The sequence below is a fragment of the Pseudomonas savastanoi genome, assembly GCF_020917325.1.
In the GTDB taxonomy this organism is placed as follows: domain Bacteria; phylum Pseudomonadota; class Gammaproteobacteria; order Pseudomonadales; family Pseudomonadaceae; genus Aquipseudomonas; species Aquipseudomonas amygdali.
In genome coordinates this window covers 4,336,327-4,797,699 of the sequence record NZ_CP076652.1, presented here as the reverse complement: position 1 = coordinate 4,797,699, position 461,373 = coordinate 4,336,327, and the positions used below count along the sequence as shown (strand labels likewise).

378 protein-coding genes, 1 tRNA gene, 13 pseudogenes and 1 riboswitch (2 of these 393 cut by a window edge) are annotated in these 461,373 nt (G+C 57.8%); of the genes and pseudogenes, 191 read left to right on the top strand and 201 right to left on the bottom strand.

Going from position 1 to position 461,373, the window contains the following annotated elements; genetic code table 11:
* The 3 genes from KP808_RS20275 to KP808_RS20265 form a co-directional block, all read left to right on the top strand.
* A protein-coding gene (locus tag KP808_RS20275; RefSeq protein WP_004656428.1) for an NAD-dependent epimerase/dehydratase family protein crosses the window boundary here: on the top strand, positions 1 to 716 show its 3' portion. 277 nt of this gene lie to the left of the window's left edge; only the last 716 of its 993 coding nucleotides appear in the window; its start codon lies off the left edge, out of view; it ends in the stop codon at positions 714 to 716.
* An 84-nt stretch (positions 717 to 800) separates the two neighbouring features.
* Positions 801 to 1,652: an ATPase gene (locus tag KP808_RS20270; RefSeq protein ID WP_230016771.1), complete on the top strand. Its 852-nt coding sequence runs from the start codon at positions 801 to 803 to the stop codon at positions 1,650 to 1,652.
* A gap of 163 nt (positions 1,653 to 1,815) precedes the next feature.
* A complete protein-coding gene (locus KP808_RS20265) occupies positions 1,816 to 2,547 on the top strand; it encodes a hypothetical protein (RefSeq protein ID WP_230018929.1) in 732 nt (243 codons plus the stop codon).
* Between the two features lie 71 nt (positions 2,548 to 2,618).
* Here the strand turns inward: KP808_RS20265 and KP808_RS20260 are convergent, their stop codons facing one another.
* Genes KP808_RS20260 through KP808_RS20250 form a run of 3 tightly spaced genes read right to left on the bottom strand, consistent with a single transcriptional unit; the run spans position 2,619 to position 5,199 of the window.
* Positions 2,619 to 3,668, bottom strand: coding sequence for an alkene reductase (locus KP808_RS20260; protein ID WP_002555001.1), 1,050 nt, complete (start codon positions 3,666 to 3,668; stop codon positions 2,619 to 2,621).
* A gap of 21 nt (positions 3,669 to 3,689) precedes the next feature.
* Positions 3,690 to 4,856, bottom strand: a complete 1,167-nt coding sequence (locus KP808_RS20255; RefSeq protein WP_058400745.1) for an MFS transporter — start codon at positions 4,854 to 4,856, stop codon at positions 3,690 to 3,692.
* Positions 4,857 to 4,884: 28 nt separating this feature from the next.
* Positions 4,885 to 5,199 (bottom strand): ArsR/SmtB family transcription factor, encoded by a 315-nt coding sequence (locus KP808_RS20250; protein ID WP_230016770.1) that lies wholly within the window; start codon positions 5,197 to 5,199, stop codon positions 4,885 to 4,887.
* Positions 5,200 to 5,363: 164 nt separating this feature from the next.
* On the opposite strand from KP808_RS20250, the gene KP808_RS20245 reads away from it, so the two are divergent.
* Complete coding sequence (locus KP808_RS20245; protein WP_005734687.1) at positions 5,364 to 5,963, top strand: acyl carrier protein phosphodiesterase; 600 nt, start codon at positions 5,364 to 5,366, stop codon at positions 5,961 to 5,963.
* Here KP808_RS20245 and KP808_RS20240 read toward each other — a convergent pair.
* Together KP808_RS20240 and olsB are read right to left on the bottom strand one after the other, a co-directional pair.
* Positions 5,921 to 6,757: a lysophospholipid acyltransferase family protein gene (locus KP808_RS20240; protein WP_230016769.1), complete on the bottom strand. Its 837-nt coding sequence runs from the start codon at positions 6,755 to 6,757 to the stop codon at positions 5,921 to 5,923. The two genes, KP808_RS20245 and KP808_RS20240, sit on opposite strands and share 43 nt — an antisense overlap.
* Positions 6,757 to 7,512: an L-ornithine N(alpha)-acyltransferase gene (gene olsB / locus KP808_RS20235; protein ID WP_005741003.1), complete on the bottom strand. Its 756-nt coding sequence runs from the start codon at positions 7,510 to 7,512 to the stop codon at positions 6,757 to 6,759. The genes KP808_RS20240 and olsB overlap by 1 nt, the downstream gene beginning before the upstream one ends.
* 313 nt (positions 7,513 to 7,825) lie before the next feature.
* Between olsB and KP808_RS20230 the strand changes: the two genes are divergently transcribed.
* The 4 genes from KP808_RS20230 (at position 7,826) to KP808_RS20215 (ending at position 11,089) form a co-directional block, all read left to right on the top strand.
* Complete coding sequence (locus tag KP808_RS20230) at positions 7,826 to 8,932, top strand: serine hydrolase domain-containing protein (protein WP_230016768.1); 1,107 nt, start codon at positions 7,826 to 7,828, stop codon at positions 8,930 to 8,932.
* Positions 8,929 to 9,267: a hypothetical protein gene (locus KP808_RS20225; protein WP_005741005.1), complete on the top strand. Its 339-nt coding sequence runs from the start codon at positions 8,929 to 8,931 to the stop codon at positions 9,265 to 9,267. Before KP808_RS20230 ends, KP808_RS20225 begins: the two co-directional genes overlap by 4 nt.
* An 81-nt stretch (positions 9,268 to 9,348) precedes the next feature.
* Entirely contained in the window at positions 9,349 to 9,930 is a 582-nt protein-coding gene (locus KP808_RS20220; protein ID WP_230016767.1) for a YceI family protein, read from the top strand.
* Position 9,931: 1 nt separating this feature from the next.
* On the top strand, positions 9,932 to 11,089 hold the full coding sequence (locus tag KP808_RS20215) for a phospholipase D-like domain-containing protein (protein WP_005734681.1): 1,158 nt from the start codon (positions 9,932 to 9,934) through the stop codon (positions 11,087 to 11,089).
* Positions 11,090 to 11,130: 41 nt separating this feature from the next.
* Here the strand turns inward: KP808_RS20215 and KP808_RS20210 are convergent, their stop codons facing one another.
* The 10 genes from KP808_RS20210 to KP808_RS20165 all read right to left on the bottom strand — a co-directional run bounded on the left by KP808_RS20210 (position 11,131) and on the right by KP808_RS20165 (position 32,035).
* Positions 11,131 to 11,364: a DUF6124 family protein gene (locus KP808_RS20210; RefSeq protein WP_002554991.1), complete on the bottom strand. Its 234-nt coding sequence runs from the start codon at positions 11,362 to 11,364 to the stop codon at positions 11,131 to 11,133.
* 568 nt (positions 11,365 to 11,932) lie between these two features.
* Positions 11,933 to 12,373, bottom strand: a complete 441-nt coding sequence (locus KP808_RS20205; protein WP_230016766.1) for a type VI secretion system amidase immunity protein Tai4 — start codon at positions 12,371 to 12,373, stop codon at positions 11,933 to 11,935.
* 28 nt (positions 12,374 to 12,401) lie between these two features.
* Entirely contained in the window at positions 12,402 to 12,836 is a 435-nt protein-coding gene (locus KP808_RS20200; protein ID WP_005734679.1) for a type VI secretion system amidase immunity protein Tai4, read from the bottom strand.
* Positions 12,836 to 13,336 (bottom strand): type VI secretion system amidase effector protein Tae4, encoded by a 501-nt coding sequence (locus KP808_RS20195; protein ID WP_230016765.1) that lies wholly within the window; start codon positions 13,334 to 13,336, stop codon positions 12,836 to 12,838. The genes KP808_RS20200 and KP808_RS20195 overlap by 1 nt, the downstream gene beginning before the upstream one ends.
* A gap of 51 nt (positions 13,337 to 13,387) precedes the next feature.
* Positions 13,388 to 13,876 (bottom strand): Hcp family type VI secretion system effector, encoded by a 489-nt coding sequence (locus KP808_RS20190; protein WP_230016764.1) that lies wholly within the window; start codon positions 13,874 to 13,876, stop codon positions 13,388 to 13,390.
* A 213-nt stretch (positions 13,877 to 14,089) separates the two neighbouring features.
* Positions 14,090 to 16,915 carry an RHS repeat-associated core domain-containing protein gene (locus KP808_RS20185; protein ID WP_230016763.1) on the bottom strand — a complete coding sequence of 942 codons (2,826 nt, stop codon included), beginning with the start codon at positions 16,913 to 16,915 and terminating at the stop codon, positions 14,090 to 14,092.
* 134 nt (positions 16,916 to 17,049) lie between these two features.
* Positions 17,050 to 19,863, bottom strand: coding sequence for an RHS repeat domain-containing protein (locus KP808_RS20180; protein WP_230016762.1), 2,814 nt, complete (start codon positions 19,861 to 19,863; stop codon positions 17,050 to 17,052).
* Positions 19,853 to 24,196, bottom strand: coding sequence for a SpvB/TcaC N-terminal domain-containing protein (locus tag KP808_RS20175; protein ID WP_230016761.1), 4,344 nt, complete (start codon positions 24,194 to 24,196; stop codon positions 19,853 to 19,855). Before KP808_RS20175 ends, KP808_RS20180 begins: the two co-directional genes overlap by 11 nt.
* Before the next feature lie 19 nt (positions 24,197 to 24,215).
* On the bottom strand, positions 24,216 to 29,054 hold the full coding sequence (locus tag KP808_RS20170) for a Tc toxin subunit A-related protein (protein WP_230016760.1): 4,839 nt from the start codon (positions 29,052 to 29,054) through the stop codon (positions 24,216 to 24,218).
* A gap of 38 nt (positions 29,055 to 29,092) precedes the next feature.
* On the bottom strand, positions 29,093 to 32,035 hold the full coding sequence (locus KP808_RS20165) for a Tc toxin subunit A (RefSeq protein WP_230016759.1): 2,943 nt from the start codon (positions 32,033 to 32,035) through the stop codon (positions 29,093 to 29,095).
* A 262-nt stretch (positions 32,036 to 32,297) separates the two neighbouring features.
* Here KP808_RS20165 and KP808_RS20160 point away from each other — a divergent pair, with 262 nt between their 5' ends.
* Positions 32,298 to 35,114, top strand: coding sequence for an RHS repeat domain-containing protein (locus tag KP808_RS20160; protein ID WP_230016758.1), 2,817 nt, complete (start codon positions 32,298 to 32,300; stop codon positions 35,112 to 35,114).
* 155 nt (positions 35,115 to 35,269) lie between these two features.
* A complete protein-coding gene (locus KP808_RS20155; protein ID WP_004666155.1) occupies positions 35,270 to 35,554 on the top strand; it encodes a hypothetical protein in 285 nt (94 codons plus the stop codon).
* Between the two features lie 88 nt (positions 35,555 to 35,642).
* Here KP808_RS20155 and KP808_RS20150 read toward each other — a convergent pair whose 3' ends face one another.
* The gene (locus KP808_RS20150) at positions 35,643 to 37,166 is read right to left on the bottom strand and encodes a fumarate hydratase (protein ID WP_058408086.1); all 1,524 of its coding nucleotides are present in this window, start codon (positions 37,164 to 37,166) and stop codon (positions 35,643 to 35,645) included.
* A gap of 179 nt (positions 37,167 to 37,345) precedes the next feature.
* Between KP808_RS20150 and KP808_RS20145 the strand changes: the two genes are divergently transcribed.
* Positions 37,346 to 38,284, top strand: coding sequence for an iron-sulfur-binding ferredoxin reductase (locus tag KP808_RS20145; RefSeq protein WP_230016757.1), 939 nt, complete (start codon positions 37,346 to 37,348; stop codon positions 38,282 to 38,284).
* A 120-nt stretch (positions 38,285 to 38,404) separates the two neighbouring features.
* Here KP808_RS20145 and pyk read toward each other — a convergent pair whose 3' ends face one another.
* Positions 38,405 to 39,856 (bottom strand): pyruvate kinase, encoded by a 1,452-nt coding sequence (gene pyk, locus KP808_RS20140; RefSeq protein WP_002554985.1) that lies wholly within the window; start codon positions 39,854 to 39,856, stop codon positions 38,405 to 38,407.
* Positions 39,857 to 40,032: 176 nt separating this feature from the next.
* Between pyk and KP808_RS20135 the strand changes: the two genes are divergently transcribed.
* Both KP808_RS20135 and KP808_RS20130 read left to right on the top strand, forming a co-directional pair.
* Complete coding sequence (locus KP808_RS20135; protein WP_122281592.1) at positions 40,033 to 40,428, top strand: tetratricopeptide repeat protein; 396 nt, start codon at positions 40,033 to 40,035, stop codon at positions 40,426 to 40,428.
* A gap of 193 nt (positions 40,429 to 40,621) precedes the next feature.
* Positions 40,622 to 40,981 (top strand): PilZ domain-containing protein, encoded by a 360-nt coding sequence (locus KP808_RS20130; protein ID WP_005745539.1) that lies wholly within the window; start codon positions 40,622 to 40,624, stop codon positions 40,979 to 40,981.
* A gap of 28 nt (positions 40,982 to 41,009) precedes the next feature.
* Here the strand turns inward: KP808_RS20130 and KP808_RS20125 are convergent, their stop codons facing one another.
* A complete protein-coding gene (locus tag KP808_RS20125; protein ID WP_219170122.1) occupies positions 41,010 to 42,353 on the bottom strand; it encodes a DUF58 domain-containing protein in 1,344 nt (447 codons plus the stop codon).
* Positions 42,350 to 43,408, bottom strand: a complete 1,059-nt coding sequence (locus KP808_RS20120; protein ID WP_230018927.1) for an AAA family ATPase — start codon at positions 43,406 to 43,408, stop codon at positions 42,350 to 42,352. Before KP808_RS20120 ends, KP808_RS20125 begins: the two co-directional genes overlap by 4 nt.
* 425 nt (positions 43,409 to 43,833) lie before the next feature.
* Between KP808_RS20120 and KP808_RS20115 the strand changes: the two are divergent.
* From KP808_RS20115 to KP808_RS20110, 3 genes and pseudogenes are all read left to right on the top strand, one after another.
* Positions 43,834 to 44,477 (top strand): annotated as a pseudogene (locus KP808_RS20115) (haloacid dehalogenase type II).
* A pseudogene (locus KP808_RS26240) lies at positions 44,465 to 44,599 on the top strand (D-amino-acid oxidase); the annotation flags it as partial. The pseudogenes KP808_RS20115 and KP808_RS26240, both read left to right, overlap by 13 nt.
* Before the next feature lie 531 nt (positions 44,600 to 45,130).
* The gene (locus tag KP808_RS20110) at positions 45,131 to 46,516 is read left to right on the top strand and encodes a GntP family permease (RefSeq protein WP_122258130.1); all 1,386 of its coding nucleotides are present in this window, start codon (positions 45,131 to 45,133) and stop codon (positions 46,514 to 46,516) included.
* A 120-nt stretch (positions 46,517 to 46,636) separates the two neighbouring features.
* Here the strand turns inward: KP808_RS20110 and KP808_RS20105 are convergent, their stop codons facing one another.
* Genes KP808_RS20105 through KP808_RS20090 form a run of 4 tightly spaced genes read right to left on the bottom strand, consistent with a single transcriptional unit; the run spans position 46,637 to position 51,129 of the window.
* Positions 46,637 to 47,854, bottom strand: coding sequence for a DUF4350 domain-containing protein (locus KP808_RS20105; protein WP_230016756.1), 1,218 nt, complete (start codon positions 47,852 to 47,854; stop codon positions 46,637 to 46,639).
* The gene (locus tag KP808_RS20100; protein ID WP_230016755.1) at positions 47,851 to 49,440 is read right to left on the bottom strand and encodes a DUF4129 domain-containing protein; all 1,590 of its coding nucleotides are present in this window, start codon (positions 49,438 to 49,440) and stop codon (positions 47,851 to 47,853) included. Before KP808_RS20100 ends, KP808_RS20105 begins: the two co-directional genes overlap by 4 nt.
* Positions 49,427 to 50,407 (bottom strand): stage II sporulation protein M, encoded by a 981-nt coding sequence (locus KP808_RS20095; protein ID WP_230016754.1) that lies wholly within the window; start codon positions 50,405 to 50,407, stop codon positions 49,427 to 49,429. Before KP808_RS20095 ends, KP808_RS20100 begins: the two co-directional genes overlap by 14 nt.
* On the bottom strand, positions 50,404 to 51,129 hold the full coding sequence (locus tag KP808_RS20090) for an RDD family protein (RefSeq protein WP_230016753.1): 726 nt from the start codon (positions 51,127 to 51,129) through the stop codon (positions 50,404 to 50,406). The genes KP808_RS20095 and KP808_RS20090 overlap by 4 nt, the downstream gene beginning before the upstream one ends.
* A gap of 180 nt (positions 51,130 to 51,309) precedes the next feature.
* Between KP808_RS20090 and sbcB the strand changes: the two genes are divergently transcribed.
* On the top strand, positions 51,310 to 52,740 hold the full coding sequence (gene sbcB, locus KP808_RS20085) for an exodeoxyribonuclease I (RefSeq protein ID WP_122281582.1): 1,431 nt from the start codon (positions 51,310 to 51,312) through the stop codon (positions 52,738 to 52,740).
* Positions 52,741 to 52,810: 70 nt separating this feature from the next.
* Here sbcB and mvaT read toward each other — a convergent pair whose 3' ends face one another.
* Positions 52,811 to 53,191 (bottom strand): histone-like nucleoid-structuring protein MvaT, encoded by a 381-nt coding sequence (gene mvaT / locus KP808_RS20080; RefSeq protein ID WP_002554971.1) that lies wholly within the window; start codon positions 53,189 to 53,191, stop codon positions 52,811 to 52,813.
* 357 nt (positions 53,192 to 53,548) lie between these two features.
* Here mvaT and purU point away from each other — a divergent pair, with 357 nt between their 5' ends.
* Both purU and KP808_RS20070 read left to right on the top strand, forming a co-directional pair.
* Positions 53,549 to 54,400 carry a formyltetrahydrofolate deformylase gene (gene purU / locus KP808_RS20075; protein WP_003363851.1) on the top strand — a complete coding sequence of 284 codons (852 nt, stop codon included), beginning with the start codon at positions 53,549 to 53,551 and terminating at the stop codon, positions 54,398 to 54,400.
* A 78-nt stretch (positions 54,401 to 54,478) separates the two neighbouring features.
* Positions 54,479 to 54,679: a hypothetical protein gene (locus KP808_RS20070; protein ID WP_230016752.1), complete on the top strand. Its 201-nt coding sequence runs from the start codon at positions 54,479 to 54,481 to the stop codon at positions 54,677 to 54,679.
* Positions 54,680 to 54,728: 49 nt separating this feature from the next.
* On the opposite strand, the gene KP808_RS20065 is transcribed toward KP808_RS20070, so the two are convergent.
* Both KP808_RS20065 and KP808_RS20060 read right to left on the bottom strand, forming a co-directional pair.
* Positions 54,729 to 56,201 (bottom strand): inorganic phosphate transporter, encoded by a 1,473-nt coding sequence (locus KP808_RS20065; protein ID WP_058400769.1) that lies wholly within the window; start codon positions 56,199 to 56,201, stop codon positions 54,729 to 54,731.
* 205 nt (positions 56,202 to 56,406) lie between these two features.
* Positions 56,407 to 56,604: a hypothetical protein gene (locus KP808_RS20060; protein ID WP_058400770.1), complete on the bottom strand. Its 198-nt coding sequence runs from the start codon at positions 56,602 to 56,604 to the stop codon at positions 56,407 to 56,409.
* Between the two features lie 836 nt (positions 56,605 to 57,440).
* Between KP808_RS20060 and pcaR the strand changes: the two genes are divergently transcribed.
* The 5 genes from pcaR to KP808_RS20035 all read left to right on the top strand — a co-directional run bounded on the left by pcaR (position 57,441) and on the right by KP808_RS20035 (position 62,765).
* Complete coding sequence (pcaR, locus tag KP808_RS20055) at positions 57,441 to 58,283, top strand: pca regulon transcriptional regulator PcaR (protein ID WP_003363842.1); 843 nt, start codon at positions 57,441 to 57,443, stop codon at positions 58,281 to 58,283.
* 200 nt (positions 58,284 to 58,483) lie between these two features.
* Positions 58,484 to 59,341 (top strand): CoA transferase subunit A, encoded by an 858-nt coding sequence (locus KP808_RS20050; protein ID WP_058400839.1) that lies wholly within the window; start codon positions 58,484 to 58,486, stop codon positions 59,339 to 59,341.
* Positions 59,338 to 60,120 carry a CoA-transferase subunit beta gene (locus tag KP808_RS20045; RefSeq protein ID WP_170947368.1) on the top strand — a complete coding sequence of 261 codons (783 nt, stop codon included), beginning with the start codon at positions 59,338 to 59,340 and terminating at the stop codon, positions 60,118 to 60,120. Before KP808_RS20050 ends, KP808_RS20045 begins: the two co-directional genes overlap by 4 nt.
* Entirely contained in the window at positions 60,117 to 61,322 is a 1,206-nt protein-coding gene (gene pcaF, locus KP808_RS20040) for a 3-oxoadipyl-CoA thiolase (protein ID WP_306824536.1), read from the top strand. Before KP808_RS20045 ends, pcaF begins: the two co-directional genes overlap by 4 nt.
* Before the next feature lie 141 nt (positions 61,323 to 61,463).
* A complete protein-coding gene (locus KP808_RS20035; protein ID WP_058408078.1) occupies positions 61,464 to 62,765 on the top strand; it encodes an MFS family transporter in 1,302 nt (433 codons plus the stop codon).
* 66 nt (positions 62,766 to 62,831) lie between these two features.
* Here KP808_RS20035 and KP808_RS20030 read toward each other — a convergent pair whose 3' ends face one another.
* Genes KP808_RS20030 through KP808_RS20020 form a run of 3 tightly spaced genes read right to left on the bottom strand, consistent with a single transcriptional unit; the run spans position 62,832 to position 68,587 of the window.
* Positions 62,832 to 64,292, bottom strand: coding sequence for an AdeC/AdeK/OprM family multidrug efflux complex outer membrane factor (locus KP808_RS20030; RefSeq protein ID WP_058400773.1), 1,461 nt, complete (start codon positions 64,290 to 64,292; stop codon positions 62,832 to 62,834).
* Positions 64,289 to 67,423: an efflux RND transporter permease subunit gene (locus KP808_RS20025; protein WP_058400774.1), complete on the bottom strand. Its 3,135-nt coding sequence runs from the start codon at positions 67,421 to 67,423 to the stop codon at positions 64,289 to 64,291. The genes KP808_RS20030 and KP808_RS20025 overlap by 4 nt, the downstream gene beginning before the upstream one ends.
* A gap of 3 nt (positions 67,424 to 67,426) precedes the next feature.
* Positions 67,427 to 68,587, bottom strand: coding sequence for an efflux RND transporter periplasmic adaptor subunit (locus tag KP808_RS20020; RefSeq protein WP_058400775.1), 1,161 nt, complete (start codon positions 68,585 to 68,587; stop codon positions 67,427 to 67,429).
* Between the two features lie 254 nt (positions 68,588 to 68,841).
* Between KP808_RS20020 and pmeR the strand changes: the two genes are divergently transcribed.
* Together pmeR and KP808_RS20010 are read left to right on the top strand one after the other, a co-directional pair.
* Positions 68,842 to 69,486, top strand: coding sequence for an auxin-lysine conjugate-binding transcriptional regulator PmeR (gene pmeR / locus KP808_RS20015; protein WP_122281189.1), 645 nt, complete (start codon positions 68,842 to 68,844; stop codon positions 69,484 to 69,486).
* Positions 69,487 to 69,967: 481 nt separating this feature from the next.
* Positions 69,968 to 71,098: a DUF3396 domain-containing protein gene (locus tag KP808_RS20010; protein ID WP_058400777.1), complete on the top strand. Its 1,131-nt coding sequence runs from the start codon at positions 69,968 to 69,970 to the stop codon at positions 71,096 to 71,098.
* A gap of 14 nt (positions 71,099 to 71,112) precedes the next feature.
* Here the strand turns inward: KP808_RS20010 and KP808_RS20005 are convergent, their stop codons facing one another.
* Entirely contained in the window at positions 71,113 to 72,609 is a 1,497-nt protein-coding gene (locus tag KP808_RS20005) for an MDR family MFS transporter (protein WP_058400778.1), read from the bottom strand.
* 127 nt (positions 72,610 to 72,736) lie between these two features.
* A complete protein-coding gene (locus tag KP808_RS20000) occupies positions 72,737 to 72,907 on the bottom strand; it encodes a hypothetical protein (protein ID WP_004416346.1) in 171 nt (56 codons plus the stop codon).
* 165 nt (positions 72,908 to 73,072) lie between these two features.
* Between KP808_RS20000 and KP808_RS19995 the strand changes: the two genes are divergently transcribed.
* On the top strand, positions 73,073 to 73,312 hold the full coding sequence (locus KP808_RS19995) for a hypothetical protein (RefSeq protein ID WP_058400779.1): 240 nt from the start codon (positions 73,073 to 73,075) through the stop codon (positions 73,310 to 73,312).
* Here the strand turns inward: KP808_RS19995 and KP808_RS19990 are convergent, their stop codons facing one another.
* From KP808_RS19990 to bglX, 9 genes are all read right to left on the bottom strand, one after another.
* Positions 73,313 to 73,936 carry a flavin reductase family protein gene (locus tag KP808_RS19990; protein ID WP_004658879.1) on the bottom strand — a complete coding sequence of 208 codons (624 nt, stop codon included), beginning with the start codon at positions 73,934 to 73,936 and terminating at the stop codon, positions 73,313 to 73,315.
* A gap of 139 nt (positions 73,937 to 74,075) precedes the next feature.
* Positions 74,076 to 74,432, bottom strand: a complete 357-nt coding sequence (locus KP808_RS19985; protein WP_058400780.1) for a hypothetical protein — start codon at positions 74,430 to 74,432, stop codon at positions 74,076 to 74,078.
* 424 nt (positions 74,433 to 74,856) lie between these two features.
* A complete protein-coding gene (locus KP808_RS19980; protein WP_058400781.1) occupies positions 74,857 to 76,182 on the bottom strand; it encodes an MFS transporter in 1,326 nt (441 codons plus the stop codon).
* 183 nt (positions 76,183 to 76,365) lie between these two features.
* Entirely contained in the window at positions 76,366 to 78,000 is a 1,635-nt protein-coding gene (locus KP808_RS19975) for a J domain-containing protein (RefSeq protein ID WP_230016751.1), read from the bottom strand.
* A 5-nt stretch (positions 78,001 to 78,005) separates the two neighbouring features.
* The gene (locus tag KP808_RS19970) at positions 78,006 to 79,700 is read right to left on the bottom strand and encodes a molecular chaperone HscC (RefSeq protein ID WP_058400782.1); all 1,695 of its coding nucleotides are present in this window, start codon (positions 79,698 to 79,700) and stop codon (positions 78,006 to 78,008) included.
* 134 nt (positions 79,701 to 79,834) lie between these two features.
* On the bottom strand, positions 79,835 to 82,207 hold the full coding sequence (locus KP808_RS19965) for a PAS domain-containing protein (protein ID WP_080396245.1): 2,373 nt from the start codon (positions 82,205 to 82,207) through the stop codon (positions 79,835 to 79,837).
* Between the two features lie 224 nt (positions 82,208 to 82,431).
* Positions 82,432 to 83,766 carry a sigma-54-dependent transcriptional regulator gene (locus tag KP808_RS19960; protein WP_230016750.1) on the bottom strand — a complete coding sequence of 445 codons (1,335 nt, stop codon included), beginning with the start codon at positions 83,764 to 83,766 and terminating at the stop codon, positions 82,432 to 82,434.
* Between the two features lie 6 nt (positions 83,767 to 83,772).
* The gene (locus tag KP808_RS19955) at positions 83,773 to 85,530 is read right to left on the bottom strand and encodes an ATP-binding protein (RefSeq protein ID WP_230016749.1); all 1,758 of its coding nucleotides are present in this window, start codon (positions 85,528 to 85,530) and stop codon (positions 83,773 to 83,775) included.
* A gap of 69 nt (positions 85,531 to 85,599) precedes the next feature.
* The gene (gene bglX / locus KP808_RS19950; protein ID WP_058400785.1) at positions 85,600 to 87,897 is read right to left on the bottom strand and encodes a beta-glucosidase BglX; all 2,298 of its coding nucleotides are present in this window, start codon (positions 87,895 to 87,897) and stop codon (positions 85,600 to 85,602) included.
* A gap of 319 nt (positions 87,898 to 88,216) precedes the next feature.
* Between bglX and KP808_RS19945 the strand changes: the two genes are divergently transcribed.
* Together KP808_RS19945 and KP808_RS19940 are read left to right on the top strand one after the other, a co-directional pair.
* Positions 88,217 to 88,909, top strand: coding sequence for a TPM domain-containing protein (locus tag KP808_RS19945; protein WP_230018925.1), 693 nt, complete (start codon positions 88,217 to 88,219; stop codon positions 88,907 to 88,909).
* A 26-nt stretch (positions 88,910 to 88,935) separates the two neighbouring features.
* Positions 88,936 to 89,553: a TPM domain-containing protein gene (locus KP808_RS19940; protein ID WP_004664032.1), complete on the top strand. Its 618-nt coding sequence runs from the start codon at positions 88,936 to 88,938 to the stop codon at positions 89,551 to 89,553.
* A gap of 57 nt (positions 89,554 to 89,610) precedes the next feature.
* Here KP808_RS19940 and KP808_RS19935 read toward each other — a convergent pair whose 3' ends face one another.
* Both KP808_RS19935 and KP808_RS19930 read right to left on the bottom strand, forming a co-directional pair.
* Complete coding sequence (locus KP808_RS19935; protein ID WP_230016748.1) at positions 89,611 to 90,627, bottom strand: alpha-xenorhabdolysin family binary toxin subunit B; 1,017 nt, start codon at positions 90,625 to 90,627, stop codon at positions 89,611 to 89,613.
* Positions 90,624 to 91,844 carry an alpha-xenorhabdolysin family binary toxin subunit A gene (locus KP808_RS19930; RefSeq protein WP_230016747.1) on the bottom strand — a complete coding sequence of 407 codons (1,221 nt, stop codon included), beginning with the start codon at positions 91,842 to 91,844 and terminating at the stop codon, positions 90,624 to 90,626. The genes KP808_RS19935 and KP808_RS19930 overlap by 4 nt, the downstream gene beginning before the upstream one ends.
* Positions 91,845 to 92,140: 296 nt before the next feature.
* Here KP808_RS19930 and KP808_RS19925 point away from each other — a divergent pair, with 296 nt between their 5' ends.
* The 4 genes from KP808_RS19925 (at position 92,141) to KP808_RS19910 (ending at position 96,511) form a co-directional block, all read left to right on the top strand.
* Positions 92,141 to 93,361 carry a class I SAM-dependent methyltransferase gene (locus KP808_RS19925; protein ID WP_230016746.1) on the top strand — a complete coding sequence of 407 codons (1,221 nt, stop codon included), beginning with the start codon at positions 92,141 to 92,143 and terminating at the stop codon, positions 93,359 to 93,361.
* Positions 93,362 to 93,511: 150 nt separating this feature from the next.
* Entirely contained in the window at positions 93,512 to 94,660 is a 1,149-nt protein-coding gene (gene yiaY, locus KP808_RS19920; protein WP_230016745.1) for an L-threonine dehydrogenase, read from the top strand.
* Positions 94,661 to 94,684: 24 nt separating this feature from the next.
* Complete coding sequence (locus tag KP808_RS19915; RefSeq protein ID WP_230016744.1) at positions 94,685 to 95,131, top strand: GNAT family N-acetyltransferase; 447 nt, start codon at positions 94,685 to 94,687, stop codon at positions 95,129 to 95,131.
* 123 nt (positions 95,132 to 95,254) lie between these two features.
* A complete protein-coding gene (locus KP808_RS19910) occupies positions 95,255 to 96,511 on the top strand; it encodes a polysaccharide lyase family 1 protein (protein WP_230016743.1) in 1,257 nt (418 codons plus the stop codon).
* A 141-nt stretch (positions 96,512 to 96,652) separates the two neighbouring features.
* Here KP808_RS19910 and KP808_RS19905 read toward each other — a convergent pair whose 3' ends face one another.
* From KP808_RS19905 to KP808_RS19880, 6 genes are all read right to left on the bottom strand, one after another.
* Complete coding sequence (locus tag KP808_RS19905) at positions 96,653 to 97,234, bottom strand: hypothetical protein (protein WP_230016742.1); 582 nt, start codon at positions 97,232 to 97,234, stop codon at positions 96,653 to 96,655.
* Between the two features lie 109 nt (positions 97,235 to 97,343).
* Positions 97,344 to 97,784 carry a YqaA family protein gene (locus KP808_RS19900; protein ID WP_230016741.1) on the bottom strand — a complete coding sequence of 147 codons (441 nt, stop codon included), beginning with the start codon at positions 97,782 to 97,784 and terminating at the stop codon, positions 97,344 to 97,346.
* A 9-nt stretch (positions 97,785 to 97,793) separates the two neighbouring features.
* On the bottom strand, positions 97,794 to 98,672 hold the full coding sequence (locus KP808_RS19895) for a nickel/cobalt efflux protein RcnA (RefSeq protein WP_058400796.1): 879 nt from the start codon (positions 98,670 to 98,672) through the stop codon (positions 97,794 to 97,796).
* Positions 98,673 to 98,680: 8 nt separating this feature from the next.
* Complete coding sequence (locus KP808_RS19890; protein ID WP_005735142.1) at positions 98,681 to 98,974, bottom strand: metal-sensing transcriptional repressor; 294 nt, start codon at positions 98,972 to 98,974, stop codon at positions 98,681 to 98,683.
* An 896-nt stretch (positions 98,975 to 99,870) separates the two neighbouring features.
* Entirely contained in the window at positions 99,871 to 100,998 is a 1,128-nt protein-coding gene (gapS4b, locus tag KP808_RS19885) for a GapS4b family protein (RefSeq protein ID WP_230016740.1), read from the bottom strand.
* Complete coding sequence (locus tag KP808_RS19880; RefSeq protein WP_230016739.1) at positions 100,998 to 101,726, bottom strand: hypothetical protein; 729 nt, start codon at positions 101,724 to 101,726, stop codon at positions 100,998 to 101,000. The genes gapS4b and KP808_RS19880 overlap by 1 nt, the downstream gene beginning before the upstream one ends.
* A gap of 767 nt (positions 101,727 to 102,493) precedes the next feature.
* Here KP808_RS19880 and KP808_RS19875 point away from each other — a divergent pair.
* Together KP808_RS19875 and KP808_RS19870 are read left to right on the top strand one after the other, a co-directional pair.
* Positions 102,494 to 103,120: a hypothetical protein gene (locus KP808_RS19875; protein WP_230016738.1), complete on the top strand. Its 627-nt coding sequence runs from the start codon at positions 102,494 to 102,496 to the stop codon at positions 103,118 to 103,120.
* Between the two features lie 84 nt (positions 103,121 to 103,204).
* Positions 103,205 to 103,492, top strand: coding sequence for a hypothetical protein (locus KP808_RS19870; RefSeq protein ID WP_230016737.1), 288 nt, complete (start codon positions 103,205 to 103,207; stop codon positions 103,490 to 103,492).
* A 27-nt stretch (positions 103,493 to 103,519) separates the two neighbouring features.
* On the opposite strand, the gene KP808_RS19865 is transcribed toward KP808_RS19870, so the two are convergent.
* The 13 genes from KP808_RS19865 to KP808_RS19805 all read right to left on the bottom strand — a co-directional run bounded on the left by KP808_RS19865 (position 103,520) and on the right by KP808_RS19805 (position 120,593).
* Positions 103,520 to 104,647 carry a ParA family protein gene (locus tag KP808_RS19865; RefSeq protein ID WP_230016736.1) on the bottom strand — a complete coding sequence of 376 codons (1,128 nt, stop codon included), beginning with the start codon at positions 104,645 to 104,647 and terminating at the stop codon, positions 103,520 to 103,522.
* A 396-nt stretch (positions 104,648 to 105,043) separates the two neighbouring features.
* A tRNA-Gly gene (locus KP808_RS19860) sits at positions 105,044 to 105,117 on the bottom strand.
* A gap of 147 nt (positions 105,118 to 105,264) precedes the next feature.
* On the bottom strand, positions 105,265 to 106,146 hold the full coding sequence (locus KP808_RS19855) for an alpha/beta fold hydrolase (protein WP_230016735.1): 882 nt from the start codon (positions 106,144 to 106,146) through the stop codon (positions 105,265 to 105,267).
* 297 nt (positions 106,147 to 106,443) lie between these two features.
* Positions 106,444 to 107,136, bottom strand: coding sequence for a pseudouridine synthase (locus tag KP808_RS19850; protein WP_230016734.1), 693 nt, complete (start codon positions 107,134 to 107,136; stop codon positions 106,444 to 106,446).
* A gap of 35 nt (positions 107,137 to 107,171) precedes the next feature.
* Positions 107,172 to 107,396, bottom strand: coding sequence for a cysteine-rich CWC family protein (locus tag KP808_RS19845; RefSeq protein ID WP_230016733.1), 225 nt, complete (start codon positions 107,394 to 107,396; stop codon positions 107,172 to 107,174).
* Positions 107,397 to 107,452: 56 nt separating this feature from the next.
* Entirely contained in the window at positions 107,453 to 110,758 is a 3,306-nt protein-coding gene (locus KP808_RS19840; RefSeq protein WP_230016732.1) for a dermonecrotic toxin domain-containing protein, read from the bottom strand.
* Between the two features lie 142 nt (positions 110,759 to 110,900).
* A complete protein-coding gene (atzF, locus tag KP808_RS19835) occupies positions 110,901 to 112,715 on the bottom strand; it encodes an allophanate hydrolase (RefSeq protein WP_230016731.1) in 1,815 nt (604 codons plus the stop codon).
* A 35-nt stretch (positions 112,716 to 112,750) separates the two neighbouring features.
* On the bottom strand, positions 112,751 to 116,443 hold the full coding sequence (uca, locus tag KP808_RS19830) for an urea carboxylase (protein WP_230016730.1): 3,693 nt from the start codon (positions 116,441 to 116,443) through the stop codon (positions 112,751 to 112,753).
* Between the two features lie 109 nt (positions 116,444 to 116,552).
* Complete coding sequence (locus KP808_RS19825) at positions 116,553 to 117,170, bottom strand: urea amidolyase associated protein UAAP2 (protein WP_005735135.1); 618 nt, start codon at positions 117,168 to 117,170, stop codon at positions 116,553 to 116,555.
* A gap of 11 nt (positions 117,171 to 117,181) precedes the next feature.
* Positions 117,182 to 117,907 (bottom strand): urea amidolyase associated protein UAAP1, encoded by a 726-nt coding sequence (locus tag KP808_RS19820; RefSeq protein ID WP_230016729.1) that lies wholly within the window; start codon positions 117,905 to 117,907, stop codon positions 117,182 to 117,184.
* Positions 117,904 to 118,686, bottom strand: a complete 783-nt coding sequence (locus KP808_RS19815) for an ABC transporter ATP-binding protein (RefSeq protein WP_230016728.1) — start codon at positions 118,684 to 118,686, stop codon at positions 117,904 to 117,906. Before KP808_RS19815 ends, KP808_RS19820 begins: the two co-directional genes overlap by 4 nt.
* The gene (locus KP808_RS19810) at positions 118,683 to 119,498 is read right to left on the bottom strand and encodes an ABC transporter permease (protein WP_004642515.1); all 816 of its coding nucleotides are present in this window, start codon (positions 119,496 to 119,498) and stop codon (positions 118,683 to 118,685) included. Before KP808_RS19810 ends, KP808_RS19815 begins: the two co-directional genes overlap by 4 nt.
* Positions 119,499 to 119,525: 27 nt before the next feature.
* Complete coding sequence (locus tag KP808_RS19805) at positions 119,526 to 120,593, bottom strand: putative urea ABC transporter substrate-binding protein (RefSeq protein ID WP_005735130.1); 1,068 nt, start codon at positions 120,591 to 120,593, stop codon at positions 119,526 to 119,528.
* 63 nt (positions 120,594 to 120,656) lie between these two features.
* Positions 120,657 to 120,759, bottom strand: a riboswitch (guanidine-I (ykkC/yxkD leader).
* A gap of 396 nt (positions 120,760 to 121,155) precedes the next feature.
* Here KP808_RS19805 and KP808_RS19800 point away from each other — a divergent pair.
* Together KP808_RS19800 and ung are read left to right on the top strand one after the other, a co-directional pair.
* The gene (locus KP808_RS19800; protein WP_230016727.1) at positions 121,156 to 121,647 is read left to right on the top strand and encodes a hypothetical protein; all 492 of its coding nucleotides are present in this window, start codon (positions 121,156 to 121,158) and stop codon (positions 121,645 to 121,647) included.
* 195 nt (positions 121,648 to 121,842) lie between these two features.
* A complete protein-coding gene (gene ung / locus KP808_RS19795) occupies positions 121,843 to 122,535 on the top strand; it encodes a uracil-DNA glycosylase (protein WP_230016726.1) in 693 nt (230 codons plus the stop codon).
* 21 nt (positions 122,536 to 122,556) lie between these two features.
* Here ung and KP808_RS19790 read toward each other — a convergent pair whose 3' ends face one another.
* From KP808_RS19790 to KP808_RS19775, 4 genes are all read right to left on the bottom strand, one after another.
* The gene (locus KP808_RS19790) at positions 122,557 to 123,591 is read right to left on the bottom strand and encodes an AbrB family transcriptional regulator (protein WP_058400811.1); all 1,035 of its coding nucleotides are present in this window, start codon (positions 123,589 to 123,591) and stop codon (positions 122,557 to 122,559) included.
* Complete coding sequence (locus KP808_RS19785; protein WP_230016725.1) at positions 123,584 to 125,098, bottom strand: tripartite tricarboxylate transporter permease; 1,515 nt, start codon at positions 125,096 to 125,098, stop codon at positions 123,584 to 123,586. Before KP808_RS19785 ends, KP808_RS19790 begins: the two co-directional genes overlap by 8 nt.
* Before the next feature lies 1 nt (position 125,099).
* Positions 125,100 to 125,558, bottom strand: coding sequence for a tripartite tricarboxylate transporter TctB family protein (locus KP808_RS19780; RefSeq protein ID WP_005746607.1), 459 nt, complete (start codon positions 125,556 to 125,558; stop codon positions 125,100 to 125,102).
* Between the two features lie 62 nt (positions 125,559 to 125,620).
* Complete coding sequence (locus tag KP808_RS19775; protein WP_230016724.1) at positions 125,621 to 126,601, bottom strand: Bug family tripartite tricarboxylate transporter substrate binding protein; 981 nt, start codon at positions 126,599 to 126,601, stop codon at positions 125,621 to 125,623.
* Between the two features lie 480 nt (positions 126,602 to 127,081).
* Between KP808_RS19775 and KP808_RS19770 the strand changes: the two genes are divergently transcribed.
* Both KP808_RS19770 and KP808_RS19765 read left to right on the top strand, forming a co-directional pair.
* Positions 127,082 to 127,753 carry a response regulator gene (locus KP808_RS19770; RefSeq protein ID WP_002554918.1) on the top strand — a complete coding sequence of 224 codons (672 nt, stop codon included), beginning with the start codon at positions 127,082 to 127,084 and terminating at the stop codon, positions 127,751 to 127,753.
* Positions 127,746 to 129,128, top strand: coding sequence for a sensor histidine kinase (locus KP808_RS19765; RefSeq protein ID WP_230016723.1), 1,383 nt, complete (start codon positions 127,746 to 127,748; stop codon positions 129,126 to 129,128). Before KP808_RS19770 ends, KP808_RS19765 begins: the two co-directional genes overlap by 8 nt.
* A gap of 2 nt (positions 129,129 to 129,130) precedes the next feature.
* Here KP808_RS19765 and KP808_RS19760 read toward each other — a convergent pair whose 3' ends face one another.
* Positions 129,131 to 129,952 carry an HDOD domain-containing protein gene (locus KP808_RS19760; RefSeq protein WP_004658258.1) on the bottom strand — a complete coding sequence of 274 codons (822 nt, stop codon included), beginning with the start codon at positions 129,950 to 129,952 and terminating at the stop codon, positions 129,131 to 129,133.
* A 114-nt stretch (positions 129,953 to 130,066) separates the two neighbouring features.
* Positions 130,067 to 131,008 (bottom strand): CAF17-like 4Fe-4S cluster assembly/insertion protein YgfZ, encoded by a 942-nt coding sequence (ygfZ, locus tag KP808_RS19755; RefSeq protein ID WP_230016722.1) that lies wholly within the window; start codon positions 131,006 to 131,008, stop codon positions 130,067 to 130,069.
* Positions 131,009 to 131,161: 153 nt separating this feature from the next.
* Here ygfZ and KP808_RS19750 point away from each other — a divergent pair, with 153 nt between their 5' ends.
* Together KP808_RS19750 and KP808_RS19745 are read left to right on the top strand one after the other, a co-directional pair.
* Positions 131,162 to 131,416 carry an FAD assembly factor SdhE gene (locus KP808_RS19750; RefSeq protein WP_003378499.1) on the top strand — a complete coding sequence of 85 codons (255 nt, stop codon included), beginning with the start codon at positions 131,162 to 131,164 and terminating at the stop codon, positions 131,414 to 131,416.
* Complete coding sequence (locus KP808_RS19745) at positions 131,400 to 131,864, top strand: protein YgfX (protein WP_230016721.1); 465 nt, start codon at positions 131,400 to 131,402, stop codon at positions 131,862 to 131,864. Before KP808_RS19750 ends, KP808_RS19745 begins: the two co-directional genes overlap by 17 nt.
* Here KP808_RS19745 and nadB read toward each other — a convergent pair.
* Entirely contained in the window at positions 131,833 to 133,449 is a 1,617-nt protein-coding gene (nadB, locus tag KP808_RS19740; protein WP_230016720.1) for an L-aspartate oxidase, read from the bottom strand. The genes KP808_RS19745 and nadB overlap by 32 nt on opposite strands.
* Before the next feature lie 497 nt (positions 133,450 to 133,946).
* Between nadB and rpoE the strand changes: the two genes are divergently transcribed.
* The 11 genes from rpoE to pdxJ all read left to right on the top strand — a co-directional run bounded on the left by rpoE (position 133,947) and on the right by pdxJ (position 144,294).
* The gene (rpoE, locus tag KP808_RS19735) at positions 133,947 to 134,528 is read left to right on the top strand and encodes an RNA polymerase sigma factor RpoE (protein ID WP_002554912.1); all 582 of its coding nucleotides are present in this window, start codon (positions 133,947 to 133,949) and stop codon (positions 134,526 to 134,528) included.
* 33 nt (positions 134,529 to 134,561) lie between these two features.
* Positions 134,562 to 135,152, top strand: a complete 591-nt coding sequence (locus tag KP808_RS19730) for an anti sigma-E factor RseA C-terminal domain-containing protein (RefSeq protein WP_122280725.1) — start codon at positions 134,562 to 134,564, stop codon at positions 135,150 to 135,152.
* Between the two features lie 8 nt (positions 135,153 to 135,160).
* On the top strand, positions 135,161 to 136,120 hold the full coding sequence (locus KP808_RS19725) for a MucB/RseB C-terminal domain-containing protein (RefSeq protein ID WP_122280726.1): 960 nt from the start codon (positions 135,161 to 135,163) through the stop codon (positions 136,118 to 136,120).
* A gap of 298 nt (positions 136,121 to 136,418) precedes the next feature.
* Positions 136,419 to 137,843, top strand: coding sequence for a DegQ family serine endoprotease (locus tag KP808_RS19720; RefSeq protein ID WP_227447902.1), 1,425 nt, complete (start codon positions 136,419 to 136,421; stop codon positions 137,841 to 137,843).
* 171 nt (positions 137,844 to 138,014) lie between these two features.
* Positions 138,015 to 139,811: a translation elongation factor 4 gene (gene lepA / locus KP808_RS19715; protein WP_058400820.1), complete on the top strand. Its 1,797-nt coding sequence runs from the start codon at positions 138,015 to 138,017 to the stop codon at positions 139,809 to 139,811.
* 9 nt (positions 139,812 to 139,820) lie between these two features.
* A complete protein-coding gene (gene lepB, locus KP808_RS19710; protein WP_002554908.1) occupies positions 139,821 to 140,675 on the top strand; it encodes a signal peptidase I in 855 nt (284 codons plus the stop codon).
* A gap of 116 nt (positions 140,676 to 140,791) precedes the next feature.
* Positions 140,792 to 141,169: a DUF4845 domain-containing protein gene (locus tag KP808_RS19705; protein ID WP_002554907.1), complete on the top strand. Its 378-nt coding sequence runs from the start codon at positions 140,792 to 140,794 to the stop codon at positions 141,167 to 141,169.
* On the top strand, positions 141,166 to 141,855 hold the full coding sequence (gene rnc, locus KP808_RS19700; RefSeq protein ID WP_002554906.1) for a ribonuclease III: 690 nt from the start codon (positions 141,166 to 141,168) through the stop codon (positions 141,853 to 141,855). The genes KP808_RS19705 and rnc overlap by 4 nt, the downstream gene beginning before the upstream one ends.
* A complete protein-coding gene (era, locus tag KP808_RS19695; RefSeq protein WP_003363707.1) occupies positions 141,848 to 142,750 on the top strand; it encodes a GTPase Era in 903 nt (300 codons plus the stop codon). Before rnc ends, era begins: the two co-directional genes overlap by 8 nt.
* Positions 142,751 to 142,810: 60 nt before the next feature.
* Positions 142,811 to 143,494, top strand: coding sequence for a DNA repair protein RecO (recO, locus tag KP808_RS19690; protein ID WP_002554904.1), 684 nt, complete (start codon positions 142,811 to 142,813; stop codon positions 143,492 to 143,494).
* A 59-nt stretch (positions 143,495 to 143,553) separates the two neighbouring features.
* Positions 143,554 to 144,294 carry a pyridoxine 5'-phosphate synthase gene (gene pdxJ / locus KP808_RS19685; protein WP_005746594.1) on the top strand — a complete coding sequence of 247 codons (741 nt, stop codon included), beginning with the start codon at positions 143,554 to 143,556 and terminating at the stop codon, positions 144,292 to 144,294.
* Between the two features lie 8 nt (positions 144,295 to 144,302).
* On the opposite strand, the gene cmoB is transcribed toward pdxJ, so the two are convergent.
* The 4 genes from cmoB to lon all read right to left on the bottom strand — a co-directional run bounded on the left by cmoB (position 144,303) and on the right by lon (position 149,108).
* Positions 144,303 to 145,262, bottom strand: a complete 960-nt coding sequence (gene cmoB / locus KP808_RS19680) for a tRNA 5-methoxyuridine(34)/uridine 5-oxyacetic acid(34) synthase CmoB (RefSeq protein ID WP_230016719.1) — start codon at positions 145,260 to 145,262, stop codon at positions 144,303 to 144,305.
* Positions 145,259 to 146,002: a carboxy-S-adenosyl-L-methionine synthase CmoA gene (cmoA, locus tag KP808_RS19675; RefSeq protein WP_219170036.1), complete on the bottom strand. Its 744-nt coding sequence runs from the start codon at positions 146,000 to 146,002 to the stop codon at positions 145,259 to 145,261. The genes cmoB and cmoA overlap by 4 nt, the downstream gene beginning before the upstream one ends.
* A gap of 100 nt (positions 146,003 to 146,102) precedes the next feature.
* Positions 146,103 to 146,495 carry a protease inhibitor I42 family protein gene (locus KP808_RS19670; RefSeq protein ID WP_230016718.1) on the bottom strand — a complete coding sequence of 131 codons (393 nt, stop codon included), beginning with the start codon at positions 146,493 to 146,495 and terminating at the stop codon, positions 146,103 to 146,105.
* A 195-nt stretch (positions 146,496 to 146,690) separates the two neighbouring features.
* Entirely contained in the window at positions 146,691 to 149,108 is a 2,418-nt protein-coding gene (lon, locus tag KP808_RS19665) for an endopeptidase La (RefSeq protein ID WP_230016717.1), read from the bottom strand.
* Between the two features lie 182 nt (positions 149,109 to 149,290).
* Here lon and KP808_RS19660 point away from each other — a divergent pair, with 182 nt between their 5' ends.
* The 4 genes from KP808_RS19660 to KP808_RS19645 are packed head-to-tail and all read left to right on the top strand — an operon-like array spanning position 149,291 to position 153,623.
* The gene (locus KP808_RS19660) at positions 149,291 to 149,965 is read left to right on the top strand and encodes a methylamine utilization protein (RefSeq protein ID WP_230016716.1); all 675 of its coding nucleotides are present in this window, start codon (positions 149,291 to 149,293) and stop codon (positions 149,963 to 149,965) included.
* Entirely contained in the window at positions 149,962 to 152,316 is a 2,355-nt protein-coding gene (locus KP808_RS19655; protein ID WP_230016715.1) for a bifunctional diguanylate cyclase/phosphodiesterase, read from the top strand. Before KP808_RS19660 ends, KP808_RS19655 begins: the two co-directional genes overlap by 4 nt.
* A gap of 3 nt (positions 152,317 to 152,319) precedes the next feature.
* A complete protein-coding gene (locus KP808_RS19650; protein ID WP_058408047.1) occupies positions 152,320 to 153,195 on the top strand; it encodes a DUF3034 family protein in 876 nt (291 codons plus the stop codon).
* Positions 153,195 to 153,623, top strand: coding sequence for a group I truncated hemoglobin (locus KP808_RS19645; protein WP_058400825.1), 429 nt, complete (start codon positions 153,195 to 153,197; stop codon positions 153,621 to 153,623). The genes KP808_RS19650 and KP808_RS19645 overlap by 1 nt, the downstream gene beginning before the upstream one ends.
* Positions 153,624 to 154,234: 611 nt before the next feature.
* Here KP808_RS19645 and KP808_RS19640 read toward each other — a convergent pair.
* A complete protein-coding gene (locus tag KP808_RS19640; protein ID WP_404944477.1) occupies positions 154,235 to 155,227 on the bottom strand; it encodes a GntR family transcriptional regulator in 993 nt (330 codons plus the stop codon).
* Between the two features lie 345 nt (positions 155,228 to 155,572).
* On the opposite strand from KP808_RS19640, the gene KP808_RS19635 reads away from it, so the two are divergent.
* From KP808_RS19635 to KP808_RS19600, 8 genes are all read left to right on the top strand, one after another.
* Positions 155,573 to 156,946: an amidase gene (locus KP808_RS19635; RefSeq protein WP_219170017.1), complete on the top strand. Its 1,374-nt coding sequence runs from the start codon at positions 155,573 to 155,575 to the stop codon at positions 156,944 to 156,946.
* A 77-nt stretch (positions 156,947 to 157,023) separates the two neighbouring features.
* Entirely contained in the window at positions 157,024 to 157,905 is an 882-nt protein-coding gene (locus KP808_RS19630; RefSeq protein ID WP_002554892.1) for a polysaccharide deacetylase family protein, read from the top strand.
* A gap of 27 nt (positions 157,906 to 157,932) precedes the next feature.
* On the top strand, positions 157,933 to 159,273 hold the full coding sequence (locus tag KP808_RS19625; protein ID WP_058409584.1) for an MFS transporter: 1,341 nt from the start codon (positions 157,933 to 157,935) through the stop codon (positions 159,271 to 159,273).
* A gap of 10 nt (positions 159,274 to 159,283) precedes the next feature.
* On the top strand, positions 159,284 to 160,045 hold the full coding sequence (locus KP808_RS19620) for an SDR family NAD(P)-dependent oxidoreductase (protein ID WP_058409583.1): 762 nt from the start codon (positions 159,284 to 159,286) through the stop codon (positions 160,043 to 160,045).
* A 31-nt stretch (positions 160,046 to 160,076) separates the two neighbouring features.
* Positions 160,077 to 160,826, top strand: coding sequence for an SDR family NAD(P)-dependent oxidoreductase (locus KP808_RS19615; RefSeq protein WP_230016714.1), 750 nt, complete (start codon positions 160,077 to 160,079; stop codon positions 160,824 to 160,826).
* A gap of 22 nt (positions 160,827 to 160,848) precedes the next feature.
* On the top strand, positions 160,849 to 161,148 hold the full coding sequence (locus tag KP808_RS19610) for a hypothetical protein (RefSeq protein WP_003431302.1): 300 nt from the start codon (positions 160,849 to 160,851) through the stop codon (positions 161,146 to 161,148).
* Positions 161,145 to 162,152 carry a CobW family GTP-binding protein gene (locus KP808_RS19605; protein ID WP_230016713.1) on the top strand — a complete coding sequence of 336 codons (1,008 nt, stop codon included), beginning with the start codon at positions 161,145 to 161,147 and terminating at the stop codon, positions 162,150 to 162,152. The genes KP808_RS19610 and KP808_RS19605 overlap by 4 nt, the downstream gene beginning before the upstream one ends.
* Positions 162,149 to 163,345 (top strand): ABC transporter substrate-binding protein, encoded by a 1,197-nt coding sequence (locus tag KP808_RS19600; protein WP_230016712.1) that lies wholly within the window; start codon positions 162,149 to 162,151, stop codon positions 163,343 to 163,345. The genes KP808_RS19605 and KP808_RS19600 overlap by 4 nt, the downstream gene beginning before the upstream one ends.
* Before the next feature lie 1,095 nt (positions 163,346 to 164,440).
* On the opposite strand, the gene KP808_RS19595 is transcribed toward KP808_RS19600, so the two are convergent.
* On the bottom strand, positions 164,441 to 166,864 hold the full coding sequence (locus tag KP808_RS19595; protein ID WP_230016711.1) for a glucose/quinate/shikimate family membrane-bound PQQ-dependent dehydrogenase: 2,424 nt from the start codon (positions 166,862 to 166,864) through the stop codon (positions 164,441 to 164,443).
* A 442-nt stretch (positions 166,865 to 167,306) separates the two neighbouring features.
* Here KP808_RS19595 and KP808_RS19590 point away from each other — a divergent pair, with 442 nt between their 5' ends.
* Entirely contained in the window at positions 167,307 to 167,534 is a 228-nt protein-coding gene (locus tag KP808_RS19590; protein ID WP_003363662.1) for a VF530 family protein, read from the top strand.
* Between the two features lie 52 nt (positions 167,535 to 167,586).
* The gene (locus KP808_RS19585; protein WP_230016710.1) at positions 167,587 to 168,246 is read left to right on the top strand and encodes a Pr6Pr family membrane protein; all 660 of its coding nucleotides are present in this window, start codon (positions 167,587 to 167,589) and stop codon (positions 168,244 to 168,246) included.
* A gap of 15 nt (positions 168,247 to 168,261) precedes the next feature.
* Here the strand turns inward: KP808_RS19585 and KP808_RS19580 are convergent, their stop codons facing one another.
* The 3 genes from KP808_RS19580 to KP808_RS19570 all read right to left on the bottom strand — a co-directional run bounded on the left by KP808_RS19580 (position 168,262) and on the right by KP808_RS19570 (position 172,823).
* A complete protein-coding gene (locus KP808_RS19580) occupies positions 168,262 to 169,029 on the bottom strand; it encodes a siderophore-interacting protein (protein ID WP_230016709.1) in 768 nt (255 codons plus the stop codon).
* A complete protein-coding gene (locus KP808_RS19575; protein ID WP_230016708.1) occupies positions 169,026 to 169,616 on the bottom strand; it encodes a PadR family transcriptional regulator in 591 nt (196 codons plus the stop codon). The genes KP808_RS19580 and KP808_RS19575 overlap by 4 nt, the downstream gene beginning before the upstream one ends.
* 87 nt (positions 169,617 to 169,703) lie before the next feature.
* Positions 169,704 to 172,823 carry a transglycosylase domain-containing protein gene (locus KP808_RS19570; RefSeq protein ID WP_230018923.1) on the bottom strand — a complete coding sequence of 1,040 codons (3,120 nt, stop codon included), beginning with the start codon at positions 172,821 to 172,823 and terminating at the stop codon, positions 169,704 to 169,706.
* 360 nt (positions 172,824 to 173,183) lie between these two features.
* Between KP808_RS19570 and KP808_RS19565 the strand changes: the two genes are divergently transcribed.
* Positions 173,184 to 174,089 carry a hypothetical protein gene (locus KP808_RS19565; RefSeq protein WP_193600946.1) on the top strand — a complete coding sequence of 302 codons (906 nt, stop codon included), beginning with the start codon at positions 173,184 to 173,186 and terminating at the stop codon, positions 174,087 to 174,089.
* Positions 174,090 to 174,139: 50 nt separating this feature from the next.
* On the opposite strand, the gene KP808_RS19560 is transcribed toward KP808_RS19565, so the two are convergent.
* Both KP808_RS19560 and KP808_RS19555 read right to left on the bottom strand, forming a co-directional pair.
* Positions 174,140 to 174,829 (bottom strand): hypothetical protein, encoded by a 690-nt coding sequence (locus tag KP808_RS19560; RefSeq protein WP_058401623.1) that lies wholly within the window; start codon positions 174,827 to 174,829, stop codon positions 174,140 to 174,142.
* 178 nt (positions 174,830 to 175,007) lie between these two features.
* Positions 175,008 to 175,721, bottom strand: coding sequence for a hypothetical protein (locus KP808_RS19555; protein WP_122280739.1), 714 nt, complete (start codon positions 175,719 to 175,721; stop codon positions 175,008 to 175,010).
* 403 nt (positions 175,722 to 176,124) lie between these two features.
* On the opposite strand from KP808_RS19555, the gene KP808_RS19550 reads away from it, so the two are divergent.
* Positions 176,125 to 176,874, top strand: a complete 750-nt coding sequence (locus tag KP808_RS19550) for a hypothetical protein (protein WP_058408383.1) — start codon at positions 176,125 to 176,127, stop codon at positions 176,872 to 176,874.
* Between the two features lie 46 nt (positions 176,875 to 176,920).
* Here the strand turns inward: KP808_RS19550 and KP808_RS19545 are convergent, their stop codons facing one another.
* Positions 176,921 to 177,586, bottom strand: coding sequence for a hypothetical protein (locus KP808_RS19545; protein WP_230016707.1), 666 nt, complete (start codon positions 177,584 to 177,586; stop codon positions 176,921 to 176,923).
* 110 nt (positions 177,587 to 177,696) lie between these two features.
* Entirely contained in the window at positions 177,697 to 178,827 is a 1,131-nt protein-coding gene (locus KP808_RS19540; RefSeq protein ID WP_230016706.1) for an OpgC domain-containing protein, read from the bottom strand.
* 294 nt (positions 178,828 to 179,121) lie between these two features.
* Here KP808_RS19540 and KP808_RS19535 point away from each other — a divergent pair, with 294 nt between their 5' ends.
* The 3 genes from KP808_RS19535 to KP808_RS19525 all read left to right on the top strand — a co-directional run bounded on the left by KP808_RS19535 (position 179,122) and on the right by KP808_RS19525 (position 181,053).
* Positions 179,122 to 179,403, top strand: a complete 282-nt coding sequence (locus KP808_RS19535) for a type B 50S ribosomal protein L31 (RefSeq protein ID WP_230016705.1) — start codon at positions 179,122 to 179,124, stop codon at positions 179,401 to 179,403.
* A gap of 151 nt (positions 179,404 to 179,554) precedes the next feature.
* The gene (ddlA, locus tag KP808_RS19530) at positions 179,555 to 180,646 is read left to right on the top strand and encodes a D-alanine--D-alanine ligase (protein ID WP_219170005.1); all 1,092 of its coding nucleotides are present in this window, start codon (positions 179,555 to 179,557) and stop codon (positions 180,644 to 180,646) included.
* Positions 180,643 to 181,053 carry an NUDIX hydrolase gene (locus KP808_RS19525; protein ID WP_058408373.1) on the top strand — a complete coding sequence of 137 codons (411 nt, stop codon included), beginning with the start codon at positions 180,643 to 180,645 and terminating at the stop codon, positions 181,051 to 181,053. Before ddlA ends, KP808_RS19525 begins: the two co-directional genes overlap by 4 nt.
* 38 nt (positions 181,054 to 181,091) lie before the next feature.
* Here KP808_RS19525 and metR read toward each other — a convergent pair whose 3' ends face one another.
* Positions 181,092 to 182,009: a transcriptional regulator MetR gene (gene metR / locus KP808_RS19520; RefSeq protein ID WP_002554872.1), complete on the bottom strand. Its 918-nt coding sequence runs from the start codon at positions 182,007 to 182,009 to the stop codon at positions 181,092 to 181,094.
* A 106-nt stretch (positions 182,010 to 182,115) separates the two neighbouring features.
* Here metR and KP808_RS19515 point away from each other — a divergent pair, with 106 nt between their 5' ends.
* From KP808_RS19515 to KP808_RS19505, 3 genes are all read left to right on the top strand, one after another.
* Entirely contained in the window at positions 182,116 to 182,862 is a 747-nt protein-coding gene (locus tag KP808_RS19515) for a 5-methyltetrahydropteroyltriglutamate--homocysteine methyltransferase (RefSeq protein WP_230016704.1), read from the top strand.
* 123 nt (positions 182,863 to 182,985) lie between these two features.
* Positions 182,986 to 183,978: an alpha/beta fold hydrolase gene (locus KP808_RS19510; protein WP_080164866.1), complete on the top strand. Its 993-nt coding sequence runs from the start codon at positions 182,986 to 182,988 to the stop codon at positions 183,976 to 183,978.
* A gap of 81 nt (positions 183,979 to 184,059) precedes the next feature.
* Positions 184,060 to 184,707 carry a DsbA family oxidoreductase gene (locus KP808_RS19505; RefSeq protein WP_058408371.1) on the top strand — a complete coding sequence of 216 codons (648 nt, stop codon included), beginning with the start codon at positions 184,060 to 184,062 and terminating at the stop codon, positions 184,705 to 184,707.
* 221 nt (positions 184,708 to 184,928) lie between these two features.
* On the opposite strand, the gene aauR is transcribed toward KP808_RS19505, so the two are convergent.
* The 10 genes from aauR to KP808_RS19455 form a co-directional block, all read right to left on the bottom strand.
* Positions 184,929 to 186,203, bottom strand: coding sequence for a two-component response regulator AauR (aauR, locus tag KP808_RS19500; RefSeq protein ID WP_230018921.1), 1,275 nt, complete (start codon positions 186,201 to 186,203; stop codon positions 184,929 to 184,931).
* Between the two features lie 64 nt (positions 186,204 to 186,267).
* Positions 186,268 to 188,199, bottom strand: a complete 1,932-nt coding sequence (gene aauS, locus KP808_RS19495) for a two-component sensor histidine kinase AauS (protein ID WP_122258369.1) — start codon at positions 188,197 to 188,199, stop codon at positions 186,268 to 186,270.
* A 55-nt stretch (positions 188,200 to 188,254) separates the two neighbouring features.
* Positions 188,255 to 188,989 carry an amino acid ABC transporter ATP-binding protein gene (locus KP808_RS19490; protein WP_002554866.1) on the bottom strand — a complete coding sequence of 245 codons (735 nt, stop codon included), beginning with the start codon at positions 188,987 to 188,989 and terminating at the stop codon, positions 188,255 to 188,257.
* Positions 188,986 to 189,654, bottom strand: a complete 669-nt coding sequence (locus tag KP808_RS19485; RefSeq protein WP_177342370.1) for an amino acid ABC transporter permease — start codon at positions 189,652 to 189,654, stop codon at positions 188,986 to 188,988. Before KP808_RS19485 ends, KP808_RS19490 begins: the two co-directional genes overlap by 4 nt.
* Entirely contained in the window at positions 189,651 to 190,397 is a 747-nt protein-coding gene (locus KP808_RS19480; protein WP_005741015.1) for an amino acid ABC transporter permease, read from the bottom strand. The genes KP808_RS19485 and KP808_RS19480 overlap by 4 nt, the downstream gene beginning before the upstream one ends.
* A 130-nt stretch (positions 190,398 to 190,527) precedes the next feature.
* Positions 190,528 to 191,442 carry a glutamate/aspartate ABC transporter substrate-binding protein gene (locus tag KP808_RS19475; RefSeq protein WP_058401656.1) on the bottom strand — a complete coding sequence of 305 codons (915 nt, stop codon included), beginning with the start codon at positions 191,440 to 191,442 and terminating at the stop codon, positions 190,528 to 190,530.
* 348 nt (positions 191,443 to 191,790) lie between these two features.
* Positions 191,791 to 193,329 (bottom strand): glycerol-3-phosphate dehydrogenase, encoded by a 1,539-nt coding sequence (glpD, locus tag KP808_RS19470; RefSeq protein ID WP_002554862.1) that lies wholly within the window; start codon positions 193,327 to 193,329, stop codon positions 191,791 to 191,793.
* A gap of 414 nt (positions 193,330 to 193,743) precedes the next feature.
* A complete protein-coding gene (locus tag KP808_RS19465) occupies positions 193,744 to 194,499 on the bottom strand; it encodes a DeoR/GlpR family transcriptional regulator (protein ID WP_011169330.1) in 756 nt (251 codons plus the stop codon).
* Positions 194,500 to 194,598: 99 nt separating this feature from the next.
* Positions 194,599 to 196,104: a glycerol kinase GlpK gene (gene glpK / locus KP808_RS19460; protein ID WP_230016703.1), complete on the bottom strand. Its 1,506-nt coding sequence runs from the start codon at positions 196,102 to 196,104 to the stop codon at positions 194,599 to 194,601.
* A 61-nt stretch (positions 196,105 to 196,165) separates the two neighbouring features.
* Positions 196,166 to 197,023: an MIP/aquaporin family protein gene (locus KP808_RS19455; RefSeq protein WP_058401634.1), complete on the bottom strand. Its 858-nt coding sequence runs from the start codon at positions 197,021 to 197,023 to the stop codon at positions 196,166 to 196,168.
* 340 nt (positions 197,024 to 197,363) lie between these two features.
* Between KP808_RS19455 and ybaK the strand changes: the two genes are divergently transcribed.
* Positions 197,364 to 197,834 (top strand): Cys-tRNA(Pro) deacylase, encoded by a 471-nt coding sequence (gene ybaK / locus KP808_RS19450; protein ID WP_058401635.1) that lies wholly within the window; start codon positions 197,364 to 197,366, stop codon positions 197,832 to 197,834.
* A gap of 8 nt (positions 197,835 to 197,842) precedes the next feature.
* Here ybaK and KP808_RS19445 read toward each other — a convergent pair whose 3' ends face one another.
* Together KP808_RS19445 and argF are read right to left on the bottom strand one after the other, a co-directional pair.
* Positions 197,843 to 198,916: an ABC transporter ATP-binding protein gene (locus tag KP808_RS19445; protein ID WP_058408368.1), complete on the bottom strand. Its 1,074-nt coding sequence runs from the start codon at positions 198,914 to 198,916 to the stop codon at positions 197,843 to 197,845.
* A complete protein-coding gene (gene argF, locus KP808_RS19440; protein ID WP_058408367.1) occupies positions 198,913 to 199,833 on the bottom strand; it encodes an ornithine carbamoyltransferase in 921 nt (306 codons plus the stop codon). The genes KP808_RS19445 and argF overlap by 4 nt, the downstream gene beginning before the upstream one ends.
* Before the next feature lie 450 nt (positions 199,834 to 200,283).
* Between argF and KP808_RS19435 the strand changes: the two genes are divergently transcribed.
* The 3 genes from KP808_RS19435 (at position 200,284) to grxD (ending at position 203,233) form a co-directional block, all read left to right on the top strand.
* Positions 200,284 to 200,577: a hypothetical protein gene (locus KP808_RS19435; protein ID WP_002554854.1), complete on the top strand. Its 294-nt coding sequence runs from the start codon at positions 200,284 to 200,286 to the stop codon at positions 200,575 to 200,577.
* 132 nt (positions 200,578 to 200,709) lie between these two features.
* Positions 200,710 to 202,818 (top strand): molybdopterin oxidoreductase family protein, encoded by a 2,109-nt coding sequence (locus tag KP808_RS19430; RefSeq protein ID WP_058408366.1) that lies wholly within the window; start codon positions 200,710 to 200,712, stop codon positions 202,816 to 202,818.
* An 88-nt stretch (positions 202,819 to 202,906) separates the two neighbouring features.
* The gene (grxD, locus tag KP808_RS19425) at positions 202,907 to 203,233 is read left to right on the top strand and encodes a Grx4 family monothiol glutaredoxin (protein ID WP_002554852.1); all 327 of its coding nucleotides are present in this window, start codon (positions 202,907 to 202,909) and stop codon (positions 203,231 to 203,233) included.
* A 128-nt stretch (positions 203,234 to 203,361) separates the two neighbouring features.
* On the opposite strand, the gene bfr is transcribed toward grxD, so the two are convergent.
* From bfr to pyrC, 4 genes are all read right to left on the bottom strand, one after another.
* Positions 203,362 to 203,832 (bottom strand): bacterioferritin, encoded by a 471-nt coding sequence (gene bfr, locus KP808_RS19420; protein ID WP_002554851.1) that lies wholly within the window; start codon positions 203,830 to 203,832, stop codon positions 203,362 to 203,364.
* Between the two features lie 201 nt (positions 203,833 to 204,033).
* The gene (locus tag KP808_RS19415) at positions 204,034 to 204,252 is read right to left on the bottom strand and encodes a bacterioferritin-associated ferredoxin (protein ID WP_002554850.1); all 219 of its coding nucleotides are present in this window, start codon (positions 204,250 to 204,252) and stop codon (positions 204,034 to 204,036) included.
* 198 nt (positions 204,253 to 204,450) lie between these two features.
* On the bottom strand, positions 204,451 to 205,128 hold the full coding sequence (gene rnt / locus KP808_RS19410) for a ribonuclease T (RefSeq protein WP_003363600.1): 678 nt from the start codon (positions 205,126 to 205,128) through the stop codon (positions 204,451 to 204,453).
* Positions 205,125 to 206,168, bottom strand: a complete 1,044-nt coding sequence (gene pyrC, locus KP808_RS19405) for a dihydroorotase (protein ID WP_230016702.1) — start codon at positions 206,166 to 206,168, stop codon at positions 205,125 to 205,127. The genes rnt and pyrC overlap by 4 nt, the downstream gene beginning before the upstream one ends.
* A 149-nt stretch (positions 206,169 to 206,317) precedes the next feature.
* Here pyrC and KP808_RS19400 point away from each other — a divergent pair, with 149 nt between their 5' ends.
* Positions 206,318 to 207,223 carry a flagellar protein MotY gene (locus KP808_RS19400; RefSeq protein WP_057455933.1) on the top strand — a complete coding sequence of 302 codons (906 nt, stop codon included), beginning with the start codon at positions 206,318 to 206,320 and terminating at the stop codon, positions 207,221 to 207,223.
* Positions 207,224 to 207,343: 120 nt separating this feature from the next.
* Positions 207,344 to 208,561 (top strand): argininosuccinate synthase, encoded by a 1,218-nt coding sequence (locus KP808_RS19395; RefSeq protein ID WP_003412906.1) that lies wholly within the window; start codon positions 207,344 to 207,346, stop codon positions 208,559 to 208,561.
* Positions 208,562 to 208,995: 434 nt separating this feature from the next.
* Here the strand turns inward: KP808_RS19395 and KP808_RS19390 are convergent, their stop codons facing one another.
* Positions 208,996 to 209,523, bottom strand: coding sequence for a hypothetical protein (locus KP808_RS19390; RefSeq protein WP_063611886.1), 528 nt, complete (start codon positions 209,521 to 209,523; stop codon positions 208,996 to 208,998).
* 1,142 nt (positions 209,524 to 210,665) lie between these two features.
* Here KP808_RS19390 and KP808_RS19385 point away from each other — a divergent pair.
* Positions 210,666 to 211,292, top strand: coding sequence for a response regulator transcription factor (locus KP808_RS19385; RefSeq protein WP_002554843.1), 627 nt, complete (start codon positions 210,666 to 210,668; stop codon positions 211,290 to 211,292).
* A gap of 142 nt (positions 211,293 to 211,434) precedes the next feature.
* Here the strand turns inward: KP808_RS19385 and KP808_RS19380 are convergent, their stop codons facing one another.
* The 4 genes from KP808_RS19380 to metG form a co-directional block, all read right to left on the bottom strand.
* Positions 211,435 to 211,617: a PA3496 family putative envelope integrity protein gene (locus tag KP808_RS19380; RefSeq protein ID WP_058401641.1), complete on the bottom strand. Its 183-nt coding sequence runs from the start codon at positions 211,615 to 211,617 to the stop codon at positions 211,435 to 211,437.
* A 106-nt stretch (positions 211,618 to 211,723) separates the two neighbouring features.
* Positions 211,724 to 212,362 (bottom strand): endonuclease III, encoded by a 639-nt coding sequence (gene nth / locus KP808_RS19375; RefSeq protein WP_002554841.1) that lies wholly within the window; start codon positions 212,360 to 212,362, stop codon positions 211,724 to 211,726.
* On the bottom strand, positions 212,359 to 213,234 hold the full coding sequence (gene rsxB / locus KP808_RS19370) for an electron transport complex subunit RsxB (protein WP_058408364.1): 876 nt from the start codon (positions 213,232 to 213,234) through the stop codon (positions 212,359 to 212,361). The genes nth and rsxB overlap by 4 nt, the downstream gene beginning before the upstream one ends.
* A gap of 129 nt (positions 213,235 to 213,363) precedes the next feature.
* Positions 213,364 to 215,412, bottom strand: a complete 2,049-nt coding sequence (gene metG / locus KP808_RS19365; RefSeq protein WP_058408363.1) for a methionine--tRNA ligase — start codon at positions 215,410 to 215,412, stop codon at positions 213,364 to 213,366.
* 185 nt (positions 215,413 to 215,597) lie between these two features.
* On the opposite strand from metG, the gene apbC reads away from it, so the two are divergent.
* Entirely contained in the window at positions 215,598 to 216,692 is a 1,095-nt protein-coding gene (gene apbC, locus KP808_RS19360; protein WP_004657466.1) for an iron-sulfur cluster carrier protein ApbC, read from the top strand.
* A gap of 150 nt (positions 216,693 to 216,842) precedes the next feature.
* Here apbC and KP808_RS19355 read toward each other — a convergent pair whose 3' ends face one another.
* The gene (locus KP808_RS19355) at positions 216,843 to 217,052 is read right to left on the bottom strand and encodes a cold-shock protein (RefSeq protein ID WP_002554837.1); all 210 of its coding nucleotides are present in this window, start codon (positions 217,050 to 217,052) and stop codon (positions 216,843 to 216,845) included.
* 319 nt (positions 217,053 to 217,371) lie between these two features.
* On the opposite strand from KP808_RS19355, the gene dcd reads away from it, so the two are divergent.
* Complete coding sequence (gene dcd / locus KP808_RS19350) at positions 217,372 to 217,938, top strand: dCTP deaminase (protein ID WP_002554836.1); 567 nt, start codon at positions 217,372 to 217,374, stop codon at positions 217,936 to 217,938.
* 112 nt (positions 217,939 to 218,050) lie between these two features.
* On the top strand, positions 218,051 to 218,272 hold the full coding sequence (locus KP808_RS19345; RefSeq protein ID WP_058401645.1) for a hypothetical protein: 222 nt from the start codon (positions 218,051 to 218,053) through the stop codon (positions 218,270 to 218,272).
* A 66-nt stretch (positions 218,273 to 218,338) separates the two neighbouring features.
* On the opposite strand, the gene pdeM is transcribed toward KP808_RS19345, so the two are convergent.
* The 11 genes from pdeM to KP808_RS19290 all read right to left on the bottom strand — a co-directional run bounded on the left by pdeM (position 218,339) and on the right by KP808_RS19290 (position 232,706).
* Positions 218,339 to 218,995, bottom strand: coding sequence for a ligase-associated DNA damage response endonuclease PdeM (gene pdeM / locus KP808_RS19340; protein ID WP_230016701.1), 657 nt, complete (start codon positions 218,993 to 218,995; stop codon positions 218,339 to 218,341).
* Positions 218,992 to 221,484, bottom strand: a complete 2,493-nt coding sequence (locus tag KP808_RS19335; protein WP_230016700.1) for a ligase-associated DNA damage response DEXH box helicase — start codon at positions 221,482 to 221,484, stop codon at positions 218,992 to 218,994. The genes pdeM and KP808_RS19335 overlap by 4 nt, the downstream gene beginning before the upstream one ends.
* 550 nt (positions 221,485 to 222,034) lie before the next feature.
* On the bottom strand, positions 222,035 to 222,799 hold the full coding sequence (locus tag KP808_RS19330) for an ABC transporter ATP-binding protein (RefSeq protein WP_002554833.1): 765 nt from the start codon (positions 222,797 to 222,799) through the stop codon (positions 222,035 to 222,037).
* Positions 222,800 to 222,808: 9 nt separating this feature from the next.
* Positions 222,809 to 223,927, bottom strand: coding sequence for a succinylglutamate desuccinylase/aspartoacylase family protein (locus KP808_RS19325; RefSeq protein WP_122258358.1), 1,119 nt, complete (start codon positions 223,925 to 223,927; stop codon positions 222,809 to 222,811).
* 12 nt (positions 223,928 to 223,939) lie between these two features.
* The gene (locus KP808_RS19320) at positions 223,940 to 224,650 is read right to left on the bottom strand and encodes an ABC transporter permease (RefSeq protein ID WP_002554831.1); all 711 of its coding nucleotides are present in this window, start codon (positions 224,648 to 224,650) and stop codon (positions 223,940 to 223,942) included.
* Positions 224,647 to 225,375, bottom strand: coding sequence for an ABC transporter permease (locus KP808_RS19315; protein ID WP_002554830.1), 729 nt, complete (start codon positions 225,373 to 225,375; stop codon positions 224,647 to 224,649). The genes KP808_RS19320 and KP808_RS19315 overlap by 4 nt, the downstream gene beginning before the upstream one ends.
* A gap of 80 nt (positions 225,376 to 225,455) precedes the next feature.
* Complete coding sequence (locus tag KP808_RS19310) at positions 225,456 to 226,238, bottom strand: transporter substrate-binding domain-containing protein (RefSeq protein ID WP_122258357.1); 783 nt, start codon at positions 226,236 to 226,238, stop codon at positions 225,456 to 225,458.
* Positions 226,239 to 226,581: 343 nt separating this feature from the next.
* The gene (locus tag KP808_RS19305) at positions 226,582 to 228,285 is read right to left on the bottom strand and encodes an ATP-dependent DNA ligase (RefSeq protein WP_230016699.1); all 1,704 of its coding nucleotides are present in this window, start codon (positions 228,283 to 228,285) and stop codon (positions 226,582 to 226,584) included.
* Entirely contained in the window at positions 228,282 to 229,328 is a 1,047-nt protein-coding gene (locus KP808_RS19300; RefSeq protein ID WP_058401651.1) for a ligase-associated DNA damage response exonuclease, read from the bottom strand. Before KP808_RS19300 ends, KP808_RS19305 begins: the two co-directional genes overlap by 4 nt.
* A gap of 501 nt (positions 229,329 to 229,829) precedes the next feature.
* Positions 229,830 to 232,304: a penicillin acylase family protein gene (locus KP808_RS19295; RefSeq protein WP_230016698.1), complete on the bottom strand. Its 2,475-nt coding sequence runs from the start codon at positions 232,302 to 232,304 to the stop codon at positions 229,830 to 229,832.
* Positions 232,305 to 232,499: 195 nt separating this feature from the next.
* Positions 232,500 to 232,706: an SEC-C metal-binding domain-containing protein gene (locus KP808_RS19290; RefSeq protein WP_002554826.1), complete on the bottom strand. Its 207-nt coding sequence runs from the start codon at positions 232,704 to 232,706 to the stop codon at positions 232,500 to 232,502.
* A 159-nt stretch (positions 232,707 to 232,865) separates the two neighbouring features.
* Here KP808_RS19290 and KP808_RS19285 point away from each other — a divergent pair, with 159 nt between their 5' ends.
* From KP808_RS19285 to KP808_RS19275, 3 genes are all read left to right on the top strand, one after another.
* On the top strand, positions 232,866 to 233,522 hold the full coding sequence (locus KP808_RS19285) for a LexA family protein (RefSeq protein WP_230016697.1): 657 nt from the start codon (positions 232,866 to 232,868) through the stop codon (positions 233,520 to 233,522).
* A 128-nt stretch (positions 233,523 to 233,650) separates the two neighbouring features.
* Positions 233,651 to 233,899, top strand: a complete 249-nt coding sequence (locus KP808_RS19280) for a DUF1654 domain-containing protein (RefSeq protein WP_057455702.1) — start codon at positions 233,651 to 233,653, stop codon at positions 233,897 to 233,899.
* A 263-nt stretch (positions 233,900 to 234,162) separates the two neighbouring features.
* The gene (locus KP808_RS19275; protein ID WP_005755519.1) at positions 234,163 to 234,492 is read left to right on the top strand and encodes a hypothetical protein; all 330 of its coding nucleotides are present in this window, start codon (positions 234,163 to 234,165) and stop codon (positions 234,490 to 234,492) included.
* Between the two features lie 9 nt (positions 234,493 to 234,501).
* Here KP808_RS19275 and KP808_RS19270 read toward each other — a convergent pair whose 3' ends face one another.
* Positions 234,502 to 234,993, bottom strand: a complete 492-nt coding sequence (locus tag KP808_RS19270; RefSeq protein ID WP_005743218.1) for an LEA type 2 family protein — start codon at positions 234,991 to 234,993, stop codon at positions 234,502 to 234,504.
* Positions 234,994 to 235,107: 114 nt separating this feature from the next.
* On the opposite strand from KP808_RS19270, the gene KP808_RS19265 reads away from it, so the two are divergent.
* Both KP808_RS19265 and KP808_RS19260 read left to right on the top strand, forming a co-directional pair.
* Positions 235,108 to 235,671, top strand: coding sequence for a hypothetical protein (locus tag KP808_RS19265; RefSeq protein ID WP_058401654.1), 564 nt, complete (start codon positions 235,108 to 235,110; stop codon positions 235,669 to 235,671).
* 111 nt (positions 235,672 to 235,782) lie between these two features.
* Positions 235,783 to 238,218, top strand: a complete 2,436-nt coding sequence (locus KP808_RS19260; protein ID WP_058401655.1) for a TonB-dependent receptor — start codon at positions 235,783 to 235,785, stop codon at positions 238,216 to 238,218.
* Between the two features lie 511 nt (positions 238,219 to 238,729).
* Here KP808_RS19260 and KP808_RS19255 read toward each other — a convergent pair.
* Both KP808_RS19255 and KP808_RS19250 read right to left on the bottom strand, forming a co-directional pair.
* Positions 238,730 to 239,203, bottom strand: a complete 474-nt coding sequence (locus KP808_RS19255; protein ID WP_004664098.1) for a YchJ family protein — start codon at positions 239,201 to 239,203, stop codon at positions 238,730 to 238,732.
* Positions 239,204 to 239,206: 3 nt separating this feature from the next.
* Positions 239,207 to 239,704, bottom strand: coding sequence for a DUF6231 family protein (locus KP808_RS19250; RefSeq protein WP_005732254.1), 498 nt, complete (start codon positions 239,702 to 239,704; stop codon positions 239,207 to 239,209).
* Positions 239,705 to 239,921: 217 nt separating this feature from the next.
* Between KP808_RS19250 and KP808_RS19245 the strand changes: the two genes are divergently transcribed.
* Complete coding sequence (locus KP808_RS19245) at positions 239,922 to 240,197, top strand: DUF1145 domain-containing protein (RefSeq protein WP_004657499.1); 276 nt, start codon at positions 239,922 to 239,924, stop codon at positions 240,195 to 240,197.
* Positions 240,190 to 240,948, top strand: a complete 759-nt coding sequence (locus KP808_RS19240) for a collagen-like protein (RefSeq protein WP_230016696.1) — start codon at positions 240,190 to 240,192, stop codon at positions 240,946 to 240,948. Before KP808_RS19245 ends, KP808_RS19240 begins: the two co-directional genes overlap by 8 nt.
* An 80-nt stretch (positions 240,949 to 241,028) precedes the next feature.
* Here the strand turns inward: KP808_RS19240 and KP808_RS19235 are convergent, their stop codons facing one another.
* From KP808_RS19235 to KP808_RS19225, 3 genes are all read right to left on the bottom strand, one after another.
* Complete coding sequence (locus tag KP808_RS19235; RefSeq protein ID WP_005732255.1) at positions 241,029 to 242,060, bottom strand: purine-nucleoside phosphorylase; 1,032 nt, start codon at positions 242,058 to 242,060, stop codon at positions 241,029 to 241,031.
* 26 nt (positions 242,061 to 242,086) lie between these two features.
* Positions 242,087 to 242,998 (bottom strand): nucleoside-specific channel-forming protein Tsx, encoded by a 912-nt coding sequence (locus KP808_RS19230; protein ID WP_407692661.1) that lies wholly within the window; start codon positions 242,996 to 242,998, stop codon positions 242,087 to 242,089.
* Between the two features lie 228 nt (positions 242,999 to 243,226).
* Positions 243,227 to 243,691 carry a CopD family protein gene (locus KP808_RS19225; RefSeq protein ID WP_005732258.1) on the bottom strand — a complete coding sequence of 155 codons (465 nt, stop codon included), beginning with the start codon at positions 243,689 to 243,691 and terminating at the stop codon, positions 243,227 to 243,229.
* 107 nt (positions 243,692 to 243,798) lie between these two features.
* On the opposite strand from KP808_RS19225, the gene dinG reads away from it, so the two are divergent.
* The 5 genes from dinG to KP808_RS19200 all read left to right on the top strand — a co-directional run bounded on the left by dinG (position 243,799) and on the right by KP808_RS19200 (position 249,975).
* Positions 243,799 to 245,943: an ATP-dependent DNA helicase DinG gene (gene dinG, locus KP808_RS19220; protein WP_002554813.1), complete on the top strand. Its 2,145-nt coding sequence runs from the start codon at positions 243,799 to 243,801 to the stop codon at positions 245,941 to 245,943.
* Between the two features lie 109 nt (positions 245,944 to 246,052).
* Positions 246,053 to 247,201 carry a serine hydrolase domain-containing protein gene (locus KP808_RS19215; protein ID WP_122258779.1) on the top strand — a complete coding sequence of 383 codons (1,149 nt, stop codon included), beginning with the start codon at positions 246,053 to 246,055 and terminating at the stop codon, positions 247,199 to 247,201.
* A gap of 153 nt (positions 247,202 to 247,354) precedes the next feature.
* Positions 247,355 to 248,500 carry an OmpA family protein gene (locus KP808_RS19210; protein ID WP_230016695.1) on the top strand — a complete coding sequence of 382 codons (1,146 nt, stop codon included), beginning with the start codon at positions 247,355 to 247,357 and terminating at the stop codon, positions 248,498 to 248,500.
* A 215-nt stretch (positions 248,501 to 248,715) separates the two neighbouring features.
* Positions 248,716 to 249,363 carry a pyridoxamine 5'-phosphate oxidase gene (gene pdxH, locus KP808_RS19205; protein ID WP_058402138.1) on the top strand — a complete coding sequence of 216 codons (648 nt, stop codon included), beginning with the start codon at positions 248,716 to 248,718 and terminating at the stop codon, positions 249,361 to 249,363.
* A gap of 147 nt (positions 249,364 to 249,510) precedes the next feature.
* A complete protein-coding gene (locus tag KP808_RS19200; protein WP_004657512.1) occupies positions 249,511 to 249,975 on the top strand; it encodes an outer membrane lipoprotein in 465 nt (154 codons plus the stop codon).
* 181 nt (positions 249,976 to 250,156) lie between these two features.
* On the opposite strand, the gene KP808_RS19195 is transcribed toward KP808_RS19200, so the two are convergent.
* From KP808_RS19195 to KP808_RS19160, 8 genes and pseudogenes are all read right to left on the bottom strand, one after another.
* On the bottom strand, positions 250,157 to 251,770 hold the full coding sequence (locus tag KP808_RS19195) for an NAD(P)/FAD-dependent oxidoreductase (protein ID WP_230016694.1): 1,614 nt from the start codon (positions 251,768 to 251,770) through the stop codon (positions 250,157 to 250,159).
* 96 nt (positions 251,771 to 251,866) lie between these two features.
* Positions 251,867 to 252,547, bottom strand: a complete 681-nt coding sequence (locus tag KP808_RS19190; protein WP_002554808.1) for a COG3650 family protein — start codon at positions 252,545 to 252,547, stop codon at positions 251,867 to 251,869.
* Positions 252,548 to 252,729: 182 nt separating this feature from the next.
* Positions 252,730 to 253,431 carry an ABC transporter ATP-binding protein gene (locus KP808_RS19185; RefSeq protein WP_002554807.1) on the bottom strand — a complete coding sequence of 234 codons (702 nt, stop codon included), beginning with the start codon at positions 253,429 to 253,431 and terminating at the stop codon, positions 252,730 to 252,732.
* A complete protein-coding gene (livG, locus tag KP808_RS19180) occupies positions 253,432 to 254,199 on the bottom strand; it encodes a high-affinity branched-chain amino acid ABC transporter ATP-binding protein LivG (protein WP_002554806.1) in 768 nt (255 codons plus the stop codon).
* Complete coding sequence (locus tag KP808_RS19175; RefSeq protein WP_002554805.1) at positions 254,196 to 255,461, bottom strand: high-affinity branched-chain amino acid ABC transporter permease LivM; 1,266 nt, start codon at positions 255,459 to 255,461, stop codon at positions 254,196 to 254,198. Before KP808_RS19175 ends, livG begins: the two co-directional genes overlap by 4 nt.
* A complete protein-coding gene (gene livH / locus KP808_RS19170) occupies positions 255,458 to 256,381 on the bottom strand; it encodes a high-affinity branched-chain amino acid ABC transporter permease LivH (RefSeq protein WP_002554804.1) in 924 nt (307 codons plus the stop codon). The genes KP808_RS19175 and livH overlap by 4 nt, the downstream gene beginning before the upstream one ends.
* A gap of 227 nt (positions 256,382 to 256,608) precedes the next feature.
* Entirely contained in the window at positions 256,609 to 257,733 is a 1,125-nt protein-coding gene (locus tag KP808_RS19165) for a branched-chain amino acid ABC transporter substrate-binding protein (protein WP_057402932.1), read from the bottom strand.
* A 73-nt stretch (positions 257,734 to 257,806) separates the two neighbouring features.
* Positions 257,807 to 258,061: pseudogene (locus tag KP808_RS19160) on the bottom strand (hypothetical protein); the annotation flags it as partial.
* Here KP808_RS19160 and KP808_RS19155 point away from each other — a divergent pair.
* Positions 258,060 to 258,365: a DUF2288 domain-containing protein gene (locus KP808_RS19155; protein WP_003393364.1), complete on the top strand. Its 306-nt coding sequence runs from the start codon at positions 258,060 to 258,062 to the stop codon at positions 258,363 to 258,365. The pseudogene KP808_RS19160 and the gene KP808_RS19155 sit on opposite strands and share 2 nt — an antisense overlap.
* A gap of 150 nt (positions 258,366 to 258,515) precedes the next feature.
* On the opposite strand, the pseudogene KP808_RS19150 reads toward KP808_RS19155, so the two are convergent.
* Positions 258,516 to 260,811 (bottom strand): annotated as a pseudogene (locus tag KP808_RS19150) (putative bifunctional diguanylate cyclase/phosphodiesterase).
* 232 nt (positions 260,812 to 261,043) lie between these two features.
* Between KP808_RS19150 and KP808_RS19145 the strand changes: the two are divergent.
* Entirely contained in the window at positions 261,044 to 262,423 is a 1,380-nt protein-coding gene (locus KP808_RS19145; RefSeq protein ID WP_230016693.1) for a spinster family MFS transporter, read from the top strand.
* A 535-nt stretch (positions 262,424 to 262,958) separates the two neighbouring features.
* Here the strand turns inward: KP808_RS19145 and KP808_RS19140 are convergent.
* Positions 262,959 to 264,310 (bottom strand): IS3 family transposase gene (locus tag KP808_RS19140; RefSeq protein WP_122259038.1). Its coding sequence is split into 2 segments (ribosomal slippage): positions 262,959 to 263,851 and positions 263,851 to 264,310, totalling 1,353 coding nucleotides; the frame shifts between segments, so codons are not numbered across the junction.
* Positions 264,311 to 264,938: 628 nt separating this feature from the next.
* Positions 264,939 to 267,785 carry an RNA polymerase-associated protein RapA gene (gene rapA / locus KP808_RS19135; RefSeq protein WP_230016692.1) on the bottom strand — a complete coding sequence of 949 codons (2,847 nt, stop codon included), beginning with the start codon at positions 267,783 to 267,785 and terminating at the stop codon, positions 264,939 to 264,941.
* Positions 267,786 to 268,019: 234 nt separating this feature from the next.
* Here rapA and KP808_RS19130 point away from each other — a divergent pair, with 234 nt between their 5' ends.
* Both KP808_RS19130 and KP808_RS19125 read left to right on the top strand, forming a co-directional pair.
* The gene (locus KP808_RS19130; protein WP_005743241.1) at positions 268,020 to 268,358 is read left to right on the top strand and encodes a hypothetical protein; all 339 of its coding nucleotides are present in this window, start codon (positions 268,020 to 268,022) and stop codon (positions 268,356 to 268,358) included.
* 89 nt (positions 268,359 to 268,447) lie between these two features.
* A complete protein-coding gene (locus KP808_RS19125; RefSeq protein ID WP_005743242.1) occupies positions 268,448 to 268,603 on the top strand; it encodes a hypothetical protein in 156 nt (51 codons plus the stop codon).
* A 230-nt stretch (positions 268,604 to 268,833) separates the two neighbouring features.
* Here the strand turns inward: KP808_RS19125 and KP808_RS19120 are convergent, their stop codons facing one another.
* Together KP808_RS19120 and KP808_RS19115 are read right to left on the bottom strand one after the other, a co-directional pair.
* Positions 268,834 to 270,489: a pectate lyase family protein gene (locus tag KP808_RS19120; protein WP_230016691.1), complete on the bottom strand. Its 1,656-nt coding sequence runs from the start codon at positions 270,487 to 270,489 to the stop codon at positions 268,834 to 268,836.
* A 172-nt stretch (positions 270,490 to 270,661) separates the two neighbouring features.
* Positions 270,662 to 271,132: a MaoC family dehydratase gene (locus tag KP808_RS19115; protein WP_230016690.1), complete on the bottom strand. Its 471-nt coding sequence runs from the start codon at positions 271,130 to 271,132 to the stop codon at positions 270,662 to 270,664.
* 368 nt (positions 271,133 to 271,500) lie between these two features.
* Here KP808_RS19115 and fadD2 point away from each other — a divergent pair, with 368 nt between their 5' ends.
* Both fadD2 and fadD1 read left to right on the top strand, forming a co-directional pair.
* Positions 271,501 to 273,189 (top strand): long-chain-fatty-acid--CoA ligase FadD2, encoded by a 1,689-nt coding sequence (gene fadD2, locus KP808_RS19110; protein WP_230016689.1) that lies wholly within the window; start codon positions 271,501 to 271,503, stop codon positions 273,187 to 273,189.
* 355 nt (positions 273,190 to 273,544) lie between these two features.
* Entirely contained in the window at positions 273,545 to 275,236 is a 1,692-nt protein-coding gene (gene fadD1 / locus KP808_RS19105) for a long-chain-fatty-acid--CoA ligase FadD1 (RefSeq protein WP_058408531.1), read from the top strand.
* A gap of 639 nt (positions 275,237 to 275,875) precedes the next feature.
* On the opposite strand, the gene KP808_RS19100 is transcribed toward fadD1, so the two are convergent.
* A protein-coding gene (locus KP808_RS19100) for an IS3 family transposase (protein ID WP_122259038.1) occupies positions 275,876 to 277,227 on the bottom strand; the annotation gives its coding sequence in 2 pieces (ribosomal slippage) (positions 275,876 to 276,768 and positions 276,768 to 277,227; 1,353 coding nt in all).
* Positions 277,228 to 277,717: 490 nt separating this feature from the next.
* Between KP808_RS19100 and hrpA the strand changes: the two genes are divergently transcribed.
* From hrpA to KP808_RS19075, 4 genes are all read left to right on the top strand, one after another.
* On the top strand, positions 277,718 to 281,629 hold the full coding sequence (gene hrpA / locus KP808_RS19095) for an ATP-dependent RNA helicase HrpA (RefSeq protein WP_230016688.1): 3,912 nt from the start codon (positions 277,718 to 277,720) through the stop codon (positions 281,627 to 281,629).
* Between the two features lie 242 nt (positions 281,630 to 281,871).
* Entirely contained in the window at positions 281,872 to 282,993 is a 1,122-nt protein-coding gene (locus KP808_RS19090) for a beta-ketoacyl-ACP synthase III (protein ID WP_230016687.1), read from the top strand.
* 120 nt (positions 282,994 to 283,113) lie between these two features.
* Positions 283,114 to 288,006, top strand: a complete 4,893-nt coding sequence (locus KP808_RS19080) for an NEL-type E3 ubiquitin ligase domain-containing protein (RefSeq protein WP_326839550.1) — start codon at positions 283,114 to 283,116, stop codon at positions 288,004 to 288,006.
* A 40-nt stretch (positions 288,007 to 288,046) separates the two neighbouring features.
* A complete protein-coding gene (locus KP808_RS19075; RefSeq protein WP_054071966.1) occupies positions 288,047 to 289,174 on the top strand; it encodes a GNAT family N-acetyltransferase in 1,128 nt (375 codons plus the stop codon).
* Positions 289,175 to 289,350: 176 nt separating this feature from the next.
* Here KP808_RS19075 and KP808_RS19070 read toward each other — a convergent pair whose 3' ends face one another.
* From KP808_RS19070 to KP808_RS19055, 4 genes are all read right to left on the bottom strand, one after another.
* Positions 289,351 to 291,183 (bottom strand): ABC transporter ATP-binding protein, encoded by a 1,833-nt coding sequence (locus KP808_RS19070; protein WP_230016685.1) that lies wholly within the window; start codon positions 291,181 to 291,183, stop codon positions 289,351 to 289,353.
* 102 nt (positions 291,184 to 291,285) lie between these two features.
* Positions 291,286 to 291,849, bottom strand: coding sequence for a peptidylprolyl isomerase (locus tag KP808_RS19065; protein WP_058408526.1), 564 nt, complete (start codon positions 291,847 to 291,849; stop codon positions 291,286 to 291,288).
* Positions 291,850 to 291,987: 138 nt separating this feature from the next.
* Positions 291,988 to 292,776: an alpha/beta fold hydrolase gene (locus tag KP808_RS19060; protein WP_230016684.1), complete on the bottom strand. Its 789-nt coding sequence runs from the start codon at positions 292,774 to 292,776 to the stop codon at positions 291,988 to 291,990.
* A 13-nt stretch (positions 292,777 to 292,789) separates the two neighbouring features.
* A complete protein-coding gene (locus KP808_RS19055) occupies positions 292,790 to 293,713 on the bottom strand; it encodes a LysR family transcriptional regulator (protein WP_058408524.1) in 924 nt (307 codons plus the stop codon).
* A gap of 67 nt (positions 293,714 to 293,780) precedes the next feature.
* On the opposite strand from KP808_RS19055, the gene KP808_RS19050 reads away from it, so the two are divergent.
* Positions 293,781 to 294,095, top strand: a complete 315-nt coding sequence (locus KP808_RS19050; RefSeq protein WP_058400105.1) for a hypothetical protein — start codon at positions 293,781 to 293,783, stop codon at positions 294,093 to 294,095.
* Positions 294,096 to 294,397: 302 nt separating this feature from the next.
* Here the strand turns inward: KP808_RS19050 and KP808_RS19045 are convergent, their stop codons facing one another.
* Positions 294,398 to 299,230, bottom strand: coding sequence for a M10 family metallopeptidase C-terminal domain-containing protein (locus KP808_RS19045; RefSeq protein ID WP_230016683.1), 4,833 nt, complete (start codon positions 299,228 to 299,230; stop codon positions 294,398 to 294,400).
* On the opposite strand from KP808_RS19045, the gene KP808_RS19040 reads away from it, so the two are divergent.
* Both KP808_RS19040 and KP808_RS19035 read left to right on the top strand, forming a co-directional pair.
* Complete coding sequence (locus KP808_RS19040; RefSeq protein ID WP_230016682.1) at positions 299,217 to 299,456, top strand: hypothetical protein; 240 nt, start codon at positions 299,217 to 299,219, stop codon at positions 299,454 to 299,456. The two genes, KP808_RS19045 and KP808_RS19040, sit on opposite strands and share 14 nt — an antisense overlap.
* Before the next feature lie 41 nt (positions 299,457 to 299,497).
* Positions 299,498 to 300,376, top strand: coding sequence for a carboxylate/amino acid/amine transporter (locus KP808_RS19035; RefSeq protein WP_230016681.1), 879 nt, complete (start codon positions 299,498 to 299,500; stop codon positions 300,374 to 300,376).
* Between the two features lies 1 nt (position 300,377).
* On the opposite strand, the gene KP808_RS19030 is transcribed toward KP808_RS19035, so the two are convergent.
* Positions 300,378 to 301,112 carry an SDR family NAD(P)-dependent oxidoreductase gene (locus KP808_RS19030; RefSeq protein ID WP_230016680.1) on the bottom strand — a complete coding sequence of 245 codons (735 nt, stop codon included), beginning with the start codon at positions 301,110 to 301,112 and terminating at the stop codon, positions 300,378 to 300,380.
* Positions 301,113 to 301,187: 75 nt separating this feature from the next.
* Positions 301,188 to 301,733 carry a BRO-N domain-containing protein gene (locus KP808_RS19025; protein WP_230016679.1) on the bottom strand — a complete coding sequence of 182 codons (546 nt, stop codon included), beginning with the start codon at positions 301,731 to 301,733 and terminating at the stop codon, positions 301,188 to 301,190.
* Positions 301,734 to 302,265: 532 nt separating this feature from the next.
* On the opposite strand from KP808_RS19025, the gene KP808_RS19020 reads away from it, so the two are divergent.
* The 11 genes and pseudogenes from KP808_RS19020 to KP808_RS25985 all read left to right on the top strand — a co-directional run.
* Positions 302,266 to 306,471 carry an RHS repeat-associated core domain-containing protein gene (locus KP808_RS19020; RefSeq protein WP_230016678.1) on the top strand — a complete coding sequence of 1,402 codons (4,206 nt, stop codon included), beginning with the start codon at positions 302,266 to 302,268 and terminating at the stop codon, positions 306,469 to 306,471.
* A 10-nt stretch (positions 306,472 to 306,481) separates the two neighbouring features.
* Positions 306,482 to 306,787 carry a hypothetical protein gene (locus KP808_RS19015; protein ID WP_057402436.1) on the top strand — a complete coding sequence of 102 codons (306 nt, stop codon included), beginning with the start codon at positions 306,482 to 306,484 and terminating at the stop codon, positions 306,785 to 306,787.
* A 426-nt stretch (positions 306,788 to 307,213) separates the two neighbouring features.
* Positions 307,214 to 307,471, top strand: a complete 258-nt coding sequence (locus KP808_RS19010) for a DUF6386 family protein (RefSeq protein ID WP_057402438.1) — start codon at positions 307,214 to 307,216, stop codon at positions 307,469 to 307,471.
* A 94-nt stretch (positions 307,472 to 307,565) separates the two neighbouring features.
* Complete coding sequence (locus KP808_RS19005) at positions 307,566 to 309,074, top strand: RHS repeat-associated core domain-containing protein (RefSeq protein ID WP_230016677.1); 1,509 nt, start codon at positions 307,566 to 307,568, stop codon at positions 309,072 to 309,074.
* Positions 309,074 to 309,682, top strand: a complete 609-nt coding sequence (locus KP808_RS19000) for an SMI1/KNR4 family protein (protein WP_230016676.1) — start codon at positions 309,074 to 309,076, stop codon at positions 309,680 to 309,682. The genes KP808_RS19005 and KP808_RS19000 overlap by 1 nt, the downstream gene beginning before the upstream one ends.
* 256 nt (positions 309,683 to 309,938) lie before the next feature.
* Positions 309,939 to 310,979: pseudogene (locus KP808_RS18995) on the top strand (RHS repeat domain-containing protein); the annotation flags it as partial.
* 18 nt (positions 310,980 to 310,997) lie between these two features.
* Positions 310,998 to 311,351 carry an AHH domain-containing protein gene (locus KP808_RS26235; RefSeq protein ID WP_371875243.1) on the top strand — a complete coding sequence of 118 codons (354 nt, stop codon included), beginning with the start codon at positions 310,998 to 311,000 and terminating at the stop codon, positions 311,349 to 311,351.
* Complete coding sequence (locus KP808_RS18990; protein ID WP_230016675.1) at positions 311,344 to 311,913, top strand: imm11 family protein; 570 nt, start codon at positions 311,344 to 311,346, stop codon at positions 311,911 to 311,913. Before KP808_RS26235 ends, KP808_RS18990 begins: the two co-directional genes overlap by 8 nt.
* A gap of 145 nt (positions 311,914 to 312,058) precedes the next feature.
* Positions 312,059 to 312,568 (top strand): annotated as a pseudogene (locus KP808_RS18985) (type IV secretion protein Rhs); the annotation flags it as partial.
* A gap of 239 nt (positions 312,569 to 312,807) precedes the next feature.
* The gene (locus tag KP808_RS18980; RefSeq protein ID WP_016980518.1) at positions 312,808 to 313,383 is read left to right on the top strand and encodes a DUF1349 domain-containing protein; all 576 of its coding nucleotides are present in this window, start codon (positions 312,808 to 312,810) and stop codon (positions 313,381 to 313,383) included.
* Between the two features lie 806 nt (positions 313,384 to 314,189).
* Positions 314,190 to 314,267: pseudogene (locus tag KP808_RS25985) on the top strand (DUF1349 domain-containing protein); the annotation flags it as partial.
* A gap of 56 nt (positions 314,268 to 314,323) precedes the next feature.
* Here the strand turns inward: KP808_RS25985 and KP808_RS18975 are convergent.
* Together KP808_RS18975 and KP808_RS18970 are read right to left on the bottom strand one after the other, a co-directional pair.
* Positions 314,324 to 314,761 carry a DUF3757 domain-containing protein gene (locus KP808_RS18975; protein WP_057403679.1) on the bottom strand — a complete coding sequence of 146 codons (438 nt, stop codon included), beginning with the start codon at positions 314,759 to 314,761 and terminating at the stop codon, positions 314,324 to 314,326.
* A 698-nt stretch (positions 314,762 to 315,459) separates the two neighbouring features.
* A complete protein-coding gene (locus KP808_RS18970; protein ID WP_219169923.1) occupies positions 315,460 to 316,218 on the bottom strand; it encodes an SDR family oxidoreductase in 759 nt (252 codons plus the stop codon).
* Between the two features lie 101 nt (positions 316,219 to 316,319).
* Here KP808_RS18970 and KP808_RS18965 point away from each other — a divergent pair, with 101 nt between their 5' ends.
* Complete coding sequence (locus tag KP808_RS18965) at positions 316,320 to 316,913, top strand: TetR/AcrR family transcriptional regulator (protein WP_057401014.1); 594 nt, start codon at positions 316,320 to 316,322, stop codon at positions 316,911 to 316,913.
* A 59-nt stretch (positions 316,914 to 316,972) separates the two neighbouring features.
* Here the strand turns inward: KP808_RS18965 and dctA are convergent, their stop codons facing one another.
* Together dctA and KP808_RS18955 are read right to left on the bottom strand one after the other, a co-directional pair.
* Entirely contained in the window at positions 316,973 to 318,280 is a 1,308-nt protein-coding gene (gene dctA, locus KP808_RS18960; protein WP_230016674.1) for a C4-dicarboxylate transporter DctA, read from the bottom strand.
* Positions 318,281 to 318,382: 102 nt separating this feature from the next.
* Positions 318,383 to 319,552, bottom strand: coding sequence for a mandelate racemase/muconate lactonizing enzyme family protein (locus KP808_RS18955; protein ID WP_230016673.1), 1,170 nt, complete (start codon positions 319,550 to 319,552; stop codon positions 318,383 to 318,385).
* Positions 319,553 to 319,652: 100 nt separating this feature from the next.
* On the opposite strand from KP808_RS18955, the gene KP808_RS18950 reads away from it, so the two are divergent.
* Positions 319,653 to 320,528 carry a LysR family transcriptional regulator gene (locus KP808_RS18950; protein WP_230016672.1) on the top strand — a complete coding sequence of 292 codons (876 nt, stop codon included), beginning with the start codon at positions 319,653 to 319,655 and terminating at the stop codon, positions 320,526 to 320,528.
* 13 nt (positions 320,529 to 320,541) lie between these two features.
* Here the strand turns inward: KP808_RS18950 and relB are convergent.
* From relB to KP808_RS18935, 3 genes and pseudogenes are all read right to left on the bottom strand, one after another.
* Positions 320,542 to 320,736 (bottom strand): annotated as a pseudogene (relB, locus tag KP808_RS18945) (type II toxin-antitoxin system RelB family antitoxin).
* Between the two features lie 2 nt (positions 320,737 to 320,738).
* On the bottom strand, positions 320,739 to 322,859 hold the full coding sequence (locus tag KP808_RS18940; protein WP_326839566.1) for an alpha/beta hydrolase domain-containing protein: 2,121 nt from the start codon (positions 322,857 to 322,859) through the stop codon (positions 320,739 to 320,741).
* Positions 322,860 to 323,176: 317 nt separating this feature from the next.
* Complete coding sequence (locus KP808_RS18935; protein WP_230016670.1) at positions 323,177 to 323,563, bottom strand: hypothetical protein; 387 nt, start codon at positions 323,561 to 323,563, stop codon at positions 323,177 to 323,179.
* Between the two features lie 188 nt (positions 323,564 to 323,751).
* Between KP808_RS18935 and KP808_RS18930 the strand changes: the two are divergent.
* Positions 323,752 to 324,325 (top strand): annotated as a pseudogene (locus tag KP808_RS18930) (nucleotidyltransferase family protein).
* A gap of 152 nt (positions 324,326 to 324,477) precedes the next feature.
* Positions 324,478 to 324,591: pseudogene (locus KP808_RS18925) on the top strand (hypothetical protein); the annotation flags it as partial.
* A gap of 210 nt (positions 324,592 to 324,801) precedes the next feature.
* On the opposite strand, the gene KP808_RS18920 reads toward KP808_RS18925, so the two are convergent.
* Together KP808_RS18920 and KP808_RS18915 are read right to left on the bottom strand one after the other, a co-directional pair.
* On the bottom strand, positions 324,802 to 325,041 hold the full coding sequence (locus KP808_RS18920) for a DUF2188 domain-containing protein (protein ID WP_103362707.1): 240 nt from the start codon (positions 325,039 to 325,041) through the stop codon (positions 324,802 to 324,804).
* Between the two features lie 102 nt (positions 325,042 to 325,143).
* Positions 325,144 to 325,833: a DUF5677 domain-containing protein gene (locus KP808_RS18915; RefSeq protein WP_230016669.1), complete on the bottom strand. Its 690-nt coding sequence runs from the start codon at positions 325,831 to 325,833 to the stop codon at positions 325,144 to 325,146.
* A gap of 266 nt (positions 325,834 to 326,099) precedes the next feature.
* Between KP808_RS18915 and KP808_RS18910 the strand changes: the two genes are divergently transcribed.
* Positions 326,100 to 327,440, top strand: a complete 1,341-nt coding sequence (locus KP808_RS18910; protein WP_230016668.1) for a hypothetical protein — start codon at positions 326,100 to 326,102, stop codon at positions 327,438 to 327,440.
* Positions 327,441 to 327,679: 239 nt separating this feature from the next.
* On the opposite strand, the pseudogene KP808_RS18905 reads toward KP808_RS18910, so the two are convergent.
* Positions 327,680 to 328,096 (bottom strand): annotated as a pseudogene (locus KP808_RS18905) (DDE-type integrase/transposase/recombinase); the annotation flags it as partial.
* Between the two features lie 178 nt (positions 328,097 to 328,274).
* Between KP808_RS18905 and KP808_RS18900 the strand changes: the two are divergent.
* On the top strand, positions 328,275 to 328,739 hold the full coding sequence (locus KP808_RS18900; RefSeq protein ID WP_230018919.1) for a M15 family metallopeptidase: 465 nt from the start codon (positions 328,275 to 328,277) through the stop codon (positions 328,737 to 328,739).
* Between the two features lie 41 nt (positions 328,740 to 328,780).
* Here KP808_RS18900 and KP808_RS18895 read toward each other — a convergent pair.
* Positions 328,781 to 328,873 (bottom strand): annotated as a pseudogene (locus KP808_RS18895) (transposase domain-containing protein); the annotation flags it as partial.
* Between the two features lie 218 nt (positions 328,874 to 329,091).
* Positions 329,092 to 330,402: a mechanosensitive ion channel family protein gene (locus KP808_RS18890; RefSeq protein WP_230016667.1), complete on the bottom strand. Its 1,311-nt coding sequence runs from the start codon at positions 330,400 to 330,402 to the stop codon at positions 329,092 to 329,094.
* A 157-nt stretch (positions 330,403 to 330,559) separates the two neighbouring features.
* Here KP808_RS18890 and KP808_RS18885 point away from each other — a divergent pair, with 157 nt between their 5' ends.
* Complete coding sequence (locus KP808_RS18885) at positions 330,560 to 331,672, top strand: XAC2610-related protein (RefSeq protein WP_230016666.1); 1,113 nt, start codon at positions 330,560 to 330,562, stop codon at positions 331,670 to 331,672.
* 15 nt (positions 331,673 to 331,687) lie between these two features.
* Here the strand turns inward: KP808_RS18885 and KP808_RS18880 are convergent, their stop codons facing one another.
* Positions 331,688 to 332,581 carry a LysR family transcriptional regulator gene (locus KP808_RS18880; protein WP_230016665.1) on the bottom strand — a complete coding sequence of 298 codons (894 nt, stop codon included), beginning with the start codon at positions 332,579 to 332,581 and terminating at the stop codon, positions 331,688 to 331,690.
* Between the two features lie 105 nt (positions 332,582 to 332,686).
* Between KP808_RS18880 and KP808_RS18875 the strand changes: the two genes are divergently transcribed.
* Entirely contained in the window at positions 332,687 to 333,949 is a 1,263-nt protein-coding gene (locus KP808_RS18875) for an MFS transporter (protein ID WP_230016664.1), read from the top strand.
* On the top strand, positions 333,946 to 334,974 hold the full coding sequence (locus KP808_RS18870; protein ID WP_230016663.1) for an alpha/beta hydrolase: 1,029 nt from the start codon (positions 333,946 to 333,948) through the stop codon (positions 334,972 to 334,974). The genes KP808_RS18875 and KP808_RS18870 overlap by 4 nt, the downstream gene beginning before the upstream one ends.
* An 82-nt stretch (positions 334,975 to 335,056) precedes the next feature.
* On the opposite strand, the gene KP808_RS18865 is transcribed toward KP808_RS18870, so the two are convergent.
* Positions 335,057 to 335,857 (bottom strand): NAD(P)H-dependent oxidoreductase, encoded by an 801-nt coding sequence (locus KP808_RS18865; RefSeq protein WP_230016662.1) that lies wholly within the window; start codon positions 335,855 to 335,857, stop codon positions 335,057 to 335,059.
* An 88-nt stretch (positions 335,858 to 335,945) separates the two neighbouring features.
* On the opposite strand from KP808_RS18865, the gene KP808_RS18860 reads away from it, so the two are divergent.
* Positions 335,946 to 336,845 (top strand): LysR family transcriptional regulator, encoded by a 900-nt coding sequence (locus KP808_RS18860; protein ID WP_230016661.1) that lies wholly within the window; start codon positions 335,946 to 335,948, stop codon positions 336,843 to 336,845.
* A 19-nt stretch (positions 336,846 to 336,864) separates the two neighbouring features.
* On the opposite strand, the gene KP808_RS18855 is transcribed toward KP808_RS18860, so the two are convergent.
* Together KP808_RS18855 and bamA are read right to left on the bottom strand one after the other, a co-directional pair.
* Complete coding sequence (locus KP808_RS18855) at positions 336,865 to 337,278, bottom strand: hypothetical protein (RefSeq protein ID WP_230018916.1); 414 nt, start codon at positions 337,276 to 337,278, stop codon at positions 336,865 to 336,867.
* Positions 337,279 to 337,397: 119 nt separating this feature from the next.
* Positions 337,398 to 339,770 (bottom strand): outer membrane protein assembly factor BamA, encoded by a 2,373-nt coding sequence (gene bamA / locus KP808_RS18850; RefSeq protein WP_230016660.1) that lies wholly within the window; start codon positions 339,768 to 339,770, stop codon positions 337,398 to 337,400.
* A gap of 216 nt (positions 339,771 to 339,986) precedes the next feature.
* Here bamA and KP808_RS18845 point away from each other — a divergent pair, with 216 nt between their 5' ends.
* The 4 genes from KP808_RS18845 to KP808_RS18830 all read left to right on the top strand — a co-directional run bounded on the left by KP808_RS18845 (position 339,987) and on the right by KP808_RS18830 (position 343,924).
* Positions 339,987 to 340,676: a response regulator transcription factor gene (locus KP808_RS18845; protein ID WP_230016659.1), complete on the top strand. Its 690-nt coding sequence runs from the start codon at positions 339,987 to 339,989 to the stop codon at positions 340,674 to 340,676.
* Positions 340,677 to 340,687: 11 nt separating this feature from the next.
* A complete protein-coding gene (locus KP808_RS18840; protein ID WP_230018914.1) occupies positions 340,688 to 341,923 on the top strand; it encodes a HAMP domain-containing sensor histidine kinase in 1,236 nt (411 codons plus the stop codon).
* Positions 341,924 to 342,091: 168 nt separating this feature from the next.
* Positions 342,092 to 343,429 (top strand): DEAD/DEAH box helicase, encoded by a 1,338-nt coding sequence (locus KP808_RS18835; protein WP_002554408.1) that lies wholly within the window; start codon positions 342,092 to 342,094, stop codon positions 343,427 to 343,429.
* A gap of 192 nt (positions 343,430 to 343,621) precedes the next feature.
* Positions 343,622 to 343,924, top strand: a complete 303-nt coding sequence (locus tag KP808_RS18830) for a hypothetical protein (RefSeq protein ID WP_058400127.1) — start codon at positions 343,622 to 343,624, stop codon at positions 343,922 to 343,924.
* A 381-nt stretch (positions 343,925 to 344,305) separates the two neighbouring features.
* On the opposite strand, the gene KP808_RS18825 is transcribed toward KP808_RS18830, so the two are convergent.
* The 4 genes from KP808_RS18825 to KP808_RS18810 form a co-directional block, all read right to left on the bottom strand.
* Complete coding sequence (locus KP808_RS18825; protein ID WP_002554406.1) at positions 344,306 to 345,169, bottom strand: DUF6279 family lipoprotein; 864 nt, start codon at positions 345,167 to 345,169, stop codon at positions 344,306 to 344,308.
* Positions 345,170 to 345,238: 69 nt separating this feature from the next.
* Positions 345,239 to 345,967: a TorF family putative porin gene (locus tag KP808_RS18820; protein WP_058400128.1), complete on the bottom strand. Its 729-nt coding sequence runs from the start codon at positions 345,965 to 345,967 to the stop codon at positions 345,239 to 345,241.
* 144 nt (positions 345,968 to 346,111) lie between these two features.
* Positions 346,112 to 346,624 (bottom strand): hypothetical protein, encoded by a 513-nt coding sequence (locus KP808_RS18815; RefSeq protein ID WP_004657591.1) that lies wholly within the window; start codon positions 346,622 to 346,624, stop codon positions 346,112 to 346,114.
* 167 nt (positions 346,625 to 346,791) lie between these two features.
* Positions 346,792 to 346,980 carry a hypothetical protein gene (locus KP808_RS18810; protein WP_002554403.1) on the bottom strand — a complete coding sequence of 63 codons (189 nt, stop codon included), beginning with the start codon at positions 346,978 to 346,980 and terminating at the stop codon, positions 346,792 to 346,794.
* Between the two features lie 306 nt (positions 346,981 to 347,286).
* Here KP808_RS18810 and KP808_RS18805 point away from each other — a divergent pair, with 306 nt between their 5' ends.
* Complete coding sequence (locus KP808_RS18805; protein ID WP_230016658.1) at positions 347,287 to 348,123, top strand: CvfB family protein; 837 nt, start codon at positions 347,287 to 347,289, stop codon at positions 348,121 to 348,123.
* 38 nt (positions 348,124 to 348,161) lie between these two features.
* Complete coding sequence (locus KP808_RS18800) at positions 348,162 to 348,563, top strand: DUF2177 family protein (RefSeq protein WP_058400129.1); 402 nt, start codon at positions 348,162 to 348,164, stop codon at positions 348,561 to 348,563.
* A 78-nt stretch (positions 348,564 to 348,641) separates the two neighbouring features.
* Here KP808_RS18800 and KP808_RS18795 read toward each other — a convergent pair whose 3' ends face one another.
* The gene (locus tag KP808_RS18795; protein ID WP_058400191.1) at positions 348,642 to 349,022 is read right to left on the bottom strand and encodes a hypothetical protein; all 381 of its coding nucleotides are present in this window, start codon (positions 349,020 to 349,022) and stop codon (positions 348,642 to 348,644) included.
* A gap of 245 nt (positions 349,023 to 349,267) precedes the next feature.
* Between KP808_RS18795 and KP808_RS18790 the strand changes: the two genes are divergently transcribed.
* The 3 genes from KP808_RS18790 (at position 349,268) to def (ending at position 351,240) form a co-directional block, all read left to right on the top strand.
* Complete coding sequence (locus KP808_RS18790; RefSeq protein ID WP_002554399.1) at positions 349,268 to 349,459, top strand: CsbD family protein; 192 nt, start codon at positions 349,268 to 349,270, stop codon at positions 349,457 to 349,459.
* Between the two features lie 226 nt (positions 349,460 to 349,685).
* A complete protein-coding gene (locus KP808_RS18785; RefSeq protein WP_002554398.1) occupies positions 349,686 to 350,654 on the top strand; it encodes a YihY/virulence factor BrkB family protein in 969 nt (322 codons plus the stop codon).
* A gap of 46 nt (positions 350,655 to 350,700) precedes the next feature.
* A complete protein-coding gene (def, locus tag KP808_RS18780; RefSeq protein ID WP_016980773.1) occupies positions 350,701 to 351,240 on the top strand; it encodes a peptide deformylase in 540 nt (179 codons plus the stop codon).
* Between the two features lie 24 nt (positions 351,241 to 351,264).
* Here def and KP808_RS18775 read toward each other — a convergent pair whose 3' ends face one another.
* A complete protein-coding gene (locus KP808_RS18775; RefSeq protein WP_002554396.1) occupies positions 351,265 to 351,675 on the bottom strand; it encodes a GNAT family N-acetyltransferase in 411 nt (136 codons plus the stop codon).
* A gap of 121 nt (positions 351,676 to 351,796) precedes the next feature.
* Here KP808_RS18775 and KP808_RS18770 point away from each other — a divergent pair, with 121 nt between their 5' ends.
* The 8 genes from KP808_RS18770 (at position 351,797) to KP808_RS18735 (ending at position 359,348) form a co-directional block, all read left to right on the top strand.
* Complete coding sequence (locus KP808_RS18770; protein WP_230016657.1) at positions 351,797 to 352,810, top strand: ABC transporter substrate-binding protein; 1,014 nt, start codon at positions 351,797 to 351,799, stop codon at positions 352,808 to 352,810.
* 134 nt (positions 352,811 to 352,944) lie between these two features.
* On the top strand, positions 352,945 to 353,445 hold the full coding sequence (locus KP808_RS18765) for a hypothetical protein (protein WP_230016656.1): 501 nt from the start codon (positions 352,945 to 352,947) through the stop codon (positions 353,443 to 353,445).
* Between the two features lie 28 nt (positions 353,446 to 353,473).
* Positions 353,474 to 353,911, top strand: a complete 438-nt coding sequence (locus KP808_RS18760) for a nucleoside deaminase (RefSeq protein ID WP_002554393.1) — start codon at positions 353,474 to 353,476, stop codon at positions 353,909 to 353,911.
* A gap of 337 nt (positions 353,912 to 354,248) precedes the next feature.
* A complete protein-coding gene (locus KP808_RS18755) occupies positions 354,249 to 355,070 on the top strand; it encodes an alpha/beta fold hydrolase (RefSeq protein ID WP_004657609.1) in 822 nt (273 codons plus the stop codon).
* Complete coding sequence (locus KP808_RS18750; protein WP_230016655.1) at positions 355,060 to 356,235, top strand: PAS domain-containing sensor histidine kinase; 1,176 nt, start codon at positions 355,060 to 355,062, stop codon at positions 356,233 to 356,235. The genes KP808_RS18755 and KP808_RS18750 overlap by 11 nt, the downstream gene beginning before the upstream one ends.
* 115 nt (positions 356,236 to 356,350) lie before the next feature.
* Positions 356,351 to 357,553 carry a GAF domain-containing sensor histidine kinase gene (locus KP808_RS18745; protein WP_230016654.1) on the top strand — a complete coding sequence of 401 codons (1,203 nt, stop codon included), beginning with the start codon at positions 356,351 to 356,353 and terminating at the stop codon, positions 357,551 to 357,553.
* Positions 357,554 to 357,801: 248 nt separating this feature from the next.
* Positions 357,802 to 358,122, top strand: a complete 321-nt coding sequence (locus tag KP808_RS18740; RefSeq protein ID WP_002552537.1) for a hypothetical protein — start codon at positions 357,802 to 357,804, stop codon at positions 358,120 to 358,122.
* Between the two features lie 62 nt (positions 358,123 to 358,184).
* On the top strand, positions 358,185 to 359,348 hold the full coding sequence (locus tag KP808_RS18735; RefSeq protein ID WP_122258317.1) for a PQQ-dependent sugar dehydrogenase: 1,164 nt from the start codon (positions 358,185 to 358,187) through the stop codon (positions 359,346 to 359,348).
* 92 nt (positions 359,349 to 359,440) lie between these two features.
* Here KP808_RS18735 and KP808_RS18730 read toward each other — a convergent pair whose 3' ends face one another.
* Positions 359,441 to 359,749, bottom strand: a complete 309-nt coding sequence (locus tag KP808_RS18730) for a PepSY domain-containing protein (RefSeq protein ID WP_230016653.1) — start codon at positions 359,747 to 359,749, stop codon at positions 359,441 to 359,443.
* A gap of 301 nt (positions 359,750 to 360,050) precedes the next feature.
* On the opposite strand from KP808_RS18730, the gene KP808_RS18725 reads away from it, so the two are divergent.
* The 5 genes from KP808_RS18725 (at position 360,051) to KP808_RS18705 (ending at position 367,516) form a co-directional block, all read left to right on the top strand.
* On the top strand, positions 360,051 to 362,225 hold the full coding sequence (locus KP808_RS18725) for a TonB-dependent siderophore receptor (RefSeq protein WP_230016652.1): 2,175 nt from the start codon (positions 360,051 to 360,053) through the stop codon (positions 362,223 to 362,225).
* 731 nt (positions 362,226 to 362,956) lie between these two features.
* Positions 362,957 to 364,273 carry an MFS transporter gene (locus KP808_RS18720; protein WP_230016651.1) on the top strand — a complete coding sequence of 439 codons (1,317 nt, stop codon included), beginning with the start codon at positions 362,957 to 362,959 and terminating at the stop codon, positions 364,271 to 364,273.
* Positions 364,274 to 364,746: 473 nt separating this feature from the next.
* Entirely contained in the window at positions 364,747 to 365,016 is a 270-nt protein-coding gene (locus tag KP808_RS18715; RefSeq protein ID WP_080396197.1) for a helix-turn-helix domain-containing protein, read from the top strand.
* 182 nt (positions 365,017 to 365,198) lie between these two features.
* On the top strand, positions 365,199 to 365,918 hold the full coding sequence (locus tag KP808_RS18710) for a hypothetical protein (RefSeq protein WP_058400143.1): 720 nt from the start codon (positions 365,199 to 365,201) through the stop codon (positions 365,916 to 365,918).
* Positions 365,919 to 366,643: 725 nt separating this feature from the next.
* The gene (locus tag KP808_RS18705) at positions 366,644 to 367,516 is read left to right on the top strand and encodes a hypothetical protein (RefSeq protein ID WP_058400144.1); all 873 of its coding nucleotides are present in this window, start codon (positions 366,644 to 366,646) and stop codon (positions 367,514 to 367,516) included.
* Positions 367,517 to 367,520: 4 nt separating this feature from the next.
* Here KP808_RS18705 and KP808_RS18700 read toward each other — a convergent pair whose 3' ends face one another.
* Positions 367,521 to 368,597: a diguanylate cyclase gene (locus KP808_RS18700; protein WP_058400145.1), complete on the bottom strand. Its 1,077-nt coding sequence runs from the start codon at positions 368,595 to 368,597 to the stop codon at positions 367,521 to 367,523.
* Between the two features lie 301 nt (positions 368,598 to 368,898).
* The gene (locus KP808_RS18695; RefSeq protein ID WP_122258324.1) at positions 368,899 to 370,101 is read right to left on the bottom strand and encodes an MFS transporter; all 1,203 of its coding nucleotides are present in this window, start codon (positions 370,099 to 370,101) and stop codon (positions 368,899 to 368,901) included.
* A 110-nt stretch (positions 370,102 to 370,211) separates the two neighbouring features.
* Here KP808_RS18695 and KP808_RS18690 point away from each other — a divergent pair, with 110 nt between their 5' ends.
* Complete coding sequence (locus KP808_RS18690; protein WP_122258325.1) at positions 370,212 to 371,120, top strand: LysR family transcriptional regulator; 909 nt, start codon at positions 370,212 to 370,214, stop codon at positions 371,118 to 371,120.
* 32 nt (positions 371,121 to 371,152) lie between these two features.
* On the opposite strand, the gene KP808_RS18685 is transcribed toward KP808_RS18690, so the two are convergent.
* The 3 genes from KP808_RS18685 to KP808_RS18675 all read right to left on the bottom strand — a co-directional run bounded on the left by KP808_RS18685 (position 371,153) and on the right by KP808_RS18675 (position 373,997).
* A complete protein-coding gene (locus KP808_RS18685; protein WP_230016650.1) occupies positions 371,153 to 371,743 on the bottom strand; it encodes a DcrB/PsbP domain-containing protein in 591 nt (196 codons plus the stop codon).
* Positions 371,744 to 371,893: 150 nt separating this feature from the next.
* A complete protein-coding gene (locus KP808_RS18680) occupies positions 371,894 to 372,706 on the bottom strand; it encodes an MlaA family lipoprotein (protein ID WP_230016649.1) in 813 nt (270 codons plus the stop codon).
* A complete protein-coding gene (locus KP808_RS18675; RefSeq protein ID WP_005733991.1) occupies positions 372,699 to 373,997 on the bottom strand; it encodes a serine protein kinase PrkA in 1,299 nt (432 codons plus the stop codon). Before KP808_RS18675 ends, KP808_RS18680 begins: the two co-directional genes overlap by 8 nt.
* A 1,173-nt stretch (positions 373,998 to 375,170) precedes the next feature.
* On the opposite strand from KP808_RS18675, the gene KP808_RS18670 reads away from it, so the two are divergent.
* The 3 genes from KP808_RS18670 (at position 375,171) to KP808_RS18660 (ending at position 378,228) form a co-directional block, all read left to right on the top strand.
* A complete protein-coding gene (locus tag KP808_RS18670; RefSeq protein ID WP_002552551.1) occupies positions 375,171 to 376,025 on the top strand; it encodes a glycine betaine ABC transporter substrate-binding protein in 855 nt (284 codons plus the stop codon).
* 236 nt (positions 376,026 to 376,261) lie between these two features.
* Complete coding sequence (locus tag KP808_RS18665) at positions 376,262 to 376,573, top strand: DUF485 domain-containing protein (RefSeq protein WP_002552552.1); 312 nt, start codon at positions 376,262 to 376,264, stop codon at positions 376,571 to 376,573.
* Positions 376,570 to 378,228: a cation acetate symporter gene (locus KP808_RS18660; protein ID WP_058400151.1), complete on the top strand. Its 1,659-nt coding sequence runs from the start codon at positions 376,570 to 376,572 to the stop codon at positions 378,226 to 378,228. Before KP808_RS18665 ends, KP808_RS18660 begins: the two co-directional genes overlap by 4 nt.
* A gap of 105 nt (positions 378,229 to 378,333) precedes the next feature.
* Here KP808_RS18660 and KP808_RS18655 read toward each other — a convergent pair whose 3' ends face one another.
* Positions 378,334 to 378,492, bottom strand: a complete 159-nt coding sequence (locus KP808_RS18655; protein WP_002552554.1) for a DUF3309 family protein — start codon at positions 378,490 to 378,492, stop codon at positions 378,334 to 378,336.
* Positions 378,493 to 378,806: 314 nt separating this feature from the next.
* Here KP808_RS18655 and KP808_RS18650 point away from each other — a divergent pair, with 314 nt between their 5' ends.
* From KP808_RS18650 to csrA, 4 genes are all read left to right on the top strand, one after another.
* Positions 378,807 to 379,184 (top strand): DUF2784 domain-containing protein, encoded by a 378-nt coding sequence (locus KP808_RS18650; protein ID WP_230016648.1) that lies wholly within the window; start codon positions 378,807 to 378,809, stop codon positions 379,182 to 379,184.
* A 103-nt stretch (positions 379,185 to 379,287) separates the two neighbouring features.
* The gene (locus tag KP808_RS18645; protein WP_230016647.1) at positions 379,288 to 380,103 is read left to right on the top strand and encodes an SDR family oxidoreductase; all 816 of its coding nucleotides are present in this window, start codon (positions 379,288 to 379,290) and stop codon (positions 380,101 to 380,103) included.
* Positions 380,104 to 380,440: 337 nt separating this feature from the next.
* Positions 380,441 to 380,773 (top strand): YnfA family protein, encoded by a 333-nt coding sequence (locus KP808_RS18640; protein ID WP_011168084.1) that lies wholly within the window; start codon positions 380,441 to 380,443, stop codon positions 380,771 to 380,773.
* A gap of 170 nt (positions 380,774 to 380,943) precedes the next feature.
* Entirely contained in the window at positions 380,944 to 381,138 is a 195-nt protein-coding gene (gene csrA / locus KP808_RS18635) for a carbon storage regulator CsrA (RefSeq protein ID WP_002552557.1), read from the top strand.
* A 47-nt stretch (positions 381,139 to 381,185) separates the two neighbouring features.
* Here csrA and KP808_RS18630 read toward each other — a convergent pair whose 3' ends face one another.
* The 4 genes from KP808_RS18630 to KP808_RS18615 all read right to left on the bottom strand — a co-directional run bounded on the left by KP808_RS18630 (position 381,186) and on the right by KP808_RS18615 (position 386,282).
* Complete coding sequence (locus tag KP808_RS18630) at positions 381,186 to 381,413, bottom strand: YheU family protein (RefSeq protein ID WP_003314533.1); 228 nt, start codon at positions 381,411 to 381,413, stop codon at positions 381,186 to 381,188.
* Between the two features lie 67 nt (positions 381,414 to 381,480).
* The gene (locus tag KP808_RS18625; RefSeq protein WP_002552559.1) at positions 381,481 to 382,677 is read right to left on the bottom strand and encodes an osmoprotectant NAGGN system M42 family peptidase; all 1,197 of its coding nucleotides are present in this window, start codon (positions 382,675 to 382,677) and stop codon (positions 381,481 to 381,483) included.
* An 80-nt stretch (positions 382,678 to 382,757) separates the two neighbouring features.
* Positions 382,758 to 384,506, bottom strand: coding sequence for an N-acetylglutaminylglutamine synthetase (gene ngg, locus KP808_RS18620; protein ID WP_054071106.1), 1,749 nt, complete (start codon positions 384,504 to 384,506; stop codon positions 382,758 to 382,760).
* Between the two features lie 3 nt (positions 384,507 to 384,509).
* A complete protein-coding gene (locus KP808_RS18615; protein ID WP_230016646.1) occupies positions 384,510 to 386,282 on the bottom strand; it encodes an N-acetylglutaminylglutamine amidotransferase in 1,773 nt (590 codons plus the stop codon).
* A gap of 283 nt (positions 386,283 to 386,565) precedes the next feature.
* Between KP808_RS18615 and KP808_RS18610 the strand changes: the two genes are divergently transcribed.
* Together KP808_RS18610 and KP808_RS18605 are read left to right on the top strand one after the other, a co-directional pair.
* Positions 386,566 to 386,748 (top strand): type II toxin-antitoxin system HicA family toxin, encoded by a 183-nt coding sequence (locus tag KP808_RS18610; protein ID WP_003434313.1) that lies wholly within the window; start codon positions 386,566 to 386,568, stop codon positions 386,746 to 386,748.
* 35 nt (positions 386,749 to 386,783) lie between these two features.
* On the top strand, positions 386,784 to 387,188 hold the full coding sequence (locus tag KP808_RS18605; RefSeq protein ID WP_024661723.1) for a type II toxin-antitoxin system HicB family antitoxin: 405 nt from the start codon (positions 386,784 to 386,786) through the stop codon (positions 387,186 to 387,188).
* A gap of 16 nt (positions 387,189 to 387,204) precedes the next feature.
* Here the strand turns inward: KP808_RS18605 and KP808_RS18600 are convergent, their stop codons facing one another.
* The 4 genes from KP808_RS18600 to mnmC form a co-directional block, all read right to left on the bottom strand.
* Positions 387,205 to 388,284 (bottom strand): lipocalin-like domain-containing protein, encoded by a 1,080-nt coding sequence (locus KP808_RS18600; protein ID WP_230016645.1) that lies wholly within the window; start codon positions 388,282 to 388,284, stop codon positions 387,205 to 387,207.
* Positions 388,274 to 390,754: an ABC transporter permease gene (locus KP808_RS18595; RefSeq protein ID WP_230016644.1), complete on the bottom strand. Its 2,481-nt coding sequence runs from the start codon at positions 390,752 to 390,754 to the stop codon at positions 388,274 to 388,276. Before KP808_RS18595 ends, KP808_RS18600 begins: the two co-directional genes overlap by 11 nt.
* On the bottom strand, positions 390,754 to 391,422 hold the full coding sequence (locus KP808_RS18590; RefSeq protein WP_230016643.1) for an ABC transporter ATP-binding protein: 669 nt from the start codon (positions 391,420 to 391,422) through the stop codon (positions 390,754 to 390,756). The genes KP808_RS18595 and KP808_RS18590 overlap by 1 nt, the downstream gene beginning before the upstream one ends.
* 174 nt (positions 391,423 to 391,596) lie before the next feature.
* On the bottom strand, positions 391,597 to 393,579 hold the full coding sequence (gene mnmC / locus KP808_RS18585; protein WP_230016642.1) for a bifunctional tRNA (5-methylaminomethyl-2-thiouridine)(34)-methyltransferase MnmD/FAD-dependent 5-carboxymethylaminomethyl-2-thiouridine(34) oxidoreductase MnmC: 1,983 nt from the start codon (positions 393,577 to 393,579) through the stop codon (positions 391,597 to 391,599).
* A 162-nt stretch (positions 393,580 to 393,741) separates the two neighbouring features.
* Between mnmC and pap the strand changes: the two genes are divergently transcribed.
* The gene (pap, locus tag KP808_RS18580) at positions 393,742 to 395,238 is read left to right on the top strand and encodes a polyphosphate:AMP phosphotransferase (protein ID WP_230016641.1); all 1,497 of its coding nucleotides are present in this window, start codon (positions 393,742 to 393,744) and stop codon (positions 395,236 to 395,238) included.
* A gap of 52 nt (positions 395,239 to 395,290) precedes the next feature.
* Here the strand turns inward: pap and KP808_RS18575 are convergent, their stop codons facing one another.
* A complete protein-coding gene (locus KP808_RS18575; RefSeq protein ID WP_230016640.1) occupies positions 395,291 to 395,695 on the bottom strand; it encodes a YbaN family protein in 405 nt (134 codons plus the stop codon).
* Between the two features lie 10 nt (positions 395,696 to 395,705).
* Positions 395,706 to 396,293: a UPF0149 family protein gene (locus KP808_RS18570; protein WP_002552569.1), complete on the bottom strand. Its 588-nt coding sequence runs from the start codon at positions 396,291 to 396,293 to the stop codon at positions 395,706 to 395,708.
* 176 nt (positions 396,294 to 396,469) lie between these two features.
* Here KP808_RS18570 and recQ point away from each other — a divergent pair, with 176 nt between their 5' ends.
* The 3 genes from recQ to KP808_RS18555 all read left to right on the top strand — a co-directional run bounded on the left by recQ (position 396,470) and on the right by KP808_RS18555 (position 401,430).
* The gene (gene recQ / locus KP808_RS18565) at positions 396,470 to 398,599 is read left to right on the top strand and encodes a DNA helicase RecQ (RefSeq protein ID WP_005746239.1); all 2,130 of its coding nucleotides are present in this window, start codon (positions 396,470 to 396,472) and stop codon (positions 398,597 to 398,599) included.
* 93 nt (positions 398,600 to 398,692) lie between these two features.
* On the top strand, positions 398,693 to 399,127 hold the full coding sequence (locus KP808_RS18560; RefSeq protein WP_002552570.1) for a MarR family transcriptional regulator: 435 nt from the start codon (positions 398,693 to 398,695) through the stop codon (positions 399,125 to 399,127).
* A 95-nt stretch (positions 399,128 to 399,222) separates the two neighbouring features.
* Complete coding sequence (locus KP808_RS18555; RefSeq protein WP_230016639.1) at positions 399,223 to 401,430, top strand: FimV/HubP family polar landmark protein; 2,208 nt, start codon at positions 399,223 to 399,225, stop codon at positions 401,428 to 401,430.
* A 39-nt stretch (positions 401,431 to 401,469) separates the two neighbouring features.
* On the opposite strand, the gene KP808_RS18550 is transcribed toward KP808_RS18555, so the two are convergent.
* Positions 401,470 to 401,814: a topoisomerase DNA-binding C4 zinc finger domain-containing protein gene (locus tag KP808_RS18550; protein WP_230016638.1), complete on the bottom strand. Its 345-nt coding sequence runs from the start codon at positions 401,812 to 401,814 to the stop codon at positions 401,470 to 401,472.
* 250 nt (positions 401,815 to 402,064) lie between these two features.
* Here KP808_RS18550 and KP808_RS26335 point away from each other — a divergent pair.
* From KP808_RS26335 to KP808_RS18530, 5 genes and pseudogenes are all read left to right on the top strand, one after another.
* Positions 402,065 to 402,346, top strand: a pseudogene (locus KP808_RS26335) (PAS domain-containing protein); the annotation flags it as partial.
* Between the two features lie 249 nt (positions 402,347 to 402,595).
* The gene (locus tag KP808_RS18545) at positions 402,596 to 403,630 is read left to right on the top strand and encodes a methyl-accepting chemotaxis protein (RefSeq protein ID WP_410478316.1); all 1,035 of its coding nucleotides are present in this window, start codon (positions 402,596 to 402,598) and stop codon (positions 403,628 to 403,630) included.
* 918 nt (positions 403,631 to 404,548) lie between these two features.
* Entirely contained in the window at positions 404,549 to 407,554 is a 3,006-nt protein-coding gene (gene eprS / locus KP808_RS18540) for an autotransporter serine peptidase EprS (RefSeq protein WP_230016637.1), read from the top strand.
* Positions 407,555 to 407,667: 113 nt separating this feature from the next.
* Positions 407,668 to 410,784, top strand: coding sequence for an autotransporter serine protease (locus KP808_RS18535; RefSeq protein ID WP_230016636.1), 3,117 nt, complete (start codon positions 407,668 to 407,670; stop codon positions 410,782 to 410,784).
* A gap of 374 nt (positions 410,785 to 411,158) precedes the next feature.
* Entirely contained in the window at positions 411,159 to 411,449 is a 291-nt protein-coding gene (locus KP808_RS18530) for a hypothetical protein (protein ID WP_003434330.1), read from the top strand.
* 52 nt (positions 411,450 to 411,501) lie between these two features.
* Here KP808_RS18530 and KP808_RS18525 read toward each other — a convergent pair whose 3' ends face one another.
* The gene (locus KP808_RS18525) at positions 411,502 to 412,077 is read right to left on the bottom strand and encodes a BRO-N domain-containing protein (protein WP_230016635.1); all 576 of its coding nucleotides are present in this window, start codon (positions 412,075 to 412,077) and stop codon (positions 411,502 to 411,504) included.
* 430 nt (positions 412,078 to 412,507) lie between these two features.
* Between KP808_RS18525 and KP808_RS18520 the strand changes: the two genes are divergently transcribed.
* Both KP808_RS18520 and KP808_RS18515 read left to right on the top strand, forming a co-directional pair.
* Entirely contained in the window at positions 412,508 to 414,061 is a 1,554-nt protein-coding gene (locus tag KP808_RS18520) for an McrB family protein (protein WP_230016634.1), read from the top strand.
* On the top strand, positions 414,058 to 415,350 hold the full coding sequence (locus tag KP808_RS18515) for an McrC family protein (protein WP_230016633.1): 1,293 nt from the start codon (positions 414,058 to 414,060) through the stop codon (positions 415,348 to 415,350). The genes KP808_RS18520 and KP808_RS18515 overlap by 4 nt, the downstream gene beginning before the upstream one ends.
* An 881-nt stretch (positions 415,351 to 416,231) precedes the next feature.
* Here the strand turns inward: KP808_RS18515 and KP808_RS18510 are convergent.
* The 5 genes from KP808_RS18510 to KP808_RS18490 form a co-directional block, all read right to left on the bottom strand.
* Positions 416,232 to 418,115: a hypothetical protein gene (locus tag KP808_RS18510; protein ID WP_230016632.1), complete on the bottom strand. Its 1,884-nt coding sequence runs from the start codon at positions 418,113 to 418,115 to the stop codon at positions 416,232 to 416,234.
* A 585-nt stretch (positions 418,116 to 418,700) separates the two neighbouring features.
* Entirely contained in the window at positions 418,701 to 419,942 is a 1,242-nt protein-coding gene (locus KP808_RS18505) for a hypothetical protein (RefSeq protein ID WP_230016631.1), read from the bottom strand.
* A 240-nt stretch (positions 419,943 to 420,182) separates the two neighbouring features.
* Positions 420,183 to 425,075, bottom strand: a complete 4,893-nt coding sequence (locus tag KP808_RS18500) for a DEAD/DEAH box helicase (protein ID WP_230016630.1) — start codon at positions 425,073 to 425,075, stop codon at positions 420,183 to 420,185.
* Between the two features lie 500 nt (positions 425,076 to 425,575).
* Complete coding sequence (locus tag KP808_RS18495) at positions 425,576 to 426,823, bottom strand: ribonucleotide-diphosphate reductase subunit beta (protein ID WP_002554639.1); 1,248 nt, start codon at positions 426,821 to 426,823, stop codon at positions 425,576 to 425,578.
* A 225-nt stretch (positions 426,824 to 427,048) separates the two neighbouring features.
* Complete coding sequence (locus KP808_RS18490; RefSeq protein ID WP_122281885.1) at positions 427,049 to 429,961, bottom strand: ribonucleoside-diphosphate reductase subunit alpha; 2,913 nt, start codon at positions 429,959 to 429,961, stop codon at positions 427,049 to 427,051.
* Positions 429,962 to 430,646: 685 nt separating this feature from the next.
* Between KP808_RS18490 and KP808_RS18485 the strand changes: the two genes are divergently transcribed.
* From KP808_RS18485 to fhuF, 3 genes are read left to right on the top strand one after another with little or no spacing between them, the layout of a single operon-like run.
* Positions 430,647 to 431,414, top strand: a complete 768-nt coding sequence (locus KP808_RS18485; RefSeq protein WP_230016629.1) for a response regulator transcription factor — start codon at positions 430,647 to 430,649, stop codon at positions 431,412 to 431,414.
* 4 nt (positions 431,415 to 431,418) lie between these two features.
* Positions 431,419 to 433,029, top strand: coding sequence for an ATP-binding protein (locus tag KP808_RS18480; RefSeq protein ID WP_122258340.1), 1,611 nt, complete (start codon positions 431,419 to 431,421; stop codon positions 433,027 to 433,029).
* On the top strand, positions 432,987 to 433,745 hold the full coding sequence (fhuF, locus tag KP808_RS18475) for a siderophore-iron reductase FhuF (RefSeq protein ID WP_122258341.1): 759 nt from the start codon (positions 432,987 to 432,989) through the stop codon (positions 433,743 to 433,745). Before KP808_RS18480 ends, fhuF begins: the two co-directional genes overlap by 43 nt.
* Here fhuF and KP808_RS18470 read toward each other — a convergent pair whose 3' ends face one another.
* Together KP808_RS18470 and KP808_RS18465 are read right to left on the bottom strand one after the other, a co-directional pair.
* Entirely contained in the window at positions 433,746 to 434,471 is a 726-nt protein-coding gene (locus KP808_RS18470; RefSeq protein ID WP_230016628.1) for a 4'-phosphopantetheinyl transferase family protein, read from the bottom strand.
* Positions 434,472 to 435,198: 727 nt separating this feature from the next.
* Positions 435,199 to 435,987, bottom strand: a complete 789-nt coding sequence (locus KP808_RS18465) for a dienelactone hydrolase family protein (RefSeq protein WP_230016627.1) — start codon at positions 435,985 to 435,987, stop codon at positions 435,199 to 435,201.
* A gap of 172 nt (positions 435,988 to 436,159) precedes the next feature.
* Here KP808_RS18465 and KP808_RS18460 point away from each other — a divergent pair, with 172 nt between their 5' ends.
* From KP808_RS18460 to KP808_RS18445, 4 genes are all read left to right on the top strand, one after another.
* Entirely contained in the window at positions 436,160 to 436,510 is a 351-nt protein-coding gene (locus KP808_RS18460; protein WP_002554630.1) for a hypothetical protein, read from the top strand.
* Between the two features lie 27 nt (positions 436,511 to 436,537).
* Positions 436,538 to 437,215: a response regulator gene (locus KP808_RS18455; RefSeq protein ID WP_002554629.1), complete on the top strand. Its 678-nt coding sequence runs from the start codon at positions 436,538 to 436,540 to the stop codon at positions 437,213 to 437,215.
* The gene (locus KP808_RS18450; RefSeq protein ID WP_058400175.1) at positions 437,212 to 438,558 is read left to right on the top strand and encodes an ATP-binding protein; all 1,347 of its coding nucleotides are present in this window, start codon (positions 437,212 to 437,214) and stop codon (positions 438,556 to 438,558) included. Before KP808_RS18455 ends, KP808_RS18450 begins: the two co-directional genes overlap by 4 nt.
* Before the next feature lie 405 nt (positions 438,559 to 438,963).
* On the top strand, positions 438,964 to 440,316 hold the full coding sequence (locus tag KP808_RS18445) for a dicarboxylate/amino acid:cation symporter (RefSeq protein ID WP_230016626.1): 1,353 nt from the start codon (positions 438,964 to 438,966) through the stop codon (positions 440,314 to 440,316).
* Positions 440,317 to 440,383: 67 nt separating this feature from the next.
* Here the strand turns inward: KP808_RS18445 and KP808_RS18440 are convergent, their stop codons facing one another.
* Positions 440,384 to 440,878, bottom strand: a complete 495-nt coding sequence (locus KP808_RS18440; protein ID WP_002554626.1) for a SprT family zinc-dependent metalloprotease — start codon at positions 440,876 to 440,878, stop codon at positions 440,384 to 440,386.
* A 194-nt stretch (positions 440,879 to 441,072) separates the two neighbouring features.
* Here KP808_RS18440 and ttcA point away from each other — a divergent pair, with 194 nt between their 5' ends.
* The gene (gene ttcA / locus KP808_RS18435) at positions 441,073 to 441,897 is read left to right on the top strand and encodes a tRNA 2-thiocytidine(32) synthetase TtcA (protein ID WP_002554625.1); all 825 of its coding nucleotides are present in this window, start codon (positions 441,073 to 441,075) and stop codon (positions 441,895 to 441,897) included.
* A 6-nt stretch (positions 441,898 to 441,903) separates the two neighbouring features.
* On the opposite strand, the gene KP808_RS18430 is transcribed toward ttcA, so the two are convergent.
* From KP808_RS18430 to arsC, 3 genes are all read right to left on the bottom strand, one after another.
* The gene (locus KP808_RS18430) at positions 441,904 to 442,575 is read right to left on the bottom strand and encodes a DNA-3-methyladenine glycosylase I (protein ID WP_044343368.1); all 672 of its coding nucleotides are present in this window, start codon (positions 442,573 to 442,575) and stop codon (positions 441,904 to 441,906) included.
* A gap of 102 nt (positions 442,576 to 442,677) precedes the next feature.
* Complete coding sequence (wrbA, locus tag KP808_RS18425; protein WP_122281092.1) at positions 442,678 to 443,283, bottom strand: NAD(P)H:quinone oxidoreductase; 606 nt, start codon at positions 443,281 to 443,283, stop codon at positions 442,678 to 442,680.
* The gene (gene arsC / locus KP808_RS18420; RefSeq protein WP_002554622.1) at positions 443,280 to 443,633 is read right to left on the bottom strand and encodes an arsenate reductase (glutaredoxin); all 354 of its coding nucleotides are present in this window, start codon (positions 443,631 to 443,633) and stop codon (positions 443,280 to 443,282) included. Before arsC ends, wrbA begins: the two co-directional genes overlap by 4 nt.
* Positions 443,634 to 443,762: 129 nt before the next feature.
* Between arsC and KP808_RS18415 the strand changes: the two genes are divergently transcribed.
* On the top strand, positions 443,763 to 444,230 hold the full coding sequence (locus KP808_RS18415) for a TlpA disulfide reductase family protein (RefSeq protein WP_122258344.1): 468 nt from the start codon (positions 443,763 to 443,765) through the stop codon (positions 444,228 to 444,230).
* Positions 444,231 to 444,557: 327 nt separating this feature from the next.
* On the opposite strand, the gene KP808_RS18410 is transcribed toward KP808_RS18415, so the two are convergent.
* From KP808_RS18410 to KP808_RS18400, 3 genes are all read right to left on the bottom strand, one after another.
* A complete protein-coding gene (locus KP808_RS18410) occupies positions 444,558 to 444,965 on the bottom strand; it encodes an META domain-containing protein (RefSeq protein WP_230016625.1) in 408 nt (135 codons plus the stop codon).
* Positions 444,962 to 445,399 (bottom strand): hypothetical protein, encoded by a 438-nt coding sequence (locus tag KP808_RS18405; protein WP_002554619.1) that lies wholly within the window; start codon positions 445,397 to 445,399, stop codon positions 444,962 to 444,964. The genes KP808_RS18410 and KP808_RS18405 overlap by 4 nt, the downstream gene beginning before the upstream one ends.
* A gap of 109 nt (positions 445,400 to 445,508) precedes the next feature.
* Entirely contained in the window at positions 445,509 to 448,262 is a 2,754-nt protein-coding gene (locus tag KP808_RS18400) for a response regulator (RefSeq protein ID WP_230016624.1), read from the bottom strand.
* A 250-nt stretch (positions 448,263 to 448,512) separates the two neighbouring features.
* On the opposite strand from KP808_RS18400, the gene cysM reads away from it, so the two are divergent.
* The 5 genes from cysM (at position 448,513) to KP808_RS18375 (ending at position 454,601) form a co-directional block, all read left to right on the top strand.
* The gene (gene cysM, locus KP808_RS18395; RefSeq protein WP_058408418.1) at positions 448,513 to 449,415 is read left to right on the top strand and encodes a cysteine synthase CysM; all 903 of its coding nucleotides are present in this window, start codon (positions 448,513 to 448,515) and stop codon (positions 449,413 to 449,415) included.
* Entirely contained in the window at positions 449,415 to 450,770 is a 1,356-nt protein-coding gene (gene rlmD, locus KP808_RS18390; protein WP_122322345.1) for a 23S rRNA (uracil(1939)-C(5))-methyltransferase RlmD, read from the top strand. Before cysM ends, rlmD begins: the two co-directional genes overlap by 1 nt.
* Before the next feature lie 156 nt (positions 450,771 to 450,926).
* Entirely contained in the window at positions 450,927 to 453,170 is a 2,244-nt protein-coding gene (gene relA / locus KP808_RS18385) for a GTP diphosphokinase (RefSeq protein ID WP_058400182.1), read from the top strand.
* 27 nt (positions 453,171 to 453,197) lie between these two features.
* A complete protein-coding gene (gene mazG, locus KP808_RS18380; protein ID WP_230016623.1) occupies positions 453,198 to 454,031 on the top strand; it encodes a nucleoside triphosphate pyrophosphohydrolase in 834 nt (277 codons plus the stop codon).
* 30 nt (positions 454,032 to 454,061) lie between these two features.
* Positions 454,062 to 454,601, top strand: a complete 540-nt coding sequence (locus KP808_RS18375; protein WP_005755227.1) for a DUF2058 domain-containing protein — start codon at positions 454,062 to 454,064, stop codon at positions 454,599 to 454,601.
* An 83-nt stretch (positions 454,602 to 454,684) separates the two neighbouring features.
* On the opposite strand, the gene KP808_RS18370 is transcribed toward KP808_RS18375, so the two are convergent.
* The 4 genes from KP808_RS18370 to purM all read right to left on the bottom strand — a co-directional run bounded on the left by KP808_RS18370 (position 454,685) and on the right by purM (position 457,776).
* On the bottom strand, positions 454,685 to 454,864 hold the full coding sequence (locus KP808_RS18370; RefSeq protein WP_002554613.1) for a hypothetical protein: 180 nt from the start codon (positions 454,862 to 454,864) through the stop codon (positions 454,685 to 454,687).
* Between the two features lie 481 nt (positions 454,865 to 455,345).
* Positions 455,346 to 456,059: a DUF3108 domain-containing protein gene (locus tag KP808_RS18365; RefSeq protein ID WP_002554612.1), complete on the bottom strand. Its 714-nt coding sequence runs from the start codon at positions 456,057 to 456,059 to the stop codon at positions 455,346 to 455,348.
* 8 nt (positions 456,060 to 456,067) lie between these two features.
* Positions 456,068 to 456,718, bottom strand: coding sequence for a phosphoribosylglycinamide formyltransferase (gene purN, locus KP808_RS18360; RefSeq protein WP_058400184.1), 651 nt, complete (start codon positions 456,716 to 456,718; stop codon positions 456,068 to 456,070).
* Positions 456,718 to 457,776 carry a phosphoribosylformylglycinamidine cyclo-ligase gene (gene purM, locus KP808_RS18355; RefSeq protein WP_002554610.1) on the bottom strand — a complete coding sequence of 353 codons (1,059 nt, stop codon included), beginning with the start codon at positions 457,774 to 457,776 and terminating at the stop codon, positions 456,718 to 456,720. The genes purN and purM overlap by 1 nt, the downstream gene beginning before the upstream one ends.
* Before the next feature lie 341 nt (positions 457,777 to 458,117).
* On the opposite strand from purM, the gene KP808_RS18350 reads away from it, so the two are divergent.
* The 4 genes from KP808_RS18350 to KP808_RS18335 all read left to right on the top strand — a co-directional run.
* On the top strand, positions 458,118 to 459,221 hold the full coding sequence (locus KP808_RS18350; protein ID WP_219169832.1) for a DUF2066 domain-containing protein: 1,104 nt from the start codon (positions 458,118 to 458,120) through the stop codon (positions 459,219 to 459,221).
* A 38-nt stretch (positions 459,222 to 459,259) separates the two neighbouring features.
* A complete protein-coding gene (locus tag KP808_RS18345; RefSeq protein WP_002554608.1) occupies positions 459,260 to 460,333 on the top strand; it encodes an AI-2E family transporter in 1,074 nt (357 codons plus the stop codon).
* A 217-nt stretch (positions 460,334 to 460,550) separates the two neighbouring features.
* The gene (gene hda, locus KP808_RS18340) at positions 460,551 to 461,255 is read left to right on the top strand and encodes a DnaA regulatory inactivator Hda (RefSeq protein WP_002554607.1); all 705 of its coding nucleotides are present in this window, start codon (positions 460,551 to 460,553) and stop codon (positions 461,253 to 461,255) included.
* A protein-coding gene (locus tag KP808_RS18335; RefSeq protein ID WP_230016622.1) for an NAD-dependent deacylase crosses the window boundary here: on the top strand, positions 461,249 to 461,373 show its start. Its footprint extends 640 nt past the window's final position; the window shows 125 of its 765 coding nt (coding positions 1-125); it begins with the start codon at positions 461,249 to 461,251; its stop codon lies off the right edge, out of view. The genes hda and KP808_RS18335 overlap by 7 nt, the downstream gene beginning before the upstream one ends.

The window sequence follows — 461,373 nt, the reverse complement described above, 5'->3', positions numbered from 1 at the left end:
AAAATATCGTCGAAGGCTGCCTGAAACAAAGGGTGCGAAGGCTGGTTCATCTTTCGTCGCCCTCCATCTACTTTGATGGCAAGTCGCACCGTGGCATCAAGGAAGAGCAGGTGCCCAAGCGCTTCCATAACCACTATGCGGCGACCAAATACCTGGCCGAGCAAAAGGTCTTCGGTGCCGAAGAGTTCGGCCTGGAGGTGATCGCCCTGCGGCCGCGCTTTGTCACCGGCGCAGGCGACAACAGTATTTTCCCGCGTTTGCTGCACATGCAGCGCAAGAAGCGTCTGTCGATTGTCGGCAACGGTTTGAATGTGGTGGATTTCACCAGCATGCACAACCTCAACGAAGCCATGCTGAGCAGCTTGCTGGCAACCGGCTCGGCGCTGGGCAAGGCCTACAACATCAGCAACGGCACGCCGGTCCCGCTGTGGGATGCGATCAATTATGTGATGCGCCAGATGCATCTGCCTCAAGTCACCCGTTATCGTTCATACGGGCTGGCCTACAGTGCCGCGGCGATCAATGAAGGTGCCTGCCTGCTGTGGCCGGGCCGACCTGAACCTACCCTGTCAAGAATGGGCATGCAGGTCATGAACAGGGATTTTACGCTTGATATCAGTCGCGCCAGGCATTATCTGGATTATCAGCCTCAGGTCAGCCTGTGGACGGCGCTGGATGAATTCTGTGGCTGGTGGCAGGCACAGCACGCAATCTGAATGCGGTAGTGGCACAGTGAGATTGGTTACGCGCTGTTGTTATACTGCCCGACTTTGGTTTAACAGCTTCCTGAAGGGTTATTCATGCGCAACGATCCATACGATGACGTCGATGACGTTCCCAGCCTGAGCGCCAAGGACGATGATGACGACTTCGCGCCGGGCAATGGTGCACGCGAACGCACCACGGTCTATTCGCGTACCACACCGGTGGTCAAGGTAAAGGGGCCGAGCACAGGACCGTTATGGGCGTTGGTCGGCGCGCTGTTCATTGCCTTTTGTGGTCTGGGCTGGTGGAGCTTTCAGCAAGTTTCTCTCATGGAGCAGCAATTGGTCGCCACTCAGGAGAGCTTTGCGCGCATCAGCGAAGAAGCGGCGGGACGCCTGCAGGATATTTCCGGCAAAGTCGTTGCGACCGAGGCGCTGTCCAGCGATGGCGAGGCGCTCAAGCAGCGCATCAAGCTGCTGGAAGCGCAACTGGAAGATCAGGACAAACAGCGCGAGGGCGTTGAAGGCCAGCAGGGCAGTCTCGACAAGCGCCTGGAGCAGATGGCCGCGCAAACCGCCCAGCAGCACAGTGAAAGCGCGCAGTTGCAGGAGCAGCTCAAAAGCGTCGTCGCTGAGCTGACCACGCTGAAAGCCGCGCTACCCGATCTGAAAACCGCACAGGCCGATCAGGGCAAGCTGGATGCGCAGATCAAAAGCGTGGCAGCCGATGTTGCGACACTGAAGAAACAGAGCAACCCGTCGGCTGCTGTCGAGCGCCTGGAACAGGACCTGATGGTCATGAAAAGCGAGCAGGAAAACCGCCCGGCCCCTTCAGCAGAGGCCAATACTGCCGAGTTCGACGCGTTTCGTGCTCAGGTCACCCGCAATATCAATACCCTCACCAGCCAGATCCAGAATCTGTCGCAACAGCTCAACGCGCGTCGTTGAAGGCGAGACTTGCCGGCGGCTGTCCATAGCAGATAGCCGCTGGCAAATTTCCTGACATTTTTTTGTACTCGTTAAATAGATATGTGCTTGCCAATGGAGGGAAGGCTTACGCTTGCCTGACTGTTAAATAAATGGAGTTTCAATAATGAATGGAATCAATGAGATGTACGCCGATGCCCCGCAAGAAACGACCGAAAATTACATCCCGGCTGAAGACTCAGGCCAGGGAGTAGACGAAGTTGCCAGGACGCCGTTGCCCACTTACGCCGAAGTACCGGGTTATCCGGAGGATTTGCTACTCCAGCGGGCCAAGCCACCGGTGAAGTTCAAACCGCCTGTAAAGCCACCTGTAAAACCTCCGGTCAAGGTGACAGGTCCGGTGAGACCGCCCGTGAGACCGCCCGTGAGACCGCCTGTGAAACCCTCGATCAAGGTGAGAAAGCCAGTGAGGCCACCTGTAAAACCGCCTGTTAAACCGGTTATCAAACCACCCGTTGCGCGAAAGTTACCGCCGGCCCCTGAGGCACCTTCGCGCCTGGACAAGCTGCTGGCAATCATCAACACGGGCACCGGTGTTTTACAACTGATCCACCCGCTCAACAGTGTCTTCAACCCGGATGGTACGGTCAGCTATCCGAATGGAAGTGTTGCGGCGGCAGATGGCCAGTCCTTGAAGCACACGGATGGCACTGTTCAACACCTGGATGGCACCACCGTGCGTGCCGACGGTTCGGTCGAGCACCCCGGCGGCGATGTTCAACACAAGGACGGGACCTGGGTCATGGCAGATGGCTCTGTCAACTACCCCGACGGTCGCTGGAAGTTAACGGACGGCACGATCACTGATGCCGAAGGCAATGTGCTAGGTACAGTCGGGCCTGAGGCTAAGCTGTAACAGCAATAAGTACGGGCGATAAAAAACCCTGGCTCTTGCGAGTCAGGGTTTTTTGCTGTTGCAGCGCCGTGTTACAGGCGTGGGTAGTCGATATAGCCGACCGGCCCTTTGCCGTAGAACGTTTCGGGATGCGCTTCATTCAGAGGTGCATCGCTGGCCAGGCGCTCAGGCAGGTCCGGGTTGGCGATATAAGGCACACCAAATGCGATAGCGTCGGCCTTGCCTTCTGCCAGCCAGGTATTTGCGGTGTCCTTGGTGAATTTTTCATTGGCGATGTAGACGCCTCCGAAATCCTTCTTCAACTGCGGGCCGAGGCTGTCTTCGGCGTCACGCTCACGGGCACAGATGAACGCGATACCGCGCTTGCCAAGCTCTTTGGCCACGTAGCTGAAGGTTTCAGTGCGGTTAGCATCGCTCATGTCGTGCATGTCGAAGCGAGGCGAAAGGTGTACGCCCACGCGACCAGCGCCCCACACCTCAATGACCGCATCAGTCACTTCCAGCAGCAGACGGGCACGGTTTTCTACCGAACCGCCGTACTCGTCAGTTCGCTGGTTGGAGCCGGTCAGCAGGAATTGTTCCAGCAGGTAGCCGTTGGCACCGTGTACTTCCACGCCGTCGAAGCCCGCAGCCTTGGCGTTTTCCGCACCGACGCGATAGGCCTCGACGATGTCACCGATTTCCGCCAGTTCAAGCGCGCGCGGGGTCGGCAGCGGGGTGATCGGGCGCATCAGGCTGACGTGGCCTTCAGCTGCGATAGCGCTAGGGGCCACCGGAGTTTCGCCGTTCAGGTACGCCGGGTGGGAGATGCGGCCAACGTGCCACAGCTGCAGCACGATGCGGCCACCAGCGGTATGCACGGCCTTGGTGATGTTGCTCCAGCCACGTACTTGATCGTTGGACCAGATGCCGGGTGTGTCCGGGTAACCAACACCCATCGGCGTGACCGATGTGGCTTCAGTCAGGATCAGGCCTGCAGAAGCACGCTGCACGTAATACTCGGACATCAATGCATTGGGCACGCGACCTTCGTCGGCGCGGCAGCGCGTCAGTGGCGCCATGATGATGCGGTTTGGCAGTTGCAGATCGCCAATGGTGATCGGGTCAAAGATAGTCGTCATGTGTCGAATCCTCGTGATTGATCAGTGTGTAGCAGGTGCCAGATCGGGGTTGCCGGTCTGACGGAAAGTAATCAGCGTGATCAGCAGCGCGAGCACAGCCAGCATGGCTGCGGCCAGCGGTACGCTGGTCAGGCCCAGGCCGTGGGCGATGACGCTGCCACCGACCCAGGCACCGAGCGCGTTGCCAACATTGAAAGCGCCGATGTTCAGGGTTGAAACCAGATTGGGCGCGGCTTTGCCGAAGGTCACCACGTTGATCTGCAAGGCGGGTACAGCGGCAAAGGCAGCGACCGCCCAGAGGAACAGGGTGATTTCAGTCGGGATCAACGTGGCGCTGGTCCAGCTGAGAGCGGTTGAGATCACCGCCATCGAAACAAACACGGCAATCAGCGTGGATGACACGCGGCGGTCGGCCATCTTGCCGCCAATCACGTTACCTGCGGTCAGGCCCAGGCCGATCAATAGCAGGGTCCAGGTCACGCCCTTGGGCGATACGCCGGTGACTTCGCCGAGCAGTGGGGCAATGTAGGTGAACAGGGTGAACATGGACGCTGAAAACAAAGCGGTCATGGTCAGCGACAGCCAGATACCGGCACCTTTCAGTGCGGCCAGTTCGGCGCGCATGTCGAGTTTTTCTTCATTGCGGTTGGTCGGCAGAAAGCGGATCAGGCCGATCAGCGCAATCACGCCGATGACTGTTACCGCCCAGAAGGTCGAGCGCCAGCCTGCGTATTGACCCAATGCAGTACCCAAAGGCACGCCCAGCACGTTGGCCAGGGTCAGACCGGTGAACATCAACGCTACTGCCGAAGCGCGGCGATTGGCAGGCACCAGCCCAGCAGCAACTACCGAACCGATGCCGAAGAACGCACCATGACACAGCGCTGTAACCACGCGGGCGAACATCAATACGTTGTAGTCACTGGCCAGTGCGCAGAGCAGGTTGCCGATGATGAAAATGCCCATCAGCGTGACCAGCGCAGCCTTGCGTGGCAGTTTTGCCGTGGCCATGGCCATGAACGGCGCGCCGACGGCCACGCCCAGCGCATAGCCGGTGACCAGCCAGCCTGCGCCGGGGATGGATACACCAAGGTCAGCCGCCACATCGGGCAGCAGGCCCATGATGACGAATTCGGTGGTGCCGATGGCAAAGGCGCTCAGGGCCAGAATGAGTAGCGAAAGAGGCACGGGGCAGCTCCTGGTAAACGTTGGAAAATCAGGTCGGGTTGTTCAGCTCTTCAACCAGCGCCTGAACGAATGCCTGTATGACTTCTTCGTTGCGTCTGAAGAAATGCCATTGGCCGACCTTCTTGCTGCTGATCAGGCCAGCGCGTTGCAAGGTCGCCAGATGGGCCGAGACAGTGGATTGGGACAATCCTGCACGCTGATCGATCTGTCCGGCACACACGCCGTGTTCGATCGAGTACTGCTGAGCAGGAAAGCTCGCGCGGGGGTCCTTCAGCCAGTTCAGGATTTCTCGGCGGACCGGATGGGCCAGGGCTTTTATTATGTCGTCGAGGTCGATAGGCATGTCGTTCTCACAGGCGGTGTAGCGATATATCGCGATAGGGCGAACCTTATATCTGTATTTCGCGATATACAAATATGATTTTGTGCTTAGGATCGCCAAAATCGCTATATCGGGTTATATCGATATATAGACCTCGGCCTTGAAAGCGGCGTAGGCTTGCAGGCATGAACTATCTGGCACATCTCCATCTCGGCGGGCATCGGCCTGCTCAATTGCTTGGCAGCCTGTATGGCGACTTCGTCAAAGGTCCGCTGTCGGGACGTTTTCCTGCAGAGCTTGAAGCGGCCATTCGGCTGCATCGCAGCATTGACGCTTTCACTGACAGCCACCCGCTGATCAAGGCTTCCATTGCCCGCTTTCCATCCCAGCGGCGACGCTATGCAGGCATTATGCTCGACGTCTTTTTCGATCATTGTCTGGCTCGCGACTGGCATCGCTATGCCGATCTGCCGCTGGACGTATTCACTGGCAAAGTCTATGGCACGCTGGCCGCCGAGCCGCAATTGCCCGAGCGGCTCGCATTGATCGCGCCGCGCATGGCCGCGCAGGACTGGCTGGGTTCGTATCGGAATTTCGACGTGCTGGGGCAGGTGCTGAGCGGGATATCGCGACGCTTGTCACGGCCCGAAGGGCTGGCAGGCGGCATGCAGGAACTGCAGGCGCTTTACCAGCCCTTGAGTGCGGATTTCGCCGAGTTCTATCCGCTATTGGAGGATTTTGCTCAGGCTGCCCTGGCCGAGCGCGAAGCCACTTCGCTCGGCTGAGCAGGCTCGCCGGGTACTTGTTTACCGATCACTGAATCCCCCGTGACAGGTTCACCGAACAGCGCCACCTGAACGGCTTGCTGGGCCTTGAACGCCAGTGCAGCGCGCTCCTGATCCGCCGTCGGAATCGGGGTCAGCAGGTGAATGTGCACATCGCTCTGCTCATTGGCGAACAGCCGGCGCAAATGGGACAGCAAATCGTCGTCGCCAATGAACGGGGCAATCGGGTCCGGTTTGCCGTCACGCGAGTAACCGATGGCCACAGGCTGAATCGGCACGCCGGCTTCAATGGCACTGGACAGCAGACGGCCGTGGAAGGTGCGCAGGCTTCTGCCATCGGTGGTGGTGCCTTCCGGGAAGATCAGCAGTGCGTTGCCTTGTTGCAGGTGATTGCACATCTGCTTTTGAATCAGACGGCTGTCGCCCGACCCGCGACGAATGAACAGCGTACCAGCCTTCAGTGCCAGCCAGCCCGCTACCGGCCAGGTCCGGACTTCGGCCTTCGACAGAAACGACAGCGGTGCCAGCATGCCCAGCAGTGCAATGTCGGTCCACGACACATGGTTACTGACCCACAGCATGGGCTGGGTTGGCAACTGACCTGTCACGGTGACGCGAAACGGCAGGGCATTGGTCAGGCGCGCCATGAACCAACGGCTCCAGCGCTGCCTGCGTTCCATCGACCCACCGATTCTGGTGCGTTCGAGAACCGCGAACGTTCCGGCAATCGTCAAGCCGAGCGCCACGACCAGCAGCACCCGGACTACGCGGGCATAGCCGCGTGCCCGGCTCATCACACGGCCGCCTTGAAGTGGCGGGCGTAACGCGGGCACAGATCGTCGCGCTTGAGCAGGATGAAGACGTCGGCCACCTGGAAATCTTCGTCCCAGCAAGGTTCGCCGCAGATCTTGGCGCCCAGGCGCATGTAAGCCTTGAGCAGTGGCGGCATCTCGCAGATCACATTGCTCGGGATATCGAGCGTCGGCAGCGGGTTTTTCGGCTCGGCGCGCAAGTGCTCGTTGCACAGGTAGCGTTCGCGCAGGCGTTGCATGATCGCGTGCGCCTGAATGCCGCCGTCGTGCATCGGGATGCTCGCGCAGCCCATCAGGTAGCTGTAGCCGCCTTCGTTCAGCACCTCGGCCAGCTCGCTCCACAACACCGCGATGGTGCCGCCGTTGCGGTAGGCCGGGTCTACGCAGGTACGGCCCAGCTCAAGAATCGGACCCTGCAGATGAACCAGGCCGTGCAGGCTGAATTCTTCTTCACTGTAGAAACGCCCCAACGTGCTGGCGGCCTTGTGGTCGAGCAGGCGGGTAGTGGCAACCAGACGCCCGGTGTTCAGGTCACGCACACCAATGTGCGAGCAGTGAACATCGTAATCGTCGATATCCAGGCCTTGTTCAGCACCGTTGAGACGGGCGTTGAACTCTTCGCTGAACACACTGAAACGCAACGCCTGTGCTTCCTGCAGGGCGCGCGCTCCAATCAGGCGCTCGGCCTGAAGACGACGTTCAGAAGTGTTGTCACGAATGCGGGCGATCTGGGTCATACGAATCTCCATGAGCCAGCCATGCAGAGTTTGGCTGGTTGACTGATTTGTCCAGGCGCTTTGCCGTACTTGCAGGCTAGGGAGATGGCGTGTCATGCCTGTGAAGCTTTGGTGATGGTTGTGTGACGGGCAACGCTGTGGGCATTTCCACGCTGGTGGAGCGGGAGGAGCGAGCGGCGTACGAAGGACCACTATCGTGCCCATGCTCCGCGTGGGTATGCCGTTCTGGACGCTCTGCGTCCTGTCCCGGGGTAATGGCTGACTGTCACGAAGCCCTGATACGGTATGCGGATTACTCTGTAGAGGCTCTGTCATGCCGCGTAGATCTTTCCGCCTGTGTCTGGTTTTGATCCTGGGCTTCAGTGCCCAGGGCGTCGTTGCTCAAACATGGCCGACAGAGCAATGGTCATCTCAGCCTGCGCCGCGATCTGCGGCAATCGAAGAACTCGAGGCCTACGCCTTCCCAGCTCGCGACGACGCCACACGCAAGGGCATTCGCACCGATGCACTGCTGGTGATTCGTGATGGCGAAGTTGTGTATGAGCGCTACGGCGGTGTGACCACCGCGCAAACCCCGCACCTGACCTGGTCGATCAGCAAGAGCGTGATGGCGACAGTGCTGGGCGTGGCGTTTAACGACGGGCGCTTTCAACTCAATGATCCAGTGGCGAAGTTCTACGCGCCGTTCAAGGCGCACCCCGATATCGCCATCAAAGACCTGATGCACTGGGCTTCGGGGCTGAATTGGCAGGAAGATTACGAATATGCACCGCTTAACTCTTCCGTAGTCGCCATGCTCTACACCCGTGGGCGTGACGACATGGCGCGCTTCACCGCCGAGCACCGCGCAGCCAAATCCCCCGGCAAGGCGTACCTGTATTCCAGCGGCGACAGCACGGTTCTGGCTGCTGCGTTGAAAAATATCGTCGGGCCACAGGCGTATGCGGATTATCCGTGGACCGCACTGTTTGACCCGCTTGGCATTCGCAGTGCCGTCTGGGAAACCGATGGCGTGGGTACATTTGTAGGATCGTCCTATGCCTACATGACTGCCCGCGACCTGGCGCGCATCGGCTTGCTGATGCAGCGCGGCGGGCAATGGCAGGCTCGGCAGTTGCTCAACAAGGAGTGGATGGACTTCGTGTTGACGCCGTTTGCAGGCGAGCAGATAGATGCCAACGTCGAAGTCCCTGGCGGCCAGTGGTGGCTCAATCGAACTGCCGATGGCGGCAGGGGGCCGTGGCCGGATGCGCCCCCTGATACCTTTGCCGCACTGGGCCATTGGGGGCAGGCGCTGTACGTGATCCCTGACCGGAAACTGGTGATCGTGCGCTATGCCGATGACCGCGACGGTAGTTACGACCACAATCAGATGCTCAAGCGCATACAGGCAGCCTTTGGCAAGGAGGGCGGGCAATGAGCAGTCGCCGAATGTTCATCCTGCGTCGACCTTTCAGCAGCCTGCTGTTGCTGATCCTTGCTGCGCTCGCGGTACTTGCCTGGCAGTACCGCGTGAACCTGCAGGCATTCCCCACCATCATCAGTGCCTACACCGCCAAGGAATACTGCTCGTGCAGGTACGTCATGAACAACTCCGAGGCGTATTGCATGGGCTACGTCAAACAGTACGTGCCCAGCGCGCTGATCGACGACAGCAGCCAGAAAAAGGTCATTGCCAACGGGCTTGGACGAACCAGCAGTGCGTCGTGGCAGGGTGAGCGACAAGGCTGCCGACTGTTGCCATCCGAGCCTTGATGGATTACTGCCGAACGTCGTGGTTTGCCAGAGGTCAGACAGGCGGATAAGGTGGCCCTCAATTGCACGTCTGGAGTCTGCATGCTCACTATGAATCGCCTGCTGCTGGTCATGCTGGCCGCAGTGGCGTTACCTGCCCATGCGAACTGGTATCTGGATAACGAGTCGTCGCGGCTCTCGTTCACGTCAACCAAGAATGCCGATATTGCCGAGGTGCATCGCTTCCTCGTGCTGCATGGCAAGGTCGACCCCAAAGGGCTGGCTGAGGTGGAAGTCGAAACGGAGTCCGTTAGCACCGGTATTCCCCTGCGTGACGAGCGCCTGCGGGAGCAGGTGTTTCAGGTACACAAGTTTCCCGTTGCGCAGATCAATGCCCAGCTCGACATGCGCCCGATCAATAATCTTGCCCCCGGCGCGCAACTGGAATTGCGTTTACCACTGACCGTCAGCCTGCGCGGCAAGAGTCACAGCTATAACGCCGAACTGTTGGCGACGCGCCTCGACGAGCGCCGCTTTCAGGTTGTGACGCTCGAACCGCTGGTGATTCATGCTCAGGACTTCGATATGGTTTCGGACTTCAATGCCCTGCGCAACGCGGCAGGCTTGTCGGCGGTCAGTCTGTCAGTCCCGGTCGGGGCTGTCCTGATCTTCACGGCGCGTTGATATGAACGGTGCGATTTTCCCGTGGCGTGAAAACAACCGCTTTCAATTGCTGATTGACGGTCCTGCGTTCTTCCCGCGCATGATTGCAGCCATTGACAGGGCCGAGCAGCAGGTTGACCTGGAGCTGTACCTGGTCGAAGCCGGGGCCTGCGCCGATGCCATCGTGCGGGCGCTGGTCGAGGCGGGCAGGCGTGGTGTGATCGTGCGCTGCCTGTTCGACGACTTCGGTTCTAAAGCCTTCGACGCCGGCCTGCGCAAGCAACTGACCGATGCCGGTGTGATTCTGCGTTTCTACAACCCTATTCACTGGCGACGCGGCGTGCGCAACTTCTACCGCGACCATCGCAAATTGCTGGTAGTCGACAAGACGCTGGCGGTGGTCGGCGGTACGGGTGTAACCGATGAATTCTGGGAGCCAGACAAGGATGTCAGCCAATGGCACGAAGTGATGGTGGAAATCACCGGGCCGCTGGTTCTTGACTGGCAAGCGTTGTTCAACCGGCAGTTTCACGCCAATGCCCGACGTTTCGCCTGGCGCCCGAAAGAAAACTTCGGTCTGGATCATCTGCCCACCGCCCCGGTAGCCGGTGAAGGCCTTGGCCGTGTGGCGTACGCCGACTCTCGCCAGCACCGCGACATTCTGCAATCGCTGGTGCGCACGCTGAACACCGGGCAAAAGCGCATCTGGCTGGCAACCCCTTACTTTCTGCCCACCTGGAAAGTTCGCCGCGCCTTGCGCAGGGCAGCCTCGCGCGGCGTCGATGTACGTTTGCTGCTGACCGGGCCACGCACCGATCACCCGTCCGTACGCTACGCCGGTCACCGTTACTACCCGCGCTTGCTGCGGGCCGGGGTCAAGGTCTTCGAATACCAGCCGTGTTTTCTGCACTTGAAAATGGTCCTGATCGACGACTGGGTGAGCATCGGCTCGTGCAACTTCGACCACTGGAACCTGCGCTTCAACCTTGAAGCCAACCTCGAAGCCCTCGACCCAGGGCTGACCCGCGATGTGGTCGCCAGTTTCGAAAAAGACTTCGCCCTGAGCGCCGAAACCACACTGGCAGACTGGAAGGCCAGACCACTGTGGCGACGCGTCAAACAGCGCTTGTGGGGCTGGATCGACCGGTTGGTGGTGAACCTGCTGGATCAGCGTAATTGAGGTGTACGCGGGGCCGAGCGTGGCCCCGGGTTGTCATCTGGTCAAACGATGCATTCCAGTGAGCGGTCAACCATGGCTTTGGCCATCTCGGCCATGTGCAATACTGAAAACGCCAGATCACGGCTGGTGCCCTGAGTGCTGTCGCCGGACTCATAGGCCGTCGTGATGATGCAGCGCAGCAGATCCGAAGCGTAGTTGAGCGCTTCTTCCTGGCTGACGGATGCGTTGACGGTGAACAGGGCGGTGGGCGGGTCGGGGACGATTTTATGGGGCATGTTTGCAACTCCAGCAGAACTTGGGGGGAGCCGTCACTAATCGCTACCAAACGATAAGGTGGCGGCCGTGTGCAAGTTGGTAGACCGGCTGCTGGCACCCGGTGCATCCGAAGACGCCATGCGCACGGCCACCATAAAGACGAGACGAGAAGGATCGCCTCGCAGAGGTGGCACATTGCGCCAGCAAAAGCAGGTCTACCAAACCTGATCGCTGATTGGGCAGCGACCGATGAAGGCTAGAGACCTGAACAGCCAAGCGCAAGAGGCCGGGATTTTCTCGGAAATTTCCTTCAAATGGAAGGGAGGTGTCCTGCGGTTAATTCTTACAAGAGTTATCGAAAAAGGTTTTCTGAGGATGTTCGCCGTATAGGCGGGGAAGTGACTGGCGCTGTTTATCAGTATTTCAGCAAGCAATACATCACCGAGGGGAGACGTTAAAAAGCTATCGGATTACATTGAGTCAGTATGATGTGTCTCCGCCCTACAGATAATGTGCGGAGTAGAGTGCTTGCAATGAAAATAGCCTGTGCAGCGTTTGCCGGACAGGCTTGTTGCATGAAGAGAGTAGTTAAGGCTTTTTGATATTCTGCATGTAGGTCTGATTCGGGTGAGTCACGACCTTTTTCGTCAACGCGTCCAGTTCCTTGCTGTGATACATGTCCAGGCATTTCAGCAGGTCGAATTTTATTCCCTTTATCTGGGATTCGGCCAAAGGGTTTGTGTAGTCTCTGGCGAGGTGTTTTTCAACCAATGCCTTGACCGCAAGGGGGCTTTTTTCCATGTCATAGTAGGTCCAGTCACGCATCGCGCTGACACTACTGCCTGCGTCAATGCCGACGTTCACATCATATTTATAAGCGGTGGTTATGCAGGTGGCGAGGGCCATGTCCTTGTAGTTTTTTTCAAAGGTTCTGTACATTCCTTCAGGCGATGAGGTGGGGGTGTAGGCGAAGCTGTTGGATGTTGTTAAGACCAGAGATGCTGTTAGGGCCGTAAGACATGATTTCATTCTACGAACCTCCCTGTGAATATGGATGTTATTTGTAGTCCTGCATGTAGGTGTGTGTTGGATTTACGACAGTTTTTTTTGTCAAGGCATTCAGCTCCTTGCTGTGGTAAAGGTCCAAGCACTTTAAAAGGTCAAATTTCACACCCTTTATCTCGGACTCGGTTAAGGGGTTCGTATAATCTCTGGCCAGATACTTGCTCACGAGCGCTCGAATTTCATCGGGTCCTACTTCCCAGTCGTAATTTGCCCAGTCCTCAATGGCGGTGACGCTACTTCCAGCATCAATTCCGACCTTTACGTCAGAGGCGTAAGCGTTTGCTATACAGGTAGCAAGGACCAGATCCTTGAAGTTTTGTTCATAGCTTCGGTGCATGCCCTCTGGTGATGAGGATTTTGTATGTGCGAAGCTCTCGGTTGCCAAGAGTGCGAGACAGACTGTGATGGCTGTGACAATGAGCTTCATTAAACTAAGCTCCAGAAATTTGCCATATCCGTACGGTAGTTAACGTCGGGCTCGTTAAAGTAGCAATGGTCATAGCAAATGTCACCGTCAAATAACGTTGCATGGCCTTTTGCGTCTGTCCAACCCGATATTTCAAATAATATAACTCCTTTTTTTCTTGCAAGCGCTCCGCCGTCAGAGGGCGGGTATTTGACGACCTCAGGCTTGCCCCAGTGCGTTTCCAAAAAGCTTTTCAGGTTCGATACACGGAAAAAGTACTGATGCTGATCTGCGCCAGAGACTGTCTGTTTAGCTATCTTAGGTATTTTCAATCCTGAGTAGTTCAGGATGTAACTTAATCGCACAGCACAGGTGTTCCTCCACTTTGTCGAAGGATCAGGATTATTTATATTCTGCGCCACAAACCCTCCAATCACCTCTGCCACTCGTTTTTCCGGTGCCACCGGATCATAAATATGTTGCGAAGCCGCCCAGGCGGCAGTAAAAAATGGCCGTGCCATAGTCTTTCCCTGATCGTTCTGTAAGGTTCAATGCATGAGCGTTCAAAAAAATCAGGAATAGACCTTGTTGTTAATACGGTTCCAGCCCCCCGAAACATTTCCTCCACCGGCACCATCCGATCTTTTTTGCTGTGTGTAGGTGGTTTTTATTTTTCCGTAATTTAAACTGACCGTTTCACTGGGTATGCCATCATTGGCATGCTGGGTGTAGTTGGAAATGATGACTTCTTCCAGCAGCACTTCAAAGTATTTGACCTTTTCTCCGCCTGCACGATGCAGTGACAAAACAACTTCTTTCAGGTGTCTGCCTGCGCACAAGGTTTCAATGAGCTTGCAGCTCGATTTGTCCAGTGATTTGGTGAACGAGAAATCACTCAAGGAAGTCCTTCCGGACGATGCACCACCGGAAGAACTCGCCGTGGCGGAAGTACTTTGATGCATGCCGAAGCCATACCCGGTGATCTCGATACAGTCCTTGTAGCGGTCATCCAGCGCTTCGCCTGGAATGCCTTCGATTTTGATGTACGCATCAAATGCCATGTTTCAAATCTCCACGTTTGATCGGTTTACGTTGCATACAGGTATCCATATGTTTCAGCAGCGTAATCTTTATTTTTATCGAATGTGGGATCAGCATCCCTTTGGTGTTGACTGAAATGTCTCTAATTTTTGTGGGAAATATAGTACAGATTAAAATGCCTTGGCTTCATTGCCTTGCTCAACGCATTGTGTAGTATCACGTTTCAAGTTTTATTATATTGAGGTTTTTCTGCCCGGGCGAACATTTGCCCAGCGGCCTTCACCATTTAGTCCGTGCCTAAGGTTTCGAAAAAAAATCGCGGACAGTGATCGTTGTTCCAGTTGCGTATTATTTGTGTAAGGTGTCTCACGGTAGAAAAACTTATCATGAGGTACGGCGTATGCTTTATTTTCTTCCGCTGTTGCAGGAAGGAAGTTACGGATCAATGAGGGGCCGGTCATGTGCATGGTTAACTTCAGTCGGCTGAATAGTCCTTCGCCCGGGGTACTGCGTTTCTTTTCCCACCCGTAATTTTCATTGTCATCCATCATTCCAGGGCTTCTTGTGTAAAGGTCAACAATGGTGTCCATTATTTCGCCAGCAATTTTGCCTCGGGGTGCAGAGGCGAGTATGGCGTTAGACGTCAATCCGTTTTCAATGTGTACAAGAAATCCATGGGGTGCATCGAGGCTCCCGAGCGGCTGTCCGACCGCGACATCCGCGTCCATGTACAGGCCGCCCTCCATGTAAGTTGAGGCCAGCTCTATTACATCGCTGGCTGCAGCGTAATTCTTATAAGGTCCATTTGTCTCGCGGCTATAAATCGCTTCGAGTTTCTGTGCGTTTGGGTAGGCCTGGCCCAGTGAGCTGAATAGCTTTTCAGGATTGCGCTGTATTAGCGAATCGCCATGCGCCAATGCCAGATGGCGTTCGGCAGGGTCGTTGCTTTCACTCATTACAGCCAATGGGGTTAGCAGGTGCTTTACCTTGGATGTCCACACATTGACTTGGTAGTCGGGATTTATTTCTTTAAAAAGCAGCATGTTCTGCAGGTGTGGTATTGGAATATCGCCACCTTCCCAGTAAAAATGTGCGTTAAGGGGTATGGCTACGTTACCTTTCAGGTCAACATGATTAAGAGGATTGTTTTTTAGCATTTTATACAGATTAAGGTCAGTATCCTCGCCGGATATATCCGGACTTATCCACCGCTGCAACCACGGCGCGTAATACCTGAACCCATAGTAATAAAGCCCGCTGGCATCGCGCTCCTTGCCTGAATAACGCACGGTTTTGTACTTGGCTTCCACTGCACTGCGCGCCGCCCACCAGGCCGTACCGCCAAAGGGGTAATAACTTTCCTGGCTGATCAGGCCACCTTGTTGATCCAGTTCCAGCGTGCTCGAGCCCAGATGATCACTCAGGCTGTAACGCACCTGATCGTTCGCAATAGTGCCCGGTTTTCCAGCCTCCCAGTGCAACACCTGCACGCGGTTACGACCCGACTGAGCCGTGACGACATTAAGGATTTCGCCATCGGCTGTGGTGCGAATTTCCAGTCCCGGCACGTAGCGCACTTCGTTGACGAGGGTACGCCCCGATGCCTGCGCACGCGTGATCTTGCGGCAGCGCTGACCCTGGCCGTCATAGACATAGCGCTCTTCATCATTCGGTGCGCTTTTACGCTGCAGCAGGGTGACCAGGGCAAGTTGATTACGCACATCCCAGCGCATGGCCTGCCCGCGCACCAACTGCAGCAGATTGCCGTTGGCGTCAAAGCTCGTGACGAAATCCACTTCCCCGTCATCATCTGGCAGGCTGCGATTGCTGTCGGGAGCAACGTGCATGTTGCGGGTGAAGTTGTGTGCGCCCTCGTGGCGCATTTGCAGCAGATTGCCCGCAGCGTCGTAGCTGTAACGCTGTTTGTAGTTGCTGACCTGGCAGGGATCAATGGTGGGCAAAGGTTGCAGGCCGGGCATTTCAGGGCCATGACTGGCGCCGTTTCTGACCTCCCGGCCAGTGGCTTCAATCAACTGATACAGCGTGTCGTAACGGTAATGGCTGATCGGTTCGATAAGCTGGTTGTTGCAATACCGGTCTGGTTGAGAAGTATCGTTGACGAGCAGGATATTGCCCACCGGGTCATAGCTGTAATCGAGTTGCTGCAGCAGCGTGCCGTCAGCAGAGATCGCGCTTAGCCCGGTCAGCCGGCCGTCCTGCTGATCATAGGAGTAAAGGCTGACTACGCCATTGCCCGCTGTTTCCTGTTCGACCTGATTGAGCGCGTTGTAACGGGTATCCGCAAGCAATGCCTGCGGCTGGGAAATGCCCGCCTGCGTCAGGCCCAGGGTCTTCGATTGCCCGGCGACGGTCTGGCCGAACACCTGTCGGTTACCCATGGCATCGGCCTGCTCGATGGCTTCGCCCAGTGCATTGAATCTCCACCGACTTTGCAACGGAGCCGGCTCAAGCAAGGCATCGCGCTCGGCTTCGGCGACCGGCCAGTCCGGCACGTCGAGCGACAAAAGGAATTGCCGCGCCTCGGTCAGCAACGCCCCCTGCAATGCGTAGTCCGGGAAAAAACGTGTGCCTGCCGTATCGTCATGTCGGACGAGTTGATTGCATTGGTTATGCCCGAACGTTACGTCCATGTTGCCATAACTAAAGCGCTCAACGATCCGACCTTGTTCAATGATGGCCAAGGGACGCAACATAACGTCGTACTCAATATTTCGCTCACTGCCACGGCCGTCCCAGCTCGCCAGTCTTTGACCTGCTTCGCCCGCCAGGACAAGCTGCCAGCCAGCATCGACGCTGTTGGTCAGCAAAGAAAGGCCGGAAAGCGAATGTAGTGTGCTGATAGTGGGCAACGCATCGCTGCTCAGGCGTGGGTCTCGCTGAGCGATGATACGTCCCGCCACATCGTATGTCTGATGGGTCACGCGCTCATCGGCGGGTTGGCTTGAATCCTGTCGTAGAAAGGCGATGCCACGCACGGTGAGCGATCGTGGGTCGGTCACTGCCAGCGTTGGTGTGTGGGCATGCATAGCTCTGTTCATGACGAAACGTCCTTTTATGGGCCTGGCGTTAGCCAAGAGAGGCTTTCCATGCAGCGTGTGTCGCTATTCCATGCGATAAAATTTTTGGCGAATCACAACTTTACCCTTTCCTGGAGAGTGTGAGACTGGCGGCATCATCCAATTGAAAAACGTCGTTGAGTCGCATGTTTTTGTTCCGCATGGGACGCAAGATCCAATGCGGAAATTGCTGAAGGGCTAGCGTTACGTGCTGTGAGCCTGGCCATAGGTCCATTGAACTGCTGATTGATAACCGAGACCAGCAGAGAGATGGAGTCAGCGTTATTCAAAATGGCTTGCGCACGTGCTAAAGGGGTTTCTTCAAAAGCGCTACGATTAACGTCTACAGCGTCCGGCCCGTCCCAGACAAAACCTTCATAGCGCTTCTGAAGCCTTTGTACGGTAGCCAGAATATCAAGACGGCCGCTGTAAGATTGCGCGCCTGAGGTGCCTTCATCGGTCGTGCCCGGTACATTCATGTACCAACTATCTTGCGTAAGCAGGTGCATGTGGGATGCCTCATGAATAATGTTCCAGGCGACCATGTGAGGATGTTCATGTACAACACTGTCTCTAATGAATAAATGATGCTCTGCGTCCTCAGGATATTGCCATGCCACCGCTTTACTGTTTCGAGACCCGCCAACCCCCACGATTTTTGTACCGTCATACTGTTGAATGAACGACGTCAGCTTTCCAATACTTGAACTCAGCATGTAGAGTATTTTCGAGTCCGTATCAGGGTTGGCCTCGGCCGGGATTCTAAAGTGCCCGAGTACAGTCTCCCTTTCTTGAAGGTCCGCAAATGGAGACAGGATCTGGTTTGTTTTTTGACGAGCGAACGCGAGACTTTTTTGACTGGATGACAAGGCCACCGCGAGTGTGCCGCCAAAAACAGGGTTAAAACGAGTAATGTCTGCGAGACCCCTCGCCTGAACAGGATCACCCTGTTCCTTTGATTTATTAAGTACTTCAGAGAAGTTGAAAGGGCTCAAGCCTGTTCGATCTACCAACGTAGTGGGCGTGTTTCTTAAAAAGCAAAACAGATTCAACACATCCACATCCCCCGCCGGGTCCGGGTTTATCCAGCGTTGCAACCACGGCGCGTAATACCTGAACCCATAATAATAAAGCCCGCTGGCATCGCGTTCCTTGCCCGAGTACCGAACTGTTTTGTACTTGGCTTCTACCGCACTGCGAGCCGCCCACCAAGCCGTACTGCCGAACGGATAATAACTTTCCTGGCTGATCAGACCGCCTTGCTGATCAAGCTCCAGCGTGCTCGATCCCAAGTGATCACCCAGGCTGTAACGCACCTGATCGTTCGCAATGCCGTCCGGTTTACCGGCTTCCCAGTGCAATACCCGCACGCTGTTACGACCCGCCTGAGCGGTGATGACATGGAGGGTTTCGCCATCAGCCGTTGTGCGAATTTCCAGTCCCGGCAGGTAACGCACTTCGTCAGTCAGCGTGCGACCTGATGCCTGCGCAGTGCTGATTTTTCGGCAGCGTAGACCCTGGCCGTCATAGACATAGCGCTCGTCATCATTCGGTCCGTCCTTACGTTGCACAGTGGTGATGTGCTGCAACTGATTACGCACATCCCAGCCCATGGCCTGCCCGCGTACCAGTTGCAGCAGGTTGCCGTTGGCGTCAAAGCGCGTGGCGAAATCCACGTCCCCGTCATCGTCGGGCAGGCTGCGATTGCTGTCCGGTGCGACGTGCATGATACGAGTGAAGTTGTGCGCGCCTTCGTGACGCATTTGCAGCAGATTGCCCGCTGCATCGTAGCTGTAACGCTGTTTGTAGTTGCTGACCTGACAGGGATTAAGCGTCGAAACGGGTTGTAAACCGGGCAGCGCCGGACCATGGCTTGCCCCGTTTCTGACCTCCCGGCCTGTGGCTTCGATCAACTGGTACAACGTGTCGTAACGGTAACGGCTGATCGGTTCGATAAGCTGGTTGTCGCAATACCGGTCTGGTTGGGACGCATCGGTGACGAGCAGGATATTGCCCACCGGGTCATAGCTGTAATCGAGTTGCTGCAGCAACGTGCCGTCAGCAGAGGTCGCGCTCAGCCCGGTCAGCCTGCCGTCCTGCTGATCATAGGAATAAAGGCTGGCGACGCCATTGCCTGCTGTTTCCTGTTCAACCTGATTGAAGGCGTTGTAGTGAATGGCACTGACCAGTGTCTGCGAGTGCGTGCTGCCGTTCAGCATCAGATCTGTGCTGTTCGACTGTCCGGCTACGTTATAAGCGGAGAGTTGGGTATTACCCTTGGCGTCGGTCTGCGCAAGCGCTTCGCCCTGTGCGTTGAACGCCCAACGGGTCTGTAGTCCGACCGGCTCCAGCAGCGCATCGCGATCACGCTCGGCCGGTAGCCAGTCCGGTCCTTCGGCGACGAGCAGGAAATGTCGTATATCGCTGAGTACCGAGCCATTCAGGCTGTAATCCTGCAGCAAGCGCGAGCCCGCCGTATCGTCATGGCGAATCAATTGATTGCATTGGTTGTGTGCCGCTGCATCTGCCTGGCCGTAGGTGAACCGCTCCACGCACCGATGCTGTTCGATGATCCTCGTCGGGCGTAGCAGCTGGTCGTACTCGAGCTGCCGCTCGGTGCCACGACCGTCCCAGCCGCCCAAAACCTGGCCCGCCTCGCCGAATAACATCAGTCGCCAGCCGGCATCGACACTCTCGGTGGCCAACGCGTTGCCGCCAAGGCTGTAGACAGTGCTCCGGTTGGCGTTGGCGAGGCGTGGATCAGTGGCGGCAATCATCCTGCCTGCCGGGTCGAAACGCTGCCTGGTAACTCTGATTGCTGCCGCTTGCGTGGCTTCGGCTCGATGTAAAAGGACTTGGCGCACGACCAGCCCACGAACCTCGGAAACGATCAATTCCGGCGTACGTGCATTTACCGCGCTACTGACCATGCCCGGCCGCCTTTCTTGCTGCCAGCACTTCCTCGGCCGTATCGTTTTCGTCCTCACTGATGGTGTACCAGACACGATAGGTCTGCCGGCGCATCCAGCCTTTGGCGGTAATGGTGATGGTCGGACGCCCCAGCGGGTCGTAGAACTGTTTGTCGACGATGTTTTGTGAGCGTATCGATGCGTCGTTCACATACCGATGACTGTTGGCGAAATATGGCCGGTAAACCCGCACTGCCAGGCCTTTATTGTTGTATTCCACCCGTTCACTGACACGCCAGCGCGGCGATGCATGGACAATTTTCGGTTGACCGTCGACCAGTTCGAGATTGCCCCAGTTATCGACAGAATAGGCGTCGCCGTCTTCCACTTTTTGGCGGGTTTGCAGGGTGCGACCGAAGCCGTCTATCGACGCCATGCTGATGCGGATTTGTGCGTCCTTATCTTCCGGGTAGCGGTCTGCAACCAAGGCAGCGGTTGCCAGCGGGATGTGAACCAGCCCCAGCGCCGTATTGCCATCGTAATAGAGCGCGCTGGCTTGTCTGTCCAGAGCGTATTCGGGTTGCAGCGCTATCTCGCTGGCCGAAGCCCAGTAATGTACGGTGCGATTGAGTGGAGGAAAGCCGACCGCCTCACCCAGTTCCGTGCCGTAAAAGCTGGTTGTCCATACCCTGCCGAAGGCGTCGTAATCGGCTTCCCGACTGTTTTGATTGGGGTCGATGATTCGTCTTGGTTGCAGCACACGATAATCATATTCAGCAGTGGTGACGCAGCCTGCCGGGTCGGTGATGCGAGTTGCGAACAGATCGTAGGCGTCGTATTCGACGAGACTCCAGCCATGACTGCGTGTAGGCCTGAACGTAGTGGGGTGAAAGAAGTGCTCTGGACCGGCGTAAATGGCAAAGCCGCGTTTTACCGACCACAGGTTCAAGCTGTCCGTCGGCAGAAAACTCGGCATTTGCTGATAGCCGATCTCGACGAGTTTTTTGGCCAGAGTGGCGCTGTCCATGACTCGCTCGTAGGCGCTCAGTGCGTGATCATCCAGTTCAGCCGTTTCAACGGCGTCAGCCAGCGCCTCAAAGGTCGCCTCGCCATCGCTGCAACCGATATAGCGTTGCACTGACAGGCTGGTGAGCGTACGTGGCAACGCTGCGAATGGACCGGACGGATCGACGAATTGCTCGTAGCTGATCTGCGCAGGCGTCAAGGCGCTTGCCGCAATGAGCATGGCATCGCCGCGTATGCGGTAAGGCAGCCCCAGACGCCAGCTCTGCGGGCTGTCCAGGTGAATGGCTTCGGCGCGCATTTCATTCACGTAAAACTGTTGCTGGGCCTCGTCGTGTGATGCTTCCCACCATTGTTGCTGGTGAGGGTCCGCAAAGGGTGGTGCGTCCCCCGGTTTCTTGCGCCGCGCACAGTTGAAGCTGGCTGAGTGGAGCGTCGAACCGTAGCGGTCCCACGCCAGATTCAGGCTGTGTTCGCACATCGGATCGTCCAGTTCGTCGGCCTCGTAACGATAGGTGATGACTTCCAGACTGAGCGGCAGCATCGACGCGTAGGGTCGATGCGTGCTCAGTGCTTGCAGTTGGCGAACCAGATAGCGGTTTGATCGGGTCGAGTACAGCACTGTGGTTTTTTGACTGGCATCGAGCCCGAGGACTTCGTTGCGCAGTACAGAGCCGCTCAGCGCTCGTGCCATTTCCTGCAAGGTCGCGTCATCTGCGTCTGTGACGGGCAAATCGGTTCCGGTTGTTGGGTCGAGTCGGGACAACACATGCTCGCCGGGCAAGCGAGCAGCGAGGTCGCTGCGGTCATAGTCGGTGCAGGGTCTGGCAGGGTAGCGTCCTGTGTGGAACCAGGTCTTGTTCAATACCGGAGCGGTAAAATCCTCCTGATTCTGCGACGCCGTTTCGGTGTCGGTCTGCAGGAGCAGGCCGAAGCCGCGAAATTCACGTTCCCGAGGGTCATAGAAACCCTGCCGATAGCGGAACAGCTGGGTGAGCGTATTGCCAGTGACATTGTCCTGCATGGTTTGCCTGACAACCACATGAACCGGGAACGGCAATTCCGAGACAGCAACGCTGCCAGCGGCCCGCAGCTCGTTTTTTTCGTCCAGCCATTCCTGCGCCGAACTGCGATAGCTGACTTCTCCGGCAGCACCGAGGTTGTTGTCCGAGGCCTTCAGCAAATAAGGTTTGCGGACCGTGCCTGCCCGGTCGGCCGCGTAATAAAGGCTCCAGTGCCGGGGCGTCATGTGCGGTACGGTGAGTATCAGGCTAGAGAAACCCAGGCCCAGCAGGTCGACCGCACTGAACTGGCAGAGCCGGTCATAACGCACACCCTCCGGCCACAGCTGATCGAAGGCCGCAGCCAGGCCGTTCCCGCCCTGGTTCATGAAGACCTGAAAGCAATCGGTTTGCAGGTACAGCACGTCACTGGCACCTGAGCCATCCAGGTCGGCCAGCCGTACCCTGCTGGAATCGAAGCTTTCGTAGGTGTAAGGCAGGCTGGCGAAGAGCTGCCCTTTGCCGAATTGGCCACGCCCCAGGTTCGGCCAGACGCGGATTTCGTTGTGCCGGATCCGGATCAGGTGTTGTTGCCCTGTGCCCAGCAGGTCGCTGAACGCTACCAGTTCAGTGGGACTGTCGCTGAGCAATGGCAGGCGATCCTCGTCGTGAGGAATGTCCATTGCTGCGGCGAACCCATCGGCTCGACGGTTGGCATACAGGCGAACGCTGCGTGGGCCGATCAGGGCCAGATCGGACAGCCCGTCGCCAACCAGATCCGCCATCTGCCCTTGCGGGTGGAAAAACTCTGCAGGAAAAGCCGAGAACGTTGCGTAGTTCGACCAGCTTCGGTCAGGGTTGAGCGTGAAGAATCCGGCCATTCCCGGCTGGGCGACTACCCAGTCCAGCCGCCCGTCGCCAGTCAGATCTGTGAGGGTCTGACGAACCGGTGTGGCTGAATCAGCCGTCGGTATGCGGGGTAGCAATTCACAGGCTCCGTAGGCAACGGCGTCCGCTGCGCCAGCGGTATCACGGATCGGTTCGCGATATAGCCATGCCTTGTCGTCTCGATACAGAATGCCGGGCAAGCCGTCGCCGTAGAGGTCAACCAACTGGTATTGCTGGCCGTCATTCAGGCCGGCCATGGGCTCCAGCGGCGTATAGATGCCCCACTCAAGAGTGAAGTCGGTGTATTGAAACTGCACAGGGGGTTGTTGATCGACTCGCCGCCAGTCAGTGCCATCCCAGGCTTCTGAATGCGCCGCGCTCAGCAGGCTGTAGCCGAGCGCTGTCTGAAGGTGCTCCAGCAGCAGCCGTCGGTTCAGCAGCGGTGCTTCTCCGAGCTCGTTCGGGAAGTGATGGAACATCAGAACCTGCCGACACAGGCGCAGATTACCCAGCTCAAAACCATAGGCGAAACTTGAATGCGGATCACTGCGCACGGGCCAGGTAAATTGCTCGTCATATTCGGGGGGCGGGTCACTGCGGGTGTCGCGCTGGTCATAGTCGAATATCAGGTCGAAGTGCCACAGCAAACTATCCAGCGAACCTTCTTCCCACAGGTAAAGCACAGGATGTGCCTTGGCATTGCCGTAGCGAACCCTGCTCAGGTAGCGCTGGGCGCGGAAGTTTCTCGGGTGATTCTCTGGCAGGCCCTGATGGTCTTCGGGCTTGTATTCATAGAGGATGTGCTCGCCGACGGCATTCATGCTTTCATCCAGCAACCATTCGGCAACCCGGTTCATGTCTGCCGGGTCGGCAATACGCGACGAGGTCTTCCTGCCATAGAGGTTCAGGCTGCCGTCGGCGTCGTGAATCAGCCAGAAGCCGGGATCTGTGTTGTCCACGCGCCAATGCTCAATGCGCGCAAAGGCCCCTTCGACTCTGTTGAAGTAACGCACCACCTGATAAGTCGCCGTCAAATCATGACCGTTGTAGCTGCTGACCTGAGTCGAGACAAGCGCGCCGCTGTCGTCGCGTTCCGGCAGGCAGACATCGCCTCCGGGGCCGAAAATAAGATCATCGTCGTTGTAGCCCGGTACGCCCTTGCTGGCACGACGCGCGACTTTACCGATGTTCAGGTTCCAGCCAAGCCCGAACACGCCGTTACCAGAGGTGCTTTGATAACTCAGCGACAGGGCTGGCGCGTAGCCGCGTCCAAGGCTGATAGGCAGAGCGATTTCCAGTGACGCCGCGCCACTGGTACCCACGGATCCCCAGCCCTTGCCGATGCTTTGAATCGCGCCACCGCCTTTGGGTAATGACGGAGTGGCAACAGTCGGTTGCAGGGACGGCGGCGATTGATTCTGCGATTGCGATTGAGCTTCCATGGCCCTTGCTCCCTGTCGGTTAACGACTTTTCGCCGTGTAGCGCATGTGCACGATGATGTCAGTGATCGAGTCGATCATGTCGCGCTGCGATGCGGGGTTGGAAAAGCTCAGGGCCCAGCGAGAGATCGCACCGGTGCCCTCAAATGGCAGATAGCGCTCATCGTCAAAGTTGAAAACGAACAGTCCGTCATCGTCCACGCCGGTGGACAAGGCGATCTGCTGGCTGGCGCGCATGTTTTCCTTGAGCACCCCGTCAGCCTGAGCGTCCATCTGTACTGCGCTGTACGACTGGGTCAGCGTGGCGCGGATATCTTGATACGGCCCGACCGTGACCGGCAACGAAACGCTGATACGTTTGATGCGGCGCAGGTAGTGGTCCGGGTAATCCTCGTCAAGCATGGCTCGAGTGATTTCGAACTCGGCAATCCCTTTTTCCGCCAGGCGTTTGACCACTGCATCCCAGCCGTGATTCATCCCGGCATCATCCCCCTCGGTTATCGGCAGCTGGTGTACCGAAACCGTCTTGACGATCTCCATTTTGCGTTCGTTGCGGGTCACGTAAGCGGCATCCATGCGTAGCAGATTCAGTTTCAGGGCCTCGCCAGCAGTCAGGCCCCGCCAGGCATCCTTCCAGGCCGCGGGCTGGATGAAGGAGGCCGAGTAGTCGGCAATTTCATACTGCCAGCAGGCTTGCGTCGCCAGGCACAGTGAGAACGTGGCGTCATAGGCCTGGTAGTAGAAGGTCGAGAACTGCCCATTGAGCCATTGATACAGCTGGCTGTTGGTGAAGCGCTTGTTGAGAAATGCATAGACGGTCTCGGCCTGCTTTTTAGCATCCTCAGCCTGACGCAACTGTAACGCTGTGGCGCGGGTCTGGGCGTCGTGAACGGCGAGTTGCAGAGTGATCTGTTCGGACTCAAGCAGTGCCTGATCCCGTGCGTGTTCCCATTCCTGAAGACGACGACGGAAGCCCTCCGTACGCTCAAGCGCGTAGCCGATGGATGCAGAAAGTGTGGCCCTTGCTTGCGCGGCAATGGCGACCATCTCCGGCACACCTTCCAGACGAAAACCGCCGACAGCTCCACCCGCCGCAGCGCCGACAGCCATGCCGCCTGTAGCCCCGGCATGAAAACCTGCGTGGTTGGGCACTACCTTAAGGGCCGATGCTGCAGCATTAGCGGTTGATCCGACACCTTCGGCAACCCTTGCCGCAAGCTGCGCGCTGGCCGCTGCGACTTCGCCGGGGCTGACGTTCTCTTCCGCCAGTTGCGCGTAAAAACGGGTTCTTGCATCAACCACCGCCTTGCTGGCTTCCAGTGCCTTGCGTGTCTGAACTTCGATTTTCTGTGCTTCGAGCTGCAGATCGATAGCGTACTGGGCGAACTCCCAGACTTGCTGCTGTTGCAGCTCCATAAGCTGCCCTTGTTCCTTACGCTCGATGACCGACAGCAGCGTGAAGCCGAACTGGGTCAAGGTCTCGACGGCGGCGCAGGCTTTGGCAAACATGACCGGGTAGCGATAGTGCGGCGTTTCCTGCGCCAGCAGGCTGCCCGCACCGCCTTCGGTTGCGCCACTGGCATAGGCTGCGAGCAAGGCCCGTGGGTCCAGTGGCGCTGCAAACAGCGGTAACGACAAAGGCTTGCCGTCCAGGGTCAGGTTGTGGCGCAGGTTGTACAGACGCGTCTCAAGCATGTCCCAGTATTTGACCAGTTCTGAATTGATCGGAAGGATAAAATGTTCGTTGTCCTCTTCGGCCAGTGTCGGGTCGCTGCCGAAGGTGCTCAGGCGAAGGGGAGGCGGGCTGAATTTGACCGTTGCCTTGCCGTCTTTGGCGGTGGCGCTGGTACGTACCTGTTGTTCCTGCTTGACGAACTGCTGCTCGAAAGCTCGTAGCCCCGGGCTTGTAGATGCTGCAAGATCGCCCAGTGCAATGGGCGTCCACTGGCTGGTCAGTTTCATATCCGGGCGCGGCCCCAGCAGATCGAGAATACGCACGTACCAGAGCTTGGCCTCGCCGAGGCTGTCGGGGGTCAGTTGCCGGTAGGCCATGTCGCCCCGGTCAATCAGGTTCTTGATGTAATGGAAATACACCGCTTTCTGGTAGCGCACCGGATCGCTGGCGGCGATGCCATCCGGGTCAATGGGCGAGCGCAGAAAGTAATCCGGGTCTGGCTCTTCCACCAATGGCCGCACGTTCCAGTAAGCAGGTGCATTGCCGATCTTCTTGCGACCCGGATCGAAGATGAAACCGAGCCAGCGTTCTGCATCGGAGAAGCGCTGTTCCAGATTGAGTCGATGAGAAATCATGAACGGCAGGTGCAGAAACAGTTCCCAGAAGTACAGACCGTTGGCACCTTTGAAGTCCATCAGGTCAGGGATGTTGTCCTCATCGATAGGCGGCTCCTGCAACTGTTGGGTGTCCCAGGACAATAACGCTTCAAGTGCGATGTTGGCCTTGTTGATCAGCTCGCGGGCGAACAGGGTGTTCATGCGGATAGGGTCACGTTTATCGGTCGAGTCGTCGCTGAACAGGATGCTTGAGCTCGAGAAATCAATGTATTCCGCGATGCCTAAAAGCTGATCGACGCGCTTGCTGATTTTTGGCGCTATGGGATCTGTCCCGTCACTGGCTGCGAAGGCAAGTTCGATTTCTGTGGATTTAAGTGCATTACCGATAGTGTCGCCTGATGTGGCGTCCAATACGGCCACACCGTGCGTAATGTAGAAATTCTTTTTTTCTGGAACGAAAGCTGTGTCTTTCAGGTAGGGCAGCAACGTGGTTTTGTCGAATGGAAGAGTGACAGTATAAAGCGCGGGCGCACTTACACGCTCGGCAGGGGAACCGATTTCAAGATCGAGTTGGTTGTTGGAATAGGGGCTGCTCATGCTGGAAGGGTATCTGACGACTTGCCGGTAAATGACTTTTTGCTCTCCAGTACCTTCGAGTGTAACAAGCGGCCCTGCCACAATGGCTGTTCCTGAAAAAACGGCAGAGCCACTTCTAAGTGACGCTGTTTTGTTTAGCTCTTCTACAATGGCTGCATTTATATAACCTCCGCTAAGGCTGATGGGGGCGGAGTTCGATGCAGGCGCGTAAAAGAGAAAGTTATTAAAGTCATGGTTTGATAGAAAATTTTTAAGTTCTGGGGCAGCGGCCCCATTGACATCTGATAGGCTGAATATGCCAAGGGCTTCAGTGGCTATAATCAGGGTTGTGGAAAATGTTGAGTCGTTCAAGAGCGCCCAATGATGTTCGTCGTAGGGTTTTGCATATAGGTCGAGGAGTACATATTTTTCCAGGCGCCAGTAAGTAATTCGCATGTGTACGCTGGGGGCGTGAATGGCGTCTATATCGGATGTGATATGTGTCGTTATTGTGATAGTCGAGCTTTTTTCGTCAACGACCGGGGCGGCAATTAATTGCATTTCACCTATTTTTTTTTGCAGGTTGTTGTAGTTCCAAGCGGGTTCGTCGTCATGGGCGGATTGTGTTTTAACCTTCAGTACCGTTATTACCACTCTCCAGGTAAACTGAAAATTCTCCTTGTTTTTAAGTGCAAATGCCCAGCACGTTTTTCGCACTCTTGGTTGCTGAAGTTCTGGGTCATCATCATAGGCCATCGCTTCAACATGATTGTCCACGGGGAACGCTTGCCTCTTATTGAAATTTTTGTCGATAAATGCGGTGTGAAGGAACGTGTAGGTTGAACTCGATCCGTCAGCATCACCCTCAACCAGCGTCTCTCCCGCATACATGGCGATAAATAACGACTCCGGTGATGCGGAGACATCGTAAATAGCAATAGTGTTCAGGTCTCTTTCCAGATTGACTGGCTTATCTGCACGGGTGAATGCATTGGGTGTGGTCACGTCCATATAGATTTGCGGCGCGCTCCAGGAATCGTCATATTTCTTGTAAGAAATATTAAGTACCAGCCGCACGTTTGGTGTGATCACAGTGACAGGCGCTATGGACGGCGGCGGATTGACAGGGAAGCCGCCATCTATATCGGCTTCTATCGTGCCGTCAGGCAGCGTAACTTCCACCTCCTCGGTAACATGAATCAAGTCCACCCACGTTACAAACAGTCGATTGTTGAAAAACACCGGGCGGATGGTTCTTTCCAGTGTATTGGCATTGATACCGATCTCGGCCCGGTTCCAGTCCGACCAGGCGCCCGGCGTGGGATTATCGTATTTCGGCCCTTCAGTCCCTTCTTTGTAGGCGCGCTCATTCATGTCTACCGTGCGCCAGTAGTAAATATTCTCGGCTCGCGACTTGCCGATAAAGTAATATTTGCCTTCTGCAAATCGGTCGCTGTCGATGTAGCCATTGATAATGGTCAGGTTGGCGACCTCTTCAAAACTGGCAAGGTAGGACTTCACTGCTTCCTGGGTGGTGTCAATATTGATCCTGTTTTGATTGATGTCGTTTTCAAGTTGCGCGAAGTAGCTGGACTTTTTCAGCCGTAGTGCCGGAGAAATATAGATTTCCGGGTACAGCGCCAATTGCATATTGGCGGCCCAGATCGGGTATTGACTGCTGCGGTCGCGCCATTCGACAAACCGTGCCTCGGTAGGCAGCAGGGTGTCGTAGCCCGGCTCCATGCCCAGCAAGGTGCCATTGATGAGTTGTTGCAGGCTGCTGATTACTGATGCGACATGGCTGGTCTGGACCTCATTGCCGACCTGATTGTCGAGCAGGAAAAACTCATACAGGTCATTGGCCGTTTTCAAACGCTGGTCCAGGCCCAGGCGACTGAGCAGTGGAGAGTTGGGTACAACTTCACTCAGGTAATAAGCCACCAGCGCATCACGAAAGGATTCGTTGATCCGGCTTTCCACGGTATTGGACATGATCAGGCCTCCATGGCATTGAACAGGTTAAGTGCAGATCAACGGTTGCCGGATATAACGGCTTCGCCTGTGGACTTCCACTGCGTGGCAGGACTGGTCACTGTCAGGTCCGTGGCCAACAGTAATTGTCCAGCCGAGAGCCCTGTGAGTTCACTGGCGCTGTGCATTCGGTTCAGCCAGTCCACCTCGTGCATGGAAGACGCGATTTCATCTGAAGCAGTGAGTAATACAGTCGCCGCCAGCACTTCGGACGACGTCCAGTGTGTGAGTGCTGCCAGCAGCGCAGCACAGTGCGCCTTGTCCTTTGAACCGCCATTCGCTTGTTTGAAATAATCGAGCAAAGCGTCTTCCGGGTGACCACTCTGGTCACGCCAGTTGCGATAGCGGTCCAGCAGGTACAGGCTGCTCAAAGAGAGAGGAAGCGGGCTGTCAAAACCTGTATGCAACCAGTGCGGGTTGATCAGAAACGTGCGCAGTGCCTGGGCACTCAGTCCTAACTGCTGATTAACTTCTGCATAGCGCATCAGTTCCGTCAGCTTTACTTCGGTGCCCTCCATGAGCGAGCCGAGAAACACGTCCACGCTACTGCCTGACCAGCGCAGTACCGGTTCGCAACGATCAAGTGGCAAACCCGCGACGGTTTGCATCAGACCTTCCATCAGGCGATGCTGGGTCAGGTAGCCGTTGAAGACGAACACTTCAAGTTTTGCGGCAAGTTCGCTCTTCAGCGAATCGCCAAGTCTAATAGAGGTGAGTTGTGTAAGGATTGCCTGACGGATACTGACAGCAGGCTCTTCATCCAACGGTTGGGCTACTACCAGCCCGTGTGAGTCGATCAGCGGCGCTATTACAGCCCACCATTCGATCACCGAGCCCTCGTCGTCATAGGTTGGAAGGTTCAGTGACGCAAGTTGTTGGTCAGTCAGTGCAACTGCAAGAGCGTCATCGGTCAACTGTTCAAGCTGACCGGCCAGCTCCTGCGATGTCGCTGGTTCGGTCATATCCACGCCCAATTGACGGCGCAGTGTGGCAACGTTCTGACCATAAGCCTTGAGCCAGGTAACGGCCCAGTCCAGTTGCATCAGGATATCGAGCACGTCGGGTTCGGCATCGCTGTCTGTCTCGGCCGGAGCGCTTCCCAGTCTGCCTTTCACAATGTTTGCCCGGTAAGGTTCACCGCCCAGCAGGTCGATCAGTGCCCGGCTATCCTGGACTGTCAGGCCGAACATCGAAGCAATACGGGTCTGGCGATACAGCGAAGAAACCATACTCAATTTGAGTTTGAAATCGGTACTTGTGCCTTCAAGCAGATCGCGAGTATCAACGACCAGCAGCCACAAGCCTTCCTGCGTACTGGATAAATGCAGGGCGGCGCTTAACTGCGCGCGAGCCTTGATATGCTCGCTACTTTCGTTATCCAGATAAAGGGGTGATCCGTTTAAAAACAACGGGGTGTCGAACAGGATCGGGTTGTTGAATACCCGGTCGAACAGAGGTAAGCGACCATCGCTTGCCTCGCCAGCCATGCAATGAACAAAACTGGCAAACTCTTCGGGCGTGAGGTTGTAATGTTTGCTCAAGTAACGGTAGACGCCCAGCGCGCGCAGTGTGTTTGCAGTCAGGACTCCCGGAGAGTTCGCATCACCTTCCGAACGAATGACCGCGATGATCAACGTATCCAGCGTTGTAAAAGGAATGTTCATCCAGCGTTGCAAACGAATCATGCGTTGCAGGCGGTCGAAGCGGTCCACGCTGGTGTTGGTCAGGCGTACGACACCATCGGCTTCCTTGAGCAGTTCCATTGCTGGCTCGACGGCTGGGCCATTGACGTATTCAGCACCAAATCGAGTCCCGATTGCAGCCGGGCTTTCATCGGGTGACGGCGTTGCGTCGGCGGTTTGCCCGGCCGACTGGATATTGGCTGAGCGGTAAGGGGTGTGACTGCCTGTGGCAAGAAGGGCTTCTACTGCGTCACTGTCGAGATCCGTTTTTGCCATGAAGATATCGAGGGTATTGAGCTGATTGCTGGCGCCGTCCACGTAAACAATGTCGTATTTTGTGTTGAAGAAACGGTTGATCGCCTCCGGCTCGGCTGCCACTGCAGGTTCAAGCGCGATTGCCTGTTGTTCAGGGCCTAAACCGCTCATCAGGGCCTGTGCGACGGCGCTGGATTGCTGCACTTTTCCAAAGTCATCAGTCGGCGTTGAAGTCGTCGGAACCTCAAGGCTGATGTGATAACTCAGCTCGCCCAGCGTCGGCTTTTTGCCTGCCAGCCCCAGCGTTATCTGTTGAAAGTGAAAGTTGTAAGGGAACATGAACGGATGCTGTTTTTCAGCGACCAGTTGGTAAAGAGACTTGTCCTTGTCCTCCGCCACGGTGTCCACGTAAGCCTCTATAGCTTTGCCCAACACCTGGTTGACTATCTGCAGCGTAGGAACCGGCGTGAACGTGCTTTGCTGATCGACAATCAGGTCTTTTAGGTCTGGGCGTCGTTCATCAAGCTTGATTCGGCTGGAATCGACAGAGCTGCCTTCCAGTTCTTCCAGCGCAAAACGATACAAGGATGTCAGGTATGCAACGGGCGAGTCCTTGGCCTCTATTGCTCCCACTTTGCAAAACAGATCCCAGTTCTCCTTGAACAGATTGGGGAAACTAGGACCGATCTCTACCAACGAGCGTACGCCCGAGCGCCGTGTCAGTTTCTGCGTACGGCCAGACGACACCAGTTGGTTGCGATAAAGCCGTACGATCTGCGTCGCATAACAGCGGGCATTTTCATAAGCAAGCGCCGCATTGGCGTCGCTGATTCGCGAGATATCACGGACAAAGGCTGACTTGGAGCGCCGCACGATATCGAAGACCGATTGAATGTTCAGCGTCGCGAGAGCGTCAGTGAAAGACAACTTGCCGTCCGTCCGCTCGTGGGCGACCGCATCGGTTTTGGCTAGATTGTTCAGCAAAGAAAGGGGAGGTTTTGTCATGTTCGGCGCCTCATTAATCATGGCTCAAGCGTTGTTCAAAAGGCGGTCGTCGTCTACCTGATACAAATGACAGCTATTGCGCGAGAAGGGTTAAATATCCATAAAAAGCAATGCGTTATCTGCGATTCGTTTGCTTATGCCTTTTGGTAACAAGCCGGCTTTCGATAATCAATTTCGCTATTTCCATGGGTGCACAAACGGTGCTGATCGTTGTTGTGCTATAGCGAATAGCTGGGTTATCAAACATTCATGGATGAAAGCGATGAACTCGATTGTGCATAGCAATACGCCAATACTGGCGATCATTGACCCACGTGCGCTGGCTGTGCGTAACGTGCAGTTCTGTAGAAGTGTGGCCGGGCAGCTTCTTGACGCGCGGGTGACGCACCAGCGCTTTGACTGGTCAGGGCGACCGGTTGTGGGTCGTGATCCCCGTTTGTTCAGTCGTTCGGAAATCGAAGCCGGTATCCCGGCAAATCTGGTGGTCAGGTTTAGTCTGTCTGGAGCGGTTTTGCTGAACGAAAGCGTCGATTCGGGTTGGCGAATGAACCTGATTGGCGATGCGGGGCAGTTGCTTGAAAGCCGGGACGGGCGAGGCACGCTACGATGCATCGAATACGACCACTCGCTGCGTCCTTTATCAGTTACAGAGCAAGGACATGTTGTCGAGTGCCTGGGCTATGGAGCTGCGGACGTCGCTGAGCATAATCAATGTAATCAGCTGATTCGCCATGACGATACGGCAGGCTCGTGCTTGCTTGCGGACTATGGTCTGTCGGGTGGAGTTTTGAGTGAGAAACGGTATTTTCTGCAGTCGCCTGACAGCCCGGACTGGCCACTTGCCGAGCCTGATCGTGATGCACTGCTGGAGCCCGTCGGTTTGCAGACACGCTGGGCTTTCAACGCGCAGGGCGAAGTGTTGGTGCAGACTGATGCCAACGATAATTTCCATCGTTTCAGTCACGATTTGGCAGGGCAACTGCACGCTGTTGAACTGACCCTGGCCAATACCGAACAGCCGCAAACGCTGGTCAGTGCAATTCGCTACGACGCGTTCAGTCAGGTAGAGCAGGAGACGGCCGGTAATGGCGTCGTCAGTCATTATTCCTATGATCAACAGGACGGTCGGCTGACTCAACTCAGCGCGGTATCTGCTGATGGCTCTGTGTTGCAAAGGCTGAATTACAGCTATGACCCGGTGGGCAATGTTTTGCTCATCAACGATACTTCTCAGCCCGATCAATATTGCGACAACCAGCTTGTCGAACCGATCAGCCGTTACTGTTACGACACGTTGTACCAGTTGATCGAAGCCACTGGTCGTGAGGTTAGAAACGGTGTCAGTCGTGGTCCGGCGTTGCCCGGTCTGCAATCTATTCCGACGCTTGATCCTTGTCAGGTCAGCAATTACAAACAGCGTTACAGCTACGATGCTGCGGGCAATCTGCTGCAAATGCGTCACGAAGGCGCGCAGAACTTCACCCGCAACATGCACGTCGCCCCCGACAGTAATCGCAGCCTTCCCGACGATGACGATGACGTGGATTTCGCCACAAACTTTGACGCCAACGGCAACCTGCTGCAACTGGTGCGCGGGCAGGCCATGGGTTGGGATGTGCGTAATCAGTTGCAGCACATCACCACTGTGCAACGTAGGGACGGGCCGAATGATGACGAGCGCTATGTCTATGACGGCCAGGGTCAACGCTGCCGAAAAATCAGCACTGCGCAGGCATCAGGTCGCACGCTGACTAACGAAGTGCGTTACCTGCCGGGACTGGAAATTCGCACCACAGCCGATGGCGAAATCCTTCATGTCGTTACGGTTCAGGCCGGTCGCAACAGCGTGCGGGTGTTGCACTGGGAAGCCGGTAAACCGGACGGCATCGCAAATAATCAGGTGCGTTACAGCCTGGGTGATCACTTGGGATCGAGCACGCTGGAACTGGATCATCAAGGCGGTCTTATCAGTCAGGAAAGCTACTACCCGTTTGGCGGCACGGCCTGGTGGGCGGCGCGCAGTGCAGTGGAAGCGAAGTACAAGACGGTGCGTTATTCGGGCAAGGAGCACGACGCGAGTGGGCTTTATTACTATGGGTTCAGGTATTACGCGCCGTGGTTGCAACGCTGGATCAATCCGGACCCGGCGGGGGATGTGGATGGGTTGAATTTTTATGCAATGGTTCGGAATAATCCGACAGCTTACACAGATCCTTATGGACTGACCGGGGAATATCGTGGGCGGAGAGACAGTGTAGAGCGTGATGTATTATTTGACACCGGCATCCTCGCGCGAGGTAGAAGCGAAATATCGAAGCTTCCTAAAACTGAACCTGATCATTTGAACCGCGCGTTCAAACTCGCTTACTCTGCATGGAGTGAAAGTTCAAAAACCCTCGCAGCACCGGCGATAGCGCAACTGCCTGAGCTATTGATGAGTTACGTGTTGGGGGACGGCGCCAAGGAGAGGCGTGGCGAACTGGCTGAAACATACAGTACAACGGCTTGCATGCTGAAAGACTACAATGAAGCTGGGGGGCATTACAATCAGATAGCCATAATGAAAAACTATTCGGGGACGGATGCATTTATTGATCTTGAGGATCAGCATAAACGCATTTTCATGGTCGAGGATCTTTTAAACGTCCACGTTGCGGGTACATCAATCACGCTTGGGCATGAAGTTTCTCACACAGTTCTCAATAACAAAATTCTTGATTTCGGGTATCTGGCAGCGGGTCTCCGGGACGAAAAAGCGGCAGCGATCAGTGAGGACAGCTACATACAGCACCTTGAAGGCGGGCTTAATTCAGCGATGGAGTATTCTTACGGGCGTAAGAACGCCCACATGTTCAGAAGTGTCGAGCGGATGATAGGAAAGAATGTATTGAGTACCGAGAGGGCCCTGAGACTCTTCGAGGTCAAGAGCATGCAGGACATGAAAATCGAGCGTTTGAGCGACCCCGCAGTGCGGACCAACTTGTTGATGAACAATGCAGACAGCTTGGCGATGTTAAGTATTATGCTTGCGGAATCGACGGTAAAAAGCAGTCTCAGACGCTGGGGAAAGTTGTTCTGATATGAGGTGACTGGCTACCCGTGCTATGGGAGGCTGGCATGGGGGCGGCTAAAGGCTTTCTTGCTGTACTACGACCGCCAGACTATCGCTGATTTTTTTCTGCCGGAAACAAGCTGTTTACCAAACCTTCATGGATGAAGATGATGAGTGCGAGCATGAATAACCTTGCCTCAGCCTGTAATGTATTTCCGCTGATACGTGATATGCGTGCAGATACATGGGAGGCGCTCAACGAAAACATGAGTGGCCAGGAAATTACCGTGCCAATCTCTGGGTCCTCCAACTATATCGAGTGGCAGTCGCATGCGCCCGTAAAATGGCGAGATATGAAGTTTTTGAAGTTCGAGAAGTTCTCTGAACTGGACACAGCAAGGTCGGATCCTTCAACTGTAGCTTTTTTCAAAAAAAATGCCATTCCAGTGCGTCTTTATTCGATTTAGTTGTGGGTGATTGCGTGGGGTAAGGCACTGCACTCCGAAGCTAATGCAGCAAGCCCGACCTGTTTTCCGGGCTTGCTGCCATCGTTACTTACTGCACTTCCACCGCCAGACTGTCGCTGATCTTCTTCTGCCAGATCTGCGGGCCGGTGATGTGTACGGATTCACCCGTGCTGTCCACCGCAACGGTCACCGGCATGTCTTTGACCTCGAACTCGTAGATCGCTTCCATGCCCAGTTCGGCGAAGGCCACGACTCGGGATTTCTTGATCGCCTGAGCCACCAAGTACGCAGCGCCGCCGACGGCCATCAGGTACACGGCTTTGTGGTCGCGGATTGCGTCGATGGCGGTCGGGCCGCGTTCGGATTTGCCGATCATGCCCAGCAGGCCGGTCTGGTCGAGGATCTGGCGGGTGAACTTATCCATCCGCGTGGCCGTGGTCGGGCCTGCCGGGCCAACGACTTCTTCGCGTACCGGATCAACCGGGCCGACGTAGTAGATGAAACGACCCTTGAGGTCGACCGGCAGGGTTTCGCCCTTGTTGAGCATTTCGACCATGCGCTTGTGCGCGGCGTCGCGGCCGGTAAGCATCTTGCCGTTGAGCAGCACGGTTTCGCCCGGCTTCCAGCTTTGCACTTCTTCCGGGGTCAGGGTGTCGAGGTTGACTCGGCGGGCCGATGGGCCAGCTTCCCAGACGATTTCCGGGTAGGCGTCCAGCGACGGCGCTTCCAGCGAGGCAGGGCCGCTGCCGTCGAGTACGAAGTGCGCGTGGCGGGTGGCCGCGCAGTTAGGGATCATGCACACCGGCAGCGACGCAGCATGGGTCGGGTAATCCATGATCTTGACGTCGAGCACGGTGGTCAGACCGCCCAGGCCCTGAGCGCCTATGCCCAGCTGGTTGACCTTTTCGAACAGTTCCAGACGCATCTCTTCGATGCGGTTCTGCGGGCCACGGGCCTTCAGCTCATGAATGTCGATGGACTCCATCAACACTTCCTTGGCCATGACCGCTGCCTTTTCCGCGGTGCCGCCGATGCCGATGCCGAGCATGCCCGGTGGGCACCAGCCTGCGCCCATGGTTGGAACGGTTTTCAGGACCCAGTCGACGATCGAGTCGGACGGGTTGAGCATCGCCATCTTCGATTTGTTTTCCGAACCACCGCCTTTCGCCGCGACGTCCACTTCCACGGTATTACCTGGAACGATGGAGTAGTGGATAACAGCCGGGGTGTTGTCCTTGGTGTTTTTGCGAGCGCCTGCCGGGTCGGCGAGGATCGAGGCACGCAGCACGTTTTCAGGCAGGTTGTAAGCGCGACGCACGCCTTCGTTGATCATGTCGTCCAGGCCCATGGTGGCGCCATCCCAGCGAACATCCATACCCACGCGTACGAAAACGGTAACGATACCGGTGTCCTGGCAGATCGGGCGATGACCGGTCGCGCACATGCGCGAGTTGATCAGGATCTGAGCGATGGAGTCGCGAGCGGCAGGCGACTCTTCACGCAGATACGCCTCGTGCATGGCCTGGATGAAATCCACGGGGTGGTAGTAGGAAATGAACTGCAGTGCGTCTGCAACGCTCTGAATCAGGTCGTCTTGCTTGATCACGGTCATGCGGCGCGCTCCTCTGTAAGGACGGGAACATTCAATTACGCTATCGGCGGCAGTCTGGAACTGCGGCTTGAACCAGAGCTGTCAGGTTAGCCGTAGCGGGCGCAAAAAGGCGCGGCAGTATAACCCGCCCGACAGGCCAGTCTGTACAATCGCCGTTATTTTCTGCACAGGCCGCCTGAATGCCTCAATTGCATGTTGGTGAGCGTAGCTGGTCGTTACCATCGGCCAGCAATCTGCTCGACGCCCTGAACCATGCCGGTGTGCCGGTTCCCTATAGCTGTCGTGCCGGCAGTTGCCATGCGTGCCTGGTGCGCTGTGTCAAAGGCGAGCCTGAGGACGCGTTGCCCGACGCCTTGCCCGCTGAAAAGCGCCAGCAGGGTTGGCGGCTCGCCTGCCAGTGCCGAGTGGTCGGTGACCTGGCTGTCGAGGTGTTTGACCCGCAGCGTGACGGCCTGCCTGCGACAGTAGTGGGCTGCGACTGGCTCTGCCCGACCGTGCTGCGTTTGCGTCTGGAGCCTGCGCGACCTCTGCGCTATAGCGCCGGGCAACACCAGGTGTTGTGGACTGACAGCGGTGTCGCCCGGCCTTATTCGCTGGCGAGCCTTCCGGGCGAGGACCCGTTTCTGGAATTTCATATCGACTGCCACCAGTCCGGGGCCTTCCGCGACGTCGCCCGACAGCTGCGGGTCGGTGACACGTTGAGGCTCGGCGAACTGCGCGGAGGGGCACTGCGCTATGACCCTGACTGGCAGGAAAAACCTCTGCTCTTGCTGGCTGCCGGTACCGGGCTGGGCCCGTTGTGGGGCGTATTGCGTGAGGCGTTGCGTCAGGAGCATCTGGGCACCATCCGCCTGATTCATCTGGCCCATGACAGCCAGCAGCACTATCTGGCCAATGAGCTGCAAGCCCTGGCTGAGCGTTATCCACAGTTGCTTGTTCAACTGATTACCGTGCAGGCGCTGGAGACGACCCTGGCCGAGCTGCGCCTGTTGTCGCGGCATGCGATGGCGTTGTTGTGTGGCAGTGCCGAGAGCGTGGAGATATTTGCCAAGCGTTTGTATCTGGCAGGGCTGCCGCGTAATCAATTGCTGGCGGATGTGTTTGTGGCGCGGGAATAAGGTGCATGTTAGTCACAGCTCTCGTTCGGCACGATTAATCACAAAGATTCGTCAGGCATACACAATGCAAAAAGGCCCCGACTCTTGCGAGACGGGGCCTTGGCTTGCAGCGTTCTGCCATCAGACCAATGGGTCGCCGACGTGCAGAATCTTCATGCCGTTGGTGCCACCGATGGTGTGGTAGCTGTCACCCTTGGTGAGGATGACCCAGTCACCTTGCTCGACCAGACCACGCTTGAGCAGTTCGTCGACTGCGGCCTGGCTGACCTGACCCGGTGGCAGGGCTGCCGGGTCGAACGGCACGGTGTAGACGCCACGGAACATCGCTGCACGCGCTTGAGTACCACGGTGCGGAGAGAACGCGTAGATCGGCACCGAGGAGCGGATGCGCGACATGATCAGCGGGGTATAGCCGCTTTCGGTCAGTGCGATGATCGCCTTCACACCCGGGAAGTGGTTGGCGGTGTACATGGCGGCCAGCGCGATGCTTTCATCACAACGGGTGAACGAGTGACCGATACGGTGGCTGGAAGTCTTGCCGGTCGGGTGCTTTTCAGCGCCGATGCAGATACGCGCCATCGCCTGAACCGCTTCGATCGGGTAGGAGCCCGCAGCACTTTCCGCCGACAGCATGACGGCGTCGGTGTAGTCGAGCACGGCGTTGGCCACGTCGGACACTTCGGCACGCGTCGGCATGGGGCTTGAGATCATCGACTCCATCATTTGCGTGGCAACGATCACCGCCTTGTTGTGGCGACGTGCGTGCAGAATGATGCGTTTCTGTACGCCAACCAGCTCGGCATCACCGATTTCAACGCCCAGGTCGCCACGCGCAACCATGACAGCGTCACTGGCGCGAATCAGCTCATCGAGTACTTCGTCGTTGGCAACGGCTTCGGCGCGTTCGATCTTGGCCACCAGCCAGGCTGTACCGCCGGATTCGTCGCGCAACTGGCGAGCGTATTCCATGTCGGCGGCATCGCGCGGGAAGGAAACGGCCAGGTAATCCAGGTCCATTTCGGCAGCGAGCTTGATGTCCTGCTTGTCTTTCTCGGTCAGTGCCGGAGCCGTCAGGCCACCGCCGCGACGGTTGATGCCCTTGTGATCGGACAGCGGACCGCCGATCAGCACGGTGCAATGCAGTTCGTCAGCCGTCTGGGTGTCGACGCGCATGACTACGCGACCGTCGTCGAGCAGCAGCTCGTCGCCTACGCCGCAATCCTTGACCAGATCCGGGTAGTCGATACCCACGATTTGCTGGTTGCCACTGGTCAGCGGATGAGCGGTGGAGAAGGTAAACTTGTCACCGACCTTCAGCTCGATTCGCTTGTCGGTGAACTTTGCGATACGGATTTTAGGACCCTGCAGGTCGCCCAGCAGAGCGACGAAGCGCCCGTGTCTGGCGGCGATTTCGCGGATCAGTTTGGCGCGTGCCTTGTGCTCATCCGGAGTACCGTGAGAGAAGTTCAGACGAGCAACGTCCAGACCCGAAAGGATCAGTTGTTCGATGACTTCCGGCGAGTTGCTGGCAGGGCCAAGTGTGGCGACGATTTTGGTGCGGCGAACGGTCATGCACAAACTCCTTAATTGAAGCGCAGCGAGAGGCTACTCCTGTCTGGGTCTTTAGTCATTGTTCCTTTGCACTACCGTGTTGCTGTCAGGGAGGGCAATCGGCTGACGGTCGGTGTGCGATTTACTTGAAGAAACAGGCTGTGACGCCGATACAGGGCAGAGAACAGGAGAGTCCCATGCGTATTGTAACGATTGTTGTATTACTGACTGCGCTCAGCGGTTGCACCCGCTGGGCGATGAATTCCAACCTCGATCACGCTTACCGTGCCTATCAGGAAGGTGATTGTGACCGGGTCATGCTGGATCTTTCCAAGGTCGAGCGTCAAAGCCGTTCGCGCCGTTATGTTCAGCCGGAAGTGTCGATGCTGCGTGGCCAGTGCCTGGAGCGGCAGAAGCTGTATGTCGACGCTGCGCAGACCTATCAATTCCTGATGACTCAGTATCCAGAGAGCGAATACGCGTTCCGTGCACGGGCCAGGCTCGATACGCTCGCACAAACGGGTCTCTACCCCAGGGCTCAGCCTGCCAGGCCGATCCCTGCACCTGTTCGAAACGCTCCCGTATCAAAGTAGTTACCCTCATTTGAATGGCAGGCGCCGTGTTCGGGTGGATTTTGAAAAATTCTGAGCTAGGCTGTGATCACATAGTGGACGAGCTGCAGAGCTCTAGGCCGAGGCGGTTATCGCGCAGTGCCTCGTTTTTGAAGTCCGCAGCCAGCGAACGGTGTTACGTGATCGCAACAGTGGTCTTGGAAGGCAGCCTGCCATGTATAAAGAGCGGAAAATAGAACGGCACCAATTGCAGGATTACCTGCAGGTCTTCAATCGTCATACTGGCAAGCTGATGGGGTGTCTGGGGAATGTGTCCGGGGAAGGGCTGATGCTGATCAGCGAACTGCCCGTTCTGGTAGGGGCCAGGTTCGATCTGTGTCTGAAAATGCCGAATGGCAATATCGGGCAATCAATAGATCTTAGCGCCAAGTGCCTCTGGAGCCACGAAGACGAGACGCCAGGGAGCTACGACTCCGGTTTCGAGTTGTCTCAGGTCTCGACAGAATACCTGGCGTTCGTCCAGCTCTTGCGGGAGTATTTCTGTTTCTACCCCTTTTATGAAGCCTCAGCCTGAGGCTGCTGGCTGACTCGCAAGGTTTCGCTTATAGCGTACCTGCCTTTTTCCAGCTCAGATAACGGCTGACCAGCTGCGGCCCCAGCTCCCTTGGTCGAGCATCCATTATTGCAATACCTTGAGCACTCAAGCGGTCGTGCAGCGAAGCGCGAGCGTTGAGGAAATTCAGGGTTCCGCAATAATCCAGCGCTTGATCATAGGTTTGTACGGGGGCCTGACGCAGACTGTCGAGCACTTCCTCCCTGAGGCTGGCAATCAGCACCCGGTGCTGCTTGCCAAGCTGTCTTGCAGCAGCCACCAGTTCCTCATCGTCTTCATCGCGCAGGTTGGTGATCAGTACCACCAGTGAACGTCTTTTATGGCGCACCATCAATTGGCGAACGGCGGCGCTGTAGTCAGCGGGGCGCCGGGTGGTCTGCAGGTCATAGACCGAGTTGAGCAACAGGTTGAGCTGCCCCGGCCCTTTTACGGGGGCCAGATAGCGGTCCTGCTCACCCGCAAACGTCGCAAGGCCAACCGAGTCACCCTGACGCAGTGCGACATAACTCAATAGCAGGCAGGCATTGAGCGCGTGATCGAAGTGAGACAAATCACCGTCCTGGCTGCGCATTCGACGTCCGCAATCGAGCATGAAAACGATCTGTTGATCCCGCTCGTCCTGATACTCGCGAGCAATGGGGGAGCGCTGGCGGGCGGTAGCTTTCCAGTCTATCTGGCGCAAGCTGTCGCCTTCACGAAACTCGCGCAACTGATTGAATTCCATTCCTGCCCCGCGACGTTGCAACTGGCGCACCCCCAGTTGGCTCAGCCAGTTGTCCACCGCCAGCAGTTGCCCACCGTAAAGCCGGGCGAAGTCCGGGTAGACGCGGGTCGTGCTGTGTATCGGAAGATAGCGGCGTGCCGTCCACAAACCCAAAGGCCCCGGCAGGCTGATTTCGCACTGCTCAAAGGTAAAATGGCCACGGCTCGAGGGGCGCAGACGGTAACCGATGCTGCCTTTGCCGCGCGCAGGCAGGATGATGGACTGCGGCAGGTTTTCATGTTCCAGGCCATGCGGCACATGATCGAACACCTGCATGGTGACTGGCTTGGCACCGTTGTGTTGCAGGTCGAGCCGCGCCTCGTTCCAGCGGTCCAGCGCCAGGCTGCCCGCAAGCTCGCGCTGCACGCGTGGCGAGGGACGCCTGAACAGCCAGAATGCATCAAGCAGGCTGACACCCGCGAATGCCAGCAACGCTGCCCAATAAAACTCGTCGATTTTTGCCGGATACTCGATGCCCAGCGCATGGAGCGTTCCTGTCAGTAACGCAACGCACATGAACCCACCGAGCCAGCGCAGCATCGGAATCGACGGTTTCAGAAGCTGTTTCACAGGCGCGGTGCCGAGACCTGATCAAGGATCTGCCGAAGCACCTGATCCACTGAAAGGCCCTCGATGTCCAGCTCCGGTGACAGCCTGACCCTATGTCGCAACACAGCCAGCGCACAGCCCTTGATATCGTCCGGAGTAACGAACTCACCGCCGCGCAACAATGCTCTGGCCCGCCCGCCACGCACCAGTGCAATTGAAGCGCGCGGCCCTGCGCCCTGGCTAAGACCTGGCCAGGTGCGCGTACTGCGCGCCACGCGTACTGCGTAGTCCAGCACCTGTTCATCAATGGGCAGCTCGCTGGCAATGCGTTGCAGTGCCTGAACCTCCCGAGCCTGCATGATGACCCGCAGCGGCCGCACATCCAGCATGTCGGCACGGGTCGAGCGGGTGACTTGGCGCACCATGTTCAGCTCTTCCAGCGCTTCGGGATAGTCCATGCGCAGCTTGAGCATGAAACGATCCAGTTCGGCTTCCGGCAGTGGGTAAGTGCCTTCCTGTTCGATAGGGTTCTGGGTTGCCAGCACCATGAACGGCTGCGGGATGGGCAGCGCCCGACCTTCGAGGGTTACTTGGCGCTCCTGCATGGCTTCGAGCAGCGCGGCTTGGGTCTTGGCCGGTGCCCTGTTTATTTCGTCGGCCAGCAGCAGGTTGGTGAACAGCGGCCCCTTGCGCAGCTTGAACTGCTCGGTCTGCATGTCGTACACAGCATGGCCGGTGACATCGCTGGGCATCAGGTCCGGCGTAAATTGAATGCGCGCGAACTCACAGCCGATGCAGCTGGCAAGCGCCCTTACCAGCAACGTCTTGCCCAGCCCCGGTACGCCTTCGAGCAGCACATGCCCGCCGCCGATCAGGGCGGTCAGCACGTCCTCGATCACTGCGTTTTGGCCAATCACAGCCTTTTGCAGCTCGTTACGCAAGGCCTGAGCCAGCTGGCTGGCGCGTTGCCGCTGCTGCAACTGAGTGCTTGCAGCATTTGCCGGGCTGGCCGGTTCGGTGGCGGGTTCGATAAATGGCTTGGTGCTGCCTGATGTTTCGGGCGTTTGCTCGCTCACGATTTCTGGAGCGTCACTAACTGTGATATTAGATTTATCGTCCATAAATCAATTACTTACCTGATTTGGCTTTTTCGTAATTTTTTTGCGCAGCGACTGAATGTTTTTTTCTCTTGCCGAGCATTATTTCCATGGTAACCGCTCAGGGCATGCGGCGTATTGGTGCATGCCATTCAATTGCACTGACATAGCTGCCGTCTGCACCAAAGATAGAAAACTGCGTAAGGATGCCTTTTCTGTCTGAAAGGCAGGTGCGTTTACGTGCCTGTTAGGTAAAGACAGCAATCGACCAGGATCGGGCACTCACAGGCAGTGCCCCTCCGGCTTTATTCAGGAGTAGCGCCGTTCAAAATTGGCTCTTAGCAACTTGGTGCTCAAATCCTCCCAATGCTCGACAAAAGCAGTGCTTTCTTCGTCCCAAGTACATCACCTTCGACTGCTACGGCACCTTGACCAACTTCAAGACGGCGGCCCTGACGCGCGAGCTGTTCGCCGATCGCATCGGCCCCGAGCGCATGGAGCAATTCATCAAGGATTTCGCTGCGTATCGCCTGGACCACGTCATGAGTGACTGGCGGCCTTACGATGAAATTCTCAAACCGCGCTGGCGCGAACATGCAAGCGATGGGGCATCGAATACCGCGATGAAGGCCAGACCTACTACGACGCGGTGCCGACCTGGGGGCCGCACCCGGATGTGCCAGCGGGCCTGGCAAAAATCGCCGGCAAGATTCCACTGGTGATTTTCTCTAACGCCTTGGACGAACAAATCATGTCCAACGTCAACAAGCTCGGAGCGCCGTTCCACAAAGTGTTCACCGCTCAACAGGCTCAAGCCTATAAACCGCGCCTGGCAGCGTTTGAGTTCATGCTCGATAGCCTTGGCTGCGCGCCTGAAGATGTGCTGCACGTATCTTCAAGCTTCCGTTATGACTTGATGTCGGCCCATGACATGAAAATCAAGCACAAAGCCTTCGTCGCCTACGGCCATTAGCAGCCGACGGATGTCGCCTTCGGCTACCACCAGATCCCGGACATTGGCGGATTGCCAGGATTGGTCGGTCTTTAAGCCCCGGCGCTGGTCACTTGATTGCCGATATTGTCAGCGGCGCACCCCCGATCGTTGATCCGCGACCGTATCACCCGGGCCGATTCCGGAAATCAGCCTGGAGTAAAGTGGCGGACTTCTGATCGACTGCATTGCTCCGCAGATTAGCTGGCGTCCCTGAACACAGCTTGCATCTGCCCTCTGTCTGCAGTTACGACCTGATCTTGCTTATGAAAGAAGATCAGTCTTGACAAGTTTTTGTCATTGGGGAAATACTTTGCTGCAATTCATATATATGACTATATAACAAGGCGAATAGGTCAATGAATGCTCTGTCCAACGATGCCCGTTTGCCGCTGTATCAACGTCTTCATGACCAGTTGGCCCAGCAGATTGCAGCCAATCACTGGCACCCTGGCCCGTGACTACGCCGGCACCCCGCTAGAGTGGCGTCGCTCTCATGCCTATTTTCATGTTGACCTCCTGACTGAACTACCTGACAGCAGTGACATGGCAGCAGGTTGCGAAGTGTTTGCCTTTCCTGAAACGGGTGTTGCACGTGAAGGTACCCATACGCTGTCTGGTTTTTTGCGTGCTTCGTCGAGCGTTACGTCTCGAACCGGTTTTTCAAATGCTGAGTGCAGCCTCAGCGCCAGCCCAACTGAGATATTTTCATGACTACCTTAGATATACAGCTTCTAATGACCGCGCTTGTCAGCGTCGTGGTATTGGTGGCACTGATCGTGTCGCGCCTCAAGATGCACCCGCTTTTGGCCCTGATGGTAGTTTCTGTTGGTGTGGGCTTTGCTACCCAAATGCAGCCAGAAAGTATCGTCGCTCACTTGATCGCCGGTGCCGGAAAGACACTAGGGGCCGTTGGGATTGTGATCGCGCTTGGCGCGATGCTAGGCAAAATCCTGGCTGATGCTGGCGTCACGGAGCAGCTGGCCGAGGTCATCCTGAAGCGCACCCCGGATCGCCTGATACCTTGGGCAATGATGATGGTTGCGTTTGTCGTTGGCATACCCATGTTTTTCGAGGTGGGTTTGGTGATTATGCTGCCGCTGATATTCAGTGTGGCGCGAAAGCTGGAAAGCCAGGCTCGCTTCAAAGGCTCGGCGTATGTGTATGTGGGTGTTCCAGTGATTTCGGCGCTCGCCGCCATGCATGGCATGGTACCGCCGCACCCTGGCCCGTTGACGGCCATCGCTGCACTCAAAACCTCAGTGGGGCCCACAATGCTCTACGGCTTTCTCGCGGCTATTCCAGCAATGATTTTGGGCGGTCCACTTTATGGCGCGTTCATTTCGAAGCGCATGAGCACCAGGCCTGATCAGGCATTACTTGATCAGTTCACTCTGGCCGAAAAAACCGACAATCAACCCCGCCCCGGCGTTTTGCTCGGCGTACTGGCAGCCTTGCTACCGGCGATCCTGATGCTGATCAATGCCGTCGCCGAGATGGTGCTACCCAAGGGCAATGCGATGCTGCAAATGGCCAGTTTCGTGGGCAACCCGCTGATATCCATGCTCTTAGGCGTGCTTTTCGCCGGCGCAAGCCTGGTACTGGCGCGCGGTGGCGACGCCGAAAAGGTGCGCGATTCGCTGGGTAAAAGCCTCAAGCCTATTGCCTCCATCATCATGATCATCGCAGGAGGCGGGGCATTTCAGGAGATGCTAACCAGTGCCAAGGTAGGCGATGCTATCGTGCACCTGACCCAGCAGTCTGCCTTCCCTCCGTTAATCCTGGGTTGGCTGATTGCGATGTTACTCTCGGTCTCCACTGGCTCCGCAACTGTGGGCATCGTAGGGGCTGCAGGCTTGCTGGCACCACTTGCGGGCGCTGATCCCACCCTTAACTTGCCCTTGCTGGCATTATCAATCGGCTGCGGTTCGCTGTTTTTCAATTATGCGAACCATGCAGGCTTCTGGATGGTAAAGGAGTCCTTTGGCATGACAATGGGAGAAGCGACGAAGACTATCTCGGTGGTTCAATCCATTGTGGCGGTGGTCGGATTGGTTGTGGTGTTGATCTTGAATGCGGTTATTACAGTAAGTTGAGTCGGGATTCATTCGCAGCGCCGAAGCCTGCCCAAATGAGGTATCCAACACTACGTACCCATGAGCTTCTAAAGGTTTGATTTCAATACCGCAGATATCCAACGATTCGCCAGTACAGGATCACAGGGCATTCCTGAGCGTTTGCAGGTGGGCTACCTGACGGGTGAATTCGCTGTGTGAGACGCGTTGCGGCGGGCGAGGGCGCAGGGCGTCGCTGATGGCGCTGGTGGGCTGTCGGGTCAGACGCGAAAGCACCTGCCATTGTTCTGCGACAGCCAGCCGCTCGAAGCCTGGATGAAGCTGGCGGGCGCGGCGCAGGATGTCTTGTTGCAGGCTCTTTATCAGCGTTTGTTGCCCGCTGCGTCTGCGCAGGAACTCGGCGCTGGCACGCAGGTGCTCGGTCAGTTGGCGACGTGCAAGGGGGGCGGGCCGTCGCATCGGGCCTTCGCGCAGGCCGATGTGCCAGAGGCCCAGGCCAATCAGCAACGCCAGCGTCAGCAGTGCCTGAGGGTAGTTGCGCAGCAGCAGGGTCAGCAGGTTGTCGTGTTCGGTTTGCAGCACCAGGGTCACTTCACTGCCCTGGGTCAGATACCAGAGCAGCCAGGCATTATCATAGTTGCCGATCGAGCGGATTTTCCACAGGTTGGCGTCAGTCACAATCGTGATCAATCCGTTACCACGGTTTATTTGCAGCAGGTGTGTGGCATCGGCGCTGTTGGCCCACGACTGTGCATGGTCTTGCGGGTCTTCCAGATGGAACGCAGGATCGAAGCTCATGTATGCCGGGGCACTTTCGTTTTCCAGATACAAGCGGGTCAGTTCCGGCCAAGGCTCTTTTTTGCGTTTTGGCGAGGGGGTTATCAACGGGATGGGCAGCGGCTGCTGAGCGTCGCTCAGCTGTTGTTCCTGCGCATTGATGTCCGTAGTGAGGTATTGATGAACTTGCAACCTGTCCAGCAACAGATCGCCGCTGCGACCTTTTTTCTCATTCCAGAGTTGCTCGGCCACTACCAGCAGGTGCCCGCCCGCTTCGGCCCAGTTCAGCAGCCGTTCGGTTTGCGCAGGTGTCATGTCTTCCCGGTCATTGAGCAACAGCAGCGTCTGGGTGCTCTGACTCGGGTCGGGAAGCCGGGCCAGTGTGTCAGTGGTGTTTACCGTGATGGAGAGGCTACGCAGGAAGTGTTCGGCCGCAAGCCAGGGATTGGCCTTTGCCTGTGGCGAGGGGCCCTGATCCACGGTTTTCTCGTAGCGCTCCAGGTGACGGCTGAGGTAAAGCCCTGCGCCTGTCAGCAGTAAAAGGGCCAGTAGCCCGATCAGTATTCCGGTGCGGCGGCTCATGCCTGCACCGCCGGATTGAACAGGCGACGCCAGCCATCGCAAAGCTGCTGCCGGGCATGCGCCGGTGGCAGTCGATGCCCGTAGGCGAGGTTTTGCCAGTGCATGGTCAGGTCATGACTGAATTCACTGAGCAGCGGCTGGTTCAGCGCAGCGATATGCGCCAGTACCTGAGCTTCGGTATCGGCACTTTTCAACGGCAGTCGATAGTCGCTCAGCAAGCGACTGAGCAGTGCGCGGTACAACAGGCTCAGGGCTTCACGAGGCTGGCTGCTCCAGAGCTGCTCGGCCCGGCCCGCGACATCGTCAGGCAGGCTTTCGGCATTCACTTGCAGGCCCAATAGCTGCCGTGGAGCCGGGCGTGTGGTTTTTGTTCTGCCGGGCGCCCGGCTTACAAAGGTCTTGAACCAGTCTCTGTAATACCAGAGCACCAGCCCGGTCAGGCCGATAACCACGCCCCACAGCAGCACCTCAATCAGGCTGGCCATGGCGCTCGCGGCCCTAAGAAGCCGATTGAGCCAGGTAAGCAGCCAGCCCTGGTCGTGGGTGTCCCGAACCACAGACTGGCTTTTCTGTTGTTCAGGGAAGCGCCAGCCTGTCTCGGTTTTGGGGTTCTTGAAGGGCGGCTGTTGCAGGATGCTGTGTATTTCGCTACGTGCCGCTTCGCTGGTCAGTGTCTGGCGGGTCAGGCGCGGCGTGTCCGGTGCAGCCAGGGAGGTGGGCGGTTCTGTCGCGCTGCTATCGGGCAGCGGGCAGCTGTAGCTCTGTTGTTCGGCCCAGACCTTGGCCGGTGCCGTCGAAAGCACCAGTCCGACACCGATCAACACTACATAGGCGCTGCCGATCAGGCGCTGACGCAGGCGTCTGAAAACCAGCTCTATATCCCACGCCTCAAGAACCGTTCGGCGATTGAGGTACAGGGTGAAGCCGCACGCAACGTAGATGGGTTCCCAGAGTACCAGCGCCAGTGCATAGAAGAGGTTGGTCAGGTGGTCGATCCACAGCCACTGGTTTTCAACGTCGAGCAGACTCATCCAGTGCCAGTCGATCTGGATCTGCTGCGGAATAAACGCGTAAAGCAGGATCAGCAGACCTACCCACAATGAGTATTCCAGGTGTGCGCCGACAATGGTGAGCAGCCGTGCGGCGCGCAGGTCTTTCTGGCTGAGCAGGCTGATACGCAGGTCGCGTTCCGTGCCTGCCAGATGCTCCAGTTGTTGCACCGGCAACTGAAAGCTGCGACTCAGGCAGAGTCTTCGCCACAACAGGCTTGGCAACAGCTGGCTTTTCAAGGTCGCGGGCCACGCCTTGAGGGCTTGCCCGAGCGTCGGCGTTGCCCCGAACAGTGACTGCGAAAGGATGAGCAGCGGAAAGCGTTCGAACGCAGGCTTGAGCCACCAGAACAGCAGAATGGCGGCCGTGGGGTAGTCCCATAGCAGTGCGCTGAGCAGGCAGAAAACGGGCAGGGTGACGATTGCCCAACTGCTCATCAGCAGACCGCGGTGACGACCCGCTAGCAGCACGCCCAGGTCGATGGCTTCCCAAGGGGATCGAGGGCGTATGGCGACGTTTGACTCAGTCAGGCGCATGAGGTGTACGTCCTGCCAGGGTCAGATACGCAGCGACCAGCAGCCATAGGGCGGCACCTGCAAGGTACTTGAGCAGCGGTCCGGGCCAGGTCATCGATGACCAGTAAGCCTCGATGAATGCCGCAATCAGCAGAAACAGGATGACCCCGCCGATCAGTTGCACACTGGTCCTGGCCGCAACACGCAGCGCGGTACTGCGCGTCAGCTTTCCAGGGGCCAGCAAAGCCCATCCCAGCTTAAGACCCGCCGCCCCGGCCAGGGCGATGGCGGTCAGCTCGAAAGCACCGTGACCGATGACGAATGTCCAGAATGTCTGCCCGAAGCCGATGTCGGTCAGATGACCGGCAATTGCGCCTGTCATCAATCCATTGAACAGCAGAAAAAACAGGCTGCCCAGCCCGAACAGCAAACCGCTGGCGTAGGTTTGAAAGGCAATGCCGATATTGTTCATGATGTAGTAGCCGAACATCATCCAGTCCGCGTCGGAGGCTCTTTCGACGGGTTGTCCGATCCGGCTGGCCGATGGGTCATACATGCTCTGCATGTCGGCCAGTTGCTCAGGACTGACAATACTGTAGATCAGTTGCGGAAAACCGTAGACCAACAGCCCCATGCCTATCAGGCTGCCGAAGAACAACAGGCTGGCGACCAGGACGAAACGCCACTCGGCGCGCACCAGTCGCGGAAAGCCTCCGAGAACAAAGCCCAGCAGACGAGCGCCCATCGCACTGCGGTGTCGGTAAAGCTGTTGGTGGCCACGCATGGCCAGTTGATGCAAGGGGTCGACCAGGTGGCTGCTGTAGCCACGCTCCTGTGCCAGCGCCAGGTGGTGGCAGACGCGTCGATAATCACCGGGGAATGTTTCGCAGGCATTGGCATCGGCCTTGCCGTTTTCCAGCGCATCAAGGCGCTGACCAAAGCGTTGCCACTCATCTTTATGGCGGGTTTCAAACAGGCTCTGCTTCATCTATGCCCCAGCAGGTTGCGGGCGATGCCGTTTACATGAGCGACCGCTTTATCAGCGGGGATGTGCAAGGGTTCTGCAAGAATTGCGGCCAGCTCCCGGGTGCGGGCAATGGACAGTTCACCTTGTCGTTCCGCCAGACTGAGCACTGCCCGCTGTTCATCCAGATGCAGGGCGAACGGCACAATCACCGGTTCTGCCTCTGGCAGGGTGGGGCGCGTTATCGGCTGGTCGCTATAGATGACCAGCGTCCCGGCTGCGAGATCACCCAGCCTTTTGAATAATGGATGGCTCAGGCAACTGATTGCACCCAGCCCGTAGCCCAGCGGGAGCATGTCGACGAAACGCAGCAGGTTGCGTATCAACGACGCGGACCAGTCTATCGGCGTGCCGTCATCGTGCACCACCCGCAGGCCTAGTATTCGCTTTCCGGGAGTACGCCCCTGACTCAGCACTTCAAACAGCACCATGTACCACCAGTTGATCAGAAAAAACACGATGGCGGCCAGGCCCATGCCGAGCTTGTCAAACCACTGCAAGAGTAAAAAAAACACGCCGATGAGGGTTGCGCGAATGGCGAAGTCGATACCGAACGCCAATGCGCGGGAAACCAGTCCGGCAGGGCGAAGAACCATATCGATGCCTTCCGGCGTCTCGATTTCAATGCGGGTGTCCAGTGGCGTGGGCAGCGCTGCATTCCTTGGCGAAGCGGGAGGAGATGACATTGTCGGGAGGACGCGCCTGAAAACGAAAACTGATGCTAGCTATCGCAGCGGAGCTAAGCAACCGACCATTCAAGACGCGGGCTGTAAGAAAACATTTCCCGGTACGCCGGATATTACCCGATTAGGCAATGACACCTGTCACGCCCTACACTTCGCGGGTCTTTTGTTCAGGATCAGCCCGTGACTTCCAGCATTTTCTGGTACGACTACGAAACCACCGGCATCAACCCGCGCAATGATCGTGCGCTGCAGATGGCCGGAATCCGCACCGATACCGAACTCAATGAAATCGCGCCGCCGGTCAATCTGCATTGCCAGCTAAGTGACGACATTCTGCCCCATCCCGCTGCCTGTGTGATCACCGGAATCACGCCGGCCACGCTGGCAGAAAAAGGCTTGTGCGAGGCGGATTTCATGACTCGCGTACATGCCGAACTTTCTGCGCCAGGTACCTGTGGTGCGGGGTACAACACACTGCGTTTCGACGACGAAGTCACGCGTTACAGTTTTTATCGCAACTTCTTCGACCCTTATGCACGCGAGTGGCAGGGCGGTAACAGCCGCTGGGATCTTATCGATGTCGTGCGCGCAGCCTATGCATTGCGCCCCGATGGCATTGTCTGGCCCGAACAGGACGGCCGGGTCACACTCAAGCTGGAACGACTGACTGCTGCCAACGGCATTGATCACGGACAGGCGCATGATGCGTTATCCGACGTGCGTGCAACTATTGCCCTGGCGCGCCTGATTCGTGAAAAACAGCCGAAGCTTTATGACTATCTGTTTACACTGCGCAGTAAACAGAAAGTTCAGGAGCAGGTTCGTCTGATGCAGCCACTGGTACATATATCGGGACGTTTTTCTGCGGCACGCAGTTACCTTGGCGTGGTGCTGCCGCTGGCATGGCACCCGCATAACCGCAACGCCCTGATCGTCTGTGACCTGCACCTTGACCCTTCACCGTTGTTGCAAGACGACGCTGAAGTACTCAAGCAGCGTTTATATACCCGGCATGACGCGCTGGGGGAAGGCGAATTGCCGGTGCCGCTCAAATTACTGCATATAAACCGTTGCCCGGTGATCGCCCCCCTGGGGGTGCTGCGCAGCGAAGATCAGCAGCGGCTGCAATTGGATATGACGGGCTACCAGGCACGTGCAACGCAATTGAGTGAAAGCCCGGAAGTTTGGCAGGATAAACTGCGAGTCCTTTATGGCAAGGAAGATTTTGCCGCAAGTGAGGATCCAGAACAGCAGTTATATGACGGTTTTATCGGTGATCGTGATCGTCGACTGTGCGAGCAAGTTCGGCAAGCCGAGCCCGAACAACTGGCGCGTGACGCGTGGCCTTTTGATGACGCCCGATTGCCTGAATTGTTATTCAGGTACCGGGCTCGTAACTTTCCTGACACCTTGAGCAGTGAAGAGCAACAACGTTGGCAAGACTTCTGTCAGCAGCGTCTGAGCGACCCGGAGCGGGGCGCACCCAATACCCTGAAGGACTTTGCGACTGCGCTGGCTGAATGCTCTCTTAGTGCCGCACCAGAGCAGTTGGAGGTGTTGCGCCAGTGGCAGGATTACGCGCAGGCGCTGAGTAAACGTCTGGGTGTATAAATAACGGACAATAAAAAACGCCAGCAGGCTGGCGTTTTTGCAATCGCAATGAAGCGCGACCGTTTTAAGCTTAGCCCAGCAGAGTGGCCCAGCTTTCGACGTCGTCACTGCCCCACTTGGCTTTCCACTCTTTCAATGTCTTGTGGTTGCCACCTTTGGTTTCGATGACTTCACCGTTGTGCGGGTTCTTGTATTGCTTGACCTTACGGGCGCGTTTGGTACCGGCAGGTTTAACAGCGCCACCACGGGGGGCTTTGTTTACCTTGGCATCCGGATCCAGCAGGGCAATGATGTCACGCAGCGACTTTTGATATTCGCCCATCAGCGTACGCAGCTTGCCTTCGAATTCCAGCTCGGTTTGCAGTTTGTCGTCTTGCGACAGGTTCTTCAAACGGGCTTGCAGTTCTTTGATGGCTTCTTCTGTGGCGCGGTATTCGTTGATCAGGGACATGAGGAGACCTTATGTTGTGTAGGTTGCAGGGATACAGTGGGGCAATAATAGTCACTGTAAATCAGCAAGTAAACATTAAATAAAAGTTTTATTTGAATTATTTAGCAATATACACGCGTCCTACAGACGTCTGAACTAGGCAGGCGCCGAGCCACCTTCAAAAGATCCTCGCTATAAAGCCCTCCTTTATATAGGTCTTGTTAAGCGTCGCGGGGGGTAAAAGTCGATAGTGGCACGGTGCAATCTTTTGCCTGGGCGGTGTCCTTTTCGGCCTGCACATTCAGGCAGCAAAGATACTGCAGTTTTGCTGCGCAGCCGCTAGAATAGCGGCTTTGCGAAGTTCTGGAGTTTCCCCCAATGCGCACTTTTCGTCTGGTGATTGCTTGCCCGGACCGTGTAGGCATCGTTGCCAAAGTCAGTAACTTTCTGGCGTCCCATAACGGCTGGATCACCGAAGCGAGTCATCATTCGGACAATCTCAGCGGCTGGTTTTTCATGCGTCACGAAATACGTGCCGACACCCTGCCTTTTGATCTGGACGGGTTCCGTGAAGCGTTCACGCCGATCGCGGAAGAGTTTTCGATGGACTGGCGCATCACCGACTCGGCGCAGAAGAAGCGCGTCGTGCTCATGGCAAGCCGCGAATCGCACTGTCTGGCCGACCTGCTGCACCGCTGGCACAGCGACGAACTCGACTGCGATATAGCCTGTGTGATTTCAAACCACCAGGACCTGCGCAGCATGGTCGAGTGGCATGACATCCCTTATTACCATGTCCCGGTAGACCCGAAAGACAAGGAGCCTGCATTTGCCGAAGTCTCGCGTCTGGTCGGGCATCATCAGGCTGACGTTGTGGTTCTTGCGCGTTACATGCAAATTCTGCCGCCACAACTGTGCCGTGAATATGCCCATCAGGTGATCAACATTCACCACAGCTTCCTGCCATCCTTCGTCGGTGCCAAGCCTTATCATCAGGCGTCTTTGCGTGGCGTCAAGTTGATTGGCGCAACCTGCCACTATGTGACCGAAGAGCTCGATGCCGGCCCGATCATCGAACAGGATGTGGTGCGCGTCAGCCATCGCGACAGCATCGAAAACATGGTGCGCTTCGGTCGCGACGTGGAAAAGATGGTATTGGCCCGCGGCCTGCGCGCTCATCTGGAAGACCGTGTTCTGGTACACGACAACAAGACAGTCGTCTTCGACTGATCTATCTTTTCGGGAGTGCGCCTGTCGCGCTCCCGACCTGGCTCGTCGGCAATGGTGCAACGCTCAAGGTGACAGCCAATGACCGATCCTCTCGATAAAGCCACATCCACCGCTCCCGCCACACTTGGCGAGGGCTGTATCAGTCGCTATGACCCCGCCGCCCTGACTCCGGAAAACGGTGCCGATTTCGACGGTGCGGCAGCGCTATGGCGTGAATTGCAGCAATCGGAAGTGCCCGATGAAAGGCTTGTCGAGAAAGGAGCGAAGGGGGAGGGGTGAATCAAGCCCTTCAGGCAGTGCAAGGCTGCACCGCCTGAGGGGCTCTGAATCAGGACAGTGCCTTGGAGGCCAGCCAGAACAGCGCTGCGGACAACGCTACCGTTGCAGGCAGGGTCAGCACCCAGGCCAGCAGGATGGTGCGAACGGTTCCGCCTTGCAGGCCGCTCTTGTTGGCGACCATGGTCCCGGCAACACCTGATGACAGGATGTGGGTGGTAGATACCGGAAGACTGAACACGTTGGCCATGCCGATGGCGCAGGCGGTGGTGATTTGCGCCGACATGCCCTGTGCGTAAGTCATGCCTTGCTTGCCGATCTTCTCGCCGATCGTCAGTACCACGCGTTTCCAGCCAACCATGGTGCCGATGCCCAGTGCCAGTGCGACCGCCAGAATTACCCAGAACGGAGCGTATTCTGTGGTGGTGGTCAGGTCCTTGCGAAGTTTCTCCAGATCGGATTTTTCTCGCGCTGACAGGTCTGGAAGTTTGCCGACCTTGCGCGCCGTGTCGTCCAGGCACAAAAGATAGCGGCGCACTTCGATGCGGCTTTCAGGGGCTAGCGAGTGGTAGTCGGAGACGCCTTTGAGGCGGTCGAGCAGCGCGTCGATGGTGGGTTCGGTCTGCTTTGGATTACAGGCAGAGCTGGACGGCAAGTCGCCTTTTTCAGCCTTGCCCATGGCCAGATATTCGCCCAGCGTGCTGCTGTTGCGTTGATAGAACTGGCTCAGATGCTGGGTCGCATCGCGGGTACGTTCGATCTGGTAGGTCGTGCTGGTCAGGTCCAGTACAAACTGGCTGGGCACGATGCCGATGAGCACCAGCATGATCAGACCGATGCCTTTCTGACCGTCGTTCGAACCATGTACGAAGCTGACCGCCATTGCGGAAATGACCAGCACCAGGCGGTTCCAGAATGGAGGGTGCTTCTTGTCGTCGAGCTTGCGACGCTGGTCCGGGGTTTTATGCATCTTCGACTGCGGGCGCCACCATTTCAGCGCAACCAGCACCAGGCCGGCAACGATGAAGCCGGCCAGCGGCGAGAACACCAGCGAAGCACCAATGTCGATCGCTTTCTGCCAGTTGACGCCGTCGGCCAACGGGATGCCGTTGATCAGTGCATTGGCCAGACCGACACCGAGTATCGAACCGATCAGGGTGTGCGAACTGGAGGCCGGGATACCGAAGTACCAGGTACCGAGGTTCCAGGTAATGGCCGCCGCCAGCAGCGAGAACACCATGGCCAGGCCATGTCCGGTGTTGACGTTGATGAGCAGTTCGACCGGCAGCAGATGGACGATGGCGTAAGCAACGCCCACACCGCCCAGCAGCACGCCGAGGAAGTTGAATACACCAGAGAAGAACACGGCCAGATGAGGCGGCATGGCTTTGGTATAAATGACTGTCGCCACCGCGTTGGCGGTGTCATGAAAGCCGTTGATGAACTCGAAGGTGAGGACAAAAGCCAGGGCGAGCAAAAGGCTCACAAGCACCCAGGCATCAAGCCCGCTGAATAAATCGATCATGTAGGTTTTCTGACCGGGTCTGAAGGGGGCGCGATTATGACAGAAAAAATACCGAACGACTTGTCGTCACTGCGAGGTGTCGCCTCAAACCAAAAAAAAGACGCATGAGCGCCGCCCCGTTGAATGCTCAATGAGGCTGTAAGGCGGTTAGTTCCGGGGGCTGGAAGGCAGAGATGAGCAGTCGGGGATCATGAGACCCGCGATGTCACTGCTCTTCTTTCAGGCCTTCTTCCATTTTTTGCAATTCTTGCTTGAACGCCTGGTCCAGCAGGCTGGCTCTTTTGCGCCAAGGCTTGCGTTCCGGTTCCGGTTGCGCGGCGTAGGTGGTGATTTCACCGCCGTAGACATCCTTGTAACGTTGTTCCTGGCGCTCAAGTTCCGCGCGCAGTTCATCTTTAGTCACTGTAATACCTGATCGAGTCGATTGAGTTCTGGTGATGACGCAAAACAATGCAAGTATGTTCACGCCATTCGGACTGTATACCAGATACAGTCAGAGACCTGCTCGGGCCATTGCCCGAAGAGGTTGCGGAACATCCTGTTATTGCCTGCGGCTACGTACACCAGAGAAACAGCTGTCGTAGCGACATGTGTGTGATTTCGAACGCAAGGCTTGCGCTGGCAGGCTTCCCTTTGATCGCGCGGCGATGGTGCACCGTGACAGCGCTTCGACGGGATAATCGAGGCAGAAATCGGGTGAACGGATCAATCGTTTGCGAGGGTGTTGCCGACCCACTGATGGATACTATCTCCAAGAAGTTCTGTTACGTCAACAACAGAGGTTGAATAAGTTCACAGGTCTGGTTTTTTTGTACGATTGTTCCGAAGTTTTAGTGAGCCATTTATATGACGGAACTTTTATAAAACAAATTTTACACACCTGGTGACAAAACCCTGACGATGAAATTCAGAGAGTTTTATATGCACGATGTCTGGAGTTGTGATGCGGGGTTCAGCAGGCGGGGCGTGTTCATGCGCAGCAGGCGCTGCCGCAATGAAAACGGCCTTGCTTGGTAAGCAAGGCCGCTGCCTTGGACTTCTCAGTGGGTACCTGACCAGTAATTTCCAAGAAGTCACTTCGTGGCAGAGGTAAAGGTATAAGTATATTTACGGCGGGTCAATTGCGATTATCGGCCACCTGTTCGATAATCGCACAAGCAGAGGCTGTCTTCACTGCTTCCAATAGACCTGAAACCTGCGCTCCACAGGGCCTGAAAGGGAGTTACAGAGGGTGTGTCAATGAACGATGAACTGCGTAAATCTTTTGCCTCATTGGCACCGCCCATCGTGGCGTCACCCGCAAAGCGCATTCAGGCGCTGACCGGTGACCCGGATTTCATGACTTCGCTGGCGCGCGGGCTTGCCGTTATTCATGCTTTTCAGGAGCGCAAGCGGCACCTGACCATTGCCCAGATCAGCCACCGGACGGAAATTCCCCGGGCTGCAGTGCGTCGCTGTCTGCATACGTTGATCAAGCTGGGTTACGCGACCACCGATGGTCGTACGTACTCGCTGCTGCCCAAAGTGCTGACCCTGGGCCACGCCTATCTGTCATCTACACCTCTGGCGACTTCTTCGCAGCCTTATCTGGACCGTATGAGCGATCAGTTGCACGAGGCTTGCAACATGGCCACGCTTGAAGGGGACGACATCCTTTATATAGCGCGCTCGGCGACCACGCAGCGATTGATCTCGGTCGACCTGTCGGTGGGCGGTCGCCTTCCGGCATATTGCACGTCCATGGGCCGAATTCTGCTGGCCGCGCTGGATGATGTGTCGTTGCATGAATACCTTGATCATGTAGATCTGCAGCCCAAGACCAGTCGTACCATTCGCACGCCGGAAGCGCTGCTGGAATGTCTGCAACTGGTTCGTCAACAAGGCTGGTGTATTGTCGATCAGGAACTGGAGCAGGGGCTGCGCTCGATTGCCGTGCCGGTCTATGATGCGTCGGGCCAGGTGCTGGCGGCGCTGAATGTCAGTACCAGCGCCGGCCGTGTGGCACGCAGCGAGCTGGAACAGCGCTTTTTGCCGATCATGCTCGATGCCAGTCGCGACCTGAGTACGCAGCTGTTTACCTGACCTTGTTTGCCTGGGTATGGTTAAACGGGCCTGGTTATCCGAGCTCGTGAGCGATTGTTAGTCAGCTGAATTTGTTCGGTTACCGAACGGTTAGTCGATTATCGGATTGTTTGCCTGTCTGCTCAGGCATAACCTCATTTTCATTCCGGCGCAGGTCTTCGCGCTGTTTATTGAACGTGATGTTGGGTTCGGAGCACCTCATGGCAGACATTCTTTCTCTACGCGATGCGGTGAAGCAACTGGTCAACGATGGCGACATCGTTGCGCTGGAAGGCTTCACGCATCTGATCCCCACCGCCGCTGGTCATGAAATTATCCGTCAGGGTAAAAAAGACCTGACCCTCGTGCGCATGACGCCTGACCTGATCTACGACCAGTTGATCGGTGCCGGTTGTGCGAAGCGTCTGATTTTTTCGTGGGGCGGCAACCCCGGTGTCGGTTCTCTGCACCGCCTGCGTGATGCCGTTGAAAAGCAATGGCCGCGCGCGATGGAAATTGAAGAGCACAGCCATGCCGACCTCGCCAACGCCTACGTGGCTGGTGCGTCGGGCCTGCCGTTCGCGGTGCTGCGCGCCTACGCCGGGTCCGACCTGCCCAAGGTCAACCCGCTGATCAAGACGGTGACCTGCCCGTTTACCGGTGAGGTGCTGGCGGCGGTGCCATCGGTACGCCCGGACGTGACTGTTATCCATGCACAGAAAGCCGACCGCAAAGGCAACGTGCTGCTCTGGGGAATTCTCGGCGCGCAGAAAGAGGCCGCGCTGGCTGCGAAGCGTTGCATTGTGACGGTGGAAGAAATTGTCGATGACCTGAAAGCGCCGATGAATTCCTGCGTACTGCCGACCTGGGCATTGAGCGCCGTGTGTCTGGTGCCCGGTGGTGCTCACCCGTCTTATGCGCATGGCTATTACGAGCGTGACAACCCGTTCTACCAGGCTTGGGACCCGATTGCCCGGGACCGTGACACCTTCACCGCGTGGATCGATGAATACATCCACGGCACCGCAGATTTCAGTGAATTCCAGAGCAAGCTGGCTCGCGCTTCGGAGGCCAAATAATGACCTACTCCACCAGTGAAATGATGACCGTTGCCGCAGCCCGTCGTCTGCGTAATGGCTCGGTATGCTTCGTTGGCATCGGTCTGCCCTCCAAGGCTGCGAACCTGGCGCGTCTGACATCAGCGCCCGACGTGGTGTTGATCTACGAGTCCGGCCCGATTGGTGCCAAACCTACCGTGTTACCGCTGTCGATTGGCGATGGCGAGTTGGCGGAAACCGCCGACACGGTGGTGTCCACCAGCGAAATCTTTCGTTACTGGCTGCAGGGTGGGCGCGTCGACGTCGGCTTTCTCGGCGCAGCGCAGGTGGACCGCTTCGGCAATATCAACACCACCGTTGTCGGTGATTATCATCATCCCAAGGTGCGCCTGCCGGGTGCCGGTGGCGCGCCGGAAATCGCCGGTTCGGCCAAGTCAGTGCTGATCATTCTCAAGCAGTCGGCGCGTTCGTTCGTCAACAAGCTGGACTTCATTACCTCAGTCGGCCATGGCGAGGGCGGCGATTCGCGCAAGCGCCTGGGGCTGCCCGGTGCAGGCCCGGTGGGGATCATTACCGACCTGTGCATCATGGAGCCGGAAGCTGACACCAACGAGTTCGTTGTGACCACGCTGCACCCTGGCGTGACTCGCGAGCAGGTGATCGCTGCCACGGGCTGGGAGATCCGCTTTGCCGACACAGTGGTCGTTTCCGAAGAGCCTACCGAGGTCGAGCTGACGGCGCTGCGTGATCTGGAAGCCCGGACTGCCGCCGCTCATGGTCAGGTTGCAGGAGAAGCGTGATGCGTGAAGTATTTATTTGCGATGCGATTCGCACACCCATCGGTCGCTTTGGCGGCGGGCTGTCTTCGGTGCGTGCCGACGACCTGGCCGCTGTGCCGATCAAGGCACTGATGGAGCGCAACCCATCGGTCAACTGGGAAGAGATCGACGAAGTATTCTTCGGCTGTGCCAACCAGGCCGGTGAGGACAACCGCAACGTTGCGCGCATGGCTGCGCTGTTGGCGGGGCTGCCGGAAAGCGTGCCGGGGGTGACCCTCAATCGCCTGTGTGCTTCCGGGATGGACGCCATCGGCACCGCGTTCCGTGCCATCGCTTCCGGCGAAATCGAACTGGCGATTGCTGGTGGCGTTGAGTCGATGTCCCGTGCGCCGTTCGTGATGGGCAAGGCTGATGCAGCGTTCTCGCGCAACATGAAGCTGGAAGACACCACCATCGGCTGGCGCTTCATCAACCCGGCGATGAAAGCGCAGTACGGCGTGGACTCAATGCCCGAGACAGGCGACAACGTTGCAACCGACTTCAGGATTTCTCGAGCCGATCAGGACGCTTTCGCCCTGCGCAGCCAGCAGCGCACTGCCGTTGCCCAGGCTGCGGGCTTTTTCGAGGAAGAGATCGTGCCGGTACGAGTTGCGCACAAAAAAGGCGAAACCATCGTCGACAAGGACGAGCATCCGCGCAGCGATACCAGCCTGGAAACCCTGAGCAAACTCAAGCCAGTCAACGGCGCGGACAAAACTGTCACCGCAGGTAATGCCTCCGGGGTCAACGACGGGGCTGCTGCATTGATTCTGGCTTCGGCCGAAGCTGTAAGAAAGCACGGCCTGACGCCACGCGCCCGTGTACTGGGTATGGCCAGCGCGGCGGTTGCGCCTCGGGTGATGGGCATCGGCCCGGTGCCTGCGGTACGCAAGCTGGTCGAACGGCTGGGTCTTGCGGTGACTGATTTCGACGTCATCGAGCTCAACGAAGCCTTCGCCAGCCAGGGTCTGGCAGTTCTGCGCGAGCTGGGCCTGGCGGACGACGCACCGCAGGTCAACCCCAACGGCGGGGCCATTGCGCTCGGCCATCCACTGGGCATGAGCGGCGCGCGGCTGGTGCTGACTGCGTTGCACCACCTGGAAAAAACCGGGGGACGCAAAGGTCTGGCAACCATGTGCGTCGGCGTAGGGCAGGGCCTTGCCCTGGCGATAGAGCGCCAATAACCCTGACATAATCCACGGTTCAATGACCCGACTCAGCGGATTGCCTCCACGAAAAGGCAATCCGCTGGTTCGGGTTGTTGTGCTTGGGTGAGTAGGATGTTACAGATTGTTGCTTATGGACAAATCCGCGTGGGGAAAATAATGACTACAACTTCAAAAGCACCGCATTACACCGGCGAGGAGCGAAGCAAAAGAATCTTCGCGATTGTCGGGGCGTCATCGGGCAACCTGGTCGAATGGTTCGACTTTTATATCTACGCCTTCTGCGCGATCTATTTCGCGCCTGCCTTTTTTCCTTCCGATGATCCGACGGTACAGTTGCTCAACACCGCAGGCGTGTTTGCTGCTGGTTTTCTGATGCGCCCGATTGGCGGCTGGTTGTTTGGCCGTGTGGCGGACAAGCATGGCCGCAAGAACTCCATGCTGATTTCGGTCACCATGATGTGCGCGGGATCGCTGATCATCGCTTGCTTGCCAACCTACGCTTCGATCGGTGCCTGGGCACCGGCCTTGCTGCTCATGGCGCGCCTGCTTCAAGGCCTGTCGGTGGGCGGTGAATACGGCACCACGGCCACGTACATGAGTGAAGTGGCCTTACGCGGGCAGCGCGGTTTTTATGCCTCGTTCCAGTACGTCACCCTGATCGGCGGCCAGTTGCTTGCCGTGTTGACAGTGGTCATCCTCCAGCAGTTTCTGACCACCGAAGAGCTGCGTGACTACGGCTGGCGTATCCCGTTCGTGATCGGTGCGGCCGCTGCTGTCATTGCCTTGCTGCTGCGTCGCACACTCAATGAAACCACTACCGCCGAAAGCCGTCAGGACAAGGATGCAGGCAGTATTGCCGCACTGTTCAAGCATCACGCAGCGGCCTTCATCACCGTGCTGGGTTACACCGCCGGTGGCTCACTGATTTTCTACACCTTCACGACCTACATGCAGAAATACCTGGTCAACACCGGAGGCATGGAAGCCAAGACCGCTAGTTACATCATGACCGGCGCGCTGTTTCTGTACATGTGCATGCAGCCTTTCTTCGGCATGCTTGCGGACCGTATCGGCCGTCGCAATTCGATGCTCTTGTTCGGCGCCCTGGGTACGCTGTGTACGGTGCCGATCCTGATGACGCTCAAGACCACCACCAACCCGTTCATAGCCTTTGTGCTGATTACCCTGGCGCTGGCGATCGTCAGTTTCTACACCTCGATCAGCGGGCTGGTCAAAGCCGAGATGTTTCCTCCCCAGGTTCGCGCACTGGGCGTCGGGCTTGCTTATGCAGTGGCCAACGCAATGTTCGGCGGCTCGGCTGAGTGGGTTGCACTGAAACTCAAGAGTGCCGGAATGGAAAACAGCTTTTACTGGTACGTGACGGCGATGATGGCGGTAGCGTTCCTGTTCAGTCTGCGTTTGCCCAAAGAACCCAAGTACCTGCATCAGGACCATTGATCGCAGGTTTGTTTCGGCCACAAAAAAACCACCTGATCAGGTGGTTTTTTTGTGTGCCGCTTTAAATCAGAACAGTTGAACCGAAGGCTTCTCTTTGGAGATGGTTTCGGTCTGCCCGGTCCTTTCGTACCAGCCGCCGCCGAGGGCCTTGTACAGGTTGACCTCGCTGGTCAGCTGCGACAGGCGATCGGTGATCAGCGTTTGTTGCGCACTGAACAACGAGCGCTGGGCGTCGAGGAAGGTCAGGTTGCTGTCGATACCGATCCGGTAGCGACGCTCGGCCAGACGATAGTAGTCCTGGTTGGCCGCGACGAAGTCACGTTGCGCCTGGAGCTGCTCGTCGTAGGTCTTGCGCGAAGCCAGGCCGTCAGACACTTCCTGGAAGGCGGTTTGAATCGCCTTCTCGTAGTTGGCGACGCTGATTTCTTTCTGGATCTTCGAGTAGTCCAGGCTGGCGCGCAGGTTGCCGGCGTTGAAGATCGGGATATTGATGCTCGGCTGGAACAGCCAGGTTCCCGAGCCTCCCTTGAACAGGCCGGACAGCTCAGTGCTGCTGGTCCCGGCACTGGCCGTCAGGCTGATGCTCGGGAAGAACGCTGCGCGTGCTGCGCCAATGTTGGCGTTGGCTGCCTTGAGCGTATGCTCGGCCTCCAGAATGTCCGGACGACGCTGCAGCAGATCGGACGGCAGGCCAGCCGGCATTTCGGTCAGCATGTCGGAATCCAGCAAGTGGCTGGCCGGCAGGTTGTCGGGCAGCCCGGTGCCGAGCAGCAGCACCAGACTGTTCTGATCCTGTGCAACCAGACGCTCGTACTGAGCCAGTTTGGCACGCGCGCTTTCGACGGCGGTGCGTGACTGGCTCAGGTCCAGGGCCGAGGAAACACCGACTTCATTACTGCGCGAGGTCAGGCGATAGCTTTCTTCGTAGGTCTTGAGGGTGTCCTGCGTCAGCTTGAGCAGTTCCTTGTCGGCCTGCCAGGTCATGTAGGCATTGGCGACGCTGGCCACCAGACTGATCTGGGTGCTGCGACGCGCTTCTTCGCTGGAGAAGTAGGTTTCCAGCGCCTGCTCGCTAAGGCTGCGCACCCGGCCAAAGAGGTCCAGCTCGTACGAGCTGACACCCAGCGTTGCCGAATAGCTGCTGGTGATGCCTGCTTGACCGGTCTGCGACTGTTCGGCTGGCACGCGTTGACGAGTACCGCTACCTGTCGCCGAAACAGCAGGGAACAGGTCCGAGCGCTGAATACGGTACTGGGCACGGTAGGCGTCAATGTTCAGGGCCGCGACCCTCAGGTCGCGGTTGTTGAGCAGTGCAGTCTGAATCAGCTGTTGCAGCGCCGGATCATTGAAGAAGTGCCGCCAGCCTTGCTCCGCAGCGGCCATTTTGGCACCTTCGACCGGCGAGTACGCTGGCCCTTGCGGATATTGTGCGGCGACCGGTGCTTCCGGCTGCTTGTACTCGGGGATCAAAGAGCAGCCGCCGAGAATGAACGCGGTAACTGCAAGAGAGATCAATGACTTGCTCATTGGCCAGCCTCATCGTGTGAAATATGTTTCTTCTTGCTCTTGAAGAGCCCTGAAACCGAGACAAAGAACAGGGGCACCCAGAAGATCGCCAGGATAACGGCCGTGATCATACCGCCAATTACACCAGTACCGATCGAATGTTGACTACCTGAACCTGCGCCCGTGGAGATTGCCAGCGGCACAACGCCGAGGATAAACGCCATGGACGTCATGATAATCGGGCGCAGACGCATACGGCACGCCTCGATTGCCGAGTCGACCAGGCTCTTGCCCTGCTCGTGCAGCTCTTTGGCGAACTCGACGATCAGAATGGCGTTCTTCGCCGCCAGACCCACCGTCACCAGCAAGCCCACCTGGAAGAACACGTCGTTGGACAGGCCGCGCAGGCTGGTCGCCATCAGTGCACCGATAACCCCCAGCGGCACCACGAGGATGACCGCGATCGGAATCGACCAGCTTTCATACAGCGCCGCCAGACACAGGAATACCACCAGCAACGACAGCGCGTAGAGGGCAGGGGCCTGCGAGCCGGACAAACGTTCCTCGTAGGACAGACCGGTCCACGAAATGCCGATACCTTGCGGCAGTTTCTTGGCCAGGGCTTCTACCTCGGCCATCGCCTCGCCGCTGCTGTAACCCGGGGCAGGAGTACCGAGCACTTCCTCTGCTGCCACGCCGTTGTAGCGCGACAGTTTCGGTGAGCCGTAGGTCCATTTGCCGCTGGCGAAGGCCGAGAACGGCACCATTTCACCCGAGCTGTTGCGCACGTACCACTTCTTGAGGTCTTCAGGCGTCATACGGGCACCCGCATCGCCCTGGATGTACACCTTCTTCACACGGCCACGGTCGATGAAGTCATTGACGTAGCTGCCACCCAACGCGATGGACAGTGTGTTGTTGATGTCCGACAGGGTAATGCCCAGCGCACTGGCGCGTTCGTCGTCGATGATCAACTGGTATTGCGGCTCGTCGTTCAGCCCGTTCGGACGCACGCCTGCGAGAACCTTGCTCTGCGCCGCCATACCGAGGAACTGGTTACGCGCTTCCATCAGTTTGTCGTGACCCACGCCGCCCTGATCCTGCAGGTAAACGTCGAAACCTGTGGCGTTACCCAGCTCGAGAACAGACGGTGGAACGACCGCAAACACCATTGCGTCGCGCAGGCTGAAGAAATAGCCCTGAGCGCGCTTGGCCAGTTCGAAGACGCTGTTGTTGGAATCCCGTTCTTCCCACGGCTTGAGCATGACGAACGCAATCGCCGAGCTTTGGCCGCGGCCCGCAAAGTTGAAGCCGTTTACCGAGAACACCGACTTCACTGCGCCGCTTTCCTTGGTCAGCAGGTATTCACGCATGTTGTCGATGACTTCCTGCGTACGCTCGGTCGAGGAGCCTGCCGGGGTCTGAATCTGGGCAAAGATGACGCCCTGATCTTCTTCCGGAAGGAACGCGGCCGGGATACGCATGAACATCCAGACCATGCCTGCGCAGATCAGGATATAGCCCAGATAGGCCGGCCATTTGTGCTTGAGCATGTTGCCGACGCCACGTTCGTAGCTCAGAACGCTGCGGTCGAAGGTGCGGTTGAACCAGCCGAAGAAACCACGTTTTGGCTGGCCGTGGGTCTTCTCATCGATAGGCTTGAGCATGGTGGCGCACAGCGCCGGGGTGAAAATCAGGGCGACAACCACCGACAGGGCCATGGCCGAGACGATAGTGATCGAGAATTGCTTGTAGATCACCCCGGTAGAGCCGCCGAAGAACGCCATGGGCAGCAGAACCGCCGACAGCACCAGCGCAATACCGACCAGCGCACCCTGGATCTGGGTCATGGATTTGATCGTGGCGTCGCGCGGGGAGAGCTTTTCCTCCTCCATCACCCGCTCGACGTTTTCCACCACCACAATCGCATCGTCCACCAGCAAGCCGATGGCCAGCACCATACCGAACATGGTCAGGGTGTTGATGGTGAAGCCGAATGCCGCGAGGATGCCGAACGTGCCCAGCAATACCACCGGTACGGTCATGGTCGTGATGACCGTGGCGCGGAAGTTTTGCAGAAACAGGTACATCACCAGGAACACCAGCACGATCGCTTCGATCAGGGTGTGAACCACACCGTTGATCGATTCGCTGACCACTGGCGTGGTGTCATACGGGTACACGACTTTCATGCCTGGCGGGAAGAACGGCTCCAGCGACGAAACGGTCGCACGGATAGCCTTGGCGGTATCCAGTGCGTTGGCGCCGGTCGCGAGTTTGATCGCCAGACCCGATGCCGGTTTACCGTCGAACTGCGAGTCGGTGCTGTAGTTCTCTGCGCCCAGGCCGACAGTCGCGACGTCCTTGAGGCGAACCTGCGAGCCGTCGGTGTTGACCTTGAGGAAGATGTTGCCGAACTGCTCGGCGGTCTGCAGGCGCGTCTTGCCGATGATCGTGGCGTTCAGTTGCTGACCGCTGATGGACGGCAGGCCACCCAACTGGCCGGACGATACCTGAACGTTCTGCGCAGTGATCGCGTTTTTCACGTCCACCGGAGTCAGCTGGAAGTTGTTCAGCTTGGCCGGGTCCAGCCAGATACGCATGGCGTACTGCGAACCGAAGACCTGGAAGTCACCCACACCGGAGGTCCGGGAAATCGGGTCCTGCATGTTCGACACGATGTAGTTGGCCAGGTCTTCCTTGCCCATGCTGCCGTCTTCGGACACCAGGCCGATCACCATCAGGAAGTTCTTCACTGCCTTGGTCACGCGGATACCCTGTTGCTGCACTTCCTGTGGCAACAGCGGGGTCGCGAGGTTGAGCTTGTTCTGTACCTGAACCTGCGCCGTATCGGGGTTGGTGCCCTGATTGAAGGTCGCGGTAATAGTCATGCTGCCGTCGGAGTTACTTTCCGAGCTCACATAACGCAGGTTGTCGATACCGTTGAGCTGTTGCTCGATCACCTGCACCACAGTGTCCTGCACCGTCTGGGCAGAAGCGCCCGGATAGGTAACCTGAATACCGATGGCTGGTGGTGCGATGCTCGGGTACTGGTTGATCGGCAGGCTGGAAATCGACAGCGCACCGACCAGCATGATCACGAGGGCAATAACCCAGGCAAAAATGGGTCGATCAATAAAGAATTTCGACATGGGTTACTCCCCTTTGCTGCCTGCGGCTTTATCAGTGGCCGGGGCAGGTGCCGGGTTTGCTCCTTTGACGTTGGTCGCTTCGGCGACTTTCACTTCGGCGCCTGGTTTGACGTACTGCAAGCCTTCGGTAATGACCCGATCACCTTCTTTCAAGCCGTCTTCGATCAGCCAGTCGCTGCCCACGGTGCGGTTGGCCACCAGCGTACGCATTTCAACCTTGTTGTCCTGGTTGACGATCATGGCGGTCGGCGTGCCTTTCAGGTCGCGGGTCACGCCTTGCTGCGGCGCCAGAATGGCTTTCGCACTGACGCCAGCCTGCAATTGAGCGTGGACGAACATGCCAGGCAGCAGGCGATGTTCCGGGTTCGGGAACACGGCGCGCAAGGTTACCGAGCCTGTGGTCTGGTCAACCGATACTTCGGAGAATTCCAGCTTGCCTTCCTGGCCGTAGACACTGTTGTCTTCCAGCGTCAGCTTGACCTTGGCCGCGTTATCGCCAGCTTTCTGCAGCTTGCCGCTTTCCAGGTCATTGCGCAGTTTGAGCATGTCGGCAGACGACTGAACCACGTCCACGTAGATCGGATCGAGCTGCTGGATGGTTGCCATCGCATCGGTCTGTGCACTGCTCACCAGTGCGCCTTCGGTCACTGCGGAGCGGCCGATACGACCGGAAATAGGTGCCAGCACCTTGGTGTAGCGCAGATTGATCTGGGCGGTCTGCAAGGCGGCCTGAGCTTCCTGCGTGGATGCCTGGGCGGTGTCGTATTCCTGACGGCTTACCGCTTGCTCGCTGACCAGTTGCTTATAGCGATCAGACATCGACTTGGCGGACTGCAGAGTCGCCTTGGCGCTGTTGGCATTGGCCTCATAGACAGCCGGGTCAATCTGATAAAGCTGCTGACCGGCTTTGACGTCGCCACCTTCGGTAAACAGACGTTTGAGAATGATGCCGTTGACCTGAGGGCGTACCTCGGCGACGCGGAATGCGGTGGTCCGGCCTGGCAGCTCGGTGGTCAGGGTATAGGGCTGTGCTTTGAGGGTAACGACGCCGACCTGAGGGGTTTGCGCAGGCGGGGCCGCCTGTTCCTTCTTGCTACAGCCACTGAGCAGGGTTGCCAGGGCGACGGCAGTGACCAGAACGGTAACAGCTGGCTTGAATTGCATGAAGATCCTCGGGGCAGGAGCCTGTTATCTCAACAGTACGTTGAAGTGTAAAAAAATATTTCGGCTAGATAAGTAGCATGCTAAGGAATATACTTACATTCGCGGCTGTTTGTAAACACCGCAATGCGCATTCGGCCACTATTCAGGGAGCCGGGAGCCGATTCGGGACAAGGCGAGACAAATGCCGCCCGGCCATATCTCAAGGCATGACGCAAGACGCGTGCCTGAGGTGAATTTTTTGAGGTCTTATTGCCATGGTTCGTCGCACCAAAGAGGAAGCTCAGATCACTCGCAGCCAGATCCTGGAGGCTGCTGAGCAGGCTTTTTATGAGCGAGGCGTCGCCCGCACCACGCTGGCCGATATTGCGACGCTTGCCGGTGTGACGCGAGGCGCCATTTATTGGCACTTCAATAATAAGGCCGATCTGGTACAGGCCATGCTCGACAGTCTTCAGGAGCCTCTCGACGAAATGGCGGAGGCCAGTCAGAGCGAGGACGAGGAAGACCCGCTGGGCTGTATGAGAAATCTTTTGATTCATTTGTTTCATGAGCTCGCACTGGACCCGAAAACCCGTCGCATCAATGAAATCCTGTTTCACAAGTGCGAGTTTACTGACGAGATGTGTGATTTTCGTCGTCAGCGTCAGGACAACGCCATACAGTGCCACGACCGGATCACCCTGGGGCTGAACAATGCCGTGCGCCAGGGGCAACTTCCCAAAGATCTTGATACGGCCCGGGCCGCAGTCGCCCTGTTTTCTTACGTCAATGGCATCATTTATCAATGGCTGCTGGTTCCAGACAGCTTTTCATTGCCGGCAGAGGCCGAGCAACTGGTTGATGTGTGTCTGGACATGCTGCGCTTCAGCCCTACGCTAAGAATCAGCAAGGCTTCCTGACTGAAGATGACAGGCCTTGGAGCATGCCGGTTCAGTCGGGCCGTTATCTTTCATACAAAGCCTAACTCCAATTCGTATTTTTTATACAGTGTGTTTACCGACTGTTTACCCGTCCTGATCTATTGCACTCACCGATTGCTGCCGACCGGGTATTGATCCGACAAAATATTGTAGGAAGTGGGTAGGACATTTCCTGATACATGTAGCTGATTTCCCAAAGTAATTTCCGAGTATTGCCCCGCGGGAAAACTCCCTTCACTCTTCGGCTCCGGAAAGATCAGAAGAGAGGAAGGTTGCATGTTTTTGCCGAATCTTGCGCCCATGTGCCCTGAAATCAACGCCAGATCCGCTGAAATGTACGCGCGTGGGCAGGGTCGTGGCTTGCGTAAGCGCAGGTCTGCATCGGACGTGATCGAAACATGCAAAGGGCATGCAGGCATGAGCGTAAATCTGGCTCTCTCGATCAAGGGGAGGGCAGAGCATGTCGGACACTACAACTGATGCTGTGAGGCTGCTGGCCGGAGTCGCGCAGCAATCCGAACGGGTTGCCATGGATTCTGAATTGGGGACACCCGTCATTCGGCTTGGGTTGATCACTACACTGTATTTCCGCAATGGTCACACGCTGGAGATGAAGCGTCGGGTCGAAGCCTGCTTTTCGCGCTTCTATGAGGCGTTCAAGCCGAAACTCAAATGGCAACTGTTCAAGCGCATGCGTCGCTTGAGCGCATCGGGGTTTGCGTCGACCCGGCGTCAGGTTGTCGAGAGCCTCCCGGACGAGCAGTTCATCTGGTCTATCGCCAGTGCGACCCAGGCCGAGGTCGCCATGTACAGCCTGTTTGTCATGAACACCCCGCAGGGGCAAGCCGACAACGATCGCTCTTGCCTGAAAATGGTCTTGCCCTGGTCCTGCCTGACCGAGCCTGACGGTTTGAAGAACTATGAAGCCTGGATCCGCTATCTAAGCAGCGAAGTGCAGGCCGAGCATGGTTTTGGCGGGCTCGCCTGTGTATTGCCTTGCGATGGGCACCAGTATTTACCCTGGGAGTATCGACTGGCTCAGGACTACATCGGGTTGATGGTCGATCCCGGTCCGCACATTGAAAGCCTGCGTTTGCTGGACCGTATAAAGGGCGTCAGCTGGTATACGGTGCTGGGCGAAGGGTTTGTCAGGCAGCTGGGAGGGAGCGACAGATTGCGGGGCGAGATGAGCGCGCACAGCGACATCGTGTTTCATAGCTATCGCAACGGGTTGATCATTCGGGCGGGTGCGGTGCCTGAGTTGGGTGGTCGAGGCCTGCCGCCGCAACCTTATGTGACGGTCAACCGGATGATCAAACCGGTTCGCCTGCAGGATACCGGCAACCTTCATCCCTACCTTGCTCCCGGTATCGGCTTTACCGAGGAAACCACCGCGCAATGGTATGCGCGATTTGATGAAAAACCGCTGCCGCCGGTTGATGCGGGGCAGGCATGCCCTCGATCTGGCTGCTGGTTCAGCAGCGCACAGTTTGGCTCTCGTCGACATTTCGACGAAGGTGAACTCATGCCGGCGTTCACCCATATAAAAAGCAAGAAAACCCAGTGGTTCTGGGCCGGGATGTCGTCCTGAGTCAGCGCGTCGAGCTAATCGCGGCCTCGCAATAGCGTATTGGGCATTGCTACGGCTGCGGCAAGGCCGAGCAGCGAAATGGCCGCACTGGTGATCAGCAGGTTTCTGAAGGTCAGCGCCAGTTCGGCTCGCAGTGTTTCCAGAGCCGGTCCGGTTGCTGCATTAAGGCTGTCGAGCAGGACATTACCGGAGCTGCCTTCGCCACCCAGCGCTCCCGAGCCGGGCAGACCGACACCGGTATGCTGCAACATAGCCAGCAGCAGCGCCGACATCAACGCTACGCCTACTGCACCACCCAGCGAGCGGAACAGATTGGTTGTGCTGGTGGCCACGCCCATATCCCTTGGTTGAACCGAGTTCTGGGTACCGACCAATGAAGTGGGGAACTGCATGCCGGTGGCGATGCCGGTCAGGACCATGAACAGGCTCATCGCTATCAGCGATTGGGGAGGCGTGAAGGCCATGCCCAGAATCGCGATGGGCATCAGCAACGCCCCGGTCAGGATAAGTGGTTTGTAGCGCCCGGTTTGCGCGGTGCGTCGCCCGGCGAAATAGGCACCCATCGGCATGCCGATCGCCAGCGGAAGCAGGTGCAGGGCGGCACTGTCTGCACCGCCACCGGTGACGGTCTGGTAACGCAACGGCATCAGGACGATCAGGGAAATAGCCTGAAAGCTGGTAAAGAACACCGTGCACCAGCAAAGCACGGCACTTTTATTGGTGAACAGGTGCATGGGCAACAGGGGCTCGGCGGTGCGGCGTTCGTACCAGACGAAAATGCCCAGCGTCAGCAGGGCGGTGCCCAGTAACAGCTGAACCTCTAAATCGCCCAGACCATGCCCCTGACCAATTTCGGTAACTCCCAGCAGCAGCGCGGTCAGGCCGATGATCATCAGCACCGTACCCAGGTAGTCGATAATCGGTTTGCGCTGTGGCACCGGCAGGCCGACCAGGGTTCGATATGCGACGATCAGCGCGGCGGCCCCCAAGGGCAGATTGATCAGGAACACCCAGCGCCATGACAGGTATTCGGTCATCAAACCGCCCAACACCGGGCCCGCAACGCTGGCCAGGGCGTACATGCTGCTGAAGTAACCCTGATAGCGGCCCCGCTCACGAGGCGGAACAATGTCGGCGATGATTGCCTGGCTTACCGAAACCATGCCGCCTGCACCGATGCCTTGAAGGACGCGCGCCAGCACCAGTTGTTCCATGCTCTGCGCCATGCCACAGAACAAAGAGGCGAGGGTGAAAAGCCCCAGGCCGAACAGCATCAGTTTACGCCGCCCGTATAGATCGCCCAGCTTGCCGTAGATCGGCACTGCAACGGTCAGGGAAACCATATACGCGGAAATGACCCACGCCAGCAGATCGATGTCCCTGAACTGGGCGGAAATGGCAGGCATCGAAACGGCAACGATGGTCTGATCCAGCGCGCTGAGCAATACCGCCATCATCAACGCAAACAGAATGCTGCGAATGGCCGGAGGCGTTTGAGTAAGACTGGTCAAGGCAAAACCTGATGGCAGTGTTGACCCGCCGCAAGTGTGGCGGGAGAGTCTGGCCAGTCTAATCCGATAGCTTGCTAATCGATAGCTGCCTTTGCTGAACGATGACGCAATTCATGCTCCGCAAGCGTCATCGCAAGGCGCTGAAGGTGGCATCGGTTGGCACGCAATGGCCAAACGTACAGCTGGAGACATAGGGGGCCTGGCGCGCCAGTTCGTTACGATAGGCACCGGCGCTGTACACGGCCAATACCGCCAGAGCTCCTGCGACAACCATGCATTTTCTTGTTATTGCTTTCATGACGCACTCCTTACCTCGGCTACAGAGCAGTTTGAAAGAACTGATTAAAGTGTAGGACACGGTTGAAGTTTGCGTCGGTAGTCATCATCTGCGCTTGCTGCGTGACGAATGCGCTGGAAGACGCGCTAGAATTCGCGCTTTGATTTATGAGCAGGGTCCAGACGCATGGCACGCAAGGAATACAACGGGTTTGAAGTGGTGTCGGCAGTCATGCCTTCCGAGCAGGGGTACAACGCGGCAATTGCCATCAAGGGGTTGGGTGCCGGCGGAGCGCCGCGCTTTCATGCGCTGCTGCCGGACCAGAAGTTCAAGACTGCCGATGACGCCGACCTGGCCGCTGCACAGGAACTGCAGCGGCTGATCGACATTGATGCCGAGGGCGAGCCGGTATGGGGCGATTCCTGATCAGGCGCCTGGACGGAACATCTTGAACAGCGCTTCCGGCCCCAGCTGGAAGTAATCTGCAGGACCGCCGCCACGCAGGATCGGCTCAGCGGCCGCGGTGTCATAAACACCGTCCTTGAGCAGGGATTTCTCGATGTGTACGGCCACCACTTCGCCCAGAATCAGCCAACTGGGCACCAGCTCCTTGTCGGCGCGTTGCAATTGAATGATCTGGGTGACTTTGCATTCGAACGACACCGGCGTCTCCAGCACACGTGGGACCGAAACGATATGGGAGGCCAGTGGCGTGAGGTTGGCCAGCTCGAACTCGCTGACATCCGGCGCTACCGGGGCACAGCTCTGGTTCATGGCTTCAGCCAGCGAGCGGGTCGCAAGATTCCAGACAAACTCACCGGTCTGCTCGATGTTATTGAGACTGTCCTTGCGACCAACGCTGCAGAACCCAATGATGGGGGGCACATAGTTGAACGCATTGAAGAAACTGTAGGGTGCGAGATTCAATTTGCCGTTGGCATCCTGCGATGAAATCCAGCCGATCGGGCGTGGCCCTACAATCGCGTTGAACGGGTCATGCGGCAGGCCGTGACCCTTGGATGGCTCGTAGGAGTGAATAGCGTCTGACATGCTCGATTCCTGATGGGCTCTGTAGGATGCGGACATAGTGCTGCGCATTTGCAGAGGATGCCAGAGCAGCGTGTATTTCCGCCTGGGCCAGACATGAAGAAGCCCGACATCGGCCGGGCTTGGGGCGTTGCGTGGGCTATCAACCCAGACGATTGGCACCTACGCGGTCTGCACCATCAGCGGCCAGACGGTTGGCACCGACGTGGTCTGCACCATCGGCGGCCTGACGGTTTGCACCGACACGGTCCGCGCCATCAGCGGCCAGGCGATTGGCACCGACGTGGTCTGCACCATCGGCAGCCTGACGATTCGCACCGACACGGTCTGCGCCGTCAGCAGCGACACGAATTGAACCGACATTAGTGTGTTTGGTGCCGCCTTCAGCAACGATGGTCGAGCGGGACATATCGTTTTGAACAGTTGTGACTGGAAGTGCAAAGGCGCTGGAAGCCAGAACAGAGAAAGCCAGGCCGAAGATCAATTTAGTGGTTTTCATGATGATGTCTCCAATGAGTGTCGGGTGAGTTGTCATCCCGGTATGGAGGCAATGCTACGCGCCAGCGGATTATTAAGAAGTTAATCGGATTGCTAGCGACCATCGCTGAAAATGATAGTTGGCTGTGATGCTCTGATTTCGGGCCTTGCAGGCGATGTTGCGTTATCGAGGTGCATATTTTGAAAAATCTTGTAATAAAGCCACTTGACAAAATGGAAGTGTAATTTTTTCAATGTCTTATCGCTGATTGGTCTCGAAAGTGTGCACTGTATTGAAACACTTTGTAGCAAGTGCTCATGTCGTTTCAGGGGGCGATGATGAAGGTTGTATCGATGTAACCGATATTGTGTTTCTCACACCGGCGTGGAAACGGCACGCCAACTCAGGCGTGGGCATGCCGCTCAGGCGTGTTAACGAAGAGTGATCAATCTGTCTCGATCCGCGAATGTTTGCGCGTGTCTTTCATGAAGACATACACCAGCAGCGAACAGGCGATGCACGCGGTTACGTACCAGTAGTAGCCGGTTTCCATGCCGATGCTCTTGAACCACAGTGCGATGTATTCCGCAGTACCGCCGAAAATCGACACTGTCAGTGCATACGGCAGGCCGACACCCAGCGCACGGATCTCGGTCGGAAACAGCTCGGCCTTGACCACTGCGTTGATCGAGGTGTAACCGCTGACGATGATCAGCGCCGCCATGATCAGGAAGAACGCGCCCCACCAGGTCTGAATGGTATGCAGCGTGGTCAGGATCGGTACGGTACACAGCGTTCCCAGTACGCCAAACGCAATCAGGATCGGACGCCGCCCGACCTTGTCGGACAGGGCGCCAATCACCGGCTGCAACAGCATGAACAGAAACAGCGTCGCGGCTGATATCGAGGTCGAGTCGGTGATGCTCATGCCGACGGTGTTGACCAGGTACTTCTGCATGTACGTGGTGTAGGTATAGAAAGCCAGGGTCCCGCCCATTGTCAGGCCGACTACGGTCATCAGTTCCTTGGGATGACGCATCAATGTGCGCATCAGGTTTTCCTTGGACTTTTCCTTTTTCTTGCGGGTGAACGACTCGGTTTCTTCCATGCCACGGCGCAGAAACAGCGCAACCACTGCACACAGGGCACCGATGACAAACGGGATACGCCAGCCCCAGGCATACAGCTGCTCGGTGGTCAGCGTCTGCTGCAGCACGATCAACACGCCCAGCGCGATGAGTTGGCCGGAAATCAGCGTGACGTACTGGAAGCTGGAAAAGAAGCCGCGACGTTCCTTGCTGGCCATTTCGCTGAGGTAGGTGGCCGAGGTGCCATATTCACCCCCGACAGACAGGCCCTGCAGCAGTCGGGCGAACACCAGCAGGATCGGGGCACCGACGCCGATGCTCTCATAGCCCGGGGTCAGGGCAATGATCAGCGAGCCGAAACACATCAGCAGTACCGATGCCATCAGCGCAGCCTTGCGCCCCTTGTAGTCAGCGTAAAGCCCCATCAGCCAGCCACCGATAGGCCGCATCAGAAAGCCCACGGCAAAAATCGCGGCGGTGTTGAGCAGTTGTGCGGTGGTGTCGCCCTTGGGGAAGAACGCTTTGGCGAAGTACAGCGAGAAAGCGGCGTAGACGTACCAGTCGTACCACTCGACCATGTTGCCGACCGAGCCGCTGAAAATGGATTTCAAACGGCTGGAAGTGGTTTTTTGGCCAGCAGCAGTAGCAGCCGACCCACGGGAGGCGGGATTGGAAGTTTCCATGGTGTTCCTTGTTTTTCATTATTTTTGGAAGGAGGCATTGGATGCCCTGCCTGTGACATAGCAGGAGCTGTGCCACACCATGAGAGCCTGTTCTAGAGCGGTTGAGAGACTTTGATGAGCAAGAATCCGCTTATCTGCCCGATTGAGGTAGGCGGATTCTTGCCGATGGGTACTCAAGCGAGGTTAGTGACTGCGTGCAGGGCCGAACACAATCACGCCCACGACGAAAGCGAGCATCAGACCCAGAACGATCATGATTGCCTTGAAGGTATTTCTGACGCAGAAGGCTTTTACGCTATCCCAGCCTCCGGTCCTGACGGAAATGGCGTCCTGAAAACATGAAATCCGGTACGGCGACAGCACGATCCATAGCAGCAGGACTGCGCCATACAGCGCTGCCAGTACGGGCCCTTTCTGTACACAGACGTAGCCTAGCGTGACGATCGGAATACCGTGGCGCAGCGCCAGCGCCTGATAACCGGGCCAGCTCAGGTAATCGGGCAGCAAGCGCGCACTCCAGCGCATATCCACCGGCTTGATACGCTCAGCGAAAGGGCGCCAGAACGACATGAATATATGGATGACAGGCAGGAGGAAAACCGGCGCGGTCAGCGCAAGGCCAGCTATTTCGTACCAGGTGACGTTGCTGCCGGAAGGGTCCAGTGATGCCGTCGTGAAGATCGTCAATACGCCGAAAAAATAGGCCCTGAGATTGAGATTGGATGACACCTGCTCAGGCAATTTACGCCAGGATTGTACGTCGGCGTCCGGGAACTCTTGCATGGCATCCGGGAACCGGTGAATCAGGTCGGACGCCAGTTTTTCGCAGGCTTGCCACAGCTCTTGATTACCGTGCCTTGCCAGTCGCAGCCTTTCATCCAGGGGTGGTGGTTGCAGAAGAAGACGCGCAGCCATGGCCTCGGGACTGTCTTGTGAGGCTTCGAGCAGTTTCTGCTGGTGTGCGACGAATGCCTTCTTTTCACAACGCTGGACCAGATTCATCCACAGGGAAAGCGGCCCTGCATACACGTCATGTTTCTGATCCCAGGCAAAAAGGCTGCTCAAGCGTTCGAACAGGGCAGGGGACCAGTCATGGTTGTTGAGCAGCAGTGTCATGGTCCACTGTTCAAGTTGCTCCTGGCGATCAAATGATGTCAGCCATGGCTGCTGCCGGAGTGCCTTGAGCGCATCGAGAAAGGCACGTTCCTCGTTGTTTTCGAGCATGGCATGAAATGACTCAAGCGAGCTGTCCAGCAGAGCCTGAGTCAGCCGATGTGCCTGATGAGTCCTGAGCTGCACTTTTTGCCAGGGTGTCAGCCAATGCAGTTGTTCGACGGCGGCCTTGATCAGCGCCTGATTGTCCTCCGGGTCCAGCAGGCAACGCCGGGCCAGATGTTGCTGGAAGAGCTCATCGCAGCCTTGATCCTGGGCTATCTGACGTTGTGAGTGCAGGTTTTCCGGTGTGGTCTGACTGGCTTGCTCATACCAGCTCAACTCTACTGCCGGGCGGGCAGGAGGCTCGGCCATGTCGAATGCCGGGTGTACCTGTCGATGGTCCGGTCGGACTACCAGCGCAGGCTCATCAAGGGGCAGGGATTCGTGGGGCTGACCAGCAACTGCCCAGACGTCACTGCCCTCATCGTCGTCTTCAGCACGATTTCTTGCCCAGTTCAGCGCCTGCTCGTAAGCATCGCGCAGCGCCTGAAAGGCAACCGGGTCGTCGTCGGGACGTGTGGTTTTCAACAGCCTGGCGTATTGGCGCTTGATGCTGCGCTCGTCGGCATCATGGCCCAGATCCAGTACGCTCCAGCAATCCATTGCCGTCACCATTCACCTCGTTCGAAACGGTCTGCTTCCTGTTCGAGCTGTTTGCGCAGTTCATTGATCTGCCGGTCATCCTGGGTTTCCAGCACGCGCTGGAATTGTGCAGCCCAGACTCCGATAGTTTCACGTGCCTCGCCCAGATACTCCTGATAGAGCCGTTCCAGACGTGCTGTCAGGTGAGTGTTGACCTGTTGTTCGCGAGGATGAACCTTGAGCGCTTCCAGCACCTTGAGTCGTTCACGGATTTCGGCGGGTGTCATGACCCCGGGGTTGTTCTCGATAACCAGCTTGTGATTTTCGCCGGTCATCTGGATCCGCACATCGGCCTCCAGCAGGCCGTTGTTGTCGTATGTGAAACGCACGTCCAGTTCGACCTCGCCGGCCTTGGCTTTCGGCACGGGAATATTCAGTTCGCCCAGCGCGATGTTGTCTTTGACCAGGCGGCTTTCACCTTGAAAGATCCGCAGCAGAACGTGCTCCTGGTTGTCGGCAACCGTGTTCACGGTACGCACCCGGCTGACCGGCACCACGCTGTTGCGCTCGATGATCGGAAGGTAATGCCCGGACTGATAGCCGTTGAACACGTATTGTGTGGTTTCGATACCCAGGGTGTAGGGGCACACGTCGGTCAAAACGACTTCTTCCAGCGCCGCATCGCGCTGCTTGAGTGCTGCCTGAATCGCAGCACCCTGCGCGACGACCTCATCCGGGTTGAGCGTGATGGCCGGAAAACGCCCGAACATCCCGGCGGCCAGTTTGCGGATTAGCGGCATACGTGTAGTGCCGCCCACCAGCAGGATTTCGTCCAGATCTGCGACGCGAATTTTCGCATCGCGCAAGGCTCGCTCGATGGGCGCGCGCAGGCGGGCCAGCAGAGGCGCAAACAGATCATTCATCTGCTCTTGCGTGATTGTCTTGCGCCATTCGCGGTCGGCATGGCGCAGCACGAAATCGACACTGTTTTCCTGGCCCAGCGCCTTGCGCACGCGCTCGGCTTCACGTCGTAGCGAGGGCGTTACCAGTTCCTTGCCGGGGAAGTCCTGCTCATCTCGGTGCAGGGTCAGAAAGTGCTCGACCAGCAGACGGTCGAAGTCTTCACCCCCCAGGAAGTTGTCGCCTGCACTGGCACGCACCTCCATCACGCCGTCGAAGAGTTCGAGGATCGAGATGTCGAACGTGCCGCCGCCCAGGTCGAAGACCAGAAACGAGGTTTCGCCTTCCTTCTGATGAAGTCCGTAGGCCAGGGCTGCTGCTGTCGGCTCGTTGATGAGCTTCTCGACCTTGAGGCCGGCCAGCTCCCCGGCAATGCGCGTCGCTTTACGCTGAGCGTCACTGAAGTATGCCGGAACGCTGATCACCGCCTCGGTGACAGGCTCGCCGAACGCGCGCTCGACGTCGGCTTTAAGACTCTTGAGCACCAGTGAAGACAACTCTTCCGGGCGATAGGTGGCAGATCCCAGGCGAATCTCCTGAGCGCTGCCCATATAACGCTTGAACAGCGCCGTGGTTTTGTCCGGGTGAGTTTGCAGACGTTCGCGCGCCGCCTTGCCGACCAGAATCTGCCCCTCGTCGTCCAGCCCGACCACACTTGGAGTCAGTGTTTCTCCCAACGCATTGGTAACCAGCTCGCTGCTGCCGTCGCGCCAGACAGCCACCAGGCTGTTGGTGGTGCCCAGGTCAATACCGACGATCATCTCAAAAATGCTCCCTGCTCAAGGATTGTTGCAATGTTTTGCGTGATTCTGAATCAAGGCGACAGGTGTTGTCTTGGTTTTATGCGTCGGGAATGCCTGCTGGCACCCCGCGTCAGGATGCCTTTGCAGCATTATTATTCTCCAGTGCGACTCACCGCCCTGTGCAGGATCGCCGCCAGATCTTCTCTGGAGTAGGGTTTTTGCAACAGGTCGAAGCGGTGTGTTTCGTCCTGAGCGATCGTTGCAAATTCAGTGCTGTAGCCGGAGGTGAGGACGACCGGCATCCAGGGATAACGAGCTTCGATTTCAGCGTACAGTTCCAGCCCGCTCATGCCGGGCATCGCGATATCCGAAAACACCACATGAAAGTTTTCCGGGTTACCGGACAACTCATGCAGCGCCTCGGTGGCACTCTTGACCCAAAGCACCTGAAAACCAAGCTGCTCAAGCATCGGTCGGGTAAACGTGCCGATGTCCTGATTGTCCTCGACCATCAAAACGCAAAGACCGGGCAAAGCGGCAGGCGCGCAGTGCTTGTCTTGCGCGACGACTTCGTGATTTTTTGCACTCGGCAGACATAGCGTGAAGCAGCTGCCTCTGCCCAGTTCGCTTTCAACCAGCACTTCGCCGCCCGATTGTTTGGCAAAGCCGAATACCTGCGACAACCCCAGCCCTGTACCCTGTCCCACGCTTTTGGTGGTGTAGAACGGTTCAAAGATCATGCCCAGTTTTTCCTTGGCGATACCCGCGCCGGTATCGGTCAGCGACACCTTCACATAATCGCCATCGCTGAGTGAGGCAGGCTGATCGGCAGTGGGGCAGGCAGCGCATTCAACGCTTATGCTGAGTCGGCCCGCGCCCGACATTGCATCGCGTGCGTTGACCACCATATTGACCAGCGCAGTGTCGAACTGGCTGCCATCGGCGAAGATAAAGCACGGCTCGGCAGGCAGGTCGATGCTCACCTGAATGCGTGCGCCGGTGAGCGTATCCATCATCTCGCCAATACGCGCCACACTCTTGCAGACATCGAACACTTCCGGCTGCAAGGCCTGACGGCGGGCGAAGGCCAGCAACTGACCGGTCAGACGAGCCGCCCGGTCTACCGTACTGGAAATGGCCTCGACGTACTTCACACGGCGATGCTCTTCAAGGTTAGGTGCCTTCAACAGGTCGCTGCAGGAGCGGATTACCGTCAACAGGTTATTGAAGTCGTGCGCCACACCGCCGGTGAGTTGGCCGATAGCCTCCAGTTTCTGCGCTTGATGCAGGGCCTCCTGGGACAGACGCAACGCTGCATTGGCCTCTTCCTCGGCCTGAATGTCACGGCCGACGGCATGAATGTATTGCTGGTCCGGCACGGCAGTCCACGAGATGGTCCGGTACGAACCGTCCAGATGACGATAGCGATTCTTGAAGTGAGGAATGGTCTGGCCGTTTTCCAGCCCGCTCATGGCGGCCAGCGTACTGTCCACGTCTTCAGGATGTACCAGCCCCAGGAACTGGCTGTCGAGCAGTTGTTCTTCCGACCAGCCGAGAGCCTGAGTCCAGGCCGGATTGACCGCGCAGATGATCCCGTCGAATTGCGCCACCAGCATCAGGTCAGTCGACAGGCGCCAGATGCGGTCACGGTCACGGGTGCGCTCGATCACACGCTGCTCAAGCGTTTCGTTGAGAGACATCAGCGCTTGTTCAGCGTCTCGGAGCTGGGTCATGTCGCGGGACACGCACAGAATTTTCTCCGGCTTGCCGTCCTTGCCGAAGATCGGACTGACTTGCACATGCCACCATTTGACAGTGCCCGCCATGGTTTGCGCCGAGCCCATGAAACTGGCGTTCTGACCCGCGCGGGCCGCTTCGACAGCAGCGATGGCGTCCAGATTGCCCTGGTCCTGCCAGAAGTCAGGCCAGGGGCAGCCGCGAATCGCGTTGAAATCGCTGACTTCCATGATCCGCTGACCGCCTTCGCTCATGAAGGTCAGGCGCGAATCGAGGTCCAGCACCTTGATGCAATCATTGATGCTCGACAGAACACGCTCGGTAAACGCTTCGTTTTCATTTTGTCGGGCCTGGGCAATGACTTGGGAAGTGGTTTCATTGACCCGGCAGAACACGCCCTCGATCAGGCCGCTATCGCCGTAGAGCGGCGAATAGGAAAGCGACCACCAGGTCTGCTCGGGCTTGCCGTTGCGGACGATGGTGCGCTCAATATTGTCAGACCGGCGGCTGTGTCCACCAAGCGCCTGCTCGGCCAGCGGGCGCACGGCCTCCCAGGCATCGCCCCACACCGAGGCAATGGGTTGTCCTTGAGCCTGCTCTGCTGCAACGGGCAAAACCTGGGCATAGGCGTCATTGAAAAACAGGACAAAGTCCGGCCCCCAAAGCAGATACATGCTATCGGGGCAACTTAGCATCAGGTTCATTGATGACAGTAGCGCTGCTGGCCATGCTTGCTTCGGTCCCAGCGCAGACGTCGACCAGTCTGTCTCTCGGATGAGCCGGCCCATATCGCCGCCTCCCAGTGGGAGGTCGAGGGGAGTATTCACGGTAGAAAATGCCCCAACTTTCGGACTGCCAATGTGAGCTTGAATAGCCAGGCGGGAATGATGTCATTATGCCTTAAAGCTATCCAGCCATCACGGCCTTACATAGCCGGGACAGTATGCAGACCCGGCAGCGCGGGAAATGTTCGGTTATCGCCAGAAGAAGCTATACAGGATGTGCGCAGCCATCAGTTCAGGAACATTTCCCGTACCAGAGCATGACGCTGCATTTTCTCGTTCAGCGTCCTTCGCGGCAGTTGCAGCTCGTTGAGCACAGCCTTGATATCACCTTTATGACGGGTCAGCGAAGCGCGCAGGCATTGTGCCTCGAAGGCTTCCTGGCGTGCTGCCAGAGAGTGCCCCTGCAATTGAATATCGGGCTGCGTCGGGGTGAGTTCGAGGCCCAGCGCCTGCCGCTCGGCCGCATTGGCCAGCTCGCGTACGTTGCCGGGCCAGTCATGGCTGAGCAACTGGGTCAGGCGCGTGGCGCTGAGTGCTGGAACTTCACGGCCCATGCGTTCGGCGGCGGCTCGGGTGAAGTGGCTGAACAGTTGCGCGATGTCTTCAAGGCGTTCGCGCAACGGCGGCAGACGCAGTTCGGCAACGTTCAGGCGATAGGCCAGATCTTCACGGAAGCGCCCGGCGCGGGCCTCTTCAAGCAGGTCCGGTTTGGTCGCAGCAATGATCCGCAAGTTGACATCGATACTCTGATTCGAACCCAGCCGTTCAAGGCGCTTGTCTTGCAGAACGCGTAGCAGCTTGACCTGTTGCGCCATGGGCATGCTCTCGATTTCGTCAAGAAACACGGTGCCGCCGTCGGCATATTCCAGTCTGCCGATACGTTTGCCCTGTGCACCGGTAAACGCGCCGCTTTCGTGCCCGAACAACTCGGCTTCGAACAGATGCTCGGGGATGGCCGCGCAATTGAGCGCGACAAAAGGTTTGCCGGCGCGTGGACCGAAATCGTGCAGGCAGCGAGCGACCAATTCCTTGCCACTGCCGGTTTCCCCCCGAATGATTACATTGACCGGCAGTTGCGCGAGCTCAAGCACTTGGCGGCGCAAGGTCTGCAGGCTGGGCGACACGCCGAGCAGCGTGGCGTCCAGTCGGATTCTTGCATCTGCCTGTTCATGCAGGCGGCGGTTTTCCAGCACCAGTTGGCGCTTCTCCAGCGCGCGCCGCAGGTTGCTGATCAGCGTTTCGGGGCTGAAGGGCTTTTCCAGAAAATCATAGGCACCTTCGCGCATCGCCTCTACAGCCATTGGCACATCACCATGGCCGGTCAGCAGGATGACCGGCAGGTCCGGGTCCATGCCTTGCAGGCGGCTTAGCAGTTCCAGACCACTCATGCCCGGCATGCGGACGTCGGTCAGCACCACACCGGGGAAATGTTCCGGCAGTTGTGCCAGGCACTCCTCGGCACGGGCGAAGACTTGCACCTCAAACCCCGACAGCGTCAGCCATTGCTCGACGGCTTGCCGAATGGGTGCCTCGTCGTCTACCACGATGACCGAGTTCAACATGCCGGGTCAGGCCTCCAGAAAGTCATTGGGCAGGCTGAACCAGAACACAGCACCTTCGGCATGGTTTTGCGCCTTAAGTTGCCCGCCCAGTTCGTGAATGATGGCGTACGACACGGCCAGGCCAAGGCCCAGACCATCGCCCACAGGTTTGGTGGTGAAAAACGGATCGAAAATACTGGCCAGGTTTTCCTCGGCGATCCCCGTTCCGTTGTCTTTGACGCTGAGCCGCCATTGCTTGTCGATGGCGTCGATACGCACTTCAAGGCGCCTGGACGGGCGCTCGCGCATGGCGTCCAGTGCATTGCGCAGCAGGTTTATCAGCACCTGCTCCAGACGTATGGCATCGCCACGCACCCACGCGGGACGTGACAGATGCAGCACGCAGTCGATGTGCTCCTCGCGCAGGCGCGGATCGAGCAACAGCAAGGCCTGATCGACTACCGTGGCCAGGTCCAGCCTCTCGCGCAAACCGCTGGGGCTCTTGCGGGCAAAGGTCTTCAGATGGCTGGTCAAGGCGGCCATACGTGTCAATTGTTGATCGACCGGAATCAGCGCTTTGCAGGCTTCATCGATTCGGCCCTGATCCAGCAGCAGCCGTACGGTTGCCAGTTGCATGCGCTGGGCTGTCAGCGGCTGGTTGATTTCGTGGGCCAGCGCTGCCGACATCTGCCCCAGCGCCGCCAGTTTGGCCGACTGGACCAGACCGTCCTGCGCGGTTTGCAGATCACGGGTGCGTTCCTGTACCAGACGCTCCAGTTCGTCCCGGTTGCGCTCCCGTAATCGCGCCAGTCGCCAGCGCTGATAGAGAAACAGAGCCAGAAATACCAGTGCCAGCCAGATACCCGCTGCGGCGAGGCCCGCGTTGCGAATGTCCTCGCTGGACGTGGGTGGCTTGCGCAACAGGTGCAAGGTCCAGTTTTCATCGGGCAGCGGCAGCGACTGCCAAAGATAATCCGTGGTGCCATCCGGGCCTTCGACACGGCTTAGATGACTGTTTTCGCCAAAGCTTTCGATGACCCTACTGCGCAGCGGGGACAGTACTTTCTTGTCGTATTGGCGCGTGCGCAGCAGGTCGGCACGGTCCTCTACAGAAATAGGCAGCAGCTCGCGATAGCGCCAGCCCGATTGATTGGCAATGAAAACGATGCCTTTTTCATCGCTGACCAATAGCAGGTCGTCACCTTGGCCCCACTCCTGCTCAAGGTCCGGAAACTCCAGCTTCACGACCATCGCACCGATGAAGGCCCCCGTATCGTTCACCACCGCACTGGACAAGAAGTACCCAGGGATTCCGGTGGTCACACCGACCGCGTAAAAGCGCCCGGTACCCTGAGCCCGTGTTTGCAGAAAGTAGGGGCGAAAGCCGTAGTTGTGGCCGACATAGCTGTTGGGTGCGCGCCAATTGCTCGCGCTGATTGCCAGACCGTGCAGGTCGAGCAATTCAAGCGTCGATGAATGCGCCGTATTGTTGATTTTTTCCAGCTTGAGATTGAGCGCGTTCTGCACGTCAGCGGCTACCGGACCGCTCAACGCCGCACGTATCTCCGGGTCCAGTGCCAGAACAGAGGGCAGGGCGCGATAACGTTCGATCAGGGTATGCAGGGTATTGGCATACAATGCCAATTGCCCTTCGGCACGCACCGCATCTTCTGATAGCGCGTGACGGTGGGCCTGATGCATCGCAAGCCCGGCGCACAGCACCGCACCGGCCATAATCAGCAGCATGTACAGGGTAATGCGCCAGTAACGATGCTTGAGCGTCATGTTGCGGCCTGATCGGACTCTGCTGGCGCGTTTGCAGACCAATGCCTGCGAACGCGCCATGGACGAGCGTTACAACAGATTGAAGGTCGCTTCCTTCACGGTCTGCGAGTCCAGGCCGATCATGACCTTGAATTCACCAGGTTCCGCAGCGTACTTGAGCTCGCTATTGTAGAACTTGAGGTCGTTTTCACTGAGCGTGAAGTTAACGACTTTTTCCTCGCCAGGCTCAAGCATCACTTTTTCGAAGTTCTTCAGTTCTTTCACCGGGCGACTGATCGAGGCAGCCACATCATGCAGATACAACTGCACCACGGTCGCGCCTGCAACCTTGCCGGTGTTTTTCACGGTTACGCTGGCAGTGAGCTTGCCTTTGCGCGTCATGCTGGCGTCAGACAGCTTGATGTCCGAGACGTCGAACTGCGTATAGCTCAGACCGTAACCGAACGGGAACAGCGGGCCATTGGGCTCCTCGAAATAGTGCGAGGTATAGTTGCCCGGCTTGTCTTCATGATACGGACGGCCGGTATTCAAGTGTGCATAGTAGACCGGCAGTTGACCGATCGAGCGCGGGAACGACATGGCTAGCTTGCCCGACGGGTTGTAGTCGCCGAACAGTACATCCGCCACCGCGTTGCCACCTTCGGTGCCCGGGAACCAGGTTTCGAGCATGGCATCGGCCTGTTCCTGCTCGTCGACCAGTACCAGGGGACGGCCATTCATCAACACCAGCACCAGTGGTTTACCCGTGGCCTTGAGTGCCTTGATCAGGTCACGCTGCTTGCCCGGAATGTTCAGGCTGCTGCGGCTGGCCGACTCATGGGACATACCGCGCGACTCGCCTACCACGGCAACAATCACATCAGCCTGCTCGGCGACCTTGACCGCTTCGTCGATCATTTCCTGCGCGGGACGCGGGTCGACCTCGACTTCCTTCTCGATGAAGTTCAGATAGTTGAGGATGTGCTCGTTGTCACTGACGTTGGCACCACGGGCGTAAACCAGTTTGGCCTTGTCGCCGACCGCGTTGGCCAGCCCTTCATAGACAGTGACCGACTGGTTGGGACGGCCCGCTGCCGACCAGCTGCCGAGCATGTCGAGGTGACTTTGAGCCAATCCACCAATAACCGCGATGGTGCCTTGTTTCTTCAATGGCAGCGTGTCGTTCTGGTTCTTCAGCAGCACCAGTGTCTTGCGCGCAACATCGCGAGCCTCGGCACGGTGCAGGCGGTCGTCGGAATAGGTGTCTGCCGGGTCATCGGCAGCGACGCCGATTCGGCCGTAAGGAGCGGCGAACAGGCCCATGTCGTATTTTGCCCCAAGTACCTCACGCACGGCGCTGTCGATTTCCTTCATGGAAACCTCGCCGTCCTTGACCAGCCCGGGCAACTGCTCGCCATAGGCCACGTCGTTCATGCTCAGATCGACGCCAGCCTTGATCGCCAGCTTGGCGGCCTCGCGAAAGTCCTTGGCCACGCCGTGGTCGATCAGTTCCTTGATCGCGCCATGGTCGCTGATGGTCACGCCCTTGAAGCCCCAGTCCTTGCGCAGCAGATCCTGCATCAGCCATTTGTTGGCGGTCGACGGGACACCATTGATCGAGTTGAGCGCAACCATTACGCCGCCAGCCCCTGCATCGATGCCAGCCTTGTAGGGCGGCAGGTAGTCCTGATACATGCGCGTCATGCTCATGTCCACGGTGTTGTAGTCGCGTCCGCCTTCGACCGCGCCATACAGAGCGAAGTGCTTGACGGCAGCCATGATGCTGTCATTGGCTGCGATGTTCTTGCCCTGGAAAGACCGGACCATCACATCGGAAATGCGTGACACCAGGTAGGTGTCCTCGCCAAAGCCTTCGGAGCTGCGGCCCCAGCGTGGATCGCGGGAAATATCGACCATGGGCGCGAATGTCATGTCGATACTGTCAGCACTTGCCTCTTTAGCCGAAACCCGGCCCATCAGTGCGACGGCGTCCATGTCCCAGCTGGCGGCCATGCCCAGGCTGATCGGGAAAATCGTACGATGACCGTGAACCACGTCGTAGGCAAAAAACATCGGAATTTTCAGACGGCTTTTGGCGACAGCAGCTTCCTGCAGCGGACGATTTTCCGAACGGGTAACGGAGTTGAACGTGCCGCCGATTCTTCCGGCAGCAATTTCCTTGAGAATTTGCGGCTGTGGCATGTCGGCGCTGATGCTGATCAAACGCAACTGGCCGATCTTTTCGTCCAGGGTCATTTGTTTCATGAGTTTGCCGATGAAGGCATTCTTGGCTTGAAGCGTTGTATTGTCCGTGGCGGCGGCGCTTTGGGCCATCACCGACTGACTGGCCATCCCGACCAGCAAACCTAATAAACACAGCTTATTCATGAATGATTTCTCAAGGCTTTTGTCAGCAACTCGCGTTTAATATCCGACAGCCAGTTTTTGGGTTATGGACCTTTGGCGTTATGGTTCGTACAGGGCGCAAGGATAGTTGCCATCCGCTTCACTGTACGAAGTCCCCCAAGGTGTGTACGAAAATGGAGGTTTGATTGACTTTTATACAAACCCTGTTCGATCAGCTATTGACCGCATCAGGCGTTGGCGATGGATTATGCCGGGGAACTTGTGTTTTGGCTAAGGCGTGTCGTTTCAATAGATTCAAAAAAGCACCGGAGGTCTGATTTTGAAGTCTGTTTCACAATGGATGTTGTACGTGGTGATGCTATTGGGAGGTGGGTTGCGTGCCGAGGCGGAGCCAACCGCGCTGGTTTTTCCGCCAATGACCGGCAGTGTGGTCGATGCTGCACAAATGCTCGACAGCCAGACCACAGTTCGTCTGGCCAGACTTCTGCGTGCCCACGAGCAAGCCACCGGCGAGCGCGTTGTAGTGGTGACCCTGGCCGATCTGCAAGGCACGAGCATCGAAGAGTTCGGAGCCCGACTCGGTGATGCCTGGAGCCTTGGGCCGCACGGCGAAGACGACAGCGTTCTGCTGGTGGTTTACCGTGACAAGCGCAAAGTATTCATGGAAGTCGGTGCTGCCCTGAAGGATCGTTTCAATGAAGCCCAGGCCTCCTTGATCATCGATATGTTGATGACGCCCGAGTTTGACGACAATCGTTTTGCGGTCGGCATCGAGCGCGGTACGCGGGCAGTTATCGCGGCTTTGGGCGGTCAGATACCGGATTATCCCGAACCGACGAGACAGATGTCCGAATATGAAGAGCAGACCAGTGACGATCAGGTCTGGCTGATCGCGATTGTTCTGACCCTCATCGTGCTGGGCATCGTGATCATCAGTATCATACGCGGGGCCGCTGCCCGGCCTGCACGTGAAAGGGCCGCTGACCGCAATGGCGGTCGCTTTGGCGGTGGCGGGGCTTCGGGCAACTGGTAGCGGATCGATTGGTCAATGAGGGAAGCATGGCGTTATTGAACAGAGATGAACAGCGGCAGGTCGCCGAAGCGATTGATCGCGTCGAGCAGCGCACCGATGCCGAACTGGTTACGGTACTGGCTGCTCGTGCCGACGACTACGCGTACATGCCGCTGATCTGGGCCGGGTTGATCGGCCTGCTGCTGCCGGGCACGGTCAATTACTGCGTTCAGTGGTTGAGCGCGGACGAACTGATGCTGGCGCAAATGAGTACGTTCATTGTTGTGGCGCTGGTCTGCCGCGTTTCGAACGTGTCGGCCTTGCTGGTGCCGCTTTCGGTTCGGCGCTGGAGAGCCGGAAATCTGGCACGTCGGCAGTTTCTTGAACAAAACCTGCACAAGACCCATGACGGAACCGGCATTCTGGTTTTTGTCAGTGAGGCCGAACGGTATGTCGAAATTCTGGTTGATCATGGCATTGCCAGTCGTCTGCATGACGATACCTGGAAGGCGATGGTCGACGTATTTACCCAGCAGGTCAGAGACGGGCAGACCTTGCAGGGGTTTCTTGGCTGTATCCATGCCTGTGGCGAGTTGCTTGCCGATCACGTTCCAGTGACGCACGGCAGGAATGAGCTGCCGAATCGGCTGGTGGTGTTGGGGTAACGGCAAAAGGCAGATGTCGATTTTATCGACATCTGCCTTGCTTGAAAATCGTCCGGGTCAGACGATACGTTTTACGTCATAAAACGATTTTATGTAGGTCTTCAGTTGTTCGACATGCTGGCTGATCAACGCCGAAGCATCACCTGGCGATGTTATCTGATCCAGAAAATGATAGAGCGATTGATAAACCTTTTTCGCTTCTTGTACCCAAAGTGCTTTGCTCTGAGCGACGCCAGCGAGCCCTGTCAACTCGTCGAGTTTTTCCTTGATTACCTTTGTTTCCTGGGTAGACAGGCGGGAGTCGTCGAGCAGGGCGTTATAGCGCGACCTTAGCCTGTCGCGCTCTCGAGTAAGATCAAGATAAGTCAGGGCGCTGCTGATCTTGTCGAGTAGTTTTTCAAGTCTGGCAATCCCTGCGGAGACCAGCGCAAGTTCTGGCGATGGTGTGATGATGAGCTGTAGCTCCTCCGGGGTAGGCAGTAGTTCCTTGAACAGGTCGGCAATGTTGTACTTTTCAAGCGTACTGATCGTTGCGTCAAGCAGGCGTCGGTCTTCAGCGATTAGAGCCATTGCGCTTTCTAACGTGGCTGATCGTTGGGTGATGCTGTCGATCTGTTGCTGGAGTGTTTCCAGCAAACGATTGCTTTCCAGCGTCAGGTTGATCTGCGCCATATTATCGCTGTGCTCGGCAATGGCCGCCGCGCTGCGGCGTACCGCAGCTGTGATATTCGATATCTGCCGAATGCGCTGCCCGTTCAGCAGGTTGATCGCTTGTTGTTTCTGTTTGTCGCTGAGCGTTGCGTCGGCCTCAATCAGTTGTTGTTTCTGATCGATCGGTTTCAGATTTACAGTATTCAACTGCACGGTGATATTGGCCAGTTCCTGGCGATAGGCCTTGTCTGCGCTAATCAATGCGTCTTGAAGCGGCAGCATTTTTTCTTTCATGGCCGGCAGAAAGTTCAGCTTCAAACTGCTCACCTGCGCAAGAATATTCTGGCGGGCGGCTGTCATGACTTCATTGTCGGGAGGGGTGAGGACCAACGGCTCACTCAGGGTTTCAGTGCTCATGATCATTGTCCTCTCTTGCCGGATTGCTGTTCGCGTTGAAACTGATCCAGTGCACTATCAAATATCTTGAGTAGCTGATTCGCCATGCCTCTTATTTCCCGCCAAGGTGTGACTACGCCGTGAAACTGCATAGCGAAAATCATCAGCGCCTGATCAGTCGTGATCGCTGAAAGTTCACTGGCAGAACGGTCGATATACGCCGCCAGCATGGTCCAGAGGTCTTTCAAATGGGTGGCGCTCTGGTGAGCGTCCATCATGCGAATATTCATGTCTTCAAACAGTATTTGCAGGCTGCGCACGGCGGCTGCCAAAGGAGATTTTTCTTCGAGTTTTTGAACTTTCTGGTTCTTGGAATCCACCATTCGATTTTTTTCTTTTCGGATGTCCTCCGCTTGGGCGCCAAAAATGCCCCCCGTGATAGCGACCCCGATGGGCCCGCCGAAAAGACCCCAGGCAATATTATAAAGGGCGGTTTTATACTCGTTGTTTTTCTGCTCGATTTCCGTCGTCAGTTGTTCGATATCTTTTTCCAGATCCTGGATCTGCTGGTCCAGATCAGAACAATTTGCCAGTTTCACCTTGTCATTGATGCCGGGAATGAGCTGGACGCTGAGGACGGTGCTGAACGTATCGATGTGGTCCGCCAGGGTTTGCGCAGCGTGCTGATGGTTTTTTATTTGTGACGCCGTTTTCTTCAGAAACTCTGCCAGCGTGATACACACCCTCTGATCGGTTTCGCCGAGTGGTACCGGCGCAGTGTTACGGACCTCCTCGATGTTTAAATCGGCAACGGTCAGGTCCAGTTGTCTGGCAAAATCCATTTTTTCGATGTGGTTGATGATCTGTTCGCCCTGTCTCGAGAATTGGGTGGCAAACAATTCAATGGCGAACCCGCTGCGTTTGATGCCATCCTCGATACTGAGCCAGCTCTTGCCATGATTATTGATTGCCTGGTAAGTCACCAGCATATCTTTGGGCTCAAGCCCGGGAATGTAACTTCTTGTAAAACCCAATTGCTGTTCGACACGAGTAAGCGAGGTGGGAATATTCAGGGCGTGACGCTCGTAACGCTTAAGACTGAGGATGTCTTCCCTGGTCAGAATAAGTGCCGCGCTCCGGCCTCCGTTTTTTTCATCATCGAATATGAGGCTCAAGTACTCTACGGGTTTTAAAGTAACCCGTGCGATATCTTCGTTTTCCAAGAGTGCTGCTTGACTCAACATACTGCACGTTCCTTGTACAAGTTATTCTGTTAGAGCAAAAAGCTCCAGGAGTGAGATCTGATCGTCTGTCATCAGTGATGGCGACTATAAAGGTGTTTTTGCGCGCTACAAGTAGTGGCTCGTGATTTTCGGCAGGGATTGTTTTACGGTTTGTGTGTGTTTCTCTTTGGTGTGTAGGGCCGTGCAAACAGTGTGTGTAGTCTTTGAAAAATAGGGGTGCCCTTGACGCGCCGACGCGCCTAAAATGCCGGTCTGATTTTTCGAGTCCCGGCCGGGACGCTTGAGGCACATTTTCAATGTCAGTCATTACCCCCACGTCATCCAGCACTGCGCCCGATCACCGCGCGCAGTTTCTTGGCCTGCTGGACACCAGCCTTTCACAGAACTCGTTGATCAAGCTGGTGCTGGCCAAATACGTGGGCAGCGAGGCCGAATTGCAGCGGGTCATCATCAAGCCGCTGACCGTCAAGGAACAGCCGTGCCTTACCTTCGTGTATCGCTACAAGACCCGCGATATCACCAAGAATTTCCCGCTTGCAGAAGCTGTGGGCGTTATTGCCAGCCTGATACCTGAATCGTTCAAAAACGCGCATCTGCTGTCGCTGACCGACGAGGTGCAACTGGAATTCAGCAAGAAGGGCAAGACCACGCTGTTCAAAAGCAAGGCTCAGCAGGAGCGCGAAGCTCCTTCGGCCGGGCATGATCGTGAGAAAAAACGCTATCTGGAGCTGAGCCGCCCGTTCCTGGCCGAACTGGGTGTGACCAATCGGCAGCATGGGCTGATCCCGGCCATGTCGCGCAAGTGGAAGCAGATCAACAAGTTCATCGAAGTGTTTTCCCATGCCTTGAGTTCATCGCCACTCAAGCTTGATCAACCGATCAAGGTGGCAGACTTCGGCTCAGGCAAGGGCTACCTGACCTTCGCGATCCATGACTACCTGTGCAATACCTTGCAGGCGCAAGGCCAGGTGACCGGTGTCGAGCTGCGTGAGGACATGGTCACCTTGTGCAACAACGCTGCGGCGGGTCTTGAACACCCAGGCCTGACGTTCCAGCACGGCGATGTGCGTACTGTCGCGCCCAGCGCGCTGGATGTGATGATCGCGCTGCATGCCTGTGACATCGCAACCGACTACGCCATTCATATGGGGATTCGCTCCGGTGCCTCGATCATCATGTGCTCGCCGTGCTGCCACAAACAGATTCGCCTGCAGATCCAGAGCCCGGCCTTGCTGAAACCGATGTTGCAATACGGCCTGCATATGGGCCAGCAGGCAGAAATGGTCACTGACAGCCTGCGGGCCTTGTTGCTGGAAGCGTGCGATTACGAGACCAAGGTCTTTGAGTTCATCTCTCTGGAGCACACCAACAAGAACAAGATGATTCTGGCGGTCAAGCGCGCCGAACCGGTCAACCCTGACCTGTTGATCGCGCGTATCCAGGAACTGAAGACGTTTTACGGCATCAGCGAGCAGTGCCTTGAAACGCTGCTGAGGGCGGACGGCTTCATCGGCTGAAATAGCCACCCTGCACACGTAGACCGAAGAATCTTCGACCAACGGTCTGCTATCGGGCTGCTTCGTTGCGCCAGGTCAATGGTTGTACCTCGCACACGGCGGATGCTTGAGCTATCACCCAAGCATCCGAGCTACCCACGAGGGTCCGTCATGATCAGCACCTTTTTCATCCCCGCAGTGAACATCATCGGCACTGGCTGCATTGATGAAGCCATGCTCGCCATTCGCAAATACGGATTTCTCAAGGCGTTGATCGTGACCGACGCAGGGCTGGCCAAGGCCGGGGTGGCCAGTCAGGTCGCGGGGCTGTTGGTGGAGCAGGGCATCGACTCGGTGGTGTATGACGGTGCCAGACCCAATCCGACCATCGCCAACGTCGAGAACGGTCTGGCCTTGCTGCGGGAACGCCAGTGCGATTTCGTGATTTCTCTGGGCGGCGGTTCACCTCACGACTGCGCCAAGGGAATTGCCCTGTGCGCCAGTAACGGTGGGCATATCAGTGACTATGAAGGCGTCGACCGTTCGGCAAAACCCCAGTTGCCGCTGATTGCGATCAACACCACCGCCGGAACCGCCAGCGAAATGACCCGCTTCTGCATCATCACCGATGAAGCGCGCCACGTAAAAATGGCCATCATTGACCGTAACGTGACGCCACTGTTATCCGTAAACGACCCGAACATGATGATTGCCATGCCCAAGTCACTGACCGCCGCCACCGGTATGGATGCCTTGACTCACGCGATAGAGGCCTATGTCTCGACGGCTGCCACTCCGATCACGGATGCCTGCGCGTTGCAGGCCATGGCACTGATTGCCAACAATCTGCGCGACGCCTTCACCAATGGAGCGAACATTACTGCGCGCGAGAACATGGCCTACGCACAGTTTCTGGCCGGCATGGCGTTTAACAACGCATCATTGGGCTATGTACACGCCATGGCGCATCAACTGGGCGGCTTCTATGATTTGCCGCACGGTGTGTGCAACGCCGTATTGCTGCCTCATGTTCAGCGTTTCAATGCGAGCGTCAGCGCTGCGCGGCTGACTGATGTTGCACATGCGATGGGCTGCAATATTCGTGGTCTTTCTCCGCAAGAAGGCGCTCAGGCGGCAATCGAGGCCATTCGCGCACTGTCTGCTGCTGTGGAAATCCCGGCGGGGCTCGCGGTGCTTGGCGTCAAGGAAGAGGATTTCCCGATCCTGGCCACCAATGCCCTGAAAGATGCGTGCGGTCTGACCAATCCGCGTCGTGCCGATCTTGAGCAGATTCAGGAGATATTTCGTCAGGCAATGTGATCAACCGCAACAGACAGGCTAAAAATGGCAACGCTCTTACCCTACACACTTTCGGCCCGGAATATCTGTCTGGATATTTTTGACAGCAACGTACCGCGTTACTTTGATCCTGCGGAGCGCGAGCAATTTGCCAGCTTCCTGCTGGCACCGTTGGGTCATTACTTCGTTGTCGAGCGTGATGGCGATGTTCTGGCTTGCGGGGGATACCTCGTGCTGTCAGACCCGTCAGTGGCCGAGCTTACATGGGGCATGGTCCACGGTGAGCAACACGGTAGCGGCCTGGGCAGGTTTCTGACCCAGGCGAGACTTGATGTCGTAAGGTCATCACCGGGCGTCACCCGTTCCCACATCGATACCAGCCAGCATGTTCAGGGCTTCTACTTGAATCTGGGGTTTGTCGTGACCTCTGTCGAAGTGGACGGGCATGGTCCTGGAATCGACAGTATCAGAATGGAGCTGGCGTTTTCGTGAGTGATGCTCGCGGCTGAACAGAGCCTGACCAAGTCTACAGAATACGAGTAAGGCAGGCCGCTCTGCGTTTAGCATTCAGACTGTTTTCGCGACCCTTCGCGAATGGGACTGGAAGTTCAACAAATGAGGCTTTTGAGTGCTCTTTTGCAGTGCGTTTCTGCTTTGTTCCTGATGCTGTCGGGGGCGCAATACCTGGAGGCAGCGGACTTGCCTGAAGGTTTTGCCAAAGGGGTTACGGGGGGCGGAGCCGCCGCGGCAGTACACCCTTCGACACTTGATCAGCTTCGGTCTGCACTGTGCGCGTCTTACGACTCGCGCGGTGCCTGTACCGATGAAACTCCGCGGGTCATTGTGCTGGAGCACCTGTTCGATTTTCGCGGGAGTCTCGTTGCCAAAGGCAGCGCCGAAACCACCGAACCGGGTTGCATGGTCAAACAGTGTCCGCATGGCGGCGAGCAGCTTGCACTCAATGGTCCCAACAACTTCTGCCAATCCAGGCCACCGGTCATGGTGACCTACGACAATGCAGGGCTGAAGCCACTGAAAGTCGGATCGAACAAGACCCTGATAGGCGTGGGCAAAAAGGCTGGTATCCAAGGTGCGGGGCTGTTCATCGGTGACGGCGCGCATAACGTGATTGTCCGTAACCTGACGCTTTCAGACATCAACCCGAGTGTCGTATGGGGCGGAGATGCGCTCACTCTGAACAAGGCCGATGGCGTGTGGATTGACCACAACACCTTCGCGCGTATCGGCAGACAAATGATCGTGACAGGCTGGGGCACTGCTTCACACGTCACCATTTCCAGCAATGAATTCGACGGTCGCACGCCTTACTCGTCGACCTGCGATGGTCATCATTACTGGGTCTGGCTGTTCCTCGGCAGTCAGGACACGCTGACGCTGTCGAAAAACTACATACACGACGCCTCGGGAAGAGCGCCGCATTCCGGAGGCATGAATAATGCGCAAGTCCGCGCTCAACTGGTCAATAACGTTTTTCAGCGCATGACCTACCAGGGCGCAATCATGTCGCGGACTTCATCCTCACAGTTGCTGGTGGAAGGAAACGATTTTGAAAACGTAGCTCATCCACTGTTCAACGATACGGATCAGCCGGGTACCGCGTTTGCTTTGTTTGGTCCGGGTCCAGCTGGCGCAAACGATGTGTGTATGAGTGTTATTGGAAGAGCGTGTGTGGCGAATCAGCAACAGATGAGTGGCGATGACTATCGTCCTCAGGACACATCTGTGCTGGAGGCTTTCAGGGATTATCGGCAGTTTCTGGTGGTGCCGGTTTCGGCGCAAGAGGCCAGAGGGCAGGTGATGCGTGACGCGGGAGTGGGGAAGATGGATGTTGGTTCATGGGAATCACGATAGCTTCGTGACGTATCGTGATTCCTCGGTTGCCCGCGTAATGGCCAGGCATTGTTAGCCGATGAGGTGCGTGAAGTCCATATCGTCAGTTTGGGTGCGCTTCAGCCTCTGGGTGCAGTAAGGCTGGGCATCCGCAACGCGATATCAACGTGAGGGGATGGCTTTGATATCGTCGACAATGAAGCGAGGCAGTACACGAATATAAAATTTTTCTACGTCGGAATTACCCTTGTTGGTAATAGCTCCGGCCATGGTCCTCATGTTTTCCCAATTGCCCATCGCTCCGGCAGGCTGAAGCGAATCCCGGTACTGGCCAAAGTGCAGCAGTTCCTTCTCCGCTTTTTTTACCGAGACCTGATAGCTGAAGTCCACGCTGCCCATCACCGTATTGTCATCGACGATAAGCGATATGAATCCGCCTTTTGAGTCACCGATACGTCGCTTGTACAAGCCCGTAATGTCCAGCAGGTAATCGGCACTCTCTTTTGTCGTTGCATAACGATGGGCCTGCTTCAGCTGGTTGATCAATTCCAATTCAAGACCCTCTTCTACCTGGGCCCTTGAAAGAAAGCGATCGTTCTCACCTTCCAGGGATATCTTGAAAGATTCAACCCAGTAAGTGGCGGTGGCGGAAATGTAGACCGGGGTGGGCGATACATAGTAATCGGGCTTGGATGCACAGCCTGTAACGCAGGCAATGATCAGCATCAGAATGGCAGCACGCATTTTTCGTCCTTGAGAGTTTAAAGGCGCACGATGAAAGCACAAAATGGGGTTAGGGTGAAGCATGGGTTGGATCAGCGACGGGGTGCAACGCTACCACCGCCGATCTCCTCTATACCGCCCACCCCAGCGTGATCGCTGTCAGCGTCAAATAGCGTAAAGCTTTTGCAAAAGTGACAACCAGCAGAAAGCTCCAAAGCGGCTCACGCAGGACACCGGCGATCATGGTGATAGGGTCACCGATGATAGGCACCCAACTTAGCAACAATGCCCAGCGTCCATGGCGTCTGTAAATGATTTGAGCTTTGTCGAGGTGTCGCTCGCTGATGGGGAACCAGCGCTTGTGCCGAAAGCGTTCAACCGAGCGCCCCAGATACCAGTTCACGACCGACCCCAGAACATTGCCCGTCGTTGCCGTCACCAAAAGAAGAGTCGTCGCGTAGCGTTCCGAAAGGAGCATACCGGCCAGCATTGCCTCAGACTGCAACGGCAGAAGCGTTGCGGCACCAAATGCCACGGCAAAGAGGCCCAGATAGCTGGTCAGCTCGAACACGATGTCATCTCACGAATACAATCCGTTCCAGCCGTGGACACCCACGTACACGCCGACGCAAATGATCAACACGCTGGAAAGATACGGAGCTCGTCGGGCAGCTGCATTGAGCCAGGGAAAACGGCTTGATGCTTTGCGAGCGCCGATAGCGGCAGCGGCTCCGACAGTCACCAAAGTGATTGCCAAACCAATGCTGAAACAAAGCACCATCGCGGCCCCCAGCGTGACTTGCTTCACTTGCAGGCACAGCAGCAAAACAGTGATTGCGGCTGGGCAAGGGATGAGCCCGCCGGTCAAACCGAACATCAGAATCTGACCGTTGCTGACCTCTCGGTGGGTGAACCGCTTGCGAATGTCTTCGGCATGGGCCTTCTCATGAGCATCCTGATAGCCCTCGGCAGCCAGCGTGAATCTTTGCGGATTGCCGTGATCATGGCTATGGCCGTGCTGGTGTTCCAGGTCATGGTCATGGCTTTGATGGTGTATTTCGTGGTCGTGGTGATCGCTGTGGGCACCGTTTTCTTCTTCGAATTTAAACAGCTGCTCGCCACGCCATGTGCGCCACAGCATCCACAGCGCGATGGCGATGATCAGCGCTGAGGACGCAAGTTGAAAGTAGGGCTCGGTCGTTTCGGCATCCAGGCCCTGACCCAAATACATGCCGCCGATGGCGACCAACCAGACAACAGCGGTATGGGAAAGCGTTGCCGCCAGCCCGAGCATGACAGCCTGCTTCACCGATCCCCGAATGGCCACGATGAATGCCGCCATCATGGTTTTGGAGTGCCCTGGCTCCAAGCCGTGCAATGCCCCTAAAAGGATGGCGCTGGGGAAGTACAGCCAAGCGTGGGCACCGCCTCGCTGCAATAAATCGGCAAAGTCGGGCATGTGAGGCCTTACAGGTATTTAGTGATTTGCTTGAAGGCTTCAAGTGGCGCTCGCTCGCCTTTGGCAAGAGCCCCCATGGTGTTTTCAAGGCAGTGATCGATATGATCCTGGATCAGCGTGCGTTTCGCCTGACATATCGCTTTCTCGACTGCATGAAGCTGTTGAGCAATGTCCACGCATTCGCGGCCGTCTTCGATCATGGTGATGATGCTTCGCAAGTGGCCGTCTGCACGCTTGAGACGTTTGATGATCGCCTCGTGTGACTGGTGCGTATGGTCGTGTGGGTGGTCGTGCTCACTCATTGCTCGAGCCTGTTGGGTGAATGATCCAGGCTGGGACCTTATCCTCCCCGGGGGGATAAGGTCAAAGGTGTTGCGCCTGAAGGTGCTATTTGGTTGATTGAGGATGGGACTGGCGGGATGCTGGTTACTCTCAGGCCCCTCTGAACTTGATGGCTTGGGGGCAGTGGCCTGTTAACGTTCGCAGGCCATCTTCAAAAAACAGTCAAGTAGTTGATTTCAGTTTCCAGGGTTCTGAAGCTTGAGCTGGCACGAGCACGTGCTTCGTGCCAAGTCGTTAGCATGTACCAAAGCTTGGTAAGTCGTCATTCCAGACGCTGCGTACTATCGCTTTTTCGGCGGTCAGGTGGCTGGAATGCGTTGATGTATGGATATCAGTCTGACTGAAGATAGAAGCGATACCGAACATGAGCAGCTATACGAAGGAGCGTAGATCCCGTTCGGACAGTGGTAGAGGTTGTCACGCTGCGTGCCATTCGGAGATTTGAGGAGAATCAACGAGTCAGGAAGGAAATGGAGCGGGTAGAGGGAATCGAACCCTTATTTGTCAAAGATCCTTTGAAGCGTGTATTCGTGTAGTCCTCAAACTATCTGGAACCTACGGATTGCGCCGCATTTACCCCAAGCGGCGATTTCGCTGTTCGACCATAGCCGCGTCAGCTTGGGCATGGTTGTGGCTGGTGTCCTTGGAGGAGAGCCTGGGCTGTTGAAGCGGACGCCCAGCGGACGAATGGCTCAAGCCGAGGAGGAATTCTGAGCAAAAGAAAGCCCGCTGGTAAGCGGGCAAAAGAAGCTTTATCACACGTAGGGATAGCTAACGTTCGCATACAGCATGTGAAAAAGAGGTGAAGAACATTGGTCGTGAGAGGCTGCTGACACCCTTTGCTGAAACTGCATCGTTATGCAGCTTCGTCGACCTTCGCTAACCTCTTGAACATTTCGATCTTCTCAAATTCGAGTTCCTTGAGGATCGTCTGCTTCGCTTCATTCTTGTCCAGCCCACGACGAGCCTCATCGAAATCGATCTTCTTAATGCGCAGCTCGATCTCACTCTCCCGATTGTGACCATTGTTGAAGTCGGTAAACGCCAGGGATATCACGCAATGGCCATCCATGGCGGAAAGACTGAACCGAAATTTGGCATCCAGACGGTGGATGAGCAGTGAAGGGCGGTAGTTGGGGTTGCTCAGGAACTCGGAGTCTTCCAGGCTGGTGCCGTGCAGATCTAGACCTCGAATACGCTCCTCCATCCATTCAAGTTCATCAGGCAGCGTGTGTTCTTCGTCGGGTACCAGGCCAATGTCCACCACCTCCTCGAAGGAAACGGTGGCGAACTTGCTATATCGGGTTAAGCCCAATAGATAGTCAAACCGATTCACATTGGTGAAGTCGCAGAAGCGAATCCGGCGTACCTTGGCCTTCTTGCCAATTTGCCCCTTTTCCTTGAACTGATTAATCAAATATTGTGTAACCGCGCGGTTCGTCTGCTTGGTTTCAGGAGCGGTGTGAGTACTGATGATGATCAGCTCATCCTGGGAGTTATTTTTCTGGATTTCAATTGAGGCAGTGAACCGCTTGCGTGAGTCGGCCCAGCTCTTTGATCGATCAAGACGCTCAATTTCAAAGTCCATGCGGATCGCGTCCACCTTTCCAGCAACTGGGAAGAAGCTGGGGGCGTTGATGACTTTAAAATTTTCAAAGTCGAGATCTAGGACTTTGTTCACATCAATGTTTTCAGGAATGCTGTCAATCAGTGTTTCGGTGCCGGCCCACTCAATTATCTGAGTGGTGATTTTGGGGTTGTCCTCTTTCGCAGTGTAGAGCTGCTGCAGCTCAACAAACTCGGTGGGCTTGATCAGCGACAGGGTCAGCGCAGGTATGGTCTGCTCTTTATCCTGTTGCGATGTAAATACGCCGCGCAAGCGAAGCAGATTCTTTAGGTCACCTTTGGACACGAACGGCTGCACGAGGTACGCCCTGAGACTCTCACCTTGGGGCAGAATCGCGTTTTCATCTTCCATATGCATTACGCAATACTCCTAAAATCCGAGCGGTAGCTGACGACTTCCACCAGTTCCGCGAACCCCTTATCGGCAATAGAGGACTTAACTATCGCGGCTTGCCGGCTGTGGGCGCTGAAGCTGTAGTTGGGGAAAGCAATCAGCACCTGCTGCGGGAATTCCGAGGCGACTGAATTTAGGTAACCGATTAGGCGGCGTAACCCTTCTTCGCTGAACTCATCGTCGCAACACACCGCTAGTTTTTTCTTGCCATCGTGCTCAATGAAGAACGGAATGATGCCACTCGTGAGGTATTCGGCGGGCAACACATAGCCAGTGTTTACGCGCTGCGAAGGATCAACGTTCCTGCCAGTAGACGGGTACAGAAATTTGACGTTGGGCGTACCAAAGGTGTTTCGCATGTGCGAAATGGCTTCGTACAGGAAGCAGGCTCGCCGGTTATCGACCACGTAGATCGTTCCATAATTGAAGTCATCCAGCCCTCTGCAGGTGGCGACCTCGGTCACTACGTCGTAATCCTTGACGTCCTTGTCGTTGATCCAGAAAAGCACACCTGCCACGACTTCAGCGCTGATTCCTGTATGACCGACGTTGAGCTGCCTTCGTTGAGAGGAGCGTCTGAAGCACTCGATCGCCATGGCCAGATCAGTAAAATGGCTTTTGAAGGTGTTGGCTGGGGAGTTGGGGTAAGCGTTGGTGGAGAACTTCGAAGAAATGCATAGGTGCTTGAGCACGCCGTCCTCTAACGGCGACCGGCCGGTGTAGACTTAGTCGATACCATGTGACGACCGCTCGGAGCTCGATATCTGGTGTGCGGTAGGCCGTGTGCAGCCAACATCAATCCCCGGTAAGGCAGCTTGCCAACCTATGAACCTCAGAAACGAGAGGACGATGTCTTCCCCGTGCTCACCAATATTTTTTGACCATTCTCCCACCAGCAGACTCCCCAGTTGTTATTAAAAGTGCGCAGCGAGGCCAGCCTCTTGGCTGACCTATGGATTTGGTTCGTGTGGAGAATACTGTAGCGAGAAAAATCGGCTGGGCAAGCAATTTATTAAAAAACCGCTGTAAGCCCCGATTTTGTAGGTTGAATATTGTAAAAAGCAATTTTTGACATTTTGTCAAAATTGCATGATTTCGTGATGTGCCCTGACTTGGTAAAAATTTCACGAATGGTGTAACAGTCCACTTTTTGTATATTGGGTTACACCGTCTGTGTACAGTAATTCTGTTGGGTCGAGTGAATCTCCAGTATCGATGGTCAAATACCCACGCCCTGTGGAAATTTTTGCCAATTCTCCACCGGTCATGGTCGGCTGCCATTGTCGGGGGTTGGTTTTTGAGTAGCTAATTCCTTGGTGCGCCTGGGGAGTGATCTGTGCCTGTTTACCCTTGGCAAACAGTATCGCTGTTTTTGCCAGATTATTTGTTAAGGGTGACGCACCAACTTATGCTAAACGTGTTATCAATGCGGATGACTTGGAACCTGCAGGAGACGTTTATGACGAAGGATGCTCAACACCCCCTCACTGAGTTGATCGCGATTGCTGCTAAAGCCGGTATAGGTTTAGTGCGAGGGGGCGGCTTGCTGACCGCAGGTTATGAAGCGTTGCAGGTGCTGAGCAAGGAGGCCGCTGCGCAAATGGAGCGCAGGTCGCAAAAGCGCTACGAGGAGTTCATCCGAAGCGTTTTCGAGGCGGAGATTACCTCCGACTTGACCGAGTACCTCACTGCCGATGATTACACCGCGCTGCTCTCGGGTTGCATGGCCGACATGGAGAACGAGAATGCCAGGTACTACGGTCGCTTGGCTGCTGCCGTCGGGCGTGGTGAGGTTCAAGGGAGCAGTAGGCGGTTCTTGATCCAGCTTTCTCATCAGCAGGTGCAGATGCTGCGTCAGTCCTATGTCGCGTCCCGTTATGATCTGAAGCCTGGTCAAGGGAGTGGTAGAGTCGATCAGGTGGCAGTTTTGAATCTCAGTGATCCCGTGCAAAAGCACGAATACGCAGAGCTGCTCGCGCGGTCGATGTATTCAGAGAATGAGCTCACAACGCTTGGGGAAATTTTAGTGCGGGCATGCTTTGACGATGCTGAGTTAACGCCTTCGGCTATTGGTTACCGTGCCTGATTCTCCAAATATGTCGATATCATTTATGATTCCGACCAGTTTTCCTTGGTTGATTCATTAATCAATGGTTTCTGGGATGAGGGGATGCGTACTGTCAATCGCGCCGTCACCATCATTGATAGACAACCAATGGCAGTTTTTGCTAATCCCCGTATTATGATTGTTGGCTCTGAGGCCATGCCTGAATATTTACCATCGTTGAAGGCGTGCTTGAGAAAGGCAGATGTTTTATTTGTTTGCCTTCACGACCATGCCGAACATATTCAGGCCCACTACCGCGACAGCACAATTCTTAACTTCGCAGGGCGAGGCGTCACAGACATTGCGGTCACCGTTATCAAGCACGTAAAGATGGTGAATGGTTTGGCATAGGTTGTTGGGAGGGACTCCCGGATCGTCTCAGAGCCGGCAATTGATCAGCTCATCAGTGAGGCGTCGGATATCTCGGCTGGCATGTGAGCGTGGGGCGCAGTCTAATACTGAGTTGAAATATCCATACTGGTCATTCATGGGTTTGTTTTCATTAAACATTTCGATGGCTATTTTATAGGCTGATGTCAGCTCGGTGGTCAGGGGGGGGAAAGGAAGAGCTTCTATTTCCCTTAAAATCATCTCCCGGCGGCGACAGATGTTATATTTGACATAGAGGAGCGATTCCGCTTTCTCCTCGCCAAGGTCTTCAATGTCGCCAATAAATTCTTCTAATTCTGAGCTCACACCGCCAACGTCGCAGTTTGTCAGCAACCCGAAATAACTGGGCGTGGTTTCGCGACAGTCAACGCGCCTGAGTGCAGCAACAAAGGCCCTAGCGCTATCGACTGACATAAGGCAGTTGGAATCCACCACGATCGCTACGAGCTGAGCGTGCCGGCGTATCACATCAACGTTTTTGTTAAAATCGATTAGAACGTAATCATAACGACCAATGAGGTCTTCGAGCGTTTCGGTCGCCTTTTCCTTGCGTCGTAACGCGGCGATCGAGCCATCAAATAGAAACTGCGCCAGGGCTTTATCCTCCGGAGAGGCGAGCGAGGCATTGTCTCTAATTTGTTTGCGAATCTCTTTGACTTCACCAGGAGCAGTGATGAGATCGAACTCATCGTAGAAGTCGATCTGGCTTACGAGGGTTCCTGGAGCTGGGCTGCGGCCTAAATGGCAAGCGGCACGATAAACGCCATCGTTCGTGACGATGGCGACTTTATAGCCGAACTCAATAAGGCAGGCTGCAACATTGATGGTGATTGGGGACTTGCCCACCCCGCCTTTGTACGAAGAAATGGAAAATGCAATGCCAAGCGGATTTGACCCGGCATTGGGTTTCAATTCTTCAAGCATCCTCAGTCCTGACCGAGCAAAGAAACTCCATAGGGCAGCCCGAGATGGCGAGCGTGCAGTGGATGAGTCTTCCGGCGACTCCCAGGCGCGCCAAGTCCGCTCTTTTACTTGAGCCCACTGCGCCGCAAGTTTCACGCTAATTCTTGCTTTCAAACGTAATTGCCGGAGGAGTTCTCGTTGACGGGTATCCATGGTTTTCCTGGCCTGCGTGGGTTGGCTTTGTTGGCGTTGGTGACTGCGCGGTGTTTAGGTGTTATTGGCGTTGCTGGGTGCGAGCGCCCACCCGACAGAAAGGTTAACGAAAGCCTGGGTGCGAAAAAACTATGAACATTGTGCCGGGTCGGCTGGCATGGCTATTGGTTTGCTAGGGCTTCGCGGAGTGGCGAGGGAAGCGAGTAAAGGGGGCGGTAGCGACAGGCGACTGAAGGTCGGTGAGTAAACGGAAAAGGACAATCCGCTTGGCTTTCTAGGCAGACTTGGGAGGGGGAGCTTCGCTTTTTTCGAGGACAGCTGACCGCACCCAGGTAACGCTTGAGCGAGGGGAGTAGGGAGTAAGGGAGGGTGAACCAGAGGCTCAAGATCAAGGGGTGGAGCGGGTAGAGGGAATCGAACCCTCAACTAAAGCTTGGGAAGCTTTCGTTTTACCACTAAACTATACCCGCTCTGGGACCTGCTCTGAGCGGCTGACTTTGTACCAGAACCCTGCCTTGATTTGAAGCGCTAATTTCACCGCGCAGCGATTTCCCTCCTGATCACACCCCCCGCCAGCTGCACATGCGTGTGGGCTGACGGAGAGGCGTTCACGGGTTTCAGAAGGCGAAAGCATGGTGACCCTGAACCCGGTTGTAGACGCTGGGTGACGCGTGTGCCGGTTGCAGGAAGTTCATGAGCGCCTGTTTCGAGTCGCGGCAGGCGGCCTTGTGTTCCATGTCCAGGAAGTGGCCTGTGGCTTCGATGGTGCTGAAGCTGCAGTTCTGCAGGTATCGGGAGAACTGCGCGGCGTCGTTCGCGGAGGTGTACTCGTCCCAGGCGCCATTGATGAACAATACCGGGGCCTTGATGCGCTTTCCTGCTGTCAGGTAGTTGTCCGGGTCAAGCTCCAGTACCTGACTGAAGTGATAGTGCATCTGGTCATATTCATGACCGTCCAGGCTGCTGACGTGGCGATAGTTGACGCGCTTGAACAGCGACGGCAGGTGCTTGCCGATAGTGTTGTTGATCAAATGCCCCATGTCGTAACGGCTATGTGCGCCGAGGTAGTCGAGGCCTTTGTCCAGGTACTCGCGCATGGCACCGTTGATAACCGGTGAGAACGAGCTGATGACCGCGCTTTCGATGCGTCTTGGTTGATGCGCCAGCGCAACCAGCGTAGCTGCGCCGCCCCAGGAGAAGGACAGAACGTGCTCGGCGTTGAAATGGTCGATCAGTTCCAGCAAAAGCTGACCTTCCTCTTCCCGGGTCAGCGGTGCGCCGTGCACGTTGTGTGGCTTGGACCTGCCCGAGTAAGGCTGGTCATACAGCACCACGTTGAAGGTGGGGTAAAGGTTGCGGACGGTCTGAGCAAATGACGCGGTGGTGGCCAGTGAGCCGTTGACCAGAATGATGGTCTTTGCGGCGGCATCGGTGTGATAGAACTCGGTATAAACCCGAAACTGTCCTTGTATGTCCAGCACTGCTTTTTCTGGCGACATAGGTGTAACTCCTGGCGTAAACAGGTAAGCGTGCACATAACGTTGCACGAGTTTCGTGACAGGCAGGCGATAGCCGATTAAAGGCCCATGTCGATCCGACAAGCTGTTCGACAGGTATTGTTATTGGCGGGCAATGTGTCGCGAGCCAGCGGCTCGATACGACAAAGTGTTTCTTGGAATAATGGATTGACTCATCAGTCGCATAAGGACTGACAATCCCAGTCAAGCAGTCGATCCGTTAACCCGCAAGTGTCATTCGTACCTTGTTTGCGTAATCCGCCAAACGGTTGTGACTTTTCAGAACATGCTGATTTCCGCAGCGTGCAACGCTCGGTAGCTGCCGGGTGCCAAGGCGGAGTCCAGCGCCAGCTCGCCAATATTCTCCCGGTGCAGGCGCAGCACTTTGTTATCGAAGTGACCGAACATCCGTTTCACCTGGTGATAGCGACCTTCGACAATAGTCAGGCGTGCGCTACGTGGCCCCAGCAGGGTTAATTGCGCCGGTTGCGTGGTGATGTTCTCAAATGAAAAATACATTCCAGCAGCAAATGTGGCCGCGTAGCGTTCGTCGATCGGTTGTTCGGTCTCGACGTAATACACTTTGGGCATTTTGGTCTTCGGCTGGGTGAGGCGTCGTGACCATTGACCATCGTTGGTAATCAGCATCAGGCCAGTGGTGTTGAAGTCCAGCCGCCCGGCGATATGCAGCTCGTGTCTGTCAGGCTCGTCCAGCAGGTCGAGGACTGTCGGGTGCTGTGTATCAACTGTCGCGCTGACGCAGCCTTCAGGTTTGTGCAGCATGAAATAGCGCGCAGCTTTGCCGGCTTGCAGTATTTCCCCGTCGAGCGCTACGCAACTGAACTCGCGGACTTCGTGGTGCGGGTCGCTGGTTGTTTGCCCGTCTACCTGCACCCGCCCGCTGGCCAGCGCCAGTCGCATGCTTTTGCGATTGAGGCTTGGCAGGTTACTGAGGAAGCGATCAAGACGCATGGCGATAGTGGCTGGCAGGAGATGGGGGGCGCATCTTACTCGTTGATCCGGTCGGCAGGCTGGCCGGATGCAGCCTCCTGGATTCCGGCGCAACGCGGACACAGACACGCCTTGTCGCGAATTTCCGCAGGCAGTGCTTCAAGCAAAGCAGGATCGATGCTTTCCGAAAAGCACCAGCAGGCCTGATCTGCCGTGCGCGGGTCAGCCAGGCTGCACTGGTTGCTGAAGCCGCACAAAGGGCAAAGGCGGGTGTCGTTCATGGCGATTGTCTTGCTCGATGATCGGTGCAGTTGGTTCAGGCGCTTCTGCCAATTGGCTATGTTGCAGGGGGATGATAAACCGGTGCGCGGCGCAACAGTGCAGATATTGCTGCGCACCGGCAGTGCACCAGCAGCACCCTGTCGTAATGAATGCCCTGTGTCGACAGGCTGTTGAACAGGTCGCTCAGCGACGGGGGCGTCTTGCCGAAGCGGTTGCGTACCGTCAGTACATCCATTGGCGTTGGCGGTAACCAGCCTTTGAGGGGCGATGCGTTCGAGTTGCCTACCACCCGTGCAATATCGTCATAAGTTTCGTCACTGGCTGTCTGGAACTTGGACAGGTTGTAGTTTTTCAGCCTGCCAGGCAGCGAAGTGCCCGCGAGTATCTTGTCAGTCATCAGCAATGGCTCATGCGCGACGACTGAATGCATCAGAATATTTTCCGCTGTATTGGAGATGGCAAACGGCCGGGCATTCTTGTTGACGATACGGTGCAATTTGGGGTCGACCAATTCATAACCATGCGGCGCATAGGTGCGGATCTCTGTGCCGTTGGGGATCTTCACCGTCGCAGCCCACGGCGTGTAGTACCCGTGGGTGCTGACCACCAGTGTTCGCGCCTGACCTCTGTCTGACGTCCAGAGCAGGAAACGGCGGCCCAGCTTCCAGGCATGAACCGGCAACAAGCCGGGCGACACTATGCTGGCGATGGTCCAGCGTTTTAGCAGGGTGTCGGTATGAAAGAATTTTTCCAGTCGTGTCTTGCGCGGCTTCATTGGCCGCGCGCTCAACCGGCTGGAGCCTCGCGAGGCACCTGACAACGCTAAAGACGCCCCCGCCGTATGACCAGCAGGTTTGACGATTTTAGTCAGTGTGCGCAGTAGTCTGGGTGTCTGCGGCCCAAGCTGTAACAAGCCCAGCGATAATGTTGCCAGCAGCGCCTGATTCTTTTCTGCGTAACGACTGCCCGGCAAGTTCGCGGAGGCAAGGCTCAGTGCAGTAAGGCCGACATCCGCTGCCAGCGACGCGATGAATGCCGGTGTCAGTAACAGAGACATGGGTGCCAGCAAACGCTGTAAGTGGTGTAAGCGGTCTGTCCAGTACTCCAGCGAAACCTGTGCGGAGGTCACGATCTGCTCATCTGCATCATCCAGCGAATTCTGTTTCAGGAGTTGATGCAGATAACCGAACGGCGAGCCCTCCAGTTTTTTTTCACACAATGAGTGGTGCAAGGCTTTTCGAGTGTCTGGGTTGTACAGCGCATCTGTCCACGGGCGCAGGATGGAGGCGGGCGGACTGGGTGCCTGAACGCCGCCCCAAAGCTTGAACAGGTATTCCAGGCGTTGGTGATGGCGCACAGGAACGTAGCGCATCACGGCTGCCCGCCAGTCCGGTTGAGCGGTCTTCAGGTTCAGATAGCGTTCAAGCGCATCGCCGTCTGCAAACTCGATAAAGGCTTCGGGATACCCTGGCTGATAGAGCACCTTCGTTTTACCGGGTTGCTCAAGTATCAGTAGCCCGGTGTATTGATGTTCCAGTCCGTCGATCAGCGAGCCCTGAACGAAGAAGCCAAGTACCAGCCAGTGATGTGGCGCAGAAGGGGCGAGCGCTTCAACGACTTGATCGAAACTGCTGCGTTTGAGGCTACCGCGCTTCAGGCTGATCAGCGCCTGATGGATAAAGGCTGATTTGAGTGCCTGTTCGATGGCTTCTTTTTGTTGTCCCCAGAATTCTTGAATACGTGTGGTCATCCAGGTCAGGAAATCGAATGCCTTGAGATAGTCCTCGAGTGCCTGCGGCATGATCGCCAAACTCTGGCCCTGAATGCGTACGCCCTGGCCGGTGGTGTCGAGAAAGACCTCTGTAGTACCGTCGTGATCAATATAGCCCTGGGGATAATCGACCCGGTAGTTGATCACCAGCGCTTCGCTCAGGCTGATCGGTTTTTCATCGGGCGTATGAACATGCGTGGCTGGATTGCGGGCTCCGCCCAGCGGGCTGATCGAGTTACCGGGTAGATAGGCGATGAACACGTGGTCAGGGTTGAGCGTCAGACCGTGATGTTCCAGTAGATAAGTCGCCATGATTTGTGCAGCCATTCTGGAGGCCGAGGGAATGTGTTCCAGAAGGGCAGGAGCGGTCTGCCAGAGGTCTGCCGCCCCGGCCAGCTTGAGGCTGCGCGATACGGTCTTGAGCAGGTCGATGTTCTGGCTGTTGAGCTGTGTCTCGGCGAATGCTGCCTGGGTCAGTTCGGTAAAAACGTCTTCTGCGAGCAGCGGCGCGCTGGCAACGATGCCTGCGTCCTGATCAAGTGCATGCAACGCATAGCCATAGAGCCCCGAGGCATTCATGGCCTCCAGCAGCCTGCTGGTCATCTGTTCCGGATCATCACTGATGTATTCGATGACTTTGCCCTTGGCACTCAGTATGTGAATGAAGCAGTGGGAGGTGGTTTTTGACCTGACCTGAAAAATGCCCGGTACCGTTTCGCCGTTGAGTGACATGACTCGAACCTCTGATTTCTCACCGCAGCCGCTCTGTTTCAGTGTCGCTGCGTCGGCCGGGAAATCGCTGAGACCCAGGGCGTCCAGCGTCAGGAAATAGCCGTCACGGCTGATGTGCCCGTGGAAGAACTGGCGAGCCAGCGCATCCAGAAAACCCAACCGCGACAAGGTGCGGCAGGTGACTGTGTGTCGTGTCCTGAAAGCCTCCAGAGTCATGCTGTAGTCGCGATCGAGCGGTGTCTCGCTGATCCACTTGAGCACCTGTTTTGCGCTCAGTGACGGGGTTTCCTCGGACAAGGGCATGTCGGTGATTTCACTGCGATACAGCGCCACGAACTGTTCCGGATCGAAGACCGCCAACGCTACGTTGGTCAGCGACAGGGCAATGCTGTAACGCTCATGCCCCTCGTCGTTCAGTGCGGGCAGGGTCTGCGTGCTGAACGTGATCCGCAGCGTGTCCGGGTCCAGCGTCTTGCCGGTCTTTTGTTCGAGCAGCATGATGAGTTGTTGGCGGACATAGTGTTTTCGAGTCGGCGGGAAGTCCATATCCAGCTGGCAGGCTTCAAGAAGCAAGGCCGAGTTGGCGATCAGCTCGAAGCCCGGGCTTTTGCGCAGTACGTCGAGCGTGCGTTCGATGCGTGCGGTCGTATCTTGCGTAGCGTGCTTCTCGGCCAGCGGCGGCAGTGGCTGTTCACGGGTTGGAAGCTGGAGCGCAGGCAGGGTAAAGGGCGCCCAGGCGTTGAGCGTATCGTGTCGGCTGTTGCTGTACTCGGGCAGCAGAATGCTTGGCTGTTCCAGCAGAAACGATGAGGCGTGAAAGAGGGTGTCCTGGCGAAGCGGACTCCAGATGTGGTTCATGACGGCCGGTCGAAGTGAGTGGATGCGCACTATGTCGGCAAGGCCGTCCGAACATGACATAACTATGTAGTAGCGGCAGAGCCTTCCAGGCAACAGAGCCGTTTCAGACAGGGCGGCATGTCAGAGCATGCCGCCTTTTCGCTTACATCTGTTGCAAGTGGGCACGCCAGCCGCCGAGATGGCTGATGTCGCGAGCACCTGTCAGGCCGTAGGCTTCACAGATAAACCCGGTCTCCCAGCGACCATCGGCCAGTTGCACCTTACCCAGGCCCAACGGTGCCGGTATGCCGGTCAGAAACGAACCCAGGTCGACACTGGGCAACTCCCAGACTTCCACCTCAATGGCCATACCGTCTTCGGCCACCCGTACCATGCCTGGACGAAATGGCGGGCCACCGGCCAGCGCGAACAACTTATAGTCGGCTGAGCTGTGTGTGGACTCCAGCAAGCGGGCACCGCGTCGCTTGAGCTGCCAGTTCAACGCAAGTCCGTCCAGGTGCGCGCCGCAGACCACCAGCCGGGCCATATCGTTACCTGCTGCGCTCTTCGGCGCGGGCAATCGAGGTGCTTCACCGCCGATCAAAGGCAGGTCGGTGTGCCGCTGGAAAGCATCGGCCAGGCTGAGCAGGTATTGATCGGTGAATGCCCGTCCGAACAACGTAATGCCCCACGGCAGGCCGTTGCTCATGAAGGCGCTGGGCACGGCGATGGCGGCGTAGTCGAGCAGGTTGACGAAGTTCGTGTAATAGCCCAGCTCAGAATTGCGCAGCACCGGCTCGGCAGCCAGTTCTGCTGACGTTACCGGGCGGCCGATGCTCGGCGTTACCACACAGTTCAGCCCTTCAAGCGCCTGATCGCAAATCGCCTTGAGCGCCTGCAAACGGTATTGCGCGCGAAACGTATCGACCCCGCTGACCTGGGGTGCCTTGGCCAGCACGTCGCGAATCACTGGTAATACCGCGTCGGGATGCTCTTCCATTAATTGTCCGGCTACGCTGTAGCGCTCTGCCACCCACGGGCCCTCATACAGCAGCCGCGCAGCTTCGAGAAACGGCGACAGGTCTACTGTGACAGCTTCGCCGCCCAGCGCAGTGAGATGGGCGATGGCCGCGCTGAACAGCCTCGGTCCTTCGGCACAACCAAAGAATTCCAGATCTTCAGCGCGCGGTACGCCGAAGCGAAACGGCCGAGGTGCGCCGAAAGCCGAAACGTCATTCCACTGCGGGTTGTATCGGCTGTATTCATCGCGCGGATCAAGCGTGGCAACCAGCCCCAGCAACTGGCTGGCTTCCCTTGCCGTGGCAGTAAAGATCGACACGCAATCCTGCGTACGGCAAGCGGGCACGACACCGGCGGTGGAAATCAGCCCCTTGCTGGCTTTCAGCCCCACCAGATTGTTCAACGCTGCGGGCACACGGCCCGAACCCGCTGTGTCGGTGCCCAGCGAGAAGCTACTGACCCCCAGCGCGACGGCCAGTGACGAGCCGGAACTTGAGCCGCCGGACGGGTACTCTTTCAAGACACTGTTAGGGCAGGCGCCATAGGGCGAGCGGCTGCCATTCAGGCCGGTGGCGAACTGGTCCAGATTGGTCTTGCCCATGGGCACCGCCCCCAGCGCGATCAATTGCTCGACGATGGTTGCCGAGCGCTCTGGGGTGTAGGCATACGCCGGGCAGGCCGCGGTGGTCGCAATGGCGGCCAGATCAATGTTGTCCTTGATCGCGAAGGGCACGCCGTACAGCGGCAGGCTATGAATATCGCGATTTTCCAGCGCGGCCAGATAAGGCTCCAGTTCAGCCGGGCTGAGCAGGTGAATGAACAGGTGATAATCCGCGTTGAGCGTTGCGGCTTTTTCCCGCAGCGCCAGAATCAGCTGGCGTGGGGAAGTCTGGCCGGACAGGTAAGCGGTGCGTACGGTATCCAGGCACAGGTCATTGGGCAGTGCTGTGTCGTTCATGACGCGATTCCATTGAAAGTGAAAAATTGATGGGTTCAGTCTGCTGCCAGCACCACCACCCGTTGCCCTGCGCGTACTGCCGAGCCGGGTTGCACCCGGACTTCCTGCACCACTCCTGCGACCGGCGCGAGCAGGGGGATTTCCATTTTCATGGACTCCAGAATCACCAGCACATCACCCGCTTCGACACGCTCGCCGGGTTGCACCTGGACCTGCCAGAGATTGCCTGCGATATGGCTGTCGACGCCTTGCTGGCCTGTTTGCAGAGGCAGTTCTTCGGTGTTTGGGGCGACGCCTTCATCGCTCTGGAAGTCGGCCTGGCCGTTGGCGATCCAGCGTTCGCGTTCGGCATTGAACGCGGACTGTTGCTGAGCACGGAATGCTTTAATGCCGTCGGCTTCGCGGCTCAGAAAGGCCTGGTAGTCGGCCATGTTCAAGGTGCTGTGTTCGATGTTCAGGTCGAAGCGGCCCAGCGGGAAATCGCGACGGATGCGTAGCAATTCGTCGGCGCTGACCGGGTAGAAGCGGATCTGGTCGAAAAAGCGCAGCAGCCACGGTTTGCCCTCGAAGGCGGCAACGTCGCGGTAGCGATTCCACATCTGCAGCGTGCGGCCGACGAATTGATAGCCGCCGGGGCCTTCCATGCCGTACACGCACATGTAGGCGCCACCGATGCCGACCGAATTCTCGGCGGTCCAGGTGCGCGCCGGGTTGTACTTGGTGGTCACTAATCGATGACGCGGGTCCAGAGGCGTGGCGACCGGTGCGCCGAGGTAAACATCGCCCAGTCCCATGACCAGATAACTGGCGTCGAACACCGTACGCTGCACCTCGTCAAGATTGGGCAGGTCGTTGATGCGCCGGATGAACTCCAGGTTGCTCGGGCACCACGGTGCGTCCTTGCGCACGGTGGTCATGTACTTCTCGATGGCCAGCTGACAGGCCGGGTCATCCCAGGACAAGGGCAGATGGACGATGCGCGACGCCACTTGCAGGTCTTTCGCTGCGCACACTGCGTCCCACTCTCCGGCGACGATGTCGAGCAATTGCCGGAGCGGCAGTTGTTCGGGGCGGTAATGGACTTGCAGCGAACGAATACCTGGCGTCAGGTCAATCACGCCCTCCAGTTGCTTGGCCTCCAGCGCCAGCATCAAGGCATGGCCGCGCAGGCGCAGCACCAGATCCAGCTCCGGCGCCCCGATTTCCAGCAGCAGATGGGTATCGCCGGACAGGCGTGCGACCAAGCGTTTATCGTCCTGACCTATGTCGAGAATGACCGGGGAGGGCAAATCCTCTATGCGCACAGCTTCGCTCCCACAGGAGTTTGCGGTGCCTTGTGGGAGCGAGCTTGCTCGCGAAGAGGTCGGTACAGTCGATGTATTTTCTGCGTGTGGAATATCGCTTTCGCGAGCAAGCTCGCTCCCACGTGGGTCCATCGTTGAATTCATCGCTGCATGACATGCCTCGACACTCACCGGATGAAACCGGACCTTGTCTCCAGCCTTCAACTGCCCCAGCTGCCACAAGTCCGCTTCGATAATGGTTACCGGGCACACGAACCCACCCAGGCTCGGTCCGTCCGGGCCGAGGATCACGGGCATATCGCCGGTGAAATCCACCGCGCCGATCGCATAGGGGTTGTCGTGGATGTTGGACGGGTGCAACCCCGCCTCGCCACCGTCAGCGCGCACCCATTCGGGTTTCGGGCCGATCAGGCGCACGCCGGTACGGCTGGAGTTGAAATGCACTTCCCAGTCGGTCGCAAAAAACCTCTCTATGTACGCTTCGGTGAAGTATTCCGGCGCAGCATGGGGGCCGTAAATGACCCTTATCCGGCGAATGTCAGGCAGCGCTTCAAGTGCGTCATCGGCAACACGCTGGCCCGCGCTACGATCCAGCAACGGCGCAATGTGCAGCACATCACCGGCCCGCAACGCCCGCCCGCCATGCCCGCCGAACTGACCGAGGGTAAAGGTGCTTTTGCTGCCCAGATAATCCGGCACGTCCAGCCCGCCACGCACGCACAGGTAGCTGCGCACGCCAGCACCGGCAATGGTGCCCAGCGCAAGGGTCGAGCCTGCGCGCACCAGCAGCGCGGTGTTCATGGCGCAGGGTTCGCCATCGAGCGTGATCGGGATCTGCGCACCGGTTACTGCGATCACTGCATCGGTATTGAAGCGCAGCAACGGCCCGCTCATGGTGATTTCCAGCGCAGCGCATCCTTCGGCATTGCCCAGCAGGCCATTGCCATGGCGCAACGCGCGGCTGTCCATCGGCCCGGATGGCGGTACACCGACGGCCCAGTAACCCAGCCGCCCCGGATAATCCTGAACGCTGGTTTGCGTGCCGCCGCTCAACACCTCGAACGTGTCAGCGTGATACACCAGACCTTCCAGGCAGCGGGTCCACGGCTGGCCGCTGGCGAACGGCGTGTCGGCAATGATCTGGCGCAGATAGTCGCGATTGGTTTCCACACCGTACAGACGCGTTTCGTTCAGCGCATCGATCAGCCCGGTGCTGGCCTGCTCACGGGTCGGCGCCCAACTGATCAGCTTGGCGATCATCGGGTCAAAGTACGGCGGTATCTCGCAGCCCGCTTCAACCCAGGTGTCGATGCGCAGTGCGTGACCATCGGCAGGCGGGAAATTCACCGCCGTCAGCAGGCCGGGGCAGGGCTGGAAGTCACGGCCCGGATCTTCAGCATACAGCCGTGCCTGAATGGCATGGCCGGACGGTTTCAGGCCGGCTTGCAATTGCTCCAGCGGCGGCAGGTCTCCGGCAGCCAGTTGCACCATCCAGCTGACCAGATCGACACCCCACACCTGCTCGGTGACGCCGTGTTCGACCTGCAGACGTGTATTCACTTCCAGAAAGTAGAAGCGCTGATCCTCGCTGTCGAAGACGAATTCGACGGTGCCTGCGCTGCGGTAATTGACCGCTCTGGCGAGTTTGATGGCTGCTGCGCAAAGTTCATCGGCCATGCCGTCGGGCAGGTTGGGGGCCGGGGTTTCCTCCAGCACTTTCTGGTTGCGGCGTTGCACCGAGCAGTCACGCACGCCGAGCGCCAGCACCTCGCCCTGACCGTCACCAAACACCTGCACTTCCAGATGGCGGGCACGCTGGATGTATTTCTCGATGAACACACCCGCGTCGCTGAAATTGTTCTGGCCAAGGCGCTTCACCGCCTCGAACGAGTCGGCCAGTTCTTCAGCGCTGCGGCACACTCGCATGCCGATGCCGCCACCGCCTGCAGTGCTCTTGAGCATGACCGGATAGCCGATATCACGCGCCGCTGCGATGGCTGATTCAAGGCTGTCGAGCAGTTCTGTGCCTTCCAGCATGGGCACGCCGTGCTGTCTGGCCAGTGCGCGAGCGGTATGCTTGAGGCCGAAGACGCGCAGTTGCTCGGGCGTTGGCCCGACGAAGGCGATACCGGCGTCTTCACAGGCCTGGGCAAACGCGGCGTTTTCGGAGAGAAAGCCGTAGCCAGGATGAATGGCTCTGGCGCCGCTGGCTTTGGCGATGGCGAGGATCTTGTCCACCGCCAGATAAGTCCCCGCTGCGCCGCCTTCGCCCAGGCTGTGGGCTTCGTCGGCCTGCATCAGGTGCAGGCTTGCGGCGTCGGCTTCGGAATACACCGCCACACCTTTCACCTGCAAAGTGCGCAGGGTCCGCAGGATACGGCAGGCAATGGCGCCACGGTTGGCGATCAGCAGTTTGTCGAACATGGCATAACCCCGGAAACCCAGACGCGCTCGGTTTCGTGATGGGAAGCGGGCCGTCCCGCTATTGATCTATCTACGCAACGGTCGTCCGTTGCTGAGGGCTGGTGCCGGGTCAGTCGCGAATCAGCAACTGCGCAGGCGTCGGGTTGTAGCCGTTGCAGGGGTTGTTGAGCTGCGGACAGTTGGAAATCAGCACGATCACGTCCATTTCAGCGCGCAGTTCTACGTACTTGCCGGGTGCGGAAATACCGTCTTCGAAGGTCAGGCCGCCTTCGGCTGTCACCGGCACGTTCATGAAGAAATTGATGTTCGGACCGATGTCGGCCTTGGTCAGACGCCCGTCGTGCAGGCAGGCGCGCAGGTAGTTGTCGCGGCAGCTGTGCATGTAGCGTTTTTCCAGGGCGTAGCGCACGGTGTTGCTCTCTTGCGCGCATGCGCCACCGAGCGTGTCGTGGCGACCGCAGGTGTCATCGACAATGGTCAGCATCGGCTGGCCGAGGTTGGAAAACAGTACGCTGCCGGTGGTCAGATACACGCTGTTCTGGCGGCGCAAGGTGCGTTGTACGTCGTAGCGTTCACGCGGGTTGGCGAGGCTGAAAAACAGCGTATCGACCGCCTGATTGCCTTGCAGATCGAGGATGCGCACGGTCTGCCCGGCTTTGACTTCGGCCAGGAACGGCTCGCCTGCCGGTATGGTTGCGTCGCAGCAAATGTGAGTGTGTGAATTCATGACAGGGCTCCTCAGGCGAACAGGCGGTCAGTGTTGATGAAGCCGCGCTCGTTTTCCGGGCGCGAGGTGCGGCAGTGCTCGGCAACGCTGGCGTCGGCTTTCATCCAGCTGAGCTTCAGCGGTTGCGGGGCATATTCCGGGTTGGGGTCCATCGGGTGTTGCAGCGCGGTCAGCACCACCAGCGTGTCCATCGGTGCGTAGAGTTCGATGTAATCCCCGGCTTTTGAGTTGTTCGGCGCGAAGTGCAGGGTTCCTGCTTCATCGACATCAACACGGCTGAACAGGTTGAGGGTCATCAGCAGGTCGGACAGCCCCAGCCCCCATTTGCCCAGCTCGACCAGCAGGTTGTCGACACCATTGCGAAAGAAGCCGTTGCGCAATTCCTGATAGCGGCCCTGGCCGTATTTTTCAGCGACTTCCTGCGCATTGAGCACGCCGCCAATGCTGTCGCTCCAGCCGCAGGTGTCAGTGACGATGGCCGCCAGCACACGGCCCATGTCCGAATACAGGCAATGGCCGTTGCTCAACCTGGCGGTGTGTTGGCATTTGAGGCTGTCGGGCAGGTTCAGCCGCTCGGTTTTTTCTTGAGCGTTGAGCAGCGTCAGGCTGACGTTGGCGTTGCCGTGCAGGTCGGTCAGGCGCAGCAGTTCGCCGCGCTTGAGGATGAACGAACGATGGCCGCCACCGGGCAGCATCTCTTCGGCGAAAACCGGGTACAGCGTGGTTGAGTCAGTCATTGAACGGGCTCCTCTGAAACGTTGAGCAGCGAATCGATGGCGGCGCGTTCGGCGCGGCGTTCGCTGTTGAGGGGGATGTCGTAAGTGATGCGCGCGCCATACGCGCCGGGCGCGTGCGGGTCGTGGCGGACCTTGTCGAACACCAGCAGGCGGGTGCCGAGGTTGAAACCTTCGGACAGGTCGTGAGTGACCATGAACACGGTCAGCTTCGTTTCGCGCCACAGGTCCAGCAGCAAGTGGTGCATGTCTTTGCGAATGCCGGGGTCGAGCGCGCCGAAGGGCTCGTCCAGCAGCAGCACGCGGGGTTTCATGATCAGTGCCTGAGCAATGGCCAGACGCTGTTGCATGCCGCCGGACAATTGCGTGGGGTACTTATCCAGCGCATGCCCCAGGCCAACCTTGCCGAGCAGTTGCGCAGCGTGCTCGCGCGCCTCGCTTTTTGCCTGGCCGAACAGTCGGCCCAGCCACGCCGAGCGGGGCAGCTCCAGACCCAGCGCCACGTTGTCGAGCACCGACAGATGCGGGAACACTGAATAGCGCTGAAACACCACGCCACGGCTGGCGTCCGGCTCATTGCGCAGCGCCTTGCCGTCCAGCGTGATCAGACCACGGCTCGGGGTTTCCTGACCCAGCAGCAGGCGCAGAAAAGTCGATTTGCCACAGCCCGATGCGCCGACCAGCGTGCAGAACTCGCCTTCTGCCACGTCCAGATTCAGGCCTTCAAGCACCACCTGATCGTCGTATTGCTGCCAGACATTGCGCACACAGATAAAGCTCATGTCCGCGCTCCTTCGTACCAGGGAAAGGCGCGTCGGGTCAGGGCTTTGAGGCCCCAGTCCATCAGCCAGGCAAGCAGGGTGATCCACACTACATACGGCAGAATCACGTCCATCGCCAGGTAGCGGCGGACCAGAAAGATCCGGTAACCCAGACCGTCAGTCGAGGCGATGGCCTCGGCGGCGATCAGGAACAGCCACGCCGAACCCAGCACCAGCCGCAGGGCAATCAGTAGACGCGGCAGCAGCTGCGGCAGGACCACCCGCAGGATCAGCGTCCAGGTCGAGGCGCCGAGGGTCTGCGCCTTGATCAGCAGCTCGACCGGAATTTCCCGGGCACGCTGTTCCAGATCACGGGCCAGAATCGGTGTGATGCCGATCACGATCAGCATCACTTTCGACAGCTCGCCCAGACCGAAGACGATGAACAGAATCGGCAGGATCGCCAGCGGCGGCACCATCGACATTACTGTCAACAAGGGCGACAGCGGCGCACCGAACAGCGGCAGGATGCCTGCCGCAATGCCCAGGCACAGGCCCAACAGCGCGCTGATCCCCAGGCCGATGGCCAGACGTTGCAGGCTCGATGCCGTGTCCTGCCACAGCAGGTAGTCGCCGCTGCGGGTATCGGCAACAAACGCCATGCGTTTGACCGCATCGGCCATCTGCACCGCGCTGGGCAGCAGTTTGTCGGTGGGGTTTTCCGCAAGCCGGGTGGCCGAGCCCATGAAGTAGGCGAACAGCAACAGGGCGAACGGCAGGATCACCAGAATCAGGCGACCGGCACGATCCGGATGGCGGTTTATCAAACGCATGGCAATGACCTTTTTACTGAGCGTGATTTACAGCTTGCCGTCGACGGCCATCTGCACGTAGCTGGGGTCAAAGTGCAGCTTGACGTTGGCCTTGTCGCCGAGGTTCACGCCATTGGCGAACGACATGCCGACCGCGTTGGCATCGCGTGCGCCTTCACCGAGCAAACCGTGGGCGAACGAGAAGTCGGCCACCTTGCGCTGGGTGTCCGGTAGTTGTTTGCTGGTGGCGAACTCAAGGGCTTCCTTGGGCGTTGCAAACAGCTTGGTGGTGTCCAGTTGCGCCTGGAAGCCGGCCAGATCGGTGCCCGATGCCTTGGCCATATGCTCCAGCGCCGCCTTGCTCTGGGCGTTTTTGGCGTTCATCAGCGCGACCACTTCAAACCAGGCACCGGTCAGGGCTTTGCCCAGCGCCGGGTTGTCCTTCAGGGTCTGAGTGTTGACGACCATCATGTCCATGATCTCGCCAGGAATCTGACTGGAGTTGAAGACTTCGGTCACGCCGGGTTTGGCTTTGATGTCCGACAGCATCGGGTTCCAGGTGGTAACTGCCTGCACATCATCGGTATTGAAGGCTGCCGAGATATCGGCATCCGAGGTGTTGACCACCTTGAGGTCTTTTTCGCTGAGCTTGACGCTGTCCAGCGCACGGGCCAGCAGGTAGTGAGACACCGACAGCTCGACCAGATTGACGTCCATACCTTTCAGGTCAGCGACTTTTTTGCCTTCGCCCTTGAGCACGATGCCGTCATTGCCATTGGAGAAATCGCTGACGATCAGTGCAGTGCTTTCCACCCCGCCTGCAGCCGGAATGGTCAGTGCGTCCATGTTGGTCATGGTGCAGCCATCGAACTGGCCGGCGGTGTACTGGTTGATGGATTCGACGTAGTCATTGAGCTGGGTGACATCGATCTTGATGCCGTATTTTTTCGCCCACTTGTCGACGATGCCCTGGCTACCTGCGTATTCCCACGGCATCCAGCCTGCATAGATGGTCCAGCAGACATTGAAGTGATCTTTTTGGGCGGCATTCGCCGAGAGGCTCAACGCAGCAAGCAGGCCTGCCGTGAGCAGGCCGAAGAGACGAGACTTTTGCATGTTGAGAAATCTCCAGTAGTGAAAAAAGGCGGCCAGGAGCAACGTGACACCACTGGTGTCCCTGTCTCCCGGGCTTTTGTCCCGCCGTGTAACCTCTACTGGAGGTCGCCAACTCTCGGACCAGCCACTTGCCTGTCGGCAAGCCGGAACCCTAGTCGGCTATTGCAAATTGTGGTGCCGCGAACCTGTGTTGACTCCTGCACGCCATTCATCAAGCGAGACTTGTGCCAACTCGCCCGGACCTTTGTTTTTCAAGGCCTGCCCGGATCATCGCAGGTCAGGTCCGAAGGAAACCGCCTTGTACTGGTGCGTAACTGCACTGTGTTGATGCATCGGTGCTTTGAAATGTTTTGTAGCATCTTTGCAGGAGGTTGAAATATGCCTGCACGCCGCGGTTTTAGAGCCCTTGAGTGAAGGATGGCCATCATCTTTCGTAGGGCGCACACGTTGCGCCAACGCACTAGAGTGCCTTTTCGGTGTCTTAACCTTTGTTCGCCAACCGCTTTGGCGGACGCCGATCAGCGTCGCTGATTCGTGCCCAATCGCGGTCCAGGAGGCCGCCATGTATCGAAGACCCTTGCTTATCACGTTGCTGACCCTTTTCCTTGCTGGTTGCTACGCAGGCCCTGGTTACTACGAATCCGATGTGTACACGCAGCCGACAACCGTCGTCGGTGGCGCTTACGCGTACGACAATGGCCACCGCTCCACCTACTATCAGGAGCAGCGCATCTATGTAGCGCCTCAGCCACGCTATTACACCCAACCGCGCTACTACGCCCCTGCACCGCGTTATTACGCGCCGCCGCCAGTGCCACGCTACTACCAGCCGGGACGTCCACCGGGTTATGGCTGGAGAAACGACGGCTTTCGCGGCAATGGCGGTTTTGGGCGTAATGACGGCTTTCGAGGCAATGGTGGTTTCGGACGCAATGACGGCTTCCGCGGCGACCGAGGCAACCGCGGCTGGGAGGACCATGGCGGTCGAGGCGGACGCGATGGCCGTGATCATGGACGAGGCGGGCGCGGTGATGGTCGGGGCGGGCATCGGTAGCTGAAACCTGCGCTCACTACCATGCCAGCGCTGTGAACTGGCTGCTGCGAACTGACTATCGTGCCGACGCTCCGCGTCGGCACTTCTTTTTTCTGGACGCTCTGTGTCCGATCTTGCAGGCGCATAGCGCAACCGGCATTGACTTTGCTGCCGGGCTTTCCTAGTGTCCGCGCATTGTTTTTACCGGATGTAACCATGACTAGCGACGACCGCATCAAGCTTGAGCCCAGCTGGAAGGAAGCGCTGCGCGATGAATTCGAGCAGCCCTATATGTCGCAGTTGCGCGAGTTTCTGCGCCAGGAGCATGCCGCGGGCAAGGAAATCTATCCGCCTGGGCCGCTGATTTTCAATGCGCTGAATTCGACGCCGCTCAACAATGTGAAAGTGGTGATCCTTGGTCAGGACCCGTATCACGGCCCGAATCAGGCTCACGGCCTGTGTTTTTCGGTGCAGCCTGGCGTGCCGACACCCCCGTCACTGGTCAACATCTATAAAGAACTCAAGCGCGACCTGAATATCGACATTCCCAATCACGGTTGCCTGCAATCCTGGGCTGATCAGGGCGTTTTGTTGCTGAACACCACCCTCACTGTCGAGCGCGCCAACGCGGCTTCCCATGCAGGAAAAGGCTGGCAGCACTTCACCGACCGGATCATTCAAGTGGTCAGCGAGCACCAGCCGCATCTGGTGTTCCTGCTGTGGGGCGCTCATGCGCAGAGCAAGCAGAAGCTGGTCGATGCGACCAAGCATCTGGTGCTGACCTCCGTCCATCCTTCGCCGTTGTCAGCCTACAAAGGCTTCCTGGGTAATGGGCATTTCGGTCGAGCCAACAAGTACCTTGAGCAAAACGGCATCGAGCCAATCGACTGGCGATTGCCCGCTGTCTGATCAAAGTGCTTCTGATTGGGTTCAGTCAGCGAGCCGCTTGTTCCAGCGCCTGTACAGCGGCTCGGCAAGAAACAGCACGAACAGCAGGCGCATGACCTGCATGGCCGTCACCAGGGGGACCGACAGTTGCAGCACTTCTGCGGTCAGGCTCATTTCCGCGATGCCACCGGGCATCATGCCCAGCGTCAGTGAGCGCAGGTCCAGGTGGGTGAGGGCGCTCAGCCCCAGTGCAGCCAGTGCGGCGATGAGCATGGTCAGCGCAGTGCCCAACAGCGTACGCGCCAGAAACGATGGCGCACGCCGAAAGAATGCCCGATTGAAATGACAACCCAGCCCGCTGCCGATCAGTAGCTGACCCAGCTGGCTGGCACCGTTGGGCAAGCCGATTTTCAGGTCCCAGACCACGCTCACTACGGCACTGAGCAACAGAGGGCCGAACAGCCACGGGTTGGGTTGCTTGAGACGCTGCCACAGCCAGGCCAGTGCTGCGCCGACCGGCAGCAGGAATGCCAGCCAGCGCCAATCGACCGCCGTGGCATGCAGTGAAGGCGTACCGTCGCCCAGCAGGTATTTGAAGATCGCCGGCACGCATAACACCACGGCCAGCACCCGAAGACTTTGCGCGGCAGCGACGCTGCTGAGCGTCGCACCGTTACGTGCGCCAAGGTTGACCATCTCGCCCGAGCCGCCCGGCATGCTGGAGAAGAAAGCAGTAGGGCGATCTTCTCCGGTACGCAGCATCAGCCAGACGCCAACCAGACACGACAGGCTGGTGACCAGCGCACCGATGAAAATCAGCCCGAAATGCGCCAGCACCTGCTCGATGACCACTGGCGTGAAATGCAGACCGATGCCGATGCCGATGATCAGTTGGCCGCATTTGCGACCGCCCGGAATCTGCGTCAGTTGCCAGGGTGTCAGGCAGCGCACCAGGATGATTGCCAGCAATGAGCCAACCATCCACGGCAGCGGCCAGCCAACCTGGCTGGCGAGGTAGCCGCCGAGCAGGCCGACCAGCGGCGTTGCCCACCATTGACGCAGTGACGAATCAGCCATGCGTTACGGCAGCCTGCTGTTTTGCGCGCTTGCGCCAGATACGGATCAGCGGGAACAGCAGCATGAACACGGTCACCACCCAGACCCCGAGGGTGATCGGGCTGGCCCAGAGAATCCCCAATTCGCCGTTGGAGATCGACAGGGCGCGACGCAGGTTCTGCTCCATCAGACCACCGAGGATGAAACCGAGCAGAATCGGCGACAGCGGGAAATCCAGCTTGCGCAGGACGTAACCGAAGATACCGATACCGACCATCAGGAACAGGTCGAAGGTGGTGGCGTGCACGGCATACACACCGATGCCGGTAATGATTGCAATCACCGGCACCAGCGCCCAGTTCGGCACGGCGAGGATGCGCGTGAAGATGCGGATCATCGGGATGTTGAGGATCACCAGCATGATGTTGGCGATGAACAACGAAGCGATCAGGCCCCATACGATGTCCGGTTGCTGTTGGAACAGCATCGGACCGGGGGTGATGTTGTACAGCGACAATGCGCCGATCATCACCGCCGTGGTGCCCGAGCCCGGAACACCCAGCGTCAGCATTGGCACCAACGCGCCGCAGGCGGTTGCCCCGATGGCGGTCTCGGGAGCGGCCAGACCTCGCATGTCGCCCTGGCCGAACTTGCCGCCAGGGCCGGCGATGCGTTTTTCCGTCATATATGCCACCGCGCTGGCCAGCGTCGCACCGGCACCCGGCAGTACGCCGAGGATGAAGCCCAGCAGACCGCAGCGAATGTTCACCACAAACACAGCGGCGGCTTCCTTGACGTTGAACATCATGCGCCCGGTGGCCTTGACCGCCTCCTGGCCGCGATGGGTCTTCTCCAGCAGCAACAGGATTTCACTGATTGAAAACAGACCCAGGACCAGCACCACGAACTGAATGCCGTCGGTCAGATGAATGTTGTCGCCGGTAAAACGGTATACCCCGCTGTTGGCATCGATACCTACTGCAGACAGGAACAGCCCGATCAGCGCGGCAATGAACGTCTTCAACGGCCTGTCACCGGCCATCCCGCCCAAGCAGACAATAGCGAACACCATCAGTACGAAATATTCCGCCGGACCGAAGGCAATCGCCCACTTGGCGAGCAACGGCGCGAACAGCACCATGCCGCAGGTGGCGATGAATGCACCGATGAACGAGCTCCATGCTGACAGCGACAGCGCGACGCCGGCTAGCCCCTGGCGTGCCATTGGATAACCGTCCAGCGTGGTCATGACGGTGGACGCTTCGCCCGGAATGTTCAGCAGGATCGAACTGATACGCCCGCCGTATTCACAGCCCAGGTACACGGCTGCCAGCAGAATCAGTGCTGATTCGGGCGGCAGGCCCAGGGCAAAGGCAATGGGGATCAGCAGCGCCACTCCGTTGATAGGCCCAAGCCCTGGCAGCAGGCCGACAACGGTACCAATCAGTGTGCCGGACAGTGCGGTGATCAGGTTGTAAGGGGTAAGGGCGACGCCGAAGCCTTGGCCCAGGTAGCTGAAAGTATCCATGTCAGTTCTCCAGAACGCTGAGCAGGCCTAAAGGCAAGGGAACGTCCATGGCCTTGTCGAATAACAGGTAAAGGCCGACGCTCATCAGAATCACCACCACCACGCTCGGCAGCCAGCGTCCGCCATACAGGCGTGCCATGGGAATGCCGATCAGGATGCTGCTGAGGATGAAGCCCAAAGGTTCGAACAGCCCGGCGAATATCAGCAGCAGAATGATGCATGCGCCAATCTTGATCAGGGTTTCACGGTCCAGTGCCGGTTCTTCCTCGGTGTGGACAATGGGTGTGGGCCGAATCAGCAGGTACAGCAGGGCGGCACCCATCAATCCGAGCATCAGCAGTGGGAAAGCGCGTGGTCCGACCGGTTCATAGGAGAAAGGCGCTTGATAAGGCCAGGCCATTAGAGCCAGGCCTGCGCATGCCAGTAGCAGTACGGCAGCAAAAATGCGTTGTATGACCATGAGAAGCTCCTGAGTCGCGCCCGCTATGCAGGCGCAACTTAACGTCAGTCAATTGAGTTCAATTACTGAATCAGGCCGAATTCCTTGGCCATCAGTTTGTAGTCGGCAACCTGCTTCTTGACGTAGGTGTCCAGCTCCGCGCCGGTCATGGCGAAGGGGAACAGCTCGCGCTGATCACGCAGTTTGGCGAAGTCTTCAGAGGCCAGTATTTTGTCGAACGAGGCTTTCCACCAGTTGTAGTCTTCGTCGCTGACCTTCGGCCCGAGGTAGAAGCCACGCACCACTGGCCAGACGATGTCGTAGCCCTGCTCCTTGGCGGTGGGGATGTCTTTCATTTCGGGTTCGTCGATGCGCTTCTCGGCGAACACGGCGAGTAGGCGCATGTCGCCACTCAGAATGTGTGGCATGGAGTCGGAGATGTCGGTACTGCCCACCTGAATGTGGCCGCCAAGCAGGGCGGTGGCGATCTCCCCACCACCTTCCAATGCAACGTAACGCAGGGCGCGCGGGTTTATGCCTGCAGCCTTGGCGATCAACGCGGTCTGCATCCAGTCCTGGCTGCCTACGGTGCCGCCTGAGCCGATGACTACCTTGCTCGGGTCGGCCTTGAGTGCTTTGACCAGATCGTCGAGGTTCTTGTAAGGCGAGTCGCTCTTCACTGCAATGGCACCATAGCTTGTGCCCACGGCGGCGAGCCAGCGCACTGCGTTTTCATCGAAGCGGCCGAATTTGCCCTGCGCCAGATTGAGCAGCGAACCGCTGGACCACGCGACCAGCGTGCCTGCATCTGCGGGGCGCTGCGCCACGACTGCGTTGTAGGCCACTGCGCCTACGCCCCCAGGCATGTAGGTCACGCGCATGGGCGAGGTCAGAATCTTCTCGTTGATAAGCGCGCTTTGCACCAGCTTGCAGGTCAGGTCGAATCCGCCACCCGGCGAGGCGGGTGCAATGCATTCCGGACGTTTTGGTTCGGCAGCAAACAATTGGCTGGCAACCAGCATGCAGGCGGCGGTGACGGCTATCTGACGCAGAGGGAATTTCATGTTCAGTCTCCAGAGGTATTTTTGTTTTTGGAAGAGAGAAGCTGTTCAGCAGATGCTTTTGTCTCGCGCACCGCGAAGCCTTTTCGCTGACACGCAGGTGCCATCGGTACTGCGGTGGACGCTGATGTTTTGCAGGAGGGTGGAGCTGGGGCGCGACGGGTGCGGGTAAATCCGCGACGGACTGTGCTCAATGGACGGGCAAGCCTGTGCTGGCGTAGACATGACGTGACTCCGTTTAGCGATTTATTGTTTTTATTGTCCAGACGCATCCGGGCGCCTGTTTTGTACGTACCCTTTTGCCGGGTCGTGTGGCGATGCTAGATGACGAACCTTTCGTAAACCTTTCAGCTACCTTTCATGTCGCAATTGAAGGTCCGCGAATCGTTTCTGTCCTTCACAGGCGGCGGCCTGCCTGTAAACTCCACCGCCACAAGCCTCGATGCCCAGATCGATAACAACAGTGACAATCAGGAGACGGCGATGCGTGTTCTTCTTGTGGAAGATCATCTGCAATTGGCTGAAAGTGTCGCGCAGGCGCTCAAAAGCGCGGGTTTGACCGTTGATGTACTGCATGATGGCGTTGCCGCCGACCTGGCGTTGAGCAGCGAGGAATACGCCGTCGCCATTCTCGACGTCGGCTTGCCGCGCATGGACGGCTTTGAAGTGCTGGCGCGTCTGCGGGCGCGCAGCAAAAACCTTCCGGTATTGATGCTTACCGCGCGCAGCGACGTAAAGGATCGCGTTCATGGCCTGAACCTGGGGGCCGACGATTACCTGGCCAAGCCTTTCGAGCTCTCCGAGCTGGAGGCCAGGGTCAAGGCATTGCTGCGTCGCAGTGTGCTGGGTGGCGAGCGGCAACAGCGCTGCGGCGTACTGGCCTATGACCTGGACACGCGGCGTTTCACGCTCGGCGAGGAACTGCTGGCCCTGACGTCTCGCGAACAGGCGGTGCTGGAAGCGCTCATTGCCCGGCCAGGTCGGGTGATGAGCAAGGAGCAACTGGCCGCGCAGGTTTTCGGCCTCGACGAGGAGGCCAGCCCTGACGCCATCGAAATCTACGTCCATCGCCTGCGCAAGAAGCTCGACGGGCATTCTGTGGCCATCGTGACCTTTCGGGGTCTGGGGTATCTGCTTGAAAGCCGCGATGATTAACGACAGCCTGCGCTGGCGGCTGTTGTGGAACCTGGCGTTGCTGCTGGTGGTGTTGATGCTGGCCAGCGGCATGAGCGCTTACTGGAATGGCCGCGAAGTGGCCGATACCGCCTACGACCGCACGTTGCTGGCTTCAGCACGGACCATCGCTGCCGGTCTGACGCAGCGTGATGGCACGCTGAGCGCCGATATTCCCTATGTGGCGCTGGATACCTTTGCCTACGACAGCGAAGGACGAATCTATTATCAGGTCAATGACATCCATCAGAAGCTGATTTCCGGTTATGAAAATCTGCCTTCGCCGCCACCGGGCACTTTGCGTACCGACGATTACCCTGCGCTGGCGAAGTTTTATAACGGGATTTATCAAGGGCAGGATGTACGTGTGGTCAGCCTGCTCAAGCCGGTGACTGATCCAGGCATGAACGGCACGGCTGAAATTCGTGTTGCCGAAACCCAGGAGGCGCGCAAGGGCATGGCGCGCAGCCTGATGGCCGACACGTTGCTGCGTCTGGGCATGCTCGGTGGGGGCGCACTGCTGCTGGTCTGGTTCACGGTCAGTGCGGCACTGCGACCGCTGGAACGCTTGCGCACCGCAGTAGAAGAGCGTCAGCCGGATGATCTGCGCTCATTGCCAATGGTTGAGGTGCAGCATGAACTGCGTCCGCTGGTAGGGGCGCTGAACCACTTTACCGAGCGGCTGCGCCTGCAGTTCGAGCGCCAGGCGCAGTTCATCGCCGATGCCGCCCATGAGCTGCGCACACCGCTGGCCGCGCTCAAGGCGCGGGTCGAGCTGGGCCTGCGCGAGCGCGACCCGCAACACTGGCGCAGTACGCTGGAATCAGCCGCGCTTGGCACGGATCGGTTGACGCATCTGGCCAATCAGTTGTTGTCGCTGGCGCGGATCGAAAACGGTGCGCGGGCCATTGCCGAAGGTGGCGCGCAACAACTGGACCTCAGCCAGCTGGCAAGAGAGCTGGGCATGGCCATGGCGCCGTTGGCTCATTCACGCGGCGTCGCGCTGGCGCTGGAGGCTGACGAACCGGTCTGGCTGCGTGGCGAGCCGACGTTGCTGAACGAACTGCTGAGCAACCTGATCGACAATGCGCTGGCTCACACTTCACCGGGCGGCAACGTGATTTTACGGGTGTATGCGCCGGGCGTGCTGGAGGTCGAGGATGATGGCCCCGGCATTCCGGCAGATGAGCGTGAGCGGGTTTTCGAGCGTTTCTACCGTCGCAGTCAGCAGGGCAGCGGTGCCGGGCTCGGTCTGGCTATTGTGGGGGAGATCTGCCGTGCGCATCTGGCCAGAATCACCTTGCACGATGGTGCCGAGCGGGGTTTGAAGGTTCGGGTCAGTTTCAGTGCGCCCTGATCCTAGTAAAGCATGCTCTTCGCTTCGTCCATCTGGGCGCTCAGCATGCCTTCAGCTCTGGAAAGCCTCAGTTGGCTGAACGCAGGCAGGTCGACCATCTCGATGAGGCTGAAGGGGTGGTCGGTGTTCCTGTGGATATGCACTGTGGCGATCTGCACCAGATCTGTGTAGTCCGGGCTTTTCGATACGCGCGCGAAGTTCTGGAACTGAATCGGCACGCAGGCCAGCGGCTCGGGAAAGTCCCATGAGCGCAGCAAGCGTTCGCCAATGACCGGATGAATGCTGTCGATCACGTGGTTGAGGCTGATCGGATCAGCCAGCAGTTCGTAATGGTCTTCGGCATACGTCAGGATCGGCAGAATCCCGATCAAGTGGATCAGCCCGGCAAGCGTGGCCTGGTCGGGTTTGAGATTCGTGTAGTTCTGACAAAGGGTGTAGCTGATGCCGGCAACCTGCAGGCTTTGCTTCCAGATATCGCGCATCTTCTGCTCGATGACTGGAGACTTGGCGTGGAACATCTGCTCGACCACCAGACCGATGGCCAGGTTGCAGGTGTAATTGACGCCCAGGCGCCGAACCGCGGTGGTGACGTCGCTGACTTCGAAATTCGGGCGCAGCAGGGGGCTGTTCGCGACCTTTATCAGGCGTGCGGAAAGGGCTGTATCGCTACCGATGACCTTGCTCAGGGCCGAAATACTGATTTCGGTGTCTTCGGCGGCAAGGCGAATTCTCAGTGCTACTTCCGGCAGGGTAGGCAGAAACAAGGCATCTCTGTCGATGGCCTTGATCAAGTTTCTCTGCACCTCGTCAGCCATCTTGCTCATGTTGCATCTCGCAGCCGTTGGGGGTGTCCAGAGTTTTCCGCGCGCTCCGCAGAGCGCCAGCATGTGCACTGGAACGCTCTAAAGACACTAGGAACCTGAATGTGTTCGTCTGGCTCAGCGCTGAGTTTCGAGTTTGCTGTCCAGTATGTAGGGCAGATCACTCATTTGCAGCGCTGCGCCTTCTGGCGAGCCAAGATTTATATGGCCATTTTCTGCCGCATCGCCCTGCAATACGGCGAGCAGTTCAACATTCTGGCCGGACTGTGCGGCGATGACCACGTTGCCCACGGCGCTGGCGTGTACCGGCGAAAACAGTGCCGTACCCGGCTCGGGGATTTCTTCGCTGCTCAGGGTCAGGCGGTAAAGCCTGCGTTTGAGTTTGCCCAGGTATTGCATTCGCGCAACGATTTCCTGGCCGGTGTAGCAGCCCTTCTTGAAGCTGACGCCGCCGACGGCCTGCAGGTTGATCATCTGCGGGATGAACTCCTCGCGGGTGCTGCCAAATACCTGGCCGATGCCGACCCGTATCTGACCCAGCAACCAGTCATTGAGCGGGCCTTCGCTCAACTGCGAAGCCAGCTGTGATTTGATGCTGTCTGCCTGCCCGGCGCGTACCCAGAGCTCGGCCCGGCCCGGGGAGACGCGGATTGCGATGAGCTCATTGGCTCGCACCACCGCATCGGTTTCCTGCGCCAGATTCAGACCCAGGCCGACCAGTGCACTGTCGCCATCCTGCAGGCCGAAGCGCACCCATTCTGCGCTTTCGTCAGTCAGTTTCGATTTGGAGAACACTGCGTATTTACGCAGGTCCAGCAATTGCGGCTCGATCAGCTCGCTGGCCATCGCCAGCAGGCAACCGTCGCCTTCGAAAACGATGCGAAAACTCGACTGCATCCGGCCCTTCTGCGTGCAGCGCGCACCGAGGCTGGACTTGTCTTCATTCAGATAATTGAGGTTGCACGTCAGCTGACCCTGAAGAAACTTGCTGGCATCCACGCCGCGAACGGCGAGAACGCCCTCATGGGATAGCGTGCAGAAAAAAGCTTTTTGGGTCATGGTCATCGCAGATTGGGAAAAAAGTCCGGGGGCACATCATAGTGCCGAGTCGAGGTTATGCATACGGGGTACGTGAAAACTGCTGCGACCATTGCAAGATTCGCGTGTCCGGCTCACGGCTGTATACTTGCCGCCTACTTTGAGGAGCGCTCCATGGTCGAAGACGTCGAACTCAACCGCCTTTACTGGCACAGCCGCCGTGGCATGCTTGAACTGGACGTGCTGCTGGTGCCGTTTGTCCGTGAGGTCTATCCGCATTTGAATGACGTGGACCGCGATCTGTATCGCCGTCTGCTCACTTGTGAAGATCAGGACATGTTCGGCTGGTTCATGCAGCGCGCCGAGTCAGAGGATGCTGAATTGCAACGTATGGTTCGCATGATTCTGGATCGTGTCCAGCCCAAGTGATCGATTTGAATGTCACTGGCAGGCCTCGCGCCTGCTGCTGACGGCGTATCTCGCCGTTCAGTTGCTGGCGCTGGTCGCGCTGTCCTGGCTGAACATCGCTTCGTGGGCGTTGGCACTGGGTGTGCTGTTTTGCTTGATGCATGCTGCCTGGACGTTGCCGCGCTCGATTCTGCTCAGTCATCCGGCAGCCTTCACCGCGCTTAAGCGCGATCATCAAGGCTGGCAATTGTGGAATCAACGCGACGGCTGGCAGCCCGTGCAGTTATGCCCGGACAGCCTTGCGTTACCGTTGGTCGTGATTCTGCGTTTTCGCCCGATTATCGCAGGCCGGCCGGGCCGCCCGATAAAAAGCTGCTGTATCCCGCTTGATGCGCTTACACCGGACATTCACCGGCATCTGCGCGTGCGCCTGAAGTTCAGCCGACGTAAGTGGGCGGTACCAGAATAGTGTCCAGCGCCTCCGGCAACATGTCGGGATAGTCCAGTGTGTAATGCAGGCCACGGCTTTCCTTGCGCTGCATGGCCGAGCAGATCATCAGTTCCGCGACCTGCGCCAGATTGCGCAACTCGATCAGGTCACGGCTGACCTTGTAGTTGCTGTAGAACTCGTCGATCTCATCCAGCAACAAACGTACACGGTGCTGAGCGCGTTGCAGGCGCTTGTTGGTACGCACAATGCCGACGTAGTCCCACATGAATCGTCTCAGTTCATCCCAGTTGTGCGCGATGATCACGTCTTCGTCCGAATCAGTGACCTGGCTGGCGTCCCAGGCCGGAAGGTCGGTGGGCATCTGTACGTCGGCCAGTTGCTGCTCGATGTCTGTCGCTGCCGAGCGGGCATACACGAAGCACTCCAGCAGTGAATTGCTGGCCATGCGGTTGGCACCGTGCAGGCCGGTGAAGCTGGTCTCGCCGATGGCGTACAGGCCAGGCACATCGGTGTGGCCCTTGCTGTCCACCATGACACCGCCACAGGTGTAATGCGCTGCCGGGACCACCGGAATCGGCTGGCGAGTGATGTCGATGGAGAACTCCAGGCAGCGCTCGTAGACGGTTGGAAAGTGCGTTTTGATGAAGGCTTCCGGTTTGTGGCTGATGTCCAGATACACACAGTCGATGCCCAGTCGCTTCATTTCATGGTCTATCGCGCGGGCCACGATATCGCGCGGGGCCAGTTCTGCCCGCTCGTCGAAGCGCTGCATGAAGCGCTCGCCGCTGGGCAGCTTGAGGTAGGCGCCTTCACCGCGAAGTGCTTCGGTGATCAGAAAGCTCTTGGCCTGGGGGTGATACAGGCAGGTGGGGTGAAACTGGTTGAATTCCAGGTTTGCCACTCGGCAACCGGAACGCCAGGCCATGGCGATGCCATCGCCGCAGGCACCGTCTGGGTTGCTGGTGTACAGGTAGACCTTGGCAGCGCCACCTGACGCGAGGATGGTAAAGCGCGCGCCGTAGGTGTCCACTTCACCGCTGGTGCGATTGAGTACATAAGCGCCCAGGCAGCGCTGGCCCTCCAGCCCGAGACGGCGTTCGGTGATCAGGTCGATGGCGGCGCGCTGCTCGAGCAGTTCGATGTTCGGCCGTTTACGGGCCTGTTCAAGCAGGGTGCGAAAGATAGCTGCGCCTGTCGCATCGGCGGCGTGGATGATCCGCCGGTGGCTGTGGCCGCCTTCGCGTGTCAGGTGGAATTCAAAGCTGCTCTCATCGCTATCTGCGTCATCGCCCCGAGTGAAAGGCACGCCCTGATCAATCAGCCACTGAATGGCCTCGCGGCTGTGCTCGACGGTGAAACGCACCGCTTCTTCGTTGCAAAGGCCGCCGCCGGCATTCAGCGTGTCTTCAACATGAGACTGCACGGTATCAGTGTCATCCAGTACCGCTGCCACACCGCCCTGGGCCCAGAATGTCGAGCCATTGGCCAGATCGCCTTTGCTCAGCACTGCGATGCTCAGGTGGCCGGGGAGGGTCAATGCCAGGCTCAGCCCGGCAGCGCCACTGCCAATTACCAGTACGTCATGCTGAAAATGTTGACTCATCTGCGAATTCTGCCCTTGGCGACCACTAGTATAAGTATTGGGGTAACGGCACAATAGCCACGCCTACATGGCAATGTGAGACCACGGCGGGTATGGATTGTGCTCCAGTCCCGGATGTCATGCATATTGTTTTCCCTGTTATCTGTTACTGGAAATGCTCCAGTGCACTGATTTCAAAGAACTTTGTGCAGTGTGCGGCTCACACCTGTGATTGTGTCAATGGAACTTTTTGCCAGGATCCATGCTCAATAGCAGGTTGCCTACACAGGAACAGCGTCGTTTTCGCAGGGTTAGATAAGTGATCATCAACTGCGAGAATGGCGACAAGACTATTCACGCAGCCGACCGTGTCGAGCTGCGTTTTTCGTGCAGGCTTTACGATGGCCCGCAGGAAACTTGCTTGAAGGGGGAGAACTTTTGCGAAAAGCCCGAGTCTATGTTTGCGAGCCTGAGCAATGTCAGTTGCAACACTCCTTCATGCTTAACGAGGAGTGTTCATGCTAACCCAGGAAGAGGATCAGCAGCTTGTCGAGCGCGTACAGCGTGGCGATACGCGAGCATTTGATCTGTTGGTGCTGAAGTATCAGCACAAAATTCTAGGGTTGATCGTGCGATTCGTGCACGACACCCATGAGGCTCAGGACGTTGCACAGGAAGCCTTTATCAAGGCTTACCGTGCTCTCGGAAACTTTCGCGGTGACAGTGCTTTCTATACCTGGCTGTATCGCATCGCCATTAACACGGCGAAAAACTATTTGGTGTCGCGAGGTCGGCGTCCACCGGATAGCGATGTAAGGTCTGAAGACGCGGAGTTCTACGACGGCGATCATGGCCTAAAGGACATCGAGTCGCCGGAACGTGCATTGTTGAGAGATGAGATCGAGGGCACCGTCCATCGGACCATCCAGCTTCTCCCGGAAGATTTACGTACGGCACTAACTTTACGTGAATTCGATGGTCTGAGTTATGAAGACATTGCGAGCGTCATGCAGTGTCCTGTTGGTACCGTGCGCTCTCGGATCTTCCGCGCTCGGGAAGCCATCGATAAAGCCCTGCAGCCGTTGTTGCAGGAATCCTGAGACAGCGGCGATAGCCCAAGAGAGGAACCCGCCATGAGTCGTGAAGCCCTGCAGGAATCGCTGTCCGCGGTACTGGATAACGAAGCGGACGAACTGGAATTACGTCGGGTATTGAATGCCATTGACGATGCCGATACTCGTGCTACCTGGTCGCGTTACCAAGTCGCTCGTGCAGCTATGCACAAAGAGTTGCTGATGCCGCATCTGGATATTTCGGCTGCTGTATCTGCCGCAATCGCCGATGAAGTCAGCCCGCTCAAAGCAGCACGCGGACCTTGGCGCACGCTGGGTCGTCTGGCTGTTGCAGCATCGGTTACCGTAGCCGTTCTGGCCGGTGTCCGCATGTACAACAATGACGAGATTGCCGGTGCGCAACTGGCACAGCAGACCCAACAGCCTGCCAACCTGACCGTTCCACAAGTGAAAGGCCCTGCCGTACTGGCTGGCTACACTGAAAGTAACGAGCAGGCACCTGGTCCTATGGCCAACGGTGTGTTGCAGGGTGCTGGTCAAGGTGATCAACGTTTGCCTGGCTATCTGCGTCAGCACGCCCAGGAAGCAGCGCTGAAAGGTACTGAAAGCGCGCTGCCTTACGCACGTGCTGCGAGTCTGGAAAACCGTTAAGGAGGATCATGCGAGCCGTCCCTCTACTGCCATTACTGCTTGGTGGATGGCTTGCCCTCCCGGTACAGGCTGATGATGCGCAAGACGCAATCAATCGTCTTGCCAAGGTTGATCAGCAGCAGAGCTATCAAGGCACCTTTGTATACGAACGCAATGGTAGTTTTTCTACCCATCGAATCTGGCACCGCATAGCGGACGGTCATGTTCAGGAGCGTTTGTTGCAGCTTGATGGCTCTGCTCAGGAAGTGCTGCGTGTTGACGGACTCACACAGTGCGTCAGCGGCACGCTCGAAGCGGGTGTGGCCAATCCGGCCGACTCATCTGCCCGCGCATTCGATGTAAAAAGACTTTCCGCCTGGTACGACATAAAAATTGTCGGAAAGTCCAGAGTGGCCGGTCGTCAGGCAACTATCGTTTCGCTGTCCCCCAAGGACCAGCATCGATACGGCCTCGAACTTCACCTGGATAACGAAACCGGTCTTGTGCTCAAGTCGCTTCTGTTGAGCGAGAAGGGGCAGTTGCTCGAACGTTTCCAGTTTACCGATCTCGATACCGCCGGCGTTCTGCCCGAGCAGTTGCTCAAGGCCAGCGCCGACTGCAAACCTGTTTCTGTGGTGAAAGCCAAGCCTGAGGCCTCTATAAGTCCTGTGGCCTGGCATTCTGATTGGCTGCCGCCTGGTTTCGAAGTCAGCAGCAGTGGTGTGCGCAAGGACGCCTCCACGCAATCCTCCGTAACCCATCTGATGTATGGCGACGGTCTGGCGCGTTTTTCGGTGTTCATCGAGGCGGTGAAAGGCGGATCTTCCTCGGATATTCGCACCCAGTTAGGCCCGACAGTGGCTGTTTCGCGTCGCCTCACAACGCCGCAGGGCGACATGATGGTGACGGTCGTCGGAGAAATACCGATGGGTACCGCCGAGCGTATAGCCTTGTCGATGCGTAACGACGAATCTCCAGCCAAAAAATAAACATTTGAAGTCACGAATTCCAGGATGTAAAAATTTTCATCCTGGGTTTCAAGAGTCGCCAGGGCGCATTTAACCTGGCCTGGGCGCAGGTACTGAAATGTTTGGTGAGGTTTGCACGTTGCAAAAACTCTGGTTTTTTTCTATAGGTCACAGCCTCGCAGCTTTGGCCTTTTGTCGTTTCCAGAGGCCATGTCGCTGATCCAGGGATGAGCATCGCTGCTTGAGGTCTTTGAGTCAGTTGCTTGTACTGCTTAATTTTTTGCTCGTTACCAACGGGAGCCATATGTCGATACCACGCATGAAATCCTACTTTTCACTGATTGCCGCTGTGCTGATGCTCGGCCAGGTTGCTACGGCTCAAGCCGAGAACCTGCCGGACTTCACCGGGCTGGTCGAGCAGGCCTCGCCTGCAGTGGTGAATATCAGTACGCGCCAGAAACTGCCGGACCGCGCCATAGCCAATCAGCAGATGCCTGATCTGGAAGGCTTGCCGCCCATGCTCCGCGAGTTTCTTGAGCGCAGCATGCCGCCAGGTTCGCGTCCGCCGGGAGCAGGCAAGGGTGATCGTCAGCGCGAGGCCCAGTCACTGGGCTCGGGCTTTATCATTTCCCCCGATGGCTACATTCTGACCAACAATCATGTGATCGACGGTGCCGACGAGATTCTTGTGCGCCTGTCTGATCGCAGCGAGCTGAAAGCCAAGCTGGTCGGCACCGACTCGCGTACCGACGTTGCGGTCCTGAAAATCGACGGCAAGGACCTTCCTACAGCCAAACTGGGTAACTCCAATACGCTCAAGGTGGGTGAGTGGGTGCTGGCGATCGGTTCGCCGTTCGGCTTCGATCACTCGGTGACCAAAGGCATCGTCAGTGCCAAGGGCCGCAGTCTGCCAAACGACACCTATGTGCCGTTCATTCAGACCGACGTTGCCATCAACCCGGGTAATTCGGGTGGCCCGCTGTTCAACATGGCCGGTGAGGTAGTTGGGATCAACTCGCAGATATTTACCCGCTCCGGTGGTTTCATGGGGCTGTCGTTCGCGATTCCGATTGACGTCGCCATGGACGTGGCCAATCAGCTCAAGGCTAGCGGTAAAGTCAGCCGTGGCTGGCTGGGTGTGGTTATTCAGGAAGTGAACAAGGACCTTGCCGAATCGTTTGGTCTGGACAAGCCTGCCGGTGCGCTGGTTGCCCAGGTGCTTGAAGATGGCCCGGCTGCCAAGGGTGGTCTGCAGGTCGGTGACGTAATTCTGAGTGCCAACGGCCAGCCAATCATCATGTCGGCTGACCTGCCGCACTTGATAGGCAACCTCAAGGACGGCAGCAAGGCCGAACTTGAAGTGATTCGCGACGGCAAGCGTCAGAAACTGACGGTCACTGTTGGCGCGCTGCCTGATGAAGGTCAGGAAATGGGCGATGTTGCTGGCACAGGCGCCGAACGCAGCAGCAACCGTCTGGGCGTGTCGGTGATCGAACTGACTGCCGAGCAGAAGAAATCCCTGGACCTCAAGGGCGGTGTGGCCATCAAGGAAGTTACAGGTGGTCCGGCTTCGTTGATTGGCCTGCAGCCGGGTGATGTGATCACTCACCTGAACAATCAGGCGATTACGTCCAGTAAGCAGTTCACTGAGGTGGCGAAAAGCCTGCCCAAGGATCGCTCTGTTTCGATGCGCGTTCTGCGTCAGGGCCGTGCGACCTTCATCACCTTCAAGCTGTCCGAGTAACAGGGCGGTTTGACCGGGAAGGGTGGCTGCGGCCACCCTTTTTTGTACCTGTTTGTTTACCTTGCGCCTATCCGGGTACCTGTAAGCGTGACGCCTCTTGCTTAGTTCAGGTACAATTCCCGGCTATTTTTCGGCGGGCAATCTGCCTGCAACCTTTTTGAGTGTTGATCCGTGAGTGATTTGAGTCATATCCGCAATTTCTCCATCATCGCCCACATTGACCATGGCAAGTCGACGCTGGCCGACCGCTTCATTCAAATGTGCGGTGGCCTGTCCGAGCGCGAAATGGAAGCCCAGGTGCTCGACTCCATGGATCTTGAGCGCGAGCGCGGGATCACCATCAAGGCCCATAGCGTTACCCTGTATTACAAGGCCAAAGACGGTATCACCTACCAGTTGAACTTCATTGACACCCCGGGGCACGTCGACTTCACCTATGAAGTCAGCCGTTCTCTGGCCGCGTGCGAAGGTGCGTTGCTGGTGGTCGATGCAGGGCAGGGCGTCGAGGCTCAATCGGTCGCCAACTGCTACACCGCCATCGAGCAGGGCCTTGAGGTCATGCCGGTATTGAACAAAATGGACTTGCCGCAGGCCGATCCGGACCGCGTCAAGGAAGAGATCGAGAAGATCATCGGTATCGACGCCACCGATGCCGTGGCGTGCAGCGCCAAGAGCGGTATGGGCGTGGACGAGGTCCTCGAGCGTCTGGTAGCAACCATTCCCGCACCGACCGGCAACATCGAAGATCCGCTGCAAGCGTTGATCATCGACTCCTGGTTCGACAACTACCTGGGCGTCGTGTCTCTGGTGCGCGTGCGCCACGGTCGCGTCAAGAAAGGCGACAAGATCCTCGTCAAGTCCACCGGCAAGCTGCATCTGGTCGACAGCGTTGGGGTGTTCAACCCCAAGCACACGGCAACCGTTGATCTGAAAGCCGGCGAAGTGGGCTTTATCATTGCCGGTATCAAGGACATTCATGGCGCGCCGGTCGGTGACACCCTGACCCTGAGCACCACGCCCGATGTAGACGTGCTGCCCGGCTTCAAGCGTATCCAGCCTCAGGTATACGCCGGCCTGTTCCCGGTCAGCTCGGACGATTTCGAAGACTTCCGTGAAGCCCTGCAAAAGCTGACGCTGAATGACTCTTCGCTGCAATACCTGCCGGAAAGCTCCGATGCACTGGGCTTTGGCTTCCGTTGTGGCTTCCTCGGCATGCTCCACATGGAGATCATCCAGGAGCGTCTTGAGCGTGAATACAATCTCGACCTGATCACCACTGCGCCAACCGTAATCTTCGAGCTGTTGCTGAAGAGCGGCGAAACGATTTATGTCGATAACCCGTCCAAACTGCCTGACCTGTCGGCCATCGAAGACATGCGCGAGCCTATCGTTCGCGCAAATATTCTTGTGCCGCAGGAGCACCTGGGCAACGTCATTACGTTGTGCATCGAAAAACGTGGCGTACAGCACGACATGCTGTTCCTCGGCACCCAGGTTCAGGTGAGCTACGATTTGCCGATGAACGAAGTGGTTCTGGACTTCTTCGATCGTCTCAAGTCTGTCAGCCGCGGTTATGCTTCGCTGGATTATCATTTTGATCGTTACCAGTCGGCCAACCTGGTCAAGCTCGACGTTCTGATCAACGCCGAGAAGGTCGATGCCCTGGCATTGATCGTTCACCGCGACAACGCTCATTACAAAGGGCGTGCGTTGACCGAGAAGATGAAAGAGCTGATCCCTCGACAAATGTTCGACGTGGCAATTCAGGCCGCCATTGGCGGTCAGATCGTGGCCCGGACAACCGTCAAGGCGCTTAGAAAGAACGTACTGGCCAAATGCTACGGCGGCGACGTCAGCCGCAAGCGTAAATTGCTGGAGAAGCAAAAGGCCGGTAAGAAACGCATGAAGCAGGTCGGTAACGTGGAAATTCCACAGGAAGCCTTCCTCGCAGTGCTCAGGTTGGAATAGTCAGGTCCTATGTCACTAAATTTTCCGCTGTTGTTGGTCATCGCTGTGTTCGTCTGTGGCGTGCTTGCACTGATTGATCTGGTCATCCTGGCGCCTCGTCGCCGGGCTGCCATTTCGAACTATCAGGGAAGCGTCGGCGAACCTGACATTGCTGTCGTAGAGCGCTTGAACAAAGAGCCTTTGCTGGTTGAGTACGGCAAATCGTTCTTTCCAGTGTTGTTTATCGTGCTGGTGCTCCGTTCGTTTCTGGTAGAGCCGTTCCAGATTCCTTCGGGCTCCATGAAGCCGACGCTGGATGTGGGTGATTTCATTCTGGTCAACAAGTTCGCGTATGGCATCCGCCTGCCGGTATTGGATCAGAAGGTCATCCAGCTCGGTGATCCGCAGCGTGGTGATGTGATGGTGTTCCGCTACCCAAGCGACCCAAGCGTCAACTACATCAAGCGTGTCGTCGGTCTGCCGGGTGATCGCATCCGCTACACCAGCGACAAGCGGTTGTTCATCAACGGTGAGCTGGTTGCCAAGAAACTGATCGGCACCGAGCCCGGTACACTGGGCAGCGCAGAACTGTACGAAGAACAACTGGGCGCAGTCGAACATCAGATCCGCCAGGAAATGAGCCGATACCGCGCGCCGCCTGACAGTGAGTGGACAGTGCCTGCTGCGCACTACTTCATGATGGGCGACAACCGCGACAACTCGAACGACAGCCGTTACTGGGACGATCCCAATATTCCCAAGGACGAACTGGGCATGGTCCCGGACAAGAACATCGTAGGCAAGGCGTTCGCCGTCTGGATGAGCTGGCCGGAACCGAAACTGAGCCACTTCCCTAATTTTGCACGCGTAGGGTTGATCAAGTAATCGATGCGGCGCTGCCTGGAGCAGCGCCGTATGTCATTTGGGCTGACTGGAAACGCCTCTGAACCCTGAGTCGACCCGGTCGGGCAGGCAGTGAACTCTCGAGGTTGAAGTCGAACATGACGTTCTCTACTTCTCAAAAAGGTTTTTCGCTAGTGGGATGGCTGTTGGTGCTGGCGCTTGTCGCGTTTGCGACGAGCACGGCCTTCAAGCTGGTCCCGCATTACCTCGACTACATGACGATGAAGAAAATCATCGAAACGGTCGACACCAATCAGGCCCTGGACATTACCACGGTCGACGATTTCTACGGTTATGTCGGTAAGAACATGCAGGTCAACAGCATTCGGGATATAGATTTGAACAAGGCGTTGAAAGTGACGGTGGAGAACAATGCGTTCAAAGCTCATTTGAACTATGAGCAGCGTGAACCGTGGTTCCAGAACATCGATCTGGTGATGAAGTTCGACAAGCAATTCAGTGTGGGTAAACCGTGAGCGTATCCTTGAGCCGCCTTGAGCGTCAGCTCGGCTATACCTTCAAGGATCAGGAACTGATGGTCCTGGCCCTGACCCATCGCAGTTTTGCCGGTCGCAACAACGAGCGTCTGGAATTTCTCGGCGATGCCATTCTCAACTTCGTGGCGGGCGAGGCGTTGTTCGAACGCTTCCCTCAGGCCCGCGAAGGCCAGTTGTCTCGCTTGCGTGCGCGCCTGGTGAAGGGTGAAACCCTGGCGTTGCTGGCCCGTGGTTTTGATCTGGGCGAGTACCTTCGTCTGGGTTCCGGCGAGCTGAAAAGCGGTGGTTTCCGTCGCGAGTCGATTCTCGCCGACGCCCTTGAAGCGCTGATCGGGGCGATCTACCTGGACGCTGGCATGGAGGCTGCGCGCGAGCGCGTTCTGGCCTGGCTGACGACCGAGTTCGACAGCCTGACGCTGGTAGACACCAACAAGGACCCCAAGACCCGACTGCAGGAATTTCTCCAGTCGCGGGCTTGCGAACTGCCGCGTTACGAGGTGGTGGATATCCAGGGTGAACCGCATTGCCGGACGTTTTTCGTCGAATGCGAGATCAACCTATTGAATGAAAAAAGCCGAGGACAGGGTGTCAGCCGCCGGATTGCCGAACAGGTAGCCGCAGCAGCTGCACTTATTGCCCTGGGCGTGGAGAACGGTCATGAATGATACAACCGCAACACGCTGTGGCTATGTTGCCATTGTCGGCCGTCCCAACGTAGGCAAGTCCACGCTGCTCAACCATATTCTGGGTCAAAAGCTGGCGATCACCTCGCGCAAGCCGCAGACCACGCGTCACAACATGCTCGGGATCAAGACCGAGGGTGCCGTGCAGGCGATTTATGTCGACACCCCCGGCATGCACAAGAATGGCGAGAAAGCGCTCAACCGCTACATGAACAAGACTGCTTCGGCTGCGTTGAAAGACGTCGACGTGGTGATCTTCGTCGTGGATCGCACCCGCTGGACCGACGAAGACCAGATGGTTCTGGAGCGTGTCCAGTACGTGCAAGGCCCGGTCATTCTCGCGATCAACAAAACCGATCGCATTGAAGACAAGAGCGATCTGATGCCGCATCTCGAGTGGCTGCAAGGCCAGCTGCCGAATGCGTCCATCGTGCCGATCTCCGCGCAGCATGGCCACAACCTGGAAGCGCTGGAAAGCCTGATTGCCTCGCACCTGCCGGAGAACGATCACTTCTTCCCGGAAGATCAGATCACTGATCGCAGCAGCCGCTTTCTGGCTGCCGAGCTGGTTCGCGAGAAGATCATGCGTCAGTTGGGTGCCGAGCTTCCGTACCAGATCACCGTCGAGATCGAAGAGTTCAAGCAGCAGGGCCGCACCCTGCATATCCATGCGCTGATTCTCGTCGAGCGTGACGGCCAGAAAAAAATCATCATTGGCGACAAGGGCGACCGTATCAAGCGCATCGGCAGTGATGCGCGTCGCGACATGGAGCTGCTGTTCGACTCCAAAGTCATGCTTAACCTGTGGGTCAAGGTCAAAGGTGGCTGGTCCGATGACGAGCGCGCCCTTCGCTCGCTCGGCTACGGCGACCTCTAAGCTGCCCTTTCGCCTGACCCGTCTGCGGTTGGGCGAACACTTCTCTTTCGAGCCAGCCTGATGAGCGCGCCCACCGGCCAACCTGCTTATGTGCTCCACAGCCGTGCGTATCGCGAAAACAGCGCGCTGGTCGATTTCCTCACGCCCCAAGGGCGGCTACGTGCCGTGCTGCGCAGTGCCAAAGGCAAGGCAGGCTCGCTGGCGCGTCCGTTCGTGCCCCTTGAAGTCGAGTTTCGAGGGCGTGGCGAACTCAAGAATGTCGGGCGCATGGAAAGCGCAGGCGTTGCTACCTGGATGACCGGCGAGGCGCTGTTCAGCGGCATGTACCTCAACGAACTGCTGATTCGCCTGCTGCCTGCCGAAGATCCGCATCCAGCCGTATTCGAACATTACGCCGCCACATTGCTGGCCCTCGCACTGGGCCGTCCGCTGGAACCGTTGCTGCGTTCGTTCGAATGGCGGTTGCTGGATGATCTGGGCTACGGCTTTGCGATGGACGCCGACATCAACGGCGAGCCGCTGGCAATTGATGGCATGTACCGCCTGCAAGTGGATGCCGGGCTTGAGCGTGTTTATCTGCTTCAGCCCGGCCTGTTTCAAGGCGCAGAATTGCTGGCCATGTCTGAAGCGGACTGGAGCGTCCCTGGTGCGTTGTCTGCTGCCAAGCGTCTGATGCGTCAGGCGCTGGCTGTGCATCTGGGCGGCCGCCCACTTGTCAGTCGTGAACTGTTTCGCAAGCCTTGATCAGGCTTTATTCTCTACAGCCTGCTTCGACCAGCTCGCCCATTTTTCTGGAGACAACCGTGACCCAAAGCACTCGCATCCTTCTCGGCGTGAACATCGACCATGTAGCCACCTTGCGTCAGGCCCGTGGCACGCGCTACCCGGACCCGGTCAAGGCTGCCCTGGACGCCGAAGAGGCAGGCGCCGACGGCATCACCGTTCACCTGCGTGAAGACCGTCGGCATATTCAGGAGCGCGACGTCCTGCTGCTCAAGGATGTCTTGCAGACCCGCATGAATTTCGAGATGGGCGTGACCGAGGAAATGCTCGCTTTTGCCGAGCGCATTCGTCCTGCGCATATCTGCCTGGTGCCGGAGACACGCCAGGAGCTGACTACCGAAGGCGGGCTGGACGTCGCGGGCCAGGAAGCGCGGATCAAGGCAGCGGTCGAGCGGCTGGCGAAAATCGGCTGCGAGGTCTCGTTGTTCATCGACGCCGATGAGCGCCAGATCGCTGCTTCAAAGCGCGTCGGAGCGCCAGCCATCGAACTGCACACCGGGCGCTATGCCGATGCTCAGACCCCGACTGAAGTCGCCGAAGAACTGCAGCGGGTCGCCGACGGCGTAGCGTTTGGTCTCGCCCAGGGCCTGATCGTCAATGCCGGTCACGGCCTGCATTATCACAACGTCGAAGCGGTCGCCGCGATCAAGGGCATCAACGAACTGAACATCGGCCACGCGCTGGTGGCTCATGCTCTGTTCGTCGGCTTCAAGGCGGCAGTGGCCGAGATGAAAGCGTTGATCGTGGCGGCGGCCAGATAACTAATCTCTCAGGGCTTGCGCCCCACAATCACAGCGCGCATCGGCGCTGGCAAGCCTTCGACGGTCTTGCTGTGATCGGCAGGGTCCAGATAGTCGCTCAGTGACTGAAAGCGCATCCATTCGGTGCTGCGCTGTTCCTCGATCGTCGTATGGCTGACGTCGACGCAGCGCACATCGGTGAAGCCTGCGCGGCGCATCCACAGCTCCAGCGCGCGGACCGACGGCAGGAACCAGACGTTGCGCATCTGTGCGTAACGGTCTTCCGGCACCAGCACCTGATGAACATCGCCCGGCACTACCAGCGTTTCCATCACCAGCTCGCCGCCTTTTACCAGGCAATCTTTCAACGCCAGCAAATGGTCGATGGGCGATTTGCGGTGATACAGCACCCCCATTGAAAACACCGTATCGAAGCCTTCCAGGTTGGCTGGCAAGTCCTCAAGTGCGAACGGCAGGTGCCAGGCGGGCAGGTCAGGCAGATAGCGCTGCATGGCCTGAAACTGACAGAAGAACAGCCAGTTGGGGTCAACACCAATCACGCTGTCAGCCCCGGCACCAAGCATGCGCCACTGGTAATAGCCGTTGCCGCAACCAACATCCAGAACGCGCTTGCCCTTCAGGTCCAGATGCGGCGATACCCGTGACCACTTCCAGTCAGAACGCCATTCGGTGTCGATATGTACGCCGAACACATTGAACGGCCCCTTGCGCCACGGCGACAGGCCTAATAATGCCTTGCGCAGCACAGTGCGGGTTTCGCCGTTGCACTCGGCTTGCAGAGTAAAGCTATCGAGCAGATCGATTCGCTCGGGCTGCAGGTCCGGAAGCGCGTCCAGCGCACTTTGCCAGCGCTGCAAGTCACCATGACCCTTGGCCATTTTGCTATCGAGCTGGGCTTGCAAGCCGTTTGCCCAGTCAGCCAGAGGGGTTCCCGCCAGACGGCGGACAAGAGGAGCGAGATCAATCATGGCAGGGCAATCAACGAGGTGAAGTTAAGGCATTGAAACCAGGGCACCACCTTGGAAAAACCGGCGGCGAGCAGACGTTGGCGGTGTTCTTCCAGGCTGTCGGGCTTCATCACGTTTTCGATGGCACTGCGCTTCTGGGCAATTTCCAGATCGCTGTAGCCGTTGGCGCGCTTGAAGGCGATGTGCAGATCCGTCAGCAGCGCATGCTCCTGCTCGTCATCAAAACGCAGTTTCTCCGAAAGGATCAACGCGCCGCCCGGCACCAGTGCGTCACGAATGCGACCAAGCAATGTCAGACGCTGCTCTGGGGCGATGAATTGCAGGGTGAAGTTAAGCGCGACCACCGAGGCAGGTTTGAACTCCAGCGCCAGAATGTCACCCTCGATGACCTGCACCGGCAACAGCTCCTGAAACATGGAATTCTGCGCATTGAGGTATTCACGGCAGCGTTCGACCATCGCACTGGAATTGTCTATCGCAATGACTTCACAGCCTTCGCTGCGTACATGGCGGCGCAAGGCTTGAGTCACGGCACCCAGCGAACTGCCAAGGTCGTAGAGCACGGTTTCCGGCTGGGCGAACTGCGCGGCAAGCACTCCGAGGTTTTCGACAATCGTCGGATAGCCGGGTACCGAGCGTTTGATCATGTCCGGGAAAACCCGCACGACGTCTTCGTTGAAGGCGAAGTCAGGCACCTTGGCCAGTGGCTGGGCGAAAATGCGGTCGGTTTCTTTGCTCACGGCGGTTCCGGCGAAGGCTTTGAAAAGCGGGCATTCTAGCCAAGTTGTCGCCGTGATGCATGGTGCAGCGCGTGCCTTCGGACAAGCCGCGGGCAAACGGTCAGTTCACCGTGATTGCGCATTCGAAGGTCTGCTCCGGCGCCACTTCCGGAGCCCACGGCTGCTGGTAGGTCATCACCAGTCGTCCGGTGCCTGCGTCGGTTGCCTTGTAGCGCCAGACTGACTGCCCGCCGCTGCCGACCATCTCCTTGCTCTCGGCGTTGGCATACACCTCTGGCCCAAGGCTGCGCAGGATGTTCTGCGCCGGGTTCTGGATCAGCCAGCGAAAGCCGGTGGTCGGGTTGCTGGGCAGGGTGAGGATCAGCGTCTGTCCGCCCTGGAGTGTCAGTGGGCAGTCGTTTTCAGCCTCGATGGACACGATGTTTTTCGGTGTTTGCGCACAGGCCGTCAGCAGCGCAAGGCTCAACGGTGCAAGGAAACGGGCAGGGGTCATGGCAAGTTCCGGTTTTGCGAGACGAGGCGCAAGGATAACTGATCGGAGTTTTGTGGGGGAGTACAACAGGTGTCGCTCTGGATAGGACGCAGAGCGTCCAGAACCGCATTCCCACGCTGGAGCGTGCGGAACGAGAGGCGCCCGATAGAACACCTCTCGTGCCAGTTCAGCGTGGGACCTGCGCAGTATCAATCTTTAGAACAACACCTTCACCACGTCCGCAAAGCGCTTGGCAAAGTGAACGGTGATGCCTTCCTTGAGATAGTCCGGCAGTTCTTCGAAGTTGCCACGGTTAGGCTCCGGAAGGATCAGTTCGTGGATCTTCTGACGCCGCGCGGCAATGACTTTCTCGCGTACCCCACCGATAGGCAGTACGTGCCCGGTCAGGGTCAGCTCGCCGGTCATGGCCACGCCTTTTTTCGGCGGCTGGTTACGCGCCAGGGACAGCAAGGCGCTGGCCATGGTAACGCCCGCGCTAGGGCCATCTTTCGGGGTTGCACCTTCGGGAACGTGTACGTGCACGAACGCTTCATCGAAGAACTTCGCATCGCCACCAAACTTCGACAGATTGGCGCTGACGTAGCTGTAGGCAATTTCAGCCGACTCTTTCATGACATCGCCCAGTTGCCCGGTCAGTTTGAAGCCGCGATTCAAGGTGTGAATGCGCGTTGCTTCTATCGGTAGCGTAGCGCCACCCATACTGGTCCAGGCCAGGCCTGTGATCACACCAGTGCCTGACAGCACCTGTTCGCTGCGAAACACTGGCATGCCCAATGACGCTTCAAGGTCTTTCGGGCCGATCTTGATCACCGAGTCGGGCGTATCCAGCAGTTTGACCACCGCTTTGCGCACCAGCTTGCCCAGTTGTTTTTCCAGATGCCGCACACCGGCTTCGCGAGCGTAACCTTCGATGACGGCGCGCAGGGCGCTGTCGCTGATGCTCAGCTTGTTTTTGGCAACACCGGCTTTCTCCAGTTGCTTGGGCCACAGGTGGCGTTTGGCAATCGCAAGCTTCTCTTCAGTGATATAGCCGGACAGGCGGATCACTTCCATGCGGTCAAGGAGCGGGCCGGGAATTGAGTCCAGAGTGTTGGCGGTGCACACGAACAGAACCTTGGAAAGGTCCAGACGCAGGTCCAGGTAGTGATCGAGGAATTCTACGTTCTGTTCCGGGTCCAGGGTTTCCAGCAGCGCAGACGCCGGGTCGCCCTGGTAGCTCTGGCCCATCTTGTCGATTTCATCGAGCATGATGACCGGGTTCATGACTTCTACATCCTTCAGCGCCTGCACCAGTTTGCCTGGCTGGGCGCCGATGTAGGTGCGGCGGTGGCCCTTGATTTCGGCCTCATCGCGCATGCCGCCCACGCTCAGGCGATAGAACGGTCGCCCCAGCGACTCGGCAATCGAGCGCCCGACGCTGGTCTTGCCGACCCCTGGTGGACCCACCAGCAGGACAATCGAGCCGCTGATCTCGCCTTTATAGGCACCCACCGCAAGAAACTCGAGAATGCGCGCCTTGATGTCATCCAGGCCGGCATGGTGTTGATCGAGCACTTTACGCGCGTGCTTGAGGTCCAGCTTGTCTTCGCCGTAGACACCCCACGGCAACGAACTGGTCCAGTCCAGATAATTGCGCGTCACGGCGTATTCCGGCGAGCCGGTTTCCAGCACCTTGAGCTTGCCTATTTCTTCGTCGAATTTCTTGCGCGCCTGCGGTGGCAGGGTCTTGCCTTCCAGTCGCTGCTCGAACTGTTCGATGTCTGCACTGCGGTCGTCCTTGCTCAGCCCCAGCTCCTGCTGAATGACCTTGAGCTGCTCCTTGAGGAAGAACTGACGCTGATGCTCGCCGATCTTGCGGTTGACCTCGGCAGAGATTTCCTTCTGCAGGCGGGCGACCTCGACTTCCTTGCGCAGTATCGGCAGGACTTTCTCCATGCGCCTGAGCATCGGCACGCAGTCGAGTACCTCTTGCAGCTCGACGCCGGTGGCCGAGGTGAGGGCGGCAGCGAAGTCGGTGAGCGGCGAAGGATCGTTGGGGCTGAAGCGGTTGAGGTAATTCTTCAGTTCTTCGCTGTACAGCGGGTTGAGCGGCAGCAGCTCCTTGATCGCGTTGATCAAGGCCATGCCGTAAGCCTTTACCTCGTCGGTCGGATCGTTGGGTTGTTGCGGGTATTCAACTTCCACAAGATAAGGCGGACGGTGATGCTTGAGCCAGGTACGAATGCGCACACGGCTCAAGCCCTGCGCCACGAACTGCAACCGGCCATTTTCGCGGCTGGCGTGGTGAACCTTGACCAGAGTGCCATATTCGGGAAGCGCATCGGTCTTGAAGTGGCGCGGGTCTTCCTGAGGGGTGTCCATGAAGAACAACGCCAGCGAATGGTGCTCGGACTTGCTGACCAGTTCCAGCGTCTCAGCCCACGGTTCTTCGTTGACGATAACCGGCAAGACCTGCGCCGGAAAGAACGGACGGTTGTGGATCGGGATGATGTAAACCTTGTCGGGCAGGTTCTGGCCGGGCAAGGCAAGCGAGGTGCTGTCGGAGCTCAGAGACACGTCGTGCTCGTCTGCGTCATCGGGCAAATCTGGCGAGTCTGTCTGCTGGTCGCTCATGGGGCACCTGAGAAGTTGAACATGCTTCTTAGATGGGGCAGCAGCCCTCAGGTTTCAATAGTCTTGGTCGATAGTCTGTAAAGCGGTTGCAAAACCGTCATTTATTAGTTGTTGGTCCAGTCCGTGCTGGCCAGCGCTGGCTTATTTCATTTACGGCGCTGCCGTTATGGGTTGAATCAGGTATGACCAACGTACTTATTTCGGCATTACTGGCTGGACTATGGATGGCATCGGCTGCTAATGCATCGGCCTCTGCCTTTACCGCACAGGTACTCGACAAGCAGGGCAAGCCCCTTGCAGATGCAGTCGTGACGCTCAAAGGCCCGGCTGATCCGTCGCCCGCTGTGCTCAAGGCTGCCATGGACCAGCGCGACCAGGAGTTTGCCCCCCATGTGCTGGCTGTACATACCGGCACGCAGGTCAAGTTTCCCAACAGCGACAACATCCGCCATCAGGTTTATTCCTTTTCCCCGGCCAAGCGTTTCGAGTTGCGACTTTACGAAGGCACCCCCTCGGAACCGCTGTTGTTCGACAAGCCTGGTGTGGTAGTGCTGGGCTGCAACATCCATGACTGGATGGTCGGCTACATCTATGTCACGGACGAACCCTGGTTCGGCGTAACGGACAGCAATGGCCTGCTTAAACTGGATCAGGTGCCAGCCGGACATTACGCTGCCACGCTCTGGCATCCGCAAATTGAAGACATGCAGCCCGTATCGGGCGGTGAATTCGATGTGCCCGCATCGGGCCTCACCCAGCGTTTCAACCTCGCGGTCGAAGTGAAAGCCGAGGACAAACCCGGCAAGCCGGCCCCCGGTGGTTTCGGCGACGCTTTTCACAAGGCCGCACATGAATGAAATTTAAAGCCAGCTTTCAGGCGCGCATCGCCGGGGTTCTGATTGCCCTGTTGCTGATTGTCGTGGCCGCAGTTTTTCTCGCGGTCAAGGTTGCGACCGGCGACGCGGTGCGCACCCAGGCTCAGGCGCAACTGGAAGTGGGTAGCCGCGTGTTCGAGCGGTTGATTGATCTGCGTGGCAAGCGCCTGCGTGATGCCGTGCAACTGCTGGCGGCCGACTTCGGGTTTCGTGATGCTGTAGCGAGTGCCGACTCATCGACCATTCGATCGGTACTGCTCAATCATGGCAAACGCATCAATGCCAGCGATATGTTCCTGCTGGGCATGGATGGCGTGGTGGTTGCCAGTACCGAGAAAGAAGTGCCGGAGGGGTCCAGGTTTGTCTATGACCAGGCGCTGCGCAACGCCAAGCGTGCTGGTCAGTCAGTGCTTATTATTCCGGGGGGCGGAATACCTCATTTGCTGGTGGAAAGTACCGTGCTTGCGCCGCTGCCGATAGGCCGCGTGGTGATGGGCTTCACCATCGACAGTGGCATTGCCGAAGAGCTGCGTTCTCTCAGTGGGCTGGAAGTGTCGTTTCTCACGGTGGAAAACGGTCAGTCCGGTGATTTGATCAGTACCCAGCCGCCAGCCATGCACGCGGGGCTGGTCGAGCTGATGCGCAGTTCTTCAGAAGGGCAGATGCTGCTGACCGAGCAAGCGAACCTTAACTTCCTCAGCCAGACGCTGATGCTTGCCAAAAGCAGCAATGGCGACGGCGGACAAGTGATCGCGCTCCTGCAAAGCCCGCTGGACAAGGCCTATCAAGCGTTTGCGCCGCTGGATGAAAAGATTTTCTGGATTTCCATGATCGCATTGCTGGCGTCGCTGCTTGGTACGCTGGCGCTGGCCCGCAGCGTGTCGCTGCCTGTGCAGGAGCTGGCTATTGCGGCCAAACGTATTGGCGATGGCGACTATAAAACGCCGGTAACCCTGGTGCGCAGTGACGAATTGGGCATGCTCGCCGACGCGATCAACACCATGCAACAGGGCATCGCCGTGCGCGAAGGGCAGTTGGCTCACAACGCTCTGCACGACAACCTGACCGGCCTGCCCAATCGAGCGTTGGTGATGGAACGTCTTGGCAGTTTGATCGCGGCAAATCGCACGGTCGCCTTGCTGTACCTGGGCATCGAGAACCTGGCCACGATCAACGAAAGTGCGGGTGCCGAAGGCGTTGAGCAACTGTTACGCCAGTTGGGGCAGCGTTTGCAGGGCAATTTGCGGTCTGGCGACACGGTGGCACGGCTGAGTGCCAACGAGTTCTTGCTGTTGCTGGACAACACTGCCAGTGACGGCGCGGTGGGCATGGCCGATGCCGTGCAGCGTTTGCTCATCGAGCCGCAACGTATCGACAACCATGATCTGATGCTTGAGTGCTGTATAGGCATCACGGTTTATCCGGAACACGGTGATTCGGCTCAGGAACTGGTCAACCGTGCGGCGATTGCACGCAAGGATGCAGCGTTCATTCCCGGTCGCCTGCAGATCTACCAGGACGGACGTGACCTCGCTCACCAGCGTCAGATATGTCTGATCCGCGACCTGCGCAAGGCTCCGCAGAATGGCGAGCTGATGCTCCATTACCAACCCAAACTGGATATCCGTCAGGGCTATGTTCGTCAGGCGGAAGCCCTGCTGCGCTGGACTCACCCGCGCTTTGGGAATGTTTCGCCTGCTGAATTCATCGTCCTGGCCGAGCGCACCGGTAGCATTAACCTGCTGACCAACTGGGTTATCGAAGAGGCAATGCGTCAGTTGGCCGAATGGCGCCAGCGCGGTCTGGTGCTGCAGGTATCGGTCAACATTTCCGCCGACGACCTGCTGGGCGACGATCTGGCCGGCTATGTCATGAAACTGCTCAAGCAATACGCGGTGCCTGCCGAACAACTGGTATTCGAGATAACCGAGAGCGCGGTCATGAGCGAGCCGGAGAAAGCCCTGGTGGTCCTGCACCGTCTACGCGACTGCGGCATCAGCCTGTCGGTCGATGACTTCGGCACCGGTTACTCGTCACTGGCCCACTTGAAGCGTTTGCCGGTGCAGGAGTTGAAAATCGACCAGTCGTTCGTGCGCAACCTGGATGAAACCAGCGAAGACGCGGTGATCGTGCGGTCGACCATTGAAATGAGCCACAACCTCGGACTCAAGGTGGTGGCAGAGGGTGTCGAGTACCAACACAGTCTGGACCTGCTCCGGCGGTGGCATTGCGATACGGCCCAGGGTTACCTGATCAGTCGGCCGCTGACAGCGTCAGCATTCGAGGCATGGATTGCTACGTATCAGGCATCACCCAGTCTTATGGTGAATTAATCCATGTCCTACAAGACATCATTACTGTTGGGTTATCTGTTGGCGGGCGTGGCAGGGGTTGTCCCGACGCTGGCGCTGGGCGACAACGGCCGGCTGATTGCCACGGGCGGCGCGACCAGCATTGAAGGCAGCGCCGGTGGCGGTATCACTCCATGGGCAGTGATCACCGGTTACAGCGAGCAGGGCGAGTGGGGCGCGACAGCCTTCGCCACGCACGTCAATCTGCCCGACTACAACCTTGATGTGGCAGGCCTCGCCGTCGCCTATGGCAACCGCGTCGAGTTTTCCTATGCTCACCAACGTTTCGATATCAGCAACCTGCAGCACAGGCTCAGTCTGCCGGACGACAACCTCAGTCAGGACGTGTTCGGCGTCAAAGTGCGCCTGTTCGGCGACCTGATCTATGAAAGCCTGCCGCAGGTTTCGCTGGGCGTGCAGTACAAGCATCAGAACGATTTCCTGATCCCGAGTCTGGTGGGTGCCAAGCGTGATTCGGATGTCGAAGGGTATCTGACGGCCAGTCGGCTGTTCATGGGCGCGGCGTTTGGCTACAACGTCGTGGTCAACGGTGGCATGCGTTACAGCCGCGCCAACGAAACCGGCCTGCTCGGGTTTGGCGGGGACCGGCGTGACAGCCGCAGTCTGCTCAAGGAGGGCTCGGTAGCGGTGCTGTTCAATCCGCGCTGGGCGCTGGGCGTCGAATATCGCGAAAAGCCGGATAACCTTTCGTTTGCTGGAGAAAGCGACTGGGCAGATGTGTTTCTCGGTTATTTCCCCAACAAGCACTTGTCCGTTGTATTGGCCTACGCCCGTCTGGGCGAAATCGCCACGCTGGATAACCAGAACGGCACTTATCTGTCTGTGCAGGGGAGTTTCTGATGAGACGCTTGCTGATCTGTCTGATGCTGACGGTACTGGCCGGTTGCGCCCAACAGCAACAGCCCCCCAAGGACGACAGTCTGTATCGAGACCTTGGCCAGCGTGCCGGCATCCAGCGCATCGTCGAAGGCATGCTCATGAACGTGGCCAAGGATGACCGGATTGTCGAGCACTTCAAGAAAGTCGACATCGTGCGTCTGCGCGACAAACTGGTCGAGCAGTTCTGCGTCGAAGCGGGCGGCCCGTGCCGCTACACCGGTGACAGCATGGCCGAGTCGCACAAGGGCCAGAACCTTACTCCGAGCGACTTCAACGCACTGGTTGAAAACCTGATCGCAGCGATGGACACCGAAAACGTTCCGGTTCCGGTCCAGAACCGTTTGATAGCCCGGTTGGCGCCAATGCGTGGCGACGTGGTTGGCAAGTAATTCGTAGCCTTTAAATGCACTCTGACTATCGTGCCAATGCTCCGCGTCCAGGATCGGACGCAGAGCGTCCAGAACGGCATTCCCACGCTGGAGCGTGCGGAACGATAATCTTCAGGGAGAGCGCTTACGCGAGAACACTATCGTGCCAATGCTCCGCGTTGGCATGCCGTTGGTGACGCTCAGCGTCACAAATCGCCGTCGCGCCGCGCGCTCAGGGTTGGACGCAGAGCGTCCAGAACGGCATTCCCACGCTGGAGCGTGCGGAACGATAATCTTCAGGGAGAGCACTTACGCGAGAACACTATCGTGCCAATGCTCCGCGTTGGCATGCCGTTGGTGACGCTCCGCGTCACAAATCGTCGCCGCACCGCGCGCTCAGGATTGGACGCAGAGCGTCCAGAACGGCGTTCCCACGCTGGAGCGTGCGGAACGATAATCTTCAGGGAGAGCACTTACGCGAGAACACTATCGTGCCAATGCTCCGCGTTGGCATGCCGTTGGTGACGCTCCGCGTCACAAATCGTCGCCGCACCGCGCGCTCAGGATTGGACGCAGAGCATCCAGAACAGCGTTCCCACTGGAGCGTGTGCAATGAATCTTCCAGCCCCGCCTCAGCTCAGTCGCGTCAGGTACCCCGGCACTTCCTGCTCCGGCAGCACCGACAGCACTTTCAGGCGCTGGAGCATGCGCTGCCGGGCGCGTTGCAGGTGTTCCTTGAGGTTCAAGGCCGCGGCGTCGAAAGCACCGTGCAGCAATAACTCAATGATCAGCCGGTGCTCGGCCAGCATCGCTTCATCCGCGCCAATGTCCAGCAATCGGTAGAAAATCCGGTTGATGATCATCGGGCTCTGCGCCTGACTGATCAGGGTGGCTATCTTGCGGTTTTGCAGCCCGCCCAGACACTGCTGATGCAGGTCGTCCTCAAGGCGCTCTATCTCCTCCAGGCTGCACTGTTCGGCGTTTTGCGCCTGAATGACTCTGGCCAACATGGCTTCCAGGGTTTCGCGACTCAATTGCGGCGCGGTCTGGCGCAGGGCTTCAGGCTCAAGGCAGGCGCGCAGTTCGTAGTCTTCGGTGATTTCCCGGGCCGTCAGCGGCCCTGCCAGCCACTGTGAGTAGGGCTCTTTCTCCACCAGGCCGCGATCACGCAAACGCATCAGCGCCTCGCGAACCACCGCGCGGCTGACGCCGTAATGCTGCGCGGCGTTTTGTTCATCCAGCCGATAATGACCAAAGGCGATACAGGCCGACAGCGCCGCGCCGATCTCGTCATGAATTCGTTCGCCGAGTGGGCGGGTGTCGACCAGCTCTTCGCTGCTGTCCAGCCCAAACTGCTTGTGGCTCAGGCTCAACCGCAACGGCTCGACTTCCCCAGCGTCAGGATTGACCAGATAACCCCGGCCATCGAAGCGGCTGATCAAGCCTTCTTCATGCAGCAGATTGAGCGCCTTGCGCACCGGCACCCGGCTGGTGCCGAACAGTTCTGCCAACGGTGCTTCAAGCAGCACCAGTCCATTGGCAGCCGCACCCGAGACGATTGCGTTACGCAACACCTCACGGATCGTGGCGTAACGCGACGCAGTGCGCGTGTCCTCTTCTGACATCGGTTTCATACACTTCTGGCGGTTGACGGGCAATTCTCGCACAGATGCGCCGTTGTCACCTTGGGCCACGTCCTGATGCTCGCTCATGGGGCCACCGTTACTTTTTTGCACTTAAATGTACCTTTTGTAAAAGATACATTATTTCTTTATGAAGCTCTGGTGTTCGGCTCAAGCATTGCCGCAACGGATTGAGTCATTTGCAGAGAGAGTTCTAGCACGGCGGTTCCAGCCCGAAGGGACCTGATCTCTGGCGCGGCCGAAAGCCCGTTAGTACAGATTGGCATGGAATCTGCCTTTGTTAAATGTACATTTTACTAATAAGTACATTTTAAAGGTCCGGTGCCCATGATCGATACAGGACGTCACAGCGTTACTCGTGATGCCTGCGCAATGGCTGAGGACTTCGCTCAGGGGCGCAGTGACCCGCTGCAGGTTTTGGACAAGGCGCTGCAGCAGGCAGCTCAGGTTGACCATGTATTCATTTCCATGAGTGTCGAACGTGCCTACAGGGAAGCCGAAGCCAGCACTGCCCGCTGGAAACACGGGCAGCCACTGAGCCCGTTCGATGGGGTGCCGATCGCCTGGAAGGATCTGTTCGACGTGGCTGGTTGCGTGACAACGGCCGGTGCCGCCTTGCGCAACAACCTTTCGCCGGCACTGCTGGATGCGCCGAGCGTCGGGCTGCTGGCGCGCTCCGGGATGGTCAGTCTGGGTAAGACCAACCTCAGCGAATTCGCTTATTCCGGGCTGGGCCTGAACCCGCATTTTGGTACGCCGGTCAACCCGATGAGTGATCGCACTCCGCGCATTCCCGGCGGCTCTTCTTCAGGTTCTGCAGTTGCAGTGGCTGCCGGGATTGTGCCGATTGCCATGGGCACCGATACCGCAGGTTCGATTCGTATTCCGGCCGCGCTTAACGGTCTTGTAGGGTTTCGCAGCACCAGCCGCCGCTACAGTCGCGACGGTGTGTTCCCGCTGGCGCTGACACTGGACAGTGTCGGTCCGCTGACCCGCAGCGTGCGTGATGCGCTGGTGATCGATGACCTGCTGTGCGCGCGCAGCAAGCCTTCGTCATTGCTGCCTCGCAGTGTGGCCACCCAGCGGTTTCTGGTCGACAAGGCCATGCTGGAAGACCCGCGTGTCGAGCCTGCGGTTCGTGACAACCTGTTTCGTGTCATCGGCATCCTGCATGACCACGGCGCTTTTGTTGACGTGCGCCCCTGTCAGGCATTTCAGGCCACCTTGCAGTTGATTCAGCAGAAGGGCTGGCTTGGCGCTGCCGAAGCATTCGCGCTGCATCAGTCGTTGCTCGACAGCGACGCCGCCAGCCAGCTCGACCCCAGAGTGCGCAAGCGCCTGGAGGCGGCACGGCATATGCCCGCCAGCCTGCTGGTCAACCTGTACGCCGCGCGCGAACGCTTGCAGGAGCAGTTGACCCTCGAACTCGATGGTGCGCTGCTGATCACCCCGACCGTTGCTCACGTTGCGCCGCCGCTCGCGCAGTTGTTGAGCGACGAAGATCTGTTCATTCAAACCAACCTCGCCACGCTGCGCCTGACCATGCCGGGCAGCCTGCTGAACATGCCCGGCGTGTCACTGCCCAGCGGCTGTGATGCTTCGGGCCTGCCCACCGCAGTGTTGCTTAGCGCTCCGGCGGGGGAAGACGCACGGTTGCTGCGCGCAGCGCTGGCCGTGGAAGCATTGATCGCAGCCCCTTGAACGACCTGTGAATTTTAAAACCGGCCCGCGTGCGGTACATCGCGAAGCCGTTCTGATTAACCCGTGGGAGAACAAAGATGGCCAAAGAAATTCTGTGTGCGTTTGGTGTGGATGTGGATGCGGTAGCGGGCTGGTTGGGCTCCTATGGCGGTGAAGATTCGCCGGACGATATTTCTCGCGGGCTGTTTGCCGGGGAAGTCGGCGCGCCGCGTCTGCTCAAGCTGTTCGAGCGTTATGGTCTGCGCACTACCTGGTTCATTCCGGGCCACTCCATGGAGACGTTTCCCGAGCAGATGAAGGCCGTGGCAGACGCCGGGCATGAAATCGGCGTACACGGTTACAGCCATGAAAACCCGATTGCCATGACTCCGGAGCAGGAAGAGATCGTCCTCGATAAATCCATCGACCTGATCACGCAAATGACCGGCAAGCGCCCGACCGGCTACGTCGCACCCTGGTGGGAATTCAGCAACGTCACCAACGAGCTGCTGCTCAAGAAGGGCATCAAGTACGACCACAGCCTGATGCACAACGACTTTCATCCTTACTACGTTCGTGTGGGCGACAAGTGGACCAAAATCGACTACAGCCAGCACCCGGACACCTGGATGAAACCTCTGGTGCGCGGTGAAGAAACCGACCTGGTGGAAATTCCGGCCAACTGGTACCTGGACGACCTGCCGCCAATGATGTTCATCAAGAAGGCACCGAACAGCCACGGTTTCGTCAACCCCCGGCACCTGGAAGAGATGTGGCGCGACCAGTTCGACTGGGTCTATCGCGAGCATGAACACGCCGTATTCACCATGACCATTCACCCGGACGTGTCTGGTCGCCCGCAAGTGCTGCTGATGCTGGAGCGCTTGATCGAGCACATTCAAAGCCATGCAGGCGTCAAGTTCGTCACTTTCGACGAGATTGCCGACGACTTCGTGCGTCGTAACCCCCGTACCCGTTGATACATTGCCCTGTCCGAGGCGTCACTCATGTCCATTTACAACAAGCTCGACCTGACCGGCTGGAAACCTGAGCAACTGACTCCGGAGCAAGTACGGTTCGCCACATGGATTGCGTTTTTCGCGTGGGTGTTTGCGGTATATGACTTCATTCTGTTTGGCACGCTGTTACCGGAAATCGGTCGGCATTTCAGCTGGAGTGAGGTCGAACAGGCCGAAATCGCGACCTGGGTCGCGGTCGGCACGGCGGTGGTGGCGCTGGCCATCGGTCCGCTGGTAGATCGCCTGGGACGGCGCGTGGGTATCATTTTTACCGTGAGCGGTTCGGCGATCTGCTCGGCGCTCACGGCCATCGGCGGATCATGGGGCAAATCGCCGCTGATCCTGATTCGTTCGCTGGGCGGTCTGGGTTATGCCGAAGAAACGGTCAACGCGACCTACCTGAGCGAAATCTACGCGGCATCCGACGACCCGCGTCTGGCCAAGCGCCGTGGCTTCATCTACAGCCTGGTGCAGGGCGGATGGCCGGTCGGCGCTTTGATCGCAGCAGGGCTGACCGCTGTGCTGCTGCCGATCATTGGCTGGCAGGGTTGCTTCGTGTTCGCGGCCATTCCGGCCATCGTCATCGCGATCATGGCGCGCAAGCTCAAAGAGAGCCCGCAGTTCCAGATCCATCAACGCATCACCCAACTGCGCAAGAAGGGCGACGTGAGCCAGGCACAGGCTGTGGCGCAAACCTACGGGGTCGATTACGACGAGCACAGCAAAGCGGGGATCGGTGCTGCCTTCCGTGGTTCTTCATGCCGCGCCACGCTGGTGATCGGTGCTGCGATCCTGCTCAACTGGGCGGCTATTCAGGTGTTCAGCGTGCTGGGCACAACGGTGATCGTCAGCGTTCACCACATCTCGTTCGAGAACTCGCTGATCATTCTGGTGCTGTCCAACCTGGTGGGTTATTGCGGTTACCTGTGTCACGGCTGGATGGGTGACCGCATCGGTCGTCGTAACGTGATCGGTCTTGGCTGGATGCTGGGTGGTCTGGCGTTCGCCGGCATGCTCTACGGGCCGAGCAACATGGTGACGGTCGTTGGCTTGTACAGCCTTGGCCTGTTCTTCCTGATCGGCCCTTACTCGGCGGCCTTGTTCTTCATCAGCGAAAGCTTCCCGACCAGCATTCGTGCAACGGGCGGCGCAATCATTCACGCCATGGGCCCGCTCGGTGCCGTGGTCGCAGGCTTCGGTGCCACGTCGGTATTGAGTGCAGGCGGAGACTGGCAGACCTCGGCGCTGTATTTCGGCGCGCTGCCTTGCTTCCTGTCGGGTGCACTGATGTTTGCGGCCAGGCATGTGCGACCTGAAACCGTGAAATGAGGAGCAACACATGATTCGTAAAGTTGCAGTAGTAACCGGTGCCGCCAGCGGCATCGGCCAGGCGCTGGCAGTGGCTTTTGCCCGGCACGGTGTGGCGGTGGCAGGCGGGTTCTATCCGGCTGACCCGCATGACCCGAATGAAACCCGCAGGCTGGTGGAGGCGGCGGGTGGCGAATGCCTGATGCTGCCGCTGGACGTGACCAGCACCGAGTCGGTCGACGATCTGGCTGCGGCTGCGATCAAGGCCTATGGCCGAATCGATTACGCAGTGGCCAATGCCGGATTGTTGCGTCGTGCGCCCTTGCTGGAAATGACCGACGAACGCTGGGACGAGATGCTCGACGTTGACCTGACCGGCGTGATGCGTACTTTTCGCGCCGCCGCCCGGCATATGGACGAGGGCGGTTCGCTGGTGGCGATCTCCTCGATTGCCGGTGGTGTCTACGGCTGGCAGGACCATTCCCATTACGCCGCCGCCAAGGCGGGTGTGCCAGGGTTGTGTCGCTCGCTGGCGGTGGAACTGGCGCCCAAGGGCATCCGCTGCAATGCGGTGATTCCCGGTTTGATCGAAACGCCACAGTCGCTGGACAGCAAGAACTCGCTGGGCCCTGAGGGTCTGGCGCAGGCGGCCAAAGCCATCCCGCTGGGCAGAGTAGGCCGAGCGGACGAAGTCGCTGCGCTGGTACGTTTTCTGTGCAGCGACGAAGCCAGTTACCTGACCGGGCAAAGCATCGTGATCGACGGCGGCCTGACCGTGCGCTGGCCGGGGTAGATCGCGCAAATTCAACCAAGGAGCCCGACCCATGCAACAGCTCAAACAAAAACGTGCGGTGATCACCGGTGCAGGCAGCGGCATTGGTGCTGCCATCGCGCTTGCCTACGCGAGTGAAGGTGCGCATCTGGTGCTGGGCGATCGTGATCCGGTCACTCTGGGCAAGGTTGCCGAACACTGCCGTCAGCTCGGCGCGCAGGTGCACGAATGCGTGGCCGACGTCGGCAGCGTCGAGGGGGCGCAGGCCAGTGTCGATGCCTGTATCGAGCATTTTGGCGGCATCGACATTCTGGTCAATAACGCCGGCATGCTGACCCAGGCACGTTGCGTCGACCTGAGCATCGAGATGTGGAACGACATGCTGCGCGTCGACCTGACCAGCGTATTCGTGGCCAGCCAGCGCGCCTTGCCGCACATGATTGCCCAGCGTTGGGGACGCATCATCAATGTTGCCTCGCAACTGGGCATCAAAGGCGGTGCCGAGTTGACCCATTACGCTGCTGCCAAGGCCGGTGTGATCGGTTTCAGCAAATCCCTTGCGCTGGAAGTCGCCAAGGACAACGTGCTGGTCAATGCCATCGCTCCCGGCCCTATCGAAACACCGCTGGTCGCCGGGATCAGCAGCGCGTGGAAAACCGCCAAGGCTGCCGAGTTGCCGCTGGGACGTTTCGGTCTGGCCGAGGAAGTTGCGCCGGTGGCTGTGCTGCTGGCCAGCGAGCCGGGTGGCAACCTGTTCGTCGGCCAGACGCTTGGCCCCAATTCAGGCGACGTCATGCCATGAGCAAACTGCTGGAGAACACCTGATGTGTGGATTGTGCGGGCTGTTGGGCGAAGACGTGCACTGGAGCGACCCGCTGGCTGCCGAGCTGCCCCGGCGGCGTGAGCGTTTGCGGCGTATTGCTGCGATCAACAAGGTCGTGGCGCCGTTTCGTCTCAAGGTCGAGGACTTTCAGGGCGTTTCCTACCTTCTGCTGGGGGCTACCGGCAAGCAGGAACTGGCGACCGGCCTGGAGCAGCTCTGGCAGAAAGCCGAGTTACTGATTGGTCGCCCGCTCGACCCGCTGGATTCCCGTTTGCTCGACCACCTGCAGAGGTCATCATGAGCATTGCTCTCAATGTGATTACCGGCTTTCTCGGCAGCGGCAAGACCACGTTGCTCAAACGCCTGCTGGCCGATGAAGACATGGGCGAAACTGCGCTGTTGATCAACGAATTCGGCGATGTCGGTATCGATCATCTGCTGGTTGAAGAGGTTGCCCCGGATACCGTTCTGCTGCCCAGCGGTTGTGTCTGCTGCACCGTCAGGGGGGAACTGAAAGATGCGTTGCTCGGCCTGCTGGAGCGGCGTAATCGTGGCGAGATTCCAGCGTTTCGCCGGGTGATTCTGGAGACCACCGGCCTGGCGGATCCGGCCCCGATTCTCACCACGCTGAGCAATGATCCGCAACTGCGCGGGCGTTTTCATATCGGCCTGATCGTCACGCTGGTGGACGCCTGTCACGCGACGTTGCAAGAGCGTCTGCATCCGGAGTGGCTGGCTCAGATCGCGGCGGCGGACCGGCTTTTGTTGAGCAAGACCGATCTGGTCGATCAGCCCGCACTGGATGCGCTTCGTCAGCGCCTGCAAGCGCTGAATTTCTCTGCGCCGCTGCGGGATACGGCGCAGATCCACAGTGGTGATCAACTGTTGCTGGGCGAGGGCATGCGCAGCGACGAACCGGCCGCTGAAGTGACGCGCTGGCAACTGCATCGGGTGCTGTCGACTTCCGCGCGGCATGGTGATGCGCAGGTCTGTTGCCTGACGTTCGAGCGGCCTCTGGACTGGGTCGGTTTCGGGGTGTGGCTGTCGATGCTGTTAAGATGCCACGGTGAACGAATCCTCCGTGTCAAAGGACTGCTCAACGTGAACGACAACCAGGCTCCCATCGTGATTCATGGTGTGCAGCATTGCCTGCATGCACCGGTGCATCTTGCAGCCTGGCCAGGAGAGGATCGTACTTCCCGGCTGGTGTTCATCCTGCGCGGTCTTGATCCCGAGTTGCTGCGTCGTTCATTCGAAGTGTTTTCCAGCAGCTTCGCGCCATCACTCAGCGAGTCTGTGGCATGACCATTACCTTGCGTGTGCTGGGTACGTCCGTGACCTTGCTGGAGTCCTTGCGTGAGCGGGCCGAGCAGGAACTGGGCATCAAGCTGATCTACCAGATCCATGACGTGCAGACCGCGCAACGCATCGCGGTCATGCAGCCCGACAGCTACGACCTTTACGATCAGTGGTTTCATAACGTGGATTTCGTCTGGCCTGCGCGGGCCATTCAACCCATCGACACGCGGCGCATCGCGCTTTGGCATGAAATCAATGACCTGCCCAAACAGGGGCGACTGAGACCCACAGACCAACCGGGCAGCGGCAGTGTGCCCAGCGAACGTTTGTTCGTGCAGCACGATGGCAGCCTGGGCAGTACGGTGACTGAGCGCATCAGCATGTTGCCGCTGACCCACAACGCCGACAGTTTTGCCTATCGCCCCGAGCGTTTGCCGGATGGGCTGAGCCCTGCTGACGAAAGCTGGGGCTGGCTGCTCGACCCTGTGTGGGGTGGACGCATCGCCTTGCAGAGCGATGCTGCCATCGGCGCTCTGGATGCCGCATTGGCCGTGGAGGGCGCGGGGCTGGCGGCGTTCAAGGACATCGGCAACATGAGCATCGAAGAAATCGACGTGCTGGCCGACGTGCTGGTGCGTAAACAGCAGCAAGGGCATTTTGGCGCGTTCTGGTCAGACGACGAAGAAGCCGCCGAACTGATGCTCAGCCCGACCATCGACATTCAGAGCCTCTGGTCACCGACCCTGGTCAGGTTGCACCGCGCGGGTGTGAAGTACCGCGTCGCAGTGCCCAAAGAGGGTTATCGCGGCTGGTTCGGCGGGCTGTCGTTATCACGCCACGCCAAAGGCCCGGTGCTGGATGCAGCCTACGCCTACCTGAACTGGTGGCTGTCCGGCTGGCCGGGCGCAGTAATGGCACGGCAGGGGTATTACATTGGCAATCCGGCGCGCAGTCGTGATCATCTGAGCGCCGCTGAATGGGATTACTGGTACGCCGGTCTACCTGCCCGAGAGCAACTGCTCGGCAGCGACGGCCTGCCACTGATCGACGCCGGAGAGATCCGCGACGGCGGTTCCTACGAGGAACGCATGGGCCACATCGCGGTTTGGAACTCCGTCATGAACGAACACAACTACCTGGTCCGCCGCTGGAACGACATCCTGCGCGCCAGTGGCAAAAGCAGCGCCAAAGCGCGTTAGGCACGCATTCAAGAGCGGACGCAGAGCGTCCAGAACGGCATTCCCACGCTGGAGCGTGCGGAACGATAATCGTCAGAGCAGCATCGTGCCAATGCTCCGCGTTGGCATGCAGTTCGTGACGCTCCGCACATTCAAGAGAGGACGCAGAGCGTCCAGAACGGCATTCCCACGCTGGAGCGTGCGGAACGATAATCGTCAGAACACCATCGTGCCAATGCTCCGCGTTGGCATGCAGTTCGTGACGCTCCGCGTCACAGGTCTACGCCGCACCGCACATTCAAAAGCGGACGTAGAGCGTCCAGAAACGGCATTCCCACGCTGGAGCGTGCGGAACGATAATCGTCAGAGCACCATCGTGCCAATGCTCCGCGTTGGCATGCATTTCGTGACGCTCCGCGTCACAGGTCTGCGCCGCACCGCACATTCAAGAGAGGACGCAGAGCGTCCAGAACGGCATTCCCACGCTGGAGCGTGCGGAACGATAATCGTCAAAACACCATCGTGCCAATGCTCCGCGTTGGCATGCAGTTCGTGACGCTCCGCGTCACAGGTCTACGCCGCACCGCACATTCAAGAGAGGACGCAGAGCGTCCAGAACGGCATTCCCACGCTGGAGCGTGCGGAACGATAATCGTCAGAGCACCATCGTGCCAATGCTCCGCGTTGGCATGCATTTCGTGACGCTCCGCGTCACAGGTCTGCGCCGCACCGCACATTCAAGAGAGGACGCAGAGCGTCCAGAACGGCATTCCCACGCTGGAGCGTGCGGAACGATAATCGTCAGAGCACCATCGTGCCAATGCTCCGCGTTGGCATGCAGTTAGTGACGCTCCGCGTCACAGGTCTACGCCGCACCGCACATTCAAGAGCTGACGCAGAGCGTCCAGAACGGCATTCCCACGCTGGAGCGTGCGGAACGATAATCGTCAGAGCACCATCGTGCCAATGCTCCGCGTTGGCATGCATTTCGTGACGCTCTGCGTCACAAATCCAAAGCCTTGTCCGGTAGCAGGTGCAACTGAGGCCAAGGTTTAAATTACAATAAAAAAAGCGGCTACCTCTCGATAGCCGCTTTCCATTTACCTCAATAACGCATCACTTCGGCAGTTTGAACGCCATCACGTAGTCACCCTGTTTGGTGCCCAGTGAGCCGTGACCGCCCGCAACGACCAGCACGTATTGCTGACCGTCCTTGCCGGTGTAGGTCATCGGGGTGGTTTGCGCACCTGCGGGCAGGCGGGCTTCCCACAACTGCTTGCCGTTACGCACGTCATAAGCACGCAGGTACTGGTCAAGCGTAGCGCTCATGAACGCCAGGCCGCTGGCGGTGGTGAACGTACCACCCAGGCTTGGAACGCCCATGGTCAGCGGGAGCGGGATCGGCGAGCTGTCGCGCACGGTACCGTTCTTGTGCATCCAGATGGTCTTGTGGTTGGTCAGGTCGACTGCTGCCACGTAACCCCAAGCGGGTGCCTGGCAAGGCAGGCCCATCGGCGACAGCAGTGCTTCCAGGATCACACCATAAGGGGCGCCCTTGTTCGGCTGTACGCCTTCGGTTTCGCTCTTGCGACCCGGGCCGCCTTCAACTTCGGCAGACGGTACCAGCTTCGAACGGAAAGCCATGTAGTTGGGATTGACGAAGGCGATCTGACGCACCGGGTCGACCGAAATACCGCCCCAGTCGAACACGCCGAAGTTACCCGGATAAACAATCGAACCCTGCAGCGAAGGCGGCGTGAACGGGCCGTCATAGCGCAGCGACTTGAAGTCGATCCGGCACATCATCTGGTCAAATGGCGTCACGCCCCACATGTCGCGCTCTTTAAGCGGCGGCGGCATGAAGTTCAGGTCGGACTTGGGCTGGGTCGGCGAGGTGTGATCGCCCGCGACAGCGCCTTGCGGGACCGGCACTTCATTGATCGGCACGATCGGTTTACCGGTGCTGCGATCCAGCACGTAGATGCTGCCCTGCTTGGTCGACGCCAGCACTGCGGGTTTGACGCCGTCAGCGGTTTTCATGTCCAGCAGGGTCGGCTGACCGCCCACGTCCATGTCCCACAGGTCATGGTGAGTGAACTGGTAGTCCCAGCGCACGCGACCGGTAGCGATGTCCAGTGCAACCAGGCCCGCGCTGTACTTCTCGGACTCTGGCGTACGGTCGCCGCCCCACTGGTCAGGGGTCTGGTTACCCATCGGCAGGTAGATCATGCCGAGCTTTTCATCGACGCTGAACATGGACCACATGTTCGGCGAGTTGCGGGTGTAGATCTTGCCTTCGGCAATCGGTGCAGTTTCTTCCGGATTGCCGCTGTCCCAGTTCCACACCAGACGGCCGGTGTGCACGTCATAGGCGCGGATCACGCCGGACGGCTCGTCCATGGAGACGTTGTCAGTGACGTGGCCACCGATAATCACCAGGTCCTTGGTGACCGCGGGTGGCGACGTGGAGTAGTAGCCGCCCGGAGCGAAGGTGCCCATGTTGGCGGTCAGGTCAACCGAACCCTTGTTGCCGAAGTCTTCACACATCTTGCCAGTATCGGCGTTCAGCGCGATCAGACGGGTGTCGGCAGTCGGCAGGAAGATTCTGCGCGGGCAGGCAGCACTGGCAGTGGCCGTGCCGTCAGCAGCCGGGACCGTCGGGCTTTGCGCCGGGGCGCTGGCGGCGTAGGCAGCGTCGTCATGATAGGTGACGCCACGGCAGGTCATGTGCGCCCAGCCCTTGAAGTTGGCTGCGTTCTGAGTGCTGAGCTTCGGATCGAAGCGCCAGATTTCCTTGCCCGAATCCGGGTCAAGCGCGATCACCTGGCTGTGCGGCGTGCACACATAAAGCATGCCGTTGACCTTGAGTGGGGTGTTCTCGGCAGTCGTTTCCCCCGGATCGTTCGGCCCCGGAATGTCACCCGTGCGATAGGTCCAGGCCGGCTCCAGCTTGTTGACGTTTTCCGGCGTGATCTGCGCCAGCGGCGAGTAACGGTCACCGAAGGCGGTGCGGCCATAGGACTGCCAGTCGCCGTCAGGCATGGCTGGGGCGGTGTTGGTCGTGCCAGCCGTCTCGCGGTCCAGCTGGCCTTCGATACGACCCGGATTGGTGAACTGGCTCGCCAGCGCGGTCAGGCCGGCCAGCACCACAGCGATGCTCAATGCACCGGTGCCCATGCGTGCCGGACCGTTGCGCAGCAGTGGCTTACGGAACCACGGCAGCAGCAGGACGATGCCCAGTGCGAACCACAGCGCCAGGCGTGGCACCAATTGCCACCAGTCGAGACCGACTTCCCACAACGACCATACAGTGCTCGCGAACAGCAGCAGTGCATAAAGGCCCAGCGCAGCCGCGCGACCCGTGATCAGCAACACGCCGGTCACGGCGAAGCCGATACCGGCCAACAGGTAATACAACGAGCCATCCAGTTGCAGCAGTCGGGCACCACCGACCAGCAAGGCCAGCCCCATCAACAGGATCACCAGCCCGAGCAGGGTCGGCAACAGGCGATTTCTATTTGAAGCACCGTCAGTGCTCATAATGCGAATCTCCGCGAGAAGTAAGTAATTGAAATCTTTTTTTAAGCATCGCCTGCCCTGGCGCCATTCCTTGAAGCTGCTTGTTGAGACGAATCGCCGACGGTGGAATTAAACCGTCAGGCAGAGCGCGGCTGCACGTTCGGCTGGCGCGGTCGTTGAGTCGTAGACCATTACCGCCCGAATTCGTGCATAGGCTTTTTGTCCGAAGGAACATCTGCAGAAGGGGGAATCTTCAATCCTTAACCCGGCAATGATAGGGCGCTAACGATTTTTCTAAAAGCGAAAAACCTGACATGGATCATTGCAACGCCGGCAACAGTGCTGCAGGTCGACGGTGTTTTATGAAAGCGCGGCGCTTACAATGGCAGACTTTCGGGAAGCACCTGCGTACTCCAGAGATCCGTCCAGGTTCGTCTCTTCTTATTTCGTTGCAAGGCTCATCATGACAACACCCAATTCCGACCCGTTGCACGGCGTCACGCTGGAGCAGATCCTCAGGGCGCTGGTCGAACATTACGAATGGTCCGGCCTCGCCGAACGCATCGATATTCGCTGCTTCAAGAGCGATCCGAGCATCAAGTCCAGCCTGACCTTCCTGCGCAAGACACCCTGGGCGCGGGAAAAGGTCGAAGCGCTGTATGTGAAATTGCATCGCAGCAAGGGCTGGTAACAGGCCCGCCAGACAGTCCGGCATGGACGCCGGCACGCAAGGATACCGATTGATGCTCAGTGAACATCCACAACCTGCGCAGGGACAGCGCTATTACACCCTTGTTGCAGCGTGCCTCGGCTGGTCGGGGCTGGTCATCCAGCTTTACCTGATCTTCATTGGCCGTTATGCCGATCACGCCAGTCTGCTGGGCGGTCTGGTGCGGTTTTTAAGCTTCTTTACCGTATTGACCAACACCCTTGCAGCCGTTGCGCTGAGTTGTGCCCTGACGTCGCGGCAGTCGGCAGGCCACCGGTTTTTCCGGCATCCGGTGGTGTGTGGTGGCATTGCGGTGAGTATTGCGCTGGTGGGCATCGCCTACAATATTCTGCTGCGCCACTTGTGGCACCCGGAAGGCTGGCAGTGGGTGGCCGACGAACTGCTGCACGACATAATGCCGCTGGCGTTCGTGCTCTATTGGTGGCTGTACGTGCCCAAGGGCACGCTGCGTCTGAGCCATGTAGTGCTCTGGGCGATCTATCCGATCGTCTACTTCGCCTATGTCCTGCTGCGTGGCCACATGTTCGGTGATTACCTGTACCCGTTCATCGATGTCGGCACGCTCGGTTTCTCGGCGGCATTCATCAACGCGCTGGGCGTGCTGCTCGGTTTCGTGCTGATCGCATTGGTGCTGCTGGCAGTTGATAAACGGGCGTCTCGTCGTACCCGGTGAGTCGCCCGGTCCTGCTCATTCTTCAGTGCTGTCCAGCTTCCAGTAACCGGCGGTCTTGACGAAGTCCTCTTGCAGGCCGAACTCGTCGAGCAGCACACGACGTAACTTGCGTGACAGCGCGGATTCGGTCGCGACCCAGGCGTACAGCTTGCCCTCGGGCATCTCCAGACGACGCGTGACGTCCAGCAGACTCTGTTCGCCGCGTACGATCCAGATCACGTCGACCTGTGCGGCACTGTCGAACACCTGCTTTTCCTGCGGGCTGGCGACTTCGACCACCACCAGCGCAGCGCGGTTGGCGGGCAGCGATTCAAGGCGTCGGGCGATGGCCGGAATGGCTGTTTCGTCGCCGATCAGCAGGTAGCTGTCGAACATGTCCGGCACCACCATCGAACCCTTTGGACCGGCGATGTGCAGGAATTGCCCCGGTTCAGCCTGAGCCGCCCAGGTGGCAGCCGGGCCTTCGCCATGCAGAACGAAATCGATATCCAGTTCCCCGGTTTCTTCGTCGTAGCGACGCGGCGTGTAATCGCGCATCGGCGGGCGCGGCGTGTCCTTGTCGCCGGCAGGGTTCAGGTTTTCCAGCGCGGCCTGCTCTTCTGCCGTTTGCGGGAAGAACAGTTTGACGTGGTCGTCGGTACCCAGGCTGATGAAACCCGCCAACTCCGGCCCCTGCAAGGTAATGCGGCGCATCAGGGGTGTCAGTTCCGTGACCCGCACCACCTGCAGCTTGCGACGCTTGATTTCATGCATGACGCGATGGATTGACTGGGGCGAATTCATGCCGACTCCTCCGAGGCAGGTTGAGGCCCATCGACGACAGCCTTGGCCGTGCTGTTGAGCAGTTCGCTGACGCGCAAAATCTCTTCCGGGCTCCAGCGGCCATGGTGCATCTGCAGCGCGTGGCGCAGGTTGTGCACCGCTTCGTGGATTTCCGGCGGACGATCGTGGCCGCGCAGTGACCGCTTGCTGACATCTATGCGCATGCGCACACCTTCCAGCGCCACGGCCTGATCTTTCAGGGATTGGCGACCCGCATCGGTGATGGTGTAGAGCTTCTTGCCAGCCTGGGCATCGCCGACCACCATTTCGCTTTCTTCAAGAAACGTCAGGGTGGGGTAGATAACGCCGGGGCTGGGGCAGTACGCACCTTCGAACAGACCTTCGATCTTGCGGATCAGGTCATAGCCATGGGACGGCTGTTCGGCGATCAACGCCAACAGCAGCAATTTCAGATCGCCAGGGGCGAAAACCCGAGGGCCACGTCCACCGCGTTCACGGCCCGGGCGTTTTTCAAAGCCGTCGCGATCTTCACCTGGTTCACGAAGATGCGGCGGACGGTGGTGGGGAGGATGTTTGTCTTCACGCATGTTTTTGATCTCTGGTTACACGTTAGATATACCTTAAGATATATCTAAAAGTATTCACAGAGTCGGCAGACGAGCGGTCGTTAACGGTCAGGCACCCTTGGGTGGGTCGGGAAGTGGGGTATTGCACATCGCCTGCCCATGATTCTCCAGGTACGGGGTCAGGATCGGAGCCATGCCTTTGAGTACCTGCACCGGCAGCGCCGAAGTAAAACGAAAGCCTTCGGCGGCGCGCCCTGGCACGAACGCGGTCAATGCGCCGAAGTGGTTGTCGCCGATATAAAACACAAAGGTCGCCGTGCGATTGATCGCCCTGGAACTGAGAATGCGTCCGCCTGCGCCGATGCTCTCGATCCTGTTATCACCCGTGCCAGTCTTGCCGCCCATCGCCAGCACGCTGCCGTCCTGCATCTTGAAGGTGCCTTGCACACGCTTGGCGGTGCCGCCATCCACTACCTGCGACAAGGCTTCGCGCATTGCCGCGGCAACTTCTGATGGCAGCACGCGCTGGCCCAGCTCCGGGTTGATGGTCAGTTCGGTGTCGTAAGGTGTATCAGCGGCAAAATGCAGACTGTCGATGCGCACGGGCGGCAAACGGATGCCATCGTTCTGGATGATGCCGATCAGCTCGGCCAGCGCCGCCGGGCGATCACCCGAGCTGCCGATAGCCGTTGCCAGCGATGGCACCAGATGGTCGAACGGATAGCCCACGCGCTGCCAGCGCTGTTCGATATCCAGAAACGCTTCGACCTCCATCATGGTCCTTACGCGGCTGTCGCGAGCGCTTTTGTGGCGACTCTTGAACAGCCAGCCGTAGACTTCCTGGCGCTCGTAACGACTGGCGGCCACGGCGTCCTTGAATTGTGCTTCAGGGTGTTTGAGCAGGTAGCCCACCAGCCACAGCTCCAGCGGGTGGACGCGGGCGATGTAGCCTTGATCGGGCAAGTCGTAAGTGCCCGGCCCATAGCCCTTGTACAAGTCGGCAAGACGCTTGTCGGTCAGCTTCGAGGTTGCTTTCGGCTCATCCAGATGCGCGCGGATGAACGCGTTGAACGTCGCTTGATCAGCCCCAGGCAGCAAGTAGCGATGCACGGCAGCCAGGCGAATGGCCGTGGGATGGATACCGTCCAGAAAAGTATCGAGGCGTTCCTGAGTGGTCTTTTCCTTGTAGCGTTTCCAGAAGCGCAGCAGGAACACCGTGCCCTCGCGGTCGGCAAACTGCGCGAGGTATTCCTGACGGCGCGGGTTGTCGTCATCCTTGAGCAACTCGGCACTGTTGTTGGGTGCCTGATACGTGCTGTAGCGCACCACATCGCGCATCAGGCGAATGAACGGCAGGTTGATCGACTCACGCAGCGACTCGCGCAAGGTGGGAATCCGCTCGTTGTCCTCACGCCGGAAGTTATTGAAGCGGTGCATGCCGCCACCGGTGAAGAACGCTTCTGCCGGGCTGGCCGAATAGGTGCGGTCCAGTGCGGCCGAAAGCATTTTCGCCAGATCACGGTCCTTGTTCATCAGCAGGTAATCCACTGCCCAGCGAGTCAGCCGGTCCGGTTCTTCGACAGGCACTTTGCGCAGTTGCGCGGTACTCAGGTTCCCATACCGCCCATGCAGCTCGGCGATGATCTCCAGGTAAGTGGTCAGCACGCGCATCTTTGCGGTCGAGCCCAGTTCCAGCTTGCTGCCTTCGTTGATGTCAAAGGGCTGATCGGTGCTATCGGTCTGCACCCTGACCCGCGAGCCATCCACGCCGCGTTCGAACAACGTGAAGCTATAGCGTACCTGGGTGGTACTGGCCGGGGTCAGCAGCCGCTCTCCCATCAAACCGGTTTTTGCAGCGAACTCAGGGTTGGCCAGGTCACGCAGGTATTGGCTGACGCTGCGCTGTAATTCGCCGTGCAGGGTGCTGGTGGCCGATAGATCAAGACGGTCCAGATCGTAAAGCGGGCGATTGAGCAGGTTCGACAGACGAGTGCGCGCGACACTGATGCCCTTGTTGGTTTCGATAGGCTGAATGGTCGGCTGCTGTGCCCAGTCACGGTAGGTAACCTGGGCTGCCAATGCGGCATCGGCCAGCGGTTGATCAATGACATTGGCCTGGGCCAGCAGGCGTAGGTGGCTATCGGTCAGGTCCGCCAGTTCCAGGCGACCCTTGGCCAGATAATGCGACGGACGACGCTGAGCAATGACCAGTGACAGCACTTCGCGCAGGGCCAGTGCCTTATCGGCCAGCCGTTGTTTGTCAGTGGGGCTGGAGGCTAGTAATTCATTGGTTTTGGCAAAATCTGCACCGAACCACACCCGCAACCCTTCGGCCAGCCCGTGCACTTCACCGTGCCCCGGCACCGCGGACAACGGCACGCTGTTCAGGTAATCACGCACCACCCGTTGGCGTACCGCGAGGGTCTCGGTGCCCGGTTGATAGGCGCGAACACTGGCGGAAATCATCTGCCGCAACTTCTCTGAACCCGACAGCGTCAGCCCGTCGGGTGAGTGGCGATATTTTTCCAGTTGAGTCGCCAGCGTACTGCCGCCGGCCGACTGGCCGGGAAGGGCGAACATCTTCGCCAGTTGCGACCACGCAGCCTTCACGAAGCGTGGCCAGTCCACTGCCGGGTTGGCCAAGGGTTGCTGCGGGTCCAGCAAGTCGCGGTTTTCGATAAACAGCAGGCTGTTCACCAGCAGTGGCGGAATAGCGGTAAAGGTCGGGTAAAACTGCTGCGGGTATCTGAACTCATACAACGGTTCATTTCGGCAATCAGTGATCGACAGGCCAGCCTGGGTTTTTTCCTCGTAAGGCACGAAGAAGCCATGCTGAACGTAGCGCATCAGCTCTGGAGAGAAACGGGTCTGGCGAGTAATCACATAATCGCGCTTGAGCAGGCGCTGCAGGAACTCATCCAGCGACGAATAGCCCAGGCGCCTGTCGAACGGCCCGTCACCGGGATACACCACGTCATGGCTCGGCCCAGGCTGCATTGAATAACTCAGGCTCGCGGCAAATCGGCTGAACTCACGCGCCTGCAGCCTTGAACTGCGGCTCTCCACGGTTATTGCAACACCCAGCGCAATGCAGGCCAGCACCACAATCACCCAAAACACCCGCCATCCGTATCGCTTGCGACGCGGACGCTTTGGCGCGCGTGGGTCATCCTGGCGGTCAGCTGACAGCGCTTCATGCTTGCTATCGGAATGCCGAAATACGCCCATAGTCGATTGTCCGGTCATCCTGTCAACGCACCTGACCCAAGCTTAGACGCTGGATGGGAATGTGGGGGGAATTGTGTGGTGGTTTTCGAGATTGGCTGAGGCGATGCCTGGACTGGCATGGCTTGTATGCTTTTTCGTCTAAGCACAGGATTTGACTGAAAAAATATCAGTCATAGATAAGCGCCTGAAAACCAGTCTTTATAAATCCAGGCGCTGGACTTATAAAAGCCTATTGGTTATGTGTAGGACGTTTCTGATAATTGTTTCCAGCGCTTGATCTTGAATTAAACAGGTGATTACGTCCGGTTTTGTCAGTGGCAATGATGCCCTGATTAGTTAATCCCTATCGAGATCAATAAAATGAATAACAAGAAAAACAAAGCAGGTCGTGCGTTTGTGTCTGGATTGCTATTGGCAATGTCTTACCACGCCATGGCACAAGTAGAAGGAGCTCCTGTAGTCAGTCAACAACCAATGTTGCAGGAACAGGCTGTACAAAACCCAAGCCATTCGAATCCTGTGGTGCTATCGGACAAGATTCATCAGATCAGTCATATTCTGGAGAATACCTCGGCAGTTCATCAGTATAATTTCACCGCTACGCGCGGCCAGAATGTGCTGATTACAACGCCGGATTCGGATTACGACCAGAAATGGAGGTTGGAGTATCAGGTGGATGGCGGAGAGTGGCAGCCCAAGCGTCATTCATCGGCGCAGAGAATCGAAGGGCTCAATCCTGGTTCACAAGTCAATATACGTATTATCGCGACTGACGGTGCCAGGTTTGATACCACTGATTACAGCGTGGTGTTTGGCTCGTTTCCTCATATGCGTTATGACTTGCACCACGAAGAGGGCTTCAGGTTGATTCCCTATGGTTTCACCAAACCCGCTTTTCTGGCGACTCAAGCGCTCACAGAGGCAATGCTCGAGGTTACGTTTACCGACAGCAAGGCTTTTCCGCTGGAGGGCGGTGTTTTTGATTTCGAGCTCAGTATCAAACATCACCAGGCTAACGGGCAATATACCTCGGACAGTTCGGGGAAAATAATGCAGCGGGTAACGTTTAAACGCTGCGAGGGTGGTTTGCTCGCTGATAACTTCACTCACTTAAGTGAAAACGGGCGAGAAACCTGGAGTACTCGCTACGAGCCAAAAAAGTATTGGGCTAATAATAGGCTCGCTGAACAATTGGCGGATAAACCTCATGTGTACAACTTGGGGCTGATTTGCAATCGCTGGCTGATCAACTGGTCAAGGAACTGATTTAAAAAACGCTCTGTCTGCCGTAGGCGCTACAGAGCGTTTTCTGACCGTCAGGCCCTTGTATCGATCAAGTGTGTCGAATCTTTTTCTGCTTTTTCTTTGATCTGACTTATCCAGATTTCACTAGGGTCATCTTTTTTGCTGAGTGCTATTTTTCCAAGATCAATGACGTTTTGAAAATTTAGCAGGTCCAGTTTGTAGGTTCCTTTGAATGTGTCTGTGTCATGGTCAGCCAGCGTCATGAGGATTTTGGCATGCGTGATCGCAGCATCCTTGAGGTGGGTTTTTTGGTTGATGGCATCTGATAAATACTTGATTTCATTGGTGCCTAACTTATCGTCCAAGTCTATTATTTTAAGCTCGGCATCATCGCCTATCGTATAGCTGAAATTTTTACCCGTCAGGTCGGGCCGCAAATCTATAAGCTCCGCTCTGAACTCTTGGTAGAAACAGGATTGTAATTCCGACATGAGCAATGCATCCACATTAAGGTGCTCTAGATAAAGCTCTTTTGTCATTGGGCGAATGACTTTTTTAGTCGGGTCTTTCTCGTCGGGATGGTTGGAGGTGAATTGCAGCCACGGCTCTTCCTCACGCGTGTAGAAAGCATTTGCAAACTCTTCTTTTTTACTCAGTGCCGGTTTATCCTCAGGCGATCGTGGGAGGGGTTTTGTTTGAAGGTGGGTCAAGGGGCGCGACGGAGGAAGTAAAAAGTCGGAAGTAATAGTGCTAATGTACATTTTCTGCTCCTTGCTGAATGACTGTATCTTTCTTGTTATCGGTGAATGGGCTGGATACTTGGGCTGATAAAGCTGTAGGAAAATTCCTGGTCACAGGCTTTGTGTGATCTGCGTCACGAACCAACCGCATGTCACTGGTTATTCCGAGCGAAATATCAACGGCCTGTATTTGCATTCATCAAACGTGTACATCAACCAGAGGTTTTGGTTCTTCCTCACGCTTCGGCGCATAGCGCTCGATCTGGTAAATAATCGTGTCCATGAAATTGCCAATATGGTTGCGGCTGAAGATCTGTCCGTAGTCGATGACCTTGCTGTAATTCTCAAGGTTGAGCGTGTGCTGATCGCCGAATTTTTCCGTGTAATGGTCGAGTAGCGTCATCACGATTTTTGCGTGCGCACGCAGATCTTCTTTCAGTTGTTGACGTTCGTTCAGCTTTTCGGTCAGGTACGTGAACTCTGCCGGGGTGAGAACCTCGTCCGGGTCGGTCACCTGAATGTCCTGATTAAAGCCCAGCGTGAAGCCGAAATGCTTTTTTGACAGCTCAGTATTGAGGTAAAAAAGCTGCTGCTTGAAATCGTGGAAATTGTCGTACATACGGCATATGGTTTGGTCAAAATCCTTAATGTAGTTTTCCAGATACCTGCCTCGGATATCTTTTGCTTCCTTTTCAGACATGTTCTCTAAAATAGCGCGTCCTGCCGCCGAATTTTTGTAGCTGGAAAACCAAGGTGTCTCTTCGGTTGTATAGAATTCAGCGTTCGGGTCACGCGGTTTATCATGTGCCAGAGGGACATTGATCGGCAGAGCAGCAGATGAATTGAGGGGTGGCGAGCCTAAGAGAGTGCGCTGTTGATTTTGTAATGGAAAAGCCAAGGGGTTGATATACATGCTAGGCGCTCTTTGGTGTTAGTGATAGCTATCTAACGGCAGGCCTTTGCAAAACTTTGCCTGATAAGCGTGTAGGATATTTCCCAGGCTGTAGGTGGTGGTTGTTTTTGTAGGAGATTTCCTTAATTTCAATATGATGGTTGACTAAGTGTTCGGCTCTCTATTACGTCGATTTTGTCAGTGGCAACCTGCCTCTGCATAATCTGCAAGAGTATCTATGAATATTTATGGGGAAAAATGTGTTGGTTTTTGCTTGTTTTCTATCTTCGTGGTACTGGCATCGGCGTCCGGCGCTCACGCCAATACAGGTAGTGAGGATCCGGTCGTTGCATCAACTAACGAAACCAGCGAAACCGTTTTGGCTGAAGCTGTTCAAGAAATTTCCGAGCCAAGATTCACCGTCATGCTGGATAAGCTGCACTCGGTAGCAGATGCGTTGACAGTTAAATATCCTGTTCACTACTACGGTTTTGTGTCGCATCGTGGGCAAGATGTACTACTCTATGCGCCTGTTGGTGACCCGGTAACTAACGAGTGGAAGACCGAGTATTACGAAAATGGTGAGTGGGTTGCTCAGACACTTGAGACCAAGGTTTTTACAAATCTGACTCCCGAGGCAGAGGTGATTGTCAGAATCACGCCAAGAAACCCGTTAGTAGGGAGCACTCTCCCATACACCGTCAGATTTGGTTCCTACCCTGTTCTAAAAAGCTACGAACTGCTTGACGAGCCGGGTGTGATAAGGATTCCAAGTGGGTATACCAATCCTGACTGGTTGGCCACCCAGATTTATAAAGAGGCTGTTTTTGAGGCGAGATTTACCGACACCAAAGGCACGCCCTTGGAAGGCGGCATGGCGATTCTTGACCTGAGTTTTGGTAAAGCAGAACCTTCAATTGAGCATGTTGTAGTCAGTGATGCTACCGGCTTTGCTTCTCAGCGTATCGAGTTTGGACGCTGTTACGGTGGCGTGGAGGCCCAAGATTTTGTGCACGCACAAAGAGGTTTCAATACATGGAGAAGTCACTATAAAGTTGCTGGCTACACCGTACACAATTTTTCATTGGGACCAATGACAGCGACCCCTCATATTTTTTACATGGGGCATATCTGTACACAGACCGTTCTGCGAACTGTCGCTCCTCGTGGTTAACATTCAGCTCAGTCTGGCGAGCCGTTTGTCTCGCCAGACTGATTTCTCATACCGCCAAAGAAATATAGGAAAAATCTCGCTTTTCAGCATTGCTCTGGACTTGCTGTATCCATTCGTCCTGCATTTTTTGCACGCTGGTGCTCATAATCTTGCCATAATCGATCACATCCTGAAAATTACTGATATCCAGTTTATATCGACCACCAAATGTTTCATGATCATGGTCAACCAAGGTCATGACCGTCTTTGCGTGCTGCTGTATTTGCTCTTTGAACTCTCTGAACCCGTTGATGGCATGGGTAAGCACTGATTTGTCATTCTCAGTCAGGCTGTTATCGTAGTCAATTATCTTGATGGACGCGCTTTCGTTCAGTGTAAAACCAAATTTTTTACTTGCGATATCGGGGTGCGTTTCTTGCAGGTCTTTACGAAAACTGTCGTAGGTGACATTTATCAACGCAAGCTCCAGTACGTCGACTATTTTTTTATGCGCCACGTAGTCGAGCCGATTTGTAATGTGCTCGTTGATCGACTCCAATAACCACGGCTCTTTCTGATATTCATAAAATACATTTTCTTCTGTCTTTTTTGCTTCGGATGCAATGGCCTTTTCCAAGCCAGCATCTTCTGTCGGATCGCCATTTTTGGTGCCAGGTATCAGCGCCGTTTGTTGCAGGGTGTTTGCCTGATTCGGAATGCCATTAATGTTCAAAACGTTGCCCTCCCTTTGGTCTCATAACGAATAGCGGCCAGTTCCTGAAAAACTTGGCCTGATAAACCAGTAGGAGATTTCCGAGAGGGCGTGCAAACGTGACGCTGTTCTCAAGTAGTTAACAAGCGGGGCGATTTCCCCAGCCGCTTATTCAACTCCAGCCCATTGGCCATAAGCATCATCAAGCCCAGCCCGACAATCGCGGTAGTCACCTGCATAGGCCATGTATCACCTGCCAGTGCATTTGCCATGTCTGCCAGTGGCGCGAGCAATACGCCCAGGCAGAATACTTCCAGCGAATAACGGCCCATGCGGCAGGTCTGGCGGGCGGGCCAGTTTTCGAGCCAGGTGCTTGAGGTCGGCAGCAGTCGGGCGACGACGTAGACCAGTGCAAGGAAGTGCAGCAGGCGCGCGGGTGCCAGGTCGGTCTTGCTGATGGGGTACAAGGCGTCGAGGTGCAGGGTCGAGACTAGCGCGCTGTGCAGGCCGGGCCATTTTTCACTGAAGGTCAACATTCCGGCAATCACCACGTAGGCGGCGGCTGTCAGGAACAGCGGTTGTTGGCGCAGCGGAGGTTGCACAGCAGTTGTGGCTGTTTCGCTGCGTAGCGCGCAGGCACCGCCGAGGATGAACAGCAACTGCCAGGCCACCGGGTTGAAGTACCACACGCCACCGCCTTCATAGGCACGCAGGTTCCAGCCGAACAACGGCACCATCAGGTACAGCGCGATCGACAGGCCGACCGCCAGTTCCAGTTTGCGCAGCATCAATGGCAAGGTCAGGGGCAAGGTCAGCAGCAGGACGATGTACAGCGGCAACGGGTCGGTCAGGTTGGGCTTGAAACGCAGCAGCAGTTCATCGGCCAATGCCTGTTGCGGGTTGCCGACGAAGTATTCAAGGCCCATCTGCTGGACCATGTCGCGGGTTTCGACATGGTTGTTGGCGACGAAGACGATGCCCATCAGCAAGGTCAGCAGAAAGATGTGCACGACATACAGCACCCAGGTGCGGCGCAGGATCCGCACGCCAGCCACCAGCATGCCGTCGCGCCGGGCGATGCGCCCATAGGCCAGGATCGATGCGTAACCGGCAAGGAAAACAAAGATTTCCGCTGCGTCGCTGAAGCCGAAGTTGCGTACGGTCAACTGAGCGAGAGGGTTGTCCGGCACGTGATCCCAGAATATGAAGACCAGCGCCAGGCCACGAAAGAAGTCGATTCGATGATCGCGTCCGTTATTCATAACGGTGGACTCTTGAAAGTGCTAATGAGTAAAGATCGGCCACAGAGGCTCAGGTTCCAGGCCGGCGACCAGTGACGTTCGGCGGCGCGGCAGGGTGCCGTTAATTCGGCTCGATTGCAAAGTCACGCTATTACAGAATGTCTCTGGCACGCTGGTTCTGGCGGTTTCAGGGCGACAGCGGCTGCATGCGCGCGTTCGATCAAGCTCGCCGATGATGGCAATCAACAGCAATCATTCTCATCTTCTGTTATGTTACTGTATAACGATTGCAGTCAACTCACCGGAGAGCTAACCATGAAACCCGATATCCATCCTGCTTACCGTATTGTGCTGTTCCACGACACCGCTGCCGACGTTTACTTCCTGATCGGCTCGACCGTAGACACAGACCGCACGCAGCAGCACACCGACGGCAACACCTATCCTTATGTCGCACTCGACGTGTCCAGCGCCTCGCACCCGATGTACACCGGACAGCAGCGCAAGACCACCAACGAAGGCCGGATCGCGGGTTTCAACAAGCGTTTCGCCACCTTTGGCTCTGGCGGCAAGAAAGAAACCGCAGCGGCTCAATGAGCTGTCTGATCTCCCGGTGATGGGCATTTCGCATGGATTGCCCACCACCGGGATTTTTTTGCCTGAATTTCAGGTGTACGGCCAATCATCTGCTGGACTAACAGCCGACATTGCTTTTATCTTCGCGGCCTGAAAAACAGGAGTAACCGCTTTGAAAAAGTCAGTCGCCATCGTTTTCGGTGGGCAATCCAGCGAGCATGAGGTTTCGTTGCAGTCGGCACGCAACGTGATCAATGCGATTGATCGTGATCGCTATGCGCTGACCCTGATCGGTGTCGACAAGCTGGGCCGCTGGTTGCGCTTCGACGAAGCCGACTACCTGCTCAATGCCAATGATCCTGCGCGGATCAAACTGAGTGCATCCGGCAAGCAGTTGTCGCTGTTGCCTGGCAGCACTGGCGGCCAGTTTGTCGAGGTCGAGACAGGCAAACCGCTGGCAGCTATCGACGTGGTATTTCCGCTGATCCACGGCGCGTTTGGTGAAGACGGTGCATTGCAAGGCGTGCTGCGCATGCTGGCCGTTCCGTTTGTGGGCGCTGACGTACTCGCCTCGGCGGCGTGCATGGACAAAGACGTGACCAAGCGTCTGCTGCGCGATGCAGGCATTGCTGTCGCGCCGTTCATGGTGCTCAGCCGTGGGGAAACCCTGTCATTCGCCGATGCGACCACGCAGTTGGGCCTGCCGATGTTCGTCAAACCGGCCAATCAAGGCTCGTCGGTGGGCGTCAGCAAAGTGTCTGACGAGGCTGGCTTCGTGGCTGCACTGGCATTGGGTTTCGAATTTGACCACAAGCTGCTGATCGAGCAGGGCATCGTCGGCCGGGAAGTGGAGTGCGCGGTACTGGGTAACTTCGATGCGCAGGTCAGTGTCTGTGGCGAAGTGATTGCCAACGACGAGTTCTACGCCTACGACACCAAGTACCTGAATGGTGATCAGGCGCGCATCGCGATACCCGCCGAGTTTCCCGCCGATCTGAGTGATCAGGTACGTGAAGTCGCGTTGCAGGCTTACAAAGTGCTGGGTTGCGCAGGGCTTTCGCGGGTCGATTTCTTCGTGACCGATATGCATGACATCATCATCAACGAGGTCAACACGCTGCCCGGCTTCACCTCGATCAGCATGTACCCCAAGCTCTGGCAGGCCAGTGGTCTGACCTATGCCGAACTGATCCATCGCCTGATCGTGCTGGCCCTTGAGCGCGCTGATCAGGCGCGTTTGCTGAAAACGGAAATCTTTGCATGAAGATAATCCGCATCGCGGCGGCGCTACTGGTCGGCACAGACGGCCGGACTCTTCTGGTGCGCAAGCGCGGCACTCAGGCATTCATGCAACCGGGCGGCAAGATTGAACCTGGCGAACCGGCACCGCGGGCGCTGGCCAGGGAGCTTGAAGAAGAACTCGGGCTGATCATCGATCCGCAGCAGGCGCTGTTTCTCGGCGAGTTCGTTGCACCGGCTGCCAATGAGCCAGGTTTTGAGGTGTGTTGTCAGCTTTACGAGGTCAGATCTGATGCCCAGGTTCTGCCCGCCGCCGAGATCGAAGAAGTACTCTGGGTCGGCGCAGACAGTCTTGCGGATGTGCATCTGGCTCCGCTGACACGCGACCTGATCCTGCCGTTGTACCGCCAGCGGCAAACCCGAGCGAACTGAACCCGTGTCGTCCTGTGCCTTGGCGCAGGACGATACTGTCAGCGAACCACGCTCACCCCGTCCAGCGTTGAAAACGAGGTGTCCTTGGCGGTCAGCAGGAAATCGCGCATGTACGGTGCATCGAGCATGTCGGCGCGAATACCGGCATACAGCGTTGCGAACAGCCCTTTCTCACCCAGGCGCTTGGCCTTCACATAACCGCGTGAGCTGTATTCATGCAGCGCCCAGTGCGGCATGCCACAGACCCCGCGTCCGCTGGCGACCAACTGCATCATCATCACCGTCAATTCCGAGGTTCGTACCTGTGCAGGCTCGATATCGGCGGGCTCCAGAAAACGGGTAAAGATGTCCAGTCGGTCGCGCTCCACCGGGTAGGTGATCAGCGTTTCGCTGAGCAGGTCTTCCGGAACAATGTACGGTCGGCCCGCCAGCGCGTGTTGATTGGCCACCGCCAGCATCGCTTCATAGGTGAACAGCGGCACGTAGGTGATGCCGGGCAATTCCAGCGGGTCGGACGTCACCACCAGGTCCAGGTCACCACGCGCCAGCGCCGGCAATGGCGCGAAAGAGAAGCCGGAAGACAGGTCCAGCTCGACCTCAGGCCAGGCATCGCGGAACTGGTCGATGGTCGGCATCAACCATTGAAAACAGCTGTGGCATTCGATTGCCATGTGCAGCCGTCCCGCCGTGCCGCCTGCCAGACGGGCAATGTCGCGCTCGGCACTGCGTAGTTGCGGCAGCATGGAGTCGGCCAGTTGCAGCAGGCGCAGACCGGCGCTGGTAAACCGTACCGGTTTGGTCTTGCGCACGAACAACGGCATGCCCATGCGCTCTTCCAGTTCCTTGAACTGATGGGACAGCGCCGACTGCGTCAGGTGCAGGCGTTCGGCGGCCTCCACAAGGCTGTCGGCCTCGCGCAAGGCGTGCAGGGTTTTGAGGTGGCGTATTTCAAGCACCGTGAGTGCTCCATGAGCAGTATTTGTGATCAACACGAAAAAAATGAGTTTGTCTCATGTTGTGTCAGCTGTCGACAATAGACCCATCTTTTATGGAGGACGCATCGTGGCCCTGACTCAACACCCTGACTATTTTCACATTGGCGCAGACCGTGAATTGCAGCACGCTCTGCAGGCTTTCTGGAAACAGGATCAGGGTGTTGCGACAACGGACGCCGAACTGCGCACCTGGCTGATGGCGCGTTACCCGCAGCAGGTGCCACACCTGAAACGCGACCAGCGTTTTCAGCCTGACTGGGCACCGCTGCTGGCGAGCGTCGCTGAAGCGTGCGAGCAAGGCCGCAAGCCTGCGTTGATCGGTCCTCTGACACTGCTCTGGCTAAGTGATGTTCAGGGTGGCGAGGTCGATCGCCTCGACCTGCTGGAGCATCTACTGCCGGTGTATGGCGAGATCTTCGGGCGTCTGGCGGCGCGCGGTGTCGAGTGGATTCAGATCGACGAGCCGATCCTGGCGCTCGACCTGCCTCTGGCATGGAGCAACGCCTTCGAACGCGCCTATCACATTCTTCAGTATTCGCCGTTGAAGAAGCTCATTGGCCTTTACCACGGTGACCTGCGGCCCAACCTGGGTGTCGCGGCCTTGCTGCCGGTTGCAGGGTTGCATCTGGACAGCGTGACCGAACCGGAGCTGCTGGCTCCGGTGTTTGATCGTCTGCCGGTTTACAAGGTCCTGTCCCTGTCCCTGTCCCTGGGCGAGTGCGACACGCATTCGGGCTGGCACCAGGAGTCCCTCCTCGAAGCGCGCGCCCGTTTTGGGGAAAACCTGATGGTGGCGGATCAGGTCGCTGCGTAACGCAACACCCGATTAACGACCGCTCAGCGCCATTCATCAAACTGTCACGCAAGTGTGGCAGCGCGCTTGGCAAAACATCATCAGACTCTCTGCCTACTGGGGATCTGTTTTTTGGTGTTTTTCATGCGGGTTTTAATTTTTCTGGCCGCGCTTCTGTGCGGCTTGCCGTCTTTTGCGGCCGATCGTTGTGATGTCGATGTTCCTGTACAGCATGCTGACCTTAAAGAGGTACGAATTGCCTATCAAAGCATCGGCAGTGAGTCCGACCCTGCCTTGCTGTTGGTAATGGGCCTGGGCGGGCAGTTGATTCATTGGCCGGACGAGGTTGTGGTCGCGCTGTGTCAGCAGGGCTACCGGGTGATTCGCTACGACAATCGCGATGTCGGTCTGTCCACCTGGGTGCAACAGCCCGCCGAGGCCAATCTGACCTTTGAAGTGCTGCGCTACAAGCTGGGCCTGCCGGTCTCTGCACCGTATTCGCTGACCGATATGGCCGACGATGCCTTGGGCCTGATGGACGCCCTGCAGATTCGCCAGTTTCACGTTCTTGGCGCGAGCATGGGCGGCATGATTGCTCAGCACCTGGCCGATCTGGCCCCGTCGCGGGTCGAAAGCCTGACGCTGATCATGACCAGCTCCGGTGCACAGGGCTTGCCGATGCCCAGTGCGGCGTTGATGCAACTGCTGGCGCGGCGCGGCGCGCCCAATCGGGAAATGGCCATCGAGCAACAGGCTGATCTGCTTGCAGCGCTTGGCAGCCCGCAGGTCAAGGACGATCGCCAGCAATTGCTGCATCAGGCTGCGGTGTCCTACGACCGGGCCTTCAATCCCGAGGGCGTCAAGCGTCAGATCATGGCGATTCTGGCCGAGCCGAGCCGGGTGGAGTTGCTGAACCGTCTGCGCCTGCCGGTGCTGGTGGTGCATGGCACGGCTGATCCATTGTTGCCGGTCATGCACGGTGTGCATGTGGCCGCGCACATTCAGGGCAGCCAGCTGCGTCTGATTCCGGGGCTGGCGCACCGTTTTCAGGAAGCCTTCAAGGCACCGTTGCTCGGGGCTGTGCTGCCGTACCTGAAAGCCCAGCATGAAGACGGTCGCAGCCTTGCCCAACTGTAAAGCCTGCCCGGTTGTCAGGCACTGACAGAGGTGTATCGTATGGCCCTTGCTTATTGAATCTGCTGACTGAAAAGGGCCGACATGACGACTGCACTGAAGATCGATTTCATCTCCGATGTTTCCTGCCCCTGGTGTGTCATCGGCCTGCGCGCGCTGGATCAGGCGCTGGAGGCGCTGGGGGATGAAGTGCAAGCGCACATCCACTTCCAGCCTTTCGAGTTGAACCCGAACATGCCTGCCGAAGGGCAGGACATCAAAGAGCACATTGCCGAAAAGTACGGCTCCACGCCGGAACAGATCGAAGGTATTCACCAGACCATCCGTGAACGCGGTGCTGAACTCGGCTTCACTTTTGCCAGCGGCGAGCGGCGTATCTACAACACGTTCGACGCCCATCGCCTGTTGCACTGGGCCGAACAACAAGGCAAGCAGTACGCATTGAAACAGGCGCTGTTCGAAGCCTATTTCAGCGACCTGAAAGACCCGTCCAGCCACCAGACTCTGGCAGACGTAGCGCAGAAGGTCGGCCTGGACCGTTTGCGCGCTCAGGCCATCCTCGACAGCGGCGAGTACACCGCAGAGGTCCGCGAAGCCGAGCAACTCTGGACATCCCGTGGTATCACGTCGGTGCCGACCATGGTCTTCAACGACCAGTACGCTGTCTCGGGCGGTCAGCCGGTCGAGGTATTCGTCAGCGCGATCCGCCAGATTGTCGGTGAATCGCAGTAACGCACTGCCTGTGCAGGATAGGACGCAGAGCGTCCGGAAAGGCATGCCCACGCGGAGCATGGGCACGATAGGTGTCTTGCGGACGCCTATCGTTCCTCGCGCTCCTGCTTAGGGACGTGCGGACGCCTATCGTTCCGCACGCTCCAGCGTGGGAATGCAGTGGGTGACGCTCTGCGTCACAGATCTGCGTTACACCGCATACTCAAGATCGGACGCAGTGCTCAAAGCCCGTATTTCTTGACCTTGTCGAACAAGGTGGTCTTGGCCATGCCCAGCTCCTGACTGGCCTGGCTGAGGTTGCCGCCGCTGCGTTGCAGGGCTTCGCTGAGCAGGGATCGTTCGAAGGCTTCAACCGCTTCGGCAAATCCCAGGCTTTGATTTTCACTGACCGTGCCTGTCTGTTTGAACGCCGGCAGACCCAAGGCAAATCGCTCGGCTACGTTGCGCAGCTCCCGCACGTTACCTGGCCAGTCGTGGCTCATCAGGCTTGAACTGGTCTGTCTGTCCAGCGTTGGCGGCTCACGGTCGAAGCGCAATGACGACAACTGCAGGAAATGTTCGAACAGCTGCAGAATGTCTTCGCGGCGCTCACGCAATGGTGGCAGCTCCAGCGTGACGACGTTCAGACGGTAATACAGGTCGCTGCGGAACTGACTGGTCTTGCTCAGTGCATTGAGGTCGGATTTGGTCGCCGCAATGACCCGGCAATCCACCGCGACACTCTGGTTCGAACCAAGCCGCTCCAGAGTTCGTTCCTGGAGGACGCGCAACAGTTTGATCTGCAGGTTGACCGGCATGCTTTCCACTTCATCAAGAAACAGCGTGCCATTGTGGGCGTGTTCTATCTTGCCGATGCGCCGCTTGCCCGCGCCGGTAAATGCATTGGCTTCGTGGCCGAAAATTTCCGACTCGAACAGGCTTTCTGCCAGCCCGCCGCAATTGAGTGCCACGAACTGGCTGTCCTTGCGCCGGCTGAAGTCGTGCAGGCAGCGCGCAACGAGCTCCTTGCCGGTGCCGGTCTCGCCTTCGATCAGCACATTGGCCGATGTATCGGCGACGTTGGCAATCAATGCGCGCAGGTTTTGCATGGCGGGGGAGCGGCCGATGATCCTGCCTTCCAGCGAATCGCGTTCGGCCAGTTGCTTGCGCAAGGCCCAGACTTCACGGGCCAGCCCGCGCTGCTCCAGCGCGCGCCGGGTGACGTCGACCAGGCGCTCGGGAGAAAAGGGTTTCTCCATGAAATCGTAAGCACCATCGCGCATTGCGTTGACGGCCATGGTGATGTCGCCGTGACCGGTGATCAGCACCACCGGCAGGCTGCTGTCACGCGCCTTGAGGCGACTCAGTAATTCCAGGCCGTCGATACCCGGCAAACGAATGTCGCTGATGACGATACCGGCAAAATTGTCACCAATGCGCTTGAGGGCGTCTTCGGCGCTGGATACGCCTTCGCTGGCAATGTCTTCCAGCGCCAGCGCCTGCTGGCAGCCGAGCAACACATGCGGGTCGTCTTCGACGATCAGCACAGTCAGGTCGCTGTTGATGCTCATGGGTGTCGTCTCATGTCAGTCCACCTGGGCCGGGGCCGGTCGGGCGATTGTCGGTCGTGGCATCCGGGACAAATGGCAGGCTCAGGACAAATGTTGTGCCGCCGTCGCCCGGATGCTCTGCGCTCAGGCTGCCCCCGGCTGCGGCGGCAAGGCTCGCCGACAGCGTCAGGCCCAGTCCCAGGCCTTGTTCGCCGGGTTTGGTGGTGAAGAAAGGTTCGAACAGGTGCTTGCGGGTTTCGGTATCGACGCCGTGTCCGTTATCACGCACCCGCAAGCGATAACGGCCGTCTTCAATTGACCCGGTAAGCCACAATTCGGGCGCTGGCTGGTTGAACATGGCGTCCAGCGCATTGCCGATCAGGTTGACCAGAATCTGTTCCAGACGGGTCTGATCGATGGTCAGGGTGGCGTCGACGAAGTCTCGATGCAATGCCAGGCCGGATTGCTCCAGGCGTACGCCGAGCAACTGCGCCGCCGCCTCGACGGCCTTGCTCAGTTGCGCCTGGCCCTGATCGTCGCCGCGTCTGGCGAATGCGCGCAGGCTGGCGGTAATGCGGCCCATGCGGTCGACCAGATCATTGATGGTGCGCAGGTTGGCGCTGGCGGTGTCCAGTGCGCCTCGCTCAAGAAAACGCACGGTGTTGCCAGACAAGGTGCGCAATGCTGCCAGAGGCTGGTTCAGTTCATGAGCGATGCTGGTCGACATCTGGCCGATAGCCGCCAGCTTGCCAGCTTGCACCAACTCGTCCTGGGCTTTGCGCAGGGTGTCTTCAGCCTGTCTTCGTTCGCGAATCTGCGCCTTGAGGCGTTCGTTGCTGGCACGCAGGTGTTCGGTACGCTCGGCGATCTTGCGTTCCAGCTCATTGTTCGCAGCCTGCAGCGCCTCTCTGGCCGCCAGCCGGGTCGAGATAACCTTGCGCCGCTCGTTCCAGGCAATCAGCAGAAAGGTCACCAGCGCGCAGGCCACAGCTACCAGCATGCCCTGGTTGGCCGCTTCACGGCGCAGGTCTTCCAGGGGCGTAAGCAGTGTCAGGTGCCAGGCGGTATCGCTCAGCGGGCGGCTCTGGGCCAGATAGCTGACCTGCTTGTGCTCTCGATCGACACTGACGTTGGCCGGGAACACAAGCTTTTCGACGCCTTCGGAAAGGGTTTCCCGTTCCAGCGGCACCAGTTCGTTAAGCGGCCACCAGTAATATTGCAGGCTGCGGGCCAGACGTTCCTTGACCTGCGGAGTGAGCGGTCGAACTGACTTCAGGCGTCGAGCCGGGTCACTTGAGAGGATGATGATGCCGTTCTCGTCGCTGACAAATGCCTCCAGACGAGCACGCTGCCAGCGTTCTTCCAGTGCTTCAAGGCGCACCTTGATCACGGCGACGCCGATGATCCGGCCTTTGTCTTCCAGCCCGTGGGCCAGGTAGTAACCCGATTCGCCTGTGGTGGTGCCAATCCCGTAAAAACGGCCGGGCAGGCCGCGCACGGCGTCCTGAAAGTAGGCGCGGAAGGACAGGTCTTCACCCTGATAGCTGTCGGAATCACGCCAGTTGCTGGTGGCCAGCACTCGGCCGGTGGTGTCCATCACATAAATGGCGCGGCTGCCGCTGCGTCGATTCATCCCTTCCAGATAACGGTTGACCTGCTGCTGAAGCTCGGGGCTCGGCTTGTTGAGCATCTGCGACACGCTGGATTCAAGCTCCAGCACGCTGGGCAAATAGGTGTACTTGCTTATTTCGCTCTCGACCGTACGGGCGTGCAGCTCCAGCTGGCGCTCACCGGTCTCGCGCAGGCTCTTGATACCGCTGTGTTCGCTGATCAGGTAGGCGATATAGCCCAGTCCGATCATCAGCATGAGGATCAGTGGCGGCAAAAACAGTTGGCGTATCAGACGAGGTTTCACGGCGAGTGATGGCGGCGCGGCGCGATACAGAGTGGGGTCGCATTTCATCACAGTCGTCCTGAACCGAACAGCTGCCCGCGAGCGCGCGGGCAGCCGGCATTACCTAGTGCTGGAGAATCTTGGCGAGAAATTGCTGAGCGCGTTCCGAGCGTGCGCTGACGTCACCGAAAAACTCTTCTTTTTCGCAGTCTTCGACAATCTGACCCTTGTCCATGAAAATCACCCGATTGGCGACCTTGCGAGCGAAGCCCATTTCGTGGGTCACGCACATCATGGTCATGCCTTCGTGCGCCAGTTGCACCATCACGTCGAGCACTTCGTTGACCATTTCCGGGTCCAGCGCAGACGTCGGTTCGTCAAACAGCATGACCACCGGGTCCATCGCCAGGGCGCGAGCGATGGCAACACGTTGTTGCTGACCGCCGGAAAGCTGCCCGGGATGCTTGTGCGCATGCTCGGAGAGGCCGACGCGGTCCAGCAATTTCAGGCCTTTTTCGGTCGCTTCGGCCTTGCTGCGGCCCAGTACCTTGATCTGCGCGATGGTCAGGTTTTCGACAATGCTCAGGTGCGGAAACAGTTCGAAGTGCTGAAACACCATGCCGACCCGCGAGCGCAGTTTTGGCAGGTTGGTCTTCGAGTCGGAAATGGAAGTGCCGTCGACGACAATGTCGCCTTTCTGAAACGGTTCCAGCGCATTCACGCATTTGATCAGGGTCGACTTGCCGGAACCGGAGGGCCCGCACACCACCACCACTTCACCTTTGCTGACCTCGGTGCTGCAATCGGTCAGCACCTGGAAGTCGCCATACCATTTGTTGACATTTTTTATGGAAATCATACGGCAAACCTTTTTTGCAGACGCTTCACCAGCAGCGAGGCGGCAAAGCTGATCGTGAAATAGACCAGACCGGCAATGATCAGGAACTCGTTGGCGCGCCCGATGATGTCGCCACTGGAGCGCGATGCGTTGAGAAAGTCCACAAGGCCCACGGTGTACACCAGAGAGGTGTCCTGAAACAGAATGATGCTCTGTTGCAGCAACAGCGGCGTCATCTTGCGAAATGCCTGGGGCAGGATGATCAGTCGCATCATCTGCGAGTAATTCATGCCCAGCGCCTGGGCTGCGCCCATCTGTCCTTTGGAAATCGACTGCACGCCGGCACGGACGATTTCGCAGAAGTACGCGGCTTCGAACATCATGAAGGCCACGACGCAGGAGGCGAAGGCCCCGATGGGCGTGTCTTCACCGGTAATCCAGCGCAACACGAATGGCACTGCGAGGTAGAACCAGGTGATCACCAACAGCAGCGGGATCGAACGGAAGTAGTTCACGTAAGCGCCAGCCAAATTGGCCAGCAGCTTGTTCGATGACAGACGCATCAACGCCAGCAAAGTGCCAAGCACCAGACCGCCGACAACGCCCATTGCCATCAGCTTGAGGGTCATGACCATGCCGTTCCACAGGCCGGGAATGGCCGGAACGATTCCAGTGAAGTCCATTATTTGCCCCCCAGCGAGATGAGTCCGGGTACAGCGACTTTCTTCTCGATCATGCGCATCAGCAGCATCAGGCTCATGTTCAGCGTGAAGTAGATGAGGGTTGCGAGCGTAAAGGCTTCAAACAGGTTGGCGGAAAACTCGGCGGTCTGTTTGGTCTGCGCGAGCAGCTCCATCAGGCCGATCAGCGACGCTACCGACGAGTTCTTGAACACGTTCAGGAATTCGGAAGTGAGCGGCGGAATGATGATCCGGTAAGCCTGTGGCAACAGCACGTTCCAGTAGATCTGCGGCAGCTTGAAGCCCATTGCACGCGCGGCCGATTCCTGGCCCTTTGGCAGTGCTTCAATGCCGGTACGCACCTGTTCGCAGACCCGTGCAGCGGTAAACAGACCCAGGCAGACCACCACGCTCAGGAACGCTGAGGTAGTCGGGTTGAGGTCCTGCTTGTACCACTCCTGCAGGTTTTCCGGCAGCAGATCGGGCACCAGAAAGTACCAGATGAACAGCTGCACCAGCAGTGGCACATTACGGAAAACTTCCACGTATACCGTGGCAATACCCGACACCAGACGGCTTGGTACGGTGCGCATGACGCCCAGTACCGAACCCAGTATCAGGGCAATGATCCAGGCAACGACAGCAATGGCGATGGTCCAGCCCAGGCCGGATATGAACCAGTCCAGATAGGTCTCGCTGCCGACGCCGGTGGACTTGAAGAACACGCCCCAGTCCCAGTTGTAATTCATCAGGGTCTCCCCCTATTTTTCTATTTATATCGAGATGCACGCACTGTCGGACTTCGAGAGTGAGGGGCCGGTCCCGAACAGGTTTTGCCTGTTCGGGATGCCATCAGTTCAGACTGGCTGAACCGGTTGCTCAGGCTTTCTTGTCTTCTGCGGCCTTGTCGGTCGGGTTCTGAATCAGTTCCTTGAGCTTGTCGCTCATCGGGAAATTCAGATTCAGCCCTTTAGGCGGGACGGGGGACATGAACCACTTGCTGTAGATGGCATTGATGTCGCCAGACTTGTAGGTGGCAACAATGGCGTCATCCACTGCCTTCTTGAACGGGGCATCGCCCTTGCGGACCATGCAGCCGTAGATTTCGTAGGATTGCGCAGTACCGGTCACTGCCCAGTCATCCGGCTTCTTGGCCTTGGCCATCTCGCCGGCCAGCAGTGCGTCGTCCATCATGAATGCGACCGCACGGCCGGACTCAAGCATCTGGAAGGATTCGCCGTGGTCCTTGGCCGAGATCACGTTCATGCCCATCTGCTTGTCGGCGTTCATCGCCTTGAGGATGCGCTCGGACGTTGTGCCAGCGGTGGTCACGACGTTCTTGCCTTTCAGGTCATCGAAGTCCTTGTAGCTGGAGTCCTTTTTCGACAGCAGACGCGTGCCGACTTCGAAGATGCCGATGGAGAAATCGACCTGCTGCTGGCGCTCGACATTGTTGGTGGTCGAACCACATTCAACGTCGACGGTGCCGTTCTGAACCAGCGGAATACGGGTCTGAGATGTTACCAGGTTGTACTTGACCTTGAGGTCAGGCATGTCCAGTTCTTTCTTGATGGCTTCGACGATTTTCAGCTGAATGTCATGCGAGTAGCCCATCGGTACGCCAGAAGCGTCTGCGATGTAGGAAAACGGAATGGACGCGTCACGGTGGCCCAGCGTGATGGTGCCGGATTCCTTGATTTTCTTCAGGGTGCCGGTAAGTTCGGCGGCGAAAACCGGGGTGCTGATCAGAGCGGCAGTGATTGCTACGCCCAACAGATGGGGAACGATGCGCATTGATGAATCCTTGATTTCATTTTTATTGATGGGGCCGCAATGGGAGTCGGCCCGCTTCTTGGCGAATGCTTCAACGGCGTCCAGATCCAGACACACGCCCTGTCGAAACGCTCGGTTCAGAGTGTAGAGCATGAGTCGTGCCAAGCAGCTTGAATCAATCAAGGCTATGAATTTAAAGGATTTTATTCGTGGTTGAATGCGACGCCCGGAATCGAAGCGTCCGGGAAGCCGAATCAGGCAGAGCGAAATGTTCGGAAAACCGAATGCAACGGAGTATTCAGGGGGAGGGCGGTGCAGAGGAACAAACCTGTTCGCCGCGCGATGGGCGAACAGGTGGTATGCGAGCTATCAGGCAGCCTCGATAGCTGCCTTGTTGCGCACAACAGTTTCCAGGTAGCTGCGCACAGCGGCCTGTTCTTCAGGCGTAGTGAACAGGCCAAGCTTGGTACGGCGCCACAGGATGTCTTCGATGCTGGTAGCCCATTCCTGGTCGCACAGGTAATCGACCTCTCGAGTGTACAGACCGGCACCCAGATGCTGGCCGAGGTCTTCAAGACCTTGCGCGCCTTCCAGCAAACGCCAGCTGCGGCTGCCGTAGGTAATCGCCCAGCGTTTGGCGATAGGTGCGGGCAGCCAACTGAAGCGGCGAGTCATTTCTGCTGCCAGGGCTTCTGGCGTGGTCATGTCTTCGCCGCCTGGCAGTGCTGCCTTGGCCGTCCAGCTCGGTTTCATCTGTTTGAAGAACGGTGCCAACTGCGTCATCGCCGATTCGGCCAGTTTGCGGTAGGTGGTCAGCTTGCCGCCGAACACCGACAGAATTGGCGCCTCGTCCGCGCCGCCTGACAACGAAAGCGTGTAATCACGGGTAATGGCAGACGGATTATCGGACTCGTCGTTGCACAGCGGGCGCACGCCAGAGAATGTGTGGAGCACGTCTGCGCGACTCAACTGTTTCTTGAAGTGGTCGTTGGCCACTTTCAGCACGTAATCCATCTCGCCTTCGGTGATGTCCACCTTGTTCGGATCGCCCTGATACTCACGGTCAGTGGTGCCGACGATGGTGAAGTGTTCCAGGTACGGAATCGTGAACACGATGCGCTTGTCTTCGTTCTGCAGAATGAACGCGTGCTCACCCTCGTACAGTTTCGGCACGATCAGGTGGCTGCCTTGAATCAGGCGGATGCCGTAAGCCGAATCGAGCTTGAGGTCTTCACGGATGAACTTGGCCACCCACGGGCCTGCCGCATTGACCAATGCCTTGGCGTGGATCGAGAACAGGCTGCCATCGCTGCGTTCCAGGTGCAGGTGCCACATGCCCTTGATGCGGCGGGCACTGACACAGCGGGTCTGCGTATGAATATGCGCTCCGTTTTCACGCGCGGCCATGGCGTTGAGCACCACCAGACGGGCGTCGTCGACCCAGCAATCGGAGTATTCGAAGCCACGGGTGATGCTCGAGTTGAGCGGGCTGTCCGCACCAAAACGAATGGTTTTCGAGGCGGGCAGCTTTTCGCGCTTGCCGAGGTTGTCATACAGGAACATGCCGGCGCGGATCATCCACGCTGGACGCAGGTGCGGACGGTGCGGCAAGACAAAACGCATGGGTTTGACGATGTGCGGCGCCTTGGCAAGCAGCACTTCGCGCTCTGCGAGTGCTTCGCGGACCAGACGGAATTCGTAGTGCTCAAGATAGCGCAGGCCGCCATGAATCAGCTTGCTGCTGGCAGAAGACGTGTGGCTGGCCAGGTCGTCCTTTTCGCAAAGAAAAACCGACAGGCCGCGACCGGAGGCATCCGCCGCAATACCGACACCATTGATGCCACCGCCAATAACGGCGATGTCGTAAACCTCGGAGAGGGGTTGGGTTGGCACGGTAGTGTGGGGCATTGGTGGCCTCCTGGACAATTCGTGAGCAAAGCTCGAAAGGCGAATCTGAACATTAATGTTCACTTTCGAAAATAATAGCTCAATAAAATGACCCTTGCTAGCGAGTATCGATTGAAAATACTGATGGTGAAGTCAGGAAAAGAACAAAAATGAACATTGTAGGGCGGGATGTCACGCGGGGGATGATCGTACTATCTGATGCTTTTCGTTCTGCACGCGCCAGCCTAGACACCTCTCGTGTCTCAGGCTCCAGCGGGAATCAAGTTCGCGACGCTCTGCGCATAAAAGAGGACGCAGAGCGTCCGGAACGGCATGCGACGCGGAGCGTCGCACGATATTCGGGCTTATCGTTCCTCACGCTCCAGCGTGTCCAGAACGGCATGTGTTATCGCGGACACCGGTCGTTCCTGACAATCACACCACTTCCAGACGAATCTTGTGCTGGGTCAGCAGTTGTTGCAGTGCGGGCACAGGTGGCTGATCGGTGACCAGGCAATCGATCAGGGTGATTGGTCCCAACCGGACCATCGCATTGCGCCCGAACTTGCTGGAGTCAGCGGCAAGCAGCACTTTGCGTGCGTTGGCGATGATCGCCTGGGAAACCCGTACTTCCTGATAATCGAAATCCAGCAGGCTGCCGTCTTCATCAATGCCGCTGATGCCGACCAGCGCGAAGTCCACCTTGAACTGGGTAATGAAGTCGATACTGCCTTGGCCCACCACGCCGCCGTCACGACGCACATTGCCACCGGCTATCAGGACCTCGAAATCGTCCTTGGTACTGAGGATCGATGCCACATGCAGGTTATTGGTGATGATCTTCAGGTTGTTGTGGTTGAGCAGGGCGCGTGCGATGGATTCGGTGGTGGTGCCGATATTGATGAACAACGAGGCGTTGTCCGGGATCTGCGCGGCGATGGCCTCGGCGATCCGTTGTTTTTCGTCGCGCATCTGATCCGCACGCATGGCGTAGGCGGTGTTTTCGATGCTGGAGTCATAGGCCGCGCCGCCGTGGTAGCGACGCAGCAGATTCATTTCCGCCAATTGATTGATATCACGGCGGATGGTTTGTGGGGTCACGACGAACAGCGTCGCCATTTCCTCGATGCTGACGTAACCACGGTCACGGACCAGTTCGAGGATCTGTTGTTGGCGGGGAGGCAGGTTCATTGTTTTTCCTTGAGCGCCCTCTGCAAATGGCGCCCATCATGCCGCAGGAAAGTGTGACCTGTCAGCCGGAATCCTGTCCCCTCCGCACAACAGCGGGTATCACTCTTCGTTTTCGTGCGGTTCCCAGTCACGGGTGCGCGCGACGGCTTTTTGCCAGCCTGCGTAGAGTTTCTCGCGGTGGGCCTCTTCGCAGGAAGGTTCGAACACGCGCTCGATCACGGCCTTGTTGCGCAACTCGTCCAGGCTGCTCCAGAACCCGATCGCCAGGCCGGCCAGGAACGCGGCGCCCAAGGCTGTTGTTTCACGCATTTGCGGGCGTTCAACGTGGGTGCCGAGAATGTCCGCCTGGAACTGCATCAGGAAGTTGTTGGCCACGGCACCGCCGTCCACGCGCAGCGACTTGAGGCGTTCGCCGGAGTCCTGTTGCATGGCGTCGAGCACGTCGCGGGTCTGATAGGCGATGGATTCCAGCGCTGCACGGATGATGTGATCGACTTTCACTCCGCGGGTCAGGCCGAACAATGCGCCTCGTGCGTACGGGTCCCAGTAAGGTGCGCCCAGGCCCGTGAACGCCGGCACCAGATACGCGCCGTTGCTGTCCTTGACCTTGCCAGCGAAGTATTCTGTGTCCAGCGCGTCGTTGATGAGCTTGAGTTCGTCGCGCAGCCACTGCACGGTCGAGCCACCGTTGAAGACCGCGCCTTCCAGTGCATAGGCCACTTCACCACGCGGGCCGCAGCCGATGGTGGTCAGCATGCCGTGCGCCGACTTCACGGCTTTCTTGCCGGTGTTCATCAGCAGGAAGCAGCCGGTGCCGTAGGTATTCTTGGCCTGGCCGGGTTCGACACACATCTGGCCGAACAACGCCGCCTGTTGGTCGCCTGCGATACCGGCAATCGGGATGCCGCTTTTGCTGTGACCGTAGACCTCGGAGGAGGCTTTGACCTCTGGCAGTATCTCGCGCGGGATGTCCAGCACGTCGAGCATGCGCTGATCCCATTCCAGCGTATGGATATTGAACAGCATGGTGCGCGAGGCGTTGGTGTAGTCGGTGACGTGAACCTTGCCGCCGGTGAATTTCCAGATCAGCCAGGTATCGATGGTGCCGAACATCAGCTCGCCTTTGCGGGCGCGCTCGCGGCTGCCTTCGACGTTGTCCAGAATCCACTTGACCTTGGAGCCGGAGAAGTACGGGTCAATCACCAGACCTGTGGTGTCCTTGATGTACTCCTCAAGACCGTCGCGCTTGAGCTGCTGGCAGATCTCGGTGCTGCGGCGGCACTGCCAGACGATTGCGTTGTAGATCGGGCGGCCGGTGTCGCGCTCCCAGATGACCGTGGTTTCACGCTGGTTGGTGATACCGATGGCGGCGATCTGGTTGTGGTGCAGATCGGCCTGCGCCAGCGCCTTGGTCATGCAGGCCGTCTGGGTGGCAAAGATTTCCATCGGGTCATGCTCGACCCAGCCTGCCTGCGGGTAATGCTGGACGAATTCGCTTTGGGCAGTGCTCACCACGTTGGCATCGCGGTCGAAGATGATGGCGCGCGAGCTGGTGGTGCCCTGGTCAAGAGCAATGATGTAGTTCTTGTTCTGTGTGTCAGTCATGTCGATTGCCTTGCATTTATTGGGTGGGATTCAGTTGAGTGAGATTCAAATTGAGGGGTGCTCAAGATGAAGCCTGAACTTTGCCGCGAACCACAGGAGCCTCTTTTTCATTTTCAACAGGAGCGGCGCTGGGCAGATGACGCGCAATCAGCGCGCGGTAGCCAGCAGCACCAAGGCAGGCACCCAGAATGGGCGCAAAAATCGGAACCAGGAAGTAAGGAATGTCACGACCGCCGGTGAAGGCCATTTCACCCCAGCCAGCGAAGAACGTCATCAGCTTCGGACCGAAGTCGCGCGCCGGGTTCATGGCAAAACCGGTCAGTGGGCCCATCGAGCTGCCTATCACGGCTACCAGCAGGCCGATCAGCAAGGGCGCCAGCGGGCCGCGCGGCAAGCCGTTGCTGTCATCGCCCAGAGCCATGATCACACCCATCAGAATGGTGGTGATGACCACTTCGACCAGAAAGGCCTGACCGACCGAAATGGCCGGGTTTGGGTATGTCGAGAATACCGACGCCAGTTCAAGACTCTGCTCGCTGCCGCGAATGATGTGGTGAGCATGTTCGAAGTCGAAAAAAAGGCTGATGTACATCAGGTACACCAGACCCGCTCCGCAGAACGCGCCTGCGATTTGCGCCGAGATATAAAAGGGCAATTTGCGTTTTTCGAAACCGGCGAACAGACTTAGCGCGATGCTGACGGCCGGGTTGAGGTGGGCACCTGAAATGCCGGCGCTGAGGTAGATCCCCATGCTGACGGCCATGCCCCAGATGATGCAGATTTCCCACAAGCCGAAAGTGGCTCCCGCGACCTTGAGCGCTGCAACGCATCCTGTGCCGAAAAAAATCATCAGGGCTGTGCCAAGAAATTCAGCTACACATTGCCCGGTGAGTGTCGGTTGTTTTAGTGCGATGGTCATGGATACCTCATTTTTGTTTTTGTCTCGGCACCCTGAGACAGGCATGGGTGCTCGTTATTCGTGCGTATCAGAAAAACCCCATTTCTGATCGCTGGTGCGAGTTATACCGAAAAACCGCTTTCGATAATATTCGTAAACGAAAAAATATAGACAAGAAACAACGCTGTCAAAGGTCGGAACCGAACGGTCATGGAGTGGATACGAGCCCGCACAGCCGCTTTATACCGGGATTTTATGGCTGTTACCAAAAAGCCATCAGTGTTGCAGGTGGCGTGAATCAAGGCATGTTCACTTTACTTGGCTTAAAGTGGCAGGCAGTCGGAAGCCTAAGGAGCGTTGCATGACCCCTGCACTGGATTTACTGAAAAAACTTCGCGCCGAACATCGTATCCACAGTTACGAACACGATCCCAAAGCAGCGTCATATGGGCTGGAAGCAGCGGAAAAGCTAGGGCTGGAGCCCGCGCGGGTTTTCAAGACATTGTTGGCCAGTACCGAAAAGGGCGAGTTACTGGTCGCCGTAGTGCCGGTCGTCGGAACGCTTGATCTGAAGGCTCTGGCACAGGCCGCCGGGGCGAAAAAAACCGAAATGGCTGACCCCGCGGCGGCGCAGCGCTCAACGGGCTACCTGTTGGGTGGCATCAGCCCACTGGGCCAGAAGAAGCGCCTGCGTACGTTCATTGACGACACAGCGCAGGGTTTTGAGAGTATTCACGTCAGCGCCGGGAGGAGGGGGCTGGAGGTTGAGCTTTCGGCAGCCGTGCTGGCCGAGCATACGCAGGCTCGCTTCGCAGCGATTGGCCGGGAATAAGCTGGGGCTCAGTGATTGACCGTATGCGCCGCGACGCTGCCTGGCGCTGCAAACAGCACCAGATGGTCAGCTGCCACACGAATACCGACTTCCTCGCCCTGACCGTGATCGGCATGACTGGGGAAAATGGCTTCAAGTTGGCTGCCGGTAGACAGCTGCAGGCGATACAGCGTCGATGCGCCCTGAAATGTTCGACCGATTACCCGCGCTTTCAGGTCGCTGCGCGGCGCGTAGACGATATCGTCAGGTCGCAGCAAGACATCCACGGCGCTGCCGCTGACGCCCGGATATGCCCGGTTGCCGCGCAGAACACCCAGTTCGGTGCGCACCGATTCGGGGTCTATCATCTGCCCGCGAATGAAATACCCCTGGCCAATGAAGCTGGCGACAAAGGGCGTACGAGGTTCGTGATACAGGTTGTAAGGCGTATCCCACTGCTCCAGGCGACCTTCCTTGAATACGCCGACATGATCGCTGACCGCGAAAGCCTCTTCCTGATCATGGGTCACCAGAATGGCACTGGTGCCACGCGCCTTGAGAATATCGCGCACCTCATGGCTCAGACGTCTACGCAACTCGCCATCCAGGTTGGAGAAGGGTTCATCGAGCAACAACAGTTGTGGCTCCGGTGCCAGCGCCCTGGCCAGGGCCACTCGTTGTTGCTGCCCGCCGGATAACTCGTGAGGGTAGCGTTTGCCCAGGGCACCGAGGTTGACCAGTTCAAGCAACTCGGCGATCACCTGATCAAGGCGCGGGTGGTTGCGAATGCCGAATGCGATGTTCTCGGCGACGCTCAGGTGCGGGAACAGCGCGTAATCCTGAAACACCATGCCGATACGGCGCTTCTCCGGTGCCAGAGTCCAGCCCGGACGGGAAATGACTTCGCCCGCCAGGGTTATCTCCCCTGCATGTATCGGCTCGAAACCGGCAATCGCACGCAGTGTGGTGGTCTTGCCGCAGCCCGACGAGCCTAGCAGGCAGCCAATATCGCCCGCGTTGAGGTGCATGTTCAAATCCTGCACCACGCGCTGTTTCTGATAGCCGCAAGCGAGGTTGCGCAGGTTCAGCAGCAACGGGTTCATGCGGGCTTGCAGGCCGGCGCGACGAGAAACTCCAGCAGCGCTTTCTGCGCGTGCAAGCGATTTTCTGCCTGATCCCAGGCGATCGAGCGTGAATCATCCAGCAGGTCGACACTGATTTCTTCGCCGCGATGAGCAGGCAGGCAGTGCATGAACAGCACGTCCTTGTCAGCCAGGTCGAGCAGGGCGCGCGTGACCTGAAACGGCGCGAACAACTTCTTGCGCCGGGCGGTTTCCTCTTCCTGACCCATGGAGGTCCACACATCGGTGCTGACCAGATGGGCGCCCTCAACTGCGGCTTTCGGGTCGCGGACCACGGTGACACGCTCGCCAGCCAGCGTCAGGAACTCGGCGTTTGGCTCGTAGCCGGCAGGGCAGGCCACACGCAACTGGAAGTCGAATTGAATCGCCGCTTCTATATAGCTGTTGCACATGTTGTTGCCATCGCCGATCCAGGCAACGGTCTTGCCCTGGATCGAGCCGCGATGCTCCAGGAAGGTCTGCATGTCGGCCAGCAGCTGACACGGGTGTAAGTCATCCGACAGACCATTGATAACCGGAACGCGGGAATTGGCGGCGAATTCGGTCAGATTGCTGTGCGCGTAGGTACGGATCATTACCGCATCGAGCATGCGTGACATGACTTTTGCACTGTCGGCAATCGGCTCGCCACGGCCCAATTGGGTGTCGCGATGGGACAAAAAGATGGCCTGGCCACCCAGCTGAATCATCCCTGCTTCAAAAGAAAGACGGGTACGTGTCGAGGATTTCTCGAAAATCATCCCCAATACCCGGTTCTTCAGCGGTTCAAAAAGCTCACCGCGATTTCGCAGGTCTTTGAGCTCTACGCCACGACGGATCAAGCCCAGGAGTTCATCTGGGGTGTAATCCATCATCGAGAGAAAGTGCCTGGCGTTCATGATTAACTACCTTTTTTGCAACAGACCGCAGGTTATCAAAGCCGGTTTTTATCGGGAAAACGGGCGAGACCTGCGGCGGAAGCCGCACGAGGCGACGAATAAGAAAGGCGCGATAGTATAAAAAAATGTCGCGTCTTACCAATAGCATGCTGTTTTCTGAAACACCGATGTCACTGGCGCTCCCCGTCAGGGGGCACTGTTATTCTTTGTTGACGAGTTAAAAACTGGCTAAGCTGATAAGGCCAATAGCCATCTCTGCTTTTTCCGAAGGCAGCATTTGTACACTGCTCAAATAGCGCTTGGCAATTAGTACCAATCCTGCAACAGTCCGGGTTTGCGCGGGCGCGCTGAATGCGACCCGCTTCACGGGCTGGAAACAAGGACCGTTTCTTTAATGCCGGGCGTAGGTTATAAATCGTTGCCGATACATTACTGATCGAGGGGTGGGGAATGGACTCAAAAGAGCGTCAACTAACGGAGTTACTCGGGCTGACCGCCCGCACGCTTACCCATCTGACCGCCTCAATGACCTCGATGTCCTTTGAGTTGCTGCGCAGCGAGGACGAAGTCACGCGTAATGCGGGGCGGCGCATGATTGATCGCATGGCGACCATCAGCTCGGGACTCGACGAGCACTGGCGCCTGATCGGTGACCTGACCGGTGTTCACCTGGCTCAGGAGCAGGTCGAAACCGTCACTGAAATCCAGCTGCAGCGCAAGGTCGTCACGCCTATCGGCGGCTGATACGGTCCACTCATCGGCCCGCCTGATGCCCCCCGATTCACACGACAAACGTCAGTGGCGCGGGTTATTGGCAGCGGCCATAGTGCTTGTCAGGCAATCAACCGGATTGCCATGACAAGATCTGAGGCTGTGATGACCCGGACTGAACACTACCGCGCCTGCCACCTGTGTGAGGCCATTTGCGGTCTTGCCATCGAGACCGTTACCGAGCCGGATTCTGCCCCGCGCATCACCTCGATAAAGGGTGACCCGCTGGACACTTTCAGCCGTGGCCACATCTGCCCCAAGGCTGTTGCGCTGCAAGACATCCAGAACGACCCCGACCGCCTGCGTCAGCCGATGCTGCGCACCGGTGACCAATGGCGACCGATCGCCTGGCAGGCCGCGTTCGATCTGGTGGCAGAGCGGCTTTACGCCATTCAGCAGCGCCATGGGCAGAACGCGGTAGCGGTTTATCAGGGCAACCCCAGCGTGCACAACTATGGGCTGATGACCCACAGCAATTATTTTCTCGGGCTGCTCAAGACTCGTAATCGCTTCTCGGCGACCTCGGTTGATCAGTTGCCGCATCACCTCACCAGTTTTCTGATGTATGGCCACGGCATGCTGTTGCCGATTCCGGATATCGATCACACCGACTTCATGCTGATTCTCGGCGGTAATCCGTTGGCGTCCAATGGCAGCATCATGAGCGTGCCGGATGTCGAAAAGCGTCTGAAAGCGATCCAGCAGCGCGGCGGCAAACTGGTGGTCATTGACCCTCGCCGCAGTGAGACGGCTGCCATCGCTGACCAGCATCTGTTCGTACGTCCGGGCGGTGATGCGGCGTTGCTGTTCGGGCTGCTTAATACGCTGTTCGAGGAGGGGCTGACCCGCGAGAGCCATTTGCCCGTCGACGGCCTGGAGCAGGTTCGCCACGCCATTTCCGGCTTCACTGCCGAGGCCATGAGCCCACGCTGCGGCATTGCTGCCGAGCAGATCCGGCAACTGGCGCGGGATTTCGCGGCCGCTGACAAGGCGGTCTGTTATGGCCGAATGGGGGTGTCGACCCAGACCTTCGGCACGTTGTGTCATTGGCTGGCGCAACTGATCAATCTGGTGACCGGCAACCTGGATCGCGTGGGCGGAACGCTGTGTACGGAACCCGCAGTTGATCTCGTCAGTTCGACTTCGGGCGGCCATTTCAATCTATGGCAAAGCCGGGTGTCCGGCCTGCCTGAGTACGGCGGCGAATTACCGGTGTCAGCGCTGGCCGAGGAAATGCTCGTGGAAGGAGAGGGGCAGGTTCGCGCACTGGTGACTGTCGCGGGTAATCCGGTTCTGTCCACCCCCAACGGCCGTCAGTTGGAACAGGCGCTCGAAGGTCTGGAGTTCATGCTCAGCATTGATCTTTATATCAACGAAACTACCCGCCACGCCGACTTGATCCTGCCGTCCACCTCGGCGTTGGAAAACGATCACTACGACACCACCTTCAATACCTTGGCAGTGCGCAACGTCACTCGCTTCAATCAGGCCATTTTCGACAAGCCCGCAGGTGCGCTGCATGACTGGGAGATCTTTGTCGGTCTGGCCAGATCATTTGCAGCCAGGGCGCAGCGGGAACTCAAACCGACCCTGCCACCCGCGCAGATGATCGATCGCGGGTTGCGCGCAGGCTTCTATGGCGATGCATCGCCGCACAAATTGTCACTGGAAACGCTGGCCAGCCACCCGCATGGGCTTGATCTGGGCGCGTTGAAGCCTAACCTCACCGAGCGCCTGAAAACCGCCAATAGGCGGATTCAGGCGGCCCCAGAGGTCATCATGGCCGATCTGGCGCGCTTCGCGGCCGACCCCGCTCCCGATTCCGCAGCGTTGTTGCTGATTGGTCGTCGGCACGTGCGCAGCAATAATTCGTGGATGCACAACTATCACCGGCTGGTAAAAGGCAAGCCCCGGCATCAATTGCTGATGCACCCTGACGATCTTGCCTGTCGTGGTTTGAGCGATGGCCAGCAGGTGCGGATCAGCTCTCGGGTCGGGACGATCGAGGTGCAGGTGCTGGGCAGTCTCGACATGATGCCCGGGGTGGTCAGCCTGCCGCATGGCTGGGGACATTCGCGTACCGGGGTGAAAATGGATATCGCCCGGAGTCAGCCAGGGGTGAGCGCCAATGACCTGACCGACGAACGGCAACTTGACGTACTCTCCGGCAATGCGGCGTTGAACGGTGTGCCGGTACAGGTGGCTGCCTGTTAAGGCTCAAGACAGAGCGTCATGCTCGGGATTTCGTTACAATGCGCCACCGTGCCGACAACTGAGTCGGATATTTCAGCCGAGGTGCTCCATGGATATCATCGAAACGATCAAAGAGCAGATTGCAAACAACACCATTCTGCTTTACATGAAAGGCGCTCCGAATGCCCCTCAATGCGGCTTTTCGGCCAAGGCTTCCCAGGCATTGATGGCGTGTGGCGAAAAATTTGCCTACGTCGACATTCTGCAAAACCCTGAAATTCGCGCCAACCTGCCAAAGTACGCCAACTGGCCGACTTTCCCGCAACTGTGGGTGGCTGGTGAACTGGTCGGCGGTAGCGACATCATCACCGAAATGATGGCTGATGGTTCGCTGCAAACTCTGGTCAAGGAAGCATCGGCCGCCAAAGCCGAGTAAAGCCTTGCGCTGCATCGTGGGCACGATAGTCGAGATTATCGTGCCCTGCGCCCAAGCATGGTTTTACGCACAAGAAAAAGCCCGCTCTCGATTGAGGCGGGCTTTTTCATTGCAGCGCAACCGGTGAATCAGTCGCCCATCTGCGACTGCAGGTAGTTCTCGATACCGACCTTGACGATCAGACCCAGCTGGGTTTCGAGCCAGTCGATTTGCTCTTCCTTGGGCTCGAGGATGTCTTCCAGCAGTTCACGGCTGCCGAAGTCACCTACCGTTTCGAAGTGAGCGATGGCCGCTTTCAGATCAGCCAGGCCTTTCTGCTCGATCTTCAGGTCGCACTCCAGCATTTCCTTGGTGTGCTCGCCAATCAGGATCTTGCCCAGATCCTGCAGGTTTGGCAGCCCTTCAAGGAACAGCGTGCGCTTGATCAGCTTGTCGGCATACTTCATCGCATGGATGGATTCTTTGTACTCATGGCCGCCGAGCTTTTTCAGACCCCAGTCTTCATACATGCGCGCATGCAGGAAATACTGATTGATGGCGACCAGCTCGTTTCCGAGGATCTTGTTGAGATGCTGGATGACTGTAATGTCGCCTTTCATGTTCGAGGTCCTGCCGGTGGCTTGTGTATATAAGCGCCGAGTGTGAGCCGCGCTTAAACGCCTGTCAAACCTAAGTTGTTGAATAATAAGTGAATTTAAATAGGAATAAGAATGTTTGAGTTCCGCATCTTGACGCTAAGCGCTTGAATTACAGGCATAAAAAAACCGGGCAGGGTGCCCGGTTCTTTAAAAGAGGGGTATTCAGGCGGCTGAAAATTCTGCTGGATAGGCCAGCGATGCCTGAGTGGTTTGCAGTTCTGTCAGCGTGTCACGCACCACTTCCTTCGCAAGGCAGGCGCATTTTCCGCATTTACTCGCAACACCCAGCGTTTCACGGACTTCACGATAACTGCAGCAGCCTTCCAGAATTGCATCCCGGATTTGACCGTCTGTGACACCTTGGCAAAGACAAACATACATAAGCTATTGACCGTCGCTGGTTTATTGCTTGGTGCCGAGGAGCTTAATGTTAATGAGAATGCTTGTCAAAACTGTTTTGGGTTCGATTCAGGTAGAACGATGAGTGGTTGTTTTCAGAGTCAGCGTATCCATATATCCCGTTCCAGACAGGCATGAAAAAACCGGCGAGAAGCCGGTCCGTTCACTGCCGTGCCGACGTTAGTCGTCGAAGTCTTCCCAGCCGCCCATTTCCTTCCAGCGGTTGACGATGCCGCAGAACAGCTCTGCAGTCTTCTCGGTGTCGTAGCGAGCCGAGTGGGCTTCGCGGCCGTCGAAGTCGATTCCGGCAGCCTGGCAGGCCTTGGCCAGCACGGTCTGACCGTAAGCCAGGCCTGCGAGGGTAGCGGTGTCGAAGCTTGAGAACGGGTGAAACGGGTTGCGCTTCATGTCCATTCGCGCGACAGCGGCATTGACGAAGCCGAGGTCGAAGCTGGCGTTGTGGCCGACAAGTACGGCGCGTTTGCAGCCATTGGCCTTGAGTGCCTTGCGCACGCCGCGGAAGATGTCGTTCATTGCGGTTTCTTCGCTGACCGCCATGCGCAACGGGTGATCCAGCTTGATCCCGGTAAACTCCAGAGCAGCGGCTTCGATATTGGCGCCTTCGAACGGCTCGACGCGGAAGAAATAGGTGTGTTCCGGGAACACGAAGCCTTTTTCATCCATGCCGATGGTCACGGCAGCAATTTCCAGCAGTGCGTCGGTGGCTGAGTTGAAACCGCCGGTTTCTACGTCGACGACCACGGGCAGGTAGCCGCGAAAGCGTGCTGCCATCGGGTGACGAGAACCGCCGCCACCGCCGTGGCCTTCGTGTTCGTCGTCAAAATGATCTTCACTCACGCGTGTTCCTCCAGACGCCAGCGCAGTTTTTCACCAGCGCGCAGCGGGATAACGTTCAACTCGCCAAACGGCAGGCTGGCAGGGGCGGTCCACTCGTCACGCACCAGCGTGATGGTGTCCTGATTGGCGGGCAGGCCGTAGAACTCCGGACCGTGAAGACTGGCAAAGCCCTCCAGCTTGTCCAGAGCATTACGCTGCTCGAAAGCTTCTGCATACAATTCGATGGCCGCGTAGGCGGTGTAGCAACCGGCGCAACCGCAAGCGTTTTCCTTGGCGTGTTGGGCGTGCGGTGCCGAGTCGGTGCCCAGGAAGAACTTGCCGCTGCCACTGGTGGCGGCGTCGAGCAGGGACGTCTGGTGCGTATTGCGCTTGAGAATCGGCAGGCAATAGAAGTGCGGGCGAATGCCGCCAACCAGCATGTGATTGCGGTTGTACAGCAGGTGATGTGCGGTGATGGTCGCCGCGACATTGGCTGATGCTTCATTGACGAACTGCACCGCTTCACCGGTGGTGATGTGTTCAAACACCACTTTCAGGGTCGGGAAGCGTTCGACTACACGACGCAGGTGCTCATCGATGAAGACCTTTTCGCGGTCGAACACGTCGATCTCGCCGCGCGTCACTTCCCCGTGTACCAGCAGGAGCATGCCGACTTCGGCCATGGCTTCGAGGGCAGGGAAGATCTTGTCGATGCTGGTGACACCGGAATCGGAGTTGGTGGTCGCGCCGGCCGGATACAGCTTGGCGGCGTGCACGAAGCCACTGGCCTTGGCGGTACGGATGTCGTCGGGCGTGGTCTGGTCGGTGAGGTACAGCACCATCAACGGCTCGAAGCGGCTGCCGGCCGGGCGTGCAGCCAGAATGCGCTGACGATAGGCATCGGCTTGCTGCGCGTTGCGCACCGGAGGCACGAGGTTGGGCATGATGATTGCGCGGCCAAAAGTTCGCGCTACGTCAGCAACGGTATGAGACAAGACAGCTCCGTCACGGAGGTGAATGTGCCAGTCGTCGGGACGCAGGAGGGTCAGGCGGTCAGACATTGGGGATTCCAGGCGGGTCAAACTCGCTGGGAATGCTACCGGAAAAGACTCTCTCAGGCATCCGCTATCAAGTTTTGCACGAAGTTACCGATAGCCCCCTTGTCAGTCAGTCATTTTTTGTTTCGCGTTTATTTCCAGTGGAGCCTCCCGTGCGCCAGCGATATTTAGCCCTGCTCAGCATGTTTGCCAGCCTCCCGGCGATGGCTATCAGTTTCCAGACTCGTCTGGAGAGCATCGAGTGGAAGGTCGAAGGCGATCAGTTCGAATGCCGCCTGACTCAGCCGATCACCGACTTCGGTGCCGGTGAGTTCGTGCGCCGTGCCGGTGAGCAGGCGACGTTTCGCCTCAAGGCTTCCTACAACATGCTGGGCAACGGTTCCGCAACGCTGCTGGCCGCCGCCGCACCGTGGCAGCCGGGGCGTGGTGATATCAATCTGGGGTCGGTGCGCGTCAGCAATGGCGACATACCCTTCAATACTTCCCAGGCACAGGCCGGGCGTCTGATCAGTGGTCTGATGGACGGTCGCAGCCCGCTTATCCGTCACTACACCCGTGACGGTGGCCAGATGGAAGTGCGCCTGCTGCCGGTCAAGTTCAGCAAGGCGTTCAGTGATTACCAGGCGTGCACAGCCAAACTTCTGCCGATGAACTTCGATCAGGTCAAACAGGCTGAAGTAGGATTTCCCGGTGGCGGTATTGAACTGGATGCCCATGCCAAGGCGCGTCTGGACAACATGGTGGCTTATTTGAAGGCCGACCCGACGGTTAACCGTATCGAGCTTGACGGCCATTCGGACAACAGTGGCAATCGGCTCACCAACCGCGACCTTTCCCGCCGCCGTGCGCTGGCGGTCATGGACTACTTCAAGGCTCAGGGCATCCCCGAGCAGCAAATCACCCTGCGCTTTCATGGCGAACGCTACCCGCTGGTGCCCAACACCAATGAGGCCAATCGTGCGCGCAACCGCCGCGTGAACGTGCATCTGGAGCGTGTTGCGCCCGATGAGCGTCCGGTGCCGGTAGCCTCTGCGGTCAGTGCAGCGCACACGTCCTGATGGCTGCATAAGGCTCCTGCCAAACGTCGCCTTGTCGTCACAAGCTGTCGCGCCCCTGTAAATTTGCTGGTTTGAACGGTAGAATCAGCGGTTTTCCGTACAACCCGGTGGAGTGATGGCATGGCGGACGTAAACAAGGTAGTTCTCGCGTATTCCGGTGGCCTGGATACTTCGGTAATCCTCAAGTGGCTGCAAGATACGTACAACTGCGAAGTGGTGACCTTTACCGCTGACCTGGGTCAGGGTGAAGAAGTCGAGCCGGCACGCGCCAAGGCTCAGGCCATGGGCGTGAAAGAAATCTACATCGATGACCTGCGCGAAGAGTTCGTGCGTGATTTCGTGTTCCCGATGTTCCGTGCCAACACCGTCTATGAAGGCGAGTACCTGCTGGGCACTTCCATCGCTCGCCCGCTGATCGCCAAGCGCCTGATCGAGATCGCCAACGAAACCGGCGCTGATGCCATTTCCCATGGTGCCACCGGTAAAGGCAACGATCAGGTGCGTTTCGAGCTGGGCGCCTATGCGCTCAAGCCAGGTGTCAAAGTGATTGCTCCGTGGCGTGAATGGGACCTGCTCTCTCGTGAAAAGCTGATGGACTACGCCGAGAAGCACAACATTCCGATCGAGCGCCACGGCAAGAAGAAATCCCCGTACTCGATGGATGCCAACCTGCTGCACATCTCCTATGAGGGCGGTGTGCTGGAAGACACCTGGACCGAGCACGAAGAAGACATGTGGCGCTGGACCAAGTCTCCTGAGGACGCGCCGAACGTTGCAACTTATCTGGAGCTGACCTACCGCAATGGCGACATCGTTGCGCTGGACGGCGTTGAGATGACGCCTGCCACTGTGTTGGCGACCCTGAACCGCATCGGTGGCGAAAACGGCATCGGACGTCTGGACATCGTTGAAAACCGTTACGTGGGCATGAAGTCCCGTGGCTGCTACGAGACGCCGGGCGGCACCATCATGCTGCGTGCTCACCGCGCCATCGAATCGATCACTCTGGACCGTGAAGTCGCCCACCTCAAGGACGAACTGATGGCCAAATACGCCAGCCTGATCTACACAGGTTACTGGTGGAGCCCGGAGCGTCTGATGCTGCAGCAGATGATCGACGCGTCTCAGGCCCATGTGAACGGTGTTGTACGTCTGAAGCTTTATAAAGGCAATGTGATTGTTACCGGTCGCAAGTCGGACGATTCGTTGTTCGATGCCAATATCGCTACCTTCGAAGATGACGCAGGTGCCTATGATCAGGCCGATGCGGCAGGCTTCATCAAGCTCAATGCCTTGCGTATGCGTATTGCTGCGAATAAAGGCCGTAAGCTGTTCTGATACTGCTGGTTGTTCGATGAGTGCAGCCCTTGCAGGGCTGCACTTTAAATCCAGGTTCCCCGTCACGCCTTTAAAGCGTCAACGTCTGTAGCCATTTCTCGAATTCAGGCTCTCTGACAAGTTGCTCATTGTTCATGAGTGTTTCTAGACCGTCCTGCCGGACGCTCAGTGTGTTTTCGGCGTCGCAGTACTCGTTTGATATTGACAGAGTATTTCCATCGGCAAGTCATGTAAGCAGCAGTTCGCCGGGTGCAGGCGATTATGTATCGCCGCGCATGTACTCATTAAATTCGTTCTTACCGTTCATGGCGAAAAGTGCAGGTCTGCTTTTGGTTTTTTCCTACAGTGGCTGTCGAAGTTAAAAGCAGGGTGCCTGGTGCTTTCTGCGTGGCAGTCGAAACTTGTGCACTCGATACCTGTTTTAGAGTCGGGCTTCAGGTCGTGTCGCTCTCGCGTTGCTGCTTGAACTCGAATCGATAGGCCTTGCCGATATTCCATACCTGGCGAAGGCTCAGGTCCAGTACCTGGGCAATCTCGGCTGCGGTATAGCCCAGCGCCGAGTAATGCATGGCGTGGCCGGCCACCACGTCGTCGATATCCGTAGCGTCATGACGGGCCTCCCTGCGGGTGGTGAGCATGGGCTGACTGACAGTGATCGTCACACCGTTTTCGGTAGCCAGTTGGCGAACGTCTTTTTTATTCATGCGTAATGAATATTGCAGCGCTGTAAAGCCTGCGCCCTTGGCGGCCAGGTATTTGAGTTGTTCCAGCTTGCCTGCGTGTTCAGGTCCGTCTGGCAGGGTTGGCGCTATATCGGTCGAGGACGGGTTTGATGCGCCTGCCATCTCTCCATCGGGTATGACTGCAATAATACCGCCTTTGGCAACAAAGTTTTCCACAGCGGTGATTAACTCGGAAGCGGTGGGTATTGATGAGCGCGTGCGCGCGTATCTAGTATTCATGGTGTATCCCTTTTTGAACATGGTTATACACAGGGCCCATTCAAAAGAGTTGCCAGGCACTCAGAGTTTGTCACGCGGCAGTGTCGCCTGATGAGCCGTGTACGCAACACCTGAATTCAGCCGGTTCGCGTGATACACCAAGTGCGTGTAAACGCGCCGCTCATGAACTGCAAACGTGTATGACCCAATGATAGTGTTTCATAGGGCTGCACATGGTTAATGGCAGTAAGTAATAAAGTCTCTGTTAAAAAAGTAACGACTGGTAATAAAATTTGCAAGTGAAAAATGGTGTGCCGCCAGAATTGATTTGTCGCTCTTTATAAAGTCTTACGTGCTGTAATGTTGCGTCCGTGAGTTTTGTAGTACGTTTCCTATTCGATTCCCTGTGTCTGGATTTGAAATAGAAAATGGTATTTGCTACTTGTCGAAAGAGCTGCTTATGGTCTTGAATGATGTAGGGTTATGCTATGGTGTGTGTAAGATCTTGCGACAATGCAAGGGGGATGGACTATCATTATTTGGCGTTTGTCGGCAATGGTTCAATTGGCACGCCGCGTTTACGTTGTGCGCTTCGGTTGTAGGAACTTTCCTTCATGCCTGTAAGGAGCGTCCTTAAATAAATATTTGTACGAAATTCCGGAATCGATGTGTAATTTTTAATCCCCGTTTGCGTATGTAATGCGTGGTGTGTATTCACTGATTTTCCATCATGGGGTTTCGGGTAGGGCATCCGGATGCAAGGCCTCTACAGTTTTCCGGCTGTTTTTGCTGGCGATAAGCCATGTGCCCGGCGTGTTCTGACGCTAACGCAAAAACAGTGTGGCGATACTTTTAACAGATGCAGCAAGGTCATTTTTGAACGTAAAAGTTTGGCTGGGTTTGCTGCATGCATTTACTTACTGGCGCTGTGATGCTTATGCCGTAGCCGCCAGCAATAAAAAATCACCAGATTCCGAAAAGGAAGGCTCTGTGAAAATTAATAAAAAATGTACGTTCCTGCCGAGTTTTGTAGGAAGTTTCTGCTGTAATTGTAGGAATGGTCTTTGGCTGTCAGTCCACAAGGGTGAGCGCCATGCAAAGCAGTAAACGACTAAGTTATTGTGCTGGCTCTGAAAATTCGAATAGCGAAAAATGGACTGCCCATGAATAAAGTGCTGATCGTGGATGATCATCCCGTCATTCGCCTTGCTGTACGCATGCTGATGGAGCGTCATGGCTATGAGGTCATTGCGGAGACTGACAACGGTGTGGATGCGCTGCAACTGGCTCGTGAGCACCTTCCTGATATCGTCATTCTTGATATTGGTATCCCCAAGCTCGACGGGCTGGAAGTTATTGCCCGCCTGTCAGCCATGACATTGCCGTTCAAGGTCCTGATTCTGACGTCTCAGGCACCCGGCCACTTTTCCATGCGCTGCATGCAGGCAGGGGCCGCCGGATATGTCTGCAAGCAACAGGACCTGACCGAGCTGCTCAGCGCTATCAAGGCGGTACTCTCGGGGTACAGCTACTTTCCCAATCAGGCGTTGCACACGGTTCGTTCCAGTATGGGCAACGCGAGCGAGTCGGACATGGTTGACCGACTTTCCGGCAGGGAGATGATGGTTCTGCAACAACTGGCCAGAGGCAAGACCAACAAGGAAATTGCAGACGGTATGTTTCTGAGCAACAAAACCGTCAGTACCTATAAAACGCGTTTGTTGCTCAAGCTCAACGCGCATTCACTGGTCGATCTGATCGAGCTCGCCCAGCGTAACGGGCTGGTCTGAATAACCGCGTGCCTGACGCCCACGTATGTGGAGCGGGTGAAGAGCAGCCACTCACGTATTGAAGCCTCTTCTGTGAGAGGCTTCAAATGCCTGAATGGAACGGTAGGTGGCAGGAAGCCGGTGCGAGGTTTTTTGCGCTTGTCTAGAAGTCGAAATCGTAGTCGGCCAGCTGTTTCTGCAAGCGCCGCTCTTCAAGCAGGTTGTCGATGGTGCGTCGTTTGCTCAGATTGGTCTTTGCCGGCTCAACAGTCGCTGTTTCGGTTTCATCCGTTTCGACGGAAACAAGGTCATCGTCCACGTCCAGTTGCTCGTTGTCAGTGCTCATGAAGTCGACTCCAGGGCTTGGGCTCTCTGGCGCCTCTTATATCGACAATCCACAAGCGGGTAAAAAAGATTTTTTCAATCGACAGGATAGCAACCAGCTGTCTGGCTCAATCGTCGGACGTTTTTTCCTTGTAATCGCACAGGTCTTCTATGCGGCAACTGCCGCATCGCGGCTTGCGTGCCTGACAAACGTAGCGTCCGTGCAGGATCAGCCAGTGGTGCGCATCGAGCAGATAGTTCTTTGGCACAAATTTCATCAATTGCTTCTCCACCTCCACCACATTTTTCCCTGGCGCGATGCCCGTACGGTTGCTGACGCGAAAGATGTGAGTGTCTACAGCCATCGCGACCTGACGGAAAGCGGTGTTGAGCACGACATTGGCAGTCTTGCGTCCTACGCCCGGTAATGCCTCGAGTGCTTCTCGGGTCTGCGGCACTTCGCTGTTATGCAACTCCACCAGCATCCGGCAGGTTTCAATTACGTTTTTGGCTTTGCTGTTGTAGAGGCCAATTGTCTTGATGTACTCGGACAGCCCCTCGACGCCCAGGTCATATATGGCTTGTGGCGTATTGGCAACCGGGTACAGCTTCGCCGTGGCCTTGTTGACGCTCACGTCAGTGGCCTGGGCAGAAAGGATGACGGCGATCAACAGCTCAAAAGGCGTGGTGTAGGCCAGTTCGGTTTTAGGGTCCGGATTGTCCTCATGCAGCCTGCGAAAGATTTCCTGGCGTTTTGCGGCATTCATGGACGGAGCTTTTCCTCGGAATTAGCCTGTGCGGGAGGCGGCAGAAGTGCTGCAAGTGTTTGCTCGGCGGCTTCGTATTCGCGCTGCAACTCCACGAGCCTGGCGGCCTGCTCGGCAATCGGTGGATGGCCGAAGGCCTTGAGCGACTTGTTGAGCTGCGCGCGGCTCATGGCCACGGCAATACGGGCTCTTTTCACCGCTTCATCCGGTCCGGCAGGTTTGTCGTTTCGGGCGAGTGCAACGGCGGAATGAGGCAGCACGTCACGAGCGGATTCAATGCGTTGCGACCGCGCAAGGCGCTCTGCCAGCCGTTTTTGCTGTTCACGGTGCAGGCGCGCATTTCGTGCTTCGAAACGCTTCCGGGCATGGCTACGCTTGCGCTGCCGCGCCTCCTGCAGCTCGGGTGTAGGGGCCAGACCACCCACGATGGGCGTGACCGTTGCCAGTGGCAGCGGATGCATTTCAATGCAGTCCACCGGGCATGGCGCAACGCACAGATCGCAGCCTGTGCATTCATCGATAATCACGGTGTGCATCAGCTTGGATGCGCCGAGAATGGCATCTACGGGGCAGGCCTGAATGCATTTGGTACAACCGATGCACTCTGCTTCGCGAATGAACGCAACCTGCGCAGGGGCTGCACCGCGTTCCATATCCAGCCGCAGAGCCGGAACACCCAACAGCTCTGCCAGTTGGGCTATTGTTTCGTCCCCGCCCGGCGGGCATTTGTTGATGGCTTCACCGCCAGCGATGCCTTCGGCGTAGGGCTTGCAGCCGGGATGGCCGCACTTGCCGCACTGAGTCTGCGGCAGAAGGGCGTCGATACTGCGGATGAGGTCCACGCCGGGAAGCAGGCGAATCAATTCAGTCATGATCTTGCCAGGTGACCAACAGGTGTTCTGTCTATCCAGGGTGCAGCATTATCGGACAGATCGGGAGGTTTGCGAATGCGCAAAGGCCCGGTATCCGCCTGATGGCTGGATACCGGGCCTTGTCTGGGTTTACTTGATGCGCTGGCCGGGTTTTGCACCACTGTCCGGGCTCAGCAGATAGATCTCCTCGCCGCCAGGGCCTGCCGCCATCACCATGCCTTCCGAAATGCCGAAACGCATTTTTCGTGGCTTGAGGTTGGCGATCATCATGGTCAGACGGCCTTCGAGTTCGGACGGGTTCGGATAGGCGCTTTTGATGCCGGAAAAGACATTACGTTGCTCATCGCCGATGTCCAGAGTCAGGCGCAGCAACTTGTCGGCACCCTCCACATGTTCGGCCTTGAGAATCAGGGCAACGCGCAGGTCTACAGCGGCAAAAGCATCAAAGTCGATTTCCGCCGACAGCGGGTCTTTGGCGAGTTCACCATTACCGGCAGGCGCACTGCTCGCGGTAGTGTCGGTAGCGGTCAGGTCTTCCTTGGAAGCAGCAGCCATGGCTTCTACCTTGAGTGGATCTATGCGGGTCATCAGGGCCGAGAACGGATTGAGCTGATGATTGCCCAGCAAGGTCTTGTGGTCTTCCCAGGTCAGCGGCTCGACGTTGAGAAATTTCTCTGCGTCGGCGGCCAGATTCGGCAATACCGGTTTGAGGAAAATGACCAGCTGGCGGAACAGGTTTATACCCAACGCACAGACCGCCTGGACCTCATCCTGTTTACCTTCCTGTTTGGCCAGCGCCCACGGCGCTTTTTCCGCGATATAGGCATTGGCACGATCCGCCAGAGCCATGGTTTCGCGCATGGCGCGTGCGAAGTCGCGGGCTTCGTAGGCGTCGGCAATGCTTGGGGCTGCCGCGAGGAACGCATCGGTCAATTCGGAAGCCGCATTGGCCTCGACCATTACACCGGCGTTGCCTTTGTGGATGAACCCGGCACAACGGCTGGCGATGTTCACGACCTTGCCGATCAGGTCAGAGTTGACCTTTTGCACGAAGTCTTCGAGGTTCAAATCCAGGTCGTCGACGCCACGACCCAGTTTCGACGCGTAGTAATAGCGCAGGTACTCGGGTGGCAGGTGGTCGAGGTAGGTGCGCGCCTTGATAAAGGTGCCGCGCGATTTCGACATCTTCTGACCATTGACGGTCAGGTAGCCGTGTACGTTGATGCCGGTCGGTGTGCGCAAGGCCGCACCTTCCAGCATGGCTGGCCAGAACAGTGCGTGGAAATTGACGATGTCCTTGCCGATGAAGTGATAGAGCTCGGTGGTCGCACCCTTGCCCCAGTACGCGTCGAAGTCCAGGTCCGGACGACGTGCACACAGGTTCTTGAAGCTGGCCATGTAGCCGATCGGTGCATCCAGCCATACGTAGAAGTATTTGCCCGGCTCGTCGGGAATTTCAAAGCCGAAATACGGCGCATCGCGGGAGATGTCCCACTGCTGCAGGCCGCTGTCCAGCCATTCGGCGATCTTGTTGGCGACGGCGTCCTGCAGGGTTCCGCTGCGCGTCCAGCTTTTGAGCATCGTGTCGAATGCAGGCAGGTCGAAGAAGAAGTGCTTCGAGTCCTTGAGTACCGGCGTGGCCCCGGAAATTGCCGACTTGGGGTTTTTCAGGTCGGTCGGGGCATAGGTTGCGCCGCACTTTTCACAGTTGTCGCCGTACTGATCTTCAGCCGCACATTTCGGGCAGGTGCCTTTGATGAAGCGGTCGGCCAGGAACATTTTCTTTTCCGGGTCGAAATACTGGGTCACCGAACGGGTTGCTATATGACCTGCGTCGCGCAGACGCGTGTAGATCATGCTCGACAGTTCGCGGTTTTCGTCCGAGTGCGTCGAGTGGAAATTATCGAAATCCACCAGGAAGTCGGCGAAGTCGGCGCTGTGTTCGGCTTTGACGTTGTCGATGAGCTGTTCTGGCGTAATGCCTTCTTTTTCAGCGCGCAGCATGATTGCCGAACCGTGAGCGTCGTCCGCGCAGACATAAATGCATTGGTTGCCGCGGTGCTTCTGAAAGCGCACCCACATGTCGGTCTGGATGTACTCGAGCATGTGGCCAAGGTGGATGGAGCCATTGGCATAGGGCAGGGCGCTGGTAACGAGAATCTTGCGTGGCTCGGACATGGGGCTCGGCTACTTGAAGTGAAACGGAGACCGGCCACTATAAAGGTCTGAGCGATTTTTTTCACCCCGCTCGGTTGCGCGAATGCTCCTGAACGGTTGGGCGGGGTTCAGTGAAATCATGTCGGCTACGGACAGAACAGGTACGATAGCCGGCTGTTTCACTCAGTCTTTTACGGAGTAAGCCCATGAGCGCAGTCAATCGCGCAGCGGTGGAGACGATTCTTCGCCAGTACACCGACCCTTATCTGAATCAGGACCCGGTCAGTGCCGGTTGCGTGCGGTCCATCGATATCCAGGGTGCACAGGTAAGCGTGCAACTCGAACTGGGCTATGCCGCCGACCTGTTCAGGAACGGCTGGGCGCAAGTGCTGAAAACCGCCATCGAGAACCTGGACGGCGTCAGCTCGGCCACGGTTGCCATTAAAAGCGTGATCAGCGCGCACAAGGCGCAGAGTCAGATCCCCGGTCTGGCCAATGTGAAAAACATCGTGGCTGTCGCGTCGGGCAAGGGCGGTGTCGGCAAGTCCACAACGGCGGCCAATCTGGCACTGGCACTGTCTCGCGAGGGCGCACGGGTCGGTATCCTCGATGCAGATATCTATGGGCCGAGTCAGGGTGTGATGTTCGGTATTGCCGAGGGCACGCGGCCGAAGATCAAGGACCAGAAGTGGTTCGTACCGGTCCAGGCTCATGGCATTGACGTGATGTCGATGGCGTTTCTGACCGATGACAACACGCCTATGGTCTGGCGCGGGCCAATGGTGTCAGGGGCGTTGCTGCAACTGGTCACCCAGACTGCCTGGAATGATCTGGACTATCTGGTTATCGACATGCCGCCCGGCACAGGCGATATCCAGTTGACGCTGGCGCAGAAGGTCCCGGTTGCCGGTGCCGTGATTGTCACTACGCCTCAGGATCTGGCCTTGCTGGATGCGAAGAAGGGTGTCGAGATGTTCCGTAAGGTCAACATCCCGGTGCTGGGTGTCGTGGAAAACATGGCGGTGCACATCTGCTCCAACTGCGGCCATGCCGAGCATCTGTTTGGTGAGGGCGGGGGCGAGAAGCTGGCGTCGCAGTACAATGTCGAGTTGCTGGCATCACTGCCGTTGTCGATGCTGATTCGCGAGCAGGCAGATGGCGGCAAGCCTACCGCTATTGCCGAGCCTGAAAGTCAGATTGCGATGGTGTATCAGGAGCTGGCACGTCACGTGGGCGCACGAATCGTCTTGCAGGAAGCTGCAAGCCCGGCGATGCCGACCATTTCTGTCAGCGACGATTGATTCTGTAGTGGTGCTCTGGCGGGGAGGCGCAGCCAATTGACGTCTCTCGGTCAGGCTTATGCGTGGCTTGATGGGTAAGCAAATGCTCAAACGACAGGCAATAAAAAACCCCGCTTTTAAGGGCGGGGTTTTTAAGCGAATCAGTACAAGTTAGATAACTTGAACTTCTTCAGCTTGCATGCCTTTCTGACCGCGGGTAGCGATGAAAGAAACCTGTTGGCCTTCTTTCAGGCTTTTGAAGCCGTCGGATTGGATAGCTTTGAAGTGCACGAACAGGTCGTCACCGGATTGTGGAGTGATGAAGCCGAAGCCTTTTTCATCGTTGAACCACTTAACGGTACCAGTTTGGCGATTGGACATAGTATATCTCCTTGGACAAAGTTAACTGCGGCGTAGGAAGAGCCCTGGCCGAGACTGAGTGCAAAGAGCTGGAAAATTCATGGAGATGGTTGGATCGAAATTCAACATCGTGTAGAGATTCTCAGTGACACAAGCAACACAGTGACGCCACCTTAACCCTTTTTTCCGAACGTGCCAATGGTCTGTTGATGATTATTTCCATTCGCAGTGAAAGAGCCCGGCCTGTCACGCAAACTCGCTACCGGTTGCCTTTGAACCGTCGGCCCCGGCCCGGTAAGATGCCGGATATCTTTTTTACCTCGCTATTCAGGACACCGCCATGAGCATCAAATCGGACAAGTGGATTCGCCGCATGGCGCAGGAACACGGGATGATCGAGCCCTTCGTCGAGCGCCAGGTACGTGGTGAAGGGGCTGACAGGGTGATCTCCTTCGGCGTGTCCAGCTACGGCTACGACGTGCGTTGCGCCGACGAATTCAAGGTGTTTACCAACATCAATTCGGCCACGGTCGATCCGAAAAACTTTGATGAAAAAAGCTTCGTCGATATCAAGAGCGACGTGTGCATCATTCCCCCCAACTCGTTCGCACTGGCACGCACCGTCGAATACTTCCGCATTCCGCGGAACGTTCTGACCATCTGCCTGGGCAAAAGCACCTACGCGCGCTGCGGCATTATCGTCAACGTCACGCCGCTTGAACCAGAGTGGGAAGGCCATGTGACGCTGGAGTTCTCCAACACCACGACATTGCCGGCCAAGATCTACGCCAATGAAGGCGTGGCGCAGATGCTGTTCCTTGAGTCCGATGAGGAATGTGAAGTGTCCTACAAGGATCGAGGCGGCAAATACCAGGGCCAGCGCGGCGTCACCCTGCCTCGCACCTGATTTGCCGGTCAGGTGATTAGTGGAATTGAATTAATACTCTATTTCGCACTCTATCTGCTCACATGCTTTCGCATAATCGATATGTGCGACGGCCTTTGATCTGGAGTGCCCTATGAAGACTACTTTCAAAATCTCTGAACAGGTTGAATCTCCGCTTAACGAGATCGGGCTGCTGGCCTGGTCATTGATGGCTCATTCAGACCTGCTTCCCGAGCTGAATGTGGTCGGTGGTGGCATTCCGGGTGATCCAGGGCCAGATACTCCTTTTCCGGAGCCCACTGAGCCAGGTGGACCTACCGTTCCTGACGAGCCGCCACCTGCTCCGGTTGCCTGATTACCGGTTCCCTGCTTCTCCTTGTGAGGGGCAGGGGACTCTTGTCTTATATGGCTGAGAGCGACGCTACACTACTCGCCATACCGCATCGCCGCCTGTCACATAGACTGAGCACTCCTGCGCCGGACGAATCTGAAACCCACCCGTAAACTCACCGAACGCTGGCAGCAGGCTGACGCGTTGGCCCAGGTAGAAGCACGCGAGTCGCAAGCTTTGCCTGCCACGCCCATGCAGCCGGTAAACCGGGTGAACATGCCCGGCCAGTACGTGCAATTGCGGGTGTGGGTCAGGCTCGTGTTGCAAGGCAAAGGGCCCCAGCGTCAGGGGTTCGGGAACTACATCTATGCCCAGATAGGCGGGCGGGTCGCCCGCCCGTTTGTCATGGTTACCGCGGATCAGGGTGATGCGCAACGCCGGGTGTTCGCCCCGCCATTGTTCCAGTGCCGCGAGCGTGCCCGCTGCGTGTGATTCCGGCGCGTGCAGAAAGTCGCCCAGAAAGATCAGATGATCGCAGGCATACGCATCGAGCAGGCTGTCCAGTCGTCGCAGATTGGCTTGAGTGGTGCCGTGTGGCACTGGTTGACCCAGCTTGCGGTAGGCCGCTGCCTTGCCAAAGTGCGCATCGGCAATCAGCAAGGATCGTTCTGCGGGGTAGTAGATGGCCTTGTCGGCCAGCAGCCACAGCTCTTCTCCCGCCAGTGTTATCGCGACGTACGGCTTCATTGCTCATGCTCCGGACCTGCGGCTTTCTCCAGGTCGCGGACCATGCGCGCAATGCGGTCAGCGAGTTTTTCCGAACTGAGACTTTCGCGGAAGCGCTCTACCAGTAGAGGAAAAGCCAACGGGGTCGCGCGCTTTATCGCATGCAGGTCCAGCCTGCGACTGTTGATCTGGCGCAATGTCAGCTCCAGACGCTGCAGATCCAGCTCCTGGCGTAGCACTTCCTGTTCGGCCTGGGTCAGCAGCATGTTGTCAGCGTCGTATTGCTTGAATACCTCAAAGAACAACCCGCTCGATGCCTGAAGTTGTCGATTGCTTTTCGCCGCACCCGGGTAGCCGGAAAACACCAGTCCCGAGATGCGGGCAATTTCGCGAAAGCGTCGCAGCGCCAGTTCGCCCGCATTCAGACTGGCAATAATGTCGGCCAAAAGATCGGTCTCGCTGAAAAGGTCAGCCTGCAATGCCTGGGCCCAGTCAATCTCGCTGGCGCTGAGCAGTTCCAGCCCGTAGTCGTTGACGGCGATGGAAAAGGTCAACGGTCGATGCTGGCTCAGACGCCAGGCCAGCAGACTACCCAGCCCCAAATGCACGTGCCGACCGGCGAACGGGTAGAGAAACAGGTGCCAGCCTTCACGGGATTTAAGGGTTTCAGCCAGCAGCGTGTGGCGTTGCGGTAGCCCGGACCATTGTTGCTGCACTTCCAGCAAGGGTTTGATGGCTTGCATTTCCGGGCTGGTGAATTCACCCCGTGCCGCCGCATCGAACTTCTCCACCACGGCGTCCGCCAGTTCGCTGGAAAGTGGCATTCGACCACCGTTCCAGCGTGGCACGGCGGCTTTCTTGCCCGTAGCCCGCTTGACGTAGGCGGTCATGTTTTCCACCCGGACCAGCTCCAGCAGGCGCCCACCGAACAGAAAGCCGTCACCAGGTTTGAGCCGGGCGATGAAACCTTCTTCAACGCTGCCCAGCGAGCCGCCACCGCCGCCTTTTTTCCAGTACTTCAGGTTAACGGTGGCTTCGCTGACGATGGTGCCGACGCTCATGCGGTGGCGCCTGGCGAGACGCGCATCGGGAACACGCCAGACACCCTGTTCATCCGGTTCGGCGCGGCGGTAATCGGGGTAGGCGGTCAGTGAGTGGCCGCCGTTGCGCACAAAGGCCAGCGCCCATTGCCATTTCTCGTCGCTGAGGTCGCGGTAGGCCCAGGCGCTGCGCACTTCGGTCAACAGCTCATCGGGCATGAAGCCACCGCCCAGCGCGATGCTGACCAGATGCTGGACCAGAACGTCCAGCGGCTGCTGTGGTGATTCGCGCGGCTCGATCATCCGCGCGGCGACGGCGTCATGAGCGGCAGCAGCTTCGACCAGTTCCAGGCTGTGGGTCGGCACCAGCGTGACACGCGAAGGGCGACCCGGCGCGTGGCCTGAGCGTCCGGCACGCTGCATCAGCCGTGCGACACCTTTAGGCGAGCCGATTTGCAACACGCGCTCGACCGGCAGAAAGTCCACGCCCAGATCCAGGCTCGATGTACACACCACGGCCTTGAGCGCGCCTTCTTTCAGCGCGCGTTCGACCCAGTCACGGACTTCGCGGGCCAGCGATCCGTGGTGCAGGGCAATCAATCCGGCCCAGTCCGGGCGCGCTTCGAGTAGCGCCTGATACCAGATTTCCGATTGCGCCCTTGTATTGGTGAACACCAGGCAACTGGCGCTGCTGTCCACCTCGGCGACCACTTGCGGCAGCATGCGCAGGCCCATATGTCCGGCCCACGGGAAGCGTTCGATGGAGGACGGCAACAGCGTATCGACCTGTAAATCCTTGACGATCTTGCCTTGCACGGTCACGCCGCCGTCGCCGATCAGTACGTGCTGCGCATGCTCCTGATTGCCCAGCGTTGCCGAAATGCCCCACACGATCAGTTGCGGATTCCATCGCCGCAGGCGCGCCAGTGCCAATTGCAGCTGCACGCCGCGCTTGTTGCCGATCAGTTCGTGCCATTCATCCACCACCACCATTTTCAGCGTCGACAAGGCGACCTGGGCATCGGCACGAGTCAGCAGCAGCGTCAGGCTTTCAGGGGTGGTGATCAGGGCAGAGGGCAGCCGCCGGCTCTGCCGGGCGCGTTCGCTGCCGCTGGTATCGCCGGTGCGCAAGCCCACCGACCACGGAATATCCAGCTCGGCCAATGGTGCTTCAAGGGCTCTGGCGGTATCGGCGGCCAAGGCGCGCATGGGCGTGATCCACAGCACACTCAGCGGTTCAGCGGGCGGTTTGCGTTTACGAGGTTTGTTGTCAGCGGTAAGCGTATTGGCTTTGGCAAAGCGGTTGAGCGCGGCAAACCAGACTGCATAAGTCTTGCCTGAGCCGGTACTGGCATGCAGCAGGCCGGACTCACCCATCTTCACCGCCGCCCAGACCTCCTTTTGAAAAGCGAACGGCTTCCAGCCTCGGGCGAGAAACCATCGTCGAGCGAAATCGGTGGGTCTGCTCATCCGTTTGCGTGTGCTCTGAGTGGTGTTAAGTCAGAGACAGCGAAGAAAGGGTAATAGTTTTAAATGGTTATATGGCTGGAGCATGCGGAATCTCAACGATCGTGCGGCGCTGCGCCTCGCATGCGTTTCCGGACGCTCTGCGTCCTCATGGCGACGCAGAGCGTCGAGACCTGCATTCCCACGCTGGAGCGTGCGGAACGATGATCTCAATATCGTGCGCCGCTCCGCGTCGCATGCCTTTCCGGACGCTCCGCGTCCTCCTGGCGACGCAGAGCGTCGAGACCTGCATTCCCACGCTGGAGCGTGCGGAACGATGATCTCAATATCGTGCGTCGCTCCGCGTCGCATGCCTTTCCGGACGCTCCGCGTCCTCCTTGCGACGCAGAGCGTCGAGACCTGCATTCCCACGCTGGAGCGTGCGGAACGATAATCTCAACTATCGTGCGACGCAGAGCGTCGAGCACTGCATCCCCACGCTGGAGTGGGGGCGATAGTCGTGGATATTTCAGTTCCGGTTACCACGCGTTTCCGGCTTCATACACAAAAAGCGCTACTTCAGATTGCCACTCAAAAACTGCTGTAAGCGCTCGCTTTTCGGATTGTTGAGCACCTCGTCCGGGTGGCCGGATTCTTCGATCTGGCCTTGGTGCAGGAACACCACCTGGCTCGCAACCTTGCGCGCAAAGCCCATCTCGTGTGTCACCAGAATCATGGTCCGGCCTTCCTCGGCCAAGCCCTGAATGACCTTCAGCACTTCACCGACCAGTTCCGGGTCCAGTGCCGAGGTAGGTTCGTCGAACAGCATGATTTCCGGCTCCATTGCCAGCGCACGGGCAATGGCCACGCGCTGTTGCTGGCCGCCCGACAGGAACGCCGGGTACTGATCGGCGACGCGCTCCGGCAGCCCGACCTTCTCCAGGTACTTACGCGCGCGGGCCTCGGCTTCGGCCTTGGGCACGCCCAGTACGCGGCGTGGAGCCATGGTGATGTTTTCCAGCACGGTCATGTGCGCCCACAGGTTGAAGTGCTGAAACACCATCGCCAGCCGCGTGCGGATGCGCTGCAGTTCATCCGCGTCGGCAACGCGCATGCCGTCCTTGTCGCTGACCATGCGTACTTGCTTGCCGTCCAGGCTCATTGCCCCGTCATTGGGCTGTTCGAGAAAGTTGATGCAGCGCAGAAAGGTGCTCTTGCCGGAGCCACTGGCGCCGATCAGGCAGATCACGTCACCGCTGCTGGCCTTGAGCGATACGCCTTTGAGCACTTTGTTGTCGCCATAGCTTTTGTGCAGGCCATCGATGGTCAGTTTGTACATGACAGGTCCTCAAGGAGAAAGTAGATAGCCGCTGCGATAGGCCTGGGTGCCGGCGATGTGCGCAATGACCATGCCGGCAGTCGCCATGCGGCGCAGCGAGCGCGCATACAGCAGGCCCGCGTTCATGGCATGGATGCAGGCCACGGTATCGCTGATCGGGTCGATGACCTCGGCAATCAGTTGGCCAGCCTCGACGTGTTCGCCGGGCATCGCGCAGAACACCAGCAGGCCGCCGACCGGCGTGGTCACCGGTTCGACCGCTGCCAATGGCGTCGCGGGGTAGAGCAGTTCGGGCAGAGGCTGGAGTTCGCCGTCGATGATGCCCGCGTCGATCAGGTAATGAATGATGGCCTGACAGTCACGGCTGGCGAGGGCATGGTTTACATCGCCTTGCCCGCGCAGCTCCAGCGTCACCGAGAAGCTGCCCATGGGAATTGGAAAGCGCTCACCGAAGCGTTGCTGCAATTGCCACCAGACCAGCGTGAAGCATTCGTCGAACGACTGACCACCCGAGTCGGTCGCCAGCAGGCTGGCTTGTGCACCCAGGTAGCGCGACAGCGGCTCGACTTTCGGCCAGGCTTCGGGCGTGGTGTACAGGTGCTCGACCGATTCGAAATCACAGTGCAGGTCCAGCACCATGCTGGCATCGCAAGCCAGGCGCTGCAGGGTCAGGCGCAGCGATTGCAATTGGGTGGTTGCGGGTACGGCATCCAGCGCCGCTCTCAGGCTGTCCCGCACCAGTGCGACGTTGTGCTCTGCATCGGCAGTCAGCCGGGCTTCGATATCATCGCCGACCTGCGCGCCAAGGTCGCTGAACCAGCGATTGAAATTCTGGCCGCTTTCCAGCTCGTAGCGGCCCAAAGGTGTGTCCATCAGGACCTGTTCCAGACCAATCGGGTTGGCGACCGGCACTACGACGACTTCACCCAGCAGGCGACCAGCACTTTCCAGTTCGGCCAGACGCTGCTTCAGATACCAGGCAACCAGCATGCCCGGCAGTTCGTCCGCATGCAGTGAAGCCTGGATATAAACCTTGCCGGACCCGTTTTGCGGACCGTAGTGAAAGCTGTGGACCTGCCGGGCAGTGCCTGGCACTGGCGACAGCAAGTCATGGGTGTGATGGCGCATGTTCAGTCCTGATTAGTGGGCCGGGCCGAGAAAGGCCAGCCAGCGGCGTTCGGCAAGGCGGAACAGCCCGACCAGAATGAACGTCACGGTCAGGTACATGACGGCGGCGATACCGAAGGACTGGAAGGTCATGAAGGTCGCAGAATTGGCATCCCGCGCCACTTTCAAGATGTCTGGCACCGTGGCGGTAAAGGCCACCGTGGTCGAGTGCAGCATCAGGATCACTTCATTGCTGTAGTACGGCAGCGAACGGCGCAGCACCGATGGCATGATCACGTAGGCATAAAGCTTCCAGCCGGTCAGGCCATAGGCTTTGGCCGCTTCGACTTCACCGTGGGCCATGCTGCGGATCGCACCGGCAAAGATCTCTGTGGTGTAGGCACAGGTGTTCAGGGTGAATGCCAGGATCGTGCAGTTCATCGCATCGCGAAAAAACGCATCCAGCATCGGCTGTTCACGCACCGCGGCAATGCTGTAAATGCCGGTGTAGCAGATCAGCAACTGTATATAGAGGGGCGTGCCGCGAAACAGGTAGGTGTAGAACTGCACCGGCCAGCGTACCCAGCGGTTTTTCGACACCCGTGCAATCGACAGCGGGATCGACACGCAAAAGCCGATGGCGATAGAGGCGCTGAGCAGCCACATGGTCATGGCCAGCCCGGTGATGTTTACGCCGTCTGTATAAAGGAAGGGTTTCCAGTATTCCTGTAACAACTCGATCATCGCTGTGCCTCCCGGCTGCCTGCGGCATAGTGCCGTTCAGCCCAACGCAGGGCGAAGTTCGAGGCGCTGGTGATCAGCAGGTAGATCAATGCCGCCAACACCAGAAAGTAGAACAACTGATAGGTACTTTTGCCGGCGTCCTGCGAGGCCTTGACCAGATCAGCCAGGCCGATGATCGATACCAGCGCGGTGGCCTTGAGCAGCACCTGCCAGTTATTGCCGATCCCCGGCAGTGCGTAACGCATCATTTGCGGGAACACAACGTAGCGAAATCGCTGGCCGCGCTTCAAGCCGTAGGCGGTTGCCGCTTCTACCTGACCGCGAGGCACGGACAGAATCGCACCGCGAAACGTCTCGGTGAAATATGCCCCATAAATGAAGCCCAGAGTGATGACACCCGCGCCGAACGGGTTGATCTCGATGTATTCCCATTCCATCGCGTCGGTGAGCATGGTCAGCCAGGTTTGCAGGCTGTAGAAAATCAACAGCATCAACACCAGATCCGGGATACCGCGAATCAGTGTTGTATAAATTTGTGCCGGCACGCGCAGCAGCGCCGAGCTCGACAGTTTGGCGCTTGCCCCGATCAGCCCGAGCAGAATGCTCAGCGCGAGGGACAGCACAGCCAGTTTGATGGTCATCCAGGTGCCTTCCAGCAACAGCGGGCCAAAGCCCTTCAGGCTGAACGCCGAGAGTCCCAGGTTTTGCATGAGTGCATCGAGCATGGGTAGGCCTTGCTTTCAAAAACAGAGACGCCCATCGATTGAGCGGCGAATCATCGCCGAAATCGATGGGCGTCGGGGTGTTATTTGCCGCTGTACAGGTTCAGGTCGCCAAAATGCTTTTTCTGGATTTCGGCGTAGGTGCCGTCGTCGTGCATCGCTTTGATGCCTTTATCCAGCAGCGCTTTCAGCTCTTTGTTGCCCTTGGCGATGCCGATGGCGGTTTTGGCTGGCAGCAATTTGTCGTCGATAGGCTTGCTGACTTCATAGTCGGCACCGGCTGGCGACTTCAGGAAACCCAGTTCGGCTTGCAGCATGTCCTGGATCGAGGCGTCCAGACGGCCCGAAGTCAGGTCAGCGTAAACCTGGTCCTGGTTGGCGTAGGCCTTGGTGGATACACCGGCCTTGTCCAGTACGGCCTTGGCGTAGGCTTCCTGGATAGTGCCTTGCTCATAGCCCACAGTCTTGCCTTTCAGGCTGGCCGGGTCGGCGGTAAAGCCTGCACCTTTCTTGAACACCAGCGAGGTCGGGCCGGAAAACAATTCGTTGGAGAAGTCGATGACTTTTTCGCGAGCAGGGGTCACGGTCATCGAGGAAATCACGCCGTCGAACTTGCGTGCCTTGAGGCCGGGGATCATGCCGTCGAAATCGCTTTCAACCCATTTGCAGGTGACTTTCAGCTCTTTGCAGATCGCGTTGCCCAGGTCGATATCGAAGCCGACCAGGCTGCCGTCGGCGGCTTTGGATTCAAACGGTGCGTAAGATGGATCGACGCCGAAGCGCAGTTCCTTGTATTCCTTGGCCATGGTGTTACCGGCGGAGATGCACAGAGCCAGTGCAGAAAGAGTCAGCCATGCTTTTTTCATTGTTCAGTCCTTAAAACCTTAAATGGGGCGTTGGGAATACGCGAAGCGTGCTACCGGCAAGTGCCAGACAGGCATTGGTTAGCAATTTCCGAACCAGAGGAACGAACGTGCGTTTGAAATATAAGGGGTTGTCGCTATTTCATATAAACGGCTGGCAATAGGCCGCCCATGCGCGCTTACAGGGCTGGTGTTCATCGCCCGGTCCGATACAAGATGCTTGTTCAGGTAAGAAAGAGCGGAAGATTGGTAACGAATCGGGAAGTTTCCTGCATGGAGACGGGATGATTCGTTCGTCGGTGTTTCAAAAAGGTGCACGGTATTTCTCGTGCGCCTTTTTGGTGCTCTAGTTCAGCAGGTCCTGTAATGACGCCAGGCTGTCGGCTTCGGCCACCGGCTTGTCCTGCCGCCAGCGCAACATACGCGGGAAGCGCACCGCAATGCCGCTCTTGTGGCGCTTTGACAAGGCGATGCCTTCAAAGCCCAGTTCGAATACCAGCGTCGGCGTGACGCTGCTCACCGGGCCGAATTTTTCCACGGTGGTTTTACGAACGATGGCGTCGACCTTGCGCATTTCCTCATCGGTCAGCCCTGAGTAGGCTTTGGCGAATGGCACCAGCGTGCGCTCACTGGCGTCGGGCGGGCCGTCCCACACCGCAAAGGTGTAGTCGCTGTACAGGCTGGCACGTCGGCCGTGGCCGCGTTGCGCGTAGATCAGCACGGCATCGACACTGAACGGGTCGATTTTCCATTTCCACCACACGCCCATGTCCTTGGTGCGACCGACGCCGTACAGCGAGTCGCGGGCCTTGAGCATCATGCCCTCGACGCCCAGGCTGCGAGAGGCTTCACGTTGAGTCGCCAGATCAAGCCAATCCTTGCCGGTGAGTACCGGGGAGGGCATCAACACCTCGCTCTGGACGCTTTCGATCAAGGTTTCCAGTTGTGTGCGACGTTCATGTTGCGGTCGGCTGCGCCAGTCATCGCCTTGCCATTCAAGCAGGTCATAGGCCAGCACCACCACGGGAACGTCAGCGAGAATTTTCTTGCCGAGGGTCTTGCGGCCAATCCTTTGTTGCAGCAGGGCGAAGGGCTGAACCGAAGGTGACGCTGTGGTGGCATCACCGTTCAACGCAAATTCAGCGCCACTATCGGGGCTCGGCTCGGGGGCTTTCCAGACGACGATTTCTCCGTCGATAACTGTGCCGTCAGGCAGGCACTGCGCCAGGCTGTGCAGCTCGGGAAACCGGTCGGTGACCAGCTCTTCGCCGCGCGACCAGATCCACAAGCGTCCGTCACGTTTGACCAGTTGTGCGCGAATACCGTCCCACTTCCATTCCACCTGCCAGTTCTCGGCCGCCCCGAGCAACTCCTCGAACTGATCGGCTGGCTGTTGCAGGGAATGGGCAAGAAAAAACGGGTAGGGCTGACCGCCACGTTGTGCGTGCTCGTCTTCGGATTCGGGGGCGATCAGTTTCAGGTAACGCTCGGCGCTGGGCCGATGTGACAGGTCGGTATAGCCCACCAGTCGTTGGGCGACGCGCTTGCTGTCGATATCGGCCAGCGCAGCCAGTGCGCGCGTCACCAGCAGTTTCGACACGCCAACCCGGAAACTGCCGGTGATCAGTTTGATACAGACCATCAGGCTGCTGCGGTCCAGTTGCGACCAGAACATCGGCAGGCGGGCTGCCAGCTCTTCGGGCGGCAGGCCGCGTAACGGCAGCAATTTTTCTTCCATCCAGGTTGCCAAGCCCTCGTCATTGCTGTGATCGGCCTGGGGCAGTAACAACGACAAGGTCTCCGCCAGATCGCCGACCGCCTGATAGCTTTCTTCGAACAGCCACTCCGGCAGATTCGCCAGAGTCATTGCCTGTTCGCGCAACACGCGGGTCGGCACCAATTGCCTGGGGCGTCCACCGGACAGGAAGTACACGGCCCAGGCAGCATCCTCTGCAGCCGCTTTCTCGAAATAGTCACGCATCGCGGCAAGTTTGGCGTTGCTCGATGTGGTTGCGTCCAGCTGTGCGTAGAGTTCCGCGAAGGCTTTCATGACTGAGCCGCCCCCGCAGTTGCTGCCTCAGGCTCTGCCGTCGCCGGATTGCTGTCTTCTTCATCGCCGTATTCGGTGCTGAAGCCTTGCGCATCCAGACCCAGTTCGCGCAGATAACGCACCAGTATGCCGACCGAACCGTGGGTGACCATGACCCGCTCGGCACCAGTCTGTTCGATGGCCCACAGCAAGCCGGGCCAGTCGGCGTGATCGGACAGCACGAAACCGCGATCTACACCGCGCCGACGTCGAGTGCCGCGCAGCATCATCCAGCCGCTGGCAAAGGCATCGCTGTATTCGCCAAAGCGCTTCATCCAACTGCTGCCACCGGCCGAGGGTGGGGCGAGAATCAACGCCTGGCGCAGGGCCGGATCGGTCTTTTTGAAATCGCCAGCGTATTGGGTTTCCGGAATACGAATGCCGCCTTCGCGGTAGACCCGGTTCAACGGCTCGACAGCGCCATGCACCAGAATCGGCCCGATCTGCGAATCAATGCCATGCAGAATGCGTTGCGCCTTGCCGAACGAGTAGGCGAACAGCACGCTGGCCTTGCCCTGAGCCGCATTGCCACGCCACCACTGGTTGATGCCTTCAAAAATCTGCGACTGCGGTGCCCAGCGATAGATCGGCAGGCCGAAGGTCGATTCGGTAATAAAGGTATGACAGCGCACCGGTTCGAATGCCGCACAGGTGCCGTCTGGTTCGACTTTGTAATCCCCGGAAGCCACCCAGACTTCGCCTTGGTATTCCAGCCGCACCTGCGCCGACCCCAGCACATGCCCGGCCGGGTGCAGGCTGAGTTTTACCCCGTGATGGGTGATGGTTTCGCCGTATTCCAGGGTCTGCAGGTTGATGTCCTGGCCAAGGCGCGAACGCAGAATGCCCTCGCCACTGGCCGCCGACAGATAATGCTGATTGCCGGTACGGGCGTGGTCGCCATGCGCATGGGTAATGACGGCCCGTTCGACCGGGCGCCACGGGTCGATATAGAAATCACCGGGTGGGCAGTACAAACCTTCGGGACGAGCAACGACAAGATCCATGAGGCAACCGTATGGATGGGCTTGTTAGCTATGAGCCGGGGCAGGGCGGGAAGTTCGGGGAGTTTGCGTGAGGGCTGCGTAGCGTGAGGTGCGATAAATGTCCAAAAGAACACTATCGTGCATAAAAGCGCTTTTTTGTCGCGATGGCACAGACGACGCAGAGTGCGACCTGAGTGTCAGGGCGAAGGAACCCGACGAAGTCGGGCCGGAAACAGGAGCGAGGGGATTTGCCTACTTTGGCCCCATCAAAGTAGGTCGCCGAGGGGCGAAAAGGTGACTCAAGTCGAGCCTGAATCTCACTGAATCGCAGAACGGTGTGACGCGGAGCGTCACGAAATGCATTACCACGCGGAGCGTGGGAACGATAGGCGTTCGGGAGCCTGCTCCGCGTAGGTATGCTCGCTGGAGCATTCGGAACGATAGGCGTTCGGGAGAACACTATCGTGCCCATGCTCCGCGTGGGTATGCCGTTCTGGACGCTCCGCGTCCGGTTTTCGGCGCTTACTTGCCCGGCGTGAGTGTCAGGCGTTGCTTGCCGTAGCCTTTTTCATAGTTCTGCTGTTGCAGCGGGATCGACATGTATTGACCTTTCTGCCACGGCTCGATGCTGTTGGCATAAAACGGGCTGGCCGGGTTGCCGGACTGGCCGGTGCTGATCAGGCCGGTCATAGGCTCGACAAGGCTGAAGTCGACGATCATGCGCAGGCCGGGGGCCACGTGTGTATCGAAACCTTTACCCCACTCGAAACCGGACACGTTCAGCGTGCTGTGGTCGCCACCTGCCGGAGACGCACCGCGATTGAACTCGCCGCCACCCAACTGTTTGGCGAGCGGGCTGGTCGAGGTCCAGTTGTCGCGGTGCAATTTGCCCCACTGCCAAGTCTTGTGATCGCTACCCAACAGGCTGTCGCCACTGGTGACAGCAGCCGCCAGACTGCGCGCCAGGATGGCTGGCTTGTCTTCTTTCTGCGGAGTTTTGACGTCATCCCAGTAAGGGCTGTCATCACGGCCCAGCAAATGGTCGGCTTGCGGCGAATACGACGAGCTGGCGTTGGCCACCAGCGCCTGCCAGGCAGGACTGGTTTCCGGGCCTAGCTCATCAAGGAAAATCTGTTTGGCGCTTTCCTGCAGAAACAGCTCGTACAGCGCAGCGTCAGCCGACGTTGCGCTGAGCTTGCCATCAAATGCCATCAGGCGCGTGAACGCTTCGCGGGCCTTGTTGCGATCCGCTTCCGGCAGGGCGTCGATAGCCTGCTTGAGCGGCTTGCTCATGCCCGGTGCCTGGAACATGGTCTTGAGTTTGGCCGCGAATGTCGTGGTCTGGTCGTACTGCATGGCGACGGTGCTGCGCAGGTCCTGCTTGCCGCTGTTGGCCAGCTCGGCAATGCGCTCGGCGCGCTCCGGGTAGCCCCACGAGTTGGAGAACTGCATGCCGTAGCCTTTCGGAATGGTGCGCTGGTTGGCCGCCGCGAGCCAGCCCTGGCGCGGGTCCTGGTCGTAAGGATGGAGCATTGAGTCGGCGAAACCGTCCCAGTCATATTTGCCATCCCAGCCCGGCGAAGGCAGCAGGCCCTGGCCTTCACGGCGGTTCGGGAAGCGGCCGGTGACCTGCCAGCCAATATTCGAGGCATCGGCGAAGATCATGTTCAGGGTAATCGCACGAATCTCGCGGCTGGTATCGAACGCCTTCTCGACGTTGGGTGCACGGGACAGATCAAAGAACGCATCCAGGCTCTTGTCGTCCTTGAAGTTGGGCACTTGCAGCGCCAGGCTCAAGCCATTGCCGGGCGGCGTTGCGCTGGCATTGAGCAATGCGCCATGACGCGTCTCGTAAACTGTTTCACGAATTGGGCTGCCGCCTTTGACCAGAAAGGTTTCCTGGTGAGAGGCTGCCGGCACCCACTTGCCATCCGCCATGTAAGAGATGCGGTTGCCTTCGCGCTTGATCTTCTCCAGAAACAGGTCCTGGTTGTCGCCCTTGACGTTGCTCATGCTCCACGCCAGCTTGCCGTTGAAACCGCTCAGGACCAGCGGCAAGCCTGCGATGGAAACACCGGACACCTGATATTTCGGTGCCCGGATCTGCACGAAGCTCCAGGCGGAGTTGAGCCCGGCAGGCAGTTGCATGTCGCTGGCCAGCAGGCTCTTGCCGCTTCGGCTGCGTTGCGGCGCGATGGCCCAGTTGCTGGAGGCTGCAACACCCAGCATGTTCAGGTCCGAGAGCTGCAAGGCGATCTTGTTCAGGTCGCTCAGGCCGTTGACCTGATTATTCAGGTTCAGGCCCTTGAGCTTGTCGGCTTCGGCAAATGGCAGTTCTTCGTCAGGGTAGGTCGGCAGCAGCCAGGCAAGTTTGTCTGCCCCTACTTTCTGCGCCAGCACCAGTGCCGAAAGCTCTTCCTGCAGGTTCACCGACAGGCTGAAATTGAGCAGGCTGAAGATCAGCGCCGAGTCTTCCGGTTTCCAGTATTCCGGCTTGTAGCCCGAACTGGCGACATCGGCCGGCAGCTTGTCGCGGTAGCGGAACAGGTAAGCGTTAACGCCGCGCGCATAAACGTCGAAGAAGCGCTTCAAGCGAGGCGAGGCGGCGTTATACAGGTCGCTGGCGTTTTGCTTGAGGTTGACCGAGCGCATCAAACGGTCGACTTCCAGCGCGTCCGCCCCGGCCATTTCCGACAAACGGCCCTGCGCAAGCAGGCGCATTCCGAGCATCTGACCGATGCGATCACCGGCATGGATGTATCCGAGGGTGAACAGCGCATCGTGGTACGTACTGCTTTCTATCAGCGGCATGCCCATGTTGTTGCGGCGCACGGAAACGTTTTGCGCCAGCCCTTTGAGCGGGAACGTCCCGGAAGCAGGCAGTACGGTCTCGGGATCACCGCCGCCCAACTGGCAGCCGGCAAGGCTCAGGAAACTCGCCGCAGCGGCGGCAGCGCCGAATCGGGGTAGAAAATGACGAAGGGCTGGCGAGGCCATGGGCAAGCTCCTGGAGGGGTAACGTACAAAAGTCGCTACGTTAGAGAGCAGGCCGTCAGCGCGCAAGCGGGGAGGGCGAGTTTATTTCAGGATTTTGCAGAAGCTGGCCACACGCCTCTTGTTCCGCCGCGTTTGAAGATGCGCGCAAATGAAAACGGCCTGCTTATGCAGGCCGTCAGAAGAACGCTCAACGCTTTACGCGCCGTGGCACTTCTTGAATTTCTTGTCGCTGCCGCACGGGCAAGGATCGTTGCGACCCACATCTTTCAGGGTGTTGCGCACCGGTTCCTGGTGGGCATGCCCGCAGTTCGGACCGTGCACATGGCCATGCTGGTGGTCGTGATGATCGTGATCATGGTCGTGGTTGCAATCGGGGCCATGAACATGGGCTTGCTGGTTCATCGGTTTTACTCCGCAAATAAATCTGGCGCGCATTATCCAGCAAATCGGGACGAAGCAGTATCGGCATATTTCGATTCACATATGATTGCAAATTTAAGTATGCTTATTTTTTCGGGCGTTTTTCAGCGTCTTTGTATTTTCATGCGCAGAGCCAACCTTATGACCCGACAAGAGCGTATCGCCAGGGCAATTGCCGCCAGCGGCATGAAGAAAGGGGAAATTGCCGCACAGTGCGGCGTTGCCAATTCTGCCGTCACCCAATGGATCAGCGGCGAAAGCAAAAGCCTGCGGCCGGAAAACCTCTATGCACTGGCGCGGGCCACGGGCTTTCGTGCCGAGTGGCTGGCGATTGGCGAAGGGCCTGAAAAGGACGCCCACTTTGACGCCAACGTTGCCCGGATCGATCAGCCGAACATGTCCTTTCGTTATCCAGTAATCAGCTGGGTGTCGGCAGGTTCCTGGGAGGAAGCCGTCGAGCCTTACCCTGACGGTTTTTCCGATCGCTATGAAATCTCCGATTACGACTCCAAGGGCCCGGCGTTCTGGCTGGAGGTCAAGGGCGACTCGATGACTGCACCCACTGGCGTCAGCGTGCCAGAGGGGATGATGATTCTGGTTGATACAGAAGCCGATGTGCAGCCCGGCAGGCTCGTGATCGCCAAGCTGCCCGCCAGCAACGAGGCAACCTTCAAGAAGCTGGTCGAGGACGGCGGCACGCGCTACCTGAAGCCCTTGAATCCTGCGTACAAAATGATCGAGTGCGGTGCCGACTGTCGCATCATTGGTGTAGCTGTGAGAATGACCGCCAGGCTATGAGCCTTGTTTTACAAGGCTTGCGGGCGTTATCCGTCGCGACGTGAGGCGGGGCGCGTCCTACGAAGTGCTTGCGCAGGTCTTGCAGCTGGAATACTGTATTTATATACAGTTATCTCCGGGAGGCAGTCATGACTGGCACTCGTAATGGGCCGACAGGTGCGTCGTCTTATGAACAGATCGGCAAGCGCATTCAACGGCTGGTATCTGCGCCGAATGTTCAGAAGATCCAGTGGGTCATCGTAGCCCGACGCGACGATGAGCCTGTGGACAGCTGGAACGTGGTGCTCCGGGAAATCGAAGAAACCGAAGGGATCGAGGTCGACCGTCAGCCAGACGGTTCGGTAAGGATCGGCTGGCAGCGCTATATCGACAACTGAGCCTTTATACGGTACTCCGCCACGTTTGATGGCAAACGTTTCATTTTATTTTTAAGCATGCTTAATTTTTTGGTTTCGGCTTCAAATACCGCCGTCGCATCGACCCGCAATACGCGCAAGGAAGCGATAAAGGGCAGGGCGGGCCCGAACGTCAACCAGGATGACCCTCATCAACCCGTTCCCTGCCATTCGAATGGCAGGCTCTCAGCGTCTGAATTTCTGTGTTCGTGAACGGCTGTATCTCTTGAGCGGAGTCAGGTCCGATGGATATCTTGAATGGTTTGGCAGACAGAGGCGAATGGCTGGTCGCCGGTCTGGTGGGTGCAATCATCTCTGGCTGGTGGCATAAGGCAGGCTTGCTCGACTGGCGTGCCTGGCTGGTTTTTCTGGTCACCGGCGTGGCCTGTGCGGTGTTTCTCACCGGCATCGCCAGTGATTATCTTGGCGTGGCGGACCCTCGCAACACCACCGGCGTGGGCTTTCTGTTGGGCTCGTTTGGTGGCGCGTTGATCAGCGCAATCAATCGGGCATTGTGGGCGGCGGATATCTGGAAGTTTCTGCTGGAGCTGATCAAGGGCAAGCTGGGCGGTTAGGCCACGTGATTATTTGCGTTGAATCAGCTCATCTGGTGCCACGTCGCCGGTTTTGCCGATCCGCACGTTGTGCCTGAACAGCATTCCGGTCTTGAGCTTGCCTTCAAGCCGGTAATGGATCAGCTCATCAGGTTTTTTCAGCAGTTGAGCGATGTATTTCGCGTAACGCCACAGGTTGGTACGAACAGGCACCACAAAGGTTTTCCGGCTATGCGCATCGACGAAAAACCAATCACTGAATTGGTCGTCAGCGAGCACAACGTCATTAAGCGAGATCTTATAGTTCAGGCCGCGTACGAACAGGTCCGAGTCGTTGGGGTTATCGACCTCGAAATACAGTTTGAAATCCTGTTGTGTCAGCCTTGCCTTGACCACCTGGACTTTGAGCAAATGCACTTCCGGATCCTGCACGCTGTCAAAGCTCAGTAACGAGCATCCGCTGAGACCGAACATGACCAGCGCGAGGCTTATGATTCTTGTAATGTGCGCCTGAAAAAACATGGATGTGCTCCGTTTGACGCCTGAGTCTAACAACTCGACGGTCAAGGGTAACGCGCTTGTTGCGCTGTCTGATGCTACGCCATACTTTTTATTGACGTGCTTACCGGTGTCTCCATGAATGTCTACGAAATTGTCTTCAGTGCCGAATTGGTCGCCGGAGCCCAGCCCGAGAAGGTCAGGGCCAACCTTGGCAAGCTGTTCAATGCCGACGCCGAGCGTCTGGAGCTTCTGTTCTCCGGGCGCCGACTGGTCCTGAAAAACAATCTCGATGCGGCAACCGCTGAAAAATACCGCGCTACGCTGGAGCGGGCAGGCGCACGGGTCCATGTGCTGGAAATGAATACGCCGCTGCCCATGGAAGAGGTCGAACTGGCTCCGCCGCCCGACGCACCGACCTGGTTGCGTAAATCTCCGGCTGGCCCGCAGTCGGGTACGGGCCGTCTGCAGATCAAACCGCGTGACGCGTATATGGCTGCTTTCGAAAATGTCGATGCGCCGGACTATTCGGTGGCCGAAGCGGGGGCCGACCTGTCGCCCGCCAAACCTCAGCCCGCAGCGCCACTGCTGGATCTTTCCCGGTTGAGCCTGGCACCGGTGGGCAGCGACATGGGGCAGGCCGAAAGGCCCGAGTCGCAGGCGGCTCCCGATACTTCTCACCTGAAGGTCATTCCGGAGTAATGCTGCGGGCCAACTGAATCCTGAAACGGAATTATTTTCAATCAGCTCTGTTACTTTCGAACTTTCGCTCGGCTAACAGGCATTGAGAAATATTCCATCAGGAGTTGCCCGATGTCCCGTTCGTTAGACACCCTTCTGCGTCCCAGTCTGTTGGCCGTGGCGATTGCCCTGTGCACGCCGCTGGCCAGCCCGCTGCTGATGGCCGCGCAGCAGGCCAGCGTGGTTGCCTATGACCTGCCTGCAGGCCCCCTGGCGACCACGCTGAACCAGATTTCCAGCCAGGGTGGTCTGGCATTGAGCCTCGATCCTGCGCTGGTTGCTGGCAAAACAAGCCCAGCGGTGAAGGGGGATTTCGACGCGGCGACAGCCTTGCGTGAGGCGTTGCGTGGCAGCGGCCTGCAACTGGTGCAGAGCAGCGCCGGGACCTACACGCTGATGGTCATGGAGCAGAACGCCTTGAACCTGTCGGACGTGAACATCAACGCCAACAGCGCGCCCGCCGAAGGCTCGGAAGCTGCAGGTTATCGCAGCGAGAACATCAGCAGCGTCGGTGCACTGGGCGGCATGAAACTGCAGGACGCGCCGTACTCCATCAGTGTGACGCCTCAGGCTCTACTGAAAAACATTCAGGCCACCTCGCTCGACGATGTCATCAAGCACAACCCGTTCACCCAGATGTACTCACCGACCAGCGCCGGTTATGCCAGCGCCGTCAACATTCGTGGTTTCAGCAGCTCGGGCAGCCTGAACATCGCCAATGACGGCTTGCGCTTTACCAATGGTGCTGATGGCAGCAACTACATTGAAGAGATGGAACAGCTGGAAGTCATCACCGGTCTGACCGGTTTCCTGTATGGCCCGGCCTCGCCGGGCGGGCTGGTCAACTACGTCATCAAGCGCCCCACTTACGAACGCTATAACAGCGTCACGCTGGGCAATGCCGGTGGCGAGAACTACTACCTGCATGGCGACTTCGGCGGGCCGATCGACAGCGAAGGCAAGTTTGCCTATCGCCTGAACGTGTTGACTCAGGATGGCGAAACCGCTGTCGACATGAACAAGCGTCGTCGCGAAATGATTTCCCTGGCGCTGGACTGGAACGTCTCCGACGACCTGCTGGTGCAGTTCGACGCTTCACACAAAAAGACCGAAATCCGCGGTCTGACCAGCTATTGGTACTTTGGTGACCAGTCGTTACGCCCAAGCGCAGCCTCGCTGGACAACGACAAACTCTACAGCCAGAAGTGGTCGTTTTCCGATTATGAATCCGACAAGGCGGGCGTACGCGCCAAGTGGCGCTTGAACGATACATTCACCTTGCGCGCGGCTTTTGCAGCCCAGCAGTACACCTCGGAAAACACCTACACCGGGCCGACGGTTTACAGCGCGGGTCTGTATTCGCAGCCGTTGTACGCCTTCGCACCGATCGAAACCGAAGAAAAGACCGGCTCGCTGTTTCTGGATGCAGCATTCGATACCGGTTTTCTCGGCCACAAGGTCACGATGGGGTACCAGGGCAATACATCTCGCCAGAAGCAGTACGAAGACCACATCCCGTACACGCCTGGTCAGCCTGGTCCGCAATACACCTCGCCAGTCGGCACGATACCGCTCGACCAGACACCCCAGGTCGGCAAACCGTCGTACTCGATTGGCCACGGCAACCAGCGTCTGGCTAATAGCTCGGAGAGCAACAACTTCCTGATCGGCGACATCATCACCTTCAACGAGCAATGGTCGGCGATTCTTGGCGTGACCAACACGCAGATCAAGACTTACGCCAACGAGTTCGTTTACGCCAAGGCCTTCGGCTCCGCAGAGACCGAGACCAAATACAACGAAAGCAAGACCTCGCCAAACATCTCGCTGGTCTACAAGCCGCTGCCGTGGCTGACCACTTACGCCACCTATATAGAAGGTCTGCAATCCGGCGGTGTCGCCCCGAGCGGCGCGGCCAATGCCGGCCAGGCATTCGCACCGGAAGTCAGCGAGCAATATGAAATCGGTGCCAAGGCGACGTTGGGTGAAACCCTGTTTACCCTGGCGCTGTTCAACATCGAGAAGCCCAACGGCTACACCACGGCCTCGAATATTTACGTGGTGGACGGACGTCAGGAAAACAACGGCCTGGAGTTCAGCGTGACCGGTAAAGTCGTTCCGGAACTGACACTGGTCGGCGGCTTTACCTTGCTGGACCCGAAGATCAAGAAAACCGGCATTGCCGCGGATGAAGGCAACGCACCGACCAACGTCGCCAAGCAACTGGCCAAGGTCTATGCCGAATACGACATCAACCCGGTGCCTGGGCTGGCGGTAACCGGTGGCGCGTTTTACACCGGCAAGCAATACACCGACCAAAGCAACGAAAACGACCTGCCGTCCTTTACCACCTTCGACGCCGGTGCCCGCTACCGCATGCGCGTCTCGGAAAACGACCTGACCCTGCGGGTCAACGTCAGCAACCTGGCCAACAAGGAATACTGGCTCAACAGCAGCTACCTGGGCGACCCGCGCACTGTAGCGTTCTCGGCGCAGCTGGAGTTCTGAGTCAACCCGATCCACCTGATACGGCAGACCGCTGTGTGATGTAGAGCGTGGGCTGGCCACTGCCACAGAAGTGCTTTTTTATCACGATGGTACTGACGACGCAGAGTGCGACGTTAGTGACGGCTGAGTCCTGGCGCTGATCCGGGGGATGCGAGGCAGGACGCCGAGCAAGCCGCACCGGGCCAAGGATGGCCTGTTGCGGCGACCCCCGGATCAGTGTCAGGGCGAAGGAACCCGACGAAGTCGGGCCGGAAACAGGAGCGAGGGGATTTGCCTACTTTGGCCCCATCAAAGTAGGTCGCCGAGGGGCGAAAAGGTGACTCAAGTCGAGCCTGAATCTCACTGAATCGCAGAACTGTGTGACGCAGAGCGTCACGAAAGGCATTACCACGCGGAGCGTGGGAACGATATTCACCATCGTGCGACGTTCTGAACGCTCTTGATGGTGCGGCGCAGGGCTCACGCACGGCATTCCCCCTCTGGAGCGTGCGGAACGATCATCTCGACTATCTCAAACCACGTAAGGCGAGCAGCATTTCTTGAATTTCTGTTCGCTGCCACACGGACACGCGTCATTGCGGCCGGCCTTGAGCGGGACCGTGGAATCGATGAAATACCAGCGGCCCTGATTCTGCACGAACGACGAGCGTTCCTTGTGGCTGTGTTCACCGTTACCGTCGTGCCAGCGGGCAGTGAAGGTCACAAAAGCATGCTCGGGCTTGCCGCCGAATACCTCAGAACTTTCTACCTCCAGCCCCAGCCATGTGCTTTGCGCGCTCCACTGGGCGATGGCCTCACGGTTCAACCCGCTTTGCTGAACAGGCAACGTCGTCTGGACCAGATAATCAGTCAGCCCCAGCACGTAGGCGCTGTAGCGCGAGCGCATCAGCTTTTCAGCGCAGGGCGCAGGCTGACCTGCGTGATAGCGACCGCAGCAGGCCAGCAACAGATCGCCGCTGCCGCACGGGCAAATAGCACTACTCATAGGTCACCACCAATACTTTCCAAAATTCTCCGGGTTGGCCCAATACTTCGCGTTCAGCCAGTCAGGCACCTGCTTGTATTCGCGCAAGTCGTAGGTGAACAGGTTCAGCACCTGCTCGTCGCGGGTGAAGCGTTCGCTGGATTGCAGGGCCAGCGAGAAAAAGTCGGTCTCCTGCCAGCCGCAGGCCTGCAAGTCGGCCAGCACCGCAATGCGGCTGGCGTTAAGGTTGCGGATACCGCCCAGCAGCTCCAGACCGGTGCGCTTGGGGATGTGCTCCAGGCAATCGACCACCAGCGCCAGGTCGAAACGTTGCGCCGCCAGATTTGCGGGCAGGGGGCCGGGTTCGGCCAGCGCCACCTCGGTCTGCGGGTGTGCTTCCTGAAAGGCTTGCAACGCAGGGAACGCCTGAGCGCCGATCAACAGCAGACGCTGGGGTGCGTAACGGTCGAGCAGGGCCGCCAGCGCTTGCTGCGGCGTGCGGGATGAGTAGCCGACGGTCATCGAAAGTCCTCTGGTTGACTGACAAGACTAGCCTGCCGGACCCGCTCTGAACAGCCGTCAGTATCAGGCGAACGCCCACAGACTGACGACAACGATCTATGCTTGATCTTTTTCAATACACTGCTGGCATATTCGGCGTACAGCACGTCTACTGTGCGGCGACGAAAAGCGCGCGCAGACTGCGCTTTCGTAACGGATCATGACAAGGGGGCAGGCGATGAAGGTGTTTTGGGGGCTGGGAAAGATCTTGATGCTGGGCTTCTGGCTGGTGGTGCTGGCCAATGCGGTCATTGAAGCGCCCAGCCCGTTTGGCGTGATGATCGACATGGCGGGTGCCGTACTGTTGTTGACTCACTTGCTCGAGCTGATCCTGTTCAACGGCAGCCTGCGCGGTCGCAGGCATCCCTGGCGCGACCGGGGCAAAATCATCCTGTTCGGCATCTTTCATGTTCAATCCATCGGCCGTTCGGCCACAGGGCACTCTCATGCGTAAGCTCGTTCTGCTGGCTGCACTGTTCAGCCCTATGGCCTTGGCTCAGGCGATTATCGTCGCGCCACACTCGCTCATGCGTCTGCCTGGCAACAGCAGCGTTCTGCAGGTCGAGCGCCTTGAAGTGGCCGACTACGGCACCCTGCTGATCCCGGCCGGTATCGATGACGTGAAGATCGGCGAACTGGTGCTAGGGCACGAAGCGCGGATTGCCATCGTCCCCGGTGTACAGGCGTTCAACCTCGTCGTGGTGCATGGTGAATTCGGCACCGGCAGCCAGATCACTGCGCGAGGCGCTCCGGGTACATTCGAGAAGCCGGCACTGCCGGGGCGCAATCTGACCCTGCGTCTACAGAGCCTGAATGCCGAACAACTGTCGATCGATGCACGCGGCGGCGCGGGCAGCCCAGGCTACGCCGGGCTCGATGGCGGCACGGGCGAAGAGCCGGGCTGCACCTGGGGCCAGGCCGGGCGTGGTTACAATGGTGACAGTGGCGGCAACGGCCACGACGGCGCAGCCGGTGCGCAGGTTCGTCTGGAGCTGCCACAGAGCTTTCCGGCCGAGCGTATCAAGGTGAATGTTGCGGGTGGCGCGGCAGGCAAGGGTGGTGAAGGCGGCAAGGCAGGCAAAGGCGGCGCTTCGAAGGGCTGCATCGTCTACCGCGCGGACGGCGGCAAGCCAGGCAGACCGGGCGAACCCGGCCTGCCTGGTGTTGCAGGGCCCGCGGGCAGTTTGATTCTGCAGCGCCTGTAATCTTCAACAGCTGTCATCCTCGAGAGGCAGCCCGGATCAGGCGCAAGGCCACGATCCGGGCAGTCATCACGGCAGCGCGCTTACTGCGGTACGCCTTTTTCCCAGTTCTTCCAGTCGCCGACAATGGCCTGCACCAGCGGATTACCGGTGCGGTACAGGTTTTCCAGTGCCGGTACGAAGGCACCCTGGTCGGCATACTTGAGCAAATTGTCCACTTCGCTGTAACCCGGATACGGACGGTCGAAATCGGAACCTGCGCGCACCACGGCCAGTCGATTGACGTCTACCTTGCCTGCCTTGCTGGCGCGTAACAGGGCTTCGTACGTCGAGTTGTCCTCCTGCTGGGTGGTGCAATACACGCCTTTGCCGTCGGTCAGCAGCTTGGTCCAGACTTCCGCCCGCTCACTCAGACGCGTTCCGGAAAACCACGTGTTGCCCGCCAGCGTATCGCACTGCGTCACCTGCGGCGGCTGATTGGCCGGGGCGTAAGGGTACTTGACGCGCCAGGCGGCGGATTCCTTGCTCTCGCTAAGCGTCACTTTTTGCGACAGGGCGAAGGCCTTGGCCTGAAGTTTGGGGTTCAGCTCAAAGACTTCAGTCTTGTAGTCCAGCGGTGGCTTTTCGTTCGGACCCTTGGTGTTGATACCCAGGTAACCGGTCGGCCAGTCCTTGGGCACGTCGCGCGAATCGATTTCCCACTGCGTGCCGAACTCCACCAGATAATGCGCCCACGCAGTGGTGCCGAGCGTGCCGTGGTGCGGGTTGATCCCGGCAATGCCAGCAACGATGAAGTAGGTCTTGCGCAGGTCGAATTGCGGCGATAGCGCCAGCGCCAGTGTCGACGCGGCAGCATTGGTCTGGCCCATGCCGGTGACCATCAGGCAGACGTCCTGAGCGTTGCAGCGGATGGCCGGATACTCGGCGGCAAGGCCGGGCACCTGAATCTCTTTGGTCAGATGCAGCCGGTCGATCCAGTTCTGCGCTTCGGGCGCAAACATGGCGACCAGCATGACCTTGGGCGTGACTGGCGTAACCGGCGCGGTGGCTGCCCAGAGGGCAGGGCTAAGCAGGGCCAGTGTGGCGCCAAGTGTATTGCGGGTAATGTGTTTCATGAAAACTCCTGTCGTCATAATCAGGTTCAGAATTGGTAACCCACGCCTGCGTAATATCCCCAGCCGTCGGAGCGCGCACGGAAGTTGCCTTCGCCGAAGTTCAGCTCGCTGCCGTCCTGCCAGTTGCCGCCGTTGTGGAAGTAACGACCCACCAGGGTGAAGCGCAGGTGCGTGAAGGCGTAAAGCAGCACGTTGGTGGCGACTGTGGAGTTGCCAGTGCGTGCCGGATCGTTCTTGAGGTCCGAACCGAAATCGAAGTTGGTGAAGCCGATGTACGTCAGCGAAGCGCCGTTGTCGAATTTGCTGATCGGTACGATGTATTTGAGCTGGGCGCGATAGCCATCCCACGAGTACTCATTGCTGGCACCGTAGTTCTCCCACTGGTAGCGGCCATAGAAGTTGGCCGACAGATTGACCCGCGAGTGGGTATCGATGTCAGTGCCCAGGCCGCTGTACAGGGTGTTGGCCCGGTTCGCCGTATTGCTGCCGTGGTCGTAGATCCAGTCGAAGGCGACGTACCATTCCTTGAACGGCCCGATGGCCAGACTGCGCCCGGCGAGGTAGTCGATCGAGACGCGTGGCTCGTGCTCCATGAACAGCGGCGAGCCATGGTCCCAGACGCCTTTGTCATTATCATTGCCGATGCCGAGAATCTTCGGTACGTCGACATAGCCATAGAGCTCAAACGGCCCCTTGCGGCCGAAGTACTCATACTCTAGATAAATGTCATCGTTGGGCTTGGGGCCGAAGCTGATGTCCTTGCTGCCGATCAGCGTCAGGTCCTGGTTGAACCAGTCTGAAAAGTACGCGCCTTTGCCTTCCTTGGGTGAGGCGGGCGGGCTGAGCGCTTCGCCTTGAGCCGAGTCTTCGGCAGCGGCGGGCTGTGCCAGGACGCTGGTGCATGGCAACGCCGCAGCGGCGGCGAACAACAGAAGCATAAGGAATCTTGAGGGCGTTGCGGATCGAGTGAATGGCGGCTGTGGCATTGAAGCTCCTTTTCGTGGGCGCGTACTGCTGATCGCAAACGTTTGCACAGCCCATGCCAAAGTGTTTCAAGATGTTGAATGGCTTGGATATCGGGCACAGAAGATGACCGATCGGGCAGGAAACTGCCCGCAAGCTGTGCGCGGTGTCACCGCCAGTGCCCCGCGATGTTCCGTTTTGCCTCAAAGGCCCGGACGGGCGGCTGCCAATATCACTACTGCCAGGCCGATAATCAGGTTGATGCCGACCAGCCGGCGAATGTGACCGAGTGCTGCTGCGCCTTCGGCCCATTGTTCGGCGTCCACGGCGCGACGCAATTCCGGCAACTGCAATGAATGGATACGCAGGAACAGCGCAACCATCACCACGTACAGGCCCATCATGATCTGCACATAACGCGGCGCGGTTTCAAAGCCGGTGAAGTTCAGCTGGATCATGCCGATGCCGGTAATCGGCAGCAGCACCACGGCTGCCCAGACCCAGACGAAGAAGCGTGGAAACACCTGGACCCACACTTTCAAGCGAGAAGGGCCTTCAAGTGCTGCAATGACTGCTGGACGCAAGACCATCCAGGCGAAAAACATCCCGCCAACCCACACCAGGGCAGCCAGCAGATGCAGCGTATAGACAGTAGAAAAAGCGGTCATCGGACACTCCGTTCTGCGCGGATGGATTTAGCGCGCTATGATAGCGCCCACTCAGAACTACTGAAAATTTATCCAGCCTTTTTAGCCGTGCCCCCGAACCGAAGCCAATGATCAGTACCGAACTCAAAACCCAGATCCAGGGCGCCTACTCGCGTTTCCTCGAAGCCAAGAGCCTCAAGCCACGCTATGGCCAGCGATTGATGATCGCTGAAGTTGCCAAGGTGCTGGGGGACATTGACACCGATGAAGAGGGCCGTCGTTCGGGCGATCCTGCGGTCGTGGCCGTCGAGGCCGGGACGGGCACCGGCAAGACCGTGGCGTATGCCATCGCGTCCATCCCCACCGCCAAGGCAGCAGGCAAGCGGCTGGTAATCGCCACCGCGACCGTCGCCTTGCAGGAGCAGATCGTCTACAAGGACCTGCCGGACCTGATGCGCAATAGCGGTCTGAATTTTACCTTCGCGCTGGCCAAGGGCCGCGGCCGTTACATGTGCCTGTCGAAACTCGACGCGTTGCTGCAGGAGAGCGACGCGACCAACGCGACCGCGCAGCTGTTTGAGGAAGAAGGCTTCAAGATCGAGGTCGATGAAGCCAGTCAGAAGCTGTTCACCAGCATGCTGCAGAAGCTGGCGGGCAACAAGTGGGACGGCGATCGCGACAGCTGGCCACAGGAACTCGCCGATCAGGACTGGGCGCGGCTGACCACCGATCACAGCCAGTGCACCAACCGGCATTGCCCCAACTTTCAACAGTGCGCTTTCTATAAAGCGCGCGAAGGCATGGGCAAGGTCGACGTGATTGTCACCAACCATGACATGGTGCTGGCCGACCTCGCGCTGGGTGGCGGTGCGGTGCTGCCGGACCCACGTGACACGCTGTACGTGTTCGACGAAGGCCATCACCTGCCCGACAAGGCCATCGGCCACTTTGCTCATTACACCCGACTGAAATCCACCGCTGACTGGCTGGAACAAACCGCCAAGAACCTCGCCAAGCTGCTGGCCCAGCACCCGCTGCCCGGCGATCTGGGCAAGCTGATCGAGCAGGTGCCGGAGCTGGCCCGCGAGATCAAGGGGCATCAGCAGTTCATGTTCGGGGCCTGCGAGCAACTGGCGGACTTCCGCGCCGGTGAAGACATGCAGGGCCGCGAGCGGCCCCGTCACCGCTTTGTCGGCGGCGTGATCCCCGAGCACATCCGCGAGATGGGCATCGAGCTCAAGAAGGGCTTTGCGCGCCTGGACGATCTGTTTACACGCCTGACCGAGCTGCTCAAGGAAGGCATGGATGGCGAGGTCAACATCGGTATCGCCAGCCATCAGGCTGAAGAGTGGTATCCGCTGTTCGGCAGCCTGCTGGCCCGCGCCCACGGTAACTGGGAACTGTGGACCGCCTTTACCGCCGAAGACCCGGAAGACAGCCCGCCCATGGCGCGCTGGCTGACCCTGGCCGACAGCGGTGCAATGTTCGATATCGAGGTCAATGCCAGCCCGATCCTGGCGGCGGAAATGCTGCGTCGCAACCTGTGGAACATCGCCTACGGGGCGCTGGTGACTTCTGCGACACTGACCGCGCTGGGCAAGTTCGACCGCTATCGCATGCGTGCCGGTCTGCCCAAAGGGGCGGTTACCGCGGTTGTGCCAAGCCCGTTCCATCACGCCGACGCTGGTGTGCTGCGTGTGCCGGACCTCAAGGCCGACCCGCGTGACTCGGTGGCGCATACCGCAGCGATCATTCGCGACCTGCCCGGGCTGGTGGAAGGTTCGCGAGGCACGCTGGTGTTGTATTCGTCGCGCAAGCAGATGCAGGACGTTTTCGACGGCCTGGACCGTGACTGGCGCAAGCAGGTGTTCATCCAGGGCAACCTGTCCAAACAGGAAACCCTCAACAAGCACAAGGCCCGCGTCGACAGCGGCGAGTCCAGCGTACTGTTCGGGCTGGCCAGCTTTGCCGAGGGTGTGGATTTGCCCGGCGCCTATTGCGAACACGTGGTCATTGCCAAGATTCCGTTCGCGGTGCCCGACGACCCGGTCGAGGCTGCGTTGGCCGAGTGGATCGAAGCGCGTGGTGGTAACCCGTTCATGGAAATCGCCGTACCCGATGCGTCGTTGCGTCTGGTTCAGGCCTGCGGCCGCCTGCTGCGTACCGAAGAAGACCGCGGCACTATCACGCTGCTGGACCGACGCGTCGTCACCCAGCGCTATGGCAAGGCGATTCTCAATGCGCTGCCACCGTTCCGCCGGGAAATAAGCTGAGCCAAAGATGAAGAGCGTTTCACATCTGTTCCCAAAGCGCTCGATCGCTGAAACAATACGCGCCATTTAGCCTGTCGACAGGCTCATGTTGCCAGTCAGGAGTCAGCCGTTGCAGATCCAGGGTCATTACGAACTTCAATTCGAAGCGGTACGTGAAGCCTTTGCGGCGCTTTTTGACGATCCTCAGGAGCGTGGTGCCGCCTTGTGCATCCAGGTCGGCGGCCAGACGGTCGTTGATCTTTGGGCTGGCACCGCCGACAAGGACGGTGCCGAGGCTTGGCACACCGACACCATCGCCAATCTGTTCTCATGCACCAAGACCTTCACCAGCGTGGCGGTATTGCAGCTGGTTGAAGAAGGCAAGTTGAAGCTGGACGAACCCGTCGCCAGGCTCTGGCCCGAATTCGCCGCGGCTGGCAAGGCATCGATCACTTTGCGTCAACTGCTCTGCCATCAGGCAGGTTTGCCTGCGCTGCGCGAGCAACTGCCTGCCGAAGCGCTTTACGAGTGGGACACCATGACGGCTGCGCTGGCGGCCGAAGAACCTTGGTGGGCGCCGGGGCAGGGCCATGGTTATGCGGCAATCACCTATGGCTGGCTGGTGGGCGAGGTGCTGCGTCGGGCCGACGGTCGAGGCCCGGGGGAATCCATTGCCGCGCGCATTTCTCGCCCGCTGGGGCTGGATTTTCATGTGGGTCTGGCGGATGACCAGTTTCATCGTGTTGCCCATATCGCTCGAGGCAAGGGCAACACCGGTGACGATGCCGCTCAGCGCGTACTGCAAGCGACGATGCGCGAGCCAGCCTCCATCACTGCCAAGGCGTTCACTAATCCGCCGTCGATCATGACCAGCACCAACAAACCCGAATGGCGCCGCATGCAGCAACCGGCGGCCAACGGCCACGGCAATGCGCGCAGTCTTGCCGGTTTCTACAACGGTTTGCTGGATGGCAGCCTGCTTGAAGCAGACATGCTCAACGAGCTGACCCGTGAGCACAGCCTCGGTCAGGACAAGACTCTGCTGACCTCGACCCGTCTGGGTCTGGGCTGCATGCTTGACCAGCCGACCGTTGCCAACGCGACCTATGGTCTTGGCCCCAAGGCGTTTGGCCATCCCGGGGCAGGCGGTTCGGTCGGGTTCGCCGATCCTGATTACGAGGTCGCCTTTGGCTTCGTTACCAACACCCTGGGGCCGTACATTCTGATGGACCCGCGTGCGCAAAAACTGGTCGGGATCCTGCGTGAGTGTTTGCAGTAAGTATCGGCCATAAGTGCTTGTTTCATACCGACTGTCAGTTAAATGGCTGTAACAGGAACCGTACGACGGTTTCTTTTTCCAACTGCATCTTTATGCATGTTATACCGGCGTAGTCACGTCCTTCTGTCTGATCAAAACCGTTGCGGGTTATCCATGTCGTCTAATAAAAGCCTCGTTCTCGCCCTGTGCATCGCTGTGACCGGCTGTGCTCAAACCCCTCAATCCGACTCTGCTGCAACCGGAGGCCATTGGTGGCAGTTCGGTTCAGGCAGCGAGTCTGCTGATGCAGGCGCTGCTGCAAAGGCTCCGGCACCGAGCCCGGTACCTGCTCCGGTCGCCAAGGCCGCTGCAACACCGGCAGCACCTGCGGCTGGCGCTGAAAACAGCGCGCCTTGGTACTGGCCGTTCGGCTCGAAAGATAACGCGCAGGCCAAACCTGATGCCGTGGCCGACAAGCCTGCCGAAAAGCCAGCTGCGCCTGCCTTGGTAGCCAAGTCGGAAACTGATAGCAAATGGTGGTGGCCGTTCGGTAGCGAGGGCAAGAAGGACGAGCTTAAAGCGCTGCCGATGCCTGATCCGAAAGTGACCCAGGCCTGGCTGGACGAGTACGAGCCGCGTCTGCGCGCTGCAATCAAGGACAGCCCGTTCCAGTTGGAGCGTCGCGAAGACCTGCTGGCAATCACTGCACCGGTCGACAGTTCGTTCAACCCCGACCGTCCGGCCATGCTGCTGCCCAACACGCTGGGTCCGATCACCCGTCTGGCCAAGGTGGTCGAAGGCGATCAGAAAACTGCCGTGCTGATTCTCGGTCATGCCGACACTTCGGGTCCTACCGAAGCCAACCAGAAGATCAGTCAGGAACGCGCGCAGTCTGTTGCGGCGATTTTCCGTCTCAGTGGCCTGGAGCGTAACCGTCTGAGCCAGCGCGGGATGGGTGCGGTGATGCCACGTGCCGCCAACGACAGCCTGCAAGGCCGTGCACTCAACCGTCGTGTTGAAATCCTCATGACGCCGCAGGACACCATGCGCGCGCTGATGGCCCGTTATGCGCTACCGCCGGTTGCTCCAGTCATGGTTGCCACCCAGGACGTCAAGCCAGTAGCGCCAGCACCTGCTGCCGCGCCTGCCAAGAAAGCCGCCGTGGCGAAGAAAGACACTGCCAAGAAAGCGCCGGCCAAGGCCAGCACTGCCAAAAAGGCTGCGCCTGCCAAGACCACCGCAGCAGCTAAAAAACCAGCAGCGACCAAGGCCCCGGCCAAGGCGCCCGCCAAGAAAGATGACAGCCAGGCCAGTAACTGAGGCTTGATGCGTTACTTGTGACCATGCATCGTAGATGACTATCGTGCCGACGCTCTGCGTCGGTACGCCGTTCTGGACGCTCTGCGTCCGATCCTGAGTGCGCATTGCAGCACAGATTTGTGACGCAGAGCGTCACGGGATGCATGCCAACGCGGAGCATTGGCACGATGATCACCTGTCTAAGCACCACGTAAAACCTGCGCAGGAACGAAACCATGACTCAGACCCTGGCCGACATGCGCCGTGATTACACCCGCGACGGGTTGACCGAAGCGCAATCACCGGACGAGCCCTTCGCGCTCTTCCATACCTGGTTTGACGACGCTGTAAAGACCGAACAACCGCCTGTCGAGGCCAATGCCATGACCCTGGCAACGGTTGATGAGCAAGGACGTCCGCATTGCCGTGTCTTGCTGCTCAAGGGGCTGGACACGCAGGGTTTCACGTTCTTCACCAACTACGAAAGCGCCAAGGGCCAGCAACTGGCTGCACGTCCATTCGCGGCCATGACCTTTTTCTGGCCGACGCTGGAGCGTCAGGTTCGTATCGAAGGTCGGGTCGAGAAAGTCAGCGCGCAGGAATCCGATGCTTATTACCAGGTGCGTCCTCTGGGCAGCCGTCTGGGGGCATGGGCCTCACCACAAAGTCGCGTGATCGCAGATCGTGACGAGCTGGAAGGTTTGATCAGACAGACGGAACAACGCTTCGCAGAGACCCAGCCACACTGCCCCGAGCACTGGGGGGGCTACCGCCTTTTGCCTGAGCGAATCGAGTTTTGGCAGGGGCGCTCCAGTCGACTTCACGACCGTTTGAACTATCGTTCGGTAGACGGCAGGTGGACGCGCGAGCGCCTTGCGCCCTGATTGAATTATTCGCCCGGCGCATCGTCTGAGCGTTATGCAGGTGGGCCGCTGTATGCCGCCTGAATGAACTTAAATTGCAGGATCGGGGCCGTGACAGCACCTTTGTCAGGTAGTCTAATGGCCACTGATTCCTCTGGAGATTCCCTTATGCGCAAGTCTGCTCTTCTGGTTGCTTCGTTCACTGCCATGGCATTGATGCTGGGCGGCTGTGCCTCGAACCTGACCGGTGATTCCTATTCCCGCGATGAGGCCAGGACCGTACAGACCGTCCGCATGGGCACTATCGAATCCTTGCGTCCGGTTAAAATCGAAGGCACCAAGACGCCGATTGGCGGGGCTGCGGGTGCGGTCGTCGGCGGCGTAGGTGGCAGCGCTATCGGTGGCGGCCGCGGCAGCATCGTGGCTGCGGTAATCGGCGCGGTGGCCGGTGGTCTGCTGGGTTCAGCGACCGAAGAAGGCCTGACCCGTACGCAGGGTGTTGAAATCACCGTGCGTGAAGATGACGGCAGCATGCGTGCCTATGTGCAGCAGGTTCAGGAAAACGAGATTTTCCGGGTCGGCGAGCGCGTACGCATCATGAGTGTCAACGGCACAAGCCGCGTCACCCACTGATCTGTAACACCGCACAGCAAAACCCCGAGCCGCAATGCTCGGGGTTTTTTATTGCCAGACGTGAATGGACGTGAATATCGTGCCAATGCTCACGAAGACGATGTATCGAACGCCCTATTTCTTGCGGGTGTCGCGGCCTCTTCGCGAGCAAGACTTATGTATAACGATGGTCATTCTGAGGTCAGTCCTCGATCCCCAGCATGTCGCGCACCAGCGCTTCGGCAACCCGAATGCCGTCCACGCCAGCCGAGAGAATCCCGCCCGCATAGCCAGCGCCTTCACCGGCCGGGTAAAGGCCTTTGGTGTTCAGGCTTTGCAGGGTCGGTCCGCGGGTAATGCGCAGCGGTGCCGAGGTACGGGTTTCGATGCCGGTCAGTACCGCATCGTGCAGCGAGAAGCCTTTGATCTGCTTGTCGAACGCAGGCAATGCTTCACGAATGGCTTCAATGGCAAAGGCGGGCAGGGCGTCGGCCAGGTCCACCAGTTTCACGCCCGGTTTGTATGAGGGCTCAACGCTGCCCAGTGCTGTCGAGGCCCTGCCAGCGATAAAGTCGCCGACCAGTTGCGCCGGTGCTTCATAACTGCTGCCGCCGAGCAGATACGCATGGGACTCCAGGCGTTCCTGCAACTCGATACCGGCCAGCGGGCTGCCGGGGAAATCCTGTTCCGGCGAGATACCGACCACAATGCCCGAGTTGGCATTGCGCTCGTTGCGCGAATACTGGCTCATGCCATTGGTGACCACGCGCCCAGGCTCTGAAGTGGCGGCTACGACAGTGCCACCAGGGCACATGCAGAAACTGTAGACCGAACGACCGTTGCTGGCGTGATGCACCAGTTTGTAGTCGGCTGCGCCCAGCTTCGGGTGCCCGGCGTATTTGCCCAGCCGTGCGCGGTCGATCAGTGATTGCGGGTGCTCGATACGGAAACCTACCGAGAACGGTTTGGCTTCCATGAACACGCCACGGCCGTGCAGCATGCGGAAGGTGTCACGGGCGCTGTGGCCCAGCGCCAGAATGACGTGTCGGGATTCGATCTGCTCGCCGCTGTCGAGCTGGACACCCAATAACTGGCCGTCCTCGATCATCAGGTCGGTCACGCGCTGCTGAAAACGTACTTCGCCGCCCAGCGCTTCGATCTGATGACGCATGTTCTCGACCACGCCGGTCAGGCGGAACGTGCCGATATGCGGCTTGCTGACGTAAAGGATTTCTTCCGGCGCACCGGCTTTCACGAACTCGTGCAGTACCTTGCGGCCGAGGAATTTCGGGTCCTTGATCTGACTGTAAAGCTTGCCGTCGGAAAAGGTCCCGGCACCGCCTTCACCGAACTGCACGTTGGACTCGGGGTTGAGCACGTTTTTGCGCCACAGCGCCCAGGTGTCCTTGGTGCGTTGGCGAACTTCGGTGCCGCGCTCAAGAATGATCGGCTTGAAGCCCATCTGCGCCAGCAGCAGGCCGGCAAAGATACCGCAGGGCCCGAAGCCCACGACGATCGGGCGCTCTGTGAGCCCCTCGGGAGCATGACCAACCACTTTATAGCTGACATCAGGTGCCGGGCCGACGTGGCGGTCATCGGCCAGTTTGCGCAGCAGTGCCTGTTCATCACTGACTTGAAAGTCGATGGTGTAGATAAAGCACAGCTCGGATGACTTTTTGCGCGCGTCGTAACTGCGTTTGAAGAGGGTAAAGTCCAGCAGTTCGCTGCTGTCGATGCCCAGGCGCTGCAAGAGTGCAACGCGCAGGTCTTCTTCCGGGTGATCGATCGGCAGCTTGAGTTCGGTGATTCGTAACATTAAGGGGTCCAGTTTTCGGGCCGCAGGTTCAGCCCGACAGCACTACAAGACCGGCGATTATAAGCGCTGAACCCCTTTGGCGGCGAGCCTGCCTGATCACTCGTCGCGCGAACCGCCATAATAACCGCAGCCACGCTGGGCCTGGCCGTTGATACGCAGCTCGGCAGTCAGGTGTTGTACCGAGCCATTGACGCTGTCAACGCAGCGTTGTGGCGCCACCCAGATCTCGATGCGCTGGTTGTTGGCTTCGCTGCTGACGCTGAAGCTGCCGTCGGGCAGCTTCTCTTCCACGTAAGGCAAGGCAAGCGGTGCAAGACCTTCGCGCTCCAGCACCATGCCCTTGCCACTGACGTTGACGTTCCAGGCGGGTTTGTTGCCATTGACGTGCAAGGTCAGGCGTTTGAAATTGGCGTCTTCACAGGCCTGGCCGGGGCGCTCGACGCGGTACAGCTGATGCAGGTCCAGCTGACCGTCGCTGTTGGCCGCTTTGCTTGCGGCAAAATTACCGCGCAGATCGGCGAATACCGTGCCTTTGCTGTCTGCCAGTGAAGCGGCTTCCTGCAAGATGCCGGTATTGCCGCGATCCTTGACCACATAGCGCCGCTGCTCGTTGCACGGTTTGAACAGCAACTGGCCATTGCTGCCCGTCAGGTCGCCCTGCATACGGAGCATGCCTGCCGTGGAAACCTTGGGTTCCTCGGTCTGTTTGCCGAGCAGTTGGCACCCGGCGAACAGTGGCAGAAGGGCAAATACGAGGACGGAACGGGCAGCAAACATGGTGTGGTCTCCAGACAAGTGCCGCCACGTTACTCAGACTGGAGGTGCATCACAAGGGGGAACGGCCAGACCTGCGCCGCAGTGTGACGCGGAGCGTCACGAAAGGCATTACCACGCAGAGCGTGGTAATGAGAATCATCGTGGCCCATCCTGGTTCTGAACGTTAATGCGCTTCGCAGCGCTTACCCGCCCAGATACGCATCCCGCACTTTCGGATCGACCAGCAGTTCTTCGCCGGTGCCTTGCATGACCACACGACCGTTTTCCAGTACATAGGCGCGGTCGGCGACTTTCAGCGCCTGATTGGCGTTCTGTTCGACCAGAAACACCGTCACACCATCGCGACGCAACTGTTCAACGATCTCGAAAATCTGCTGGATGATGATCGGAGCCAAGCCCAGCGAAGGCTCGTCGAGCAACAGCAGCTTGGGCTTGCTCATCAGCGCGCGACCGATGGCCAGCATCTGCTGTTCGCCACCGGACATGGTGCCGCCACGCTGATTGAAGCGTTCCTTGAGGCGCGGAAAGAGCTGCAAGACCTTGTCCATCTGCTCCTGATAATCAGCCTTTTCCGTGAAGAAACCGCCCATCGCCAGGTTCTCTTCAACGGTCAGGCGCGCGAACACGCGACGGCCTTCCGGCACCACGGCAATGCTCTTGCGCATGATGATCGACGACTCCAGCCCGACCAGTTCTTCGCCCATGTAGCGAATACTGCCGCTGTGCGCGCGTGGTGAGCCGCACAGGGTCATCAGCAGCGTGGACTTGCCTGCGCCGTTGGCGCCGATCAGGGTGACGATTTCGCCCTGACGCACTTCAACGTTGACGCTGTGCAGCGCCTGGATCTTGCCGTAGAAAGTGGAAACGTTTTCGAACTGCAGCATTTACGCTTCCCCCAGATAGGCTTTGATCACATCAGGATTGTCACGAATCTGTTCTGGCGTGCCATCTGCCAGAGGCGTGCCCTGATTGATCACCACAATGTGGTCGGAAATGCTCATCACCAGTTTCATGTCGTGCTCGATCAACAGGACCGTAGCGTTGTGCTCGCTGCGCAACACGCCGATCAGGGCTTTCAGGTCGTCGGTTTCTCTGGGGTTCAGCCCGGCTGCCGGTTCGTCGAGCATCAGAATGCGCGGGCGCGTCATCATGCAGCGGGCGATTTCCAGACGGCGTTGCTGACCGTAGGCCAGTGTACCGGCAGGGCGGTTAGCGAATTCCTTGAGGTTGACGGCTTCCAGCCAGTGCTCGGCGTAGTCCATGGCTTCGCGTTCGCTGCGACGGAACGCCGGGGTTTTGAACAATCCGGCGAGGAAGTTGGTATTCAAATGCCGATGCTGGGCAACCAGCAGGTTCTCTACAGCGGTCATTTCCTTGAACAGGCGCACGTTCTGGAACGTACGCACCACGCCCTTGCGAGCAATCTGGTGACCGGCCAGGCCTTGGATGGGCTCGCCGTCCAGCAGAATAGTGCCTGCGCTTGGCCGGTAGAAACCGGTCAGGCAATTGAAAACGGTGGTCTTGCCCGCGCCGTTGGGGCCGATCATCGACACGACCTGCCCTTGATTGACGGTCAGGGCAACGCCATTGACCGCCAGCAGGCCGCCAAAACGCATGCTCAAGCCGGTGGCTTGCAGTAATGGGCGGCTCATTTCGGCAGCTCCGTTTTCAATTTCATTTCAGGCCGTTGCATGGGCAGGAAGCCTTGAGGGCGCCAGATCATCATCAGCACCATCAGCGCGCCGAACATCAACATGCGGTAGTCGCTGAACTCGCGCATCAGTTCAGGCAGCAGAATCATCACGATGGCGGCCAGGATCACGCCCAGCTGCGAGCCCATACCGCCGAGCACGACGATGGCGAGGATGATTGCCGATTCGATGAAGGTGAACGATTCCGGGGTGATCAGGCCCTGACGTGCGGCAAAGAAGCTGCCTGCGAAACCGGCGAACGCAGCGCCAAGGGTGAACGCCGAGAGCTTGATCACGGTCGGATTCAGCCCCAGCGCGCGACAGGCGATCTCGTCTTCACGCAGCGCCTCCCAGGCCCGGCCGATCGGCATGCGCAGCAGGCGGTTGATGACGAACAGTGCCGCCAGCGCCAGCAGCAGGGCGATCAGGTAAAGGAAGACGACCTTGTTGATCGAGTTGTAAGGCAGGCCGAAGAACTCGTGGAAGGTCTGCATGCCCTCGGCGGCCTTGCGCTCGAACGTCAGGCCGAAGAAGGTCGGCTTGTCGATGTTGCTGATGCCGTTCGGGCCACCGGTCAGCTCGGTGAGGTTGCGCAGGAAGATGCGGATGATCTCGCCGAACCCCAGCGTCACGATGGCCAGATAGTCACCGCGCAGGCGTAGCACCGGGAACCCCAGCAAGAACCCGAACAGCGCCGCCATCAGTCCCGCAATCGGCAGGCAGATCCAGAAGCCGAGCCCATAGTAGTGCGACAGCAAGGCGTAGCTGTAGGCACCGACTGCATAGAAACCGACATAGCCCAGGTCCAGCAGACCGGCCAGACCAACCACGATGTTCAGGCCCAGGCCGAGCATGACGTAGATCAGGATCAGCGTGGCGATGTCCACCGCACCGCGCGACCCGAAGAATGGCCAGATGAACGCCAGCACGATCAATGCGGCCAGACCCCAGCGTTGGGTTTTCGGCTGAGTCAGGAAATCGCTGGTCTTCTGCGAGATCAACGGCTTTTCGGTACCGCGGCGCATGCTGCCGATCTGTTCTGCGAACAGTACGCGCAAGAACAGCATGACCGAACAGAAGGCAATGATGGTCAGGGTCAGCGGGCTGGCGTTCTGCACTTGCAGGGTGACGCCGGAAAAGGCCAGTTTCAGGCCGAACACCGGGTAGGCCACGGCCCAGACCAGTGCGGCGCTGAACAGCGCCTGTTTGAAAGACTTGCTCATACTTTCTCAACCTCCGGACGACCCAGGATGCCGGTCGGTCGGAACAGCAGCACCAGAACCAGCAGGCCGAAGGCCACGACGTCCTTGTACTGATCACCAAAAATGTCGGCACCGAAGGCTTCGGCGACGCCCAGTACCAGGCCACCGAGCACAGCGCCCGGGATCGAACCGATACCGCCCAGTACGGCAGCAGTGAAGGCTTTCAGGCCGACGAGGAAGCCGGCGCTCGGGTTGATCACGCCGTACTGCATGCTCAGCAGCATCGCCGCGACGGCAGCCAGTGCAGCACCGACCACGAAGGTCAGGGCAATGATGTTGTTGGTGTTGATCCCCAGCAGGTTGGCCATTTTCATGTCCTCGGCACAGGCACGGCAGGCACGGCCCATGCGTGAGCGGGAGATGAACAGGGTCAGGCCGGTCATGGCCAGCAGGGTGACGACAAAGACCACGATCTGCATGTAGGAGATCAGCACTTCCTGAGCGCCACCGGGCCCGAACGACAGGCTGCCGGGCAGCAGGTTGGGGATGGCGAAGTTGCCGGAGCCCTGAGAAAGCTGAACCGAGTTCTGCAGGAAGATCGACATGCCGATTGCAGAAATCAGCGGAATCAGACGGTTGCTGTTGCGCAACGGACGGTAGGCCACACGCTCGATGCTGTATCCGTAGGCACTGGTTACGACGATGGCTGCGGCGAAACCGGCAATCATCAGCAACGGCAGGCTGTGAATACCCAGCATCGCCAGACCGGCGAGCGCCATGAAAGCTACATAGGAACCGATCATGTACACCTCGCCATGGGCGAAGTTGATCATTCCGATGATGCCGTACACCATCGTGTAGCCGATGGCGATCAATGCATACGTACTGCCAATGGTCAGGCCATTGACCAGCTGCTGCATGTAGTGGAATAACTCGGGCATTTACCGCGCTCCTAAAAACCTGATCTGCATTTCTCTGACCTGCGCCGGGGTGGCATTCTGTCGATGCGTAGCCTGTCGCGCTGTCAGGGAACCGCTGTTGACGGTTTTAAGATTTTCAGGGGGCCTCGTGCATGCAGTTCGGGTCGCCGAAATGTGCGTACGGGCCTGGATTCGTAAAACAAAGCCCACTGCGCTGGCAGTGGGCTTTGAGGGTTAACGCAAGCAGCTTATTTGGCGGCTTCGGTCTTCGGTTTGCCGAAGTGCCACTCGTAAACCACGAACTGGAAGTTCTTCAGATCGCCTTTGTCGTCGTAGCTCAGCTCGCCCATCGGGGTCTTGAAGGTGCCAGCATGGATGGCAGCAGCCACCTTGGCGGTGTCTTCGGACTTGGCGGCGGCGATGCCATCAGCAATGACCTGAACGGCGGAGTAGGACGGGTAGACGAACGGGCCGCTCGGGTCTTGTTTCTTGGCCTTGAAGGCTTCGGTCAGCGCCTGGTTGGCCGGGTCCTGGTCGAAGGATTTTGGCAGGGTGACCAGCAGGCCTTCCGAAGCATCGCCGGCGATCTGCGAGATGGACTCGTTGCCCACGCCTTCAGGTCCCATGAACTTCGCGTTCAGGCCTTTTTCCTTGGACTGGCGCAGGATCTGACCCAGCTCCGGGTGGTAGCCGCCGTAGTAGACGAAGTCGACGTTGGCTTGCTTGAGCTTGGCGATCAGCGACGAGAAGTCCTTGTCACCTGCGTTGATACCTTCGAACAGAGCAACCTTGACGCCTTTTTTCTCCAGCGTCTGCTTGACTGCTGTCGCGATACCTTCGCCGTACTGCTGCTTGTCGTGAATCACAGCAACGATTTTCGGCTTGGCGACGTCGGCAATGTAGTTGCCTGCGGCCGGGCCCTGGGCGCTGTCGAGACCGATGGTGCGGAATACCAGTTTGTAGCCGCGTGCGGTGATTTCCGGGCTGGTGGCAGCCGGGGTCACCATGATGATGCCTTCGTCTTCGTAAACGTCGGACGCTGGCTGGGCGGAGCTGGAGCACAGGTGACCGACCACGTATTTCACGCCGTCGTTGACCACCTTGTTGGCGACCGCAACGGCCTGTTTCGGATCGCAGGCGTCATCGTATTCGACGGCTTCAAGCTTTTTGCCATCCACGCCGCCTTTGGCGTTGATCTGCTCGATGGCCATTTTGGCGCCGTTGAACTGCATGGTGCCGTATTCGGCAACCGGGCCGGTCTTGGGGCCGGCGATGCCGATCTTGATGGTGTCAGCTGCGAACGAATGGCTGGCAACCCCCGCCATAACCAGTGCGGCAAACAGCCTTGAAAGCTTATTGGTACCCTTAGTCATGATGCTCCACTCTTGCGTTGTAGTTTTTATAATCCTGATGGCCAAGGCTCCAGGACCGGATTCGATCACCGGTTTTCCCACGCCGCCAACTGTACCGGAACAGTTTAGAGTGCCGCTCGTTGGCTTGGAAAGCCGGGCGTTTGGGGACAAACCGATGCGTGTCGCTTAATCGAAAGAAAGTTACAGAATCAAACCGCCGGAGTGCCTGAAATCGCTTCAGATCCATAAGGTTATCTGCACGTCCCTGCGATAAATCACCTGCTTCTGGGCTTGCCGGTGGGAAAGTCGGCGCTATCATTGCGCCGATTTTCTTTCTGGTAAAACCCATGACGCAAGAACCTAGCACCCTCTATGCCAAACTGCTTGGCGAAACTGCATCAATCACCTGGACTGAATTGCAACCATTCTTTGCCAAGGGTGCCCTGTTGTGGGTCGAACTGCCCCTGGATTTGATCGAAGTCGCCGAGGCAGTGGCCGAAAATGATGCAGCCAGGGTGTCTGCGTGGCTGGCGGAGGGGCGGGTTGGCAAGGTGTCTGAAACCAAGGCGCTTGAGCTGGTGGAGACAGATCCGCTGCTCTGGGCTGTGGTAGTGGCACCTTGGGTTTTGATTCAAAACAGGGCGCAGGATTGATTTGCGCACCAGTCAGGTGCCTTGCGGTTTTCCGGAGTGAGTTGGAAGGTAACTCTTCGGCAGCCCGCGTAGCGTAAAACCACACCGTTAAGGTGGCGGTTTCTGCGGGCTGCACTGTTTCTTTCGACGATGGAGCCTTGCGCTGCTCCTTCAGGTACGAACAGGTCTGGGACTGGCGAAGTCGTCATTTTCAGGCAGGTCGGCAAACACATCCGGAATGTCTGGTGTTTCGCTGTCTTGCCCCTGGCTGTGCTGTTGTGGCATGGCAGACCAGCGGGTCGTGGGCTCGCGCTGGTTCATCTGTCTGGCAAGAGGCAGGATGCGCTCCAGCGGCTGGGGCCTGCTGAACAGATAACCCTGTACGTAATCACTGCCAAACTGCCTGAGAAACTCCAGTTGATCCTGGGTTTCGACGCCTTCGGTCACGACTTTCAAGCGCAGCGTATGCGCCATGACAAGGATTGCCTGAACGATTTCCATGTCCTGCGGAGACTGGGGGATGTCGATAATGAACGATCGGTCGATCTTCAACGTGTCCAGCGGCAGCCGCTTGAGATAGGCGAGCGACGAGTAACCGGTGCCGAAGTCGTCGATCGACAGGGAAATACCCAGGCTGCGGATGTGTTTGAGCATCAGGATAGTGTTGCTGATGTTGCCCATCAGGGCATTTTCGGTCACTTCCAGTTCCAGTCGTCCAGGCGCTGCGTCAGCATCGGCCAGCGCCCGCTCAACCTCTTCGACCAGTTCGTTGCGGCCCAGCGTCAGCGCTGAGCAGTTGACGGAGATGATCAGCTGTTCCAGCCCTTCCTGATGCAGAGTGCGCAAGTCGTGACAGGCGCGGCGCAGCACCCAGTTATCCAGTTCGGCAATCAGGCCGTTGGCCTCGGCGATGCCGATGAAGCGTGCGGGTACCAGCAAGCCGTGCTGCGGGTGATTCCAGCGTACCAGCGCCTCGAGCTTGGCAACGTGGCCGGTGCGCATGTCGACGATAGGTTGGTAATACACCTGCAGCCCCGTTCCCTCGCGCAGGGCATTGCGCAGTTCTTCTTCCAGTTGCAGCTCCAGACTGGCCTTGGTCTTGAGGGCCGGATTGAAGAAGTTGACGCCGTTGCGCCCTTTGTCCTTTGACTGGTACAGCGCGAGGTCTGCGTGCTTGAGCAACTCATCGCAGGTCTCACCGTCACGCGGGAATACGGCAATGCCGATACTGGTGGTCATGACCATGCGCCTTCCTGCCAGCGCGATGGTCTCCTTCATCTTTTGCATGACCCGATGAGCCAGATGGCGGGCCTCTTCGTAGTCCGGAATGCTCAGCAGGATGCAGAATTCATCGCCGCCGAAACGCGCCACCACGTCCTGGGTACGGGTAGCACTGCGGATACGCTCGGCGATCACCTTGAGCAGCTCGTCACCCGCATCATGGCCCAGGCTGTCGTTGATGCGCTTGAAGTGGTCGATGTCCAGAAACATCACCGCAAGCATGCCTTTGTTGAAGATATGCTCCTGCAGCTTCTCGGCGAAGATCTGATTGAACCCGCGGCGGTTGATCAGGTTGGTCAGCGGGTCGTAATGCGCAACCTGCTGAAGCGAAACGCGTGCCTGATCCAGCTGGGTAAGCAGTGCATTGACGCGTTGCAGGTCATGCTCCTTGCCTTGCAGTTTCTTGTCGGCCATTGCCGCGCTGATGCTGCCGGCGATGATAAGCAGCGTGATGGCGGCAATGGTAAGCCCTAGCTGCTGGCTGTTTTCGGTGCCGGGGATGTGCAGCGCAGCGCCTTCGGGCATGACCAGTCGCAGTGCCCTCATGCCCATCAAGTGCATGGTCAGCAAACCCGCACCCAGCAGAAGACTCACCCCGTAGCGGAACATCTGATGAAACATGCCGTTGTACTGACGCAGGTGCCGGGACAGTGTCAGTAGCGCAATACTGGAAAGCACCGCGACAAGGATCGACAGCGCGAACATCCGCGGCTCGTAGTACTGCGTGGCAGCGGAGCGCATCGCCGACATGCCCAGGTAGTGCATGACACTGATACCTGTGCCCATGACCAGCGAACTGATCAGGCAGCGCTTCAGCGTCAGCTCGGGGGATGGTCAGGGCTCTCATGGCCACCAGTGCGGTGACCAGCACGATCAGTAGTAGGGAAGCCAGAGTCACCGTCAGGTCGTAAGATATTTTCAGCGGGGCCTGAAACGCCAGCATGCTGATGAAGTGCATCGCCCACACGCCACCCGCCAGGCATAACGCCCCCAGCGCTTTCCACAGGCGACGGCTCTTGATGGCGTCGACCTGGATGACACGGTCGGCAATATCCAGCGTGGCAAAGCATGCAGCGCAGGCCACACCGTAAGCCAGCGCTACCAGAAACAGGTTATGACTGCAGTCGATCAATAATTGCCCGTCCGCTGGGAGGCCAGCGAATACGTTCAAACCCAGCCACTCCATAGCACGCCCTATTCTCACTACAAGAGCGCCAAGCCTAAGGACCTGGCGGTTTGAGCTGAGTATAGAAGCTGTTTACAACCTGCCACCTCTACGAGCCGCCATTTTGATATTGACTCAATAACGAATAGTTATAAAAGGCCATCATGTCCCATGTGTAGTTACGAATGTTTACAGACAGATAGCGCTTCTGCTTCTAGATTGAAGTGACTGAGAGTCAAGGGATGGATGCCTTATGAACACGCTCCAGGCTGAAAACGCTACTCAGGCTGCCAATGCCTGGCGCGTGCTGTTCCTGCTTTTTCTGGCCAATCTGTTCAACTTCTTTGATCGCACTATCCCGGCGATCATCGTCGAGCCCATTCGTCTGGAATGGCATTTGAGCGACTTTCAGCTGGGACTGCTGGGGACTGCATTCACGCTGGTCTACGCTGTCGCCGGTCTGCCATTGGGGCGCATGGCCGATAACGGGTCGCGCAAGAAACTCATGGGCTGCGGGCTGGCGGTCTGGAGCGGGTTGACGGCGGTCAATGGCATGGTGGGCAGTTTCTGGACCTTCCTGCTGGTACGCATGGGCGTCGGCATAGGCGAGGCCAGCTACGCGCCTGCTGCCAACTCGCTGATCGGTGATCTGTTTCCAGCCCATCGGCGTGCGCGGGCCATGGGGCTTTTCATGCTGGGTCTGCCGTTGGGGCTGCTACTGGCGTTCTTTACCATCGGCGCTATGGTCAAGGCGTTTGACAGCTGGCGCGCACCGTTCTTTATCGCTGCGGTTCCCGGTCTGTTGCTGGCTGTGTTCATCTTTTTCATCAAGGAGCCCAAGCGCGGCGCGGCTGAAAGCGTGCGGATGTCAGAGGCGAAGATTGAAAAGCCGATTCGCCGTGTGCTGTCGATTTCGACCTTTCGCTGGCTGGTGCTGGGCGGTCTGACCTTCAACTTTGCGACCTACGCCTGCAATTCATTCATGGTGCCGATGTTGCAGCGCTACTTTCTGCTGCCCTTGCAGGAAGCTGCGGTGGCGACCGGGGTTATCGTCGGCGTCACCGGGCTGATCGGTCTGACGCTTGGGGGCTGGATAGCCGACAAACTGCATCAGCGCTTTTCCAATGGACGGCTGTTGTTTGCGACCATCAGCATGTTGATCGCCGCTCTGGCCACAGGCTATGCGCTGCATGCAGGGCAGATCGGGATCGGTGTGTTCGTGGGGGTATTCAGTCTGGGCTGGCTGTTCGCTTACAACTTCTATACCTGCGTTTACACCGCTATTCAGGACGTAATCGAACCGCGCCTGCGGGCCACGGCCATGGCGCTGTTCTTTGCCGGGCTTTATTTGCTGGGTGGAGGGCTGGGGCCGGTGGTGGTCGGTTTGCTGTCTGATCACTTTGCCCATGCTGCGATGGGCGTTGCAGGTGTCGAGGTGATGAGCGAAAGCTTTAAAGCCATCGGTTTGCACGATGCCATGTACCTGATCCCGGCAGCGCTGTTTCTGACCTTGCTGTTCCTGTATCAGGCTTCGCGCTGTTTCAGCCGGGATGCCGAGCGGATGAAGGTGAGAATGGCGGCTGACGAGCCGGTGGAAGAGCTGGCGCAGGGGATTGTCGTGGCCAGGCAGTGATTGCGCTGGTGCAAGACCGGACGCAGAGCGTCCAGAACGGCATGCGACGCAGAGCGACGCACGATAGTTGAGGTTATCGTTCCGCACTCCGCGTGGGAATGCCGTGCGTGACGCTCTGCGTCACAAATCTGCGCCGCACCGCACACTCAAGACCGGACGCAGAGCGTCCAAAAAGACATGCGACGCAGAGCGACGCACGATAGTTGAGGTTATCGTTCCGCACGCTCCAGCGTGGGAATGCCGTGCGTGACGCTCTGCGTCACAAATCTGCGCCACGCCGCAAACGCAAGATCGGACGCGGAGCGTCCAGAAAGGCATGCGACGCGGAGCGACGCACGATAGTTGAGGTTATCGTTCCGCACGCTCCAGCGTGGGAATGCCGTGCGTGACGCTCTGCGTCACAAATTCGCGCCGCGCCGCAAACGCAAGATCGGACGCGGAGCGTCCAGAACGGCATGCGACGCGGAGCGACGCACGATAGTTGAGGTCATCGTTCCGCACGCTCCAGTGAACTGCCCCCCAAAAGTTGGACGGTTTAGCTTGCCGCCTGAGCCCTATACTTTACGGGGCTTTGACCGTTGAGCTTCAGCTTGATGCGGTCATGGTTGTAGTAGTGGATGTACTCATCCAGACCTGCTTTCAACTCATCGATGCTTTCAAACTGTTTCAGGTAGAAAAACTCGGATTTCAGTGTACCGAAAAAGCTTTCCATTGCCGCATTGTCCAGGCAGTTGCCCTTACGGGACATGCTTTGTTTGACGCCTCGTACCGATAGCTTATGGCGATACTGCGCATGTTGATACTGCCAGCCCTGGTCCGAGTGCATCACAAGCTTCGGCTCGTCCTGCAACTGCTGAAGCGCCTTGTCCAGCATGCTGGTGACCAGCTCAAAGCTCGGCCTTGTCGACACTTCATACGCCACGATTTCACCGTTGTACAAGTCCATCACGGGTGAGAGATACAGCTTTCGATTGCCTACCTTGAACTCAGTCACATCGGTCACCCACTTCTGGTTCGGGCGTTGCGCGCTGAAATTGCGCTCCAGCAAATTCGGCGCAATGGTTCCGATTACGCCCTTATAGGAGCGGTATTTTTTGGGGCGCACCACTGATCGCAGGCCCAGTTCTGCCATCAGTCGTTCTACAACCTTCTTGTTGACCAAAATACCTGCATTGCGAATGACCGCCGTGATACGCCGAGCGCCATAAAGGCCTTTCTCCTCGTGGTAAATGCTTTCGATTAACTGTTTCAAAGCAGCATCGGGATCGGGTCTGGATTGCACCTGAACCTGGTAGTAAAACGTGCTGCGTGCCAAGCCCGCCAGCCTCAGCAGAGCGCAAAGCGGGAACCGGCCTCTCAGTTGCTTGATGATCAGGGCTTTTTCGGTTGCCGTCGTTTCTGCTCCTTCAGCTCTTCCAACTTTTTTAGGTAAGCGTTCTCCATGCGCAGATATTCAAGCTCGCTCATCAACTGGTCGCGCGTCTTCTGCGTATCGTCGGCGGTTACTGGTTTGGCGGGATAAGGCTTCTTTGGCATGGCGACAGGCTTTCTTCTGGCAGGAACATACGGGGCTGTACCGCTACTGTAATGCCGCTTTTCCCAAATGACTATTTGGCCGGGATCCCCGATACCAAAATGCGCAGCGGCCTGACGGAGCGACAGCTTGTGTTCACGCCTGTGTTCAAGCACTGAGCGCTTGAAAGCTTCGCTGTATCGAAGACCAGGCTTGCGATGGCCGGTGTGACCATGACTCTTGTAGTTAGCGACCCAGCGTCGAAGCAGACTGAAATCGATTGAGAACTGGCGGGCTACCATACGAAAGCCCATGTTGCCTTCAAGATACGCTTTGACGACAGTGAGCTTGAACTGCTCTGAATACTTACCCATTTGAACACCCCCATGAGGTCGGATTGGTGTCCAACTTCTTGGGGGCAGTTCACCAGCGTGGGAATGCCTTGCGTGACGCTCTGCGTCACAAATCTGCGCCGCGCCGCAAACGCAAGATCGGACGCGGAGCGTCCAGAAAGACATGCGACGCAGAGCGACGCACGATAGTTGAGGTTATCGTTCCGCACGCTCCAGCGTGGGAATGCCGTGCGTGACGCTCTGCGTCACAAATCTGCGCCACGCCGCAAACGCCAGACCGGACGCAGAGCGTCCAGAACGGCATGCGACGCAGAGCGACGCACGATAGTTGAGGTTATCGTTCCGCACGCTCCCGCGTGGGAATGCCGTGCGTGACGCTCTGCGTCACAAATCTGCGCCGCACCGCACACTCAAGACCGGACGCAGAGCGTCCAGAACGGCATGCGACGCAGAGCGACGCACGATAGTTGAGGTTATCGTTCCGCACGCTCCAGCGTGGGAATGCCGTGCGTGACGCTCTGCGTCACAAATCTGCGCCGCGCCGCAAACGCAAGATCGGACGCGGAGCATCCAGAACGGCGTACCGACGCAGAGCGTCGGCACGATAGTCATCTAAAGGCTTATGGATAACGCGGAGCGTATCAAGGCTTCAACCCGCTACCAGTACCCGGATCGCTTCCAGGCGCAGGGCTGCTTTTTCAAGCATGGCCAGGCCTTGTTCGCGCTGGCTGCGCAGGGCGACCAGTTCACTGTCGCGCACGGTCGGGTTGACCGCTTGCAATGCCGTCAGGCGAGCCAGTTCCTCTTCAGTGTCGGCTGCCAGACGACGCTGTGCTTCGGCCACGCGTTCTGCGTGTCTTGGGGTGATTTTCTCTTCGCCCGCATTGATTCTCGGGGTCAGCTGGTCACGTTGCGCCTGGATGAACTTGTTGGCGCTGGCACGAGGCACGCTTTCGAGCTGATCATTGAGGGTGTTGAACGACACACGGCTCGACAGATCGTTGCCATTGGCGTCGAGCAGGCAACGCAGCGCGGCAGGAGGCAGGTAGCGCCCCAGCTGCAACGAGCGAGGAGCAACCACTTCGCTGACGTAGATCAGTTCCAGCAGGACAGTGCCCGGCTTGAGCGCCTTGTTCTTGATCAGTGCCACGGCGGTGTTGCCCATCGAGCCGGACAGCACGAGGTCCATACCGCCCTGAACCATCGGGTGCTCCCAGGTGATGAACTGCATGTCTTCGCGAGACAGCGCCTGATTGCGGTCGTAGGTGATGGTCACGCCTTCGTCGTCGCCGAGCGGGAAGCTGGCGTCGAGCATTTTCTCGCTTGGCTTGAGGATCAGGGCGTTTTCCGAATGGTCTTCGCTGTCGATGCCAAAGGCGTCGAACAGGGTTTCCATGTAGATCGGCAGGCTGAACTGATCGTCCTGTTCCAGAATGGCTTCAACCAGCGCTTCGCCTTCGCCGGCGCCGCCGGAATTGAGTTCCAGCAAGCGGTCGCGACCGGTGTGCAGTTCGCTTTCCAGGCGTTCACGCTCGGTGCGGGCTTCGTCGATCAGACTTTGCCACTCGTCGTCGTCACCGCTTTCCAGCAGCGGCAGCAGGCGCGGGCCGAACTGATGCTGCAGGGCGTTGCCGGTCGGGCAGGTATTGAGGAACGCATTGAGCGCCTCGTGATACCACTGGAACAGGCGTGCCTGCGGGCTGGTTTCCAGGAAGGGTACGTGCAGCTCGATGGTGTGCTTCTGGCCGATCCGGTCCAGACGCCCGATACGCTGCTCCAGCAGGTCCGGGTGCGACGGCAGGTCGAACAGCACCAGATGGTGAGAGAACTGGAAGTTGCGGCCTTCGCTGCCGATTTCCGAGCAGATCAGGACCTGAGCGCCGAATTCTTCGTCCGCAAAATAAGCAGCCGCGCGGTCGCGCTCAAGGATGTTCATACCCTCGTGGAAGACCGTGGCCGGAATGCCGGAACGTACGCGTAGTGCGTCTTCCAGGTCCATGGCGGTTTCGGCGTGGGCGCAGATGACCAGCACCTTGACGCGCTTGAGCATTTTTAGCGTGTCGATCAGCCAGTCGACGCGTGGGTCGAAGCGCCACCAGCGCTCTTCTTCGCTGACTTCCGACTGCGACTGGAAGCTGACTTCCGGGTAAAGTTCGGCGTGTTCGCCAACCGGCAACTCAAGGTATTCCACAGGGCAGGGCAGCGGGTATTGATGCAGCTTGCGCTCCGGGAAGCCCTGCACGGCGGCACGGGTGTTGCGGAACAGCACGCGGCCGGTGCCGTGACGGTCCAGCAGTTCGCGAATCAGGCGCGCCTTGGCTTCGTCGTCGCCGGTATTCACGGCTGCCAGCAGGGAATCGCCTTCGGCACCCAGGAAGCCATGAATGGTTTTCTGAGCCGCAGCGGACAGCTTGCCCTTGTCGAGCAGCTCCTGAACGGCCTGAGCCACCGGGCGGTAGTTCTCGCTTTCGGCGCGGAAGGCCTTGAGGTCGTGGAAGCGGTTCGGGTCCAGCAGGCGCAGGCGGGCGAAGTGGCTGTCCTGACCCAGTTGCTCCGGGGTCGCGGTCAGCAGCAGTACGCCGGCAATGACTTCGGCCAGTTGCTCGACCAGCGAGTATTCGCGGCTGGCCTTGTCTTCGTGCCAGACCAGATGGTGCGCTTCGTCGACTACCATCAGGTCCCAGCCTGCTGCAAACAGGGCGTCCTGGGCTTTTTCGTCTTCGACCAGCCATTCCAGGGCAACCAGTGCAAGCTGGGTGTCTTCGAACGGGTTGCCTGCATCGCTTTCCATGAAGCGCTCGGCGTCGAACAGCGCGACCTGCAGGTTGAAGCGGCGACGCATTTCCACCAGCCACTGGTGCTGGAGGTTTTCCGGGACCAGGATCAGCACGCGGCTGGCGCGCCCCGACAGCAGTTGGCGATGGATTACCAGACCGGCTTCGATGGTTTTGCCCAGACCCACTTCGTCGGCCAGCAGAACGCGCGGCGCGATACGGTCCGCGACTTCGCGAGCTATGTGCAACTGGTGGGCGATAGGCTGTGCCCGCACGCCACCCAGGCCCCACAGCGAGGACTGCAATTGGCGGCTGGTGTGCTCCAGCGTGTTGTAGCGCAACGAGAACCAGGACAACTGGTCGATCTGGCCAGCGAACAGACGGTCGGTAGCCAGACGGAACTGGATGAAGTTCGACAGCTGGGTTTCCGGCAGTGTCACCACTTCGTTCTGCGCGTTCAGGCCGTGGTAGACCAGCAGGCCATCGACATCGTCGACTTCGCGTACGGTCATCTTCCAGTTTTCGAAATGTGTGATCACATCGCCTGGGGAGAAGCGCACGCGGGTCAGCGGCGCATTACGCAGTGCGTACTGACGTGTTTCGCCAGTGGCCGGATAGAGCACGGTCAACAAGCGGCCGTCCTGTGCCAGAACGGTGCCTAAACCCAGCTCGGCTTCGCTGTCACTAATCCAGCGTTGCCCCGGTTGATACTGCTGCGCCATGCTGCCTGTCTCCCGCTTGAAAAAGCTGAGTATGTTAACGGAACGCGCACCGAAGGCCAAAGGCAGCGTGAAAAAACTCATCTTCAGCGCTGATAACCCATCGAATTTTTAGTTCCATGACACTAATTTCACTGTCAGCGGTCGAAAAAGATCTTATAAACATTTGCTGACTATTTTAGCCCGGTTCAAGTTGCCTCGTGCACGGCCGACACCCCGGTAAGAGGAGATAAAACCATGCTGCAACCTATGCTTCCGCTAAGTGTGGTGCCTGTGACATCACAGATGGACCCGGCCAAACGCATGCCGGACATCCCGCCTGTCGCACCGGTGCAGCAAAGCTCCAACGAGACCTCCATCGACCTGCGCAACGAAGATACCGAACGCAGCGCGTTGCTGTTGCGCGAAGAACAGCAGCGTCAGCAACAGCAGCAGGGTCGAACCTCTGAAGAGGCCGAGGAATATCAGGGGTTGGTCGTTCCAGGGGATTCTCTGAACGCTGACAACACCGTTCCTGTCGTACCGCTCATCGACGACGAGCCGCGTCAGGGTCTCTGGGTGGATATTCAGATCTGATAAGCGGGAAAGCCTGGTTCTTCGCTGGTCATGGCCGCTGCGATTAAGCATTATTGGCATTGATTTCCAGTGTTCGAGAGCGGCAAGCCATGAGCGACGATGAAAAATTGATCGACCTGGGCGCAGAGCGCGCCAGACGCGTTCACGATTTGAACGACAAACGCCTCAACGAAGTGCGCAACGCCTTCGAACAGGCGATGCCTTTAAGCAGCAAAAAGCCAAAGAAAAAGCCTAAAAAACGCTGATAACTCCTTTCTGCATCATTGATCTGGATCAAGGTGCCCTCGTGCAGCTGCGTTTAACCTGATGCCATCGAATACGGCGCAACACGACGACCAGCCAGTCGTCGCCAGCTCGGTATCGGCGGCACAAAAAAGAACGACTGGCCAGGGCCAGTCATTCTGTCAGTGAGCACGCAAGGCATTTCGGGCGACCCAGGTCGCCCTTTTTTTCGTCCGTATTTCAACCCAGGCCTTTAGGCCACTGTTTTTGCGCCGGCATGAGTCAGGTTGTAGGCTCTGGCCTCTTCGGCTGTTTTCACGTCCCGGTTATAGCTCGGTGACCAAGCGGTCAGCGGTGATTTCTGAGTGAAACTGACGTTACTGCCGATGTCTTTGAAGTGGGCGTCGCCGTAGTCATCCAGCACGCCGGAGTTACTTGCCTTGTTGGAGACATCCACGCCTTTTGCGAAATAGTTGGACTGCGACAGAATCGTTGCATCCCCCGTCGCAGTGAAGCCGAGGTGGAATTTGTCGATGGAGTTATTGAACACGTCAAATTGCCCGTGACGCATCAGGCCGGGGGCCCGGACATCCAGGTTGCTGAAGACGTTGTTGGCAATGGTCATTTGCGGATAACCCTTGTAGGCGGCTTTGGCCGCCGCAGAATCATCGGGCTGGCCCAGAATCACCCCATATTCGTTGTTCTGAAACTTTGAATTGGTCAGGCTGACATTATCTGCCGTCCCGCCAACGTAGAGCAGCTTATCCAGCCCTTTGGGGTTCTGATCCTTGGTGCCTGTGTAGGTGTTCTGATCGATCCAGTACTTCTTGCCGCTGCTGATGAACATCTGCATGTCACCGTTTTCACGGTAACGGCTGTCATGGTTGAAGTTGAGGTTCTGGAAAATATCATTGCTCGCGGTTTTGCCACTGGCCAGATAGATATTGTGCAGGGTGTTGCCCTTATCGGTGCCCAACAGGGTTTTGTTGGCTCCGAAATTGATGGTCACTTTGCTGTCGGCAGACAGGTTGGCTCCCAGACGCACCGTACGAGCCGTGTCGTCTTCCATGTTTTTCTTGAGTTCCGCCACGGTATTCACAGTGACCACTTGACCGCCGTTACCGCCGGTCGTGCCAGCGTCTTTGGCGAAACCCACGATGCCCGACATGTCTGCGCCCTGGCCGTGCGCAGCCGGTGTGGCGGGTTTTGCTGCTTTAACCGTGTTATCCGGTGTGGCGGTGGTGGAGGTCGAGGTTTTCGGCAACGCAGGTTCATGGACCACTGCTGGTTTTACCGCATCGGGCCTGGTCGGTGTCTCTGGAGGAGCACTGCTTCGCTCGGCGGTGCGGGGGGCAGTGTGTGACGGTGGTGTTTGTGAAGGTGCTATTTGTGAAGGTGTAGTGGGCGTCGACTCTGTATTTTTTTGCAGTGATACAGGTTTTTCTGAAGGGTGATCGTTCTGCACTACAAAGGGTTTTTCTGCGTTGCCCTGAGGCGTCGAAGGCGACGATGACGATGAGGAAGAGGGCGATTGAGCGAGCGTCGGCGCCTGTTCGTGTTGAGTCTGTGCAGGCGGCGTAACGTCCTGTTGCTGATTGCCGCGCAAGAGAGAGAACAGTTCCTTGAGGAAGTTACGAATGGCTTCCACAAGTTTGTTCAGTACTTGCTCACTGTTACCGCCCAGCATGTTTGAAGATGCGCTTGTGTCAGTCGGCTGGACTCTGGAGCTTAGTGTGTTCAGCGAGGAGTGCGGACCATTGGCCTGTTGTGTCAGGCCGAAGTCGATCAGGTTGCTATTGTGGCCCGGCTTGATGCCTTGGCCTTGCGACTGCGCTTGATCGGTCTGTGCAGTGGCATCCTGCGCAGGAATCCCGGAGACGGGGTAATAGTTTCTGTTGATCATATTCATGGCTGATTTCCCCGCCTGTAGGATGAACAATTCGTGATCCGGATAGAGAGTGCCGCTGGTTTCCTGAGTGGAAAGCGCAGCAAAGCAGTTCCGGATGCATCATGAATTTTTTTGTTCAGGCCACTGGCGAGTCTGGCGTGCGCATTGTGTGGCGCACGCCCATGCGCGGTATTCAGCCGAAGGTGATCTCGGGCAATACGGTCAGGTCGACGGTCTGCTGCTTGCGCGGGGCGAGGATCTCGGCTTCGCCGTCTACAACCAGCTCATCGTTCTGATTGAAAACGCGGGTTGCGATGCGCACTCGGAACTTTGGCAGTTTTTCCAGGATTTCCAGGCGCACAGTCAGGGTGTCGCCCAGTTTTACCGGTTTCTGGAAAGTCATCTGCTGACCGATGTAAATAGTGCCCGGCCCAGGCAGCTCGCACGCAACGGCCGCACTGATCAACGCACCACTGAACATGCCGTGAGCGATGCGCTCCTTGAACATGGTCTTGGCGGCATATTCGGCGTCCAGGTGAACCGGGTTGTGGTCGCCGGACATGGCGGCGAACAGTTGAATGTCACGTTCTTCCACTGTCTTGCTATAGCTGGCGGTCTGACCGACTTCAATGGCTTCGTAAGGCGTGTTGGTGACTTGAGTCATGTGGCTGTCCTGACAATAAAAATGGATTGAAGCGGGCCGGTTCGTGCAATCCGACTTAGCCTTGATTTGTAACACTTGATGACCTGCCGCCGCCATTGCGCGGACAAGATCATTCAGACGCTTGCCGGGGCTGCCCGGATCACATTCAAGGCAAATAATAAGCGAATGTCATGAGAATACTGCTGTTGCGGTATCGAGAGTCTGTTGATTAGCGGGCCATCTGCAATTGGAAGTGTATCGTCGTCGGCAGATTTCAGTCTGAACGGAGGCAAGATTCATGCTGCTGATGACGCTCGGCCGATTATTTGCCTGAGACGTTTTAACTGCTAACGTCGGGCCAGGCCTACGCAGGGAAGAGGATAAAAATAATGCAAAGTGATTTCTGGGATGACAAGCGTCCGGCAGGTGTCGACTCCGAGGTGGACTTACAGACCTATCAGTCGGTCATTGAAGTATTTGAGCGCTGCTGCAGAAAGTTTGCAGACCGACCTGCATTCAGCAATATGGGCGTGACCCTGACCTACGCCGAACTTGAGCGTCACTCTGCCGCCTTCGCAGGCTATCTGCAGCAGCACACACAACTGGTGCCGGGTGACCGTATTGCCGTACAGATGCCCAATATCCTGCAATACCCGATTGCCGTATTTGGTGCGATGCGTGCAGGTCTGATCGTGGTCAACACCAATCCTTTATACACCGCACGCGAGATGCGCCATCAATTCAAGGACTCTGGTGCCAGGGCGCTGGTGTACCTCAATTTGTTCGGCAAGCTGGTGCAGGAAGTGCTCCCCGACACTGCAATCGAACACCTGATCGAAGTGAAAATGGGCGACATGCAGTCACCTGCCAAGGGATGGCTGGTCAATACCATCGTCGACAAGGTCAAAAAGCTGGTCCCGTCATTCCATTTGCCTCAAGCCGTCGGCTTCAAGCGTGCGCTTCGCCTGGGGCGTGATAGCCGTATGCAGGTCGTACCACGAGGTCTGGACGACGTTGCCGTGCTGCAATACACCGGTGGCACCACGGGGCTGGCCAAGGGCGCGATGCTCACTCACGGCAATCTGGTCGCCAACATGCAGCAAGTCTATGCCTGCATGCGCCAGCAGCGTCCCGAAGGCGGCTCGCTGTTTGAAGAGGGCACAGAGGTGATGATCGCGCCGTTGCCGCTTTATCACATCTATGCATTCACGGCGAACTGCATGTGCATGATGATCAGCGGCAATCACAACATCCTGATTACCAACCCTCGCGATATCGGCGGCTTCATCAAGGAGCTGGGCAAGTGGAAATTCACCGCCATGATCGGCCTCAACACACTGTTCGTGGCGCTCATGAATCATCCACAGTTCAGGAGTTTGGATTTCTCGGCGCTGAAAAGCACCAATTCCGGCGGTACTGCGCTGGTCAAGGCCACGGCCGAGCGCTGGGCGCAGATCACCGGCTGCACAATCGTCGAGGGTTATGGCCTGACCGAGACTTCGCCTGTCGCCAGTGCCAATCCTTACGGTGCTCTGGCTCGTCTGGGTACGGTCGGTATTCCGGTGCCCGGCACTGCTATGAAGGTTATTGACGACGATGGTGCCGAGTTGCCTTTTGGCGAGCGAGGCGAGCTGTGCATCCAAGGGCCTCAGGTCATGAAGGGCTACTGGAACCAGCCGGTTGCCACCGCCGAGTCTCTGGATGCACAAGGCTGGTTCAAGACCGGTGACATTGCGGTGATTGGTGCCGACGGATTCGTCAGTATTGTCGACCGCAAGAAAGACCTGATCATCGTGTCCGGCTTCAACGTATACCCCAACGAAATCGAAGACGTGGTCATGGCCCACCCGAAAGTCGCCAACTGCGCCTGTATCGGTGTGCCGGACGAGCGTTCGGGGGAGGCTGTAAAGCTGTTTGTGGTGGCGCGCGAGCCGGGGTTGAGCATTGAAGAGCTCAAGGCCTTCTGCAAGGAGAATTTCACGGCTTACAAGGTGCCCAGGCATATTGTCCTGCGGGAATCGTTGCCGATGACGCCGGTAGGCAAGATTTTGCGCCGGGAGCTTCGTGACATCGCCTGAGTCATCTAATCGTCTCTATTTGTGTACATGACCCCGTTTGCAGACTGCTGCATGCGGGGTCTTGTTTTTTGAAAAACCCTTAATTATGGGGAGCGACCGCTCTGTTCCGGTGCTTTCAAGGTGATAATCAATATCCTTTTAAAGTTTTAAAAATGACTTATTTGTGGTTTATGGTCTGTTTTGTGACTGTGCGGCCTTCTTATGCCTCTAGTCGATGTTTGGCAAAGCTGCTACTCTCGGCGCGCTTTTTGATCAGTCATAAAGCGAAAAAAGCGTCTACTGCATAATTCCAAGCACAAGAAAATCATCGCTTCAGGCGATGTGAAGAATTCGCTATCGCTACGGAGCCGACTGAATGATTGAAAACTTCTGGAAGGACAAATATCCGTCTGGTATCCCCGCCGATATCAACCCTGACGAATATCCCAATGTCCAGGCTGTCCTGAAGCTGTCCTGCCAACGCTTCGCCGACAAACCGGCGTTCAGCAATCTGGGCAAGACCATCACCTACGGCGAACTGTATGAGCTGTCCGGCGCGTTCGCTGCCTGGATCCAGCAACATACCGACCTGCAGCCGGGTGATCGCATCGCCGTGCAGTTACCCAACCTGTTGCAGTACCCGATTGCCGTCTTTGGTGCCATTCGCGCCGGGCTGATCGTGGTCAACACCAACCCGCTGTACACCGCGCGGGAAATGGAACACCAGTTCAACGACTCCGGCGCCAAGGCGCTGGTGTGTCTGGCAAACATGGCGCACCTGGCCGAAAAGGTCGTGCCCAAAACGCAGATCAAGCATGTCATCGTTACTGAAGTGGCCGACATGCTGTCGCCGCTCAAGCGGTTGCTGATCAACAGCGTCATCAAATACGTGAAGAAAATGGTCCCGGCCTATCACTTGCCCAAAGCCGTCAAATTCAACGATGTGCTCGGCAAGGGGCGTGGCCAGCCAGTGACCGACGTGTCGCCCGGCAGCGTCGATGTTGCTGTGCTGCAATACACCGGCGGCACCACCGGCGTGGCCAAGGGCGCAATGCTGACTCATCGCAACCTGATCGCCAACATGCTGCAGTGTCGGGCGCTGATGGCTTCAAACCTTGGCGAAGGGTGTGAAATCATCATCACGCCGCTGCCGCTGTATCACATCTACGCCTTCACCTTTCATTGCATGGCGATGATGCTGCTCGGCAATCACAACATCCTCATCAGCAACCCGCGTGATCTGCCGGCGATGGTCAAGGAGCTTTCGAAATGGAAGTTCAGCGGCTTTGTCGGACTTAACACGCTGTTTGTGGCCTTGTGCAATAACGAGGGTTTCCGCAACCTCGACTTTTCGGCGTTGAAAGTTACCCTGTCCGGCGGCATGGCCTTGCAGCAGTCCGCTGCCGAACGCTGGAAGCAGGTCACTGGCTGCCAGGTCTGCGAAGGCTATGGCATGACCGAGACCAGCCCGGTGGCTACGGTCAACCCCGCTAAAGACGTGCAGATGGGCACCATCGGTATTCCTGTGCCGTCGACGCTGTGCAAGGTTATCGACGATGCTGGCAACGAGCTGGCGTTCGGTGAAACCGGCGAGCTTTGCATCAAGGGCCCTCAGGTCATGAAAGGCTACTGGCAGCGCCAGGAAGCTACCGATGAAATGCTCGACAGTGATGGCTGGCTCAAGACCGGTGACATCGCGATCATCCAGCCCGATGGCTACATCCGGATTGTCGATCGCAAGAAAGACATGATTCTGATCTCCGGTTTCAACGTATACCCCAACGAACTGGAAGACGTGCTGGCCACGCTCCCGGGCGTGTTGCAATGCGCGGCAATCGGCGTGCCGGACGAGAAGTCAGGCGAGACCATCAAGGTTTTCGTCGTGGCCAAGCCGGGCGTTACCCTCACCAAGGAACAGGTCATGGAGCACATGCGCGCCAACCTGACCGGCTACAAGGTGCCGCGTAGCGTGGAATTCCGGGAGGTCCTGCCCACCACCAACGTCGGCAAGATCCTGCGTCGCGAGCTTCGTGATGAGGAATTGAAGAAGCTGGGCGTGAAGAAGTAGGGCGGAGCGCCGCACGATAGTTGCGATTATCGTTCCGCACGCTCCAGCGTGGGAATGCAGGTCTCGACGCTCTGCGTCGCAAGAGGACGCGCAGCGTCCGGAAAGGCATGCGACGCAGAGCGCCGCACGATAGTTGGATTCTCGTTCCCACGCTCCAGCGTGGGAATGCAGGTCTCGACGCTCTGCGTCGCAAGAGGACGCGCAGCGTCCGGAAAGGCATGCGACGCAGAGCGCCGCACGATAGTTGAGATTATCGTTCCGCACGCTCCAGCGTGGGAACGCAGGTCTCGACGCTCTGCGTCGCAATTAGGACGCGCAGCGTCCGGAAAGGCATGCGACGCGGAGCGCCGCACGATAGTTGCGATTATCGTTCCGCACGCTCCAGCGTGGGAATGCAGGTCTTGACGCTCTGCGTCGCAATGAGGACGCGGAGCGTCCGGAAAGGCATGCGACGCGGAGCGCCGCACGATAGTTGAGATTATCGTTCCGCACGCTCCAGCGTGGGAACGCAGGTCTCGACGCTCTGCGTCGCAAGAGGATGCGGAGCGTCCGGAAAGGCATGCGACGCAGAGCGCCGCACGATAGTTGAGATTATCGTTCCGCACGCTCCAGTGAACTGCCCCCCAAAAGTTGGACGGTTTAGCTTGCCGCCTGAGCCCTGTACTTTACGGGGCTTTGACCGTTGAGCTTCAGCTTGATGCGGTCATGGTTGTAGTAGTGGATGTACTCATCCAGACCTGCTTTCAACTCATCGATGCTTTCAAACTGTTTCAGGTAGAAAAACTCGGATTTCAGTGTACCGAAAAAGCTTTCCATTGCCGCATTGTCCAGGCAGTTGCCCTTACGGGACATGCTTTGTTTGACGCCTCGTACCGATAGCTTATGGCGATACTGCGCATGTTGATACTGCCAGCCCTGGTCCGAGTGCATCACAAGCTTCGGCTCGTCCTGCAACTGCTGAAGCGCCTTGTCCAGCATGCTGGTGACCAGCTCAAAGCTCGGCCTTGTCGACACTTCATACGCCACGATTTCACCGTTGTACAAGTCCATCACGGGTGAGAGATACAGCTTTCGATTGCCTACCTTGAACTCAGTCACATCGGTCACCCACTTCTGGTTCGGGCGTTGCGCGCTGAAATTGCGCTCCAGCAAATTCGGCGCAATGGTTCCGATTACGCCCTTATAGGAGCGGTATTTTTTGGGGCGCACCACTGATCGCAGGCCCAGTTCTGCCATCAGTCGTTCTACAACCTTCTTGTTGACCAAAATACCTGCATTGCGAATGACCGCCGTGATACGCCGAGCGCCATAAAGGCCTTTCTCCTCGTGGTAAATGCTTTCGATTAACTGTTTCAAAGCAGCATCGGGATCGGGTCTGGATTGCACCTGAACCTGGTAGTAAAACGTGCTGCGTGCCAAGCCCGCCAGCCTCAGCAGAGCGCAAAGCGGGAACCGGCCCCTCAGTTGCTTGATGATCAGGGCTTTTTCGGTTGCCGTCGTTTCTGCTCCTTCAGCTCTTCCAACTTTTTTAGGTAAGCGTTCTCCATGCGCAGATATTCAAGCTCGCTCATCAACTGGTCGCGCGTCTTCTGCGTATCGTCGGCGGTTACTGGTTTGGCGGGATAAGGCTTCTTTGGCATGGCGACAGGCTTTCTTCTGGCAGGAACATACGGGGCTGTACCGCTACTGTAATGCCGCTTTTCCCAAATGACTATTTGGCCGGGATCCCCGATACCAAAATGCGCAGCGGCCTGACGGAGCGACAGCTTGTGTTCACGCCTGTGTTCAAGCACTGAGCGCTTGAAAGCTTCGCTGTATCGAAGACCAGGCTTGCGATGGCCGGTGTGACCATGACTCTTGTAGTTAGCGACCCAGCGTCGAAGCAGACTGAAATCGATCGAGAACTGGCGGGCTACCATACGAAAGCCCATGTTGCCTTCAAGATACGCTTTGACGACAGTGAGCTTGAACTGTTCTGAATACTTACCCATTTGAACACCCCCATGAGGTCGGATTGGTGTCCAACTTCTTGGGGGCAGTTCACCAGCGTGGGAATGCAGGTCTCGACGCTCTGCGTCGCAATGAGGACGCGGAGCGTCCGGAAAGGCATGCGACGCGGAGCGCCGTACGATAGTTGAGATTATCGTTCCTCACGCTCCAGCGTGGGAATGCAGGTCTTGACGCTCTGCGTCGCAATGAGGACGCGGAGCGTCCGGAAAGGCATGCGACGCAGAGCGCCGCACGATAGTTGAGATTATCGTTCCGCACGCTCCAGCGTGGGAATGCAGGTCTCGACGCTCTGCGTCGCAAAAAGGACGCGGAGCGTCCGGTATTGCGTACCTCATACTTTGTTGTAATTGAGCCGTGCTGCCGGCAAACCATGGCCGCGATGGATAGCCTGACACTCAGGCCATTCGTCACGACCCGCCACAATCTGCGACAATCCGCACCTGCCATTTGAAAAAAGACCCTGCACGCCTGATGACCGACGAATCGCCCTCTATCGACCAACTTCTGAAAAGCCTCGACCAGGCGATGATCAGCGAACGTCATCGCCTGCGCCGTCAGTTGCATGACCTGCGCAAAAAACCTGACGAGGCGAAGCTGGCGCAGTGGGTGGCGCGGGTTCAGGCCTCCTGTGCGCAGGTGACGGCGCGGCGTGAAAGCGTGCCGACGATCCGTTATGACGACAACCTGCCCATCGCCGCCAAGCGCGATGAGATCAAGGAGGCCTTGCTCAAGCACCAGGTGCTGATCATTGCCGGTGAGACCGGCTCCGGCAAGACCACCCAATTGCCGAAAATCTGCCTGGAAATCGGTCGTGGTCAGCACGGTCTGATCGGCCATACCCAGCCGCGCCGGATTGCCGCACGCAGCGTGGCCAGCCGGGTGGCCGATGAGCTGGGCACACCACTGGGCGCGCTGGTCGGTTATCAGGTGCGCTTTGAAGATCAGAGCGACAGCAACACGCTGATCAAGCTGATGACCGACGGTATTCTGCTGGCCGAAACCCAGCATGACCGCTTCCTTGAACGCTACGACACGATCATCGTCGACGAAGCCCATGAGCGCAGCCTGAATATCGACTTCCTGCTCGGTTACCTGAAAACCCTGCTGCCACGCCGCCCGGACCTGAAGGTCATCATCACCTCCGCGACCATCGACCTGCAGCGCTTTTCCGAGCACTTCAACGATGCGCCGGTGATCGAAGTGTCCGGTCGTACCTTCCCTGTCGACCTCTGGTATCGCCCGCTGACCAGCGAGCAGGACGAGGAAGGCAACAGCGTGGAAGAAGACCTGACAGTCGATCAGGCCATTCTGGCCACGCTGGATGAGCTGGCGGCCTTTGAGCGTAGCGAGCGCAAGAGCCCGGGTGACGTGCTGGTGTTTCTGCCCGGCGAACGCGAGATTCGCGATGCCGCCGAGGTACTGCGCAAGGCGCAGCTCAGGCACACCGAAATTCTGCCGCTGTACGCACGCCTTTCGCCTGCCGAACAGCAGCGTATCTTTCAGTCCCATCCAGGTCGTCGTGTGGTGCTGGCCACCAACGTCGCTGAAACCTCGCTGACTGTGCCGGGCATCCGCTACGTGATCGATACCGGTACTGCACGTATCAGCCGCTATAGCTATCGCGCCAAGGTCCAGCGCCTGCCGATCGAGGCGGTGTCGCAGGCCAGCGCCAACCAGCGCAAAGGCCGTTGCGGGCGCGTCGAGCCCGGTTTGTGCGTGCGTCTGTACAGCGAGGAAGATTTCAACGGTCGACCTGAATTCACCGACCCCGAGATACTGCGCACCAACCTGGCAGCGGTCATCCTGCAGATGCTGCACCTGCGTCTGGGCGAGATCACCGATTTCCCGTTCATCGAGCCGCCGGATGGCAAGGCGATCAGCGACGGCTTCAACCTGTTGCAGGAGCTGTCGGCAGTCAATCGCGAAAATCAGCTGACCCCGCTGGGCCGTCAGCTGGCGCGCCTGCCGGTAGACCCGCGCATGGGCCGCATGCTTCTGGAAGCTGCGAAGCAGGGCAGCCTGCAGGAAGTGTTGATCGTGGCCAGCGCCATGTCCGTGCAGGATGTGCGTGAGCGTCCACCCGAGCGTCAGCAGGCGGCTGATCAGGCCCATGCGCAATGGAAAGACGCCGACTCGGACTTTGCCGGACTGGTCAATCTGTGGCGTGGTTTTGAAGAGCAGCGCCAGACCCTGACGGCCAGCCCGCTGCGTAACTGGTGCCGGCGCAATTTTCTGAATTACCTGCGCCTGCGCGAGTGGCGTGATTCTCATCGGCAGTTGAGCCTGATCTGTCGCGATCTGCAACTGACGGTCAACAAGGAACCGGCCGATTACCCGAAATTTCACAAGGCCATTCTCTCCGGCCTGCTGAGCCAGATCGGGCAAAAGGCCGACGAGGGTGACTACCTTGGCGCAAGGCAGCGGCGCTTCTGGATTCACCCGTCTTCCGGGCTCGGCAAGAAGCGCCCGCAGTGGTTGATGACCGCCGAGCTGGTGGAAACCACCAAGCTGTACGCGCGCATGGTGGCCAAGATCGATTCGGACTGGATCGAGCCACTGGCTGGCCACCTGATCAAGAAAAATCATTTCGAGCCGCACTGGGAGAAGAAGCGCGGGCAGGTCGTAGCGTTCGAGCAGATCACCCTGTTCGGCCTGATCGTGGTTGGTCGCCGTCCGGTGCATTACGGGCCGATTGACCCGGTGGTGTCGCGCGAGCTGTTCATTCGCGAAGGCCTGGTGCGCGGTGACATCCTGTCGCGGGCCAAATGCCTGAGTGCCAATACCCGCCTGCTGGAACAACTCGATGAGCTGGAGGCCAAGGCTCGACGTCGCGATATTCTGGCTGACGAAGACACCTTGTTCAGCTTCTATGAAGCGCGAATCCCGGCCGAGATTCATCAGACGGCGACGTTCGACAGTTGGTACAAGACTGAAAGCCAGAAGAACCCGCAACTGCTGATCATGCGCGAAGAGGATGTGCTGGCCCGCGAGGCCAGTGAAGTTACCGCCGCGCAGTATCCGGATACCTTGCACCTGGGCGACCTCAGTCTGTCGCTGAGTTACCACTTCGAGCCCAACCACCCACGTGACGGCGTGACCTTGCGCGTCCCTGCGCCCCTGTTGCTGTCGCTGCCTGCCGAGCGCCTGGAGTGGCTGGTGCCGGGCTTGCTCGAGACCAAGAGCATTGCGCTGGTGCGCAACCTGCCCAAAGCTGTGCGCAAGAACTTCGTGCCGGTCCCGGATTTCATCAAGGCCGCGTTGCAACGTATTACCTTCGGCGAGGGCTCATTGCCCCAGGCGCTGGGGCGTGAGCTTCTGCGCATGACCGGCGTGCGGGTCAGCGACGAGGGTTGGGCCGAAGCCGCGCAGCAGCTTGAAGGTCATCTAAAGATGAACCTGGAAATCGTCGATGGCAGCGGCAAGTTTCTCGGTGAAGGGCGCGATCTGGCCGAACTGACGGCGCGCTTTGCCGAGGCGAGCCAGGCCGCACTGGCCGTACCGCAAACCGCGAAAAGCCAGCAGCCGGTGCAGGCCAAGGCCTTTGCTGCAGTGGCGCAAAAGACTCAGCAGAATATCGCCGGGCTGTCGATGACGGTTTATCCCGCGTTGGTCGAAGAGGGCGGAGCGGTCAAGGAAGGCCGGTTCTCCACGCAGGCCGAAGCTGAATATCAGCATCGCCGTGCGTTGCAGCGTTTGCTGCTGCAACAGCTGGCTGAACCGGCGAAGTTTCTGCGTAACAAACTGCCGGGGCAGACCGAGCTGGCCTTGTTGCACCGCGAGCTGGGCCGCATCGATGCGTTGATAGAGGACATCCTGCTGGCCAGCCTCGACAGTTGCGTGCTGGAAGGTGAAGCCGAGTTGCCGCGCGACGGTGCCGGCCTGTTGTCGCTGGCTGAGCGCAAGCGCGCCGACTGGACCGAACACGCCGAACGGCTGGCGAAGCTGACGCTGGAGATTCTCAAGCTGTGGCACGGACTGCAAAAGCGCTTCAAAGGCAAGATTGACCTGTCCCAGGCGGTTGCCCTCAACGATATCAAGGCGCAACTGAGCAAACTGGTGTACCCCGGTTTCGTGCGTGAAACCCCGGCGGTGTGGCTCAAGGAACTGCCGCGCTACCTGAAGGCCATCGAGATGCGTCTGGAAAAACTGCCAGGTCAGGTGCAGAAAGACCGGGTGTGGAGCATCGAGCTGGCAGGCCTGTGGACGCAATACCAGACACGTGCCGACAAGCACGCTCAGGAAGGCAAGCGTGACCCGGAACTGGCGCTGTATCGCTGGTGGATGGAGGAATACCGCGTGTCGCTGTTCGCTCAGCAGCTAGGCACCAAAATGCCGGTGTCGGACAAACGGTTGAGCAAGCAGTGGAGTCAGGTGGAGGGCTGATCCTGCGTCCGGCCCTCAGTACAGTCAATTGCCGCTATCGGGCCTATATTCATTGGCCCGATAGCGCCAAAACCGGGCTCTGTGGCACACTCCGCGCCTGTCTTCACCGTGTCATGAAATGCTGCTCTCTGTTGCGGGCAGCTTTTACAGTCGCACTGGTACGTTGGTCCCAAAAACAGTGGGCCTTCGGACACCGTGCCTGAGCAGGTGTTTACCTGCAACTCAATAAGAGAGGAACGACCGTGCACAACGTCGTCATCAGCGGCACAGGCCTGTTTACCCCGGCCAACAGCATCTCCAACGAAGAGCTGGTGCAGTCTTTCAATGCCTATGTCGCACAGTTCAACAGCGATAACGCAGCGGCTATCGAACGTGGTGAAGTGGAAGCGCTCAGTGAGTCCAGCGCTGCGTTCATCGAAAAGGCATCGGGCATCAAAAGCCGCTTTGTCATGGACAAGCAAGGCATTCTCGATCCGCAGCGCATGAAGCCCAACCTGCCGGAGCGCAGCAATGACGAATGGTCGATCCTCTGTGAGATGGGTGTAGCTGCCGCCAGACAGGCGCTGCAACGCGCGGGCAAAACCGCTGCCGATATCGACGGTGTAATTGTTGCCTGCTCCAACCTGCAGCGCGCCTACCCGGCGATCTCCATCGAGATTCAACAAGCGCTGGGAGTCTCCGGTTACGGCTTCGACATGAACGTGGCCTGTTCCTCGGCCACCTTCGGCATTCAGGCAGCCTGCAATAGTGTGCAATTGGGGCAGGCCCGCGCCTTGCTGGTGATCAGCCCGGAAATCTGCACCGCACACCTTAATTTCCGTGACCGTGACAGCCACTTCATCTTTGGTGACGGCGCCACTGCCGTAGTGGTCGAGCGTGCAGACCTCGCCACCTCGCCTTACCAGTTCGATATCGTCAGCACCCGCCTGCTGACCCAGTTCTCCAACAACATCCGCAACAATTTCGGTTTTCTCAACCGTACCTCGGACGAGGGCCAGAATGCGCCGGACAAGCTGTTCGTGCAGGAAGGCCGCAAGGTGTTCCGCGAGGTCTGCCCGATGGTCGCCGAGCTGGTCGCTGCGCATTTGCAGGACAACGACATCAACATCACTGACGTCAAACGCTTCTGGCTGCATCAGGCCAACCTGAGCATGAACCAGTTGATCGTCAAGAAACTGCTGGGTCGCGATGCCACGGTCGAGGAAGCGCCGGTGATTCTCGACACTTATGGCAATACCAGCTCGGCAGGCTCGGTCATTGCGTTTCATACCTATCAGGATGACTTGGCCAAGGGCGCGCTCGCCGTGCTCAGCTCGTTCGGTGCCGGTTACTCGATTGGCAGCGTGATTCTGCGCAAGCGCTGATAGCGCTTTATGGGCAGCGTCTGGATATCAGACGCTGCCTGTCATATCCCGTTATGTCACCTGCACCCCGGCGGATCTTTATCGTGTTGGCTTTTTCCGAAGCCATCACGGGTATCGATCATGTTCAACGCCTACACCACGCCTGAAACGCCAGTCTCGCCTGGTTCCCTGTCTGCCTCACGACAACTCGACTCTGCGCCATTCGACGTGGAGCATCCAAATGCCGGATTTATCAGAGGCAACCTGCCTGACTGGTATTTGAACGCCCCGGCGACCTTGCGCCAGGCACTGCACGCCAGTCATCAGAAAACCCTGCGTTCCACCCATGCGCTTGGGCCCGTTCGCAATCGCCTTTTATCAGCACAAGCATTCGCAGCGCCTCTGCTGACGCAAGCGTTTTTCGAACGCTTCGAACTTCCATTGGATGTCGAAGCCTTTCAGCTGATGACCTGGCGTTACGACAGTTCCTGGAGGCCGAATCCTCTTGAACAGACGCTGTTGCAGGCCGCCTTGCAGAACTTCGCCTCCAGTAACCGAAGCCGCTTCGATCCGTACTCGGCAATACTTCGTACTGGAGGCCTGCGTTACTGGCTGATCGACAGTGCTCAGCGCAGGTACAAGGTGGAATACAAGGACCGTCTTGATATCGACCTTGAGCAATTCGCTGATTTTTGTCATGAACTGGATCTTGGTGGCCAGTATCAGACGCATCTGGACAGTGTATTCAAACCTTCCACGCCAGACGCTGCGAAAGCGGTTGCTGCTGTTTTTATCGACGGTGAGCGCGATGCTGTCGAGGTGCTTGCGCACATTGCCATGATGAAGGGTGATGTCAGCGAAGCCGCTTACCAGATGCTGTTGAGCGTAGTGAAGCCCGACGTCCATGCGCAATGGGGGGGCAGGGGGTTGCGCTATTGTCAGTTGCATATGCTCGATACCTACGCTTTTTCGGGCTGCCTGTTGCACGGGGCTTTGCTGATTCAGCAGGAGATTGCTGACCCTGACAGTGGGCCTTGTCTTGTCTATATGCCTTCAGAGCCGTCACACCCGCTCAAACAGTTCGCGTCACTCAGGGCCTTCAACGACAGCCTCGTGGCAGCGCTCGACAGTGACAGTTACAGGCGCTATTTCAGCCGCTTCGTCAGGCTTGACCAAAGTCCGGAATTCTTTGCGAAGCTGAAATCGCGGCTCTACCCGGTCCAGGAGCACACGCTGGACGTCAATGCCGACCTGGTGTTGCAGGCGCAGCCATTTTCCAAGCCCCCGTTCGAGTTGCTTTACGACCACCTGCTGGCCAAAACCTACGGCGATTCACGGACCATAGCGGTGCCGTCTGCGCAGGCTGATCAGCTAGCCAGGGATGCGCTGCTCGACAACCTGAAAAACAGTGGCATGGACATACTCAATGCGGCCGGGCTCTTTGTGCCTGTGCTGGGTGAAGTCATGGCCGTGGTTGCTCTCTATCAGCTTGTCCGCGAAGCGTTCGTTGCCTACGAAGACTGGACGCACGGGGAAGTGGAAGAGGCCATGCAACATGTTTACAACATCGCGGAAAACGTCGCTCAGACAGTGGTAGTGGGCAGCGCCATTGGCGCGCTCAATCGGCTGGAACCGTCGATGTTTATCGAAAGCCTGGTGCAGAAGAGGGTGGATGGATCGGTTCGTCTTGGAAAGCCGACTGTTGGCGGTTATGCGGATACGATTACGTTGCCTGACGGTTTGCGTGCCAATCCGCTTGGGCTTTACGAATTCGACAGCAAGACGTGGCTGCCAATGAACGGCAAGCTGTACCGCGTTGAAGCAGACGCAACCGGAAAAAACTGGCGTATCAGGCACCCGCAGGATCAGCACGCCTACTCGCCTAAGCTTGAGCACAACGGGGCCGGTGCCTGGCGTCACGAGTGGGAAAACCCCATGGGCTGGGATGAAGTCACAGCGTTCAGGCGGCTTAATGTGACGTGTGATGCGTTCACCGAAGAAGAGATCTCGCGGGTCTTGAGCATTACGGGCAGCAACGAGGCGTTGTTGCGTCAGATACATGTCGAAAGTCACCCGCTTCCGGCTCTGCTGAGAGATGCCATCCAGCGCATGGAAATCGAGCGGGGCTTGCAAGCCTGCATAGACGCCCTCAAGGCAGAAGAGTCCTCGCCAGTGCCTGTCACTCATATCGAGCCATGGATGAAGCTGCTGGTGTCGTCGCCGCACTGGCACAAGAGCCGAGGGTTGTTAGTGTTAGACGCAGACGGAACCATGCTCGACGCCTGGAACGTGGGGGCGCATATGACATTTTCATCCAGTGTCGTGGGCGCGACAGAAGACCTCACGCAGGCGCTCGGCCAATTGCTGGAAGGGCTGACACCCGATGAAGTCAGTCATCTGACGGGAACCAGCGGTGCAGATAAAACTTCGCAGGTTCAAGGTTTCAAACGTTATCTGGCCGACTGTGCGCAACTTCACATGGGGCCGTTGCTTGACGAGGTTTATGCCCTGCACAACCGCAGCAGTGAGCCGCTGGTCAAGCTGATTCAACGCGATTTCAGCAGTGTGCCGGACAGCATCGCTTTGGAACTCATCGAGATGGCGAGCGATGCAGACACCGCACGGATGACCTCGGAAAAACGCATCCCTCTTGAGCTTGCCGAGCATGCTCGTGAGTATCAGCAGCAACTGCGGATAAACAGGGCCATCGAAGGCTTCTACCGACGCTCGTCGGGCAATCCGGACACCTGTGCGGCTGCGCTTGGCATGTTGCCGTACACGCCGGGCTGGCGTGGCGACGTTTCAATCGATCTGCTCAAAGACACGCTGGAGGGCGATGAGATCGCGAGCCTTGAAAGTGACCAGGCGACTGTCGTGCATCGGGTTCTGATCCGAACCGAAGAGGTATTTCAGCCCTTCAATCAGTTGGGTGAGTCTATAGGTGAGGCCGGTCAGAGCTTTTTCAGTGCTCTGCTGAACGCGCTTCCTGATGAGGTGCGTGTCAACATCGAGTTGCCAGTGAATGCGGATGAGCAGCACCTGCGCAGTCTTTTGTGTCGTATCGCCTCTGACAGACGCGAGCGGATAGCGGAAATCCTGCAGTTGCAGCCGATCAAGCCGGGCATCAAATGGCCGCAACGACTGCACGATGGCCGTGTGGGGTATCCCCTGAGTGGACGTTTGCGTGGCCTCTTCCGCAGGCTCGGCATTGGTGCGCCCAGCCACTCGCCGGAGCTTGCGGTAAAAAGCCTGTATCCGGATTTTTCCGAAGAGCAGGTTACGACGTTTCTTCAGGCGCTGCGTGCAGAGCACACAGGTTCTGCCTCGCAATTGACGAACTTTGTTCGACAAAGGCTGCAAGGCCTCGCTCAGGAACTGAGCACTTTGCAAACCAGCCTGGACAGTTGGGTACTGCAAGCTGAGCCCTCGTCAATGCTTAGACCGAGGGCAATCGCGGCGTTGCGAATTCGCAACTGCTGGAGGCGCCTGAGCGCTCACTGCAGAAACTATCAGGGTGAGTTTTTGGGGTATTCGCTTGATCTGGAGGGTCTACGCATAGGAAACATGCCGCAGGTATTGGCTGACTTCAGTCATGTGGCGGTTTTAAACGCTCGAAACATGCGGCTTACCCATTCACAGGCTGATGTATTACTTAAGCATTTCAGCAACCTGCATTCATTGAGCCTGGATTTCAATGCGCTGCAATCCCTGCCAGAGTCGATAGGGCGGATGACTCAACTCAGAGAGTTGTCACTCAGACACAACCCGCTGGTCTGGACCGACCAGTGCAACGCCGGTTTGCGCAATCTGAGCCGACTGGAAGTTCTGGACCTCAGTTTTTGCTCGCTTGGGCGGAGCACGCGGCTGAGTCCGCTCAACGCACTGCGCATGCTTTTTTTACGATCTACAGGTATTGAAAGGGTGCCAGAGTGGAACTGGCGCAGTTCTGATCTGATGCTTCTCGACCTTCGTGACAACCATATCTCGGACATAACTACCCAGGCGCTCGCCCTTATTGATCGCTCCCTCAGCGATAATCGTCTGAATATACATTTGAATGGTAATCCGCTGAGTGTGCAGACGCATGAACGGATCAGAGTGCTGCGTGAGCAAAGGTATCAGTCCCGTTTGGGTATCAGCCATAATCGCTTGTTGCATCAGGAAACGCCTGCCCTTAAGACCTGGCTTGGCGGTGCGAGTGGTGAGCAACTGGCTGCACGGACAGAGCTTTGGCATAACGTGCAGGACTGTTCCGGTTCTACGGATTTTTTTCAGGTGCTGAGCGACCTGACCACTTCAGCAGACTTTTTCAATGATCGTAAAGCGCTCACGACACGGGTCTGGACGATGATGGAAGCGGCTGCTGAAAATGGGGAGCTGCGTCGGCAATTGTTTGATCTTGCCGCCCATCCTCAAACCTGTGGCGATGGTCTGGCGTTAGTATTCGGGGACATGGAAGTTCGCGTTGGGGTGTTCGCGATTACGTCATCCACGCCGGAAGCCGCACGGCCACTGGAGCTGTTCAAGATGACCCGCAGTCTCGACCGTCTCGATGAGGTGGAAAAAATTGCCCGTCGCGATATTGCTCTTCGGATGACAAGCAATAAAACGGTAGATGAAGCCGAAGTACGACTGGCCTATCGAACGGGTTTGCAGGTACGGCTTGGATTGGCCAGCCGGTCCAGATCCATGCTGTTCAGGACTCTGGCGGGGGTGAGTGACGCCGATCTGGATTCCGCCTACCGCGAGATAATTGCGCGTGAAAGTACTCCTGCGTTTTTCGAATCACTGATTGCCAGGGAGTTTTGGATGGATTATTTGGAAATCCGCTACGCCCACGAGTTTGAGCCGGTAAAGCGCCCTTTTGCTGAGCGTCTCGCCGTTCTGGATGAGCTGTCGCCGGACATGCAATCCGATCAACAATACCTTGACCGGGTAAAACAGATCACCAAGGAACGCATGCGTGCGATCAAGGCGTGTGCGATCAAACTTTCCATACAGCTCTCGGACGCTGTGAACGCAGGGCCTCAATAAGAGATACTCTCCATAACGCCTGACAATCCGGGGAATCTGCATGCCCGTTCACGTTATCGACAACCTAAGCACCGTTGCGCCTGCTCAATGGGACGCACTGGTGCCGGGCAATCAGCCGTTCCTGCGGCATGCCTTTCTCAGCGCGCTGGAAGACAGCGGCAGCCTCGGGCCACGCTCCGGTTGGCGTGCCGAACATGTGCTGCACTACGAAAACGATCAACTGGTTGCGGCATTGCCGGCCTACCGGAAGTGGCACTCGTACGGCGAATACGTGTTCGATCACGCCTGGGCAGACGCCTGCCGTCGCGCCGGAATCGCCTATTACCCCAAACTGTTGGTCGCGGTGCCGTTCAGCCCGGTTGGCGGCTCACGCATCCTGTCGGCAACGCCTCAAGGCGGCATGGAGTTGCTCAGCGAGCTGCCGGCCTATCTGCAGAGCGAGGGGCTGTCGAGCGCCCATGTGAATTTCACCGACCCGGCTGCCGATGCCTTGCTTGAATCGCAACCGGGCTGGCTGCAGCGCTTTGGTTGTCAGTTTCATTGGCATAACCGGGGTTACCGCGACTTTCAGGACTTTCTGGACGCATTGAGTTCGCGCAAGCGCAAGCAGATGCGTAAGGAGCGTGAACAGGTGGCGGGGCAGGGCATCGAGTTTGAATGGCTCGAAGGCGCGCAGATGAGCGAAGTGCTGTGGGACTTCGTCTACGCCTGCTATTCCAATACCTACGAAATTCGCGGACAGGCGCCATACCTGACACGCGAATTTTTCAGTCTGCTGGCCGAGCGTATGCCCGAATCGATCCGCGTGGTCATCGCCTTGCAGGGCTCACGGCCTGTGGCGATGGCTTTCAGCCTGATCGGTGACGATAGTTTCTACGGGCGCTACTGGGGTTGCCTGGCCGAGTTTGACCGACTGCATTTCGAGACCTGTTTCTATCAGGGTATGGACTACGCCATCGCCCACGGCCTGCAACGATTCGATGCCGGCGCTCAGGGTGAGCATAAATTGATTCGCGGCTTCGAACCGCAGATCACCCGGTCTTGGCATTACCTGATGCATCCTGGGCTGAAAGACGCAGTGAGCGAGTTTCTCGAGCAGGAACGCGTCGGCGTACTGGCGTATGCCGACGAGGCGAGGAGTGCGTTGCCGTATCGGCAGGTGGAGTAGCGGAGGATAGGCCTTCGCACGTGGAGCATCGGCGCGAGACTTGTGACGCGGAGCGTCACGAAATGCATGCCAACGCGGAGCATTGGCACGATAGTCATGGGTATAAATGGCGGCGGGTAGATCACTGGCCTCTGAAGATCCTGTGGGAGCGAGCTTGCTCGCGAAGAGGCCCATCTTCAATCCACCCCTACAAACCCACCCGTCTGATGCTGCCACAACCGCGCATACAGCCCGCCGCGGGCCAGCAGTTCGGCGTGGGTGCCGGTTTCGGCGATCTGGCCTTTTTCCAGTACCACCAGACGATCCATACGGGCGATGGTCGACAGGCGGTGCGCGATGGCGATGACGGTCTTGCCTTGCATCAAGGTTTCCAGGCTTTCCTGAATCGCTGCTTCAACTTCCGAATCAAGTGCCGAGGTGGCTTCATCCATGATCAGGATCGGTGCGTCCTTGAGCAGTACACGGGTGATCGCGATTCGCTGGCGCTGACCGCCGGACAGCTTGACGCCGCGCTCTCCCACATGGGCATCAAAACCGGTGCGGCCTTCGGAATCCGACAACTGCGGGATGAACTCTTCGGCACGGGCCTTGCGGATCGATTCCCAGAGCTGTTCGTCAGTGGCGTCAGGATTGCCATACAGCAGGTTTTCGCGAATGGAACGGTGCAGCAGCGACGTGTCCTGGGTGATCATGCCGATCTGCGCACGCAGGCTTTCCTGGGTGATTTCAGAAATATCCTGACCATCGATCAGGATCCTGCCGCCTTGAACGTCATACATGCGCAGCAGCAGGTTCACCAGCGTCGATTTGCCTGCGCCTGAAGGCCCGATCAAACCTATTTTCTCGCCCGGTTTGATGTCCAGGTTGAGGTTATGAATGATCCCGTTGCCATTGCCGTAATGGAAATCAACGCCATCGAACCGGACGCCGCCGTTTTCGATCTTCAGCGGCAGGGCGCCGGGCTGGTCATTCACCGTGACAGGCTGCGAGATGCTCTCCAGGCCGTCCTGCACGGTGCCGATGTTCTCGAAAATGCCATTGACCACCCACATGATCCAGCCGGACATATTGACGATACGAATCACCAGGCCTGTGGCCAGCGCGATGGCCCCCACCGAGATCATCGACTGGGTCCACAACCACAGGGCCAGCCCGGTGGTGGTGACAATCAGCACGCCGTTCATGGTGGTGATGGTGGTGTCCATCGACGTGACGACACGGCCAGCCAACTGGCTTTTCTCGGTCTGGTCACGCATCGCTTCACGCGCATACTGTTGCTCATGATTGGTGTGCGCGAACAGTTTCAGGGTGGTGATGTTGGTGTAGCCGTCGACTATCCGGCCCATGAGTCTGGAGCGCGCATCGGACGACTCCACCGAGCGTTGCTTGACCCTTGGGACGAAGTACATCAGCGAGAGTATGAACGCCACGATCCAGGTGCCCAGCGGGATCATCAGGCGCCAGTCGGCCTCGGCGAACAGTACCATGGCGCTGATCGCGTAGATCAGTACATGCCACAGCGCGTCTACCGACTGCACTGCCGAGTCGCGCAGAGAGTTGCCGGTCTGCATGATGCGTTGGGCAATACGCCCGGCGAAATCGTTCTGGAAGAAGTTGACGCTCTGTTTGAGCACGTAGCTGTGATTTTGCCAACGAATCAGGTTGGTCATGCCGGGGCTGATGGTCTGGTGCACCAGCAGGTCGTGCAGGCCGACGAAGATCGGGCGCAGCAGCAGGGCCACCACCACCATCCAGATCAGTTCCGAGCCATGCACGCTGAAAAAATCCTTGGGCGGCGTGGTTTGCGCCAGGTCGATAATGCGGCTCAGGTAGTTAAACAGCGACACCTCGATCAGCGCACCGATCAGGCCCACGACCAGAAGCGCGAGAAACGTCGGCCATACCTGACGCAGGTAATACATGTAAAACGCGAAGACGGTGTTGGGCGGGGCAGGGGTAGGGGCGTCTTTGAAGATATCGATCAGTTTTTCAAAACGACGATAAAGCATTGGCTATCACACCCACGCGACGTGGGTTCTCCTTGATAAGTGGAGGCTCTCCCGTCCGGACCGCACGAAGCCCGAAGGCTCCATGCGGTGCAGGTTTCCCGATCAGTTGACGCGTTTGGCGGACTTGATCAGGATCGGGTCGATTGGCACGTTTTCCATGCCTTTCTGAGTAGTGGTGCGGGCGTTGACGATGTTGTCGACCACGTCCATACCCTTGACGACTTTACCGAACACCGCGTAACCGAAGTCACGTGTGCCGTTGTCGAGCATGGCATTGTCGTTGGTGTTGATGAAGAATTGACTGGTGGCCGAGTTAACGTCCGAAGTACGGGCCATGGCAATGGTGCCACGCACGTTGTGCAGACCATTCTGTGCTTCGTTCTTGATCGGGTCCTTGGTCGGCTTCTGAACCAACTGCTGGGTGAAACCGCCACCTTGCACCATGAAGCCCGGAATCACACGGTGAAAAATGGTGTTGCTGTAGAAGCCGCTGTCGACGTAACCCAGAAAGTTCTGGGTGCTGACCGGTGCCTTGGCGTCCGCAAGCTCGATTTCAATCTGGCCGAAGCTGGTATCGAGTACCACGTGCGTGGCTTTATCCGGGGCAGCCATCAGGTTGGCAGCGAACAATACGGAGCAGGCGGTGAGGGCGATTTTTTTCAGCATGTGGCAACAGGTCCTTCGGTAAGAGATATCGACTGTGACCGGCAAGGTAACCACGTTTGGCGCTCTTTGCCCAGCGTGTTAGAGGGTTTGCGCGGCTTCATGCCATCAGCCAGCGCACCGATGGGCTGCACAAGGTTTTCAGACTCCGATGCTGGCGATGAATTCCAGCAGCGTGCGATTGAATTGCTCGGGCTGGTCCAGTGGAGTGGCATGCCGGGAGTCGTTGATGACTACCAGCCGCGCATTGGGCAGGCGTTTGACGTAAGCCTCCTTGAGCGAGACCGGTGTGTAATCGTGTTCGGCCGCGATGACCAGCGTCGGGCAGGTAATGCGCCCCAGTTTGTTTTCCACACCCCAGCCGACAATGGCATCGAAACTGGCCAGATAGGCGCGCTTGTCGTTCTTGCCCCAACGCTCGGCCATCTTGCGCCGCAGGTCGGCCTGTTCCGGCTTTGGAAACAACAGCTTGCCCAGCGCCTCGCCCAGGGTCTGCATGCTGACGATGCGTGACAGGGTCCAGCGTCTGGCCAATTGCCAAAGGTCGCCTGCGCTTCTGACCTTGACCTGTGGCGCGCTGTTGACGATGCACAGGCTCTTGAGCAGGTGCGGTTGATCGACTGCCAACTGAAAGCCGATCATCCCGCCCATCGACAGGCCGATCAGGTGTACCGGACCCAGACGAAGGTGTTCGATCAGCGCCTCCACGTCATTGCTCATGGCCTGAATGCTGTAGCGCCCGTAGGGTTTGTCCGAGCGACCGTGGCCACGCATGTCCATGACGATGACGCGGTATTGCCTGGCCAGTGCCGGGATCTGATATTCCCAGTCCTGACAGCTGGAACCCAGGCCATGCAGCAACAGGACGGGTTCGCCCCGGCCATACTCTTCGTAGTGCAGCGAGCAGTCGTCGTGTTCGAAAAAAGCCATGTGCCTACTCCTGTCAGGCGTGTTGGGGAGCAGTGAGTGCCGTGGTCAGTGGTGCGGTGTCGAACGTGCGGATCAGGTCGATCAGAATCTGCGTGGCCGGGCCCAGCGACCTGTCCTTGCTGGAGTAAAGATAGAAGGTCGGGTTGCGGCTGCCGCCCTTGTCCAGGCGCAGCGGCTTGAGCAGCCCCTCGCGCAGTTCACGTTCGATCATGTGGCGAGGCAGCCAGGCGAAACCCAGACCGTTGCTGACGAAGGTGGCGGCTGTACCGAGGCTGCCGACCGTCCAGCGCTGCTCTGCGCCCAGCCAGCCGAAATCCCGCGGTTGCTGTCTGCCTGAATCGCGAATCACCACCTGCAACTGGCTTTCCAGGTCCTGAAAGGTCAGTTCGCGATTGGCCTGGTGCAGGGCGTGGTCCGGATGCGCGACGGCGACGAACTCGACCGAGCTCATCTCGGTGCCCAGATGCCCGGCAATGCTGTAGCCGCTGATGGCCAGGTCCGCGACGCCTTCAAGCAACACTTCCTCGACACCCGAAAGCACTTCTTCACGCAACCGCACCCGGCAGCCGCGGCTTTGCGGCATGAATGCGGTCAACGCCCTGACCAGGCGTGCCGAAGGATAGGCCGCATCAATCACCAGCCGCACTTCTGCCTCCCAGCCCTGTTCCATATGGTGGGCGAGGTCTTCCAGTTGGCTGGCCTGTTTGACCAGTTGCCGTGAGCGGCGCAGCAGTACACCACCGGCCTCGGTCAGCACAGCCTTGCGTCCGTCGATGCGTAACAATGGCACGCCGAGTTGTTCCTGCATGCGTGCCACGGTGTAACTCACTGATGATTGCGACCGGTGCAGCGCCTCGGCGGCCTGAGCAAAGCCACCGTGGTCGACTACGGCTTGCAATGTGCGCCACTGGTCGAGAGTCACGCGGGGCGCTTTCATGCTGTAATTCCTCTTAATGTGCTGGCTATTTGTCCTACTCTGACAATCCCGTTTTGGAGATCGCCGAATGAATCGACTGTGCTATGTACTGCTGGTCATGTTGCCTGTGCCGGCTTTCGCGTACCCCATCGAGGTGGAAAAGCAGTATCAGGGCGTGAAGATCGATTACGTGACGCACGACGTCTATCACAACATCGGGTCAATCACCGTCAGCAACTACGGGGATGTAGACGCCAAATGTTCGGTGGTGTTCGTCAACGGGCCAGAGGCGCCGCGAACCCGGCGTGTGCAGGTTGGCGCAGGTCAGAGTATCGACGCTTCATCCACGTTCAATCGCAGCATCATCAAGTTGCGAATCAGGCTCACCTGCCAGCCAGCCTGAGAGTAGAGCGCTCTTATGGATAAAACAAATTTATGGATGGGTTGAGCGAGGGTGTTGAAGTCTTTAATCGATAAATCGATTTTATAACGGCGTTGCCGTTGCGTTGTACGCAATTCTGGCCGGAGACCGTGGGAGCGAACCTGTTCGCGAAAGGGCCGGTATGATCGCCGAAAATGCATCGGGTGAAACACCGTCTTCGCGAACAGGTGAAGCGTCGCCGCTTCGCTCCCACGCCCTTCGCGCAGAAGCCTGAAAACTCGGCATTCCGAGCTCTCAGGACTTGTGCAATACGCTCAGCGCAATCAGACGATGATATCGGCCGCTTGCAGACTCTGCACGCCGGTCAGCTGGATTTCAAAGTCCGCGCCGATGTTGTCATCGAGATTGCCGTACAGCACCCCATCGGCAAAGCGAAGCTCGCCGGTGTTGTTGGCGCTGAACGCCGCGTTGCCGATGAACACGAACGCATCGTGGGTATCGGTCAGCGGTCGGGCATCGAAGCCTGTGAAGTCCAGCTTGTCGCCTTCAGCTGCCTTGAAGCCGTTGATGATATCGCGCAGGCCACCCAGACCTGTCTCGTTGCTGTTGTTGAACACGTAACGGTCAGCACCGGTGCCGCCAATCAGCGTATCAGCGCCTGACCCGCCGATCAGCACGTCGTCACCCGCGCCGCCGGACAAGGTGTCATTGCCATCGCCACCGTTCAGGACGTTGGCGTTTTTGTTGCCGGTCAGCGTGTCGGCAAACAGGCTGCCGGTCAGGTTCTCTGTACCCTTGAGCGTGTCCAGCCCGGAGCCGCCGGTGGCCTGTTGAGCGCTGGTGTTCAGCGCAACCGTAACGCCTGCCGTGGCAAACAGATAAGACACCGTGTCATTGCCGTCACGACCGTCCATGACGTTGTCGCCAGCGCCTGCGTAGATCAGGTTATCAAGGGCGTTACCAGTTGCGTTCGCCGCCCCTGTGCCGGTGATGACGATGTTTTCCAGGTTAGCCCCCAGCGTGTAGCTAGCCAGCGAACTGAACACCGTGTCGATGCCGCCCACCTGCTTATCTGCGTTGGTCTCGACCACCCGGTCGGCAGCATCGTCGACGTAGTAACTGTCCGATCCATCGCCGCCGGTCATCATGTCAGCACCTGCAGCACCGTCAAGAATGTTGTTGCTGGCATTGCCGATGATGACGTTCTTCACGGCGTTGCCGGTGCCGTTGATGGCAGACACGCCGGTAAGCACCAGATTTTCCAGGTTTGCGCCCAGCGTCCAGCTGACAGACGACACCACGGTGTCGACCTGCGAGGGCGAGTCGTTGCTTTCGGTGACTGTGTCGAAAGCGTTGTCGACCACGTAGATATCGTTGCCATCGCCGCCGCTCATGTCATCTGCGCCCTGATCGCCATCCAGCACGTCATTGCCGGCGCTGCCCACCAGAGTGTCGTCATCACTGGTGCCGAAGATGTTGCCGCCTTCGTTCTGGCCACCCTCGAAAATGGCGGCCGGGTCGTTGTTGTCGCTGGCATCGCCACGAAAGCCCAAGTCATCGGCAATGAAGTCGGCCAGGCGCTGACCGACGATTTCGGCGGACTCTTCGTGCAGGTGCCAGACGTCATCGGGGTAGACCAGCGGGTTGACCTCGTAACGCAACGGCAGGTCGGTGTAGTCAACTGCCAGCTTGACGTCGGCACGCTCATTGGCGATGGCTTCCTGAGCGTTTCTGACGTATCCGGCACCCTCGACAATAGCGTTGATCTTTTCTTCGGTGTAGCCACGTGCCTTGGCCGCTTCGGTCTGATAGTGGCCGGTTTCGGCCATGTACACGGTGAAGTCGCCTATCTGCGCGTGCAGGTAATCGAACACCTTCAGGGTCGAGGCTTTGTACAGGTCGGCTGCAGCCTGCTTGTCCGTGGCGCGGGCTATTTCCTGCGCGGCTTCTTCACCCTGACCCCAGATAATCCCGGTGGTCACTTTGTCGATAGCCGTTAGTGACGTCAGTTGCGACTTGAGCAGTTCGGTTGCACGCAGCAGCGCAGGGCCAGGCTGATCGGTATCCACCAGCCACCACGAAACACGCTGTTCTTCCTGCGTGCCGGTCGAATAGCCGACCACGGTGCTGCCGCCTACGGCAAGGTCGATGCCATCACCGTTGGCGTCGGTGAACTGGCTGCGCACGTCATAATCGGTGTAACGGGCCAGGTCCTTGACCATTTCCGAGGTGCCGGACTGATTGTCGTCTTCGGTCATGCGCAGCAGGCGCGCGTTGGACTGGCCCAGCGTCGGCAGATAGAGAATCTCCTGAGCCTCGCGCTGGCCGAACACGAAGTCCGCATCGGTCAGGGTGTCGATCAGGTTGCCGCTCAGGGCGATTTCGAAGCGATTGCCGTCGGCATCCGCCGTGGCGGACTTGATGTAAGTCTTGTCGCCCGTTTCGTTGAGGGTCATGTACAGCGTGTGATCTTCGCCGTTGCCCAGCCCCAGGAAACCCAAAGCAGAAACGTCTATTTTGTCCTGGCCGGGGGTGAAGTCATAGATCGTGTCGGTGGCGGTCAGCCCGCCAGCGTCGTAATCGCGGTAGCTATCGGTGAGTGCGCTGTAGACGAACGTGTCGGCATCGGCTCCTCCGTACAGGGCGTCGCGTCCTGCGCCACCGTTAATGATGTCGGCGCCGGTATCGCCGCGCAGCGTGTCGTCACCGCCCAGGCCCAGAATCGTGTCGTTGCCTTCGGTGCCATACAGCGCCTCGGCGTTCTCGGTGCCAGTGAGGGTCCCCGGCGTGACGTTGCCCACATTGATGGCAAAACTGTCGGCGACCGACGCGCCGGTGGCGTCGCTCGCGGTCAGCAATACCGAATAAAGCCCCGATGCCGTGCCGCCCGGTGTGCCGCTGAAGGTCAGAGTCTTGCTGTCGAACTTCAACCATTCGGGCAGGGCGCTGTTATCGGCCAGGGTCGCGCTGTAGGTCAGCGTGTTGCTGTCCGGGTCGCTGAAGCTGCCCGGCTGTACTGCGTAGGAGAACGCTTTCAGCTCGGTGACGTTCTGGTCCATCAGCGGCGTATTGAGCACTGGCGCCTGATTGGCGGCTGAGGCTGTAGAGAAGATGAAGTTGGACGCGCTCAGTTTGTCGGCCAGATTGCCTTGCAAGGCGATCTCGAAGCGATTGCCTGTGCTGTCGACCGCATCGGTCTTGATGTAGGTCTTGCTGCCGTCGGCATTGACGGACAGGTAAATGGTGTTGGCGCTGCCATCGCCCAGGCCGCGCAGGCCGATGCTGGACAGGTCGATGCGGTCTTCGGCCGGGTTGAAGTCGGTGATCGTGTCGCTCTGCTTGGTGCCGCTGGCGGTGTAATTGCGGTAGCTGTCCAGGCGCGAGTTGTAGATGAACAGGTCCGCGCCCGCCCCACCGGTCAGGGTGTCGGCATCGGCTCCACCGGTGATCGTGTCTGCGCCCGCGCCGCCATCGATACGGTCCGTACCGGCGTTACCGTTGATCAAGTCATTGCCGTCAGTGCCGGTCAGCGTATCGCCGCCCGCAGTGCCTTCGATGACCCGCTGGAAGATGAAATGGCTGGCATTGAGCGTGTCTTTCAGGTTGCCGCTCAGGCCCAGTTCGAACCGGTTGCCGCTGGCATCGGCGTCGAGTGATTTGACGTAAGTGCGATCAAGTGTGGCGTTATAGCTGATATTCAGCGTGCCGCCCTTGCCGCTGCCCAGCCCGCTGAAGCCCAGGTTTGAAAGGTCGATGCGGTCCTGGCTGACGTCGAAGTCAGTGACCAGATCGGTGGCGCTGGTGGTCGCCGTACGATAGCTGTCGGTCAGTTGATCGAAGCGAAAAGTATCGGCACCCGCGCCGCCGGTGAGCTTGTCGGCTCCCGCACCGCCAATCAGGATGTCGTCACCCGCACCGCCGTTCAAGGTGTCCTTGCCCGCCAGGCCGAAGATCATTTCGTGGGCCGCGCCACCGTTGATGACGTCGTTGGCCTCGGTGCCATTGACGGTCACCAGCGGGAACGCATCGCCCGCAAAGCTGCCATCGCCATACACCAGGGTCAGCCCCTTGCTGGTGTGGCTGATGGTGTTGCCGACGATGCTGTTGCGATCGGTGCCGTCTTCGTTGCGCTCGGCAACGCCGTAGGTGGAGTTGTCGCTGCCGGTGATCGTGTTGCCACGGATCAGGTTGTCGCTGCCGTTGAAATACTTGCCGGAAACACCCGAGGTGTCGTCGTAAGACTGGATGATAATCTCCGGCACCGGGGCGCCGAGGGAGTTGTTGCTCAGGGTGTTATCAAACACATCCACCCCGGAACTGCCGTAGATGCGCACACCGGCATTGCCGTTGTCGTGAATGTCCAGGCCACTGACAGAGACCTGACTGGACAGCTTGATCAGCACGCCTTCAGCACCGTTGCCATAGACCGCGCCGCCGGTGATGGTGATATTGGCAGGCGAGGGGATGTTTTCACTGCCGCGCTGCACCACGATGCCGGTGCTGCCATTGCCGTAGGCAACGTTGTTGCTCAGGGTGAAATCGTGAGTGCTGGTCACCACGTTGAAGCCGTGACGATCGTTGTTATACGCAACGTTGTTTTCAAACACGCTGTCGCTCAGGTAATCGGCCACGAAGCCGTCCAGGCCGTTGCCATGCGACACGCTGTTTTTGATGACCATGTTGACGGTCTGCTCGTGCGGGTCGAAGCCGTAGCCCGAGCAGTCCTTGATCTCGACGCTGTCGAGCGTAACGTTCGAATCCTTGCCGTCAGAGCCTGGAATGTAACCGTTGAACCAGCCGTCCACCTTGCCGGTGGTGGCGTCACGGTTACCGTCCAGTGTCAGATTTTTCATGCCGAAGTCGTGGGTCTCTTCGCCGTAGGCGGAACGCACGATGCCGGTGACCTTTGTGTCCGAGCCATCCGCAAGCTTGATGACTGTCTCGCCCATGCCCGCGCCCGACAGGGTCACGTTGCTTTTGAGCATCAGGCAGCCGTCGGAAGGCTCCTCGCCACCGGAGACAATGTAGGTCCCGGCTGCCAGCACAACTTCCCCACCACCCGCCGCTGCAGCCGCATCAATAGTTGCCTGAATGGCGGCCGTATCGTCAGTGACGCCGTCGCCCACTGCTCCGAAGTCTTTTGTGTTTAATATCATGGTGTTACTCCAGGCGGCGACGAATGTGGATGAATTTAGTCAATATTGCAGCGTCCGGATGATAAGACCTTTTGTTCAGGAAAAGTTGCTTGATATGGGCTATATTTTCGTCGAAACCGACGACATGTGCGTCAATAATGCGGCTGTCATATTTGTGACGGGTAACGCGGGGCGCGGCGACGGGTTGGCGTCAAAAAGCGGCGGCCGTCGAGTGGACAGTGAGTGACGCAGCCGCTATGGTCGCGCCCTTCAAAAATGGGGGCAGGCATGGGTTATCTACTTATCGTCACACTGATTCAGGCTTTTTCGTTCAGCCTGATCGGTGTCTATCTGGCCGGGCACGTCGACAGTTATTTCGCGGTGCTGATCCGCGTGGTGCTCGCCGGTCTGGTATTCATCCCGCTGACCCGCTGGCGTCAGGTCGAACCGCAGTTCATGCGGGGCATGCTGCTGATCGGCGCGCTGCAATTTGGCGTGACGTATGTCTGCCTGTACCTGAGTTTCAGGGTGCTGACCGTGCCCGAAGTGTTGCTGTTTACCATCCTCACGCCACTGCACGTGACGCTGATCGAAGACGCGCTGAACCGGCGCTTCAACCCTTGGGCCTTGCTCGCGGCGATGGTCGCTGTGCTGGGTGCGGGCGTGATTCGTTACGACGGCCTGGACGGCGACTTCCTCGGCGGTTTTCTGCTACTGCAACTGGCCAACTTCACCTACGCCGCCGGGCAGGTGCTGTACAAACATCTGGTGGCGCGCCACCCCAGCGATCTGCCGCATTACCGACGTTTCGGCTACTTCTACCTGGGCGCGCTGGCGGTGGTATTGCCCGCGTTCCTGATGTTCGGCAACCCGCAACACCTGCCCGAAGCGCCGACCCAATGGATCGTGCTGCTATTCCTCGGCCTGTGTTCGACGGCGCTGGGCATGTACTGGTGGAATAAAGGCGCGTGCATGGTCAATGGCGGCACACTGGCAGTCATGAATAACCTGCATGTGCCGCTGGGGCTGTTGATCAATCTGCTGATCTGGAACCAGCATGAGGACTTCACCCGCCTGCTGATCGGCGGCGGGGTGATTGTGGCGTCGGTATGGATCAGTCGCCTGGGCGTGCGGCGTGTGCCGGAGAGCGTTTCCGGCACGCGTTGAATCAGACGTGCTGACCGCCGTTGACGTGAATCTCCGCACCGTTCACGTAGGACGCGCCAGCCGTACACAGGAAATAGATCAGCGAAGCGACTTCCTCGGGCTTGCCCAGTCGGTGCATCGGCACCAGCCGCTCGACAATTTCCGCAGTGCCGGGTGACAGGATCGACGTATCGATTTCGCCCGGTGCGATGGCATTGACCCGTATCCCGTGCGGGCCGAAATCGAAAGCCATTTCCCGGGTCAGCGCCGACAGGGCCGCCTTGGAAGTGGCATAGGCGACCCCGGCAAACGGGTGAACCTTCGAGCCGGCAATCGAGGTGACATTGATGATGCTGCCCTTGGCTGCCTTCAACTCGTCAAACAGCCCGCGAGCCAGTAGCGCCGTGGAGAACAGGTTGACGTTGAAGACCTTGATCCAGGTGCTGTAATCAGACTCCAAAACGCCCATGCGACCGCCTTCCGCCGTCTTCGGCGAAACCCCTGCATTGTTCACCAGCGCATCGAGCCGCCCGCCGAGCTTGTCCTTGATCGCCGCCATGCTCTCGCTGACGCTGTCGATGTTTTCCAGGTCCAGGTGAATATGGTTGAGCAGACCTTCAGCCCACGGACAGTCATCCACCCAGTTCTGCCTGGACGCCGTGAACACTTCCCAGCCCGCGGCATTGAAATGCTTGACCGTGGCATGACCAATCCCCCGGCTTGCGCCAGTCAGCAACAGCTTTTTCTTGTCGCTCATGAGTGCGTTCCGGTTTTTGAGGGTGGATGCATCATGTTTTTTGGCGGGCGGGGTGTCAACGCTGTTTGTCCGGTGTCAGGCCGCAGAACGCTTGTGGCTAATCCGCTTCAAGACCCTGCGCCACAGCGCCCGCTTCGGCCGGGGTGTTGCTTCGGTCACCACAGTCGGCATGTCCCGCAAGCGAATCCAGGTTTCACTGCGCCAGTGCAGCACGCTCAGCGAGGCGCCCGGCCACTGCAACTGGCTCATTCTGGGGTTATCCAGCGTCACGCTCTGCTGATCATGCAGCACCGTAAGCACCTCATGCGTCAGCCACTGACGCAGCGCGCGGTTCTCCGGCACGTAATGATGAACCAGCAACGCCAGCACGCCGGATTCACTGATCATCAGCTGCCGCTGGCATTCGCCATTGGCCTGCAACCAGACCTCGCGATGCTGATCGGCATCAAGCTTGAGCGTGGCACGCTCGTCCAGCGCCTTGCCCATCAGACGGGCGAGGTCTGCGAGGCAAAACCATGCTTGCGCGTCGGTAAAAATGGCGCGCAGCATGCGGCTGTGACGGAGGAAGAGGGTGGCTTCGAAGTGGGGTGTTTGTGGCACACAGGGGGTTACGGTGAACATGGGTGCAGCTCCTGGATATGAGACTGCCACAAGACGTCGCTAAACGAATGGGTGGCAGCTGTACGAAGGTTAGCGAACCGGTATCCAGGAAACCGGCAGACCCGAAGGTCTCCGACGTACAGCCGCCATAGCACGTGCCTCAAGTCTGGCTCGAAGCAGTGGGTGGGGCGCTGACACGCCTGGATAGAACGGATCGCTAAATCCGGCCGCTGATTTTGCAGCGAACGGCGGGGAGGTTAGCGTGGTGAGGGTAGGGTGGCAAGGGTGTGGGGTTGAAGCGTAGGAAACGGCATTTTTTTGGGTAGGCACGATGCGATTGTTGTATCTTTTTCGAACGGTGTCGCAGAAATCCATTGGGTCAGTCGCGTAAAGTATGTCGCAATAGATGAAGTTGGCCTGACGCTGACCGACCGTAGACCAATAGAGTTCAAGGACAGACAACGTACATGGACTATCAAATGCCGCAATACATCATCAGCCCATCGGGTTGCCTCATTGTTTCTTCTGCTACGGTCTGGCGGGAGTAGGCGCGATGTTTGAAGCAGCACGCTTCGGTGACGAAATATCACACTCCAGCGCCCTGGGAGGCTTCCTGATCGGAGCTGTGCTCGGTATTGCGCTCATCGCGACGGTGGCGATCGCGACCTTCACGTGCGGGTTCGGCGTGGCTCTTCTGGCAGGACTTGCAGCAGGCGTCGGAGGTAGCCTGCTCACCGCCGCAGGAGAGGCCATAGGGAGTATGTTTTCCTCCCCCTCCGGTACGATTCTCACGGCCTCGCCCAATGTGTACATCAACAACCGCAAGGCGGCGCATGTTGAAAAAAGCATCGGTGCCTGCGAGAAGCATCCGGGGCCGATCAGGATTGCCGAAGGCTCGACCAACGTCTTCATCAACAGCGTGGCGGCGGCGCGCAAGGGTGACAAACTCACCTGCGGCGCGACCATCTCCAGCGGCTCCAACAACGTGTTCATCGGCGGCGGCAGATACCGCTACCTGCCGGTAGACGATGAAATTCCTGGCTGGCTGCGCACCACCGTCGATGTGCTGATGGCGGTGGCCGGCGCGGCGGGCGGTATTGCCCAACTGATCAAGGCCGGGACGCAGGCGGGCATGAAAGCCGTGCTGCCCTGCGCATTGAAATTCACCGCAGGCTTTGTGGGCGGCGAAGTCGCCAGCCGCTATGTGGTCGAACCGGTCGTGCGCAGTGCCATCGGTGGCATGACCGGCAACCCGGTCGACACCACCACTGGGCGCAAACTGATTCCAGACGAAATCGACTTCAGTCTGCCCGGCCTGATGCCCATCGAGTGGTCGCGCTTTTACGCCAGCAACCTGGATGTCGACAGCGTACTCGGCAAAGGCTGGGTGCTGCCGTGGGAACAAAGCCTGCGCAAGCACGGCAGCTTCGTTTACCTCACAGACAACCAGGGCCGTACGGTTCCGTTCGTGGACATCGCGCCGGGCCAGCGTATCTACAACCCTCACGAACAGGTGTATCTGGTCTGCACACAAGGCGGTCACTACCTGCTGCAGACGCTGGACAACATCTTCTTCTACTTCGGCGAAGTGCCCGGCGACAACAAGCCGGTCCCGCTGGACCGTATCGAAAACGCACTGGGCCAGTTCCTGCATTTCACCCGCACCGAACAAGGCACGTTGACCGACATCAGCGCCACGGGCGGCGTGCGCGTGCACCTGCATTACGACGAAGTGACTACACGCCTCGACTCGGTCAAGCGCATCGTCAACCACGAGGCCGTCGAAACACTGGTGCAGTACCGCTACGACAGCAACGGCCAGTTGAGTGAAGTGTTCAACCGCAACGGCGATTCCGTGCGCCGCTTCAGCTACACCGACGGCGTCATGACCCGCCACAGCAACGCACTGGGCCTGACCTGCGAGTACCGTTGGGAAACCATCGACGGCCAGCCACGTGTCGTAGAACACCAGACCAGCGACGGCGAGCACTTCCTCTTCCGCTACGACCTCGAGGCCCGTACTACGTGGGTCACCGATGTATTGGGACGCGAGCTGGAGATTCACTACAACAAGGACCACCGCGTCACCTCGAGCCGCGACTACAGCGGCGATCACTACGCCATCGAGCTGGACGACACCGGCAACATGACCGGCCTGACGCTGCCCGACGGCAACCAGCTGACCTTCGAATACGACGAGTTCGCCCGGCTGCTCAAGGAAACCGATCCGCTGGGCCGCAGCATTCGTTACCAGTACCACCACCTGACCACGCTGATCACTCAGGTCGATTACCCCGACGGCAGTACCTGGAAAGCCCGCTACGACGCCAAAGGCAACCTCGTCGCCGAGATCGACGCACTGGGCCACAAGACCGAATACCTCAACGGTGAGGACGGCCTGCCGCACACCATCGTCGACCCGACGCTCAAGTCCAAATACCTGTGGTGGAACACCCTGGCGCAAGTGCAGCGCTTTCAGGACTGTTCGGGCAAAAGCACTCATTACCGCTATGACGAGCGCCTTCATCTGGTGGCCGTCACCGATGCCCTGAACAACACCACCACGCTGGAACGCAAACCCGACGGCGAAGTGCTGCGCATCAACCATCCGGACGGCACCCACGAGACCTTTACCTACAACGAACTGGGCCAGGTCCTGACCCACACCGACGGCAAGGGCCAGACTACCCAACTGCTGCGCAACGGCCGTGGCCTGCCCAAATGGCGACAGGATGCCAAAGGGCAAACCATCACCTACGAATACGACAAGGCCATTCGCCTCGTCGCCCTGACCAACGAAAACGATGCGACCTATCGCTTTGCCTACGACGACGCAGACCGTCTGATCGAAGAAAAACGCATCGACAACCTGACCCGCCGCTTCAGCTACAACCTCGGCGGACACCTGACACAGGTCGAGGAAATTGGCTACGGTGAGAAAGGCGAACAGCCACGGCGCAGCACCCACCTGGAGCGCGACCCGATTGGTCGCCTGTTGGCCAAACTCAACGACGACGCGCGTCAGGACTACGCCTATGACGACGGTGACCGACTGCTGTCAATCGAGCGCAAACCGACGGATACCGGCAGAAAACTGGGCGTCACCGCCGAGAAACTGGAATTCGCTTACGACCTGCTGGGGCGACTGACCACAGAGACCACGCCGCAAGGCGCGCTGGCCTACGAGTACGATCCACTCAGCAACCTGACCACCCTTACCCTTCCTACCGGCCAGCATCTGAACCACCTGTATTACGGCAGCGGTCATCTGCATCAGCTCAACCTCGATGGCCAACTGATCAGCGACATGGAACGCGACGACCTGCACCGCGAGGTCTACCGCACCCAGGGCAAACTCACCAGTTGCTTCGGCTACGACAGCATGGGCCGCAAGGCCTGGCAGTACGCCACAACCCTGCCTGCAGAAAAACTGTCGCAGATTCAGAACCCGCTCATAAAGCCAGAGCGCTACGTCGAACACGCCTACAACCCGGTCCACCGCCGCTACGAATACGATCCGGCCGGTGAACTGAGCCGCACCCTCGACAAACTGCGCGGCGAAACCCAGTACGAATACGAAGCCAACGGCCAGCTGCTGGCGCGCAACACCGGCCGCGTGGTCGACGGCGAAGAATTCCGCTACGACGCCGCCGCCAACCGCCTCAACTTCAACACCAGCCGCTTCGACCACGTCAAAGACAACCGCCTCAAACAGTGGGCGAACCACGAATACAAATACGACGCGTGGGGCAACCTGATCGAAAAAGCCGTCGGCATCGTGCGCTGGCAGACCTTCACCTACGACTGCGAAAACCGCCTGGTCAAAACCGAGACCATGGCTGACACGCAGGTGGAAAGCACCAGTAGCTACCAGTACGACAGCCTGGGCCGAAGAGTCGCCAAACAATCCGAGATCAAAGGCCAGACCGCCCACAAACGCTTCCTCTGGCAAGGCTTGCGCATGCTGCGCGAAGAAAGCCCGGGACAGAGCAGCCTGTATATCTACGAGCCCGGCAGCTATGCGCCGCTGGCGCGCGTGGATGAAAAAGAAGGCGAGGTAGAGAACAAGGTTTACTATTTCCACACCGACCAGATCGGCACACCGCTGGAAATGACCGACGCCGAAGGTCAGATCGTCTGGCAGGCGAAGTACCGGGCCTGGGGGGCGGTTGAGAAGCTGGTTGTGAACGAGGTTGAGCAGAACCTGCGGTTTCAGGGGCAGTATTTTGATGTCGAGACGGGGCTGCACTACAATACGTTTCGGTATTATGACCCGGAGATTGGGCGGTTTATAACGCAGGATCCGATTGGGTTGTTGGGTGGGTTTAATTTATACATATACGCTCCAAACTCTACAGGCTGGATAGACCCCATTGGCTGGGTAAAGGTATACCGGAACCTAAGACCAGACGAGCTTGTAAGCGACGGTATCTCTGCCAAAAACCCTGGAAGAGGCATGTCACCCGCGGGCCATGTTCGCAACGGCAGCTCACCTAACTTCAAAGGATCTCAGTATGTCTCTACGACCACAGACATGGAAGTTATAAATAAGTATAAAGGAGCGGGACAAACCACTGTAAGCTTTGATACTGATGATGTAGTACACGACAGCCACGGTAACAAAAGTATTGTAGATATTTCTACTCCTGACAAGGCTACCTCGGCGGGACTGAAAGGTCCAGCCGCTCACTATGCGGCGGCATCAAGAGAAATATTAGTCGAAGGGCATGTTCCATCAAGCAAGATCACTATTTGCTAAGGTAATAAATATGAACGCTGAAATCGCCGTTGATCTGATCGATGCAAGACTCTTGGGAGCAGACTCTATTCCAGTAAAAATACGGACTAGGGCCAAAGTTTCTGAAAAAGAAGTTGCTGAGTTATTTTCAGCCATTGACTTTATAATTAGCTACTACAGTGAAAAAGACATTATCCCCAAAAGGATAGCACTAGCTTTCGTTGACATATATGTCAACTTCAATGTCTCGGATGACTTTTACAATGAAAGCGAAACTCAAAGATACGAAGATATTGGAATAGCACTACAAGAAAAAGCATATGAGCTATTTGAATAAGCAGTACACAACTGAATAGTTCAGTGGATTGATCTTCATCGCCGTACGTTCAAGACTGGCGTTGTTGAGCACGGGATAATCGATAGTGAGTATTTCGATTGCCGTTACGACTTCAAACAGCGTACATCGTGAGCAGTCGATATGCTTGGGCGTAAATTTGAGATTCATTACAACAAAGACCGGCGCGGCGCCTCCTGCCGCGATTACAGCGGATTCGGGTGATTATCTCCCACCGTAAGCCGTATCTGAAGGATGGAGACCCTCGAAAAGGCGATGGCTCCTGCCAAGACTTATTTTTTGTTAATACAGCTTGAACAGTGATGGCTACCTTTTACGTAAATAGATAGCCTATGCTCTCACCCACCTGAACTGTCAGAATTTGATATTCGTACATGCTAACCACGCCTTCCTAAAAGGCCTATACTGATGGTTTTTTTCTTTACGGACACCGTCACACTTGCGGTATTCGATCTCGACGCCCTCAAACACAGGGTGGAAGATACCTGCGATTGGTGGAGTATTGCAGAAGATGAGCTACTTGAAACAAACAAAGGAAACATTGCTTGCTTTGGCCTCGGCCAGGATGGAAGGTATGATGTCGAAATACTGACGACCTATCAAAAGAATGTCACATCCTGTGGGTACTATCCGGCTAGGCGAGTATGTCGGATTACTGCTTTTTAAAAACTTGGTGGTTTTACAGTTGAGCTCGGTTGCCGCTTCTTAAAGAACGAGGTCAGAGGCTTTAAGAAACGGTGTCTGGGCGAACCTGCGCTACATGTCTCTTGTTGTAGGCCAGTTGATCAGCGACATGGAGCGCGACGATCTTCATCGCGAGATCTACCGCACCCAAGGCAAGCTGACCAGTTGCTTCGGCTACGACAGCATGGGGCGCAAAGCGTGGCAGTACGCCACAACCCTGCCTGCTGAAAAACTGTCACAAATCCAGAACCCGCTCATAAAGCCAGAGCGTTATGTCGAACACGCCTACAACCCGGTCCACCGCCGCTACGAATACGACCCGGCCGGCGAACTGAGCCGCACCCTCGACAAACTGCGCGGCGAAACCCAGTACGAATACGAAGCCAACGGCCAATTGCTGGCGCGCAACACCGGCCGCGTGGTCGACGGCGAAGAATTCCGCTACGACGCCGCCACCAACCGACTCAACTTCAACACCAGCCGCTTCGACCACGTCAAAGACAACCGCCTCAAACAGTGGGCAAACCACGAATACAAATATGACGCGTGGGGCAACCTGATCGAAAAAGTCGTCGGCATCGTGCGCTGGCAGACCTTCACCTACGACTGCGAAAACCGCCTGGTCAAAACCGAGACCATGGCCGACACGCAGGTGGAAAGCACCAGTAGCTACCAATACGACAGCCTGGGCCGACGCGTTGCCAAACAGTCCGAGATCAAAGGCCACACCGACCACAAACGCTTCCTCTGGCAAGGCCTGCGCATGCTGCGCGAAGAAAGCCCCGGCCAGAGCAGCCTGTACCTTTATGAGCCCGGCAGCTATGCGCCGCTGGCCCGTGTTGATGAGAAAGAGGGCGAGGTAGGGAACAGGGTTTACTACTTCCACACCGACCAGATCGGTACACCGCTGGAAATGACCGATGCCGAAGGGCAGATCGTCTGGCAGGCGAAGTACCGGGCGTGGGGGGCGGTGGAAAAGCTGGTTGTGAACGAGGTTGAGCAGAACCTGCGGTTCCAGGGGCAGTATTTTGATGTCGAGACGGGGCTGCACTACAACACGTTTCGGTATTATGACCCGGAGATTGGGCGGTTTATAACGCAGGATCCGATTGGGTTGGATGGGGGGGATAACCTTTACAAATATGTTCCAAATCCCACAGCATGGGTTGATCCATGGGGCTGGGCTTGCAATCGTCCGGGGGGCTATAAATCAGGTGATGTCGATACCCATGGCAATTTATCACCGGGCGTAAACAGAGCGCCTGGTAATAAAAACATCCCAAGTGATAAATCAGTTCAGTCACACCACTTTATTCAGGATGAGTGGGCAAAGAGGAATGTAGCAGGATATAAGCGTAACGCAGCGCCAGCAGTTTTATTAAAAAGCTCCTCTGGAGAATCACACGCTATTGTTTCATCACTTCAACGAACCAGACGCAGATTGGGCGGATTTAACGGCACCATTAAGGAAGAGTTTGGAACCGCATACAAAGAGCTAATAGACTCTGGAGTTAGTCCTAGCGTAGCAAAGAAAGCTGCGAGCAGATCATATAAATACTTCGACTCCTTGGGAGCATTTGACTAATGATATCCTTCACTGAAAAGAACAGCCCTGCCAACGTAAATGAAATAGAATCCGTCTGCAAAGAGTTAGGGATCTCAGAAAAAAACTGGTTGAGAACATTTTGGTCTGAATGCAATGGGGCGGTATTAGAAGATCAAATCGTAATTTATCCTATTGATCAAATTGTCGAGCGTAACAAAACATATGAAATAGATATAAATTTCCCCGAGTACATTTTGATTGGAGATGACTCTGGAGGCGGATTAATATTAATCCCCAAAAAAGGCTTGGAAAAATTCTACTTTATAGGGTCTGGAGATCCCTTTATTAATGACGCTGAAGTATTTGACTCCATTGAAAAGCTAACTGCCTACGTGATGGCTGATGCAGATAGTGATAGTGATAGTGATAGTGATAGTGGCAACATAGTTTCAGTCGCAGAGATCAAGCCGTCAGCATCTGACGTACTGAAAATTAAAAAAGATTTTAATTTAGACTATTCAATAGCACTGCTAACTAAAAAACTAGAAAAAAAAGAAGAGATCATCTCGGAAAATGTGAAACTTATTAAGTATAAATCCGCATTAGACTTACACAGGAAATTTGTTAGATTCTCATCAAAACCCTGATTTCAAAAGCTAGCACTAACATGCGGACTCAAAATAAATTTTTATTGATTTTTCACACTTAATCCATAAAAGTAAAAAATTACATAAATACCGACTAGCTCACCTTATTTTGAATAAGTAATGCTAGCGATCTTTAAAAACTTAGATTTATTCCTTCTTAAAGATATCGTTTTATTTTTAATCGTAGCTTGGCAGTGGCTTTAATAAGACAGTTTAATCCTAAACACCAACTGATCAGAGACATGAGTATTGGGGCTATCGCCCCCAAGGCAAACTCACGAGCTGCTTCGGCTACGACAGCATGGGCCGCAAGGCCTGGCAGTATGCAACCACCCTGCCCGCCGAAAAGCTGTCGCAGATTCAGAACCCGCTCATAAAACCAGAACGCTATGTCGAACACGCCTACAACCCGGTCCACTGCCGCTACGAATACGACCCGGCCGGCGAACTGAGCCGTACCCTCGACAAACTGCGCGGCGAAACCCAGTACGAATACGAAGCCAACGGCCAGTTGCTGGCGCGCAACACCGGCCGAGTGGTCGACGGCGAAGAGTTCCGCTACGACGCCGCCGCCAACCGCCTCAACTTCAACACCAGCCGCTTCGACCACGTCAAAGACAACCGCCTCAGACAATGGGCGAACCACGAATACAAATACGACGCCTGGGGCAACCTGATCGAAAAAGTCGTCGGCATCGTGCGCTGGCAGACCTTCACCTACGACTGCGAAAACCGCCTGGTCAAAACCGAAACCATGGCCGACACGCAGGTGGAAAGCACCAGTAGCTACCAATACGACAGCCTGGGCCGACGCGTTGCCAAACAGTCCGAGATCAAAGGCCACACCGACCACAAGCGCTTCCTCTGGCAAGGCCTGCGCATGCTGCGCGAAGAAAGCCCAGGCCAGAACAGCCTGTACCTTTACGAGCCCGGAAGCTATGCGCCTCTGGCGCGTGTTGACGAGAAAGAAGGCGAAGTCGAGAACAAGGTTTACTACTTCCATACCGACCAGATTGGCACACCGCTGGAAATGACCGATGCCGAAGGTCAGATCGTCTGGCAGGCGAAGTACCGGGCCTGGGGGGCGGTTGAGAAGCTGGTGGTGAACGAGGTTGAGCAGAACCTGCGGTTTCAGGGACAGTATTTTGATGTCGAGACGGGGCTGCACTACAACACGTTTCGGTATTATGACCCGGAGATTGGGCGGTTTATTACGCAGGATCCGATTGGGTTGTTGGGTGGGTTTAATTTATATCAGTATGCGCCCAGTCCTATCGGTTGGATTGATCCGTTAGGGTGGGTTACCTATAATACTATGCAAGCTCTTTCGGGCTTTCAAAAGCACCATATAATTCCTCAGCAATTAGCAGGTCACAATGCTATTAAGGCAGCAGGAATGAACATTCACAAAGTCTCAAATATTATCTACTTACCTAAATATGCTGAAAGTCATCCTACCAGAACGATTCATCGAGGCTCTCACGCAGACTATACTACTTCTGTTGAACAACAGCTTGATTCGGTTCATAAGTATGGAGTGGAAAACGGTTGGACCAAGGGTGATTATGACAAAGCAGTAAATCAGATTATCGCTGCTGAGCGTAAAGGACTGCGTTCTGGCACTACGATGTTAAATTCTGCGTCTGTAAGAGGTGTTGCTTGTGGCTAAAATCTTTATTCTGAAAATATCTGAATCTTATCCAGAAAGCTATTGGTTTAAGAGCAAGATTTTGACAGGTCAAGACTCAATTCTCCTAAAGACTGGGGTGGAGGTAAATGAGGAGTTGTTAATTGAGTTTACGCTGACTTCAAGAGCTAGTATTGACAAGGTTCTTAAGTATGATTTTTTTTTCAGCGACGGACCTAATTTTATTAGCTCCAGGCTTCATCAGTTATTATTGGATGCCAAGATTATGGGTGTTCAATTTCTTGATGCAGACATCTACATGGGTGGAAAGAAATATGACGGCTATAAAGTTTTCAATATAACTTCAACGCTCAGCGTATTTGATAAAGAGAAATCTAAAAGCGAGCCAATTTTGAGCTATCTGCCAGATGGCCCTCAAAAGTATACTGAGATTTTTCTGAGGGATGATATTGATATGTTGGTAGATGTTTTTAGGGCGGATGAAGATTTTACAACTATGTTAGCTTCCGCTCGCTTTAAGGAAATATGCGAGCTTAATGAAGTGCGTGGTTTAGAATTCAAAAAGAGTCTTTCCAAGGCCTGACGTCTATGGATCAGTCTCGTTTTGCTGACGTCAGAATCTAGTGCTCTTTAATAAAAAATAATCAACGTTAGTGGCTGCCAACCTTGCCTCAGCCACTAGCTTTCTTGCTTCATTAGGTAGTTAATTCAAAAATCAATACCATCATCTTATCCCTCAGGTCGATTACCCCGACGGCAGTACCTGGAAAGCCCGCTACGACGCCAAAGGCAATCTCGTCGCCGAGATCGATGCGCTGGGCGACAAGACCGAATACCTCAACGGTGAGGACGGCCTGCCGCACACCATCGTCGACCCGACGCTCAAGTCCAAATACCTGTGGTGGAACAACCTGGCGCAAGTGCAGCGCTTTCAGGACTGTTCGGGCAAAAGCACTCATTACCGCTATGACGAGCGCCACCACTTGGTGGCCGTCACCGATGCACTGAACAACACCACCACGCTGGAACGCAAACCCGACGGCGAAGTGCTGCGCATCAACCACCCGGACGGCACCCACGAGACCTTTACCTACAACGAACTGGGCCAGGTCCTGACCCACACCGACGGCAAGGGCCAGACTACCCAACTGCTGCGCAACGGCCGTGGCCTGCCCAAATGGCGACAGGATGCCAAAGGGCAAACTATCACCTACGAATACGACAAGGCCATTCGCCTAGAACCGTAGCGGAGTATAAGGACAGCATGCGTTATCAGGGTGCGGGCTATATGGCCTTGCCAATGGTTATAAAACCGACCAAGGCAAACCCGCATGCCCCAACGGGAGAGCTCAGGGCAGGCCTTGATGATCAGCCACTGAGTAATGTTGCCCTGTAGAATTTCTGTATGGTACGAAAATAGCTGCTGGCGATCTGGTAAGTAATCTGTCCTCGGCATGCAGTTCACACTGGAGGCAACATGTTCGACAAAGGCATCTGGCTGAACCAACCCCGACACTGGAACGTGGCGGAAGAGCGCCTGACAGTCACCACAGACCCGCAAACCGATTTCTGGCAGCAGACGCACTACGGCTTCTGCCGCGACACCGGTCATTTTCTGGGTGTTTCGGTGACCGGTGATTTCACTGCGCAAGTGCATGTGCAGGGGGATTTCAAGACGCTTTACGATCAGGCGGGCTTGATGGTCCGCATTGACGAGCGCAACTGGGTCAAAACCGGCGTTGAAGTCAGCGACGGAGCCCTGATGCTGGGCAGCGTTCTGACCTGCGGGCAATCGGATTGGGCGACTGGTGCGTTTGATGAGTCGTCATCCTGCGTCTGGCTGCGAGTCACCGTCGCCAAGGGCGTTATGCGTATTCAGCACTCCAGCGACGGGCTGCGCTGGCCGCTGCTGCGCCTGGCACCATTTCCCGTGAGTGAGTCTTATGCCGTAGGCCCAATGTGCTGCAGCCCGGAGCGGGGAGGGCTGGAGGTAGTGTTCTCTCATTTCGAGGTCATGCCTGCACTGGGTAAGGATTTGCATGATCTGACGTGAGTTGCTTACCGGTAGGCTCTTACCGGCCACTGCTGGCTGCGCATAGGTCTACCTTCGGACCTCAGTTGTGCATAGTTCTGATTCCTCAGCCTTAACTTTCTACAGAAAGTAGCTGTAGTTTAACTATGAGCAGTCGATACCCTCAGGTGTTTTTCCTCTTTGCCTTGGTGTGACCTTGAATAGACCTGTCCTGATTTTTTGCGTGGCTTTTCTTACCGGATGTGTGGGCCACTATCAGCAAGCTAAGTTGACGGAGCCCCACGCCACGATAGAGGCCGCGTGGGGTAAAACTGACTTTCTCCACGAAGGGTTTCAAGGGTACTGGGCTTACTACGATAGTCGTTGCCAAGACACAGATGAGACCGGCGCTCTGGGTGGTGTCTCTCAAACCGACCCTGAAAAGAATCGCTTTCTGATTAAGCCCGAGAAACGCATTTATCTGAATTCACTCATTGTAGGGGTCAAACGACTAGAGGATCGCAACCGGACTTGGGTGCAGATAAGCTGTTTGAACGTCAGCAGCTTCATTCCTAAGGAGGGAGCGACCTATAAGGTGACTCCGTCAGCTTTCGACGGCCAATGTTCGTTAGCGGTGATAGATCGGCAGACAGGGAAGCCGCCAGCTTCGCTCATGGTCGAGCCTGTAAGGAAGGAGTGTGGGCTTTAACAGGCCTATACTGAAACGCCCCGCTGGCTTCACCGTAATCATACCCATACCGTGGTGCACGTGAAGCATGTGCCAGGTATCTCGTTGGCGAATGGTTTCACCACTCATTGCATGTGCTGCGTATTCAGCACTCCAGCGACGGGCTGCGCTGGAGGTGGTGTTCTCTCATTTCGAGGTCATGCCTGCGCTGGGCAAGGATTTGCATGATCTGACGTGAGTGACTCTTCAGCCGGCCATTGCAGGCCCGCTGAAGAGCGACATGCTCACCTTGTTTTACTTAACAACGGTGAACTTGCAGTTTTCAGGTGATGTTTTTTCACATACGTTATAGACGAGACCCAAAAAACCATTTTCTTTTTTCCAGGTACCGCCTGCAGTTTTCACAGTGAAATCCTTATTGTTTTTAGCGGTAAAGCGCATGTCCAGCATCTCGCGCCCACCGATGTTGTAGGTACAGTATTGCAGCATCTGAGGCGCGTCTGCGCTCTCTTGAATAGCGATGGCCAGTTCAAAGGACTGCACAGGCATTTTCTTTTTTACAACGCCTTGCAGCACGCCGGTCCACTCGCCGTCATTGCCGCTCGCCCGGTATACACCGGGTGAGACCTGCTCGATCTTCGCGACGGTAGGGCAGTTTTCCGCCGCTTGAGAGGTCAGGGACATGCCCAGCAGGCAGGTAGCAATTGCGGCGCTGATTAATACTTTTTTCATGATATTCCTTTAATTGAAAAACTCAATTCTTGATGTGTGTAGGCTTGCGTGCGGTTTTTTTGCGTGGTTAGGCGGTAAACTTTTTGGATTCGCTAGTGGGTTACATGTTTCTATCGGATGCGTGGCAGCAACTGTGTTGCATGTTGTCTCGTTACTAAAGATGTCTGTATTTCGGCAGTTACTTGACCATATGCAATTTAGGTAGGGCTATCTTAGTTGCCAGGCTGTTTCCTGTCTGTGCCTTCAGGCCTTAATTGTTTGTAGGAAATGGCGCTGCTTATATTCGGATAATGGGCTGGCGGAGGTCTCTCATCGCTGACTATTTTCTTTGCGGAATAACTCGACCGACCATTCGATAAGGTGCGCGATTGCGCCTTTGCGCTTGGTGACACGCTGGCAAACCAATGCCAGCCATCAGCACTACAAAAAACGCCGAGGCCCGCCGACTTTCTAGCACGAAGAAAAATGGGCACAGTACGCGCACCGGTCCCATTAGGTTGCTGACAATTAAGAACCCATCATCGATTGAACGTGGTGGCGGTCATGTTAGGCGCAGCACCGCTGGTTCGAACACTGTCGACAGCCACCCCGCATGCCCCTGTGCACAATGTTTCAGCATGAGAGGCGAGCTGAGCCGCTGGGCAAGCAAATGCATTTGCCGACAGCGATAGCATCAGCCGCCACTCACGTGGTTAATATCATTGTGCCGGTGGTTTGTACCCTGCAAGCATTTTCAATACCTCATCATGGGCACCGCTTGCTTCGGCGAAGCGCAATGGCTTGGCGCGCTCCACTATAAGTTCTGACGGGGTCGGAGAGATCTCGAGCAGGTCGAAGATTTGATCCAGAAACTCTTCCAGAGGCATCGCGTGCTCGTCATTTTCCTGCCCGAGCAATGTGGTGCGTACACCCGGTGGTGCAAGCTCGATAACCTCGATCGGCGAGCCCTCTAGCTGCACTCGAAGACTTTGAGTGAACGAATGAACGGCCGCTTTGGTTGCGCTGTAGGTTGGTGTCGCAGGCAGCGGAACGAATGCCAACGCCGAACTGACATTCACGATCGTTGCACTGGGCTGCTTGATCAACTGTGGCGTGAATGCATACACCATGCGAATAGTGCCGAGTAAGTTGGTTGTCACGATATCTTCGGCTGTGCTCAGGTATTGCGGATCAGTCAGATCCTCCCAGTGCATGATGCCTGCGTTGTTGATGAGAACGTTCAGATGCGGGTGGCTGATCGCAAGCGCCTCGCTGCTGCGCTGGATTGATTGTGTATCGGAGACGTCCAGCAATATCGACTCGATACCTGGATGTTCTGACACAATCTTGTCGAGAAGAGCCTTGCGACGTCCCGCGATGATGACAGTGTTGCCCGCTTTTTGAAGCCTGAGGGCCAGCCCGAGGCCTATGCCTGAGGTGCCGCCAGTAACCAGAATCGTATTGCCAGTGCCGTTCATAGTAAACTCCGGAAATAATGCTTAAGCGGACACTTGTCCACTTGAAGGACATTACCGGACAGGTGTCCGCTTAGCAATCCAATCAAGGAAAATCTTTGCTCATGACTGACGAATTGGTGATGCGTTCTGACGCCAGGAAGAACCGTGAACGGATACTGGAGGTCGCAGTGGTTGAGCTGACCAGCGATCCTGCTGTGGCGCTAAGCGCAATTGCGAAGAAGGCCGGGGTAGGGCAGGGAACGTTCTATCGCCATTTTCCTACTCGAGAGAAACTGGTATTCGAGGTTTATCAATTCGAAATGCAGCAAGTGGCGTCGTTGGCGGAACAACTGCTCGCTACTACCGCCCCCAGGCAGGCCCTTCGGGAGTGGATGGACCACCTCGTTGAATATGCAATGACTAAGGCGGGTCTCGCCACCGCTATTCGGCAGGCCGCGTCTGTTTATGAATTTCCAGGGCAGTCCGGATACGCACCCGTTCAGGCGGCCGCCGAGCTGCTTTTGCGGGCCAATGAAGCTGCTGGAACGATTCGTAGCGGTGTAACTGCCGATGACTTTTTTCTCGCCATTGCAGGCATATGGCAAGTTGATTCTCAAAGTGAATGGCGCTCACGCATCACCAGATTGTTGAACCTGGTGATGGATGGTTTATGTGCAGGCAGCCCCGAAAGCTTGAACAAGAACGTCCAGCTCTAAAGCCGCAAACCCTAACCGTCATGCCGTATTTGAACGGCATGACCAAGGTGCTCCCAGGGTTACTTTTGCGCCAATAATGCTTTTCTCGCTGTTTTTTCATCTTTCATCGCGGCGATTTCACGCTCGCAGGCCTCGACATCGAACGAGTTGTCCCACTTGGCAATGGCGAGGGTGCCGATGCCGTTACCGATCAGGTTGGTCACGGCCCGCGCTTCGTTCAAAAACCGGTCAATGCCCAGAAGTAATACAAGACCTACCAGAGGAATGGAGTGGATGGTTGTGAGCGTTGCAGCCAGCGTCACAAACCCCGCACCCGCCACTCCGGCCGAGCCTTTGGACGTCAGCAGAAACACCCCCAGTAGAATCATCTGATCTACAAATGTCAGTGGCGTATTGGTCGCCTGAGCGATGAAAATGGCGGCCATTGTGAGGTAGATACAGGTGCCGTCCGCGTTGAAGGTGTATCCCGTTGGCAGCACCATGCCCACTACCGACTTTTTGCAGCCAAGCTTTTCAAGCTTGGCCATCATTCGCGGCAGCACGGCTTCTGTCGAGCAGGTGCCCAGTGTGATGAGAATTTCATCCTTGAAGTAGCGGAGGAATTGCATCAGCGGCATGCCCGACCATCTGGCAACCGAGCCCAGCACCACCACGATGAAAATCAAGGTAGTAACGTAGAGGGCGACCAGCAACTGCCCGAGTGACAGCAGAGTACCAATTCCGTATTTGCCGATCGTGAACGCCATGCCGGCACCAGCACCCAGAGGGGCCAGGCGCATGACCATTGCAACGATCCTGAACAGACCTTGCAGGAACAAATCAATGGTATTGATCAACGGCTTGCTGGTTTCGCCCATTTGCACCAGTGCAATACCCATCAGTACCGAAAGCAGGATCACCTGAAGCATCACGCCATTGGAGAACGCGCCAAGAAAGGTATTTGGGATAATATTGAGAAAGAACTCGATAGTGCCTCCTTGCTCACTGGCAGCCTGGCTGTACTTGCTGATAGCACTGTCATCAAGCGTACTGGCGTTGATATTCATACCCGCGCCAGGCTTCACAATGTTGACCACAATCAGGCCAATCACCAGCGCGATGGTTGAAAGAATCTCGAAGTAGACCAGCGCTTTAACACCGATCCGTCCGACTTCTTTAATACTGCCCATCTTTGCGATGCCTACAACCACCGTACCGAAAATGATGGGTGCCAACAGCATTTTGATCAGCTTGATGAAACCATCGGCAAAGGGCTGGAGCTTGGCGCCGACATCAGGCACGAAGTAACCGATGGCTGCACCGATCACGATGCCGATCAGCACTTGCACATACAGCTGGCTATACCAGCGGGTTTTGGAGATTTCCACGGAAGCACCTCATTTTATTTTTGTGATGGGCATGTGGCTTGGCGTCAGTAGGTGACGCCTGATGCTGCGGCCTCTCTCAAGGAGGCCGCAGATCTAGGGAGATCAGCCTTCGCCCAACTCGCGCATGACTGCGTACAAGGCGGACTTGGCTTCGAAGCCAACACCTGGAATATCCGGCAGGCCGACATAACCGTTTTCTACCTTGATCCCGTCCGCAAAACCGCCGAAAGGCTGGAACACATCCGGGTAAGATTCGTTACCGCCCAAGTGCAGGCCGGCTGCGATGTTCAGGGACATCTGGTGACCACCATGTGGAACTACGCGGCGGGAAGACCAACCCATTTCTTCCATTACCTTGAGGGTGCGCATGTACTCCACAAGCCCATAGGACAGAGCGCAGTCGAACTGCAGATAGTCGCGATCAGGACGCATACCGCCGTGGCGTAACAGGTTACGGGCATCCTGGTGGGAGAACAGATTTTCACCGGTAGCCATGGGCAGTTCATAGTGATTGGCAAGCTCGGCCTGCAATGCATAGTCCAGCGGATCGCCAACCTCTTCGTACCAGAAGAGGTTGTACTTCTTGATGGCTTTGGCGTAAGCGATTCCGGTCTGAAGATCGAAACGACCGTTGGCATCGACCGCCAGTCGACGACCGTCCCCAACCACTTCAAGCACCGCTTCGATGCGACGGATATCCTCATCCAGTGGCACTGCACCGATCTTCATCTTGACGACGTCGTAGCCCCGATCCAGATAACTCTGCATTTCTGCCTTGAGCTTGGTCTGGTCTTTGCCAGGGTAGTAGTAGCCACCCGCGGCGTAGACCCAGACCTTGTCATCGGCGACACCTTCGCGATAGCGGTCGGCCAGCAGACGATACAAAGGTTTGCCTTCAATCTTGGCAACAGCATCCCACACAGCCATGTCGATCGTGCCCACTGCAACCGAGCGCTCGCCGTGGCCGCCCGGCTTCTCGTTAGTCATCAGGGTTTTCCAGATGGCGAACGGATCGAGGTTGTTGTTTTCATGATCGACAAGGGTGTCCGGGTCAGCTTCCGTGATGCGCGCCAGGAAACGATCACGCATCAGTGCGCCCTGGCCATAGCGACCATTGGAGTTGAAGCCGTAGCCGATAACAGGTTTACCGTCGCGAATCACATCGGTAATCACAGCGACGACCGAGCAGGTCATTTTCGAAAAGTCGATGTAGGCGTTGGCAATAGGGGAGGCGATAGAAACAGTTTTTTCACGAATGTCTACGATGCGCATGACGGGCTCCTCTTGTTGTTTGTGAGCGCCACGTTATGCGTTGCGACGCCACCCGCCCAATGCTATTAATGCCGCACCCTATGCACAGGAGGCATGGCCCTTGGAACTCGTCTGGCTTGAAGACCTTTCAGCGCTCGCGGAGTACGGCAGCTTTGTTCGTGCCGCTGAAGCACGCCATGTCACCCAGCCGGCGTTCAGCCGAAGAGTTCGTTCATTGGAGAACTGGATGGGGGTGGAGTTATTTGTCCGCACACCGCAAGGAGCCACCCTCACCGAGGCCGGAAGGCAGATTTTGCCCAGTGCTCAGGAAGCTGCCCGGCACTTGTACCGAATGCGCAGTGAGGCTCAAGAAGTCGCTGGCGTGGCAGCCAGGTCGTTGCGGTTTGCAGCCACTCATTCTCTGTCGTTCACGTTCTTTCCCAAGTGGCTCAGAACCGCAGAAAACGGTGCCCCGATCGAGGCCGTACAACTGCATTCCGACAGCATGGCTGCTTGTGAGCAGATGCTGATACATGGTCAGGTGCAGTTTCTGCTCTGCCACCGCCACCCCGACGTTCCGCCTCTCCTGGCCCCTGATCATTTTGTCAGCAAGAAGGTGGGTGAGGACGTTCTCGTTCCGCTTGCAAGCGCCTCCGCCAACGTCGGCACCTCGCCTGCGGCGTTGCCCTACCTCGCGTACACCCACGAATCCGGACTAGGCCGTATCGTCGCCCACCGACTGCGCGGCAAGGAAGATTACCTGCACCTCAAACCACTGTTCAGCAGCCATCTTGCGGCGGTGCTCATGTCCATGGCCCTGGAAAGCAAAGGCGTAGCGTGGTTACCCAAGAGCCTCACCGAACAGGAGGTTCTTGATGGTCGCCTGGTCAGAGCGCTGGACGAAAGCTGGGATATACCACTGGAGGTTCATCTGACCCGGCCAAAAGCATTGTCCAGTCAATCGGTCGAAGAGTTCTGGGGGAGGGCGGGACAGTGATCCGCGAGATTGTTCAATCAAAGTCAATGGCTGCGAGCTGCTTCGGCTTTAAAAGCGCCCGCATCTCGGCCATGACCTGATCGTTTGGAATATTAGGCGCTGGTTAGTTGATTGAGGCTTGGACCTGCGTACGAAACCACTTGTCATAGCGGGTGTCCTGTTCCTCAGTTTCAAATTCCGGCGCGATTGGAGAAATTCGAGCGCTCATGCTCAAGGCCCTGCACGCACACCTTTCTCCTGCGCCTCCTTTATAAGCCGCTCACGGTCTTCAGGAAGTAGCATCCGCGCCTCAACCAGCGAGTCTGCAACTTTACTCACCGCAGACACATAAGCCTCCTTCGTGGGGTAGCGTTCCTCCAGGGAAGGGCGAGGATCTCCTGCCACGATTCGCTCTTTCTTGGTCGCGGCAAACGGGAGGAAGCTGCCTTGGAAGTTGCAAAAGCCGCCATCAAAAAACTCGGGCCGGAAGGCGTTCCAACCCGTGTAAGTCCCGATGGGGGCACCCAGATACACATCCCGAACGCCACCAACATCAATTCCGTCTGCATCCACTTGAGGTACCAAGAGGCCGTAACTACCAACCCCCGATTTCGGCGGCTCGTTTGTGAGAATGCCAGAGCTGTCTTCGGGACGAAAGCCAGGTCCAAAATCAAGCACTTGCAGGCTATTGACGGCACCGGTATAGCGGAGCGCGGGGCGCGTGACGCCGCCATAATTGGTCGCGGGGATGAGCGGGAAACTGACCCTGTCCGCCGGCACCAGTGTGCCGTCCGCCACAGAGGGCTTTATCGAAGCGGGCGGTGTTGTCTCGTCACGAACCCAGCCAACGAGGTTGATGAACGCTGCGCGCATTGTCCAGGTGTGTGGGTTTGGATTTGATTGGACCTGGCAAAGCCCAAAGGGTGGATTAGCCGGGAGTGGCAAAGACGGCGGTGCATGCTGCGTACTTGCCATAATAAAAGTGCGGACGTTTTCCGGTTCAGGTGCATCGCGCAAGCCGAGTGGATCGGTAAGGCCAAGCGACTGGCGTCCCTCCCAAAGTTCAAGGGCCGTTGCCATGTGGAATATCAGAGGGCAGGTGTTGTTATCGTTGCAGCGATCCAGCAAACCCTGCGAGCGTCCGGTAATCGGATCGGTTTCCCGGCCATAGGTAAACGGAAAATCGTAAGCAGGGTAGTCATGATCGACCTGCTGGCCCCACGCCCGGCCAGGCTGAGCAAACCGGATGTTGAGCGGCATCAGGCCGCCACCAATATGCGGCATCGCACCATCATAGACCCGATGACCTTCCTCGCTGCGGTTGAACCCCAGCGCTATCATGCTGCGGATGAATCGCCCTGATTGTGATGAGCCAGTGATAATCGACTTGACCTTAGGCCCATGCACTACAGGGTTGGGCACACCTGTATCGTCATGCTCAGTCTGCTGAAAAAACGCACCAACATCCCGTGCGATAGCAAAACCAATACCCATTACCGTCGGCTCCTTGGCCCGGTAAATCAGCTCGTAAAGCTTACCGGGCTGAAAACCTGCGGGTAGGCATATCTGGGTTTCGCTCGGCGTATTGCAATCGCCAAAACTCCAGTCATTCACTGGAATTTCCTGTCTGGGCGCATTTGCCCGCGAACGCACCGTCAACGTCGGACGAAAGCCATCTGCGAGCACTTTGGTATTGTTGGTTTCAACCGATTTGTAGCTTGTATGAGGCGGCGTGGAGGTGAACCAACCTGCGGACAGGTTAAGGCTGACGGTCGGTGAGAGCGTGGTCAACTCACTGCGCACCACACCTGTTACCGGCGATCCATCAGTATTTATGGCCGTCGGCAATTGCACCATCATGCGGTTGTCACCCGGTGCAACGTCCCCCTGCCAGGCAAACGCGATCAGCGTCGTACCCTGGCGCTGTAGAAAACCGTCCCCAGCGACTTCGAAGTTGTTGAACGCTGCTGGACTGCCCCGCATATCCGCATTGAACAATAACATCGCGCGCTTGGAGCCTCGATTTGGTACATCAAATAGAAGAATGTCATTCGATTTGGCCACGTCAGCGGGACGCAGGATTGCAACATCAGTCGTGTATTCGACCATCCCGCGACCGTTACGGGGCGCAAGTTCGATGTCTTGAATAATCTTGTTTCCAGAGGCTCCTGGGTCTAACTCACCATGAGCGCGCGCAAAGACGCGTTCGTAAGTACCTGTATTCCCGAAGCTTTCGCCTCCGAAAGCGGGCTCGGTTCGCAGGATCTCCAATTGTGTAATACGGGCTTGGGCGGGTGCTGCAACGATCATCATGGAGCTTGCAAATGCTGCAGCATGAAATAGGCGATTCATCTTTACCCTCGACTTGTCATTTTTTTTATAGATGGCTTTTGATGCGCTGATGACGATGATTTGTACAGACAAAAAGGCTTCAAGCATAGCTCGCAGCTAGCTCGGTTATCATGAATTCGTCGGCGTTCCGAGAGCATTCCTTGCCAATTCCAGCATTCAGGTGGTCAGTGGCTATGTGAGGAATGTGGCCATGGCGTATTTCAGGATTGCGCGCTGAAGCTGACCGTTTTCGAACAGTCCAAACACGACTCATTGAGCATCATTTGCTATCGGATTGAAGCGGACTGTGTGCGTTCATACATCTAAAAGTCCTGGTGTCAGAGGCGATGAAGCCCCGTTACGTCCCGCCAATACAACGTCTCTTCGAACTGGAAAGTGATCAGGAACAGAGAAGAACACATCCCAGCTATAGATTCGGCTATTTTGTTCAGATCTTCCATGGCCGAATGGCCTTCCGGTTCAGGGCCTTTGATTCTGATGTTGCAACGCATCGCGACGCGGAAGTCGATACCTTTTGTATCCTCAGCGTAAATCGTAGAGTCAATAGTTACGCCATTGGCGGTCAATGTTAGCCCCGAAATGAAGACGGCTTCCAAACCGCCGTCTAGCGTATTGACTTCCAACGCACCTGCGTTTTTCAAGGCTTGTTCAAATGCAGGTGCTGTGAGCACGTTATCAGCTTCTAGATACAGATCGAGACTCATTCGAACCTTTCCTCTTGAAGGAACCCTAGTATCAAAGGGTATTTTCAGTGCATGCGTTGTGGCATCGTATTGGTCAGCGGTTTGAGCGTCAGCTATTGGCCCAGAGTGTGTAAAAACGCTCTCCTTGGCGGAGCGTTACAAGGATATGGCGTATTGTCGGCCACGAGGACTAGATCGATTCCAAAAGGATGAAAATGACGTTGACTGTCGAAAGGTTGGCCAGGATAGCAATGGCCAATCCATTAAACGCGGAAATTATCTCACGCTTACCTTCACTCGGCTTGGATCAATGCATGCTCACTGCTGGATGCCTGTTCCAAGCCGTCTGGAATCATCAGTCTCACCGGCCGTCCGCCTGGGGGGTGAAGGATTACGACGTTTTTTACTTCGACAATGATCTGTCTCGGGAGGCAGAGAATGAGGTCATCGACTCTGTTCTGCGTCTCTTTCAGGACCTCGAAGTTAACATTGAGATCAAAAATCAGGCTCGTGTTCACCTGTGGTACAGCCAGCGGTTTGGCGGGGATTATCCCCCAGCTTCACTCGGCTAAAGCCGGGATTGATCGCTACCTAATTGCCGGTACCTGCATTGGTTTGGACGTTGAAACTAGCGAAATCTATGCTCCCAATGGCTTGGCCGACACCGAGCAAGGGCTACTTCGTATCAATCCAAAGAATCCCAAGCCAGATCTGTTCTATCAGAAGGCGAAAAGTTATCAAGCTCGCTGGCCCTGGCTCAGGATCGTAGATCCCCAAAGCTAAAATGGGAACGCGCGGAGTATGCCGATGAAGGCATTTTATGGGGGGATGAGAGCCTATTGCTGTCCCTGCGGGCTGCAAACGGCACCGGTTTGTAAAGCACATCCGCGAACCATTGGCTATGGTTTCTGAGGGGGTCATCGCAGGGATTGCCCATGACGCGCTTCATCCAAGGTGAACATAGAGGTCAAAGCACTTTGCTTCCGGAAAGCCTCGACGACTATGTCAGCGATATCAATCCGATGCGCTTGGTTGACGTCTTTGTCGAGTTTTGATCATCTTGCGAAGGCAAGGACGTGATCATGGCCTCTCCGGCCCTTAAAGATGATATAGGTGTTGTGCTCGATTATTTCAGCTCTCCCGTTGCAATTGCTCCCGTTTTAAGTGGTGCAGCGCAAGGAGAGCTTTTTAGTTTGCGTTAAATGCTGTTCGGATATTGGCGGGGTAAGCGGCTACTCCCCTTTGGGAGTAGCCCCATCTCAGCCTTTGATGTCACGGGGATCATTGCCCGGCTTGACAGTGTCCTTCGCTCTGAATTGCCCTTCGCGGCCTTTTGTGGTCATTTCACCACCACCCTGGTTTTTCAGCATTTCTCGTGCGGCCTGCTGAGCCTCGGCTTGTGTGTCATGTACGCTTGAGGCTCGCTCAGAATCGTTGCGCTTGTTCTCCCACTTCCCATCTGGGCGCTGGGAAATGGTGCGGTCCTGAGGTTTACTCATGATGAAGCTCCTGTGATTGGGTCTCTATATATAGACAAGCATAGGGCCTTTTGCCAGCCAGCATGCTCACCGCAAGGCTGTAGTCTGGCATTGTGCGGATTTTTAAGGCTTAGTATTCAGACCCAGCACGTCACGCAACGACTCGTTGTCTGGCCAGGTCCTGTGCATCAGCCACCAAACGCATGCTTGGCCGATACCTCGGCTAATGGCTCCGATGCCTTGAAGATGAGTGATGCACAAGGCACTGATCTCTGCTTGTTCAGTTGGAGGCTCACTATGGCCATGCGTTTCAAGTGATAACAGTCGATAGAAAACGGTATACAGATCCTGCACCTCGGCTTCCCTCGCTTGATCTTCTATGTTTTTGCGTCGACGAGTCTGTTTTGCTTGCTCGCTTTCCAGATAATTGGCGGTCACGTCTTCCCCAGTGGTGCGATCAAACATCTTGGCGGTGCCTGATCTAAGGTTCATTTTGAGGGCTTTCGCCAACTCGGCAGGGCCTGCGTCCATCTGGGATTCCGCATTCTCGACGGACCTGATACCCCACAAGGTTGTGATTAATTGTTCAAGCAAGCTTCGGCTCAGAATTCCCAAGCACGCAGAGTTTTCAACTGTGCCCAAAGCCACAGCGCCTTTTACCAAGACCGATGCACGCCTCAACTGTTGCCGGGTAAATTCATCGCGTTTATCCAGTGAGGCTCCGCCCTCAATCTGTGATGCCTGGATAAGCGCCCCAGCTTGTAGCGTCAATGACTCAACAAGTTCATTCATTTTCGGTGGTGAGCTACTCATACAGTTTCAACGCCTTCTGATCGATGTAGGTGCAGGACAGCAAAGCTCTCCCTGTGGAGTGTGATGAATGTAGTGCATGTGTTATCGAGCAGGGAGGAATTTCCGACTTGATGGGGGGCATGATCACTCAGTCATAGCTGCGCTATATTTTGGGATGTGATTTTGCGTTCACCCAGTGGATTTTAGGCAGCCATTGGACGGAAATTGAGTAGGATGGCCATCGAGCTTAATACACTTCGAAACCTCCTCCTCGGACCGTTCGCACGATGACAATCAAATTAGAGATCCATTCTACCGATCCTGAAGTTATCGCTTTGATCCAGCGCTACTGGGCACTGAATGAAGAATGTAAGCCTGTCGAGAACGTGAGCGCGATGCTGCCTTTTCGCGAAGTCCTCAAGCCACATGCCCTCGCGGCCTATATCAAAGCGCATTGCACCGTGTATGACGAGAACCAGAACTGTTCGGTCTGCGGTTGCGCGTTGGTTATCACGAGCAGGTCCGAGGTGAAGAGATTCAAGCAACACCCGATCCGCCCTTGCGCGGTATGCAAGGCCGAACTGGACGAGGCCAGGCGAGTAGCTGAGGCGAAAGCGGAGGCTGACTTGCAAGAGCGAGTTGCGAAGCATACCGAGCGTGTCATAGCAAAAAAGACTGACTACTCGACCATCCCTAATGACCTAGCATTCGTCCTGATGGCACTTGAGCGCGCCATCGCTCCTCGCTTGTTCGGTGGCAGATTCACCTTCAACGATTGCCAGGCTCTAGCACCCATGCACTCGGAGATGTTCATCAATCGTCTTTGGAAGTCAGGCGTACTGTCGGACGACCCACGCGCTGCTGGCACAAGCGCCTATTTTGCAAACGCCAACGGACTGAACTACGACCCCAATAAAATTCGGTTCATGCTAGTTCCCGATGAACTTCTGGGCGGAGGCGAGGAAGCCTTCAATGAGTTGGTGGTACGACCATTTACGAATGAAGGCATGTTGGCGCTTTGGTACGAATACGCCGTGGCCGATTGCATGGCCTACCTGAACAATCAGTTGCAGGAATTCAGGCAAGTCTTTCCTGTACACAAGACGGAAGAAATCAAAAGCGCGATTTACACGGCATTGAAGTACTACAGCACCAGGGACGTATGGAGCTTGCTGTGGCGGGTCGTGCAAACAGTATCGTCTAACTCGAATCATAAGTACTCCAACAAAGAGCGGTCGGCTGGCACCATTGCGTCAAAGCTGCGGCTTCAATTTGAAAAAGCACGTAAGGAGAAAACCGATTTAGGTGAGTGGAATCGTTTGAAATCGATACCGGCAGGAACGTTAGGTCAGCTTTTCTACGAGCTGTATGACATTGATGAAACGACTGATGCCTCCGTAATCATCAAAGCACTTTCTGATGAAGAACCTTTAGATCGCGAAGAAATTGAAGCGAGTATCGACGCTCATGTTAAGCAGTTGATGACTTCTGCGCTAGCCAATGGAAGCGGGGCGGCGGCAATTTATGATTTAGCGGAATTGATCCGTAATGGTGCGGGAATTTCTGATGCGGTGGAGCAGATTGCTGAAATCTATGCTGTGAATCCTGTTCAGGAATTTTCTACTTGATAGAAAAAATGCTGCCCGGATAGTTGGCGCTTGGGTCCCGGCTCTTTCGCAATTTAGTCAGTATGGGGAGGCGAGGGGGGCTTTACAGAAAAGTCACGTTTGTCGCAGACCCCACGGGACGCCAACGCCCGGTGCATGCCGGAAGCTGGAAACGTCCCCGAATTCCAATGAACAGACACCGCCAATACCGGCTAGCAGCTTGCTGATTACGGCGATTAATATGGATGTGAGTGTAGTGGTCAACTGATCCCGGACACGACGTTAAGTTTTTTCTCGGCATGAGCCAGTGGCAGCCCACCACTAAATTGGTGCGGTCGAATCCAGTTGTACCGGTGCATCAAAAAATGGCTGATATCCCGCTGAGCTTGTTGGATCGTCGTGTAGCCCATGGTCGGTATCCACTCGGTTTTCAGGCTCCTGAACACCCGCTCCATCGGCGCATTATCCCAACAGTTTCCTCGCCTGCTCATGCTTTGACCCATGCGATATCGCCAAAGGCGCTGGCGAAAACTCCGGCTTCCATATTGCGAGCTCTGGTCGGAGTGGAACAGCAACCCCTGAGGCTTCCCTCGCTGCTCGTAAGCCATGTCCAAGGCCTTGATGACCAAGTCGGCATCCGGCTTTCTCGACATAGCCCAGCCCACAACACGGCGGGTAAGCGTCTAGTAAAGGCATCTGGCCCGCTAGGTGAAATTCAACTATTTGTAGTGAAGAGAGCTGATCTATGCACCGGCTCTGGTAGGCTAGATTACCCTCTGTCCTTCGATTCGTATGATGTACTACACGCCCCCTGCACTACGAAGGCTCGATGACCTAGGCATCTCGTTGAGTTCCGTGACTTGTCGCAACCTCCAAGAGTTCGATGAGGCTAAGGCTCTTGAGCTTGCTGAAGTTGATGCAAACGGTAGACAGCATTTGCTGGTGCCTCTTGCTGCTCAGGCCTGGCGGCAGCTGAAGGCTTCTGCCAACAAGCATGGTGTGAATATTTACATTGTTTCGGCCTTCAGAAGTGTTGAACGGCAGGCTGCAATAATCAAAAAAAAACTAGCTTCGGGTTTAAGTATTGAAGAGATCCTGACGGTCTCGGCTCCTCCGTTTTTTAGCGAACACCATACCGGATGCGCCGTCGATATAGGTACGTCCAGAAGCGCTGTCCTCGAGCGAGAGTTTGAGAATTCGTTGGCCTATCAGTGGCTGACAGAAAACGCGAGATCATTTGGTTTTCACATGTCTTACCCAATCGACAATGCCGCCGGCTACGCTTATGAGCCTTGGCATTGGAGATTTAAAGCTGACTGATATCTGCTTGAAGTAGACGGTTGCCGACAAGCCTTTCGCGGCTAAACGGGCGCCCACTTATGTGGCAGCAGATCCTCGATTTCACTCGCCCGCTGCGTCGGTAGGCGCTTGAGAACATCCTTCAAATAGGCGTACCAAATTGTCGATCCGGTCACTTCCAGGGCCGAGCGAGGCAAACTGATTGAGCAGCTTCGAGACCTGACCTCGAAAGGGCTAATCAGCAGTGCCAATTTTGCACGTGTTTCGGATTGATCAAACTCCGACACGACTACAGAAATTCGAGCACTCATGATCCAGCCCCTACGGGGTGTGAATCCATCTTGAGCATTCAGCTACGCATTATCTGCGCCGTTCAGCCCGAATGTTCTGTAGGAAACGGCTCTACCAGCGGTGTAGCCCCCACCCGAGCAGTCTCCCCCCTCAACCCCACCCGCATATCCGCCCCACTAGGCTGCTGATACAAGCTCAACCCGAACTCCGGCATCACCGTAATCAGATAATCAAAAATATCCCCCTGTATCCGCTCGTACTCCACCCACACCGTGGTGCGGGTGAAGCAGTAGATTTCCAGCGGGATGCCCTGTGAGGTGGGTTCGAGCTGACGAACCATGCAGGTCATGCCTGGATTGATGTCGACGTGGCTCTTCAGGTACGCCAGGGCGTAGGCGCGGAAGGTGCCGATGTTGGTCATGCGCCGGCGGTTGGCGGACATTTGTGCGACGTTGCCTTGTGCCTGGTTCCAGGCCAGCAGTTCCGCCTGTTTGCGGCCGATGTAGTCGGTGAGCAGGTGGATTTGCATGAGTTGTTGTTCTTCATCGTCGCGCACGAAACGCACGCCGCTGGCGTCGATGAACAGGCTGCGTTTGATGCGGCGTCCGCCTGATTGCTGCATGCCGCGCCAGTTGCGGAACGACTCGGACATCAAGCGCCAGGTGGGGATGGAGACGATGGTTTTGTCGAAGTTCTGCACCTTGACGGTGTGCAGGGTGATGTCCACCACGTCGCCGTCCGCGCCGACCTGCGGCATTTCGATCCAGTCGCCGACGCGCAGCATGTCGTTGCTGGTCAGCTGCACACTGGCGACGAAGGAGAGCAGGGTGTCCTTGTAGACCAACAGGATGACCGCCGACATGGCGCCGAGGCCGGACAGCAGTAGCAGGGGCGAACGGTCGATCAGGGTGGCGACGATGATGATCCCGGCGAAGACGTAGAGGATCATCTTCGACAGCTGCACGTAACCCTTGATGGAGCGCGTGCGGGCGTGTTCGGTGCGCGCGTAGATGTCCAGCAGGGCATTGAGCAGGGTGCCGATGGCTAATGTCATGAACAGGATGGTGAACGCCATGGCGATGTTGCCGATCACGTTGCGGCCCGCAGTGCTCAGGCCCGGGACCAGCGTGAGGCCGAACTGAATGACCAGTGACGGCACCATCTGCGCCAGTCGGTGAAAGACCTTGTTGTGGCGGAAGTCGTTGACCCAGTGCAGGGACGGCTGACGGCCGAGCATCCTGACGGCGTACAGCACCAGAAAGCGCGCCACGCGGCCAAGCACCAGTGCGGCGGTCAGCAACAGGATCAGCGCCAGCCCGGTGCGTACCCACGGGTGCTGATCGAGCATGTCCCAGATTTCCTGGGTCTTGAGCCAAAGCGAGTGAATATCCATAAAAGCATCGGGCCCGTTGAGCGAAGAGGGGCGTGATTAAAACATTTACCGGGTCGGACGGGGCGGCCTGTGAGCACGAAGTGCACGTTGGGCAATGATTTCAAATTGTATCAATTGCTGAAGTAGACTCATCGCTCATTATCAAAGGAGTTGCGTCTTGCACCTATCCATCGTTCAACGCTGTGCATCACGCCTTGGGTTGCAGGCCTTGTTGGTACTGGTCGGTCTGGCCTCGTCGACACTGGTGAGTGCCGCCGGTGCGTTACCGACCTACGGTGAAATGGATGCAGCAGGCTTTGCGGGCGGTCCGCGGGAGAACTATGCCCTGCAGGACTTTTCCGATAAATACCGTGCGACGCTGGATATTTCTGCCAAGGACGATGTGTTTCGTCCCGGCGTCATCAACGTGTACGACAAGGCCAGCGGTGCGGCCTTGATCCGCGTGCAGTCCGACGAACTGGTGCTCGGCACTGACCCGAAAACCGGCGAGGTCAAAACCAACGTGCACGAGTTGCCCTATGGCGAACAGAGCGTACTGATCTATCAGGATTTCAACTTTGATGGCATCAAGGACCTGGCGTTGATGGACGGGCAGAACAGCTGCTATCACGGCCCCTCTTATCAGGTCTTTCTCGGCACGGCCGACGGTTTTCGGCACAGCGATTCGTTCACCGAACTGGCGCAAAACAACTGCGGCCTGTTCAGCGTGGATGAGAAAGCCCACAAGATCGAGACCATGACCAAAAGTGGTTGCTGCTGGCACCAGATGTCCACTTACGGCATTCATAACGGTGAGCCGGTTCTGGAGACGCAAACAGTCATTGAACACACCGGCGGGTCGGGGCTGCCGACTGAAACAGTCAGTCGCAACCAGAATGGCAAGATGACGCACACCACCCGCATTGTCTGGGAGGAAGACGAGCAGCGTGAGATTCTTCTGTCGTTCAGGCTCGCGCCTTCCGGCAAGCGCATTGTGTTGTTCCGTTCAGGGGACGCAAGCCCGGTCTTCTACGCAGCCGTGGACAGCAAGAATCAGGTCGGGCTGCTGTTTCCCCAGGCTGAAGGTGAGCAACTGAAGTACGACGCTGCCAGTCACGTATTGAGCTTCGTGCGCGGCGATACCGCTTACCGGATCGTGGGTGACGCAAAGGGTGCGCCCACCGCCATGCAAGTGGTGGTGCGTGGCAAAACCATCGAGCTGAAACTGCTTGCCGAGCCTGCTCAAGGTTCGCTGAACAAGGTCGCGGATGCGTTGAAAACCGCGCAGTAATCAGGCGGCGTGGTGCTAGCCCCGATACCTCACCGCCTCGACAAACGCGCTGAATGCCGGCGACGCCTGTCGCCGGTTCGGGTAGTACAAGTGAAAGCCTTCGAAATACGGGCTCCAGTCGACCAGCACTTCTTTCAGGCGGCCGCTGGCGATGTGCGGCTCGGCCATGGAGTCCGGCACGTAGGCCAGGCCCACGCCGTCCAGTGCGGCGTTGAGCACATGGATCATGCTGTTCGACGTGAATTGCCCGTTGACTCGAAGGTTGAGCTTGCGGCTCTCCTTCTCGAACTCCCAGGCGTAGCAACTGCCGTTTGGCGAGTGGCGGATGTTGATGCAGGTGTGTTGAGTCAGGTCCTGAGGCTGCAGCGGGACGGGATGTCGCTCGAAGTAGGCGGGCGCCCCGACCACTGACAGGCGCCAGTCAGGCCCCAGGCGCACGGCAATCATGTCCTTGCTGATGGACTCCCCCAGACGGATGCCCGCATCAAAACGTTCGCTGACAATATTGGTGAAGCCGTAGTCGATGCAGATCTCGATCTGAATATCCGGGTACTGCGCCAGAAACCCTGCAAGCATCGGGCGGATGATGCCTTCTGCGGCGTCATCGGAGCAGGTAATGCGAATGGTGCCGGCGGGTTTGTCGCGCAGTTCGCCCAGCACTTCGACTTCTGCGGCAATCTGGTCCAGCAGCGGCCCGATCGAGCGCATCAGCCGTTCGCCAGCCTCGGTCGGGGCCACGTTGCGGGTGGTTCTCGCCAGCAGGCGCAGGCCCATGCGCTCTTCAAGGCCTCTCATGCTGTGGCTCAGGGCCGAGGGCGTAACGCCCAGTTTGGTCGCAGCCTTGGTAAAGCTCTGATCACGGGCCACCAGCAGGAAGGCTTGCAGGTCATTGAGTTTCGGTGTGCTCATTGCTGAGTATCTCTCACAAGAGCGTGGAAATTACGGCGTCTAATAATCCTAATCCCTTTGCCCTAACCTGTGCCGACTATTTTCAACGTCGCCAGGTCAGGAAGCATGCAAGCATTTGATTCAACCCTGCAGCAGCCCTCCAGAGCCGCGCATCCCCCTGCATGGGGCGCTGTATTTTCGATGGCGCTGTGTGTGGTGGTGCTGATTGCTTCAGAGTTCATGCCGGTCAGCCTGCTGACACCCATCGCGCAGGACCTCGGCATCAGCCAAGGCCAGGCAGGGCAGGCAATCTCGATCTCGGGTTTCTTTGCAGTATTGACTAGCCTGCTGAACACACCGCTGACTGGGCATCTTGACCGTAAACCGGTCCTGCTGGGCTTCAGCCTGCTGTTGCTGGTGTCCGGGGTGATCGTCACGCTGGCGTCCAACGGCTGGTTATTCATGACGGGACGTGCATTGCTCGGGATTGCCATTGGCGGTTTCTGGTCGATGTCGACCGCCACCGTGATGAAGCTGGTGCCGAAGCAATCGGTCGCCAAGGGCCTGGCACTGATCAACGGCGGCAATGCGCTGGCTGCGACGGTCGCCGCGCCATTGGGCAGCTTCATGGGCCAGTACATCGGTTGGCGCGGGGCGTTTTTCCTGGTCATCCCGCTCGCGGCGCTGGCGTTTGCTTGGCAGTGGCTGAGCCTGCCGGCCATGCGCAGCCAGCCGCACAACCGGGCACGCAATCCTTTTCGCCTGCTGCGCAACCCGCAAGTGGCCGTCGGCATGAGCGCGATCCTGTTGCTGTTCATGGGCCAGTTCGCCGTCTTCACCTACCTGCGCCCGTTTCTGGAAGAGATCACCGGGGTCAGCGTCAACACGTTGTCCCTGATGCTTTTGGCGCTGGGGGCCAGCGGGCTGGTCGGCACCTACCTGATCGGCAGGCTGCTGCACACAGGCCTGTATGCCTGCCTGATCGCCATTCCGCTGCTGATGGCGGTGCTGGCAGTGACGCTCACCGGTCTGGGCCATTCACCTCAGGCCGTCGCCATTGTGCTTGCCGTCTGGGGCCTGATTGCCACGCCTGCACCGGTCGCCTGGGGCCTCTGGTTGAGCCGCACGCTGCCCGACGATGCCGAGGCAGGCGGCGGCCTGATGGTGGCGACCATTCAATTGGCGATCACCGCCGGGGCCGGCATGGGTGGCGCGCTGTTCGACAGCCTCGGTTGGTGGAGCCCGTTCGCATTCGGTGGCGTGTTACTGGCGTGTTCGGCCGCGCTGGCCTGGACGGCACGCGACAACGCGTCCCTGCAGGAAAGCAACACCGGTCAGGGCCGGGCAGATAAACGCGGGTCAATTTCTCAACGAGGTAACACGCCATGAAAAAGATTCTTTTGATGCTTGGGCTTTTAATAAGCTCATACGCTGCGACAGGAGCAGACATGTCTCACGGTGCCGATAATTTCTACACAAGCGACAAGGTCGTTGCGCAAAAAGTGCTGTTCAACAACCAGTACAAGATGAAAGTCGCGGGCAACCTGTTTATACCCAAAGGCTCGAACCCGAACGTTAAAGCTCCGGCAATCATCGTCGGCCATCCGATGGGGGCGGTGAAGGAGCAAAGCGCCAATCTGTACGCGCAGAAACTGGCAGAGCAGGGGTTTATCACATTGTCGCTGGATTTGTCGTTCTGGGGCGGGAGCGAAGGCCAGCCGCGTAACGCCGTTTCACCCGATCTATACGCCGAAGACTTCAGCGCCGCAGTGGACTTTCTCGGCACCCAGACCTTTGTGGACAAGAATCGCATCGGGGTTCTGGGCATCTGCGGCAGTGGCAGCTTTGTCATCAGTGCCGCGAAGATCGACCCGCGCATGAAAGCTATCGCCACCGTCAGCATGTACGACATGGGGGCCGCCAATCGCAATGGCCTGAAACATTCGCAGACGCTGGCGCAGCGCAAGAAAATCATCGAGCAGGCGGCACTGCAGCGCGACGTGGAATACAGCGGTGGCGATACGGCCTACACCAGCGGCACCGTACACAAACTGACTGACACATCCGGCCCGATCGAACGCGAGTTCTACGATTTCTATCGCACGCCACGGGGCGAGTTCACGCCCGAAGGCCAGTCCCCCGAACTGACCACTCACCCGACGCTGACCAGCAACATCAAGTTCATGAACTTCTATCCGTTCAACGACATCGCTACCATCTCGCCACGCCCGATGTTGTTCATCGCCGGTTCAAAGGCGCACTCGCTGGAGTTCAGCGAGGAAGCGTACAAACTGGCCGGCCAGCCCAAGCAATTGATCATCGTGCCGGAGGCCGGGCATGTGGATCTTTACGATCGGGTCGATCTCATCCCGTTCGACAAGCTGGGCGAGTTTTTCAAGAACAACCTGAAGTAATCCGCCTGAAAGCGCTACGCATGAAAAGGCCCTGCACAAGCAGGGCTTTTTTGTTATCGGTCACTGGTGGTTTCAAATCTGCCTAAAGATCCGCAGGCTCATCCTCATCACGAAGGTGAATGTCCAGCCCCTGCCGACCCGCTGCAAGATGAGGACGCAATGTCAGTGCCGGGATCTCATAGTCGCCGTAGTTCTGCCTGCGAAATGGCAAGGGCTCAAGGGTGAACAGGGTATCCAGGCGGTTGCCGTAATCGGCGCAAATGCGGGCAAATGTTGCGCTGTCCACTTTGCCTGCCCGGTACACGGGGAAGGGCGCGAGCACCTCGAAGCCTGGATAGAACAGGATGCCGTGCTGGATAGGAAAGAGCACGTCGTTCAGCGCTCCGTTTACGCCACGCTCGCTGTAGTGGGACTCCCAGCCGCCCATGGTCACCGTCAGCATGGCGCGCTTGCCTGCCAGCGTTCCCTCACCGTATCGATCACCCCAGTGATGGTCGCTGTGCTCGCCCACGCCGTAGGCGAAGCCACAGGCGTACACCCGCTCTATCCAGCCTTTCATGATCGCGGGCATCGAAAACCACCAGAGTGGAAACTGAAATATGACGGCGTCTGCCCAGAGTAGTTTGGCCTGTTCGGCCTCGATGTCCGGCGGTTGAATACCGGCGGCAAATACGCGTTGCGACTCAAGGGCAGGGTCAAAGCGGCTGTTGTTCTCAAAACCGGGTGCATCGTTGGCGTCGATGATCGCCTTCCAGCCCATCTGGTAAAGGTCAGACACCTGCACCTGATGGCCTTTGCTCTGCAGATGATCGACTGCGAAGTCTTTCAACGACCCATTCAGCGAGCGCGGTTCGGGGTGCGCGTAGACAATAAGTACGTTCATGAGGGGCTCCGGTTTGTCTGTAATGAGGCAACGCTACAGACTCGATCGGGTATGCTGGAAATCAATCTCCCAAACACTGGGTATGTGCATGAACAATACCTTGCGGCGTATCGACCTCAATTTGCTGATCACGCTGGATGCATTGCTCTCGGAGCAGAACGTGACCCGCGCGGCGCATCGGCTGAACCTGACTCAGCCGACGGTCAGCCTGCAATTGGGCAGGCTGAGGCAGGTACTGGATGATCCATTGCTGTTGCCGGGACCGCGGGGCATGACCCCGACTGCGCGGGCTGAACAACTGCGCGAACCGCTCAGGCAGGCGCTTGCAGCGCTGGAGTCCGCTTTGCTGCCCGGCCGGGATCTCGATCCGGCAAAGGCCGATCACACCTGGCGCGTGGCCGCCAGCGACTACGCGACCATCGCGTTGATATGGCCGTCGCTCGGCAGGTTGCGCAGCAGTGCACCGGGCACGCGCCTGGCCCTGTTGAACAAGCACCCGGTCAGCCTGGCCGCGGATCTTGAAAGCGGTCGGCTGGATCTGGCGTTGCACACCCGCGATGAGGCGCCGCCCAAGCTGCGCCAGCGGTCGTTGATCCATGAGCGTTATGTGCTTGCTGGCCGGCATGATCATCCGGACCTTGTGCAACCCGTGTCGCTGACACGTTTCTGTGAGCTGGAGCATGCGGTTATGTCTCCCAACGGCGGTGGCTTCGCCGGCAGCACCGATCAGGCCTTGGCGGCGCTGGGGTTAAGCCGGCGGGTCGTATTATCGGCGCCGCATTTCGGCTCGCTGGTATCGGCACTGACCAGCAGCGACCTGGTTGCTGTGGTGCCTGAACGGCTGGTGCGCGGCCAGCCGACGCTCGTGGTTCAGGAACCGCCGCTTTCGATTCCGGGGTTTGAAATGCTCATGCTGTGGCCAGAGCGTTTGCACCGCGATCCGGCTCATAGGTGGTTGCGAGAACTGATGGTCTCGGCCATTGATTGAGTCGTGCGACGCTCATGATTCAAGCCCGCAGCCTGCGCCCACGCAACGCACTCAAACACTCGCGCCCCGCAGCCTCGGCGGTTTGCATGACTGTCTGGCTGTTGTCCTCGGTGATCCAGGTCAGCATCCGCACCTGACTCGTAGCCTGGCTGCCGCCGTGCATGCGATTCAGAGTTTCACGTTGTTTGAGCATGGCCTTCATGCGCGTGGCCAGCAGAAAGATGTCGTCGATGAAACCGTCTTCGACGTGGTCGTGATGCTCAATGCCCAGACCTGTTGCGTCGTGGTCGATGCGCAGGTGGTAATGCATCGCCCCGGTGGCGTCTTCGCTGCCGAACAGTGCGATGACGAAACCTTTGCCCAGCAGGGTGCGCAAGGCGTGCTGGATGATTTCCTGCACATCGGGGGTGATCTGTCTGACTTCGCGGCTCATGTAACGACTCCTGACCTGATGAGTAGTGCAGGCAGTATTCAACGGCGGGATGTAAAGCGCGGTCCGGGCCAGGTAATGCTGGGTAAAGACCGCCTTGTTCATGCTGTAAAAGCTCCGCCTCAAAAGGTCTGGCCCAGCGAGAACTGGAACACTTGGGTCTCGGCGTCTTCGGGCTTTTTGATCGGCACGGCGAGGTCGAAGCTCAGGGGGCCGAGCGGCGAGTACCAGGTCACGCCGACGCCGACCGAACTGGCCATCTGGTCGATATTGATGTTGCCGCAGTTCTGCGTGGTGGTCAGGTAGCACTTGTCCGCGTAAACCGTGCCGAAGTCCCAGAACAGCGAGGTGCGCAGGGATTTCTGGTCTTTGACGAAGGGCATCGGGAACAGGTATTCCATGCCGCCGGTGATCAGGATGTTGCCGCCCAGGGCTTCGGTGTCGCGGTCGGAATAGTAGATCTGCCCTTGACTGGCGTAGGTGCCGGTCGACGGGGTATTGCGTGGTCCCAGCGTGCCGTCCTTGAAGCCGCGTACCGTGGCCTGGCCGCCCGCCGTATAGTTTTCGTAGAAGGGCAGGCCGTCGGTATCGCCGTAACCGTTGCCGTAGCCGAGTTTGGTATGCAGGCGCAGCGAGGTGGTGTCGCTGAGCGGCAGGAAGGTCTGGCCGTTGTAGTCGAGTTTGTAGAACTGCAGGTCACTGCCCGGCACGGTGCTGGTCAGGGTCAGGCTTTGCGAGTGACCGCGGGTGGCCAGTACGCCTTTGTTGAGGGTCGATTCCGACCAGCCGATGCTGGCCTTGAGGTTGGTGAACGCATCACCCTCACGCTCGATGAAGTCATAGATCTCGTCGGCGCTGTAGCTGCCGGGGTCGAGGGTGTCGTGCTGGATCGACAAACCGTAGGTCAGGCGCGAGGTTTCGCTGATCGGGTAGCCGAGGTTGACCCCCGCACCGACGCTGTTGAGCGAGTAGTAGGACACCTCGTCGTCATCGTCGTAATACTTGCTGTAATCAGTGGCGTTGTAGAAAACGTTGTAGCCCAGGCTCACACCGTCAGGCGTGAAGTACGGGTTGGTGAATGCAAAGTTGTACTTGGTCTGATACTCGGAGCGAGTCATGCCAAGGCTGGCGAAGTTGCCGGTGCCGAGGATGTTGTTCTGCGAGATGGAGCCGCCGAGTATCAGCCCGGCGCTTTGCGAGAAGCCTACGCTGGCGGTGATGTTGCCTGAGGCCTGTTCTTCGACGGCGTAGTTGATGTCCACCTGGTCGTCGGTGCCCGGCACAGCAGGCGTTTCGACGTTGACTTCCTTGAAGAAACCCAGACGCTCCAGGCGCACCTTCGACTGGTCGATCAGGTAGGTCGACGCCCAGCCACCTTCCATCTGGCGCATCTCGCGGCGCAGCACTTCATCGGCGGTCTTGGTGTTGCCACGAAAGTTGATGCGGTTGGCGTAGGCACGTTTGCCGGGGTCGACCATGAAGCTGATGTCTACGGTATGGTCGGCATCATTGGCTTTCGGCACGCCATTGACGTTGGCGAATGTGTAGCCATCGTTGCCCAGGCGGCGGGTGATCAGATTGGTGGTATCGGTCATGACCTTGCGCGAAAACACCTGGCCCGGTTTGACCAGAATCAGTTGTTCAAGCTGGTCCTGCGGCACTTTCAGATCGCCACCCAGCTTGACGCTGCCCACGGTGTACCGGTCGCCTTCGGTGATATTGACGGTAATGAACACGCCTTTCTTGTCAGGCGTCAGTGATACCTGCGTCGAATTGATGTCCATGTTGATGTAGCCGCGGTCCAGATACCACGAACGCAGTCGTTCCAGGTCTCCGGAGAGTTTTTCGCGGGCGTACTTGTCATCGTTCTTGAAAAACGACAGCCAGTTACTGGTCTTGAGTTGAAACTGGTCGGCCAGTTCCTCATCTGAAAACACCGTGTTGCCGACCACGTTGATGTGCTGGATAGACGCCACGCTGCCTTCATCGATGGTGATTTTCAGCGCGATGCGGTTACGCGGTGCAGGTAACGCTTCGGTATCGACCGAGGCACTGTAGCGGCCTTGAGCAACGTACTGACGTTGCAGTTCATTGCGCACACCTTCCAGGGTGGCGCGCTGGAAGATTTCACCTTCACTGAGCCCCGACTGCTTCAGCCCCTTCATCAGGTCGTCGGTGCTGATTGCCTTGTTGCCGATAATCTCGATGCTGGCGATGGACGGGCGTTCGACGACATTGATCACCAGCACGTTGCCGTCGCGGGCAATGTTGATGTCTTGAAAGAAACCGGTCTTGAACAGTGAGCGCGACGCGTCGGCCAGACGCTGTTCATCGGCCTGATCGCCGACATTGAGCGGCAGCGCAGCGAATACGCTGCCGGCAGACACCCGTTGCAGGCCGTTGACGCGGATGTCCGAGATGGAAAAAGTGTCGGCATGTACCAGCGGGACGCTGAATAACAGGCAGAACGATAGAAGCAGACGCGAAGAAATCATCAAACCCTTTCCAGAAAGCTGCGACAAAGGCATTTGAGCGCTGCCGATGACACGCCAGAAAGGGCCGGTCCGGCAGGCGCTGTTGGCTGCGCAGCATAGGGGGAGGGCATGTTGGGGACGGTTAACGCGGTGTAAGGTTAGGTAAAGATCATCGAGCCCGGCTGACACGCCGCAGCAGCGCCGGGATAATCGGCAACCACCAATCAAGGGCCTGCCATGACTTCCGTATTGCTTGTCGACGATGATCGGGAACTGACGGAAATGCTCAGCCAGTACCTGACCCGTGAAAGCTTCACTGTGACCTGCACCAACAGTGCGGAAGAAGGGGAAATCGAGGCGCTGTCCGGTCGTCACGACATTGTTGTGCTCGACATCATGATGCCGCGCATGTCCGGAATCGAAGTGCTTCGGCGCATCCGTGCGCAAAGCCAGGTGCCGGTGATTCTGCTGACGGCCCGTGGCGACAATATCGACCGTATTTCCGGGCTGGAACTGGGCGCTGACGATTACGTGCCCAAGCCCAGTTCACCGGGCGAACTGGTGGCGCGCCTGCGGGCGATCATGCGCAGGGTGAGGGCGGTGCCGGTGGTCGAGACGGTCAGGGAGGTGATTCAGGCCGGTGACCTGACGCTCTGGCCAGGCAAGCGTGAAGCGCGCTGGCAGGGCGTCACGCTGGAGTTGACCGGCAACGAGTTCTGCCTGCTGGAGGAGCTGGCGCGTCATGCCGGGCAACTGGTCAGTAAGCAGAACCTGTCAATGAACGCACTGGGGCGGCCGCTGGCCCGCTACGATCGCAGCATCGATGTGCACATCAGCAGCATTCGCCACAAACTCGGGCCGCGCAACGATAACCAGAGCTGGATACAGAGCGTGCGCAATCTGGGCTATATGTTGATCACGCCATGAGACCGAGCCGGTTGTTCTGGAAGCTGTTTCTGGCGTTCTGGCTGGCGACCAGTATGACTTTCATGGTCGGTGCGGGCTTGTTCATGCTGTCCCGGTCGGGACCGGGTGATCCCTCGTTCAGCACCGTATTCGACAACGAAGTGCGCATGCTTCAGCAGTCGGGCATTCCCGCAGGGCAGGCGTTGCTCGATGCCTGGCAGCCTGACGGGCAGAACCGGGTCGGGCTGTACGATGAAAAGGGCCGGTTGCTGGCGGGCAAGCCGGTAGATAACCCCCGTTTCGAACTGGCCGTGCACACGCGGGAGGGCGCAGTTGTAAACATCAGGGCCACCCAGCGACCCAACCACGAAGACCGGCCTTCCCACCTTAACCCGCTGATCACCGGCACCATCATGAGTGCGCTGTTCAGCTGGTTCCTCAGTGCCTATCTGGTGGCACCGCTGATTAAGTTGCGTGAGGCGATGGGCAAGGTCGCCAGAGGTCGCTTCGACACCAGGGTGAAACCCGATATGGGCCGACGGCGCGATGAAATCGTTGATCTGGCCGAGGACTGCGACCGTATGGCCAATCAGCTCAAGGTCATGGCCGACTCCCAGCAACAACTGTTGCATGACATTTCCCATGAGCTGCGTTCGCCGCTGACGCGCATGAGTGCCGCCATCGGCCTGCTGCGCCAGGCACCGACGCAACTGGACATGCTCGAGCGGATCGAACGCGAGTCGGAACGGATGGACGCACTCATCGAGGAGCTGCTGACCCTGGCGCGCATGCAGAGCGATGCCGAAAGCCTGGAGCGAGAGACGGTCGATGTCATCAGCCTGCTGGCCGCCATCGTCGAAGACGCCGGGTTCGAGGCTGGCCTGAAACAGTGTCGGGTCAGGCTGCAGGCCCCCGAACCTTTTGTGGCACAGGTCGACAGCGAATTGCTTTACCGGGCCTTCGAAAACGTGATCCGTAATGCGGTTCGCCACACGGCGGTAGGCACGGATGTGGTGGTGGTCGCCAATGTTCAGGCGCAGCCGCTGTGCCTGATGGTCAATGTCATCGATCAGGGGCCAGGTGTGGACGAGGCGTGTCTGCAACGGATTTTCCAGCCCTTCGAGCGCGGTCCGGAGAATGCCGCGCAGGGCTTTGGTCTGGGCCTGGCCATCGCCCTGCGGGCTATCGAAATGCACGGCGGGCAGATCGCCGCACGCAATCGGCCGGGCGGCGGTTTGGTGGTGGATATTGTGCTGCCGGTGTGCTGAGGCGTGCTGGTTGATCACCTTCAGCGGTTCGAATGTGCTGCTTGCGGCGGTGCTTCTCCGGGCAATTCATAAACAAAATCGACCTTTGTTGGTAAAGAAACTCGGCCCCGGCGCTCGAAACCGTTACGCTATGCGGCTGTATTTTTGTTTTTCGTCGAGGTAGCACCCGTGTTTTCCGAATTCGCCCTGCACGAACGCCTGCTCAAAGCTGTGGCCGAGCTTAAATTTGTCGAGCCTACGCCCGTGCAGGCGGCCGCCATTCCGCTCGCACTGCAAGGGCGCGACCTGCGGGTGACTGCGCAAACCGGTAGCGGCAAGACGGCGGCATTTGTGCTGCCGATCCTCAACCGTCTGATCGGCCCGGCCAAGGTTCGCGTCGACATCCGTGCGGTGATCCTGCTGCCGACCCGTGAGCTGGCTCAGCAGACGCTCAAGGAAGTCGAGCGCTTTTCGCAGTTCACGTTCGTCAAGGCCGGTTTGATCACCGGTGGCGAGGACTTCAAGGTTCAGGCCGCCATGCTGCGCAAGGTACCGGACATTCTCATCGGCACGCCGGGTCGTCTGCTGGAGCAGTTGAACGCAGGCAATCTGGACCTCAAGCACGTTGAAGTGCTGGTACTGGACGAAGCCGACCGCATGCTGGACATGGGCTTCTCTGAAGATGTCGAGCGTCTGGCTGGCGAATGTGCCGGTCGCGAGCAGACCATGCTGTTCTCGGCGACCACCGGTGGTGCCGGCCTGCGGGAAATGATCGGCAAGGTGCTCAAGGATCCGCAGCATCTGCAAGTGAACAGCGTTAGCGAGCTGGCTTCCGGCACACGCCACCAGATCATCACCGCCGACCACAATGTGCACAAAGAGCAGGTCCTCAACTGGCTGCTGGCCAACGAGACTTACCAGAAAGCCATTATCTTCACCAATACCAAGGCGATGGCCGATCGGTTGTACGGCCGTCTGGTTGCACTGGAATATAAAGCGTTCGTACTGCACGGCGACAAGGACCAGAAGGACCGCAAGGCAGCCATCGACCGTCTGAAGCAGGGCGGTGCCAAGATCATGGTCGCGACCGATGTGGCGGCTCGCGGTCTTGATGTTGAAGGTCTGGACATGGTGATCAACTTCGACATGCCGCGCAGCGGTGACGATTACGTCCACCGCGTCGGCCGTACCGGCCGTGCGGGCAGCGATGGCCTGGCGATCTCGCTGATCTGTCATGGCGACTGGAACCTGATGTCGAGCGTCGAGCGCTACCTCAAGCAGAGCTTTGAGCGTCGTGTCATCAAGGAAGTCAAAGGCACCTACGGCGGGCCGAAGAAGGTCAAGGCTTCCGGCAAGGCTGTAGGCGTGAAGAAGAAAAAGACCGACGCCAAGGGCGACAAGAAAAAGACAGCGGCCAAGGGGCCGACCAAGCGCAAGACGGTCAACCGTCCCAAGTCCGATCTGGTCAGCCAGGACGGCATGGCGCCGCTGAAAAAACGCAGCACCCCGGCTCCTGCTGCCGAGTGATTGCAATGATCGCTCCCGCGCAGGCGGGAGCGGTCAGCTTCTCCTCAGTCTGACCCGTGCAGACAGCCCCCGTTATACCTTCCGGCAGCTTCTCTGAACCGCGACAAACCCCGCAGGTCACATTTTCTGAGTCGTATGCCTGTGGCTGGATGTCATGGGCGATCAATCCATGCTGGACGGAGGTTTAGAAAAATGACTTACAACTGGGACCTTATCGAGCGTTTGTTGCACGAAGTGCAGAACGACGGCACCAAATCGACAGCCACTGAGTTTGAGACACTGCTTAATCGCGGCTTCGTCGAACCTCGTCCTGGCGAGGAGGGCGGTGATGGCTCGAGTTACATGCTGACGAAGCGCGGCGCAAGCCTGCTTTCTTTGATCGACAGCAGCATTCCGGGAAATGATCACCCACGGCAGGTACTGAATGAGCAGGCAGGCGACCCGCTTGACCCCGCGCTCTTCGACACCATCGCTAAAAAGCCACAGATTGCCTGATACCCGAGATGCTCTGCGTGCCGACTCAACACCGGACGCAGAGCGTCCCGAACGGCATGCGACGCGGAGCGTCGCACGATAGTTGTGGTGAGATGGCTATCGTTCCGCACGCTCTCGCGTGGGAGTGCCCAGGGTGACGCTCCGCGTCACGATTTTGCTCCGCACCGCACACGCATGTCTGGGCGCAGAGCATGGGCGCGTTAGCTGCTGATCGTTCCTCATGCTCCCGCGTGGGAATGCCTTGGGTGACGCTCCGCGTCACGATTTTGCGCCGTATCGCGCAATCAAGACAGGACGCAGAGCGTCCGGAAAGGCATGCCCACGCGGAGCATGGGCACGATAGCGGGAGGGCCTGGGCGCGATGGTGGGAGTGCTATCGGATCACTGTTGTGACTTCAGGCAATCCAGATCAGTGAAGTCCTTGCGCATGTCGGCGATGCGGCTCAGCAGTTTTGCACGCTGTTCCGGTGTGCTCATGGCGGTAACGTCGACAATCAGCGATATCGCCGCTTTCTCGGTCTGGTCATAGGCCTTGCGATATTCGGGCGTCCAGAAGGTCTCACGGTCTTGCAACAGTGCGGCGATGCGCTGCGGGAAATCGCTGGCCTGACGCTGTTGCACAGTAGCCAGAAACAGGTTCTGCCAGCGAGTACGGTTTTCAATCCACGCCTTGTTTTGCTCGCCAAGCGAGGCGGACCAGGCCTGAATTCGATCTTTCTGCGCCTGATTCAGCTTGCCGATCCACGGCGTCAGGCGTTTTTGCATGCGGTCGGCGCGCTCGGCAACCTGGCGTTCCAGTGGTTGCTCAAGGTATTTGTTTTCACGTTTGCGCTGATCCTTGGCGAACGACTCCTGCATCTCCTGCACTTGCTTGTCATCAAAGCGCGAGAGCAATTCCACAGCAGACGGGGTAATTTCCTTCGATATTTTCGCTATCGCCTCTTTGGCTTCGCGAGTGCGGGCCTCCAGCCCCTCGTACGTCACCTGGTCGGTTTTGACCATGTCCTCAAGCTTGTCCAGCCAGGTCAGATACTCCGGCAACTGGGTACTGCAATGCCAGCTCAAGTGTTGCTTGAGCCGCACATCCAGCCAGCTTTTCTGTTCCGAGTTCATGTCCAGGTAGTCGCTGAGCGTCCACGGGATGATGACGTCGAGATTGCGATACGCCAGTCCAACCTGATTGCATCCTGCAAGCAGCGCAACGGTCATCAACAGGGTGATGAGGGCTTTGAATAAAGACTGCATGACAACTCCTTGGCGTACTGACGTGCAGTAGAGGAGTGTAGCGTCTGGCAGTTCAACCGGTTTGAGCCTTTAAAAGAACGAGCGCACTGCTTTGAGCGTAAACGTCCCTTCACAGCGCGCGTTGTGGCCGCTGTAGACACTGCAATCGCCGCCGCTCAGGCTTGAGCCGCTGTAGATGAGGTTCATGTCAATGCCCAGCCAGGGGCGTGACAGGTTCAGCGACCAGTCGTTGAAACCGTTGATCAACCCGCCGTCGGCGGAAGATTGCGGGGTATCAAACTGATGATTGGCGTACTGCATGCGAACGCCCACACCCAGTTGCTCGATAGCCCCCAGGTCGACAAATACCGTGCTGTCGCGTGTGCCGACATCGTTACTGAATGCTGCGCCGATGCGGCTGTCTCGCATGCGCAGTCCGGCGTAGAACTCGTGACTGTCGATCTGGCTGGTATCGGGGTAACTGTAGCGAATCATCCCCAGTTCGTAGCCCAGGGTATTATCGAAGGGTTTCTTGAAGCCCATGTAGGAGTCGAGTTCCATTCCGGAATCGGAAGCAAAACCCATGTTCGGTGCCCACTGGCCGAAGTAGAAGCCGCTCTCGTGGGTCAGGTCCAGCCCGCCATGAAAGGAGCCCGAGCCGCCGCTCGGCGTCACCAGGCCTTGCGCCATGCTGCGCGTGGGCGTAGTTGCCAGTTTCAGGTCGAAGTCGCCCAAGTCCCGCTCCAGAACCTGGGCAGAGACGGACTGACAGACAAGCATGGCGCTGAAAGACAGCACATGTAAGCGATGGCTGAGCATGGCTCACTCCTTGATCTGCGAGGAGTGTGGTCAGGGATGGCGTATCGAAAATGGCTCAGGAGCCGACACAAGCCGCGAGCTAGAGCCTCGCAAGGATACCGTTGAAATTGGCCGAGGGCGCACCGTTCGTCGATCCGTTGTGTGTCAGTTAGCCGCAGTGGTGCGCGCCGAGGGGATGACCAGGCCGCGAATCACTACCAGCGCCTGTTGAAACGACGGGTAGCCGCTCTTGGCGACGTCCAGTTGGGAGTACTCGGCCTGGTAACGTTCAGCAAGTTTCGGGTCGCTGACGCTCAGCTGTTGCGAGAGCAGGGCGATGGCCAGTGGATGCTTGTGTTTTGCCGCAGTCTGCAGCAGCTCGATAATCTGTTTTTGATCGGCCTGCTGACGGATCAACAGTACGGCCTGATAGAACTCGGCTTCGCCTGATGCGTCGTCAAGTGCGGCACGGCGCAACATGGCTTCGGCCAGTTCGTAGTTTTCGCGGTCGTCTTCGCTGATCAGCAACTTGGCCTGGAGCATGTCGTTCTGATAAAGCAGATGCCCCGCCCGGCATGGGCTGTCGGTGAGCTGACTGTCATTGGGACCGTTTTCGCAGTGGTGCGATGCGCAGCCGCCAAGGTAGACAAGTGCGCCGAAAAGCATCCAGTTCTTCATTCGAGCATTCCACAAAGAAGATAACGTCCAGAGCGTGATCCAGCTCGTGGTCATAGTGATATCAGAGGAGAGAGTAGCAGCGTGACCGGAAGAATATCCAGCGGAGGATCGTCAATCTAGCGCCTTGAGCGTCAAGGCGCATAGAGATCGACAGGCAGGGCGCGGTTTTACTTTTTACCGAGATTGATCTGCTTGGAAGGTGCGAAGGTCTGGCCACTCACGCCTTTGGCAATTTGCTGGATTTCACCGCCGGACTTCAGGAAAGCTGCAATCTGCGCGTTGATAGAATCGCTCGTTTCAACGGCTGGGGCGGGTTTGGCTTTCGAGTGGGATGCTTTGATACGCATGGCTGCCATTTACCTTCATAAACGTAATACGGCCAGCCAGAGTACAGGAAACGCTTGATTATTGCTTGGCAAATATGGCATTCGCCCGAGGTCGGCCGTTTGGCGGAGCTGCCTGGACTCCGCGTGGTTTAAATCTAACGCTCTGTTTTAAAAGGCAAGTTTCTGGCTGGTAGCCTTTGTGCTGCCCGAGCGTGTCAAGCCGTATCGATCGGGGAAACTGACGAGTGGAGGCTAAGTAGACACCTTCTGCCACGCGGCGCGAACCCGGCCGTAAAGTCGGGTAGAATGCCGCCCACGCAATGAGGGTATCTGGAAATGGCTTTAATCGGGCGCTACAACAGCTTGCAAATCGTCAAGCACACGAACTTCGGTCTGTATCTGGACGGTGCGCAGGATGGTGAAATCCTTCTGCCCAATCGGTACATCCCCAAGGATATTCCTACTGAAGATGAAGACTGGCTCAATGTGTTCATCTATCTGGACAGCGAAGACAAGCTGATCGCCACCACTGAAAAACCCAAAGTGCAGGTCGGTGAGTTCGCCAGCCTCAAGGTGGTTGAAGTCAACAGCATCGGCGTGTTCCTCGACTGGGGCCTGCCCAAGGACCTGTTGCTGCCTTACTCCGAAGAGAAGCGTACCTTGCAGGCCGGGGAATACTGCGTGGTTCACGTTTACCTCGACAAGCACACGCGGCGTATTACCGCCACCGCGCGTCTGGATCGTTATCTGGACAAAACCCCGGCCAATTACAGCGTCGGCCAGGAAGTTGACCTGCTGGTCGCCGAAGCGACCGATATGGGTTTCAAGGCGATTATCAACAACAAGCACTGGGGCTTGATTCACAAGAACGAAGTGTTCAAGTTCATGCGCGCCGGCAAGCAGGAAAAGGGCTACATCAAGGAAATCCGTGCCGACGGCAATATCAGCCTGAGTCTGCAGCCGGTGGGCGCAGAAGCAGCGAGCAGTCTGAATTCGAAGATCCTCTCAAAGCTTCGCGAGAACAACGGCACGTTGCCAGTCAGCGACAAGAGCGATCCGCAGGTCATCAGCGGTCTGTTCGGCGTCAGCAAAGGCAACTTCAAGAAAGCCATCGGTGCGTTGTACAAACAGGGGCAGATCGTTATTCACGCTGACCGTATCGACCTGGTCTGATACATCGTCCGGGCCCGGAATCTCATCAAGGACGTCCCATGAAAAGAATACTCACCGCTTACCTCGGCACGTTACTGGCGTTTCTGATCCTCGACGGGTTGTGGCTGGGCGTGCTCATGGGGCCGACCTACCGTGAATGGCTCGGGCCGCTGATGCTTGCCACGCCCGTGGCAGGGCCTGCAATAGCGTTCTATCTGCTCTACGGGGCAGGCGTTGTGGTTTTCGGCGTAATGCCCGCGGTCAGGGAGCAGCGACTGAGCCGTGCGACCTTGTTCAGTGGCCTGCTGGGGCTGGTTGCCTACGGCACTTATGACCTGACCAACTGGGCTACCTTGCAGGGCTGGCCTGCGCAACTGGCGCTGGTGGACCTTGCGTGGGGCACGGTGGTATCGGCATTGGCCGGGACGGCGGGGTATCTGGCGGTGCGTCGGTTTACGTGAAGCGGCAGGCCGGGATGAGGTTGCCGATTGGCAACTTTCATCCCGAGCCGTGCGGGAACGTGGCGACTGCTGGTGCAGCTATTTTTGCAAGAAGGCGGCAAAACCCAGGTTGCTGCCCTTGGGGCGCATGTCCTTGAGGAATGAATCCTTGTCGGCGCTCAGCTCCAGGCTGACGGTCGGCTTGCGTTTGTCCGCATTGCGCACCTCAAGGCCTTCCATGTGATCGCGCATGAACACCGTGGTCACTTTCAAGTGCAGCAACTGGTCGGTTTCAGGTGTGTGCAGCAGCAAGTGCAGCCATTCGTACTGACCCACTTGCAGGCGCGGCACAGGCAGGTCGAACCACCAGATGTTTCTTTTTCGGTCCAGCACGGCGAAGTGCGTGTTATTGACGCCGAGCACCGCGCCGCCCAAGTCCTGGTTTCTGCGTGCAATGGCCAGCTTTTTATCGAGTTTCATAACGTTCCTGTGCATCGGTTTGTTCAGCGTGTCGGCCCTGCCGGACAACAGTGGCGCGCATTCTCGCACAAACTTCGATGCAAACTCGCCGTCAGCGGCGCTAAAAACGCGCCATTGCAAATGGCAGACGAGTGGCATCAGCCGGCCAGAAAATAGTTGAAACTCTTCGCGACAGCCGCAGGTCAACCATTTTGTCGAGTACGACATCCGATTCCAGCGCGGTCTTCAGACCCAGGAGATTCACGATGAGCAGCACCAGCGATAAAGCCAAAGGTATGGCCAACGAAGCCGTTGGCAACGTCAAGCAGGCTGTTGGCAAGGCTACCGACAACACCAAACTGCGGGCTGAAGGCAAGGCGCAAGAGCTGAAAGGCGAAGGCCAGCAAGCCAAAGGCAAAGCCAAGGACGCGATCAAGAAGGGCGTGGACAAGGCTTGAGTCGAGTGGTCCCGGGGCTTTCATTCCGGGATCAGGCAAGACCGATAACGGCCATCCGCGGATGGCCGTTATGCTTTCTGCTCTGCGGGACTGAAACCTTTCACGACCTGTCCAGTCAATGTGCCATCGGTATTCGCATCTCTGCGCCACATACGGGACACTGCATGCATGAAGTACCGGTTTTCAGGATGTGAGGTTTTCCAGTAAGGGAGCGAGAGGAAGCGCCATGATTTTCCCCCATTTGCGTAAATTGAAAGTCAGCAAGGTGCTGGTGAGAACCGTCAACGAGTTTCTCGACGACGAGATGTCCACCTACGCCTCGGCACTGGCTTACCAGATGCTGTTCTCTCTGTTTCCGTTTCTGCTGTTTCTGATCGCATTGATCGGCTTTCTGCACCTGCCGGACTTTTTTTCCTGGTTGCGGCTGCAATCGGAATTCCTCTTGCCGCCCCAGGCGCTCGAGCAGGTCAACCCGGTCATCGACCAGTTGCAACAGTCCAAGGGTGGTCTGCTGTCCATCGGTATCGTGATCGCGCTGTGGACTGCTTCAGCAGGTGTGCGCCTGATGATGAGTGCCATGAACGCTGCCTACGACGTGGTCGAAGGGCGGCCTATCTGGAAGCGCCTCCCGCTGTCGATCCTGTACACCGTAGGCATTGCCGGCATGTTGCTCGCGGCCGCAGCTTTCATGGTGCTGGGGCCGCAAGTGATGAACTGGATTGCAGCCCAGATCGGCATGGAAGACTTCATCGTGACGCTGTGGACCATCCTGCGCTGGCCGGCGATCATCATTCTGCTGATGGTTGCGGTGGCGCTGATCTATTACGTGATGCCTGACGTCAAACAGGAGTTTCGCTTTATTACCCCAGGCTCGGTGCTGGCGGTGGTGGTATGGATCGTTGCTTCACTGGCGTTTGGTTTTTACGTCAAGACCTTTGCTGATTACAACGCCATGTATGGCAGTATCGGCGCGATCATTGTCCTGTTGCTGTACTTCTATATTTCGGCTGCCGTGCTGTTGCTGGGGGCTGAAATGAATGCGGTGATCGAGCATATGTCCGCCGAAGGCAAGGACGCAGGCGAGAAGGAAGCCGGTGACGGGCTGGGCGAGGAAAGCAGCGAAACAGGCAAACAGCACGTTTCCGGGCTGGGCCGCGATCACTCGGTGCCACTGCAGAAGGCTGACGAAACCTGATCGCGTTCTGTGGCAAGATTGCTTTTTAGGCAAGGAACACGCAGCCATGATCCGTAGCATCCTGAAAATGGGCGATGAGCGCCTGTTGCGCATCGCCCCTCCGGTGCCCGCAGACATGTTCGGCAGCAGCGAACTCAACACGCTGATTGCCGATATGTTCGAGACCATGCACAGCGTGGGCGGTGTGGGCCTTGCCGCACCGCAGATCGGCATTGATCTGCAACTGGTCATTTTCGGTTTCGAGCGCAGCGAGCGCTATCCCCAGGCCGAGGCGGTCCCGCAGACGATCCTGCTTAACCCACTGATTACCCCATTGAGCCCGAGCCTGGAAGAGGGTTGGGAAGGGTGCCTGTCGGTGCCCGGGTTGCGGGGTATGGTGAATCGTTACCAGAGCATTCGCTATGAAGGTTTTGACCCTGAAGGCCAGCCTGTCGAGCGTGTTGCCCATGGGTTTCATGCTCGGGTCGTGCAGCATGAATGCGACCACCTGATTGGTCGTCTCTACCCGTCGCGCATTACCGATTTCAGCAAGTTCGGCTTCATGGACGTAATGTTCCCGGACATGGACCCCAATGCCGATGAGTGATCACCCGACGGCTCTGCAAAACCGTCAGGCTTCCCGACAGAGCGCAATCAGCGGTTTGCTGCGGCTGTAGCGCATGAATTTCTCGCCGAGGGTGTGTGGCAGACGTTGTGCTGTCTCAAACCCGGCGAGCTGGTAAAACCCCAGCAAATCAGGGTGGCAGAACAGCCATACCGGCCCGGCCAGCGGTTGCAGCGCGGCGTCGATCAAGCTTCGCGCCACTGTCTTCCCGCGCATGGGGGGCGCTACGAACAGCCCGGTCAGCCAATGTCCCTCAGCGACGGGCGTCAGGCACAAGGCACCGATGATTTCTGCCTGCTTCGCCACCCACGCCTGCCCCTTGCTGGCCGCACGCATCGATGACTGATGCTCGCGGTAAAACTTGCCCAACAGCGGGCGGCACGCATCGGGTAACGGGTAAAAGCGGATTTCAGACATCGCGGACGGGCTCGGAACGTGGGCTTCGCATCATACAGAGGCTAAAGCCGTCACAACTAATCGCTACGGGCTGCTGTCGATAGTTTCAGACCCGTTTTTTTCCCCGCCATTTGAGGTGAGCATGAAATCGATAACACGACTGTTGGGCTGTTCACTTCTGGCGCTGGGGCTGCTTGGGCAGACAGCAGGGGCGGCTGAAAAAAACGCGCCTATCCAGTTCGGTGCGCTTACCTGGGAAAGTGGCAGCCTGATCACCGAGGTGCTGCGTACCCTTGTCGAGAAAGGCTATGGCTACCGTACTGATACCTTGCCCGGCAGCACCGTCAGCCTGGAAACCGCGCTGGCGAAAAACGACATTCAGGTGATCGCTGAAGAGTGGACCGGACGCAGCCCGGTGTGGGTCAAGGCTGAAGCTGACGGTAAGGTGCTCGGCCTGGGCAACATCGTCAAAGGCGCGACCGAAGGCTGGTGGGTGCCTGAGTACGTGATCAAGGGCGATGCCGCCAAAGGCATCAAACCAGCAGCACCCGATCTGACGTCTGTCGCTGACCTGGCGCGCTACAAGGACGTTTTCAAAGACCCTGAATCGCCCGACAAGGGCCGTTTTCTGAACAGCCCGAGCGGTTGGACTTCGGAGATCGTCAACACCCAAAAGCTCAAGGCTTATGGCTTGACAGACAGCTTCGTCAACTTTCGCACCGGCTCGGGCGCGGCGCTGGACGCCGAAGTCGCATCGGCCATCCGCCGTGGCAAACCAGTGCTGTTCTATTACTGGTCACCCACACCCCTGCTGGGCAAGTACAAGCTGATCAAGCTGGAAGAGCCCGCTTTCGATGCCGAAGCCTGGAAAACCCTGACCGACGCGAGTAATCCCAACCCGCGTGGCACCTCTTCGCTGGCGGCGACGCTGTCTATTGGTGTGTCGGCAGAATTCAGCAAGCAATACCCAGAGTTGGTGAGTGTCTTCAAAAACGTCGATTTTCCAATTGATCTGCTCAACCGGACATTGGGTGAAATGAGTGACAAACATGAGGACCCCAGCGTCGCCGCCGCCAGGTTCCTCAAGCAACACCCTGAGGTCTGGAAAGCCTGGTTACCAGCCGATGTTGCCGCCAAAGTCAGTCACAGCCTTTGACCGTTGCGCTGCAAGGATCATGGAAGGGGCATAGCTGATAACGTCATCAATGGCCGGTATACGACGTGTCGGGTGGTAAAGCCCTGCCGAGCTGTTAAGTTCAAGACTCAGTCAATTCATGCTCAGGAGGAGCCATGGCTGATTACATCCAGGGCTCGCGAGGTGCGTGGCAGACCTGTCTGGCACTCACGGCCTGCCTTTGCCTGGACGCGATGCACCCGGTCAATGCTGAAGAAGCGGATGACATGGCGCTGGCGTTGGTGGAACAGCGAAATCTGGGCGAAGGTCTAGCGTGGCTGGGTTATCAGGTCGCCTCGCGCACAGCGACGTTTGCCGGTATCGTGCAAGCAATTGGCAAGACCGAAGCTCAGGAACTGGTGCAAAAAGAGTTGCAGCGCCTGCAACCTGAGTATCAATCGCAATGGGACCGCAATCTGGCAGCGGCCTATGCCCATTCATTTACGGCCGAGGAATTGCGTTCGCTCAATCAGGGCGAGGACTCGCCTTCCCTGGTGAGCAGATTCAGAGCCAGAAACACCCAGGTCAGTGCCGACATGAAAGCCCGGTCCTCGGAGCTGCTGGGACAATTCGTAAGTCGTGCGCTGGGCAACGCTCAGGCAGCACTGCAACGCTGACATCCATTCGATGATATGAGGCAAAACCATGGACGCATTCATGCAGGCTGCAATCGATGAGGCACAACTAGGGCTGAAGGAAGGTGGAATCCCCATCGGTTCGGTCATTGTTCACGAGGGCAAGATCATTGGTCGGGGGCATAACCGCCGTGTGCAAGAGGGCAGTGCAACCAGGCACGGCGAAATGGATGCCCTCGAGAACGCCGGTCGCCAACCGGCCCGCGTGTACCGTGACGCGGTGCTCTATACCACGCTGTCTCCTTGTGCGATGTGCAGCGGGGCGATCCTGCTCTACGGCATTCGCAAGGTGATCGTCGGCGAGAACCAGTCGTTCATGGGCGAGGAAGAATTGCTACGCTCGCGTGGCGTGCAGATCGAGGTGCTTGATAACCAGGAGTGCAAGCACATGATGCAGGGCTTCATCGCCAGCAAGCCTGAGTTGTGGAACGAAGATATCGGCGAGTAAGGGGGGTGAAACCTCCAGCTCATGAGTCCGAGAACGGGCTCGGACCAGCGCAATTGCCACAATAGTCATCGCGATACTTGCCTGCCGTGCCAATGCTCTGCGTTGGCATGCCTTTGGTGAGATTCTGCGTCACACATCCTCAGCCTGGCGAGGCAGCGTGCATAACCGACGCTCAGGCCTCAATGCCCCGACCCTGATCATCGATCAATAATCTTCTTCCGCTCCGGACTTAAAGTGCTGTTTGTGCCACTAGTGTGCCTTTAACGGTGATAATCTCCTCTCATCATCATACGGTATGCACAACAGGCCGGTTGCCTGGTTATTTTCGGAGCCCGATATGTCGGTCCAACAGCGCAATAACGTCAATATCGTGGGCGACGGACCGGCCACTCTGATTTTTGCTCATGGATTCGGCTGTGATCAGCACATGTGGCGCTTCATGGCTCCGCACTTCGCCGAACGCTTCAAGGTTATTCTGTTCGACCTTGTAGGCAGCGGAGATTCCGACGTGTCGGCCTGGTACCCGCACAAATATGCGTCACTCAAGGGCTATGCAAGCGACTTACTGGAACTGGTCGACGAGTTCGCCGGAGACGGGCCGATTGTGCATGTCGGCCACTCGGTCAGTTGCATGATTGCGGTGCTTGCTGAACTGCAGTCGCCCGGCCGATTCGACGGCCATATCATGGTGGGTCCATCGCCCCATTACCTCAACGACGGTGATTACGTCGGCGGCTTCACTCGCGCTGATATCGACTCGTTGCTTGAGACGCTGGAAAGCAATTACCTGGGCTGGTCCAGCACCATGGCGCCGACACTCATGGGCGCCTCTGACCGGCCTGAACTGGGTGAAGAGCTTGCCAGCAGCTTCTGTCGTACCAATGCCGAGATTGCCAGGCAGTTTGCCCGCGTAACCTTCCTTTCCGACCATCGTGCCGATGTCGCGAAACTCAAAAGCAAGACGCTGATCATGCAAAGCAGTGACGATCTGGTGGTGCCGGTGCAGGTTGGCGAGTACCTGCACCGTGTCATTGCCGACAGCACCTTGCACATGATCGACAACGTGGGGCATTACCCGCACATGAGCGCGCCGCAGGAATGCATCACCGCCATGAATCAGTTTCTGGCGTCTTACGAGAGCGCTGCACATGACGGTTGAACAGGTGAGTCTGCCAGTGACAGAAGACCTGTACGAACATGCGGCCTGCGGTCTGTTGGTTACCTTGCCCAATGGCACCATCGAGCGTGCCAATCTGACGTTCTGCCGTTGGCTGGGCCTTGGGCGTGAAGCTGTTCTAGGGCGCCGTTTTCAGGACCTGTTTAATGTGGCAGGCAAAGTCTTCCTGCAAACCCACTGGGCACCGCTCTTGCAGACTCAGGGGTCAATTGCCGAGGTCAAGGTTGAATTGATTCATGCCGATGGCCGCGCCATCCCCATGATGCTCAATGCCGTGCGCCGCGAGCATCCGACCGGGGTTTTGCATGAAGTGGCCGTGTTCATGGCCGAGGAGCGCAACAAGTACGAACGCGAACTGCTTGCTGCGCGCAAGATCGCCGAAGAGCTGTTGCAGCAACAAATGGCTGTTCAGACAGAACTTACCTCGGCACGCAATCGCCTGCGTCTGGCTCACGCCGAGGCGGAAATACGGGCCATTTTTGCCGAGCAGATGATTGGCATTGTCAGCCACGACCTGCGCAACCCTCTGGCGGCGATCAAGATGGCGGCCGGACTGCTGGAGCGCACGCAACTGGAGTCTAGGCAAGAACGAATCCTTGGGCACATCCATCACTCCACTGACCGGGCTGACCGCATGATTGTGGATCTGCTGGATTTTACCCATGCCCGCGTCGGCAGCGGTATTGCCGTGGTGCCTCAGGCTATCGATCTGCACGCGGTTGTCGCCCGGGGCGTCGAAGAGCTGCGCCAGGTTTTCCCGCACAGAGTGCTGACGCATCGCAGCGAGGGGCAGGGTGCGTGCTCGGCGGATCCGGATCGTCTGCTGCAAATGCTTGGTAATCTGGTGAGCAACGCCATCAACTATGGCACGGACGGCAGCGAGGTTTTGATCACGTCTTCCTTCGATACCTGGCTGATCAAGCTGTCGGTGCACAACGTCGGCGAACCGATACCCATGGAGAAAGTGGACGACCTGTACGAACCCGTCGTACGGGTGGTCAGTGACAGTGACGAAACCCGCACAGTCGGGCTCGGCCTGTTCATCGTTCGCGAGATCGTTCGAGCCCATCTGGGTGAGGTGACGGTTCGCTCTTCGGCTGAGGAGGGTACGACGTTCACCGTAGCCTTCCCGCGCCCTCCTGCGTGAATGAGCGTACGGCCAGGTTTCTTCGGCCAACGTGGCGTATTCAAGGGTGCACGAAGATCGTTACAGACCTAAACTAAACGCTGCGCCATTACCTCAAGGCTGATACAGGTTCTCCATGCGGCAATCCATTTCAAATGATGTAGCCAAGATCAGTCGGATCAGCGCGGTTCCGGCCATCCTGCAAGTCATCACCGAATCCACCGGCCTGGGTTTTGCCGCCGTGGCGCGTGTCACCGAAAGTACCTGGATGGCCTGCGCGGTTCTGGACAAGCTGGATTTTGGTTTGAAACCCGGCGGCGAGCTGGAACTGAGCAGCACAATCTGCCACGAGATTCGCAGCTCCCACAAGGCTGTGGTGATTGATCATGTCGCTGAGGATCCGCTGTTTTGTGAGCACCATACGCCGCGTTTATACAACTTCCAGAGCTACATATCGGTGCCGATCTTCCTCTCCAATGGCACCTTTTTCGGCACTATCTGTGCGCTGGACCCCAAGCCCGCCAAGCTGACCGGTACACCCATCGAGGCGATGATGGCGTCGTTTGCGCGTCTTCTGGCACTGCAGATCGAGGCCGAGGAAAACCTGCAGCAAGTGCGTGAAGACCTTCTGGCCGAGCGTGAGGTGGCAGAGCTGCGCGAGCAGTTCATCGCCGTTCTGGGGCACGACCTGCGCAACCCTTTGTTTGCCATCAATGCCAGTGCCGAATTGCTGCTGCGTCGGCCACTGGATGAAAAGGCCCTGCAAGTCGTGCAACACATCCTGACGTCTGGCAAACGCGCCTCGCAACTGGTCGACGACGTGCTCGACTTTGCCCGTGGCCGCATGGGGCATGGTATTCCGCTGAGCATGCACGATGCGCACGGGTTGGATGAAACGCTTGAACATGTTGTGTCAGAGATACGCCGTGTTCACCCGTCCAGGCTGATCAGGTCGGATATAACGGCGCTGGAGCGTATTCGCTGCGACCACGAGCGGATCGCGCAATTGCTGTCCAATCTGGTGTCCAACGCGATCAGTCACGGTGATCCCCAAAGCCCGGTCGAGGTGACGGCGGGTGTGCGCGGTGATCTGTTTCTGCTCAGCGTTACCAATCAGGGCGAGCCGATACCCGAGTCCGTTCGTTCGCAGTTGTTCCTGCCTTACTCACGGCCAATCACCGACGAGCCGCAAGCCGGGCTAGGTCTGGGGCTTTATATCGCCAGCGAGATAGCCTTGGCGCATGGCGGTACGCTTGAAGTGTGCTCGACACGAGAGCAGGGCACTGTCTTCACGTTCAGGATGCCTTTGAAGTCGGCGAAGTCGGCGAAGTCGGCGTAGTTACGCCCGTAAAACACGACGTGCGATTGCATGACCTGGGCGCAGCGCTTCCTTGCCTTGCGCCAGGGCCGAGCCTGCGTGGCGTCGCGCATGGCTGAAGGTATGCGCTTTGAACATCCTTGTTACAAACTCTCACACCGCTATGCTTGCTCATCGACACTGTCGGGTCGAACCTGAGGCCTGGGCTGCCGTCAAAGGCCTGAGTCTTCACGGTTACCCCGCAGTTTCACCTTTGCCAAGAGGTAGTGATGAACAGTTTTTTGCGCAATCTTGTAGGGGGCGTGCTGGTTGCGTCATGTGGCATCGGTGCTGTTCAGGCGCAGACACTGCCAAACAGCACACTCAACAACGGCGCCAGCAGCAACCCGTATAACAGCCCGATCAAGCGCTCCAACCCCAACAGCCGTCAGGGCACCGAGTCAATCACGCCCCGCGCGCCCGGCTCCAATATTGCGCCGCCTGTGCGCAGGCCTACGCTGGAGAACGGTGGTATCGGCAACGGCTACCCCACGCGCCAGAATGCTCCGCGTCCCTCTACGCCGACAACCGACCCCAGCCGCGCCAATTGAATCTTCAACCCTGCGAGCCCGTTTCACCGCGGGACGTCGACTCAATGCATAAGGAAACGCTCATGCTTAGAAAAACCCTGATCGCCACATGGTGTACCGCTGCCATTTTGAGCCTGCCGCTGACGGCAGGCGCCGCCCCGGAAACCTACAAAAGCGAACAAGGCACCGTCACGGTCACCCCGGTTGCCGAAGGTCTGGATCACCCATGGGCACTGGCATTTCTGCCTGACAAGCAGGGCATTCTGGTGACGGAGCGTTCCGGCAACCTGCGTATCGTGTCGGCGGATGGCAAATTATCCGAGCCGCTTTCCGGTGTGCCGCAAGTCTGGGCAAGAAAGCAGGGTGGTCTGCTCGACGTCGTGCTTTCCCCGGACTTCGCAAAGGACCGCATGGTGTATCTGACCTACTCCGAAGGCAGTGGCAAAACCGCCGCCGAGGGAGATACCGCCGGCACTGCCGCAGGGCGTGGTCGTCTGTCCAAAGACATGACCCGTCTGGAAGACTTCGAGGTTATCTTCCGCCAGGAACCGAAACTCTCGGTGGGCAACCACTTCGGCGCGCGGATGGTGTTTGATCGCGACGGTTACCTGTTTATCGCGCTGGGCGAGAACAACGATCGTCCCACTGCGCAAGACCTGGACAAGCTGCAAGGCAAGATCGTACGTATCTACCCGGATGGCAGCGTGCCGAAAGACAACCCTTTTGTCGGGCAGAAAAACGTCCGGCCCGAGATCTGGTCCTACGGCCATCGCAACCAGCAGGGCGCAGCGCTCAATCCGTGGACCGGTACGTTGTGGACCAACGAGCATGGGCCCAAGGGCGGCGATGAATTGAACATCATCGAGCGTGGCCAGAACTACGGCTGGCCGATTGCGACTCACGGTATCGACTACTCTGGTCAGCCGATTTCGGAGTCCAAGGGCAAGGTTGTCGAAGGCACAAAAATTCCGTTTCAGGTCTGGGAAGTTTCGCCGGGCCTAAGTGGCATGGCGTTCTATGACCACAGCCTTTTCAAGGCATGGGATCACAGTGTATTCATCGGTGCTCTGGCCACTGAGGAGTTGATCAGGCTGCAGTTCGAGAATGACAAGATCGTTCATGAAGAGCGGCTGTTGAAAGGCATGAAACAGCGGATACGCGATGTGCGTCAGGGGCCGGACGGTTACTTGTATTTGTTGACGGATGAAGACGAGGGTAAGTTGCTGAAAGTCGGGTTGGCTCAGTAATAGCCTGTTAAACCTTTGAAAAAGAAAACTCCCACAATGTAGTGGGAGTTTTCTTATGGTTTCTCGGTGCGATAACTTTTAGGGCAGTCGGATCAGTTATCCTTTGCGTCACGTACCACTTCGCCCGTCTTGGCATCGACGTCGTAGTTCCATTCCACACCCTTGGCGTCTTTCAGTTCGATCTTATAGACCAGGCGGCCGTCGCGTTCTTTTTCCAGCTCGGTATCGTGGACCGTGAAGCCTGTGTGCTTGGCAACGGCCTGCTTGTTGAACTGTTCAAAGTCACCCAATGCCTGAGACTTGTAAAGGCGGATCACTTCATCGGGACCAACGTCGGCCTGGGCGGCACCTGCAACAGCAGCGAGGGCAACAGCGGCGAAGACGGCAGGCATAAGTTTCATAGGGTATTCCTTTCTGATTGATCTGTTTTAATGGATTCGTCACACGCTGAATGGTTCAGCGGTTTTGTTGAACTCAGATTATCCACGCTTACTTAATTCACGCTTAATTATTCCGGTGCGCAACGTTTTTTGCGGTGGCTTCTTTCCCTTGATACGTAAGTAGAGTTTTCCCGTGTCATTCGTTTACAGGCAGACCATCACGTAAAGGTTGAAAAAAAACGGCGGTGAACGTAAAAGGTTGGCCCCCTGCCGGAAGGTGCATCGCGTCTGTCCAGGCACCTGTCCTTGCGGAGTCTGATCGATGAGTACGCCCTACCGACCTGCCATGCGTCATGCCTGGCGATTGTTACCGTTGGGCATGGCTGTTGCCTCGCCGCTAATGGCTGCGGATCCGCTCACTCTGGACGCGGTCAACGTGACCGGGTTCAGCGAACAGGAAGGTGCCAGCGACTATAAAGCTGGTCGGGCGTCGATTTACGGGTTTGATCAGGCTTCGCTGCTGGACACGCCTGCCTCGGTTTCAGTGTTCAGCGAAGCGCTGATCAGGGACCGTCAGGCAAAACTGCTGAGTGACGTGCTGCGCAACGATGCCTCGGTCGGCGACGGCTATGCGCCGGCAGGCTATTACGAAAACTTTGTGGTGCGCGGCTTCTCGTTGAACGCAGCCAACAGTTATCGCATCAACGGCCGCAGCATTGCCGGCGAGCAGAACGTGGCGCTGGAGAACAAGCAGCAGGTCGAGTTGCTCAAGGGGCTGTCCGGCTTGCAGAGCGGCGTTTCAGAGCCCGGTGGTGTCATCAACTACCAGACCAAGCGCGCGCAGGATGTTCGCTCGGTCACGGTCTCTACCAACGAACACGGCGAGCGCTACCTCGCGACCGATGTCGGCGGCTGGTTCGGCAGCGAACAGCAGTTCGGGCTGCGCGCCAACCTGGCCCATGAAGACATTCGCTCGTACGTCGAGCACGCCGACGGCCAGCGTGATTTCGCCTCGCTCGCCTTCGACTGGAACATCAGCGAGCGCGCCTTACTGCAACTGGACGTCGAGTATCAGAGCAAAGAACAGCGTTCGGTGCCCGGTTATCAATTGCTCGGCGGTACGGCGCTGCCTCACGACGCCTCGCCACGCAAGCTGCTGGGCTATCAAAACTGGTCCAACCCGGTGGGCATCGACTCGCTGAACATGAACGGGCGTTTCGAATACCGGTTCAACGACAGCTGGAAGGGCAGCCTGAGTGCGTCGCGCAGTCGCGTGGTCATTGATGACTACAGCGCCTTTGCATGGGGCTGTTACGGCTCGGCCAGTTGCGCAGCCGAAGCGGTGCCCAACCACTTCAGCGCCGAGGGTGGCTACGACATCTACGACTTCCGCAGCCCGGACGACACGCGGCGTAACGATGAGGTCGAAGCGGCCATGTCCGGTACCTTCACTACCGGATCACTGGGGCACGAGCTGACCTTCGGCACCAGCGCCTACCGCCGCACCGTCGATACGAGCGGGACCTTCAATGAATTCGTCGGCTCGGGCACGATCAACGAGTCGCCTGAATCGGTGGCACCGTCGCCTTTGACGCTGCCACATACCGAGCGTCGTCTGGACAGTCGTCAGTACGGGCTGTTCATCACCGACCGGATCAGTTTCAACGAGCACTGGCAAACCGTGCTGGGCGGGCGACAGGTGCGGCTCGACGAGCAGGCGTTTACCGAGGATGGCAGCGACGCAAGACACACCGAGCGTTACGTGTTCCTGCCGCAGGCGGCATTGATCTACAAACCGGTGGACAACCTTTCGCTCTACACCAGCTACAGCAAAGGCCTGTCGCTGGGCGGGACAGCGGCGTGGTTCACCACCAATGCCAGTGAAATACTTGCGCCCACCGTATCCCGACAGCTGGAAGCGGGCATCAAGTATGACTGGCAGCGTATAAGCCTGACGGCAGCAGTGTTTCAGGCCCGTCAGGCGTATCAGTACTCCAGGCCCAACGATGACGGCACGTTTACCTATGTGCAGCAAGGCGAGCAGAAAAACACCGGGCTTGAACTGGGGGCGAGTGGCTGGGTGACCGACCGCCTGCAGATATCCGCCAGTGCGGCGGCCATCCGGGCGCGGGTCGAAGGCAGCGGCACCGAGGCCTATGACGATCATCAGGCCCTCAATGTGCCCAAATACCGTGGCACCCTGCAAGCTGACTACAGCCTGCCGGTGCCCGGGCTCGCCTTACTCGGCGGGATGCAGTACAGCGCCAGCAAGTACGCTGACCGTGAAGGTTCCGTGCAGGTCAATGACTACACACTGTTCAATATCGGCAGCCGTTACAGCACCCGAATCAGCGGCTACGACACGGTCCTGCGCCTGACCGTCGACAACCTCTTCGACAAACGCTACTGGCGTGATGCCGGGGAGTATCTGGGTGACGACTACCTATTCATGGGCGCACCCAGAACGGCGAGATTGTCGGCCACCGTCAACTTTTAGTGGACGGGCTCTATTGCACGGAGCGTTGGCACGATCGTCGGGATTCTCGTTCCTCACGCTCCAGCGTGGGGGTGCAGTTCACGACGCTCTGCGTCGTAAAGAGGACGCGGAGCGTCCAGAAACGGCATGCGACGCGGAGCGCCGCACGATAGTTGAAGTGATCGTTCCTCACGCTCCAGCGTGGGAGTGCAGTTCACGACGTTCTGCGTCGTCAAGAGGACGCGGAGCGTCCAGAAACGGCATGCGACGCGGAGCGCCGCACGATAGTTGAAGTGATCGTTCCTCACGCTCCAGCGTGGGAATGCAGTTCTCGACGCTCTGCGTCGTCAAGAGGACGCGGAGCGTCCAGAAACGGCATGCGACGCGGAGCGCCGCACGATAGTTGAAGTGATCGTTCCTCACGCTCCAGCGTGGGAATGCAGTTCTCGACGCTCTGCGTCGTCAAGAGGACGGAGCGAGCGTCCAGAAACGGCATGCGACGCGGAGCGCCGCACGATAGTTGAAGTGATCGTTCCTCACGCTCCAGCGTGGGAATGCAGTTCTCGACGCTCTGCGTCGTCAAGAGGACGCGGAGCGTCCAGAAACGGCATGCGACGCGGAGCGCCGCACGATAGTTGCGATCATCGTTCCCGCTACAGGCCTCCGCTCCGTATCAGTGCGCCCGCAAGCTTTGCTATTCTTCGCGCCCTGTGAGCGCCAGGCGCTTTTTTCAGCCATGTTTCGGGGGCTTCATGACGGCCATCGTTCAATCCACTCCGCAACCTTTCACCAAAGGCGACTACAAGACCCTGGGCCTTGCGGCGCTGGGTGGCGCGCTGGAAATTTACGACTTCATCATCTTCGTATTCTTCGCGCTGACCCTCAGCCAGCTGTTTTTTCCGCCCGACATGCCCGAGTGGCTGCGTCTGCTGCAAAGCTTCGGGATCTTCGTGACAGGCTATCTCGCACGCCCGCTGGGCGGCATTCTGATGGCGCATTTTGCCGACCGGCTGGGGCGCAAGCGGGTGTTCAGCCTGAGTATTCTGATGATGGCCCTGCCTTGTCTGCTGATCGGCATCATGCCCACCTACGCACAGATTGGTTACTGGGCACCACTGGTGTTGCTGGCGTTACGCATTCTGCAAGGCGCAGCGGTCGGTGGCGAAGTACCCAGTGCCTGGGTCTTCGTGGCAGAGCACGCACCCCAGGGGCATCGCGGCTACGCACTCGGGGTGTTGCAAGCCGGCCTGACGTTTGGATACCTGCTCGGTGCGCTGACCGCAACATGGCTGGCAAGGGTCTTCAGCCCGGGTGAGATTCTTGACTGGGCGTGGCGTATTCCGTTTCTGCTGGGCGGTGTTTTCGGCGTCGTGGGCGTCTGGTTACGCCGCTGGCTGAACGAAACGCCAGTGTTCATCGCCATGCACGCCCAGCGTGAAAACCTGCCGACACTGCCGCTTGGCCAGGTCCTGCGCGATCATCGCCAATCCTTGCTGCCGGCCGCGCTGTTGACGTTTGTGCTGACTTCCGCAGTGGTCGTGCTGGTAGTGATCACGCCTACGGTCATGCAGCAGCGCTTCGGCATCAGCGCGAGCACTACGTTTGCCCTGAGTGCGGTGGGCATCGTCTTCCTCAATATCGGCTGCGTGTTGGCAGGCATGCTGGTTGACCGCATCGGTGCGTGGCGCGGCGTCATCATCTACAGCCTGCTGCTGCCGCTGGGTATAGGCGTGCTTTACGCCAGCCTTATCCAGCAATGGATGCCGCTGGGTATCGCCTACGCCATCGCAGGGCTGGCCTGCGGGGTTGTCGGCGTGGTGCCTTCGGTGATGGTCGGACTGTTCCCTGCGAACATTCGTGTGTCTGGCATCTCGTTCACTTACAACATCGCCTACGCTTTTTGGGCGAGTACCACGCCGTTGCTGCTCATCGCGCTGATGCCCTGGAATATCTGGGTTTGTGTGCTCTACAGCCTGGTCATGGGGATTGTGGGTCTGGCGACCGCTGCAGTATTCGGCTTGCGCCGGGGTGTGGTGGTAGATGACCTTGCAGCCGGCCGAAACGGTTAGCGTCAAGCCTGTTCCTGCTGGCGCGCCTCTTTCTCGCAAGCAGCCGCTCATCTATATGGGCGGTTTGCGCAAATGAAAAACATCAAGAAAGTTCTTCAAGTCAGGCGCGGTCAATTGTAACAAGTGATTGTAATTCTGTTTGCTCAAGTCTATCTTGCGCCCCTCTATATTATTTTTATTTACTGAGCTGGTGTGCTGTTGGCTGCCACGATTCCGACGTGCCTCGATTGGTGGGTTATTTGTGATTTCGTTAAATTGATAGAGGTAATTGTTCTGTATTTTCTGTAGGAGATTTCTTTAATAGTTTATTGCTTCATGATTGTTCTCACAGGTCTTTGTTTTTGGCAGGATTTTGGTTTCTATTCGGATTTAATAAAAAACAATACTAAATAAAATGGTTTCTGTGCCGATTTACTTTTTAGGTCATGGAAGACGTGTGTATGAAACATCCTACAAATTTGCTCTAGGGCAAAATGATGGCAAGGGGAAGTAGCATGGAGGTGACAATGAGAGAGCAAGAGGTTCTTGGCCTGCTGTTGCAGGGCTGTACGAACAAGGAAATCGCCAGGCAGCTCCGTATCAGTGACTATACGGTTCGTGATCACGTGTCTTCGCTACTAAGAAAGAGCCGTGTAAAGACCCGTGTCGAGCTCATGGCGCGTTGTGTTTCTTTATGGCTTCCGGGAAAAAGTAACCGACCCCCTACATCTGTCGGATTGCGCAACGAGTCAGCACATACATAATGTGTCTTGTCACAGAACACATCTTGTCAGGGCGATCAGCGTTATCGGGACAGTGCCCCAAGGTCAATAATTTCACTATTGCACTACGGTTGATTTCCGGTGGTCGGCTATCTGGTTGCCCGGAACAGATGGTTCTAAAGTCCGTCCTTACGGCAAACCGTAAAAAATAAAAAGGAGCAATCATGACTGTTTGTTTTGTTCGGGGCCGGTCTGAGTCCGATCAGTCATTGCGGCTGGATCCGCATCGGCCCGGTTTGAATCTCACAACAGACTTCCATCGCCTGGCAACCCGGCAGTCGGCACTTTCGGTAACGCAACTTGCCGAGCAACAGAAAAAACTGTCCGGCCCCGTTGGCCTGTTTGCCAAGCTCTGCCGACAGGTTCGTTCGCATGGACGCCAGGCCCCGTTGATCGAAGAGGTCGAGCGGCTTGAGGGGCGCAAGCGCAAGTGGCTGGCCGAGCAGGCTGTACAGTTCATCCTGGGCTTGCACGGCCGCCGGCCAGCGGTCGACAACCCGTTCAAAGGCCTGTTGCGCGAAGACCTGTGTTGCATCGTGTTCGATGACGAATCGCTGCACACGCTGGTCGAGCGTTACACTGCCGGTGAAGCACTGCGGCACCAGGACAGTGAGTACTTCGTCAAACTCATTGCCACCACACGGAACACAGTCGAGCGACGAATCGTCTTCCACGGCCTGCTCGAACACTTCGACCGATTACTGCCGATCGAAAAGAGCATCTACCCGCTCAATTACCGCGCCACCCAGCTTGCCCATCTGGAGCAGGAAGAAACCCTCTACGGCAAGTTGATCATGGAGCAGCCCATTAGCGCACTGCTTGAAGTGCATACCCCTGCATGGCTGTTGGAAAATCTTTCCTCTTTTGAGTTTTCGATTGATTGAGAACCCGCCCTGGATGTCCACGGGCTAAGGCTTTTTCTGAAAAGTATTTGATATGGATATATAAAGCTGTTCGGGATTTACGATTTTTTCAGTAATGGTTTTAAATTTTTTCGAGCTTTTTGAAGGCGTAGCATTAAATACCGCATGTTTTTATCAGTGGCTTATACAATAAAAGAGTAGTAAGAAGAATCGCAAATGCCGCGTGTTTTTAATGATAAATCATTGGGAAAAGTGTTATGAAAAAAATAGTACCTCTGTTGCTGTTGTTTTTGTCTTCGGCCAGTCAGGCTGCAGATTACTCGGTGACAACTACAAGAACACCTACGACTATAAACGGACCTGGGCATAATGCATTCTCCAGGCACCAGTTGAGATTGTCCGATTACCCTCGCGGGGCGGCCAATAACTCCCGATTGCGGAAAATCTCATGGACGGCGACATCATTTCCGGACAGTAAAGGTGAGCGCGCCAATCTTTGCTTTCGAACCACGGGTGTGCACGATATCGATTGTGTAACTATTATTCCTGGCGCTCCAGGTAGTACTGAGCTCTTCAATAATCTCGGTTTTAGCTACGCGTCGGATGTGATCATTCGGCACAACGCTGAAAGTGGACCTTGGCAAAGTAAGCCGTTGGGGGCGGAAACAGTCACCTTTCATTTAACGTATTGATTGTCGACCCCTGACGATAAACGTCAGGGGTTCTATAGGCCAGGAGTCCACTTTATGCGGGTAATCAGCTCTGGAATAGAAGCGCTGGTAACAGCAAGGCAACTCGATGAAAAAATAGCCTCTAAAAAAATACCCGTTCTTGCTAACTCATCCAGTCATACAAACTTTCTGGACCCCTCCGTGACAATCAGTGGCGGGGCGATTCTCAAGCAGAGAATTTTCGGACTGACAGACCCTAAATTTCCAGCACCCATGCTGGGTAAGGCAGAGTGCGGCACGTCCATGCCTGAAACCTCTTTTTTAACACGGGATGACCGGAGGCTTCTTGGCGAGGTTTATGAGTGGGCCAGAGATCAGGGGGCTGATCTTTTCTACGTCGATGACTTGGCGTTTGGGCTGGCATCCTACAGGGAGAAAGACGATGGAAGGATCTGGTCTCGTCATAACCAAGGCAAGACCTATGACATGGAAGGGCACAAGGTCTTTTACAGTTTTACAGATACAAATGCGGCGACGGCCAAGCGTATTAGTGAGGGAAGCGCTTTAACAACGACACGGCTGGATCAGGGTTTTATTCGTTTTATCACGGACAAAGACTACGGTGCCCTTGGTCACAACCACTTTGAGTTCATGGAAAAAGTCATCAATCGTTTTTCGACGTCGGGGGAAAGGGACCAGCAACTTGGACCTGACTATGCTACCTATAAAAGCCAGAAAAACGACTACATTAGAACTCTGTCAAAGGAAAAGTACGCCCCTGGCGAGGGTGACATTCGGGAAACCGGCATCCCCGCTCAAAAAACCGCAAAACCCAAGGAAATCACCCTGGAAAGCCTGCGAGAAGACATGCGCAACTCGTTCATGAAGGCGATGGGCATCAAGAACTTCTCATCCCTGTTTGACGTCCTGTTCAAGAACCGGCGTTGACCGGTCAGGCATCTGCACTCAGTGGCTGGAGCTCTGACGGCATATCCTGAGCGCTGGCCACGCAGTTGCGACCGGTGCTTTTGGCGAGGTACAGCGCCTTGTCTGCTTCGTGCAACCAGGATGAAGCATCCGGCAGTTCAGGAGAATAGGCGGCTATGCCGATACTCAGGCTGACCTTGAGATCGCGCTGCAGAGAGTAGGTCATTTCATCTATCGCCAGACGCGTGCGCTCCAGGATTTCCCTCGCTTGAAACAAGCGGGTGTCCGGCAGAATGACGCAGAACTCATCTCCGCCACAACGTCCGATCAAATCCGAGTCCCGCAGGTTTTCCATCAGTGCTTCGCTGATGTTCTGCAGCACGGTGTCGCCCATGAGGTGGCCGTAGGTATCGTTGATGACCTTGAAATGGTCAATGTCGATCAGTGCGATGACGCACTGCTGATGCTGGTTCTGGCTTTTTGCGTACTCCAGATCAAGCAGGTCTTTCCATGCGCCATGATTGAGCAGTCCGGTGAGGCTGTCGGTACGGCTTATTTTTCGCAGGATGTTGCGATGCTCCCAGAGCTTCAGGGTGACCTGATGGCTCATCCAGCCGATGAAAATAGGGTAAATCACCAGGACGGGAAGGCAGGCGTAGATCTGTGCAATGTTGCCATGCAAATTGACTACGGGGTTAAGCACGGCCAACGAGATCAGCACCCCCAGCGCCTGTGCGCACAAGCCTTGCAGCATCAGGCGTGGCCCGGCAGCAGCCATGTTATGCATGGCCATCATTGCGATGACCGTAACGCTGGGCACGGCACTGAAGCCCATCGCGCCAATCCAGAACCCGCCCATCAGCGAGTCGAAGAGTAGATTGCGCCATTCCGCCTGATAGGGTTCGCGCGATTTTTTCGCAATCTGGTAAGCAACATGCGGCCAGATCAGGGCATTGAGCAGCGCCAGTGTCCAAAGCCAGTGTGCAGCATTCACGTAATACAAAGACACAGCGACAGTAATAAAGCCAACGCTGACACCGAGTGATCTCGGCGCGTAGATCCGCTTGGCGAATGCCAGTCCCTTGCGGTGATATGAGCTCATAGTTCCTTACCGGACATAACGTCTTGAATCGGTCAGAAACCATGACTCCTTGACCGAAAGGCTGGAGTTTGAGCGTTCGCCAGTGTCATGGGAAGAGCATTTTGCAGTGCAGTGTCAATTAGCTGCACATCGGGAAGGCTTGCCTGTTTCGGAGTCAATTAACTGACAAAAACAGCCAGGAAACAGGTTCAAAAATATGACGAAACATACCAGCAGCGGCACTCTGGAATAACCGGGCAGTGTAGTTGCGTCGTTGCAAAAGTACTGCCCGGTGATATCCGGCTAATCGAGCCGGGCCAGTTTATGCGCCGGCCTTGTTTTTCTGAATCCCGGTCATCCAGGCAACTGCAATGGCCAGTAACGCAACGACGGCTGCGACATACCCCACCGCATTCAGGCCCAGATGCTCAATGGTCAGGCCGCCAATGATCGATCCCAGACCTATACCTGCATTGGCCGCCGAGACATTCAAGGTTCCTGCCAATGCCTGGGCCTGCGGTGCCGCTTTCATCACCCTGATCTGACAGATAGGGAACAACGCTGTGTGAGCAATGCCCCAAATCACCAGCACCACGGCCAGCAGCGGCATGGAGCCTGCGGCGGGTACGCTTGCGGTCATGCCCAGTGCGAGCAGCAGCGCAAAGGCCATGGTCGAGCCGAGCGGGCTGCGGTCCACATAACGTCCCCCCAGTGCATTACCGATCAGGCCGACCGCGCCGAAGCCCATCAACCACCAGCCCACTTGAGCCGACTCGATACCTGCGATGCGTTCTAGTGTATCTGCCAGGTAGGTGTAAGCCCCGAACATGGCAGTGAACAGCAAGATGGACAGCAGCAAGTTGGCGAGGAACAGCGGATCACGCAGGATTTTTGCCTGCTCGGCGAGGCCGACCTTTGCGGTAGGTTCAATGCGTGGCATCGACAACGCCAGTAACACTGCCATTAATGCAGACAGCAGCGTCAGCGCCCAGAACGCGCCGCGCCAGCCCACTGCATCGGCAAATACGGTGCCCAGCGGGATACCGAACAGCATGGCGGCGGAGATACCGAGGTAAACCTGCGCCACTGCCTTGCCGGCGCGTTTCGGTCCGGCCAGCAGGCTTGCGGTTTCACTGGCCGTGCCCCAGAACACCGGCAGCGCCAGTGCTGGTATGAATCGCGCCAGTGCCAGCACCCAGATATTGCTCGACACCGCAGCCAGAGCGTTGGAGGCCGCGAAGATCAGCAGGATGACGATGAACGTACGCTTGCGGTCCAGGTGCGAAAGCATGGCTGTCAGCGGCGGGCCAAACAGCATCACGGTGAAGGCGAATAGCGTAACCAGCAAACCGGCAGTAGAAATGGAAATTCCCAGGTCGCGGGCCAGTGAAGGCAGCAGTCCTATGATGAGAAATTCGGTGGTAACGATTACGAAGCCAGCCAGCGCCAGAATCGCGATGGACAAGCCTGCACCGGTCGAGCTTTCGCTCTTGGTGCCAGAGACGGCAGTTTCCAGAGACGGCATGATACGAACCCATGAAAAAATAAGTTCGCCAGCTTATTGCAGAAAATGATTCCTATCTTTGGCAAATATTCATTACATTGCGGAATTGAATTCACTAATGGGTAATCCACGTGCTGTCCACCGACCGCCTCAAGGGCATCGAAACGTTTGTCGCCGTTGCCAATGCAGGGAGCTTTACGGCAGCCGCTGACCGCTTGAGTCTGACCAATTCCGCAGTCAGCAAAAGCGTTGCACGCCTGGAGAGCCGCCTGGGCATGCGTCTGTTCGAGCGCACTACCCGAAGTCTGGCGCTGACCGAGGAGGGGGCGGCTTATCACGCTGTGTGCACGCGCATGCTTGCCGATCTGGAGGCTGCTGAAACCGCATTAGCGGCGCAGCGCACAGAACCTGCCGGACAATTGCGTATCGATCTGCCTGCGACCTTTGGTCGTTTGCACGTGCTGCCGCTGATCCTCGCCTTCACCGGGCAGCATCACAAGCTGCGCCCGCGGATAACCTTCACTGATCGTTTCGTCGACATTCTTGAGGAAGGTATCGACCTGGCCGTGCGCATCGGCGGTCCACCTGTCTGGCCAGCGGGCGTGGCGCACCGTTACCTGGGCACCGAACGGGTGATCTTCTGCGCGGCACCGGCTTATCTGGAGCGCCACGGCGTACCGACGACGTTCGAGGACCTCGCCAGTCACGCGTGCATTCTGTTTGGTCGTGGCGATGGCAGCACCAGCCCCTGGTTGTTTGTTGACGACCAAGGGCAGCGGGAGGCGCGCGCTGTCGAAGCGCGGCTGGTTATCGGCAACGGCGAAGCCCAGGTGGCTGCGGTGACTTCGGCGTGGGGCATTGCTCAGTTGGCAACCTGGCTGATCAGGGAGCAGTTGCAGCGTGGCGAGCTGGTGGAGATCCTTCCACAACTGGCCACTGACGGTTTGGCGCTGCATCTGGCCTGGCCGCGCAACCGCGAGTCATTGCCCAAGGTGCAGGCGCTGGTCGAGCGACTGTCAGAGGCGTTGCGGGTGGATTAAGCCACACTGGTCAGAGCCACCCGATGCTCGAATCATTCGCCTATGACGGCTTTTACCAGCGCTGCGTGTTCCTTCGGGTTCTTCGCGTTAGAGACCACGTTCAGCACGGCTGCGCGTGTACCCGAAGCGGCAATGATCGAGGTGCTCAGAACCTGGGCGTCGCTCATGGTCGCCGAGGTATCCAGCTGCCGGACACCCAGACCGTTCTTCTTGACGATCTTCTTGTCGCCCAGCTTTTTGAAGTCCTTGTAGCCGGTACTTTGCTGGGCAAGTATCCCGGTGACCAGGCCATCAAGCACTACGCCGTCGTTGTCGCTGGCCTGGACGCCCATTGGCATAGGCGTCTCGGTAACGATCAGCACGCGCTTTTCAGCGGCGTTGGTGTAAAGCGCACCCGTTACCCCCTGAGCCTTGGCCTTCGCGTCAATCTCGGGCATCTCGCCCTGCGCGTAGCCCGCAGGAATGGTAAACGCCAGTTTGCCACCCAGCAACGAAGCCTTTTGTACCGCAGCGGCGGCAGGCGCAGCCGCTTGGGGCTTGATCGCCGCCTGAACGCTGACCATGCTCTGGCAGGCTGCCAGCGCGACACACACAACGATTGCCTTGAAACCGAAAGACCGCATGGAAATTCCTTTTTTGTCTGTTAAATGGATCGAGTAAATGGATCGAGGCCTGTGTGCCCGAGGAATGTGAGTGGCCCGGCAGGTAAAAGTGCCCATAAAAAAACGACCAGCAAGATCACTCTGGCTGGCCGTCCTTTTGCTGCGTTTCGCTTATTCGGCGATCTGCAGTTTGCGCGACTCGGTATAGACGTAACGCACCTTCTCGTACTCGAATGGCGAGTTCAGCTGGCCATAGCGGAAGCTGGTGACATACCGGCGGTCAATCGCACGCAGCACGGTGATTTCCGGATGGTCGTCGCTGACTTCGGCAACGTTCAGGAAATTGATCTGGTTTTCAGCCGTGTAGTCGAACAGCATGCCGCCAGTGTCACGCAGGTTCGATGGGCCGAACAATGGCAATACCAGATAAGGGCCGGCAGGAACACCATAGAAGCCCAGCGTCTGACCGAAGTCTTCGCTCTGGCGCGGCAGCCCCATCATGGTCGCCGGGTCCCACAGACCGGCGATGCCGATGGTGGTGTTGAGCAGCAGACGGCCAGTGGTGTCCAGCGAACGCTCGCCCTTTAACTGCAGCAGGCTGTTCAGCAGGTTGGAGATGTCGCCCAGATTACTGAAAAAGTTGCTCACGCCGCTGCGCACGAAGCCGGGTGTGATGTAGCGATAGCCGTCCACGACCGGCAGGAACACCCATTCATCAAAGCGGTAGTTGAAGTGGTACACCCGACGGTTCCAGGATTCCAGCGGGTCGTAGACTTCCAGCGCGTTGATGGAGGCGCGCTCGAACTCACGCTGATCCAGCCCCGGGTTGAATTGCAGTGACTTCAGCGGCTGAGTGAAACCGTCAGCATCGGTCTGACGGGCCACAGTGGCCGGGTGCTGAGCCTTGTTGCTGGTATCCGCGTCAGCGGCCTGGACTGTGCCGGCACAGAGCAGAGCGGCAAGAAGTAAAAGACGTTTAGCCACGGAAAAACTCCAGCATGGCGTCGGTGTTGACGCGGTAATTAAGGTTGCCGCAATGCCCGCCGTACGGATAAACGGTCAGACGATCCCCGAAGGTCTTGCGCAGGAAGCCCAGATCACCCGAGCCCAGAATCACATCGTCAGCGTTGTGCATGACGGCAATCTTGGTGTTGCTGTGCAGGTAATCCTTGAGGGCGTAAAGGCTGACCTGATCGACCAGCTGCAGCAGGCTACCGCCGTCAGTGCGGGCGCGCCACATCGGAATGACCTGTTCGGTCAGGTAGCAATCGAAGTCGCACTGCAGTGCACGCTTGAGGAACGGCGTCAGGCTGGTGCCTTCAGAAATAGGGAATTTCGGTGGCGTGATCAGACCGCGGCGGTTGATCAGGTCCGAGGTGAACGCGATGTCGGCAGACGAGAAGCGGAACGAGGTACCGATCAGCATCGCCATCTGCTCGTTGGTCAAATGCTGCTTGGACTGCTGGAAGTCGAACAGCAGTGCATCGTTAAGGTCGATGTAACCCTTTTGCCGGAAGTAACGGGTCAGCTTGGCCAGCACCAGTTCATAGAACGTGGTGGTGTTGTTGATGCCCTTGACGTTGGTCTGCACCAGTTTGTCGAGGTTGCTGATCGAGGTGTAAAGGTTGACCGGCGGGTTGAGCAGCAGCACTTTCTTGAAGTTGAAGCTGCGGCGGGTTTCATCCAGCTTGCTGACGAAGGCGGCATTCAGTGCGCCGAGGCTGTAACCGGTCAGGTAATAGTCGGTCACCGGCAGTTGCGCCTGCTGGGCGCGAATGGCCTGCATGACGCGATAAATGTCTTCTGCGTCGTCGGTGGACACGCCAGGAGTGGCAAAGCGCGATGCCGAACTCATGAAGTCGTAGCTGGTGGGCGAAGACAGCTGTACGACGTGGTAGCCCGCGCCGTAATAGAGCTTTTTCAGGAATTCATTGATGGTGCTGTTATACGGCGCGCCTGTGCCGGCGATCAGGAAGATCAGCGGGGCAGCGTGGTCCTGCTTCGCCAGGCGATAGTGCAGTTTTTTTACCGCCCAGAAGTTGTCCGGCAGGGTGAACTCGCGCTCGGGATGCAGGTTCAGGGTGTAGACGTCCTGATCGATGTCTTCATCGTCAGGCAGATCGGGGCGCAGATCGGGCGGTGTGGTCGCAATGGTCGCTTCAAACGGATTAGTCAGCGGGTAGCCATAGGTGGCAGAGTCGACGGTGGTTGCCAGAGCGGACGCACTTAAACACAAGCCACCTATAACGGTAGCGAAGCGCAGAAAACGGAGCATGACTAAATCCCTTGGGAAAGAAGTGCTGATGAGATACGCAGGCTATGACCAAGGTGTAGTGCCAAAGTGCCGCATCCACCGGTTAACCGTGTAAATTATGACGGAACAATACACGTTCTTTGGAATTTGCAATGCAGTTATGCGGTTTATTTTTCGCAGGCGACGTAGATTGGCTCGGTTTGACCATACAGGCGGGGGACTGACTGCCGCTACATGCCGCTACGCTGCAGCTTCCTGGGGACGAAAAACACAAAGGAGAGCCGTAGCTCTCCTCCAATGTGTTTTACCTGCTCTTTTTATTGTTGTAGGGCGGCCTGTTATTGTTGTTGATGGCCAGTCCCTTTACAGCGTTGTTGGGCGACCCCCATTCGGGGTCAAGAGCAAACGTATTTTTTTGAGCGCTGACTCGCTTTAATCACCCGTCTGCACAACATCGTGATCCCACCGGTTCGGGAGCTACCTGAAGGTAGTTTTATTGTTCTCTGTCCGGTCGCGAGGCCTTTCACCGAAAGGTCCCTGTAAAGCTGATCCACTCCAAAAAAATCTGTTAGCTGCGCCTCTGTCCGTTTTGTTCTTGTTATGTCAGAGCCGTTACGTCTTGTTCTTATTGGTTTGCCGCTTCGTTTCTTGTTTTTGTTGTACAAGAGAGATAGCAGAAGCTGTGCCAACTTTTTAAAGTACTTTTAAATCATAAGCTTACGATTATTGGCATCGCTCATGCGGGCCTGACGCCGTTAAAAATGTTTCCGTGTTACCCGTTCGAAGCGTGGCTCACGAGGCTGCGGTAACACATCCTGTTTCCTTTGCTGAATGAGCCAGAGTGGTGCGCCGCAGATCTCCTGCGTCTATACGACGATCGTATCGGTGTGTGGGGGGCGTATACGCAAACTGTTCTGAAAGGTACAGGCAGGGTCGGGCAAGACGTTTTTAGGTGGGCGTTGTCGCTGATGGCTCGTTGTTGTCGTTTCCCGTTGCCCCGGTGTCGCAGACAGAGCATGTCTGCTTGCGCAGCAAGTCGATGATCAAGGTGGCGTTGCGGTGCGTGTCACTGCGCGTGGCAGCGATCAAAACGTGCAGGGCGCAGCGTGCCCCAAAGCCGGGCGTGGGTGCGGTCTTGAAAACAACGTTAACCAGTGCCGACAACCGTCGGTGCAGACTTCCGGGGAAGCGACAATGATGATGCGAAAAATACTGGGGGCGGGTGCCGCTCTGGTGCTTGCTGTCAGCTCCACGCTGGCGATTGCTGAAACCAAGACCCTGACCATCGGCTATGTGGAAGGCTGGTCCGACAGCGTCGCCACCACCTTCGTGGCTTCCGAAGTGATCAAGCAGAAGCTTGGCTACGACGTCAAACTGCAATCGGTCGCGGCCGGGATCATGTGGCAGGCCGTGGCCACCGACAAGCTCGACCTGATGTTGTCTGCCTGGCTTCCGGGCACCCACGGCGAGTACTACACCAAGTACAAGGATCAGGTCGTCAACTACGGGCCCAACTTCAAGGACGCCAAGATCGGCCTGATCGTGCCTGAATACGTGAAAGCCAAGACCATCGAAGACCTCAAGACCGATGCTTCCTTCAACAAGAAGATCACCGGGATCGATGCAGGTTCAGGGGTCATGCTCAAGACGGACCAGGCCATCAAGGACTACGGTCTGGACGGCTACAAACTGCAGGCGAGTTCCGGAGCAGGCATGATTGCCGAACTGACTCGTGCGGAGAAAGCGCAGAAAGCCATCGTCGTCACCGGCTGGGTACCGCACTGGATGTTCGCCAAGTGGAAACTGCGTTTCCTGGAAGACCCTAAAGGCGTTTACGGTGCAGCTGAAACCGTCGACAACGTCGCCAGCCTTGGCCTGGAGAAAAAAGCCCCCGAGGTCGTGGCCTTCCTGAAAAAATTCCAGTGGGCATCCAAGGATGAAATCGGAGAGGTGATGCTGGCGATTCAGGACGGTGCCAAACCTGAAGCTGCAGCCAAGGACTGGGTAGCCAAGCACCCGGATCGGGTAGCCGCATGGACCGCTAAATAGTTCTACAGCCCTCTGCAAAAGCCGTTTCAAGGCCGTCTGGTGCCATCGCCAGACGGCCTTTGGCGTTTCTGGATCACGGTATTTTCTGCACAGGCTGACTGATGGCGGACCTGTGCCGTGCAAAGAGGTTCATGTGCGGCTAATGTCGTTCTAATACTAAGGTCGTCTGGAGTGCGCGCAGGACCCGACTAAAGTGCGTTACGTGACATCTCATCTGTGCTGCGAGGACAAAAACAATGAACGACAGCATTTACCTCTCGATTCAAAACAGCCCGCGTTTCAAGGAACTGGTATCCAAAAGAGAGCGGTTCGCCTGGATTCTCTCGGCGATCATGCTTGGCCTGTATGCGGCCTTTATTCTTTTGATTGCGTACGGACCCCATATTCTGGGGGCCAAGTTGAGTCCGACTTCAACCATTACCTGGGGAATGCCGATAGGCGTAGGGCTGATCCTCTCCGCGTTTGTGCTGACCGCCATCTATGTTCGCCGTGCCAATGGCGAATTCGATGACCTGAACAACGCCATCCTGAAGGAGGCTCAGCAATGATCCGGCGCCTATCAGCAGCACTTGGCCTGGCCACATTCGCGCCGACTCTCTGGGCGGCAGACGCATTGACGGGCGCCGTGCAGAAGCAACCCCTGAACATCGCCGCGATTATCATGTTCGTGGTATTTGTCGCCTTCACGCTGTACATCACTTACTGGGCGTCGAAAAAGAACAAGACCGCATCGGACTACTACTCGGCAGGCGGCAAGATCACCGGCTTCCAGAACGGTCTGGCAATTGCCGGTGATTACATGTCGGCAGCGTCCTTTCTGGGTATTTCCGCACTGGTCTACACCTCCGGTTACGACGGCCTGATCTACTCGATCGGCTTCCTGGTGGGCTGGCCGATCATTCTGTTCCTGATCGCCGAACGCTTGCGCAACCTGGGTAAATACACGTTTGCCGACGTTGCGTCGTATCGCCTCAAGCAAAAAGAGATTCGCACCTTGTCCGCCTGCGGCTCGCTGGTGGTAGTGGCGTTCTACCTGATTGCGCAAATGGTCGGTGCCGGCAAGCTGATCCAGCTGCTGTTCGGTCTGGACTACACGGTTGCGGTGGTACTGGTCGGTATCCTGATGTGCCTTTACGTATTGTTCGGCGGCATGCTGGCCACTACCTGGGTGCAGATCATCAAGGCGGTCATGTTGCTGTCCGGTGCGTCGTTCATGGCCCTGATGGTCATGAAGCACGTTAACTTCGACTTCAACATGCTGTTCTCCGAGGCGATCAAGGTTCACCCTAAAGGTGAAGCGATCATGAGCCCTGGCGGTCTGGTGAAAGACCCGATTTCAGCGTTCTCGCTGGGTCTGGCGCTGATGTTCGGTACTGCTGGCCTGCCGCACATTCTGATGCGCTTCTTCACCGTGAGCGATGCCAAGGAAGCCCGCAAGTCTGTGCTGTACGCGACCGGCTTCATCGGCTACTTCTACATCCTGACCTTCATCATCGGTTTTGGCGCGATCCTGCTGGTCAGCACCAACCCGGCGTTCAAGGATGCAGCGGGTGCCTTGCTGGGCGGTAACAACATGGCAGCGGTTCACCTGGCCGATGCGGTCGGTGGCAGCCTGTTCCTGGGCTTCATCTCTGCAGTCGCCTTCGCCACCATTCTGGCAGTGGTTGCCGGTCTGACTCTGGCAGGTGCTTCGGCGGTCTCCCATGACCTGTACGCCAGCGTGATCAAAGCGGGCAAGGCCAACGAGAAAGACGAGATCCGTATCTCGAAAATCACCACCATTGCGCTGGCGGTCGTGGCGATCCTTCTGGGTATTGCCTTCGAAAGTCAGAACATCGCGTTCATGGTGGGCCTGGCGTTCTCGGTCGCTGCAAGCTGCAACTTCCCGATCCTGCTGCTCTCCATGTACTGGAAAAACCTGACCACCCGTGGCGCCATGATTGGCGGCTGGATGGGCCTGATCAGCGCCGTGGTGCTGATGATCCTGGGGCCAACCATCTGGGTGCAGATCCTGCATCACGAGAAAGCCATTTTCCCTTACGAATACCCGGCGCTGTTTTCTATCGCCATCGCCTTCGTAGGTATCTGGTTCTTCTCCATCACCGACAAGTCGAAAGCGGCAGAGGGCGAGCGCGCCTTGTTCTACCCGCAATTCGTCCGGTCACAAACAGGCCTGGGTGCCAGCGGCGCGGTTTCGCACTAAGTGCTGAAGCAGTAAATGAAGCAGCCTTCGGGCTGCTTTTTCATGGGCCATAAAAAAGCCCCGCCTGGAGAGGCGGGGCTTTTGCCTGTTGCTTGAAGCAACAGGTTATATCTTGCCGAGCAATACCAGAATCAGCAGGATCACCAGGATAGTACCGATGATGCCCGACGGACCGTAGCCCCAGCTGCGCGAGTGCGGGAATACCGGCAGACCGCCAACCAGCAACAGAATCAGAACGATGATAAGAATAGTGCCGATGCCCATGATGAGTTCCCTCTTTCATTTAAGTTAGTTAACAGATGCAGTAAAAACTTTCATACCCAACGGTATTGAATTTGCCTGCTTGATTCATCCGACTGCGGTCGCTCAAGAAAGGTTTCATCTATTTTTAATAATTTCTTACATATCTAAAAAATCATTAAAATCATGGGCTTGATGTGTTTTTGTCGGACAATAATTCGGTTCCAATTGACAGAAAATACCTGAAATAGTTTTAAAAATAATTGAACTAAACGACGTGAAAAATTTCGGCTGATTTGCACAGGTGACCTGATTGAAGTCCAGCAGAGGGTACGCAGATGTTTTATCGAGTGGCGGCAGATGCCGTGGTCGCGTTTCATCTACTGTTCATCGTATTCGTCCTGTTCGGCGGTCTGCTGGTAGTGAGCAGGCCGTGGCTGGCATTACTGCACGTTCCGGCAGTTGCGTGGGGGGCTGCGGTCGAGTTTTTGCACCTGTATTGCCCGCTGACACCGCTGGAAAATACACTGCGCAGCACAGCCGGTGAGCAGGGATATGACGGCGGCTTCGTCGAGCATTACCTGATTCCGCTGATCTACCCGGCCGGGCTTACGCCGGGCATACAGCTGTGGCTGGGGGGCATAGTGCTGTTGGTCAATGTGTCGGTGTACGGCCTGTTATTGATGCGTTTCGTATCACGCGTGCGGCATTCATAAGCTGCGGGTTTGCTCCAGGCATTCAGCGCCTTGATGGTGGGGTTATAGGGCCCCGGCTGTGATTACACTCAGGCAACTCCTGCACATCACAAGGCACTCGGCTATGCAAAACCGCATCATGATTACTGGCGCCGGCTCAGGTCTGGGTCGTGAAATTGCACTGCGCTGGGCGCGCGAAGGCTGGCGGCTGGCGCTGTCTGACATCAACGATGCCGGTCTGCAGGAGACCTTGACGCTGGTGCGCGAGGCGGGTGGTGACGGGTTCGTTCAGCGTTGCGATGTTCGCGATTACAGTCAGCTCACGGCGTTTGCTCAGGCATGTGAAGAGCGACTGGGCGGCATCGACATCATCGTCAACAACGCTGGCGTGGCGTCGGGTGGCTTCTTTAACGAGCTGTCACTGGAAGACTGGGACTGGCAGATCGCAATTAACCTGATGGGCGTCGTCAAAGGCTGCAAGGCGTTTTTGCCTATGTTGCAGGCCAGCAAAGGCAAAATCATCAACATTGCGTCGATAGCCGCGCTGATGCAGGCCCCGGCCATGAGCAATTACAACGTCGCCAAGGCAGGGGTTGTAGCGCTTTCCGAAAGCCTGTTGGTTGAACTGCATGATCAGGGCGTCGGCGTGCATGTGGTCTGCCCGTCGTTCTTTCAGACCAACTTGCTGGATTCGTTTCGAGGCCCGACACCTGCCATGAAAGCGCAGATCGGCAGACTGCTGGAGAAGTCACCGATCACTGCCGCAGATATTGCCGACTACATCTTCAGGCAGGTAGCCGAAGGCGAGTTCATGATCCTGCCCCACGAAGAAGGCCGAATGGCCTGGGACCTGAAGCGCAAACAGCCACAGGCGATGTATGACGAAATGACCGTCATGTGCGCAAAGATGCGCGCCAAGGCGCAGAAAGGGCATGCCTGACGCCGCCCAGAAGCGGACGCGAGCATCTCACTATCGTGCGACGCTCCCACGCTGGAGCGTACGGAACGATATGACTATCGTGCGACGCTCCGCGTCGCATGCGTTTCCGGACGCTCTGCGTCCTCCTGCGACGCAGAGCGTCGCGACCTGCATTCCCACGCTGGAGCATGCGGAACGATAACCTCAACTATGACTATCGTGCGACGCTCCGCGTCGCATGCCGTTCTGGACGCTCTGCGTCCTCTTGAGCGACGTGTTCAAGGTCATCAGGGTCATGACCGCGCTGTTTTCTGATAGGGTTACGCCCCTCTTTTAAGCCCCTTTCAGCGAGTCCATCGTGCTCAATTACCTGTGGTTCTTTCTCGCAGCCCTGTTCGAGATATTCGGCTGCTATGCCTTCTGGCTATGGCTGCGCCAAGGCAAAAGCGCGCTGTGGGTCATTCCGGCACTCATCAGCCTGACACTGTTCGCGCTGTTGCTGACACGAGTGGAAGCGGCCTATGCAGGACGGGCCTATGCGGCGTATGGCGGGATTTACATCGTAGCGTCGATTGCCTGGCTGGGGCTGGTCGAGCGGGTCAGGCCGCTGGGCACGGACTGGCTGGGGCTGGCTTTCTGCGTGATCGGCGCCACCATCATCCTGCTGGGGCCGCGCTGGTCTGCTGCATGAAAAACTGCAGCTGCCAGCGATATTTCCTACAGATCCAGCTAGAAAGTAAGACCCTTCCTTCAGTCTTTTCCGATGCGCTTGAAGGGCGTTACTGATTTGCCATCAGCGCATTGAAGCGCTCGGTTTCGCGATGCACCCTGCCTTTTTGAGCAACGAGAAGGGTGGGAAAAATGCTGGTACTGACGCGGGAAATTGGTGAAACGTTTTCAATCGGTGATGACATCACCGTGCAGATTCTGGGTATCAACGGCAATCAGGTCAGGCTCGGGATCAATGCCCCGAAAGACATCAAGGTGCACCGCGCCGAGGTCTACAAGCGCATTGCCAACAAACTTTCGCAACAAGCGACAACGCCGCTTCAATAGGCGACGTTGTTCGCCTCATTGAAAACCCGATTCAGGCCCGCTCAAGGTTATTCAAAAAACTCCTTGGGCACATCGTGCTTGAGCATCAACTGACATTGCTGGCTCTCGAGATCGAAAAAGATCACTGCCTGCCCCTTGGTCAATGCATGACGCACGCGCAGTACACGCGTTTGCAGGGGCGTCTCGTCGCCATTGTCAGTGCCCTCACGCGTGACGAAATCCTCGATCAGGCGGGTGAGGGTGTCAGGTTCCAGTTGGTCGTAGGGGATCAGCATGGCGGTTCTCGTGTCGATGAGCGGCGATGATAGAACTGCGGTGCCAGGCACCGCAATTCACAGGCCCTCAACTTTCCTCGCGATTCTGCCCGATCAGGCTGTCGACCGGTGGCACACGGGTGTCGGATTCCATCTGCGCATCATGTTCGATCTGATGGCTGAACCGCTCCAGTGAACTCTGGGCCGGTTTGGCATCGCTGGCGAACACAGGTGGGCTCAATATGTAAGCACCCAGCAGCTTGCTCAGCGCTGCCAGGCTATCGATGTGCGTGCGCTCATAACCGTGAGTCGCGTCGCAGCCGAAGGCCAGCAGGGCCGTGCGGATGTCGTGCCCCGACGTCACTGCTGAATGCGCATCGCTGTAGTAATAGCGAAACAGGTCACGGCGTACCGGCAGTTCGTTCTCTACGCCCAGACGCAGCAAGTGGCGGGACAGATGGTAGTCGTACGGACCGCCCGAGTCCTGCATCGCCACGCTCACCGCGTGCTCGCTGGAGTGCTGGCCCGGTGCAACCGGCGCAATGTCGATACCGACGAACTCGCTTACGTCCCAGGGCAATACGCCTGCTGCGCCCGTACCGGTTTCTTCGGTGATGGTGAACAGCGGGTGGCAATCGATCAACGGCTCGGCACCGCTGTCGACAATGGATTTCAGCGCTGCAAGTAGCGCCGCCACACCGGCCTTGTCATCCAGGTGACGGGCACTGATGTGTCCGCTCTCGGTGAACTCCGGCAGCGGGTCGAACGCCACGAAGTCACCGATGCCGATGCCCAGCGATTCGCAGTCGGCACGTGTAGTGCAGTAGGCGTCCAGACGCAGCTCGACGTGATCCCAACTGATCGGCATCTCATCCACGGCGGTGTTGAACGCATGACCGGACGCCATCAACGGCAGGACGCTGCCACGAATCACACCCGTGTCGGTGAATACACTGACACGGCTACCTTCGGCAAACCGGCTTGACCAGCAACCGACTGCCGCCAGCGCCAGGCGGCCATTGTCTTTGACTTCCCGAACACTGGCACCGATGGTGTCCAGGTGCGCCGATACCGCACGGTCAGGGCTGTTCTGCTTGCCCTTGAGCGTGGCGCGGATCGTGCCGCGGCGGGTCAGCTCGAACGGGATGCCCAGTTCTTCAAGACGCTCGGCCACATAACGCACGATAGTGTCGGTAAAACCGGTCGGACTTGGAATCGCGAGCATTTCCAACAGAACTTTCTGCAGGTATTTCAGATCCGGATCGGGGATATTCGCAGGGGTCATGGATGCTCCTTATGGAACAGTTGCAAGCCACAGGCTGCAAGGGCTGATAGCCCTTTTGCAGCCTGTGTCCGCAACTGCGATCAGATATGCACAGGCAGGCTGTGCGGAAACAACAGATCGACGAAACGTTCGGCGGTGGGTTGCGGTTCGTGGTTGGCAAGGCCCACGCGTTCATTGGCTTCGATGAACACGTACTCGGGCTGATCGGCGGCCGGCACCATCAGGTCCAGGCCGACGACGGGGATGTCCAGCGCCCGCGCTGCACGTACTGCTGCATCGCTGAGCACAGGGTGCAGAATGGCCGTGACATCTTCCAGGCAGCCTCCGGTGTGCAGGTTTGCAGCGCGGCGCACGGCCAGACGCTGATCCATTGGCAGGATATCGGCATAGTCAAAGCCGGCCTCGCGCACTGTGCGCTCGGTCTCCTGGTCCATCGGAATGCGGCTTTCGCCATCGGTCGCGGCGGCGCGGCGACGGCTCTGGGCCTCGATCAACTGTTTGATGGTATGGCGGCCATCACCAATGACCTCAGCCGGACGACGGATCGCTGCAGCCACCACCTGAAAGCCGATCACCACGATGCGCAGATCGAGGCCTTCATGAAAGCTTTCCAGAATGACGCGCGTGTCGAACTGACGGGCCTGCTCGATAGCGCTCTGGACGTCTTCAATGGTGCGTAGATCGACGGCAACGCCCTGGCCTTGCTCGCCATCCAGCGGCTTGACCACGATTTGCCCGTGCTCTTCAAGAAACGCCAGGTTGTCGTCCGCACTGCCTGCCCGCTGCTGCGCGGGCAAGCGCAGCCCGGCAGCCTTCAACGCACGATGGGTCAGGCTCTTGTCCTGACACAGGGTCATGCTCACTGCGCTGGTCAGATCGCTCAACGACTCGCGGCAGCGGATACGTCGACCGCCGTAGCTGAGGGTAAACAGGCCGGCATCGGCGTCATCCACCTGCACGTCAATACCACGACGATGGGCTTCCTCGACGATGATTCGCGCATATGGATTGAAGTCCGCCTGCGGGCCAGGGCCGAGAAATAACGACTCGTTGATGCCGTTCTTGCGCTTGATGGCGAAGGTCGGCAGGTTGCGGAAATTCAGCTTGGCGTACAGCGCCTTGGCCTGATCGTTGTCATGCAGCACCGACAGGTCGAGGTAGCTCAGACCGCGGCTCATGAAGTGCTCGATCAAATGCCGCACCAGCACTTCACCCACGCCGGGGCGTGTGCATTGCGGGTCAACCGCCAGGCACCAGAGGCTGCTGCCTTTTTCCGGGTCATTGAAGGCTTTCTGATGATCAAGGCCCATGACGCTGCCGATGATCGTGTTGCTGCCCTCATCTTCGGCCACCCAATACACCGGGCCACCTTCGTGGCGCGGGGTCAGCAGCTCGGGGTCGATGGGCAACATGCCGCGCGCCAGATACAGGTTGTTGATAGCCTGCCAGTCGTTTTCATTGTGCGCACGGCGGATGCGGTAGCCGCGAAACACACGGTGCGCCGGGCGGTAATCGCTGAACCACAGGCGCAACGTGTCCGACGGGTCGAGAAACAACTGCTGCGGCGACTGCGCCAACACCTGTTGCGGCGCTGCCACGTACAGGGCGATGTCGCGCTCGCCGGGTTTTTCGTTGAGCAGGTCCTGAGCCAGCGCGGCCGGATCAGGGTAGGTATGACCGATCAGCAAGCGTCCCCAGCCACAATGCAGCGCCAGAGGGTCTGCATCTATCTGGCTGCCGTCTTCAGCGAGTCGTGCCTGCAGGCGTTCGTACGAGGGCGACTGGCCGCGCAACAGGCGCTGGCTATAAGTCGTCGCGTTCTGTTTCATCGATCACAGTCCCTGTTCGCTGAGCCACAGGTTCAGCGCTGCCAGTTGCCACAGCTTGGAGCCGCGCAATGGCGTGAGCTGGCCCTCGGGGTTGGTCAGCAACTTATCGACCATGGCCGGATTGAACAGGCCGCGCTCCTGACTGGAGTCGGTCAGCAGTTCGCGCACCCAGTTAAGGGTGTCGCCCTGCAGGTGCTTGAGGCCGGGAACCGGGAAGTAACCCTTTTTGCGGTCGATCACTTCCGAAGGAATGACCAGACGCGCAGCTTCTTTCAGCACCTGCTTGCCACCGTCGGGCAGCTTGAATTTCCCCGGGATGCGAGCCGACAGTTCGACCAGACGGTAGTCAAGGAACGGCGTACGCGCTTCCAGGCCCCAGGCCATGGTCATGTTGTCGACTCGTTTGACCGGGTCATCGACCAGCATCACCGTACTGTCCAGGCGCAAAGCCTTATCGACCGCCGCGCTGGCGCCGGGTTGGGCGAAATGATCGCGAACGAAATCACCGGCTGCGTCGTTGGCTGTGCGCCACTTCGGCTGCACCGTCTCGGCGTATTCGGCGTAGCTGCGGTCGACAAACGCATCGCGGTAGGCCGCAACCGGGTCGCTCGCGCCGTCCACTTGCGGGTACCAGTGGTAACCGGCGAACAGTTCGTCAGCGCCCTGGCCGCTCTGTACCACCTTGCAATGTTTGGACACTTCACGCGACAGCAGGTAGAAGGCGATGCAATCGTGGCTGACCATCGGCTCGCTCATGGCGCGGAACGCCGCAGGCAACTGCTCGATGATCTCGCTTTCCTGAATACGCAACTGGTGGTGGCGTGTGCCGTAATGCTTGGCGATCAGGTCGGAATACTGAAATTCGTCGCCACGCTCGCCACCGGCATCCTGAAAGCCGATAGAGAAGGTCGACAGGTCTTCGACCCCCACTTCCCGCAACAGGCCGACCAGCATGCTGGAGTCGACACCGCCGGAAAGCAGCACGCCGACATCCACCGCAGCGCGCTGACGGATCGCCACCGCTTCACGGGTACTGTCCAGTACGCGGTCGCGCCAGTCTTCGAGCGTGAGGTTTTTCTCGTCTTCATGAGGACCGTAAGGCAGGGTCCACCAGACTTTCTGCTCGACCTTGCCGCTGGCGTCGATGCGCATCCAGCTGGCTGGCGGCAACTTCTCGACGCCCGCCAACAGCGTGCGCGGTGCGGGCACCACGGCGTGGAAGTTGAGGTAATGGTTGAGCGCCACTGGATCAAGCATTCCGCTGATATCACCACCCTTGAGCAGGGCTGGCAGCGAAGACGCGAAGCGCAGGCGCTTGTCGGTTTTCGACAGGTACAACGGCTTTACGCCGAGACGGTCACGGGCGATGAACAACTGCTTGCTGTCACGCTCCCAGATGGCAAAGGCGAACATGCCATTGAGCTTGGGCAGCATGTCTGCGCCCCAGGCGTGATAGCCCTTGAGCAACACCTCGGTGTCGCCACCGGAATGGAACTGATAGCCAAGGCTTTCCAACTCGGCACGCAATTCCGGGAAGTTGTAAATCGCACCGTTGAAGGCCATGGACAAGCCCAGATGACTGTCGATCATAGGCTGCGCCGAGCCATCCGACAGGTCCATGATTTTCAGACGGCGATGACCAAGGGCAACCGGCCCCTGGCTGTGAAACCCCCACGCATCCGGGCCGCGAGGCGCCAGCTCATGGGTAATGCGTTCAACAGCGGCTAGGTCCGCTGGTTGATGGTCAAAACGAAGTTCACCTGCTAATCCGCACATAAGTCCTTACCGGGTTTCCGTTGGGGAGGTGACTGAGAAAGTGCAGTCACCCAGAAACTGACCCAGTGAGGGCATGGTAGTTTTAGATCAAAAAGTTATAAGAGTTTGTTTTCAGCGGGTTTGGCTGCATTGGCTGGCTCCCTCGTCGAGCCAGGCAACCACAGGCTAGTCTTCGCGAAATAAGTTGTGAAGGAATAAAAAAGATAACTCTGGGTGCCGTTTTTGTATTGTCTTAACATGCGCCCAGGGTTATATTCTTTAAGTCGAATGACTGGAGGTGGGGGTGCAGAGCAGGCAATTGATAAAGGAGCTTGAAGCAGATGGATGGATTCTGGATCGTGTTTCAGGCAGTCACCATATGTTCAAGCATCCTGAAAAACTTCAGACAGTCCCCGTGCCGCATCCCAAGAAAGACTTGCCATTCGGAACGGTGCGGGCCATCAAAAAGCTTGCCGGGCTGGTTTAGTCCAGTTTTGCCCTGATACCCTTTTGGAGAAAAAAATGAAATATCCAATGTGCATAGAATGGGGAAGCGAAACCACGGCGTTTGGTATCCAGATTCCCGATATCCCAGGTGCCGTAACCGCAGGCGATACGTTCGAGGAAGCCCACGCCGCGGCGGTGGAGATTGCTCATATCATGCTTCAGGAAATAGCAGCTGGTGGTGGAACCATACCCAAGGCCGGCACTGTTGCCGAGCACGCCAGGAATGCCGATTTCGCCGGAATGGGCTGGGGCATGATCGAGATTGACGTAACGCCTTATCTTGGTAAGACGGAGAAGGTCAACGTCACACTGCCTGGTTTCGTGATCAAGCAGATCGATCGCTATGTACGGGATCACAGCATCAAGAGTCGTTCCACCTTCCTGGCCGACGCGGCGCTGGAAAAACTGGGCCGGGCATGACGGCTAATCGGAGTGCTCAATACCCGGTCATCTCCAGATACCCCACGCCTTCCTGACTCCCGCTGAACCTCACCGGCCCCTCCCAGTAGGGAATGCTCACGCCCATCCAGGCGGCCGGGTTCAGCGCATCGGTGGTGATGTCCAGGTTTTTGCCGGGGACCCTGACTCTCCAGCGGGTGGGCACTTTATGCTCGCCGATCACGGTTTCCTTTAATGGCTCCAGGCTGATCTCGTTGGCGTGCAGCATCCGGGTAGTGCCGTCGGCGCTTATCCAGTTACCGGTCAGGTAGGGGGCACCGTTCTTGTGGCGGATGCGATAGAGCATCAGGCGATCGCCATCTGCCAGTTGCAGCGAGAACCAGTCCCAGCCGCTCTGATTGGCGGTCAGTGGCTGGCTGCTCCACTCCCGGTCCAGCCAGGCATTACCGGTGACCTGATAGGTTTTTCCTTCAATTACTACGCTGCCTTTGGCGTCGAAGAATGGCTGGCTGTAGTAGTACGACGCCTGGCCCGCTTCCGATTTCTGGCTGTAGCCTTGTTCGCCCTGCAACACCAGCGGCTTACTGGAGGTCAGGTGCAGGTTGTAGCGGAAGTCTTTGCCGCTTGCCTTGAGTTGCATCGATGCGAGCGGGTCTCCGGTTTGAGCAGTGCTGGTGAATGCCCAATCGTCGATCCACGCCGAGAAGGGCACCGACGTCACGTTTGCCTGGTCGACTCCACCCCGTGCGTAACGCTCTGCCACGTAATGGCCGCTGCTCGATGTGGCTGCTGCATGGCCCAGCCAGATCGTGCCGTCATTCCACCCGCTGCCGGTCTGTTGGCCGGGTCGCAGGGCATTGCGAAACAACGTCCACTGCACGCCGAACTGCTGGCCCGCGTCGTCCTTGAGGGTGGCGGTGATGTACCACCACTCGATACGAAAGCCGGGGTGCTGGCCGTGGTCCTGCGGGAATGAAAAGACCTTGCCGGGTGTCACCTGCGCATAGCTGTCGGCCGTATTGCCCAGACCGGCGAAACCGCTTTCAGGTTGCGGTTTGTCGTCGCAGGCGGTGAGCAGCACTGCGACGACCAGCGGCATCAGCCATTTACTGTTCATTGGCGAATGTCCTGATTAGATCCGCTGGACGGCTACGGTACAGCCTCAGCAACGGCCAGGCCGAGGCCAGCAAAGTCGCCAGCATCGCCAGCGCCATCAATTGCAGCAGTTGCAGCGGGAACACCTGCAGCGGCAGGCGCCAGCCAAAGGCGCGAACGTTGATCACCGCATCCAGGCACCAGGCCAGTAACAGCCCCAGTGGTAGCGCGAGCACCAGTGTCAGGACCGCCAGCAGCCAGGTCTGTCCCAGGTTGAGCAGCATCAGTTGCCGTCGCGTGACACCCAGCGCCCACAATGGGGCGAGCTGCCCCAGGCGGCTCTGGCTTTGAGTCAGCAGGCTGATGAACAGCGCCACGCCAGCCACGCCCAGTGTCAGGCTGTTGAGTGCGGCAGTGGCGGCAAATGTACGTTCAAAGACCTGGCTCGACCACCCCTTGAGCTGGCTCTGATCGATGATGTGATTGTCGTCCAGCTTGAAACGCTCTTGCAGCCGGGTGACCAGTGAGGGGATTGCCGCCTGATCGACTCTCAGGTTGAAACGCACCGGCATCGATTGCGGCCAGTGCGCGAGCAGGTGCCGGGAGTTGACCAGCAGATGGCCCTTGGGGTTGCCATAGTCGGCATAGATCCCGACGATGCGTGGGGTCCATTTGCCAGTGGGCACCGGGATGTTCAGCGTATCTTCCAGCCCCAGTTGAAGGCGGCGTGCTAACTGTTCGCTGAGCATGACTGTGTCTTCATCGCGCAACAGATTCCACGGATCACCGGCGACGGATTCCAGCAACGCCCAATGCTGGCGATAGGTGTCGTGATCGATAACGCCAAACAGGTCCGCTGGCCAGCCCTGAACTTGCACCGGCACTTGCCAGTTGGGCAGCACGGCGCGGATATCCTGTTGCTGGCTCAGCCAGGTGTTCAGCGGCCCGGCCTGTTCCGGATTCTGCGGGCTGACATACAGTTCGGCGGTCAGGCGTTGCTCCAGCCAACTGTTGAACGTCTGACGAAAACCCGACGTCATGCTGCCTGCGCCGATGTTCGCGGCCATCGCCAGCAGCAGGGCCATCAGCGCCAGACTCAGGGCGGGCAACTGTTGACGGCAATCCGCCAGAAACCACTGCCCGAGCACCGAGCGGCTGCGCGTCAACAGACCGCCAAGCATGGTGTCCAGCAAAACCGGCAGGGCCAGCGCGGCACTGAGCAGCAGCGCGGACATCATCACAAACCCCAGCATCAGACTGGTGCCGAATAACAGCGCGCTCACGCCCACCAACGCGCCCAGCACCGCCACCCACGCCTGGCGCTGCAACCATCGCGCATGCGCTTGCTGCCATGCCTGGGCATCGGCCAGTGCCAGCAACGGCAGGCGCGCAGCCCGCAACAGGCTATTGGCACCGGCCAGCAACGCGCCAAGCAGACTCAGGCCGATACCGCTCAGCCACCACCACAGACTGAGGTTCAACTGGCCGGCGACTTCCGCGCCGTACAAGCCGCGCAGACTGGCCGCGACATCCGGCAATAACAGGCTGGCCAGCAAGTAGCCGCTGACCACGCCAAAAATACCGCCCAACAGGGCCAGCGCACCTAGCTCCACGCCCAGCGCAGCTATCAACAGACGTGCACTGACGCCACAGGCACGCAAGTTACGCAACAGCCCACGGCGCTGCTCGAGGGCCAGGCCAATGGCCGCGTGGACAATGAACAGGCCGACGATGAAGGACAGCACCCCGAGCGCATTCAGATTCAGGTGGAAGCTTTCGGTGAGGCGCTCCAGATTGTTTTCTTCGCCGCTTTTCTTGATCACCAGCAGGTCATTCAGGGCTGCCGGTAGCGCAGGGTTCTGCCGGGCAAAATCCTTGGCCAGCAGCATTCCGGACAATTGCCCCGGCTGGCCCAGCAACGGTTGCGCAAAGCCTATGTCAGTCAGTAAAACGCCGGGCGCCATGTCGGGTTTGGCGTGCAAGGGGGGCAGCGGAACACCGGTTTCGGTCAACGGCTGCTGGCCTTCTTCGAGCCCCAGCGCTTGCAGGGTTTGCGGCGCAATCCAGGTCATGCCCGGCGGCGTGAGGAAGTCCACGACCTGTTCGGCGTTCAGCGTCTGCCCGGCCAGTGGCGAGCCGGTCGGCAAAGTCACCGGCTCGATACCCATCAGTTGCAGGCGACGGTCTTCGCGCCCTTGAAGCACGATACGGCCTTGCAGCATGGGCGATACGGGCCAGCCTTCGCGGCGCAACTCGATAAACAATGCCTGCGGGAACAGCCCGCCGCTGCTGGCCGTAATATGGGTCTGCGGCTCGCCGCCAATCAACTGGCTGGCGCGCTGGTAGCTTTCCCGCGCCTGGCTATTGAGCGCCTGCACACCGGTAAGCAGCGCGGTGGCCAGCCACAAGCCGGTCAGCACACTGAAAAACTGCACCGGATGACGGCGCCAATGGCTCAGCAATGCGCGCAGGGTCCAGTAGAAAACCCGCATCAGCGCTCGCCTTCGTCAGCCAGACTCCCCATATGCAGTACCACTTTACGCGACAGGCGCTGTGCGACGCGCGGGCTGTGGGTGACCATCAACAGGCTAGTGGGGCTGTCGGCGAGCACATCCAGCAGCAGTTGCAGCACTTCGTCGCTGGTGGTCTCGTCGAGATTGCCGGTGGGCTCGTCAGCCAGCAGCAGGCCGGGTCGAGAAGCGAGGGCGCGGCCTATCGCCACTCGTTGCTGCTGTCCGCCGGAGAGCTGTTCGGGATAGCGATTCAGCAGCGTGCCCAGACCCAGACGCTCGATCAAGTGCGTCTGCCAGAGCGCATCGAATCGCCCGGCCAGTCGTGCCTGGAACGCCAGATTGTCAGCTATTTTCAGGCTGCCGATCAGGTTGAACTGCTGAAACACCAGACCGATCTCGGTACGCCGCCAGTTGGCCAGCTGGCTTTCGTTCATCAGGTCCAGACGCTGGCCTGCAACCTCGATGCTGCCATCGTCGACCTGATCCAGGCCCGCGACCAGATGCAGCAAGGTGCTTTTGCCACTGCCGGATTCGCCCATCAACGCCAGGCTTTCGCCCTGTGCCAGATGCAGATCGACACCACGCAAGACATCCAGCGGCCCCTGTGCCGTGGTGTAGCGCTTGAATACGTTTCGCACTTGCAGCATGAGCGGCCCAATCGTTCTGACAGAAACTCAAGAGTAACGCCTGAGCGCAAGCGCGTCGCGACCAGATATCAGCTATCGTGCGACGCTCCGCGTCGTCATGCCGTTCAGGACGCTCTGCGTCCTCTTTGCTACGCAGAGCGTCGCGACCAGCATTCCCGAACGACAATCATAAAGCTACTTCCCGCCGCCGCGAATCAACCCGCGCAGGGCAAACCGGTTGGGGTGACAGGCTTCGGCAACGCTACGCGGCAAGGGCAGGGGTTCGTTATCGAGCCAGGCGGCGATCAGTTCGCCACACAGCGGCGCGGTGATAAGCCCGCGCGAACCGTGGCCGCTGTTGACGTACAGGCCGTCCAGCCACGGGCAGGCGATGTCCGGAACCTGACGTGCGTCCTTGCCCAGCGCGGCATAGGTCTGCATGAACGCCTCGCGGTCGGCCAGCGGACCGACGATGGGCAGGTAATCCGGGCTGGTACAGCGAAAGGCTGCGCGACCCTGCAATTGCTCGGGCGACAAATCGGCGGTCTCGAGGCGCGAAGTGAGGTCTTCGGAAATCTCCCGCAACAGCCCCAGATTGTCCAGATGATCGGCCAGGTTCGGCGTCAGATCGGTGCTGTTGAAATCGAAACTGGCCCCGAGCGTATGTTCGCCTAGACGCGCCGGAGCCACATAACCCTCGGCGCACACCACGCTGCGCAATGCCGTGCTGGCCTGAGTCTGCGGCAAACGGGTGATCTGCCCGCGGATGCGTTTGAGCGGTAAGTCGGCGCTCTGCGAAAACTGCTGGATATCAGCTGCCCCGGCCAGCACCACGACCGGAGCACTGTCGATCAACTGTTCGTCACTCCAGACCTGCCACTGATCATCGACGCGTCTCAGCTCCAATGCCTGCTGATGAGCGATCAGACGGATATTGGCGTGCGCGGCCTGTGCGTGACACAGCGCAGGCGGATGAACCCAGCCGCCCTCGGGGTAAAACAGCCCGCCACTGTTCAGCGCAACGCCGCTTTGCGCCTCGGCCGCCGGTTGGTCGAGCAGGTGCAGGAGAGATTCGGGGAAGGCATCGGCCAGCTGTTTCTGACGCAGCGCTTCCTTGTCATCTAAGGTCAGTTGCAGCACCCCGCAAGCGTCCCAGTCGACTCCGCGCTGCAAGCGTTCAAGCAGCCTTCGCGTGTGGCCAAAACCGCTGAGGATCAACTGTGAAAGCGCTGTGCCATGCGCCGATAGCTTCAGGTACAGCACGCCCTGCGGATTGCCGGATGCTTCCTGCGCGGGTGCGGCGTGGCGCTCCAGCAGGCTGACCTGCCAACCCCGCTGCGCCAGGCTCTGCGCGGTGGCGCAGCCTGCCAGCCCAGCACCGATTACCAGTGCCTTGCGCTCGCCGCCAGTCGGAGCGGGGCGGGCGAACCAGGGCTTGGCAGCAGCCGGGTGCGCCACGTCCTCTGGCCAGGCGATAAACGTGCCGCGCAGCACTTCCCATTTATGGCCGATGCCCGGCACCCGCTTCATTTTGAAGCCTGCTGCGTTCAGCGAGCGGCGCACCCAGCCGGTGCTGGTGAAGGTGCCAATCGTGGTGCTCGATGTGGACAGGCGCGCCAGTTCGGCAAACAGCTCGGGGGTCCACATCTCCGGGTTTTTCGCTGGCGCAAACCCGTCGAGAAACCACGCATCAATCTGCCCATCCAACTGCGGCAGCATCTGCAGCGCATCGCCAATCAGCAGGGTCAGGGTCACGCGGCCGTTATCGAATATCAGGCGCTGAAAGCCTTCGTGCACGGCTACGTAATGGTCGAGCAATTGCCGGGCGAACGTTGACAGCTCCGTCCACAACGCCAGGGCACGCTGCAGGTCGGCGCGGCTCAATGGGTATTTCTCGACGCTGACGAACTGCAGGCGCGCATTGGCGGGCGCGCACTCGTCGAACAACTGCCAGGCACAGAGGAAATTCAACCCGGTGCCGAATCCGGTTTCACCAATGATCAGCCTGCCGTCGTCCGGCAGCTCGCTGAAACGCCGACGCAGGTCGTTCTGCACCAGAAACACATGGCGCGTCTCGTGCAGGCCGGACTCTGTGGAAAAGTAGACATCGGAGAAATCGCGGGAACGCGGGTTGCCTTGTTCGTCCCAGTCTATCCGGGCTTGGCGGGTAATGGTCATGTCAGGCTCAGCGGTGGCAGTGGGCGCATTTTAGCCGTGTGCGAGGATAAAAGTGCGATCACTGCTGCACGGATTGACCGATGCCCGCAATCGGTGGTCAGAATGCTCACTGAGGGTTGTCCACCGGGCGTTCTCTGAGCCATCCGCAATCAGGAGTTGTGCATGTTTGAATCCGCTGAAATCGGTCATGCCATTGACGACGAGACCTACGAAGCTGCTTTGCCCGAGTTGCGCGAAGCCTTGCTGGAGGCGCAGATAGACCTGCACGAGCAGGCCGGTCGACAGATCATCGTATTGATCAACGGCATAGAGGGCGCAGGCAAGGGCGAGACCGTCAAACTGCTCAGCGAATGGATGGACCCGCGCCTGATCGAGGTGCGCACCTTCGATCAGCAGACCGATGAAGAACTCGCTCACCCGCCCGTCTGGCGTTACTGGCGGCAATTGCCGGCCAAGGGCCGCATGGGTATTTTTTTCGGCAACTGGTACAGCCAGATGCTTCAGGACCGGGTTCAAGGTCGCTTCAAGGACGCGGTACTCGATCAGGCCATCAGCGGTGCCGAGCGATTGGAAAAGATGCTCTGCGATGAAGGCGCGCTGATCTTCAAGTTCTGGTTTCACCTGTCCAAGAAGCAGATGAAGCTGCGCCTCAAAACCCTCAAGGATGATCCGCTGCACAGCTGGCGCATCAGCCCGCTGGACTGGCAGCAGTCCAAGACTTACGACAAGTTCGTGCGCTTCGGTGAGCGGGTGTTGCGTCGCACCAGCCGCGAATATGCGCCCTGGCATGTGATCGAAGGCGTGGACGCCAACTACCGCAGCCTGACGGTTGGCCGCCTGCTGCTGGAAGGCATGCAGGCTGCACTGAAAAAGGTCGAACCCGAGCCCGCTGCGCTGACCGTCGGCCCGCTGGCAATCCATGACAACGAGCTGACCCTGCTGGACAGCCTCGACCTGAGCCTGCACCTGAGCAAGGACGACTACCAGCAGCAGCTCATCACCGAGCAGGCGCGCCTGTCCGGCAACATGCGCGACAAACGCATGAAAAGCCATGCGCTGGTGGCCGTGTTCGAAGGCAACGACGCGGCAGGCAAAGGCGGTGCGATACGCCGTGTTGCAGCGGCACTCGACCCGCGTCAGTACGCTATCGTACCGATTGCCGCGCCGACCCAGGATGAACGCGCTCAGCCGTATTTGTGGCGTTTCTGGCGGCAGATACCGGCGCGCGGCAAATTCACTATTTTTGACCGCTCGTGGTACGGCCGGGTGTTGGTCGAGCGGGTCGAGGGCTTTTGCAGCGAGTCCGACTGGAAGCGCGCCTACGCCGAAATCAATGACTTCGAAGAGCAACTCACGGACGCAGGCATTGTGGTGGTCAAGTTCTGGCTGGCCATCGATCAGCAGACTCAGCTGGAACGTTTTCAAGAGCGCGAAAAGATCCCGTTCAAGCGTTACAAGATCACCGAAGACGACTGGCGCAACCGCAAGAAATGGCCGGATTACCGCCAGGCAGTGGGCGACATGGTGGATCGCACCAGCACCGAAATTGCGCCGTGGACGCTGATCGAGGCCAACGACAAGCGCTGGGCGAGGGTCAAGGTGTTACGCACGATCAACGAGGCGCTGGAAAAGGCGTTTGGTAAAGACAAGAAGAAGTGATCGTCTGAACCGCGTGCCTGCCTGCATCGGCACTGGCGGGCGTAGCGGGGCATCATTTGCGAGGCGGGCGCGTTTTCTGCCTGATGATGTAAATGGTCACCAGCACCGCGCTGGTCAGCATGAACGCTCGTGCCCAGGGCTGTGCGATCAGGTAGCACGACAGGCCGATGCTCAACCACATCAGGCCGATTGCGTACACCTTGCCCTTGAGCGGGATGCCGTTGCCTTCAAGGTAATCTCGAATCCACGGGCCGAGCTGCGGGTGGTTGACCAGCCAGTGGTAGAAACGTGGAGAGCTGCGGGCGAAGCAGGCGGTGGCCAGCAAGAGAAAGGGCGTGGTGGGCAGCACCGGCAGGAAAATACCGACGACGCCCAGTACCACGCTCAACCAGCCAACCGCTATCAGCAGATAGCGCACCGACCGGTGACGGCTGGTGCGCGGTGGGTCTTGCGCCATAGGCGCAGACTCAGTGGTGGCGGGGCTTGAGGATCGCCGGCTTTTCGTCCGGAGCCTGGCAGAGCAGGTACAGGGCGGTCAGTGCTTCGGGGATTTGCACGATCATGTCGTCCATCAGGTTGGCGTCCTGGGCAATGTCGGCGAACTCCGGCTGCTCATCGAACAGGCCCGAACCGACCATGATCGGCAGGAGCATTTCGCTGACTTCTTCCTCGGCACTTTCGAACCAGGCGTTTTCACGCAGGAACACGCCTTCCATGAAGCCGATGCACCAGCCACGCAGGTCCGAATCATCCGGATCGTCGCCCAGGTCGAGATCACATGGCAGTTCGAACTCTTCGTCCGACGCCAGCTGGCGGGCAATGTGTGCCTTGAGTGCGATCAGCGTGGCTTCGACTTCTGTCTGTTGCGCCTCGCTGCTGTACTGCGGCGGCTCGGAGAACAGCGCGTCGATCCACTCGCGCTCCGGCACGTCTTCGGCACAGATGGACAGGGCGGTCAGGTAGCCATGAGCGGCCACGTAGTCCAGTGCTTCTTCGTGCAGTTCATCTGCATCGAGGAAGACTTGCAGGCGGGTTAATTGCTCAGCGAAGGACATGGAAGCGCTACCTTGAAAATAAACGATGCTGGATTCTAGGCCCTGAGCGTCCTTGGCGCCAGCGCGCAGGCCAATTGCGGTTAATTTCGACCGCTCATGTCCGAGCCATCCATTGCTCTCGAGTGCTCGGGTATACTCCCCCGTTTTGCAGTGCAGCAGGATATTCCGGGGTTTTTATGCTTGAGCAGGCACAACGCGTACTTAAAGACATCTTCGGTTACGACAGCTTTCGTGGTCGCCAGGGTGCCATTATCGAGCGTGTAGCCAACGGTGGCGATGCACTGGTGCTGATGCCGACCGGTGGTGGCAAATCCCTGTGTTTTCAGGTGCCGGGGCTGTTGCGTGAGGGGCTCTGTGTGGTCGTCTCGCCGCTTATCGCGCTGATGGACGATCAGGTTGCCACGCTGGATGAACTGGGTGTGTCCGCTGCTGCACTCAACTCCACCCTCAGTGCCGAGCAACAGCGTGAGCTGGCCAACCGCATTCGCCTGGGCGAAGTGAAAATGCTCTACCTCGCCCCGGAGCGCCTGGTGCAGCCGCGCATGCTGTCGTTCCTGCAAAACCTTCAAATTGCCCTGTTTGCCATTGATGAAGCGCACTGCGTATCGCAATGGGGTCATGATTTTCGCCCTGAGTACCTGCAACTGGGGCAACTGGCCGAGCTGTTTCCGGATGTGCCGCGCATTGCGCTGACTGCCACCGCCGACAAGCGTACCCGCGAAGAAATCGTCACGCGCCTGCACCTGCAAAACGCCGAGCGCTTTCTGTCCAGCTTCGACCGGCCCAACATCTTCTATCGCATCGTGCCCAAGGAACAGCCGCGCAAACAGCTGCTGGCGTTCCTCTCCGAACGGCGCAGCGATGCCGGTATCGTCTACTGCCTGTCGCGCAAGAAAGTCGATGAAGTGGCCGTTTTTCTGAGCGAAAACGGCTATCCCGCGCTGCCGTATCACGCCGGGCTGCCATCGGAAACCCGTGCTGCCAACCAGAAACGCTTCCTTAATGAGGAAGGGCTGATCATGGTGGCGACCATCGCGTTCGGCATGGGCATCGACAAACCCAACGTGCGTTTTGTTGCGCACATGGACCTGCCCAAATCGCTCGAGGCCTACTATCAGGAAACCGGCCGGGCCGGGCGTGATGGCCTGCCTGCCGATGCCTGGATGGCCTACGGTCTGCAAGACGTGCTGATGCTCAAGCAGATGTTGCAGAACTCCGAAGGCGACGAGCGCCACAAGCGTCTGGAGCAGCACAAGCTCGACGCCATGCTCGCCCTGTGCGAAGAAACCCGTTGCCGGCGGCAGACCCTGCTGGCCTATTTCGACGAAGACATGCCCAACCCGTGCGGGCATTGCGACAACTGCGTCGATGGCGTGCAGACCTGGGACGCCACTGAGCCTGCGCGTCAGGCGCTGTCGGCCATCTACCGGACCGGCCAGCGTTATGGCGTCGGTCATCTGGTCGATGTGCTGCTGGGCAAATCCAACGACAAGGTAGAAAGCTTCGGCCATCAGCACCTGTCGGTGTTCGGGGTGGGCAAGGCACGCACCGAGGCCGAGTGGCGCTCGCTGTTCCGCCAACTGGTGGCGCGCGGGCTGGCAGACATCGATCTTGAAGGCTATGGCGGCCTGCGCTTGAGCGACACGTGCCGGCCTTTGCTGCGTGGCGAAGTTACTCTGGAACTGCGCCGCGACCTCAAGCCACAAACCACTTCAAAGAGCAGTTCCGGCAGCCCGGCGAGCCAGCTGGTGCGCGGCGAAGAGCGCGAGCAGTGGGAAGCCTTGCGTGCCTTGCGGCGCAAACTGGCCGAGGAACATGCCGTGCCGCCTTACGTCATTTTCCCGGACTCGACCCTGCTGGAAATGCTGCGCAGCAAACCCGGATCAATGGCCGAGATGGCCCGAGTGGGCGGCGTGGGCGCGCGCAAGCTGGAGCGTTACGGCGAGGCTTTTCTTGAAGTGCTCAGTGGCAAGGCCGAGGCACCACGGGTGGTGGCCGATGTACGCCACGAGCTGATCAGCCTGGCGCGTGCCGGTATGACCCCCACGCAGATCGCGGGCCAGTTGCAGTGCTCGGAAAAGAATGTCTACACCCTGTTGGCCGAGGCCATCGGCAAGCAGCAGCTGTCCATCGAGCAGGCACTGGATTTACCGGAAGACCTATTGGGCGAGGTTCAGGATGCCTTTCTCGATGGCGAAGGAGAACTGCCACCGGTGTCGGCGATTGCCGAGCAATTTGCCGGGCGGGTGCCGGAGGGCGTTTTGTATTGCGTGCGAGCGGCGCTGCAATCGGAATTTGAGGTATAACAGCGTGCGACGAAACGTCACCGTCCCGCGCTTGCCTGAACATAAGGACCATGCTTAGCTCGCTAATAATTAGTTTGAATCATGAGTTTCCTTATGCCATTGACTGATGAACACCGTTTCGGGATGCAACTCGGACATCTCACCCGGGGCTGGCGCGCCGAACTGGATCGTCGGCTTGCCGATCTTGGCCTGTCTCAGGCGCGCTGGCTGGTCCTGCTGCACCTCGCCCGTTTCACCGAACCGCCGACCCAGCGCGAGCTTGCGCAAAGCGTGGGCGTCGAAGGGCCGACTCTGGCGCGTTTGCTCGACAGTCTTGAAAAGCAGGGCCTGGTTCAGCGCCAGGCGGTGGTCGAGGATCGACGCGCGAAAAAGATCCTGCTCAGTGATACTGCCTTGCCACTGATTGAAAAGATTGAAACCATCGCCAATGTGCTGCGTATCGAGCTGTTCGAGGGCGTGAGCGAGGAAGATTTGCGCGTCAGCATGCGGGTGCACTCGCAGATTCTGGCCAATCTGGAAAGATCCTGAGACGAAGCCGGGCGTTCTCAACCATAATCGTGCAACGGATACTGAAGTCCAACTGATTACGTGAGAAGCCTGCTGTGGTTTCTATAAGGGTTCGCATGCTGAAGAGTTCACTGGCTGCTGTCGAAGGTGCAGGTCGCAGGGCGCGCGTGGTGTTTTGCAAGAGCGTCATAGCGGCGTCATTGCTGGCCTGCTCTACGCTGGCGTCTGCGCTGGGGCTGGGTGAAATCACCTTGCACTCGGCGCTCAACCAACCGTTGAATGCCGAGATCCAGTTGCTGGAGACCGGCGGTCTGAGCAACGAAGACGTTGTCGCCAGGCTCGCGTCGCCCGAGGCTTTTGCCAAGGCGGGCATAGAGCGGGTGTTCTTTCTCAACGACCTGCGCTTCACCCCAGTGCTGCGCGGCGATCGCGGCGTGATCCGGGTGGTTTCCACCAAACCGGTCACCGAGCCCTACCTGAGCTTTCTCGTCCAGCTGGCGCGCCCGAATGGCGATTTGCTGCACGAATACACCCTGCTGCTCGATCCTGCCACCTCACCGCAAGGTCTGGCCGCCACGCGCAGCCGCAATACGCAACGTTCGACGGCCTCGGCACAGGAAAGCCGCATGCCGGTCGCGCCACCGGCCGCCGTGCAGGGCAAGCATTACACGGTTGCCAATGGCGATACCCTGAATGGCATTGCCAGCCGCTTGCAAGGGCCGGGTAACAAGGTTTCGGCAAACCAGCTGGCAGACGGCATTCGTTTGCTCAACCCGCAGGCGTTCGCGGCGGGCGCCGGTTCTGCGCTTAAAGTTGGCCAGGATTTGTTGCTGCCCGATTCTGCGGTATTGCCAAGTGCCGCTGCGCCTGCCGCCAGCCCGGAGGCGTCGTCACCCAAGCCTGCCGAGCTGCAGCGCACCGCCGAGCAACTGTCGGCGGCGGCCATCGAAAACCAGCAACTGGCTCAATCGCTGGAGGCGCTCAAAGCCCAGACTCAAGAACTGCAAGAGCAGATGAGTGGCAAGGACAAGCAAATCACCGCGTTGCGCAGTGATCTTGCCGTTGCGCAATCCGCTGCCCGACCTGCCACGCCTGCTACACCTGCAATAACCCCGGCCACTCCCGTTCAGCCGGCTGTTGCCGATACGCCGGGCACCGATTCATTCCTGAGCCTGCCGATACTGCTTGCTGCCGTGTTGATTGTGCTTCTGCTTGTGGCGTTTGCTTATTCGAAACGACGCCAGCAGCGCAAACAGTCCGCAGCGCCTGCTGTTGCGCCGGATGAGCAGCTGATCAAGCCTGCTCAGGCGACCATGCTTCCGGTGTTCGAAGTGCCCGCCGTTGCGCCACAGCCTGCGGTGCAGACGCCACCCACCCCGGCAGCAACCAAGCCACCGGCAGCGCAGCGTTCGGCTGGCTCTACGCCGGATGCGCTGGACGGCGTCAGCATTTACATCGCCTACGGGCGTTTCACCGAGGCGATGGGCATTCTGCGCAGCGCCCTGGAAAAGCAGCCGGAGCGCGATGACATTCGCATCCGCTTGCTGGAATTGCTGGCGGAGCAGGGCGATGGCAGCGGCTTCGTTCGGGAAGAGCAATCAGCGCTGGAGCACGGTGTTGATCCGCAGACCATCCAAGACATCCGCGACCGTTTTCCACAAATCAAGGCCGCCGAAGTTGCGCCTTTGGCGGCAGTCATCCCTGCTGCTGCGGTCGCGGCTACCGCGCTGTCTTTCGAGAAAACCGAGCCCGAGCCAGAATCTGCGGCCTATCTGCAGCCCGACCTGGAGCCTGAACCTGCGGCGCAGCTGGACGAAACCGCCGCAGCGGCGCTGAATCCGCAGGACGAGTTTCAGTTGAACCTTGATGACCTGTCGATGGATGCCGACTGGGATCTGGTCGATCCGTTCGACAGCCCGCCGCCGCGCATCAAGCCAGCAGCGGCGACTGCTGCGCCAGCGCCCGCTGACGTCGACCCCGGTTTTTCTTCGGACCTGACTCAGCTGCCGGAAGTCTTTGAACTCTCGGATGAGCAGTTCCTCAGTGATTTCTCCGAGCCCGATGTCATCGAGCCTATCGAAGTGGTGGCACCTGCCGCTGCTGACGACCTGAGCGATGACTTTCTCGACAGTTTCATGAGCGACGACGCAGAGTTCGACCTGCTGGACCTTGAAGAACCACCGCTTAGCCAGATCAATCAGGCGCAGGTGCTGATCGAGGAGGGCGATATCGAGTCGGCTCGTGAAATTCTGCAACAGGTCATTGCCGAATCCGACGAGGAGCATCGGCGCATGGCGCGGGAACTGTTGGCTGGCATCAGCTGAACCCGTTGTTTCCCTGAGCAGGCGTGACCGGTCTGGCGTTCAACGAAAGATCGGTCGAATGCCCCGGCATTTCGGATACGCCACGCAGCCCCAGAACTCACCGGCATTCTTGCCGGTGCGGGCCACCTTGATCACCATGGTTTTTTTACAGTGCGGACACGCAGGCGCTGCCGGCTTTGTTGGCGGCTTTGGTGTGGCCGGTTCGCGATGCTTTTCCGGGCGTTTGGCGGGGTTGGTTTTGACAGGCGGTTGCGATGAGCGCGCTGCGGGTTTGGTGGGCTGCGCATGCTTTTGCTGATCCGCTGTCTGACCGGCAACCCTGCGCAGTAGCCTGCGAAACGTGCGGATCAATGCCGCCAGAGCAGATGTCGTGTTGCGTGCCATAAAGGTGCCTTGAGTCGCGTCGCGTCCAGGGGCGGCATGGTGCAGGCATCCTCGTCAGGACGCAAACTCCTACGTGGCGATCATGCCCGTCTGCTGTTCCCCGCCCCACCTAATTGCCGCCAGTCGCTAAAGCCCTGCGTTTTGTGGGCGATAACAGTGCACGAGGACTGCCGGTTGCCACCCTGAAGGGTTGTGCTACACCTTCAGCACACGCCCGGCATATCAAGCATTATCACGGAGTGAATTATTAATGCGCGTCAACATGCCTATCACGCAGACTGAACGGACTTTTCCGGCATCTGAACGCCTCATCTCCACCACCGACCTCAATAGCCACATTACCTACTGCAACGATGCGTTCGTCGCGTTGAGCGGTTTTACCCGCGAAGAACTGGTCGGGCAGCCGCATAACCTTGTGCGCCATCCGGATATGCCGGCTTCGGTGTTCGCCCATATGTGGGAAACCATCAAGCAGGGCAAACCGTGGATGGGCGTGGTCAAGAATCGCTCCAAACAGGGTGACTATTACTGGGTCAGCGCCTACGTGACGGCGGTGTATGAAAACGGTCGAATCGTCGGCTATGAATCCGTACGCTCGTTGCCGACCCGCGACCAGGTTCGTCGGGCAGAAGCATTGTATGCACGGCTGCGTGCTGGCAAATCGGCGGTGTCGGCAACCAGCTCGGCGGCCTATCACTTGGTTCGCCAGCTACCGATGATCCTCTGCGCCCTGGCACTCGCTGTCGGCGTCTACCTGCTGGACGATCTGCCTTCGATCATCATGATTCCGATCGTGATGGTGGTGTTGGGCGGTTTTCTGGAAATGCGTCAGCGCCGCAGCATTCGCAGCACCCTCGAAGAACACCCCAAAGCGTTCACCAGTTCTTTGGTTGCGCTGACCTACAGCGACAACCGTGGCCCGCAGGCGCAACTCGATCTGGCCATGCTCAGCGAAGAAGCCCGCTTGCAAACTGCCCTGACGCGCCTGGCCGATACCGGCGAGAGCGTACGCCAGCATGCCGGGCGTTCTGCGCAGTTGTCGTTGCGTCAGGCCGAGTCACTGGACCAGCAGCGCAGTGAGGCGGATCAATCGGCCACGGCCATCAATCAGATGGCGGCGACCATTCAGGAAGTGACCCACAACGTACAGAACACTGCCCACGCCGCCGAGGAAGCCGACAAACTGGCGCAGCAGGGGCGTGGTCTGGCCGATGAAAGCCTGTTGGCGATTCGGCACATGGCCAACTCGGTCACCGATATCGGCAACGCTGTGGGTGAACTGGCCAGCGCCACGCAATCAATCGGCAGCGTGGTCGATGTGATCACCTCCATCGCTCAACAAACCAACCTGCTGGCGCTTAACGCAGCCATCGAAGCGGCCCGTGCCGGTGAGCAGGGGCGTGGCTTTGCGGTGGTGGCCGATGAGGTTCGCTCGCTGGCTTCCCGTACGCAGTCCTCGACCGAGCAGATCCAGCAAATCATCACCTCGCTGCGTGATGGTGCCGACCGTGCGGTGCAGACCGCCAACAAAGGCGAGCAGATCTCCCAGGAAAGCGTTGCCAGCGTCGAAGCCGTGCAGAAGGCGCTGGACGGCATCAGCCAGTCGGTGACCCGCATCACCGGCATGAGCCAGCAAATGGCCTCGGCGTCTGAAGAGCAGAGCCACGTTGCAGAAAACATCAGCCAGCAGATTACCCGTATCGCGCAACTCTGCGACGAGAGTGCCAGCCAGGCGCAGCAAGGCTCGCAGATCAGCGGCGAACTGGAAGAAATGGCGCAGTACCTGCACAGCCTGGCCGAACGGTTCAGTCGCTAAGCATACGCAGAGGACGCAGAGCGTCCGGAACGGCATTACCACGCGGAGCGTGGTAACGATGATCTGGGTTGGATTTGGCCATGTGCGCTGATCGCAGACCCCAGAATCTATCTGCGCTGTTCCGCGCTCTCTGGATCGGACGCAGAGCGTCCAGAACGGCATTACCACGCGGAGCGTGGTAATGAGAATGGGGGGTATTGCGCCTGGGTGCGTTCACACAGCAACCCCGCTACCCAGACCCCAGCCTGACCTCAGAAGGCGTAGCCCGAAGAGGACGCAGAGCGTCCGGAACGGCATTACCACGCGGAGCGTGGTAACGAGAATTGGGGTGTTGCGCCTGGGTGCGTTCACACTACAACCCCACTGTCCGGACCTCAGCCTGACCTCAGAAGGCGTAGCCGGAGAGGACGCAGAGAGTCCGGAACGGCATTACCACGCGGAGCGTGGTAACGAGGGGCGGGGTATTGCGGCTGCGTGCGTTTACACAAAACCCAACCCCACCACCTATCGTGCCCATCGCTCCGCGTGGGCATGCAGTTCATGACGCTCTGCGTCATCGGTTTGCCGTAACGTAGGCTCCATTTGGGTGGTTATCCATTATTGTCGGACAATTATTCTTTCGTCCGAATAAATAAGGCGCTTAACTGAAGTTGCTGAAAGTATTGGCTGGAAAACTGAAGACAAGAGAATGGTGTGCAACTAAATGGCCACTACGAAATTAGGTTATCTCCATATCAAAAAGCCAAACAAACTCAATGCATTCAATCGGATATCACTGAACTATATATCCAGTGATGCATTATCCTTATGTCCTGAAACTTGTATCAGAATTGAAATAAATCTGTTGCCAAGTGCATAACTGCAGACTATGTTCTGGAATCGCTCAATGAAGAGCCGACCATTATCAGGTGTGCAGGGATGCGAAAGTCCAAGCGTTTGGGTGCTGTCCGTTATTCGTTTAAACCTGTAGCAAGCAGTGCTCTTTGTGCGTTGTCTTTTACGTTTGGCTGCTCTGCCTACGCGGATTATGTCGAGCAGGGCAAACCGGGTGACGCTGCCAGTTGGCGTTCGGCAGAATTTCAGAGCGACTGGGGCCTGGGCCGTATTCAGGCGGATCAGGCATACGCCGCCGGCATCACCGGGGCAGGCGTCAAGATCGGTGCGCTGGACTCGGGTTTCGACCCGTCCCACCCGGAAGCCACGCCATCCCGCTACCACGCAGTCACCGCTACCGGCACCTACGTTGACGGCTCGCCGTTCAGCATCACCGGCGCCATCAATCCGAACAACGATACCCACGGCACGCACGTCACCGGCACCATGGGCGCAGCGCGAGATGGCGTCGGCGTGCATGGCGTGGCGTACAACGCACAAATCTACGTCGGCAATACCAATCAGAACGACAGCTTCCTGTTCGGCCCGAGCCCGGACCCGCAGTATTTCAAGGCGGTGTATGGGGCGCTGGCGAACGCCGGAGTACGCGCCATCAACAACAGCTGGGGCAGCCAGCCATCCGACGTGACCTACGCCACCGAGGCAGGCGTGCGTGCTGCCTACGCTCAGCACTACAACCGTGGAACCTGGCTGGACGAAGCGGCGAACGTCTCGCGCAAGGGCGTGATCAACGTGTTCAGTGCAGGCAACAGCGGTTACGCCAACGCCAGCGTGCGGGCGTCGTTGCCGTATTTCGAGCCGGACCTCGAAGGCCATTGGCTGGCTGTGTCGGGCCTCGACAGCAGCAATGGCCAGCGCTACAACCAGTGCGGCCTGTCCAAATACTGGTGCATCACCATGCCCGGACGACTGATCAACGGCACCGTGCCCGGCGGCGGTTACGGGATCAAGTCCGGCACCTCGATGTCTGCACCGCACGCCACCGGGGCGCTGGCACTGGTGATGGAGCGCTTCCCGTACCTGAATAACGAGCAGGCGCTGCAAGTGTTGCTGACCACCGCCACCCAGCTCGATGGCTCGGTCACTCAGGCACCGACCAACAGCGTCGGCTGGGGCGTGGCCAATCTTGAGCGGGCGATGCGCGGTCCCGGTCAATTGCTCGGCACCTTCGATGCCAACCTGGGGGCCGGTGTGAGCGATGTATGGAGCAACGATATTTCCGATCAGGCGCTGATTCAGCGTCAGGCCGAAGACACTACCGAGCAGGCCACCTGGCAGCAAACCCTGATCAGCAAAGGCTGGCAAAACGGCGTTGCCAGTACCGCCAGCCAGCAGGAACAGGCCGATTACGCGACCGGCACCGCGCGTGCCGCCGCAGCCGCTCAGCGTCAGTACCAAGGCAGCCTGGTCAAATCCGGTGCCGGTCGACTGATTCTGCAAGGTGCCAACACCTACCGTGGCGATACCCTGGTCAATGGCGGCTTGCTGTCGGTCAACGGCTCGCTGGTTTCCGCCGTACAGGTCAACGCGGGCGGCACGCTGGGCGGTAACGGCCAGATCGGCGGGCTGACGGCGAGCAGTGGCGGTATCGTTGCGCCGGGTAACTCCATCGGTACGTTGCAGGTCAACGGTGATGTCACCCTGCAACCGGGTTCGACCTACGCCGTTGAGCTTTCGCCCACCGCCAGTGACCGCATCGTCGCCACCGGAAGCGCCACCGTGTCAGGCGCGAACATGACGCTGGCGCTGGAGAACGCGACGCCGGTGGCCTTGAGTTCTGCACCGATCCAAAGCGTCGCAGGTCGCCAGTACAACGTGCTGCAAGCCGCCAATGGCGTGAACGGCCAGTTCGGCTCAGTGACTTCAAACTACGCGTTTCTGGGCGGTCGACTCGACTATGCAGCCACCGGAGTCGCGCTGAACGTTGAGCAAACCAGCGCATTCAGCAGCGTCGCCCAAACCCCGAATCAATCTGCCGTAGCAACCGCTGCCGAACAACTTGGCGCAGGCAACGCGGTATACGAAAACCTGTTGCTGACTCAAAGCGCAGCTGCTGCCCGAGACAGCTTTCAGCAATTGTCCGGGGAGATCTACCCGGCCATTGGTAGCGTGCTGATCAACGACAGCCGGCAGATCCGCGATGCAGTGGGTGAGCGTCTCGGGGCCAGCGTCTTCGGCACTGATGGCAACACGGCCGCGCAAGACAATGTCTGGATCAAAGCCCTGGGTGCCTGGGGCAAGACCGACTCGCGTGACGACACCGCCGGTTACACCACCTCGATTGGCGGCCTGCTGGCCGGTGTCGATGGCAACCTTACCGATGACACACGTCTGGGCGTGGTCGCGGGCTACAGCGACAGCTCGTTGAACATGGGCTCCGGCACCCACTCCCGGGCTTCGGTGGACAGCTACCATCTGGGCGCTTACCTCGGCCATGAAATCGGCGCGCTGCGCCTGACCCTCGGCGGCGCGCACAGTTGGCATCGCATTGATGCACAGCGCGACGTGCAGGTCGGCGGTGCTGCTGGCAAGGAGAAAACCAAGCACGATGCCCAGAGCACCCAAGTGTTCACCGAGGCGGCGTATCGCATCCGCTTGCAACCCGCGACCCTTGAGCCGTTCGCCAATCTGGCCTACGTCCACCTCAACACCGACAGCTTCACCGAGAAGGGCGATGCGGCGGCGCTGTCTGCCGGTAGCGATAACCGCGATGCGGTGCTGAGCACTCTCGGCGTGCGGGCGCTGAAAACCATCGCGATCAGCGACCGACAGAAAATCGACCTGTCGGGCAGCCTCGGCTGGCAACACAACCTGAGCAACACCGATTCCGAACAGCACCTGGCATTCGCCTCGGGTGGCAGCAGCTTCGCTATCGAAAGCTCGCCGCTGGTCCGTGACGCCGCGCTGGTCGGTGCTCATGCCAGCGTCGCGTTGAGCAAGGACGCCAGGGTCAGCCTCGACTACAGCGGCCAACTGGCCAGCCGGGAAAAAAGCCACGGTGTCGGCCTGAGCCTTAACTGGCAGTTCTAAACCCGGCAGCACCTAAACCAACCCTCAAACCAACCCCCCAACCAAAAAGAACGACGCGCATGCAGATGCATGCGCGCGGAGATTCGTGCGCGTTAACTAAGGACGGTCGTTTCATGAAAGATGCATCCACCACTCGACACACCTCTGTCAAACCCCTCGGTCAGGCCATTCGCGCCATCAACCGCGCCTCTTGCGGCGCACTGGCCTGCTACCTCGCGACCTTGGGCGTGGCACATGCCGCACCCTATGTGGAAGCAGGGCAGGCCGGCAATGCGGCCAGCTGGCGCAGTGCCGAATTCAATGCCGACTGGGGCCTGGGCGCGATCAATGCTGATCAGGCCTACGCTGCAGGCTACTCGGGCAAGGACATCAAACTGGGCATCTTCGACCAGCCGGTCTATGCCCCGCATCCGGAATTCGACAGCCCCAACAAGGTGGTCAATCTGGTCACCAGCGGCATCCGCGAATACACCGACCCGTATATCCCGGTGAAGGCGGGCGAAGCTTTCCGCTACGACGGCGCACCGAGCCTGGACTCCGGCGGCAAACTCGGTAACCACGGCACCCACGTCGGCGGCATCGCCGGTGGCAATCGCGATGGCGGTCCGATGCACGGCGTGGCTTACAACGCGCAAATCATCAGCGCCGACAACGGCGACCCGGGCCCGGAAGACGGCATCGTGTTGGGCAACGACGGCGCGGTGTATCAGGCCGGCTGGAACGCGCTGGTCAACAGCGGCGCGCGGGTCATCAACAACAGCTGGGGCATCGGCATTACCGACCGTTTCAGCAAGGGCGGTCGCGATCCGGCGTTCCCGCACTTCACCGTGCAGGACGCACAAGTGCAGTTCGACCAGATCCGCCAGATCCTAGGCACGCGTCCGGGTGGCGCGTATCAGGGGGCCATCGACGCGGCACGCAGCGGCGTGGTGACCATCTTCGCCGCAGGCAACGACTACAACCTCAACAACCCCGACGCAATGGCCGGGCTCGGCTATTTCGTACCGGAGATCGCCCCCAACTGGCTGACCGTCGCCGCCCTGCAACAAAACCCGGATGCCGCAGCGGCCGCCACCACGCCCTACACGCTGAGCACCTTCTCGTCGCGCTGCGGCTACACCGCCAGCTTCTGCGTCTCGGCGCCGGGCACGCGCATCTACAGCTCTGTGCTCAATGGCACCAGCCTGGCAGACCTCACCGTCGGTTGGGCCAACAAGAACGGCACCTCGATGGCCGCACCGCACGTGGCAGGCAGCATGGCTGTGCTGATGGAGCGCTTCCCGTACATGACCGGTGCGCAGGTTGCCGACGTGCTGAAGACCACCGCCACCGACCTTGGCGCACCGGGCGTCGACGCGCTATACGGCTGGGGCATGATCAACCTCGGCAAGGCTATCAACGGCCCGAGCATGTTCGTGACCGAGGCAGATATTCCTACCGAATTCCGTATCGACGGCGCCTACGGCGACAGCCAGTTCGTGGCCGACCTGCCCGGCGTCGGCGCGATTGTCGACGCCGGCAAACCGACCCAACGCACCTGCACCGGGCCGCAATGCGGGCTGGATGTGTGGAGCAACAACATCTCCGGCCACGGCAGCCTGACCAAACAAGGCATCGGCACCCTGGTGTTGAGCGGGGCCAACAGCTACAGCGGCCCAACGCTGGTCAATCAAGGACGCCTGGCCATCAACGGCTCGCTGGCCTCTGCGGTCACCGTCAATAACGGCGGCATTCTGGGTGGCAACGGTAGCGTCGCGTCGCTGACCGCCAACCGTGGCGGCACAATTGCACCGGGCAACTCCATCGGCACCCTGCAGGTGGCGGGCAACCTCAACCTGGCACCGGGCTCGACCTACGCGGTTGAATTCTCGCCCACTGCCAGCGACCGCATCGTGGTCGGCGGCACCGCGACCGTAAGCGGCGCCAACATGGCCCTGTCCCTGGAAAACGACAACGCAGCACTGCTCAGCAGCAACCAGACCCGCAGCGTTCTGGGTCAGCAGTTCAACGTACTGCAAGCGGCTGGCGGCATTCAGGGTCAGTTCGGTTCGGTGACCGATAACTACGCATTCCTCGACGGCAACCTGGCTTACACCGGTACAGGCGTGACACTGGCCCTTGAGCGTAACGGCGACAGCTTTGCCAGCGCGGCGCAAACGTCCAACCAACGCAGCGTGGCCCAAGCCATTGAGCAACTGAGTGCAGGCAACTCGGTCTACGAGAGCATCATCCTCAGCCAGGACGCCGCCAGCGCACGCCGCGCATTCACCCAACTGTCCGGCGAAGTGCACCCGGCCATCGCCACGCAATTGATCAACGACAGCCGCCAACTGCGCGACGCCGTGGGTGACCGTCTGCGGGTGGAAGGCTTGTACGACCAGCCAGCACCGGGCACTGAAGATAACTCGGTGTGGGTCAAAGCGCTGGGTGCCTGGGGCAAAAACAGCGGCAGCAGTGACAGCGCCAGCTCGACCTCATCGCTGGGCGGCCTGCTGGCAGGCGTTGACGGCCTGATCAGCGAGCACACCCGCTTGGGCGCGATGGCAGGTTACAGCGACACCTCGCTGAGCCTGGGCGACGACACTCACTCGCGGGCCTCGGCAGACAGCTACCACCTGGGCGCCTACATCGGCCACGAACAGGGCGCACTGCGCCTCACCGCAGGCACGTCGCACAGCTGGCACCACATCGACGTGAAACGCGATCTGCAATTCGGCGCGTTCTCCGACCGCCAGAAGGTCAAGCGTGACGCCCAGTCAAGCCAGGTCTTCACCGAAGCCGCCTACCGCCTGAACCTGCAACCGCTGGCACTGGAGCCTTTCGCCAACCTGGCCTACGTACACTTCGACAGCGACAGCTTCACCGAAAAAGGCGGCGCCACGGCCCTCAAAGGCAGCGACGACACCCGCGACACCGTGCTCTCGACCCTGGGCATGCGCGCCGGAAACCGCTTCAACCTCAACGACACACAAAAACTCGACGTCTCCGCCACCCTCGGCTGGCAGCACAACCTGAGCGACACCTCGTCGGAACAACACCTGGCCTTAGCCAGCGCCGGCAACAGCTTCAACGTGCAAAGCGTCTCAATGGACCGCGACGCCGCCGTAGTCGGCGCCCGCGCCAGCCTGGCATTGGGCAAGGATGCACGCATCAACCTGGACTACAACGGCTTGCTCGGTGCACGGGATAAAACCCACGGCGTGGGTCTGTCGCTGGATTGGCAGTTCTGATGTGGGATGCCTGCGGGGTGCAGTAGCCCCGCAGGCACTCGGTAATAACTATCGTGCCAATGCTCCGCGTTGGCACGCATTTCGTGACGCTCCCGCGTCACATCCAAGCCATCACGCGAATGCTGGATCACTCATAAGTCCAAGCTTCTGCCCGCAGGGCGTGGGAGCAACCGGGGCGGCGATCCGCATTGCTCGCGATCTGCCGGGAACCGGCAGCAAAACCTGTGTATGCGGTACATCATTTGCGAACCAAATTTCAGGCTCGGCCTAGACATGCCTCCCCAGATCGCCTCAATAAACAAAATTTGATGGCCTAATAGCATCATGGTAAAACCTTGCAACAGACACCCGTCTGCACTCGCTAAGGAATAGCCATGAAAAAGACAGGGACAGGCTTCGTCGCCATACTCGCATTCCTCTGTGCCTTCTCCGCAAACGCCAGAGAAACCCAGATCACAGACGCCTCAATCGTCAAAGCCATCATCCAGGAATCCATCGACAGCTACCCCGGCCGCTGCCCGTGCCCCTACAACTCTGCCAGCAATGGCAGTCAATGTGGCAAACGCAGCGCGTACAGCCGCAAAGGCGGCTACGCACCCATCTGCTACAAGGATGACGTCACCAAAGAAATGATCAACGACTACCGACGCCGCCTGAAAGACTGATCCCACGAGACACAATGGCCGTTACCCACATGGCACGGCCATCACCACGCATTCAACCCAGCCGAGAAGCAGGCAGCACCGCCCGCCACCAGGACCTCCCCAAACTACGTGGCCGCCCCTCAACCTGCATCTGCGGATGCGCCAACAGCATCGGCATATCCCGCAACCGTATCCACGGCTCGCTGTGCCAGTGCAACATACTCACCGACAACCCCGGCCACTGCAGCATGCTCAGGTGCGGCGTGCAGTCATCAAACGGCAACTGCCCATCCCGCAACGCAGGCACCACTTCATTAGTAATCCACTGCCGCAACCCACGATTCTCCGCATGGTAGTGATGCACCATCATCGCGTACGCCCCTGACTCACTGACCATCAGCTCTGACTGCGCTTCGCCGTGCAGGTCGAGCGTGATCATTCGGTGCTGGTCAGCGTCCAGCTTGCGCAGCGTCCGCTCGTTCAACGGCCAGCCGATCATGCGACCCAGATCACGGGCACTGAACCAGGGCTGGTTTTCGAGGAGGAGGGCGAGGAGTTGGCGGTTGTGGCGGTGGAAGGGGGTTGGGGTGAAACCAGCACACACCTCGCGCGGCTGACGAGCACTGGCCTGAAATAGATTGCTTAACATGCTGACCTCTACGTATGAACTGAAATGACGTTAAAGACCAACGCAGAGCGGGCGTAAGAAAACCCAACTGAGCGGATCAGCAAAGCCGAGATTCCCGTTTGATTAGAACGATTGGAATCTGAAGCTATGCGTGAACTCACTGCATCTACGTTGGGTGTTTCTTAGGCACCGGCGCATACCATACCGGCGCTGGCAACGTGTCGATATCGGACTGGGGAGGGAGGGGGTGTCAGGGAATTCCGATCTTCAGGCGAGGTATGGGGCTCAGCAACCCATATCGTTCCAACGCTCCGCGTAGGAATGCAGTTCGCGACGCTCTGCGTCGCATTCTCATGGCTGCTACATAAATACGGCACCACCGAGGCTTCGCTTTACCCATGCTGGCAATCTAGATACTGTTGTCGGACTTTTCCTACAAGGACGTTCGGCAATGCCTTCGCTTAATCAGATTTTCTTCGGTCCGCCCGGTACGGGGAAAACCTACGCCACAGTCGAAGCGACGTTGCAGATCCTTGATCAGCCCTTTCTTGCTAAGAATGCTGGTAGCCGATCAGCATTAAAAGCTCGGTTTGACGAGCTGCTCGCAGCAGGTGACGTGCGCTTTGTGACCTTTCATCAGAGCTTCAGCTATGAAGACTTTGTCGAAGGGCTGCGTGCTAGTACTGATGAGCAAGGCCAGATACGTTACGAGGTGGTATCTGGAGTTTTCAAAAGCCTCTGCGAGTCAGTTGCGAGTGAACTGAGCGGAAAGTACCGAGCATTCAAGGTTGGTGAGCGGTACGGCACAGGCTATAAGGTAATTCGAGCAAATGACGATATTCTTGAGTTAGAAAAGCCAAAAGGCAAAAATTTTGGCCTTGCTATGAGTCTACTTAATGCTCTGGCTGAGGACGTTTCTCAAGGTGTATTGAGTGTTAATGATTTGAGCACAGGTAATTGGGAGGAAAAACTACCGAACTCTACTTATGATCCTTACTTGGTCAAAGGTTATCGCAATATCGTTCCCGTATTGATTGAACACATGCCCAGCAAGCGAAATGAAGATTTCCGGACGGCAGAGGTCGCTCAGAGTGAACGGCCAAAAGTGCTGATCATTGATGAGATTAACCGAGGCAACGTCTCGCGCATCTTCGGTGAGCTGATTACCCTTATCGAACCTTCCAAGCGGGCGGGCGCATCAGAGGCTCTCGAGGTTACGCTACCTTACTCGAAGGAGCGCTTCAGCATTCCCAGCAACATCCACTTGATCGGCACCATGAACACATCTGACCGATCATTGGCTGCACTTGATATTGCCCTGCGTCGTCGATTCACGTTCATTGAGGTGCCGCCTAACCCGGAGCTGCTTGAAGACATAGAAGTTGATGGCATCGCTATCGACGAATTGCTCAGTGTGATGAACCAGCGCATAGCCGTCCTGCTCGATCAGGATCATTGCCTGGGGCACGCGTACTTCATGCCTCTTGAGAGCGACCCGACATTGGAGCGCCTGGCAGGCATTTTTCGAGAGCAAATCCTGCCGCTACTTCAGGAGTATTTTTTCGAAGATTGGCAGCGTATCCAATGGGTCCTCAACGACCAACGCAAAGCCCCAGAAAATAGGTTCTTGATCCAGCCGAGCCAAGACTTCAGTGTGCTGTTTGGAGATGCCGTCACAGTGGGGCAGAACAACGAGCGTTGGGAGTTGAATCTGCCTGCATTCAAGAATATCGAGTCATATCTGGGCGTGATCGATCACAACCTGAGCGTCAGCGCGCCGCTGGAAGCCAAGACCGTCAGAACGGAAGGCGTAGACATACGACAAGCCGCGAATGGCAGTATTCAGGTCTATCGTGAAGGCCAGCAGGTCAAACCTGCCAAGCCACATTTGCGAGAGATTGCCAGCAAACATGGTCTGTCTATTACATCAGCATCGGGCATCACGCTGAATACTCGGGACCTCGGGCGCAAGATCATTAAATTCCTGAGCGAACAGCAAAGGTGAAAACCACCGTAACGGTCCGAGAATATGCTCGTCTGACCACCAGCAATATTCCCAACCCGACGCTTGATGTAGCCCAAGTGTCTACCACTGCTTTCGACTGGCTCTGCGAAACCAGTTCCCGCTTTAGCAAGGCTGGCGCAGCGCTGGTTCAAGTCGAAGGCCGCCGCTGGCTTAAACTCGACAACTACGTTGGCGCGCTGGAAACACCCTGCGGCACGCGGATCGAAATCCTGCCCAAGCACTTCGAACAAGGTGACTGCATCCAGCAAAGCCGAGCTTTGCTTAGACGCATGATTCAGAAGTCATTAGACCTACCAACCCGTAAGGTCGGCGCTACCGCCTTACAGCGTTTCGACGCGCCCTTGACTGAATGGGTGATGAGCAGCTTTCTTGATGCGCTCGACCACCTCATTAAACGCGGCCTTCGCTTCAACTACCAACGAGTCGAAGAGGAACAGCGATATTTGCGCGGCCAACTCAACACCGCCCGCCAAATGCGCCAACCTCCTGGCCGACAGCACCACTTCCAAATTCGTCACGACGTATTCCTGCCCGACCGGGCCGAGAACCGCCTACTCAAAACAGCGTTAGACATCGTCTGCAAAACAACCCAAGACCCCAGTAACTGGCGTCTCTCCCACGAACTGCGCTCACTGTTGCTAGAGATCCCTAGCAGCCGAGACACCGCTCAAGATTTCAAACAGTGGCGCCACGACCGGCTCATGGCTCATTACCAACCTGTGAAGCCGTGGTGCGAACTCATCATCCAACAGCAAACGCCACTGGCGATTGCGGGCGAATGGCAGGGCATGAGCTTACTGTTCCCGATGGAGAAACTGTTTGAACGCTACGTGGCTGCATGCCTTACGGATTCACTGCCGCCAGATGCAACGCTGCATACCCAGTGCAGCAGTGAGTATCTGTGCACACATCAGGACAAAAAGGTCTTTCAGCTACGGCCTGACTTGATGATTACTCAAGGGGAGAAGAGCTGGGTTCTGGACACCAAATGGAAGCGGCTGGACAGCGAGCTTGGCAGCAAAAATTATGGCCTGAGCCAGGCTGATTTTTATCAACTGTTTGCGTATGGGCAGAAGTATCTAGGCGGGCAGGGGGATCTGGTGCTGATTTATCCGAAGCGGGCTTCGTTTCGGGAGGCGTTGCCGGTTTTTGAGTTTTCGGAGAGGTTGCGGTTGTGGGTGGTGCCGTTTGATCTTGAGGTTTCAACACTCGTTACTGCTGAGATTTTAAACATACAGGCCTACTGCAGTAGCTGCTGGGCCCCGTAAACTGAACTGCGGTTGTACATATGCTGCTGGTAAACTCATGAAAACGTGCTGGAACGCTTCTATTTTCTGGAAATTTCCCAGTGGGAAAAGTCCGATTCTATTAGCTCTATTTTGATCACACGTCTGTTATGCGCACTGCGGTTCGACTACCCAATTGGCATGCGCTGCAAATGTATGATGGGGTCAACCTCGGTTGCCAGCTTCAAAGCTTCCTGAAAATCGAGCCCAAGAGTCCAGCATGTCGACACGCATGGCTTTTTTGTTGGATGTTTTTTGTGGTGATCTGGGCAGTGTTTTGAATTTTATCATTGCTTGGCGAGCAGGTTTGGCCTAAAACACTTGGAGCGGCACCTGCAAGGACTGCATGCCTGTCGACTTGAATAGGTGTTGCACTAGTAACTCTTGGATATCTAAATTAGCGCGAAGGCTGAACCAGTTCTTCATCTGCGTGGCTTACTGGCTGCCCTTAAAGACGTAAAAATTTTTATCAGTGTAGCCAGTATCGCGATGTTGAATCGCATGCAGTACACATTGGTCGCCAAGTCGAGTATTAAGGATGAAAATGATAGTTTTAGAAAATCAATAAAATAATTCACGTGCGGAGTCAGCAGCACCGATAACAGTTCTTTGGTTTTTTTTATCGGTGTTGGGTCCGCAATATACTCGATTCAGGCCATTGTTTTTTAAAACCAGTATAAATTCATGTCGTGACTCTGAAGTCGCCGGTGTCTTGATTGGATAAGTCAAGCCGTATAGGTTATTAGGCATAGCTAGTTAGGCCGGTAGCATAATTTGCCTGTATCACAATCTGCTAGGGCTTGGCTGTAGATTTTGTAGTAGGATACAACGTTTACGGCCTTTTTGATGCCTGATACGCACTATTACTTGCGCTTCAGCAATGCATTAGCTTTGGTTGGCATGTATATTTTTCTATATGGTTTAAACTCCTCTGGATATTTTCCGAGGCCAGTCGTCAATATTACCTGGAACTGGATTTTAGATTTTTCTTTGATTTCTTCGATTTTTTTCAAGCATATTTTTAGTTTGTCTAGTTCGATACCCGCCGTTTCAGGAGTGTCGATTAGCAAGAAACGTGGAAAAGGAACATCAGGGTCGTCAAGTGACATCTGAAGCAGAGTCAGGTAGTACATGAGTCTTGTTGATACGCTTGAACTATGTTCTTTATATTCCCCTTCGTCGAGCACTGGAAGGTATGTGTCTGGACTAATTCGAGCTGTTCTGCATTCGGCCAGTGTCTCAGTCATGAGTTTTTTATATATAATGCTGAATTCGTCAACTTTATTTCTTATGTCTAATTTTGTTTGTGCATCTAAGCTTTTTAAGGCTAGCTCGGACTTTTGAAATTCAGTTCTTTTTGTATCAAAGTCTGATTGAAAAATTTCTAGTTTGGATTCGATTGCAATAAGTTGGTGTAGTCTACTTATGTCTTCTCTCAGATCTAATATTTTGTCATCGATGGTGTTGATTGTTTCTAAGTCTACGTGTTCATCAATGTTGGAGATTTGCGAGCGCAATTTTTCAGTAAGCACGGGGATTGTATTTTCGGCATTTCTCACATCAATTCTAATGCCAGTGATTTCAGAATTGCAGTCAGTGATAGCGAGATCGATGGTGTCAAGTGATTTTATTTTTGATTTTAGGATATTTTTATATTCTAGTGATGTGTACGAAAAACGCTCGTACTGCTCCTCGTCAATTTCCGAGCCGCAAACACAGTGACCGCTGACACGGTCAACTTTCGCCAGGCAGTACGGACAACTGTCGGAAGAGAAAAGATTCAGTTGGTCGTGGGAGTGTATGATTTTTGTGATCTGATCAATTTCTTTTTTTGCGCTCTCACGTATCAACGCTAACTTCTGCCTCTCTTCTAGAAGATTTGTCAGCGTTTCCTTCTTCTCGCTGAGAGTGATCTGAGCGCTCATCATTGCCGACTTAGTGCTGGTAATGGCTGATTCTATTGCAGAGTCCGAACCTCTATTGCGTTTGAATCTGGATCTGGTGTCATGCAATTTATTAAGCTGTTCTTCCTTTAAGTTGAGGTCGGTGACTAAAAAAGATTTGTTCTTTGGCGTATCACCGTCACCCAGTTCCTCAGCAAGTCGTTTGTACTCTCGAAGCAACCCGCTTGCTACATTTTTCTGTCTTTCAAGTGTCTTCGAGTCTATGATTGCTTTGTAGTAGTCTGAAAATGATTTCCCCACTAAAAGCTCAAATATAGCGCGGCGAAGTGTGCTTGAGTCTGATACATAGTTATCTTGCTTGTCGATCTTTTTATAGATTTGCTTAGTGTCGGATTGTTGGTCTACATAAATGAGGCGGAAGATGTCGTAGGCGTTAATTTTGAACGATGAAATGCCTTGTTGTATATCTACTACAGAAATACCCAGTTTCCCAAGAAGCCAGTCTGAATAGGTTTCAGGAGTGTGGGCAGTCCTGTTTACAGGAAGAATTCTCAGATTCTGGCTGTCAAAGTGATAGTGTGTTTTAGTTGTGCCGTCTGGTAAAGTCATCTCAATGCAATTGTAAGGCGTAATTGTGACGTCGTTGTCACCGATAAATCTTATTATTTGGAAACATTCACCGTTGAGGTTTAAAAAAAGCTCTACGAAGTTATCGCGATCTCCTGTGATCTCTTTGTGTGTTTCTTTTTCATCCCGAACAAATTCAGAAACTCGACCGCCTAGTGCGAAGTATATCAGGTTGCAAAAGGTGGTTTTTCCGGTGCCATTGTCACCTTCAATCATAACAATATCCTGATCAAGATCAGGTGATTCATATTGGTAGATATTGCCTCTGTAATTGACTTTGGTTATTCTTAGAAATCCCATGTTTTGACCCCGTGAGCTTCGTAGATCTTCTGTATAGTTGTGTCTAAAGTAAGTCGAGTTAGTTGTTTGATCTGCGAAGTTGTCCGTCGAATATTTGAATATTCGCTATGAAAAAAATTCTTGTCAAAAAAGCTATTAGGTATTAGTTCGGAGAGGGATACATCGACTAGCGAGTTTATGTCTCCTTTTCGTAGTATGACAAATCCTGATTTTTCAAGTCTGAATAATATTTTCAGGATTTCACTTCTCCGGCTTAGACCGTTTGTATAGCTTTTGAATAGATACTCTTTGTCAGTTCTATTTAGATCTTTGCCTTCGGGGCGCTCTAGTATAGTAACTAATTTGTCTTCGGTTGCGAACTCGATCAGGAACGCTAGTTTTCGATAGTCTTTGAAGTACCGCCCTTTCTTACAGCCAAGTGCGTCTAGGCTTACTAGTAGTGCGTATGTCGTAAAATAGAAATCATAGTCTGGCGAAAACATTATTCGCTTTTTAATGGCGTCAGTCATTGCTTACCCCGACGTCGAACGAAACAAAGCACTCGTCGTAAAGGTTTAATATTATTTGCTCGATTGTGATGCTATTGGATGCGGAGTATGTATAGTCGTGCTTCAAATTTTGTACGTTTTCTAGTGCAATTTCTTTTATGGAGTCCACAATTGGTTTGATATGTTTAAATTCTATTGGGGAAGTAATCGGTGCATGGCAGCTGTAAAACTCGTCGCACGCTTCAAAGACACGGTACTTAAGAGATTTAAAACTTCTATTGCTCTCGGCCTCCTCATGCTTCGACATACTTGCCATGCGAGCATATCGACCAGATTTTTTCTGATCATAATCTAGGCATACATCAGTTAATTTATTTTCCAGATTTCTTTTGTCTGACACCCTGTCTTTTTGCGCTTTCAGTTGAAGCCAAGCTGGATCAGTTCGATCATCTAATGGCTCGGATTCCACATTTTTAAAGACAAGTTTGACATCGGCGATATGTACGAACCGCTGATTTAGGTTCGGAAGATTTTGCCGCTCATCTAGACACTCCATTAGAAGTGAAAATACACATTCTTCTTTTTTTTCAGTATGAATGTTTTGTAGAGAACTTTCTTTGATTGCCGACAGAACGGACTGTTTTAGGCTGATTTCGTCAGCTTGACCAAAACACCATTTAATTTTCCCTAGGAATTTTGACAGCTCTTGTAGTGTAAGAGTTTTAAGGTTTTCTAGGTTTCCAGTGCTGTTTCTTTTTTCATATTGAGCGGCATATTCCTCAATCAAAGTTTCTTTGATCGTTTGCAGAGTGGTATCAGCAATCTGGGAATTGTCTTTTAGTACTTTTAGTATCGGATCTTCCGGCAGTGTCAGATCGGTACCATTTTTGAGTTTTATTTTGTTTTCTTTGCCTATGCCCGCTGTGGTATAGAATCCTAATAAAAGCCCTTCACTTTCCTGCCATTGTCCAAAATAAATATCCGCGAATGCCACAAGGGTGTTTAACACTTGATGCGAAAAGAGTGTAAAGTTTTTATTAGGGTCATAGTTTTTATCTTCTTCAAGATAAGTCGATGTTCCAGATTCGCTTACTTTTATTATTGATACATCTTCAAGGACTTCGATAGATGCGTAAAACATGACGCTGGCTGGGTTTTCGAGTTCTTCAATTATGTGCTTAATTGCTCGAATTTTTTGTAGGCGAAACCCTTTAGTTTTATCGGATGCGTCACGGTCGATAGTCTGATGCGTCATCCGAGTTGTATTCCATTACAAAGTTGAAAAGCATGTGGTGTGTACACACGGCGCTACGCTAGCAAATTCATCCTGTGATGTCGACCTGATTTCAGCGTAGGCCCGCCACTGACGCCTGTTTTTGCTCACCAAGCTATAGTGAGCACCAATAGGGCCTGTCACCACCCTGTTGGTGGCAGGCCCTGTCGAAGATTGCTTCGCGGTTTCGGGTATCTGTGACTCAAAAACGGACGGAAGTCACTATTGAGCAATATCCAGTGCTGGCAGTGCATTGACGATCTTCTGGGTTTCCAGGCTCACGGTAAGCACGCGTTGGAACAGTTCCAGCGGGTACTTGGGATTGCCCATGGTTTCTACGGCCCAATCGTTGGCGTCGTTGATGATGCCGCTCGCTTTTTCGGTTTTCACGCTCTGGCGCTCCATTACCCAGTCCAGTGCTGACTTACCATTGACCACGTAGTCCCAAGCCGCCTCGGGGATGCCCTTAAGGGTAATGCGGTGGTTGTAAATGACGGTGGTCTTGTCGCCCTTTTTGGCGAACTTCATTTTCTCTACGCGGTAATCGGCATTTGTGAGCGAGCCCTTAGTCTCGATGGTAAGCGGGTACGGCTCAACAGTTTCGTAGTTCAAGTGAAGGTCTGCCAGCGCTCGGCCAGCCTTGCTGAAGGCCCAGAAGTGAGAAGTGGGCTTCACCTTCGGAATGCGTGGTAGTCCCTTGCTCAAATTGTCTGAAAAACGTTCACGGTATTCCGGAGAGTGCAGGATGCCGTACACGTAATAGAACAGGTCTTCCTTGTTGATGACCTCGCCCGGATAGGCGCTATGAAAATGTGCTAACCCTTCGTCAGTGATCGCATCGCGACGGCGTAAGCCGCCGCTTGCCTCTGCGGCGAATAGGCCACCGCCTTCTTGCGCCACATCATCGTAGATATAGAGTGGGAAGCATTGATATCCCCCCATCCCAGGAGCCAAATTCAAATCATGTATGTGTTTGGTTACGAGTGCAGAAAATCCCTTATCTCCACCTAGTCCTGGAATACAGATCCCCACGTTTTCCTGTTTAGCGCTGGGGAAAATTCGGGGCATTTGATACTGACTCCATACAAGCGCTCTTTCGTTGTAAAGCCACACTTTAAAAAATGGCCGATACAACGCAATTGTTTTGCTTTCTGGATGGAACTCTCGATTCAATCCTCGCACCAAATCATTCAGTAGGTTAGGTGCCCAGCTGATTTTGGTGGAGTCGTTATCAACAAAATTGGGCGCCAGTTTTTCTCTATCTTTCTTATCTTTAGTGCCGTGCAATGAAGAAAATCTAGCAACCTCGTTGTTATAGTTTTCGATCATGAAGCCGATATTCTTCGAAAGGCCGCTGTTGGAGCAGTTATAACTCCATGCATCTCGCTGCGTTTTTACTCCATATGAGAAATTTTCAAAAAGTTTAGGGCTGCCGCCCTTTTTATCACCCATGACAATAAACTGTCCAAAACTATCGTCGCGCTGTTTCAACCAGTCACCGTGAATATCAGGGCTGATGGATCGCCACGAGGGGATACCCGAGACACTTGCATAGCTGGCGATCATTTTCAGCTTTTCTTCTCGGCTGAGATATTCTCCGATATCGTGAAAATGAATCTGACCATGCGTCTCCGCATTTGGATTCTTAACTAGAAGCGAGATGGCTATAGGCGCACGGCTACCACTACCAAAAATCTTACCGCCTTCCTTGCGAGAGTTTTCTCCGCTAGTGCGCTGATTACCACGTAAATGAAATATATAAAGACTGGAGAACTCTTCTGCTAAACACTTACGCAGGCCATCAGCGGTATTGGCCTCTATAAAACCAGCATTAGTCACGAAGCCAATAATGCCGGCATCACCGATACGGTCACTGGCCCATCGAATTGCTCGTATATAACTGTCATATAAGGCTCGTACCATTGTCAGGCTCGAACGGGCGGCATATGTGGTTCTTATACGGCTGTCTAAGGAGGGGTAGATGACATTTTGATTGTTGTCATTCGCATCTCCCTGCCCGACCGAGTATGGGGGGTTTCCAACAATCACCCTTATATCCAACTCTTTCTGCCGCTTACGCCTGGCGCTGTTATCCACCAACAGGGAGTCTACCAGATCGTCCTTCTCGTACATTTGAAAGGTATCGGTTAGGCAGATACCTTCAAATGGGGTGTATTCGTCGATCACTTCGCCGTGGTAGGCCGCTTCAATATTGATGGCCGCGATGTAGTAGGCCAGCAGTACCAGTTCGTTGGCGTGGATTTCGTGCTTGAACTTGTGCGGCAGCTCCTCCGGCTTGATCAAGCCCGACTGGATCAGGCGGGTGATAAAGGTGCCGGTGCCGGTAAAGGGGTCGATGATGTGGACGCCCTTGCTGCCCAGGGTCTGCCCGAACTCCTTTTGTAGCAGGTGATTGACGCTGTGGAGGATGAAGTCCACCACCTCGACTGGGGTGTAAACGATACCCAGCTTGTCACGCAGCTTAGGGAAAGCATTGGCAAAGAATTTTTCATACAGCTCAACGATGATCTTCTGCTTGCCCTGAGCATTGTCGATGCCCGCAGCACGTTGCCGCACGCTGGCGTAGAACCTCTCCAAGGTGTCGGCTTCCTTGGCCAGGTGATGCTCATGGAGCGCGTCCAGTACGCCTTGCATGGCTTTGGACATGGGGTTGTTACTGGCAAAGCTGTATTCATCGAACAGTGCATCGAACACCGGCTTGGTTACCAGGTGTTGGGCGAGCATTTCTACAATTTCGCCATCGCTAATGCTGTCGTTGAGGTCGTCACGCAGCTCAGCGGCAAAGGCGCTAAAAGCGGCCTTTTCCTGGGTGTTGGCCGGGTTCTCCAAGATGCCCTGGATTCGGTCGATGTGGGTGCGGGCGATCTTGGCGATGTCGTTAGCCCAGTCTTCCCAGTGGTGGCGGTTGCCGCATTTATCAACAATCTTGGCGTATATGGCCTTCTCGATCTCACCTACTTCGTAGGTCAGCTCGGCCTGCTGGGTCATTTGGCCTTCGGTATCGTATTTTTGGCGCGTCTCACCGATACCGTATTGGCCTTTGCCGGCTTTGCCGTTGCTAGTGCCGCTGGCTTTCTTCGCCTTCTTGTCAGCCTTATCGGTGATGGCTATGACTTCCATCTTGCGTGGGTCTGAGCCGATAAGATCCAACTTGTTGACCATAGCGTCGAAGCTGTCGTCGTGAGAGCGCAGTGCCTGAAGTACCTGCCAGACTACCTTATAGGTCTGGTTATCGTTGAGGGCTTCGTGAGGCTCCATACCGGCCGGAATAACTACCGGCAACACGACATACCCGCGCTTCTTGCCCGGAGCGTTGCGCATCACCCGGCCCACCGATTGCACCACGTCCACCTGGGAGTTTCGCGGAGTGAGGAAGAGCACGGCATCCAGTGCCGGTACGTCCACGCCTTCGGACAAGCAGCGCACATTACTGAGGATGCGGCAGGTATTAGCTGGAGCTACTTTCTTTAGCCAGTTGAGCTTGGCTTCCTTCTGGCTGGCATTCATACCGCCATCTACGTGTTCGGCTTCACAGATGATGCGCGAAGCCTCGTCGATATCTTCTGACTCCTGGTAAGCCTCCACCACCGACTGAAACATACTGGCGATGTTGATCGAGCTGACCTTATGCTTGGTACCCTTGTAGCTGGGCGAGATGACTTGGCAGAAGGCCACAGCGCGCTTCATTGGCTCACCGTCACCTACCAACTGCTCGACTAACCCCTGTTTAGCTAACGCTTTCCAGCAGCCCACGATCTTGGCAGCGTCGTCCACTTTGAGCTGGTTATCTTCGTCTTTCAGCAAGTCCTGGAGGCGGCGACTGATGGCGCTCTCTTCAACGGTGAGTACCAGCACCTTGTAATCGGTGAGCAGGCCACGCTGAACAGCCTCGGAGAAGTTAATGACGAATAGTTCTTTACCGTAAAGCTCCTCGTCATCCATCGAGCAGAGGGTGACTTCGCCGGACTCAGCTTTGATCTTTGCGTTGTCGCCATAGATGCGTGGCGTGGCTGTCATGTATAGGCGCTTAGTGGCGCGGATGTAGTCGGCATCATGGATACGCACGAAGGTGCTTTCATCATCCTCGTCAAAAGTTGCGCCCGTTGTGCGATGGGCCTCGTCGCAAATCACCAGGTCGAAGGCTGCTAGATTGTATTCGTGCTGGGCACGACTGATCACGTCAATGGAGTGATAGGTGGAGAACACCACACTCATGTGCTCCCCGTCATGGCGCTTGAGCATTTCCGCTACGAGGCGATCTGCCTTAGTAGTTGCCGGGTAACGCAGTTCGTGGGTGAAGACTTGTACGGTGTCTTCTTCTGCCTTGCGCTTCTTGCCTACATCGCTATCAGAGCAGACGGCAAAGCTGTGGAGCGGTATTTCGCTCTCCTGCGTCCATTCGGTGAGAGTCTGCGATAGCAGCGACAGGCTGGGCACCAGGAACAATACGCGTTTGCCCTTGCCGGCCAGGCGTTCGGCGATCTTTAAACTGGTGAAGGTTTTGCCAGTGCCGCAGGCCATGATCAGCTTGCCGCGCTCGGCATCTTTGAGGCCGGCAGCGGTGGCATTCAGTGCGGTCTGCTGGTGGTCTCGCAATTGCTTACGCGCCTTGAGGGCAAGTGCCTGGTTGGGCTGGTACTTAGCCCAGTCGATTTGGCTGTCTTCAAGGGCTTGCAGGTCGATCTTGCTGACCGGGGGGCGCTGGCCCTGTAAAGCATCTTCGGCATGCTCACTCCAGTTGTTGGTAGTGGTGACGATGATGCGGTGCGAGAACGGTGCCTTGCCTGAAGCAGTGAAGAAGCTGTCGATGTCCTTCTTCTGGACGCGGTAGTCCTCGGCGTACAGCTTGCACTGGATGGCGTGGTACTCGTCCGTGCCTTGGGTACGTGCCACCAAGTCGATACCGGTATCGCGACAGTCCAGCCCTTGAACCTTGGCCCATTCGGAGTACATCCACACTTGGTCATAGAGGTCGCGGTAGGTGGCTTCGTTGCGAAGGTACGCGCAGATCAGCTCTTCGAAGTAGGTGCCTTTCTCGCGCTCTGAGGCGGAGGCGGCGCGGTAAGTATCGAGCAGGGAGGATAGGGCGGACATGAGGAATTCCTATTGATTACTGCTAGCGCAAATCTCGGACGCTAAATTTTTCAAGTCTATCAATAGATTGCTCTTGGATCTGCGCTTTGCTCGATTAACTCACTGGGCGGCCTCACTGAATTACCCATCATGCGAGCTTTAGGCGCTATGCGTCCCGAATCAATTGTGTGAAGCCTCAAGTTTCCGGCGAAGCAAAAACAAAAAAGGGTCGCCAGTAGGCAACCCTTTTTGGTGCATCCATTTCAAGTTTAATGAGAAGGTTTCACGCTCTAGTGCTTTTGAGCGGGGAGGGGCTGTGTTTTTTGGCCACCCTGTCCATCAGTTTCATACACAGTCACCCTCTATTGAAGAGGTTGTCTGGTTGAAGCATCCAGTTGAGCAGTTTTTATAACTGACCTCTGCCTCCCATTTCTGACGTGGCAGAGGCCTCATCTTGGCGCGCCATTTCATTTTTTAATGAGAAGGTTTCAGCTTTTGATGCGACTCCACGAGCGAGACCATCAATCCCAGCTCAAAGCCCCACCCGTCTGATACTCAATAACCCGAGTCTCAAAGAAATTCTTCTCTTTCTTCAGGTCCATGATCTCGCTCATCCAAGGGAACGGGTTGGTCGTCCCTGGATACTCTTCCTTCAAGCCAATCTGGCTCAAACGACGGTTAGCGATAAACTTCAGGTAGTCCTCCATCATCGCTGCGTTCATCCCCAGCACGCCGCGGGGCATGGTGTCGCGGGCGTATTCGATTTCCAGCTGGGTGCCTTGCAGGATCATCTGCGTGGCTTCTTCTTTCATCTCGGCATCCCACAGGTGTGGGTTTTCGATTTTGATCTGGTTGATCACGTCGATGCCGAAGTTCAGGTGCATGGACTCGTCGCGCAGGATGTACTGGAACTGCTCGGCGACGCCGGTCATCTTGTTGCGGCGGCCCATGGAGAGGATCTGGGTGAAGCCGCAGTAGAAGAAGATGCCTTCCAGTACGCAGTAGTAAGCGATCAGGTTGCGCAGCAGCTCTTTGTCGGTTTCGACGGTGCCGGTTTCGAACTTCGGATCGGAGATCGAACGGGTGTACTTCAGGCCCCAGGCTGCTTTTTTAGCGACCGATGGGATCTCGTGGTACATGTTGAAGATCTCGCCTTCATCCATGGCCAGCGATTCGATGCAGTACTGGTAGGCGTGGGTGTGGATCGCCTCTTCGAAGGCCTGGCGCAGGATGTATTGGCGGCACTCCGGGTTGGTGATCAGGCGGTACACGGCCAGCACCAGGTTGTTGGCAACCAGCGAGTCGGCAGTGGAGAAGAAGCCCAGGTTGCGCATGACGATGCGGCGCTCGTCGTCAGTCAGGCCTTCCGGGTTTTTCCAGAGGGCGATGTCGGCGGTCATGTTGACTTCTTGCGGCATCCAGTGGTTTGCGCAACCGTCCAGGTACTTCTGCCAGGCCCAGTCGTACTTGAAAGGTACGAGCTGGTTGAGGTCGGCGCGGCAGTTGATCATCATTTTTTCGTCAACGGCGACGCGGGCGCTGGCGCCTTCGAGCTCGGCCAGGCCTTCAGCGACGTCCAGTGCGTCCAGCGCTTTCTTGGCGCGGATCAGGGCAGCGGAGTCGGCGGCGGTAACGGCGCGTGCTTCTTGTGCAGCCAGGCCACCGGCGCTGTCGAGGCGGTCCATGTTGGCTTCGTTGGCGTGACCGGCGTTGGTCGCTTTGGCAACTACTTCGCCGTCTTCTTTATCGAATTCGTCCCAGCTCAGCATGGTGTAATTCTCCTGCTTGAGGGTCAGTCGGGTGGACTGGCCTGTTGGATCCAGAGGGGGTGTTGCTTGCTTTTAAGGTGTCGCGCGCAAGGAACATGAATTTTTGGCTTTTGAGGCCTTTGGGTGAGGAGGCGGGCGGTAAGGGTAGGTTTCCCTTACCGGCCTCTTCGCGAGCAAGCTCGCTCCCACAGTTCTAAACGCGCTGTGGGGGCGAGGTGGGTTGCCTTACTGGCAAGCCTCACAATCCGGCTCGTCGATTGCGCAAGCCTTTGGCACTGGGGCCGGGCCGGCAGGTGCTGCTTCGGTTGGACGTGGGGCGGTGATCGCCGAGTCGTCCGGGCCGTGGCCGCCGCTCGATACTGCGTTGAGCTTGCCGGTGTTGACGGTGGACTTCTCGGTGCTGGTCGCGGCCAGGGCACGGAGGTAGTAGGTAGTTTTCAGACCACGGTACCAGGCCATGCGGTAGGTCACGTCCAGCTTCTTGCCCGATGCGCCAGCGATGTACAGGTTCAGCGACTGAGCCTGGTCGATCCACTTCTGACGACGGCTTGCCGCATCGACGATCCACTTGGTGTCCACTTCGAAGGCAGTCGCGTAAAGCTCCTTGAGCTCCTGCGGGATGCGCTCGATCTGTTGTACCGAACCGTCGTAGTACTTCAGGTCGTTGATCATGACCGAGTCCCACAGGTCGCGGGCCTTGAGGTCGCGAACCAGGTACGGGTTGATCACGGTGAATTCGCCGGACAGGTTCGATTTCACGTAGAGGTTCTGATAGGTCGGTTCGATCGACTGCGACACGCCAGTGATGTTGGCGATGGTGGCGGTCGGTGCGATGGCCATGATGTTCGAGTTACGGATACCTTTCTGCACACGGGCACGAACCGGCGCCCAGTCCAGGGTTTCCTTCAGGTCGACATCAATGTACTTCTCGCCACGCTGCTCGATCAGGATCTGTTGCGAATCCAGCGGCAGGATGCCTTTGGACCACAGCGAACCCTGGAACGTCTCGTAGGCACCGCGCTCGTCGGCCAGGTCGCAGGACGCCTGGATGGCGTAGTAGCTGACCGCTTCCATGGAGGTGTCGGCGAACTGCACCGCAGCATCGGAACCGTACGGGATGTGTTGCAGGTACAGCGCGTCCTGGAAGCCCATGATGCCCAGGCCGACCGGACGGTGGCGCAGGTTGGAGTTCTTGGCCTGCGGCACGGAGTAGTAGTTGATGTCGATAACGTTATCGAGCATGCGTACCGCTACATCGACGGTGCGCTTGAGCTTGTCGGTGTCCAGCTTGCCGTTGACGATGTGGTTCGGCAGGTTGATCGAGCCCAGGTTGCAGACCGCGATCTCGTCCTTGTTGGTGTTCAGGGTGATCTCGGTGCACAGGTTCGAGCTGTGAACCACGCCCACGTGCTGCTGCGGGCTGCGCAGGTTGCACGGGTCCTTGAAGGTCAACCAAGGGTGGCCGGTTTCGAACAGCATCGAGAGCATCTTGCGCCACAGATCCTTGGCCTGGATGGTCTTGAACAGTTTGATCTTGCCTGGGTATTCGGTCAGCGCTTCGTAGTACTCGTAACGCTCCTGGAAGGCCTTGCCGGTCAGGTCGTGCAGGTCCGGTACTTCGGATGGCGAGAACAGGGTCCACGGGCCGTCGTCGAAGACGCGCTTCATGAACAGGTCAGGGATCCAGTTGGCGGTGTTCATGTCGTGGGTACGACGACGATCATCACCGGTGTTCTTGCGCAGCTCGATGAACTCTTCGATGTCCATGTGCCAGGTTTCCAGGTAGGCACAGACAGCGCCCTTGCGCTTGCCGCCCTGGTTGACCGCAACGGCGGTGTCGTTGACCACTTTCAGGAACGGTACGACGCCTTGCGACTTGCCGTTGGTGCCCTTGATGTACGAGCCCAGCGCACGAACCGGCGTCCAGTCGTTGCCCAGGCCGCCTGCGAATTTGGACAGCATGGCGTTGTCGTGGATCGCGTGGTAGATGCCCGAGAGGTCATCCGGCACGGTGGTCAGGTAGCAGCTGGACAGCTGTGGACGCAGGGTACCGGCGTTGAACAGCGTCGGGGTCGAGGACATGTAGTCGAACGACGACAGCAGGTTGTAGAACTCGATGGCGCGGTCTTCACGGGCTTTCTCTTCGATTGCCAGGCCCATGGCCACACGCATGAAGAAGATCTGCGGCAGTTCGAAACGCACGCCATCCTTGTGGATGAAGTAACGGTCGTACAGGGTTTGCAGGCCCAGGTAGGTGAACTGCTGATCGCGCTCGTGGTTGATAGCCTTGCCGAGTTTTTCGAGGTCGAATTCGGCCAGCACAGGGTTGAGCAGTTCGAACTTGATACCGGCGGCGACGTAGGCAGGCAGCGCCTTGGCGTACAGGTCGGCCATTTCGTGGTGGGTGGCGCTGTCGGCGACACCGAGGAAACCCAGGCCTTCGGCGCGCAGGGTGTCCATCAGCAGGCGGGCGGTGACGAACGAGTAGTTCGGCTCGCGCTCGACCAGGGTACGCGCGGTCATGACCAGTGCGGTGTTGACGTCTTTCAGCGCCACGCCGTCGTACAGGTTTTTCAGGGTTTCGGTCTGGATCAGGTTGGCGTCGACTTCAGCCAGGCCTTCACACGCTTCGGTAACGATGGTGTTCAGGCGACCCATGTCCAGCGGCGCAAAGCTGCCGTCGGCGAGGGTGATGCGGATCGACGGGTGAGCCTGGACCTGATCTTCAGGGGCGCGAACGGCACGCTCCTTGGCGCGCGAATCACGGTAGATGACGTAGTCGCGAGCCACTTTCTGCTCGCCGGCACGCATCAGCGCCAGTTCGACCTGATCCTGGATTTCTTCGATGTGGATGGTGCCGCCCGAAGGCATGCGCCGTTTGAACGTGGCGCTGACCTGTTCGGTCAGGCGTGCAACGGTGTCGTGGATGCGCGACGAGGCGGCAGCGTTGCCGCCCTCAACTGCAAGAAACGCCTTGGTGATGGCAACGGTGATCTTGTCATCCGTGTAAGGAACGACAGTGCCGTTACGCTTGATCACGCGCAGTTGACCGGGAGCAGTGGCAGACAGGTCCTGTGGGGTCTGGCTGGCCTGCGGCGCGCCGGTCGGCGAGTTCTCGCGAGTTGTGTCTGTTTGCATGTGTGACTCCACGTTCCTTTAAGTTTGTTCGGGCATTGCTGCCCACCGTTTCGTTTCGAGCAGTAAGTCGCAAAAGGCGACTCAAGGGCTCCAAAACGAAGGTGGAAGCGGGAGGTGCAGCCGCTTCCAGGTTTTGAAGCCAAAAAGGACCGGGCTGTGCCCGATCCTTTGAAAATCTGATGAAGAATGCGTGTTCGATGTTGCAAAACGTGTACGGGATGGCTCTGGTTCAAGCGCGAGCGGTTTGGGTGCCTAAACCGGCTTGAAGTTCAACCCCTCAGACGCAACAAAAATGCTTGAATTTCTCATTTGAGTTGTGCTGGTGTTTTTGCGCAAAACCCCACATGTAGGGTGTGTCTCGCCGCCGGGCTACAAGATAATGCGTTTTGGACATGAATTGCAACGCACCGCCTGTGGATAAAGTGTGTGTAGTTTGTGTATGAATCGCACACCATGCGTGTAGGCCGCATAACTACTGGATCGTGACCGTTTGTCACCGATTTCTGTAGGTGCTGGCGACAGGTTGCTGATTTTTGAGGGCGCGAACCCTATCACAAAAAAACGCTGCTGCAAGACCTGTCTGGCATGTGATGTGCTAAGCCGTGCCGGGTGTCGTGCGAGGTGGGCGGCGGTTGCTACACTCGCCTGCGACGCGGTGCCGCAACCCTTGTTTTGAATAACAACAATGGGTCAACCACAACAAGGGGAGATTGCTTTGGAGCCACACACCTGGCATGTACTGATTGTCGAAGATGACCAGCGACTGGCCGAGCTGACCAGCGATTACCTGCACAACAACGGCCTGCGCGTAAGTATTGAGGGCAGTGGCGCGCTTGCGGCGGCGCGAATCATCGCCGAACAGCCGGATCTGGTGATTCTCGACCTGATGCTGCCCGGCGAGGACGGTTTCAGTATCTGCCGCTCGGTACGTGACCGTTACGACGGGCCGATTCTGATGCTCACCGCGCGCACCGATGACACCGATCATATTCAGGGGCTCGATACCGGGGCTGACGATTTCGTCTGCAAACCGGTGCATCCGCGCGTGCTGCTGGCGCGCATTCATGCCTTGCTGCGCCGCAGTGAAGCGCCGCAGGTGCCTGCAGCAGAGCTGCGGCGGCTGGTGTTCGGCCCATTGGTGGTGGACAACGCCCTGCGCGAGGCCTGGCTGCGCGAGCAGAGCATCGAGCTGACCGGCGCCGAGTTCGACCTGCTGTGGCTGCTGGTGGCCAACGCCGGGCGCACGCTGTCCCGCGAGGAAATCTTCACTGCGCTGCGCGGTGTGGGTTATGACGGGCAGGATCGTTCTATCGATGTGCGTATCTCACGCATCCGCCCGAAAATCGGCGACGACCCCATCCACCCGCGTCTGATCAAGACCGTGCGCAGCAAGGGCTATCTGTTTGTGCCCGAAGCGGCGCAGGACATGAGCGGCCACGTGTTCAGCGGCTGACCTTATGAACTCGATCTTTCTGCGGATCTACGGCGGCATGCTCGGCGTACTGGTGCTGGTCGCGCTACTTGGCGTGTTCGCCCTGCATGTGCTCAATCAGTCGCGCGGCGAGCAATACCGCGAACGTCTGGCCCACGGCACCTTTACGGTGATGGCCGATAACCTTGTGCCGCTCAACGACATCGAGCGCCGCCGCGCCCTGGCGATCTGGGAGCGCTTGCTGGGCATTCCCCTCAGCCTGCAAAGCATCGAGCAGGCTGGACTGGACAGCGGCGCGCGCGGTCGTCTGGCGCGTGGGCAGGTGGTGGTCGAGCAGATCGGCCCGCACGCCGCCAGGGTCTATCGTCAGTTGAGCGACAAGGAACCGCTGCTGCTGAGCGGCGAGGTGCAGCAGATCACCGAACAACTGGCGCGAGCCACTATTTACCTGCTGATCGACGAGCTGGTGCGCTTTCCGGTCGATGAGCAACCGGCGCGCCTGCAAGCCCTGCGCATTGACAAGGGCTTTGGTTTCGACTTGCATCTGTTGGCGCTGGACCAGGCTGACCTGGACGATGACCAGCGACGCCGCATCTATGAAGGCGACACGGTGATGGCGCTGGGCAAGGGCGGCGACTCAATCCGCGTGCTGGCCGGAATCGTCGACACCAACTGGGTGCTGGAAATCGGCCCGCTGTATCAGATGAACCCCTATCCGCTGCACTGGCTGCTGGTGATCGCCTTGATGGGCCTGTGTTTTATCGGTCTGGTGGTGTACTTGCTGGTGCGGCGTCTGGAGCGGCGCGTGCTGGAACTGGAAGCTGCGGCGACGCAGATTGCTCAAGGCAGCCTGCAAACCCGCGTGCCGACCGAGGGCTCCGACTCGGTGGGGCGTGTGGCGGCGGCGTTCAACAGCATGGCCGAGCATCTGCAGCGCTCGCTGATGATCCAGCGCGAGCTGGTGCGTGCGGTGTCTCACGAGCTACGCACGCCGGTTGCACGCTTGCGTTTCGGCTTGGAGATGGTCAGCGACGCCACCACTCCCGAAGCGCGGCGCAAGTACATGCGCGGTATGGACAGCGACATTCAGGACCTCGACAAGCTGGTCGATGAAATGCTCACTTACGCGCGCCTTGAGCAGGGCGCGCCGACCCTGAATTTCCAGCGTGTCGATCTGGATGCGCTGATCGATCAGGTGATCGCCGAACTGGCACCCTTGCGTGCCGATGTGCGGGTGTCCCGAGGCGAATGTTTGATCTTTGAAAAGGGCGAGATCGCCTGGGTCGAGGCAGAGCCGCGTTATCTGCATCGTGCGGTACAGAACCTGGTGAGCAATGCGATGCGCCATGCAGAAAACGAGGTGCGCATAAGTTACCGACTGGAGGCGCAGCAGTGCCGTATCGATGTGGACGATGACGGTCCCGGCGTTCCGGAAGAAGCCTGGGAGCAGATTTTCACGCCGTTCATGCGTATCGATGACAGCCGCACCCGAGCGTCAGGCGGGCATGGGTTGGGCCTGTCGATTGTGCGGCGGATCATTCATTGGCACGAAGGTCGCGCGCTGATTGGCCGAAGTGCGAGCCTGAGTGGCGCGTGTTTCAGCCTGTCCTGGCCGCGTACGCAGGTGCCGCGTTGAGTGCTCAGCTGTTCAGTGGTCCGCTTGAGCGCTTCGGGCAGACGTTGCTGGCGGCAGATGATTCGCGCCCTGATTCGCGCCCTGTAGTGGCGTTGTCTGATCTGCTGCAAGCCGAGCGGCTTGATCAGTTACTTCTGAGCATTTACGGGCCGCAGTTGATGCCCAGCCAATTGCCGGTGCTGGTGTCGCAGTGGGCCAAGTTTTACTTCATGCAGATTATTCCGCCGGTGCTGGTTGCCAGTCTGGTGCATGGCTGGCATTGGCCGTTGGCGCTTGAGCAGGTCGCACTGGCAGTGGATGAACGTGGCCTGCCGAATGGTGTTCGGTTGGCGGGTGAGGGAGAGGCCTGGCGGGGCATTCCGGCTGATCCGTTTCAACAGTTTGCCGGATTGCTTGATGACAATCTGCAGCCCTTTATTGCCGCATTGAGCGCCTATGGCGGGCTGCCCTGCGCGGTGTTGTGGAGCAGCGCCGGGGATTATCTGGAAGGCTGTCTTGTGCAACTGGCCACGTGCAGCACTGTGTCATTGGCGCCAGGGCTGGCGCTGTTGAGCGAGAGGAAAAGGCCGGATGGGCGGGCCAATCCTCTGTTTCAGGCGGTGCGTTACGTTCCGCAGGCGCAGGGTGGTGAACCGCGCAGGCAACGGCGTGTGTGCTGCCTGAGTCATCGGGTGGAGTGGGTCGGGCGTTGCGAGCATTGTCCGTTGCCCGGCTGATCAGCCTTCGACTGCGACCAGACTCAACAGATGATCGCCTAGCACACTGAACTGGCCGTCGAGTTCCTTGCCTGCGTGCCATTCACTGGACAGATCGATCAGCAGGCGCAAGCGGGCGCTGCCGTCGGCGGACCACTCCAGCAGTTGCGCGTCTTCAAAATAGAAGCGCTTTTGCACGATGGGGTAGAGCGCCTTGAATAGCGCTTCCTTGATCGAAAAGGTCAGGGTCACGCGCAACGCGATCTGATCCTGCGGGCCTGCTGCCATGTCGGCCAACTCGGCAGCCGTCAGAATTTCCCCGGCCAGTCGCGAGGCACGGTCATGGCTCAGCAGGTTTTCCGTGTCCAGCCCCAGCCCGCGCCATTGCCGCTTGTTCGCCACCACCGCGGCGGCCCAGCCGGTGCTGTGGGTGATCGAGCCACAGACATCAGCGGGCCAGACTGGCGCGCGGTCTTCACCCACCGCAGGAACATGCAGGCGGCCATCCAGTTGGCGCATGGCTTCGCGGGCACAGAGCCGACCGGCGAGAAATTCGGCCTGACGCTTGGCGACCGAGCGCTGAATGCTCGCAGGCATCTGCACCGCACCGCGCTGAAAATCGCCGTCGACCAGCTTGAGCGGATCGAACCGCCCACTGACCAGCACCGCGCCCGGCAGCGCATGCGGCAACGGCCAGTGCTGAACGAGTTCGGGACAGCAGACGGGAAGGTCGGGTAATTGAGTCATGGGCGGCATTTTGCCGGGGGAACGGGTTTGAGGGAAGGGCACTGGTAACATCCGCGTCCTCTTTGCGACGCAGAGCGTCGCGACCTGCATTCCGACGCTGGAGCGTGCGGAGCGATAATCTCAACTATCGTGCGTCGCTCTGCGTCGCATGCCTTTCCGGACGCTCCGCGTCCTCTTGGCGACGCAGAGCGTCGCGACCTGCATTACCACGCTGGAGCGTGGGAACGAGAATCTCAACTATCGTGCGGCGCTCTGCGTCGCATGCTGTTCCGGACGCTCCGCGTCCTCTTGGCGACGCAGAGCGTCGTGACCTGCATTACCACGCTGGAGCGTGGGAACGAGAATCCAACTATCGTGCGACGCTCCGCATCGCATGCCGTTCTGGACGCTCCGCGTCCTCTTGGCGACGCAGAGCGTCGCGACCTGCATTACCACGCTGGAGCGTGGGAACGAGAATCCCACTATCGTGCGTCGCTCCGCGTCGCATGCGTTTCCGGACGCTCCGCGTCCTCTTGACGACGCAGAGCGTCGAGACCTGCATTCCCACGCTGGAGCGTGCGGAACGAGAATCCAGCTATCGTGCGACGCTCTGCGTCGCATGCCTTTCCGGACGCTCCGCGTCCTCTTGACGACGCGGAGCGTCGAGAACTGCATTACCACGCTGGAGCGTGCGGAACGATCATCTCAACTATCGTGCGACGCTCCGTGCAGAAGGAGCATCTGCTACTCAACCAAATATCTTCTTGAAGAACACCTGCATGTCTGACCATGAGCTCTGGTCGGCAGCCTTGTTGTAGCCGATGTCCGGGCCGCCGTGGTCGCCGTGGCTCAGGCGGTCGGCGTCGGGGTTGGTGAAGCCGTGCTTGGCGCCGTCGATGCTGACGAATTTGTAGTCAGCCTTGGCGTCGTCCATTTCTTTTTTGAACGCAGCAACGTTTTCAGGGGTGACCATGCTGTCCTTGGCACCGTGCTCGACCAGCATCGGCACTTTGATGCCCGGTTTGGCCGGGGTATTGGTGACCAGTGCGCCGTGGAAGCTCACTACGCCCAGCAACGGTTCGCCGCGCCGCGCCGCATCCAGCACGATCTTGCCGCCGAAGCAGTAACCGATTGCCGCAATCTTTTTCGGGTCGGTCTGAGGTTGCTTCTTCAATTGCTCCAGCCCGGCATCAAAGCGCTTGTCGGCCGCATCACTGTCCTTGAGTGCAGCCTGCATGAACGCCATCGCGTCCTTCGGGTGCTCGGTGTTCTTGCCTTCGCCGTACATGTCGATAGCCATGGCGCTGTAGCCCAGTGCAGCCAGATCGCGGGCGCGGCGCTTGGCGTAGTCGTTCAGGCCCCACCACTCGTGAACCACCAGAACACCGGGGCGTGGACCTTTTACCGCGTCGTCGTAAGCGTAGTAACCCACCAGTTTGGTTCCGTCGGCACTCTTGTAATCGATCTGTTCGGTCTTGATCGCTGCCTGAGCGAGTCCGGTCAGGCCCATCATGATCATTGCAATCCACACACGCATGGTCAGCTCCTTTTGATAGTTTGAGGTCGCAAACAACCATAGCCGATTCCGCAGCATCCGGTGTAGATGACTGTTCAGCGCCGGTTCATGGCGTGTTCAGTCGGGGTTCAGCCCGGCGCGATTACTGTTGGGCCGTACCTTGACAGCGTCCCCGAGCGCAAAAGGAGTCGATATGTTGAATCTCAACAAGTTTTTCCTGGCCTTGGCTTTTCTGGGTGGCAGCGCTGCGGCACAGGCGGGCGATGGTCGGCTTGACGTGGCTCGTATCGAGTTCGGCAAGACCAGCGAAAGGCTTGATGACGCCAACAGCTGGGGGCATGCGCTCGGGGAGCAGGCACATACCAATGTTTCTGTGGGCACACTTTATTCACCGCCGGTTTACGGCACCCTGACAGGGACTCACAATGGTGTGCCTGTCAGCCGCGAAATCCTGCTGGGCAGCTATGATGTGACACAACACGTGCCCGTCAGCGCCCGCCTGTTGAGTACTGATGCGACGATGTCGTTTCATTCTTTGTCTTGAGGCTGCGATTGTGCCTGGGAGAGCTGCATGAAGTTGTTGGTAGTTGAGGATGAAGCGCTGCTGCGCCACCACCTGCGAACCCGTCTGACCGAAGCGGGACATGTGGTGGAAGCGGTGGCCAACGCTGAGGAAGCGTTGTATCAGGTCACGCAATTCAATCACGACCTGGCCGTGATCGATCTGGGCTTGCCGGGCATCGGTGGGCTGGACCTGATTCGGCAGTTGCGCACCGTGGGCAAGGCGTTTCCGATTCTGATCCTGACCGCGCGCGGCAATTGGCAGGACAAGGTCGAAGGGCTGGCGGCCGGGGCTGACGACTACGTGGTCAAACCCTTCCAGTTCGAAGAACTGGAAGCGCGGCTCAACGCCCTGTTGCGGCGTTCCAGCGGCTTCATTCAGTCCACCATCACGGCTGGCCCGCTGCTGCTGGACCTCAATCGCAAGCACGCCGCGCTGGCTGAACAACCGCTGGCGCTGACCGCCTACGAATACCGCATCCTCGAATACCTGATGCTCCATCACCAGCAAGTAGTGCCCAAAGAGCGCCTGATGGAGCAGCTGTACCCTGATGACGACGAGCGCGACCCAAACGTGATCGAAGTGCTGGTCGGCCGCCTGCGTCGCAAGCTGGACAGTAATGTGGCGTTCAAACCTATCGAAACCGTGCGCGGCATGGGCTATCTGTTCAATGAGCGCTGTACGTGATTCGTTCGCTTCGCCTGCGCCTGATGTTGGGTGCCGCCACTCTGGCGGTGATCTTCATGCTGCTGATGCTGCCTGCTTTGCAGGGGGCGTTCAGCCTGGCGCTGCGCGGGGCGATAGAGCAACGCCTGGCTTCCGACGTGACCACCATGATTTCCGCGGCGCGCGTCGAAGACGGTCATCTATTGATGCCGTCCGTGCTGCCGGGCGAACAGTTCAACCTGCCAGGCAGCCGTCTGCTGGGCTACATCTATAACCGCCAGGGGCAGATGGTCTGGCGCTCACTGTCCACCGAAGGCGAGAACATCGACTACCGCCCGCAATATGACGGGCAGGGCAGCGAGTTCACCAAGATCAAGGAAATCAATGGCGATGAGTATTTCGTCTATGACGTCGAGATCCGGCTGCTCGGCGGGCGCAATGCCGCGTTCAGCATCGTTGCCGTGCAGCCCTTGCGCGGCTATCAGGAAACCATCGACGGTTTGCGCCGCAAGCTCTATCTGGGCTTTGGCGCAGCACTCGCGGTGCTGCTCGGGTTGCTGTGGATGGGCCTGACCTGGGGGCTGCGTGCCTTGCGCGGCTTGAGCCAGGAACTGGATCAGGTGGAAGCCGGCGTGCGCGACAGTCTGAGCGAGGAGCATCCCAGCGAACTGCTGCGTCTGACCGACTCGCTCAACCGCCTGCTGCGCAGCGAACGTGAACAGCGGATTCGTTACCGCGATTCGCTGGATGACCTGGCCCACAGCCTGAAAACACCGCTGGCGGTCTTGCAGGGCGTAAGCGAGAACATCGCCAAGCGCCCCGAAGATGTCGAGCAGGCGTGGGTGCTGCAATCGCAGATCGAGCGCATGAGCCAACAGATCGGCTATCAACTGCAACGGGCCAGCCTGCGCAAGAGCGGTCTGGTGCGCCACCACGTCATGCTGCGGCCCGTGGTCGAAAGCCTGTGCAACACGCTCGACAAGGTGTATCGCGACAAACAGGTCAAGGCCACGCTGGACCTGCCGGAGCATTGTCAGGTGCACATGGAAGAGGGCGCGTTGCTGGAAATGCTCGGCAACCTGCTGGAAAACGCCTATCGGCTGTGCCTGAGCGAAGTACGCGTCAGCTTTACCCGCTCAGCGGGCGGCGATGAACTGTGCGTCGAAGACGACGGCCCCGGCGTTCCGCAGAGCCAGCGCGCGCGCATTCTCGAGCGTGGCGAACGCCTGGACCGCCAGAACCCCGGACAGGGCATTGGTCTGGCGGTGGTCAAGGACATCATCGAAAGCTACGGCGCACAACTGACCCTGGGCGATTCCCCGCTGGGCGGCGCGGCGTTCAGGATTCATTTCCTGGCGCAGTGAGGGCAGTGTTCTCCCGGACACCTGTCGTTCCTCACGCTCCAGCGTGGGAATGCCGTTCGTGACGCTCTGCGTCACACCTCTGCGCGTCACCTCTGCGCGTCACCGAGCACTCCTGTCACCACATAAAGACGGCGGATACCCGCCACTGTGTGCCCATTTTTCCCACCATACGGCGGAAAACCGCCACGTCTTTTTCGGTTTGCGTCTACCGTTACCCGTCTGCGCCTTGTAATGCGGGGTTTTGATGGCTATTTGATTCTATGGCACGTCTATTGCTATCTACATGGCAGAGGCCTGCCTTGCGCAGCTCGACAAAACAAATCCCTCCAGTGCAGGAGGGTTAGCGCTTTATAGGCTCGCGTGCATCAGGTGAAGATGCCGACGACGCCCTTGAGGAAAACTGCAATGACGACTCGTCAGCCCATCTACAAATCCCTCTATTTTCAGGTAATCGTTGCGATTGTCATCGGTATCCTGATCGGTCACTTCTACCCGGACACCGGCAAGGCTCTAAAGCCGCTGGGTGACGGGTTTATCAAACTGATCAAGATGGTTATCGCGCCGATCATCTTCTGTACCGTCGTCAGCGGCATCGCCGGCATGCAGAACATGAAGTCGGTCGGCAAGACCGGCGGTTATGCGCTGCTGTACTTCGAGATCGTTTCGACCATCGCTCTGTTGATCGGTCTGATCGTCGTCAACGTGGTTCAGCCGGGTGCCGGCATGAACATCGACGTCAGCACGCTCGACGCATCCAAGATCGCGGCTTACGTCACTGCCGGTCAGGATCAGAGCATTGTCGGCTTCATCCTCAACGTGATTCCGAACACCATCGTCGGCGCGTTTGCCAACGGCGATATCCTGCAAGTCCTGATGTTCTCGGTGATCTTCGGCTTCGCCCTGCATCGTCTGGGTTCGTACGGCAAGCCGGTTCTGGACTTCATCGATCGCTTCGCCCACGTGATGTTCAACATCATCAACATGATCATGAAGCTGGCGCCCATCGGTGCGTTCGGTGCCATGGCCTTCACCATCGGTGCCTACGGCGTAAGCTCGCTGGTGCAGCTGGGTCAGTTGATGATCTGCTTCTACATCACTTGCGCGCTGTTCGTGGTGCTGGTGCTGGGTGCAATCTGCCGCGCTCACGGTTTCAGCGTCTTCAAGCTGATTCGTTACATCCGTGAAGAGCTGTTGATCGTACTGGGTACTTCCTCGTCGGAATCGGCCCTGCCACGCATGCTGATCAAGATGGAGCGTCTGGGCGCCAAGAAATCTGTCGTGGGTCTGGTTATCCCGACGGGTTACTCGTTCAACCTCGACGGTACGTCTATCTACCTGACCATGGCTGCCGTGTTCATCGCCCAGGCGACCAACACCCACATGGACATCACGCACCAGATCACCCTGTTGCTGGTGTTGCTGCTGTCGTCCAAAGGTGCTGCCGGCGTAACCGGTAGCGGCTTCATCGTACTGGCTGCGACCCTGTCGGCTGTAGGCCACCTGCCGGTTGCCGGTCTGGCGCTGATTCTGGGTATCGACCGCTTCATGTCCGAAGCCCGCGCCCTGACCAACCTGGTCGGTAACGCTGTTGCTACCGTTGTGGTTGCCAAGTGGGTCGGCGAGCTGGACACCGACAAGCTGCAGTCCGAGCTGGCTTCCGGTGGCTCTGCCATTCTGGAAACCCGTCCTGAAGACGACCTCGGCGTTGCCGAAGGCCCGACTCCAGCCGGTGCGGTGAATACCACCAAAACCGTCTGATAACCGTCAGGCGATAAAAAACCCATCTTCGGATGGGTTTTTTTATGCCTGTCGTTTGTCTGGGGAGTTATTCCGTGCGCGTCTCGCCGCTGAACACCAATGGCTCGCGGCAGCGGCGGCACAGGTAGCGCCGGCCCTTGCGAACCATGCTGTGGCGCTGGGCCGTGAACGGAAAGTCGCTGTCCGGGCAAGGGCAGCGGTAGATGTAACGGATCACGCTGCGTCGCTTGACAGCGTAGGTGTGGCAGCGGTTGGGCGGCAGTTCATAAACGCCGCGCATGATCAGCTGCCATTCCTCGCCATGCGGCTGGATGCTGCCGCCAAACAGCTGGTGGGCGATCAGGTGCGCGACTTCATGCGGCACGGTCTGGCGCAGGAAGTCTTCGGCGTTTTCCTTGTAGAGCTGCGGATTGAAGCGCAGCAGGTTTTCGTGCAGGTGAGCGACACCAGCCTTCTGGCCGCGCAACTGGAAACTGACCACCGGGCGTTTGAAGGTGCGCTTGAAGAAGGTTTCTGCTTGTTGGTAACAGGTTTCAACGCGTGAATTGAGTTGGTCGGGCATGCTTTAGGGTTCTCCAGTGCGCCAAGTATGCCGCAATGTGGCTACGCTCTGAAAATGCTGGCCGCCCGGTGGTCGTTTTTGATCAAAGGCGATTGCCAGCCTGAACAGCACGCGCGCAGCATATTTAACCAAAGGTCGGTTGTAGGTAAAATGCCCGGCTTTTCTCAAGCTATCGTCAGCGGATATTTCCATAAATGGGCACCCTTTCAGTCAATCAGAACAAACTGCAGAAACGTCTGCGTCGGCTGGCCGGCGAGGCGGTTGCCGACTTCAACATGATCGAAGAGGGTGACAAGGTCATGGTCTGCCTGTCCGGCGGCAAGGACAGTTACACCATGCTCGATGTGCTGATGCACTTGCAGAAAGTCGCGCCGATCAAATTCGACATCGTGGCCGTCAACATGGACCAGAAGCAGCCCGGCTTTCCTGAGCACGTGCTGCCTGCGTATCTGAAAGAGCTGGGTATCGAGTACCACATCGTCGAGAAAGACACCTATTCAGTGGTCAAGGAATTGATTCCTGAAGGCAAGACGACCTGCTCGCTGTGTTCACGGCTGCGTCGTGGCACGCTGTATACCTTCGCTGATGAAATAGGTGCTACCAAGATGGCTCTGGGGCACCATCGCGACGATATCGTCGAGACGTTCTTCCTCAACATGTTTTTCAACGGCTCGCTCAAGGCCATGCCACCCAAGCTGCGGGCCGACGATGGCCGTAACGTGGTGATTCGTCCGTTGGCGTATTGCCATGAAAAGGACATTCAGGCCTATTCGGACCTGAAACAATTTCCGATCATCCCGTGCAACCTCTGCGGCTCTCAGGAGAACCTGCAACGTCAGGTGGTCAAGGACATGCTGATCGACTGGGAGCGCAAGACCCCGGGTCGCACGGAAAGCATCTTCCGCGCCCTGCAGAACGTACAGCCCTCACAACTGGCTGACCGCAACCTGTTCGACTTCAGTAACCTGCGCATCGACGAAACCGCTGCATCGCGGTTCGTCAATGTGGTGAATATCTGACAGCTGTCAGTGGTTGACCGTGAACGCCAGCATGGCTGACAGCTGGCACATCGGCCGACCGCTTTCTGCGTGCCACTGGTTGAAGACGTCCTGCACAATGGCCTGATCGCGTTTGCTGGTGGGCACGCGGTCGACAATATCCTGCGCATTTAGCGCGGCCACCACGTCCCAGGTCGGAATGAAGGTGTCCTTGCCAATCATGCGCAGAAAGCGTGGTGCTGACAGGCCGCCCATCTGGTTGCCGTGTTTGGCCAGGTACTGCCACAAGCCTGTAATGTTATCGACCGGCCACTCGGCGATGAATTTGCCGAAACTGCCGTGCTCCTGTTCGATGTCCAGAACCAGCTGCGCATTGCGCGGCACGCTCTTGAGTTTGCCCAGGTGGCGGATGATGCGCGCATCCTGCATCAGCCGTTCCAGGTGATCAGCACCCATCAGCACGACTTTTTCCGGGTCGAAGCGGAAGAAGACTTCCTCGAACGCCGGCCATTTAGAGTCCACCAGGCTGTGTTTCAGGCCTGCGCGAAAAACGCGCAGGGCCATGGTCGACAGATAGCGGTCGGCGCTGATGGCTTGCAGTTGTTTCGGTGTCTTCGGGGTGGGCAGGTGGGCTTCCAGTGCTTTGGCGGAGCCGAATCGATTCAGGCAATACTCGTTCAGCCATTTGTAGTCTTGCATCGGTTCTCCAAAGAAATTCAACAGGCAGGTCAAGGGTTCAGACCGACCCTTGCGCTGCAAGTTTGCGATTTAACTGAAAGCGTCAGACCACGCCCTGCCGATTCAGCTGCGGGCTGTGTCCAGTTGCAAGGCGGTTTTGGCCAGACGCTGGCCCAGTGCACGGCACAGGTCGGTTTCATGACGGTCCAGCGCGCGCTTGCCGTCGGCTCCGGCGTGATGGCTGGCACCATAAGGCGTGCCACCCCCGGTGGTTTCCAGCAGCGCCGATTCGCTGTAGGGCAGGCCCATGATCAGCATGCCGTGGTGCAGCAGCGGCAGCAGCATCGACATCAACGTGGTTTCCTGACCACCGTGCAGGCTGGCAGTGGAAGTGAAGACGCCTGCGGGTTTGCCGACCAGTGCGCCGGTCAGCCAAAGGTTGCTGGTACCGTCGAGAAAGTATTTCAGCGGGGCGGCCATGTTGCCGAAGCGCGTCGGGCTGCCCAGCGCCAGGCCTGAGCAGTTTTTCAGGTCGTCGAGGGTCGCGTACAGCGCGCCGTTTTCCGGGATCTCGGGGGCGGTCGCTTCGCAGTCGGCGGAAACAGCGGGAACGGTGCGCAGTCGTGCTTCCATGCCGCCCAGCTCGATACCGCGGGCAATCTGCCGGGCCATTTCGCTGGTGGAGCCGTTGCGGCTGTAATAGAGGACCAGAATGTAAGGTGTGCTCACGGCAGCAGCTCCAGGATGTTCTCGGGTGGGCGGCCAATCACAGCCTTGTCGCCAGCGACCAGAATCGGCCGCTCGATCAGTTTGGGGTGCGCGGCCATGGCGGCGATCAGTTGCTCGTCGCTCAGGCTCGGGTCGGCCAGGTTGAGTTGCTTGTAATCGTCTTCGCCGGTACGCAACAGTTGCCGGGCAGTGATGCCCAGCTTGCCGAGCAGGTCACGCAAACGCTCTGCGTCTGGCGGGGTTTCCAGGTACAGGACGATATCGGGCGTCAGGCCGCGGGCCTGAAGCAGTTCCAGCGCGCCGCGGGATTTGCTGCAGCGCGGGTTGTGATACAGCGTCAGATCGGTCATTTGCACGTCGCATCTTGTGTGGGGTGGCGTATTCTAACCAGCGATGGCACTGTCCGACATATCGAATGGTCAATAGTCGTAGCCTGGATATAAGTGATTGCAGGTTGAACGGGGCGAGGAAGGAAGCAAATGGCAAGGCGATTAACAGCAGCGGTGATACTTTTCGGCAGCTTGCTGCTCAGCGGATGTGGCGTGGACCTGGGCAATGACCAGAACGGCCAGAAGGTGGCCAGTGAGCGAATCAAGGGGCATTGGCTGGTGGTGAACTACTGGGCCGAATGGTGTGGCCCATGCCGTACCGAGGTGCCGGAATTCAACGCATTGTCCGAACAGCTCAAGGACAAGAAGGTCACGGTGCTGGGTGTCAACTTTGACAACCTGCAGGGCGATGAGTTGAAAAGCGCTGCCAACGCACTGGGCATCAAATTCACCGTGCTGGCTCAGGACCCTGCCGAGCAGTACAGCCTGCCGCCCTCCGAGGCGCTGCCGGTGACCTACATCATCGACGACAAGGGCAAGATGCGCGAGCAACTGCTTGGCGAGCAGTCCGCTGCGACCGTGATCCAGAAGCTCAAGACGTTGCGCGGCGAGGGGTGATCGGATCGGTTCTGGGCGCTCTGCGCCGCAACGAGGACGCGGAGCGTCCAGAACGGCATGCGACGCGGAGCGTCGCACGATAGTGCAATGCGCGAGCAGTCGGCTGCGGTCCAGGCGTTGCGTAGAACATCGCGCTCTGCGTCGCAAGAGGACGCGGAGCGTCCAGAACGGCATGCGACGCGGAGCGTCGCACGATAGTGAAATGCGAGCAGTCGGCTGCGGTCCAGGCGTTGCGCGGGGCGTCGCAGGATAGTGATCGTTCCCTACGCTCCAGCGTGGGAATGCAGTTCTAGACGCTCTGCGTCGCAAGTTACGCGGAGCTTCGGATCAGCTATCTTCCAGCCAGAAGCGCAACGGCTTGCCTTGGGCTGGCCACAGGCGCAGTTGCTCGATGGGCGAGATGTCCCAGCGTTGCACGCTGCTGATGGCTTTGATGAAGCGTTGTTCCTGCTCCATCAGCGCGGGGGCGCACATTTTGCGGGTTTTGCCCACCGGGCCAAAGTTGATGCTGTGGTCGTTCAGCGTATACGGCGCGAACCAGTGGTTGCAGCCTGCATTGCCATATGCGCGGCCATCGGCGCCCAGGGTCATGGTCAGGCGGCTGTTGTCGATCAGCGGACGTTCGCCGATCCACTCCGTTACATAACTGTGATCCTGCTGGATCGACAGCGGGTCAGCGGTACAACCGGCCAGCAGCGCGCCGCCGATCAGGCTCAGGAGCGCAAACTGTTTCATGCCGCTTTCTCCTGGCACTTCTTGCAGAGGTGCTTCTCGCCTTCGGTTTTCCAGCCCAGCTCCGCGATGCGCGCGATGGCGGCAGGTTTCTGCGCCTTGACGCCCAGCTTGCTCTCTACCATGAACTCGAAGTTCAGTTCGGCGGCGCAGCTGTCGCAATTCACTTTCCACTGATGAATCGCCAACTCATCGAACACCGGCCCTTTGGCCACTGCAATCCATTGGCCCGGCGGGTTGATCAGGTGCCGGACTTTTTCGACGGTCAGGCGCATGTGCAGGCTTTTGCTGCCTTTGATCGTCACCAGCAACTGGTCGTTGTCGTGAATCGAGCCGCCGTTACCGGTGACCTGATAGCGACCGGGCGCCAAAGTGCGGCATTCGGTCAAGGTGTGCTGCGGGTTGAGCATGCTGTAGCGAAAATCGTGTTCGACCATGGGTCCTCCAAAATTGCGCGCATCCTATCATGCTCGACGCCTTCAGGACCGGACTCAGGGCACCCACAACGGCATTGCTGCGCTGACGTGTGAGGAGCGAGCGTTACCATTACGCTGTCACCCGCGCCTCGGATTCCAGGCGAATGATGGCTTTGTCCAGATCGTCCAGAGCTTCTTCGGTGTGCGCGGCGTTCTGCTTGAGCAGGGTTTCAGCGCGTTGACAGGCGGTGCGCAGCTGCGGGACGCCGCAGTAGCGCGTTGCGCCGTGCAGACGGTGAATGCGTTCGATCAGCGCCTGTATATCCTGGTTGGCCCGCGCCACACGGATGGCCTCGCGGTCGGCGGCCAGCGAGGCCAGCAGCATGGCCAGCATGTCGGCGGCTAGATCCGCCTTGCCCGCAGCCAGGCGCAGCCCTTCTTCATGATCGAGCACCAGCGGCCCGACGTGCCCTTCAGGTGCTTCGTTCTGGCGTTCTGGCGCAGGGTTGCGCAGTGCCAGCCCCGTCCACTTGAGGACCACCTGCGCCAGCTGTCGCTCGCTGATCGGTTTGGTCAGGTAGTCATCCATGCCACTTTGCAGCAGCGAACGTTTTTCATTGGCCATCGCATGGGCGGTAAGCGCCACGATAGGCAGAGAGCTCTGGTTGCGTTCGGCTTCCCAGGCACGAATCGCCTCGGTGGCCTGACGCCCGTCCATACCGGGCATCTGCACGTCCATCAACACCAGATCGAACGCTTCCTGCTGCACCGCATTGACCGCTGCATAGCCGCCCTCGACGGCCACGACTTCTGCGCCCATGTCTTCGAGCAGGGTCTGCACCAGCAGCAGGTTGGCCGGGTTGTCATCCACGCACAGCACCCGCGGCGCGCGGCTCGACAACGGCGGGCCAACGTCGGCGCGGATCGCCCGCGGCGCGATCAGTTCGGACAGCGCTTTTTGCAGTTTGCGGGTGCAGGCGGGTTTGGCTTGTAACTGGGTATAGACATCGTGGACCGCCAACTGGAACAGCGCATGTTCGGTGGTTGGGCACAGCACCATGACTTTGCAGTTGAGGTTTTCCAGGTCCCAGATGTGCTGGCGCAGCCGTTCCGGGGAAATTTCCAGCGCCGTCACGCCGAGCACCGCCAGATCTATAGCCAACGGGGTCTCGTGCGCCGCCGTCACCCCGTTGAGCAGGTTTTCCAGGTTGTTGAACACGATGGTTTGCAGGCCGCAGTCTTCCAGCTGATGCTCCAGCGCCTGCCGCGCCAGGTCATGGTGTTCAAGCACTGCTGCGCGTAGCCCTCCCAGCGGAATATTGAACGATTCTTCCTTGTCTTCGCGGGCCTTGGGCAGTTTCAGGCTGATCCAGAATTCCGAACCTTCGCCCGGCGTGCTGTCGACACCGATTTCGCCGCCCATCTGTTCGATAAGGCGCTTGGAAATCACCAGGCCCAGACCCGTGCCGCCCGGCTGGCGGGAGAGCGAGTTGTCGGCCTGGCTGAACGCCTGGAACAGCGCCCGCACATCCTGACTGGACAGGCCGATGCCGGTGTCCTGCACGCTGATGCGCAATTGCGCGTGCTCTTCGGTTTCGTCTTCAAGCATGGCGCGGGCGACGATGGTGCCTTCGCGGGTGAATTTGATCGCGTTGCTGACCAGGTTGGTCAGAATCTGCCGCAGGCGCAGCGGGTCGCCGGACAGCGCCAGTGGCGTATCGCGATACACCAGACTGACCAGTTCCAGCTGTTTGGCGTGCGCCGCCGGGGCGAGGATGGTCAAGGTGTCCTGCAACAGGTCGCGCAGGTTGAACGGGATGTTATCGAGCACCAGCTTGCCAGCCTCGATTTTCGAAAAGTCGAGAATCTCGTTGATGATGCTCAACAGGTTGTCGGCCGACTTCTCGATGGTGCCCAGGTAGTCGAACTGGCGCGGCGTGAGCTCGCTTTTTTGCAGCAAATGGGTGAAACCCAGAATGCCATTGAGCGGCGTGCGGATTTCGTGGCTCATGTTGGCCAGGAATTCGGACTTGATCCGGCTTGCTTCAAGGGCTTCCTTGCGCGCCAGGTCCAGCTCGATGTTCTGGATCTCGATGGTTTCCAGATTCTGCCGTACATCCTCGGTCGCCTGATCGATGCTCAGTTGCAGTTCTTCCTGCGCGTTCTGCAAGGTCGCCGCCATGCGATTGATGCCAGAGGCCAGCTCGTCCAGTTCCCGACTGCCCAGCGGCGGCAGGCGGGTTTCGAGATTGCCGTCTTTGAGCTGCGACACTGCCTGTTTGATCTGGCTCATCGGCCCGTTGATGGTGCGGCTCATGCGTACTGCAAGAGTCGCGGTGCAGGCCAGCCCGGTCAGGATCAGCAGCAGGCTGGCAAACAGGCTTCGATAGCCGCGCAACAGCGTGCCGTTATGGGATATTTCAAGTTCGACCCAGCCCAGCAGGGTGTCGGCTTCGGCCGGAATGATCGGGCTGGTCAGGTGGCGTTGATTGCCGAATACCGGGAGCAAATAACGCGTCGCGTCGGTGCCGGTCGAATTGAGCAACTGCGAGCCGCTGCCGATCGGCGACGGGCTGATCATGGTCGGCCCGGCATGGGCCAGTGGCGTGCGATCGGCATCGAGAAACGATACGGCGCGCACGTCGGTCTGCTCCAGGGTCTGGGTCGCGATGCGGCTCAGCAGGACCTTGTCCTTGCGACCCAATGCGTTGGCGGCCAATGGCGCCAGGTCCTGAGCGATCATTTCGCCGCGCTGCAGCAACTGGCTTTGCAGTTCGCTCAACTGCATCCAGGTGAAATAACCACCGAGCATTGCGGCCATCAGGCTGGCAGGCAAAATAGTCAGTAGCAGCACACGGCCTTTTATACCCAGCTTGGTCAGCACGCTCGTTCTCCGGCAACACGTATCAGTCCGTCGATAACAGGCATCGGCTGCCTGGCTGTATCGGCACAAGGGGTTGAGTTTAGCCATTTACCGTCAGCATGGGCACCTAACTCTCTGTGCAGGACGGGGGCGCAGTGGAAAAATCAGTGTTTATTCTTTTTGGGAATAAGCAGCGCACTTTGCGTGATATGGGCTTTGGCCGTTTGCCGTTATGATAGGCACCCCCCGCAGTCTGGATTGCGAAGACGCCATGACCCTGCAGTATCAAACCATTGCCGATTGCGTCGGCAACACTCCGCTGGTGCGTCTGCAACGCATGGCGGGTAATACCAGCAATACCCTCCTGTTGAAGCTTGAAGGTAATAACCCCGCTGGCTCGGTAAAAGACCGTCCGGCCCTGTCGATGATCACCCGTGCCGAGTTGCGCGGCCAGATCCATCCGGGTGACACGCTGATCGAAGCCACCTCCGGCAATACCGGGATCGCGCTGGCCATGGCCGCAGCGATAAAGGGTTACCGGATGATTCTGATCATGCCGGACAACTCCAGTGCCGAACGCAAGGCCGCAATGACCGCATACGGTGCCGAGCTGATTTCGGTCAGCAAGGACGAGGGCATGGAAGGTGCCCGTGATCTGGCCGAGCGCATGCAGGCCGAAGGCCGCGGCAAGGTGCTCGATCAATTCGCCAATGGCGACAACCCCGAGGCGCACTATACGTCCACCGGTCCGGAAATCTGGCAGCAGACGGCGGGCACCATCACCCATTTCGTCAGCTCGATGGGCACCACCGGCACCATCATGGGCACCTCGCGCTACCTCAAGGAGCAGAATCCCGAGGTGCAGATCGTCGGTCTGCAACCGATGGAGGGTGCTTCGATCCCCGGCATTCGCCGCTGGCCGCACGAATACCTGCCGAAGATTTACCAGTCGGACCGCGTCGATCGCATTATCGACATGAGCCAGACCGAGGCCGAAGACACCATGCGCCGACTGGCGCGCGAAGAAGGCATCTTCTGTGGCGTGTCGTCCGGTGGCTCGGTCGCCGGGGCGTTGCGTATTTCCCAGGAAGTCGAAAACGCCGTGATTGTGGCGATCATCTGTGACCGAGGCGACCGTTACCTGTCGACCGGCGTCTACGATTCGCCCAACTGATGGCCAAGCATGAACGAGGTCTGCGCTTTCAGCCCACGGGCGGCGTCAAGACCGTGCAGATTCCTGCCGGTAAAAAACAGCGGCTGACTATCGAGCGCCTGTCCGATGACGGTCGCGGTATCGCTTTTCTCGACGGCAAGACCTGGTTTGTCGCCGGCAGTCTGGCGGGCGAGGAGGTCGAGGCGCGCGTGCTCAATGCGCGCGGCAAGGTCGTCGAGGCGCGCACCGAGCGGGTCTTCACCGCCAGCACCATGCGTCGCGCTCCGGCCTGTGAGTATTTCGGTCGCTGCGGCGGCTGCAGTGTTCAGCATGTGCCCCACGAAGAACAGCTTGCCCTGAAACAGCGCATGCTTGCCGAGCAACTGTTGCGGGTGGCGAACGTGGTGCCGGATGAATGGGCTGCGCCGTTAAGCGGTGCCGAACTGGCCTATCGCCGACGCGCGCGGGTCGCGGTTCGCTGGGATGCCAAGGCCAAAAGGCTAGACGTGGGGTTCCGCGCAGCCGCCAGTCAGGACATCGTCAGCATCGAACACTGTCCGGTGCTGGTACAGGCCTTGCAACCCATCATGAATGAGTTGCCTGGCATGCTGAAAAACTTCAGCAAACCGCAGGCGCTGGGTCACGTCGAGTTGTTCAGTGGGGTTGCGACTGCCGTGTTGTTGCGCCACACCGCGCCGCTTGCCGAGGCCGACCTGACGTTGTTGCAGGCGTTTTGCTCCAAGCACGGCGCGCAGCTGTGGCTGCACGGCGAGGGCGAGCCCCAACCGGCCAGCCCCGGCGATACGCTGGGTTACCGGCTGGAGCCGTGGAACCTGCAACTGGCCTGGCGACCGGGAGATTTCATTCAGGTCAATGCGGCGGTTAACACCGCGATGATCGAGCAGGCTCTGCAATGGCTGGCACCTGCCAAAGATGAACGGGTAATGGACCTGTTTTGTGGTCTGGGCAATTTTGCCTTGCCGCTGGCGGGCCTGGCGAAGGAGGTGGTGGCGGTCGAAGGCGTTGCGACCATGGTCGAGCGTGCAGCCGTCAACGCAATGAGTAATGATCTGCACAATGTGCAGTTTTTTCAGGCGGATCTTTCCCAGCCGCTGACACACGCCGACTGGGCGGCGGAAGGGTTTTCTGCGGTACTCTTGGACCCACCGCGTGACGGGGCCTTTGAAGTGGTTCGCCAGATCAGAAAAACGGGTGCCCGGCGACTGCTTTATGTTTCATGCAACCCGGCAACTTTGGCTCGTGACACGGTCGAACTGATCAGTCAGGGCTACCGATTAAAACGTGCCGGAATCCTCGATATGTTTCCACAGACGGCGCATGTCGAGGCGATGGCTTTATTTGAAATGAGTAAGTGAGCAGCGTTCATTGGATCGAGGTCGCTGCTGACAAGGAACCTCATTTAATCCGACTGGCCCGCGAATGCCGGTCCTTGCTTGCCCGGCAAGTGGCATTCGCTCAGAAGGCTGGCGACTGATGGCGCTATTCATCGCGCCGTAGGGAAGGTAAGCAGCATGGTACAGGTGAGAGCGAACCAGCCGATAAACACAGACGGCAGTATCAATCTCGACGCGTGGCTCGATCATATTGTCAGCGTCGACCTGGTCCTGGACCGGGAAGTCATGAAACAGGCCTGTGAATTCGCCCGGCAAGCCGAGCAGAACGACAAGGTCCACAAGAATCACTGGGCAGAGGGCACCTCCAGTTTCCAGACCGGTCTGGAAATCGCGGAGATCCTGGCTGACCTCAAGCTGGATCAGGACTCGCTGGTTGCGGCGGTCATTTACCGCGGCGTGCGCGAAGGCGTCATCCCTTTGCCGGAGGTCGAGCAGCGTTTCGGCGCGACGGTTGCCAAGCTGATCGACGGCGTGCTGCGCATGGCCGCAATCAGCGCCAGTCTCAGCCCTCGTCAATCTCTGGTGCTGGGCAGTCAGGCGCAGGTTGAAAACCTGCGCAAGATGCTCGTGGCGATGGTCGACGACGTTCGCGTTGCGTTGATCAAACTGGCCGAGCGCACCTGCGCGATTCGTGCGGTAAAGAACGCCGACGACGAGAAACGCAACCGTGTGGCCCGGGAAGTCTTCGACATCTACGCGCCGCTGGCCCACCGTCTGGGTATCGGGCATATCAAGTGGGAGCTGGAAGACCTGTCTTTCCGCTACCTGGAGCCTGATCAGTACAAGCAGATCGCCAAGCTGCTGCACGAGCGCCGGCTGGACCGCGAGCGCTTCATCAGCGACGTCATGTCCCAGCTCGACAATGAACTGCAAGCCACCGGCGTGACGGCTGACATCAGTGGCCGAGCCAAGCATATTTATTCCATCTGGCGCAAAATGCAGCGCAAAGGCCTGGCATTCAGCCAGATCTATGACGTGCGTGCGCTGCGTGTGCTGGTCCCGGAAATGCGCGATTGCTATACCGCGCTGGGCATTGTGCACACCTTGTGGCGGCATATTCCCAAAGAGTTCGACGATTACATCGCCAACCCCAAGGAAAATGGCTATCGCTCGCTGCACACAGCGGTCATCGGGCCGGAAGGCAAGGTGCTGGAAGTGCAGATCCGCACCCACGCCATGCACGAAGAGGCCGAACTGGGCGTTTGCGCGCACTGGCGCTATAAAGGCACCGACGTCAAATCCGGCTCCAATCATTACGAAGAGAAAATTTCCTGGCTGCGTCAGGTGCTTGAGTGGCATGAAGAGCTGGGTGACATCGGTGGCCTGGCAGATCAGCTGCGGGTTGATATCGAGCCTGACCGCGTCTACGTCTTCACCCCTGACGGCCACGCCATCGACCTGCCCAAGGGCGCGACACCGTTGGACTTTGCCTATCGGGTGCACACCGAAATCGGCCATAACTGCCGTGGTGCGAAGATCAACGGCCGCATCGTACCGCTCAACTACAGCCTGCAGACCGGCGAGCAGGTCGAGATCATCACCAGCAAGCACGGTACGCCGAGCCGCGACTGGCTGAACTCCAACCTGGGTTACATCACCACCTCGCGGGCGCGGGCGAAGATTGTTCACTGGTTCAAATTGCAGGCCCGCGACCAGAACGTGGCTGCCGGTAAAACCCTTATCGAGCGTGAACTGGCGCGCCTGGCATTGCCACAGGTCGACTTCGACAAGCTGGCGGACAAGGCCAACCACAAGACCGCCGACGACATGTTTGCCGCCCTGGGCGCGGGTGATCTGCGTCTGGCGCAGCTGGTCAATCTGGCTCAGCAGCAGGTGGAACCTGATCGCGTCAATGAACAGCTGGAACTGATCCCGCGCAAGGCTACGGGCTACAAGCCTGGCAAGCGTGGCGATATTCAGATTCAGGGCGTCGGCAACCTGATGACACAGATGGCCGGTTGCTGCCAGCCGCTGCCGGGCGATGCAATTGTCGGTTACATCACTCAAGGCCGTGGCGTCAGCATTCACCGTCAGGATTGCGCTTCGGTGCTGCAACTGGGCGGTCGCGAGCCCGAGCGGATCATTCAGGTCAGCTGGGGGCCGGTGCCGGTGCTCACGTACCCGGTGGACATCATCATCCGCGCCTACGACCGTTCCGGCCTGCTGCGCGACGTCACCCAGGTGCTGCTCAACGAGCGCATCAACGTACTGGCGGTCAACACCCGTTCGAACAAGGAAGACAACACAGCGCTCATGTCGCTGACCATCGAGATTCCGGGTCTGGACGCGCTGGGACGGTTGCTGGGGCGTATTTCCCAGTTGCCGAACATCATTGAAACTCGCAGGAACAGGACGCCATAAGCGTTGCCTGCGCTCACAGGGAGCCCCATGCATACAGTTCAAGACCTGCTGAACCTCATGGCCCGGCTGCGTGATCCGCAGTCTGGTTGCCCGTGGGATCTGAAGCAGACCTACGCCAGCATCGTGCCGCATACGCTGGAAGAAGCCTACGAGGTGGCCGATGCTATCGAGCAGGGCGACCTCGACCATCTGAAGGGTGAGCTGGGAGACCTGCTGTTTCAGGTGGTCTTCTATGCTCAGTTGGCCAAGGAAGAAGGCCGGTTTGAATTCGACGACGTCATCGACGGCATTACCCGCAAGTTGCTGCGTCGCCATCCGCACGTGTTTCCGACTGGCGAGCTGTATGCGCCGGCAGAAACGCCGCGCCTGACCGACGAGCAGGTCAACCTGCGTTGGGACGAAATCAAGGCCGAGGAGCGTGCCGAAAAGTCTGGCGCGCCCGAGCAGTTGTCGTTGCTCGATGACGTGCCGGTGGCCTTGCCTGCGTTGAGTCGTGCCGCCAAACTGCAGAAGCGTGCTTCGCAGGTCGGCTTCGACTGGCCTGCAGCGTTGCCGGTGGTCGACAAGGTGCGTGAAGAACTCGATGAAATTCTTGAAGCCATGGTCGACAATGACGCCGAAGGCATTGCCGAGGAAGTCGGCGATTTGCTGTTCAGCGTCGTCAACCTGGCCCGGCACCTTAAAGTCGACCCGGAAACTGCGCTACGCTCGGCTAATAGCAAGTTCGACAGACGCTTCCGATTCATTGAACAGGCATTGCGCCACATCCAGCGTCCTATCGAATCGTGCACGCTCGAAGAAATGGACGCATTGTGGGGCGAAGCCAAACGTCAGGAAAAGAGCACGCCCGGCTGCGGCTGAGCGTGCGGTAACGGTATAAGTGAGTAGACAATGAGCCTTTCCCTTCGCGATCAGTTGCTCAAGGCAGGTCTGGTCAACCAAAAGCAGGCCAAGCAGGTCGGCAAAGAAAAGCAGAAAGAGCAGCGTCTGGTGCACAAGGGTCAGGCTCAGGCCGACGACTCGCAAAAACGTGCGGCTCAGGAAGCCATGGCCGAGAAGGCCAAGCGTGACCAGGAGCTCAACCGCCAGCAGCAGGAGAAGGTCGAGCAGAAGGCCCGCGCCGCTCAGGTCAAACAACTGATCGAAGTGTCGCGTCTGCCCAAGCTGATTACCGAGGATTACTACAACTTCGTTGACGACAAGAAGGTCAAGCGGATCTCGGTCAACGCGCTGGTGCGCAACAAGCTCAGCAGCGGTTCTCTGGCCATCGTTCACCACGGCGGCGGTTACGAGATCATTCCGCGTGAGGCTGCGCTGAAGATCCAGGAGCGCGACCCGCGCCGTATCGTGTTGCTCAACACTCCGACCGAAGCGCCGGATGCCGACGATCCGTACGCTGCGTATCAGGTGCCTGACGACCTGATGTGGTAACTCGCTGACCGGTCAAAACAAAACCCGCATTCAGCGGGTTTTGTCGTTTATTGTTCTGGGGTTTTCTGGTTCAGGGAAGTTGCTTAGTGGTTGCCTTGGCTTTCCAGTGCTTCCAGCTCTTCCTTGTAGCGTAGAGCATCGGACTCTACGTGAAACATGCCTACAAGTTGGTCCTGTTGATGTACGTCCCAGATCTGGATGCCGTCGGCAACGGCTTCGTGAGAGAGGTGGGCGTCGTCGCGTTCAGTAACTCTGACAGTCATAGTAGTAAGCTCCTGACTTTGATGGCCTGAGTGGTTAGGCCTCTGGATACTGCGGCGATGTGTCGCAGGACTCTTTTATAGAATTTGTTAGCTCCCTAAGTAAATAGCCTGTTCAGGTTCCCGAGCGATCAAAAAATGGTCGTTCGCCTACAGCCCTTGCATGGCGAGGCCTGTAGCGTGAAAGCGGCAAAGTGAAGGATTTTTCATGTGCCTTTAGTGGTGCAGAAAGATGACGCGGAGCGTCAAGAACGGCATTCCCACGCGGAGCGTAGGGAACGATAGGTGTCCTTATTGCGCGAGGTTCGGCGTCGGCATTCCCACGCGGAGTGTAGGGCGCGCTAGGTGTCCTGGAGAGCACCGCCACTATCGTGCGACGCTCTGCGTCGGCATGCCGTTCTGGACGCTCTGCGTCCTCTTGTTTGCAGCCAATAAAAAGCCCCGCTAATAAGCGGGGCTCGGTGCTACGGGTCGGTCAGGGCAATCAGCTGCCTTTGACAGCCTTGCCGTTCACGGTGCCGTCGAGCAGCACGATGTTGTATTCCTTGCCGTCGGTTTCGACCTGTTGCAGGCGCACGAGCAGGTAATCCCAGTCCTTGGCGAACCACAGCACGGTGGTGCGCTTGCTTTGTGTCGGGTCACGTACGCGCTCGACCTTGATCGCATCGACCTGGCCAGTCTTGGTGGTAACCTTTTCCGAGCCTAGTACGCGGAAGTCGTAGGTGTCTACTTCATCACCGTCGACCACCTGGTAGCTCATGCTCTTCTTGCCATCAGCGATGTCGTGTTGCAACGCCAGCTGATACGTGGACTTGTCGAGGATGCCACGGTTGAGCGGCAGCTTGATCGCATCGCCACGGTCGGTGCCGGTGACGAACTTGGTGTTCCAGTCGAACGCCAGATCCACCTTCTTGGATTTGCCCAGGCCGCTGCGCTCGAAGCTGTAGGTCTGTGGCAGCAAGGTTTCCTTGTCGACCTTCAGCGTGCTGACTTCAGTCAGGCTGGCAATCATCATCGAGGCCTTGAAGCTCAGGGTCCAGGTGCCATTGGCACCGGCTTCCAGGCTGCGTTCAGCCGTGCCGCTCATGGGCAGCTGTTTCCAGTCGGCGGTGTAGCTGGCGGAGAAGGGTTGAAGTTCTGCGGCCTGTACGGCAGGCAATGCGAGCAGAGCGAAAGCGAAGAGCAGAGCGCGACGCATAATATCTCCTAATGTCGAATCAGATGGCCGCTGGCCGGGAGTAACTGGCTATCCAGTAACGCACCTTGTTCACCAAGGCTCAGTCGGCCCTCGGCAAACCAGCGAATGGCCAGTGGGTAAATACGGTGCTCTTGAACATGAACCCGTTGCGCGAGCGTTGTGGGTGTGTCGTGCAACTGTACCGAAATAACTGCCTGTACGACCAGTGGGCCGCCATCGAGTTCCTCGGTGACGAAATGCACGCTGCAGCCATGCTCGGTGTCACCAGCTTCCAGCGCACGCTTGTGCGTGTGCAAGCCTTTATACCGTGGCAGCAGGGAAGGGTGAATATTCAGAAGGCGGCCATGGAAGTGGCGCACGAAGCCTGCGCTGAGAATGCGCATGAACCCGGCCAGTACCACCAACTGTGGCTGGAAAGTGTCGATCAGTTCGATCAGTGCTGCATCGAAGGCTTCACGGCCTTCATAGGCAGTGTGATCCAGCACGCAGGCTTCGATGCCTGCGTCCCTGGCGCGTTGCAGGCCGAACGCATCTGCGCGGTTGGAAATCACCGCGCGGATGCGGACCGGGCTGGACCCGTCCTTGAAACTGTCGATCATCGCTTGCAGGTTGCCGCCGGTGCCGGACAGCAGCACCACGACATCGCAGGTGGCTGGCATCAATGCGCCTTGAGGTTTTTCAGCTCGACTTGTGCTGCACCTTCGGCAGCGGTGGCGATCTGACCGATCACCCATGGCTGCTCGCCAGCTTCGCGCAGAACCTTCAGCGCGGCTTCAACGTGTTCCTGAGCAACGCAGATAACCATGCCGACGCCGCAGTTCAGCACGCGGTGCATTTCGTTTTCAGCGACGTTGCCTTGCTGCTGCAGCCAGTCGAAAACGGCCGGACGCTGCCAGCTGGCGACGTCGACAACGGCCTGAGCGCCTTGCGGCAGAACACGCGGGATGTTGTCGAGCAGGCCGCCACCGGTGATGTGGGCCATGGCCTTGACCGCGCCGGTTTCCTTGATCAGCTTGAGCAGCGGCTTGACGTAGATGCGGGTGGGCGCCATCAGCAGCTCGGTCAATGGCTTGCCGTCCAGCTGAATGCTTTCGATATCGGCACCGGCCACTTCGATGATCTTGCGGATCAGCGAATAACCGTTGGAGTGCGGGCCGGACGATGGCAGGGCGAGCAGGGCATCACCGGCAGCGACTTTCGAACCGTCGATGATCTCGGCCTTTTCCACGACGCCGACGCAGAAGCCAGCCAGATCGTAGTCTTCGCCTTCGTACATGCCCGGCATTTCAGCGGTTTCGCCGCCGACCAGCGAGCAGCCAGCCAGTTCGCAGCCAGCACCGATGCCGGTGACGACCTGAGCAGCGGTGTCGACGTTCAGCTTGCCGGTGGCGTAGTAATCGAGGAAGAACAGCGGCTCTGCACCGCAGACCACCAGGTCATTGACGCACATGGCGACCAGATCGATGCCGATGGTGTCGTGCTTGTTCAGGTTCAGGGCCAGACGCAGCTTGGTGCCCACGCCGTCGGTGCCGGAAACCAGGACCGGTTGCTTGTAGCCGGCCGGGATTTCGCAGAGGGCGCCGAAGCCTCCCAGGCCGCCCATGACTTCCGGACGCTTGGTGCGCTTGGCGACGCTCTTGATGCGTTCGACCAATGCTTCACCGGCGTCGATGTCTACACCGGCGTCTTTATAGCTCAGGGAGGGTTGCTTGCTCATAGAAAATCCAGGCCTTTAGGGGGGATTCGGAGGTATCGACCGCTGCGTTGGGACCCGTTCAGCACCGCGCTGTCATGCGGTGGTAATGTTGGGCCGTGGCGATTGCCGGTCTGCGAAGGCGCGCGATTTTATCAGGCTTGCTCCCCAGGGGCCATCCTTGCGCCGACAACAGGGCGGTGTTGCGCCAAATAAACCTGATCCGGCGCCTCCCGTCAGTGCGAGTGCCGCCGTTTAAGGTGTACTTTATGCGCAAATTGAATGATTGGTGGTTCAAGGCTGTCCCAGACTTGTACACCTCCTGAAACAGCTTCTTTTTACTTTTTTCCGTTCGGGAACTGTCCATGCGTTTTTCCAGAGTTCTTCTAGTCGGCTGTCTGTCCCTGATCAGCCTCCCCAGTCTTGCCGAAACGGTCAGCAACCTTTATCAGGTCCGCGAGCCGGTTGCTGGTCAGTCGCCCGATGAGCGCACACGGGCCACCCAGGCCGCGGTCGAAACGCTGGTGCTGCGCCTGACCGGTGACGCCAAGGCCGCGCAGGGTTCGGCCATCGCCGCGCTGCGCAAAGATCCGCAACAAATCATCAGCCAGTACGGCTATGAGGCCGGTCCGCCGGAAACCCTGCTGGTGGACTTCGATCCGGCGACCACAGACCGTGCGTTGCGTGATGCCGGCCTGTCGATCTGGGGCAGCAATCGCCCGTCGATCCTCGGCTGGTGGCTGAACGACTCGGTGGAAGGCTCGAATCTGGTCGGTGACGGTCAGGCTGCCGCCGAACCGCTACGCCGCGCTGCGCAACACCGTGGCTTACCGCTGCGTCTGCCGCTGGCGGATTTGAGCGAGCAGGGCATCGGTAACGCCAAGACACTGGAAGGCACTGATGCCGCGCCGCTCAAGGAAGCTTCCGAGCGTTACGGTGCCGACGCGATACTGGCGGTGCACGCCAAGGAAGACGCAGGCCAGTGGCAGGGCAAATGGCGCTTGTGGCTGGGCGATCAGCGCGAGCAGGGCACCGCGACCGCGGCTAGTTCCGAAGCGTTGGCCGATGCGGTGCTGCTGTCGGTCAGCCAGCGTCTGGCCCCACGTTTTGTCGCCAAGCCCGGTGCCTCGACGGGCCTGTTGGTGCAGGTTCAGGGCATGACACTGGAGCGCTATGCACAACTGCTTCAGTTACTTGATCCGTTCGGCGTGCGTCTGAGTTCTGTCGACGGCGATAAAGTGGTGTTTGAGGTCAGTGGCAGCACCGATCAGCTACGCTCGCAGTTGTCGCTGGCCAAATTGCAGGAAGTGCCCGCAGCCGAGGCAGCCGCTGCCGCAACGCCGCCTGCTGCGCCTGTCGATGCGACTGCGCCGGTTGCGCCAGCCAATGGAGCTGCTGCTGTTCCGGCACCTGCGTCCGCACCGATGATTGTTCCGGCGTCCGCGCCACAGCTTTATTTCCGCTGGTAATCCGGCAAAGCGCTTTTCCATTGGGTTGAGGGATGTTGATGACTGATACACGGCGTTGGTTCTGGATCGGCGGCCTGGCCTTGCTGGTCGCATTCGTGGTGCTGTTGCACACGATCCTCACCCCTTTTCTGGTAGCGCTGCTGCTGGCCTACATGGGCGATCCGCTGGTGGATCGTCTGGAGCGCGCCGGGCTGTCCAGAACCTTGAGCGTGGTGGCGGTGTTCGGTCTGTTCACGCTGGTGCTGATGGCTTTGCTGCTGGTGCTGGTGCCGATGCTGGCCAAGCAGTTGTTTCGTCTCTATGAGCTGGCCCCGCAGATCCTCGACTGGCTGCAACACTCGGCGTTGCCGTGGGTGCAGGCCAAGTTCGGGCTGGCAGACGGGTTCTGGAAGTTCGACAAGATCAAGGCAGCCATCTCCGAACACATGGGGCAGGCCGGGGATATCGTCTCTGTGGTGCTGTCCCAGGCTACGGCGTCGAGCCTGGCGCTGATCGGCTGGCTGACCAATCTGGTGCTGATTCCGGTGGTGTGTTTCTACCTGTTGCGTGACTGGGACATCATGACCGGCAAGATCCGCGGTCTGCTGCCACGTCAGCGTGAAGGTCAAATCGTCAAGCTGGCGGGCGAGTGCCACGAGGTGCTGGGCGCGTTCATACGCGGGCAGTTGCTGGTCATGGTCGGTCTCGGGGTGATCTACGCGGCCGGTCTGATGCTGGTCGGGCTGGAACTGGGCCTGTTGATCGGGGTGATCGCCGGTCTGGCTGCCATCGTGCCTTATATGGGCTTTGTGATCGGCATTGGCTCGGCACTGGTCGCCGGGTTGTTCCAGTTTGGTGGTGACCTGTACCCGATGATGGGCATCGTTGCCGTATTCATGATCGGTCAGGCCCTCGAAGGGATGGTGCTCACGCCATTGCTGGTAGGGGATCGCATCGGTCTGCACCCGGTGGCGGTGATCTTCGCGATTCTGGCGGGTGGCGAGCTGTTCGGCTTCACCGGCATTCTGCTGGCGTTGCCGGTCGCTGCGGTGATCATGGTGCTGGTGCGCCACATGCATGACGTTTATAAAGACTCGGAAATCTATGCAGGTGCGGAAGATCCCGAGCTGTAAGGGCATCGCACGCCTCTTCACTGCCCGGTGAAGAGGCTTGTGCAGGCAATGCATGCATTACGTCAAAACGCCCTTTCTCGACCCGCGCTTTACGCACCCTGACGCAAACCTTTGATTTTGCTTGAGGTCTGTCGCATTGTGCGACCCGCTTCACGGGTATAAACTTTGCGCTCTTTACACAGAGGCCCTTGACGGTTTGCATGAGCCGTTAGTCAGCATGAAACCGATTCAGCTGCCCCTGAGTGTGCGTCTGCGTGATGACGCCACTTTCGTCAATTACTATCCAGGCGCCAATGCCGCTGCACTCGGCTATGTCGAGCGGCTGTGCGAAGCCGACGCTGGCTGGACGGAAAGCCTCATCTATCTATGGGGCAAGGATGGAGTAGGGCGCACGCACCTGCTTCAGGCTGCGTGCCTGCGTTTCGAGCAACTGGGCGAACCTGCGGTGTATCTGCCGCTTGCCGAAGTCATCGATGAAGGTATCGAGCTGTTCGACCATCTTGAACAGTACGAACTGGTATGTCTGGATGACCTGCAAGCCATTGTCGGCAAGCCGGAGTGGGAAGAAGCCCTGTTTCACCTGTTCAACCGTTTGCGTGACAGCGGGCGTCGTCTGCTCATTGCAGCGTCCAAATCGCCCCGCGAACTGCCGGTCAAACTCCCCGATCTGAAATCCCGTCTGACCATGGCCCTGGTATTCCAGATGCGCGGGCTGTCCGACGAAGACAAGCTGCGTGCGCTGCAACTGCGTGCATCACGCCGCGGCCTGCACCTGACCGATGAGGTAGGTCATTTCATTCTGACGCGTGGTACGCGCAGCATGAGCGCGCTGTTCGAATTGCTTGAGCGCCTTGATCAGGCGTCACTCCAGGAAAAGCGCAAGCTGACCATTCCCTTCCTTAAAGAGACGCTGGGGTGGTAGATCAGGCGCTGTTGATGCAAACGGCGGCAGCCTTGCGCCATGCACAACGGATTCTGGTAATCACCGGGGCAGGCCTGTCGGCTGATTCGGGCTTGCCGACCTATCGCGGCGTCGGCGG

What these genes read in the sequence shown, in the direction of transcription:
- KP808_RS20270 (WP_230016771.1), top strand. Translation starts at nt 801, where the DNA reads ATGCGCAACGATCCATACGATGACGTCGATGACGTTCCCAGCCTGAGC.
- KP808_RS20265 (WP_230018929.1), top strand. Translation starts at nt 1,816, where the DNA reads ATGTACGCCGATGCCCCGCAAGAAACGACCGAAAATTACATCCCGGCT.
- KP808_RS20260 (WP_002555001.1), bottom strand. Translation starts at nt 3,668, where the DNA reads ATGACGACTATCTTTGACCCGATCACCATTGGCGATCTGCAACTGCCA.
- KP808_RS20250 (WP_230016770.1), bottom strand. Translation starts at nt 5,199, where the DNA reads ATGCCTATCGACCTCGACGACATAATAAAAGCCCTGGCCCATCCGGTC.
- KP808_RS20245 (WP_005734687.1), top strand. Translation starts at nt 5,364, where the DNA reads ATGAACTATCTGGCACATCTCCATCTCGGCGGGCATCGGCCTGCTCAA.
- KP808_RS20240 (WP_230016769.1), bottom strand. Translation starts at nt 6,757, where the DNA reads ATGAGCCGGGCACGCGGCTATGCCCGCGTAGTCCGGGTGCTGCTGGTC.
- olsB (WP_005741003.1), bottom strand. Translation starts at nt 7,512, where the DNA reads ATGACCCAGATCGCCCGCATTCGTGACAACACTTCTGAACGTCGTCTT.
- KP808_RS20230 (WP_230016768.1), top strand. Translation starts at nt 7,826, where the DNA reads ATGCCGCGTAGATCTTTCCGCCTGTGTCTGGTTTTGATCCTGGGCTTC.
- KP808_RS20225 (WP_005741005.1), top strand. Translation starts at nt 8,929, where the DNA reads ATGAGCAGTCGCCGAATGTTCATCCTGCGTCGACCTTTCAGCAGCCTG.
- KP808_RS20220 (WP_230016767.1), top strand. Translation starts at nt 9,349, where the DNA reads ATGCTCACTATGAATCGCCTGCTGCTGGTCATGCTGGCCGCAGTGGCG.
- KP808_RS20215 (WP_005734681.1), top strand. Translation starts at nt 9,932, where the DNA reads ATGAACGGTGCGATTTTCCCGTGGCGTGAAAACAACCGCTTTCAATTG.
- KP808_RS20210 (WP_002554991.1), bottom strand. Translation starts at nt 11,364, where the DNA reads ATGCCCCATAAAATCGTCCCCGACCCGCCCACCGCCCTGTTCACCGTC.
- KP808_RS20205 (WP_230016766.1), bottom strand. Translation starts at nt 12,373, where the DNA reads ATGAAATCATGTCTTACGGCCCTAACAGCATCTCTGGTCTTAACAACA.
- KP808_RS20200 (WP_005734679.1), bottom strand. Translation starts at nt 12,836, where the DNA reads ATGAAGCTCATTGTCACAGCCATCACAGTCTGTCTCGCACTCTTGGCA.
- KP808_RS20195 (WP_230016765.1), bottom strand. Translation starts at nt 13,336, where the DNA reads ATGGCACGGCCATTTTTTACTGCCGCCTGGGCGGCTTCGCAACATATT.
- KP808_RS20190 (WP_230016764.1), bottom strand. Translation starts at nt 13,876, where the DNA reads ATGGCATTTGATGCGTACATCAAAATCGAAGGCATTCCAGGCGAAGCG.
- KP808_RS20185 (WP_230016763.1), bottom strand. Translation starts at nt 16,915, where the DNA reads ATGAACAGAGCTATGCATGCCCACACACCAACGCTGGCAGTGACCGAC.
- KP808_RS20180 (WP_230016762.1), bottom strand. Translation starts at nt 19,863, where the DNA reads ATGGTCAGTAGCGCGGTAAATGCACGTACGCCGGAATTGATCGTTTCC.
- KP808_RS20175 (WP_230016761.1), bottom strand. Translation starts at nt 24,196, where the DNA reads ATGGAAGCTCAATCGCAATCGCAGAATCAATCGCCGCCGTCCCTGCAA.
- KP808_RS20170 (WP_230016760.1), bottom strand. Translation starts at nt 29,054, where the DNA reads ATGTCCAATACCGTGGAAAGCCGGATCAACGAATCCTTTCGTGATGCG.
- KP808_RS20165 (WP_230016759.1), bottom strand. Translation starts at nt 32,035, where the DNA reads ATGACAAAACCTCCCCTTTCTTTGCTGAACAATCTAGCCAAAACCGAT.
- KP808_RS20160 (WP_230016758.1), top strand. Translation starts at nt 32,298, where the DNA reads ATGAACTCGATTGTGCATAGCAATACGCCAATACTGGCGATCATTGAC.
- KP808_RS20155 (WP_004666155.1), top strand. Translation starts at nt 35,270, where the DNA reads ATGAATAACCTTGCCTCAGCCTGTAATGTATTTCCGCTGATACGTGAT.
- KP808_RS20150 (WP_058408086.1), bottom strand. Translation starts at nt 37,166, where the DNA reads ATGACCGTGATCAAGCAAGACGACCTGATTCAGAGCGTTGCAGACGCA.
- KP808_RS20145 (WP_230016757.1), top strand. Translation starts at nt 37,346, where the DNA reads ATGCCTCAATTGCATGTTGGTGAGCGTAGCTGGTCGTTACCATCGGCC.
- pyk (WP_002554985.1), bottom strand. Translation starts at nt 39,856, where the DNA reads ATGACCGTTCGCCGCACCAAAATCGTCGCCACACTTGGCCCTGCCAGC.
- KP808_RS20135 (WP_122281592.1), top strand. Translation starts at nt 40,033, where the DNA reads ATGCGTATTGTAACGATTGTTGTATTACTGACTGCGCTCAGCGGTTGC.
- KP808_RS20130 (WP_005745539.1), top strand. Translation starts at nt 40,622, where the DNA reads ATGTATAAAGAGCGGAAAATAGAACGGCACCAATTGCAGGATTACCTG.
- KP808_RS20110 (WP_122258130.1), top strand. Translation starts at nt 45,131, where the DNA reads ATGACTACCTTAGATATACAGCTTCTAATGACCGCGCTTGTCAGCGTC.
- KP808_RS20105 (WP_230016756.1), bottom strand. Translation starts at nt 47,854, where the DNA reads ATGAGCCGCCGCACCGGAATACTGATCGGGCTACTGGCCCTTTTACTG.
- KP808_RS20100 (WP_230016755.1), bottom strand. Translation starts at nt 49,440, where the DNA reads ATGCGCCTGACTGAGTCAAACGTCGCCATACGCCCTCGATCCCCTTGG.
- KP808_RS20095 (WP_230016754.1), bottom strand. Translation starts at nt 50,407, where the DNA reads ATGAAGCAGAGCCTGTTTGAAACCCGCCATAAAGATGAGTGGCAACGC.
- KP808_RS20090 (WP_230016753.1), bottom strand. Translation starts at nt 51,129, where the DNA reads ATGTCATCTCCTCCCGCTTCGCCAAGGAATGCAGCGCTGCCCACGCCA.
- mvaT (WP_002554971.1), bottom strand. Translation starts at nt 53,191, where the DNA reads ATGTCCCTGATCAACGAATACCGCGCCACAGAAGAAGCCATCAAAGAA.
- purU (WP_003363851.1), top strand. Translation starts at nt 53,549, where the DNA reads ATGCGCACTTTTCGTCTGGTGATTGCTTGCCCGGACCGTGTAGGCATC.
- KP808_RS20070 (WP_230016752.1), top strand. Translation starts at nt 54,479, where the DNA reads ATGACCGATCCTCTCGATAAAGCCACATCCACCGCTCCCGCCACACTT.
- KP808_RS20065 (WP_058400769.1), bottom strand. Translation starts at nt 56,201, where the DNA reads ATGATCGATTTATTCAGCGGGCTTGATGCCTGGGTGCTTGTGAGCCTT.
- pcaR (WP_003363842.1), top strand. Translation starts at nt 57,441, where the DNA reads ATGAACGATGAACTGCGTAAATCTTTTGCCTCATTGGCACCGCCCATC.
- KP808_RS20050 (WP_058400839.1), top strand. Translation starts at nt 58,484, where the DNA reads ATGGCAGACATTCTTTCTCTACGCGATGCGGTGAAGCAACTGGTCAAC.
- KP808_RS20035 (WP_058408078.1), top strand. Translation starts at nt 61,464, where the DNA reads ATGACTACAACTTCAAAAGCACCGCATTACACCGGCGAGGAGCGAAGC.
- KP808_RS20030 (WP_058400773.1), bottom strand. Translation starts at nt 64,292, where the DNA reads ATGAGCAAGTCATTGATCTCTCTTGCAGTTACCGCGTTCATTCTCGGC.
- KP808_RS20025 (WP_058400774.1), bottom strand. Translation starts at nt 67,423, where the DNA reads ATGTCGAAATTCTTTATTGATCGACCCATTTTTGCCTGGGTTATTGCC.
- KP808_RS20020 (WP_058400775.1), bottom strand. Translation starts at nt 68,587, where the DNA reads ATGCAATTCAAGCCAGCTGTTACCGTTCTGGTCACTGCCGTCGCCCTG.
- pmeR (WP_122281189.1), top strand. Translation starts at nt 68,842, where the DNA reads ATGGTTCGTCGCACCAAAGAGGAAGCTCAGATCACTCGCAGCCAGATC.
- KP808_RS20010 (WP_058400777.1), top strand. Translation starts at nt 69,968, where the DNA reads ATGTCGGACACTACAACTGATGCTGTGAGGCTGCTGGCCGGAGTCGCG.
- KP808_RS20000 (WP_004416346.1), bottom strand. Translation starts at nt 72,907, where the DNA reads ATGAAAGCAATAACAAGAAAATGCATGGTTGTCGCAGGAGCTCTGGCG.
- KP808_RS19995 (WP_058400779.1), top strand. Translation starts at nt 73,073, where the DNA reads ATGGCACGCAAGGAATACAACGGGTTTGAAGTGGTGTCGGCAGTCATG.
- KP808_RS19990 (WP_004658879.1), bottom strand. Translation starts at nt 73,936, where the DNA reads ATGTCAGACGCTATTCACTCCTACGAGCCATCCAAGGGTCACGGCCTG.
- KP808_RS19985 (WP_058400780.1), bottom strand. Translation starts at nt 74,432, where the DNA reads ATGAAAACCACTAAATTGATCTTCGGCCTGGCTTTCTCTGTTCTGGCT.
- KP808_RS19980 (WP_058400781.1), bottom strand. Translation starts at nt 76,182, where the DNA reads ATGGAAACTTCCAATCCCGCCTCCCGTGGGTCGGCTGCTACTGCTGCT.
- KP808_RS19975 (WP_230016751.1), bottom strand. Translation starts at nt 78,000, where the DNA reads ATGGATTGCTGGAGCGTACTGGATCTGGGCCATGATGCCGACGAGCGC.
- KP808_RS19970 (WP_058400782.1), bottom strand. Translation starts at nt 79,700, where the DNA reads ATGATCGTCGGTATTGACCTGGGCACCACCAACAGCCTGGTGGCTGTC.
- KP808_RS19965 (WP_080396245.1), bottom strand. Translation starts at nt 82,207, where the DNA reads ATGGGCCGGCTCATCCGAGAGACAGACTGGTCGACGTCTGCGCTGGGA.
- KP808_RS19960 (WP_230016750.1), bottom strand. Translation starts at nt 83,766, where the DNA reads ATGTTGAACTCGGTCATCGTGGTAGACGACGAGGCACCCATTCGGCAA.
- KP808_RS19955 (WP_230016749.1), bottom strand. Translation starts at nt 85,530, where the DNA reads ATGACGCTCAAGCATCGTTACTGGCGCATTACCCTGTACATGCTGCTG.
- bglX (WP_058400785.1), bottom strand. Translation starts at nt 87,897, where the DNA reads ATGAATAAGCTGTGTTTATTAGGTTTGCTGGTCGGGATGGCCAGTCAG.
- KP808_RS19945 (WP_230018925.1), top strand. Translation starts at nt 88,217, where the DNA reads ATGTTGTACGTGGTGATGCTATTGGGAGGTGGGTTGCGTGCCGAGGCG.
- KP808_RS19940 (WP_004664032.1), top strand. Translation starts at nt 88,936, where the DNA reads ATGGCGTTATTGAACAGAGATGAACAGCGGCAGGTCGCCGAAGCGATT.
- KP808_RS19935 (WP_230016748.1), bottom strand. Translation starts at nt 90,627, where the DNA reads ATGATCATGAGCACTGAAACCCTGAGTGAGCCGTTGGTCCTCACCCCT.
- KP808_RS19930 (WP_230016747.1), bottom strand. Translation starts at nt 91,844, where the DNA reads ATGTTGAGTCAAGCAGCACTCTTGGAAAACGAAGATATCGCACGGGTT.
- KP808_RS19925 (WP_230016746.1), top strand. Translation starts at nt 92,141, where the DNA reads ATGTCAGTCATTACCCCCACGTCATCCAGCACTGCGCCCGATCACCGC.
- yiaY (WP_230016745.1), top strand. Translation starts at nt 93,512, where the DNA reads ATGATCAGCACCTTTTTCATCCCCGCAGTGAACATCATCGGCACTGGC.
- KP808_RS19915 (WP_230016744.1), top strand. Translation starts at nt 94,685, where the DNA reads ATGGCAACGCTCTTACCCTACACACTTTCGGCCCGGAATATCTGTCTG.
- KP808_RS19910 (WP_230016743.1), top strand. Translation starts at nt 95,255, where the DNA reads ATGAGGCTTTTGAGTGCTCTTTTGCAGTGCGTTTCTGCTTTGTTCCTG.
- KP808_RS19905 (WP_230016742.1), bottom strand. Translation starts at nt 97,234, where the DNA reads ATGCGTGCTGCCATTCTGATGCTGATCATTGCCTGCGTTACAGGCTGT.
- KP808_RS19895 (WP_058400796.1), bottom strand. Translation starts at nt 98,672, where the DNA reads ATGCCCGACTTTGCCGATTTATTGCAGCGAGGCGGTGCCCACGCTTGG.
- KP808_RS19890 (WP_005735142.1), bottom strand. Translation starts at nt 98,974, where the DNA reads ATGAGTGAGCACGACCACCCACACGACCATACGCACCAGTCACACGAG.
- gapS4b (WP_230016740.1), bottom strand. Translation starts at nt 100,998, where the DNA reads ATGCATATGGAAGATGAAAACGCGATTCTGCCCCAAGGTGAGAGTCTC.
- KP808_RS19875 (WP_230016738.1), top strand. Translation starts at nt 102,494, where the DNA reads ATGACGAAGGATGCTCAACACCCCCTCACTGAGTTGATCGCGATTGCT.
- KP808_RS19870 (WP_230016737.1), top strand. Translation starts at nt 103,205, where the DNA reads ATGCGTACTGTCAATCGCGCCGTCACCATCATTGATAGACAACCAATG.
- KP808_RS19865 (WP_230016736.1), bottom strand. Translation starts at nt 104,647, where the DNA reads ATGGATACCCGTCAACGAGAACTCCTCCGGCAATTACGTTTGAAAGCA.
- KP808_RS19855 (WP_230016735.1), bottom strand. Translation starts at nt 106,146, where the DNA reads ATGTCGCCAGAAAAAGCAGTGCTGGACATACAAGGACAGTTTCGGGTT.
- KP808_RS19850 (WP_230016734.1), bottom strand. Translation starts at nt 107,136, where the DNA reads ATGCGTCTTGATCGCTTCCTCAGTAACCTGCCAAGCCTCAATCGCAAA.
- KP808_RS19845 (WP_230016733.1), bottom strand. Translation starts at nt 107,396, where the DNA reads ATGAACGACACCCGCCTTTGCCCTTTGTGCGGCTTCAGCAACCAGTGC.
- KP808_RS19840 (WP_230016732.1), bottom strand. Translation starts at nt 110,758, where the DNA reads ATGAACCACATCTGGAGTCCGCTTCGCCAGGACACCCTCTTTCACGCC.
- atzF (WP_230016731.1), bottom strand. Translation starts at nt 112,715, where the DNA reads ATGAACGACACAGCACTGCCCAATGACCTGTGCCTGGATACCGTACGC.
- uca (WP_230016730.1), bottom strand. Translation starts at nt 116,443, where the DNA reads ATGTTCGACAAACTGCTGATCGCCAACCGTGGCGCCATTGCCTGCCGT.
- KP808_RS19825 (WP_005735135.1), bottom strand. Translation starts at nt 117,170, where the DNA reads ATGAATTCACACACTCACATTTGCTGCGACGCAACCATACCGGCAGGC.
- KP808_RS19820 (WP_230016729.1), bottom strand. Translation starts at nt 117,907, where the DNA reads ATGACTGACTCAACCACGCTGTACCCGGTTTTCGCCGAAGAGATGCTG.
- KP808_RS19815 (WP_230016728.1), bottom strand. Translation starts at nt 118,686, where the DNA reads ATGAGCTTTATCTGTGTGCGCAATGTCTGGCAGCAATACGACGATCAG.
- KP808_RS19810 (WP_004642515.1), bottom strand. Translation starts at nt 119,498, where the DNA reads ATGCGTTTGATAAACCGCCATCCGGATCGTGCCGGTCGCCTGATTCTG.
- KP808_RS19805 (WP_005735130.1), bottom strand. Translation starts at nt 120,593, where the DNA reads ATGCAAAAGTCTCGTCTCTTCGGCCTGCTCACGGCAGGCCTGCTTGCT.
- KP808_RS19800 (WP_230016727.1), top strand. Translation starts at nt 121,156, where the DNA reads ATGTATCGAAGACCCTTGCTTATCACGTTGCTGACCCTTTTCCTTGCT.
- ung (WP_230016726.1), top strand. Translation starts at nt 121,843, where the DNA reads ATGACTAGCGACGACCGCATCAAGCTTGAGCCCAGCTGGAAGGAAGCG.
- KP808_RS19790 (WP_058400811.1), bottom strand. Translation starts at nt 123,591, where the DNA reads ATGGCTGATTCGTCACTGCGTCAATGGTGGGCAACGCCGCTGGTCGGC.
- KP808_RS19785 (WP_230016725.1), bottom strand. Translation starts at nt 125,098, where the DNA reads ATGGATACTTTCAGCTACCTGGGCCAAGGCTTCGGCGTCGCCCTTACC.
- KP808_RS19780 (WP_005746607.1), bottom strand. Translation starts at nt 125,558, where the DNA reads ATGGTCATACAACGCATTTTTGCTGCCGTACTGCTACTGGCATGCGCA.
- KP808_RS19775 (WP_230016724.1), bottom strand. Translation starts at nt 126,601, where the DNA reads ATGAAATTCCCTCTGCGTCAGATAGCCGTCACCGCCGCCTGCATGCTG.
- KP808_RS19770 (WP_002554918.1), top strand. Translation starts at nt 127,082, where the DNA reads ATGCGTGTTCTTCTTGTGGAAGATCATCTGCAATTGGCTGAAAGTGTC.
- KP808_RS19765 (WP_230016723.1), top strand. Translation starts at nt 127,746, where the DNA reads ATGATTAACGACAGCCTGCGCTGGCGGCTGTTGTGGAACCTGGCGTTG.
- KP808_RS19760 (WP_004658258.1), bottom strand. Translation starts at nt 129,952, where the DNA reads ATGAGCAAGATGGCTGACGAGGTGCAGAGAAACTTGATCAAGGCCATC.
- ygfZ (WP_230016722.1), bottom strand. Translation starts at nt 131,008, where the DNA reads ATGACCCAAAAAGCTTTTTTCTGCACGCTATCCCATGAGGGCGTTCTC.
- KP808_RS19750 (WP_003378499.1), top strand. Translation starts at nt 131,162, where the DNA reads ATGGTCGAAGACGTCGAACTCAACCGCCTTTACTGGCACAGCCGCCGT.
- nadB (WP_230016720.1), bottom strand. Translation starts at nt 133,449, where the DNA reads ATGAGTCAACATTTTCAGCATGACGTACTGGTAATTGGCAGTGGCGCT.
- rpoE (WP_002554912.1), top strand. Translation starts at nt 133,947, where the DNA reads ATGCTAACCCAGGAAGAGGATCAGCAGCTTGTCGAGCGCGTACAGCGT.
- KP808_RS19730 (WP_122280725.1), top strand. Translation starts at nt 134,562, where the DNA reads ATGAGTCGTGAAGCCCTGCAGGAATCGCTGTCCGCGGTACTGGATAAC.
- KP808_RS19725 (WP_122280726.1), top strand. Translation starts at nt 135,161, where the DNA reads ATGCGAGCCGTCCCTCTACTGCCATTACTGCTTGGTGGATGGCTTGCC.
- KP808_RS19720 (WP_227447902.1), top strand. Translation starts at nt 136,419, where the DNA reads ATGAAATCCTACTTTTCACTGATTGCCGCTGTGCTGATGCTCGGCCAG.
- lepB (WP_002554908.1), top strand. Translation starts at nt 139,821, where the DNA reads ATGTCACTAAATTTTCCGCTGTTGTTGGTCATCGCTGTGTTCGTCTGT.
- KP808_RS19705 (WP_002554907.1), top strand. Translation starts at nt 140,792, where the DNA reads ATGACGTTCTCTACTTCTCAAAAAGGTTTTTCGCTAGTGGGATGGCTG.
- era (WP_003363707.1), top strand. Translation starts at nt 141,848, where the DNA reads ATGAATGATACAACCGCAACACGCTGTGGCTATGTTGCCATTGTCGGC.
- recO (WP_002554904.1), top strand. Translation starts at nt 142,811, where the DNA reads ATGAGCGCGCCCACCGGCCAACCTGCTTATGTGCTCCACAGCCGTGCG.
- cmoB (WP_230016719.1), bottom strand. Translation starts at nt 145,262, where the DNA reads ATGATTGATCTCGCTCCTCTTGTCCGCCGTCTGGCGGGAACCCCTCTG.
- KP808_RS19670 (WP_230016718.1), bottom strand. Translation starts at nt 146,495, where the DNA reads ATGACCCCTGCCCGTTTCCTTGCACCGTTGAGCCTTGCGCTGCTGACG.
- lon (WP_230016717.1), bottom strand. Translation starts at nt 149,108, where the DNA reads ATGAGCGACCAGCAGACAGACTCGCCAGATTTGCCCGATGACGCAGAC.
- KP808_RS19660 (WP_230016716.1), top strand. Translation starts at nt 149,291, where the DNA reads ATGACCAACGTACTTATTTCGGCATTACTGGCTGGACTATGGATGGCA.
- KP808_RS19655 (WP_230016715.1), top strand. Translation starts at nt 149,962, where the DNA reads ATGAAATTTAAAGCCAGCTTTCAGGCGCGCATCGCCGGGGTTCTGATT.
- KP808_RS19650 (WP_058408047.1), top strand. Translation starts at nt 152,320, where the DNA reads ATGTCCTACAAGACATCATTACTGTTGGGTTATCTGTTGGCGGGCGTG.
- KP808_RS19645 (WP_058400825.1), top strand. Translation starts at nt 153,195, where the DNA reads ATGAGACGCTTGCTGATCTGTCTGATGCTGACGGTACTGGCCGGTTGC.
- KP808_RS19640 (WP_404944477.1), bottom strand. Translation starts at nt 155,227, where the DNA reads ATGTCAGAAGAGGACACGCGCACTGCGTCGCGTTACGCCACGATCCGT.
- KP808_RS19635 (WP_219170017.1), top strand. Translation starts at nt 155,573, where the DNA reads ATGATCGATACAGGACGTCACAGCGTTACTCGTGATGCCTGCGCAATG.
- KP808_RS19630 (WP_002554892.1), top strand. Translation starts at nt 157,024, where the DNA reads ATGGCCAAAGAAATTCTGTGTGCGTTTGGTGTGGATGTGGATGCGGTA.
- KP808_RS19625 (WP_058409584.1), top strand. Translation starts at nt 157,933, where the DNA reads ATGTCCATTTACAACAAGCTCGACCTGACCGGCTGGAAACCTGAGCAA.
- KP808_RS19620 (WP_058409583.1), top strand. Translation starts at nt 159,284, where the DNA reads ATGATTCGTAAAGTTGCAGTAGTAACCGGTGCCGCCAGCGGCATCGGC.
- KP808_RS19615 (WP_230016714.1), top strand. Translation starts at nt 160,077, where the DNA reads ATGCAACAGCTCAAACAAAAACGTGCGGTGATCACCGGTGCAGGCAGC.
- KP808_RS19610 (WP_003431302.1), top strand. Translation starts at nt 160,849, where the DNA reads ATGTGTGGATTGTGCGGGCTGTTGGGCGAAGACGTGCACTGGAGCGAC.
- KP808_RS19605 (WP_230016713.1), top strand. Translation starts at nt 161,145, where the DNA reads ATGAGCATTGCTCTCAATGTGATTACCGGCTTTCTCGGCAGCGGCAAG.
- KP808_RS19600 (WP_230016712.1), top strand. Translation starts at nt 162,149, where the DNA reads ATGACCATTACCTTGCGTGTGCTGGGTACGTCCGTGACCTTGCTGGAG.
- KP808_RS19595 (WP_230016711.1), bottom strand. Translation starts at nt 166,864, where the DNA reads ATGAGCACTGACGGTGCTTCAAATAGAAATCGCCTGTTGCCGACCCTG.
- KP808_RS19590 (WP_003363662.1), top strand. Translation starts at nt 167,307, where the DNA reads ATGACAACACCCAATTCCGACCCGTTGCACGGCGTCACGCTGGAGCAG.
- KP808_RS19585 (WP_230016710.1), top strand. Translation starts at nt 167,587, where the DNA reads ATGCTCAGTGAACATCCACAACCTGCGCAGGGACAGCGCTATTACACC.
- KP808_RS19580 (WP_230016709.1), bottom strand. Translation starts at nt 169,029, where the DNA reads ATGAATTCGCCCCAGTCAATCCATCGCGTCATGCATGAAATCAAGCGT.
- KP808_RS19575 (WP_230016708.1), bottom strand. Translation starts at nt 169,616, where the DNA reads ATGCGTGAAGACAAACATCCTCCCCACCACCGTCCGCCGCATCTTCGT.
- KP808_RS19570 (WP_230018923.1), bottom strand. Translation starts at nt 172,823, where the DNA reads ATGGGCGTATTTCGGCATTCCGATAGCAAGCATGAAGCGCTGTCAGCT.
- KP808_RS19565 (WP_193600946.1), top strand. Translation starts at nt 173,184, where the DNA reads ATGAATAACAAGAAAAACAAAGCAGGTCGTGCGTTTGTGTCTGGATTG.
- KP808_RS19560 (WP_058401623.1), bottom strand. Translation starts at nt 174,829, where the DNA reads ATGTACATTAGCACTATTACTTCCGACTTTTTACTTCCTCCGTCGCGC.
- KP808_RS19555 (WP_122280739.1), bottom strand. Translation starts at nt 175,721, where the DNA reads ATGTATATCAACCCCTTGGCTTTTCCATTACAAAATCAACAGCGCACT.
- KP808_RS19550 (WP_058408383.1), top strand. Translation starts at nt 176,125, where the DNA reads ATGCTGGATAAGCTGCACTCGGTAGCAGATGCGTTGACAGTTAAATAT.
- KP808_RS19540 (WP_230016706.1), bottom strand. Translation starts at nt 178,827, where the DNA reads ATGAATAACGGACGCGATCATCGAATCGACTTCTTTCGTGGCCTGGCG.
- KP808_RS19535 (WP_230016705.1), top strand. Translation starts at nt 179,122, where the DNA reads ATGAAACCCGATATCCATCCTGCTTACCGTATTGTGCTGTTCCACGAC.
- KP808_RS19525 (WP_058408373.1), top strand. Translation starts at nt 180,643, where the DNA reads ATGAAGATAATCCGCATCGCGGCGGCGCTACTGGTCGGCACAGACGGC.
- KP808_RS19510 (WP_080164866.1), top strand. Translation starts at nt 182,986, where the DNA reads ATGCGGGTTTTAATTTTTCTGGCCGCGCTTCTGTGCGGCTTGCCGTCT.
- KP808_RS19505 (WP_058408371.1), top strand. Translation starts at nt 184,060, where the DNA reads ATGACGACTGCACTGAAGATCGATTTCATCTCCGATGTTTCCTGCCCC.
- aauS (WP_122258369.1), bottom strand. Translation starts at nt 188,199, where the DNA reads ATGAAATGCGACCCCACTCTGTATCGCGCCGCGCCGCCATCACTCGCC.
- KP808_RS19490 (WP_002554866.1), bottom strand. Translation starts at nt 188,989, where the DNA reads ATGATTTCCATAAAAAATGTCAACAAATGGTATGGCGACTTCCAGGTG.
- KP808_RS19480 (WP_005741015.1), bottom strand. Translation starts at nt 190,397, where the DNA reads ATGAATTACAACTGGGACTGGGGCGTGTTCTTCAAGTCCACCGGCGTC.
- KP808_RS19475 (WP_058401656.1), bottom strand. Translation starts at nt 191,442, where the DNA reads ATGCGCATCGTTCCCCATCTGTTGGGCGTAGCAATCACTGCCGCTCTG.
- glpD (WP_002554862.1), bottom strand. Translation starts at nt 193,329, where the DNA reads ATGCCCCACACTACCGTGCCAACCCAACCCCTCTCCGAGGTTTACGAC.
- KP808_RS19465 (WP_011169330.1), bottom strand. Translation starts at nt 194,499, where the DNA reads ATGAACCTGCCTCCCCGCCAACAACAGATCCTCGAACTGGTCCGTGAC.
- glpK (WP_230016703.1), bottom strand. Translation starts at nt 196,104, where the DNA reads ATGACTGACACACAGAACAAGAACTACATCATTGCTCTTGACCAGGGC.
- KP808_RS19455 (WP_058401634.1), bottom strand. Translation starts at nt 197,023, where the DNA reads ATGACCATCGCACTAAAACAACCGACACTCACCGGGCAATGTGTAGCT.
- ybaK (WP_058401635.1), top strand. Translation starts at nt 197,364, where the DNA reads ATGACCCCTGCACTGGATTTACTGAAAAAACTTCGCGCCGAACATCGT.
- KP808_RS19445 (WP_058408368.1), bottom strand. Translation starts at nt 198,916, where the DNA reads ATGAACCCGTTGCTGCTGAACCTGCGCAACCTCGCTTGCGGCTATCAG.
- argF (WP_058408367.1), bottom strand. Translation starts at nt 199,833, where the DNA reads ATGAACGCCAGGCACTTTCTCTCGATGATGGATTACACCCCAGATGAA.
- KP808_RS19435 (WP_002554854.1), top strand. Translation starts at nt 200,284, where the DNA reads ATGGACTCAAAAGAGCGTCAACTAACGGAGTTACTCGGGCTGACCGCC.
- KP808_RS19430 (WP_058408366.1), top strand. Translation starts at nt 200,710, where the DNA reads ATGACCCGGACTGAACACTACCGCGCCTGCCACCTGTGTGAGGCCATT.
- grxD (WP_002554852.1), top strand. Translation starts at nt 202,907, where the DNA reads ATGGATATCATCGAAACGATCAAAGAGCAGATTGCAAACAACACCATT.
- bfr (WP_002554851.1), bottom strand. Translation starts at nt 203,832, where the DNA reads ATGAAAGGCGACATTACAGTCATCCAGCATCTCAACAAGATCCTCGGA.
- KP808_RS19415 (WP_002554850.1), bottom strand. Translation starts at nt 204,252, where the DNA reads ATGTATGTTTGTCTTTGCCAAGGTGTCACAGACGGTCAAATCCGGGAT.
- pyrC (WP_230016702.1), bottom strand. Translation starts at nt 206,168, where the DNA reads ATGTCTGACCGCCTGACCCTCCTGCGTCCCGACGACTGGCACATTCAC.
- KP808_RS19395 (WP_003412906.1), top strand. Translation starts at nt 207,344, where the DNA reads ATGGCGGACGTAAACAAGGTAGTTCTCGCGTATTCCGGTGGCCTGGAT.
- KP808_RS19390 (WP_063611886.1), bottom strand. Translation starts at nt 209,523, where the DNA reads ATGAATACTAGATACGCGCGCACGCGCTCATCAATACCCACCGCTTCC.
- KP808_RS19385 (WP_002554843.1), top strand. Translation starts at nt 210,666, where the DNA reads ATGAATAAAGTGCTGATCGTGGATGATCATCCCGTCATTCGCCTTGCT.
- KP808_RS19380 (WP_058401641.1), bottom strand. Translation starts at nt 211,617, where the DNA reads ATGAGCACTGACAACGAGCAACTGGACGTGGACGATGACCTTGTTTCC.
- nth (WP_002554841.1), bottom strand. Translation starts at nt 212,362, where the DNA reads ATGAATGCCGCAAAACGCCAGGAAATCTTTCGCAGGCTGCATGAGGAC.
- rsxB (WP_058408364.1), bottom strand. Translation starts at nt 213,234, where the DNA reads ATGACTGAATTGATTCGCCTGCTTCCCGGCGTGGACCTCATCCGCAGT.
- metG (WP_058408363.1), bottom strand. Translation starts at nt 215,412, where the DNA reads ATGTCCGAGCCACGCAAGATTCTCGTTACCAGCGCCCTGCCCTATGCC.
- apbC (WP_004657466.1), top strand. Translation starts at nt 215,598, where the DNA reads ATGAGCGCAGTCAATCGCGCAGCGGTGGAGACGATTCTTCGCCAGTAC.
- KP808_RS19355 (WP_002554837.1), bottom strand. Translation starts at nt 217,052, where the DNA reads ATGTCCAATCGCCAAACTGGTACCGTTAAGTGGTTCAACGATGAAAAA.
- dcd (WP_002554836.1), top strand. Translation starts at nt 217,372, where the DNA reads ATGAGCATCAAATCGGACAAGTGGATTCGCCGCATGGCGCAGGAACAC.
- KP808_RS19345 (WP_058401645.1), top strand. Translation starts at nt 218,051, where the DNA reads ATGAAGACTACTTTCAAAATCTCTGAACAGGTTGAATCTCCGCTTAAC.
- pdeM (WP_230016701.1), bottom strand. Translation starts at nt 218,995, where the DNA reads ATGAAGCCGTACGTCGCGATAACACTGGCGGGAGAAGAGCTGTGGCTG.
- KP808_RS19335 (WP_230016700.1), bottom strand. Translation starts at nt 221,484, where the DNA reads ATGAGCAGACCCACCGATTTCGCTCGACGATGGTTTCTCGCCCGAGGC.
- KP808_RS19330 (WP_002554833.1), bottom strand. Translation starts at nt 222,799, where the DNA reads ATGTACAAACTGACCATCGATGGCCTGCACAAAAGCTATGGCGACAAC.
- KP808_RS19325 (WP_122258358.1), bottom strand. Translation starts at nt 223,927, where the DNA reads ATGCGCCATCACACCCATGACTTGCTGTCGCCAGTGCCAGGCACTGCC.
- KP808_RS19320 (WP_002554831.1), bottom strand. Translation starts at nt 224,650, where the DNA reads ATGATCGAGTTGTTACAGGAATACTGGAAACCCTTCCTTTATACAGAC.
- KP808_RS19315 (WP_002554830.1), bottom strand. Translation starts at nt 225,375, where the DNA reads ATGCTCGATGCACTCATGCAAAACCTGGGACTCTCGGCGTTCAGCCTG.
- KP808_RS19310 (WP_122258357.1), bottom strand. Translation starts at nt 226,238, where the DNA reads ATGAAAAAAGCATGGCTGACTCTTTCTGCACTGGCTCTGTGCATCTCC.
- KP808_RS19305 (WP_230016699.1), bottom strand. Translation starts at nt 228,285, where the DNA reads ATGAAAGCCTTCGCGGAACTCTACGCACAGCTGGACGCAACCACATCG.
- KP808_RS19300 (WP_058401651.1), bottom strand. Translation starts at nt 229,328, where the DNA reads ATGGATCTTGTCGTTGCTCGTCCCGAAGGTTTGTACTGCCCACCCGGT.
- KP808_RS19295 (WP_230016698.1), bottom strand. Translation starts at nt 232,304, where the DNA reads ATGGCCTCGCCAGCCCTTCGTCATTTTCTACCCCGATTCGGCGCTGCC.
- KP808_RS19290 (WP_002554826.1), bottom strand. Translation starts at nt 232,706, where the DNA reads ATGAACCAGCAAGCCCATGTTCATGGCCCCGATTGCAACCACGACCAT.
- KP808_RS19285 (WP_230016697.1), top strand. Translation starts at nt 232,866, where the DNA reads ATGACCCGACAAGAGCGTATCGCCAGGGCAATTGCCGCCAGCGGCATG.
- KP808_RS19280 (WP_057455702.1), top strand. Translation starts at nt 233,651, where the DNA reads ATGACTGGCACTCGTAATGGGCCGACAGGTGCGTCGTCTTATGAACAG.
- KP808_RS19275 (WP_005755519.1), top strand. Translation starts at nt 234,163, where the DNA reads ATGGATATCTTGAATGGTTTGGCAGACAGAGGCGAATGGCTGGTCGCC.
- KP808_RS19270 (WP_005743218.1), bottom strand. Translation starts at nt 234,993, where the DNA reads ATGTTTTTTCAGGCGCACATTACAAGAATCATAAGCCTCGCGCTGGTC.
- KP808_RS19265 (WP_058401654.1), top strand. Translation starts at nt 235,108, where the DNA reads ATGAATGTCTACGAAATTGTCTTCAGTGCCGAATTGGTCGCCGGAGCC.
- KP808_RS19260 (WP_058401655.1), top strand. Translation starts at nt 235,783, where the DNA reads ATGTCCCGTTCGTTAGACACCCTTCTGCGTCCCAGTCTGTTGGCCGTG.
- KP808_RS19255 (WP_004664098.1), bottom strand. Translation starts at nt 239,203, where the DNA reads ATGAGTAGTGCTATTTGCCCGTGCGGCAGCGGCGATCTGTTGCTGGCC.
- KP808_RS19250 (WP_005732254.1), bottom strand. Translation starts at nt 239,704, where the DNA reads ATGACCGTCGGCTACTCATCCCGCACGCCGCAGCAAGCGCTGGCGGCC.
- KP808_RS19245 (WP_004657499.1), top strand. Translation starts at nt 239,922, where the DNA reads ATGAAGGTGTTTTGGGGGCTGGGAAAGATCTTGATGCTGGGCTTCTGG.
- KP808_RS19240 (WP_230016696.1), top strand. Translation starts at nt 240,190, where the DNA reads ATGCGTAAGCTCGTTCTGCTGGCTGCACTGTTCAGCCCTATGGCCTTG.
- KP808_RS19235 (WP_005732255.1), bottom strand. Translation starts at nt 242,060, where the DNA reads ATGAAACACATTACCCGCAATACACTTGGCGCCACACTGGCCCTGCTT.
- KP808_RS19230 (WP_407692661.1), bottom strand. Translation starts at nt 242,998, where the DNA reads ATGCTTCTGTTGTTCGCCGCCGCTGCGGCGTTGCCATGCACCAGCGTC.
- KP808_RS19225 (WP_005732258.1), bottom strand. Translation starts at nt 243,691, where the DNA reads ATGACCGCTTTTTCTACTGTCTATACGCTGCATCTGCTGGCTGCCCTG.
- dinG (WP_002554813.1), top strand. Translation starts at nt 243,799, where the DNA reads ATGATCAGTACCGAACTCAAAACCCAGATCCAGGGCGCCTACTCGCGT.
- KP808_RS19210 (WP_230016695.1), top strand. Translation starts at nt 247,355, where the DNA reads ATGTCGTCTAATAAAAGCCTCGTTCTCGCCCTGTGCATCGCTGTGACC.
- pdxH (WP_058402138.1), top strand. Translation starts at nt 248,716, where the DNA reads ATGACTCAGACCCTGGCCGACATGCGCCGTGATTACACCCGCGACGGG.
- KP808_RS19200 (WP_004657512.1), top strand. Translation starts at nt 249,511, where the DNA reads ATGCGCAAGTCTGCTCTTCTGGTTGCTTCGTTCACTGCCATGGCATTG.
- KP808_RS19195 (WP_230016694.1), bottom strand. Translation starts at nt 251,770, where the DNA reads ATGTTACGAATCACCGAACTCAAGCTGCCGATCGATCACCCGGAAGAA.
- KP808_RS19190 (WP_002554808.1), bottom strand. Translation starts at nt 252,547, where the DNA reads ATGTTTGCTGCCCGTTCCGTCCTCGTATTTGCCCTTCTGCCACTGTTC.
- KP808_RS19185 (WP_002554807.1), bottom strand. Translation starts at nt 253,431, where the DNA reads ATGCTGCAGTTCGAAAACGTTTCCACTTTCTACGGCAAGATCCAGGCG.
- livG (WP_002554806.1), bottom strand. Translation starts at nt 254,199, where the DNA reads ATGAGCCGCCCATTACTGCAAGCCACCGGCTTGAGCATGCGTTTTGGC.
- KP808_RS19175 (WP_002554805.1), bottom strand. Translation starts at nt 255,461, where the DNA reads ATGAGCAAGTCTTTCAAACAGGCGCTGTTCAGCGCCGCACTGGTCTGG.
- livH (WP_002554804.1), bottom strand. Translation starts at nt 256,381, where the DNA reads ATGCCCGAGTTATTCCACTACATGCAGCAGCTGGTCAATGGCCTGACC.
- KP808_RS19165 (WP_057402932.1), bottom strand. Translation starts at nt 257,733, where the DNA reads ATGACTAAGGGTACCAATAAGCTTTCAAGGCTGTTTGCCGCACTGGTT.
- KP808_RS19155 (WP_003393364.1), top strand. Translation starts at nt 258,060, where the DNA reads ATGACGCAAGAACCTAGCACCCTCTATGCCAAACTGCTTGGCGAAACT.
- KP808_RS19145 (WP_230016693.1), top strand. Translation starts at nt 261,044, where the DNA reads ATGAACACGCTCCAGGCTGAAAACGCTACTCAGGCTGCCAATGCCTGG.
- rapA (WP_230016692.1), bottom strand. Translation starts at nt 267,785, where the DNA reads ATGGCGCAGCAGTATCAACCGGGGCAACGCTGGATTAGTGACAGCGAA.
- KP808_RS19130 (WP_005743241.1), top strand. Translation starts at nt 268,020, where the DNA reads ATGCTGCAACCTATGCTTCCGCTAAGTGTGGTGCCTGTGACATCACAG.
- KP808_RS19125 (WP_005743242.1), top strand. Translation starts at nt 268,448, where the DNA reads ATGAGCGACGATGAAAAATTGATCGACCTGGGCGCAGAGCGCGCCAGA.
- KP808_RS19120 (WP_230016691.1), bottom strand. Translation starts at nt 270,489, where the DNA reads ATGAATATGATCAACAGAAACTATTACCCCGTCTCCGGGATTCCTGCG.
- KP808_RS19115 (WP_230016690.1), bottom strand. Translation starts at nt 271,132, where the DNA reads ATGACTCAAGTCACCAACACGCCTTACGAAGCCATTGAAGTCGGTCAG.
- fadD2 (WP_230016689.1), top strand. Translation starts at nt 271,501, where the DNA reads ATGCAAAGTGATTTCTGGGATGACAAGCGTCCGGCAGGTGTCGACTCC.
- fadD1 (WP_058408531.1), top strand. Translation starts at nt 273,545, where the DNA reads ATGATTGAAAACTTCTGGAAGGACAAATATCCGTCTGGTATCCCCGCC.
- hrpA (WP_230016688.1), top strand. Translation starts at nt 277,718, where the DNA reads ATGACCGACGAATCGCCCTCTATCGACCAACTTCTGAAAAGCCTCGAC.
- KP808_RS19080 (WP_326839550.1), top strand. Translation starts at nt 283,114, where the DNA reads ATGTTCAACGCCTACACCACGCCTGAAACGCCAGTCTCGCCTGGTTCC.
- KP808_RS19075 (WP_054071966.1), top strand. Translation starts at nt 288,047, where the DNA reads ATGCCCGTTCACGTTATCGACAACCTAAGCACCGTTGCGCCTGCTCAA.
- KP808_RS19070 (WP_230016685.1), bottom strand. Translation starts at nt 291,183, where the DNA reads ATGCTTTATCGTCGTTTTGAAAAACTGATCGATATCTTCAAAGACGCC.
- KP808_RS19065 (WP_058408526.1), bottom strand. Translation starts at nt 291,849, where the DNA reads ATGCTGAAAAAAATCGCCCTCACCGCCTGCTCCGTATTGTTCGCTGCC.
- KP808_RS19060 (WP_230016684.1), bottom strand. Translation starts at nt 292,776, where the DNA reads ATGGCTTTTTTCGAACACGACGACTGCTCGCTGCACTACGAAGAGTAT.
- KP808_RS19055 (WP_058408524.1), bottom strand. Translation starts at nt 293,713, where the DNA reads ATGAAAGCGCCCCGCGTGACTCTCGACCAGTGGCGCACATTGCAAGCC.
- KP808_RS19050 (WP_058400105.1), top strand. Translation starts at nt 293,781, where the DNA reads ATGAATCGACTGTGCTATGTACTGCTGGTCATGTTGCCTGTGCCGGCT.
- KP808_RS19045 (WP_230016683.1), bottom strand. Translation starts at nt 299,230, where the DNA reads ATGATATTAAACACAAAAGACTTCGGAGCAGTGGGCGACGGCGTCACT.
- KP808_RS19035 (WP_230016681.1), top strand. Translation starts at nt 299,498, where the DNA reads ATGGGTTATCTACTTATCGTCACACTGATTCAGGCTTTTTCGTTCAGC.
- KP808_RS19030 (WP_230016680.1), bottom strand. Translation starts at nt 301,112, where the DNA reads ATGAGCGACAAGAAAAAGCTGTTGCTGACTGGCGCAAGCCGGGGGATT.
- KP808_RS19025 (WP_230016679.1), bottom strand. Translation starts at nt 301,733, where the DNA reads ATGTTCACCGTAACCCCCTGTGTGCCACAAACACCCCACTTCGAAGCC.
- KP808_RS19020 (WP_230016678.1), top strand. Translation starts at nt 302,266, where the DNA reads ATGTTTGAAGCAGCACGCTTCGGTGACGAAATATCACACTCCAGCGCC.
- KP808_RS19015 (WP_057402436.1), top strand. Translation starts at nt 306,482, where the DNA reads ATGAACGCTGAAATCGCCGTTGATCTGATCGATGCAAGACTCTTGGGA.
- KP808_RS19010 (WP_057402438.1), top strand. Translation starts at nt 307,214, where the DNA reads ATGGTTTTTTTCTTTACGGACACCGTCACACTTGCGGTATTCGATCTC.
- KP808_RS19005 (WP_230016677.1), top strand. Translation starts at nt 307,566, where the DNA reads ATGTCTCTTGTTGTAGGCCAGTTGATCAGCGACATGGAGCGCGACGAT.
- KP808_RS19000 (WP_230016676.1), top strand. Translation starts at nt 309,074, where the DNA reads ATGATATCCTTCACTGAAAAGAACAGCCCTGCCAACGTAAATGAAATA.
- KP808_RS26235 (WP_371875243.1), top strand. Translation starts at nt 310,998, where the DNA reads ATGCAAGCTCTTTCGGGCTTTCAAAAGCACCATATAATTCCTCAGCAA.
- KP808_RS18980 (WP_016980518.1), top strand. Translation starts at nt 312,808, where the DNA reads ATGTTCGACAAAGGCATCTGGCTGAACCAACCCCGACACTGGAACGTG.
- KP808_RS18975 (WP_057403679.1), bottom strand. Translation starts at nt 314,761, where the DNA reads ATGAAAAAAGTATTAATCAGCGCCGCAATTGCTACCTGCCTGCTGGGC.
- KP808_RS18970 (WP_219169923.1), bottom strand. Translation starts at nt 316,218, where the DNA reads ATGAACGGCACTGGCAATACGATTCTGGTTACTGGCGGCACCTCAGGC.
- KP808_RS18965 (WP_057401014.1), top strand. Translation starts at nt 316,320, where the DNA reads ATGACTGACGAATTGGTGATGCGTTCTGACGCCAGGAAGAACCGTGAA.
- KP808_RS18955 (WP_230016673.1), bottom strand. Translation starts at nt 319,552, where the DNA reads ATGCGCATCGTAGACATTCGTGAAAAAACTGTTTCTATCGCCTCCCCT.
- KP808_RS18940 (WP_326839566.1), bottom strand. Translation starts at nt 322,859, where the DNA reads ATGAATCGCCTATTTCATGCTGCAGCATTTGCAAGCTCCATGATGATC.
- KP808_RS18935 (WP_230016670.1), bottom strand. Translation starts at nt 323,563, where the DNA reads ATGAGTCTCGATCTGTATCTAGAAGCTGATAACGTGCTCACAGCACCT.
- KP808_RS18920 (WP_103362707.1), bottom strand. Translation starts at nt 325,041, where the DNA reads ATGAGTAAACCTCAGGACCGCACCATTTCCCAGCGCCCAGATGGGAAG.
- KP808_RS18915 (WP_230016669.1), bottom strand. Translation starts at nt 325,833, where the DNA reads ATGAGTAGCTCACCACCGAAAATGAATGAACTTGTTGAGTCATTGACG.
- KP808_RS18910 (WP_230016668.1), top strand. Translation starts at nt 326,100, where the DNA reads ATGACAATCAAATTAGAGATCCATTCTACCGATCCTGAAGTTATCGCT.
- KP808_RS18890 (WP_230016667.1), bottom strand. Translation starts at nt 330,402, where the DNA reads ATGGATATTCACTCGCTTTGGCTCAAGACCCAGGAAATCTGGGACATG.
- KP808_RS18880 (WP_230016665.1), bottom strand. Translation starts at nt 332,581, where the DNA reads ATGAGCACACCGAAACTCAATGACCTGCAAGCCTTCCTGCTGGTGGCC.
- KP808_RS18875 (WP_230016664.1), top strand. Translation starts at nt 332,687, where the DNA reads ATGCAAGCATTTGATTCAACCCTGCAGCAGCCCTCCAGAGCCGCGCAT.
- KP808_RS18870 (WP_230016663.1), top strand. Translation starts at nt 333,946, where the DNA reads ATGAAAAAGATTCTTTTGATGCTTGGGCTTTTAATAAGCTCATACGCT.
- KP808_RS18865 (WP_230016662.1), bottom strand. Translation starts at nt 335,857, where the DNA reads ATGAACGTACTTATTGTCTACGCGCACCCCGAACCGCGCTCGCTGAAT.
- KP808_RS18860 (WP_230016661.1), top strand. Translation starts at nt 335,946, where the DNA reads ATGAACAATACCTTGCGGCGTATCGACCTCAATTTGCTGATCACGCTG.
- KP808_RS18855 (WP_230018916.1), bottom strand. Translation starts at nt 337,278, where the DNA reads ATGAGCCGCGAAGTCAGACAGATCACCCCCGATGTGCAGGAAATCATC.
- bamA (WP_230016660.1), bottom strand. Translation starts at nt 339,770, where the DNA reads ATGATTTCTTCGCGTCTGCTTCTATCGTTCTGCCTGTTATTCAGCGTC.
- KP808_RS18845 (WP_230016659.1), top strand. Translation starts at nt 339,987, where the DNA reads ATGACTTCCGTATTGCTTGTCGACGATGATCGGGAACTGACGGAAATG.
- KP808_RS18830 (WP_058400127.1), top strand. Translation starts at nt 343,622, where the DNA reads ATGACTTACAACTGGGACCTTATCGAGCGTTTGTTGCACGAAGTGCAG.
- KP808_RS18825 (WP_002554406.1), bottom strand. Translation starts at nt 345,169, where the DNA reads ATGCAGTCTTTATTCAAAGCCCTCATCACCCTGTTGATGACCGTTGCG.
- KP808_RS18820 (WP_058400128.1), bottom strand. Translation starts at nt 345,967, where the DNA reads ATGCTCAGCCATCGCTTACATGTGCTGTCTTTCAGCGCCATGCTTGTC.
- KP808_RS18815 (WP_004657591.1), bottom strand. Translation starts at nt 346,624, where the DNA reads ATGAAGAACTGGATGCTTTTCGGCGCACTTGTCTACCTTGGCGGCTGC.
- KP808_RS18810 (WP_002554403.1), bottom strand. Translation starts at nt 346,980, where the DNA reads ATGGCAGCCATGCGTATCAAAGCATCCCACTCGAAAGCCAAACCCGCC.
- KP808_RS18805 (WP_230016658.1), top strand. Translation starts at nt 347,287, where the DNA reads ATGGCTTTAATCGGGCGCTACAACAGCTTGCAAATCGTCAAGCACACG.
- KP808_RS18800 (WP_058400129.1), top strand. Translation starts at nt 348,162, where the DNA reads ATGAAAAGAATACTCACCGCTTACCTCGGCACGTTACTGGCGTTTCTG.
- KP808_RS18795 (WP_058400191.1), bottom strand. Translation starts at nt 349,022, where the DNA reads ATGAAACTCGATAAAAAGCTGGCCATTGCACGCAGAAACCAGGACTTG.
- KP808_RS18790 (WP_002554399.1), top strand. Translation starts at nt 349,268, where the DNA reads ATGAGCAGCACCAGCGATAAAGCCAAAGGTATGGCCAACGAAGCCGTT.
- KP808_RS18785 (WP_002554398.1), top strand. Translation starts at nt 349,686, where the DNA reads ATGATTTTCCCCCATTTGCGTAAATTGAAAGTCAGCAAGGTGCTGGTG.
- def (WP_016980773.1), top strand. Translation starts at nt 350,701, where the DNA reads ATGATCCGTAGCATCCTGAAAATGGGCGATGAGCGCCTGTTGCGCATC.
- KP808_RS18775 (WP_002554396.1), bottom strand. Translation starts at nt 351,675, where the DNA reads ATGTCTGAAATCCGCTTTTACCCGTTACCCGATGCGTGCCGCCCGCTG.
- KP808_RS18770 (WP_230016657.1), top strand. Translation starts at nt 351,797, where the DNA reads ATGAAATCGATAACACGACTGTTGGGCTGTTCACTTCTGGCGCTGGGG.
- KP808_RS18765 (WP_230016656.1), top strand. Translation starts at nt 352,945, where the DNA reads ATGGCTGATTACATCCAGGGCTCGCGAGGTGCGTGGCAGACCTGTCTG.
- KP808_RS18760 (WP_002554393.1), top strand. Translation starts at nt 353,474, where the DNA reads ATGGACGCATTCATGCAGGCTGCAATCGATGAGGCACAACTAGGGCTG.
- KP808_RS18755 (WP_004657609.1), top strand. Translation starts at nt 354,249, where the DNA reads ATGTCGGTCCAACAGCGCAATAACGTCAATATCGTGGGCGACGGACCG.
- KP808_RS18750 (WP_230016655.1), top strand. Translation starts at nt 355,060, where the DNA reads ATGACGGTTGAACAGGTGAGTCTGCCAGTGACAGAAGACCTGTACGAA.
- KP808_RS18745 (WP_230016654.1), top strand. Translation starts at nt 356,351, where the DNA reads ATGCGGCAATCCATTTCAAATGATGTAGCCAAGATCAGTCGGATCAGC.
- KP808_RS18740 (WP_002552537.1), top strand. Translation starts at nt 357,802, where the DNA reads ATGAACAGTTTTTTGCGCAATCTTGTAGGGGGCGTGCTGGTTGCGTCA.
- KP808_RS18735 (WP_122258317.1), top strand. Translation starts at nt 358,185, where the DNA reads ATGCTTAGAAAAACCCTGATCGCCACATGGTGTACCGCTGCCATTTTG.
- KP808_RS18730 (WP_230016653.1), bottom strand. Translation starts at nt 359,749, where the DNA reads ATGAAACTTATGCCTGCCGTCTTCGCCGCTGTTGCCCTCGCTGCTGTT.
- KP808_RS18725 (WP_230016652.1), top strand. Translation starts at nt 360,051, where the DNA reads ATGAGTACGCCCTACCGACCTGCCATGCGTCATGCCTGGCGATTGTTA.
- KP808_RS18720 (WP_230016651.1), top strand. Translation starts at nt 362,957, where the DNA reads ATGACGGCCATCGTTCAATCCACTCCGCAACCTTTCACCAAAGGCGAC.
- KP808_RS18715 (WP_080396197.1), top strand. Translation starts at nt 364,747, where the DNA reads ATGATGGCAAGGGGAAGTAGCATGGAGGTGACAATGAGAGAGCAAGAG.
- KP808_RS18710 (WP_058400143.1), top strand. Translation starts at nt 365,199, where the DNA reads ATGACTGTTTGTTTTGTTCGGGGCCGGTCTGAGTCCGATCAGTCATTG.
- KP808_RS18705 (WP_058400144.1), top strand. Translation starts at nt 366,644, where the DNA reads ATGCGGGTAATCAGCTCTGGAATAGAAGCGCTGGTAACAGCAAGGCAA.
- KP808_RS18700 (WP_058400145.1), bottom strand. Translation starts at nt 368,597, where the DNA reads ATGAGCTCATATCACCGCAAGGGACTGGCATTCGCCAAGCGGATCTAC.
- KP808_RS18695 (WP_122258324.1), bottom strand. Translation starts at nt 370,101, where the DNA reads ATGCCGTCTCTGGAAACTGCCGTCTCTGGCACCAAGAGCGAAAGCTCG.
- KP808_RS18685 (WP_230016650.1), bottom strand. Translation starts at nt 371,743, where the DNA reads ATGCGGTCTTTCGGTTTCAAGGCAATCGTTGTGTGTGTCGCGCTGGCA.
- KP808_RS18675 (WP_005733991.1), bottom strand. Translation starts at nt 373,997, where the DNA reads ATGCTCCGTTTTCTGCGCTTCGCTACCGTTATAGGTGGCTTGTGTTTA.
- KP808_RS18670 (WP_002552551.1), top strand. Translation starts at nt 375,171, where the DNA reads ATGATGATGCGAAAAATACTGGGGGCGGGTGCCGCTCTGGTGCTTGCT.
- KP808_RS18665 (WP_002552552.1), top strand. Translation starts at nt 376,262, where the DNA reads ATGAACGACAGCATTTACCTCTCGATTCAAAACAGCCCGCGTTTCAAG.
- KP808_RS18660 (WP_058400151.1), top strand. Translation starts at nt 376,570, where the DNA reads ATGATCCGGCGCCTATCAGCAGCACTTGGCCTGGCCACATTCGCGCCG.
- KP808_RS18655 (WP_002552554.1), bottom strand. Translation starts at nt 378,492, where the DNA reads ATGGGCATCGGCACTATTCTTATCATCGTTCTGATTCTGTTGCTGGTT.
- KP808_RS18650 (WP_230016648.1), top strand. Translation starts at nt 378,807, where the DNA reads ATGTTTTATCGAGTGGCGGCAGATGCCGTGGTCGCGTTTCATCTACTG.
- KP808_RS18645 (WP_230016647.1), top strand. Translation starts at nt 379,288, where the DNA reads ATGCAAAACCGCATCATGATTACTGGCGCCGGCTCAGGTCTGGGTCGT.
- csrA (WP_002552557.1), top strand. Translation starts at nt 380,944, where the DNA reads ATGCTGGTACTGACGCGGGAAATTGGTGAAACGTTTTCAATCGGTGAT.
- KP808_RS18630 (WP_003314533.1), bottom strand. Translation starts at nt 381,413, where the DNA reads ATGCTGATCCCCTACGACCAACTGGAACCTGACACCCTCACCCGCCTG.
- KP808_RS18625 (WP_002552559.1), bottom strand. Translation starts at nt 382,677, where the DNA reads ATGACCCCTGCGAATATCCCCGATCCGGATCTGAAATACCTGCAGAAA.
- ngg (WP_054071106.1), bottom strand. Translation starts at nt 384,506, where the DNA reads ATGAAACAGAACGCGACGACTTATAGCCAGCGCCTGTTGCGCGGCCAG.
- KP808_RS18615 (WP_230016646.1), bottom strand. Translation starts at nt 386,282, where the DNA reads ATGTGCGGATTAGCAGGTGAACTTCGTTTTGACCATCAACCAGCGGAC.
- KP808_RS18605 (WP_024661723.1), top strand. Translation starts at nt 386,784, where the DNA reads ATGAAATATCCAATGTGCATAGAATGGGGAAGCGAAACCACGGCGTTT.
- KP808_RS18600 (WP_230016645.1), bottom strand. Translation starts at nt 388,284, where the DNA reads ATGAACAGTAAATGGCTGATGCCGCTGGTCGTCGCAGTGCTGCTCACC.
- KP808_RS18595 (WP_230016644.1), bottom strand. Translation starts at nt 390,754, where the DNA reads ATGCGGGTTTTCTACTGGACCCTGCGCGCATTGCTGAGCCATTGGCGC.
- KP808_RS18590 (WP_230016643.1), bottom strand. Translation starts at nt 391,422, where the DNA reads ATGCTGCAAGTGCGAAACGTATTCAAGCGCTACACCACGGCACAGGGG.
- mnmC (WP_230016642.1), bottom strand. Translation starts at nt 393,579, where the DNA reads ATGACCATTACCCGCCAAGCCCGGATAGACTGGGACGAACAAGGCAAC.
- pap (WP_230016641.1), top strand. Translation starts at nt 393,742, where the DNA reads ATGTTTGAATCCGCTGAAATCGGTCATGCCATTGACGACGAGACCTAC.
- KP808_RS18575 (WP_230016640.1), bottom strand. Translation starts at nt 395,695, where the DNA reads ATGGCGCAAGACCCACCGCGCACCAGCCGTCACCGGTCGGTGCGCTAT.
- KP808_RS18570 (WP_002552569.1), bottom strand. Translation starts at nt 396,293, where the DNA reads ATGTCCTTCGCTGAGCAATTAACCCGCCTGCAAGTCTTCCTCGATGCA.
- recQ (WP_005746239.1), top strand. Translation starts at nt 396,470, where the DNA reads ATGCTTGAGCAGGCACAACGCGTACTTAAAGACATCTTCGGTTACGAC.
- KP808_RS18560 (WP_002552570.1), top strand. Translation starts at nt 398,693, where the DNA reads ATGCCATTGACTGATGAACACCGTTTCGGGATGCAACTCGGACATCTC.
- KP808_RS18555 (WP_230016639.1), top strand. Translation starts at nt 399,223, where the DNA reads ATGCTGAAGAGTTCACTGGCTGCTGTCGAAGGTGCAGGTCGCAGGGCG.
- KP808_RS18550 (WP_230016638.1), bottom strand. Translation starts at nt 401,814, where the DNA reads ATGGCACGCAACACGACATCTGCTCTGGCGGCATTGATCCGCACGTTT.
- KP808_RS18545 (WP_410478316.1), top strand. Translation starts at nt 402,596, where the DNA reads ATGATTCCGATCGTGATGGTGGTGTTGGGCGGTTTTCTGGAAATGCGT.
- eprS (WP_230016637.1), top strand. Translation starts at nt 404,549, where the DNA reads ATGCGAAAGTCCAAGCGTTTGGGTGCTGTCCGTTATTCGTTTAAACCT.
- KP808_RS18535 (WP_230016636.1), top strand. Translation starts at nt 407,668, where the DNA reads ATGAAAGATGCATCCACCACTCGACACACCTCTGTCAAACCCCTCGGT.
- KP808_RS18530 (WP_003434330.1), top strand. Translation starts at nt 411,159, where the DNA reads ATGAAAAAGACAGGGACAGGCTTCGTCGCCATACTCGCATTCCTCTGT.
- KP808_RS18525 (WP_230016635.1), bottom strand. Translation starts at nt 412,077, where the DNA reads ATGTTAAGCAATCTATTTCAGGCCAGTGCTCGTCAGCCGCGCGAGGTG.
- KP808_RS18520 (WP_230016634.1), top strand. Translation starts at nt 412,508, where the DNA reads ATGCCTTCGCTTAATCAGATTTTCTTCGGTCCGCCCGGTACGGGGAAA.
- KP808_RS18510 (WP_230016632.1), bottom strand. Translation starts at nt 418,115, where the DNA reads ATGATTGAAGGTGACAATGGCACCGGAAAAACCACCTTTTGCAACCTG.
- KP808_RS18505 (WP_230016631.1), bottom strand. Translation starts at nt 419,942, where the DNA reads ATGACGCATCAGACTATCGACCGTGACGCATCCGATAAAACTAAAGGG.
- KP808_RS18500 (WP_230016630.1), bottom strand. Translation starts at nt 425,075, where the DNA reads ATGTCCGCCCTATCCTCCCTGCTCGATACTTACCGCGCCGCCTCCGCC.
- KP808_RS18495 (WP_002554639.1), bottom strand. Translation starts at nt 426,823, where the DNA reads ATGCTGAGCTGGGACGAATTCGATAAAGAAGACGGCGAAGTAGTTGCC.
- KP808_RS18490 (WP_122281885.1), bottom strand. Translation starts at nt 429,961, where the DNA reads ATGCAAACAGACACAACTCGCGAGAACTCGCCGACCGGCGCGCCGCAG.
- KP808_RS18485 (WP_230016629.1), top strand. Translation starts at nt 430,647, where the DNA reads ATGGGTCAACCACAACAAGGGGAGATTGCTTTGGAGCCACACACCTGG.
- KP808_RS18480 (WP_122258340.1), top strand. Translation starts at nt 431,419, where the DNA reads ATGAACTCGATCTTTCTGCGGATCTACGGCGGCATGCTCGGCGTACTG.
- KP808_RS18470 (WP_230016628.1), bottom strand. Translation starts at nt 434,471, where the DNA reads ATGACTCAATTACCCGACCTTCCCGTCTGCTGTCCCGAACTCGTTCAG.
- KP808_RS18465 (WP_230016627.1), bottom strand. Translation starts at nt 435,987, where the DNA reads ATGCGTGTGTGGATTGCAATGATCATGATGGGCCTGACCGGACTCGCT.
- KP808_RS18460 (WP_002554630.1), top strand. Translation starts at nt 436,160, where the DNA reads ATGTTGAATCTCAACAAGTTTTTCCTGGCCTTGGCTTTTCTGGGTGGC.
- KP808_RS18455 (WP_002554629.1), top strand. Translation starts at nt 436,538, where the DNA reads ATGAAGTTGTTGGTAGTTGAGGATGAAGCGCTGCTGCGCCACCACCTG.
- KP808_RS18445 (WP_230016626.1), top strand. Translation starts at nt 438,964, where the DNA reads ATGACGACTCGTCAGCCCATCTACAAATCCCTCTATTTTCAGGTAATC.
- KP808_RS18440 (WP_002554626.1), bottom strand. Translation starts at nt 440,878, where the DNA reads ATGCCCGACCAACTCAATTCACGCGTTGAAACCTGTTACCAACAAGCA.
- ttcA (WP_002554625.1), top strand. Translation starts at nt 441,073, where the DNA reads ATGGGCACCCTTTCAGTCAATCAGAACAAACTGCAGAAACGTCTGCGT.
- KP808_RS18430 (WP_044343368.1), bottom strand. Translation starts at nt 442,575, where the DNA reads ATGCAAGACTACAAATGGCTGAACGAGTATTGCCTGAATCGATTCGGC.
- arsC (WP_002554622.1), bottom strand. Translation starts at nt 443,633, where the DNA reads ATGACCGATCTGACGCTGTATCACAACCCGCGCTGCAGCAAATCCCGC.
- KP808_RS18415 (WP_122258344.1), top strand. Translation starts at nt 443,763, where the DNA reads ATGGCAAGGCGATTAACAGCAGCGGTGATACTTTTCGGCAGCTTGCTG.
- KP808_RS18410 (WP_230016625.1), bottom strand. Translation starts at nt 444,965, where the DNA reads ATGAAACAGTTTGCGCTCCTGAGCCTGATCGGCGGCGCGCTGCTGGCC.
- KP808_RS18405 (WP_002554619.1), bottom strand. Translation starts at nt 445,399, where the DNA reads ATGGTCGAACACGATTTTCGCTACAGCATGCTCAACCCGCAGCACACC.
- cysM (WP_058408418.1), top strand. Translation starts at nt 448,513, where the DNA reads ATGACCCTGCAGTATCAAACCATTGCCGATTGCGTCGGCAACACTCCG.
- rlmD (WP_122322345.1), top strand. Translation starts at nt 449,415, where the DNA reads ATGGCCAAGCATGAACGAGGTCTGCGCTTTCAGCCCACGGGCGGCGTC.
- relA (WP_058400182.1), top strand. Translation starts at nt 450,927, where the DNA reads ATGGTACAGGTGAGAGCGAACCAGCCGATAAACACAGACGGCAGTATC.
- mazG (WP_230016623.1), top strand. Translation starts at nt 453,198, where the DNA reads ATGCATACAGTTCAAGACCTGCTGAACCTCATGGCCCGGCTGCGTGAT.
- KP808_RS18375 (WP_005755227.1), top strand. Translation starts at nt 454,062, where the DNA reads ATGAGCCTTTCCCTTCGCGATCAGTTGCTCAAGGCAGGTCTGGTCAAC.
- KP808_RS18370 (WP_002554613.1), bottom strand. Translation starts at nt 454,864, where the DNA reads ATGACTGTCAGAGTTACTGAACGCGACGACGCCCACCTCTCTCACGAA.
- KP808_RS18365 (WP_002554612.1), bottom strand. Translation starts at nt 456,059, where the DNA reads ATGCGTCGCGCTCTGCTCTTCGCTTTCGCTCTGCTCGCATTGCCTGCC.
- purN (WP_058400184.1), bottom strand. Translation starts at nt 456,718, where the DNA reads ATGCCAGCCACCTGCGATGTCGTGGTGCTGCTGTCCGGCACCGGCGGC.
- purM (WP_002554610.1), bottom strand. Translation starts at nt 457,776, where the DNA reads ATGAGCAAGCAACCCTCCCTGAGCTATAAAGACGCCGGTGTAGACATC.
- KP808_RS18350 (WP_219169832.1), top strand. Translation starts at nt 458,118, where the DNA reads ATGCGTTTTTCCAGAGTTCTTCTAGTCGGCTGTCTGTCCCTGATCAGC.
- KP808_RS18345 (WP_002554608.1), top strand. Translation starts at nt 459,260, where the DNA reads ATGACTGATACACGGCGTTGGTTCTGGATCGGCGGCCTGGCCTTGCTG.
- hda (WP_002554607.1), top strand. Translation starts at nt 460,551, where the DNA reads ATGAAACCGATTCAGCTGCCCCTGAGTGTGCGTCTGCGTGATGACGCC.